The organism is Xanthomonas arboricola pv. populi, assembly GCF_002939945.1.
GTDB classification, from domain to species: Bacteria; Pseudomonadota; Gammaproteobacteria; order Xanthomonadales; family Xanthomonadaceae; genus Xanthomonas; species Xanthomonas arboricola_A.
This window is the reverse complement of sequence record NZ_MDEB01000001.1, coordinates 226195-680067: the sequence shown is the minus strand read 5'-3', so window position 1 is coordinate 680067 and position 453873 is coordinate 226195. Positions and strand designations below refer to the sequence as shown.

At 65.5% G+C, this 453873-nt stretch carries 416 protein-coding genes, 2 tRNA genes, 3 other RNA genes, 7 pseudogenes and 1 riboswitch (2 of these 429 cut by a window edge); of the genes and pseudogenes, 225 read left to right on the top strand and 203 right to left on the bottom strand.

The window, feature by feature from the left end; all coding sequences use genetic code 11:
* The 3 genes from XaplCFBP3123_RS03210 to XaplCFBP3123_RS03200 all read right to left on the bottom strand — a co-directional run.
* Positions 1-263 carry the beginning of a (2Fe-2S)-binding protein gene (locus XaplCFBP3123_RS03210; protein ID WP_104532762.1) on the bottom strand. The gene continues 313 nt to the left of window position 1, outside the view, so the window shows 263 of its 576 coding nt (coding positions 1-263); the start codon lies at positions 261-263; the stop codon falls past the left edge of the window.
* 276 nt (positions 264-539) lie between these two features.
* Positions 540-965, bottom strand: coding sequence for a type II toxin-antitoxin system death-on-curing family toxin (locus XaplCFBP3123_RS03205; RefSeq protein WP_104533262.1), 426 nt, complete (start codon positions 963-965; stop codon positions 540-542).
* An 8-nt stretch (positions 966-973) separates the two neighbouring features.
* Complete coding sequence (locus tag XaplCFBP3123_RS03200; protein WP_104532761.1) at positions 974-1195, bottom strand: AbrB/MazE/SpoVT family DNA-binding domain-containing protein; 222 nt, start codon at positions 1193-1195, stop codon at positions 974-976.
* A 161-nt stretch (positions 1196-1356) separates the two neighbouring features.
* Here XaplCFBP3123_RS03200 and lexA point away from each other — a divergent pair, with 161 nt between their 5' ends.
* The 10 genes from lexA (at position 1357) to XaplCFBP3123_RS03150 (ending at position 16245) form a co-directional block, all read left to right on the top strand.
* Positions 1357-1962 (top strand): transcriptional repressor LexA, encoded by a 606-nt coding sequence (lexA, locus tag XaplCFBP3123_RS03195; RefSeq protein ID WP_104532760.1) that lies wholly within the window; start codon positions 1357-1359, stop codon positions 1960-1962.
* A 1-nt stretch (position 1963) separates the two neighbouring features.
* Positions 1964-2617 carry a translesion DNA synthesis-associated protein ImuA gene (gene imuA, locus XaplCFBP3123_RS03190; protein ID WP_172453062.1) on the top strand — a complete coding sequence of 218 codons (654 nt, stop codon included), beginning with the start codon at positions 1964-1966 and terminating at the stop codon, positions 2615-2617.
* A gap of 9 nt (positions 2618-2626) precedes the next feature.
* Positions 2627-4045, top strand: coding sequence for a Y-family DNA polymerase (locus tag XaplCFBP3123_RS03185; RefSeq protein WP_104532759.1), 1419 nt, complete (start codon positions 2627-2629; stop codon positions 4043-4045).
* 154 nt (positions 4046-4199) lie between these two features.
* On the top strand, positions 4200-7451 hold the full coding sequence (locus XaplCFBP3123_RS03180) for an error-prone DNA polymerase (protein ID WP_172453061.1): 3252 nt from the start codon (positions 4200-4202) through the stop codon (positions 7449-7451).
* A 329-nt stretch (positions 7452-7780) separates the two neighbouring features.
* On the top strand, positions 7781-8599 hold the full coding sequence (locus XaplCFBP3123_RS03175; RefSeq protein WP_104532758.1) for an HDOD domain-containing protein: 819 nt from the start codon (positions 7781-7783) through the stop codon (positions 8597-8599).
* 220 nt (positions 8600-8819) lie between these two features.
* On the top strand, positions 8820-10790 hold the full coding sequence (locus XaplCFBP3123_RS03170) for an OPT family oligopeptide transporter (protein WP_104532757.1): 1971 nt from the start codon (positions 8820-8822) through the stop codon (positions 10788-10790).
* A 521-nt stretch (positions 10791-11311) separates the two neighbouring features.
* Positions 11312-12157, top strand: coding sequence for a transporter (locus tag XaplCFBP3123_RS03165; RefSeq protein WP_104533259.1), 846 nt, complete (start codon positions 11312-11314; stop codon positions 12155-12157).
* 363 nt (positions 12158-12520) lie between these two features.
* Positions 12521-14656: an alpha/beta hydrolase family protein gene (locus tag XaplCFBP3123_RS03160; RefSeq protein ID WP_104532756.1), complete on the top strand. Its 2136-nt coding sequence runs from the start codon at positions 12521-12523 to the stop codon at positions 14654-14656.
* 262 nt (positions 14657-14918) lie between these two features.
* Entirely contained in the window at positions 14919-15389 is a 471-nt protein-coding gene (locus tag XaplCFBP3123_RS03155; RefSeq protein ID WP_104532755.1) for a hypothetical protein, read from the top strand.
* A 130-nt stretch (positions 15390-15519) separates the two neighbouring features.
* Positions 15520-16245 (top strand): AraC family transcriptional regulator, encoded by a 726-nt coding sequence (locus XaplCFBP3123_RS03150; protein WP_104532754.1) that lies wholly within the window; start codon positions 15520-15522, stop codon positions 16243-16245.
* A 614-nt stretch (positions 16246-16859) separates the two neighbouring features.
* Here the strand turns inward: XaplCFBP3123_RS03150 and XaplCFBP3123_RS03140 are convergent.
* The 4 genes from XaplCFBP3123_RS03140 to gcvP all read right to left on the bottom strand — a co-directional run bounded on the left by XaplCFBP3123_RS03140 (position 16860) and on the right by gcvP (position 24811).
* Positions 16860-18968 carry a catalase gene (locus XaplCFBP3123_RS03140; protein WP_104532752.1) on the bottom strand — a complete coding sequence of 703 codons (2109 nt, stop codon included), beginning with the start codon at positions 18966-18968 and terminating at the stop codon, positions 16860-16862.
* 207 nt (positions 18969-19175) lie between these two features.
* Positions 19176-20030: an aldo/keto reductase gene (locus XaplCFBP3123_RS03135; protein ID WP_104532751.1), complete on the bottom strand. Its 855-nt coding sequence runs from the start codon at positions 20028-20030 to the stop codon at positions 19176-19178.
* 22 nt (positions 20031-20052) lie between these two features.
* Positions 20053-21696, bottom strand: a complete 1644-nt coding sequence (locus XaplCFBP3123_RS03130) for a carboxylesterase/lipase family protein (RefSeq protein ID WP_104532750.1) — start codon at positions 21694-21696, stop codon at positions 20053-20055.
* A gap of 241 nt (positions 21697-21937) precedes the next feature.
* Positions 21938-24811, bottom strand: a complete 2874-nt coding sequence (gene gcvP / locus XaplCFBP3123_RS03125) for an aminomethyl-transferring glycine dehydrogenase (protein WP_172453060.1) — start codon at positions 24809-24811, stop codon at positions 21938-21940.
* Between the two features lie 89 nt (positions 24812-24900).
* Positions 24901-25015, bottom strand: a riboswitch (glycine riboswitch).
* 258 nt (positions 25016-25273) lie between these two features.
* Between gcvP and XaplCFBP3123_RS03120 the strand changes: the two genes are divergently transcribed.
* Complete coding sequence (locus tag XaplCFBP3123_RS03120) at positions 25274-26527, top strand: multidrug effflux MFS transporter (protein WP_104532749.1); 1254 nt, start codon at positions 25274-25276, stop codon at positions 26525-26527.
* A 16-nt stretch (positions 26528-26543) separates the two neighbouring features.
* Positions 26544-26945: a hypothetical protein gene (locus XaplCFBP3123_RS03115; protein WP_104532748.1), complete on the top strand. Its 402-nt coding sequence runs from the start codon at positions 26544-26546 to the stop codon at positions 26943-26945.
* A 187-nt stretch (positions 26946-27132) separates the two neighbouring features.
* On the opposite strand, the gene XaplCFBP3123_RS03110 is transcribed toward XaplCFBP3123_RS03115, so the two are convergent.
* From XaplCFBP3123_RS03110 to XaplCFBP3123_RS03085, 5 genes are all read right to left on the bottom strand, one after another.
* Complete coding sequence (locus tag XaplCFBP3123_RS03110; RefSeq protein WP_104532747.1) at positions 27133-29034, bottom strand: XVIPCD domain-containing protein; 1902 nt, start codon at positions 29032-29034, stop codon at positions 27133-27135.
* Between the two features lie 123 nt (positions 29035-29157).
* Positions 29158-31176, bottom strand: a complete 2019-nt coding sequence (locus XaplCFBP3123_RS03105) for a M2 family metallopeptidase (RefSeq protein WP_104532746.1) — start codon at positions 31174-31176, stop codon at positions 29158-29160.
* Positions 31177-31721: 545 nt separating this feature from the next.
* Entirely contained in the window at positions 31722-33377 is a 1656-nt protein-coding gene (locus tag XaplCFBP3123_RS03095) for a phosphoethanolamine transferase (RefSeq protein ID WP_104532745.1), read from the bottom strand.
* Positions 33374-34138: a phosphatase PAP2 family protein gene (locus tag XaplCFBP3123_RS03090; RefSeq protein ID WP_104532744.1), complete on the bottom strand. Its 765-nt coding sequence runs from the start codon at positions 34136-34138 to the stop codon at positions 33374-33376. Before XaplCFBP3123_RS03090 ends, XaplCFBP3123_RS03095 begins: the two co-directional genes overlap by 4 nt.
* 100 nt (positions 34139-34238) lie before the next feature.
* Positions 34239-35966, bottom strand: a complete 1728-nt coding sequence (locus XaplCFBP3123_RS03085; RefSeq protein ID WP_104532743.1) for an ArnT family glycosyltransferase — start codon at positions 35964-35966, stop codon at positions 34239-34241.
* Positions 35967-36102: 136 nt separating this feature from the next.
* Between XaplCFBP3123_RS03085 and XaplCFBP3123_RS03080 the strand changes: the two genes are divergently transcribed.
* On the top strand, positions 36103-36819 hold the full coding sequence (locus XaplCFBP3123_RS03080) for a response regulator transcription factor (protein WP_104532742.1): 717 nt from the start codon (positions 36103-36105) through the stop codon (positions 36817-36819).
* Positions 36812-38107 (top strand): sensor histidine kinase, encoded by a 1296-nt coding sequence (locus XaplCFBP3123_RS03075; RefSeq protein ID WP_104532741.1) that lies wholly within the window; start codon positions 36812-36814, stop codon positions 38105-38107. The genes XaplCFBP3123_RS03080 and XaplCFBP3123_RS03075 overlap by 8 nt, the downstream gene beginning before the upstream one ends.
* Before the next feature lie 205 nt (positions 38108-38312).
* On the opposite strand, the gene XaplCFBP3123_RS03070 is transcribed toward XaplCFBP3123_RS03075, so the two are convergent.
* The 5 genes from XaplCFBP3123_RS03070 to XaplCFBP3123_RS03050 all read right to left on the bottom strand — a co-directional run bounded on the left by XaplCFBP3123_RS03070 (position 38313) and on the right by XaplCFBP3123_RS03050 (position 41322).
* Positions 38313-38804: a hypothetical protein gene (locus tag XaplCFBP3123_RS03070; RefSeq protein ID WP_104532740.1), complete on the bottom strand. Its 492-nt coding sequence runs from the start codon at positions 38802-38804 to the stop codon at positions 38313-38315.
* 69 nt (positions 38805-38873) lie between these two features.
* Positions 38874-39131 (bottom strand): cell division topological specificity factor MinE, encoded by a 258-nt coding sequence (gene minE, locus XaplCFBP3123_RS03065; protein ID WP_005994583.1) that lies wholly within the window; start codon positions 39129-39131, stop codon positions 38874-38876.
* 2 nt (positions 39132-39133) lie between these two features.
* Complete coding sequence (minD, locus tag XaplCFBP3123_RS03060; protein ID WP_104532739.1) at positions 39134-39943, bottom strand: septum site-determining protein MinD; 810 nt, start codon at positions 39941-39943, stop codon at positions 39134-39136.
* Positions 39944-39978: 35 nt separating this feature from the next.
* Positions 39979-40719, bottom strand: a complete 741-nt coding sequence (minC, locus tag XaplCFBP3123_RS03055) for a septum site-determining protein MinC (RefSeq protein ID WP_104532738.1) — start codon at positions 40717-40719, stop codon at positions 39979-39981.
* Positions 40720-40722: 3 nt separating this feature from the next.
* Entirely contained in the window at positions 40723-41322 is a 600-nt protein-coding gene (locus XaplCFBP3123_RS03050) for a GNAT family N-acetyltransferase (RefSeq protein WP_104532737.1), read from the bottom strand.
* A 233-nt stretch (positions 41323-41555) separates the two neighbouring features.
* On the opposite strand from XaplCFBP3123_RS03050, the gene XaplCFBP3123_RS03045 reads away from it, so the two are divergent.
* The 5 genes from XaplCFBP3123_RS03045 (at position 41556) to XaplCFBP3123_RS03025 (ending at position 46095) form a co-directional block, all read left to right on the top strand.
* Positions 41556-42755, top strand: coding sequence for a sensor histidine kinase (locus tag XaplCFBP3123_RS03045; protein WP_104532736.1), 1200 nt, complete (start codon positions 41556-41558; stop codon positions 42753-42755).
* Positions 42752-43393: a response regulator gene (locus tag XaplCFBP3123_RS03040; protein WP_005990002.1), complete on the top strand. Its 642-nt coding sequence runs from the start codon at positions 42752-42754 to the stop codon at positions 43391-43393. The genes XaplCFBP3123_RS03045 and XaplCFBP3123_RS03040 overlap by 4 nt, the downstream gene beginning before the upstream one ends.
* A gap of 373 nt (positions 43394-43766) precedes the next feature.
* Positions 43767-44951 carry an SRPBCC family protein gene (locus XaplCFBP3123_RS03035; protein WP_104532735.1) on the top strand — a complete coding sequence of 395 codons (1185 nt, stop codon included), beginning with the start codon at positions 43767-43769 and terminating at the stop codon, positions 44949-44951.
* 95 nt (positions 44952-45046) lie between these two features.
* Positions 45047-45418, top strand: coding sequence for a DUF423 domain-containing protein (locus tag XaplCFBP3123_RS03030; RefSeq protein ID WP_104532734.1), 372 nt, complete (start codon positions 45047-45049; stop codon positions 45416-45418).
* Between the two features lie 2 nt (positions 45419-45420).
* Positions 45421-46095, top strand: a complete 675-nt coding sequence (locus tag XaplCFBP3123_RS03025) for a DNA-3-methyladenine glycosylase family protein (RefSeq protein ID WP_104532733.1) — start codon at positions 45421-45423, stop codon at positions 46093-46095.
* Positions 46096-46129: 34 nt separating this feature from the next.
* Here XaplCFBP3123_RS03025 and XaplCFBP3123_RS03020 read toward each other — a convergent pair whose 3' ends face one another.
* The 6 genes from XaplCFBP3123_RS03020 to XaplCFBP3123_RS02995 are packed head-to-tail and all read right to left on the bottom strand — an operon-like array spanning position 46130 to position 49074.
* The gene (locus XaplCFBP3123_RS03020; RefSeq protein WP_104532732.1) at positions 46130-46927 is read right to left on the bottom strand and encodes a M15 family metallopeptidase; all 798 of its coding nucleotides are present in this window, start codon (positions 46925-46927) and stop codon (positions 46130-46132) included.
* Positions 46928-46942: 15 nt separating this feature from the next.
* Positions 46943-47548 (bottom strand): PH domain-containing protein, encoded by a 606-nt coding sequence (locus XaplCFBP3123_RS03015; RefSeq protein ID WP_104532731.1) that lies wholly within the window; start codon positions 47546-47548, stop codon positions 46943-46945.
* A 1-nt stretch (position 47549) separates the two neighbouring features.
* Positions 47550-47738: a hypothetical protein gene (locus XaplCFBP3123_RS03010; protein ID WP_104532730.1), complete on the bottom strand. Its 189-nt coding sequence runs from the start codon at positions 47736-47738 to the stop codon at positions 47550-47552.
* Complete coding sequence (locus tag XaplCFBP3123_RS03005) at positions 47735-47914, bottom strand: Arc family DNA binding domain-containing protein (RefSeq protein ID WP_104532729.1); 180 nt, start codon at positions 47912-47914, stop codon at positions 47735-47737. Before XaplCFBP3123_RS03005 ends, XaplCFBP3123_RS03010 begins: the two co-directional genes overlap by 4 nt.
* Positions 47911-48195 carry a hypothetical protein gene (locus XaplCFBP3123_RS03000; protein WP_104532728.1) on the bottom strand — a complete coding sequence of 95 codons (285 nt, stop codon included), beginning with the start codon at positions 48193-48195 and terminating at the stop codon, positions 47911-47913. The genes XaplCFBP3123_RS03005 and XaplCFBP3123_RS03000 overlap by 4 nt, the downstream gene beginning before the upstream one ends.
* Positions 48196-48204: 9 nt before the next feature.
* Positions 48205-49074, bottom strand: a complete 870-nt coding sequence (locus XaplCFBP3123_RS02995) for an SPFH domain-containing protein (RefSeq protein WP_104532727.1) — start codon at positions 49072-49074, stop codon at positions 48205-48207.
* 127 nt (positions 49075-49201) lie between these two features.
* Here XaplCFBP3123_RS02995 and purT point away from each other — a divergent pair, with 127 nt between their 5' ends.
* Positions 49202-50404, top strand: a complete 1203-nt coding sequence (purT, locus tag XaplCFBP3123_RS02990) for a formate-dependent phosphoribosylglycinamide formyltransferase (protein ID WP_104532726.1) — start codon at positions 49202-49204, stop codon at positions 50402-50404.
* A gap of 105 nt (positions 50405-50509) precedes the next feature.
* On the opposite strand, the gene XaplCFBP3123_RS02985 is transcribed toward purT, so the two are convergent.
* A complete protein-coding gene (locus XaplCFBP3123_RS02985) occupies positions 50510-51739 on the bottom strand; it encodes an endonuclease/exonuclease/phosphatase family protein (RefSeq protein WP_253254120.1) in 1230 nt (409 codons plus the stop codon).
* Between the two features lie 52 nt (positions 51740-51791).
* On the bottom strand, positions 51792-52706 hold the full coding sequence (locus tag XaplCFBP3123_RS02980) for an arginyltransferase (RefSeq protein ID WP_104532724.1): 915 nt from the start codon (positions 52704-52706) through the stop codon (positions 51792-51794).
* Between the two features lie 40 nt (positions 52707-52746).
* On the opposite strand from XaplCFBP3123_RS02980, the gene XaplCFBP3123_RS02975 reads away from it, so the two are divergent.
* A complete protein-coding gene (locus XaplCFBP3123_RS02975) occupies positions 52747-53343 on the top strand; it encodes an EF-hand domain-containing protein (protein WP_104533257.1) in 597 nt (198 codons plus the stop codon).
* A gap of 193 nt (positions 53344-53536) precedes the next feature.
* Here the strand turns inward: XaplCFBP3123_RS02975 and XaplCFBP3123_RS02970 are convergent, their stop codons facing one another.
* The 4 genes from XaplCFBP3123_RS02970 to XaplCFBP3123_RS02955 form a co-directional block, all read right to left on the bottom strand.
* Complete coding sequence (locus XaplCFBP3123_RS02970; protein WP_104532723.1) at positions 53537-54730, bottom strand: RNA polymerase sigma factor; 1194 nt, start codon at positions 54728-54730, stop codon at positions 53537-53539.
* A gap of 121 nt (positions 54731-54851) precedes the next feature.
* Complete coding sequence (locus tag XaplCFBP3123_RS02965) at positions 54852-55364, bottom strand: pathogenicity-like protein (RefSeq protein WP_104532722.1); 513 nt, start codon at positions 55362-55364, stop codon at positions 54852-54854.
* A 148-nt stretch (positions 55365-55512) separates the two neighbouring features.
* Entirely contained in the window at positions 55513-56427 is a 915-nt protein-coding gene (tesB, locus tag XaplCFBP3123_RS02960; protein WP_104532721.1) for an acyl-CoA thioesterase II, read from the bottom strand.
* A 70-nt stretch (positions 56428-56497) separates the two neighbouring features.
* On the bottom strand, positions 56498-57268 hold the full coding sequence (locus XaplCFBP3123_RS02955; RefSeq protein ID WP_104532720.1) for an enoyl-CoA hydratase/isomerase family protein: 771 nt from the start codon (positions 57266-57268) through the stop codon (positions 56498-56500).
* A gap of 65 nt (positions 57269-57333) precedes the next feature.
* On the opposite strand from XaplCFBP3123_RS02955, the gene XaplCFBP3123_RS02950 reads away from it, so the two are divergent.
* Positions 57334-57762 (top strand): copper chaperone PCu(A)C, encoded by a 429-nt coding sequence (locus tag XaplCFBP3123_RS02950; protein WP_104533256.1) that lies wholly within the window; start codon positions 57334-57336, stop codon positions 57760-57762.
* A 264-nt stretch (positions 57763-58026) separates the two neighbouring features.
* On the opposite strand, the gene XaplCFBP3123_RS02945 is transcribed toward XaplCFBP3123_RS02950, so the two are convergent.
* Together XaplCFBP3123_RS02945 and uvrA are read right to left on the bottom strand one after the other, a co-directional pair.
* Positions 58027-58434: an acyl-CoA thioesterase gene (locus tag XaplCFBP3123_RS02945; RefSeq protein WP_104532719.1), complete on the bottom strand. Its 408-nt coding sequence runs from the start codon at positions 58432-58434 to the stop codon at positions 58027-58029.
* Positions 58431-61400 (bottom strand): excinuclease ABC subunit UvrA, encoded by a 2970-nt coding sequence (uvrA, locus tag XaplCFBP3123_RS02940; protein ID WP_104532718.1) that lies wholly within the window; start codon positions 61398-61400, stop codon positions 58431-58433. Before uvrA ends, XaplCFBP3123_RS02945 begins: the two co-directional genes overlap by 4 nt.
* Before the next feature lie 291 nt (positions 61401-61691).
* On the opposite strand from uvrA, the gene rplU reads away from it, so the two are divergent.
* The 3 genes from rplU to obgE all read left to right on the top strand — a co-directional run bounded on the left by rplU (position 61692) and on the right by obgE (position 63571).
* Positions 61692-62012, top strand: coding sequence for a 50S ribosomal protein L21 (gene rplU / locus XaplCFBP3123_RS02935; RefSeq protein WP_016901712.1), 321 nt, complete (start codon positions 61692-61694; stop codon positions 62010-62012).
* 12 nt (positions 62013-62024) lie between these two features.
* The gene (gene rpmA / locus XaplCFBP3123_RS02930) at positions 62025-62285 is read left to right on the top strand and encodes a 50S ribosomal protein L27 (RefSeq protein WP_002807880.1); all 261 of its coding nucleotides are present in this window, start codon (positions 62025-62027) and stop codon (positions 62283-62285) included.
* Positions 62286-62521: 236 nt separating this feature from the next.
* On the top strand, positions 62522-63571 hold the full coding sequence (gene obgE / locus XaplCFBP3123_RS02925) for a GTPase ObgE (RefSeq protein WP_104532717.1): 1050 nt from the start codon (positions 62522-62524) through the stop codon (positions 63569-63571).
* Between the two features lie 91 nt (positions 63572-63662).
* Here obgE and rpsT read toward each other — a convergent pair whose 3' ends face one another.
* The gene (rpsT, locus tag XaplCFBP3123_RS02920; protein WP_002807888.1) at positions 63663-63932 is read right to left on the bottom strand and encodes a 30S ribosomal protein S20; all 270 of its coding nucleotides are present in this window, start codon (positions 63930-63932) and stop codon (positions 63663-63665) included.
* Positions 63933-64048: 116 nt separating this feature from the next.
* Here rpsT and murJ point away from each other — a divergent pair, with 116 nt between their 5' ends.
* From murJ to XaplCFBP3123_RS02855, 13 genes are all read left to right on the top strand, one after another.
* The gene (gene murJ / locus XaplCFBP3123_RS02915) at positions 64049-65641 is read left to right on the top strand and encodes a murein biosynthesis integral membrane protein MurJ (protein WP_104533255.1); all 1593 of its coding nucleotides are present in this window, start codon (positions 64049-64051) and stop codon (positions 65639-65641) included.
* Between the two features lie 219 nt (positions 65642-65860).
* Positions 65861-66949 carry a bifunctional riboflavin kinase/FAD synthetase gene (locus XaplCFBP3123_RS02910; RefSeq protein ID WP_104532716.1) on the top strand — a complete coding sequence of 363 codons (1089 nt, stop codon included), beginning with the start codon at positions 65861-65863 and terminating at the stop codon, positions 66947-66949.
* Between the two features lie 6 nt (positions 66950-66955).
* Positions 66956-69787, top strand: a complete 2832-nt coding sequence (gene ileS / locus XaplCFBP3123_RS02905; RefSeq protein ID WP_104532715.1) for an isoleucine--tRNA ligase — start codon at positions 66956-66958, stop codon at positions 69785-69787.
* Positions 69788-70103: 316 nt separating this feature from the next.
* Positions 70104-70616, top strand: coding sequence for a signal peptidase II (lspA, locus tag XaplCFBP3123_RS02900; RefSeq protein WP_104532714.1), 513 nt, complete (start codon positions 70104-70106; stop codon positions 70614-70616).
* Between the two features lie 77 nt (positions 70617-70693).
* Positions 70694-71644: a 4-hydroxy-3-methylbut-2-enyl diphosphate reductase gene (gene ispH / locus XaplCFBP3123_RS02895; protein WP_104532713.1), complete on the top strand. Its 951-nt coding sequence runs from the start codon at positions 70694-70696 to the stop codon at positions 71642-71644.
* Positions 71645-71811: 167 nt separating this feature from the next.
* Positions 71812-71887 (top strand) — tRNA-Thr (locus tag XaplCFBP3123_RS02890).
* 361 nt (positions 71888-72248) lie between these two features.
* Positions 72249-73184 carry a ubiquinol oxidase subunit II gene (cyoA, locus tag XaplCFBP3123_RS02885; protein ID WP_104532712.1) on the top strand — a complete coding sequence of 312 codons (936 nt, stop codon included), beginning with the start codon at positions 72249-72251 and terminating at the stop codon, positions 73182-73184.
* Positions 73184-75184, top strand: a complete 2001-nt coding sequence (gene cyoB, locus XaplCFBP3123_RS02880; protein ID WP_104532711.1) for a cytochrome o ubiquinol oxidase subunit I — start codon at positions 73184-73186, stop codon at positions 75182-75184. The genes cyoA and cyoB overlap by 1 nt, the downstream gene beginning before the upstream one ends.
* Complete coding sequence (gene cyoC / locus XaplCFBP3123_RS02875) at positions 75181-75810, top strand: cytochrome o ubiquinol oxidase subunit III (RefSeq protein WP_172453059.1); 630 nt, start codon at positions 75181-75183, stop codon at positions 75808-75810. Before cyoB ends, cyoC begins: the two co-directional genes overlap by 4 nt.
* Positions 75810-76145, top strand: coding sequence for a cytochrome o ubiquinol oxidase subunit IV (gene cyoD, locus XaplCFBP3123_RS02870; protein WP_006450195.1), 336 nt, complete (start codon positions 75810-75812; stop codon positions 76143-76145). Before cyoC ends, cyoD begins: the two co-directional genes overlap by 1 nt.
* 167 nt (positions 76146-76312) lie before the next feature.
* Positions 76313-78193 (top strand): M61 family metallopeptidase, encoded by a 1881-nt coding sequence (locus tag XaplCFBP3123_RS02865; RefSeq protein WP_172453058.1) that lies wholly within the window; start codon positions 76313-76315, stop codon positions 78191-78193.
* A 347-nt stretch (positions 78194-78540) separates the two neighbouring features.
* Positions 78541-79932, top strand: coding sequence for a DNA repair protein RadA (gene radA, locus XaplCFBP3123_RS02860; protein WP_104532710.1), 1392 nt, complete (start codon positions 78541-78543; stop codon positions 79930-79932).
* 308 nt (positions 79933-80240) lie between these two features.
* The gene (locus XaplCFBP3123_RS02855) at positions 80241-80627 is read left to right on the top strand and encodes a DUF805 domain-containing protein (protein WP_104532709.1); all 387 of its coding nucleotides are present in this window, start codon (positions 80241-80243) and stop codon (positions 80625-80627) included.
* A 418-nt stretch (positions 80628-81045) separates the two neighbouring features.
* Here XaplCFBP3123_RS02855 and XaplCFBP3123_RS02850 read toward each other — a convergent pair whose 3' ends face one another.
* Complete coding sequence (locus tag XaplCFBP3123_RS02850; protein WP_026064103.1) at positions 81046-81825, bottom strand: winged helix-turn-helix domain-containing protein; 780 nt, start codon at positions 81823-81825, stop codon at positions 81046-81048.
* 914 nt (positions 81826-82739) lie between these two features.
* Here XaplCFBP3123_RS02850 and XaplCFBP3123_RS02845 point away from each other — a divergent pair.
* The 3 genes from XaplCFBP3123_RS02845 to XaplCFBP3123_RS02835 all read left to right on the top strand — a co-directional run bounded on the left by XaplCFBP3123_RS02845 (position 82740) and on the right by XaplCFBP3123_RS02835 (position 88533).
* A complete protein-coding gene (locus XaplCFBP3123_RS02845) occupies positions 82740-84095 on the top strand; it encodes a helix-turn-helix transcriptional regulator (protein ID WP_016901519.1) in 1356 nt (451 codons plus the stop codon).
* 220 nt (positions 84096-84315) lie between these two features.
* Entirely contained in the window at positions 84316-86184 is a 1869-nt protein-coding gene (locus tag XaplCFBP3123_RS02840) for an ATP-binding protein (protein WP_172453057.1), read from the top strand.
* Positions 86185-86208: 24 nt separating this feature from the next.
* Positions 86209-88533, top strand: coding sequence for a hypothetical protein (locus XaplCFBP3123_RS02835; RefSeq protein WP_104532708.1), 2325 nt, complete (start codon positions 86209-86211; stop codon positions 88531-88533).
* 872 nt (positions 88534-89405) lie between these two features.
* Here the strand turns inward: XaplCFBP3123_RS02835 and XaplCFBP3123_RS02820 are convergent.
* Positions 89406-90506, bottom strand: coding sequence for an NADH:flavin oxidoreductase/NADH oxidase (locus XaplCFBP3123_RS02820; RefSeq protein ID WP_104532707.1), 1101 nt, complete (start codon positions 90504-90506; stop codon positions 89406-89408).
* A gap of 535 nt (positions 90507-91041) precedes the next feature.
* Between XaplCFBP3123_RS02820 and XaplCFBP3123_RS02815 the strand changes: the two genes are divergently transcribed.
* Genes XaplCFBP3123_RS02815 through XaplCFBP3123_RS02790 form a run of 6 tightly spaced genes read left to right on the top strand, consistent with a single transcriptional unit; the run spans position 91042 to position 96461 of the window.
* Positions 91042-91884, top strand: a complete 843-nt coding sequence (locus XaplCFBP3123_RS02815) for an STAS domain-containing protein (RefSeq protein ID WP_104532706.1) — start codon at positions 91042-91044, stop codon at positions 91882-91884.
* Position 91885: 1 nt separating this feature from the next.
* Complete coding sequence (locus XaplCFBP3123_RS02810; RefSeq protein ID WP_104532705.1) at positions 91886-92248, top strand: STAS domain-containing protein; 363 nt, start codon at positions 91886-91888, stop codon at positions 92246-92248.
* Entirely contained in the window at positions 92245-92640 is a 396-nt protein-coding gene (locus XaplCFBP3123_RS02805; protein WP_016901512.1) for an ATP-binding protein, read from the top strand. Before XaplCFBP3123_RS02810 ends, XaplCFBP3123_RS02805 begins: the two co-directional genes overlap by 4 nt.
* Positions 92631-93641, top strand: a complete 1011-nt coding sequence (locus tag XaplCFBP3123_RS02800) for an ATP-binding protein (RefSeq protein ID WP_102596417.1) — start codon at positions 92631-92633, stop codon at positions 93639-93641. The genes XaplCFBP3123_RS02805 and XaplCFBP3123_RS02800 overlap by 10 nt, the downstream gene beginning before the upstream one ends.
* Complete coding sequence (locus XaplCFBP3123_RS02795; RefSeq protein WP_104532704.1) at positions 93638-94513, top strand: sensor histidine kinase; 876 nt, start codon at positions 93638-93640, stop codon at positions 94511-94513. The genes XaplCFBP3123_RS02800 and XaplCFBP3123_RS02795 overlap by 4 nt, the downstream gene beginning before the upstream one ends.
* The gene (locus XaplCFBP3123_RS02790) at positions 94503-96461 is read left to right on the top strand and encodes a response regulator (protein ID WP_172453056.1); all 1959 of its coding nucleotides are present in this window, start codon (positions 94503-94505) and stop codon (positions 96459-96461) included. Before XaplCFBP3123_RS02795 ends, XaplCFBP3123_RS02790 begins: the two co-directional genes overlap by 11 nt.
* Before the next feature lie 22 nt (positions 96462-96483).
* Here XaplCFBP3123_RS02790 and XaplCFBP3123_RS02785 read toward each other — a convergent pair whose 3' ends face one another.
* On the bottom strand, positions 96484-96672 hold the full coding sequence (locus XaplCFBP3123_RS02785) for a hypothetical protein (RefSeq protein WP_104532702.1): 189 nt from the start codon (positions 96670-96672) through the stop codon (positions 96484-96486).
* Positions 96673-96697: 25 nt separating this feature from the next.
* A non-coding RNA gene (locus tag XaplCFBP3123_RS02780) (sX9 sRNA) lies at positions 96698-96773 on the bottom strand.
* A 106-nt stretch (positions 96774-96879) separates the two neighbouring features.
* On the opposite strand from XaplCFBP3123_RS02780, the gene XaplCFBP3123_RS02775 reads away from it, so the two are divergent.
* Positions 96880-99249 (top strand): TonB-dependent receptor, encoded by a 2370-nt coding sequence (locus XaplCFBP3123_RS02775; RefSeq protein ID WP_104532701.1) that lies wholly within the window; start codon positions 96880-96882, stop codon positions 99247-99249.
* A 235-nt stretch (positions 99250-99484) separates the two neighbouring features.
* Here the strand turns inward: XaplCFBP3123_RS02775 and trxC are convergent, their stop codons facing one another.
* The 6 genes and pseudogenes from trxC to XaplCFBP3123_RS02745 all read right to left on the bottom strand — a co-directional run bounded on the left by trxC (position 99485) and on the right by XaplCFBP3123_RS02745 (position 106072).
* The gene (gene trxC, locus XaplCFBP3123_RS02770; protein WP_104532700.1) at positions 99485-99931 is read right to left on the bottom strand and encodes a thioredoxin TrxC; all 447 of its coding nucleotides are present in this window, start codon (positions 99929-99931) and stop codon (positions 99485-99487) included.
* Between the two features lie 177 nt (positions 99932-100108).
* A pseudogene (locus XaplCFBP3123_RS02765) lies at positions 100109-100332 on the bottom strand (DUF1428 domain-containing protein); the annotation flags it as partial.
* Between the two features lie 40 nt (positions 100333-100372).
* Entirely contained in the window at positions 100373-101503 is a 1131-nt protein-coding gene (locus XaplCFBP3123_RS02760; RefSeq protein WP_104532699.1) for a hybrid sensor histidine kinase/response regulator, read from the bottom strand.
* On the bottom strand, positions 101500-102078 hold the full coding sequence (locus XaplCFBP3123_RS02755; protein WP_429001613.1) for a chemotaxis protein CheB: 579 nt from the start codon (positions 102076-102078) through the stop codon (positions 101500-101502). The genes XaplCFBP3123_RS02760 and XaplCFBP3123_RS02755 overlap by 4 nt, the downstream gene beginning before the upstream one ends.
* A gap of 5 nt (positions 102079-102083) precedes the next feature.
* Positions 102084-102935: a CheR family methyltransferase gene (locus XaplCFBP3123_RS02750; protein ID WP_172453055.1), complete on the bottom strand. Its 852-nt coding sequence runs from the start codon at positions 102933-102935 to the stop codon at positions 102084-102086.
* Entirely contained in the window at positions 102908-106072 is a 3165-nt protein-coding gene (locus tag XaplCFBP3123_RS02745; RefSeq protein ID WP_104532697.1) for a response regulator, read from the bottom strand. Before XaplCFBP3123_RS02745 ends, XaplCFBP3123_RS02750 begins: the two co-directional genes overlap by 28 nt.
* A gap of 156 nt (positions 106073-106228) precedes the next feature.
* Between XaplCFBP3123_RS02745 and XaplCFBP3123_RS02740 the strand changes: the two genes are divergently transcribed.
* Positions 106229-107392, top strand: coding sequence for a PAS domain-containing sensor histidine kinase (locus tag XaplCFBP3123_RS02740; RefSeq protein ID WP_104532696.1), 1164 nt, complete (start codon positions 106229-106231; stop codon positions 107390-107392).
* Positions 107385-107753 carry a response regulator gene (locus XaplCFBP3123_RS02735; RefSeq protein ID WP_104532695.1) on the top strand — a complete coding sequence of 123 codons (369 nt, stop codon included), beginning with the start codon at positions 107385-107387 and terminating at the stop codon, positions 107751-107753. Before XaplCFBP3123_RS02740 ends, XaplCFBP3123_RS02735 begins: the two co-directional genes overlap by 8 nt.
* 82 nt (positions 107754-107835) lie before the next feature.
* Here XaplCFBP3123_RS02735 and XaplCFBP3123_RS02730 read toward each other — a convergent pair whose 3' ends face one another.
* From XaplCFBP3123_RS02730 to XaplCFBP3123_RS02720, 3 genes are all read right to left on the bottom strand, one after another.
* On the bottom strand, positions 107836-109185 hold the full coding sequence (locus tag XaplCFBP3123_RS02730; protein ID WP_104532694.1) for a glycoside hydrolase family 16 protein: 1350 nt from the start codon (positions 109183-109185) through the stop codon (positions 107836-107838).
* A 67-nt stretch (positions 109186-109252) separates the two neighbouring features.
* Complete coding sequence (locus tag XaplCFBP3123_RS02725; protein WP_146091262.1) at positions 109253-109585, bottom strand: hypothetical protein; 333 nt, start codon at positions 109583-109585, stop codon at positions 109253-109255.
* A 17-nt stretch (positions 109586-109602) separates the two neighbouring features.
* Positions 109603-109878, bottom strand: a complete 276-nt coding sequence (locus XaplCFBP3123_RS02720) for a DUF2798 domain-containing protein (RefSeq protein ID WP_104532692.1) — start codon at positions 109876-109878, stop codon at positions 109603-109605.
* Positions 109879-110013: 135 nt separating this feature from the next.
* On the opposite strand from XaplCFBP3123_RS02720, the gene XaplCFBP3123_RS02715 reads away from it, so the two are divergent.
* Both XaplCFBP3123_RS02715 and XaplCFBP3123_RS02710 read left to right on the top strand, forming a co-directional pair.
* Complete coding sequence (locus tag XaplCFBP3123_RS02715) at positions 110014-111012, top strand: LysR family transcriptional regulator (RefSeq protein ID WP_104532691.1); 999 nt, start codon at positions 110014-110016, stop codon at positions 111010-111012.
* A gap of 207 nt (positions 111013-111219) precedes the next feature.
* Positions 111220-112269 carry an aldose epimerase family protein gene (locus tag XaplCFBP3123_RS02710; protein ID WP_104532690.1) on the top strand — a complete coding sequence of 350 codons (1050 nt, stop codon included), beginning with the start codon at positions 111220-111222 and terminating at the stop codon, positions 112267-112269.
* Positions 112270-112321: 52 nt separating this feature from the next.
* Here the strand turns inward: XaplCFBP3123_RS02710 and XaplCFBP3123_RS02705 are convergent, their stop codons facing one another.
* Positions 112322-113113 carry a cytochrome C assembly family protein gene (locus tag XaplCFBP3123_RS02705; RefSeq protein ID WP_104532689.1) on the bottom strand — a complete coding sequence of 264 codons (792 nt, stop codon included), beginning with the start codon at positions 113111-113113 and terminating at the stop codon, positions 112322-112324.
* Between the two features lie 326 nt (positions 113114-113439).
* Between XaplCFBP3123_RS02705 and ffh the strand changes: the two genes are divergently transcribed.
* The 8 genes from ffh (at position 113440) to rplS (ending at position 120131) form a co-directional block, all read left to right on the top strand.
* Positions 113440-114816: a signal recognition particle protein gene (gene ffh, locus XaplCFBP3123_RS02700; RefSeq protein ID WP_064632203.1), complete on the top strand. Its 1377-nt coding sequence runs from the start codon at positions 113440-113442 to the stop codon at positions 114814-114816.
* A 313-nt stretch (positions 114817-115129) separates the two neighbouring features.
* Positions 115130-115945 carry a DUF2314 domain-containing protein gene (locus XaplCFBP3123_RS02695; protein ID WP_253254119.1) on the top strand — a complete coding sequence of 272 codons (816 nt, stop codon included), beginning with the start codon at positions 115130-115132 and terminating at the stop codon, positions 115943-115945.
* A gap of 100 nt (positions 115946-116045) precedes the next feature.
* A complete protein-coding gene (locus XaplCFBP3123_RS02690) occupies positions 116046-117044 on the top strand; it encodes an NAD(P)H-dependent flavin oxidoreductase (RefSeq protein WP_253254118.1) in 999 nt (332 codons plus the stop codon).
* Positions 117035-117832, top strand: a complete 798-nt coding sequence (locus XaplCFBP3123_RS02685) for an aminotransferase class IV family protein (RefSeq protein WP_104532686.1) — start codon at positions 117035-117037, stop codon at positions 117830-117832. Before XaplCFBP3123_RS02690 ends, XaplCFBP3123_RS02685 begins: the two co-directional genes overlap by 10 nt.
* Before the next feature lie 98 nt (positions 117833-117930).
* The gene (gene rpsP / locus XaplCFBP3123_RS02680; RefSeq protein ID WP_011036396.1) at positions 117931-118191 is read left to right on the top strand and encodes a 30S ribosomal protein S16; all 261 of its coding nucleotides are present in this window, start codon (positions 117931-117933) and stop codon (positions 118189-118191) included.
* A gap of 43 nt (positions 118192-118234) precedes the next feature.
* On the top strand, positions 118235-118747 hold the full coding sequence (gene rimM, locus XaplCFBP3123_RS02675; protein WP_104532685.1) for a ribosome maturation factor RimM: 513 nt from the start codon (positions 118235-118237) through the stop codon (positions 118745-118747).
* Between the two features lie 72 nt (positions 118748-118819).
* The gene (gene trmD / locus XaplCFBP3123_RS02670; RefSeq protein WP_104532684.1) at positions 118820-119578 is read left to right on the top strand and encodes a tRNA (guanosine(37)-N1)-methyltransferase TrmD; all 759 of its coding nucleotides are present in this window, start codon (positions 118820-118822) and stop codon (positions 119576-119578) included.
* Positions 119579-119723: 145 nt separating this feature from the next.
* Entirely contained in the window at positions 119724-120131 is a 408-nt protein-coding gene (gene rplS, locus XaplCFBP3123_RS02665) for a 50S ribosomal protein L19 (RefSeq protein ID WP_005989873.1), read from the top strand.
* 330 nt (positions 120132-120461) lie between these two features.
* On the opposite strand, the gene XaplCFBP3123_RS02660 is transcribed toward rplS, so the two are convergent.
* On the bottom strand, positions 120462-121946 hold the full coding sequence (locus XaplCFBP3123_RS02660) for an MATE family efflux transporter (protein ID WP_104532683.1): 1485 nt from the start codon (positions 121944-121946) through the stop codon (positions 120462-120464).
* A 287-nt stretch (positions 121947-122233) separates the two neighbouring features.
* Here XaplCFBP3123_RS02660 and XaplCFBP3123_RS02655 point away from each other — a divergent pair, with 287 nt between their 5' ends.
* Positions 122234-122641 carry an RNA-binding S4 domain-containing protein gene (locus tag XaplCFBP3123_RS02655; protein WP_104533249.1) on the top strand — a complete coding sequence of 136 codons (408 nt, stop codon included), beginning with the start codon at positions 122234-122236 and terminating at the stop codon, positions 122639-122641.
* A gap of 380 nt (positions 122642-123021) precedes the next feature.
* Here XaplCFBP3123_RS02655 and katG read toward each other — a convergent pair whose 3' ends face one another.
* The 3 genes from katG to mutS form a co-directional block, all read right to left on the bottom strand.
* Positions 123022-125268, bottom strand: a complete 2247-nt coding sequence (gene katG / locus XaplCFBP3123_RS02650; RefSeq protein WP_104532682.1) for a catalase/peroxidase HPI — start codon at positions 125266-125268, stop codon at positions 123022-123024.
* Between the two features lie 359 nt (positions 125269-125627).
* Positions 125628-126242 (bottom strand): DUF937 domain-containing protein, encoded by a 615-nt coding sequence (locus tag XaplCFBP3123_RS02645; protein WP_104532681.1) that lies wholly within the window; start codon positions 126240-126242, stop codon positions 125628-125630.
* 226 nt (positions 126243-126468) lie between these two features.
* Positions 126469-129024 (bottom strand): DNA mismatch repair protein MutS, encoded by a 2556-nt coding sequence (gene mutS / locus XaplCFBP3123_RS02640; protein WP_429001605.1) that lies wholly within the window; start codon positions 129022-129024, stop codon positions 126469-126471.
* Between the two features lie 566 nt (positions 129025-129590).
* Here mutS and XaplCFBP3123_RS02635 point away from each other — a divergent pair.
* Positions 129591-130031: pseudogene (locus XaplCFBP3123_RS02635) on the top strand (IS5 family transposase); the annotation flags it as partial.
* A gap of 339 nt (positions 130032-130370) precedes the next feature.
* Here the strand turns inward: XaplCFBP3123_RS02635 and XaplCFBP3123_RS21155 are convergent.
* The 6 genes from XaplCFBP3123_RS21155 to XaplCFBP3123_RS02605 form a co-directional block, all read right to left on the bottom strand.
* Positions 130371-130955 (bottom strand): hypothetical protein, encoded by a 585-nt coding sequence (locus XaplCFBP3123_RS21155; RefSeq protein ID WP_146091261.1) that lies wholly within the window; start codon positions 130953-130955, stop codon positions 130371-130373.
* Between the two features lie 324 nt (positions 130956-131279).
* A complete protein-coding gene (locus XaplCFBP3123_RS21625; RefSeq protein WP_253254117.1) occupies positions 131280-132302 on the bottom strand; it encodes a hypothetical protein in 1023 nt (340 codons plus the stop codon).
* 1281 nt (positions 132303-133583) lie between these two features.
* Positions 133584-136151: a beta-galactosidase GalA gene (galA, locus tag XaplCFBP3123_RS02620; RefSeq protein WP_104532678.1), complete on the bottom strand. Its 2568-nt coding sequence runs from the start codon at positions 136149-136151 to the stop codon at positions 133584-133586.
* Positions 136148-137347 carry a glycoside hydrolase family 53 protein gene (locus XaplCFBP3123_RS02615; protein ID WP_104532677.1) on the bottom strand — a complete coding sequence of 400 codons (1200 nt, stop codon included), beginning with the start codon at positions 137345-137347 and terminating at the stop codon, positions 136148-136150. Before XaplCFBP3123_RS02615 ends, galA begins: the two co-directional genes overlap by 4 nt.
* A 161-nt stretch (positions 137348-137508) precedes the next feature.
* Complete coding sequence (locus XaplCFBP3123_RS02610) at positions 137509-140193, bottom strand: TonB-dependent receptor (protein ID WP_104532676.1); 2685 nt, start codon at positions 140191-140193, stop codon at positions 137509-137511.
* 354 nt (positions 140194-140547) lie between these two features.
* Positions 140548-141933 (bottom strand): short-chain fatty acyl-CoA regulator family protein, encoded by a 1386-nt coding sequence (locus XaplCFBP3123_RS02605; protein ID WP_104532675.1) that lies wholly within the window; start codon positions 141931-141933, stop codon positions 140548-140550.
* A 123-nt stretch (positions 141934-142056) separates the two neighbouring features.
* On the opposite strand from XaplCFBP3123_RS02605, the gene XaplCFBP3123_RS02600 reads away from it, so the two are divergent.
* The 8 genes and pseudogenes from XaplCFBP3123_RS02600 to XaplCFBP3123_RS21875 form a co-directional block, all read left to right on the top strand.
* On the top strand, positions 142057-143562 hold the full coding sequence (locus tag XaplCFBP3123_RS02600; RefSeq protein WP_104532674.1) for a CoA-acylating methylmalonate-semialdehyde dehydrogenase: 1506 nt from the start codon (positions 142057-142059) through the stop codon (positions 143560-143562).
* A gap of 10 nt (positions 143563-143572) precedes the next feature.
* Positions 143573-144754, top strand: coding sequence for an acyl-CoA dehydrogenase family protein (locus XaplCFBP3123_RS02595; RefSeq protein WP_104532673.1), 1182 nt, complete (start codon positions 143573-143575; stop codon positions 144752-144754).
* Positions 144751-145548 (top strand): enoyl-CoA hydratase, encoded by a 798-nt coding sequence (locus XaplCFBP3123_RS02590; RefSeq protein ID WP_104532672.1) that lies wholly within the window; start codon positions 144751-144753, stop codon positions 145546-145548. The genes XaplCFBP3123_RS02595 and XaplCFBP3123_RS02590 overlap by 4 nt, the downstream gene beginning before the upstream one ends.
* Positions 145533-146720 (top strand): enoyl-CoA hydratase/isomerase family protein, encoded by a 1188-nt coding sequence (locus XaplCFBP3123_RS02585; protein WP_429001604.1) that lies wholly within the window; start codon positions 145533-145535, stop codon positions 146718-146720. Before XaplCFBP3123_RS02590 ends, XaplCFBP3123_RS02585 begins: the two co-directional genes overlap by 16 nt.
* A 43-nt stretch (positions 146721-146763) precedes the next feature.
* Positions 146764-146898, top strand: a complete 135-nt coding sequence (locus XaplCFBP3123_RS21810; protein WP_301182383.1) for a hypothetical protein — start codon at positions 146764-146766, stop codon at positions 146896-146898.
* Entirely contained in the window at positions 146880-147782 is a 903-nt protein-coding gene (mmsB, locus tag XaplCFBP3123_RS02580; RefSeq protein WP_172453108.1) for a 3-hydroxyisobutyrate dehydrogenase, read from the top strand. Before XaplCFBP3123_RS21810 ends, mmsB begins: the two co-directional genes overlap by 19 nt.
* Before the next feature lie 845 nt (positions 147783-148627).
* On the top strand, positions 148628-149593 hold the full coding sequence (locus tag XaplCFBP3123_RS02570) for a cation diffusion facilitator family transporter (RefSeq protein WP_104532670.1): 966 nt from the start codon (positions 148628-148630) through the stop codon (positions 149591-149593).
* Between the two features lie 105 nt (positions 149594-149698).
* Positions 149699-150070 (top strand): annotated as a pseudogene (locus tag XaplCFBP3123_RS21875) (aspartyl/asparaginyl beta-hydroxylase domain-containing protein); the annotation flags it as partial.
* Here XaplCFBP3123_RS21875 and XaplCFBP3123_RS02560 read toward each other — a convergent pair.
* Entirely contained in the window at positions 150054-151550 is a 1497-nt protein-coding gene (locus XaplCFBP3123_RS02560) for a sulfotransferase (RefSeq protein WP_429001612.1), read from the bottom strand. The pseudogene XaplCFBP3123_RS21875 and the gene XaplCFBP3123_RS02560 sit on opposite strands and share 17 nt — an antisense overlap.
* Positions 151551-151717: 167 nt before the next feature.
* Between XaplCFBP3123_RS02560 and XaplCFBP3123_RS02555 the strand changes: the two genes are divergently transcribed.
* The 3 genes from XaplCFBP3123_RS02555 to XaplCFBP3123_RS02545 all read left to right on the top strand — a co-directional run bounded on the left by XaplCFBP3123_RS02555 (position 151718) and on the right by XaplCFBP3123_RS02545 (position 157035).
* Positions 151718-152176, top strand: a complete 459-nt coding sequence (locus XaplCFBP3123_RS02555) for a hypothetical protein (protein WP_104532669.1) — start codon at positions 151718-151720, stop codon at positions 152174-152176.
* A 40-nt stretch (positions 152177-152216) separates the two neighbouring features.
* On the top strand, positions 152217-153800 hold the full coding sequence (locus XaplCFBP3123_RS02550; RefSeq protein ID WP_104532668.1) for a tetratricopeptide repeat-containing sulfotransferase family protein: 1584 nt from the start codon (positions 152217-152219) through the stop codon (positions 153798-153800).
* A gap of 382 nt (positions 153801-154182) precedes the next feature.
* Entirely contained in the window at positions 154183-157035 is a 2853-nt protein-coding gene (locus XaplCFBP3123_RS02545) for a TonB-dependent receptor (RefSeq protein WP_104532667.1), read from the top strand.
* 170 nt (positions 157036-157205) lie between these two features.
* Here XaplCFBP3123_RS02545 and XaplCFBP3123_RS02540 read toward each other — a convergent pair whose 3' ends face one another.
* Positions 157206-159287, bottom strand: a complete 2082-nt coding sequence (locus XaplCFBP3123_RS02540) for a 3-hydroxyacyl-CoA dehydrogenase NAD-binding domain-containing protein (RefSeq protein ID WP_104532666.1) — start codon at positions 159285-159287, stop codon at positions 157206-157208.
* Positions 159288-159522: 235 nt separating this feature from the next.
* Here XaplCFBP3123_RS02540 and rpoE point away from each other — a divergent pair, with 235 nt between their 5' ends.
* The 9 genes from rpoE to recO all read left to right on the top strand — a co-directional run bounded on the left by rpoE (position 159523) and on the right by recO (position 168556).
* A complete protein-coding gene (gene rpoE, locus XaplCFBP3123_RS02535; RefSeq protein WP_016903799.1) occupies positions 159523-160143 on the top strand; it encodes an RNA polymerase sigma factor RpoE in 621 nt (206 codons plus the stop codon).
* On the top strand, positions 160140-161036 hold the full coding sequence (locus tag XaplCFBP3123_RS02530; RefSeq protein WP_104532665.1) for a sigma-E factor negative regulatory protein: 897 nt from the start codon (positions 160140-160142) through the stop codon (positions 161034-161036). Before rpoE ends, XaplCFBP3123_RS02530 begins: the two co-directional genes overlap by 4 nt.
* A 109-nt stretch (positions 161037-161145) precedes the next feature.
* Positions 161146-162726, top strand: coding sequence for a DegQ family serine endoprotease (locus tag XaplCFBP3123_RS02525; protein ID WP_104532664.1), 1581 nt, complete (start codon positions 161146-161148; stop codon positions 162724-162726).
* 188 nt (positions 162727-162914) lie between these two features.
* Complete coding sequence (gene lepA / locus XaplCFBP3123_RS02520; RefSeq protein ID WP_172453107.1) at positions 162915-164705, top strand: translation elongation factor 4; 1791 nt, start codon at positions 162915-162917, stop codon at positions 164703-164705.
* A 104-nt stretch (positions 164706-164809) separates the two neighbouring features.
* Entirely contained in the window at positions 164810-165610 is an 801-nt protein-coding gene (gene lepB / locus XaplCFBP3123_RS02515; protein ID WP_104532662.1) for a signal peptidase I, read from the top strand.
* 28 nt (positions 165611-165638) lie between these two features.
* Entirely contained in the window at positions 165639-166016 is a 378-nt protein-coding gene (locus XaplCFBP3123_RS02510) for a DUF4845 domain-containing protein (RefSeq protein WP_039511481.1), read from the top strand.
* Positions 166006-166686 (top strand): ribonuclease III, encoded by a 681-nt coding sequence (gene rnc / locus XaplCFBP3123_RS02505; protein ID WP_104533245.1) that lies wholly within the window; start codon positions 166006-166008, stop codon positions 166684-166686. The genes XaplCFBP3123_RS02510 and rnc overlap by 11 nt, the downstream gene beginning before the upstream one ends.
* Positions 166683-167582 carry a GTPase Era gene (gene era, locus XaplCFBP3123_RS02500; RefSeq protein ID WP_104532661.1) on the top strand — a complete coding sequence of 300 codons (900 nt, stop codon included), beginning with the start codon at positions 166683-166685 and terminating at the stop codon, positions 167580-167582. The genes rnc and era overlap by 4 nt, the downstream gene beginning before the upstream one ends.
* Positions 167583-167833: 251 nt before the next feature.
* Positions 167834-168556 carry a DNA repair protein RecO gene (gene recO / locus XaplCFBP3123_RS02495; protein WP_104532660.1) on the top strand — a complete coding sequence of 241 codons (723 nt, stop codon included), beginning with the start codon at positions 167834-167836 and terminating at the stop codon, positions 168554-168556.
* Positions 168557-168707: 151 nt separating this feature from the next.
* On the opposite strand, the gene XaplCFBP3123_RS02490 is transcribed toward recO, so the two are convergent.
* Positions 168708-169430, bottom strand: coding sequence for a response regulator (locus XaplCFBP3123_RS02490; RefSeq protein ID WP_104532659.1), 723 nt, complete (start codon positions 169428-169430; stop codon positions 168708-168710).
* Between the two features lie 157 nt (positions 169431-169587).
* On the opposite strand from XaplCFBP3123_RS02490, the gene rlmD reads away from it, so the two are divergent.
* The 10 genes and pseudogenes from rlmD to XaplCFBP3123_RS02440 all read left to right on the top strand — a co-directional run bounded on the left by rlmD (position 169588) and on the right by XaplCFBP3123_RS02440 (position 179152).
* Entirely contained in the window at positions 169588-170922 is a 1335-nt protein-coding gene (gene rlmD / locus XaplCFBP3123_RS02485; protein ID WP_104532658.1) for a 23S rRNA (uracil(1939)-C(5))-methyltransferase RlmD, read from the top strand.
* Between the two features lie 87 nt (positions 170923-171009).
* Positions 171010-171507, top strand: coding sequence for a CYTH domain-containing protein (locus XaplCFBP3123_RS02480; RefSeq protein WP_104532657.1), 498 nt, complete (start codon positions 171010-171012; stop codon positions 171505-171507).
* A gap of 149 nt (positions 171508-171656) precedes the next feature.
* A complete protein-coding gene (locus XaplCFBP3123_RS02475) occupies positions 171657-172340 on the top strand; it encodes a DsbA family oxidoreductase (protein ID WP_104532656.1) in 684 nt (227 codons plus the stop codon).
* A gap of 39 nt (positions 172341-172379) precedes the next feature.
* The gene (locus XaplCFBP3123_RS02470) at positions 172380-173390 is read left to right on the top strand and encodes an NAD(P)/FAD-dependent oxidoreductase (protein ID WP_104532655.1); all 1011 of its coding nucleotides are present in this window, start codon (positions 172380-172382) and stop codon (positions 173388-173390) included.
* Between the two features lie 4 nt (positions 173391-173394).
* Positions 173395-174960: pseudogene (locus XaplCFBP3123_RS02465) on the top strand (cryptochrome/photolyase family protein).
* Positions 174961-175100: 140 nt separating this feature from the next.
* Entirely contained in the window at positions 175101-176105 is a 1005-nt protein-coding gene (gene nagZ / locus XaplCFBP3123_RS02460) for a beta-N-acetylhexosaminidase (protein WP_016903732.1), read from the top strand.
* Positions 176105-176659 carry a hypoxanthine-guanine phosphoribosyltransferase gene (locus tag XaplCFBP3123_RS02455; RefSeq protein ID WP_016903731.1) on the top strand — a complete coding sequence of 185 codons (555 nt, stop codon included), beginning with the start codon at positions 176105-176107 and terminating at the stop codon, positions 176657-176659. The genes nagZ and XaplCFBP3123_RS02455 overlap by 1 nt, the downstream gene beginning before the upstream one ends.
* A gap of 85 nt (positions 176660-176744) precedes the next feature.
* Positions 176745-177497 (top strand): S-methyl-5'-thioinosine phosphorylase, encoded by a 753-nt coding sequence (locus tag XaplCFBP3123_RS02450; RefSeq protein ID WP_104532654.1) that lies wholly within the window; start codon positions 176745-176747, stop codon positions 177495-177497.
* Positions 177498-177584: 87 nt separating this feature from the next.
* On the top strand, positions 177585-177791 hold the full coding sequence (gene cspE, locus XaplCFBP3123_RS02445; protein ID WP_003488188.1) for a transcription antiterminator/RNA stability regulator CspE: 207 nt from the start codon (positions 177585-177587) through the stop codon (positions 177789-177791).
* Positions 177792-177886: 95 nt separating this feature from the next.
* Entirely contained in the window at positions 177887-179152 is a 1266-nt protein-coding gene (locus XaplCFBP3123_RS02440) for an FAD-dependent oxidoreductase (protein ID WP_104532653.1), read from the top strand.
* 32 nt (positions 179153-179184) lie between these two features.
* Here the strand turns inward: XaplCFBP3123_RS02440 and pdeM are convergent, their stop codons facing one another.
* The 11 genes from pdeM to XaplCFBP3123_RS02385 form a co-directional block, all read right to left on the bottom strand.
* A complete protein-coding gene (pdeM, locus tag XaplCFBP3123_RS02435) occupies positions 179185-179829 on the bottom strand; it encodes a ligase-associated DNA damage response endonuclease PdeM (RefSeq protein ID WP_104532652.1) in 645 nt (214 codons plus the stop codon).
* Positions 179819-182311 carry a ligase-associated DNA damage response DEXH box helicase gene (locus tag XaplCFBP3123_RS02430; protein WP_104532651.1) on the bottom strand — a complete coding sequence of 831 codons (2493 nt, stop codon included), beginning with the start codon at positions 182309-182311 and terminating at the stop codon, positions 179819-179821. Before XaplCFBP3123_RS02430 ends, pdeM begins: the two co-directional genes overlap by 11 nt.
* Positions 182308-183912: an ATP-dependent DNA ligase gene (locus tag XaplCFBP3123_RS02425; RefSeq protein ID WP_104532650.1), complete on the bottom strand. Its 1605-nt coding sequence runs from the start codon at positions 183910-183912 to the stop codon at positions 182308-182310. The genes XaplCFBP3123_RS02430 and XaplCFBP3123_RS02425 overlap by 4 nt, the downstream gene beginning before the upstream one ends.
* Complete coding sequence (locus XaplCFBP3123_RS02420) at positions 183909-184142, bottom strand: hypothetical protein (protein WP_104532649.1); 234 nt, start codon at positions 184140-184142, stop codon at positions 183909-183911. Before XaplCFBP3123_RS02420 ends, XaplCFBP3123_RS02425 begins: the two co-directional genes overlap by 4 nt.
* Positions 184139-185149, bottom strand: coding sequence for a ligase-associated DNA damage response exonuclease (locus XaplCFBP3123_RS02415; protein WP_104532648.1), 1011 nt, complete (start codon positions 185147-185149; stop codon positions 184139-184141). The genes XaplCFBP3123_RS02420 and XaplCFBP3123_RS02415 overlap by 4 nt, the downstream gene beginning before the upstream one ends.
* Before the next feature lie 329 nt (positions 185150-185478).
* Positions 185479-185844 (bottom strand): hypothetical protein, encoded by a 366-nt coding sequence (locus XaplCFBP3123_RS02410; protein ID WP_102596395.1) that lies wholly within the window; start codon positions 185842-185844, stop codon positions 185479-185481.
* Positions 185841-186398 carry a bactofilin family protein gene (locus tag XaplCFBP3123_RS02405; protein ID WP_104532647.1) on the bottom strand — a complete coding sequence of 186 codons (558 nt, stop codon included), beginning with the start codon at positions 186396-186398 and terminating at the stop codon, positions 185841-185843. The genes XaplCFBP3123_RS02410 and XaplCFBP3123_RS02405 overlap by 4 nt, the downstream gene beginning before the upstream one ends.
* Positions 186399-186494: 96 nt before the next feature.
* On the bottom strand, positions 186495-188204 hold the full coding sequence (locus tag XaplCFBP3123_RS02400) for a diguanylate cyclase (RefSeq protein ID WP_104532646.1): 1710 nt from the start codon (positions 188202-188204) through the stop codon (positions 186495-186497).
* Positions 188205-188326: 122 nt separating this feature from the next.
* Positions 188327-188653, bottom strand: coding sequence for a hypothetical protein (locus tag XaplCFBP3123_RS02395; protein ID WP_016904095.1), 327 nt, complete (start codon positions 188651-188653; stop codon positions 188327-188329).
* A 238-nt stretch (positions 188654-188891) separates the two neighbouring features.
* On the bottom strand, positions 188892-189233 hold the full coding sequence (locus tag XaplCFBP3123_RS02390) for a hypothetical protein (protein WP_102596392.1): 342 nt from the start codon (positions 189231-189233) through the stop codon (positions 188892-188894).
* A gap of 122 nt (positions 189234-189355) precedes the next feature.
* Positions 189356-190531: a thiolase family protein gene (locus XaplCFBP3123_RS02385; protein WP_104532645.1), complete on the bottom strand. Its 1176-nt coding sequence runs from the start codon at positions 190529-190531 to the stop codon at positions 189356-189358.
* A 185-nt stretch (positions 190532-190716) separates the two neighbouring features.
* Here XaplCFBP3123_RS02385 and XaplCFBP3123_RS02380 point away from each other — a divergent pair, with 185 nt between their 5' ends.
* On the top strand, positions 190717-193569 hold the full coding sequence (locus tag XaplCFBP3123_RS02380; RefSeq protein ID WP_104532644.1) for an autotransporter serine protease: 2853 nt from the start codon (positions 190717-190719) through the stop codon (positions 193567-193569).
* 76 nt (positions 193570-193645) lie between these two features.
* Here the strand turns inward: XaplCFBP3123_RS02380 and XaplCFBP3123_RS02375 are convergent, their stop codons facing one another.
* Together XaplCFBP3123_RS02375 and XaplCFBP3123_RS02370 are read right to left on the bottom strand one after the other, a co-directional pair.
* Entirely contained in the window at positions 193646-194746 is a 1101-nt protein-coding gene (locus tag XaplCFBP3123_RS02375) for a Glu/Leu/Phe/Val dehydrogenase dimerization domain-containing protein (RefSeq protein WP_104532643.1), read from the bottom strand.
* Positions 194747-195048: 302 nt separating this feature from the next.
* Positions 195049-195576, bottom strand: coding sequence for a YgjP-like metallopeptidase domain-containing protein (locus XaplCFBP3123_RS02370; protein ID WP_104533244.1), 528 nt, complete (start codon positions 195574-195576; stop codon positions 195049-195051).
* A gap of 175 nt (positions 195577-195751) precedes the next feature.
* Between XaplCFBP3123_RS02370 and XaplCFBP3123_RS02365 the strand changes: the two genes are divergently transcribed.
* Positions 195752-195925 (top strand): DUF1328 domain-containing protein, encoded by a 174-nt coding sequence (locus XaplCFBP3123_RS02365; RefSeq protein WP_003489471.1) that lies wholly within the window; start codon positions 195752-195754, stop codon positions 195923-195925.
* 176 nt (positions 195926-196101) lie between these two features.
* Here the strand turns inward: XaplCFBP3123_RS02365 and XaplCFBP3123_RS02360 are convergent, their stop codons facing one another.
* The gene (locus XaplCFBP3123_RS02360) at positions 196102-196356 is read right to left on the bottom strand and encodes a DUF2789 domain-containing protein (protein WP_104532642.1); all 255 of its coding nucleotides are present in this window, start codon (positions 196354-196356) and stop codon (positions 196102-196104) included.
* Between the two features lie 131 nt (positions 196357-196487).
* Here XaplCFBP3123_RS02360 and XaplCFBP3123_RS02355 point away from each other — a divergent pair, with 131 nt between their 5' ends.
* Complete coding sequence (locus XaplCFBP3123_RS02355) at positions 196488-196754, top strand: DksA/TraR family C4-type zinc finger protein (protein ID WP_104532641.1); 267 nt, start codon at positions 196488-196490, stop codon at positions 196752-196754.
* A gap of 163 nt (positions 196755-196917) precedes the next feature.
* On the opposite strand, the gene XaplCFBP3123_RS02350 is transcribed toward XaplCFBP3123_RS02355, so the two are convergent.
* From XaplCFBP3123_RS02350 to XaplCFBP3123_RS02330, 5 genes are all read right to left on the bottom strand, one after another.
* Positions 196918-197511 carry a mechanosensitive ion channel family protein gene (locus XaplCFBP3123_RS02350; protein WP_104533243.1) on the bottom strand — a complete coding sequence of 198 codons (594 nt, stop codon included), beginning with the start codon at positions 197509-197511 and terminating at the stop codon, positions 196918-196920.
* A 320-nt stretch (positions 197512-197831) separates the two neighbouring features.
* Positions 197832-198017, bottom strand: a complete 186-nt coding sequence (locus XaplCFBP3123_RS02345; protein ID WP_010366034.1) for a hypothetical protein — start codon at positions 198015-198017, stop codon at positions 197832-197834.
* 189 nt (positions 198018-198206) lie between these two features.
* The gene (locus XaplCFBP3123_RS02340) at positions 198207-199583 is read right to left on the bottom strand and encodes an Hsp70 family protein (protein WP_104532640.1); all 1377 of its coding nucleotides are present in this window, start codon (positions 199581-199583) and stop codon (positions 198207-198209) included.
* A gap of 122 nt (positions 199584-199705) precedes the next feature.
* Positions 199706-200179, bottom strand: a complete 474-nt coding sequence (locus tag XaplCFBP3123_RS02335; RefSeq protein WP_104532639.1) for an FKBP-type peptidyl-prolyl cis-trans isomerase — start codon at positions 200177-200179, stop codon at positions 199706-199708.
* A 285-nt stretch (positions 200180-200464) separates the two neighbouring features.
* Positions 200465-201517, bottom strand: a complete 1053-nt coding sequence (locus XaplCFBP3123_RS02330) for a cation diffusion facilitator family transporter (protein ID WP_104532638.1) — start codon at positions 201515-201517, stop codon at positions 200465-200467.
* A gap of 97 nt (positions 201518-201614) precedes the next feature.
* Here XaplCFBP3123_RS02330 and XaplCFBP3123_RS02325 point away from each other — a divergent pair, with 97 nt between their 5' ends.
* Positions 201615-201950: a zinc ribbon domain-containing protein YjdM gene (locus XaplCFBP3123_RS02325; RefSeq protein WP_104532637.1), complete on the top strand. Its 336-nt coding sequence runs from the start codon at positions 201615-201617 to the stop codon at positions 201948-201950.
* 191 nt (positions 201951-202141) lie between these two features.
* Here XaplCFBP3123_RS02325 and XaplCFBP3123_RS02320 read toward each other — a convergent pair whose 3' ends face one another.
* Together XaplCFBP3123_RS02320 and XaplCFBP3123_RS02315 are read right to left on the bottom strand one after the other, a co-directional pair.
* Positions 202142-203197: a L,D-transpeptidase gene (locus XaplCFBP3123_RS02320; protein WP_104532636.1), complete on the bottom strand. Its 1056-nt coding sequence runs from the start codon at positions 203195-203197 to the stop codon at positions 202142-202144.
* A gap of 368 nt (positions 203198-203565) precedes the next feature.
* Positions 203566-204660, bottom strand: a complete 1095-nt coding sequence (locus tag XaplCFBP3123_RS02315) for an alkene reductase (RefSeq protein ID WP_104532635.1) — start codon at positions 204658-204660, stop codon at positions 203566-203568.
* Positions 204661-204907: 247 nt separating this feature from the next.
* Between XaplCFBP3123_RS02315 and XaplCFBP3123_RS02310 the strand changes: the two genes are divergently transcribed.
* The 7 genes from XaplCFBP3123_RS02310 (at position 204908) to XaplCFBP3123_RS02280 (ending at position 210243) form a co-directional block, all read left to right on the top strand.
* Positions 204908-206116, top strand: a complete 1209-nt coding sequence (locus tag XaplCFBP3123_RS02310) for an MFS transporter (protein WP_104532634.1) — start codon at positions 204908-204910, stop codon at positions 206114-206116.
* Positions 206117-206202: 86 nt separating this feature from the next.
* Entirely contained in the window at positions 206203-206379 is a 177-nt protein-coding gene (locus XaplCFBP3123_RS02305; protein WP_104532633.1) for a hypothetical protein, read from the top strand.
* Between the two features lie 219 nt (positions 206380-206598).
* Positions 206599-207054: a PA2169 family four-helix-bundle protein gene (locus XaplCFBP3123_RS02300; protein ID WP_016903501.1), complete on the top strand. Its 456-nt coding sequence runs from the start codon at positions 206599-206601 to the stop codon at positions 207052-207054.
* 254 nt (positions 207055-207308) lie between these two features.
* On the top strand, positions 207309-207911 hold the full coding sequence (thpR, locus tag XaplCFBP3123_RS02295) for an RNA 2',3'-cyclic phosphodiesterase (protein ID WP_104532632.1): 603 nt from the start codon (positions 207309-207311) through the stop codon (positions 207909-207911).
* Between the two features lie 35 nt (positions 207912-207946).
* Entirely contained in the window at positions 207947-208555 is a 609-nt protein-coding gene (locus tag XaplCFBP3123_RS02290; RefSeq protein WP_104532631.1) for an HD domain-containing protein, read from the top strand.
* A gap of 62 nt (positions 208556-208617) precedes the next feature.
* Complete coding sequence (locus XaplCFBP3123_RS02285) at positions 208618-208800, top strand: oxidoreductase-like domain-containing protein (RefSeq protein ID WP_104532630.1); 183 nt, start codon at positions 208618-208620, stop codon at positions 208798-208800.
* 69 nt (positions 208801-208869) lie between these two features.
* The gene (locus tag XaplCFBP3123_RS02280) at positions 208870-210243 is read left to right on the top strand and encodes a virulence factor (protein WP_104532629.1); all 1374 of its coding nucleotides are present in this window, start codon (positions 208870-208872) and stop codon (positions 210241-210243) included.
* 256 nt (positions 210244-210499) lie between these two features.
* Here XaplCFBP3123_RS02280 and mprF read toward each other — a convergent pair whose 3' ends face one another.
* On the bottom strand, positions 210500-213064 hold the full coding sequence (gene mprF / locus XaplCFBP3123_RS02275) for a bifunctional lysylphosphatidylglycerol flippase/synthetase MprF (RefSeq protein WP_104532628.1): 2565 nt from the start codon (positions 213062-213064) through the stop codon (positions 210500-210502).
* A gap of 261 nt (positions 213065-213325) precedes the next feature.
* Between mprF and XaplCFBP3123_RS02270 the strand changes: the two genes are divergently transcribed.
* Both XaplCFBP3123_RS02270 and XaplCFBP3123_RS02265 read left to right on the top strand, forming a co-directional pair.
* Positions 213326-214033 (top strand): DUF998 domain-containing protein, encoded by a 708-nt coding sequence (locus XaplCFBP3123_RS02270; RefSeq protein ID WP_104532627.1) that lies wholly within the window; start codon positions 213326-213328, stop codon positions 214031-214033.
* Positions 214034-214043: 10 nt separating this feature from the next.
* Entirely contained in the window at positions 214044-214391 is a 348-nt protein-coding gene (locus XaplCFBP3123_RS02265) for a RidA family protein (protein WP_104532626.1), read from the top strand.
* Between the two features lie 239 nt (positions 214392-214630).
* Here the strand turns inward: XaplCFBP3123_RS02265 and XaplCFBP3123_RS02260 are convergent, their stop codons facing one another.
* The 16 genes from XaplCFBP3123_RS02260 to gloA2 form a co-directional block, all read right to left on the bottom strand.
* Positions 214631-215701 (bottom strand): SAM-dependent methyltransferase, encoded by a 1071-nt coding sequence (locus XaplCFBP3123_RS02260; protein WP_104532625.1) that lies wholly within the window; start codon positions 215699-215701, stop codon positions 214631-214633.
* Between the two features lie 17 nt (positions 215702-215718).
* Positions 215719-216501, bottom strand: a complete 783-nt coding sequence (locus tag XaplCFBP3123_RS02255) for a DUF1295 domain-containing protein (RefSeq protein ID WP_104532624.1) — start codon at positions 216499-216501, stop codon at positions 215719-215721.
* Positions 216498-217043, bottom strand: coding sequence for a DUF2878 domain-containing protein (locus XaplCFBP3123_RS02250; RefSeq protein WP_104532623.1), 546 nt, complete (start codon positions 217041-217043; stop codon positions 216498-216500). Before XaplCFBP3123_RS02250 ends, XaplCFBP3123_RS02255 begins: the two co-directional genes overlap by 4 nt.
* Positions 217040-218335: an SAM-dependent methyltransferase gene (locus XaplCFBP3123_RS02245; protein WP_104532622.1), complete on the bottom strand. Its 1296-nt coding sequence runs from the start codon at positions 218333-218335 to the stop codon at positions 217040-217042. Before XaplCFBP3123_RS02245 ends, XaplCFBP3123_RS02250 begins: the two co-directional genes overlap by 4 nt.
* On the bottom strand, positions 218332-219243 hold the full coding sequence (locus XaplCFBP3123_RS02240; protein ID WP_172453054.1) for a DUF1365 domain-containing protein: 912 nt from the start codon (positions 219241-219243) through the stop codon (positions 218332-218334). The genes XaplCFBP3123_RS02245 and XaplCFBP3123_RS02240 overlap by 4 nt, the downstream gene beginning before the upstream one ends.
* Positions 219243-220493, bottom strand: a complete 1251-nt coding sequence (locus XaplCFBP3123_RS02235) for an NAD(P)/FAD-dependent oxidoreductase (protein ID WP_104532620.1) — start codon at positions 220491-220493, stop codon at positions 219243-219245. The genes XaplCFBP3123_RS02240 and XaplCFBP3123_RS02235 overlap by 1 nt, the downstream gene beginning before the upstream one ends.
* Positions 220490-221488, bottom strand: a complete 999-nt coding sequence (locus XaplCFBP3123_RS02230; protein ID WP_104532619.1) for an acyl-CoA desaturase — start codon at positions 221486-221488, stop codon at positions 220490-220492. The genes XaplCFBP3123_RS02235 and XaplCFBP3123_RS02230 overlap by 4 nt, the downstream gene beginning before the upstream one ends.
* 226 nt (positions 221489-221714) lie before the next feature.
* The gene (locus XaplCFBP3123_RS02225) at positions 221715-222554 is read right to left on the bottom strand and encodes an anti-sigma factor (RefSeq protein ID WP_172453053.1); all 840 of its coding nucleotides are present in this window, start codon (positions 222552-222554) and stop codon (positions 221715-221717) included.
* The gene (locus XaplCFBP3123_RS02220) at positions 222551-223114 is read right to left on the bottom strand and encodes a sigma-70 family RNA polymerase sigma factor (protein WP_104532617.1); all 564 of its coding nucleotides are present in this window, start codon (positions 223112-223114) and stop codon (positions 222551-222553) included. The genes XaplCFBP3123_RS02225 and XaplCFBP3123_RS02220 overlap by 4 nt, the downstream gene beginning before the upstream one ends.
* A gap of 58 nt (positions 223115-223172) precedes the next feature.
* Positions 223173-223541 carry a DUF4345 family protein gene (locus XaplCFBP3123_RS02215; protein ID WP_024940530.1) on the bottom strand — a complete coding sequence of 123 codons (369 nt, stop codon included), beginning with the start codon at positions 223539-223541 and terminating at the stop codon, positions 223173-223175.
* Between the two features lie 85 nt (positions 223542-223626).
* Positions 223627-224415: a hypothetical protein gene (locus tag XaplCFBP3123_RS02210; RefSeq protein ID WP_104532616.1), complete on the bottom strand. Its 789-nt coding sequence runs from the start codon at positions 224413-224415 to the stop codon at positions 223627-223629.
* Between the two features lie 382 nt (positions 224416-224797).
* On the bottom strand, positions 224798-225229 hold the full coding sequence (gene rnfB / locus XaplCFBP3123_RS02205) for an Rnf electron transport complex subunit RnfB (RefSeq protein ID WP_104532615.1): 432 nt from the start codon (positions 225227-225229) through the stop codon (positions 224798-224800).
* A 1-nt stretch (position 225230) separates the two neighbouring features.
* Positions 225231-225821 carry an HAD family hydrolase gene (locus XaplCFBP3123_RS02200; protein ID WP_104532614.1) on the bottom strand — a complete coding sequence of 197 codons (591 nt, stop codon included), beginning with the start codon at positions 225819-225821 and terminating at the stop codon, positions 225231-225233.
* A gap of 323 nt (positions 225822-226144) precedes the next feature.
* A complete protein-coding gene (metG, locus tag XaplCFBP3123_RS02195) occupies positions 226145-228229 on the bottom strand; it encodes a methionine--tRNA ligase (protein WP_104532613.1) in 2085 nt (694 codons plus the stop codon).
* 287 nt (positions 228230-228516) lie between these two features.
* Positions 228517-228966, bottom strand: a complete 450-nt coding sequence (locus tag XaplCFBP3123_RS02190; RefSeq protein WP_104532612.1) for a DUF2147 domain-containing protein — start codon at positions 228964-228966, stop codon at positions 228517-228519.
* 248 nt (positions 228967-229214) lie between these two features.
* The gene (gloA2, locus tag XaplCFBP3123_RS02185; protein ID WP_104532611.1) at positions 229215-229604 is read right to left on the bottom strand and encodes an SMU1112c/YaeR family gloxylase I-like metalloprotein; all 390 of its coding nucleotides are present in this window, start codon (positions 229602-229604) and stop codon (positions 229215-229217) included.
* Between the two features lie 308 nt (positions 229605-229912).
* Here gloA2 and mmuP point away from each other — a divergent pair, with 308 nt between their 5' ends.
* On the top strand, positions 229913-231310 hold the full coding sequence (gene mmuP / locus XaplCFBP3123_RS02180; protein WP_104532610.1) for an S-methylmethionine permease: 1398 nt from the start codon (positions 229913-229915) through the stop codon (positions 231308-231310).
* Positions 231307-232269 carry a homocysteine S-methyltransferase gene (gene mmuM, locus XaplCFBP3123_RS02175; RefSeq protein WP_104532609.1) on the top strand — a complete coding sequence of 321 codons (963 nt, stop codon included), beginning with the start codon at positions 231307-231309 and terminating at the stop codon, positions 232267-232269. The genes mmuP and mmuM overlap by 4 nt, the downstream gene beginning before the upstream one ends.
* 6 nt (positions 232270-232275) lie before the next feature.
* Here mmuM and XaplCFBP3123_RS02170 read toward each other — a convergent pair whose 3' ends face one another.
* Positions 232276-234219, bottom strand: coding sequence for a DUF885 domain-containing protein (locus tag XaplCFBP3123_RS02170; RefSeq protein WP_104532608.1), 1944 nt, complete (start codon positions 234217-234219; stop codon positions 232276-232278).
* A gap of 190 nt (positions 234220-234409) precedes the next feature.
* Here XaplCFBP3123_RS02170 and XaplCFBP3123_RS02165 point away from each other — a divergent pair, with 190 nt between their 5' ends.
* Positions 234410-235243 carry an AraC family transcriptional regulator gene (locus XaplCFBP3123_RS02165; RefSeq protein WP_172453052.1) on the top strand — a complete coding sequence of 278 codons (834 nt, stop codon included), beginning with the start codon at positions 234410-234412 and terminating at the stop codon, positions 235241-235243.
* Here the strand turns inward: XaplCFBP3123_RS02165 and XaplCFBP3123_RS02160 are convergent.
* The 3 genes from XaplCFBP3123_RS02160 to XaplCFBP3123_RS02150 all read right to left on the bottom strand — a co-directional run bounded on the left by XaplCFBP3123_RS02160 (position 235207) and on the right by XaplCFBP3123_RS02150 (position 237480).
* Positions 235207-235809, bottom strand: coding sequence for a LysE family translocator (locus XaplCFBP3123_RS02160; RefSeq protein WP_172453051.1), 603 nt, complete (start codon positions 235807-235809; stop codon positions 235207-235209). The genes XaplCFBP3123_RS02165 and XaplCFBP3123_RS02160 overlap by 37 nt on opposite strands.
* A 215-nt stretch (positions 235810-236024) precedes the next feature.
* The gene (locus tag XaplCFBP3123_RS02155) at positions 236025-236801 is read right to left on the bottom strand and encodes a queuosine precursor transporter (RefSeq protein WP_104532605.1); all 777 of its coding nucleotides are present in this window, start codon (positions 236799-236801) and stop codon (positions 236025-236027) included.
* A 4-nt stretch (positions 236802-236805) separates the two neighbouring features.
* The gene (locus tag XaplCFBP3123_RS02150; protein WP_104532604.1) at positions 236806-237480 is read right to left on the bottom strand and encodes a DUF502 domain-containing protein; all 675 of its coding nucleotides are present in this window, start codon (positions 237478-237480) and stop codon (positions 236806-236808) included.
* A gap of 155 nt (positions 237481-237635) precedes the next feature.
* On the opposite strand from XaplCFBP3123_RS02150, the gene XaplCFBP3123_RS02145 reads away from it, so the two are divergent.
* The gene (locus XaplCFBP3123_RS02145; protein WP_104532603.1) at positions 237636-238994 is read left to right on the top strand and encodes a hypothetical protein; all 1359 of its coding nucleotides are present in this window, start codon (positions 237636-237638) and stop codon (positions 238992-238994) included.
* A 129-nt stretch (positions 238995-239123) separates the two neighbouring features.
* Here XaplCFBP3123_RS02145 and XaplCFBP3123_RS02140 read toward each other — a convergent pair whose 3' ends face one another.
* Positions 239124-240686, bottom strand: a complete 1563-nt coding sequence (locus XaplCFBP3123_RS02140) for an alginate export family protein (RefSeq protein ID WP_104532602.1) — start codon at positions 240684-240686, stop codon at positions 239124-239126.
* A 282-nt stretch (positions 240687-240968) separates the two neighbouring features.
* Here XaplCFBP3123_RS02140 and XaplCFBP3123_RS02135 point away from each other — a divergent pair.
* Positions 240969-241836 (top strand): annotated as a pseudogene (locus tag XaplCFBP3123_RS02135) (sensor domain-containing protein).
* Positions 241837-242299: 463 nt separating this feature from the next.
* Here XaplCFBP3123_RS02135 and XaplCFBP3123_RS02130 read toward each other — a convergent pair.
* Both XaplCFBP3123_RS02130 and XaplCFBP3123_RS02125 read right to left on the bottom strand, forming a co-directional pair.
* Complete coding sequence (locus XaplCFBP3123_RS02130) at positions 242300-243607, bottom strand: polyhydroxyalkanoate depolymerase (RefSeq protein WP_172453050.1); 1308 nt, start codon at positions 243605-243607, stop codon at positions 242300-242302.
* 437 nt (positions 243608-244044) lie between these two features.
* Positions 244045-244647, bottom strand: a complete 603-nt coding sequence (locus XaplCFBP3123_RS02125; protein ID WP_172453049.1) for a class I SAM-dependent methyltransferase — start codon at positions 244645-244647, stop codon at positions 244045-244047.
* A 74-nt stretch (positions 244648-244721) separates the two neighbouring features.
* Here XaplCFBP3123_RS02125 and XaplCFBP3123_RS02120 point away from each other — a divergent pair, with 74 nt between their 5' ends.
* A complete protein-coding gene (locus tag XaplCFBP3123_RS02120) occupies positions 244722-245168 on the top strand; it encodes a CopD family protein (RefSeq protein WP_104532599.1) in 447 nt (148 codons plus the stop codon).
* Positions 245169-245428: 260 nt separating this feature from the next.
* Here the strand turns inward: XaplCFBP3123_RS02120 and XaplCFBP3123_RS02115 are convergent.
* From XaplCFBP3123_RS02115 to XaplCFBP3123_RS02000, 24 genes and pseudogenes are all read right to left on the bottom strand, one after another.
* A pseudogene (locus XaplCFBP3123_RS02115) lies at positions 245429-245827 on the bottom strand (tetratricopeptide repeat protein); the annotation flags it as partial.
* Positions 245828-245912: 85 nt separating this feature from the next.
* Positions 245913-246872 carry an acetyl-CoA carboxylase carboxyltransferase subunit alpha gene (locus XaplCFBP3123_RS02110; protein WP_016902405.1) on the bottom strand — a complete coding sequence of 320 codons (960 nt, stop codon included), beginning with the start codon at positions 246870-246872 and terminating at the stop codon, positions 245913-245915.
* A gap of 156 nt (positions 246873-247028) precedes the next feature.
* Positions 247029-250622: a DNA polymerase III subunit alpha gene (dnaE, locus tag XaplCFBP3123_RS02105; protein WP_104532598.1), complete on the bottom strand. Its 3594-nt coding sequence runs from the start codon at positions 250620-250622 to the stop codon at positions 247029-247031.
* A 280-nt stretch (positions 250623-250902) separates the two neighbouring features.
* Positions 250903-251628 carry a ribonuclease HII gene (locus XaplCFBP3123_RS02100; protein WP_104532597.1) on the bottom strand — a complete coding sequence of 242 codons (726 nt, stop codon included), beginning with the start codon at positions 251626-251628 and terminating at the stop codon, positions 250903-250905.
* On the bottom strand, positions 251625-252944 hold the full coding sequence (lpxB, locus tag XaplCFBP3123_RS02095) for a lipid-A-disaccharide synthase (RefSeq protein WP_253254114.1): 1320 nt from the start codon (positions 252942-252944) through the stop codon (positions 251625-251627). The genes XaplCFBP3123_RS02100 and lpxB overlap by 4 nt, the downstream gene beginning before the upstream one ends.
* Entirely contained in the window at positions 252941-253732 is a 792-nt protein-coding gene (lpxA, locus tag XaplCFBP3123_RS02090; protein ID WP_104532596.1) for an acyl-ACP--UDP-N-acetylglucosamine O-acyltransferase, read from the bottom strand. The genes lpxB and lpxA overlap by 4 nt, the downstream gene beginning before the upstream one ends.
* A gap of 23 nt (positions 253733-253755) precedes the next feature.
* Positions 253756-254217: a 3-hydroxyacyl-ACP dehydratase FabZ gene (gene fabZ / locus XaplCFBP3123_RS02085; protein WP_104532595.1), complete on the bottom strand. Its 462-nt coding sequence runs from the start codon at positions 254215-254217 to the stop codon at positions 253756-253758.
* On the bottom strand, positions 254214-255227 hold the full coding sequence (lpxD, locus tag XaplCFBP3123_RS02080; protein ID WP_104532594.1) for a UDP-3-O-(3-hydroxymyristoyl)glucosamine N-acyltransferase: 1014 nt from the start codon (positions 255225-255227) through the stop codon (positions 254214-254216). The genes fabZ and lpxD overlap by 4 nt, the downstream gene beginning before the upstream one ends.
* 394 nt (positions 255228-255621) lie before the next feature.
* On the bottom strand, positions 255622-258027 hold the full coding sequence (bamA, locus tag XaplCFBP3123_RS02075) for an outer membrane protein assembly factor BamA (RefSeq protein ID WP_172453048.1): 2406 nt from the start codon (positions 258025-258027) through the stop codon (positions 255622-255624).
* 83 nt (positions 258028-258110) lie between these two features.
* On the bottom strand, positions 258111-259457 hold the full coding sequence (gene rseP, locus XaplCFBP3123_RS02070; RefSeq protein ID WP_104532592.1) for an RIP metalloprotease RseP: 1347 nt from the start codon (positions 259455-259457) through the stop codon (positions 258111-258113).
* A 26-nt stretch (positions 259458-259483) separates the two neighbouring features.
* A complete protein-coding gene (locus XaplCFBP3123_RS02065; RefSeq protein WP_104532591.1) occupies positions 259484-260674 on the bottom strand; it encodes a 1-deoxy-D-xylulose-5-phosphate reductoisomerase in 1191 nt (396 codons plus the stop codon).
* 2 nt (positions 260675-260676) lie between these two features.
* Positions 260677-261504, bottom strand: coding sequence for a phosphatidate cytidylyltransferase (locus XaplCFBP3123_RS02060; protein ID WP_104532590.1), 828 nt, complete (start codon positions 261502-261504; stop codon positions 260677-260679).
* Positions 261501-262262: a polyprenyl diphosphate synthase gene (gene uppS, locus XaplCFBP3123_RS02055; RefSeq protein ID WP_172453047.1), complete on the bottom strand. Its 762-nt coding sequence runs from the start codon at positions 262260-262262 to the stop codon at positions 261501-261503. The genes XaplCFBP3123_RS02060 and uppS overlap by 4 nt, the downstream gene beginning before the upstream one ends.
* 17 nt (positions 262263-262279) lie before the next feature.
* Positions 262280-262837, bottom strand: a complete 558-nt coding sequence (gene frr, locus XaplCFBP3123_RS02050) for a ribosome recycling factor (RefSeq protein WP_104532588.1) — start codon at positions 262835-262837, stop codon at positions 262280-262282.
* A gap of 197 nt (positions 262838-263034) precedes the next feature.
* Positions 263035-263757 carry a UMP kinase gene (gene pyrH / locus XaplCFBP3123_RS02045; RefSeq protein WP_039520304.1) on the bottom strand — a complete coding sequence of 241 codons (723 nt, stop codon included), beginning with the start codon at positions 263755-263757 and terminating at the stop codon, positions 263035-263037.
* 106 nt (positions 263758-263863) lie between these two features.
* Positions 263864-265387: a sensor domain-containing diguanylate cyclase gene (locus XaplCFBP3123_RS02040; RefSeq protein ID WP_104532587.1), complete on the bottom strand. Its 1524-nt coding sequence runs from the start codon at positions 265385-265387 to the stop codon at positions 263864-263866.
* Between the two features lie 280 nt (positions 265388-265667).
* On the bottom strand, positions 265668-266546 hold the full coding sequence (gene tsf, locus XaplCFBP3123_RS02035; protein WP_104532586.1) for a translation elongation factor Ts: 879 nt from the start codon (positions 266544-266546) through the stop codon (positions 265668-265670).
* Positions 266547-266715: 169 nt separating this feature from the next.
* Positions 266716-267537 carry a 30S ribosomal protein S2 gene (rpsB, locus tag XaplCFBP3123_RS02030; protein WP_026064294.1) on the bottom strand — a complete coding sequence of 274 codons (822 nt, stop codon included), beginning with the start codon at positions 267535-267537 and terminating at the stop codon, positions 266716-266718.
* Between the two features lie 399 nt (positions 267538-267936).
* The gene (locus XaplCFBP3123_RS02025) at positions 267937-268644 is read right to left on the bottom strand and encodes a fimbrial biogenesis chaperone (RefSeq protein ID WP_104532585.1); all 708 of its coding nucleotides are present in this window, start codon (positions 268642-268644) and stop codon (positions 267937-267939) included.
* Between the two features lie 2 nt (positions 268645-268646).
* Positions 268647-268979 (bottom strand): hypothetical protein, encoded by a 333-nt coding sequence (locus XaplCFBP3123_RS02020; RefSeq protein ID WP_104532584.1) that lies wholly within the window; start codon positions 268977-268979, stop codon positions 268647-268649.
* Positions 268980-269027: 48 nt separating this feature from the next.
* Positions 269028-270062 (bottom strand): Csu type fimbrial protein, encoded by a 1035-nt coding sequence (locus tag XaplCFBP3123_RS02015; RefSeq protein ID WP_104532583.1) that lies wholly within the window; start codon positions 270060-270062, stop codon positions 269028-269030.
* Positions 270059-272410: a fimbria/pilus outer membrane usher protein gene (locus XaplCFBP3123_RS02010; RefSeq protein WP_104532582.1), complete on the bottom strand. Its 2352-nt coding sequence runs from the start codon at positions 272408-272410 to the stop codon at positions 270059-270061. The genes XaplCFBP3123_RS02015 and XaplCFBP3123_RS02010 overlap by 4 nt, the downstream gene beginning before the upstream one ends.
* A 16-nt stretch (positions 272411-272426) precedes the next feature.
* Entirely contained in the window at positions 272427-273197 is a 771-nt protein-coding gene (locus XaplCFBP3123_RS02005; protein WP_104532581.1) for a fimbrial biogenesis chaperone, read from the bottom strand.
* Positions 273198-273205: 8 nt separating this feature from the next.
* Positions 273206-273730, bottom strand: a complete 525-nt coding sequence (locus XaplCFBP3123_RS02000) for a Csu type fimbrial protein (RefSeq protein WP_429001603.1) — start codon at positions 273728-273730, stop codon at positions 273206-273208.
* A gap of 319 nt (positions 273731-274049) precedes the next feature.
* Between XaplCFBP3123_RS02000 and map the strand changes: the two genes are divergently transcribed.
* From map to asnB (XaplCFBP3123_RS01965), 7 genes are all read left to right on the top strand, one after another.
* Entirely contained in the window at positions 274050-274826 is a 777-nt protein-coding gene (gene map, locus XaplCFBP3123_RS01995) for a type I methionyl aminopeptidase (protein ID WP_104532579.1), read from the top strand.
* Positions 274823-277435 carry a [protein-PII] uridylyltransferase gene (locus XaplCFBP3123_RS01990; RefSeq protein WP_104532578.1) on the top strand — a complete coding sequence of 871 codons (2613 nt, stop codon included), beginning with the start codon at positions 274823-274825 and terminating at the stop codon, positions 277433-277435. Before map ends, XaplCFBP3123_RS01990 begins: the two co-directional genes overlap by 4 nt.
* Before the next feature lie 17 nt (positions 277436-277452).
* Positions 277453-278619, top strand: a complete 1167-nt coding sequence (gene dapD / locus XaplCFBP3123_RS01985) for a 2,3,4,5-tetrahydropyridine-2,6-dicarboxylate N-succinyltransferase (protein ID WP_104532577.1) — start codon at positions 277453-277455, stop codon at positions 278617-278619.
* Positions 278616-279089: a hypothetical protein gene (locus XaplCFBP3123_RS01980; RefSeq protein ID WP_104532576.1), complete on the top strand. Its 474-nt coding sequence runs from the start codon at positions 278616-278618 to the stop codon at positions 279087-279089. Before dapD ends, XaplCFBP3123_RS01980 begins: the two co-directional genes overlap by 4 nt.
* Entirely contained in the window at positions 279086-279442 is a 357-nt protein-coding gene (locus XaplCFBP3123_RS01975; RefSeq protein ID WP_104532575.1) for an arsenate reductase, read from the top strand. Before XaplCFBP3123_RS01980 ends, XaplCFBP3123_RS01975 begins: the two co-directional genes overlap by 4 nt.
* A gap of 112 nt (positions 279443-279554) precedes the next feature.
* Positions 279555-280688 carry a succinyl-diaminopimelate desuccinylase gene (dapE, locus tag XaplCFBP3123_RS01970; RefSeq protein ID WP_104532574.1) on the top strand — a complete coding sequence of 378 codons (1134 nt, stop codon included), beginning with the start codon at positions 279555-279557 and terminating at the stop codon, positions 280686-280688.
* 295 nt (positions 280689-280983) lie between these two features.
* Positions 280984-282678, top strand: a complete 1695-nt coding sequence (gene asnB, locus XaplCFBP3123_RS01965) for an asparagine synthase B (protein WP_104532573.1) — start codon at positions 280984-280986, stop codon at positions 282676-282678.
* 69 nt (positions 282679-282747) lie between these two features.
* On the opposite strand, the gene hpaM is transcribed toward asnB (XaplCFBP3123_RS01965), so the two are convergent.
* From hpaM to XaplCFBP3123_RS01950, 3 genes are all read right to left on the bottom strand, one after another.
* Positions 282748-283797, bottom strand: a complete 1050-nt coding sequence (gene hpaM / locus XaplCFBP3123_RS01960; protein ID WP_104532572.1) for a type III secretion-associated outer membrane-bound protein HpaM — start codon at positions 283795-283797, stop codon at positions 282748-282750.
* A gap of 241 nt (positions 283798-284038) precedes the next feature.
* The gene (locus XaplCFBP3123_RS01955) at positions 284039-286183 is read right to left on the bottom strand and encodes a TonB-dependent siderophore receptor (protein ID WP_104532571.1); all 2145 of its coding nucleotides are present in this window, start codon (positions 286181-286183) and stop codon (positions 284039-284041) included.
* 563 nt (positions 286184-286746) lie between these two features.
* Positions 286747-289158: a penicillin acylase family protein gene (locus XaplCFBP3123_RS01950; protein WP_172453106.1), complete on the bottom strand. Its 2412-nt coding sequence runs from the start codon at positions 289156-289158 to the stop codon at positions 286747-286749.
* Between the two features lie 149 nt (positions 289159-289307).
* Here XaplCFBP3123_RS01950 and bfr point away from each other — a divergent pair, with 149 nt between their 5' ends.
* Positions 289308-289793: a bacterioferritin gene (bfr, locus tag XaplCFBP3123_RS01945; protein ID WP_146091258.1), complete on the top strand. Its 486-nt coding sequence runs from the start codon at positions 289308-289310 to the stop codon at positions 289791-289793.
* Positions 289794-290052: 259 nt separating this feature from the next.
* Here the strand turns inward: bfr and XaplCFBP3123_RS01940 are convergent, their stop codons facing one another.
* The 3 genes from XaplCFBP3123_RS01940 to XaplCFBP3123_RS01925 form a co-directional block, all read right to left on the bottom strand.
* On the bottom strand, positions 290053-290709 hold the full coding sequence (locus XaplCFBP3123_RS01940) for a thiopurine S-methyltransferase (RefSeq protein ID WP_104532568.1): 657 nt from the start codon (positions 290707-290709) through the stop codon (positions 290053-290055).
* 327 nt (positions 290710-291036) lie between these two features.
* Positions 291037-293280 carry a DNA topoisomerase IV subunit A gene (gene parC, locus XaplCFBP3123_RS01930; protein ID WP_104532567.1) on the bottom strand — a complete coding sequence of 748 codons (2244 nt, stop codon included), beginning with the start codon at positions 293278-293280 and terminating at the stop codon, positions 291037-291039.
* A gap of 61 nt (positions 293281-293341) precedes the next feature.
* Complete coding sequence (locus XaplCFBP3123_RS01925; RefSeq protein WP_104532566.1) at positions 293342-294193, bottom strand: AraC family transcriptional regulator; 852 nt, start codon at positions 294191-294193, stop codon at positions 293342-293344.
* 123 nt (positions 294194-294316) lie between these two features.
* On the opposite strand from XaplCFBP3123_RS01925, the gene XaplCFBP3123_RS01920 reads away from it, so the two are divergent.
* The 5 genes from XaplCFBP3123_RS01920 (at position 294317) to XaplCFBP3123_RS01900 (ending at position 299693) form a co-directional block, all read left to right on the top strand.
* Positions 294317-294757, top strand: a complete 441-nt coding sequence (locus XaplCFBP3123_RS01920) for a MarR family winged helix-turn-helix transcriptional regulator (RefSeq protein WP_104532565.1) — start codon at positions 294317-294319, stop codon at positions 294755-294757.
* Between the two features lie 23 nt (positions 294758-294780).
* On the top strand, positions 294781-296268 hold the full coding sequence (locus XaplCFBP3123_RS01915; RefSeq protein ID WP_172453105.1) for an AdeC/AdeK/OprM family multidrug efflux complex outer membrane factor: 1488 nt from the start codon (positions 294781-294783) through the stop codon (positions 296266-296268).
* Positions 296269-296278: 10 nt separating this feature from the next.
* The gene (locus XaplCFBP3123_RS01910) at positions 296279-297472 is read left to right on the top strand and encodes an efflux RND transporter periplasmic adaptor subunit (RefSeq protein ID WP_104532563.1); all 1194 of its coding nucleotides are present in this window, start codon (positions 296279-296281) and stop codon (positions 297470-297472) included.
* Positions 297473-297478: 6 nt separating this feature from the next.
* Positions 297479-299059, top strand: a complete 1581-nt coding sequence (locus XaplCFBP3123_RS01905; protein WP_104532562.1) for a DHA2 family efflux MFS transporter permease subunit — start codon at positions 297479-297481, stop codon at positions 299057-299059.
* Between the two features lie 316 nt (positions 299060-299375).
* Positions 299376-299693, top strand: a complete 318-nt coding sequence (locus XaplCFBP3123_RS01900; protein ID WP_104532561.1) for a hypothetical protein — start codon at positions 299376-299378, stop codon at positions 299691-299693.
* Positions 299694-299697: 4 nt separating this feature from the next.
* Here XaplCFBP3123_RS01900 and XaplCFBP3123_RS01895 read toward each other — a convergent pair.
* The 3 genes from XaplCFBP3123_RS01895 to XaplCFBP3123_RS01885 form a co-directional block, all read right to left on the bottom strand.
* Positions 299698-299784, bottom strand: a tRNA-Leu gene (locus tag XaplCFBP3123_RS01895).
* 142 nt (positions 299785-299926) lie between these two features.
* Positions 299927-302164 (bottom strand): beta-glucosidase family protein, encoded by a 2238-nt coding sequence (locus XaplCFBP3123_RS01890; protein WP_104533241.1) that lies wholly within the window; start codon positions 302162-302164, stop codon positions 299927-299929.
* 124 nt (positions 302165-302288) lie between these two features.
* Complete coding sequence (locus XaplCFBP3123_RS01885) at positions 302289-304058, bottom strand: M14 family metallopeptidase (RefSeq protein ID WP_104532560.1); 1770 nt, start codon at positions 304056-304058, stop codon at positions 302289-302291.
* 291 nt (positions 304059-304349) lie between these two features.
* Here XaplCFBP3123_RS01885 and XaplCFBP3123_RS01880 point away from each other — a divergent pair, with 291 nt between their 5' ends.
* Both XaplCFBP3123_RS01880 and XaplCFBP3123_RS01875 read left to right on the top strand, forming a co-directional pair.
* On the top strand, positions 304350-305915 hold the full coding sequence (locus XaplCFBP3123_RS01880; protein WP_104532559.1) for an oligopeptide:H+ symporter: 1566 nt from the start codon (positions 304350-304352) through the stop codon (positions 305913-305915).
* Positions 305916-305922: 7 nt separating this feature from the next.
* Positions 305923-306531 carry a rhomboid family intramembrane serine protease gene (locus XaplCFBP3123_RS01875; RefSeq protein ID WP_104532558.1) on the top strand — a complete coding sequence of 203 codons (609 nt, stop codon included), beginning with the start codon at positions 305923-305925 and terminating at the stop codon, positions 306529-306531.
* A 141-nt stretch (positions 306532-306672) separates the two neighbouring features.
* Here XaplCFBP3123_RS01875 and XaplCFBP3123_RS01870 read toward each other — a convergent pair whose 3' ends face one another.
* The gene (locus tag XaplCFBP3123_RS01870; RefSeq protein ID WP_104532557.1) at positions 306673-306873 is read right to left on the bottom strand and encodes a hypothetical protein; all 201 of its coding nucleotides are present in this window, start codon (positions 306871-306873) and stop codon (positions 306673-306675) included.
* Between the two features lie 205 nt (positions 306874-307078).
* Between XaplCFBP3123_RS01870 and XaplCFBP3123_RS01865 the strand changes: the two genes are divergently transcribed.
* The 3 genes from XaplCFBP3123_RS01865 to XaplCFBP3123_RS01855 all read left to right on the top strand — a co-directional run bounded on the left by XaplCFBP3123_RS01865 (position 307079) and on the right by XaplCFBP3123_RS01855 (position 308836).
* The gene (locus XaplCFBP3123_RS01865; protein ID WP_104532556.1) at positions 307079-307375 is read left to right on the top strand and encodes a GNAT family N-acetyltransferase; all 297 of its coding nucleotides are present in this window, start codon (positions 307079-307081) and stop codon (positions 307373-307375) included.
* A 48-nt stretch (positions 307376-307423) separates the two neighbouring features.
* On the top strand, positions 307424-308269 hold the full coding sequence (locus XaplCFBP3123_RS01860) for a DUF3298 and DUF4163 domain-containing protein (protein ID WP_104532555.1): 846 nt from the start codon (positions 307424-307426) through the stop codon (positions 308267-308269).
* Between the two features lie 66 nt (positions 308270-308335).
* A complete protein-coding gene (locus XaplCFBP3123_RS01855) occupies positions 308336-308836 on the top strand; it encodes a MarR family winged helix-turn-helix transcriptional regulator (RefSeq protein ID WP_104532554.1) in 501 nt (166 codons plus the stop codon).
* A 97-nt stretch (positions 308837-308933) separates the two neighbouring features.
* Here the strand turns inward: XaplCFBP3123_RS01855 and XaplCFBP3123_RS01850 are convergent, their stop codons facing one another.
* Positions 308934-311132 carry a M3 family metallopeptidase gene (locus XaplCFBP3123_RS01850; protein ID WP_172453045.1) on the bottom strand — a complete coding sequence of 733 codons (2199 nt, stop codon included), beginning with the start codon at positions 311130-311132 and terminating at the stop codon, positions 308934-308936.
* Between the two features lie 440 nt (positions 311133-311572).
* Between XaplCFBP3123_RS01850 and XaplCFBP3123_RS01845 the strand changes: the two genes are divergently transcribed.
* Complete coding sequence (locus XaplCFBP3123_RS01845) at positions 311573-312058, top strand: glutathione peroxidase (RefSeq protein WP_104533240.1); 486 nt, start codon at positions 311573-311575, stop codon at positions 312056-312058.
* 159 nt (positions 312059-312217) lie between these two features.
* Here XaplCFBP3123_RS01845 and XaplCFBP3123_RS01840 read toward each other — a convergent pair whose 3' ends face one another.
* Together XaplCFBP3123_RS01840 and XaplCFBP3123_RS01835 are read right to left on the bottom strand one after the other, a co-directional pair.
* Positions 312218-312997 carry a ferredoxin--NADP reductase gene (locus XaplCFBP3123_RS01840; RefSeq protein WP_104532552.1) on the bottom strand — a complete coding sequence of 260 codons (780 nt, stop codon included), beginning with the start codon at positions 312995-312997 and terminating at the stop codon, positions 312218-312220.
* Between the two features lie 266 nt (positions 312998-313263).
* Positions 313264-315144 carry an ABC transporter ATP-binding protein gene (locus XaplCFBP3123_RS01835; RefSeq protein ID WP_104533239.1) on the bottom strand — a complete coding sequence of 627 codons (1881 nt, stop codon included), beginning with the start codon at positions 315142-315144 and terminating at the stop codon, positions 313264-313266.
* Between the two features lie 264 nt (positions 315145-315408).
* On the opposite strand from XaplCFBP3123_RS01835, the gene XaplCFBP3123_RS01830 reads away from it, so the two are divergent.
* The 4 genes from XaplCFBP3123_RS01830 (at position 315409) to XaplCFBP3123_RS01815 (ending at position 319022) form a co-directional block, all read left to right on the top strand.
* Positions 315409-316926 (top strand): fumarate hydratase, encoded by a 1518-nt coding sequence (locus tag XaplCFBP3123_RS01830; RefSeq protein ID WP_172453044.1) that lies wholly within the window; start codon positions 315409-315411, stop codon positions 316924-316926.
* Positions 316927-317122: 196 nt separating this feature from the next.
* On the top strand, positions 317123-317548 hold the full coding sequence (locus XaplCFBP3123_RS01825; RefSeq protein WP_172453043.1) for a hypothetical protein: 426 nt from the start codon (positions 317123-317125) through the stop codon (positions 317546-317548).
* Positions 317549-317561: 13 nt separating this feature from the next.
* On the top strand, positions 317562-318197 hold the full coding sequence (locus XaplCFBP3123_RS01820) for a glutathione S-transferase family protein (protein ID WP_104532550.1): 636 nt from the start codon (positions 317562-317564) through the stop codon (positions 318195-318197).
* 186 nt (positions 318198-318383) lie between these two features.
* The gene (locus XaplCFBP3123_RS01815) at positions 318384-319022 is read left to right on the top strand and encodes a carbonic anhydrase (RefSeq protein ID WP_172453104.1); all 639 of its coding nucleotides are present in this window, start codon (positions 318384-318386) and stop codon (positions 319020-319022) included.
* Between the two features lie 318 nt (positions 319023-319340).
* On the opposite strand, the gene XaplCFBP3123_RS01810 is transcribed toward XaplCFBP3123_RS01815, so the two are convergent.
* Together XaplCFBP3123_RS01810 and XaplCFBP3123_RS01805 are read right to left on the bottom strand one after the other, a co-directional pair.
* Positions 319341-320474 carry a phospholipase A gene (locus XaplCFBP3123_RS01810; RefSeq protein WP_104532549.1) on the bottom strand — a complete coding sequence of 378 codons (1134 nt, stop codon included), beginning with the start codon at positions 320472-320474 and terminating at the stop codon, positions 319341-319343.
* 205 nt (positions 320475-320679) lie between these two features.
* Positions 320680-321165, bottom strand: coding sequence for a DUF456 domain-containing protein (locus tag XaplCFBP3123_RS01805; protein ID WP_104532548.1), 486 nt, complete (start codon positions 321163-321165; stop codon positions 320680-320682).
* A gap of 227 nt (positions 321166-321392) precedes the next feature.
* Between XaplCFBP3123_RS01805 and XaplCFBP3123_RS01795 the strand changes: the two genes are divergently transcribed.
* Positions 321393-321608, top strand: a complete 216-nt coding sequence (locus XaplCFBP3123_RS01795; protein ID WP_003483561.1) for a cold-shock protein — start codon at positions 321393-321395, stop codon at positions 321606-321608.
* Positions 321609-321831: 223 nt separating this feature from the next.
* Here the strand turns inward: XaplCFBP3123_RS01795 and XaplCFBP3123_RS01790 are convergent, their stop codons facing one another.
* Both XaplCFBP3123_RS01790 and XaplCFBP3123_RS01785 read right to left on the bottom strand, forming a co-directional pair.
* A complete protein-coding gene (locus XaplCFBP3123_RS01790; RefSeq protein ID WP_104532546.1) occupies positions 321832-322314 on the bottom strand; it encodes a glycine zipper 2TM domain-containing protein in 483 nt (160 codons plus the stop codon).
* A 167-nt stretch (positions 322315-322481) separates the two neighbouring features.
* Positions 322482-322910 carry a cytochrome c gene (locus XaplCFBP3123_RS01785; protein ID WP_104532545.1) on the bottom strand — a complete coding sequence of 143 codons (429 nt, stop codon included), beginning with the start codon at positions 322908-322910 and terminating at the stop codon, positions 322482-322484.
* 73 nt (positions 322911-322983) lie between these two features.
* Here XaplCFBP3123_RS01785 and XaplCFBP3123_RS01780 point away from each other — a divergent pair, with 73 nt between their 5' ends.
* Positions 322984-323823 (top strand): tRNA threonylcarbamoyladenosine dehydratase, encoded by an 840-nt coding sequence (locus tag XaplCFBP3123_RS01780; RefSeq protein ID WP_104532544.1) that lies wholly within the window; start codon positions 322984-322986, stop codon positions 323821-323823.
* 43 nt (positions 323824-323866) lie between these two features.
* Here XaplCFBP3123_RS01780 and XaplCFBP3123_RS01775 read toward each other — a convergent pair whose 3' ends face one another.
* Together XaplCFBP3123_RS01775 and XaplCFBP3123_RS01770 are read right to left on the bottom strand one after the other, a co-directional pair.
* Complete coding sequence (locus XaplCFBP3123_RS01775) at positions 323867-324634, bottom strand: TatD family hydrolase (RefSeq protein ID WP_104532543.1); 768 nt, start codon at positions 324632-324634, stop codon at positions 323867-323869.
* The gene (locus XaplCFBP3123_RS01770; RefSeq protein WP_104532542.1) at positions 324634-324849 is read right to left on the bottom strand and encodes a DUF6116 family protein; all 216 of its coding nucleotides are present in this window, start codon (positions 324847-324849) and stop codon (positions 324634-324636) included. The genes XaplCFBP3123_RS01775 and XaplCFBP3123_RS01770 overlap by 1 nt, the downstream gene beginning before the upstream one ends.
* 145 nt (positions 324850-324994) lie before the next feature.
* Between XaplCFBP3123_RS01770 and XaplCFBP3123_RS01765 the strand changes: the two genes are divergently transcribed.
* The 9 genes from XaplCFBP3123_RS01765 (at position 324995) to XaplCFBP3123_RS01725 (ending at position 337305) form a co-directional block, all read left to right on the top strand.
* Positions 324995-325786, top strand: a complete 792-nt coding sequence (locus XaplCFBP3123_RS01765; protein WP_104533236.1) for a glycine zipper 2TM domain-containing protein — start codon at positions 324995-324997, stop codon at positions 325784-325786.
* Between the two features lie 160 nt (positions 325787-325946).
* Positions 325947-327122: an acyl-CoA dehydrogenase family protein gene (locus XaplCFBP3123_RS01760; RefSeq protein ID WP_172453103.1), complete on the top strand. Its 1176-nt coding sequence runs from the start codon at positions 325947-325949 to the stop codon at positions 327120-327122.
* Positions 327123-327180: 58 nt separating this feature from the next.
* Entirely contained in the window at positions 327181-329751 is a 2571-nt protein-coding gene (locus tag XaplCFBP3123_RS01755; protein WP_104532541.1) for a DUF3857 domain-containing protein, read from the top strand.
* A gap of 123 nt (positions 329752-329874) precedes the next feature.
* Positions 329875-330519, top strand: coding sequence for a glutathione S-transferase family protein (locus XaplCFBP3123_RS01750; protein WP_172453042.1), 645 nt, complete (start codon positions 329875-329877; stop codon positions 330517-330519).
* 31 nt (positions 330520-330550) lie between these two features.
* A complete protein-coding gene (gene asnB, locus XaplCFBP3123_RS01745; RefSeq protein WP_104532540.1) occupies positions 330551-332491 on the top strand; it encodes an asparagine synthase (glutamine-hydrolyzing) in 1941 nt (646 codons plus the stop codon).
* Positions 332492-332565: 74 nt separating this feature from the next.
* A complete protein-coding gene (locus XaplCFBP3123_RS01740) occupies positions 332566-333120 on the top strand; it encodes an NADPH-dependent FMN reductase (RefSeq protein ID WP_104532539.1) in 555 nt (184 codons plus the stop codon).
* Positions 333121-333342: 222 nt separating this feature from the next.
* Positions 333343-334770 carry a replicative DNA helicase gene (locus tag XaplCFBP3123_RS01735; RefSeq protein ID WP_104532538.1) on the top strand — a complete coding sequence of 476 codons (1428 nt, stop codon included), beginning with the start codon at positions 333343-333345 and terminating at the stop codon, positions 334768-334770.
* Positions 334771-334872: 102 nt separating this feature from the next.
* The gene (locus tag XaplCFBP3123_RS01730) at positions 334873-336291 is read left to right on the top strand and encodes a cryptochrome/photolyase family protein (protein WP_104532537.1); all 1419 of its coding nucleotides are present in this window, start codon (positions 334873-334875) and stop codon (positions 336289-336291) included.
* Positions 336292-336579: 288 nt separating this feature from the next.
* Positions 336580-337305, top strand: coding sequence for an OmpA family protein (locus tag XaplCFBP3123_RS01725; RefSeq protein WP_016902719.1), 726 nt, complete (start codon positions 336580-336582; stop codon positions 337303-337305).
* Between the two features lie 616 nt (positions 337306-337921).
* Here the strand turns inward: XaplCFBP3123_RS01725 and XaplCFBP3123_RS01715 are convergent.
* Entirely contained in the window at positions 337922-338956 is a 1035-nt protein-coding gene (locus XaplCFBP3123_RS01715) for a LysR family transcriptional regulator (protein WP_104532536.1), read from the bottom strand.
* A 128-nt stretch (positions 338957-339084) separates the two neighbouring features.
* Between XaplCFBP3123_RS01715 and XaplCFBP3123_RS01710 the strand changes: the two genes are divergently transcribed.
* The 7 genes from XaplCFBP3123_RS01710 (at position 339085) to XaplCFBP3123_RS01680 (ending at position 346924) form a co-directional block, all read left to right on the top strand.
* Complete coding sequence (locus XaplCFBP3123_RS01710; protein WP_104532535.1) at positions 339085-339312, top strand: hypothetical protein; 228 nt, start codon at positions 339085-339087, stop codon at positions 339310-339312.
* Positions 339309-340082: an SDR family oxidoreductase gene (locus tag XaplCFBP3123_RS01705; RefSeq protein ID WP_104532534.1), complete on the top strand. Its 774-nt coding sequence runs from the start codon at positions 339309-339311 to the stop codon at positions 340080-340082. Before XaplCFBP3123_RS01710 ends, XaplCFBP3123_RS01705 begins: the two co-directional genes overlap by 4 nt.
* A complete protein-coding gene (locus XaplCFBP3123_RS01700) occupies positions 340079-341269 on the top strand; it encodes an efflux RND transporter periplasmic adaptor subunit (protein WP_104532533.1) in 1191 nt (396 codons plus the stop codon). The genes XaplCFBP3123_RS01705 and XaplCFBP3123_RS01700 overlap by 4 nt, the downstream gene beginning before the upstream one ends.
* 105 nt (positions 341270-341374) lie before the next feature.
* Positions 341375-344545, top strand: a complete 3171-nt coding sequence (locus XaplCFBP3123_RS01695; RefSeq protein ID WP_104532532.1) for an efflux RND transporter permease subunit — start codon at positions 341375-341377, stop codon at positions 344543-344545.
* Positions 344546-344588: 43 nt separating this feature from the next.
* Positions 344589-345320 (top strand): SDR family oxidoreductase, encoded by a 732-nt coding sequence (locus tag XaplCFBP3123_RS01690; protein WP_104532531.1) that lies wholly within the window; start codon positions 344589-344591, stop codon positions 345318-345320.
* The gene (locus XaplCFBP3123_RS01685; RefSeq protein WP_104532530.1) at positions 345314-346738 is read left to right on the top strand and encodes an efflux transporter outer membrane subunit; all 1425 of its coding nucleotides are present in this window, start codon (positions 345314-345316) and stop codon (positions 346736-346738) included. The genes XaplCFBP3123_RS01690 and XaplCFBP3123_RS01685 overlap by 7 nt, the downstream gene beginning before the upstream one ends.
* 122 nt (positions 346739-346860) lie before the next feature.
* A non-coding RNA gene (locus XaplCFBP3123_RS01680) (sX9 sRNA) lies at positions 346861-346924 on the top strand.
* A 101-nt stretch (positions 346925-347025) separates the two neighbouring features.
* Here the strand turns inward: XaplCFBP3123_RS01680 and XaplCFBP3123_RS01675 are convergent.
* The gene (locus tag XaplCFBP3123_RS01675; RefSeq protein WP_104532529.1) at positions 347026-348000 is read right to left on the bottom strand and encodes a GGDEF domain-containing protein; all 975 of its coding nucleotides are present in this window, start codon (positions 347998-348000) and stop codon (positions 347026-347028) included.
* A 166-nt stretch (positions 348001-348166) separates the two neighbouring features.
* Between XaplCFBP3123_RS01675 and XaplCFBP3123_RS01670 the strand changes: the two genes are divergently transcribed.
* Positions 348167-348400, top strand: a complete 234-nt coding sequence (locus XaplCFBP3123_RS01670; protein WP_253254113.1) for a hypothetical protein — start codon at positions 348167-348169, stop codon at positions 348398-348400.
* Positions 348401-348500: 100 nt separating this feature from the next.
* On the opposite strand, the gene XaplCFBP3123_RS01665 is transcribed toward XaplCFBP3123_RS01670, so the two are convergent.
* Positions 348501-350198: a sensor domain-containing diguanylate cyclase gene (locus XaplCFBP3123_RS01665; protein ID WP_104533233.1), complete on the bottom strand. Its 1698-nt coding sequence runs from the start codon at positions 350196-350198 to the stop codon at positions 348501-348503.
* Positions 350199-350350: 152 nt separating this feature from the next.
* Between XaplCFBP3123_RS01665 and XaplCFBP3123_RS01660 the strand changes: the two genes are divergently transcribed.
* Together XaplCFBP3123_RS01660 and XaplCFBP3123_RS21415 are read left to right on the top strand one after the other, a co-directional pair.
* Positions 350351-350599: a hypothetical protein gene (locus tag XaplCFBP3123_RS01660; protein ID WP_104532527.1), complete on the top strand. Its 249-nt coding sequence runs from the start codon at positions 350351-350353 to the stop codon at positions 350597-350599.
* A 121-nt stretch (positions 350600-350720) separates the two neighbouring features.
* Entirely contained in the window at positions 350721-350891 is a 171-nt protein-coding gene (locus tag XaplCFBP3123_RS21415) for a hypothetical protein (RefSeq protein ID WP_172453041.1), read from the top strand.
* A gap of 440 nt (positions 350892-351331) precedes the next feature.
* On the opposite strand, the gene XaplCFBP3123_RS01655 is transcribed toward XaplCFBP3123_RS21415, so the two are convergent.
* The 21 genes from XaplCFBP3123_RS01655 to XaplCFBP3123_RS01565 all read right to left on the bottom strand — a co-directional run bounded on the left by XaplCFBP3123_RS01655 (position 351332) and on the right by XaplCFBP3123_RS01565 (position 365244).
* Positions 351332-351541 (bottom strand): helix-turn-helix transcriptional regulator, encoded by a 210-nt coding sequence (locus XaplCFBP3123_RS01655; RefSeq protein ID WP_104532526.1) that lies wholly within the window; start codon positions 351539-351541, stop codon positions 351332-351334.
* Between the two features lie 472 nt (positions 351542-352013).
* Complete coding sequence (locus tag XaplCFBP3123_RS01645; RefSeq protein WP_253254112.1) at positions 352014-354290, bottom strand: DNA methyltransferase; 2277 nt, start codon at positions 354288-354290, stop codon at positions 352014-352016.
* Positions 354291-354526: 236 nt separating this feature from the next.
* Positions 354527-356332 carry a DNA cytosine methyltransferase gene (locus XaplCFBP3123_RS01640; RefSeq protein ID WP_104532523.1) on the bottom strand — a complete coding sequence of 602 codons (1806 nt, stop codon included), beginning with the start codon at positions 356330-356332 and terminating at the stop codon, positions 354527-354529.
* On the bottom strand, positions 356325-356480 hold the full coding sequence (locus XaplCFBP3123_RS21410) for a hypothetical protein (RefSeq protein ID WP_172453040.1): 156 nt from the start codon (positions 356478-356480) through the stop codon (positions 356325-356327). The genes XaplCFBP3123_RS01640 and XaplCFBP3123_RS21410 overlap by 8 nt, the downstream gene beginning before the upstream one ends.
* Positions 356477-356740: a hypothetical protein gene (locus XaplCFBP3123_RS01635; protein WP_104532522.1), complete on the bottom strand. Its 264-nt coding sequence runs from the start codon at positions 356738-356740 to the stop codon at positions 356477-356479. The genes XaplCFBP3123_RS21410 and XaplCFBP3123_RS01635 overlap by 4 nt, the downstream gene beginning before the upstream one ends.
* Positions 356740-356997, bottom strand: a complete 258-nt coding sequence (locus XaplCFBP3123_RS01630; protein ID WP_104533232.1) for a hypothetical protein — start codon at positions 356995-356997, stop codon at positions 356740-356742. The genes XaplCFBP3123_RS01635 and XaplCFBP3123_RS01630 overlap by 1 nt, the downstream gene beginning before the upstream one ends.
* Positions 356994-357935: a hypothetical protein gene (locus tag XaplCFBP3123_RS01625; RefSeq protein ID WP_104532521.1), complete on the bottom strand. Its 942-nt coding sequence runs from the start codon at positions 357933-357935 to the stop codon at positions 356994-356996. Before XaplCFBP3123_RS01625 ends, XaplCFBP3123_RS01630 begins: the two co-directional genes overlap by 4 nt.
* Positions 357932-358159, bottom strand: coding sequence for a hypothetical protein (locus tag XaplCFBP3123_RS21405; RefSeq protein ID WP_216361725.1), 228 nt, complete (start codon positions 358157-358159; stop codon positions 357932-357934). The genes XaplCFBP3123_RS01625 and XaplCFBP3123_RS21405 overlap by 4 nt, the downstream gene beginning before the upstream one ends.
* A complete protein-coding gene (locus XaplCFBP3123_RS01615) occupies positions 358159-359916 on the bottom strand; it encodes a hypothetical protein (protein WP_104532519.1) in 1758 nt (585 codons plus the stop codon). Before XaplCFBP3123_RS01615 ends, XaplCFBP3123_RS21405 begins: the two co-directional genes overlap by 1 nt.
* Complete coding sequence (locus XaplCFBP3123_RS01610; RefSeq protein WP_104532518.1) at positions 359913-360875, bottom strand: hypothetical protein; 963 nt, start codon at positions 360873-360875, stop codon at positions 359913-359915. Before XaplCFBP3123_RS01610 ends, XaplCFBP3123_RS01615 begins: the two co-directional genes overlap by 4 nt.
* A gap of 563 nt (positions 360876-361438) precedes the next feature.
* Positions 361439-361717 carry a KTSC domain-containing protein gene (locus tag XaplCFBP3123_RS01605; RefSeq protein WP_047130259.1) on the bottom strand — a complete coding sequence of 93 codons (279 nt, stop codon included), beginning with the start codon at positions 361715-361717 and terminating at the stop codon, positions 361439-361441.
* Positions 361714-362322: a hypothetical protein gene (locus XaplCFBP3123_RS01600; protein ID WP_047124364.1), complete on the bottom strand. Its 609-nt coding sequence runs from the start codon at positions 362320-362322 to the stop codon at positions 361714-361716. The genes XaplCFBP3123_RS01605 and XaplCFBP3123_RS01600 overlap by 4 nt, the downstream gene beginning before the upstream one ends.
* Before the next feature lie 38 nt (positions 362323-362360).
* On the bottom strand, positions 362361-362615 hold the full coding sequence (locus XaplCFBP3123_RS01595; protein WP_104532517.1) for a hypothetical protein: 255 nt from the start codon (positions 362613-362615) through the stop codon (positions 362361-362363).
* Complete coding sequence (locus XaplCFBP3123_RS21805; RefSeq protein WP_268989578.1) at positions 362612-362734, bottom strand: hypothetical protein; 123 nt, start codon at positions 362732-362734, stop codon at positions 362612-362614. The genes XaplCFBP3123_RS01595 and XaplCFBP3123_RS21805 overlap by 4 nt, the downstream gene beginning before the upstream one ends.
* Positions 362734-362949 carry a hypothetical protein gene (locus tag XaplCFBP3123_RS01590; RefSeq protein ID WP_104532516.1) on the bottom strand — a complete coding sequence of 72 codons (216 nt, stop codon included), beginning with the start codon at positions 362947-362949 and terminating at the stop codon, positions 362734-362736. The genes XaplCFBP3123_RS21805 and XaplCFBP3123_RS01590 overlap by 1 nt, the downstream gene beginning before the upstream one ends.
* Complete coding sequence (locus tag XaplCFBP3123_RS01585) at positions 362946-363188, bottom strand: hypothetical protein (protein ID WP_104532515.1); 243 nt, start codon at positions 363186-363188, stop codon at positions 362946-362948. Before XaplCFBP3123_RS01585 ends, XaplCFBP3123_RS01590 begins: the two co-directional genes overlap by 4 nt.
* Positions 363185-363406 (bottom strand): hypothetical protein, encoded by a 222-nt coding sequence (locus tag XaplCFBP3123_RS01580; RefSeq protein WP_029828539.1) that lies wholly within the window; start codon positions 363404-363406, stop codon positions 363185-363187. Before XaplCFBP3123_RS01580 ends, XaplCFBP3123_RS01585 begins: the two co-directional genes overlap by 4 nt.
* Positions 363403-363774, bottom strand: a complete 372-nt coding sequence (locus tag XaplCFBP3123_RS01575; RefSeq protein WP_104532514.1) for a hypothetical protein — start codon at positions 363772-363774, stop codon at positions 363403-363405. The genes XaplCFBP3123_RS01580 and XaplCFBP3123_RS01575 overlap by 4 nt, the downstream gene beginning before the upstream one ends.
* A gap of 148 nt (positions 363775-363922) precedes the next feature.
* A complete protein-coding gene (locus tag XaplCFBP3123_RS21150; RefSeq protein ID WP_146091256.1) occupies positions 363923-364279 on the bottom strand; it encodes a hypothetical protein in 357 nt (118 codons plus the stop codon).
* Positions 364280-364326: 47 nt separating this feature from the next.
* The gene (locus XaplCFBP3123_RS01570; RefSeq protein WP_146091255.1) at positions 364327-364677 is read right to left on the bottom strand and encodes a hypothetical protein; all 351 of its coding nucleotides are present in this window, start codon (positions 364675-364677) and stop codon (positions 364327-364329) included.
* A gap of 30 nt (positions 364678-364707) precedes the next feature.
* A complete protein-coding gene (locus XaplCFBP3123_RS01565) occupies positions 364708-365244 on the bottom strand; it encodes a helix-turn-helix domain-containing protein (protein ID WP_104532512.1) in 537 nt (178 codons plus the stop codon).
* Between XaplCFBP3123_RS01565 and XaplCFBP3123_RS01560 the strand changes: the two genes are divergently transcribed.
* Complete coding sequence (locus XaplCFBP3123_RS01560) at positions 365243-365497, top strand: YdaS family helix-turn-helix protein (RefSeq protein ID WP_104532511.1); 255 nt, start codon at positions 365243-365245, stop codon at positions 365495-365497. The genes XaplCFBP3123_RS01565 and XaplCFBP3123_RS01560 overlap by 2 nt on opposite strands.
* 113 nt (positions 365498-365610) lie before the next feature.
* On the opposite strand, the gene XaplCFBP3123_RS01555 is transcribed toward XaplCFBP3123_RS01560, so the two are convergent.
* Positions 365611-365841, bottom strand: coding sequence for a hypothetical protein (locus XaplCFBP3123_RS01555; protein ID WP_104532510.1), 231 nt, complete (start codon positions 365839-365841; stop codon positions 365611-365613).
* Positions 365842-366112: 271 nt separating this feature from the next.
* On the opposite strand from XaplCFBP3123_RS01555, the gene XaplCFBP3123_RS01550 reads away from it, so the two are divergent.
* From XaplCFBP3123_RS01550 to XaplCFBP3123_RS01530, 5 genes and pseudogenes are all read left to right on the top strand, one after another.
* The gene (locus XaplCFBP3123_RS01550) at positions 366113-366592 is read left to right on the top strand and encodes a phage regulatory CII family protein (protein WP_047130269.1); all 480 of its coding nucleotides are present in this window, start codon (positions 366113-366115) and stop codon (positions 366590-366592) included.
* Positions 366589-366780, top strand: a complete 192-nt coding sequence (locus XaplCFBP3123_RS01545) for a hypothetical protein (RefSeq protein ID WP_104532509.1) — start codon at positions 366589-366591, stop codon at positions 366778-366780. The genes XaplCFBP3123_RS01550 and XaplCFBP3123_RS01545 overlap by 4 nt, the downstream gene beginning before the upstream one ends.
* Positions 366780-367652 (top strand): hypothetical protein, encoded by an 873-nt coding sequence (locus XaplCFBP3123_RS21145; protein WP_104537267.1) that lies wholly within the window; start codon positions 366780-366782, stop codon positions 367650-367652. Before XaplCFBP3123_RS01545 ends, XaplCFBP3123_RS21145 begins: the two co-directional genes overlap by 1 nt.
* Positions 367649-369064, top strand: a pseudogene (gene dnaB / locus XaplCFBP3123_RS01535) (replicative DNA helicase); the annotation flags it as partial. The gene XaplCFBP3123_RS21145 and the pseudogene dnaB, both read left to right, overlap by 4 nt.
* A 110-nt stretch (positions 369065-369174) precedes the next feature.
* A complete protein-coding gene (locus XaplCFBP3123_RS01530) occupies positions 369175-369807 on the top strand; it encodes a hypothetical protein (RefSeq protein WP_104532507.1) in 633 nt (210 codons plus the stop codon).
* A gap of 5 nt (positions 369808-369812) precedes the next feature.
* Here XaplCFBP3123_RS01530 and XaplCFBP3123_RS01525 read toward each other — a convergent pair whose 3' ends face one another.
* On the bottom strand, positions 369813-370505 hold the full coding sequence (locus XaplCFBP3123_RS01525) for a hypothetical protein (RefSeq protein WP_104532506.1): 693 nt from the start codon (positions 370503-370505) through the stop codon (positions 369813-369815).
* A gap of 65 nt (positions 370506-370570) precedes the next feature.
* Between XaplCFBP3123_RS01525 and XaplCFBP3123_RS01520 the strand changes: the two genes are divergently transcribed.
* Genes XaplCFBP3123_RS01520 through XaplCFBP3123_RS01495 form a run of 7 tightly spaced genes read left to right on the top strand, consistent with a single transcriptional unit; the run spans position 370571 to position 372888 of the window.
* Positions 370571-370966 (top strand): hypothetical protein, encoded by a 396-nt coding sequence (locus XaplCFBP3123_RS01520; RefSeq protein ID WP_104532505.1) that lies wholly within the window; start codon positions 370571-370573, stop codon positions 370964-370966.
* On the top strand, positions 370963-371136 hold the full coding sequence (locus XaplCFBP3123_RS21400) for a hypothetical protein (RefSeq protein ID WP_172453038.1): 174 nt from the start codon (positions 370963-370965) through the stop codon (positions 371134-371136). The genes XaplCFBP3123_RS01520 and XaplCFBP3123_RS21400 overlap by 4 nt, the downstream gene beginning before the upstream one ends.
* Entirely contained in the window at positions 371133-371378 is a 246-nt protein-coding gene (locus tag XaplCFBP3123_RS01515; protein WP_104532504.1) for a hypothetical protein, read from the top strand. The genes XaplCFBP3123_RS21400 and XaplCFBP3123_RS01515 overlap by 4 nt, the downstream gene beginning before the upstream one ends.
* On the top strand, positions 371375-371596 hold the full coding sequence (locus XaplCFBP3123_RS01510; RefSeq protein WP_104532503.1) for a hypothetical protein: 222 nt from the start codon (positions 371375-371377) through the stop codon (positions 371594-371596). Before XaplCFBP3123_RS01515 ends, XaplCFBP3123_RS01510 begins: the two co-directional genes overlap by 4 nt.
* Positions 371593-372114: a crossover junction endodeoxyribonuclease gene (locus tag XaplCFBP3123_RS01505; RefSeq protein WP_104532502.1), complete on the top strand. Its 522-nt coding sequence runs from the start codon at positions 371593-371595 to the stop codon at positions 372112-372114. Before XaplCFBP3123_RS01510 ends, XaplCFBP3123_RS01505 begins: the two co-directional genes overlap by 4 nt.
* Positions 372111-372359 (top strand): hypothetical protein, encoded by a 249-nt coding sequence (locus XaplCFBP3123_RS01500; RefSeq protein WP_046735406.1) that lies wholly within the window; start codon positions 372111-372113, stop codon positions 372357-372359. Before XaplCFBP3123_RS01505 ends, XaplCFBP3123_RS01500 begins: the two co-directional genes overlap by 4 nt.
* Positions 372349-372888, top strand: a complete 540-nt coding sequence (locus XaplCFBP3123_RS01495) for a hypothetical protein (RefSeq protein WP_104532501.1) — start codon at positions 372349-372351, stop codon at positions 372886-372888. The genes XaplCFBP3123_RS01500 and XaplCFBP3123_RS01495 overlap by 11 nt, the downstream gene beginning before the upstream one ends.
* On the opposite strand, the gene XaplCFBP3123_RS01490 is transcribed toward XaplCFBP3123_RS01495, so the two are convergent.
* Complete coding sequence (locus XaplCFBP3123_RS01490) at positions 372885-373103, bottom strand: hypothetical protein (RefSeq protein WP_146091254.1); 219 nt, start codon at positions 373101-373103, stop codon at positions 372885-372887. The two genes, XaplCFBP3123_RS01495 and XaplCFBP3123_RS01490, sit on opposite strands and share 4 nt — an antisense overlap.
* A 592-nt stretch (positions 373104-373695) precedes the next feature.
* Between XaplCFBP3123_RS01490 and XaplCFBP3123_RS01485 the strand changes: the two genes are divergently transcribed.
* The 32 genes from XaplCFBP3123_RS01485 (at position 373696) to XaplCFBP3123_RS01340 (ending at position 398228) form a co-directional block, all read left to right on the top strand.
* The gene (locus tag XaplCFBP3123_RS01485) at positions 373696-374211 is read left to right on the top strand and encodes a glycoside hydrolase family 24 protein (RefSeq protein ID WP_104532499.1); all 516 of its coding nucleotides are present in this window, start codon (positions 373696-373698) and stop codon (positions 374209-374211) included.
* Positions 374208-374711 carry a hypothetical protein gene (locus XaplCFBP3123_RS01480; protein ID WP_127159223.1) on the top strand — a complete coding sequence of 168 codons (504 nt, stop codon included), beginning with the start codon at positions 374208-374210 and terminating at the stop codon, positions 374709-374711. Before XaplCFBP3123_RS01485 ends, XaplCFBP3123_RS01480 begins: the two co-directional genes overlap by 4 nt.
* Entirely contained in the window at positions 374708-374920 is a 213-nt protein-coding gene (locus tag XaplCFBP3123_RS01475; RefSeq protein WP_047130278.1) for a hypothetical protein, read from the top strand. The genes XaplCFBP3123_RS01480 and XaplCFBP3123_RS01475 overlap by 4 nt, the downstream gene beginning before the upstream one ends.
* A 1-nt stretch (position 374921) precedes the next feature.
* The gene (locus XaplCFBP3123_RS21800) at positions 374922-375053 is read left to right on the top strand and encodes a hypothetical protein (RefSeq protein WP_301182378.1); all 132 of its coding nucleotides are present in this window, start codon (positions 374922-374924) and stop codon (positions 375051-375053) included.
* A 2-nt stretch (positions 375054-375055) separates the two neighbouring features.
* A complete protein-coding gene (locus tag XaplCFBP3123_RS01470; protein WP_104532498.1) occupies positions 375056-375256 on the top strand; it encodes a hypothetical protein in 201 nt (66 codons plus the stop codon).
* A complete protein-coding gene (locus XaplCFBP3123_RS01465) occupies positions 375253-375747 on the top strand; it encodes a hypothetical protein (protein WP_104532497.1) in 495 nt (164 codons plus the stop codon). The genes XaplCFBP3123_RS01470 and XaplCFBP3123_RS01465 overlap by 4 nt, the downstream gene beginning before the upstream one ends.
* Complete coding sequence (locus tag XaplCFBP3123_RS21395; protein WP_172453037.1) at positions 375744-375914, top strand: hypothetical protein; 171 nt, start codon at positions 375744-375746, stop codon at positions 375912-375914. The genes XaplCFBP3123_RS01465 and XaplCFBP3123_RS21395 overlap by 4 nt, the downstream gene beginning before the upstream one ends.
* A 30-nt stretch (positions 375915-375944) precedes the next feature.
* Positions 375945-376472: a DNA packaging protein gene (locus XaplCFBP3123_RS01460; RefSeq protein WP_104532496.1), complete on the top strand. Its 528-nt coding sequence runs from the start codon at positions 375945-375947 to the stop codon at positions 376470-376472.
* A complete protein-coding gene (locus tag XaplCFBP3123_RS01455) occupies positions 376450-377679 on the top strand; it encodes a PBSX family phage terminase large subunit (protein ID WP_104532495.1) in 1230 nt (409 codons plus the stop codon). The genes XaplCFBP3123_RS01460 and XaplCFBP3123_RS01455 overlap by 23 nt, the downstream gene beginning before the upstream one ends.
* On the top strand, positions 377679-379490 hold the full coding sequence (locus XaplCFBP3123_RS01450; RefSeq protein WP_104532494.1) for an anti-CBASS protein Acb1 family protein: 1812 nt from the start codon (positions 377679-377681) through the stop codon (positions 379488-379490). Before XaplCFBP3123_RS01455 ends, XaplCFBP3123_RS01450 begins: the two co-directional genes overlap by 1 nt.
* Positions 379491-379493: 3 nt before the next feature.
* Positions 379494-380588 (top strand): DUF2213 domain-containing protein, encoded by a 1095-nt coding sequence (locus tag XaplCFBP3123_RS01445; protein WP_104532493.1) that lies wholly within the window; start codon positions 379494-379496, stop codon positions 380586-380588.
* A gap of 3 nt (positions 380589-380591) precedes the next feature.
* Positions 380592-381032 (top strand): structural cement protein Gp24, encoded by a 441-nt coding sequence (locus XaplCFBP3123_RS01440; RefSeq protein WP_104532492.1) that lies wholly within the window; start codon positions 380592-380594, stop codon positions 381030-381032.
* 13 nt (positions 381033-381045) lie between these two features.
* Positions 381046-381993: a DUF2184 domain-containing protein gene (locus tag XaplCFBP3123_RS01435; protein ID WP_253254110.1), complete on the top strand. Its 948-nt coding sequence runs from the start codon at positions 381046-381048 to the stop codon at positions 381991-381993.
* A gap of 48 nt (positions 381994-382041) precedes the next feature.
* The gene (locus XaplCFBP3123_RS01430) at positions 382042-382572 is read left to right on the top strand and encodes a hypothetical protein (RefSeq protein WP_104532490.1); all 531 of its coding nucleotides are present in this window, start codon (positions 382042-382044) and stop codon (positions 382570-382572) included.
* A 2-nt stretch (positions 382573-382574) separates the two neighbouring features.
* Entirely contained in the window at positions 382575-383087 is a 513-nt protein-coding gene (locus tag XaplCFBP3123_RS01425; RefSeq protein WP_104532489.1) for a DnaT-like ssDNA-binding protein, read from the top strand.
* On the top strand, positions 383087-383446 hold the full coding sequence (locus XaplCFBP3123_RS01420) for a hypothetical protein (RefSeq protein WP_104532488.1): 360 nt from the start codon (positions 383087-383089) through the stop codon (positions 383444-383446). Before XaplCFBP3123_RS01425 ends, XaplCFBP3123_RS01420 begins: the two co-directional genes overlap by 1 nt.
* Positions 383446-384543, top strand: coding sequence for a phage minor head protein (locus XaplCFBP3123_RS01415; RefSeq protein WP_104532487.1), 1098 nt, complete (start codon positions 383446-383448; stop codon positions 384541-384543). The genes XaplCFBP3123_RS01420 and XaplCFBP3123_RS01415 overlap by 1 nt, the downstream gene beginning before the upstream one ends.
* Complete coding sequence (locus XaplCFBP3123_RS01410; RefSeq protein WP_253254109.1) at positions 384524-384949, top strand: hypothetical protein; 426 nt, start codon at positions 384524-384526, stop codon at positions 384947-384949. Before XaplCFBP3123_RS01415 ends, XaplCFBP3123_RS01410 begins: the two co-directional genes overlap by 20 nt.
* Positions 384946-385347, top strand: a complete 402-nt coding sequence (locus XaplCFBP3123_RS01405; protein ID WP_104532486.1) for a phage tail terminator-like protein — start codon at positions 384946-384948, stop codon at positions 385345-385347. Before XaplCFBP3123_RS01410 ends, XaplCFBP3123_RS01405 begins: the two co-directional genes overlap by 4 nt.
* A 29-nt stretch (positions 385348-385376) precedes the next feature.
* Positions 385377-385631, top strand: coding sequence for a hypothetical protein (locus XaplCFBP3123_RS01400; RefSeq protein WP_146091253.1), 255 nt, complete (start codon positions 385377-385379; stop codon positions 385629-385631).
* A 105-nt stretch (positions 385632-385736) separates the two neighbouring features.
* The gene (locus tag XaplCFBP3123_RS01395; RefSeq protein ID WP_065031482.1) at positions 385737-386204 is read left to right on the top strand and encodes a hypothetical protein; all 468 of its coding nucleotides are present in this window, start codon (positions 385737-385739) and stop codon (positions 386202-386204) included.
* Positions 386205-386300: 96 nt separating this feature from the next.
* Positions 386301-386693 carry a hypothetical protein gene (locus XaplCFBP3123_RS01390; protein ID WP_104532484.1) on the top strand — a complete coding sequence of 131 codons (393 nt, stop codon included), beginning with the start codon at positions 386301-386303 and terminating at the stop codon, positions 386691-386693.
* A gap of 28 nt (positions 386694-386721) precedes the next feature.
* Complete coding sequence (locus XaplCFBP3123_RS01385) at positions 386722-387036, top strand: phage tail assembly chaperone (RefSeq protein ID WP_104532483.1); 315 nt, start codon at positions 386722-386724, stop codon at positions 387034-387036.
* Positions 387037-387039: 3 nt separating this feature from the next.
* The gene (locus tag XaplCFBP3123_RS01380) at positions 387040-390399 is read left to right on the top strand and encodes a phage tail tape measure protein (protein ID WP_104532482.1); all 3360 of its coding nucleotides are present in this window, start codon (positions 387040-387042) and stop codon (positions 390397-390399) included.
* Positions 390399-390731, top strand: a complete 333-nt coding sequence (locus XaplCFBP3123_RS01375; protein WP_104532481.1) for a phage tail protein — start codon at positions 390399-390401, stop codon at positions 390729-390731. The genes XaplCFBP3123_RS01380 and XaplCFBP3123_RS01375 overlap by 1 nt, the downstream gene beginning before the upstream one ends.
* A gap of 9 nt (positions 390732-390740) precedes the next feature.
* Complete coding sequence (locus XaplCFBP3123_RS01370) at positions 390741-391514, top strand: tail fiber domain-containing protein (RefSeq protein WP_104532480.1); 774 nt, start codon at positions 390741-390743, stop codon at positions 391512-391514.
* A complete protein-coding gene (locus XaplCFBP3123_RS01365; RefSeq protein WP_104532479.1) occupies positions 391511-392209 on the top strand; it encodes a phage minor tail protein L in 699 nt (232 codons plus the stop codon). The genes XaplCFBP3123_RS01370 and XaplCFBP3123_RS01365 overlap by 4 nt, the downstream gene beginning before the upstream one ends.
* A gap of 63 nt (positions 392210-392272) precedes the next feature.
* On the top strand, positions 392273-393034 hold the full coding sequence (locus XaplCFBP3123_RS01360) for a C40 family peptidase (protein ID WP_104532478.1): 762 nt from the start codon (positions 392273-392275) through the stop codon (positions 393032-393034).
* The gene (locus XaplCFBP3123_RS01355; protein ID WP_104532477.1) at positions 393031-393639 is read left to right on the top strand and encodes a tail assembly protein; all 609 of its coding nucleotides are present in this window, start codon (positions 393031-393033) and stop codon (positions 393637-393639) included. Before XaplCFBP3123_RS01360 ends, XaplCFBP3123_RS01355 begins: the two co-directional genes overlap by 4 nt.
* On the top strand, positions 393636-397181 hold the full coding sequence (locus XaplCFBP3123_RS01350; RefSeq protein ID WP_104532476.1) for a phage tail protein: 3546 nt from the start codon (positions 393636-393638) through the stop codon (positions 397179-397181). The genes XaplCFBP3123_RS01355 and XaplCFBP3123_RS01350 overlap by 4 nt, the downstream gene beginning before the upstream one ends.
* 1 nt (position 397182) lies before the next feature.
* Entirely contained in the window at positions 397183-397482 is a 300-nt protein-coding gene (locus XaplCFBP3123_RS21140) for a hypothetical protein (protein ID WP_146091252.1), read from the top strand.
* Positions 397482-398228: a hypothetical protein gene (locus tag XaplCFBP3123_RS01340; RefSeq protein ID WP_104532474.1), complete on the top strand. Its 747-nt coding sequence runs from the start codon at positions 397482-397484 to the stop codon at positions 398226-398228. The genes XaplCFBP3123_RS21140 and XaplCFBP3123_RS01340 overlap by 1 nt, the downstream gene beginning before the upstream one ends.
* Here the strand turns inward: XaplCFBP3123_RS01340 and XaplCFBP3123_RS01335 are convergent.
* Positions 398222-398665: a hypothetical protein gene (locus XaplCFBP3123_RS01335; protein WP_104532473.1), complete on the bottom strand. Its 444-nt coding sequence runs from the start codon at positions 398663-398665 to the stop codon at positions 398222-398224. The genes XaplCFBP3123_RS01340 and XaplCFBP3123_RS01335 overlap by 7 nt on opposite strands.
* Positions 398666-398930: 265 nt before the next feature.
* A complete protein-coding gene (locus tag XaplCFBP3123_RS01330; RefSeq protein ID WP_104533229.1) occupies positions 398931-399134 on the bottom strand; it encodes a hypothetical protein in 204 nt (67 codons plus the stop codon).
* A 61-nt stretch (positions 399135-399195) separates the two neighbouring features.
* Here XaplCFBP3123_RS01330 and XaplCFBP3123_RS01325 point away from each other — a divergent pair, with 61 nt between their 5' ends.
* The 5 genes from XaplCFBP3123_RS01325 to darG all read left to right on the top strand — a co-directional run bounded on the left by XaplCFBP3123_RS01325 (position 399196) and on the right by darG (position 402621).
* Positions 399196-399420 (top strand): hypothetical protein, encoded by a 225-nt coding sequence (locus tag XaplCFBP3123_RS01325; protein ID WP_104532472.1) that lies wholly within the window; start codon positions 399196-399198, stop codon positions 399418-399420.
* A 9-nt stretch (positions 399421-399429) separates the two neighbouring features.
* Entirely contained in the window at positions 399430-400356 is a 927-nt protein-coding gene (locus tag XaplCFBP3123_RS01320; protein ID WP_104532471.1) for an SOS response-associated peptidase family protein, read from the top strand.
* A 130-nt stretch (positions 400357-400486) separates the two neighbouring features.
* Complete coding sequence (locus XaplCFBP3123_RS01315) at positions 400487-400720, top strand: hypothetical protein (protein ID WP_104533228.1); 234 nt, start codon at positions 400487-400489, stop codon at positions 400718-400720.
* 186 nt (positions 400721-400906) lie between these two features.
* Positions 400907-401551 carry a type II toxin-antitoxin system toxin DNA ADP-ribosyl transferase DarT gene (darT, locus tag XaplCFBP3123_RS01310; protein WP_104532470.1) on the top strand — a complete coding sequence of 215 codons (645 nt, stop codon included), beginning with the start codon at positions 400907-400909 and terminating at the stop codon, positions 401549-401551.
* Positions 401551-402621, top strand: coding sequence for a type II toxin-antitoxin system antitoxin DNA ADP-ribosyl glycohydrolase DarG (gene darG, locus XaplCFBP3123_RS01305; protein ID WP_104532469.1), 1071 nt, complete (start codon positions 401551-401553; stop codon positions 402619-402621). The genes darT and darG overlap by 1 nt, the downstream gene beginning before the upstream one ends.
* A gap of 66 nt (positions 402622-402687) precedes the next feature.
* Here darG and XaplCFBP3123_RS01300 read toward each other — a convergent pair whose 3' ends face one another.
* Both XaplCFBP3123_RS01300 and ssrA read right to left on the bottom strand, forming a co-directional pair.
* Positions 402688-403917 carry a tyrosine-type recombinase/integrase gene (locus XaplCFBP3123_RS01300; protein WP_104533227.1) on the bottom strand — a complete coding sequence of 410 codons (1230 nt, stop codon included), beginning with the start codon at positions 403915-403917 and terminating at the stop codon, positions 402688-402690.
* A gap of 155 nt (positions 403918-404072) precedes the next feature.
* Positions 404073-404469: a transfer-messenger RNA gene (ssrA, locus tag XaplCFBP3123_RS01295) on the bottom strand.
* 278 nt (positions 404470-404747) lie between these two features.
* On the opposite strand from ssrA, the gene XaplCFBP3123_RS01290 reads away from it, so the two are divergent.
* Positions 404748-407066 carry a S8 family peptidase gene (locus tag XaplCFBP3123_RS01290; protein WP_104532468.1) on the top strand — a complete coding sequence of 773 codons (2319 nt, stop codon included), beginning with the start codon at positions 404748-404750 and terminating at the stop codon, positions 407064-407066.
* 145 nt (positions 407067-407211) lie between these two features.
* Here XaplCFBP3123_RS01290 and smpB read toward each other — a convergent pair whose 3' ends face one another.
* The gene (smpB, locus tag XaplCFBP3123_RS01285) at positions 407212-407715 is read right to left on the bottom strand and encodes an SsrA-binding protein SmpB (RefSeq protein ID WP_039520446.1); all 504 of its coding nucleotides are present in this window, start codon (positions 407713-407715) and stop codon (positions 407212-407214) included.
* Positions 407716-407775: 60 nt separating this feature from the next.
* Between smpB and XaplCFBP3123_RS01280 the strand changes: the two genes are divergently transcribed.
* Positions 407776-408207, top strand: a complete 432-nt coding sequence (locus XaplCFBP3123_RS01280; protein WP_104532467.1) for a type II toxin-antitoxin system RatA family toxin — start codon at positions 407776-407778, stop codon at positions 408205-408207.
* Positions 408208-408209: 2 nt separating this feature from the next.
* Positions 408210-408485, top strand: coding sequence for an RnfH family protein (locus tag XaplCFBP3123_RS01275; RefSeq protein ID WP_104532466.1), 276 nt, complete (start codon positions 408210-408212; stop codon positions 408483-408485).
* 269 nt (positions 408486-408754) lie between these two features.
* Here XaplCFBP3123_RS01275 and XaplCFBP3123_RS01270 read toward each other — a convergent pair whose 3' ends face one another.
* The gene (locus tag XaplCFBP3123_RS01270) at positions 408755-409150 is read right to left on the bottom strand and encodes an outer membrane protein assembly factor BamE (protein ID WP_016901565.1); all 396 of its coding nucleotides are present in this window, start codon (positions 409148-409150) and stop codon (positions 408755-408757) included.
* A gap of 105 nt (positions 409151-409255) precedes the next feature.
* On the opposite strand from XaplCFBP3123_RS01270, the gene fur reads away from it, so the two are divergent.
* Positions 409256-409666, top strand: coding sequence for a ferric iron uptake transcriptional regulator (fur, locus tag XaplCFBP3123_RS01265; RefSeq protein WP_016901564.1), 411 nt, complete (start codon positions 409256-409258; stop codon positions 409664-409666).
* A gap of 112 nt (positions 409667-409778) precedes the next feature.
* Here fur and recN read toward each other — a convergent pair whose 3' ends face one another.
* Positions 409779-411443 (bottom strand): DNA repair protein RecN, encoded by a 1665-nt coding sequence (gene recN / locus XaplCFBP3123_RS01260; RefSeq protein WP_104532465.1) that lies wholly within the window; start codon positions 411441-411443, stop codon positions 409779-409781.
* A 116-nt stretch (positions 411444-411559) separates the two neighbouring features.
* Here recN and hrcA point away from each other — a divergent pair, with 116 nt between their 5' ends.
* From hrcA to XaplCFBP3123_RS01225, 6 genes are all read left to right on the top strand, one after another.
* Positions 411560-412612, top strand: a complete 1053-nt coding sequence (gene hrcA, locus XaplCFBP3123_RS01255; RefSeq protein WP_104532464.1) for a heat-inducible transcriptional repressor HrcA — start codon at positions 411560-411562, stop codon at positions 412610-412612.
* Between the two features lie 99 nt (positions 412613-412711).
* On the top strand, positions 412712-413230 hold the full coding sequence (grpE, locus tag XaplCFBP3123_RS01250; protein WP_010366360.1) for a nucleotide exchange factor GrpE: 519 nt from the start codon (positions 412712-412714) through the stop codon (positions 413228-413230).
* Between the two features lie 142 nt (positions 413231-413372).
* Positions 413373-415301: a molecular chaperone DnaK gene (gene dnaK, locus XaplCFBP3123_RS01245; RefSeq protein WP_104532462.1), complete on the top strand. Its 1929-nt coding sequence runs from the start codon at positions 413373-413375 to the stop codon at positions 415299-415301.
* A gap of 143 nt (positions 415302-415444) precedes the next feature.
* Positions 415445-416575, top strand: a complete 1131-nt coding sequence (gene dnaJ, locus XaplCFBP3123_RS01240; protein WP_039511676.1) for a molecular chaperone DnaJ — start codon at positions 415445-415447, stop codon at positions 416573-416575.
* Between the two features lie 339 nt (positions 416576-416914).
* The gene (gene pdxY, locus XaplCFBP3123_RS01230; RefSeq protein WP_104532460.1) at positions 416915-417823 is read left to right on the top strand and encodes a pyridoxal kinase; all 909 of its coding nucleotides are present in this window, start codon (positions 416915-416917) and stop codon (positions 417821-417823) included.
* A complete protein-coding gene (locus XaplCFBP3123_RS01225) occupies positions 417820-418947 on the top strand; it encodes a prephenate dehydrogenase (protein WP_104532459.1) in 1128 nt (375 codons plus the stop codon). The genes pdxY and XaplCFBP3123_RS01225 overlap by 4 nt, the downstream gene beginning before the upstream one ends.
* Positions 418948-419213: 266 nt before the next feature.
* Here XaplCFBP3123_RS01225 and XaplCFBP3123_RS01220 read toward each other — a convergent pair whose 3' ends face one another.
* The 15 genes from XaplCFBP3123_RS01220 to XaplCFBP3123_RS01150 form a co-directional block, all read right to left on the bottom strand.
* Positions 419214-419426 (bottom strand): hypothetical protein, encoded by a 213-nt coding sequence (locus XaplCFBP3123_RS01220; protein ID WP_104532458.1) that lies wholly within the window; start codon positions 419424-419426, stop codon positions 419214-419216.
* 151 nt (positions 419427-419577) lie between these two features.
* Entirely contained in the window at positions 419578-420981 is a 1404-nt protein-coding gene (locus XaplCFBP3123_RS01215) for a TolC family protein (protein WP_104532457.1), read from the bottom strand.
* On the bottom strand, positions 420978-422066 hold the full coding sequence (locus XaplCFBP3123_RS01210; RefSeq protein ID WP_104532456.1) for an efflux RND transporter periplasmic adaptor subunit: 1089 nt from the start codon (positions 422064-422066) through the stop codon (positions 420978-420980). Before XaplCFBP3123_RS01210 ends, XaplCFBP3123_RS01215 begins: the two co-directional genes overlap by 4 nt.
* Entirely contained in the window at positions 422050-423738 is a 1689-nt protein-coding gene (locus XaplCFBP3123_RS01205) for an ABC transporter ATP-binding protein (RefSeq protein ID WP_104532455.1), read from the bottom strand. Before XaplCFBP3123_RS01205 ends, XaplCFBP3123_RS01210 begins: the two co-directional genes overlap by 17 nt.
* Positions 423739-423826: 88 nt before the next feature.
* Positions 423827-424726, bottom strand: coding sequence for a hydrogen peroxide-inducible genes activator (locus tag XaplCFBP3123_RS01200; RefSeq protein WP_104532454.1), 900 nt, complete (start codon positions 424724-424726; stop codon positions 423827-423829).
* A gap of 101 nt (positions 424727-424827) precedes the next feature.
* Complete coding sequence (locus tag XaplCFBP3123_RS01195) at positions 424828-426597, bottom strand: ABC transporter transmembrane domain-containing protein (RefSeq protein WP_104532453.1); 1770 nt, start codon at positions 426595-426597, stop codon at positions 424828-424830.
* Entirely contained in the window at positions 426594-427196 is a 603-nt protein-coding gene (locus tag XaplCFBP3123_RS01190; RefSeq protein ID WP_172453102.1) for an IMPACT family protein, read from the bottom strand. The genes XaplCFBP3123_RS01195 and XaplCFBP3123_RS01190 overlap by 4 nt, the downstream gene beginning before the upstream one ends.
* 153 nt (positions 427197-427349) lie before the next feature.
* Positions 427350-427943 (bottom strand): TIGR00730 family Rossman fold protein, encoded by a 594-nt coding sequence (locus tag XaplCFBP3123_RS01185; RefSeq protein WP_104532452.1) that lies wholly within the window; start codon positions 427941-427943, stop codon positions 427350-427352.
* A gap of 153 nt (positions 427944-428096) precedes the next feature.
* The gene (gene lpdA / locus XaplCFBP3123_RS01180; protein ID WP_104532451.1) at positions 428097-429533 is read right to left on the bottom strand and encodes a dihydrolipoyl dehydrogenase; all 1437 of its coding nucleotides are present in this window, start codon (positions 429531-429533) and stop codon (positions 428097-428099) included.
* Between the two features lie 146 nt (positions 429534-429679).
* Complete coding sequence (gene sucB, locus XaplCFBP3123_RS01175) at positions 429680-430894, bottom strand: dihydrolipoyllysine-residue succinyltransferase (protein WP_104532450.1); 1215 nt, start codon at positions 430892-430894, stop codon at positions 429680-429682.
* Between the two features lie 41 nt (positions 430895-430935).
* On the bottom strand, positions 430936-433764 hold the full coding sequence (locus XaplCFBP3123_RS01170; protein WP_104532449.1) for a 2-oxoglutarate dehydrogenase E1 component: 2829 nt from the start codon (positions 433762-433764) through the stop codon (positions 430936-430938).
* A 180-nt stretch (positions 433765-433944) separates the two neighbouring features.
* Positions 433945-434877: a GNAT family N-acetyltransferase gene (locus XaplCFBP3123_RS01165; protein ID WP_104532448.1), complete on the bottom strand. Its 933-nt coding sequence runs from the start codon at positions 434875-434877 to the stop codon at positions 433945-433947.
* The gene (locus XaplCFBP3123_RS01160; RefSeq protein WP_172453101.1) at positions 434874-436352 is read right to left on the bottom strand and encodes a cupin domain-containing protein; all 1479 of its coding nucleotides are present in this window, start codon (positions 436350-436352) and stop codon (positions 434874-434876) included. The genes XaplCFBP3123_RS01165 and XaplCFBP3123_RS01160 overlap by 4 nt, the downstream gene beginning before the upstream one ends.
* Before the next feature lie 187 nt (positions 436353-436539).
* A complete protein-coding gene (gene purB, locus XaplCFBP3123_RS01155) occupies positions 436540-437907 on the bottom strand; it encodes an adenylosuccinate lyase (RefSeq protein ID WP_104532446.1) in 1368 nt (455 codons plus the stop codon).
* A 36-nt stretch (positions 437908-437943) separates the two neighbouring features.
* Positions 437944-439266: a hemolysin family protein gene (locus XaplCFBP3123_RS01150; protein ID WP_104533225.1), complete on the bottom strand. Its 1323-nt coding sequence runs from the start codon at positions 439264-439266 to the stop codon at positions 437944-437946.
* A gap of 289 nt (positions 439267-439555) precedes the next feature.
* Between XaplCFBP3123_RS01150 and XaplCFBP3123_RS01145 the strand changes: the two genes are divergently transcribed.
* Positions 439556-440959: a class II fumarate hydratase gene (locus XaplCFBP3123_RS01145; protein WP_104532445.1), complete on the top strand. Its 1404-nt coding sequence runs from the start codon at positions 439556-439558 to the stop codon at positions 440957-440959.
* Between the two features lie 120 nt (positions 440960-441079).
* On the opposite strand, the gene XaplCFBP3123_RS01140 is transcribed toward XaplCFBP3123_RS01145, so the two are convergent.
* The 7 genes from XaplCFBP3123_RS01140 to XaplCFBP3123_RS01110 all read right to left on the bottom strand — a co-directional run bounded on the left by XaplCFBP3123_RS01140 (position 441080) and on the right by XaplCFBP3123_RS01110 (position 445575).
* Positions 441080-441502 (bottom strand): hypothetical protein, encoded by a 423-nt coding sequence (locus tag XaplCFBP3123_RS01140; RefSeq protein ID WP_172453035.1) that lies wholly within the window; start codon positions 441500-441502, stop codon positions 441080-441082.
* Positions 441503-441706: 204 nt separating this feature from the next.
* Positions 441707-442237 (bottom strand): DUF2884 family protein, encoded by a 531-nt coding sequence (locus tag XaplCFBP3123_RS01135; protein WP_104532444.1) that lies wholly within the window; start codon positions 442235-442237, stop codon positions 441707-441709.
* A gap of 34 nt (positions 442238-442271) precedes the next feature.
* Positions 442272-443096, bottom strand: coding sequence for a GIN domain-containing protein (locus XaplCFBP3123_RS01130; RefSeq protein ID WP_104532443.1), 825 nt, complete (start codon positions 443094-443096; stop codon positions 442272-442274).
* Positions 443097-443106: 10 nt separating this feature from the next.
* The gene (locus tag XaplCFBP3123_RS01125) at positions 443107-444093 is read right to left on the bottom strand and encodes an ABC transporter permease (RefSeq protein WP_104532442.1); all 987 of its coding nucleotides are present in this window, start codon (positions 444091-444093) and stop codon (positions 443107-443109) included.
* Entirely contained in the window at positions 444090-444965 is an 876-nt protein-coding gene (locus tag XaplCFBP3123_RS01120) for an ABC transporter ATP-binding protein (protein WP_104532441.1), read from the bottom strand. Before XaplCFBP3123_RS01120 ends, XaplCFBP3123_RS01125 begins: the two co-directional genes overlap by 4 nt.
* Positions 444962-445324, bottom strand: coding sequence for a GntR family transcriptional regulator (locus XaplCFBP3123_RS01115; protein WP_003483692.1), 363 nt, complete (start codon positions 445322-445324; stop codon positions 444962-444964). The genes XaplCFBP3123_RS01120 and XaplCFBP3123_RS01115 overlap by 4 nt, the downstream gene beginning before the upstream one ends.
* A 2-nt stretch (positions 445325-445326) precedes the next feature.
* A complete protein-coding gene (locus XaplCFBP3123_RS01110) occupies positions 445327-445575 on the bottom strand; it encodes a hypothetical protein (RefSeq protein ID WP_024939341.1) in 249 nt (82 codons plus the stop codon).
* A 135-nt stretch (positions 445576-445710) separates the two neighbouring features.
* On the opposite strand from XaplCFBP3123_RS01110, the gene XaplCFBP3123_RS01105 reads away from it, so the two are divergent.
* From XaplCFBP3123_RS01105 to XaplCFBP3123_RS01065, 9 genes are all read left to right on the top strand, one after another.
* The gene (locus XaplCFBP3123_RS01105; RefSeq protein WP_104532440.1) at positions 445711-446268 is read left to right on the top strand and encodes a glutathione peroxidase; all 558 of its coding nucleotides are present in this window, start codon (positions 445711-445713) and stop codon (positions 446266-446268) included.
* 90 nt (positions 446269-446358) lie between these two features.
* On the top strand, positions 446359-447330 hold the full coding sequence (locus XaplCFBP3123_RS01100) for an FKBP-type peptidyl-prolyl cis-trans isomerase (protein WP_172453034.1): 972 nt from the start codon (positions 446359-446361) through the stop codon (positions 447328-447330).
* 24 nt (positions 447331-447354) lie between these two features.
* Positions 447355-448704, top strand: coding sequence for a UDP-glucose dehydrogenase family protein (locus XaplCFBP3123_RS01095; RefSeq protein WP_104532439.1), 1350 nt, complete (start codon positions 447355-447357; stop codon positions 448702-448704).
* Entirely contained in the window at positions 448697-448933 is a 237-nt protein-coding gene (locus XaplCFBP3123_RS01090; RefSeq protein ID WP_104532438.1) for a SlyX family protein, read from the top strand. The genes XaplCFBP3123_RS01095 and XaplCFBP3123_RS01090 overlap by 8 nt, the downstream gene beginning before the upstream one ends.
* A gap of 18 nt (positions 448934-448951) precedes the next feature.
* The gene (locus XaplCFBP3123_RS01085) at positions 448952-449689 is read left to right on the top strand and encodes a DUF2058 domain-containing protein (protein WP_343125481.1); all 738 of its coding nucleotides are present in this window, start codon (positions 448952-448954) and stop codon (positions 449687-449689) included.
* A 237-nt stretch (positions 449690-449926) separates the two neighbouring features.
* On the top strand, positions 449927-450772 hold the full coding sequence (locus XaplCFBP3123_RS01080; RefSeq protein WP_104532436.1) for a transporter: 846 nt from the start codon (positions 449927-449929) through the stop codon (positions 450770-450772).
* Positions 450773-450877: 105 nt separating this feature from the next.
* The gene (locus XaplCFBP3123_RS01075) at positions 450878-452047 is read left to right on the top strand and encodes a LacI family DNA-binding transcriptional regulator (protein ID WP_104532435.1); all 1170 of its coding nucleotides are present in this window, start codon (positions 450878-450880) and stop codon (positions 452045-452047) included.
* A 13-nt stretch (positions 452048-452060) separates the two neighbouring features.
* Positions 452061-453371 (top strand): L-fucose:H+ symporter permease, encoded by a 1311-nt coding sequence (gene fucP, locus XaplCFBP3123_RS01070; RefSeq protein WP_104532434.1) that lies wholly within the window; start codon positions 452061-452063, stop codon positions 453369-453371.
* Positions 453368-453873: the 5' portion of a carbohydrate kinase family protein gene (locus XaplCFBP3123_RS01065; RefSeq protein WP_172453033.1), read on the top strand. The gene runs 481 nt beyond the window's last position; 506 of the gene's 987 nt are visible here — the first part of the coding sequence; the start codon lies at positions 453368-453370; the stop codon falls past the right edge of the window. The genes fucP and XaplCFBP3123_RS01065 overlap by 4 nt, the downstream gene beginning before the upstream one ends.

Genomic DNA, 453873 nt, shown 5'->3' with positions numbered 1-453873 from the left:
TCCTGCATGACGGCAAGCGTCAGGCAGCTGTTGATACGACGTCCATCGACCAGCACCGTGCAGGCGCCGCACTGGCCGTGGTCGCAGCCTTTCTTGGTACCGGTGAGATCGAGCCGGTCGCGCAATAGATCGAGCAGACTGACCCAGGCCTCGAGCTGCAAGTGATAAGGCTGACCATTGATGCGCAGGTTGACCGGGTAGGTGGGCGCAGCAGTAACGGTGGCCGGCGCCAGATGAGTGGCAGTGGCGGGTGTGGCATTCATGCGAACCCCGTGGCGATGGCTGAGAGGAGGACGCTCACCTTGATACCTGCGTGGTCAAGGTGCGGTGTAGGTGAGTGATGCCTCTTTCACGCGTGGTGAGGCGTGAGCGTGGCCGGGCGCAACGCGCGGTGGCGCTGCTGCGCAAGCCACGCAGCATCGAATCTGGCGGTGTGTTGAAAAGATCCGTGCAGCCGCACCGTTGCGCGGACAAAAACGGAGACATCCTGCGCAATTGCGGACGCACCACGACCCGCCGCCAGCGGGGCGACTGATGCATTAACCGTAATGCCCCCGCGGCTCATGCACATGCGTGTCCGCACGCAAGCGCACACGTGGACGCAGCCAGTGGGCAAACTCGGCCTCGCTCCATGCGCCATCGGCCAATCCCATCATGGCGACGTACTTCTCTTCCTGTGAGGCAATGAGCTCGGCGCCATTGAGCACCAGAAAGACGCGATAGCAGACATGGGCCGTGCGCTTGTTGCCATCCACGAACGGGTGGTTGCGCGCTAGCCCGTACGCCAGGCTCGCGGTCAACTCCACCAGATCCGGTGGAGGGTTGCCGTAAGCGAACAGCTGTTGCGGACGTGCCAGTGCCGACTCCAACAGTATTTCATCGCGCACGCCGCCTGCGCCGCCGTGTTCGCTCAACTGACGCTCATGGATGGACAAGGCAAGCGCGCGCGTGATCCACACGAGCATGCGCGTATTCATTTGGCCAGCTTGTTCAGCACCTGACGGTCCTCGCGCATCACCTGCTCGGCCACCTCCATCTGTGCGGCCAGGGTCGGGTCGAACGCGGTCAGCTTGATGCCGTCGGGGGTTTCCAGCGCATAGAGTTCGTCGCCCTTGCCCAGGCGCAGGCGGGCGAGCAGTTCCTTGGGCAGGATGACGCCAGCGGAATTGCCGATGGAGGTGATCTTGAGCTTCATGGCCGACGCCTTTGTTATTACGTAAGTTATAACTTCGTATCCGGCCGACTACAAGCCGGTCCTGGCTGAAGCGGCTCAGCAACCTGCATGGACCAATCTCGCCTGCTGCGACCGAGAGGTGTACAAATGTACACCCTGTCCCCGCCGGCCGTTGCACTCCCATGGAACCTCTCTCTCCCAGACGTCAGGCCGTGCTGGCTTTCCTGCAGGAGCAAGCCCACGCAGGGGTGTCGCCCAGCCTGGCCGAGATTGCGCAGGCGTTCGGGTTCGCCTCGCGCACTGCCGCGCAGAAGCACGTGCAGGCGCTGGCCGAGGCCGGGTTGATCGAGCTGCTGCCCAATCAGAAGCGTGGCATCCGCATGCCGGGCGGGGCCGCGCGCGACGCGTTGCTGGCCTTGCCGGTGCTGGGGCGGGTCGCGGCCGGTGTGCCGATCGGGGCGGATATCGGGCTGGACCGGCAGCTGTGGCTGGACCGCACGCTGTTCTCGTTGCGCCCGGACTATCTGCTGCAGGTGCAAGGCGATTCGATGATCGACGACGGCATTCTGGACGGCGATCTGGTCGGCGTGCATCGCAGCAGCGATGCGCGCGATGGGCAGATCGTGGTGGCGCGGGTGGACGGCGAGATCACCATCAAGCGACTGGAGCGCGGCGCCGCGCACATCCGCCTGCTGCCGCGCAATCGCGCGCATGCGCCGATCGTGGTGGCGGCCGATGCCGACTTCGCGATCGAAGGGCTGTACTGCGGTCTGATCCGGCAGGGTTGAGATGAGCCAGGAGCCCGCGCGTATCAGGCAGGACGGCAACGCGGCAGTCGTACTGCCGCTGGACGCCCTGCTGGCCGCACGCACGGTGTGGCGCGCCGGTCATGGCACCGCCATCGCCCATGGCGGCGAATCCACCGGGCATGCGGCACTGGATGCGCTGCTGCCCGATGGCGGCTGGCCGCGGCGGGCACTGACCGAGTTGCTGTTGCCCGCGCACGGCGTGGGTGAGATCGCATTGCTGTTGCCCACGCTGGCGCGCATGACCGGCACCAGCAGCCGGGTGGTGCTGGTGGCGCCGCCGTTCGTTCCCTACGCGCCGGCCTGGCAGGCGGGCGGGGTGGTGCTGGAACATCTGGAAGTGGTGCAGGCCGAGCCGCGCGATGCCTTGTGGGCGTTCGAACAATGCCTGCGCAGCGGCGCCTGCGCGGCGGTATTGGGCTGGCCGCAGACCGGCGATGCGCGCGCATTGCGGCGGCTGCAAGTCGCCGCCGACAGCGGCAACTGCTGCGCGTTCGCATTGCGCGATCGCAAGCATGCGGTCAATGCATCGCCGGCTGCGTTACGCCTGGAATTTTTGCCGGAGCGCGATGCCTGGCAGGTGCGCAAATGCCGCGGCGGGCAGGTCCCATCGCAGCCGTTGCGGCTGGCGCATTGAGGCGCGCGCATGTTGTGGGCCTGCATCTTGCTGCCGCAGCTGGCGCTGGACGCCGTCCTTCGGCGTCTGGAAGAGCCGGACGCACCGCTGGTGCTGGTGGAAGGGCCGGCGCAGTTGCGCAGCCTGCATTCGGTCAATGCAGCGGCGTCCGCCGCCGGTCTGAAAGCCGGCATGCGGCTGTCGGCGGCGCATGCACTGATGGCCGACGTGCGCACCATCGACTACGAGGCGCAGGCCGAGGCGCGCACGCAGCGGTTTCTTGCGGCATGGGCGTACCGGCACAGTTCGCTGGTGAGCCAGCAATGGTCGCGCGCCATCGTGCTGGAGGCCGGCGCCAGTTTTCGATTGTTCGGTCCGTGGCCGCGTTTCGAGCGTCGCCTGCGCGATGAACTGCAGGCCTTGGGCTTCCAGCACCGGCTCGCACTGGCACCGACGCCGCGCGCCGCGCGCGTGCTGGCCGGTTTGCGCGACGGCATGGTGGTGACGCAGTTGCCCGCCTTGCACACCACGCTGGACCAGGTGCCGGTACGCCGCGCCGCGTTGCCGGGCGATGCCGGCGAGCGCCTGCAGCACATGGGCGTGCGCACGCTGGCGGCGGTGCGCGCGTTGCCGCGCGATGGGCTGCGCCGGCGGTTCGGTGCGGGCCTGCTCGAGCATCTGGACCGCCTCTACGGCCAGGTCGACGACCCCCTGGAGTGTTACGCGCCACCGGACCACTTCGATCAGCGTGTGGAGCTCGGCTACGAGGTGGAAATGCATCCGGCGCTGCTGTTCCCGCTGCGGCGCCTGATCGGCGATCTGTGCACCTACCTGTCCATCCGCGACGGCGGCGTGCAACGGTTCCTGCTGCGGCTGGAACACGAAGAAGGCGCCACCGATGTCGAGATCGGCCTGCTGACCCCGGAACGTACCCCGACACTGCTGTTCGAGCTTGCGCGCAACCGGCTGGAGCGGGTGGAGATCCCGCGGCCTGTGGTGGCGATGCGCCTGCTGGCGCGGCAGCTGCCGCCGTTCGTGCCGGCCATGCGCGATCTGTTCGATCAACGTGCGCAGCAATCGGTGGAGTGGCCGCAGCTGCGCGAGCGCCTGCGTGCGCGGCTCGGCGATGAGGCGGTGTATCGCGTACTGCCGGCTGACGACCCGCGCCCGGAACGCGCCTGGCGGCGCGCCATTGGCGATGCGGTGCGCGAAACCGACGCGCCGCCGCGTCCGCCACGCCCGACCTGGCTGTTGCCGCAACCGGTGCCCCTGCACGAGACGCAGCTGCGCATCGTCTCCGGCCCGGAGCGGCTGGAAAGCGGCTGGTGGGACGACGACGAGGCACGCCGCGATTACTACGTGGTGGAAACCGCACGCGGACGGCAGGCCTGGGTGTTTGCCGCGGCAGGCCGTGTCGATGGCTGGATGCTGCACGGGTGGTTTGCATGATCGGTCGCATGCCTTTGCGGCATCGGAGCATGGCCTGCCGGGCCGGTCATCGCAGCGGTGCCGCATGCCCCCGATGCCACGCAGCGAAGAAGCGACTGCAACGCGTCGATCTGCAGCGCAGATGTGGTGGCAACGCGATGTTGACGGTGCGCGCATGAGTTGGGATGACGCTGTCGACGGCGTGGACCGCGATACGCCCGGTGGGCGCATGCCGCGCGCCTGGACGGTCGCCGCGCGGTTGCGCGCGGCAAACGACGACATCGCCCATGCCATGGTTGCCGATGGGCTGCCTGCCTATGCCGAGCTGCACTGTCTGTCGGACTTCTCGTTCCTGCGCGGCGCCTCCAGTGCCGAACAATTGTTCATGCGCGCGCAACACTGCGGCTACAGCGCCCTGGCGATCACCGACGAGTGCTCGCTGGCCGGCATCGTGCGTGGCCTGGAAGCGGCGCGCGCCACCGGCGTGCGCCTGATCGTCGGCAGCGAATTCACCCTGGTCGATGGCACCCGCTTCGTGCTGCTGGTGGAAAACGCGCACGGCTATCCGCAGTTGTGCGCGCTGATCACCACCGCGCGGCGTGCGGCAAGCAAGGGCGCGTATCGTCTGGGGCGTGCCGAGGTGGAGGCGCAGTTTCGCGCTGTGGAGCCCGGCGTGTTCGCAGTGTGGTTGCCCGGTGCGCAGCCGCAGGCCGAGCAGGGCGCCTGGTTGCAACAGGTCTTCGGCGAGCGTGCATTTCTGGCGGTGGAACTGCATCGCGAGCAGGACGATGCGGCGCGGTTGCTTGCCCTGCAGCTGCTTGCGCAGCAACTGGGCATGACCGCGCTGGCCAGCGGCGATGTGCATATGGCGCAGCGGCGCGAGCGCATCGTGCAGGACACCCTGACCGCCATCCGCCACAGCTTGCCGTTGGCCGAGTGCGGCGCGCACCTGTTCCGCAACGGCGAGCGCCATCTGCGTACGCGGCGTGCCTTGGGCAATATCTACCCGGATGCGCTGTTGCAGGCCGCCGTGGACCTGGCGCAGCGCTGCAGCTTCGATATGTCCAGGCTTGAATACACCTATCCGCGCGAACTGGTGCCGGAAGGGCATACGCCGGCGAGTTATCTGCGACAGCTCACTGAAGAAGGGATGCGTGAGCGATGGCCGAATGGAACGCCGGCAAAGGTACGCGCCGACATCGAGAAGGAACTGGCGCTGATCGCGCATAAGAACTACGAGGCCTTCTTTCTCACCGTGCAGGACGTGGTGCGGTTCGCAAAGTCGAAGGAAATTCTCTGCCAGGGCCGTGGCTCATCGGCCAATTCGGCGGTGTGTTATGCACTGGGCATCACCGCGGTCAACCCGGATGAAACGCGTCTGTTGATGGCGCGCTTCCTGTCCGAACAACGCGACGAGCCACCGGACATCGACGTCGATTTCGAACACGAACGCCGCGAGGAGGTACTGCAGTACGTCTACAGCAAGTACGGCCGCGAACGCGCGGCATTGGCGGCGACGGTGATCTGTTACCGCGGAAAGAGCGCCGTGCGCGATGTGGCCAAGGCGTTCGGCCTGCCGCCGGACCAGATTGCGTTGCTGGCCAATTGCTACGGCTGGGGCAATGGCGAAACGCCGATGGAACAGCGCATCGAAGAGGCCGGGTTCGATCTGGCCAACCCGCTGATCGACAAGATTCTTGCGGTGACCGAACAACTGCGCGATCACCCGCGCCACCTGTCGCAGCATGTCGGCGGTTTCGTGATCTCCGACGCACCCTTGTCGCTGCTGGTGCCGGTGGAAAACGCGGCCATGGCCGATCGCACCATCATCCAGTGGGACAAGGACGATCTGGAAACGATGAAGCTGCTCAAGGTCGATTGCCTGGCGCTGGGCATGCTGACCTGCATCCGCAAGACGCTGGAGCTGGTGCGCGACCACCGCGGGCGCGATTACAGCATCGCCACGCTGCCGGGCGAGGATGTGCATACCTACAAGATGATCCAGCGCGCCGATACCGTGGGCGTATTCCAGATCGAATCGCGCGCGCAGATGGCGATGTTGCCGCGGCTCAAGCCTGCGGTGTTCTACGACCTGGTGATCGAAGTGGCGATCGTGCGCCCGGGCCCGATCCAGGGCGATATGGTGCATCCGTATCTGCGCCGGCGGCAGGGGCGCGAGGCCGTGAACTATCCCTCGCCGGAGGTGGAGGACATCCTCAAGCCGACGCTCGGTGTGCCGCTGTTCCAGGAACAGGTGATGGAGCTGCTGATGCACGCCGCCGAGTACACCGAGAGCGAAGCGGACAATCTGCGCCGCTCGATGGCCGCCTGGCGGCGCGGCGGCGACATGGAGCAGCACCGCGCGCGGGTGCGCGAGCGCATGCAGGGCAAAGGCTACGCCTCCACCTTCATCGACCAGATCTTCGAACAGATCAAGGGCTTCGGCTCCTACGGCTTCCCGCAGAGCCATGCCGCCTCGTTCGCCAAGCTCGTCTACGCCAGCTGCTGGCTCAAGCGCCACGAGCCGGCGGCCTTCGCCTGCGGGCTGCTCAATGCGCAGCCGATGGGCTTCTACTCGGCCAGCCAGATCGTGCAGGACGCACGCCGCGGCAGTCCCGAGCGCGCGCGCGTGGAGGTGTTGCCGGTGGATGTGCTGCACAGCGTCTGGGACAACACGCTGGTCGGTGGCCGGCCGTGGCGCAGCGACGAAGACCCCGGCGAACAACCGGCGATCCGGCTGGGCATGCGCCAGGTCGCCGGGTTATCGGAAGTGGTGGCCAATCGCATTGCCGCCGCACGCGCGCAGCGGGCCTTCGCCGATATCGGCGATCTGTGCCTGCGCGCCGCACTTGACGAAAAGGCGCGCCTGGCATTGGCCGAAGCCGGCGCCTTGCAGGGCATGGTGGGCAACCGCAACGCCGCGCGCTGGGCGATGGCCGGCGTGGAAGCGCGTCGGCCGCTGCTGCCGGGCAGCCCGCAGGAACGTGAGGTGGAGTTTGCAGCGCCGCGCGCAGGCGAGGAGATCCTGGCCGACTATCGCTCGGTCGGCCTGAGTCTGCGCCAGCATCCGATGGCATTGCTGCGCCCGCAGATGCGGCAGCGGCGTATCCTCGGCCTGCGCGAATTGCAGGGCCGCCGTCATGGTAGCGGCGTGCATGTCGCCGGCCTGGTCACCCAGCGTCAGCGCCCGGCCACCGCCAAGGGCACCATCTTCGTCACCCTGGAAGACGAACACGGCATGATCAACGTCATCGTCTGGTCGCACCTGGCGCTGCGCCGCCGCCGCGCACTGCTGGAAGCGCGCCTGCTGGCCGTACGCGGTCGCTGGGAGCGCGTGGACGGCGTGGAGCATCTCATCGCCGGCGATCTGCACGACCTCAGCGACCTGCTCGGCGACATGCAGCTGCCCTCGCGCGATTTTCATTGAATCAGTGCGGGACGCGCGCCTGCTGCGGCACGCCGACACGCATGCCCACGCCACGGACTGGTGTGAGCCTTTCTGCTTGTGTTCCGGCCCGCTGCCGATTAGGCCACGGGGATCCGATGTCGATGCCCGTGGACTGCAATCGTGTCGCCACGTCTCGAGCATCGCGATCGAGCCCGGTGCAGGAGCATCGGCACGCCACGTGGCACAGATCGACGCGAAAGCCCGGGTGAATAGGCGCCGTGACGGGTCATCGTCATCCAACCGGTCCTGTGCTACACCATGCAGGCCGGCGCGGCCGCGCTGGCTTACCTTTCACGCACGAGGCGATCATGAAGTTGGAGGCGCTGTTCGACCAGTTGCACACCTTGCCCACCGTGCCCGAGGTGGTGCAGGACCTGATTGCCCGGTTCGACGATCCGGCAACCAATATCGATGTACTGGCGCACACCATCGAGCGCGATCCGGTGATCGCCGCCAAGGTGCTGCGGCTTGCGAATTCGGCGCGCTTCCGCGGGCTGCGCGACTCCACCAGCGTGGAAGACGCGGCCATGCGGCTGGGCTTCAACACGCTGCGCACCCTGGTGCTGGCCTCGGCGATGACCGGTGCGTTCCGCGCCGGCCCCGGCTTCGATCTGAAGGCGTTCTGGCGGCACAGTTTCGAGGTGGCCGGCATCTGCCGCGTGCTGGCGCGCCAGCACGGCCTGGATCCGGAAACCGCATTTACCTGCGGCATGATGCACAACATCGGCGAACTGCTGATCCAGTCCGGTGCGCCGGACTATGCCAGCCGCATCAATCACGACACCTCATCGGCCGGCCATGCCGCCGAAGAAACCCTGCAGTTGGGCTTCGGCTATCCGGAAGTCGGCGCCGAGCTGGTGCGTCGCTGGCAGCTGCCGGTGGTGATCCAGGAAGCGATCGCCTATCAGGTCCGCCCGGCCGCTGCGCCGGAAGGTGCGCGGATGCCGCTGCTGGTCGCCCAGGCGGTGCAGGTGTCCGACGCGCTGCGTGCACATGGTGGCGCCACACCGGCGGCGTTGGACGCTGTGCGCGGTCCGTTGATGGACACGGTGGATCTGGAGACCTTGTTTGCCGCACTGCCGGACGTGATCGAGGCCGACCGCGCGTTTGCCGAACTGCTGCATTGACCGAACAGCCGCGCCGACGCCGCCAGCGTCGGCGCAGCCGCTGACAAACCGTCATCATGCAGGCGCTGGCACACGCTGGCGTACACCTGTCGTCCTCGTCGACACATCCCCAGGCATTCCAGCCGCCACAGCAGGCACACTGTCACGCCGCGGCGCAGCTGGACGGAAACCCGCACAGGCGCTAGCGTTGTCCGGATTTTTTGCCACAGGGGAACTACCCATGAGCCATGACGCGCAGCCGCGCCAGCTCACCTTCCGCGCCGTCGTGCTGGCCATCGTGCTGGCGGTGGTGCTTTCGGCCGCCAATGCCTATCTGGGCCTGTTTGCCGGCCTGACCATCGCCACCGCCATTCCGGCCGCGGTCGTCTCGATGGGCGTGCTGCGCCTGCTCGGCGGCGGCACCATTCTGGAAAACAACATCGTCCAGACCGGTGCCTCGGCGGGTTCGTCGATCGCGGCCGGGGTGATCTTCACCATCCCCGCGCTGGTGATCATGGGCTACTGGCCGGACTTCAAGTACTGGTGGGTGCTCGGTATCGCCGGCATGGGCGGATTGCTCGGGGTGCTGTTCTCGGTGCCATTGCGGCGCTCGATGATCGTCGAAGATCCGCTGCCATTCCCCGAAGGCAAGGCCGCAGCCGAGGTGCTCAAGGCTGGCGAGAATCCCGGCCCCGGCCTGAAGATCCTGGCGATGTCCGGTGCGATCGGCGCGCTGGTCAAGCTGGCCGCGGCCAGCGGCCTGCGGGTGATCCCGGATACCTGGGCGCAGGCCACGTATCTGGGCAGCAGCCGCCTGGTCGGCTATCTGGGCACCAACCTGTCGCCGGCGCTGCTCGGCGTGGGCTACATCGTCGGCCTGAATGTCGGCATCGTGGTGCTGTCCGGTTCGATCCTGTCCTGGCACCTCGCCATTCCGCTGTACCAGCAGTTCTTCATGGGCAGCGACCCGGCATTGGCGCAGAGCCTGGTCGGTGCGCCGGCGGCCGATGCGGCGTTCGGGATCTGGGGCGCGAAGATCCGTTACCTCGGTGTCGGCGCGATGCTGATCGGCGGTGTGTGGACGCTGTTCTCGCTGCGCAAGTCGCTGTTGTCCGGCGTCAAGAGCGGCTTTGCCGCTGCGCGCAAGAGCGGTGGCGGCGTGGTCGCCGAGACCGAACGCGACCTGCCGATGAAGTGGATGCTGGTGGCGCTGGTGCTGTGCACCTTGCCGCTGCTGGGCCTGTATCAGGCGATCGTGCAGCAGTGGCACGTGTCGATCCCGATGACCATCATCATGATCGTGGCCGGCTTCCTGTTCGTGTCGGTGTCCGGCTATCTGGCCGGCTTGATCGGTTCGTCCAACAACCCGGTCTCGGGTATCACCATCTCCACCATCCTGTTCGCCTCGGCGGTGCTGGTGCTGCTGCTGGGCAAGGATGGTCTGGTGCCGGTCGGCATCGGCGCTGCGCCCTTGGGCGCGGTGGCGGCGATCATGATCGGCGCGGTGGTGTGCTGCGCGGCAGCGGTGGGCGGCGACAACCTGCAGGATCTCAAGGCCGGCTACCTGGTCGGCGCCACGCCGTGGAAGCAACAGCTGATGCTGGGCATCGGCGCGTTTTCCTGCGCGCTGATCATGGCGCCGGTGCTGAACCTGCTCGCGCAGGCCTACGGCATCGGCCCGGCCACGCCGCAGCATCCCAACTCGCTCGCTGCGCCGCAGGCCACGCTGATGGCCTCGGTCGCCAAGGGCCTGTTCGGCGGGCAGCTGCCGTGGTCGATGATCGCCATCGGCGCCGGCGTGGGCGCGGCGATCATCGCGCTGGACGAATGGCTGAAGAAGACCGGCAAGCGCTTCCGCGTGCCGGTGCTGGCGGCGGCGATCGGTATCTATCTGCCGCTGGAGCTGATGGTGCCGATCTTCATCGGCGGCCTGATCGCGCACCTGGTGGAGCGCTTCCACAAGATCCGCGCCGACGACGAAGACGGCCGCGACCGCGTGCATCGCCCGGGCGTGCTGTTCGCCGCCGGCCTGATCACCGGCGAGGCGTTGATGGGGATCGCCATCGCGGTGCCGATCGTGCTGTCCAGCCGCGCCGATGTGCTGGCATTGCCGGCCAGCCTGCAGCTCAACCAATGGTTCGGCCTGGCAATCCTCGCCCTGGTCGGCTGGCTGCTGTACCGCGTCGGCAAGCGCGGCGAACAGACCGCCTGAGGGTGACGCTTCAATAAGGCATGCGCCTGCGCGCTGCCTCTCGACGGACACGCATCGCTGGATGCGTGTCCGTTTTTCGTTGGGGCGCTGCGACCGGAGTGCCGCTGCGCTGGTTGCATCGCCTTTGCGCCGGCTTTACGCCCTGCACAGACCGTGTGCATAGCGACTTTATGCCGCTGCTCCGTATCGTGCCGTCTCCCGCACCGATGGGTGCACCACGGCGACCGCATGCCTCGATCGATCCCGATGACGCGCCACGACGCACGTTCTCGCACTGCATAGCCCCAGCAACGACGCGTCTGAAAAAGTGACCCGCATCACGCTGTGCAACATTCACACGCTGTTGAGGTCGCTTTTGTCACCGGCGGCGTCTTCGGATCTGCCGACGCCTATAAGATCGATTGGCAACACGCCGCCTGTCAGGCGGCCAATGCAGTCGTTCTACATCCACGCGCATTCCCCCTCCCCAACGCTGACCGTTCACGCGACCTGTCCAGCGTCTTGCCATGGAAACCAACGCAATGCTGACTGCTATCTCCGAGCTCTCTCCCCGCGCACAACGCGTCCCCTTGTTGAGCATCGCCCTGGCCGGTGTGCTGTGCAGCCTCGCGCTGCAGGCACAGGCACAAGATGCCACCGAAGCGGTGCTGTGTACCGATCGCCCGACCAAGGCCAATTCCACCTGTACCGTGCCAACCGGCGCCTGGCAGCTGGAAACCGACATCGGCAGCTACACTCGCGACAGCCAGCCCGCCACCCGCGTCGAGACCTCGTATTTCACCAACCCCACGCTCAAGTACGGCGTCAGCGACCGCATCGATCTGCAGCTCAACTGGGCGCCGCAGCTGCAGGTCAAGACCACCGACCGCGCCACCGGAGCGCGCAGCAGCCTGAGCGGCGGCGGCGATATCTTCCTGCGCATGAAGGCGCGTTTCTACGAAAGCGATACCGCCAGCGTGGCGTTGCTGCCGTTCGTCAAGGCACCGACCGCGCGCACCGGCCTGGGCAACGACGAGTGGGAAGGCGGCGTCGCCTTGCCGATCAATTTTGTGCTGCCCAACAGTTTCTCGCTGACCTTCGGGCCGGAGGTGGATTGGTTGGCCGACAGCGACGGCAGCGGCAACCATGTCGCCATCGTCAACGCGATCAACCTGGCGCGTCCGCTCACCTCAAAGCTGTCGATGGCGGTGGAAGTGTGGTCTTCGATCAACCGCGACCCGGCGCAGACCATCGAGCAGTATTCGGCCGACATCGCCGCTGCATATCAGCTCAATCCGCTGCTGCAGCTGGATGTGGGCGCCAACTTCGGCCTCAACGACCGTACGCCTGACGCGCAGGTGTATGTGGGAATGTCGCACCGCTTCTGAGTGATCGCAGCGGGTCTGGCACTGCGGGATAGGCTGCCTTACCAGCAGCGGTGCGGCAGGACGTGGCGTGGTGCCGGTTGACCGGCCCCACGCCAGCTGCGAGCTGCATGCGCGGTGCGATTGACGAGCAAGCGCATGCTCCGCTGCGTGGTTGCAACGCGCGCCCTGGCCGATGGCCTGCCGAGGTGGCCGCAAGATTCGCGTCAATGCTGCACCGCCCACTGCGCACGCATCGCCAGCTGCGCATTTTTCCAGCGTCCCCGGCATGCACACGCGCCCACCAAGGCAGACCCATCCGCACGCCTTTGCGCGCTTGCCACGGCAACGCCTACCATCGACGTTTTGCCGTTGCGGGAACCCTCGATGAAGCTTCGTTACGCCGTGCTGCCCCTGTGTCTGTTGACCGCCTTGCCAAGTCTTGCCGCCGCGCGCGGATTCGATGTGCGCGACATGGTGGCGCTGGACCGGGTGTCCTCCCCCACACTCAGCCCCGACGGCAGCGTGCTGGTGTTCGCCAAGCGGCAGGCCAAGAGCAGCAACGGCAAGCCGGCCACCGGCCTGTGGATGCGCAACCTGCGTACCCGCGATGCAGCGCCGCCCAGGCGGCTGACCCCGGAAGGCTGGAACGTCAACAGCCCGGCGCTGTCGCCGGACGGCAAGACCGTGTACTTCCTCAGCAGTAAATCCGGTACGCAGCAGCTGTACGCGCAGCCGCTGGCCGGCGGCACGCCGCAGCAGTTGACCGCGTTTGCGGTGGATGTGGACAGCTACAAGCTCTCGCCCGATGGCAAGCGCATCGCCTTCAGTGCCGGCGTGTTCCAGGACTGCGGCTCGGACCTGGGCTGCACCAAGAGCAGGCTCGCCAGCGTCAAGAATGCCAAGGCCAGCGGCGTGGTCTACGACCAGTTGTTCGTGCGGCATTGGGATACCTGGAACGACGGCCGCCGCAACACGCTGTTCGTTGCAGAGCTGCCTGGCGCCGGTGCCAAGGCCGTGATCGGTGCCTCGGCGATCAGCGCCACGCTGGCCGGCGATGCACCGTCCAAGCCGTTCGGCGGCAACGACGATTACGCCTGGTCGCCCGACGGCGGCAGTGTGGTTGCCAGCGTGCGCGTGCCGCAGCCGCACGGACCCGAGGCCGGCAGGAAGGCAACCTCCGGCGCCAAGCCCACCGGCAACGACGAGCCGTGGCAGACCAACTTCGACCTCTACCGCCTGGATGCGGCCGGCAAGGCCGCGCCGGTCAATCTGACCGCGGCCAACCCGGCCTGGGATGCCGGCCCGGTGTTCAGCAGCGACGGCAGGACGCTGTACTACCGCGCGATGAAGCGCCCCGGTTTCGAAGCCGACCGCTTCGGCCTGATGGCGATGGAGCTGGCCAGCGGCAAGACCCGCGAGATTGCGCCCAAGTGGGACCGCTCGGCCGGCGAGATCGTCTTGAGCGCCGATGGCGCCAGCCTCTACACCAGCGCCGACGACCTCGGCGAGCATCCGTTGTTCAAGATCGACATCGCCAGCGGCGAGGCGACCAGGCTGGTGGGCGAGGGCAGCGTGCATGCGCCGACCCTGGCCGGCAACACGCTGGCGTTTACCCGCAACTCGCTCAAGAGCGGCGACCAGGTATTTGTCAGCGATGTGCAGGGCCAGGGCCTGCGTGCGATCACCCAGAGCGCCGGCGAGCTGCTGCCGGATGTGCAGTTCGGCGACTACGAGCAGTTCCAGTTCAAGGGCTGGAACAACGACACCGTGCACGGCTACGTGGTCAAGCCGTACAACTACCAGCAAGGCAAGACCTACCCGGTGGCATTCCTGATCCACGGCGGGCCGCAGGGCAGCTTCGGCAACGGCTGGAGCAACCGCTGGAATCCGCAGACTTACGCCGGCCAGGGCTACGCGGTGGTGATGATCGACTTCCACGGTTCCACCGGCTACGGCCAGGAATTCACCGATGCGATCAGCCAGCATTGGGGCGACCGCCCGCTGGAAGATCTGCAGAAGGGCTGGACCGCGGCGCAGAAGCAGTACGGCTTCCTCAACGGCGACAAAGCCTGCGCGCTGGGCGCCAGCTACGGCGGCTACATGGTCTATTGGATGGCGGGGACGTGGCTTGACAAAGATGGGAACCACCCCTGGAAGTGCCTGGTCGACCACGACGGCGTGTTCGACAACCGCACCATGGGCTACGCCACCGAGGAACTGTGGTTCAGCGAGTGGGAAAACGGCGGCACGCCGTGGCAGAACCCGGCCGGTTACGAGAAGTTCAACCCGGTGCTGCACGTGGACAAGTGGAAGGTGCCGATGCTGGTCATCCACGGCCAGCAGGATTTCCGCATCCCGGTCGAGCAGGGCCTTGCCGCGTTCACCGCGCTGCAGCGCAAGGGCATCGACTCCAAGTTCCTGTACTTTCCGGACGAGAACCACTGGGTACTCAAGCCGGACAACAGCGTGCTGTGGCACGACACCGTCAACAGCTGGCTGAAGCAGCATATCGGCCAGTGAGGGTTGCGATCGGCACGTCGCCTGGGCGGCGTGCCGACTGGTGGGCTGATGCAGCGTTGCGGCTCAGCCTTCGATGCATGTCGCACCGGTCGGTGGCGCCCTCCAACAGATGAGTCCGCTTGTGGCAGGACGAGGTGGCCTGGATCACTGCATCTGGCTGAATGTCAGCATGAGGCAGCAGTGCCGCAGCGCACGCAAGCCATGTCAAAATAGCGATTCTTTAACTTCCTCAGTTCCCTGCCAGGATCGCAAGGACCGTTGCATGCGCACCTTGTTCCGCCCCTCATTGTGGGCGCTCGCCCTCGTCTGTAGTCCTGCCCTGAATGCCGCATCGCGGCCCACGGCCGTGCCTGCGCGCGCGCCCGTGTCTGCGATTGCCGCCGTCGGCACCGACTCGGTGGCCAGCGATCCAAGTGTGCCGCTGCCGGCCACGCTGAAGTCCGGCATGGGTTACCGCGCGTTCGCGCAGGCGGTGATGGAGCAGGGCTGGCAGCCAGTGGATCCGCTCGCCGCCGACAGCTGCATGGCCGCCGGCGATTGCGCCATCGCGTTCATCGCGCCCGGCGGCAGTGCGCGCCTGCAGGTGCAGGTCGGCTCGCAGTCCGGTGCGGCAGTGGTCAGTGGCTGGCGCGCGCAGCAGGTGCCGTTGGATCGCATCGGCAACCCCACTGCAGCGGCGGTGGACAGCAAGGCTGGGCCGGCCGCCTCCAACGTGGTCGACAACCCGCGCTGAGGGCGGTGCGCCGGCGTCTGACGCGCGCGGCGTATCATGGCGCTGCATGCGTTGCGGCCTGCATCGGCGGGCGTATCACAGCCAGCTGCGTCTTTCCCGATCCCGAGTCCAGTCCTGCATGACCTCCTGCATGAAGAGCATCGATCCTGCCGATCTGGAAGCGCTGTTCGACGCCGTGCCGGACGTGCTGTTCTTCGTCAAGGATCGCGAGGGCCGCTATACCCACGTCAACCAGACCATGCTGCGGCGCCTGGGCCTGAAATCGCGCAAGGACCTGATCGGCAAGCGCGTTGCCGAGGTCTACCCGAGCGGTTTGGGCGCCAACTACGCCAATCAGGACGAGCAGGTGCTGGCCGGGGAAGTGATCGACAACCTGCTGGAACTGCATCTGTTCGCCAATCGCGAACCGGGCTGGTGCCTGACCTGCAAACGTCCGCTGCTGGTCGACGGCAAGGTGCAGGGCATCATCGGTATCTCGCGCGATCTGGGGCCGCAGGACGGGCACGAATCGCAGTACGAAAAACTGCGGCTTGCGCTGGCGTACCTCAACACCAACTACGCGCAGAACGTGCGCATGCAGGCACTGGTGGAGATCACCGGGTTTTCGATGTCCAAGCTGCAGCGCTCGTTCCGCAAGGTGTTCCAACTCACCCCGCAACAGGTGCTGGCCAAGCTACGCCTGCAGATGGCGATGCACCTGCTGCACGGAAACAAGAGCCTGACCGAAATCGGGCATGCCTGCGGCTTCAGCGATCAAAGCGCCTTTGCGCGGCAATTCAAGCTGGCGGTGGGCATGACGCCACGCGAGTACCGCGCGCTGGCGAACGCTGCGCAGTTTCCTGCCGAACCGGCCTAGTGCATCCGACAAGACGACTGCTCAGTTACTGAGTTGGTCGAGCATGGCTCCTCTGTAATGCTTGCGGGGAACTGCGTGAATCCTTCCAGGTTCCGGGTTGCAGTCTCGTCTGGTAAATGCAGTCAAAAGCCTGGTTCGTCGAGTGTGCGGTGCCCTCACCACTTGCGGGACACGCCGCAACCGGCGAGGACACCGCACCAGTCAGTCAGTCGGCTGCTTTATTGAACGCGCTTCGCTCAGCTTGCAGCCGCAGACGAGACATTTCCAGGTTGCGTGTCGAAAGCCTGCCTGTTGCTCGGCTTGCGCGGGGAACTGATCGGACGCGACGTGATTCGAACAGTGCAAGCCATACCCTGCTTGTAACTGCGCACACCGACCATCCCGACGGGTCCTTGCCCGCCCACCGTCGCGGGGCCTTACGCGGCAGGATGCCGCGTAAGAGCTTACATGGACGTACTTGTAGCGTGTCCCGCGATGGTGGGCGGGCAGGGGCCTTGCAGCCAAATCGCAACCGACCGCTCTACTGCCGACCTAGCCGCGCGCAGAAACGTCTTGGGCGCGAAACGACGTAGGAGTCGCTCGCGCCCAAGGCGGCGTCGGTTAGATCAACGCGGTTACGCCAGCATGCGCACCTTGGGTTCGCGTGCCCACTGGCGGGTCTTGGCGGCAGTGATTAATGCCTTGGTATCTGCCGCGGCGATCACGCCCGCGTCCTTGCCGACATTGCCGGCCTTCAGCAGCAGCTGCGCGCCGTCGTCGAAGGCGATCGCCTTCAGATGCGCCCAGGCGTTGCTGACGAAATCCAGCGCTGCCGATTCGCGTGTCAGCGCCTTGGCAGCTTCCGACGACAACACTACCGCCACCGCATCGAATACCACCGAGGGCGTGCCGGCCAATTGACCGTCGGCAGCGAGTTGCTTGCCATCGCTGAGCTTGGCGCCGCCCAGTTTCGGCGCAACGATCTTGACCGTGGCACCGGCGGCTTCGGCGGCCTTGCGCACGGCCTTGATCGTCTCTGCATCGGAGCCATCGTGAATCAGGATGCCGACCGTGCGGCCCTGCAAGGTGTCCTTCATCTTGCCGATCAGCTGCAAGGCCGGCGACAGCGGCATGTCGGTCGGTGCGACCGCAGCCGGTGGTGCCGGCGGCAACGCGGTCATGCCCATGCCATCGGCCACACGCTGCGCCAGCGTCGGGTCGATGTGACGCAGGTGGCCGACGATGGCTTCGCGCACGTGCGCGGTCTCCACCTTGGACAACTCGAACACCAGGGCTGATGCCATATGCGCCTGTTCCGGTGCGGTCTGGCTGCGGAAGAACATGCGTGCCTGGCTGTAGTGATCGGCAAAACTTTCTGCGCGCACACGGCCCTTGGCACCGTCTTCGGCCGGTGTTGCATGGCTGGGGAATCCACGCAGCGCCTCACGCGGCGCATCGGCCTGCAACGAGCTGGGCTCGTACGCGACGCGGCCCTTGGGCACGCCCATCTGCATATGGCCGTCGCGCTGGTTGTTGGCGAACGGGCACTTGGGCGCATTGACCGGGATCTGATGGAAGTTCGGCCCACCCAGACGGCTCAGCTGCGTATCCAGATACGAGAACAGGCGGCCCTGCAGCAGCGGATCGTTGCTGAAGTCGATACCCGGCACGATGTTGGCCGGGCAATACGCCACCTGCTCGGTCTCTGCGAAGAAGTTGTCCGGCCAGCGGTCCAGCACCATGCGGCCGACGATCTGCAGCGGCACCAGTTCTTCAGGAATGACCTTGGTCGAATCCAGGTGATCGAACGGGAATGCATCGGCCTGCGCCTCGGTGAACAGCTGCACGCCCAGCTCCCACTCCGGGAAATCGCCGCTCTGGATCGATTCGAACAGATCGCGACGATGGAAGTCCTGGTCGGCGCCGGCGATCTTCACTGCCTCGTCCCAGATGGTGGACTGCAGGCCGAGCTTGGGGCGCCAATGGAACTTGACGAAGGTGCTGTCGCCATTTTCATTGAGGAAACGGAAGCTGTGGATGCCGAAGCCTTCGATCATGCGCAGCGAGCGCGGAATCGTGCGGTCGCTCATCGCCCACATGATCATGTGCATCGATTCGGGGCTCAGCGAGATGAAATCCCAGAAGGTGTCGTGCGCACTGGCGGCCTGCGGAAACCCGCGGTCCGGCTCCATCTTCACCGCGTGGATCAGATCGGGAAACTTCATCGCATCCTGGATGAAGAACACCGGGATGTTGTTGCCCACCAGATCCCAGTTGCCTTCCTTGGTGTAGAACTTCACCGCAAATCCGCGCACGTCGCGCGGCGTGTCCACCGAGCCGGCGCCCCCGGCAACCGTCGAAAAACGCGTGAACAACGGGGTCTTTTCGCCGACTTCGGTAAAGATCTTGGCAGTGGTGTACTGGCTCAACGACGTGGTCAGCTCGAAATAGCCATGCGCCGCGCTACCGCGCGCATGCACGATGCGCTCTGGGATGCGCTCGTGATCGAAGTGGGTGATCTTCTCGCGCAGGATGAAGTCTTCCAGCAAGGTCGGCCCGCGCGGCGTGGCGCGCAGCGAATTCTGGTTGTCGCCGACCGGAATGCCCTGATTGGTGGTCAGCGGCGGATGCGTGCCGCCGGCCTTCTGATGCAATTCGTCGCCCGTGCCGCGCAACGTTTCGGGAGTTGCGCTGGCAGCAGCGGTGGACGGAAGTTGCGCGGGTTTGCTGGGGGACTTGGGCATGGGATTCCACTCTGGCGGGCTTGAAATGCTGGCTTATCCGCTGAGCGTGGAAGCGGCGCTGTTAAGTGCACGTGTCCGCATGCGAACGAATACTCACATGCAGACAAAAGCCCGCGCGGGATCGCGGCTGCCCGATGCGTCTGTCACACAATGCGCCGTCACAAGGGCCTGCAATCACATGCAGCGAGCGCGACCGTTGCAAGCCGACTACAGCAGATCCAGCGGCTGCTTGCGTGTGGGTGGCGGAAACGCACGGTCCAGTTCGGCAAGGTCCTGCGCGTCCAGTTGCAGCGTGCACGCCGCTGCGTTCGCGCGCACATGTGCAGGCGTCCCCGATTCGGGAATGGCGATGACCTGGCCGCTGCGGATCGCCCATGCCAGCGCCACGGCGGTTGCGGCCACGCCGCGTCGCTCGCCGATCGCCTGCAGCATCGGGTGATCCAGCAGTGCGCGGCTGCCCAATGGCGAATATGCCATCACCGTCACCTGGTGCTGTGCACACCACGGCAGCAGATCGAACTCGATGCCACGGCTACCGGCGTGATACAGCACCTGATTGACCAGGCAGTGTTGCCCACCCTCGATGCGCCATAGGTCCTGCAGATCGTCGACATCGAAGTTCGACACGCCCCAGTCGCGGATCTTGCCGGCATCGCGCAAGGCCTCGAAGGCGTCGACCACTTCGCGCAGATCGCTGCCGCCGCGCCAGTGCAACAGATACAGATCCAGTGTGCGCACGCCGAGCCGCTGCAGGCTGGCCTCGCAGGCACGCGCGATGCCGCGCGCGCTGGCATTGCTCGGCAGGACCTTCGACACCAGATAAGGCCGCTGCACGCTATCCAAGGCCTGGCCGATCAGTTGCTCGGACCGGCCATTGCCATACATCTCTGCGGTGTCGATCAAGCGCATGCCCAATTGCTGGCCTGTCTGCAGCGCATCGATTTCCTGCTGCGGCGCGTGTCGGCCCTGGCCCAGATTCCATGAGCCGAGCCCGAGTGCCGGCACGCTGCGCCGGTTGCGCAGGCGCACCGTGGGGCAGGGGGATGAGGTAGGGACGGACATGGGTGGCTCCTGGATGATGTGCTCAATGCGAGGGCGGCTGTGCCGGCGTTGCTGCCGCGTGCGTCCGCGTTAGCGTTGCCTGTACATCCCAGAACGCGCAGCGATGCCGTTGCGCGAAGTCGGGCGTTGCGCCGATCCTGCCGGGCGCCAGCGTCAACGGAGCGTCGCCATCGAAGCGCGGCCACTGCGGACGGCCAGCCCCATTCGGATCGCCGGTGCGCGCGAATGCGCCCCAGTAATCCTGCAGCGTATCGGCCAAGACCTGCTGCGCCGGACTGAACGCCGGCTCGCCACTGAGCACCCACGGGCGCTGAAACAGGTACACCAGTTCGGACGCGTGATACGCGCCCAACGGATGCGAGAATGGCAGGCGCCACAGGCCGTATGGCGCCTGCGGGTCGTCGAATTCGTACGCATACACCGGCGCGCGGGTGCGCAATGCCTGGGCCAGCCGACGCGTCGGGCAGGCGAATCCGCCATCGGTGACGATGTCGGCGAATGCATCCCAGCGCGATTGCGCGGCAACGTCCGCGTAGCGCGCCATGATCGCTGTGGGATCGGCATGCATGCGTTGAAGGCGCGCCTCATAGCCGCTGCGCAGGTTGAGCTTGCCGATGTAGGACAGCAACTGCGCAAACAGCCGCCCCTCGTTGCGGTTGGTGCCGATCAGCACCGGCAGCTGCGCATGTTGCAGGTTGGCGATCGCCTCGGCGGGCGGCAACGGCAAGACCTCACCGCCAGACATCGGTGCCCACGCATCGCTGCCGGTCAGGCCACGTCGCTGGGATTTCGCATCGGCCACGGTGTCGGCAGGCAGCGCGCGCAGGCACGCGGCAACATCGCTTGCACGCTCGCAGCCAAGCGTCTGCGCCATGCGCGCACCGCCGCGCTCGGCCTCGGCGCGCGGCAGGCTGGAATCGCTGGCCAGGCAACTGCCGCTCTGCAGGATTGCGCGTTGGAACAGACCGGCCGCGCCCGGTGAGGCGAGTTGATAGCAGATGCTCCAGGCACCGGCCGATTCGCCGAACATGGTGACGTTGTGCGCATCGCCACCGAAGGCGGCGATATTGCGCCTGACCCAGCGCAACGCAGCCTGTTGATCGAGCAATGCGTATGCGCCTTCGCCTTCGCCACGCAGCGCCGGATGCGCGAAGAAACCGAACACCCCCAGCCGATAGTTGGGCGCCACCACGATGACGTCCTGCCGCGCCGCCAAGGCACTCAGGTCGTAATCGACATTGCTGCCGAGCTCCAGCGCGCCGCCGTAGATCCACACCATCACCGCGCGCGGATGCGCCGGCGCAGGGCCGGGCGGCGCATAGATGTTCAGCGTGAGGCAATCCTCCGATATCTGCTTCTGCCCGAAGCGATAACGCGGCAGGCACGCCGGCCCGGCCTGCGTGGCATCGCGGACCCCCTTCCAGGCTGGCGCAGCCTGCGGCGCGCGAAAGCGCAACGCGCCCACCGGCGGCGCGGCGAACGGCACGCCCAGGAACACCCGCCCCTGCGCGCTGGCGACACCGCGGACTGCACCGGCATCGGTCTGCACCACCTCGGCCTGCGCATCGGCCGCATGCACCAGTGCCGGCACCTCGCCGGGGCGGCGGGGCGCGCAAGCGGTCAGTGCAAGGCCTGCAAGCAGCAGGCAGGCCAGGTTGCGCCTCAATGAAGCTCTGTCGCGCTTGATCACGGTCTGTTGTGTCCTCTCTCAGACGCACATCATCGCGAGTTCACGTGTAGGGAAGGAAAACGCGCATGCGCACCGACCATTCCGACAGGTCCTTGCCTGCTCACCGTCGCGGAACCTTCTGCGGCATGCATGCCGCAGAGCGCCTAAAACGAAACACCCAGCCCGGGATTACCTGGGCTGGGTGTCGATGCCACACGTCAACGCGAAAGGGCAGCGTTTACGCCTCCACGTCGTCCCTGTACGCGTCCACCGGGATGCAGGCGCACATCACGTTCTTGTCGCCGTAGACGTTGTCCACGCGCGCCACCGGCGGCCAATACTTCTGCTGCTTGAGGCTGGGCAGCGGGAAGGCGGCCAGTTCGCGCGGGTAGGCGTGGGTCCACTCGCTGGCCGACACCTGGGTGGCGGTATGCGGGGCGTGCTTGAGCGGGTTGTCGTCGCGGTCCAGGCGGCCGTCTTCGATGGCGCGGATCTCTTCGCGGATCTGGATCATCGCGTCGATGAAGCGGTCCAGTTCGTGCTGCGATTCGCTTTCGGTCGGTTCCACCATCAAGGTGCCGGCGACCGGGAAGCTCAACGTCGGTGCGTGGAAGCCGAAGTCGATCAGACGCTTGGCGATGTCTTCGGCGCCGATGCCGCTGGTCTTTTCCAGCGGGCGGATGTCGAGGATGCACTCGTGCGCCACCAGGCCATTACGGCCGGTGTACAGCGTCTTGTAGTGCGGCGCCAGGCGCTTGGCGATGTAGTTGGCGTTGAGCAGGGCCACCTGGGTCGCCTTGCGCAGACCGCCGCTGCCCATCATGGTCACGTACATCCAGCTGATCGGCAGGATCGAGGCCGAGCCGTAGCTGGCCGCGCTGACCATGCCGACGTCGCCTTCGCCGCCCAGCGTGCGCGGTAAAAACGGCGCCAGGTGCGACTTCACCGCGCATGGGCCCACACCCGGGCCGCCGCCGCCATGCGGAATGCAGAAGGTCTTGTGCAGGTTCAGATGCGACACGTCCGAGCCCCACTTGCCGGGCTTGGCCACGCCGACCAGGGCATTCATGTTGGCACCGTCGGTATAGACCTGGCCGCCATGCGCATGCACCGCTTCGCAGATCGCCACCACGTCCTCTTCAAACACACCGTGGGTGGACGGGTAGGTGATCATCAACGCGGCCAGGCGCCCGGAGTACTTCTCTGCCTTGGCGCGGATGTCGTCGACATCGACATTGCCGTTGGCATCGCACTTGGTCACGACGACCGTCATGCCGCACATCTGCGCCGAGGCCGGGTTGGTGCCGTGCGCGGATTCGGGAATCAGGCAGATGTCGCGATGCGCTTCCCCGCGTGCGCGGTGATAGGCGCGGATCGCCAGCAGGCCGGCGTATTCGCCCTGCGCGCCGGAATTGGGCTGCAGGCTGACCGCGTCGTAGCCGGTGCATTCGACCAGCATCGCTTCCAGCTCGTCGATCAGCTGCGCGTAGCCGGCCGACTGCTCGGCCGGCGCCAGCGGATGGATCGCGCCGAACTCGGGCCAGGTCACCGGGATCATTTCGGCGGTGGCGTTGAGCTTCATGGTGCAGCTGCCCAGCGGGATCATGGTGCGATCCATCGCCAGATCCTTGTCGGCCAGCGAGCGCATGTAGCGCAGCAGTTCATGCTCGCTGTGGTGGGTGTTGAATACCGGGTGGGTCAGGAACGCGCTGTTGCGCAGCAGGCCCTGCGGCAATGCGTCGGCGGTGACGGCATCGAGTGCGTCCACATCTGCCTGCGCGCCGAACAACCCGGCCAGTGCGACCACGTCGGCGCGCGTGCTGGTTTCATCCAGGCTGATGCCGACCGCTTCGCTGTCGATCGCGCGCAGGTTGATGCCGGCCGCACGGGCCTTGGCGTGGATGGCGTCGGCATCGATCGCCTTGACGTGCAGGGTGTCGAAGAAATGCTCGCCCACGGTGACGCCTGCGCTGCGCAGTGCGGCGGCCAGGATCGCAGCAAGACGATGCGTACGCCGTGCGATGCGGGTCAGTCCCTCGGGGCCGTGGTAGACCGCGTACATCGAGGCCATCACCGCCAGCAGCACCTGCGCGGTGCAGATGTTGGAAGTGGCCTTCTCGCGGCGGATGTGTTGTTCGCGCGTCTGCAAGGTGAGGCGATACGCCGGGTTGCCGGCGGCATCGATCGACACGCCGATCAACCGGCCCGGCATCGAGCGCTTGTAGGCATCGCGGCAGGCCATGAAGGCCGCATGCGGACCACCGAAGCCGAACGGCACGCCAAAGCGTTGCGAATTGCCGACCACGATATCCGCGCCCCATTCGCCGGGCGCGGCGATCAGGGCCAGTGCTAGCAGGTCGGTGGCCACCGCGACCAGGCCGCCTTGTGCGTGCACCGCATCGGCCAACGCGGCGTGATCGCCGATGTGTCCGAAGCTGTCCGGGTACTGCAGCAGCACGCCGAAGCACTCGGCCTGCAGCGCTTCTTCCGGCGTGCCGACGCGCAGCACGATGCCCAACGGCTCGGCGCGGGTGCGCAGCAGTTCCAGCGTCTGCGGATGCACCGCGTCGTGCACGAAGAAGGTCTCCGACTTCGACTTGGCCGAGCGCTTGGCCAGCGTCATCGCTTCGGCCGCGGCGGTGGCTTCGTCCAGCAGCGAGGCGTTGGCGATCTGCATGCCGGTGAGATCGGCGCATAGGGTCTGGAAGTTGATCAGCGCCTCCATGCGGCCCTGCGAAATCTCGGCCTGGTAGGGCGTGTAGGCGGTGTACCAGGCCGGGTTTTCCAGGATGTTGCGCAGGATCACCTTCGGCGTATGGGTGCCGTAATAGCCCTGGCCGATAAAGCTGCGCTGCACCTGGTTCTTGCTGGCGATGGCGCGGATCTTGGCCAGCGCCTCTTCTTCGGTGACCGCCTCGGGCAGCGCCAGCGCCGCTGGCGACTTGATGTTGCCGGGCACGATCGCATCGGTCATCGCATCCAGCGAGGCGTGGCCGACCACCTCCAGCATCTGTGCGATTTCCGCATCGTTCGGGCCGATGTGGCGTTCGACGAACGCGCTGTGATGTTCGAGGTCGCGCAAGGAAGACGTGGTCTGGGACATGGCGGGCATCCGGGGCAGGGGGCAGACGAATGGTCGACAGCCACCCGGCCGGAGTGACGCGCAGAGCGCATCACCTCCTGTCGCAGCGACAGTCTTCCTCGCGCCCCTCTGTCCTTTTGCCTGAGAGTTTAAGAACGCGGCGTGGCGCTGGGCCTGCCTGCGTTCCGTGCCCCTTCGGCGCCGGCATCGGCCGGTCTCTCCAGAGTTGTACTGCGGATGGTATCGGGCCTGAGCGATTACGGGCTGTTGCGCCTTCGGCAGCGGCAGTGCCGCTTCTCCCATCGTGTTGCCGGCCGATTATAGCCTGCGTGGGCACCTGCCGGAGCGGTGGCAGGCAGGCCCATGCACTCGGATTTGCTTAACCTTGCAACGGCGAGCGCCTATCATCGACGCCCTTGTGCTCATCCCGACGCTGCCCCCCAGGCCAGCGTCGGCGTGCGTCCCCCGATGCACCACGTTTCGGACTCCTGCATGACCCCCACCACGCCTTCCACCCGGCGCATGGCGCTGCTGCTCGCCGGGTTGGCGATGTTTGGCCCGTTTTCCATCGACACCATCTTCCCGGCGTTCTCGCGGCTCAGCCGCAGCCTGGCGGTGGACGAAGTGGCGATCCAGCAGACCATCAGCGTCTACCTGCTCGCCTACGGGCTGATGAGCATCGCGCACGGCCCGCTGTCCGATGCCTGGGGACGCAAGCGGGTGATCCTGGGCGGGCTGGTGCTGTTCATCGCCGGCTCGGTGGGCTGCGCGCTGTCGCAGGATCTGCCCACGTTGCTGGCGTTCCGCGCGTTGCAGGGGCTGTCGGCCGGTGTCGGCATGATCGTCGGGCGGGCGGTGATCCGCGACCTGTTCCACGGTGCGGATGCGCAACGGCTGATGAGTCAGGTGTCGATGATCTTCGGCATTGCGCCGGCGATCGCGCCGATCATCGGCGGCTGGATCCTGCTCAGCGGCGCGGGCTGGCCGCTGATCTTCTGGTTTCTGGTGGCGTTCGGGCTGGTGTTGCTGATCGCGACGATGACCTGGCTGCCGGAGACCCATCCGCCGGAGGCGCGCACGCCACTGCAGCTGCGCCGCCTCATGCACGACTACGTGCGGATCGGCTTCAACCCGCGTTTCCAGCGGCTGGCCGCGGCCGGCGCATTCAACTTTGCCGGCATTTTTTTGTATATCGCCTCGGCGCCGGTGTTGATCATGCGCCACCTGCACATGGGCGAGGGCGACTTCGCCTGGTTGTTCATCCCCACCATCGGCGGCATGACGCTTGGCTCGTTCCTGTCCGGACACATGGCCGGCAGCATGGACCCGGTGCGGCAGATCCGTATCGGCTTCATCTGCTGCGGCGTGGCGGCGCTGGCCAATCTTGGCTACACCCTGTCGGTGGCGCAGATCAGCCTGCCGTGGGCGGTGCTGCCGATCTTCCTGGCCGGCGTGGGCATGGCCTTGATCTTTCCGATCCTGGCGCTGGCGGTGCTGGACATGTACCCGCATCAGCGCGGCCTTGCCTCCTCGCTGCAGGCCTTCACCCAGCTGATGACCAATACGCTGGTGGCCGGGGTGTTGTCGCCGCTGCTGAGTGAACACCCGCGTCATCTGGCGATCGGCATGACCGGTTTTTTCCTGCTGGGCTGGCTATTCTGGCGCTGGGAGCGCCGCAGCGGCCGCCGTCTGCGCCGCCGCCAGGCCGAAGAGGCATTGCCTCTGGAGCCGGCCGACCACCTCTGACCTCACAGGAGCCTGCATGTCCACCGATTCCAAGCTGCGCCGCGACGCCCGCAAGCGCGCCGCCGAGCGCCAGCGCAACCAGGCCGCCGCCAACCCCGCGCCGGTTTCGCCGATCGAACCGCATGCCGAATTGCGCGACCAGCAACGCACGCTACTGGCCGGCATCGTCCGCCGCGATGGCGAATGGGTGCTGGGCATGGATGGCCGCATCGCCGGCGAAAGCACCAGCGCCGCTCAGGTGCTGGCCCTGATCATGCGCGCGGCCGAGCTGCACGAACGCCAGGGCACGCCGGTACGGCTGACCTATTCGGACGCGCTCAAGGACGCGGCGCATGCCGAGGCGGCCGCCGACGGCCTGGAGTTCGAGCAATTCAAGATCAAGTTGAGCGAGCGGATCCAGGGCGCCAAGCTCAACTGAACCTGGTTGCCCCGGATGTGCCATAGCCGGCTTGCGTTTGCTGATCATCTCGGCAGCAAACACGCATCACCGGTTTGAAACGTGCCGGCGGTGGCTCCTGCCCGATCGATGCGCCGACGCAGTGACTGGCAGCGCTTGATCGGGAACCCTCGACCCGGGCAATCAGCTCACCGGCCGGCGCCTTGCCTTAGCGCGTCGGCGCCTGTCGCTGCGATTCCTGTTGCGAGGCCTGCTCCTGCGCAGCCGCACCAAGGCCCGGTTCGGCCTTCAGCATGTGCAGACGCTGCTGGCTGCTTTCCACGGGCATCTGCAGCGCGGCCTGGACATCGAAGCTTCCGCGAAGATGCGTCGGCGAATCGAGCGCTCCCTGAACCACGAAGGCCTGGGCCGGGTCTCGCCCCAGCACCACATGGTCCACGCGCTGCAGCCCGTGCTCGCACGCGGCCAACATCGATCCCATGATCAGGCGCTCGCTATAGGTGTCGGGGGTGCGGCCGCGCGAGGCGTCCAGCTGTTCCACTGCTGCGGTGCATTGCTGCAGCAGGGCATGTTGGGGATGCGCCGGATCGCGTGGGTCGAGAGAGGCGGCTGCCGCAGCCGTCTGGCGCGGCAGAACTTCGGCGTCGATGCGCTGCAACTGGCCGTCGTAGTGTCCGTCGGCGCTGTCGGCGATGCGCTGCAGCAATTCGGTGAACATATTAGGCGATCCGCCGTCGCGGGCCATCTCGATCGCGAATTGCTCGGGTGACTGCTGCGGACTGTTGCGGTCGCCGACCAGCGATGTCAGCGAGTTGCCGCCAGCCTTGGAGGTTTCGGTGTGGGTGGTGGTCTGAGCCTGCCGCAACATCGCCTGCATCTGCACCTCGCTGAACGCAAGGGTGGTCTTCTGCCCTGGTTCGATCGTGCTTGTGCCCGCCCTATCGTCGCTCAGCACGCTGTTGAGATTCCGCGCCATCGCCCGTTGACCGCTGGCCTTCCCGTAGGTGCCATCGATCTCGAAGCGGTAGCTGCGTTCCTGCACGCGTTCGATCTCGTTGCCGTCGTACTGGCGCACGATCGTCAGCGGCACGTTGCCGCCGTATTGCAGCTGTTGCACCACCGTGTAGCCGTCCTGGCCCGGGGTGCTGATGCGCACGTGGCTGCCTTCGTTGCGCCTGCCGCCGATATCGGCTTCGAGCAGGACCAAATCCAGCTGCACACGCTGCTGCGAGCTGAAATTGATCCGCTCCAGCGTCTGTATCCCATCGACGCCGGGCACGCCCGGCGCAATCTTGCCCTCGCGCACGAAGTCGCCCATGGCGGCGCGCGCACGCGGATCGGCGAGGTCGAACTGCGCGCTCTCCACACGCGAATGGCCCAGTGAGTCGGCGACTCCGAGCAGCGCCTGTGCCGATCCCACCTTGAAGCCAACCGCGTTCACTGCCTCAATGGCTGCATTGGGCCCGGTCACCACACGCACGTGGCGCTCGTCCACGCGTTCGATCAGGTAACTGCGGCCGCTGGCTTCGGTGATCTCGCTCTGCGTGGTGAGGTGTTGCACACTCGCCGAGGCGTCGCGCTGGGTGTAGGTCTGCGCGTCCATCACTGCGCGCGCGCCGATCGGCAGGCTTTCCGGCTGCAGCGGATTGACGCGGGTGGCAGCCTCTGCAGGCTGGTCGACGCCGGGCAGCGTCAGTGAATAGCGCATGCGCTGCCCGGCACTGACGCTGGCTTCGATGTCCAGCTTGCTGTTGCCGAGCCTGGTCTGCAGGCTTTGCTGCTGGCCGGTGCGCGCGTCGGCCTCCAGGTTGAAAGTGGTGGTCTTTGCGTTGGAGTCGCTGAGCTCGCCCAGGGCTAGCGAGCTGCTGGTGCGCAGGCTGTTCTCGCCCAACGACTGCGTTTTACTGCCGTTGCTCTGCTCGCTGGTCTGCGAATACTTGACCGACTGCTCTGCCGGGGTGGCCGCGACCGTGCCGCCACCCAGTTTCACCGCGTATTCGCTGTTGGGGCTGCTATAGGTCGGGTTGAACGCGCGATCGTTGGCGTCGTCGATAAACTGCTTGTTGCGGTCCACGTCACGCGGGTCCGGGCCGGTGGAGGCGTTGTTCATTGGATGCGTCCTGCATGCTGCGGGCGCCCAGTATATCGCCAGCGTTTTGTGCGGTTATCAGCGCGATGTTATGCAGCGGCCACAAGGTGACGGCCGTCGCATGCGGCAGCGAAAAGCGGCGCGTCAGTGCATCGCGGCAGGCGCAGGCGGGTTGCTGGCGGCAGCGGGGGGGCTCGCCTGCCAGCCGCATAATTTCCCCTGGTTCTGCTGCTTCAACCACTCGTTCATCGGTGCGAAATATTCCAGCATCGGGCCGGCATCCAGGCGCTCGTTGCCGGTGAGTTCCTTCAGCGTGGTCTGCCAGGGTTGGCTGGAACCACGTTGCAGCATCGACCAGAACTTCTGCCCGGCGTCCTTGTTGCCATAGAAACTGCACTCGTACAACGGGCCTTGATGGCCGGCGGCTTCGCACAGGCCCTTGTAGAACTGGAACTGCAGGATGTGCGCCAGAAAATAGCGCGTGTACGGGGTATTGCCCGGCACGTGGTACTTGGCGCCGGCATCGAAGAAATCTTCGCCGCGCGCGGTCACCGGCGCTACGCCCTGGTATTTGGCTTTGAGCTCCCACCAGGCCTGGTTGTAATGCTCGGGAGGAATCGAGCCATCAAACACACCCCAACGCCAGCGGTCGATCATCAAGCCGAACGGCAGAAAGGCGATCTTGCTCAGCGCCATGCGCATCTGCGAATTGATCAGCGCCTCGCGACTGGTTTGCTGTTCGCCGACCATACCGATCGACTGCAGATACTTGGGCGTCATCGCCAGCACGATGGTGTCGCCGATCGCTTCGTGGAAGCCATCGTTGGCGCCGTTCTGGAACAGCGGCGGCAGCGGGTTGTAGGCCAGGTCGTAATAGAGGTGGCCGAGCTCGTGGTAGATGGTGGTGAAATCCTCTTCGGTCGGCTTGATGCACATCTTGGTACGCACGTCCGCGCCGATGTTCTGGTTCGCTTCGCCGCCCATGTTCATGTCCCATGCGCTGGCATGGCAGACCACGTCGCGGTCCAGCGGTTTGATGAACTGCGAACGCTGCCAATAGGTGTCGGGAAGCTTGGGCATGCCGAGCGAGGTGTAGAAATCCTGCGCACGTTCGGTCATCTGTTTTGCGGTGCGCAGTTGCGCCTCGCGCTCGGCCTGGAAGCGTGCGCCGCTGCCGCCTTCGGTGCCAGTGTTGCGTGCCAGCACCGCACTCAGGTTGCCCTGGTACTGTTTTTCCAGCGCAGCGGTGATGTCCAGATCGCCGGCACCCGGGTACGGCTGCAGCAGGTCCCACAGATTGCTCCAGTCCTGCTGCCACATATTGCCCATCAGATGCGCGGGCAACATGCCGCCGGCGAGCTCGCCCTTGTCCTTGCCGTACTGCGTATCGAGCTTGCCGCGCGCATAGCACTGCAGTTGTGCGTACAGCGGCTTGACCTGTTCCCAGAGACGGTCGGTTTCGCTGGTCAGTTGCGCTGGTGGCATGTCGTAACCGCTGCGCCACAGCACGCCGACATCGGCAAAGCCCAGTCCGCGTGCGCCCTCGTTGGCGAGCTCGACAAACCGCTGGTAGTCCTTGCGCATCGGTATGGCGGTGCCATGCCAGCCCTGCCAGGCATCGAGTTGCTCGGTGTAATCGCGGCTGCTGGCCAGCACTTGTTCCAGCTCGCCGAGCTGGCGGCAGCGGCGTTGCTCGCCATCGCCCACGCAATAACTGCCCGCGCCGTAGTCGCCCTCCATCTTGGCGGCGATCCGGGTGAGCTCTGCCAGCTTGGCCGGGTCGCGTGGCGCAGGCAGGGCGCTCATCAGTTTCAGCAGTTGCAATGCACGCGCGCTGTCGGCCGACATCGGGGTGCCTGCGTACTGCTTGGATTGCGCGATCCAGCGGTCCAGTTGCGCCAGCGAGCGCTCGTTGGCTTTGGCGGCCAGCAGCTGCGAGTCGCCGTTGATGTAGGTCGAAGACACCCACTGCGCGGCGGTGAGTTCCGGGTACGCGGCCTTGTACTCGGCGCTGATGCGTGCGACGAACTGGTCGGCGCTTTCCTGCGGCGCGGTTTTGGCCGCAGCGGGCCTGGCGGGTGCCGCCGTATCCCGACGGCAGGCCGACAACGACAGCGTGCCGGCGGCCACGGCCAGTGCCAGCCACAACAAACGAGGATTCACGGGTGGTCCTTGCGGTGAAGTCCGACGCAGGCTAGAACGCAGCGCGGTCCACCGCAAGCACTGTCACTGCGCACGCGACGCGGACGTCTGTAGGTGCATATCTGCTGATCAGGGTAGGCGAAGGTCCCGCGACGATGGGTGGGCAAGGACCCGTCGAGATGGTCGGTGTGCATGGTTTTCAACAAAGTAACCAGCACACTGTCTGGTGCGGTGAGGGCGCCGCGCCCTCGGGCTGCGGGTTTGCTGCAGGGCCCCTGCCTGCCCACCGTCGCGGGACACGCTGCAAGTACGTCCCTGTAAGCTCTTACGCGGCATCCATGCCGCGTAAGGTCCCGCGACGGTGAGCGGGCAAGGACCTTTCGAATTGGTCGGTGTGCATGGAAGAGCAGTGCTGGATGCACCTCGTTCGATCATGAAGCATCGGCTCCACGCCTGATGCACACAGCACGACAGACAGCTTTTCCAAGGAGCGCCGACCAACTGTCTGGTGCGGTGAGGGCGCCGCGCCTCCGATAAACCATGCTTTAAAAAAAATCCAGTCGCATTTATCCCGTGCATTGCGCAAACAGATCGCGCTCGCGTGCATAGGCGCTGGTCTTGACCTGCATCAGCCCGAGCACCGACGGGAACAGCGCGTCCTGATCGGTGTACTGGCCGGCACGGTGGCGCAGGCAGGTTTCGTCCAGGCCGCGGTCGCGTGCGAATTCCGGCGAGAACCACATCACCATCGGCACGTGGGTCTGCTCCTTGGGTGCGATTGCGTACGGAACGCCATGCAGGTAGAGGCCTTTTTCGCCCAGCGATTCTCCGTGATCGGAGACATAGATCATCGCGGTGTCGTAGTCCTGCAGGCCACGCAGTGTGTGGATGGCCTGGTTGAGGAAGTGATCGGTATAGCTAATGGAATTGTCGTAGGCGTTGACGATGTCCTGGCGGCTGCAACTGCCCAGGTCGGCGGTCTTGCACACCGGCTTGAAACGCTCGAACCGTGCCGGGTAGCGCTCGAAATAACTCGGCCCGTGGCTGCCGAGTTGATGCAGCACCACCACGCGATCGCCAGGCTTTGCGCGCACTTGCGCAGCCAGGTCGCTCAGCAGGATCTCGTCCATGCAACGGCCATCGGCGCACAGCCCTGGCGTGGTGGCATCGTCCAGCTTCTGGATGTCCAGGCCATCGCACACGCCCTTGCAGCCGGATTGGTTGTCGCGCCACAGCGTGGAAATGCCGGCGTGTTCGAGCACATGCAGCAACGACTGGTGGCCGCGGATCGTGTCCTCGTTGTAATCGCGGCGGCCGAACGGCGAGAACATGCACGGCACCGAGGCCTCGGTGCTGGTGCCGCACGAATGCATGTCGGGGAAATTGATCACCCCTGCCTGCGCCAGCTCGGGCGTGGTCTGGCGCGCATAGCCGTTGAGGCCCCAGTTCTGCGCACGTGCGGTTTCGCCCAGCACCACCAGCAGCAGGCGCGGACGGCTACCCGGTGCACGTGGTGTGGCCATGGCATCGTGTTCGACCGGTTGCTTGGGCGCATGCTTGATCGGCGAATCGGATGTGAGGTTCTGCCGCAGCGCCACGATGTAATTGATCGGCGTGGCCAGGTAACGCACCTCGCGGTGATTGCGCATCAACGCCGAGACGTCCTGCGACGACAGCATCGCGCCGGCCGCGCCAACCACTGCCACCACCAGCAAGAAGCCGGCGCGGATTGCCAGTGATCTGCCGATGCTGCGTGCGTGCAGGCGCGTGCGCCACAACAGCGTGGCCGGAATCAGGAAGCAGCACAGCAGCGGCAGGATCAAGCCGGGCGTGAGCAACTCGCGCGATTCCTTGTGGTCGGTATGCAGTACGTTGCGCAGCATGTCTGCATCCAGGTAGACGTTGTAGCTGTCCATGTAGTGCGCAGCCAGCGCGGTGGTGAACAGCAGCAGCGTCAACAGCGGCTTGGCGTTCCAGCGCCACACCAGCAGCCCCAGCAATAACGCATGCACGGCCACCAGCAATGCCATCAACGAGACGGCAAACCCGACACTGCCCGGATGCGTGGCCATGGCCGTGTGCCAGAACAGCTGATTGCACACCAGTGCGAAGAACAGACTCGACAACATCACCAAGGTCTCGGTCGAGACCGTCGGTCGCGTCGTCCAGCTCAGTGCGCGCACGCGCTTGAGCCCACGCGATTGCGGTAGATAGGTACTCATGCTGCATCCCCCGATTGCAACACCACATCATTGGCGCGATGCGGTCGAGCCAGCATCACCCAGTACAGTGCAAGTGCAGTTCCCCAACACACCGCCAGCGACCACAGGTCGTGCGACAGGAAATGCGCGCCGCGTAGTTGCTGCGCAATCCCGAACAACAACCCCGCCGCGATGCCCATCCACAATGCAGGCATACGCCACGCAGGACGCAGTGCCAGCGCACAGAAATACAGCGCCACCCACGCATAACCGGCGCTGGCGTGGCCTGCAGGAAAACAACCGGACGCGGCAATGCCGTGGCGCGATTCGAACAGCCCGATCATCTGCTGGGTGCCGCCGTAACGGCTCAGATCCCACGGGCAATCCATCGCCGTCCACGACTTGAACAAGGACACCAGCGAGGTCGACAGCGAGATCGATGCAGCCAGATACGTCAGCGGCCAGCGCAGCACACGCAGGCGTGGCCGGCACCAGGCAACCAGCGCCAGCACCAGCACGCTGACAGCGCCAGCGGTGCTCAACCATTTGCCGACGCGGTGAATCACGCCGCTGGTGAACCAGTGGTCCTTGAGTAGCCAGTGCCCACCCTCCAGCCGATACAGTGCATCGGCAATCCACTGGTCGCCGCCAGCGCCCATCAACAACGCGCTGACCACCAGCACACCGGCCAGCGGCAGCCACAGATGCCGAACCAGAAAGCGGGTTTGCGCAACGCTGGCTGTGCGCGGCAGGGCAGGTGCGTATACGGGAAGCGTGGTCATCGAAGCATCGGCCTGCGGTCTATGCCCGTCATCTTCGAAAGCGGCATGTCGGAAAGCGGTCGGACCGGAGTTGCGCGGCCGTTAACGCAATATCCGGTGTTCAGTCTGTCTCGCCGTCGCCAGGGTCGGTGTCGGAGGCAGTTGTAACGCAGCCGGCATGCCATGCCGTGCCCGGCAGCAACTGCCATTGATTGCGGTTGGACTCGCCAATATCGATCCGTTGCGCCCGATCGATGCACGCCGGTACCGCCTGCTTGAGGACAAACAGCCAACGACGCTCAGGTGCTTGTGCAAGCCACGGGCCTGCCTGGGCCCATTGCTGCTGCCAACTCGCCTTGAAGCCGAAGTCGGTGACCGGCCGATCCGCCTGCAGCATGTTCTGCTCGCGCCAGGCCAGCATGCCGAGTTCGGCCTCCGGGCCGATGCGCTGTCCCACGCGCTGCATCAAACCTGCGGCAGAGCTGTAAGGATCCAGTGCCGGCATCAAGCCCAGGCCGTAAACGCTCCACAGCGCCGCGGTCATCACCACCACCGCGGTGCCGGTGCGCTTGCCACGCGACCATGCAATTGCCGCCAGGCCGACCACAGCCAGGCCGATCAACCAGACACCCACCGACCGCAGCGAGGCCAACTCCATTCCGCGCTGCAAGGCGGTGTTTTCCGCCCAGTGCAGATGCAGTGCGATCCCGCTGCCCAATGCAAGAGCGGCCAGCGCAAGCAGCAGCAGGTAGCCGGTGAGCAGCGCGCGGACGCCACGCTTGCGCAGCAGCCCGGCCAGCAGCGGTGCGGCGGCGATGCACAGGGCCGGCAGCATCGGAAAGATGTAGACCTCGCGCTTACCCGGGCTGGCGCTGAAGAACACCAGCACCAGCAGGCTCCAGGCAAGCAGCAACAGATAGCGCGGGTCGCCGCGCCGCAGCCGTCGCCACCACGCCGGCAGCAACCATGGCAACAACAGGCAGCCCGGCAACCACAGCGTGGCGATTACCTGCAGGTAGTACCAGGCCGGTTTGACGTGATGCCAGGCGTGCGCATAACGGGTACCGGTCTGCTTGAACAACAACTCGTGCGCGTACGCGTGCAGCGCCGGGTCGTTGCTCTGCCACAACGCGATGCCCAGCGGGCCAAGCCATACCGCAGTGCCGGCCAGAAACGCCGGCAGCACCAGCAACCAGCTGCGCCTGGCCTGTGCGCGTGCCGGCAGCACGCTCCAGCGCCTGCGCGGCAGCGCCATCCACGGCAGCAACAGCAGCAATGGCAGAAAGCCCACGCCCTTGGTCACCGTGCCTACGCCGGCGGCGAACACCCCCAGCGTCCATGCGCGCCAGTCCGGCCCGCGTAGCAGATGCCGCAGCATCCCCCACAACGACAGCGTGGTCAGCGCCACCAGCACCATGTCGATCTGCGCACGCTTGGCCATCAGGCCGAACTGCAGCACCGCAAACAACCCCAGCACCGCATGGCGCGCCACGCGTCGGTTCCATAACCGCCGCGCGATATCCCAGGTCAGCCACAACGTGGCGAGCGCAGCCAGCAGCGAAGGCAGCAGGAACGCGACCGGCCAATGCGGCACCAGCTCGTAGCTGGCTGCCTGCAACCACATGAACACCGGCGGCTTCTCGGCATACAGGTCGCGGCCGCGATGCGGCAGCAGCCACTGGCCGGTCTCGACCATGCTGCGTGCGGCCAGCACAAAGCGCGGCTCGTCGGGCGGATTGGGCTGACGCAGGCCCAGGCCGGCCAGCAGGCTGACGACGATCAGCACCACGGCGGCAAGCAGCGCACGCTGGCGGGAAGTGGCGGCGGAGATGGCAGGCGGCACGCGCACGCCCCGATCGGTGGGGCGCCACACTATCCGGCAAGCAGGTCGGAATTTTGTCGGAACCCTCCAGAGCGGCTGTGTTCGGCCAGGCTCGGTTAGGATGCGCACATCGTCCCTGCCGGGCCGCCCTGGAAACGCGCTCATGCGGCTGCTGGTCATCGAAGACAACCGCAACATGGTTGCCAACCTGTTCGACTATTTCGAAGCGCGCGGCCACACCCTTGACGCAGCGCCCGATGGCATCACCGGCCTGCATCTGGCCACCACCCAGCAGTACGACGTGCTGGTGCTGGATTGGATGATGCCGCGCATGGACGGACCGGACGTACTGCGCCGCCTGCGCGAGCAGCACCAGTCCGAGCTGCCGGTGATCATGCTCACCGCCCGCGACGAGTTACCCGACAAGATCGCCGGCTTCCGTGCTGGTGCCGACGACTATCTGACCAAGCCGTTCGCGCTCCCGGAACTGGAAGTCCGCATTGAGGCCCTGCTTGCGCGTGCGCATGGGCGTCGACGCGGCAAGGTGCTGCAGGTGGCCGATCTGCGTCTGGACCTGTCCACGCTGGAAGCCACCCGCGCCGGCCAGGTGCTGCATCTGTATCCGGCCTGCCGCAAGTTGCTGGAAGTGCTGATGCAGGCCAGCCCCGCCGCCGTCACCCGCCAGCGGCTGGAGCAATCGCTGTGGGGCGACGATCCGCCCGACGGCGACATGCTGCGCTCGCATATCTACGAGTTGCGTCGCAGCGTGGATGGTCCGTTCGCGCAGAAACTGATCCACACCCTGCCGCGGCTGGGCTATCGCCTGGCGCCGCTGGAAGGCGCCGGCGATCTGGCCGCGGGCGAGTGCAGCGATGGTTAGGCAGCGCCCGTTGGGCCGCCGCGTACTGGTGTGGTTGTTCGGTTACACGCTGCTGATGGTGCTGGCGGTGTTCGGCACCGCGCAGTATCTGCACGAGCGCGCAGAACACGGCGTATGGCGCTCGTTGTTGAATTCGGAACTGGACAGCATCCTGGATCGCAGTGCGCAGAATCCGGATTACCGCTGGCAGGACTCGGACACCTTGCGGCTGTATCGCGTCGATGGCAGCGCTGCAGTGCCGCCGGTCCTGCGCAGGCTGCATCCCGGTCTGCACGACGCGCTGGAGATCGCCGGCCGCCAGAGTGCGGTGATGGTGCGCGACACGCCGCACGCCGGGCGCCTGGCGCTGGTGCTGGATATCACCGATTTCGAAGCGCTGGAGCAGTTCATCACCCGCTGGATGCTGGCCGCAGGCGTCGCGCTGATCGGCATCACCTTGCTGATGGGGACTTATGCGATGGCGCGGATGGTGCGCCCGCTGGTGGAGCTGGCGCGCGATATCGGCGCGCTGCGTCCGGAGCGGCGAGCACAACGCATCGCCGTGGGCCCGCAGGGCAGCGCTGAGCTGTACGTGATTGCCGACGCGCTCAACGACTATCTCGATCGCAACGGCCAGTTCGTCGAACGCGAACGCGCCTTTATCGACAGTGCCAGCCACGAGTTGCGTACCCCGCTGGCGGTGATCGGCAACGCCGTCGAACTGGCGCTGGAACAACCGGGCACACCGCCGGCGGTGCGTCATCAGCTGGAACGCATCGCGCAGACCAGCGCCGCGGTGGAGCAGTTGATCACCTTGTTGCTGGTGCTGGCCAAGGACCCAGGCCGGCTGACGCGTAGCAGCGATACGCTGCGTCTGGATCAGTTGCTGCCGGAGATCGTCGCCGATCACGCGCACCTGCTCGCCGACAAGGATCTGCAGGTGCTCACCGACCCGCTTCCGCCGTGCAGCCTCACCGCACCGGTGGCGATCGTGCAGACCGCCATCGGCAATCTGCTGCGCAACGCGATCGAGAACAGCGACCGCGGCATCATCCGCGTCTCGCTCAGCGCCCCCGGTGTGGTGCGCATCGCCGACCCGGGCCACGGCATGACGCCGGAGGAAATCAGCGCGATCTATGCGCGCCTGGCGCGCGGCAACGCACGCCAGGGCAACGGCATCGGGCTGGAACTGATCGGACGGCTCTGCGAGCATCTGGGCTGGTATCTGAACCTGGATTCCAATGCCGGGCAGGGCACGGTGGCGACGCTGGATCTGTCCGGGGCCATGGCCGCCGCAGCGCAGGGATGACGGCGCAATCGCCAATGCGGTTAGGTCGCCCTCGGTCGCGCACGCGTCGCTTGTGCGGCATCCGCCAGGCTGCGGTTCCAGCGGTGGTATCTGCCAGCGCCGACGACTGCTTGCTGCGGTGTCTCAGCAACCGTGCTGAGTGGACACGTTGATTCGTGTGCAGAGCCGCGGCTAGCGCAACGTCCCTCGACCACCTCGCCGGCACTCAGGCCGGTAACAAGCCGCGCGCGCTCAACCAGGTGCGCGCGTTTTCTGCGTCCTGCTCGAACCAGGCGCGCGTGGATCCCAGCCGGTAGGTGTAGCCCCAGGTATCCATGTCGACCATCAGGCGCGCGCTGCCCACGCCGGGCAATTGCTCGGCCAGCAGGATCTGCAGATAACAGGTGGCGTCTTCTTCATCTACCGAGTCGGTGGCGTCGGTATGCACGGCCGCGCGTTTGTCGGCCGGCAGGACGATCAGATGCCCGGCCTCGTGCAGCAGCGAATGCACCGGCGTGTCGTCGCGCACATAGACATCGCAGCCGATGATGCCGGCCTCCGGTTCGCCCCAGAAACTGCCGGGGATCGGCGCGCCGCCCTCCACGCGATGCAGGCGCAGACCATAGCGGGCGAGCAGGGCGGCGGGTGCGTCCAGGCCGATATCGCCCACGCACAACACGTTGGCTGGCTCGGAACTGGGGGAAGAATCGATTGTCACACGCAATGGCTCGCGGTCGGTTCGGGCTGTCAAGGCGGCACCGTGGGAGCACGGTGCCGCAGGGGTCGCCTACTTGTCGCCGTCTTCCGGCAAGGCGACCGAAATATCGAGCACGTCATGCTCGCCATCCTTGACCAGATCAACCCGCACCGCATCGGCGTCGATGTTGACGTACTTCTTGATCACTTCCAGCAATTCGCGCTGCAGCAGCGGCAGGTAATCCGGCCCGCCGCGGTGGTTGCGCTCCTGCGCAATGATGATCTGCAGGCGGTTCTTGGCCGTCTCGGCGGTGTTCTTCTTGCTCTTGAGAAAATCGAGCAGGCCCATGCTTACCCTCCGAACAGCTTGCTGAAGAAGCCTTTCTTCTCCACGGATATGAACCGCATCGGGCGCTCTTCGCCCATGATGCGCGCGACCGCGTCGTCGTAGGCCTGGCCGGCCGGGGACTCGGCATCCAGGATCACCGGCTCGCCCTTGTTGGAGGCGTTGAGCACATCGCCGGATTCGGGAATCACGCCGATGGCCTTCAGCCCCAGCACTTCTTCCACGTCGGTGATGCTGAGCATCTCGCCGCCTTCCACGCGGCCCGGGCTGTAGCGGGTCAGCAGCAGGAAGGCCGGCACGGTCTGGCCGTCCTCGGCCTTGCGGGTCTTGGAATCGAGCAGGCCGATGATGCGGTCCGAGTCGCGTACCGACGAGACTTCCGGATTGACCACCACCACCGCGCGGTCGGCGAAATACATCGCCAGGAACGCGCCTTTTTCGATGCCGGCCGGCGAATCGCAGACGATGTACTCGAAGCCGTCGGCGGCCAGGTCCTTGAGCACCTTCTCCACGCCTTCCTGGGTCAGCGCGTCCTTGTCGCGGGTCTGCGAGGCAGCCAGCACGTACAGGTTGTCGAAGCGCTTGTCCTTGATCAGCGACTGCTTGAGCGTGGCTTCGCCATGCACGACATTGACGAAGTCGTACACCACGCGCCGCTCGCAGCCCATGATCAGGTCCAGGTTGCGCAGACCGACGTCGAAGTCGATGACGGCGACCTTCTTGCCGCGCCGTGCCAAACCGCAGGCAAGGCTCGCGCTGGTGGTGGTCTTGCCAACGCCGCCCTTGCCGGAGGTGACTACGATGATTTCAGCCAAAGGATTTCTCCGAATATTTCTGTGGTTGGGCTGCGTCAGTCCAGCGCAGCGATCTTGATCTGATCCTGCTCCAGCCAGACCTGGACGGCCTTGCCACGCAGGTCCATGGGAACATCGTCCAGCACCTTGTAGTGGCCAGCGATGGCAACCAGTTCGGCGTGGAAGTCGCGGCAGAAGATGCGCGCGTCAGGGTTGCCCTGGGCGCCGGCCAACGCGCGGCCACGCAGGGTACCGTAGATATGGATGCTGCCGTCGGCGATGACCTCCGCTCCGGCACCGACCGTACTGAGGACAGTCAGGTCGCAGTTCTCCGCATACAGCTGCTGGCCCGAGCGCACCGCGTTGCGTTGCATGCGTCCAGGCGCCGGCCGCGCGGCCGGCGCTGCGGGTTCGGCACGCGGCGGAGGCGGCGGAGGCGGGCTCACCGCGGTCGGCTCGTATTGCGCCCGGAACTTGGCCAGCAGCGGCACGCCGAGCTGCTGCGAGAGCAGGTCGATCTCGCTGGTGCCGTAGGCCAGTGCCACCGGCAATACGCCGGCATCGCGCAGACCATCCAGCAGCGCCTTGGCCGTGTCCAGGTCCGGCACCTGCGACAGCCCGCCGAAATCCAGGATCACCGCCGCGCGTCCGAACAACTTCGGCGCGCGAGTCACGCGCTCGCGCATCTCGCGCACCAGGCGCGGCACGTCCAGCGAGCGCACGCGCAGATTGGCGATGCCTACCTGGCCGATCTTCAGTTCGCCGGCCTGTTCAAAATCCACATTCACGCTCGCCACGTCTCAGCTCCCCGTCGACGGATTGTCGGTGGCGGCGGCATGACGCGGCCGGCCGACCCACGGCAGGTGGTCGGGCAACTTGCCGCCATAGGTCTCCTTGACCCACGGATAGCTGCACATGTCTTTCATCAGCATGCTGGCGCGCACCTCGACATCGGCCATGGTGTTCTGGCCGACCTCGCGGAAGCCGAAGCTGCCATGGAACAGCAACGCCGCATCGGCGCCATGGTCCAGGAACACCTCGCAGGCCAGTTGCGGGTAGCGCAACTCGGTGTAGCTCTGCACATCGGCATAGAACGCACGCCCGACGCCACCGCCACGACGACGGCTGGCGACCACGATGCGGTCGATGTAGAAGAATTCCGGGTGACGGTCCCGGAACCACGCAAAATTGCTGCTGTCATGCGCACTGCCGCTGCCGAACCCGACCAGGAACCCGGCCAGGTTGCCGTCGCGCTCGGCGACGCGGAAATATTCGGCCTGCTCGTAGAAACGTTGCAGCTTGGTTGAATCCAGCGGCAGGATTGCCAGTCCGGCATTGTTGTTCAGGGCCAGGACGGAATCGAGCTCGTGCTCGCGCACGTCGCGGATAACGATCGACATTGGGACTCCGTGGGGTAACGCTCTCGACCCGAAATCGGATCTGTGTCGGATTATTGCATGCGTGGCCTGAAGCGGCGACCCGCCGTGTGCTGCTGCCGGGCGTGCGTACGGAAGAGCCGGTCGCGGCATGCCGACGCCGGGAGGTCTTGCTGCCAAGGCCGGCCCGCCATGCCACGCACATGCATGACTTCCGGCAAGAGGGCAGCCGCCCAGGTAACGCCTAAGATGCCTGCATGTTGGGATACCTCAGCCATACCCGCGTCCTGCGCTTCGCCGGCCTGTTCACCTGGGCGATGATCGCCATGCCGTTGGTGTACACCTACTGGCCGGCCGCCGAAGAGGGCGACCACCGCAGCGTGGCCGAAGGCCTGCTGATGTCGGCGTTCTTCGTCGGCTTCGGCGCAAGCTACTTCTGGCTGACCCGCGGCCTGAACAGCGGCGGCCACGCGCATTGGTACGACCGGCTGATCCTGCTGCTGCTGACCGTCTTCGCGCTGGCGGTCAGCTATCTGAGCGGGACCGGGCTGGGCAGCATCCTGATGATGGTGGCGGCCGGGGTGATCCCCTGGCTGCTGCCGCTGCGCATCGGCGTGGCCTGGCTGGTGCTCAGCCAGCTGGCGGTGCTGCCGGTGTTCTATTACCTGCGCCCGGACTTCACCTTGTTTGCCGCGTTGATGCAGTCGTTGTTGTACGGCGGCTTTTCGATGTTCATCTTCGTGACCAGCCTGGTCGCGCGCCAGCAGACCGATGCCCGCGAAGAACAGCGCCGTCTCAATGCCGAACTGCGTGCCACCCGCGCGCTGCTGGCCGAAAGCGCCCGCGTCAACGAGCGCACCCGCATCTCGCGCGAACTGCACGACCTGCTCGGCCACCACCTCACCGCGCTGAGCCTGAACCTGGAAGTGGCCGGCCACATCACCGACGGCCAGGCCCAGGAGCACGTGCGCCAGGCGCATACGCTGGCCAAGCTGCTGCTCACCGACGTGCGCGAAGCGGTCAGCCACCTGCGTGACAGCGGCGCCATCGACCTGGAAGCGGCCCTGCGCCCGCTGGTGACCCAGGTGCCGTCGCTGGACATCCATCTGGACATCGCCCAGCCGCTGACCCTGGACGATCCCGAGCGCGCCCACGTGCTGCTGCGCTGTACCCAGGAAATCATCACCAATGCGGTGCGCCACGCCGGCGCGCGCAACCTGTGGATCCAGGTGCGGCGCGATGCCGACAGCGTGTTGATCGACGCGCGCGACGACGGCCATGGTGCCGAGACGGTGGCGCCCGGTAACGGGCTGCGCGGCATGCGCGAGCGACTGAACCAGTATGGTGGCCAGCTCGAGATTCAAACCCGGCGGGGTGACGGCTTCGGCCTGCGCATCTCCGTCCCAGGCGCGCCGGCACTGATGCCTGCGGCCGTGACTCAAGGAGTGTTCCGATGATCCGTGTGTGCCTGGTCGACGACCAAACCCTGGTACGCCAGGGCATCCGCTCGCTGCTGGCGCTGGACAACGGCATCGAGGTGGTGGCCGAGGCCTCGGACGGCAAGCAGGCGGTCGAGCAGATCCCGCAGATCCAGCCCGACGTGGTGCTGATGGACATGCGCATGCCGGTGATGTCCGGCCTGGAAGCGCTGCAGATGCTCTCGCGCAACGGCACGCTGCCGCCGACCATCATCCTGACCACCTTCGACGACGACCAGCTGGTGCTGGCCGGACTCAAGGCCGGCGCCAAGGGCTACCTGCTCAAGGACGTGTCGCTGGAACAACTGGTCGGCGCGATCCGCACCGTGGCCGATGGCGGCTCGCTGGTGCAGCCGGCGGTGACCCAGCGCCTGCTGTCGGGCCTGGAGCACATGCGCAACGAGTTCGTCAGCCTGGACCGGCCCGACCCGCTGACCGACCGTGAGACCGAAATCCTGCGGCTGATGGCCAGCGGCTTTTCCAACAAGGAGATCGCCAACTCGCTGGGCGTGGCCGAGGGCACCATCAAGAATCACGTCTCCAACATCCTGTCCAAGCTCGGCGTGCGCGACCGTACCCGCGCGGTGCTGAAGGCCTTCGAGCTGCAATTGGTCTGATCGGCAGTGCAGGTGGCGCAGCTTCCGGCGTGCGGCGGCGTGTGCGCTACGCCGCGTGTACATCAGGGGCGGGCAGCGATGTGGTCTGGTCGTTTCCGACGGGATCGAGCGTGCTGCCGGAGGCCGAAAACCGCGCCGACAGCCATCGCATCACACACAGGCATCGCGCGATGTGCATGATAGCTGCGCGCAATCTGTCCAAACCCTTGTGCAGGTTGGGATTGCGCAGGCATGGACTGCGCGGTTGCGCGGTGGATGACACCGCAAGACCGCGCTACCCGTCGCACAACTGAACATCTTTCTCGAAGCCTGCTAGGATGGCGGCTTCGCTTCACTCAACCCGGCCGTGGGATCGGCCCCGGAGACCTCCTGAATGACCCGTATTATCGAGTTCCTGATCGCCTTGGGGATCGTGGCTGGCTTGTTTGTCGTGGTGGGCTTGGTGTTGCCCTCGGAGCGGCAGATGTCCGAGAGTGTTGAGACCAACCGCAGGATGACGATCGTTTACGACACCGTGAACAGCTTCCGTCGTTTCAAGGATTGGAACCCGCTTGTGCTGCGTGACCCGAAGATCCAGCTGAAGCTGGCCGGCCCGGAAGAGGGCAAGGGTGCACGCGTCGAATACAGCTCCACCGAAGGCTATATCGGCGACGGCAGCTGGGAGATCACCAACAGCGTCAAGAACGAGCGTGTTGAGATTTCGATCGACGATCCCACCAAGGGCTACGACAAAGTCACCAACTTCACCCTTGCGCCGACTGGCAAGAACAACAAGAACGTCAAGATCACCCAGGACTACAGCGTCAAGTACGGCTGGAACCTGTTCGGTCGTTATGCCGGCCTGTATGTCAGCCGCCACGTGGGCGACGACCTGAAGCTGGGTCTGTCGCGTCTGGCGACCGCGCTGGCCACCGTGCCGAATTTCGACTACCGCGCCCAGCTCGACGGCAAGCCGGTATTGAGCGATCTCAAGCTCGTCGATGTGCCGGCCGAGGACCTGTTGGTCGTCACCGCGGGCAACATCGATCGTGACAACGAGACGATCAAGAAGTCGATCAAGGACAACCAGGAGTGGATCAAGCGCGTGATGGACGCCAACGGCCTCGAGGCTGTCGGTCCGGTCCGCATCGTGACCACCGACTTCGCTACCGACAAGTACGCGTTCGACGTGGTGCAGCCGGTCCGCAAGCGTGCCGGTGGCGCGCCGAAGGCCGACCCCAAGGCCGACACCGCCAAGGCTGATGCCAAGAAGAAGGATGACGCCGCGGCTGCCGCACCTGTGGATGCAACTCCGGTTGCTGCTGCGGGCGAGGAGTTGAAAGTCAACATCCCGTCGGACGCACCGGTCAAGTACGAGCGCACCAAGGCACACCGTTCCGCCTTTGCGACCTACGCAGGCCACATGGCCGGCCTGGACGCAGTGCGTAGCTCCCTGCGTGCCTGGGCTGCCACCAACGGCAACGACGTGACCGAGCGTCCGTACGAGTCGTGGAAGGGCGGCGTGGACAAGTCGTTTACGCAGGACGGTAGCTACGACGTCTACTGGGCCATCAAGTAATCGTCTCACCACGATGATCTGATCCAGACCAAAACGCGCCGCAGTCCTGCGGCGCGTTTTTTTTTGCGCCACGGCGCTGCAACGGAACCGCCCTCATGTCCCTGCTCGAACGTCGCAAGAAACATCCTTCGCTGCTGGCGTTTTGCGGCGCCTTGCTGGCCGCCATCGCGGTGGGCCTGTCGGCCTATGCCTCGCACGGGGTGGCCGACGCGCTGGTGCACTCGCGGCTGCAACTGGCAGCGTTGTATGCCTTCGGCCATGGCGCCGTGCTGACGGTACTCGGCGCAACCGAAACGCGCGTGCTTGGTAGGAGCGGTCTGTATCTGCTGTTGCTCGGCACGCTGCTGTTTGCCGGCAGCCTGGTCGGCGGCGCGCTACTGCACTGGCCCACCAGCCTGGCACCGGTCGGCGGGGTCAGCCTGATGCTGGGCTGGGTGGTGCTGGCGATCGGCGCGTTGAGGCGCTGAGCGTGCCGCACCATGCCCGCGGATTCGATGTGGAGGCCGCATTCGCGCACCTGTCCCGGCGCGATCGCGCGCTGGGTGCATGGATGAAGCGCATCGGCCCGATCGCCGCGCAGCCGGGTTGGCACAAGCCGTTCGATCCGGTGGATGCGTTGGCGCGCGCGATCCTGTTCCAGCAACTCAGCGGCAAGGCCGCATCCACGATCGTGGCGCGGGTGGAGGCGGCGATCGGATCGAGCCGGTTGCATGCCGATACCCTTGCACGTGTGGACGATGCCGCACTGCGCGCCTGCGGTGTGTCCGGCAACAAGGCGCTGGCACTGCGCGATCTGGCGCAGCGCGAACAGGCAGGAGAGATTCCTTCGCTGCGCAGATTGGCCTTCATGCCCGACGACGCCATTGTCCAGGCGCTGGTGCCGGTACGCGGCATCGGCCGCTGGACGGTGGAGATGATGCTGATGTTCCGGCTCGGCCGCCCGGACCTGCTGCCCATAGACGACCTGGGTGTACGCAAGGGCGCGCAACGCGTGGACAAGCACGAACAGATGCCCACCCCCCAGGCATTGGCCGAGCGCGGCGAACGCTGGGGCCCGTACCGCACCTACGCCGCGTTCTACCTGTGGAAGATCGCCGACTTCAGCGTAGCCACCAAGGTGCCGACTCCGCGTTCGCAGGAGTGATCACGCACGGACCTGCGCGCCACCGCCGCACGCGTCAGCCTGCATGCCAGCGCCAATGCCATGGCTCGTAGACGATGCCGTGTGGGTTGTTGCGTGGGTAGCTCAGACGATAGCCAAAACGCGGTGCGTGGCTGCTCAGCCAGGCAAACGCAGCGGTGGCCTCAAACGATTCTTCTGCCGGCGGTTCGCCCGGGGTGCTGATATCCAGTGCGTCGCCACTGTGGTGCTCGCTGAAACCGGGGGCGGCGTTGACTGCCAGGATCTGTCCAAGTGTGCACCCACGCGCGAACTTGCGTTCGAAGATGCCCAGTTGGTAATCGTGGCTGCGGTAGCCGGAGATGGCATCCAGCGCGATGTCCGCGTGCAATGCTGCGGCGCGCATGAAGCACCACGCACGCGCGGCGCCTGCGCTGAGCCATAGCGGCCGAGCGAAGCGATCGTGCCCGGCAAATTGCAAGGTGGCCGGCTCGGCGATCAGCTGCAGGCTGGTTCGTTGCACATAGTCGTCTGCGTCCAGCCCGAGGTGGTTCAAGCGGCGCTGCAAGCCGTCGATGGCCAGCGTTGCGCCCTGTGCCTGTTGTGCGCGCGCAACGGTGGCTTGCAGCCGGTCCAGCGCTTCGTCCAGGCCAGGCTCGCGTGCCAGCCGCGGTATCAGCGGCATGATGCCCTGCGGCAGTTGCGCGGCCAGATACCGCCCGTCGCGTTTGCGCCGCAGCAGCCAATCGGCCCGCGCCAGGACGCGGGCGTCGGCATTGCTGCGCGCGCGCAGCAGGTTTGCCGGCCACAGTTCGATGGCAGTGGTGTTGAGCAGCAGGGTCTGGGGCGGGCGCATCGCAACAGGGTAGGGCTAAGCGTGGCGTACGGCCAGCTGGCGCAAATCCTCGAGCAACTGGTGTGGCTGATCAAGACTGAGGACCACCAGGCCGTTGTCGCGCAACGGCAGAATCAGCACACGCCTGGACTGGGTCAGCAGATAAAAGCCTCTGGCTGCGGATTTGCTGCGGTAATGCCCTGATTTGAATCCCGGATAACCAAAGCCGAGCAACTGCAGGCCCGGTTTGAAGGCGGTGTGTTCGGTCAGGTCGACAATGCGTGTGCTGTCCAGGCGGAGTGCGCGTAGTGGCACACGCTTGGTAAAGAAGGTCGAGCGGACGATCAGGCGGTCATCGTCCAGCTGGACGCTGCGTCGCGAGTGCGCAACGGTACACGCCACTGCCACTGTCAGCAGGATACCCAGATGCACCATCAGCGTCCCGGGACCGTCATGACTGCTTGCATGCGCGGTGGCGATGAGGCCGGCAGCGATCGACAGCGGTAGCCACAGCCAGACTGCCAGGCCCCAGCGCGTCGCCGGAGCCGCGGCGTAGTCGCGTCGGCGCGGCTGCGGGTGTTGCCCGGTGCGCGCTTTGGGCGCTGTGGCACTGCTTTGGGGTGGGCCGGATCGCTTCGCCATCTCAGAGCTTCTTCTTCAATGCCAGCGACACCAGCAACGCCGTGCCCGGTGCCCGGTGCCTGGTGAGCTTTGTCAGTTCCCCACTCGAGCGACGCCGAGCGATCGATGCGCCCCAGCTGTCATCACACCTGATGTCGCCGACGAGTGCGTGTGTCAGCGCGAGGAGCGATGAATCCATATGCCTGCTCATGTTGGCGGTTCCTTGGCATCGCGCGGCTTTTGCAGGCGCCCGGCCTTGCGCAGCGCATCGCGTAGCAGGTATTCGATCTGTGCGTTGAGGCTGCGCAGTTCGTCGTCGGCCCAGCGCTGCGCGGCGGCCAGCACGTCGGCGTTGATACGCAGCGGATAGGCTTTCTTCTCGCTCACTTGCGCTCCTGGCGGCCGCTGTGGCGGCGCAGGTGCATCACCATCGAGACGATCACTACATTCACGCCGACGAGCATGCCGATCACCACCGTGTAGATGCCGGCGCGGTTGTCGCCGGCCCAGTACAGGCAGGCAGCGCCGATCAGGATGACCAGGCTGATCAAGGCCCAGCGCAGCCCCAGGCCCCGCGCGCGGTCGTCGTCGTCCGCACCGATGGAGGCGGCGATCGCCAACGCAGGCAAGCCGGAAAGCGCGACGACCAACGGCACCATGACATTCATTGCATCACCTCAATACAGCGAGCCGGCGTTGACCACCGGTTGGGTCCCGCGATCAGAGCACAACACGGTGAGCAGGTTGCTGACCATGTGCGCCTTGCGCTCTTCGTCCAGCTGCACCACGCCGTTTTTCTGCAGTTCGGACAAGGCCATTTCGACCATGCCCACCGCACCGGCGACGATGCGCGTGCGTGCGGCGATCACCGCATTGGCCTGCTGACGCTGCAGCATGGCCTGGGCGATTTCCGGCGCGTAGGCGAGGTGGCTGATGCGCGCCTCGATCACGTCCACGCCGGCCTGGGTCAGGCGTTCGTCCAGGTGGCGCTTGAGCTGTTCGCTGATTTCGGCCGGATGGCTGCGCAGCGAGATCTGATCGTCTTCGTGCTGGTCGTACGGGTAGCTGGTTGCCATCGCGCGTAGCGCCGCTTCGGACTGGATATGCACGAAGCTTTCGTAATCGTCGACGTTATAGACCGCCGCGGAGGCGTCCAGTACCTGCCACACGATCACCGCGGCGATCTCGATCGGGCTGCCGTCCAGTTCGTTGACCTTGAGCCGGCCGCTTTCGAAGTTGCGTACGCGCTGGCTGACCCGGCGCTTGGCGTTGAAGGGGCTGTTCCAGCGCAAGCCCGGGTCCTTGACCGTGCCGACGTACTTGCCGAACAGGCTCAACACCGCTGCCTGGTTCGGCTCCAGCGTGTACAGGCCGGCCAGCATGAAGATGCCCGCCGCCACCACCACCAACACAGTCAGGAGCCCACTTGGAGTCGCGCCGCTGGTAGCCATTGTCGTGAGAATGAACCAGGCAGCGCCCGCGAACCCCGCGCCGGCGGCGAGGACGACGGGGATGCCCGGCAGTGAGCTGATCGGCTTCTCTTTCATGAGGGTGGTGTCCTTGGGAAGTTTTAAAAAGATATCAAAGTGATATCAGTCGACGCAAGGGCTACGTCCGGCGGTCGCGGTGACGGCCCGTTAGAATGGCGTCCCCCCTCCGATCTGGACCGCGTTCATGACTATTCTCGGCACGCCGTTGTCGCCTTCCGCCACCCGCGTGTTGTTGCTGGGCTCGGGCGAGCTGGGCAAGGAAGTGGCGATCGAATTGCAGCGCTTCGGGGTGGAAGTGATCGCCGCCGATCGCTACGCCAACGCGCCGGCGATGCAAGTCGCGCACCGGTCGCACGTGCTGGACATGCTCGATCCGCAGGCGCTGCGCGCGCTGATCGCCGAGGAGCGGCCACAGTTGATCGTGCCGGAGATCGAGGCGATCCATACCGAAACGCTGGTCGCGCTGGAGTGCGACCAGGGCCAGCGGGTCATCCCGACCGCGCGCGCCGCACGGCTGACCATGGACCGCGAAGGCATCCGTCGCCTGGCAGCAGAAACGCTGGGCCTGCCGACCTCGCCGTATCGCTTCGTCGACACGGCAGCCGAGTATCGCGAGGCGATCGCCGCGGTCGGCCTGCCGTGCGTGGTCAAGCCGGTGATGTCGTCCTCGGGCAAGGGCCAGAGCACCTTGCGCAGCGAAGCGGACATCGATGCGGCCTGGGAATACGCGCAGACCGGCGGCCGCGCCGGTGCCGGTCGCTGCATCGTCGAGGGCTTCATCGACTTCGATTACGAGATCACCCTGTTGACCGTGCGGCATGCCGGCGGCACGTCGTTCTGCGACCCGATCGGGCATTGGCAGAAAGACGGCGACTACCGCGAGAGCTGGCAGCCGCAGCCGATGTCAGCGGCAGCCTTGCGGCGCTCGCAGCAGATCGCGCAGGCCATCACCGACGACCTGGGCGGTCTGGGCCTGTTCGGCGTGGAATTGTTCGTCAAGGGCGACGAGGTCTGGTTCAGCGAAGTCTCACCGCGCCCGCACGACACCGGCCTGGTCACGCTGGTCTCGCAGGACCTGAGCGAATTCGCCCTGCACGCGCGCGCGATTCTCGGCCTGCCGGTCGGTGCGGAGAACGGGGGCGTGATCCGTCAGAGCGGCCCATCGGCCTCGTGCGCGCTGCTGGCGCATGGTCACGGCGTACCGGTCTTCGACAATGTCGCGCAGGCCTTGCGCGACCCGGACACCGCGTTGCGTCTGTTCGGCAAACCGCGCGTGGACGGTCACCGCCGCGTCGGCGTCACGCTGGCGCGCGCGGGCAGCATCGACACCGCGCGCGAGAAGGCGCGTGTCGCCGCCGAGACCTTGCAGATCCAACTGGACGCCTGAGTGTCGTGATCGTCATGGCGCGATTGCGGCGACCAGCTGCAATCGCGCCACGCACAACTGAAACCTGCGATTCGAATCCCCCAATCCCGAATCCCGGCTCCCGAATCACCGCTCCCCAGCCACATCCACCCACACCGCATGATGATCGCTGCCGTCGGCGATCGCCGCTTCCGGCATGGTGCTGGCGGGCCAGAAGATGCCGCTGCCGATCAAGCTGAACTGGCGCGAAGGCAGCACGTAGTCCAGCCGCATCGTGCCCGCCTGCGGCCCGAAGTCGCCGGTGACCTGGTGCGCATCGCCCTTGTGCGCAATGCCTTGCGCGGCGTACTCGGCGGTTTTTTCCGGGCCGCCGGCACTGTGCGGCGCGGGGTACTGCAGCACACGCGGGTGCGCGATCAACGCGCGGATCGCATCGTGCCGGCCGGCGCCATCGACCGGGTCGTTATTGAGGTCGCCGAGAATGACGAAGCGCGCATCGGCGGGCAGCCCGCCGCAGCGGCCCTGGTCGTCGCACAGCCAGCCGGCGTCCTTGGGGTTGTCCAGGTACTCGCGCCATAGCCGCAGTTCGTCATGGTTGCGTGCGACGTTGCGCTTCTCGGCGCCATCGAACACCGGCGGGGTGGGGTGCGACACCAAGGCGTGCACCACACCGAGCGGCGTGCGCACCGGCACGTCCCAATGCGATTTGGATGACAGCCGCAGCTGCGCCCAGATCGCGTCGCGATAGAACGATTGCTTGCTGGACGGGTCGGTCGGGCGCAGCGCGCCCGGCAGCGCGCTCCATTTCAATAACTGGAAACTGCGCACCGCCTGCGCATCGATCGGGTAGCGCGACAGCACCAGCATGCCGTACTGGCCGGGGTGCAATCCGTAGCCCCAGGCATCGTTGCCGCGGGTGCGGCCATCGCGACCGATGCTGCCATTGTTGTCCAGGTCCAGGCCGCTCGGCACGCCGGTATTGACCGGGGCCAGATAGCGATACGGATAGCGCAGCGCTTCGCCGCCGCCCGGCTGGGCGACCTGCAGATAGCGCTGCTGGAACAGATCGGCGGCGCGGTGCTCGGTTTCGAAATCGAACTCGTTGAGCAGCACCAGATCCGGGCGTACCCGCTGCAGCACCGCGGCGATCTTGCGCGCATGCGCGCTGTTGCCTTGCAGTTCGCGCACCAGGCCGCCGGCCTGATCCGAATACAGCGAGGTGTTGTAGGTCGCGATGCGTAGCTGGGCCGGCGCGGGCGTGGCAGTTGCCTTGGAGCTCGTCTCCGGGGAGGTCGCGTGCTGTGCGCAAGCGGCGCAGAGCGCGGTCAGCGCAAGCAGTAAAAAGGGTCTGATCATCGCCACATTCTCGCATGTGCAAGGCGACAGGCCGATGTCGTCCTGGCGTGGTTCAACGTTCCGGGGCGGGGGCAGGAAGCCCGCGCCATTGGCTGCCGTCGTAGGCCTCCAGCGCGCTGAAGCGGCGCTTGTAGTTCATCTTGGCATGGCCGTCGATCCAGTAGCCCAGATACACATGCGCGCGGCGCTCGCGCTGTGCCCACTGGATCTGCTGCAGGATCGCAAACGTGCCCAGACTGCGCACAGTGGCATCCGCTGCGTAGAACGTATAGACCGCCGACAACGCATGCTCGGTGACATCGGTGACCGCAACGGCGAGCAGTCGCCCCGGTGCGTGCGCCACCGCCGGTTCGCGGATTTCCAGAAAGCGTCCATGCGACCAACCGCCGATCAGGAACTGGTCGAATTCGGTAGCGCCATGTTCGTCCATGCCGCCGCCGGGATGGCGGTGTTTGAGGTACTGCCGATACAACGCGAGTTGTTCGTCGGTACGTTCGGCGGCGACCACGCGCACCACCAGGTCCTGGTTGCGCGCCAGGCAACGGCGCTGGCTGCGATCGGGGCGGAACGCGTCCACTGCGATACGCACCGGCACGCAGGCGCGGCAACGTTCGCAATGCGGCCGGTAGACCAGATCGCCGGAGCGACGGAATCCCCATTCCAATGCCTGCGGATAGACCGCGCCCAGGCGCGGATCGTGCGGATCCAGCACCAGGTCGCGCGCGCGGCGGTCGGACCAGTAGCCACAGGCATGCTCGCCGGTCTGGAACAGGCGCAGATCGTCATGGGTGTCGGCGTGGATGGCCATGGCGTCAGGATAGCGCCTGCGCGTCGCAACAGCGGCGACTGTCCGCCGGATGAATACGCCCGGTTGGCACGTCAACGCATGCGCCGATGGCTCGTTGATGTGGGTGTTGGTGGCAGCGCACGGTGGATCCGGATGCGCCACCCACGCGATGCGGCCCATGCAGGTGCCGCGTGTGGTTCCCACATTCCAGGAGTTTCTCATGACGTCTCGCAAACCGTTTCTCGCACTGGCCGTGCTGGCTGCCCTGTCCACCGGCGCGGTGTTCGCCGCCCCGCCTGCCGCCGGCGATGCGCCGCGTCCCGGCAAGCTCGACAAGAACGGCGATGGTGTGATCGATCGCAGCGAAGCCGCTGCCGACCCGGAGCTGGCCGCACAGTTCGACACGCTGGACACCAACAAGGACGGCAAGCTGTCGCGCGATGAGCGTCCGCATCGTCGCGGCCCGGAGCGTAGTGGACGCGGCGAATGGCTGAGCAAGTTCGATACCAACAAGGACGGCCGCATCAGCCGCGAAGAAGCCAAGGCCGACCCCAAGTTCGCTGCGCGTTTCGATGAGATGGACGTCAACAAGGACGGCTTTGTCGATCGCGCCGACCGTGAACTGCGTATGCAGCAGCATCGCGATGCATGGTTTGCCAAGGCCGATACCGACAAGGACGGCAAGCTGAGCAAGGCCGAGTTCGATGCCGCATCCAAGCAGCGTGGCGAGCATGGCCCGCGTGCTCCGGGTGAGGATGGCGATCACGGCGATCACGGCAAGCCCCCGATGCCTCCCAAGCCCGTTGCTGGCAACTGAGTTCATCCAGTCGCTAGAACATTGCCCGGTCGCCGTGCTGCGAACGGAGCAGTAGCCGCATCAGCTGCAACATGTACACAGCAACACGCAACAAGGCGCCGATCGACCGACGGCCTCCTGCGCAAGCAGGGGGCCGTTTTTGTTGACTGGAATGTTCGCACTTGGTGCGTGTGGCGGTGACGTCACGCCGGGATCAGAGCATCCCCAGCTTCATGGAGTGCTGCACGACGGGCAGCATGACTGCCGCCGTGGTTACCAGTGCCGCGCCCGGGCTGAACATGCAGCGATACAGCAGCGGTGCCTGCGTGGCGCCGCGTCGTTGCGCATCGCGTTCCAGCATGGGGCGCATGACGCGGGGCAGCACCCGGATGGATTGATAGTTGAGCACCGCCATGCCTGCGCAGAGCATCAGCAGCGACGCCCAGGCGCCCGCATCCAGACGTTTCAACAGCAGCGTGCTGCCCACCACCAACACCGACGTCAGCGTGGTGATGTGCATGAAACGACGAATCGCGGCTGCCTCGGCGGCGGTCTGCGCAAAGCGCAGCAGATACCAGCACGACCAGTACGTGCTGACTCCGGCAACCAGCACGGCGCCAGCGGCGAACAGCGTCGGCATGCCGAGCCAGAGGCTTAGCGCACCGGCGGCGCCGCCCCCGCCCAGTGCCGAGCCGGTCGGCCCGCTGACGCCTAATTTGCCCGCGCCACCCATGCCTGTCAGCACAATGGCCGCGCTCGCCGTCCCAGGCGCGGCCAGCAGGGTCGCCGAGGTCACCGCAGTGGCAAAGGCCACACCGGGCGCGCTGCCACGGGCGAACTCGCCGAACCGGCGCAGCAGCTCGCCGCGTACCCTGGCACGTGCCCGCGACAGGCGCTTGCGCACGGCCGCGTCGCTGAGGCCGAGCAGCGAAGCGACTTGCTGCGAACTCTGGCCTTCGCGATAAAACAGCAACAGCGTCTCGCGGCTTTCTTCGGGTAATGCAGAAATGATGTCGAGCGCGGCGATCTCTTCTTCCACCTGCAGCAGTTGATCGGCGGGTGAGGGGGCCGGGTCGGCCGCCATCGCGATGGCGAGGTCCGCCGCTTCGCCGCTGAGCGCGCGATGCCGGTTGGCGCGCAGCCAGTCGCGCGCCAGGTTGCGGGTGATCTGCCGCAGCCATGGCAGGAAGCTGGCCGGTTGGCTGAGTTGTGCCAGCCGCTGCCAGGCGCGCAGGAAGGCTTCCTGGGCGATGTCTTCGCTGGCGGCGATATCGCGGGTGATCGCCAGCGCGATGGCGGTCACCGTGTTCTGGCAGGCGCGCACGATGCGGCCGTACGCCTGCTGGCAGCCGGCGGCAGCGACCGGCAATTCGCGTTGCAACATCAGATCCAGCGTGTCGGGATGCATCGGCGCAATCCATGTCCTGGTTCCAGCATGACGCATGCGAGCGCCGGATGTGACCGGAGTGATGGTGGTGGCGCGCCTACCGCACCGTCTGGTGGCCGCGGTGCACTCTGGCCGGCCGCGCTCAGCGCGCCGGCTGGATCCGTACGCGCACTTCTTCGTCCTCTGCGGCTGGCGGTGCCGTGGTGGTGGCAGGCGCCTGCTGCGCTGCCGGCGGTGCCACGGGGCTGACCGCATCGGGGGCATTGCGATGGCGCAGCACCACGAACATGGCGACCGCGCCGATCACCAGCAGCAGTACCAGCCGGATGCGCCAGGCCCAGCTGCGCGCGCTGGTACTCGAGCCGTTTTCGCCGTCGCGGAAGGTGTACTCCACATTCGGCAGGTCGCGGCGGGTGGTGTCGAGCAGGCGCGCGTCGCGCAGCAGATCGCGTGCGCGCGGCTGGTCGTCGGCGTGCACGATCCATACCGTGGGGTAGGCCTGGGCGTTGCCCTGCTCGAGATAGCTGAACTGGCCGCTGCGCTTGCTCTCGTAGGAGCGGCCGTTGCTCATGCGCACGTCGATACCGGCGTTGCGCAGGAGATCGGCCACGCCTTCGGCGGTTTCGATACGTTGGCTGCTGAAGATCTTGCGCATGCTTAAGGGGTGCCGGCGATTGCCGAACAAGGCGCATGGCGAAGGCGCGTGTCCGAGCTGAAGAAGAGGAAAGGCAAGGGCGTCGATCCATGCCGCAAGGTGGAAGCGGCAACCGGCATGCCGGTACACGGCCAACGCAGTGGAGACATCAACATGGCGCGTCGTTCGCCGGCACCGCGATCGCGCTGCCGTCGGGCACCACGCGGATCAGGCCTTCCTGGGTGGTGCTGGCGACCAGCACGCCATCGCGGGTGAAGAACTGCCCGCGCGCCAGGCCGCGCGACCCTTGTGCGGTGGGGCTGTCGAGCGAGTACAGCAGCCAGTCGTCGGTGCGGAACGGACGGTGGAACCACAGCGCATGATCGAGCGAGGCCATCTGCACGTTGGGCGTGTAATAGCTGATGCCGTGCGGAAACGTGGAGGTGCCCAGCAGCTGGAAATCCGAGGCATACGCCAGCAGGGCCTGGTGCAGGCCGACCTCGTCGCCGACCGGGTCGCTCAGGCGCAGCCACATCTGCTGGAACGGCGGGCGCTTGGGCGGCTTGAGTTCGTCGCGCGGGAAGACATGGCGAAACTCGAACGGGCCGCCACGCGACAGCCAGCGCTGCACCTTGGCAGGCAGTTTCTCCAGCACCTCCGCGGCCAATGGCGGCGTGGGCTCGATGTCTTCGGGCGGCGGCACCACCGGCATCACCGACTGATGCTCGGCGCCGTCCTCGCGTTGCTGGAACGAGGCCGCGCAGAAAAAGATCACCTTGCCGTGCTGGATCGCGGTGACCCGGCGCACCGAAAAACTGCCGCCATCGCGGGTGCGGTCGACGTCGTAGACGATCGGGTGGTCGATGTTGCCGGCGCGCAGAAAATAGGCATGCAGGGAGTGCGCCTGGCGGCCGTTGTCCACGGTGGCCTGCGCGGCCGCCAGCGCCTGGCCCAGCACCTGCCCGCCGAACACGTACTTGGTGCCGATATCGCGGCTCTGGCCGCGAAACAGGTTGTCTTCCAGGCGCTCCAGCGACAGCAGGCTGATCAGTTCGGAGACGACGGGTTCGGCAGTGGCGGACAAGGGGCTGGCCTGGGCGTGCGACGGACCGCGATTATAGCGGGCCGCCCGTGCGCGCCGTGCCGGAGTGGCTTCAGGCCTTCTGCAACCGTGCGACCAGGCCGTGCAGGGCGGCCTGCGCATCCGCTGCGTACCAACCATCGATGAAGCGCTCCAGCTGGATCAGCTCCGGCGCCAGCGCCGCGCGCAGATCGGCGCGCGCAATCGCGCGCGTGGTCAGCATCGGCTGGCGCGGCAGCTGCTGCAGCTCCTGCAGCCAGGCCACCGCGCGGGCGGTGACCAGGTCGCCGTCGACCAGTTCGTCGACCAGGCCGACCGTGACCGCCTGTTCGGCAGGCAGCAACTGGCCGGAGATCAGCAGGCGCTCGGCGCGGTGCGCACCGACCACGCGGCGCAACAGGCGCTGGATGCCTTCCGGCGCGGCCAGGCCCACCTGCACCTCGTTCAAGCCGATCGCATAGGGCTTGGCGGTATCGGCGCTGCGCGCCATCACCCGGTAATCGCAGCACAGTGCCAGCACGCAGCCGCCGGCCGGCGCATGCCCGCCGATGGCCGCCACCACCGGCACGCGGCTGTTGGCCAGCGCCTGCGCGGCCTCAAAGAACGCCGTCCAGCTGGCCAGCAACGCAGCGCGGTCGGTGCCGTGCGAGAGCAGGTGCGGCACGTCCATGCCACCGGAAAAGATCCGCTCGCTGCCCGACAGCACGATGCCATCGGTCTCCTCGCCGGCCTGCTGCACCGCAATGCTCAACGCCTGGCACAACGCGCTGTCCAGCGCATTGACCGGCGGACGCGCCAGACGGATTTCGCGAAGACGGCCATGGTCTAAGATCTGGATGCTCATTCGGGGCTCCTGGAGGTTGGGTCATGATAGACGGCAGTCGAAGCAGGCGGCGCATGCAGGGATGCGTGCTGCTGGGTGCGTTGGTGATGCTGGCAAGTGCGGGCGCCGGCGCGCAGTGCCTGCCTGAATTCAAGGATGGCTGGATCCGCATTCCGCCGCCCGGCGGCATGGGCATGGCTGCGGGATTCGGGCAGTTCCACAACGGCTGTGCGCAGCCGTTGAAGGTCACCGCGGCCAAGAGCAGTGCGTTTGCCGATGTGTCCATCCACGAGACCACGCAGACCAACGGTGTCAGTCGCATGCGCGCGGTGCCGGAACTGGCGTTGCCGGCCGGCAAGTCGGTGCCGCTTGCGCCGGGCGGCCTGCATCTGATGCTGATGGAAGCGCGCGCCCCGCTGCAGGAAGGCGCGCAGGTGCCGGTGACCTTTACCTTGCAGGATGGACGCGAGATCAAGACCACACTGCAGGCGCGCAAGCGCGCGCCGGGGTCGTAAACGCGCGCAGTGCGCGGCTGCGTCGGGGCTGCAGCCTGCAGGCTGCGATTGTTCCAAGCCCACTGCGCGATGCCGCCGATCAGGCGCAGCGCGTGGCGTGCAGGCAGGCTGTTACTTCAGTGTCGCGGTCCGGTCACGGTCACGAAGCCTGTCGGCGGCATTGCGCACTGGCACGACAGGGTCACGGCAAACAGAAACGGCGGCTCCCCGGGGGAGCCGCCGTCGCTATCCGGCGCTGGAGATCCAGCGCGCAACTGACAAATCTCAGCTGCTGGCGGCGCGTACCGCGTCCGGCAGCGACGCGCTCTTGCCGGTCTGCGTATCGATCCACACCACCACCACGTTGCCATCCGAATACAGCACCCCCCCGTCCTTCTGGTCGAGGATGCGATGACCGATGGTGATGCTGCTGCTGCCCAGGCGCTCGACGAACAGTTCCACCAGGATGTCGTTCGGCCACACCAGTGGGCGCTTGTAGTTGACGTTGGTGGCCGCGACCACCGGCGCGATGCGGTCGGTCATCGCCACGCCTTCAACGCCCAGCATCCAGCGCACGCGCGCTTCTTCCAGATACGAAATGTACTTGGCGTTGTTGACATGGCCCATGCTGTCCATGTCGCGCCAACGCACGCTGATCGGGATGCGTGCCAACACCTTGTGCTCTTCGCTCATCTGCTTGCCTTCTTCTTAGCGGTTTTCTTGGGGGCGGACTTGGCGACTTTCGCCACCTTCTCCGGTTTGACCTTGCGTGGCGGGCGCGCATCGGGCTTGTTGGCCATTGCCGCCGGCCGGGTCTCGCGCGCCTTCACCGACGGCAGCATCTTGGCCAGGAACTGCCCGGTGTAGGACGCCTTGTGCGCAGCCACATCTTCCGGCGTGCCGGAGACCAGGATGCTGCCGCCACGATGGCCGCCTTCCGGGCCCAGATCCACGATCCAGTCGGCGGTCTTGATCACGTCCAGATTGTGTTCGATCACCACTACCGTGTTGCCCTCGTCGCGCAGCTTGTGCAGCACGCCGAGCAGCGCCTCGATGTCGTGGAAGTGCAGGCCGGTGGTCGGCTCGTCGAGGATGTACAGGGTGCGTCCGGTATCGCGACGCGACAGTTCCTTGGACAGCTTGACGCGCTGCGCCTCACCGCCGGACAGCGTGGTCGCGCTCTGGCCCAGCTTGATGTAGCTCAGGCCGACATCCACCAGCGTTTCCAGCTTGCGCGCGATCGACGGCACCGGCTCGAACAGCCGCAGCGCATCTTCCACAGTCATCTGCAGCACGTCGCTGATGTTGAAGCCCTTGTAGCGGATCTCCAGCGTCTCGCGGTTGTAGCGCTTGCCGTGGCAGACATCGCAGGGCACATAGACGTCGGGCAGGAAGTGCATCTCCACCTTGATCAGACCATCGCCCTGGCAGGCTTCGCAGCGGCCGCCGCGCACGTTGAAGCTGAAACGTCCCGGCGAATAACCGCGCGCACGCGCTTCCGGCACCTGCGCGAACAACTCGCGCAACGGCGTGAACATGCCGGTGTAGGTAGCCGGATTGGAGCGCGGGGTGCGCCCGATCGGCGACTGGTCGATATCCACGACCTTGTCGAACAGATCGAGGTTCTCGACCTCGCGATGCGCGGCCACCGGATGCGAGGCGCCGTTGATCTCGTTGGCGGCCAGCGTAAACAAGGTGTCGTTAATCAATGTCGACTTGCCCGAGCCGGACACGCCGGTGATGCAGGTCAGCAGGCCGGCCGGAATGTCCAGATCGACATTCTTCAGGTTGTTGCCGGTCGCCCCGCGCAGATGCAGCATCATCTTCGGGTTGGGCTTGTGGCGCTGCTTGGGAATCTCGATGCGGCGCTTGCCGGACAGGTACTGGCCGGTCAGCGAGCCGGGCGCATCCAGGATGTCCTGCAACGTGCCCTGCGCGCAGATTTCGCCACCGTGCACGCCAGCGCCGGGGCCGATATCCAGCACGTAATCGGCCAGGCGGATCGCGTCCTCGTCATGCTCGACGACGATGACGGTATTGCCCAGATCGCGCAGCCGCGTCAGCGTGCCGAGCAGGCGTTCGTTGTCGCGCTGGTGCAGGCCGATCGACGGCTCGTCCAGCACGTACATCACCCCGACCAGGCCGGCGCCGATCTGGCTGGCCAGACGAATGCGCTGCGCCTCGCCGCCGGACAAGGTGTCGGCCTTGCGTTCCAGGGTCAGGTAATCCAGACCCACGTCGACCAAAAAGCCCAGCCGCTCGCCGATCTCCTTGACGATCTTGCTGGCGATCTCGCCACGCCAACCCGGCAGCGACAAGCCGCGGAAAAAGCTCAGCGCCTCGTTGACCGGCAGCACCACCAGTTCGGGCAGCGGGCGGTCGGCGACGAACACGTTGCGCGCAGCACGATTCAGGCGCGTGCCGTTGCAGGCCGGGCAGGGCTGCTGGCTGACGTACTTGGTCAGCTCCTCGCGCACGGCCGGCGATTCGGTTTCGCGGTAACGGCGTTCCAGGTTCGGCAGGATGCCTTCGAAACGGTGCTTGCGCGTGGTGCGCCCGCCCGCATCGGTGAAGTAGGTGAAGCTGATCACCTCATCGCCGCTGCCGAACAGCACCGCCTGGCGCACCTTGGCCGGCAATGAATTCCACACCGCATCCACGTCGAACTTGTAGTGCTTGGCCAGCGAGGCGATCAGCTGGAAATAATAGGCGTTGCGCCGATCCCAGCCGCGCACCGCGCCGGCCGACAGCGACAGCTCCGGATGCACCACGACGCGATCCGGGTCGAAGAACTCGGCCACGCCCAGGCCATCGCAGCTCGGGCAGGCGCCCACCGGTGCGTTGAACGAAAACAGCCGCGGTTCCAGCTCCGGCAGCGAGTAATCGCAGACCGGGCAGCTGTACTTGGACGAGAACAGGTGCGGCGCGGCTGCCGGGTCGTCCAGCGACTGCACCGCGACCATGCCTTCGCCGAGCTTGAGCGCAGTCTCGAAACTTTCCGCCAGGCGTTGCTTGATGTCTTCGCGCGGACGGAAGCGGTCGATCACCGCCTCGATGGTGTGCTTCTGGCGCAGCGCCAATGGCGGTACCGCGTCGATCTCGTACAGCTCGCCATCCACGCGCACGCGCACGAAGCCCTGCGCGCGCAGTTGCTCGAACACCTGCGCATGCTCGCCCTTGCGCTCGCGGATCACCGGCGCCAGCAGCATGTAACGCTGCTCCTGATCCTGCGTGAGCATGTGGTCGACCATCTGGCTGACGGTCTGCGCCTCCAGCGGGAACCCATGATCGGGGCAGCGCGGCTGACCGACGCGCGCATACAGCAGGCGCAGGTAGTCGTAGATCTCGGTGATCGTGCCGACCGTGGAGCGCGGGTTGTGCGAGGTCGATTTCTGTTCGATCGAAATCGCCGGGGACAGACCTTCGATGTGGTCCAGGTCCGGCTTTTCCATCACGCTGAGGAACTGGCGCGCATACGCCGACAGCGACTCGACGTAGCGGCGCTGGCCTTCTGCATAGATGGTGTCGAACGCCAACGACGACTTGCCCGAACCGGACAGGCCGGTGATCACGATCAGTTTGTCGCGAGGCAGGTCGAGGTCGATGTTCTTGAGGTTGTGCGTCCGCGCGCCGCGGATGCGGATGAAATCCATCGCCATGGGGGATCCGATGTCGGGCCGGCGAACCGGCAGTGGTGCGAGCGTACTCAGCAGGAATGAGTGGCAGTCGATCAGCCTACCCGCCGACCTAGGTGAGGGCAATTGCCCCAAATGCCAGTCTGACCGGGCGCCTGTGGCGGCCGGATGATGCGTTGCACGGGTGGGTCGGGCGGGGCCGCGCTCCGGCGACCGCCAGGTTGACCCCAAGCCCCGTCAGCCCGTACAATCCCGCTCCTGTCTGCCCTAGGGCACGTCAGTGCGACCATAATAACTACAGAGGAAAACCTGGTCATGTACGCAGTTCTGGTAACCGGCGGTAAGCAATACCGCGTCGCGCAGGGCGAAACGCTCCGCGTGGAAAAGCTCGAAGTCGAAGCCGGCAACGAGATCAAGTTCGACACCGTCCTGATGTTGGGCGATAGCGATGGCATCAAGCTGGGCGATGCGCTGAAGGGCGCCTCGGTCACCGCCAAGGTTGTGGCCCATGGCCGCGCCGACAAGGTGCGCATCATCAAGTTCCGTCGCCGCAAGCACCACATGAAGCGTCAGGGACACCGTCAGTACTACACCGAAATCGAGATCACCGGCATTGCCGGTGGCGATAAGAAGTAAGGAGAACCAGTCATGGCACATAAAAAAGGCGTAGGTTCCTCGCGCAACGGTCGCGATTCCAACCCGAAGTACCTGGGTGTGAAGATCTTCGGTGGCCAGGCCATCGATGCCGGCAACATCATCGTGCGTCAGCGCGGCACCCAGTTCCATCCGGGCGCCGGCGTCGGCCTCGGCCGTGACCACACCCTGTTCGCCCTGGTGAACGGCAAGGTGGAGTTCTCGGTCAAGGGTGCGAAGAAGCGTCGTACCGTCAGCGTGGTTGCCGAGGCGTAATCGCCCGCTCCATTCAGGCCAGTCCGTCAGGCATCCATGCCCGGCGGACGAGACGGAAAGCCCCGCTTTTGCGGGGTTTTTCGTTTGACGGCTGGGAATCGGGAATCGGAAAAGCCGGCTCCTGGTTTCTTCTCGCTCTTTGCTGTCGTGCTGGTGAGTGCGCTCGCTGGCAGGAGTCAGGCCGCTTTCTTTGGCCGCTTCCCTATTCCCCATTCCCCATTCCCGGTTGTAAGCCCATGAAGTTAGTCGACGAAGCAGAAATCCTGGTCAGTGCCGGCAATGGCGGCAATGGCTGTGTCGGCTTTCGCCGTGAGAAGTTCATCCCGCTCGGTGGGCCCGATGGCGGCGACGGCGGTAACGGGGGCAGCGTGTGGATCGTGTCCGACGAGAACGTCAATACGCTGGTCGACTTCCGGCATGAGCGCACCTTCAAGGCGCAGCGCGGCGAGAACGGCATGGGGCGCCAAGCCTACGGCAAGGGCGGCGAAGACCGCATCATCGTGGTGCCGGTCGGCACCGTGGTGATGAACGTGCAGACCGACGAAATCATCGGCGACCTGACCCAGCATGGCGATCGCCTGCTGGTGGCCAAGGGCGGCAAGGGCGGCCTGGGCAACATGCATTTCAAGAGCTCGGTCAACCGTGCGCCGCGCCAGTCCACCACCGGTGAAGAGGGCGAGGAGCGGTTGCTCAAGCTGGAGCTGAAGCTGCTGGCCGACGTCGGCCTGCTGGGCTTTCCCAACGCGGGCAAGAGCACCCTGATCCGCGCGGTGTCCTCGGCAACGCCGAAGGTGGCCGATTACCCGTTCACCACCCTGTATCCGAATCTGGGCGTAGTCAGTGTCGAGGCGTATCGCAGCTTCGTCATCGCCGACGTGCCGGGCCTGATCGAAGGTGCGGCCGACGGTGCCGGATTGGGCACGCAGTTCCTGCGCCATCTGCAGCGCACCCGTCTGCTGCTGCATCTGGTGGATATTTCGCCAATGGATGGTGGTGTTGAGGCGTCGCCGGTGGATCAGGTGCGCACCATCGAGCGTGAGCTGGAACGTCACGATCCCGAATTGCTGAAGAAGCCGCGCTGGCTGGTGCTCAACAAGGCCGACCTGATGTTCGAGGACGAGGCGCGCGCTGCGGCCGAGACGATCGTGGCCGAACTTGGCTGGACCGCGCCGTGGTATCTGGTCTCGGCGCTGGGCCGCGATGGCACCTTCCCGATCATGAAGGACGTCATGGCGTTCTTCGATCGTCAGCGCGAGGACGAGCTCGAGGCGCGCAATGCCGGCTGAGCGCATGCGCAGGCGCACAAAAAACCCGGCCAAGGCCGGGTTTTTCTATGCCACCGCAAGCCAGGCCTGCGGTGATGCCGACACGGCTCGCTTACGCGGCCTTGATGGCCTTGATGCGAGCGGTCAGACGGCTCTTGTGACGCGCAGCCTTGTTCTTGTGAATCAGGCCACGGGCGCTGAAACGGTCGAGAATGGGCTGAGCGACGGCGAAAGCAGCTTCGGCGCCTGCAGCATCGTTGGCGTCAAGGGCCTTGATCACCTTCTTGACGGCGGTGCGCAGCATCGAACGCTGGCCCGTGTTGCGCTCATTGCGCACGACGGTCTGCTTGGCGCGCTTCTTGGCGGACTTGATATTGGCCACGGTGGTGGGTTCCTGAAAAATCGGTGTAGTGGAAAAAGCAAGCGGGAAAGTATGATGGGCTTAGTTATGTACGTCAAGTCAGTTGTCAAGAGGGAGTCTGCGTGAGCAAGCCGGGCATGTTGAGAGGCCTGCTCTCATTCAGCAGTATGACCATGGTGTCGCGGGTGCTGGGCCTGATCCGCGACCAGGCGATCTCCACCACCTTTGGCGCCAATGCGGTGACCGACGCCTTCTGGGTGGCATTCCGGATTCCCAATTTTCTGCGTCGCCTGTTCGCCGAGGGCTCGTTCGCCACCGCGTTCGTGCCGGTGTTCACCGAAGTCAAGGAAACCCGCCCGCATGCGGACCTGCGTGAGCTGATGTCGCGGGTGTCCGGCACGCTGGGTGGCATGTTGCTTGTGATCACCGCGCTGGGGCTGATCTTCACCCCGCAGCTGGCGTCGGTGTTTTCCGATGGCGCGGCCACCGACCCGGACAAGTACGGCCTGCTGGTGGATCTGCTGCGGCTGACGTTTCCGTTTTTGCTGTTCGTGTCGTTGACCGCGCTGGCGGGTGGGGCGCTCAACAGCTTCCAGCGGTTTGCGATTCCGGCACTGACGCCGGTGATCCTCAACCTGTGCATGATCGCCGGCGCCCTGTGGCTGGCGCCGCGGCTGGAGGTGCCGATCCTGGCGCTGGGCTGGGCGGTGCTAGTGGCCGGTGCGCTGCAGTTGCTGTTTCAGCTGCCGGCCTTGAGGGGCATCGATCTGCTGACGCTGCCGCGCTGGGGCTGGACGCATCCGGACGTGCGCAAGGTGCTGACCTTGATGATTCCGACCCTGTTCGGTTCGTCGATTGCGCAGATTAACCTGATGCTGGACACGGTGATCGCCGCGCTGCTGGCCGATGGCTCGCAGTCGTGGCTGTCGCTGGCCGACCGTTTTCTGGAGCTGCCGCTGGGCGTGTTCGGGGTGGCGCTGGGCACGGTGATCCTGCCGGCGCTGGCGCGCCATCACGTCAAGACCGACCGCAGCGCGTTTTCCGGCGCGCTGGACTGGGGGTTCCGCACCACGCTGCTGATCGCGATGCCGGCGATGCTCGGCCTGTTGCTGCTGGCCGAACCGCTGGTGGCGACCTTGTTCCAGTACCGCCAGTTCACTGCCTTCGACACGCGGATGACCGCGATGTCGGTCTACGGCCTGAGCTTCGGCCTGCCGGCGTACGCCATGCTGAAGGTGTTGTTGCCGGCCTTCTACGCCCGCCAGGACACCCGTACCCCGGTGCGTGCCGGCGTGGCGGCGTTGATCGCCAACATGGTGTTCAACTTCGCGTTGCTGGCGGTGGTCTACCAGATCATGGTGCCGCCTGAGCTCAAGGTGCAGGGCGTGATGCAGGCGCTGGGCAAGCAGCCTGGTCTGCATCTGGCGCTGGGCATTGCCAGCGCGCTGTCGAGTTACCTCAACCTGGGCTTGCTGTGGTACTGGCTGGGCAAGTCCGGCGTGTACCAGCGCCGGCCGGGTTGGGCTGGCTACACGCTGCGCCTGCTGCTGGCATGCGCGGCGATGGTGGCGGTGCTGTTGGGCCTGCTGTGGTGGCTGCCATCGTTCACCGTGATGGACAAGTGGGATCGCATCGGCTGGCTGGCGGTGCTGGTCGGCAGCGGCGGGGCGACCTACCTGGCGGCGCAAGTGGCGCTGGGATTGCGGCCGCGGCATCTGCGCGAGGGTTAGTCGTCCGCCGAGCTGGCCGAGCGGGTGCAGAGCCATCCGTCATGCACGTGTGCGGGGCCAATCCCGGGCCGGGAAGGCGCGCAATCGTCTGCCCGCTTCCGGGACGCGGCGGCGCAGGCCCGGGGGCCGCACCCATGCGGATTGACAGGCACGGCTATACTTGCGGGTTATGCATCAACGAGGGTCGGCCGGCAGGCCGGCATCTGTTTGGATCGAGGAATGAGCAGGCTGTTTAGAGACGTCGAGGGCGGGACGCTGTTCCCGCACGGAAGCGTGGTCTGCATCGGCGCCTTCGATGGCCTGCACCTGGGGCATCGGGCATTGGTGCAGCACGCGGTCGAGCGCGCGCGCGCGCTGGGCGTGCCGGCGGTGGCGGTGAGCTTCGAGCCGCTGCCGCGCGAGTTTTTCGCCCCGGCCGCGCCGCCGCCGCGGCTGACCCTGGCCCGCGCCAAGATCGAAGGGCTGCACGGCTTCGGTGCCGACAGCGTGGGCATGATCCGTTTCGACGGTCGCCTGTCGGCGATGAGCGCCGAGGACTTCGTACGGCTGGCGCTGGTCGGCCGGCTATGCGCCAAAGAGGTCTGGATCGGCCCGGAGTTCCGTTTCGGCCATCGGCGTGGCGGCGATATCGGTCTGCTGCGCACGCTCGGTGCGCACTACGGCTTTGCAGCGGGCGAAATCGCGCCGGTGCATCTGCACGGCGAGCGCATCTCGGCCACGCGCATTCGCGAGCTGCTGGGCGCGGGCGAGTTCGCGCACGCCGGGCAATTGCTTGGCCGTCCGTATGCCATTGGCGGGCGAGTGGTGCGCGGCAAGCAGCTCGGCCGTACGCTGGGCTACCCGACCGCCAATCTGCGGTTTCCGCGCACGCCGGCCCTGTCGGGCATTTACGCGACATGGGTGCATGGTGTGGCCGGGCGGCCGTGGCCGTCCGTTTCGAGCTTTGGCACGCGGCCGACGGTGGCCGGCGTGGAGCCGCTGCTGGAAGCGCATCTGTTCGATTTCCAGGGCGATCTGTATGGCCGCCACATTGCCGTCGAATTCGTCGCCAAGCTGCGCGACGAAGAGAAGTTCGATGGCCTGGACACGCTGACGGTGCAGATGCACCGCGATGCCGAGCAGGCGCGTGCGGCGTTGGACAGGCGCGCAATTTCTGCAACACATGCGAGCTCCTCGCAACAGCCCACCTATGATGCGAGTCCCTCGCAACAGCACGCATATCCATGTGCGGACGATGGACATGCCAGTTCCTCGCAAACGTCTGCACACGTCAGTGCAGACACTTCAGACAACGCAGCGCAACGGTAGAGACCTGTGACCCAAGACTACAAAGCCACTCTCCATCTGCCCGCGACGGAATTCCCGATGCGCGGCGACCTGCCCAAGCGCGAGCCGGCGATGCTGGACCGCTGGGAACGCGAGGGGCTGTACGCGCAACTGCGCGCCAATGCGGCCGGGCGCCCGCTGTTCGTGCTGCACGACGGCCCGCCGTATGCCAACGGCCAGATCCATCTGGGCCACGCGGTCAACAAGATCCTCAAGGACATCATCGTCAAGTCGAAGTACCTGGCTGGCTTCGATGCGCCCTACATCCCGGGCTGGGATTGCCACGGCCTGCCGATCGAGATCGCGATCGAGAAAAAGTACGGCAAGGTCGGCGTAAAGCTGGACGCGGCGCAGTTCCGCCAGAAGTGCCGTGAATACGCCACCGAGCAGATCGACCTGCAGCGGCGCGATTTCAAGCGCCTGGGCGTGATCGGCGATTGGGACAACCCGTACAAGACACTGGATTTCCGCTTCGAAGCCAACGAGATCCGCGCGCTGGCCAAGGTAGTCGACAACGGCCATCTGACCCGTGGCGTCAAGCCGGTGCATTGGTGCTTCGATTGCGGCTCGGCGCTGGCCGAGGCCGAGATCGAATACGCCGACAAGGTGTCGCCGACGGTGGATATCGCCTATCCGGCGCGCGATCCGGCGGCTGTCGCTGCCGCATTCGGCGCGGGCCTGCCGGCGGGCGTGGGCGTGGCGGTGCCGATCTGGACCACCACACCGTGGACGCTGCCGGCGTCGCTGGCGGTGAGCCTGGGCGCGGAACTGGACTACGTGCTGGTCGAAGGCCCGGCCGATCGCGGCCAGCCGCGCTGGCTGGTGATCGCCGAAGCCCTTGCCGGCAAGGCGCTGGCGCGCTATGGCGTGGACACGGTGGTGGTGCACGGGCATGCCAAGGGTGCGGCGCTGGAACAGATGCTGCTGAACCACCCGTTCTATGCCGAGCGCGAGATCCCGCTGCTGCTGGGCGACCATGTGTCGGCCGAGGACGGTACAGGCGCGGTGCACACCGCACCGGGTCATGGCCAGGAGGACTACCAGGTCTCCAAGCAATACGGTCTGCTCGAGCGTTACGGCGCTGCGCAGATCAACCCGGTGGACGGGCGTGGCGTGTACCTGCCGTCGACGCCGCCGCTGGGCGAGACCGTGCTGGCCGGGCTGCACATCTGGAAGGCCAACGACATCATCATCGAGGCGCTGCGCGATACCGGCGTGTTGCTGGCGGCCAGCAAGATGGAGCACAGCTATCCGCATTGCTGGCGGCACAAGACGCCGATCGCGTTCCGCGCCACGCCGCAGTGGTTCATCTCGATGGAGCAGGCCAACCTGCGCGCCGATGCGCTCAAGGCCATCGAAAACGTGCACTGGTATCCGTCCTGGGGCCAGGCGCGTATCGCCGGCATGGTCGACGGACGTCCGGACTGGACCATCTCGCGCCAGCGCACCTGGGGCGTGCCGATCGCCTTGTTCGTGCATCGCGAAACCGGCGAGCCGCATCCGCGCAGCACCGAATTGCTGCGCCAGGTCGCCGACCGGGTGGAGCTGGGCGGGGTGGACGTGTGGTACACGCTGGATGCGGCCGAATTGCTGGGCGATGAGGCCGCCGATTACGACAAGATCACCGACATCCTGGATGTGTGGTTCGACTCCGGCGTGACCCATGAAGCGGTGCTGGTGGACCGCGGCCTGCCCAAGCCGGCCGACCTGTACCTGGAAGGCTCCGACCAGCATCGTGGCTGGTTCCAGTCCTCGCTGCTGACCGGCGTGGCGATGGACAAGGCGGCGCCGTACAAGCAGTGCCTCACCCACGGCTTCACCGTGGACGAGCACGGCCGCAAGATGTCCAAGTCGCTGGGCAACGGCATCGAGCCGCAGGACATCATGAAGACCCTGGGCGCGGACATCCTGCGCCTGTGGATCGCATCGGCCGATTACAGCAACGAGATGTCGCTGTCGCAGGAGATCCTCAAGCGCAACGCCGATGCGTATCGCCGCCTGCGCAATACCGCGCGCTTTCTGCTCGGCAATCTGCATGGCTTCGATCCGCTGCAGCATCTGGTGGCGCTGGACGACATGGTGCTGCTGGACCGCTGGATCGTGCATCGCGCGCACGAGCTGCAGGAAAGGATCGTCGCCGCGTATGCGCGCTACGACTTCGCCGAGATCGTGCAGGCGCTGCTGAATTTCTGCAGCGTGGATCTGGGCTCGCTGTATCTGGACGTGACCAAGGACCGCCTGTACACGATGGCCGAGGATGCACGCAGTCGCCGGTCGGCGCAAAGCGCGATGTATCACGTGGCCGAGGCGTTCGTGCGCTGGATCGCGCCGGTGCTGAGCTTCACCGCCGAAGAGCTGTGGGGCTATCTGCCGGGCAAGCACACCGACAACGTGCTGTTCGCCACCTGGTACGACGGCCTGGCGCCGTTGCCGGCCGATGCCGCACTGAGCAGTGCCGATGTCGACAACCTGCTGGCCTTGCGCGAGCAGGTGGCCAAGGTGCTGGAGCCGATGCGTGCCAACGGGGCGATCGGCGCGGCGCTGGAAGCGGAGATCACCGTGGCTGCCGATGCGCAGACCGCCGCGCGTTGGCAGCCGCTGGCCGAGGAGCTGCGTTTCCTGTTCATCAGTGGCGATGTCACCGTCACTGCGGCCAGTACCGACGACATCTTCGTCAGCGCGCAGCCGACCAGCAAGGCCAAGTGCGTGCGCTGCTGGCACCACCAGGCCAGCGTGGGCAGCGATCCGCGTCACCCGGAACTGTGCAGCCGCTGCGTCAGCAATATCGAAGGTCCCGGCGAGGATCGTCGCTGGTTCTGATGGACTTGCACGATGCGCGTGGCGGGCCGATCCTGCCACGCGTGATCGAGACCCCATACGGGCTGGCGCGCGTCTCTGCCGCGACATCATCCGCAGGCGCTGGTGCCGGATGGTGATTGCCGCGGCGCCGCACGCACCCGCTTGCTGAAGCATGGCGCATGCGGCAAAGCGGGGCGGGAGACTGGCTGCGGCCATCCCATCCTTGCCTGTCTGTCATCCAGCTTTCGTCAGCTTCATCTGCCACCGCCCTCGCTTATCGCCATCCAGGCATCTTCTCCGGCGTCGGAGAAGTCACCACCAACTGCGACCTTCCGACATGAGTCAACGCCCCAAACCCTCCGCCCTGATCTGGTTGCTGCTGTCGGCACTCGTGGTCGGGCTGGACCAGTGGAGCAAGGCCTGGGTGCTGTCCAGCCTGCCCGAATACACCCCGGTGCCGGTAATCGACGGCTTCTGGAACTGGTATCGCACCTACAACACCGGAGCGGCCTTCAGCTTCCTGAGCGATGCCGGTGGCTGGCAGCTGTGGTTCTTCACCGCGCTGGCGGTGGGCATCAGCGGGCTGCTGGCGTTCTGGCTGTCGCGCACTGCGCGCAGCACATGGCGCAGCGCGCTGCCGTACGCGCTGGTGATCGGCGGGGCGATCGGTAACGTGATCGACCGCCTGATGCACGGCCACGTGGTCGATTTCATCCAGTGGTACATCGGCAGCCACACCTGGCCTGCGTTCAACATCGCCGACTCGGCGATCGTGGGCGGCGCCATCGGGATCGCGGTATTCGGTCTGTTCGACACGTCCGGCAAGCGGGAGTCGGGGATCCGGAAGTAGGAATCGACGCTGAAGTCGCGGTGCACCGGCGCCGCCCGGTCCCATCCTCCATTCCCCATTCCCGTAGAATGCCCGCAATGGATGTCCTGCTCGCCAATCCCCGTGGTTTCTGTGCCGGTGTCGACCGTGCGATCGAGATCGTCAAGCGTGCGATCGAAACGCTGGGCGCGCCGATCTATGTGCGCCATGAAGTGGTGCACAACCGTTTCGTGGTCGACGATCTCAAGCAGCGCGGCGCGGTCTTCGTCGAAGAGCTGGACGAGGTGCCCGACAACGCCACGGTGATCTTCAGCGCACACGGCGTCTCGCAGGCGGTGCGGCAGGAGGCCGAGCGCCGCGGACTCAAGGTATTCGACGCGACCTGTCCGCTGGTGACCAAGGTGCATTTCGAAGTGGCGCGGCATTGCCGGGCGGGCCGCGACGTGGTGCTGATCGGCCACGCGGGGCATCCGGAAGTGGAAGGCACGATGGGGCAGTGGAGCCGCGAGCGCGGCCCGGGCACGATCTATCTGGTCGAGGACATCGAGCAGGTCGCCACGTTGCAGATCCGCCAGCCGGAGAATCTTGCCTACACCACCCAGACCACGCTGTCGGTGGACGACACCATGGGCATCATCGAGGCCCTGCGTGCGCGCTACCCGGCGATGCAGGGGCCACGCCACGACGACATCTGCTACGCCACCCAGAACCGCCAGGACGCGGTGCGCGATCTTGCGCGCCAGTGCGATCTGGTGCTGGTGGTCGGTTCGCCCAACAGCTCCAATTCCAATCGCCTCAGCGAGCTGGCCCGGCGCGACGGGGTGGAGTCCTACCTGATCGACAACGCCAGCGAGATCGACCCGGCCTGGATCGTCGGCAAGCAGCACATCGGCCTGACCGCCGGCGCCTCCGCACCGCAGGTGCTGGTCGATGGCGTACTGGCGCGGTTGCGCGAGCTGGGCGCCAACAGTGTGTCCGAGCTGGAAGGCGAGCCGGAATCGATGGTGTTCGCGCTGCCCAAGGAATTACGGTTGCGCCTGGTCAGCTGAAAGCGGGTGCTGCGGGCTGAGTGAGTCAGCGTCGCGTCTGGGCGTTTCGCAGTTGCAGGTTGACCGCCATTCGCCGACCGCACCGCAAGACCCGAGGCCGGAATGCCCGCTCCGTCGCTTAGTGGCGATTGACCGGGTACCGGCTCCGCTCCTACAATTGGCGGCTCGCCGGAATAGCTCAGTTGGTAGAGCGGCGCATTCGTAATGCGTAGGTCGTAGGTTCGATTCCTATTTCCGGCACCATCGCTTCAACACTGGGTCGACCATTGGTCGGCCCAGCTGCGTTTGGGGCCGATGCGCGCACCACTCGGGGGGCAGGCGCGACCATATGCGCCGCACATCACGCACAGCGCAACCGATGGTCACAGCCGCATCTTTTCCGCCCTGCGCAGCACTGCGACAACATGTCGCACAGTTTTGCGCGCATTAATTGCGACAGATCATTGCCGATGGGTTTCGTGCAGGTGCAGCAAAGTCTAAAATCGGGGAGCTACCTCGTGTCTTCGGTCTGCGTGGCCGCCTTCCTTCAGGAAGCGCGCCATCAGGACGAGTCCACATGAATACGACGAACGAGGCTGGCGTTCCTTCGCACTTGGATCGACCGATGATTCCGTTGAAACATCTCGGGCGTGTACTTCGTCCAGGCCTGATGCTGCCGTTCCTGCTGTTGGCAGGCTGCAACTCGGCCATCCTCAATCCGAAAGGCCAGATCGGCCACGACGAGAAGCAGCTGCTGATCACCTCGGTCGTGCTGATGCTGATCGTGGTCATCCCGGTGATCGTGATGACGATTGCGTTCGCGTGGAAATATCGCGCGTCCAACACGAAGGCGCGCTACGAGCCGGACTGGTCGCATTCCACCGCCATCGAGGTGGTGGTGTGGTCGATCCCGTGCGTGATCATCCTGGTGCTGGCGGTGCTGACCTGGCGCTCCTCGCACGCGCTGGACCCGTACCGGCCGCTGGATTCGGACGTCAAGCCGATCACCATCGAAGCGGTGTCGCTGGACTGGAAGTGGATGTTCATCTATCCGGATCAGAACATCGCCACGGTCAACGAGATCGCCTTCCCGGTGCATACGCCGCTGAACTTCAAGATCACCTCCGACACGGTGATGAATTCGTTCTTCATCCCGCACCTGGGCACGATGATCTACGCGATGGCCGGCATGGAAACCAAGCTGCATCTGGTGGCCAACGAACCGGGCGAATACTTCGGCCTGTCGACCAACTACAGCGGTCACGGTTTCTCGAAGATGAGCTTCAAGGCGCACGCGACCGACCAGGCCGGCTTCGATGCGTGGGTGGCCAAGGTCAAGGCATCGCCGACCGCGTTGAATGCCGCCGAGTACCAGGTGCTGGCCGCCAATCGCAACGACAAGGAACAGTATCCGGTCACCTATTACTCGTCGGTGCAGGACGGCATGTTCCGCTCGCTCGTCGACAAATACATGAATGGTCCGGGCCATAACAAAGGCCATGGCGACCATCAGGCAGCGGCTGCAGAGCCGGTTGCCATGTGCACTTCTGGAGACAAGTGATGCTAGGCAAACTTACGATCGAGGCGGTTCCGTACCACGAGCCGATCATCATGGTCGCACTCGGCGGTGCCGGCCTGCTCGGCCTGCTCATCGCGGGCGCCATCACCAAGTACAAGCTGTGGGGCTACCTGTGGAACGAGTGGTTCACCTCGGTGGATCACAAGCGCATCGGTGTGATGTACATCATCGTGGCGCTGGTCATGTTGCTGCGCGGCTTCGCCGATGCGGCGATGATGCGCACCCAGCAGGCGATGGTGGGCAATGGCGGCGAAGGTGTGTTTCCGCCGCATCACTACGACCAGATCTTCACCGCGCACGGCGTGATCATGATCTTCTTCATGGCCATGCCGTTCATGACCGGCCTGTTGAATCTGATCGTGCCGCTGCAGATCGGCGCACGCGACGTGGCGTTCCCGTTCCTGAACTCGCTGAGCTTCTGGCTGTTCGTGGCCGGTGCGGCGCTGATCAACATCTCCCTGGGTGTCGGTGAATTCGCGCAGACCGGCTGGCTGGCCTATCCGCCGTTGTCGGGGCTGGAATACAGTCCGGGGGTCGGCGTCGACTACTACATCTGGGCGTTGCAGGTCTCAGGCCTGGGCACGTTGCTGACCGGCATCAACTTCTTCGTGACGATCATGCGGATGCGCGCGCCGGGCATGACCCTGATGCGCATGCCGATCTTCACCTGGACCGCGCTGATCACCAACATCCTGATCATCGCCGCATTCCCGGTCCTGACCGTGGCCCTGGCGCTGCTCGGTGCCGACCGTTATCTGGGCACGCACTTCTTCACCAATGACGGTGGCGGCAACGCCATGATGTACGTCAACCTGATCTGGATCTGGGGTCACCCGGAAGTCTATATCCTGATCCTGCCGGCGTTCGGCATCTTTTCCGAGTTGATTGCCACCTATAGCCGCAAGCGGTTGTTCGGCTACACCTCGATGGTCTACGCCACCTCCTGCATCGGCGTGCTGTCGTTCGTGGTGTGGCTGCACCACTTCTTCACCATGGGCTCGGGTGCCAACGTCAATGCCTTCTTCGGCATCACGACGATGATCATCTCGATCCCGACCGGCGTGAAGATCTTCAACTGGCTGTTCACCATGTTCCGCGGTCGTGTGCACATGACCGCGCCGGTGCTGTGGACGATCGGCTTCATCATCACCTTCACCATCGGCGGCATGACCGGCGTGATGCTGGCGATTCCGGCCGTGGACTTCGTGCTCCACAACAGCCTGTTCCTGATCGCGCACTTCCATAACGTGATCATCGGCGGCGTGGTGTTCGGTTACCTGGCCGGCCTGACCTACTGGTTCCCGAAGGCGTTCGGCTTCAAGCTCAACGAGAAGATCGGCAAGGCCTCGTTCTGGTGCTGGATCATCGGCTTCTTCGTGGCCTTCATGCCGCTGTACGTGCTCGGCTTCATGGGCATGACCCGTCGCATGAACACCTACAATCACCCCGAGTGGGCGCCGTGGCTGTATGTCGCTGCGGTGGGTGCTGCGATCATCGGCCTGGGTATCTTCCTGAACCTGGTGCAGATTGGCTACAGCGTGTGGAAGCGCAAGGAGCACATGGATTACACGGGCGATCCGTGGGATGGCCGTACGCTGGAGTGGGCCACCTCCTCGCCGCCGCCGTTCTATAACTTCGCCGTGCTGCCGCACATCGACGACCGCGATCAGTTCTGGGCCGACAAGCAGAACGGCAAGGGCTGGGTGCGTCCGTCCAAGTACGAGGCGATCCACATGCCGCGCAACACCGGCGCGGGCGTGTATATCGGTGCCTTCAGCGTGCTGATGGGCTTCGGTCTGATCTGGCACATCTGGTGGCTGGCCATCATCGGCCTGGTCGGCATGATCGGCAGCTTCATTGCGCGCACCTTCGATGACGACATCGATTACTGGGTGCCGGCCGACGAAGTGGAGCGCATCGAAAACGCGCGCTTTGCCCTGCTCGAACAGCAACATGCGGCGCAGGCCGCGAAGGTGGTATGACCATGTCTTCCTCGACCGCGCTTGACCACGCCGCCCACGCGGGCGGCCACGACGACCACGAACATCACGACGCCGGTGGCAACACCGTCTTCGGGTTCTGGGTCTACCTGATGAGCGACTGCCTGCTGTTCGCCGGTCTGTTCGCCACCTATGCGGTGCTTTCGGGCGCCACGGTGGACGGACCGACCGCCAAGGAGCTGTTCGACCTGAAGTTCGTGCTGGTGGAAACCTTCCTGCTGTTGTTCAGCAGCCTCAGCTTCGGCGTTGCGATGATCTCCGCGCACAAGCGCAGCATGACCGGGCTGTACGCCTGGTTGGGCGTCACCGCACTGCTGGGTATCGGCTTTCTGTGCATGGAAGTCTGGGAGTTCAACCACCTGATCCACGAAGGGGCGGGCCCGGGGCGCAGCGCGTTCCTGTCGGCCTTCTTCACCCTGGTGGGCACGCACGGTCTGCACGTGGCCTCCGGCCTGTTGTGGATGGCAGTGCTGGTGATCCAGATCTCCAAGAACGGCCTGACCCCGCGCAACAGCACGCGTCTGGCCTGCCTGAGCCTGTTCTGGCATTTCCTGGACATCATCTGGATCGGTGTGTTCACCGTCGTCTACCTGCTGGGAGCGCTGTAATGGCCAATCACCACGCGCATGAAACCGCTGCCGACGCACATGCCGGCGGCCTGAAGTCCTACTTGATCGGCTTTGTCATGGCCGTGATCCTCACCGTCATCCCGTTTGCGATGGTGATGAGCGGGGCGTTCTCCAAGGGCGTCACCGTCATCGTGATCTCGCTGATGGCCGCGGTGCAGATGCTGGTGCACATGGTGTACTTCCTGCACATGGACCGCTCGCCCGAGCAGCGTTCCAACGTGCAGGTGGGCCTGTTCTCGCTGCTGATCATCGGCATCGTGATCGTCGGTTCGCTGTGGGTGCTGCACAACATGAACGTCAACATGATGCATTGAGACGGCGCAATGCCGGATCCATGCTTGCTGGATGAAAAAGCCGCCGGGTCACTGGCGGCTTTTTTTGTGTGTGAATCGGTGCGCAGCATGACCTATGGCATACGGGGAAGCGTGGGCAGGCGCTTAGCATCGTGGGCTTGCCTGTTTCAGGTCCCTGCGGAGTTGCGATGAAGATCCCCACCTTATTGTCCGTGTCGTTGCTGGCGGCACTGTCGTTGCCTGCGGCCGCACAAACCGCCGCGCCGCAAGACGTGCCGTTCGACGGCACCTTGAAGATCGACGTCGATGCCACCGATCTGGCCCACCGCATCTTCAAGGTCAAAACCACGATGCCGGCACGGTCGGGCCCGATGACGCTGCTGTATCCGCAGTGGATTCCCGGCAATCACTCGCCGACCGGGCCGATCGACAAGCTCGCCGGTCTGGTGATCAAGGTCGATGGCAAGGTGGTGCCGTGGAAGCGCGACCAGCTCGATGTGTACGCCTTCACCGTGGACGTGCCGCAGGGCGCCACCGAGCTGGTGGCCGAGTTCAAGTTCCTGTCGCCGCAGGCCCCCAACCAGGGCCGGGTGATGATGACCCCGGAGATGCTCAACCTGCAGTGGAACACCACGGCGCTGTATCCGGCCGGCGTCTTCGCACGCAACATCAAGGCCCAGGCCAGCGTCACCTTGCCAGCCGGCTGGAGCTATGCCACGGCACTGGAAACCGACCGCCGCGTCGGCGACACCGTGACCTTCAAGCCGATCGATTTCGACGACCTGGTCGACTCGCCGATGTTCGCCGGCAAGTACTACAAGCGCGTGGAGCTGAGCGCCGGCAAGCAGCCGGTCTACCTCAACGTATTCGCCGACGAAGCCAAGTCGCTGGACGCCAAGCCCGAGCAGATCAAGGCGCACGCGTCGCTGGTGCAGCAGATGGACAAGCTCTACGGTGCGCGGCATTTCGACCATTACGAGTTCCTGCTGGCGCTGACCAAGAAGTTGGGCGGCATCGGCCTGGAGCACCATCGCTCCAGCGAAAACAGCGGCGTGCCGACCTACTTCACCGAGTGGGACAAGAGCTGGACCGGGCGCGACCTGCTCGCGCATGAGTTCAACCATTCCTGGAACGGCAAGTACCGCCGTGGCGCCGACCTGGCTACGCCCAATTTCAACGTGCCGATGGGCGACAGCCTGCTGTGGCTGTACGAAGGGCAGACCCAGTTCTGGGGCGAAGTGATGGCTGCGCGTTCGGGCCTGTGGACGCAGGAACAGGCGCGCGAGATGCTGGCCGGCGTGGCGGCGAACTACGAGCGTGGTCGCCCCGGTATGGCATGGCGCACCGTGCAGGACACCACCAACGACCCGACCATGTCGATGCGCCGGCCCAAGGCCTACCGTAACTATCAAATGGCCGAAGACTATTACTCCGGCGGCCAGATGATGTGGCTGGAAGTGGACAGCAAGCTGCGCGCGCTGACCAACAACAAGCGCTCCATCGACGACTTCGGCAAGGCCTTCTTCGGCATGAAGAACGGCGATTGGGACGTCAATCCGTACACCTTCGACGACATCGTCGCCACGCTCAATGGCGTGGCCGCCTACGACTGGGCGAGCCTGTTGCGCAGCCGCATGGACGGGCATGGTTCCTTGAACGGTGGTATCGAGGCCAACGGCTGGAAGCTGGTCTACAACGAGGAGCCGAATCTGGCCACCAAGGCCGAAGAGAGCGACGACAAGGACGCCAGCCTGACCTATTCGCTTGGCGTGTCCCTGAAAGCGTCTGGCGATATCAGCGATGTGCTGTGGGACGGCCCGGCCTTCAATGCCGGCCTGATCGCCGGCAACACCATCGTGGCGGTCAACGGCCGCGCCTTCAGCAGTGAGGTGATCAAGGATGCGATCAAGGCGGCCAAGGGCACCGCTGCGCCGATCGAACTGCTGGTCAAGCGCCTGGACCGCTACGACACCGTGCGCATCGATTACCACGGTGGCCTGCTGTATCCGCATCTGGAGCGTATCCCCGGCAAGCCGGATCGCCTGAGCGAGTTGTACAAGCCGCGCTGAACGGCGGTCACCCGCTCGGAGCCGTTCGAGCGGGCAGTGGCAAAACCTGGCGCTGCATGACCGGTTGCGATCGTGCGGCTCCAGACGCTGGTTTTTCGTCGGTACCAAGGCCAGTGCCGGCCGATCGAGAGACATCACGCCAGCCGACTAGTCCGCGTCATCGACGCGCCCAGGTGAAAACGCAGCCGCAGGAATGGGTGCTTGCATTCCTTGCTGCGGCGGCGTCAGCTGGACGATTCCCGATTCCCGATTCCCGATTCCCGATTCCCGATTCCCGAGCCAGCGTCGCGCATCCTGAGACCAACGCCGACTATCCTGTCGCTCCAGAAGCGATGGGTTAACTGACGATGGCGAAGGCGAAAACGGCCTATGTCTGCGGCGAGTGCGGCGCCGAGTACAACAAGTGGCAAGGGCAATGCACCGAGTGCGGGGTGTGGAACACGCTCAGCGAGATCGTGCTCGAAAGCGCCACGCCCGGCGGCAAGGCCTCGCCTGCGGCATCGCGGCGTAGCGGCTGGGCCGGCAAGGCCGAGGCGCCCAAGATCACCGCACTCAAGGACGTGCAGCAATCCGAGCAGGCGCGCGTGTCCACCGGTATCGGCGAGTTCGATCGGGTGCTGGGCGGCGGTCTGGTCGAGGGCGCGGTGGTGTTGATCGGTGGCGATCCGGGCATCGGCAAGTCGACGCTGTTGCTGCAGGCGCTGGCGAGCATGGCCAGTACGCTGCCGGTGCTGTACGTCACCGGTGAGGAATCGCTGGCGCAGGTGGCCGGGCGCGCGGTGCGGCTGGATCTGCCGTTGGAAGGCTTGAACGCGCTGGCCGAAACCGGCATCGAAAACATCCTGCAGCATGCCAGCGTGGCGCGCCCGAAGCTGATCGTTGCCGACTCGGTACAGACGCTGTGGACCGAGTCGTTGACTGCAGCGCCGGGCTCGGTCAGCCAGGTGCGCGAAAGCGCGGCGCGGCTTGTGCGCTATGCCAAGGAGACCGGTACCGCGGTGTTCCTGGTCGGCCATGTGACCAAGGAAGGCGGCATCGCCGGCCCGCGCGTGCTGGAGCATATGGTCGATGCGGTGCTGTACTTCGAAGGCGAAAGCGGTAGCCGGTTTCGCCTGTTGCGCGCGTTCAAGAACCGCTTCGGCGCGGTCAACGAGCTGGGCGTATTCGCGATGGGCGAGAAAGGCCTCAAGGAAGTCTCCAATCCGTCGGCGATCTTCCTGTCCGGCGGCAGCACACAGCAGCCGGGCAGTTGCGTGATGGTCACCCGCGAAGGCACCCGGCCGCTGATGGTGGAGGTGCAGGCGCTGGTGGATGCCTCGCCGCTGTCCAACCCGCGGCGCGTGGCGGTGGGTCTGGAGCAGAACCGGCTGGCGATGCTGCTGGCGGTGCTGCATCGCCACGGCGGCATCGTGGTGGGCGATCAGGACGTATTCGTCAATGTGGTTGGCGGCATCCGCGTGCAGGAAACCGCCGCCGATCTGCCGGTGCTGCTGGCAGTGCTGTCCTCGCTGCGTGACCGGCCCCTGTCCGAGAAGACCATTGCCTTTGGCGAAGTGGGGCTGTCCGGCGAGATCCGGCCGGTACCCAACGGCGAAGATCGTCTGAAAGAGGCCGCCACCCATGGTTTCAAACGCGCGATCGTGCCCAAGGCCAACGCGCCCAAGATCGCCAGCATCAAGGGCATGGAGATCGTCGCGGTTGAGCGGCTGAGCCAGGCGCTGGAAGCGGCGGCCGAGTGATGCCCGGCCGAGTGATGCCGGCGCGGTATGGAAGCGACTGTCTGCACAGGGCATCGCTCTGCACGCGGTGAGTGGATCGCGCATCTGCGCAGGACGGCACGCAGCGCGCTGCCGCAATTGCATCAGCGAGGTTGTCGGGTTGGCTGCCGCCAGCTCCGGCGACCGTCCGTCTGCCAGCGGGTCGCGATATGCCGCTAGCCGGTAAGAAACCGTTTTCATCAGGGGGCGGCTATGGCAACATGCGCGGCCCGTTGCGCTGTGCACCGGATCACAGGCAGCGCTCACTGCGCGTCACCAGGAGAAACACGATGGAATGGATGTTGTTGCCACTCAAGCGCTACGCCGACTTCAATGGCCGCTCGCGGCGCAGGGAATATTGGATGTTCATGCTGCTGCAGGCGATCGTCCTGCTGGTATTGGGCAGTCTTTTCGGTATCGCCGTTGCACTGATGGGCGGCGAGAACGGTCCTGGTGCACTGGCGTGGCTGGTCGTTGCCGTCATGGTGATCGTTGTGCTGGCACTGATTGTGCCGAGCATTGCGGTGACCGTGCGTCGTTTGCATGACCAGGGCAAGTCCGGCTGGTTCTATCTGATCAGCCTGGTGCCTTACGTCGGCGGGTTCATCGTGCTGGTCTTCATGTGCCTGGAAGGCACGCCCGGCCCGAACGAGTATGGCGAGAATCCCAAGCAGTAACCGGGTGCAAGGCCTGATCGAACAATGGCGCGGGGGAATCCTCCGCGCCATCGTCGTTTCTGGAGAGAGCCGGCCGGCGGAGGCTGTCACCAGCACGCGCGTGGACAAGTGCGGCATTCAGCTCGATTGGGCCATTTTTGATCGCCCGCAAGGGCTTACACGTCTCGCCAAGGCGTAGCAAGCAGTCGACCGGCAATACGCCAAGGGTCTGTTCGTGTTTTCAATACATTCTTGAATTGTTTAGCGGATACGTTTTTCCACTCGGCGTGGGATCTGGCGAACGCCTCTTCCAATTAATGCCTGACCAGATCAACGCATGGCGGCGGACGACTCACTGCAACGCACGGTCCGATAGCAGGCGCGCAAGCGCGGGTCGACGCCGATCGCTGCGCTGCCGCTTTTGCAGCGCTCACATCGGTCAACAGGCCGCAGCATGATGGGCGGTGCTGGGGCTGATGGCCTTGCCGGGCGCATCCTTGTCAGGCGTGGCAAGTTCCAGCTTGTAACCATGCGAATACACGGTTCTGATGCGCACCATGCCGCTGTGATTGCACAGCTGCAGCTTCTTGCGCAGCTTGTAGATGTGCTGCTCCATCGTGCGATCGGTGAACTCGGTGTGGCTACCCCAGACCGCCTTGGCCAACTGGCAGCGGCGGAAACACACGCCGGGGCTGGAAAACAGCAGCCAGGCGATCGAGAACTCGCGTGCGGTCAGCACGATCGGCTTGCCGTGCAGATACACGGTATTTTCGTCGCGAATCAATTGGTATGGACCAACACTCAGCTGCTGGCTCTCTGAGCACGCCTCGGCCACCGGCGAAAGCGCCAATGCCGCACGCACATGCAGTTCGTGGGAATTGAACGGCAGGGCGAGTACATCGTGTGCGCCGGCGCGGTACCAGGCCAGAATGTCGTGGGCACAGTTGAAACGCCCCAGCACGATCAGCGGTGTGGGATGTCCACTGTGGCAGCGTTGCCAGGCCAGCAGCGAGCTGTCGTCCGACGCGACGCAGGTCGCGTCGAAGACCAACAGCTCGCAAGGGGAATGCCGCAGCGAGCGCAGAAGTTCGAGTTCGTCGGAAAACACCGCAAAACTCGGGGCGAGCGGTGCGAGGCTCGCCTTGACCTGCGATGCCAGACGCGCGTCCTGCGTCAACAGGAAAGCCGATCCTTGCTTGCTGTGAAGGCTGCGGTGCATCAGCCGGCCTTCCCATGTCTGCACACGTACCAGTCGTACGTCGGATGCCTGTTGCGGACAGCAGGCGCCAATACAAAACCCGCATGTATAGATAAGTGCATCGCCATCGCCTTTGGCTGCCAGGGAATCCGACCTGAGGTCGGACGAATGGTATGTACCATTGCGGAGGCAGAAAGTTTCACTGCTGCGTACTTTTCTTCGGCTTTGGGTTGGCCGGCTTTAACGTGCGCTCATTTAAGCGCAATGCAGCTCTTACATCTAGGGTATGCGTGGCGGGGTAACTAACAAAATTCCGACATCGAACAATGCGCCGGAAGGTCGATCCGGTAAGACGACAGCTGCGATCGTCTAGTCCATTAAATGGCGTGTCCAGGTCTATACCACGGTATTGCGATTTGCTCGCGTTTGAAGCGCGCATGGAATATCGGGGCAATCCGTCGATGTAATGGAACGCGGTAGCTGTCGTTTTGAAGTGCATCTTTCATTGACTGAAATACCGTGCACGTAGCATTGGCACGTCATGCCAGGACAATGGTTAAGCCGCGCAGAGTCCGGGCGTTCGAGTGGGCTCCACGATTCCGCTTTGGGCTGCCGTCTTGTCTTCAGTACGGCTTCGCATGGCGTGCAATGTCTCGTGCACGCCACCGCCGGTGGTATGCAAAAAGTGCCCTTTATCTGCACCCCGAGTAACTGGCTTGCCGGACCACAGAGTGAGGATTTTTGATTTTCTTAGTGCCTTCGAGTGAGAAATTCCATTGGATCCGCTGCATACAATCGGTTGCGCCAGCCAGACCGGCGCATTGTTGTTTTTGCTCATCCCCCCTATGAGAGAGCCAGGCATGATCCTTCCAACCTACTTCGCGGCGATCTCTGCGTTGTCGTACGCAGACCGTCTTCCTACCTATACAAGCAGGATGCTGGTTGGTGCCTGGCCGCAAGGTCTGCAACATCTTCAACAACGCCGCGACGGCCAGGCCGCCGCGGATGGCGCCGACGATGAAGTCAGCCTGCTCGGCGCCAGCGGCGATGCATTGTTGATCCTCGAGTATCAGGAGGAGGCCGAAGATGCCTATCGCCACGCCTTGAAGGCAATGCGAGGGCATCAGCGCCAACTGCGGCTACTGTCTTGCCGCAATACCGCCTGGTTGATGCTGAGCCAGCGCCGCCTGAGTGCTGCATTGAACTGCTTCGCACAGCTGGCGATGGACCGCGAGACGCCGGCCTGCCTGTGCGGGGAGAGCCTGCTGGGCAAGGCGATGACCCACTTCCATCTGGGCCAGAGCACGCTGGCGCTGCAGACGTTGGAGCGGGCCAACGAAGTGCTGGCGGAACTGGACGGCGGCGCAACCGAGTGGTTGCGCATCGCCAACGCGCTGCGCCTGGACATGATTGCGCAGTTGCGCATCCGTCGCGCCGACCGGATGAGCGACCACGTGTTCTGGCAAGCCACGCTGCGACAGGAGGATGCGGCCCACGCGTTCGAGCCCAACGAGTTGCGCGCCTGCATCGCCGATCTGGCCGAGAGCATGCCGGTGCTCGCACAACGCATGCGCCACGTGCGTAATCTGCTGCGCATTGCCGGTGGCGACACCTTCGGTTTCGATGCGCAGATCGATGCGCTGCCGGCCGCCGCCACCGGTTGCCCGCCATGCGCCCGGCAGGATGCGCAGGTGGAGCTGGCGCTTGCCGCATTGGCGGTGGGACGCGCCGATCTGGCAGAGCGCGCCCTGGCCGGTGCCGGCCGGCACCACGCGCCGCGCTGGAATCTGGAGTTCGAGTATTGCCAGGCCAAGATCAGCCAGGCGCTGGGCAAGACCGAGCAGGCGCTGTTGCTGTACAACCGGTATGCGTTGGGCGCGGTGCAGTGCCTGCGCAGCGAGGTGCAGGCGCCGCGGCTGTTGGAAAGCGGCACGCCGGCACATGTCAGCGACGACATCTCCGCGCGGCTGCCGGCCAAGTACCGACGCGCCTACGCCTACATGATCACCAATGCGCACCGCTCGGATCTGTCGATCAACGAGGTGGCCGCGCAGATCGGCGTGACCGGGCGCGCCTTGCAGCAGGCGTTCAAGTCCGCCACCGGGCTGTCGCCGACCCAGGTGCTGCGTCGTTACCGGATGCAGAGCATTCGCGACGAACTGCTGGCCGAAGGCGGCTGCGGCAGCGTGCTGCAGGCGGCGAGCCGCTGGGGCGTTGGCAGCCGCTCGGCCCTGGCCAAGGGCTATCGGCAGCATTTCAATGAGGCACCGATGGAAACCTTGCAGCGGTAAGCCGTTGCGCGCCACGGCCGTGCGTCGACGCAGGCCGTGGCGCGTCGTTTCCCAAGGGTGCGCTGCAGTGGCGACGGAACCCCAGCCACGCGCTGGAAGCAGCCATAGTGTGACGCGCGTGCGTGTGGCGTGGCTTGCGGCTATCCTGTATGGCTCGCACTGCCACCCAGGACGGCGCGTCCGAGGATGGGCGTGGCGGCCAAGGAAACGACGAACGATCATGCAAGATCACATCTCCGAGGCGACGGACGCCTCCCAGATCCGCCGCGCAGGCGTCGATCTCAACGGACTGATGTCCGTCCTCAGCAAGCATCTGTATTCCACGCCGGTGGTCGCGCTGCGCGAGCTGGTGCAGAACGCGCACGACTCGATCCTGCGTCGCCGTCTGGAACAACCCGGCTGGCAAGGCGAATCGCGCATCGAAGTGCATGCCGATGCTGCCCAGGGCATCGTGCGCATCATCGATACCGGCGCCGGGCTGACCCAGCAGGAAATTCACGACTATCTGGCCACGGTCGGCGTGGGGTATACGCGTGGCTTGCGTCAGGGAGGGCATGAGGACAGCGGCCTGATCGGCATGTTCGGGCTGGGCTTTCTGTCGGCCTTCGTGCTGGCGCGCCGCGTCACCGTGCGCACCACCTCCTACCAGAGCCCGACGCTGGGGCATTGCTATATCTCCAGCAATGCCGAGCAATACACCGTGAGTCCGATCCCGGCGCGTGCGCAGGTCGGAACGGAAGTGGTGCTGGAACTGCACGAGGACTATCTGTCGTTGGCCCAGGAAGCACGGTTGCGCGAGATCCTGTCGCGCTATTGCGCGCTGTTGCGCGAGCCGATCTGGATCGGCACCGATACCCAGGCGATCAATCCCGAGCCGCCGCCGTGGCGCATGCACGATGCGGTGCCGTTGCATCCGGTACAGGCCTGGCGGCGTCAACGCGAGTTTGCCGCGCGTTTCGAGCGCAACTTCGAACCCTTGTGCTGCATGCCGGTGCGTGCGGAGGAGGGCAGCGATGCGGTCGGCCTGCTGTGGGTACAGGACGGGGCCACCTACGGCACCAGCGACAACCGCAATCTGTCGGTGTTCCTGCGCGGCATGCTGCTGGACGACAACGCGCGCGAACTGCTGCCGCCGTGGGCGGGCTTTATCGGTGGCGTGATCGAATCCAATCGCTTGACGCCCACTGCCAGCCGCGAGGATCTGCAGCGCGATGCCACCTATACGGCCGTGCAGCACGCGCTGTCCGAAGCGCTGGTGCAGGGCCTGGCCGATGTGGCGCGTCAGCAGCCGGAAGCCTGGCGGCGCATCCTGCTGCGGCACAACGAGGCATTGCTGGGCGCGGCGCTGTGCGACGAGCGCTTGTTCGAGTTGTTGATGGAACACGTGCGGGTGCCGACCTCGCAGGGCGATCTGCCGGCGCAGCAGTTGCCGGCGCGTGGCGCGGTGCATGTGATCCTGGACAGCGACAGCGGCTTCGAAGAAATGCTGTTCCGCGCGATGGGCGTGCCTGTGGCCTACGGAAACCGCTACGCGGTGGTGCCGTTCTTGCGCCGCTGGGCGCAGGCCAAGGGCGTGCGCCTGGTCGAGCTGGGCACCGAGCAGGGCAACCGGCAGTTGTTCCAGCTGGATACGCTGCCGGCCGACGAACTGGCCTGGCTGGAACAGCATCTGGGCGATGGCGAAGCGCTGGTGCCGGCGCGCTTTAGCCCCGAGGCATTGCCGTTGGTGGTGGTGCCCGACCGCGAGGCCGAATTGAAACGCCGCCTGGAGCAGGACGAGAACGACAAACGCGTGTCCACCGCTGCGTTGCGGCTGGCCCGGCAGTTCACTGCGGGGATCGAAGCGCGGCAGACCCAGCGGCTGTATCTGAATCTCGACAACCCGGCGTTGCAGGCGCTGCTGGCGGCGCAGCGCGCCGGCAATCCGCAGGCGGCGGTGGCAGCGCGGCTGCTGCGCTCACTGAAGGTGATCGTGTCGGCGCAGGGGCGCACCCAGCCGCAGCCCGGTGCCAACGCATCGGGCGGATCGGATTTGAACCGGGCCTTCGGCGATCTTGCCGAGGCCGTGACCCAATTGCTGGCGCGCTGAGCGCCGCATCGAAGGAGCAACACGATGGAAATCTGGAACTGGGTAGAGAAGCTGCAGGACGATCTGGGCGAGGCCGGGCAGCCGCAGAATGCGCAGCTACTGACGCGCCTGACCGACCATATTTGCGACCTGCAGATCGAACGCGCCGAAGCGCTGTTGCCCGAGGCGCGTGCGCTGGGCAAGACGCTGGCCAATCCGTGGCTGGAGGTGTTCGTCGGACATTGGGAAATGCGCAACCGGGTCGGCAATCTGTGCGAGGGCGAGCGTGCGCTGAGCGATGCGGTGACGCTCTTCGAACGCGCGCATCGCGCCGATGCGGTGGAGTGCCCGCAGTCGGTGTGCGTGACCCAGGATCTGGCCGCGTGCTATGCCAATATCGATGGTCCGGGCTGGGTGGAAGAGCGGATCGAGGTGTGCGAGGAAACGCTGGGCCGCATCGATCCGAGCTGGTCGTGCTACCAGTGCCTGAGCTGCGAAAAAGCCGATGCCTTGCTCGACGATGGACGCGGCGAGGCGGCACTGAGTTATCTGGAAGCGCAGTCGCAGACCATTCTTGCGCATGGCGGACAGATCTACGACGGCGTGCCGGACATGCGCATCTCGATCCTGCTTTCGCTCGGGCGCGCGGAAGAGGCGCTGGCGCTGATCGAGCAGCGCGAGCGCGAAGCCGCGCGCGAAGGGGCGGAGTGGGCCAACTGCAGTCAGCCGCGGCGCTTGCAGAAAGCCCGTGCATTGGCAATGTTGAATCGCGACGACGAAGCGCTGGAGGCCTTTCTGCCGTGGCGCGAGGTCGCGCCGCGCTACCGCCTGCACTGGTTGCGTGCGGTGGTGGTGCTGGTATCGCACCAGCCCGAGCGCAATACCTGGGATCTGGGCGGCCGCCTGCAGGTGATGCTGGATCATTACGCGCAGGTCGGGGCGCATCGCATCCTGATCGACGCGGCAGAGATGGCGATCGAGCTGGCGTTGCAGCGTGGCGCGGTGTGGACTGCGCGCCGGCACCTGGCGCTTGCGCGTGCGCATGTGCCCAAATTGCGCCAGGACCGTGGCGCCACCCAACTGCTGGACGGCCTGGCTGCGCGCATCGAGACCGCACCGGCGGGCGAGCCGGCGCCGGTGCCGGCCGCGCAGTTGCTGGAATGGCTGGATGCGCAGGCCGAAGACGTGGCGCGTAACCCCGAGCGCGAGGCGCAGTGGTTGCTGCAGGCAGTGGCCGAGCTTCCCGACGATGCCGAGTTGGTGGATACCACGGCGTCGGCATTGAGTGCGTGTGCGGCCGACGATGAGGCGATCGCGCTGCTGTGGGCATTCGTGCAGCGGCATGCCGATCGCGAAACCAGCCCGACCTTCCGGCTGATGAACCTGCTGCTGGGCCGTGGCGATGAGGCCGGCCTGCGTCGGCTGGCGCAGCTGTATCGTCCGCTGGTGCCGGTGGCGGCGCTGTGGTGCGAGGCGCAGCTGGCCCAGCGACTGGCCGATTGGCCGGCGCTGGAACAGGCCTGCACCGCGTTGCTGGCACTATCGCCCGGCTCGCATGGCGCGCGCGGGTTGCTGGGGCGCATGTATCTCAACACCGGCCGTTTTGCCGAAGCCGCCGATGTGTATCGACAGCTGACCGAGTTGATGGAAGAACCGCGCTCTGCGCATTGGGATCACATGACCGCGGCCAGCGCGGCGCAGCAGTGGGACGCGGTGCGCGCCTCGGCGCAGGCGCTCGGCATGGAGCTGAGCAGCACCGGTGGCGTGGTCGAAGAAACCTGGGGTTGGGTGATCGTGCGTTGCGTGGATGACGGCGAAGTAGCCGAGTACTACGCGCGGCGCACCGGCCCGGTCACCGCGCGTATCGTCGAAAATGCACCGGCGCATCGGCGCCAGCATGTCGCCGACTGGGTGGTGTTCGATGCGGAATTGCTGTATCCGCCGCCGGACGACGAAGCCGAGCGCGAGCGCTTCGTGCCGACCTATGCGCAGGTGCATATGCTGGAGGCGGGCGGTTACGGCAGCAGCTGGCTGGTGGATGGCGTGCATCCCGGCGAGCAGGCGATCGAGGCCCTGCGGCAGGACATCGAAGCGCGTGGCTGGAAGCTGTGGCTGCACAGCCGCGACGATTATCGCGTGGTCGATCCGGAACACGCGGACGCATTCGACCCGGAAGACGCGAGCACAGGTCTGCCGGGCGTGCTGTTCACCGTGGCGCTGCCGGAAGCGGCGCCGCCGCTGGAACTGCATCGCGTCCTGCTGGCCACCACCGCGCAGTGGGCGCACCCGATGTGCTGGCTGCGCCTGGCCGAGGCCTGCGATCAGGACCCGCGCCCGCATCTGGATGCGGTGGAGCGTTACGGGCTGTAGGGCGGCGATCAAGCTCGTCGCGCATTAGCTGCTGACGCGGCCGCCGCCGGGATTGGGCATTCGGGATTGGCATGCGTGGTTGCGTGCCAACTGCTGGTATGTCGTCAGGAATGGTGACGTTCTGAAGGATGTGCAGCTCAGCGGGCGCTCGGTATTTCTTTCCGCAACCGACAATAACTGGTGGTGCTTGCGCGCGTACCGGCGTGGGACCTTGAGCGGCATGGATGCCGCGCCAGAGCCTACAGGGACGTACTTGCGGCGTGTCCCACGCTGGTACGCGTGCAAGCGCCCTCGGCAGACCGAAACATTCGCGTAGAACCGGTAAATGTCGTTCGCAAGATTGATCGGTGCGCGGAGTTGGTCGGCGGCGCGGCGCCGCATCCAGTGTCGGGACACGCCGTGAATCCATCCTTGGAGGCTCGGTGGCGACATCCATGCCGCCACACGGTCCCGCCCCCGGACGCGGCACCACGCTCCCAAGATCGCTATCGCTGATCCGCAAGCAATACTTCAAGCACGTGTTGATGCCTGCGGACTTCGTGGCCGATGTAATCAGTAAGCCATCCATCTGCTGTCACGTCGCCAGGAATGGACGCTCGGAAGAACGTGCAGCTCATCTGGCTGTTCGCATTTCTTTCAGCAACCGACAACAACCGCTGGTGCAAGCGCCCGCAGCAGACCGAAGCGTTCGCATGGAACCGGCGGAGGCCTTGCACAAGATTGCCCGGTCTGCGGCGCTGGTCGGCAGCGCAGCGCCGCATCCGGTGTCGGGACACGCCGGGAATCCATCCCTGGAGACTCGCTGGAGGCGCCCGCAGCAGACCTAAGCATTCGCATGTACCGCAATCTCGCAGTCCATCGCATCTGTCCGATCAGCCGCGCTTGCCGTAACGCTCCAGCCAGTGCGCGTACGAGGGCGGCAGCACCCACGACGGGCGTTCTTCGTCCAGCGCCAACGCGGCGTGATACGGCCAATGCGGGTTGGCCAGATGCGCGCGGCCGACCATCACCAGCTCCATCTGTCCGGCGCCGACGACGCGGTCGGCTTCCAGCGGATCGTCGATGTTCCAGGACGAGGCAACCGGCAGCTGCGCCTCGCGGCTGACGCGTTCGGAGTAAGGCGCCAGCAAGGCAGGCGCCCACGGAATCTGCGCGGTCGGGGTGCTGAAGCCGATGCTCACGTTGAGCAGATCCAGGCCGCTTTGCCTGAAGTTGCGCGTCAGTGCGATGGCTTCCTGCAAGGTCTGTTCGTCGCGGCCGTCGAATTCGATCACGCCGAAGCGCGCGGTGAGCGGCAGGTGTTCCGGCCAGACCGCACGCACGGCTTGCAGCGTTTCCAGCAGGAACCGCGCGCGGTTTTCGGCGGTGCCGCCGTAGTGATCCTGGCGATGATTGGCGTGTACCGAGAAGAAGCTCTGCGCCAGATAGCCATGCGCAAAATGCAGCTCCAGCCACTGGAAGCCGGCATCGCGCGCGCGCTGCGCGGCGGCGACAAAATCGCCGCGCACGCGGTCGATGTCGTCCTGCGTCATCTCACGCGGCACTTTGGGCAGGCCACCGCCGAAGGCGATCGCCGAGGGCGAGATGGTGTCCCAGCCACGCGGGTCGCCGTCGGCGATGTGGTCGTCGCCTTCCCACGGCAGGTTGGCACTGGCCTTGCGCCCGGCGTGGCCGATCTGGATCCCCGGCACGGCGCCGGCAGCGCTGATCGATGCCGCGATGCGCGCCAGTCCCTCGGCCTGGGCGTCGTTCCACAGGCCCAGGCAACCGGCGGTGATGCGTCCTTCCGGCGAGACGCCGGTGGCTTCGACGATCACCAGGCCCGCACCGCCGCGCGCCATGCTGGCGTAATGCACCTGATGCCATGCGTTGCTGAGGCCGTCGACGGCGGTGTACTGGCACATGGGAGGAATCGCGATGCGGTTGCGCAGCGTGACGTCCTTGAGTTGATAAGGAGAGAACAGCGATGACATGGAGGGCAACCACCTGAGAAAAAGCAGGGTGCGATCAGACCATGCCCGGCCGCCGTGCAGACACCCTGTCGATGGCACAGCGCGTTGCATGCGGTGCCGGTTGTGGGCAAGCGCCTGCGATACGCCGATCGCGTCCGCTGACATGGGATGCGGCCGCGATCGGTTCGGGGCGGCTTGAGGAATGGGTCTGCCCGCAGAGCCGGCACCACCGTTGCGCAGCGATCCGTGGCCGGGCCGGGCCGCGGCAGTCGCCAAGCGGTTGCCGTCGCGGCCGCAATTGTCGCGCCCGATGGCAGGGGAACAGGCCGGCAGTCATCGCATCTTTCCAGGCGTGGTCGCGCTCACGTTCACCGTGTGCGCCGCAATGTCAAACTCCGTCAGGACTGTCCTCTGACCGCTACAGGTTCGTCGCTGGTTGCCGAAACTGAATTGCTTTACTCTGCAGCGCTTCGGCGTGGGGGGCGCCGCGCCAGTCAGGGGGCGCAACCGTCCCGCATGCCCAGCCTTCTCTCTTCTACTCTCGGCGGGTGATCTCATGATGGCATTGCAGCAGCGCTCGATCGATGCGATTCGTGGCCAGGAAACTGCGTTGTTGGCCGCATGGCTGGGCTCCAGCCTGGGCAGCGATGGACGTATTTCCCGGCAGGACGTCGAAACCCAGAGCGCGGACTTTTTGCATCTGCTGGTCGCCTCCCTGAAGGATGGCGGCAGCAGCCTGGACAGCGCCGACTGGAGCGAGGTGCGTCGCTTCCTGGAAAATCTGTCGCGCGACCGCGCCACCCGTGGCTTCGATTCGCAGGAAACCGCCAACTTCATCTTCTCGCTCAAGCGGGTGCTGTTTGCGCTGGTGCAGCGCGAGTATGCCGATACGCCGGAGGATCTGGGCCAGCAGCTGTGGGCGCTGTCCGAGCTGCTGGACCGTCTGGGCCTGTACACCGTCAAGGCGTTCCAGAAAACCCGCGAAGACATCATCGTGCGCCAGCAGGAAGAAATGCTGGAGCTGTCCACCCCGGTGGTCAAACTGTGGGACGGCGTGCTGGCACTGCCGATGATCGGCACGCTGGATTCGCAGCGCACCCAGGTGGTGATGGAGTCGCTGCTGCAGCGCATCGTCGATACCGGCTCGGAAATCGCCATCATCGACATCACCGGCGTGCCTACCGTGGACACGCTGGTGGCGCAGCACCTGCTCAAGACCGTCACTGCGATCCGCCTGATGGGCGCCGATGCCATCATCAGCGGCGTGCGCCCGCAGATCGCGCAGACCATCGTGCACCTGGGGCTGGACCTGCAGGGCATCGTCACCAAGGCCAACCTGTCCGACGCGCTGGCGCTGGCGCTCAAGCGCATCGGCGTGACCGTCAGCAAGGCGGGCTGACATGGAGCGCATCCCGATCCTGCGGATGGGCGAGCTGCTGCTGGTCACCATCCAGGTGGACATGCACGACCAATTGGCGATGACGCTGCAGGAAGACCTGTCGGAAAAGATCAGCGCCACCTCCGCGCGCGGCGTGCTGATCGACATTTCCGCACTGGACATCGTCGACTCCTTCATCGGCCGCATGATCAGCACCATCTCCGGGCTGGCGGCGATCATGGATGCCAGGACCGTGGTGGTGGGCATGCAGCCGGCCGTGGCGATCACGCTGGTCGAGCTGGGCCTGACCCTGCCGTCGGTACGCACCGCGCTCAATGTCGAACGCGGCATGCGCCTGTTGCAGCAACCCGATCGCGCTTCATGACCACCGGTTCGCAACCGGTGCGTACCGAACAGGATGTGGTGCTGGCCCGGCAGACGGTACGCAAGCTGGTGGTGCAGTGCGGCCTGCGTCTGGTCGACCAGACCAAGCTGGTCACCGCCGCCAGCGAACTGGCGCGCAACACCGTGATCTATGGCGGTGGCGGCGACATGGATTGGGCCTTGGTGGAAAGCGGCATCCGCAAGGGTGTGCAGCTGACCTTCCGCGACGAAGGCCCCGGCATTCCCGACCTGGACCTGGCGCTCACTGATGGCTGGACCTCCGGCAGCGGGCTGGGACTGGGCCTGTCCGGCAGCCGGCGGCTGGTGGATGATTTCGTCCTGGATACCGCAGCCGGCAAGGGCACGCGCATCACCATCACCAAATGGAAGTGACGCTCGCCGGCGATGTCACGCGCGCGTTTCGTGTCGACGAAACCAGCCAGGTTGGGCAGGCACGTCGCGAAGCGGCGGCGCTGGCACAGACGCTGGGTTTCGACGAGGCCGCCTGCGGCCGCGTGGCGCTGGTGGCCACCGAGCTTGCCACCAATATGGTCAAGCATGGACGTGGCGGCTGGCTGCAGTTGTCCACGGTGGTCACACGTCAGGGCATGGGCGTGGAGATCTGCGCCATCGACGGCGGCCCCGGGTTCGCACTCGTGGACGGCCTGCGCGATGGCTATTCCACCGCCGGGACGCCGGGCACCGGGCTGGGCGCGATCAAGCGCCAGGCGCAGGTGCTGGACGCGTATTCCGATGCCAAGGGCGCGGTCGTGATGGCACGGCTGTTCGTGCAGCAACGCGCCGAGCTGGACGTGCCGTACGGCGCCATCCGTCTGCCGCTGCACAACGAAACGGTATGCGGCGATGCCTGGCATCTGGCGATTGGCGAGCAGCGGGCGACCGTCACCGTGATCGATGGCCTGGGCCACGGTCCAGGCGCTGCCGATGCTGCCGACGCCGGGATGCGCGCTGCAACCACGGCCAGCGGCGAGCCCGGCGAGCGCATCGCGCAGCTGCATGCCGGCATGTCCGGTACCCGCGGCGGCGCGGCGGCGGTGACGCAATTCGACAGCAGTACCGGCCGGGTGCGCTTTGCCGGTGTGGGCAATATCGTCGCGTCGCTGTGCGATGGCGACGGCGTGCGTGGCATGCCGTCGCATCCGGGCATCGTCGGGGTGCAGTTTCGCAAGGCGCAGCCGTTCGATTTTCCGGACGCCGCCGGCAAACTGCTCATCATGCACAGCGATGGCCTGCAGTCACGCTGGAACCTGCGCGATCACCCGGGTCTGCTATCGCGCCATCCGCGTCTGATTGCGGCGGTGCTGTTGCGCGATTACACGCGAGGCCGCGACGATTGCGGCGTGTTTGTCATGCGGCTGGGAGGCCTGCAATGAATGCTTCCGGTGCGGCATCGCCGATCGATCCGCTGGCCGAACTCGACGCGCTGCGGCAGCAGAACCAGGCCCTGCGCGAAGAGTTGGAAGAGACCAACCAGGGCGTGTTGGCGCTGTATGCCGAGCTCGATCAGCAGGCCGAGCAGCTGCGCGACGTGTCCGAGCTCAAGAGCCGCTTCCTGTCGTACATGAGCCACGAGTTCCGCACCCCGCTCAGCTCGATCCTGAGCATTACGCGGCTGCTGGAAGACGGCATGGACGGGCCGCTGACTGCCGAACAGTCCAAACAGGTACGCTTTGTCAGCGCCTCGGCGCGCGAGCTCACCGAGATGGTCGACGACCTGCTGGATCTGGCCAAGATCGAAGCCGGGCGCATCACCATCTCGCCGGGCTGGTTCGATTTGATGGACCTGTTTGCGGCCTTGCGCGGCATGTTCCGCCCGCTCACCGATGCCGGCAGCACCACCTTGATCTTCGAAGATCCGCCGGTACTGCCGATGCTCTACACCGACGACAAGAAGCTGGCGCAGATCCTGCGCAACTTCATCTCCAACGCGCTCAAGTTCACCCCGCAAGGCCATGTGCGCGTGTTCGCGCAGCTGGAAGGCGAGACCCATGTGCGCTTCGGCGTGCAGGACACCGGTATCGGCATTCCGGCCGAGCTTCACGACGCCTTGTTCGAAGATTTTGTACAGGTGGATTCGCCGTTGCAGAAGCGCCTGACCGGCACCGGTCTGGGGCTGTCGATCTGCAAGCGCTTCGCCGAGTTGCTGGGCGGCAGGGTGGGGATCAACAGCGTGGTCGGGCAGGGCTCTGAATTTTTCGTGGTGCTGCCGATCACGCTGGCACCGGAGGATGCACTTGGGCAGTAAGCCGCACATTCTGGTCGTCGACGACAACGCGGTGACGCGTTATTCGGTGCGGCGCGTGCTCGAACATCATCAGTTCGTGGTCGACGAAGCCGGCACCGGCACCGACGGCCTGGCCAGACTGGCCGAGCAGGCGTTCGCTGCGGTGGTGCTGGACGTCAATCTGCCGGACATGAGCGGCTTCGACATCGTGCGCACGCTACGCGCCGAGCCGCGCACCGCGTTGCTGCCGGTGGTGCACGTGTCGGCGGCATCGATCGCCACCGGCGACATGATCACCGGCCTGGAAGCCGGTGCCGATGCCTACCTGATTCACCCGGTCGACCCCAGCGTGCTGGTCGCCACGTTGCGTACCCTGCTGCGCGCGCGCCAGGCCGAGGACGCCTTGCGCATCAGCGAGGCCCGCTTCCGCGAGATCTTCGAGCACATCAGCGCACCGATTGCGGTGGTCGATGCCGGGCTGCACGCGCATGAAGCCAATGCGGCGTTCCAGCGCCTGGTCGGCACCGCCACGCCAGGCGAGGCGCTTGCCGTGCCCGGCGTGGACCAGGCCGCCACCGTGCACGCGCTGACCGACGCGCTGGCGCAGCGCGAGCGCTGGAGCGGTGCCTTGTCGATCCTGCGCGAGGGCAAGGTGTGCGAAACCGAATGGCGCGTGTCGCCGTACCGCGAACCGGATCTGGGCCTGCTGCTGGTCGAGGATGTCACCGAACAGCGCCTGCGCGAGCGCGAGCAGCGCCAGGAACTGGATACCGCCACCACCGAGCTGGCCCACCAGATCGCCGAGCGCCAGCGCACCGAGATCCAGTTGCTGCAGGCACAGAAGATGGAAGCGCTGGGCAAGCTCACCGGCGGCATCGCGCACGACTTCAACAATCTGCTGACCAGCATCATTTCCGGCCTGGACATGATCCAGCTGGCGGTCGAGTCCAATCGCATCGAGCGTGTGCCGCGGCTGGCCGAGATCGCCACTGGCTCGGCGCATCGCGCCGCCGCGCTGACCCAGCGCATGCTCGCCTTCGCGCGCAAGCAATCGCTGGATGCGCAGGCCTTCGACATCAACGCACGCGTGCGCTCGCTGGAGGACATGCTGCACCGCTCGATCGGCGAGAACATCGTGCTGGAACTGGACCTGGCGGACACGCCGCTGGTGGCGGTGGCCGATGCCAACCAGCTCGAAAACGTAGTGCTCAATCTGGTGATCAATGCGCGCGACGCGTTGAAGGGCAGGGGCACCATCCGCATCCAGAGCGCGGCCTACACCGCGCAGGGCGATCCGGAACTGGACGATGGCGAGTACGTGGCGGTGAACGTGATCGACAACGGCAGCGGCATCGAGCCGGCCATCCTCAACCAGGTCTTCGAACCGTTCTTCACCACCAAGCCGATCGGCGAGGGCACCGGCCTGGGCTTGTCGATGACCTATGGCTTTGCGCGCCAGTCCGGCGGTACCGCACGCATCACCAGCACCGTGGGGCGCGGCACCACGGTGGCCTTGCTGCTGCCGCGCGGGCTCACCGCCAGCGCAGTGCCGCCGACACCGGCACCGAGTTCGCCACGCGCACGCAGCGAGCGCATCTTGCTGGTGGACGACACCGATGTGGTGCGCATGATGGTGAGCGAGGTGCTCAGCGATGCCGGCTACCAGGTGGTCGAAGCCGAAGATGCCAACGGCGCACTGGATCAGTTGCGTGCGGGCGTGGAGATCGATCTGGTGGTGTCCGACGTTGGCCTGCCCGGCATGAACGGGCGCGACATGGCCGATGTGGCGCGCGCGCTGCGCCCCGGCTTGCCGATCCTGTTCATCACCGGCTACGCCGAAAACGCCGCCACCCGGCAGGAATTCCTGGACGACGGCATGGCGCTGCTGCCCAAGCCTTTCAGCCTCAACGATCTGCTCAACATGGTCGGGCAGATGCTCGATAGCAGCGTGCTGGCCGCCCGCGCCTGACGCGGTGTTTGCGCGCGAAGGGTCAGCTGTCGATGCCGGCCTGTCGCGCGACGACGACGACGATGGCGTGGCGACGACTGATGCGTTGAACGCGCCACAGCGAATGTGGCTGCGCGGCGGCGGCCATGTGCGCGTCGGCACGCTTGCCATAGAGCTGCAACATTGCTGACATATCGTGCGCGCGGTGCCACCCTGCGTCCTCGGCCGGCATGCCCGATGCCGACGGACGTCGGAGGGGCCAGCAAAACGTAGCGAGCGGTTGTCAGGTGGGCGCGGGCGATGGGGAGGAGCCGGCGTGTACGAGCGCTACATGCCGATTCCTGGCACCGGCCGCGCGTGCCTGATCGCCGCAGTCATGTTGATCGCCGCTCTTAACCCCGTGTCATCCCTCGCGTCACTTACCCAAGGATCATCTCGCATGTCGTTGTACTCGTCTGTCTCCGCGTCCCTGACGTCCGCCGCTACGCACGCACCCGCACGTCGTTGCGCCGCCTTGCAGCGCACGCCGCTGGCACGTGCCTGCGGCGGCCTGTTGCTCGCCTCGCTGGCCGCCGCAGCCTCTGCGCAGCAGGCGCAGACGCGCCAGGGCGAGGGCAGCCCGACCGCCCTGGATACGGTCACCGTCACTGCCGAGCACCGCGAACAGAACCTGCAGGAAGTGCCGGTGTCGGTGGGCGTGGTGCAGGGCGCGGCGATGCGCGAGTTCACTGCCGGTGGCGACGACACGCTGCTGGCGCTGTCCGGCCGCGTGCCGGGCTTCTATGCCGAGACCACCACCGGGCGCATCTTCCCGCGCTTCTATATCCGTGGCCTGGGCAATATCGACTTCTATCTCGGCGCTTCGCAGCCGGTGTCCATCATCCAGGACGACGTGGTACTGGAACACGTGGTGCTCAAGTCCAACCCGGTCTACGACGTGGACCAGATCGAAGTGCTGCGCGGCCCGCAGGGCACCTTGTTCGGCCGCAACACCACCGCCGGCATCGTCAAGTTCGACACGATCAAGCCCAGCGATACCTATACCGGCCGCGTCGATGCCAGCTATGGCAGCTACAACACGGTGTCGCTGGACGGCGGCTTCGGCGGCCCGATCAACGAGGTGCTGTCGTTCCGCGTGTCGGCGTTGTATCAGCACCGCGACGACTGGGTGGACAACACCTTTGCCGGCAGCAGCGCCGACGGGACGCGCACGCCGCGCAAGGATGCGATGGGCGGCTACAACGACCGCAATGCGCGCCTGCAGGTGCTGCTCAAGCCCAACGATGCGTTCTCGCTGCTGGGTTCGGTGCATACGCGCGACTACGACGGCACCTCCACATTGTTCCTGCGCAATGCGGTCACGCGCGGCAGCGACAAGGTCGACGTGCCGCGCGATCGCGTGGCCTATGACGAGGCACACGACAACCCGCAGGCGTATCAGACCGACGGTGGCTCGATCAAGGCGATCTACGATTTCGGCGGCGTGTCGCTGACCTCCATCACCGCCTACGAAACCACCTCCGGCTATAGCCGTGGCGACACCGATGGCGGCGCGGCGGCGAACTACCCGGTCAACGGCGTGCCGAACGGCTTCGGCCAGTCGATGGGGCAGATCCGCGACCTGGATCAGTACACCCAGGAACTGCGCCTGGCCAGCGAAGGCGATGACGCATTGCAGTGGCAGGTCGGTGCGTTCTACTTCGACGGGCGCGATACCACCGATTTCTATCAGCGTGCCTATTTCCTGCAAACCGCCGCGCGCAACCCCAACAACTGGGTGCGCCTGCGCAACACCAATACCTCCTGGGCCGGGTTCGGGCAGCTCAGCTACAAGGCCACCGACGCACTCACCTTGACCGCCGGTCTACGCCAGACCAAGGACAGCAAGGAAACCCGCCTGCTCAAGACCGCCGATACCGCCACTGGTGCGGTGACCTATCGCGGTCGTCGCGACGTGCGCATGTCCGACACCCAGCCCAGCTGGGATCTCAGCGCGATGTATGAAATCAATCCCGAGCTGAGCGTCTACGCGCGCGTGGCACGCGGCTTCCGCGGTCCGACCATCCAGGGCCGCAGCGCGGTGTTCAATTCGGATTTCACCACCGCCGATTCGGAAACCATCCTGTCGTGGGAAGCCGGCATCAAGAGCAGCCTGTTCGACAATCGCCTGCGTCTGAATGTCAGCGGCTTCACCTACACCGTCAACGACATCCAGCTCAACGGCAACGATTCGGACGGCAACGGCGTGCTGTTCAATGCCGACAAGGCCAAGGCCTACGGTCTGGAAGCGGATCTGGACTGGCGCCCGGTCTCCAACCTGTCGCTGACCGCTGGCCTGAGCCTGCTGCATAGCGAAATCCAGGACGATCGCGTCTACGCGCAGGCCTGCGCGCTCAACGGCGTGGTGGTGTGCACGGTCAACGACCCGACCATCCGCGTCGGTGCCAACACCTTTGCGCAGATCGACGGCAACCCGCTGCCCAACGCGCCCAAGTACAACCTCAACCTGGCGGCGCGCTACGATATTCCGGTGGGCAACGATGGGGCGTTCTTCGTCTCCACCGACTGGAACAAGCAGGGCCAGACCAGCTTCGTGCTGTACGACTCCACCGAGTTCCGCGCCAACGGCAATGTCGAGGGCGGGCTCAAGCTCGGCTACACCGGCGACTATGGTGCGTGGGAAGTGGCGGCATTCGCGCGCAACATCACCAACGAAAAGAACGTCAAGGGCGTGATCGAAAACTACATGGCCGCGGTGTACAACGAGCCGCGTGTCGTGGGTGTGTCGGTCAACGTCAACTGGCAGTAAGCGACTGAGCAAACTGTTGCGCGGCCGTCAGGTGGGCGGTCGGTGCCCGGAACCGGCATGTAGCATGTGTACGTTCGGTTCCCTGCGCGCCGTACGCATCCACCTGACGAGCGCTGGTGACGTTGTCAGCCGCTCTCTGTCGCTGATCGATTGACTGCATCGCTGCGCAGGTGTCGCAGCGATGTCGATCGTCAAACCAGGCCCGCTGCGTGCATCACGCAGCGGTTTTTTTGTATCAACGGCCGCGCAATACCGACTGCACCCAGCTGACGATCTGCGTGCTGCTCACCGCGCCCGAATGACGGCCCAGTTCACTGCCGCCGCGGATGACCAGCAAGGTCGGGATGCTGCGGATGCCAAAGCGCGTGCCCAGCGCCGGATGCAGATCGGTATCGACCTTCGCCAGCCGGACCTGCGGTTCGAGCATGGCCGCGGCCGCGACGAATTGCGGCGCCATGCTCAGGCATGGCCCGCACCACGGCGCCCAGAAATCCACCACCAACGGCAGCGCGCTGCGCACTGCATGCTTGTCGAAATCGGCCACCGACAGCGCCACCGGCGTGCCCAGGAACAAGGGCTTGTGGCAACTGCCGCAGTTGGGCGCATCGCGCAGACGCGCGCGCGCGACACGATTCATCGCAGCGCAGCTCGGGCAGGCGATCAGGAGCGGTGCGTCGGTCACGTGGTGGTCTCCGGTGGCAGGCAATGCAGTCGCTGCGCCTGCACACCATTGGCGGCGAACGCGGCTGCATGCTGCCAGTGTAACGGCCACCGCCTAAGACCCGGTGCCGTCGGTCACTGCCGCAACACCGGGTGTGCGGCGGTCACGCGAACGCGCGCGCTGCAGTGCTAAGCCCGGTTGCCCCAGGGGCAGGATCGGAACGAAGCCGCCGTAGATCGGGCGCTTGCCATCGAACGGTATCGGGTTGACCGTCGGTTCCATTCCCGGGTCGCCTTGTCCGGCGATTGGATCCACGAAAACACCACGGTTTCGTCCTCGCTGGCATCGACCGCGCGATGGAAGTCGGTCAGCTGTCCCTGCTGGACGTCATCGCCCCAGCACTCCACCACGCGCGGCGCGCCGGACGCCCGGCGTGCTGCCCGGCGGCCTCATTGGCCGCGATTACGCGGCCAGGTTGTGCCGCCGCAGCACGGCGTCGAACACCACATCGCCGTTTTCGTTGCGTGCCTGCAGCGTGCCGCCGTGCGCCTTGACGAATTGGTCGGCAATGAACAGCCCAAGCCCCAGGCCCTGGCTGGCATGGAAGCTGGCCTTGAACGGCTCGAACAGGCGCGGCATCAGGCTGTCCGGAATGTGCCCGACGTTACGCACCGACAGCCGCAGCGTGTCGCGTTCGCGTCCGTCCAGGTGCACCCGCACCGGCTGGTTGCCGCCGTGCAGCACCGCATTGCCGACCAGATTGGACACGACCTGGGCCAGGCGATCGCCGTCGCCGTCGCCGTCCAGATCGCCTTCGGTCTGCAGGTCGATCGGCGTGTGCGGATTGGCCTGCGCCACTTCGCCGACCACGCTATGGGTCACTTCGCCCAGATTGCAGGGGCCGAACCGCATCGACAGCCCGTCGCTGCGCAGGCGCGAGAAATCCAGCAACTGCTCGACCATCCGCGCCATCCGTCGCGCGCTGTTTTCCAGGTGATCGAGCGTGCGCGCGGCCGAGCCCTCGGCATCCACATCCAGGCTGAGCTTGTCGGCGCACAGCAGAATCACCGACAGCGGCGTGCGCAGGTCGTGGGTGAGCACGGCCATCATGGTTTCGTTGAGGGTGAGCGCGCGTTCCAGCGACGCGTTGCGCGCCTTGAGCAGGCGCCGCTGCTGGTACAACTCGATGAACACATTGACCTTGCTCAGGATCACGTGCGGCTCGATCGGCTTGTGCAGGAAATCCACCGCGCCGGTTTCGTAGCCCTGGAAGGCACGCATCGGATCGTTCGGCGATGCGGTCAGGAAAATGATCGGTACATGCCGGCTGCGCTGCGAGCCGCGCATCAGTTCTGCCAGCGAAAAGCCGTCCATTTCCGGCATGTGCACATCCAGCAGCGCCAGCGCCACATCGTGTTCGAGCAGCAGTTCCAGCGCCTGCGCGCCGGATGCGGCGCACAGCACCTGGAGGCCTTCGCGCTGCAGTAACGCTTCCATCGCCACCAGGTTCTGCGGCACGTCGTCGACGATCAGCAGCTTGGCGGGTTCGTCGCCGTTGCTGTGCGCAGCCAGGCCGGTCGCGGTGAGGTTCATGGGTGAAAGGCTTCCAGTCGGCTGCAGATCGCCTGCAGGGTGAGCACCGCATCGGCGCCAGCATAGGCGAGAGCGGAGGCGGGCATCAGCGGTGAGGCGGCATCGTCGGGGCGCTGGATCCAGGCGGTGCCACCGACCGCGCGGACTGCCGCCACACCGGCGCTGCCGTCGCTGCTGGCGCCGGTGAGCAGGATCGCCAGCAGGCGCTGCCCGAATACGTCAGCCGCCGATTCGAACAAGGGGTCGATCGCCGGGCGCGAGAACAGCACCGGTGCATCCATCGATAACGCCAGGCTGTCGCGCGTTTCCACCAGCAGATGGTAGTCGGGCGGGGCGATGGTCACGCTGCCGGCACGCAGCGGCTGCTTGTCTTCGGCCTCGCGCACCGGCAAGGAGCAGCGTGCATCCATCAGCTCGGCAAGATGGCTGGTGCGGTCGCGCGGCAGGTGCAACACCGCCAGCACCGGCATCGGCAGATCCGCAGGCAGGCTGGACAACAGCGCCTGCAAGGCCATGACGCCGCCGGCCGAGGCACCGATCACCATCGCGTCGAACCGCGCTGCCGCCGCATGCATGACGTTCATGCCGCCGCCTTGCGGAACAGGCGCTGCTCGCGTGCCACGGTTTCGAACGCCTGCGCATGCGCGCCGAACTGCAGCGATTCCTTGCTGCCCAGGCCCAGAAACCCCCGATGCACCAGCGCATCGTAAAACAGGCCCACTGCGCGGTCCTGCAGGCTGCGGTTGAAATAGATCAGCACGTTGCGGCACGACACCAGATGCACTTCGGAGAACACCGTATCGGTGGCCAGGCTGTGATCGGCGAAGACGATATTGCGCTTCAGACGGCGGTCGAACACCGCGCCATCGTAAGCGGTGGTGTAGTAGTCCGAGAGCGAGCCGCCGCCGCCGGCATCCAGATAATTGCGGCTGAACTGCGCGATGCGGTCGATGCCGAAGGCGCCGGCTTCGGCCATGCCCAGCGCTTCGGGGTTGATGTCGGTGGCATAGATCACCGCTTTTTCCAGCAGGCCTTCTTCGTGCAACAGGATCGCCAGCGACCAGACTTCCTCGCCTGTGCTGCAGCCTGCCACCCACAGCTTGATCGACGGATAGGTCCGCAAGACCGGCACCGCATGCTCGCGCAGGACGCGAAAGTAGGCCGGGTCGCGGAACATCTCCGACACCTGCACGGTGAAGAACTGCATCGCCTGCGCGAACGTGTCCGGTTCGTGCAGCAGACGGTGCTGCAGGTCGGCCACGCGCGTGCACTCCATACGCGCCATCGCGTGGCGCATGCGTCGGCGCAGCGACGACACCGCGTAATCGCGGAAGTCGTAGTGATAGCGCTGGTAGACCGCTTCCAGCAGCACCCGCAGCTCCAGATCGAACAGCTCCACCGCGTTCATTGCCGCGAGCACCACACCCGGCACAGCGACACCAGCTTGTCCACGTCGATGGGCTTGGCGATGTAATCGTTGGCGCCGGCCTCGAGACAGCGTTCGCGATCGTCGGCCATGGCCTTGGCGGTCAGCGCGATGATCGGCAGATCCTGCCACTGCCGATTGGCTCGGATCTGGCGCATCGCGGTCAGTCCATCCATCTCCGGCATCATGATGTCCATCAACACCAGGTCCACCTCGTGCTTGGCCAGATGTTCCAGCGCCTCGCGGCCGTTGCGGGCGATCTGCAGCGTCACGCCCAGCGGTTCGAGCACGCTGGAGAGCGCAAAGATGTTGCGCACATCGTCTTCTGCCAGCAGCACGGTGGCACCGTCCAGTACCGCGTCGCGGCGGCGTGCTTCCCGTAGCAGGCGTTGCTGGTCGCTGGGCAGCGAGGCTTCCACGCTGTGCAGGAACAGCGTGACCTCATCAAGCAGGCGCTCGGGCGAACGCACGCCCTTGATGATGATGCTCTTGGAATAACGGCGCAGGCGTTGTTCCTCGTCGCGGGTGAGCGCGCGCCCGGTGTAGACAATGACCGGTGGAAAGGCGACTGCGTCGTTGCCGGCCATGCGCTCTAGCAGGTCGTAGCCGCTGCCGTCGGGCAGCGCCAGATCGGTGACCATGCAATCGAAGGTCGAGCCGGCCAGCTGCTGCATCGCGTCGGCAATGCTGCCCACCGCGATGATGTCGAGTTGATCGCGCGCCAGCAGCAATTCCAGATTCGCACGCAGCGCGCTGTCGTCTTCGACGATCAACAAGCGGCGCACCGCGCGTGCGTTGGTGTCTTCCAGTTGACGGATCGCGCCCGCCAGCAGCTCGCGCGTGGCCGGCTTGATCAGGTAACCCACCGCGCCCAGTTCCAGGGCAATCTGGCTGCGCTCCAGCGCGGAGACCACATGCACCGGAATATGGCGCGTGGCCGGGTCGCGCTTGAGGCGTTCGAGCACGCTCAGGCCGGACGCATCCGGCAGGCCGATGTCGAGCAGGATGCCGCTGGGACGCAGTTCGGCCGCCAGACGCAGCGCTTCTCCGGCGCTGGGCGCCACCACGCAGTCGAAATCCAGCTCGTGCGCCAGGTCGACCAGCGCCTGTGCAAAGCGTGCTTCGTCTTCCACCGCCAGGATCAGCCGGCCGGGGCGGGTGCGTTGGTCGCGATCGTCGTCGGCACGCTGCAGCGGCGGGGGCGCGGCTGCCGGAATCGGCAGCGTCATCCCCGCGGACGTAGCCGTTGCGCGCCCATCAAGGCGCGAGGCCATGGCCGTGCCGCCGGCGGACTGCGACAACGGCGTGGCGCCGATCGCCACCGCGCTCGCGTTGGCCTGCGCTGCCGTGACCAGCTCGGCCGGCGCGCCGTCGATCGGCAATTCCAGCGTAAAACAACTGCCGCGCCCCGGCTGGCTGTCCACGCGGATGCTGCCTCCCATGCGCTGGGCCAGGTCGCGCGAGATCGACAGCCCCAGGCCGGTGCCGCCATAGCGACGGCGCGTGCTGCCATCGGCCTGACGGAACGCTTCGAAGATGATCTCGGTCTGTTCGTGCGCGATGCCGATGCCGGTGTCGTTGACCTTGAACAGCACCCGGCCCGGCGTGTGCGCCTGGATCGACAGACTGACGCTGCCGTGCTCGGTGAACTTGATCGCGTTGGCCAGCAGGTTCTTGAGGATCTGCTGCAGGCGTTGGCTATCGACGACCAGTTGCGTCGGTGCGTCTGATTCGGCAGCCAGCTGCAACGCCAGGCCTTTCTGGCGCGCCAGCGGCTCGAAGGTTTCGCGCAGGCGCTGCAGCACCGAGCTGGTGGCGACGGTTTCGTCGGCCAGTTCCACATGCCCGGCTTCGATCTTGGACAAGTCGAGGATGTCGTTGATCAACGCCAGCAGATCGTTGTTGGACGACAGGATCGCCTGTGCATATTTCACCTGCTCGGGGCCGAGCGTGCCGTCCTTGTTGTCCGCCAGCAGCTTGGCCAGGATCAACGCGCTGTTGAGCGGCGTGCGCAACTCGTGCGACATGTTGGCCAGAAACTCGGACTTGTAGCGCGAGGCGGTGGACAGCTCGTTGCTGTTGCGCACCAGCTGATTCTGCGCAACCAGCAAGGCCTGCTTCTGCGCCTCCAGCGCCTGGGTGCGTTCTTCCAGCTGCACGTTGGTCTGTTCCAGTTCGGCTTGCTGCATCTCCAGATCGCTTTGCGACTGCTGCAGGCTGCGGCTTTGTTCCTCCAACTCCTCGTTGGCCACGCGCAGTTCTTCCTGCTGGGTCTGCAGTTCTTCGCTTTGACGCTGGGTTTCTTCCAGTAAGGCCACCAGCTGCGCGCGCAGCAATGCCGTGCGCAAGGCCAGGCCGATGTTTTCGCCGCAGCGTGCGAGCAGCTGTTCTTCGCGCGTGCGGGCAGTCCCCGGCGCAGCGGCGCGGCCCAGTTCGAGAATGCCGATCACCCGCCCATCGGCAATGACCGGCGCCAGCAGCAGCTCCTGGCAAGCGCTCCGGCCCAGGCCCGAGGCGATTTGCAGATGTCCGGCTTCCACGCCGCGCACCCGGCGCACCGTACCGCTACGCAAGGCCTCGCCGAGTTGGCCGGCATCGGTCGGCAGCGTCTTGGATGCATCGGCCGGTAGCGCAGCGCCGCCGGTCAGACGCAGGCGGTCGCCTTCGATGCGATACAACGCGCCGACCTGCGCATCCAGCGTGTCGCACAGCGCCCGCACGGCGGCATTGGCCAGATCGTCAGGGCTGTGATCGCCACGCAAACTGCCTTCGACCGTGTTTTCGGCCTGCTGCAGCCACAGCGCCAGTTCGGCCTGACGGCGCGCGCGGATGGCCTGCATCACCACCAGCGCCATCGCCAGGAACGATACCCCGCCGATGCTGCGGTTGATCGAGGAAAAACTCGAACTGGTACTGGCCGGCGCCAGCTGAAAGCCGATTGCCAGCAGCACGCACGACAGCGCGGCGACCACCAGTGGCGCCTGCACGCGATTCTGGAAGACCGTCACGCCTACCGCGACGAAGTAGGTCAGCCACACCGCATAGCCGAGCGGCGTGATCAACTCCACGCCGAGCGTTCCCGCCATCAGGGCCCCCGCGATCACCCACACCCAGCGGTCGCGTGTGGTCGAGATGTTCTGCATAAAGGCACGGACCGGACTGGGAGGGCGGCCATGTTAGCCGATAAGTTTCACGCGCAAATCGCCGGTATTTTGACGCCTTGCAGCCGGGTCGGCTTGCACGCGGCCTTCACGCACTCGTCACTATGGTCGCGCGCTTTCCCGGGGGAAAGTCGCGCGATGGATGCGAAAACGGCCGTCGACAGTGCGGGGCCGCTTTCTCACAACAGCCGGCAATGCCAGCTGTTGGTGCAGAGCGTGTCCGATTATGCGATCTACATGCTCGACACGGGCGGCCATGTGTGCACCTGGAATCCCGGTGGCGAGCGCATCAAGGGTTACACCGCCGCCGAGATCATCGGCTCGCATTTTTCGCGCTTTTATCTCCCAGAGGATGCGCATTGCGGCGAACCTGCCCGCAATCTGGACACCGCCAGACGCGAGGGGCGCTTTTCCACCGAAGGCTGGCGGGTGCGCAAGGACGGCAGCCGCTTCTGGGCGAGCGTGGCGATCGAGCCGGTGCTGGAATTCGGCGTATTGGTCGGTTTTGCCAAGGTTACCTGCGACATCGACCAGCAACACCAGGCGCAGCAGCTGTTGCAGCAGGCGCAGCACGCCCTGCTGCAGTCGCAGAAAGTGGATGCGCTGGGTCGCCTGACGCTCGGCATGGCGCACGATTTCAATAATCTGCTGACTGTGATGGTGACCAGCCTGGATTTGATCGCACTGCGTGCCGGCGACGACGCGCGCACGCGCATGCTGGTGGAAGCAGCGCAGACGGCAGTCGATCGTGGCACCTTGCTGACGCGCCAGCTGCTCGCCTTCGCGCGCGGGCAGCGATTGATTCCCGAGCGCCATGGCGCCAACGCGGTGTTGACGCGTTCGCTGGAGCTGCTGCGGCGTGCCTGCCCGGCCGGTCTTGCGTTGTCGCTCAAGTTTGCCGAGCAATTGCCCGATATCCGCGTGGACCCCGGCCAACTGGAAGCGGCCTTGCTCAATCTCGTGTTCAACAGCTGCGATGCCATGCCCGGCGGCGGCAACATCGTGCTGGAAACGGCTCTACAGCAGCGTGTTGCGCCGTCCGATCCGCATGGCCGGCAGCGCAGTTACGTGAGCATTGCCGTGCGCGATGACGGCCCCGGCATGTCTGCGCACGTGGCGCAATGCGCCAGTGAGCCATTTTTCACCACCAAGGACGTGGGCAAGGGCTCGGGCCTGGGATTGAGCCAGGTGTATGGCTTTGCGTCCCAATCCGGTGGCTTCGTCGAGCTGGATACCGCTCCCGCCCGCGGCACCACCGTTACCCTGTTTCTCCCGGCCATCGAGGAGGCTGAGCATGACTGAACCCCTGCGTCTGTTGATGGTGGAAGATCAACAGGAATTGCGCGAACTGATCGGCGAGGCGCTGCGCGATGCAGGCATCACCGTGGAAACCGCCGACGACGGCCATAGCGCCTTGCGCATGCTGCGCGAGAACGGCCCCTATGATGTGGTATTCAGCGATATCCGCATGCCCAATGGTATGTCGGGCATCGAACTGAGCGAACACGTGGCGCAACTGCTGCCGCAGGCGCGGATGATCCTGGCTTCGGGGTTTGCAAAGGCGCAGTTGCCGCCGCTGCCGGCGCAGGTGGATTTCCTGCCCAAGCCGTATCGCCTGCGTCAGCTGATCGATGTGTTGAAAGGTGTGGCAACCAACGCCTGAGCGTTGGCTGCGTGCTCCGTGCGCTGCAGAAACCACTGCATGCATTCGCGGGCCTTGACCGAGAGACCTGCACTTACGCCGCTCAACGGCTCTGGTAATACACCTTGTCGATGGCGATCTCCACCGGCGCGGCCGGCGGATCGCCCACCAGCATGAACATCTGTTTGACCGCCTGCAGATCCAGGTCGTAGAACGCACTGAAGGGAATGCTCACCTCGTGCCAGGCGCCGTCGCGCACCAGGCCGTACTGATTGCCGCCAGCGGCAAAATCCACCCAGCTGTCGCCAAAGCTGGTGTTGATGCCGATCTTGAACGTCGACGGTGTGGTGGTTTTCAGGTGCAGTTTCAGCGCGCCGCCGGCGTAGGCGGCCATGTTGCGATAGTCGGTCTGGATACCCAGGCCATACCAGGCACCGGCGTTGGCGCGGTAGGCCATCACGTTGCCGCCTTCGAACGGCGCCTGCGCAATCGGGGTGAGGTTGTTCCACAGATACAGCTCGGCATCCTGGCCGAAGTTCAGCCGTCCGCTGGTATCGGCCTGCTCGGTGAACACACCAAAGCGCCCTGCAGGGGCAGCGTGTTGCGCGCCCACGTACAGCTCCGAACCTGGGTTCTGATACAGGCGGATATAGTCGATCTCCATCCTGCCCGGCAGCGGCGCGGTCACCGCCGCAGGCGAGGTGATACCGGTATAGGTGCCGCCTACGGCGAGATTGAGCAGCAAATACTGCTGCTGATGGAATTCGTGCAGCGATGCGGCTTCGATATTGGAGATCGCAAACTCGAAGTATTGCCGGCCGTCGATCGACACGCGGATGAACTGCGGGTCCCAGGTCATGCGGTACACATGGAAGTCGGCATGCAGGTCCACCGGGCTGGTGTAGCTGGTGTCGTAGTCGGCCTGTTGGCCGTTGTAGTCCCAGTGCACCGCGGCGCCGATACGGCGATTGGCGGTGCCATTGGCGATCGCTGCGGCCATGCCGGCTTCCATCAGATCGATCTCGCCGCGACCTGGCCACACGCCGATGGTGCCCAGCATCCAGTACGCCGGCCACAGCCCGTTGCCCACCACCGGCGTCTTGATGCGCGCTTCCAGCGCGCCGTATTTGAAATGCATGCGGCCTTCGGTCTTGAGACGCGCCGAGGTGAACGGCATGCCCTGAAACGCTTCGCGCCGCGCTTCGATCACCAGCCGGCCATTCTCGATGCGCGCGTTTTCGGCGCGGCTGGTGTAGTACTGCATCTCGCCATTGCCCCAACCGCACAAGCCGATCTGGCAGCCATTGCCGACGTCGTAGGTCCACTTATTGCCGTCGATGCCGGGGCCGTTGAAGTTGTCTTCCCACACCAGGGTTTGCGCATGCGCGCCTGGTGTCATCGCCACTGCCCACAGCAGGGCGAACTGCACAGCGGCACTGCGTCGCATGTTCATGCGTGCTTCTCCAGAAAGTGGACCGATGTCCATGGAGACGTGACGCTGCGCAGCGGCTACTTCAGTGTCAAAGCAATTGTGTGGCGCGTTTCAGTTCCGTGGAGTTCATTCCGGAATAATCCATCATTGGCATGACGGCGGTCGCAGACTGTATGCGCCGGATGTTGCGTGGCAGCAGCTGGCTGCGGATGTTCGCTGCCGGCGCGATGGCATCTGCGGTGTCCGGGTCGATGCATTCAAGCTGGGAAATGGTCCGATCGTCAACGCATGCGAGCGTTGGCAGGATCTGGATGGGCTGCCGCGCAGGGAATGCCACCGTTGCAGGCCGGCCGCGTGCTGCTGCACATCGATGCGCTTGCGGACGCACCAGCACGATTGCCTGCGACAGCGTTTCGAGCACGCTCGCGCACGCCTGACTCAATGCCCCGCGTGCACCGTCCACGCCACCAGCCGTATCACCAACGGTCGCACCACCAGCACGCAGCAGAACGCGGTGGGCATCGCAATGCGGTAGGCGTCCAGCACGCGCCACAGGTAGCCGGGGGCAAGGCCGGTATTGGCGCCCGTGATCACCAGGCACATCAGCAAGGCCATGATCGCGGCCATATAGAGCGCGAAGACGAACGGGGTGGTGCGCACGCCGAGTTTCCGGCGCGGACGCAGCAATGGAGAGGAGGGGGGAGATGACGACATGCAATGGCCTCGGTTGCCGCGAATCGGCGCGATGGGCAGCACTGTAGAGACGTCACCGCGGGCGGGGTAGATCGCGTAGCCTTGCGGCTTACGTAAGAAAAACTTACGAATCGTTTGGTAATACTTGCCTAGTCAATGAACATTCTTCAGTCCATCCGTAGCTTTGTCAGCACCGTCGATGCCGGCAGCATTGCCGGAGGCGCCAAGTTGCTGGGGATCAGTGCCGCCGCGGTCAGCCAGAACATCGCACGTCTGGAACAGCACCTGGGCGTGCGTCTGCTGCACCGGACCACGCGCAGTCTGGCGCTGACCGAGCGCGGCACGCTGTACTTCGAACAGGTGCGGCAACTGGAGCGCGACCTGGAGCGCGCGCGGCAATCGGTGGCCGGGCCGCAGCAGGCTCCGGCGGGGCGATTGCGGGTGGCCAGCACCGCGGCCTTTGCGCGGCACGTGCTCGCCCCGATGCTGCCGGCCCTGCGTCGGCAGTACCCGCAGCTGGAGATCGAGCTGCTGTCTACCGACCGGGCCGTGCAGCACGCACAGGAAAACGTGGATGTCAGCCTGCGTATCGAGGCGCAGCTCGAAGATGGCCTGGTGGCGCGCTGCATCGCCCAGGTGCCGCTGGTGGTCTGCGCAGCGCCCGATTATCTGGCGCGCTGCGGGACGCCGCAGAGCGCGGACGAGTTGAAGTATCACGATTGCCTGCTGCTGCGTTACCCGGTCGACGGGCGCTGTCTGCCGTGGAGTTTCGTGCGCAACGGCGTGCGCTTCCAGCCGGAGCTGGGCAAGGCGATGGTCAGCGACGATATCGATGCGCTCGCCACCATGGCCGCTGCCGGTGGCGGCATCGCGCGCCTGGCCGCCTATGTCGTGCAGCCTTATCTGCAGCGCGGCGAGCTGCAGCCGCTGTTTGTTTCCGATTCCGGCAGCACCGCCCAGGCATTACCGGAGCCGCTGCGGATCTACCTCTGCGTCGCCGACCGCCGCGACTTCACCCCGAAGGTGCGCGCCTTCATGGAGCACGTGCTCGAACGTCTGCCGGTGCAATGGCGCACTGCCGAGCCCGCGCTGACGCCGGCTCAAGCGGCAGCCGAGGGGATCTGTCCATCCCTGGCCTCGACCGCCGAGCCGTAAACTACAGGCACCTGTACGTCGCCATGGCGGTAATTGGGTGTCTGCAGGTGCAACGTGTCTTGCTGCATCGCGATCAATCAGCCAGAGGCTGGCGCATGTGTCGCCGACATCGCCATCGCGTCGCACGCCACGATGTGCGCCGGGGCATGGTCGGCGACCGCGCTGCCCCGCTATGCTCGCCGGCTTCCAGTATCGGCGGGACGATCCATGCAGCGAGTGTTCGGGCAGTTGTCAGACGGTGTCGAAGTCCACGCGCTCACGCTGCGCAGCGATGCCGGGCTGGAGGCGGAAGTGCTCACCTACGGCGGCATCCTGCATGCGCTGCGGTTGACCACCGAGCGCGGGGTGGTGCCGCTGCTGCTGGCATTGCCGGATCTGTCTGCGTACGCCGCCGATGGCGACAGCCTCAACATCCTGGTCGGCCGCTTCGGCAACCGCATCGCCGGGGCGCGTTATACATTGGATGGCGTCACCCACACGCTGGCGGCCAATGAAGGGCGCAATCAATTGCACGGCGGCGTGCGCGGCTTCGGGCGGCGTGTGTGGAGCGTGCTGGAGCAGTCGCCGGATCATGTGCTGCTCGGTTACGACTCGCCCGATGGCGAAGAAGGCTATCCCGGTAATCTGCAGGTACGCGCGCGGCTGCAGCTGCGAGGTCGCAGCCTGCAGCTGGACTTCGAGGCGCAATGCGATGCCGCCACCGCGTTGAACCTGACTCATCACCCGTACTTCAATCTGTCCGGCGAGCCGCATCGGCGCGCCGCGCTGCAGGTGCTGCGGGTGCCGGCCGATCGCTATCTGCCGGTGGATGCCGAATCGATCCCGACCGGCAAGATCGCTTCCGTCGCCGGCACGCCGTTCGATTTCCGCCATGCGGCGGCGTTGGCCGATACGATCGATCCGTCGCATCCGCAGGTGATGCTCGGCAAGGGCTACGACCAATGCCTGGTGCTGGCCGCCGGGGCCGATTGCGTTGCCGAGCTGTACTCGCCGCACAGCGGCGTGGCGCTGCGCATCACCAGCGACGCGCCGGCGGTGCAACTCTACGAAGGCCAGCATCTTGACCACCACCATCCCGGACTCGGACGCGGCGTCTGCCTGGAGCCGCAGGACTACCCGGATGCGCCCAATCATCCCAACTTCCCGTCGACGATCCTGCGGCCCGGGCAGGTCTATCGCCGCCGCATCGCCTATCACTTCGCCAGCCCGGGGCCGGATCAGGCGTGGGCGGCGGTGAGCGCTGCGCTGGACGCCTGAGAGCGGGTGTCGCTACGACGGTGGGGCCACGACGCGCCTGAAGCCAACACGATCAGCGCGGCCCCAGCACCAGTTCGATCACGAACTTGCTGCCGAAGAACGACAACACCAGCAGCGCCATCGCGGTCAGCGTCCAGTGCACCGCCTTGGTGCCGCGCCAGCCGTTGCGCCAGCGGCCGATCAGCAGCGCACCGAACACGATCCACGACAGGATGCTAAGCACGGTCTTGTGCAGCAGCCGCTGCGCCAGGAAGTCCTGCACGAACAGCAGGCCGGTCAGCAGGGTCAGGCTCAACAACACGAAGCCCACGGTGATCGTGCGGAACAGCAGCGTCTCCAGCTCGGTCAACGGCGGCAGCGCGCGCAGCCAGGTGTGGAAGTCGCGCCGGCGCAGGGCCCGCTCCTGCAGCCACAGCATGATCGCCAGCAACGCGGCGATGCCCAGCGTGGCGTAGGCCAGCAGCGCCATCCACGCGTGCAGCTCCAGCCGCCAGCCCAGGTCCGAACTCGGTTCGTGACCATAGGCGTGATAGCAGGCCAGCAAGATCGCCGCCAGCGGGAACACCACCACGCCCACCGCCGCCATGCGCCCGCGCGCGCCGAACACGGCCGTCAGCGCGGCCATGCCCAGGCCGCACAGCGATAGCGCCGCGAAGAAATGCATGTCCGGCCCGCCGGCGGTGCGCAGCGCCACCAGCACGTGATACCCGGCGTGCAGCGCCACGGCCGCCAGCGCCGGGATCAGCCAGCGTGCCGGCGCCCGGTTGCCATCGCGCAGCACCGACCGGATGAGCAGCGCTGCGGCCAGCAGATACAAGGCGAACGCGATGAGAACGATTGTCATCGTGGAAGTTTCGCATATTGAGGGGCCGGGAATCGGGAATCGGGAATCGGGAAAAGCAGGTTGCGAGCTGCGGGGCTGGAGCTGGGCCGGCGTGCGGGGCAGGCCGCGAGCGGGTAGGGGGTTGGGATGGGGGGGTAGCCGCTGCTCCTGCGGCTGCTGTTTCTGTCCATTGCGGCGCTGTCGCTGGTTGGCCGTGCGCATTGCCGCGCGTGGACGCGGCTGCATCCCGGGCTGGCTTCGCCGGTGGGCGGCGGGGCGGCCGGGGCGGCGCATTGGCCGGTGCCGCTATAATCGACGCCCGTTTCCCCTCACGCGGTCCCTTGCGCATGTTCGAGTCCCTTACCCAACGTCTCTCCGGCACCATGGAGCGCCTGCGCGGCCGCGGCCGCCTGACCGAGGAGAACATCCGTGAAGCCACCCGTGAAGTGCGCATCGCCTTGCTCGAAGCCGACGTGGCGCTGCCGGTCGTACAGGCGCTGATCGAACGCATCAAGGTGCGCGCGGTCGGTCAGGAGGTACTCAAGTCGCTGACCCCGGGCCAGGCGCTGATCAAGATCGTCCGCGACGAACTGACCGCGGTGATGGGCGCGGCCGCCACCGACCTCAACCTCAACGTGCCGGCGCCGGCGATCATCCTGATGGCCGGCCTGCAGGGTGCGGGCAAGACCACCACGGTCGGAAAGCTCGCCAAGCACCTGAAGGAAAAGCGCAAGAAAAAGGTCATGGTGGTCTCGGCCGACGTCTATCGCCCGGCCGCGATCGAGCAGCTCAAGACCCTGGCCGAGCAGGTCGGCGTGCTGTTCTTCCCGTCCGACGCCTCGCAGAAGCCGGTCGACATCGTGCGCGCCGCCATCAGCGACGCGCGCAAGTCGTTCGCCGACGTGCTGCTGGTCGATACCGCCGGCCGTCTGGCGATCGATGCGGCGATGATGGACGAGATCAAGGCGCTGCACGCCGCGGTCAACCCGACCGAAACCCTGTTCGTGGTCGATGCGATGACCGGCCAGGACGCGGCCAACACCGCCAAGGCCTTCGGCGAGGCGCTACCGCTGACCGGCGTGGTGCTGACCAAGACCGACGGCGACGCCCGTGGCGGTGCCGCACTGAGCGTGCGCTACATCACTGGCAAGCCGATCAAGTTCGTCGGTACCGGCGAAAAGACCGACGGCCTGGACGTGTTCCATCCCGACCGCGTCGCCAGCCGCATCCTGGACATGGGCGACGTGCTGTCGCTGGTGGAGCAGGTCGAGCACAGCGTCGACCAGGAAAAGGCCGCCAAGCTCGCCGCCAAGGTCGCCAAGGGCAAGAAGTTCGACCTCAACGACATGAAGGAACAGCTCGAGCAGATGCAGAACATGGGCGGCATCCATGGGCTGATGGACAAGCTGCCGGGCATGGGCCAGATCCCGGACAACGTCAAGCAGCAGGTCACCGGCAAGGAAGTGCCGCGCATGATCGCGATCATCAATTCGATGACCAAGAAGGAGCGCCGCAATCCGGCCCTGCTCAACGGCTCGCGCCGCGCCCGCATCGCCCGCGGCTCCGGCATGTTGCCGGCCGACGTCAACAAGCTGATGAAGCAGTATCAGCAGATGGAAAAGATGATGGGCAAGCTGGCCGGCGGCGGCATGAAGGGCCTGATGCGCAACATGAAGGGCATGATGGGCGCCATGGGCGGCCGCGGCGGCATGCCGTTCCGCTGAGTGCAGTAATGCGCTGACGCGGCCTGCGCGCCGCCGCACTGGCCCTGCGCTGGCAATGCAGGGCATCGCTCCGCAGCAGAAGCAGGTGCGATTGCATCGCGTCTGCGTCGTGTCGTTTTCCCCAGGCCCGGCGTTGCCGTCGTCATGCGCCGACGTAGCGCGAGCGGTTGTCGAAGTCACCGGGTCATCGGGCACGCGCGGCACCTGAAAGTTGATCGCTGCGGTTCTGGGGGCTCCCTCGGGATTCGCTGATACCTGCGGGCGGCGTCATTGCTAGCCGCTCTTAGTCGAGGTAACCATGACCGAAAACCGCATGCATTTCGCAAACGATGAAGACGTTGCACTGCAGGCCGCCTATGCCTCAGCGCGCGACACCTTCAGGTTCTTCTGGCGCGAACTGTCCTGGGAATATCGCCGCATCGTGCCTGGCCTGGAAATGGCGGCAGTGAAACTGCCTTTTCCCACCGATGCTTCTGCGATTGATGCGCCTTCGCACGAGCATATGTGGATCTCCGATGTGCAGTTCGATGGCGAGCAGGTCTCCGGCAGCCTGCTCAACGATCCGAAGTGGATCGCAGGGCTCACTGCCGGCGACGCCGTGTCTGTACCGATCACCGACCTGGAAGACTGGATGTACGTGGCCGATGGCCAGGTCTACGGCGGCCATACCATCGATGCGATGCGTCGCACCATGTCGCGCGCCGAACGCGCCGAGCACGACGCTGCGTGGGGTCTGGACTTCGGCGAACCGGGTGCGGTGCGCCTGGTGCCGGCGCCCGTGCAGGAACGCAAAGGCGGCCTGTTCGGCAAGATGTTCGGGAGCAAGCCGGCCCAGGTTGCCGTAGCGGAGCTGGATCCGTCCGAGCGCGAGCATCCGATGAGCGAGAACATGGGCCCCAAGTTCGACGAGGGTCTGCGCGATCAGCCGGACATGGTGCATTTCCGCGACGACGCAGGTTGGACGCTGCTGCAGCGCGATGCATTGGCGGGCAATTATCAGCCGGTGTCATTGTTGCTGAAGCACGGCGCGGATGCGTCGCTGCGCACGCCATCGGGCAAGACGGCGCTGGATCTGGCGCGGCAGATGCAGTGGTCCAGAATCGTGCAGCTTCTCGAAGGCGATCGCTGAGGTGTCCGCGACACCGTCGCTTGCGTCAGATGGCCCGCACGCAAACGTCGCGCGTTTTTGCCAACGTTTCGACCTGCGCGTTCCCATTCTGCTCAGCCCCATGGCCGGTGCCTGCCCGGTGCCGTTGTCGGCGGCGGTTGCCGCGGCCGGCGGCATGGGCGCGATGGGCGCGGTGTTGTCGCAGCCGCAGGAGATCGTGGCGTGGATGACGGCGTTTCGTGACGCAAGCAGCGGGCCTGCACAGATCAATCTATGGATTCCCGATCCCGCACCGGTACGCAACGCAGATGCGGAAGCGCGTTTGCGGGAATTTCTATCGCAGTGGGGGGCGCCGGTTCCCGAGGAGGCGGGCGATGCAACGCCCGCCGACTTCGATGCCCAGTTCGAAGCCTTGCTCGCCGCGCGGCCCGCCGTCGCCTCGTCGATCATGGGCGTGTTTCGACCCGATCAGGTTGCGCGCCTGAAGCGCGCCGGCATCGCCTGGTTCGCCTGCGCCACCACGCTGGACGAAGCGCGTGCGGCCCAGGCGGCCGGTGCCGATGCGGTGGTTGCGCAGGGTGCCGAGGCCGGTGGGCATCGCGGTGCGTTCGACGCCGGTCGGGCCGAGTGGCAGATGACCGGGCTGTTCGCCTTGTTGCCGCGACTGGTCGACCACCTCGGTCTCCCGGTGATCGCCGCAGGCGGCATCGCCGACGCACGCGGCATTGCCGCGGCGCTGACGCTGGGCGCAAGCGCCGTGCAGATCGGTACCGGCCTGCTACGCACACCCGAGGCCGCGCTACCGAGCGCCTGGGCCGACGCCCTGGCCCAGGCCGAACCGGAGCAGACCCAGCCGACCCGCGCATTTTCCGGCCGTCTGGGGCGTGCGCTCGCCACGCCGTATGTGCGTGCTGCCACCGTCGCAGAGGCACCGGTGCCAGCACCGTATCCGGTGCAGCGCGCGCTGACCGCACCGATGCGTCAGGCCGCCGCGCGCGACAACCGCCTGGACGCCATGCAGGCCTGGGCCGGGCAATCGGCCTGGATGGCACCGGCCCAGCCAGCCGCGCAATTGGTGACCCAGTGGTGGGCCGAAGCACAGGCGCTGTTGTGCCGCTGATCTTCTGCAATGGCGCAGTGGCGACAGCGCAGCAATTGGGCGCTGCCGCATTGATCAACTACGGCCACTTCACCACGCTGCAGGTGCGCGCCGGTGCGGTGCGCGGGCTGGACCTGCATCTGCAACGACTGCAACACGACGGCGCTGCCTTGTTCGGTGCATCGATCGATGAGGCATCCCTGCGCGCCCAGTTGCGTGCTGCGTTGTCGGCTGCGAACTGCGAAGACGCCAGCGTGCGCATCACCGTGTTTGCGCAGGATTTCGACCTGCGCGATCCATCGCGCGAGCTTGTACCCGATGTATTGATTTCCATCGCGCCTGCAGCCCGGATGCCAGCCGCCGCACTGCGCGTGCGGCCGGTGCGTCATGTGCGCGAGCAACCGCACCACAAGCATGTCGGCACCTTCGCGCTGCTGCATCTGCGTCGCCAGGCCCTGGCGGCCGGCGACGACGATGCCTTGCTGGTCGACGCCCAGGATTGCCTGTTGGAAGGCGCGTTCTGGAATCTGGGCCTGTGGCAGCAGGGCAAGGTGGTGTGGCCGCAAGGGCCGGCGCTGCGCGGCACCCAGCAGCGTCTGCTGCAGGCAGGCCTGCGAACGCTCGGTATCCAGCAGGAGTTTCGCCCGGTCATGCTCAGCGAGCTGGACAGCTTCGATGGGGCCTTCAGCTGCAACGCGCGTGGTCAGCAAGCGATCGTGCAGGCCGGCGTGGCGTCGTGGTCGGCGCAGGCCGCGCAGCTGCCATTGCTGGAGCAGGCCCTGCAAACCCAGGCCTGGCAAGGAATCTGAGTCAATCCGGGGTGGCTTGGCTTCGCCGCCGGAGCCCGCTATAATCGCCGGCTTACCGCGCCACTCTGGCGACTGGGCAACTTTAGGAAAACGACACCATGGTCAAGATTCGACTGACCCGCGGCGGCGCCAAGAAGCGTCCGTTCTACCACATCATCGTGACCGACGTGCGCAGCGCGCGCGATGGCCGCAACATTGAGCGTCTGGGTTACTACAACCCGGTTGCGCAGGGCGCAGAACCGCGCGTCGTGCTGGACGTCGCACGCGTCGACCATTGGGTCGGCCAGGGCGCACAGCTGACCGACAAGGTGCGTAACCTGTATCGCGAAGCCTCCAAGTCCCAGGCCGCTGCGGCCTGATCTTGAGGGCCGGGCGTCACCGCCTGGCCCGGAGTCGACGCAGATGAAGCCGACCGAGCGCCGCATCCTGTTAGGCAGGATTGTCGGCGCTTTTGGTGTCAAGGGCGAGCTCAAGCTCGAATCCTGGACCGAGCCGCGCAGTGCGATCTTCCGGTACCAGCCGTGGATCGTGCGGACGCCCTTGGGGCAGGAATCGGTCGTGAGCGGCGTGCGTGGACGCGATCAGGGCAAGAATCTGATCGCGGTGTTCCCCGACGTCAGTGACCGCGACACCGTCGAAGCCATGCACGGGACCGAGATCTATGTCTCGCGCAGCGTGCTGCCGCCGCCCAAGCCCGATGAATACTATTGGGTGGATCTGGAAGAGCTACACGTGGAAACCGTCGAGGGCGTCAAGCTCGGCACGGTGTCGCACCTGTTCTCCACCGGCTCCAACGACGTGATGGTGGTGCGTGGCGATCGCGAGCGGCTGGTGCCGTTCGTGCTGCCGGATTTCGTCAAGTCGGTCGACTTCGAAGCCAACCTGATCGTGGTGGACTGGGATCCGGATTTCTGATCAAGGCGGTGCCCCGGCTCCGCCCTTGCTCTACCCATTCCCCAATCCCGATTCCCGATTCCCGATTCTCCAGTGCGCATCGACGTCATCAGCCTGTTCCCCGAGTTCATTGCGCAATGCGCGGCGTTCGGCGTGGTCGGGCGGGCGCAGGAGCGTGGCTTGCTGGAATTGCAGGGCTGGAATCCGCGCGAGCATGCGCAGGGTAATTACCGCCGGGTGGACGATCGTCCGTTCGGTGGCGGTCCCGGCATGGTGATGTTGATCGAGCCGTTGCGGGCCTGTCTGGACGCGGTGCAAGCGGCAGACCCGCGTCCGGCACCGGTGATCTATCTCAGCCCGCAGGGGCGGCCGCTGACCCAGCCGCTCGCCCGCGAGCTGGCGCAGTTGCCACGCATGGTGTTGTTGTGCGGGCGCTACGAAGGCGTGGATGAGCGTTTTCTGGCGCAGGCGGTGGACATGGAAATCTCCATCGGCGACTACGTGTTGTCCGGTGGCGAGCTTGGCGCGGCGGTGCTGGTGGATGTGGTGACGCGGTTGCAGGAGGGGGTGTTGAACGACGCCGAATCCGCAGCGCAGGATAGTTTCGAAGGCCCGCAAGGGCTGCTCGACTGCCCGCACTACAGCCATCCATCGACCCATGACTGGGGCGATGTGCCGGATGTGTTGCGCTCGGGCAACCATGCTGCAATCGTGCGCTGGCGTCGGCAGCAGTCGCTGGGCCGAACCTGGTTGCGCCGCCCGGACCTGCTCGATGAGGCCGGGTTGGACAAGAATGATCGCCGTCTGCTGGACGAGTTCCGCCGCGAACTCGCCGCGGGCGACAAGAAATAAGGGCTCCACCCCTAGCTCTTGCAACATTGGTTGGGGTACAATATGCGGCTTGCTGGCCAGCCTTGCGTCTGGCCCTCCTACGAACCTCGAGCAATCGCCGTGCGGCGACTGCCGGTCCAATATCACCAGACACGCGGTGCCCATCATGAGCAAACTCAACAAGACCATCCTGGCTGACTTCGAAGCCGCCCAGATTCAGCGCAAGCTTCCCGAGTTCAACCAGGGCGACACCGTCGTGGTGAACGTCAAGGTGAAGGAAGGCAACCGCGAGCGCGTGCAGGCCTATGAGGGCGTCGTGATCGGTACCAAGAACGCCGGCCTGAACTCCGCGTTCACCGTGCGCAAGATCTCGCACGGCTTCGGCGTCGAGCGCGTGTTCCAGACCCACAGTGCCATCATCGACTCGGTCGAAGTGAAGCGTCGCGGCAAGGTGCGCGCCGGCAAGCTGTACTACCTGCGTGGTCTGGAAGGCAAGGCTGCGCGCATCAAGGAAGATCTGGCCGCCGCTGCACAGGCCAAGGCCGCTCGCCAGGCTGCTGCCAAGGCTGAGTAAGTCGCCAGCAGGCTTGTTGTCCTGCTGATGCCAGACGGCCGCCTTCGGGCGGCCGTTTGCGTTGTGGGAATCGGGATTAGGGAATCGGGATTCGCCGGTCATGCGTACGCGATGCTCATACGGTTTACACGTGGGCGCGCGGTTGCTGCGCAGTGGGGGCGGGATGTCTTTTCGTAGCGACTCGGCGAGCGGTGGCGTCGGTCGGCTGGGTCGATCACTCAAGAAATCCGTGCGCGCTGTATCGATCATTTCAATACAGCGTCCGGCTCCTGCTTTCGCGCGTAATGTCGGCCGGTGTGGCAGCGCGCTAGCCGGATGGGTCAGCGGACGTCAGTGCCGGCGGGGCTGCGGCACGTCTGCGACCGGCGCGGTATCGGCGACCGGCGAGGCCGGATGCGCCGGTATTTCGGCAGCGGCGGCCAGCTCCGCAGGATTCGCAGGATGCGCCGGCGTGGTCAGCATCCGCGCCTTGCGCCAGCCGCCCCAGCGGTAATACGCCAGCGACAGCAGCATCGAACATGCCGAGCTGATCGGAAGGCTCCACCAGATGCCATCGGCTCCCAGATGCGGAATCAAGGCCTTCGCCAACGGCACGCGCACGCCCCACAGACCGAACGCCAGGATCAGCAGCGGCGGGATCACCGCACCGGTGGCCCGCACCACGCCGGAAATCACAAAGCTCACGCCGAACAGCAGGAACGACCAGATGCCGATGTGGTTGAGATGCCGCGCGACCTCCAGCGTCGGGCTGTCGGTCGGCAGGAACAGCGCCAGCGTCCAGCGATCGAACACGATCAGCAGCCCGATCAGCACGCCGGTCAGCAGGAAGTTGGCGACGATGCCGGTGCGTGCGGTGGCATCCACGCGCGTCCACAATCCCGCGCCCACGTTCTGCGCGGCCATCGTCGAACAGGCCGCGCCCAGCGCCATCGCCGGCATCTGCACATACGTCCATAGCTGCAGCGCCGCGCCGTAGGCGGCTGCGGTGTCGGTACCGAAGCCGTTGACCAGCGTCATCATCGCGATCATGGCCAGCGAAATCAGCACCATCTGCAGGCCCATCGGCACGCCTTTGACGATGAGTGCGCGCAGGATCGTCGGCGCGATGCGGAACAGGTGCAGATCGCCACGGCCCAGCCACAGCACATGGCGTTTGCTGCGCAGATACAGCAGCAAACCGCCCAGTGCCACCGCCTGTGCCAGCAACGTGGCCCAGGCCGCGCCGGCGATGCCCAGCGCCGGGAACGGACCCAGGCCGAAGATCAGCAGCGGGTTGAACACGATGTCCAGCGCCACCGATACCAGCAAGAAGCGGAACGGCGTGCGGGCATCGCCGGTACCGCGCAGCGCCGCCGACAGGAACGCAAACACATAGATCAGCGGCATCGCCAGGAAAATCACCCGCAGGTACTCCTCGGCCAATGTCTGCGATGCCGGTGGCGTGCCCATCGCGGTCAACAGATGCGGCGCCAGAAACCAGCCCAGCACCGCGATCAGTGCCGACAGCCCGCCGAAGAAACTGGCGCTGGTGCCCATGACCCTGCGCGCCTGCGCGATGTCGCGCGCGCCCATTGCCTGGCCGATCAGGATGGTCGAGGCCATGCCGATGCCGAACACCGAGCCGATCAGGAAGAACATGATGCTGTTGGCATTGGCCGCCGCAGTCAGCGCCTCCTCGCCGAGGTAGCGACCTACCCAGATCGCGTTGATCGAGCCATTGAGCGATTGCGCGATATTCCCCGCAAGAATCGGCATCGCGAACAGCAGCAGATTCTTGCCGATCGGGCCTTCGGTCAGGACAGCGGATTTGGGCATTGCAGACGTGCCGTGGTACGGAAGCTGCGAACACTAGCATTGGCTTGTGTGAGGCGTGCGGCGCCCGACGTTTCGATGACACCAGGCACGGCACCCGCCGTGCAGATCTGCCTGTACCGCTCAGCCAGGACGCGGTCGGCGGTCCAGGTCCGGTCGGCAGCGACGCTTGAGTTCCGGCGAGGTTGCCCAAATGTTTTTCGCTCAACGCAGCCCGTTGCGACGCGCCGCTGCGGCGCGATCACGGCAGCGGCCCGCAGCCCATTGGAACCGACGGCAAGCACAACGCGATGACTCAACTGGTGGAACATGCGACGACGGTCAGGCTGGATGTCTGGTTGTGGGCGGCGCGTTTTTTCAAGACGCGCAGCCTGGCCAAGACGGCGGTCGACAACGGCAAGGTGGATGTCGCCGGCCAGCGGCCCAAGCCCTCGCGCACGCTGCGTAGCGGCGAACAACTGCGCATCGACCGTGGCGGCGAGATCTTCGAAGTCACCGTTGCCGCGCTGAGCGATGTGCGCGGCCCGGCACCGGTCGCACAGACGCTGTACGTGGAAAGCGATGCCTCACGCCAGGCGCGTGCGCAATGGCGGCTGCAGCGCGCCGCCGAACGTACCGGCTATCGCGCACCCGAGGGCAAGCCGGACAAGCGCGCACGCCGGCTGATCAACGCGCTGGGCGATATCGACGCGTTGTAGCACTGCGCGGGCTGTCCGCTGCGAATCGGCTGACGGAAACAAAAAACGCCTGGGCATCCGTCATGTTGTTCAATCAATAAAAACGGCGCTTCTCCATCGCGGGGGAAGCGCCGTTCGTGATGCTCTGCTCTTAACCATGCACACCGACCATCTCGACGGGTCCTTGTCCGCTCGCCGTCGCGGGACCTTACGCGGCATGGATGCCGCGTAAGAGCTTACAGGGACGTACTTGCGGCGTGTCCCGCGAGGGTGGGCGGGCAAGGGCCTTGCAGCCAAACCGGAGACCCGCCGCTCCACTGACGTCTCCAGTGCCGAGTCAATCTTGCGTGTAGTTCAACAGAGAGTTTAAGGCGCACGCACGAGGGCGTGCGCCTTGCCACTCACGCCAGATCGAAACGATCCAGCTGCATCACCTTGGTCCAGGCGGCGACGAAGTCCTGGACGAACTTCTCCTGTGCTTCGGCGCTGGCATAGACCTCGGCCACCGCACGCAGGATCGAGTTGGAACCGAACACCAGATCCACGCGCGTGCCGGTCCACTTGGTTTCGCCGGTGCTGCGGTCGCGGCCTTCGTAGACCTCCTTCGCTTCGGAGGTGGCTTTCCACTCGGTGCGCATGTCGAGCAGGTTGGCGAAGAAGTCGTTGCTCAGCACGCCGGGGCGGGTGGTGAACACGCCGTGCCTGGAGTCGCCGACATTGGCGCCGAGCACGCGCAGGCCGCCAACCAGCACGGTCAACTCGGGCGCGGTCAGCGTCAGCAGCTGTGCCTTGTCGATCAGCAGTGCCTCTGCCGGCACTGCGTAGCGCTGCTTGGCGTAGTTGCGGAAGCCATCGGCCACCGGCTCCAGCACTGCGAAGGACTCGACATCGGTCTGCGCCTGCGAGGCATCGGTGCGGCCGGGTGCGAACGGCACGGTGACGCTGTGGCCTGCGGCCTGTGCGGCGCGTTCGACCGCGGCGTTACCGGCCAGCACGATCAGGTCGGCGAGCGAGATCTGCTTGCCGCCCGAGTGCGCGCCGTTGAAGTCGGCCCGGATGCGCTCCAACGTACCCAGCACCTGCGCAAGCTGCTCGGGTTGGTTGGCCTGCCAATCCTTCTGCGGTGCCAGGCGGATGCGTGCGCCATTGGCGCCGCCACGCTTGTCCGAGCCGCGGAAGGTCGACGCCGACGCCCACGCGGTGGACACCAGCTGCGCCACGCTCAGGCCGGAGTCGAGGATGGCCTGCTTGAGGGCGGCGGCGTCCTGCGCATCGACCAGCGGATGGTCGACCGCCGGCACCGGGTCCTGCCACAGCAGTTCTTCGCTCGGCACCTCCGCCCCCAGGTAACGCGAACGCGGACCCATGTCGCGGTGGGTGAGCTTGAACCAGGCGCGGGCGAAGGCATCGGCGAACTGGTCCGGGTGTTCGTGGAAGCGACGCGAGATGGCCTCGTAAGCGGGGTCGAAACGCAGCGCCAGATCGGTGGTCAGCATGGTCGGGCGATGCTTCTTCGACGCATCGTGCGCATCCGGGATGATGGCGTCGGCATTCTTGGCCACCCACTGGTGCGCACCGGCCGGGCTCTTGCTCAGCTCCCACTCGAACGTGAACAGATGGTCGAAGAAATCGTTGCTCCACTGCGCCGGTGTGGTGGTCCAGGTGACTTCCAGGCCGCTGGTGATGGTGTCGGCGCCCTTGCCGCTGCCGTAGCGGTTGTGCCAGCCCAGGCCCTGGCTTTCCAGCTCGCCGGCTTCCGGCTCGGCACCGACGTTGTCGGCCGGGCCGGCACCGTGGGTCTTGCCGAAGGTGTGGCCGCCGGCGATCAGCGCCACGGTCTCTTCGTCGTTCATCGCCATGCGCGCGAAGGTGTCGCGGATGTCGCGCGCGGCGGCGACCGGGTCGGGCTTGCCGTCCGGGCCTTCCGGATTGACGTAGATCAGGCCCATCTGCACGGCGGCGAGCGGGTTTTCCAGATCGCGGGTATGCGGCACTTCGCTGTCGTCGTCCTTCACCAGCACGCCGTGCGCTTCGTCCACGCCCGGCGAACCACGCGAGTAGCGCTCGTCGCCACCCAGCCACTTGGTTTCCCGGCCCCAGTACAGGTCCTGATCCGGTTCCCAGGTGTCTTCGCGGCCACCGGCAAAGCCGAAGGTCGTAAAGCCCATGCTTTCCAGCGCGACGTTGCCGGTGAGGATCATCAGGTCGGCCCAGGAGATCGCCTGGCCGTACTTCTGCTTGATCGGCCACAGCAGGCGGCGCGCCTTGTCCAGGCTGACGTTGTCCGGCCAGCTGTTGAGCGGTGCGAAGCGCTGCTGGCCGCGACCGCCACCGCCACGCCCGTCGCCGATGCGATAGGTACCGGCGCTATGCCAGGCCATGCGCACGAACAGCGGGCCGTAATGGCCGAAGTCGGCCGGCCACCAGTCCTGCGAGTCGGTCATCAGCGCACGCAGTTCCTGCTTGAGCGCGGCCAGATCGATGCGCTTGAACGCTTCGGCATAGTTGAAGGTCTGGCCCAGCGGGTTGGACTTGCTCGAATGCTGGCTGAGCAGGTCCACGCGCAACTGCTTGGGCCACCAATCGCGGTTGGTGGTTCCGGTACCGACGACGGCGTGGTTGAAGGGGCACTTGGCTTCGGTTGTCATGGCAATACCTGTGTGCGTGAGCACTTGGGGAGCTGTGTGCCGAGACTGCGGACACGTGCTGGTGGAATTGGAGGGGCGAGCTATGCAGCGGTGGTCATCCATCGACGGCGCACATGCAGCCGTGGGGTCATCGAGAAGCGTCGCCGCGTGTGGCGATGCTAGCGCCTGCCTGCAGGGGCCGGTATAGGTCGGTATCCGGAATGTGACTGGCAGACGTGCGCATCAGGCGGACTCATCGTGGCGGCGTGCGCACACGATAAGCACTATCGATCGATTTTAGAATTCGAATTATTCAAACATATCGATAGCGAGGCGCTATGGATGGCACGCCGGTGCCGAACCGACGTGCGCTCGCGATGTCAGCGCTTGCCGAACAGGCTGCCGCCGAGCTTCATGACATCGCCCAGCCCAAGCTTTCCGTCGCCGTCCTGGTCCAGTACGTTGCCCAGCAAGCCGTTGACCGCGGTGTTGCTGCTGACCTGCTGGTGTTCCTGCGCCAGGGCAGGACCGAGCTGGCTGCTGGCAGCGGCATTGCCGCCGAGGAAGCGCTTGGCCAGATACGCCATCACGATGGGTGCCAGCAATTGCAGCAGTTGATTGGCCTTGCCGGTCTCCAGCCCGGCAGCCTGGCCCAGGCCTGCGGCAGCCTGCGGTGCCTTGTCGCCGAACAGATGCCCCACGATGCCGGCGCCATTGCCTTGCGCACCGCTGGCCGAGCCGCCCAGCAACGCACCGAGCAGGCTGCCGATATCCGTGCTGCCGGCATGATCGCGCTGCAAGGCACCCAGCAACGCGTCGGTGCCACCGGCCTGCTGGCTGTTACGGCCCAGGGCACCCATCAACAGCGGCAGCGCGGTCTGCACCGCCGATTGCGCCTGCTCGGGCGCGATGCCGAGCCGGCTGGCGAGTTGCTGCAACTGCGGGCCTTGCAACTGCGCGGCAAGTTGATCGGTCAACGAGGTGGATGTGGTCATCGGTGTCTCCGGTTGGACAAAACGTTGCGGCAGCGTGCGCCCGTCGCGCCATCAGAGCAACACGGCACGTGCCGCGATGCAGGGCGAGGGCAGCGATACCACACAGTGGCAGTCAAGCCGCTTCATCCGACAACAACACGGCAACGGGTTGACCAACCCCGCAAAGCGTAGAGCCAGGCAACTACGCTCTTACGATTCCCGATTCCCGATTCCCGATTCCCCGCACTCAAAGCAGCGCCTTCAACCGATACAGGGCCTCCAGCGCCTGCCTGGGCGAGAGCTCGTCCGGGTCCAGCGCCTGCAGCGCTTCCTGCGCGGCCGAAGAGGGCGTAGTGAACAAACCGAACTGTTGCGGGGCGTCCAATGCGGCCGGCGCCATCTGCGCGACATGGCTTTCGCCGCCGCGTTGTTCCAGTTCGGCCAGGCGATGACGCGCCTGCGTCACGGCAGCTTTGGGCAAGCCGGCAAGCGCGGCCACCTGCAGGCCGAAGCTGCGATTGGCCGGGCCATCCTTGACCGCATGCATGAACACCAGACGCTCGCCGTGTTCGACCGCATCCAGATGCACGTTGGCGATGCCGCTGGCACCACCGGCATGCGACTCGTCGGCCAGCGCGGTGAGCTCGAAGTAATGCGTGGCGAACAGCGTGTAGCAGCGATTGGTATGCGCCAGATGGCGTGCGACGGCATCGGCCAGCGCCAGGCCGTCGTAGGTGGAGGTACCGCGGCCGATCTCGTCCATCAGCACCAGCGATTGCGGCGTGGCGTGGTGCAGGATGTAGCTGGTTTCGGCCATTTCCACCATGAAGGTGGATTGCCCGCGCGCCAGGTCATCGCCGGCGCCGATGCGGGTGAGGATGCGGTCGATCGGCCCGATCACCGCGCGGCTGGCCGGCACATAGCTGCCGATGTGCGCCAGCAGCACGATCAGGGCGTTCTGGCGCATGTAGGTCGATTTACCGCCCATGTTCGGGCCGGTGATGACCAGCATGCGGCGGTCGGCGTGCAACTCCAGATCGTTGGGTTCAAACGGCTGGTCGCGTACCGCTTCCACCACCGGGTGGCGGCCGCGTTCGATGCGCAGGCACGGTGCGCTGTCCAGTTCCGGCTGCGACCAATCCAGTGCCTGCGCGCGTTCGGCGAAGCCGGCCAGCACGTCGAGTTCGCTCAATGCGCTCGCGCAGCGCTTGAGGCCTTCCAGCTCGCCGCCGAGTGCATCGAGCAGGCCTTCGTACAGCAGCTTTTCGCGCGACAACGAGCGCTCGCGCGCCGACAGCACCTTGTCCTCGAAGCTCTTGAGTTCTTCGGTGATGTAGCGCTCGGCATTGGTCAGCGTCTGCCGGCGGCTGTAGTGCAGCGGGGCTTTCTCGGACTGGCCCTTGCTGATCTCGATGTAGTAGCCGTGCACGCGGTTGTAGCCGACCTTGAGCGTGGCGATGCCGCTGCTGGCGCGTTCGCGCTGTTCCAGGTCGATCAGGAATTGATCGGCATTGGTGGACAGGCGGCGCAACTCATCCAGATCGGCGTCGTACCCGGTGGCGATCACGCCACCGTCGCTGAGCTTGAGCGGCGGTTGTTCGGCCACCGCGCTGAGCAGCAGATGCGCGGTGGCATCGTGTTCGCCGAGTTCGGCATGCAGCGTTTGCAGGCGCGGCGAATCCAGCGGCGCGAGGATCGCGCGCACGGTCGGCAGCAGCGCCAGGCCATCGCGCAAGGTGGAAAAATCGCGCGGGCGCGCCGAGCGCAGCGCCACCCGGGTGAGAATGCGTTCCAGATCGCCAAGCGCGCGGAAGGCCTCGCGCACGTCGGCGTCGGCGCCGCTGTCGATCAGGGTGCCGACTGCGTGGTGGCGCTGCACCAGGACCTCGCGCAGGCGCAGCGGGCGGTGCAGCCAGCGCCGCAGCAGGCGTCCGCCCATCGGCGTGACCGTGCTGTCCAGCACCCCGAGCAAGGTGTTGCGGGTGTCGCCATCGATGCGCGTGTCCAGTTCCAGATGCCGGCGCGTGGCCGCGTTCATCGAGATTGCCTCGCTGGCCACTTCCATCGCGACGGAGGTCAGGTGCGGCAAGCGCTGTTTCTGGGTTTCCTCGACATAGCCCAGCAGCGCGCCGGCGGCCGCGGTGGCACAGGGCTTGTCGTCGATGCCGAAGCCGGACAGGTCGTGCAACTTGAAGAACGCCAGCAGCTGGCGCCGGCCGCTGTCGGCGTCGAACAACCACGGTGGCCGCCGCCGCACGCCCACGCGGCCACGCAGGAATTCCGGCCAGTTGTCCTCGTCGGGCACCAACAGCTCGGCCGGTTCCAGGCGCGCGATTTCCGCTTCCAGCGCGTCCACGCTGTCCACTTCATTGACCAGAAAACGCCCACCGGCCAGATCGGCCCAGGCCAGGCCGTAGCCCTGCTTGCTGCGCGCGATCGCCATCAGCAAGGTGTCGCGGCGCTCGTCCAGCAGCGCCTCGTCGGTGACCGTCCCCGGGGTGACGATGCGCACCACCTTGCGCTCGACCAGGCCCTTGGCCAGCGCCGGGTCGCCGATCTGCTCGCAGATCGCCACCGACTCGCCCAACGCCACCAGCCGCGCCAGGTAGCCCTCGTAGGCATGCACCGGCACGCCCGCCATCGGGATGGGCGCACCGCCGGAACTGCCGCGCTGGGTCAGGGTGATGTCGAGCAGCCGCGCAGCCTTGCGCGCATCGTCGTAAAACAGCTCGTAGAAATCGCCCATGCGGAAGAACAGCAGCAGGTCGGGGTAGTCCGACTTGGCGGCGAAGAATTGCTTCATGAGGGGGGTGTGCTCTACAGCCCCGCTGGCGCTCTTGATTTTTTCTTTTGTGTCAGTGCTTTGCAAGAAATGTTCTTCCGGGATGGGGCGGTCAATCAGGGTCGCTGGCGGCAAGTAACGGTGATTTTTGTTGCGACGCTGCTGCGACGACCCTCTAAACGGGATCAAATCGATGTTGCGACGAAATGGACGAGGAGCCGTGCTGGCATTGGATGTTGCGACGGAACCAGGGGCCGCCTCAAGTCGGCCCGGGCTCAAGTTTAAGCGCACCCACCGACAAATCCTTGAGCTGTCGGCCGCGAGGGCGCCGGCCATGGGTCCAAGCGGGCGATTGACCATCGGGCCGAGGCCTTCGTCGGACGAAGAGCGACAGCCCTGCCGCATCCTGGATGGCAATCAGGAGGCCCCCAACGGGGTTTGGCTTCTACGTAGGAAAGCGGGCCACGACCTATGAAGTGGTCCGGCGTGGTCTGCAAGGCGTGCGTCATTTCTCGCTGGCTAAGGAACCTCTGAACAAAGCAGCCTGATCTGCCACAATCGACCGACGAAGCGAGTGGACAATTTCGATGCAATTGAGCTTCGGCGACGCGGAATACAACAGCAAGCGCAAGCCGACGCGGCGCGAGGTGTTCTTGGCCGAGATGGATCCGGTGGTGTCGTGGGAGGACCTGCTGGCGCTGCTCGCGCCGCACTATCCGAAGTCCGGGCAGCCGGGGCGACAGCCGTATCCGCTGGAGACGATGCTGCGCATCCATTTTTTGCAGCAGTGGTATGCATTGAGCGATCCGTCGGCGGAAGAAGCCCTGTACGACACGGTGTCGATGCGCCGTGCCGCCAAGATCGGCGGCGTGGATAAGGTGCCGGACGAGACCACGATTCTCAACTTCCGCCACTTGCTGAAGCAGCACGATTTGGCGCGCAAGCTGTTCAACCGGGTCAACGCGCACCTGTCGCGCAAGGGGCAGAGCCTGCGAAGCGGGACGATCGTGGACGCCACGATCATTGCGCGCTATCGCGGCCTGGCAAAGAACACCGCGCAGGGGGTGACGCTGTTTGCGCAGTCGAACCTGTGGCTGAAGCGAAAGCAGTTGATGCCTGTCGCGGGGAGGTGTGCCTGTAACCCGGACAAATACCCCGGAAACGCACCGGAAACGGAAAAAAACCGAGGATCTGAGCGCCGTCAGCTTGGCCGATGTGGCCTGCCTCATCCTTCGACTGCGTTGATCAGGTCATTCTGAGTGGGGCGAGTCACGCGGATCCTACGACATTCGTGCCTGCTCATAGAGCAGGCACGAATGCGGCCGTGACTTCGTGTTAGTGGCCTGATCGTTGCCTAGTATGACCCCTTAGACAGGGTCATACTCGCAACCTACGTATCGAAATTCAGGGAGGTAGCCGGTCTTGTCGTAGGAGCCGCCTACGTAGTCGCACCGCCAGTTGGAGCCGCCTCGATACGTCTTTTTCCAGCCAGCTTCGCAGCTGCCATTCTGGAACCATCCGGAATTGGAACCGGTGACATGACTAAGGCCCCAACGTTCGCCCACCAGGACCGCAGGGCTGTACTTCGAGTGCGCTTTCGGAGGGCAGGAGTTCTCTTCGGCCCGTTCATTGCATTCTGTCCAGCTACGATTGTAGTTCCCCGAAAGGGAAAGTCCCGGAATCCTGACCGGCAAATCCCAGCTTGCCCCGATGTCAAAGCCTTGGTCGCGGCATGAGCCGCGCGTTGTGGAGCGGGTGGAGGTTGGACAATGTGCTTCGTCCCCATAACATACCGCTGGGGTTCCGGCATCTTCATAGAAAGACTTTTGATTCTTTCCTATCCATCCCCCGAATGTGGTGTGCAAATGCGGATTCTGTGCTGCCTGTGCGGTTCCTACAATAGTCAACGCCAGGATGAGGGAATAGAGATGCTTCTTTAGCTTGCTAGTCACGATTATCTCCGTGTGGTGGTTGAATGTTTTGAATGATCTTGGTAGCTGATATAGCTGGTGCCCAACGCGGGTTAAATGTTGCAAGGTATCGACAACTGCAGGTGCGCGACCAGTAGTGGGGGATTTTTATTATTCGTGAATGCGAACTTCTTTTTTTTAATGCTGCGCGTGTCTCTGCGCTATTAGTCGACCAGAGCGGTCCGGATCGATGTGATCTTAAAAATCACTGGGCGATAATTTTTAATTGAATGTGTTGATTGATTGGTTGCAGTACGTCTAGATAGGCAATGCGGGCGTGCGCTGGCGGGAGCTGGACGAGTGCTCTCAGCTATGCTCCTGCATCAAAGATTTCAGAATTTCCCGTTCTTGAGGTGACGCGGAGGGGCGTGCTACTGCGGTCAGCAGGGTCGACCTTAGCGGGGGAGTGAGTTCAACATCGCCGCTTGCGATCGAATTGAGCGTCTGTCTCACAAGCGGTTCGGTTGCACCACCTCTCAGGTAATTGACCGCCGCATCTGCTGCGGCATCTGGGGAGGAGAGTCGGTACACCTTCTGTGCAGCCAGTGCTTTCACCATTTCGTCGCCGTTGCCGGTTGCAACCGAATTCATCTGTGAAATCGCATTGCTTCTGAGGTTTCTTGCGTCCTTTGAGGTGTCTTCTTCGATCGTGCCGACAAAGTTCAAAGCAGCGACCGAGGTCGGCACGTCGCTCGCGCGGCTATTGAGAGTCGACATCGCCTGCGACAGTGCCTCTCTGGGCGCTGTGCCAGGAAAGTTTGCATACGTTTTGTACATTGCAGTGTAGAGGCTGGCGTCCTTGCTAGCCCAAATGCGATTCGCCTCGTCCACCATCATTTGTCTGCCCGATGCGCTGCGAACGATCATGTTCTGAATGATTTCCCGATTGGCGGCGTCTTTTGCGGGTATTCTCGAATAATAATCAGCCACTGCCTTTCGTGCCTCTGGGCTGGAATCGATCGTACTGAGTAAGCGGGACATGAAGATGTCTCGTTGTGCTCGGGACATGGGGCGGCCTGAATCCCATCGATCAAAAAAATCTTGTAAGCGTTGTTGAACCTCGCCCGCGGCGAAGGGCTTGTCACTTTCAGCATCTGTGGAATCGTTGAAGTCAATCCCGCTCGTCTGCGCATGCTCCTGGTGCGCTGCATGGCCAGCTCCAGCGGGGTGGAGAGTCTGGGTCATTGGGCTTGCGTCAACAGTCTTATGATTGCCGGATTGAACTGCAAGATAAGTCAATGAGTATATTCCAGTGATCGCCGCGAGTCCTCCAATGATCAATTTCGTGGCGGGCTTTCTGGGTTGGATCAATTTAATATTGTCAGCCATTGATTTTCCTGGGCAGATGGTTTGCTGAATAATTAAATTTCATTGAAAATTACAATGTAGAACATTTGCATGTGCGTTAATCTGAAGCGCGCCGGTCGAGCGGGGTGCATCTTTCGATCTGGGTGTGCCTGATGCAGTTCCGGTTATCTTTGTAAGACATCAATAAAATATTAAGATTTAGATATTTCGTGAAATTCGGATTACGCTGAGAATGCCTTCTCCACGTCAGGCTGGGTTTATTGTTGCCGTGGAGGAACGTACATGTTCAATTAACGTTGTCGATGTCAGTTGTTGCCACAAATTGCGATGCAATGCGATAAAGCCGGTTACTATCTTTGCGTAATTTATTGTGTGCCGATAATGGGTTTTTCATGCGATTAAATGACGTTCTTTGGTCTCAAAAGATAACTGGATATTTGCTTGGAAAAGCGGCGTCGAATTGTGAAGGTGGTTTGATTTTGGCAATGCATTTTTCTATATCTGATATTGTTTTTGTGGTGCCTATGGCCAATCTGGCTAGGTCTTATATGGCCGTGGAATAGCGGCGGCTCATGCGGCGTTACCAGGGCCGCGCGTCAAGCGAGCTGCGGCATTCAAGAAAATAAGTTCGACTCGTCTCTCTCTCGGTCGCGCTAGATCGCCTGCTGCACGGAATTTTGCGCCGCTGAGTCCCACCGCCAGCGTGGGCCGGGACACACGCACGCGGCGACGATCGCGTCGTCCCCGCCCTCGGAATCGCCCGGTGAGTTGGTTTGTCTGGCGGCGATACGCGTCGGACTCGGACAACGTCATGTGCGCTGACATCCATGCCGGGAATGTGACCTTGCGATGAAATCGACGCGGGATGTTAAACAGGCATCTGCTGGTTTGATTGTCGGAGCGAACGGAGGCGCAAGCACGGCCTAATATGGCTTTGCCACCGAGGCCATCCATCGCCAAGCACGTCCGGAGGCGCTCTTGCTTCCGATTTGTCGTCGGACACGAATTGCTGCCTGCATCGGGCGACGATCGGTGGTGTCCGCGGAGAAGATCGCAGGCGACTCAAGCCGCCAAAATTCACGCGGCGTCGTCAGGCGCGGTTTCTGGGATGTCGGTCCGGATGCACCACCGTGCGACCCCACTCTGTCGGAAGTCCATTCGGTTTGCAGCAACGTCATGGACAAACCTTCCAACGTCCCGTACTGCCGTGCCTTGTCGTGTCCGTGGCGACCGAGGTCTCCACTGCCCGCGCCGATCAGAAGCGCGGGTCTTTGCGTGGGCGAACTGCAACTGGTGGGCGGTTCAGCCCACCGACGGCCGCAAGGCCGACCTGGCCGCCTGCAGGCGCAGCGTAGCCGGGCTCAGTCCAGGCGCGATGGCCTGCAGCACGATGTCGCCGCTGTTGCGCGTGGTCTGCAGCAACGCCATACATAAGCCATTGAACGCTTTGCGCTGCGATGCCTTGTCGTCCTCGTGGCTGCTGGGGTCGCCATTGCCGACGCCGATCAGTTTGCCTGCGCCGCGCACGGCGAACTGCACTTGTGTATCGGCTATGGGAACGACGCGGCCCTGCGCGTCGACGATCTCCACCTTGACCACCGCCACGTCTTCGGCATCGGCGCGCAGTGCATTGCGATCGCAGCTCAGGCGGATCGCTGCCGGCGTGCCGGCCGTCTCGCGGCGTTCGCTGCGCACCAGTTTGCCGCCGCGATAACCCCGGGCCTCGATCACACCCGGTGCGTAGACCACGCGCCATTCGACATGGCCGTAGGCCGGTACCTGCTGCAGGCCCTGGCTGACGCCGTTGACCAGCAGTTCCACCGCCTCGAGATTGCTGTGGCACCAGACTGCGACGCGGCCCTTGTCGTCGGGCTGCAGCAGGCCGCCCCAGTTCCAGTGCGGGAACAGATGCAGCACCGGTTCGCTGGTCCATTGCGCGCGGTAGTACCAGTAGTTGTCCTTGGGAAAACCGCAGCTGTCGAGCACGCCGAACTGCGAGGCGACATTCGGCCAGCGGTTATAGGGTGTGGGTTCGCCGCGGTAGTCGAAGCCGGTCCAGATGAAGCCGCCTGCGATATACGGGCGCTGGGCGACATAGCTCCACCAGGCTTCGGCGGTGCTGGCCCACCACGGGTGGTCGGTGTCGTAGGCGCGGGTGTAGCCGCGGGTGTCGTCGCGCTGGTAGTTGCCGCGCACCGACACGGTGCTGCCGGTTTCGCTGCCATAGATCGGAATGTGGGGGTACTGCGCGTGGAAGCCGTCCATCTGGCTGGTGCGGTAGTTGAAACCGACCACATCGACGACCTGGCCGACGCCATCGCCAAAGCCCTTGTCCATGGCGAAGGTGGTGGGACGGGTGGGATCGAGCTGACGCACGCGTTGCTGCATGCGGCTGACGATGCGCGCGCCGCGCTCGGTGACCTGCTGCGGCTCTTCGTTGCCGAGCGACCACAGGATCACGCTGGGATGATTGCGCCCGCGCCGCACCATCGTCTCCAGTTCGCCCATGGCTTCCGGGTCGGTGGACATGCGGCGGGTTTCCTCGATCACCAACATGCCGAGCCGATCGCACAGCGCGAGCAGTGCGGGCGTGGCCGGATTGTGCGAGCTGCGGTAGGCGTTGCAGCCCATCGACTTGAGCTGGCGCAGGCGCCATTCGTGCAGGCTGTCCGGGATGGCGGTGCCGACGCCGGCGTGGTCCTGGTGATTGTTGGTGCCGTGCAGCTTGAGCGGCGTGCCGTTCAACAGGAAGCCGCGCTGCGCATCGAAGACGGCCGTGCGCACGCCGAACGGGGTGACCACCGCATCGACCGCCTTGCCGTCGCTGTGCACGCTGGTGGTCAGGCGGTAGAGCTGCGGGGTGTCGATCGACCACAACGCGGCCTGGCCGAGCGGCAGGGTCTGTTCGACGCGCTGTACCTGGCCAGGTGCAACCGTGACTGTGGCGCTGGCTGCCTGTGCGACGACGCGTCCATCCGGCGCGGTCACGTGCGCCTGCACCGTGCATTGGCGCGGGGCGGTGCCATCGTTGCGCACTTCGGTGGACAGCTGCGCGGTGGCGCTTGTGCCTTGCAGCGTGCTGCGCACGAACACGCCGTCCTGCGGCAGATGCAGCGAGTCGGTCTTGTGCAGCCACAGATGGCGGTAGATGCCGGCGCCTTCGTAGAACCAGCCTTCGCCCAGCGTGGCATCCACGCGTACGGCGATGAGGTTGGGCTTGCCGTAGTCGAGCACGTCGCTGAGGTCGACTTCGAACCCGCAATAGCCGCTGGCATTGCGCCCGACGATGTGGCCGTTGCAGAACACGATGCAGTCGCGGAACACGCCGTCGAACACCAGACTGATGCGCTTGCCCAGATCGCCTGCGGGAATCTGCAGCGTGCGCCGATACCAGCCCACGCTGGTTTCCGGAAAGCTCGTGCCCAGCGGCTTGTAGCCGTGCGCGGCGGCCGGATCTTCCTCGGTGATGGTGGCCGAGATCGGTTCCTGCCGGAAGGGCAGGGTCACGGCCCAATCGTGCGGCAGATCCAGCAGTTCCCAGCCACTGTCGTCGAAGGCGAGTTGCGCGGCGGTGGCGGTGTCCTTGCCGGCCTTGGCGAAGCTGCGCTGGAAGCTGCCGAACTCGAAGTCGCGCGATGGGTCGCTGGCGTGACCAAGATGGAAGCGCCAACCGAAGTCGAACAGCAGCCGTTCGCGCGGTGCCAGGGCTGCATCGCCGAGTGCGGCAAGCGGCGTGGCGTTGTCGGTTGCAGCTGGTGCTGCAGCGGCGATGGCGGGCAGCAGCGCACCGGCCGTACCGACCGGGAGTGCGGCGCTCACGCCACTGGCGAGCATGCCGCGCAGCAGTTCGCGGCGATTGATGCCGGTCATGGCTGGGCCCTCTTGCCGGTATCGGCCGCGTTGCCTTGCCTACCCGCAGCGGGTTTGCTTGTTGTTGCAGGCACGCCGGTATACGGGTGACGCATGAAGTCGATCGCCGGCAGCACGTCATTGGCGTGCTTGAAGTCGAAGAAGCTGGCGTTTTCCCATGATGAGCCGGTGCCCCAGCGCGTCTTGCAGCTGCTGCTGGTCCACGCCGGTTCCCAGTACACGACGCCGGCGCCGCCGGTGTCGATCACCAGCTGGGTGAGGTCGACCATGTAGCGGAACTGGCCCTGCGGCGTGGCCGGGTAGCCGGCAATCAGCGAATCCTCGCCGAGCAGATTGTGCGAGGTGTCGCCGGAGTCCAGCGTCCATGGATAGGCTGTTTCCACCACCACCACATCGGCATCGTAGCGGCCGCGCAGGCGGCTGATGGTCTTGCCCAGCTGGGCCATCGATTGTGTCGACCATTTGCGGTAGTAGCTGATGCCGATCAGATCGTAGTCGGTGACGCCGGCCTTGGTCGCAGCGGCAAACCACGGTTCCACATTTTCCGGCTGGGCGATATGCAGCATCACCCGCGGCTTGATCGTGGAGCGTGCGCCGATGTCGCGCACTGCCTTGATGCCGGCGTTGAACAGCTTGGCATTGCGCTGCCAGTCGATGGGGCGCTTTTTGTCCCACGGCTTGCTGTCCATCAGATCGGAATTGCTTTCGTTGCCCACCTGCACCAGCTCCGGCATCAGGCCGGCACGGTCGAGCGCGCTGAGCGTGTCATAGGTGAAACCGTACAACGTGCGCGCCAGTTCATCGGTCTCGGTGATGCTGGCCCAGGCCTTGGGAATCAGCTGTTTTTCGCCATCGGCCCAGTCGTCGGAATAGTGCAGGTCCAGCAGCACCTGCATACCCTGCGCGCGTGCACGCGCGATGGTCTTTTTGACGTCGGACAGGTCGCTGTAGCGGGTCCAGCGGGCATCGTTCCACAACCGCACGCGCACCAGATTGGCACCGTGCGCATGGAAGAGCTCGAACGGGTCCTTGATCACGCCGTTCTCGCGGTATTGCACGCCGCATTCCTCCATCTCGTTGACGTAGGACAGGTCCGCGCCCAGATACAGCGTGGCAGGGGACGGGGCGGCGTGTGCGACGGTGGAGATGGCCAGCGCGAGCAGCGCGGGCGTCCAGAGAGGGCGTGTGGAGCGCATGCAATTCCTCGACAGATGAAACGCGGAGCGGGTGAGAGCCTGTCGCACGCGGCGGTGCCGTCGTACGGGCGGTGCGCGCAATCTCAACGTCAGTGACGGAGGCGATTGCGCACACCGCGCGCAGTGGTGGACCAGGCGTGCAACAGCGGTGTCAGCGGCGCCTAGAACTTGTAGGTCGCTTCCAGCGAGTAGCGACGGCCGAACACCTGGTAGCCGCCGTCGTCCTGGTTGGCCAGACGGTTGGGCTTGTTGTCGGTATAGGCGCGCAGCGGTTCGTTGGTGAGGTTGCCGGCCTGGAAGCGGAAACCGAGCTGCTTGCTGTACTGCCAGTTCAAGCTCAGATCCACCGTGCCTTCGCTCTGCAGCCGTGCCAGACGCGCCGCGTTCCAGCCGTACACCACGGTGTAGGGGCTGTGATACTTGTAACCCACGCGCGCTTCGAAGGTGCCGTTGCTGTACCACAGGTCGAAGGTGCCGGTCTTGCGTGCCAGCCCGCTCAACGGCAGCGGGTTGTCTTCCGGCGAGAACTCCTTGAGGTTGGAATCGACCAGCGAGAAGTTGGAGTAGACGCCGAAGTTTTCCATGTGCGGGATGAAATAGAACGGGGTCTGGAAGGTGAGTTCCACACCGTTGATATGCCCGCCGCCGCCATTGAACGGCGCGCTGACCAGGTAATCCAGGCCGTTGATCACTTCACGGTCGGTGCGGTAGCCGATGCTGGAATCCACTTCCTTGCGGTACACGGCCAGTGCGGCGAGGGCTTCCTTGTGGAAGTACCACTCGTAGGACAGGTCGACCTGGGTGGCCTTGAACGGATCCAGCTGCGGGTTGCCGCCGCTGCCGGTGAGCTGGCCGATGGTGACGTTGGGGTCGTCCAGGCGCCGGCCGGTGCGCAACTCGTCCAGCGGCGGACGCGCGATGACCTTGGCCACCGCAAAGCGCAGGATGCGTTGATCGTCGATCAGGAAGTTGACGGTGGCACTGGGCAGCACGTCTGTGTATTCCTTGCGGTCGCTGCTTGCCTGCACGGTGGTGCCGACCGAATCGAAGCCGTCGCTGGTGGTCTTGGTGTTGACCAGGCGCACGCCGATGTTGCCGGTGACATCGGTGCCAAACAGCTGCGAGCTGAATACCGCCTTGGCGAAGGCTTCGCGCACGTCTTCCTTGACGTTCCAGTGGTCCAGCAATTGCTCGTTGAGCGTGGCCGGGTCGAAACCGCCGAAGCCGATCTCGGCGATGGCATCCATGTTGCCGCCGGTCAGCGTGGGCACGTTCAAGTCCGGCATGGTGACCGGGTAGATCAGGCCCTGATAGGCCGAGATCGGCTGGTCATAGCCGGACTGGTTGCTGATGAAGCGGCGGTTCTGCTTCTCGCGGCGCGCGGCACGTGCGCCGAACTCCAGCGAGGTGAACGCAGCGGCATCGACCGAACGGCTGGCGTTGAGCGCCAGCGCGGCGATCCTGTCGCGCAGCCCCTGCGGCTCGGTCTGGCCGGCGATGCCCCACTCGGGCGCATCCGAGCTGGTGCGGATGGTGGGGGTGACGCTGCGGCGGAAATCGAACGAGACGGTGTCCGGGTTGCTGCCGAAGCGCACCGCCTGCCAGGTGTTGTCGCGCTTGGCCTGCGAGAACGACAGGTCGCTGCCCAGCGTCCACACATCGCCGCTCCACTTGGCGTTCAGGCCGCCGGCGGTGAGCGTCTTGACCTCGTTGTAGTGGCTGACCACATGGTCGACCTGCAGGTTCGAGTTGGCCAGCGTGCCGGCCACCACATCGCCATCGACGATGGTGTAAGACGAGCCCGGCGTGGTGTACGGATTGGCGCCGGTCGAGAAGGTGCTGTAGGCCAGGCCGTTGAACCAGTTCTGCAGCTGGTCTTCGTCGATCTCGATGCGCGAGTACAGGCCGTCGAACTTCAACTCGAAGTTGCCCGAGCGCCATTGCACCGTGCCCATCGCACCGGTGCGGGTCTGGTCGGTCAGCTTGAGCTGGTCGGCCGCGCCGAACGGAGTCGGGTCTACGGTGCCGTCGCCATCCACGTCGCGCGAGGTAGTGGCATCGGTATAGCCCCAGCTGCCGATCGAGGAGTTGGAATTCTTCTGCTTCTGGTAGGTGGCGCCCAGCGCAACCGCCAGGTTGTCGTTGATCTGGTGTACCCAGCTGGCGCCGAAGCGGCTGCCCCACGGGGTGTAGCCGTCCACGTCCTTGGCGTGGTCGTAGAACACCGGGCCGGCGGTGCCGACAAAGCCCGGGCCGGTGTAGTCCAGCGGGCTGATGGTGGAGATGTCCACCGTCGCGGCAAGGCCGCCGGCGACCAGGTCCGCCGACTGGGTCTTGTAGACCTTGACGGTGGAGACGATCTCGGTGGGAAACACTTCCCAGCGCACCGCGCGATTGGGCTCGGAGGAGGCGATTTCGCGCCCGTTGACGGTACCCATGGTCATGCGCGGGCCAAGGCCGCGCACGGTGGCCAGGCTCTCGTTGCCGCGGTCGCGGGTGCCGTTGACGCCGGGCAGGCGCACCAACGCTTCGGCCACGGTGACGTTGGGCATCTGCCCCATGTTGTCTGCGGAGATCACTTCCATGACGTGATCGGACATCTGCTTGGCCTGCACCGCCTGGTTCAGGCTGGCGCGCTGGCCGATCACGGTGATGTTGTCGAGCGTGACCGGCGGCGCAGCCGCGGTGCTGGCATCGGTGGCCGGCGCTGCGGCAGGCGCGCTGTCCTGTGCGTGCGCACCGAACGCGGTGGCCAGCACGCAGGCGATGGTGGTGGTGAGGACGTCGCGCACGGGCGTGCGGCGCAGGCGCCGGCTGGCCGGGTGGCCGGTGTGGTGAACGGGCATCGTTTGATCCCTCCCAGGACAAAGTTACCGAATGGAGTAGTGGCCGCTGGTGCGGCGCTCTGGCGCCTCCGACGCGGGCATGGGGATTGCTGCGGTACTGCGGTGTGGAGCCGACTGGTCGTTTGCGTGACGCTGCGACGATCTTCTATCGCCTTGGCGCCCCCCTGTCTTGCATGTGTCCACTCCAGGGTAGAAGCGCAAGCCATTCCATTCCAATGAAGCATTTTGCGGGAGCTATCTCGGGTTGGAATGCTGCACTGCAGCGGTAGCGTCTGCCTGGTCACAGTTGCGGCGTGAGTCGTGTGCGTTGGGAAACAAGGTTGCCTGGTCGACGCTGCGGACCCTGGTCTCGGCCTAGCGCGTGTTGACAGACAACCGGGGCAACGCCGGAAATGCGCGCTGCACGCAGTCGTTGCGTTCGCAGGTCAGGCAGCCGGGGCCGATCGGTACCGCATCGTCCACCGCATCCAGGTCCCAGCCGCGCGCATACACCAGCTGATCGGCATGGCGCAGGTCGCACCCCATCGCCAAGGCGAAGGTCTTGCGCGGGCGACCGTAGCCCGGCGCGCCGCTGCTGACCTGGCGTGCCAGCCAGAAATAGCGCCGGCCATCGGGCATGCGCGCGATCTGGGTGAGGATGCGGTCGGGCTGGTTGAAGGCTTCGTAGACGATCCACAACGGACAGGCGCCACCGACATGCGAGAAATGGAAGTCGGTGGCCGAATGCCGCTTGGACACGTTGCCGGCACGATCGACCCGCATGAAGAAGATCGGCAGCCCGGCCGCGCCGCGCCGCTGCAAGGTGCTGAGCCGGTGGCAGACCGCCTCGAAGCCGACGCCGAAGCGATCGGCCAGCCACTCGATGTCGTAGTGCGAACGCTGGGCGCTGCGCAGAAATTCACCGTACGGCATCACCAGGGCGCCGGCGAAGTAATTCGACAAACCAATGCGCGAGAGCGCAATGCGTTCGGCATCTTCGAAGCCGGCATCGGCGATGCGTGCGTCGAGCAACGGCGCACATTCCAGCAACGCCAGTTGCGCGGCCATCTGGAAGGCCTGCTGGCCGGGGCGCAGATGCGCGGGCAGCCACAGCACGCGCGCCTGCGCATCCACGCGGCGTTTGTCGCTGTGCAGTTCGGGCGCATCCTGCACCAGCAGGCCGTGACGATCGGCCAGGCGTTGGCGCAGCCGCAGCGGCAGGTTGTCCGAGGTCAGGCCGAGTTCGGCATACAGCACCTCGGCGCGCTCATCCAGTTCCGGCAGATAGTTGTGCGCGCGGTTGAAGTAATCGCGCACCTGCTCGCCCGGCGACAGCGAGGGCAGTACGGCGTGATCGGCGCCGATCTGTATTTCCAGCGCGGCGGTGCGCTCGAGCAGGTGCTGGTGAGCGCGGTGCAGGTCCAGCAGGGCCTGGGCCACCTGCGGCAGATTGCCGGTGAGCACACGCAGCTCGGCGGCAGACAGGCTGTGCCCCAGGCTGCGCAGCGATTCGTCCAGCGGCTCGACCAGCGCGGCCGGATCGTCCAGGTCGAGCAGGCCGTCGAGATCGCCCAGGGTGGCCTTGAGCCGTTGCTGGATCGCCAGTGTCAAGGGGCGCTGGTTGCGCTCGATCTGGTTGAGGTAGCTCGGCGACAGGCCGAGCCGGCGCGCCAGCTCGGCCTGGGTCAGGCCGTGGCGCTGGCGCAGCCGTTGCAGGCGCAGGCCGAGCTGGTGGCGGAGCGGGAGCTGCGACTGGGGCATTCGCAAGATTCGCAAAAGAGTGGCGGCAGCTTAGCGCGATTAAGCAATATCTGGCTGGGAAAGCCAGGTCGCGGTGCGAACAATGCGAAGCATCCGTACCGGCCTTCTGCGAGCGAACCTGCAATGCCTGATTCCGTCCCGCGCGTGTCCCTGTTGATCGACGGCCAGTTCGTCACCTCCGTCAGCACCCAGTGGCGGGAGGTGATCAATCCGGCCGATCAATCCGTGCTGGCGCGGGTGCCGTTCGCCACCATCGGCGAAGTGGACGCGGCGGTGGCGGCGGCCAGCCAGGCCTTCGTGAGCTGGCGCAAGACCCCGATCGGCACGCGTGCGCGCATCTTCCTCAAGTACCAGCAGCTGATCCGCGAGCACCTGCCCGAACTGGCCGCGCTGCTCAGCGCCGAACAGGGCAAGACCCTGGCCGATGCCGAGGGCGATGTGTTCCGTGGGCTGGAAGTGGTCGAACACGCCGCGGCCATCGGCAACCTGCAGCTGGGCGAGCTGGCCAACAACGTCGCCAACGGCGTGGACACCTATAGCCTGCTGCAGCCGCTGGGCGTGTGCGCGGGCATCACCCCGTTCAACTTCCCGGCCATGATTCCGTTGTGGATGTTTCCGATGGCCATTGCGACCGGCAACACCTTCGTGCTCAAGCCGTCCGAGCAGGACCCGATGGTGACCATGCGGCTGGTGGAACTCGCGCTGGAGGCGGGCATTCCCAAGGGCGTGCTCAATGTCGTGCACGGCGGCGAAGCAGTGGTCAACGCGTTGTGCGACCACCCGGACATCAAGGCGCTGTCGTTCGTGGGCTCGACCAGGGTCGGCACGCACGTCTATCGGCGCGCCGCGCTGGCAGGCAAGCGCGTGCAATGCATGATGGGCGCCAAGAATCATGCCGTGGTGCTGCCGGACGCCAATCAGGAACAGACGCTCAACGCGATGGTCGGCGCCGCCTTCGGTGCGGCCGGCCAGCGCTGCATGGCGGCGTCCACGCTGGTGCTGGTGGGCGAGGCGCGGCAGTGGATTCCGGCGCTGGTGAGCAAGGCCAAGGCTCTGAAGCTGGGCGCGGGCAGTGCGCCGGGCACCGAGGTCGGGCCGTTGATCTCCTGCGCGGCGCGCGCGCGCGTGGAAGGCCTGATCGCCTCCGGCGTGGAGCAAGGCGCCACGCTGGAACTGGATGGTCGCGCGCCCAGCGTGCCGGGGTTCGAACACGGCAACTTCGTCGGCCCGACGATCTTTTCCGGGGTCAAACCCGGCATGCGCATCTACGATGAGGAAATCTTCGGCCCGGTGCTGGTGATCCTGGAGGCAGCCACGCTGGATGCGGCCATCGCCCTGGTCAATGCCAATCCCAACGGCAACGGCACCGCGTTGTTCACCCAGTCCGGCGCGGCGGCGCGGCGTTTTCAGGAAGACATCGATGTGGGTCAGGTCGGTATCAACGTACCGATCCCGGTGCCGGTGCCGCTGTTCTCGTTCACCGGCTCGCGTGCCTCCAAGCTCGGCGACCTGGGCCCGTACGGCAAGCAGGTGGTGATGTTCTACACCCAGACCAAGACCGTGACCGCGCGCTGGTTCGACGACGAAACGCTGGGCCACGGCGTCAACACCACCATCTCCCTCAAGTGACCTGATCGCCATGAATGCAGCCATCCAGCTACACGCCAACACGGCCGATTTGAATGACGAGCAGGAAGCGTTCCGCGCTGCCGCGCGCGACTTCGCCGACAAGGAACTCGCCCCGCATGCCGCGCGCTGGGATGCGGAAAGCCACTTCCCGCGCGAGGCGATCGCCAAGGCGGCCGAGCTGGGCTTTTGCGGGCTGTATACCGATGAAGGCGTGGGCGGCCTGGGCATGCGCCGTCTCGATGCCGCGGTGGTGTTCGAGGAACTGGCCACGGTCGATCCATCCACCTCGGCGTTCATCAGCATCCACAACATGGCCACCTGGTTGATCGCCAGTTACGGCAGTGACGCGGTGCGCGCGCAGTGGGGCGAGGCGATGACCAGCGGCGTCAAGCTGGGTTCGTACTGCCTCACCGAGCCGGGTGCCGGCTCGGACGCGGCCTCGCTCAAGACCCGCGCACAGCGCGATGGCGACAGTTACCTGCTCAACGGCAGCAAGGCCTTCATTTCCGGCGCGGGCGCCACCGATGTGCTGGTGGTGATGGCCCGCACCGGCGACGACGGCGCCCGTGGCATCAGCGCCTTTGTGGTGCCCGCCGATGCGCCCGGCATCAGCTACGGCCGCAAGGAAGAGAAGATGGGCTGGAACAGCCAGCCCACGCGCGGTGTGAGCTTCGAGAACGTACGCATTCCGGCAGTCAATCTGCTGGGCAGGGAAGGCGAGGGCTTCAAGATGGCGATGAAGGCGCTCGATGGCGGCCGCATTAATATCGCCGCCTGCTCGTTGGGAGCGGCGCAGGGCGCGCTGGACGCTGCCCGTCGCTACATGGGCGAGCGCCGTCAGTTCGGCAAGAAACTGGCCGATTTCCAGGCCCTGCAGTTCAAGCTGGCCGACATGGCCACGCAACTGGTGGCCGCCCGGCAGATGGTGCACACCGCTGCGCGCAAGCTCGATGCCGGCAGCCACGATGCCACCGTGTGGTGCGCGATGGCCAAGCGCTTCGCCACCGATGCCGGTTTTGCGATCTGCGACGACGCACTGCAGATCCACGGCGGCTACGGCTATATCCGCGAATATCCGATCGAGCGCCTGCTGCGCGACAGCCGCGTGCATCGCATACTTGAGGGCACCAACGAAGTGATGCGCATGATCATTGCGCGTCACCTGCTCAACGGCGAGGAGGAACTGCGATGAGCGACTGGGAAACACGTGCGCATACCGGCTTGCAGGTCGAACGCGATGGCCATGTCGCCATCGTTACCCTGCACAATCCGCCGGCCAACACCTGGACCGTGCACAGCCTTGCAGCCCTGCGCGATCTGGTGCACGCGCTGGATGCGGACCGCAGCATCTACGCGCTGGTGATCACCGGCGACGGCGAGAAGTTCTTCAGCGCCGGCGCCGATCTCAAGCAGTTTGCCGATGGCGACAAGGCTGCTGCACGGGAGGCCGCGCGTCGCTTCGGCGAAGCCTTCGAGGCCTTGAGCGCCTTCCGCGGCGTGTCGATCGCGGCCATCAACGGCTATGCGATGGGCGGCGGCCTGGAGTGCGCGCTGGCCTGCGATCTGCGTATTGCCGAGCAACACGCGCAACTGGCCTTGCCGGAAGCCAGCGTCGGGTTGCTGCCGTGCGCCGGCGGTACCCAGAACCTGCCGCGCCTGGTTGGCGAGGGCTGGGCCAAGCGCATGATCCTGCTGGGCGAGCGTCTGGATGCCGCCACTGCGCACCGCATTGGCCTGGTGGAAGAGGTGGTCGGCACGGGCGAGTCGCGTGCGCAGGCCATCGCCTGGGCACAGCGCGCCGGCAAGCAGAGCCCGGCCAGTGTTGCGGCGTGCAAGCGCCTGGTGCAGTCCACCCGCCACGGCACGCATGCCGCCGCACTGGTGGCAGAGCGCGAAGCCTTCGTCGACCTGTTCGAGCAGCCCGATCAGGCCGAGGGAGTGGCAGCCTTTCTGGAGAAGCGCGCGCCGCAGTGGAGCAATGGCTGATGCTGGATGTGCGCCCAACCGAAGAAGCGCCGGTGCTGTTCGAACAACGCGATTGCGCCGACGGGCACCGCATCGGTATCGCCACCTTGAATTCGCCCAGAACGCTCAACGGCTTGTCGTTGCAGATGACGCGCTTGCTGGATGCGCAGCTGCGCGTCTGGGCCCATGATCCTCAGATTGCCTGCGTGGTGTTGCGTGGCGCAGGCGAGAAAGCGTTCTGCGCGGGCGGCGACCTGCATGGTCTGTACCAGAGCATGCGTGCGCATCGCGAGGCGGTGCCGGATGCGCAGGAGCGTCGCGCGCAACCGCAAGGCAATGCGCATGCCGCTGCGTTCTTCGAAGAGGAGTATCGGCTCGACCATCGCATCCACACCTATCCCAAACCGTTGCTGTGCTGGGGCCACGGCATCGTGATGGGCGGCGGCATCGGCTTGATGTCCGGCGCCAGCCATCGCGTTGTCACCGAGCGCTCGCGGCTTGCGATGCCGGAGATCAGTGTCGGCCTGTTTCCCGATGTCGGCGGCAGCTGGCTGCTGCGCCGGGTACCGCAGGCTGCCGGGTTGTTTCTGGCACTGACCGGCGCGCCGCTGGACGCCAGCGATGCCATCTATGCCGGGCTTGCGGACGTCCGCCTGGAACATGCGCAATACGCGCCAGTGCTGGAAGCCTTGAGCGCGCATGCCTGGACAGGCATTGCGCAGGAAGATCGCACCCAGCTCGGCGCGTTCCTGCACGGGATTGCGCAACCGCTGGAGCCGGGCCCGCTGCAGGTGCATGCGGCGCTGATCGCGCAATTGGTGGCAGGCCAGACGCTGCAGGAGGTGGTCGCCGCAATCCTGGCACTGCAAAGCGAAGATGCCTGGCTGCAGGCCGCGCGTGCCACGCTGGCAGCCGGCGCCCCCGGCTCGGCGCGCCTGGCCTGGGAGCTGCACCATCATCCGGAAACCAGCACGTTGGCGGACACCTTTCGCACCGAATACGTGGTGGCGCTGCATGTGGCCGCACATGGCGACTTTGCCGAAGGCATTCGCGCGCTGTTGATCGACAAGGACCGCACGCCGCAGTGGCAGCCTGCCGCGCTGGAACGGGCCGATGCGCAATGGGCGGCTGCATTCCTGCAATCGCCCTGGCCGCGTGCACGGCATCCGCTTGCCGATCTTGGTGCACGGTGAGTCGCTGAGCGCTAATGCGAACGGTCCGCAGGAGATGCGGACGATGAGCAGCATTCGCAATGCAGAGCTGATAGATGCCATTCCGCCTGTTTGCCGCGTGCGCGCTGCGGCCGGGCAGACCATTCAACGGCCGCGCCCTTGGGTGATGGCCTTTCAAACCTGGAAAATCACACCATGAGCAAGATCGCGTTTATCGGCCTGGGCAATATGGGCGGGCCAATGGCCGCCAACCTGAGCAAGGCCGGGCACCAGCTGCGGGTGTTCGATCTGGTGCCCGCCGCACTGGACGCGGCAGTCGCTGCTGGCGCGCATGCCGCCAGCTCCGCGCACGACACCCTGGCCGACGCCGAGATCGTGATCTCGATGCTACCGGCCAGCCGCCATGTCGAAGCGCTGTACCTGGGCGAAGCCGGCATCCTGGCGCAGATTCCCGCCGGTGCCCTGGTGATCGAGTGCAGCACCATCGCACCGGCCAGCGCACGCAAGCTGGCCGCCGAGGCGCAGGCGCGCGGCCTGGCGATGCTGGATGCGCCGGTCTCCGGCGGTACCGCTGGCGCGGCGGCCGGCAGTCTGACCTTTATCGTCGGTGGCGCCGCGCAGGCATTGGAGCGTGCGCGGCCGGTACTGCAGGCGATGGGCAAGAACATCTTCCACGTCGGCGACAATGGCGCGGGCCAGGTCGCCAAGCTGTGCAACAACATGGCGCTGGGCGTGATCATGGCCGCCACCGGCGAGGCGCTGGCGCTCGGCGTTGCGCAGGGCCTGGACCCGGCGGTGCTGTCGCAGATGATGGCGGTCAGTACCGGTCGCAGCTGGGCCACCGAGGTCTGCAACCCGTGGCCGGGCGTGCTGCCCAATGCGCCGGCATCGCGCGGTTACAGCGGCGGCTTCGGCAACGATCTGATGCTCAAGGATCTGGGGTTGGTCGCCGAATCCGCAGTGCAGGCGGGGGTGTCGATTCCGCTCGGCGAGCTGGCGCGCAATCTGTATGCGATGAACAGCCAGGCCGGCAACGGTGCGCTGGATTTTTCCAGCGTGATCAAGCTGGTGGCCAAGGTGTGAGAGCGGTCGTCAAGGCGTCTACGCCTGCCGTCGAACAGGCGTGGCCAGAGTGGTGCTTTGCATCCGTCTGGAGAGTTGATAGAACGGGGCGGCGTCTGATCTGCGGCTTTGCTGCAGGGTCCTTGCCCGCCCACCATCGCGGGACACGCCGTGAATCCGTCCATGGAGGCTCTTACGCGGCATCCGTGCCGCGTAAGGTCCCGCGACGGCGGGCGGGCAAGGACCCGTCGAGATGGTCGGTGTGCATGTAAAAGCCGTCCGGATGCGCCTCGTCCGATCACGAAGCATCGGCTCCACGTCTGATGCACACCTGACTACAGACCGCTTTTCAAATGAGCGCCGACCAACTGTCTGGTGCGGTGAGGGCGCCGCGCCCTCGACGCTGCAAGTTTGCTGCAGGGCCCTTGCCCGCCCACCATCGCGGGACACGCTGCAAGTACGTCCTGGTAAGCTCTTACGCGGCATCCATGCCGCGTAAGGTCCCGCGACGGCGGGCGGGCAAGGACCTGTCACGATGTTCGGTACGCATGGTTGCAAGCGGTGCATGCAGTGCTTGCAGCGCGGCCGTCCGATGAGGTGCGGTCTGGTCGGCTTCTTTCAATCCGAGCAATGTCACTGCCAATACGACATCACTCCACCCGCCAACGAGGGCGAGTGTTGCCGATACATTGCCGCCATCGCTGCAGCGTTCGAGGGGCTTCGTGAGTCACTCCAGGTGGCTACCTGGCCTGAGCAATAACGTGCAGTGCCACTTCCGCGTGATGTGATGTCATAACGTCCGGGTGTAATAGTCTCCGCCCTCGCGTGCGCCTAAGGTGCGCGCATCGCACGAGGCTACCGCATCCATGGGACACGACCACAACCACGCACCCAGCGAAATCCGCCACGAGACACCGCTGTGGTGGGCGCTGGGGCTCACCGCCACGTTCCTGTTGGCGGAAGTCATCGGTGCGTTCATCACCAACAGCCTGGCGCTGTTGTCCGACGCCGCGCATATGGCCACCGACACCGTGGGCCTGATGATCGCCCTGCTTGCCGTGCGCCTGAGCCGTCGTCCTGCCGATGCGCGCCGCACCTATGGCTATGTGCGGCTGGAAGCGCTCGGCGCGCTGGCCAACGGCGCGCTGTTGTTCGCAGTCGGCGCCTACATCCTGTGGGAGGCCGCGCAGCGCTTTCGCGCACCGCAGGATATTTCCTCCAGCGGCATGCTGCTGATCGCCGGCTTCGGCCTGGTGATCAATCTGATCGCCATGAAGCTGCTGCACGCCGGCAGCGGCGAGAGCCTCAACGTCAAGGGCGCCTATCTGGAAGTCTGGAGCGACATGCTCGGCTCGGTGGCGGTGATCATCGGCGCGCTGCTGATCCGCTGGACCGGCTGGCAGTGGATCGACCCGGTGCTGGCCGTGCTGATCGGCCTGTGGGTGTTGCCGCGCACCTGGGTGCTGCTGCGCGAGGCGATCAACGTGCTGCTGGAAGGTGTTCCCAAAGGCATCGATCTGCCGCAGGTGCAGCAGGCGCTGGCCAGCCACCCCGGCGTCGAGGACGTGCACGACCTGCACGTCTGGGCACTGGCCTCCAGCACGCCCGCGCTCACCGCACACGTGGTGGTCGGCGAAACCACCGACCGCGACCGCCTGCGCGACGCCCTCGCCGAGCTGCTGCACGCGCGTTTCGAGATCGCCCACGTCACCCTGCAGGTGGAGAGTGGCGACTGCGGTACCGGGCCGTGTGGCGCGGCTCCGGCAGCGCAAGGCTCCGCGCATGACGATCATCGTGGTCACACGCATTCGCACGGCGGCCACTCGCACTGACGCGGACCGCGCCGCCAGTGGGCTTTTTGCCTGATTGGCGGTGGCATGGTGTTGCCTGGAGCAGGACGCAGCCAGGCCATCCTGTCCGATTGAGGGGAGAGTCATGATGCGGCGCAGATCGTTGGCGTGTGTCCGAACGCGATGTTTTCGGTGCTGGCGCCGCAGACGGTCATTCCGCCGCATCATGGCGAGACCAACGCACATCTGGTGGCGCATCTTCCGTTGATCGTGCCCGATGGCTGCAGCTTCCGGGTCGGTTACGACTGGCGGCAATGGGAGGTCGGCGCGGGGCTGATGTTCGACGACTCGATCGAACATGAGGCGCTCAACGCGAGTGCGTAGCTGCGTGCGGTGCTGATCTTCGATATCTGGAACCCGCTGCTGAGCCAGGATGAGCAATGCCATGGACGGCGATCGCGCGCCACCGTGAGCGATGAGGTGTTGCCGGTAGTCGGCTGGTTTAGTCCGCAGGCGTGATGCCGAACCGGGCAAGCGTGGCGCGTAGGGGAGCGAGCTGAGCGGCGTAGGGCTTCCAGCGTCCGGATGCATCGCCATGCAGGGGCTGGCGGACCTGCCAGTAGCTGGCTGTCTTGACGGCTCCAGGCGCCTTGTGGAAATCCAGGCAGTCCGGTTCCCAGGGCAACTGCAGGAAGTCCAGCAATGCGCGCAAGGTGGGCTCCGGCGCGGCGACGAAGGCGTCATAGTCGAAGGTGTGGATGCTGTCCGGATACAGCGACAGCCAATGCTCCATCAGGCGCTGGTAGGCCGCATGGAAATGCCCGATGTCCTCCAGCCGGCCCGCGTAGCCAAACTGTTGCGGATTGAGCTGCTGCATGAAGATCGACAGCCCGTTGTCCAGCGGGTGACGACGTGTGTGCACGATTCTGGCTGCCGGAAACAGCCGTTTGATCAGCCCGATCAGTTGAAAGTTGTCCGGGCGCTTGTCGGTGATGTAGCGCAGTTGCGCATGCTGGGGAACGACTGCGGCCACACGTTGACGATATGCCGCGGCCAGCTGCGCCAGCGTATGCGGGGACAGCTGCTGCGCGGCCTGCGGAAACGGCGACAGCGACTGTGCAACCAGTCGCGGCAGCGCATCCAGTTCACCGCCGGCGGCAATGCACGGGTGGCGCGACAAGGCCTGTTCGAGCAAGGTGGAGCCGGAGCGGAACATGCCGCAGATAAACAGGGCCGGCACCGCGTTTTTTCCAGCAGCCATGGGGGGTGGCTGTTGCGCGTCCTTTACGTTGGCAAATACCGCAGTGATGCTGTTGAAATGCTGGTGCGTCCGCATCGGATCGTAGCGCCTTGCATGTGCATGGCCATGCCCGTTGGCGGCACTGGCCGCATCGAATGCCTGGCTGTGCAGGCCGAGGCGGTCGTAGGCATGGGCCAACGCATGCAGCAGCGTGGCCGCCAGCGCAGCATCCTGCCCCGCGACCGAGCTGGCCTGCTCGAGTTCGAGCAGGCGTGGGTCCTGTGCCTGCGTCGGAGGATCCAGATGCAGCAGACGTGCGGTGGCTTGCAGCTGCAGCGCCCGTGTCCGGGCGTCGCTAGGAGGACTGGCGAGCAGGTGGCGATAGGCGGCGATCGCCTGGTCGCGTGTGCCCAGCTCTTCGTGCAGGTTGCCCAGATTGAGCAAGGCCGGGGCGTAGTCCGGCCGACACTGCAGTGCCAGGTCGAGCTCCTTCAACGCGGCCGCATACTGGTGGAGATGGTCGCTCAACAGCGCGGCGCGATTGAGATGGATCTGTTCCGGCAGTGCAGCGCCGTACTGCAGTGCCTGCGCATACGCATCCAGCGCAGCGGATGCTTCGCCGGTCCGGCGCAGCAGATATCCCAGGTTGTACCAGGCATCGGCGCAGCCGGGCTGCGCCTGCAGGATGGCTTGATAGGCGGCGATCGCCTGCGGCAGATGACCTTGTTGCAGTAAGCGTGCGGCGTGCTGCAAGGACAGGTCCAAGGCGTTTTCCAGGCAGTCTTGCAGCGGGTCGGGAACCTGCAGCTTAGGCGGCGCCGGCGGTGCGTTCAATCCGCCCGGTGGCGAGACGACGATGGTCGGGCTTTCCTGTGCTCGCCGGTTGGCTTGTATGCTCTGCTGCAGTCGAGCAGTGAGATGCGCACATGCACAAGCCAGTGGTGGTGGGTCTGACAGTCCTGAGCTGCGCATGGGCGGCATCGGCGCAGGACGTGCCGACGCATCGCTGTGCCGCCATCATCGATCCATTGCCGCGGTTGGCTTGTTATGACGCCAGTTTTCCGCCAACGCAAGCCGTACGGGCGGCTGAGGTGGACAGGGGAGTGAGAGCATTCGGCCGCAGCACCCAACAGGTCTCGGCAGCGACAGGTGCGCAGCAGTCAGCGCCTGCGCAACTCACCGCGAAGGTGCTTGCGGTGACGTATCAGCCAGACGGTACGCGCATCGTGTCGCTGGACAGTCATCAGCGCTGGGCGCTGACAGAAGCGACCAGTCGCGGTCCGCTGGCCGAGGGCGAGGTCGTGGTGATCCGTAAGGCTGCAATGGGAAGTTACATGCTGGTGACCGCTGCCGGTGTGGCGCTACGCGCCCGCCGCATCGACTAGCCAGGCCACCGACGGCATCGCAACAAACAGAAGAGAACGAATGACGGAGAGACAACTACGCGCACTGTTGCACAACGGGTATCAACTGCTGCGTCAGGGACGTTATGCCGAGGCAGCTGTGTTCGCCGAGCGCGCCTGCGCAGAGCAGCCTGGCAATGCGCATCTGCTGGAGCTTGCTAGTGAAGCCTGGCTGGCCAACGGCGATCCGCAGGCCGCAGCCGACCGCATCGCACAGGCAGTCGCGGTTGCAACGTCACCGCTCCCGCTATTAATCAAATATGGCAGCTTGCTGCTGCAGCTGCGTCGCCGCCGCGAGGCCAGGCTCGTCGCCGGTCAGGCGCAGGCGCTGGCCGGCGACGACGGTGCTGCATGGTGGCGCATCGGCGCGCTGTACAGCGGCTGCCACGAGGTGGTGGCGGCCCGTGATGCGTACCGGCATGCGATGACATTGCTGGGAGAACAGCCCGGCTTGCTGTACGACCTCGCCACCATGCAGTTCTTTGGAGGTGAATTCGATGCGGCTGAGCTCACCCTGGAGCGGCTATTGCAACTGGCACCCGGCACGGGCGATGCCTTGTACCTGCGCGCCACGCTCCGGCGTCAGACCGGGCAGCACAACCATCTGGACGATCTGCGTCACCGGTTGACCACGCTGTCGGAACCATCCGCCCGAGCGGCCGGCCTGTACGCCTTGAGCAAGGAGCTGGAGGACCTGGGCCAGCATGCGGAGTCGTTCGAGACATTGACCGCCGCAGCGGCCTGCAAGCGCAAGACTTTGCAATACGACGTTGCTGCCGAGTGTACGCATATCGCCCAGGTGCGCGAGGCGTACGACCCGGCTGCCTTGCGCGCACTGCAGCCCGGTCATGCGGGCGAGGGGGCAATCTTCATCGTCGGTTTGCCACGCTCCGGCACCACCTTGCTGGAGCGCCTGCTGATCCAGCGCGGCGGTGCACGCTCGGCTGGGGAGCTGATGGATTTCGGTGCGTTGCTCGGCAGTGCGACCTCCGGCGTACTGTCGACCAATCCCGAACTGACCGCCGCCCAGGCATCGCTGCAGATCGATTTCGCGGCGCTTGGGCAGGAGTATTTGCGCGGCGCCCGTGAGCTGGTGCACGACCATCCGGTGTTCATCGACAAGATGCCGGTCAATTACCTGTATTGCGGCATGATTGCCGCAGCGCTGCCACGCGCACGCATCATCCATCTGGTGCGCGATCCGCTGGACACCTGTTATGCGATGTACAAGACCTTGTTCTACAACGCCTATCCGTTCTCGTATGCGCTCGAGGAGCTCGCGGATTATTACCTGGCCTATCAGCAGACCATGCGGCACTGGCATGCGGTGCTGCCCGGCAGCATTCTCGACGTGCACTACGAAGAGTTGGTGCGCGACACCGACCAACAGATCACGCGGGTGCTGAGCTGGTGCGGGCTGGCGAGCAGTGACACCATCACCGAACTGGAGCATGTGCCGTTCGTGACCGCGAGCGCAGCGCAGGTGCGCGGCGATGTCCACCAACGCTCGGTGCATAGCTCTCGGCGGCATCTGGGCGGACTCACGCCCTTGTTGACGCGACTTCAGGCAGCTGGCGTGATCGTGCCCGGCGTCGAAGCGGCGTAAGAATTTCCCGCTGGCCGACCAATAGTTCTTGCAACTGAGCGAGCGGCTGGCTCGCGACCAGCGAACGAACGAACGAACAAGGCGAAATCGGGCTCCACGAGAGAAAAGAGCGCCCTAGAGCCGCTTTTTCCGTGACATCCGCACTCTTTTGGGGATTCGCCGCACCGATTCGGAGCATTTCTGAATGGCGCTTTAATTCTCTTCAACGTGGTCTTAACATCGGGTTGGCAACGTTTTTTCGGGCGCTCTTTCGTCCGGCCGTTAGCCAGTGTGGAAGCGCAGTTTGATGCGCTTGCCAACGACGTCGCAGCACGTGCCGGCATTGCCTCAGATGCCGATGCAGTGCGTTGCGCTTACCTGTTCGAACTTCTCGGAGAGAGAGATGAGATTGAAGACCACCAAGCTGCGCGACGCCATCCGGGTATCGCTCACGGTTGGCGCTGCGGCGTTGGCCCTGTCGGGAACCGTGATCGCGCAGGAGCAGCCCTCGACGGAACTCAAGAGCCTGGACGCGATCAGTGTTACCGGTACGCGCATCAAGAGCCAGACGATGACTGCCTCCAGTCCGGTGGCAGAAATCAACAAGGAAGAATTCCAGTACACCGGCTCGACCAAGGTCGAAGATCTGATCAATCAGTACCCGCAGCTTTCGGCGAGCTTCGACAACTTCGCCAACAATGGCTCGCAGGGCTATGCGACCGTCGATCTGCGTGGATTGGGCGCTCAGCGCACCTTGACCTTGGTCAACGGCAGGCGCATTCCCAAGGGCATCGGCGAGAGTCCGGATATCAGCATCATTCCGGCAGCGCTGGTGCGCCGCGTGGACATCCTGACCGGCGGCGCCTCGGCGGTGTACGGCTCGGATGCCGTCGCCGGCGTGGTCAATTTCGTGCTCGACGACGAGTTTGAAGGGGTCAGTGTCGACATGGGCTACAACGCCTACCAGCACGACAACGGCAACACGTTGATGCGCGGTCTGATGGACGATGCCGGTTACGATTATCCGACTGGAAACTCCGGTTTCGACGGCATCTCCCGCAATGTGGACCTGGCCATCGGCGGCAGCTTCGGCGAAGCGGGGCATTCCACCGCATGGGCCACCTGGCGCGAGAACGATCCACTGCTGCAGGGCCAGCGCGATTACTCCGCATGCGCATTGAGCAACCGCGGCACCGCGTGCGGCGGCTCTGCCACCGCAGATCCGGCCAACTTCTATGTCGTCGCTCCGTCGGCTGGCGCGTTCTACGTGCAGCCTTCAGCCGGAGGCACCTGGTCGCAGGTCGCATCCCCGAATCTCTACAACTTCGCGCCGTTGAATTACTACCAGCGTCCGGATACGCGCTACACGGCCGGCACCAATATCAAGTACGAGGTCAACGAGCACTTCAAGCCCTATCTCGAAACCCTGTTCGTCAACCGCAAGAGTTCGACCCAGATCGCGCCGTCGGGCGCGTTTTTCACCGACCTCAACGTCAACTGCGCCACCTCGGTGATCGGTAGCCTGTGCAACGATGTGGGCATCACCGACGATGAGTTCACCGTCTACGTGGCCAAGCGCAACGTCGAAGGCGGCCCGCGCATCACCGACTCGGATACCAACAGTTTCAGCATCACCACCGGCGCCCAGGGCGACATCAACGACAACTGGTCGTACGACGCGTCGTTCACCTATAACCGCAGCACGACCAAGTCGGAAAACAGAAACGACTTCGTGACCACGCGTGTCCGCGATGCACTGCTGGGCTGCCAGCCTGGTTCGTTCGATGGCTGCGTGCCTTACAGCGTGTGGACCGACAGTGTCACCGCAGCAGAGGCAGAAGCGTTGCAAGGCGTGGGTATCGTCAACTACGAAACTTCCATGCGCGTGTTCAACGCCTATGTGACCGGCAATTTCGGCTATAGCCTGCCGTGGGCCGGCGATAACCCGATCAGTCTGGTCGGCGGTGTCGAGACCCGCACCGAAACCTTCAAGCGGGTGGCCGACAGCAACATGCAGACCGGTAACTTCACCGGCCTGGGTGGCCCGACCTCCAATGTGTCCGGCGACATCGGCGTCAAGGAACTGTTCCTCGAAGGCGCGGTGCCGCTGGTGGCGCAAGCCGGTAGCCTGGATCACCTCGATATGCAGCTTGGCTATCGCTACTCGGACTACGACACCTCCGGTGGCGTGAGTACCTATAAAGCCGGTCTGGGGGCAACATTCGTCGATGGCAAGTACCACCTGCGCGCGGGCTGGAACCGTGCGATCCGCGCTCCGAACGTGACCGAGCTGTATAACGAAAATACGATCGGACTGTGGAGCGGTAGCGATCCGTGCGCCGGTGCCAATCCGGTCTTCACCCAGGCCCAGTGCGCCAACACCGGTGTGACGGCGGCGCAATACGGCCGCGTTGCAGCCAACCCGGCCGGCCAGTACAACGAAATCGGCGGCGGTAATACAGCTCTGAGGCCGGAAACGGCCAACACCTGGACCGTCGGTTTTGCCGCCAGCCCGATCAAGGGGCTCGATCTGAGCGTGGATTACTACGACATCAAGATCGACGATGCGATCCGCAGCATCGGCTCGTCCAACATCCTCACCGCATGCGGTGTGACCGGTAATGCGGACATCTGCAGCCGCGTGCGCCGCAATGCCACGACGGGCGATCTGTTCCGTGGTAGCGACCCCGACGTCTCCGGTCTGATCCTCAATTCTCAGGATAATTTTGGTTCGTTGCATTTCCAGGGCGTGGATCTGACCGCATCGTATGCCTGGAGCGTCGGTCCCGGGCGCCTGACCGCCTCGATGATGGGCAGCTACGCCATCAAGCAGGAGTACGAGCCGGTTCCGGGTGTGCAGGAAGTGACATACGACTGCGCGGGTGTGGTCAACGTGGCCTGCAACAGTGCCGAATGGCGGCATGTGCTGAGCACGCGCTACAGCTTCGATCGCTACACCGTCAGTCTGCGCTGGCGCTATATCGGTGAGCTGGATTACCAGGACACCGACGGCACCCGTGGCACAACCGACGTACGCCTGGTGAACCAGGACAACAAGGTGTCGGCGTACAACTACTTCGACCTGTCCGGTTCGATGCAGTTGGGCGATTACGTCACCTGGACCTTGGGCATCAACAACATCGCCGACAAGGAGCCGCCGCTGGTGGGCGGCAGCCTGACCTTCAATGGCAACTCGCTCGCCGGTTACGACCAGGCCGGCCGTTACTTCTTCACCAGTGTGGGTCTGCGTTTCTGAGGCACGTTGCAAGCTGGTAAAAACAACGGCGAGCCTTGGCTCGCCGTTGTTCTTTGTGGCCTGCGAAAGCTTTTGTCGATGGCTCGCCGCGCTGCAACCTGCAGATCATCTCAGTCGCCGATCGCCCCTCGCTTGCGTGTCTGATCGACGTCGACGACGGTGTCAACGGCTCACACCACCGGCTCACGCAACAACGGCGACTCCCAGCCCGGGCGCGGCGCGAAACGCTCGCCATGGCGCGCCTGCAGTGCCTGCAGACGTGCCAGCAATGCGTCGGCGCCGATACTGCGGATGTGCTGGATCGGGCCGCCGCGGAACGGGGCAAAGCCGGTGCCGAAGATCACGCCGGCGTCGAGCAGGTCCGCGTCGGCCACCACGCCGTCGTGCAGGCAGGCGACGGCTTCGTTGAGCAGCGGCAGGATCAGGCGATCTTCCAGGTCTGCCGGCGCCTCGTAGCCGCTGGCGACCTCGGGCTTGACCGCGCGCCCCTTCTCCCACTTGTACAGGCCCTGGCCGTCCTTTTTGCCGCGCTTGCCCGGCTCCACAGTGGCCAGCGCCGCAGGGATCGGCAGGTGCAGGAACGGGGCGAGCTCCGCCCCCACGCCGGCGGCAACGTCCAGCCCCACCGTGTCGATCAGTTCGATCGGCCCCATCGGCATACCGAACGTCACTGCGGTCTTGTCCAGTACCGGGCCCGGTACGCCTTCGGCATAGGCGGTGGCCGCTTCGAGCAGGTACGGGAACAGCACGCGATTGACCAGGAAGCCCGGCGTGCCGGCCACCGGTACCGGGAACTTGTCCAGCGCCTTGCAGAACGCAGCCAGGCGCGCGACGTTGGCCGGGTCCAGCCCGTCGTGCTGCACGATTTCCACCAGCGGCATCATCGATACCGGATTGAAGTAGTGCAGGCCGGCAAACTGCGCCGGGCGCTGGAGATGCCCGCTTAGCTCGGTCAACGGAATCGACGAGGTGTTGGTGGTCAGCAACGCATCGGGCTTGAGCTGCGGCTCGATGGACTGATACAGCTCGCGCTTGGCCTGCGGGTTCTCGATGATCGCTTCGATCACCAGATCCGCCTGCGCCACGCCCGCGCCGGCCAGGTCGCCGCGCAGGCGCGCCGCCACCGCCGGCCGCTTGGCCTCGTCCTTGACGCGTTTGGCGAACAACTCGCCGCCGCGGCCCAGCGCCGTATCGATGAAGCGCTGCTCGCGATCCTGCAGCGTCACCTCCAAGCCCTTGTAGGCCGCCCAGGCCGCGATATCGCCGCCCATCACGCCGGCACCGACCACATGCACATAGCGAATCGGTGCCAAGGCTGCAGCGCCGGCGTCCTTGCCGCCCAGCGCTTTCAAACGCTCGGTCAGAAAGAAGATGCGGATCAGGTTACGTGCGGTCGGCGTGCTGGCCAGCTTGACCACCGCCTTGCGCTCGGCCGCCAGGCGCGCCTGGATGCCACTGCCGCCGGCACGTTCCCACACGTTGATCAAAGCGTAGGGCGCCGGGTAATGCTCCTTGCGCGCCTTGCGTGCGACCTGCTTGCGCATCTGTGGGGCCAGCAGCTTGCGCGCGAGCAAGGTATTGGTGGCCCAGGCGGTGACGCGCTGCTTGAACGGACGTTTGCTGCCGGTGAGCGTTAGCGCGGCGGCGACATCGACCAGCACCGCGGGCGCGGCGACCTTGTCGACCAGGCCCATCGCGCGTGCGGCCTTGGATGATACGGTGCGACCGGTCAGCATCAGATCCATCGCCGCCGGCGCACCGATCAGGCGCGGCAAACGCGCGCTGCCCCCCCAGCCGGGAAAGATGCCGAGCTTGGTTTCCGGCAGGCCGATGCGCGTGCTGCCGTCGTCGGAGGCCACGCGATACCGGCACGCCAGCGCGATCTCGGTGCCGCCGCCCATGCAGAAGCCGTGGATCGCCGCGACCGTGGGGCAGGGCAGTTCGGCCAGCTTCTGAAAGACGCTCTGGCCACGATGGATCGCGTCGTTGACCGTGCCCTTGCGGTCGAATTCCTGGAATTCCTTGAGGTCGGCGCCGGCGATGAAGCCGTTGGGCTTGCCCGAGCGCAGCACCACGCCCTTTGGCGGGTCCAGCGCCAGGCGCTCGACCAGCGCGCCCAGTTCGAGCAGCACCTGCTGCGAAAATGCGTTGACCGGTGCGCCCTGGCGATCAAGGCTGAGCACGACCACGCCGTCCTCGCGCAGATCGGCCTGCCAATGGCTGAATCGGAGCCCGTCGAAACCTGGAAGCATGCGTCTGGCCGTCCGGAGATATAAGGAAAGGTCGTTATCATCCAGAGGTTGTTTCCTTCACGTCAAATACCCATACCTGTCGGCAAGGCGGCGCGTGCCTGGTGCGAGGCGTCGCCAGTGGCGCATCGGTGCAGCTAGTCTGATGCGTGACGATCGTACGGATCGGTATGAACTTTTCCCTTCAATGGTTGTCTCATTGCCCGACTTCGGTGGGCTGACAGGAGTGCGGCCCGACATGGCCGAAGTCGATACACCTCAGGAGCTGGACCTGGAACTGGTCCGGCGTGTGCAGCGCGGCGAGAGCGCAGCGTTCGATGTGCTGGTACGCAAATACCAGCACCGCATCGTTGCGTTGATCGGGCGCTACATCGCTGACTGGAGCGAGTGTCAGGACGTGGCTCAGGATACGTTTGTGCGCGCCTACCGCGCGATCAACAGTTTCCGCGGCGACTCGCAGTTCTATACATGGTTACACCGCATTGCCGTCAACACTGCCAAGAACCATCTGGTTGCGCACAACCGCCGTCCGCCCACCGACGATATCGAGATCAGCGATGCCGAACAGTTCGATGGTGCCACCCGCCTGCGCGATACCGACACCCCGGAGCGCGAATTGATGCGACAGGAGCTGGAACAAACGGTGATGCGTGCGGTCCAAGCCCTGCCGGAAGAACTTCGGTCAGCCATCACCCTGCGCGAGGTGGAGGGGCTGAGCTACGACGAAATCGCGCGAAAGATGGATTGCCCGATCGGAACGGTGCGCTCGCGCATCTTCCGGGCGCGCGAGGCCATCGACATCGAGCTGCGGCCTCTATTGGAGACCGAAAGCGCTACCCGTGAGCGACACCGTGTATGAGCCATAACCCTGCCATGTCCACCACCGACAAGTTCGAGCTTCACTACCGCCAGCAGCTGTCTGCGCTGGTGGATGGCGAATTGAGCGCCGACGAGTCGCGCTTCCTGCTGCGCCGTCTGGCCCACGACGAGGAACTGGCCGGCTGCCACGAACGTTGGCAGCTGTGCGGCGATGTGCTGCGCGGTGCAGCGAGCGCGCCGGCACCGCTGGAATTTGCCGCGCGCGTGCGCAGCGCCATCGCCGATGAGCCGGTGCCGCAGGCGCAGCCGGCCACGCGTGCGGCGGCGCGCTGGCGCTGGGGTGGTGGCGCGGCGATTGCGGCATCTGTGGCGGCGATCGCCTTGTTCATGGCGCGCGAGCGCCTGCCGGAGACCGCACCGCCTGCCGCGCAGGTCCCGGTGTTCGCCACTGCGGCGCAGCTGCCCGCTACCGCGCAGGCCCCCATGACGCCCGCGGCGCCGAAGGGTCCGGCCAAACCCGGCCCGGCCGATCCCGATGAGGTTGTCGCGCTGGCCGCAGCGGTGCCGGCTGCTGCGCTGGCATCCACTCGCCGGGGCGCGGCCACACGCAACCAGCAGGTCGCCCGCAGCGTCGCCTCGCGTCCGCAGCAGGCGCCGACCCGCGTGCTGGCGTCCGCTGCTCCCGCTGCGACGACGGCCACGGCCGGTGCCGGTGCTGTGTCGCCATCGAATCCGTTCACGCATCCGGATACCACCTTGCAGGCGCGCCCGTGGCCGCGTGCGGCGCTGTCCGGTGCTGGCGACAGTCCGCTCAATGCCAGCTTCCGCCAAGGCGGCCAAGGCACCGCGTTCTATCCGTTCGAGCCTGCGCCGCAGGGTGTTGCCAGCCCTGCGCCGAACCGGCCGCTGCCGGTGCAGCCGCCGCAGGATTGATGCCGCCGCCGATCTTCATCCGTTCGGCGCCCTCCCTCCCGTTATCGTGCCGGACCCCTGCATTGGCAGGGGCTTTGGCCCCTGTCGCCCTGCCATCGGAGGCAACCTGATGAACCACCGCATTCGCACCCAGATGTTCGGCCTGATCGCCATGACCCTGCCGCTGGCCGCCTGCGCGCAGCAGTCCGCGCCCGCTGCCAAGGATGTTGCCCCGATTGCCGCCAACCGCAGCGCCACCCCGGCGCCGCAGCTGGTGGCCGGCTTGCCGGACTTCACCAATCTCGTCGAGCAGGTCGGCCCGGGTGTGGTCAATATCGAAACCACCATCACCCGCAAGGACGCCATGGCGCGCCAGCGGCGCAGTGGTCCGGGTGGGCAGGACGGCGGCGCGATGCCCGGCGACGAGCAGATGCCGGAATTCTTCCGCCGCTTCTTCGGGCCGGATTTCCAGATGCCGGGCGGGCCGCGCCAGGGGCCGGGCCAGGGCGGCGATGACGATGGTGGCATCGCTGGCAAGTCGATGGGTTCGGGCTTCATCATTTCGGCCGACGGCTATGTGCTGACCAACCACCATGTGGTCGATGGCGCCAGCGAGGTCACCGTCAAGTTGACCGACCGCCGCGAGTTCAAGGCCAAGGTGGTCGGCAGCGACGAGCAGTTCGACGTGGCGCTGCTCAAGATCGAGGCCAAGCGCCTGCCGACGGTGCGCCTGGGCGATTCCAACACGCTCAAGCCGGGCCAGTGGGTGGTGGCGATCGGCTCGCCGTTCGGGCTGGATCACTCGGTCACCGCCGGCATCGTCAGCGCCACCGGGCGCAGCAATCCTTACGCGGACCAGCGCTACGTGCCCTTCATCCAGACCGACGTGGCGATCAACCAGGGCAACTCCGGCGGCCCGTTGCTCAACACCCGCGGTGAAGTGGTCGGCATCAATTCGCAGATCTTCTCCGCCTCCGGCGGCTACATGGGGATCAGTTTTGCGATTCCGATTGATCTGGCCTTCAGCGCCGCCGAGCAGATCAAGGCCACCGGCCACGTGAGTCGCGGCATGCTGGGCGTGCAGGTGGGCGCGATCGACTCGCTCAAGGCGCAGGGCCTGGGCCTGCCGGATACGCGTGGCGCACTGGTCAACGACATCCCGCCGGGAAGCCCGGCGGCCAAGGCCGGGATCGAGGTGGGCGATGTGATCCGCGCGGTCAACGGCAAGCCGATCGATGTCGCCAGCGACCTGCCGCCGATGATCGGGCTGATGGCGCCGGGTACCAAGGTCAACCTGGACGTGCTACGCGATGGCAAGCCGCGCAAGGTGGCGGTCACCCTGACGACGCTGGACAACCCGGCCGGCAACGCCGCACCGCGTACCGCTGCCGACGACGCCAAGCCCGGCGCCCCGGCCAGCGTGGAGCTGCTCGGCCTGCAGGTGGCCGATCTGACCGCCACCGAGCGCAGCCGCCTGGGCCTGGAAGCCGGCGAGGGCGTGCGCATCGCCTCGGTCACCGGCGCGGCAGCACGCAGCACCCAGCCGCCGTTGTCGCCGGGTCTGGTCATCGCCCGCGTCGGCCGCACCAAGGTCGGCAGCGTCGCCGACCTCAACCGCGCCCTGTCCAGCTACAAGAAAGGCGACGTGGTCATGCTGCTGGTCACCGATGGCAAGGCGACCAGTTATGTGGCCTTGAAGGCCGGCGGCTAACGAAGGGAGTCGGGAATCGGGAATCGGGAATGGCAAGAGCGGCTCCGCGAGGCGATAGCTCGCCTGGCTTTTGCGATTCCCGAATCCCGATTCCCCAATCCCCGGCCCCAAAGGGGCCGGCCGTGCGATAATGTTGCGTTACCCTGACGACGGCACCGCCGGCGCCCACCTCAATGTCCTCTGATTCAATGCGGAATATCCGCAACTTCTCCATCATCGCCCACGTCGACCACGGTAAATCCACCCTGGCCGACCGGATCATCCAGCTGTGCGGCGGCCTGCAGGCGCGCGAGATGGAGGCCCAGGTGCTCGACTCCAACCCGATCGAGCGCGAACGCGGCATCACCATCAAGGCGCAGTCGGTGTCCTTGCCGTATACGGCCAAGGACGGGCAGGTCTACCACCTGAACTTCATCGACACCCCCGGGCATGTGGACTTTTCCTACGAAGTCAGCCGCTCGCTGGCCGCGTGCGAAGGCGCGCTGCTGGTGGTGGATGCGGCCCAGGGCGTGGAAGCGCAGTCGGTCGCCAACTGCTACACCGCGGTGGAGCAGGGCCTGGAAGTGGTGCCGGTGCTCAACAAGATCGACCTGCCCACCGCCGATATCGAGCGTGCCAAGGCCGAGATCGAAGCGGTGATCGGCATCGATGCCGAGGACGCGGTGGCGGTCAGCGCCAAGACCGGTCTGAACATCGATCTGGTGCTGGAAGCGATCGTGCAACGGATTCCGCCGCCCACCCCCCGCGACACCGACAAGCTGCAGGCGCTGATCATCGACTCGTGGTTCGACAACTACCTGGGCGTGGTCTCGCTGGTGCGCGTGATGCAGGGCGAGATCAAGCCGGGCAGCAAGATCCTGGTGATGTCCACCGGCCGCACCCATCTGGTCGACAAGGTCGGCGTGTTCACGCCCAAGCGCAAGGAGCTTGCCGCGCTGGGCGCGGGCGAAGTGGGCTGGATCAACGCCTCGATCAAGGACGTGCACGGCGCGCCGGTCGGCGACACCCTGACCCTGGCGGCCGACCCGGCGCCGCACGCATTGCCCGGTTTCCAGGAAATGCAGCCGCGCGTGTTCGCCGGCCTGTTTCCGGTCGATGCCGAGGATTACCCGGATCTGCGCGAGGCGCTGGACAAGCTGCGCCTGAACGATGCGGCGCTGCGCTTCGAGCCGGAAAGCTCCGAAGCGATGGGCTTCGGCTTCCGTTGCGGCTTCCTCGGCATGCTGCATATGGAGATCGTGCAGGAGCGGCTGGAGCGCGAGTACAACCTCAACCTGATCTCGACCGCGCCGACCGTGGTCTACGAGGTGCTCAAGACCGACGGCAGCATCATCCCGATGGACAATCCATCCAAGCTGCCACCGCTGAACAACGTCGAAGAGATCCGCGAGCCGATCATCCGCGCCAACATCCTCACCCCGCCCGATTACGTCGGCAACATCATCACCTTGTGCGAAGAAAAGCGCGGCACCCAGATCGGCATCAACTACCTGGGCAGCCAGGTGCAGATCAGCTACGAGTTGCCGATGGCCGAGGTGGTGCTGGATTTCTTCGACAAGCTCAAGTCGGTCTCGCGCGGCTACGCCTCGCTGGATTACCACTTCCTGCGTTTCGATGCCGGCCCGTTCGTGCGCGTGGATACGCTGATCAATGGCGACAAGGTCGATGCGCTGTCGATCATCGTGCACCGCAGCTACGCCGACCGGCGCGGCCGCGAACTGTGCGAAAAGATGAAGGACCTGATCCCGCGGCAGATGTTCGACGTGGCGATCCAGGCCGCCGTGGGCTCGCAAATCATCTCGCGTTCCACCGTCAAGGCGATGCGCAAGAACGTGTTGGCCAAGTGCTATGGTGGCGACGTTTCGCGCAAGAAGAAGCTGCTCGAAAAGCAGAAAGAAGGCAAGAAGCGCATGAAGCAGGTCGGCCGCGTGGAGATTCCGCAGGAAGCCTTCCTGGCTGTCTTGCAGATGGATAAGTAGCTGGGAATGGTAAATCGGGAATTGGGAATCGTAAGGGCGCAAGTGCTCCTGCTGTTCCGATTCCCCATTCTCGATTCTCGATTCCCTTTCCGAAAGGAACATCAATGAAATGGTTTGAAATCGCCCTGGTTGTATTGACGCTGGGCACCGGCTTCATCTGGCTGCTGGACAAGCTGTTCCTGGCCAAGCGCCGCGCTGCACGTGCCGGTCTGCTGGACAGCGAGCCAGCGATCATCGATTACTCGCGGGCCTTCTTTCCGGTGCTGGCGGTGGTGTTGATACTGCGCAGTTTCGTTGCCGAGCCGTACAAGATTCCGTCCAGTTCGATGATGCCCAATCTGCTGATCGGCGACTTCATCCTGGTCAACAAATTCGCCTACGGCTTCCGTCTGCCGATCACCAATACCAAGTTCATCCCGACCGGCGAGCCCAAGCGCGGCGACGTGGTGGTGTTCAAGCCGCCGCATGCGCCGGACCAGAACTGGATCAAGCGCGTGGTGGGCCTGCCGGGCGACAAGATCGGTTTCCACGGCGATACGCTGTACATCAACGACAAGCCGATGCGTTACACGGTCAAGGGCGAGTACATCGGTAAGGGCAAGGGCGCCGAGATGACCGGCACCACCTTGCTGGTCGAGGACTTGCCGGGCCGCACCCACACCGTGCTGGAGTGGGTCGACCGCAACATGCCGGCCGGGCAGGGCGAGTGGACCGTGCCGGCGGACAGCTATTTCGTGATGGGGGATAATCGCGACAACAGCGAAGACAGCCGGTTCTGGACCCAGACGCACTTCTTGCCGGAGGCCAACCTGCGCGGCAAGGCGTTCCTGATCTGGCTCAATTGCGAAGGATGGTTCTGCAAGGGGAGTTTCGATCCGTCGCGGATCGGGACCGGAATCCAGTAATGCACGCACGGCGTGCCGGGGAAGCACAATGAAGCGCAAGCAAAGCGGTATGACGTTGACGTCGTTCGTGGTGGTGCTGGCGGTGGTCGGGTTCGCGCTCTATATCGGGATGAAGCTGTTTCCGATGTACCAGGAATACTATTCGGTGCGCACCGCCATGAAGGGCTTGGCCAAGGAGCCCGATAGCGCCAACATGGATCCGTCCAAGTTGCAGGATCTGTTCTTTCGTCGGCTGTACATCAACTACTCGGAAAACGTCAAAAAAGAAGACGTCAAGTTCGAGCGCGTCGACGGTGGCTGGCGCATGAAGGTCAACTATGAAGTCCGCCGCGAATTGATCGGTAATCTGGATGTCGTCGGTAAATTCGAGACGTCCCAGGACATGACGGGACGTGGTGGCGAATAGGACTTTCCAGCGCGGCGATCCGATCGGGCATGCGTTCGCCGATCCGGGTCTGCTCGCCCAGGCGCTGCGGCATCGCAGCGCCGGTACTCCGCATAACGAACGACTGGAATTCCTTGGCGACGGCATCGTCAATCTGCTGATCGCCGAGGCGCTGTATCAGCGCTGGCCCAAGGCCGACGAAGGCGCATTGACCCGCGCGCGCGCCGAACTCGTACGCGAAGGGGCGCTGGCGGTGATCGGCCGCACCCTCAACCTGGGCGAGCGGCTGACGCTGGGCCCGGGCGAGCTGAAATCCGGCGGCCATCGCCGCGATTCGATTCTGGCCGATGCGGTCGAGGCGATCGTGGCGGCGATCTATCTGGACTGCGGCTTCGAACGCTGCCGTGCGGTGGTGCTGCCATGGTTCGAGCCCTCGCTGGCGGCGCTGCCGGTGGGCAAGGCGGAAAAAGACCCCAAGACCCGGCTGCAGGAATGGCTGCAGGCGCGACAGCTGCCGCTGCCTAATTACGCGCTGATCAGCGAAAGCGGCGACGAACATGCCAAGCAGTTCCATGTCGCCTGCATCCTGGAGCAGCCCGTGGCCCGCGCCGAAGGCCAGGGCACCTCGCGTCGCCTTGCCGAGCAACAGGCGGCCACCCTTGTCATCGCACAACTGGATTCGAACACGTGAGCGAAACCTCTTCTCCCCACCGTAGCGGCAGCGTTGCGGTGATCGGCCGGCCCAACGTCGGCAAGTCCACCCTGACCAATGCCCTGGTCGGCGCCAAGGTCAGCATCGTGTCCAACCGGCCGCAGACCACGCGCCACCGGTTGCTGGGCATTGCCACTTTCCCCGAGGGGCAGCTGGTGCTGGTCGACACCCCCGGACTGCATCGCGAGCAGAAGCGCGCCATGAACCGGGTGATGAACCGCGCCGCGCGCGGCTCGCTGGAAGGCGTGGACGCGGCAGTGCTGGTGATCGAAGCCGGCCGTTGGGACGACGAAGACACGCTGGCCTTCAAGGTCCTGAGCGACGCCGAGGTGCCGGTGGTGCTGGTGGTCAACAAGGTCGACCGGCTCAAGGACAAGACGGCGCTGTTTCCGTTCCTGGCCCAGATCAGCGAGGGGCGCACGTTCGCTGCGGTGCATCCGGTGTCCGCGCTCAAGCGCAAGGGCCTGGAGGCGCTGGTCGGCGACCTGCTCAAGCTGGTGCCGGAGGCCGAAGCGATGTTCGGCGAGGACGAGATCACCGACCGCAGTCAGCGCTTCCTTGCCGGGGAACTGGTGCGTGAGCAGTTGATGCGGCAGCTCGGCGAAGAGCTGCCGTATGCCACCACGGTGGAGATCGAACGCTTTGCCGAAGATGGCGCGCTGCTGCGTATCGGCGCGGTGATCTGGGTCGAGCGAGAAGGCCAGAAGGCGATCGTGATCGGCAAGGGCGGTACCCGTCTGAAGGACATCGGCGGCAAGGCGCGTCTGCAGATGGAGCGCCTGTTCGGCGCCAAGGTATTCCTGGAGACCTGGGTGCGCGTACGCGAAGGCTGGTCGGACGACGAAGCCGCATTGAAGGCCTTCGGGTACGAGTGAGGCCCTGGCCGATGCTGAGGCCGGCCCAGCGCTGACGACGTGCTGAGAGCCTGTCGATGCGATCGCTTAAACCGGCAATAGCGTGGAGCTGCGATGCAAGCGATGTCTCGATGGACCGGATCGCGCCTGCTCATCGCAGCCGATGTCGTTAACGGCTGTGATTATGTGCGCTGCCGACAGCGACTCACAGCAATCGTTGTCGGCAGCGGGTCTTCTGTCCTGCAATCGCGCCCCCTGCCGCACAACAGATCATGCTGATCGAACACGAACGTGGCTTCGTCCTGCATGTGCGACCATGGCGCGAGACCAGCCTGCTGGTGGAAGTGCTGACCGAGCAGCATGGTCGGGTCGGGCTGTTGGCGCGCGGGGTGCACGGGCCACGCAAGCAAGCCTTGCGGGCCGCGCTGCAGCCACTGCAGTTGATCCAGTTCACGGCGGTGCAACGCGGCGAACTGGCCCAGTTGCGTCAGGCCGAGGCGCTGGATACCGCCCCCCGGCTGACGGGCGAATCCATGCTGGCCGGTTTCTACATCAGCGAATTGCTGCTGCGCCTGGCGCCGCGTAACGACCCGGTGCCCGAATTGTTCGATTGCTACGCACAGGCGCGTGCGCATCTGGCATCCGAGCTGCCACTGGCCTGGGGGCTGCGCCAGTTCGAGCGCGATGTGCTCGATGGCCTGGGCTTTGCCTTCGATCTGCAGCATGATCGCGACGGCCAACCGATCGACCCGGCGGCGCGCTACCGGCTGGATCCGCAGGAAGGCGCGCTACGCGTGCTGAGCGAGGCGATGGCGCAGGATCGGCGCGACACCGTGACCGGCGCGGCGCTGCTGGCGTTGGGCCAGGACGTCATGCCCGCGGCCGACGACATGCCGGGCCTGCGTCGCAGCATGCGTGGCGTGCTGCTGCATCATCTGAGTGGACGCGGGCTGAAATCCTGGGAAATGCTCGAGGATCTGGCGCGACGGCGTTGATGGGCGCAAGGCGGCGCAACCACACCTGGCGAGCAGTGGCCGGATGCGCGTCGGGGGCCATGCGCACCGGTCGTGCACGCGTGATCCTCGATGTCGCGCGTCCCGATCGCCGACGCTGCGCCGCGTCCAGAGAGATCGGCGCCGTCGTCCTTCAGTGCAGCAGCGCAGCCACCGCCGCATGGAACTGCGTCTGTGCCGTGCTGGAATGCGGGTCGCCGCGCAGCAGGCGCACTGCACCGGCAAGCCGCGCCGCGCCGACAAAACCGCAACTGGCCTGCAACCGATGCAGATGGCCGCGCAGCGCCTGATCGTCGCTGACCTGCAAGGCCGAATCCACCGCGTCGCGGGTGCCCGGCAATTCGGCCAGGAACAATTCGCGCAGCGCGTTGAGATGGTGTTGCTGGCCATTGAGCGCGCTGAGCGCGGCCGCTTCGTCCCAATCGGTGGCGGCGATGTCGACCACGCCTACCGGCGCCACGCTGTATCGGCCGCGCGCCAGTCCACGGCGGACCGCCTGCAGCAGGCGCTCGGAGGTCAGCGGCTTGACCAGCATTTCCAGAAAGCCATCGGACTGCAGGCTGCGTTGCATCGCCATAGTGGTGTCCGCGGTATGAGCCAGTGCAGGTACGTCCGGGTGCAGCAGGCGCAGCGCGCGTAGCAGGCCGCTGCCGTTGCCATCGGGAAGATTGACGTCGATCAGCCACAGGTCGTGGCGACGTTCGCGCGCGCGGTCCAGTGCCGAAGACAACGAGTCTGCGCAATCCACATGGGCGGGAAGACCTTCCAGCACCGCCTGCAGAAAGCCACGGCTGATCGGGTCGTCCTCTACCAGCAAGAGTCGTGGTTGGGGTTGCTGGCGTGTCGCCATGTTCATGCTGCCTCCTTGTCAGCGATGCCGCGTCCTAGTAGCCGCGTGCAGCGGAAGTGTGCCTGTGTTTGCGCGGCGCGACAATTGTTCTACGACGCGAAGCGGCCGCGATCGATCGCATCTGCGACAATACGCACCCTTTTTGCCCGCAGCTCGTCGCCACGTGGCCAGAACCCGAAACCGCTTCGACCGTACGCCGTTCCAGACCGCGATCACCGACCTCAGCCACGATGGGCGCGGTGTGGCCCGCCGCGACGGCGAGGGCGGCAAAGTCACCTTCATCAGTGGCGCCTTGCCCGGTGAGCTGGTGCGTGCCGAACCCACCGCGCGCAGCCGGCATTTCGACGAGGCCAGGACGGTGGAGGTGCTGGAGGCATCGCCGCAGCGGGTGACCCCGCGCTGCCCGCATTTCGGCGTCTGCGCCGGCTGCGTGTTGCAGCATCTGGAAGAGTCGCAGCAGATCGTGGCCAAGCAGCGCGTGTTGATGGACAACCTCGAGCGCATCGGCCACGTCACGCCGCAGGCGGTGTTGCCGGCGCTGGTCGGCGATAACTGGGGCTATCGGCGAAAGGGCCGCTTTTCGGTCCGTCGCGTGGAAAAGAAGGACAAGACCCTGGTGGGGTTTCGCGAGCTGGATCCGCGCTTCGTGGCCGATCTGTCGGTCTGCTACACGGTGATCCCGCAGATCGGCGAGAAGATTCCGCAGCTGGCGGCGCTGGTCGAAGGCCTGGACGGCAAGCGCGATATCCCGCAGATCGAATTCATTGCCGGCGACGATGCGGTGGTATTGACCATCCGCCATCTGCAGCCGCTCAGCGAACGCGATCTGCAGGCGCTGACCGCTTTCGCGCAGGCGCAGGGCTTTGCGATCTTCCTGCAGCCGGGCGGCGTGGAAAGCGTGCATCCGCTATGGCCGCAGGATGTGCCGCTGTCGTTCCGCTTGCCGCAGTGGGATGTGGAGCTGGCGTTCCGGCCGCTGGATTTCATCCAGGTCAACGCCTCGCTCAACCAGAAGATGATCGCGCATGCGCTGGCACTGCTCGACGCCGGCCCGGACGACCGCGTGCTGGATCTGTTCTGCGGGCTAGGCAATTTCACCCTGCCGCTGGCGCGCGGTGTGCGCGAAGTGGTCGGCGTGGAGGGCGATGCCGGGCTGGTGGCGCGCGCCAGGGACAACGCGCAGCGCAACGGTCTGGCCAATGCGCAGTTCCATGCGGCCGACCTGACCCAGGACCAGCGCAATGCTGCATGGATGCGACAGGGCTTCGACAAGCTGCTGCTGGACCCGCCGCGTTCGGGCGCCCTGGAAGTGCTGCAGCAGTTGCCGCTGAAACAGTTCGAGCGCATCGTCTATGTGAGTTGCCACCCCGGCTCGCTGGCGCGCGACGCCGGCTACCTGGTCAACGAGCAGGGCTTCACGCTCAAGGCCGCCGGCGCGATGGACATGTTTCCGCATACCGCGCATGTGGAGAGCATTGCGGTGTTTGAACGGCGGTGAATCGGGAAGAGTGAATCGTGAATCGTAGAGGCGGTTCGCCGTATGCTGTTGCGATTCCCGATTCCCGATTCCCGATTCCCAAATCCCATGCCCATCGAAATCGAACGCAAATTCCTGGTGACCGGCGATGGCTGGCGCAGTGCCGCGCATGCGGTGATCCCGATGGCGCAGGGCTATATCAACGATCAGGCGTCATTGCGCAGCGGTGCGCAGAATGCGTCGGTGCGGGTGCGCATCCAGGGTGAGCACGCGTTTCTCAATCTGAAATCGCGTGAGGTGGGGCATACCCGGCAGGAGTTCGAGTATCCGATTCCGGTAGTCGAGGCGCGTGCGCTGCTGGCGCTGTGTGTCGGCGGTCTGATCGACAAGCGCCGGCATCTGGTCCAGCACCAGGGGCATGTGTGGGAAGTGGATGAATTTCTCGGCGACAACGCCGGGCTGGTGGTGGCCGAGATCGAACTCGGCGATGCCGACGAGGCCTTCGCCAAGCCCGGGTGGATCGGCGCGGAAGTCACCGACGACGTGCGCTATTACAACCTGGCGTTGGCCTCGCATCCGTTCAAGAACTGGAGCGGGGATTTGTGATTCGGGATTCGGGATTGGGCATTCGGGATTCGTAAAAGCTAAAGTGATGCGTCGGACTTGGTCTGATTGCGTTGCGACTCCCCAATCCCTGCCTTGGTATTGGGTTTATGCTTTGCGAATCCCCAATGACGAATCTCCAATCCCCGCCCATGCGCATCGATATCTGGTCTGACGTGGTCTGTCCCTGGTGCTGGATCGGCAAGCGCCGTTTCGAGCAGGCGGTGGCAGCGCTCGGTGCGCAGGCACCGGCGCTGGACATCCATTACCACGCGTTTCAGCTGGACCCTGACGCCGGCCTGGAGCCGACGCCGTTGCGTGATGCGCTGGCGCAAAAGTTCGGCGGCGCTGTGCGGGTGGAGCAGATGCTGGCGCAGACCCAGGCCACTGCGCGTGCCGAAGGCCTGCCGTTCGATTTCGGGCGTGGGCAGGTGCAGGTCAGCACCCTGCGCGCGCATCGGCTGATCTGGCTGGCCAGCCGCGAGGGCGATGTCCAAGCCGTGATCGAAGCGCTGTTCCATGCGCATTTTGCCGAAGGCCAAAACGTCGGCGCGACCGAAACGCTGGTGGCTGCCGGAGCCGCTGGCGGTCTGGACGAGGCACGCGTGCGCGCCCTGCTGGACTCCGATGAGGGCGTCGTTGCCGTGGAAGCGCAACTGGCGCAAGCCGCTGCGCTGGGAATCCGTGCGGTGCCCAGTTTCGTCATCGATGGACGCAGCCTGATCCAGGGCGCGCAGCCGCCGGAGAGCTTTGCGCAGGCACTGTTGCAGCTGGCGGCCGAATCGGCGCCGATCGGTGGCCCCGATGCCTGTGGGCCGGACGGCTGCGCGGTGTGAACGGCCGGCGGCGTGTTGCGACCGCCTGCAGCTGACGAGATGACGCGGCCCACCCGATCGAAGACGGTTGCGGTGATCGGCGCCGGGTTGGCCGGGCTTGCCTGCGCGCAACGGTTGCAGGCGTCAGGATTGACCGTGACGCTGTTCGAGCAGGGCGATAGGCCCGGCGGGCGCATGCGCAGCTGTAGCGGCGATGGTTGGCAGTGCGATCACGGCGCGCAGTATTTCACCGCACGCGACCCGGCGTTTGCCGCGGTGGTGGATGCATGGATCGCGCGCGGCATTGCGGCAGTCTGGCCTGCGCGCGTCGCCAGTTGGGATGGCTCCGGCATGCGTTCTTCGCAGGGCGGGCTGACGCGCTTTGTCGGGGTGCCGGACATGGCCGCACCGGCGCGTGCGCTTGCGGCGGAACTTGATGTTCGGTTGTGCACGTGCGTGCAGTCGCTGCAGCGCAATGGCGCCACCTGGCAGCTGCAGGTGGCGGAAGACGCGACGACACACGCTTTCGACACCGTGTTGCTGGCGGTACCAGCGCCGCTTGCAGCTGCATGGCTGGCGGACATCGTGCCCACGTTGGCGACGATTGCCGCCAACGCACGGATGCAGCCGGCCTGGGCGGTGGTGCTGCGTTTCGACGTGCCGGTCGATCCCGGCTATGACGCCCTGTTCGTCAACGCCGGCCCAGTGCGCTGGGTGGCACGCAACTCCAGCAAGCCGGGGAGGGAGGGCTTGGAAACCTGGTTGCTGCATGCCACTGCCGATTGGAGTCAGGGGCATCTCGACGCGACGCCTGAAACAGTGATTGTCAGCGTGTTGTCCGCGTTGGCCGCGTTTGGTCTGCCAGCGCCGCAGTCCTGCGATGCCTATCGCTGGACGGTTGCCAGCACTGATCCTGCCTTGCAGATCGGCTGTGCCTGGAATGCGCCGCTGAGCATCGGCATCTGCGGCGACTGGTTGGCCGGCGGCAAGGTCGAAGGGGCCTGGCAAAGCGGTGTGGCCTTGGCAGCGCGTGTATGCGCCGGCGATACCGCGGGCAGCGGTCAGGAGTGATGCCGTGGCAGACGCAGCCGACCGCAACCCGCAGGCAGCCGCGCACACGTTGCGCCTGATTCTGGGCGATCAACTCAATCCGTAACACAGCTGGTTCGATGCGATCGATGCGGGCGTGGTCTATGTGCTGATGGAAGTGCGCGAGGAGACCGACTACGTGCTGCACCACGCGCAGAAGATCCTGGCGATCTTCGCGGCGATGCGCGCGTTCGCGACACGCTTGCGCAAGGCCGGTCATCGGGTGCGTTACGTGGCCATCGACAACCCCAGCAATCGGCAATCGATTCCCGCCAATCTGGACGCGCTGATGGCGCATTACCGCGCTAGCCGGCTGGAGTATCAGGCGCCGGACGAATGGCGGCTGGACGAAGCATTGCAGCACTGGTGCGCACGCCAGCCGTTCGCCACGCGCATGGTCGATAGCGAGCATTTCCTGACCGAACGCGATGAGGTGGCCGGGTGTTTTCGCGCCGGCGGCCAGTGGCGCATGGAAGTGTTCTATCGAAAGATGCGCCGTCGCCACCGGATCCTGCTCGATGCCGCGGGCGAGCCGGCAGGCGGGCGCTGGAATTTCGATCACGACAACCGCGCGCCGTGGCCGGGCGATCCGCCCGCGCCGCAGGAGTGGCGCATCGCGCACGACCATCGCGCGCTGTGGACCAGTATCGAAGCGGCCGGCGTACGCAGCTTCGGCGCGCCGAGCGCCGACGCGCTGCCATGGCCGCTGGACCGCGACCAAGCGCTGCAGCACCTGGATGCCTTCATCACGCAAGCGTTGCCGCACTTCGGCCGCTACGAGGATGCGATGAGCACACGCAGCCCACGTCTGTTCCATTCGCTGCTGTCGTTCGCGCTCAACGTCAAGCTGCTGCATCCGCGCGAGGTGATCGCGCGCGCGGAGGCGGCTTTGCACGACGGGCACGCGTCGCTGGCATCGGTGGAAGGCTTCATCCGCCAGATCCTGGGCTGGCGCGAATACGTACGCGGCGTGTACTGGTCGCAGATGCCCGCCTATGCGCAGTCCAACCAGCTCGACCAGCATGCACCGCTACCGCACTGGTTCTGGGACGGGCAGATCGGCATGCGCTGCCTGGCCGATGCGATCGGCAATTCGCTGGCCAACGCGCACGCGCACCATATCCAGCGGCTGATGGTGATCGGCAATTTCGCGCTGCTGGCGGGGCTGGAGCCGCAGGCGCTGCATCGCTGGTACCTGGGGGTCTATATCGATGCGTTCGAATGGGTGGAACTGCCCAATACGGTCGGCATGAGCCAGTTCGCCGATGGCGGCCTGCTCGGCAGCAAGCCGTACATCAGCGGCGCGGCCTATATCGACCGCATGAGCGATTACTGCGGTGGCTGCCACTACCAGCGCAAGGTGCGGGTGGGCCCGCAGGCCTGCCCGTACAACGCGTTGTACTGGGATTTCCTGGCGCGGCAGCGCACGCTGCTGGGCGCCAACGAGCGCCTGGCGTTGCCGTACCGACAGCTCGACGACATGGCACCGGAGGCGCTGGGGCAGGTGCAGGCGCAGGCCGCGCATTGGCGGGCGAATCTGGAGCGGCTCTGAGGGGCAGCCGGAAGGCAGCGGCCGGGCCGAGACGGCCGGAAACACGGACTTGCCTGAATGCGCGATCTGACGCTGCAACGCGCATCTGCGACAATGCCGCGCTGCGCCAACGTGGCGCCTGGCCCGGGAGTCCCCCCAATATGCTTCTGATCGGCGTCGCCGGTACCGAACTCAGCGCACAGGAGCGCGACTGGCTGCAGCACGACGCGGTCGCCGGCGTGGTGCTGTTCACGCGCAACTTCGCCTCGCGCACGCAGGTGGCCGCGCTGTCTGCGTCCATCCGCGCGGCCGCACCGCGCCCGGTGCTGATCTGCGTGGACCAGGAAGGCGGGCGCGTACAGCGGTTCCGCGACGGTTACAGCGCCCTGGCGCCGCTGCAGAGCTTCGGCGCGCAGTATGCGCAGGACCCCGAGGCCGCGCTCTCCGCGGCGCGCGCGCATGCGCAGCTGATGGCCAGCGAAGTGCGTGCCAGCGGTGTGGACCTGAGCTTCGCGCCGGTGGTGGATCTGGGCCGTGGCAACCGCGCCATCGGCGATCGTGCCTTCAGCGACGATCCGCAGATCGTGGCCAGCTTCACCCGCGCCTATGTGCAGGCGCTGCACGGCGCTGGCATGGCCGCCACGCTCAAGCATTTCCCCGGCCACGGCACCGTGCTGGAAGATACCCACGTCGACCATGCCAGCGACCCGCGGCCGCTGGACGTCCTGCTGGCCGAAGATCTGCTGCCGTTCGTGGCCGGTATCGCAGCCGGTGCCGACGCGGTGATGATGGCGCACGTGGTCTACCCGCAGGTCGCCCCGGAACCGGCCGGCTATTCGCAGCGCTGGATCGAGCAGATCCTGCGCGGGCAACTGGGCTTTCGCGGCGTGGTGTTCTCCGACGACATCGGCATGGCCGCCTCGTTCAGCGCTGGCGGCGTGGCGGGCCGGGTGCATGCGCATCTGGACGCCGGCTGCGACGTGGTACTGGTCTGCCACCCGGAGCTGGTCGATGAATCCCTGCAGGCCGTACAAGGCCGCAGCCTCAATACCGCAGCATTGATCGGCCTGATCGGCCGCGGCGCGCTGGGCTGGGATGGCCTGCTCGCCGGCTCCGACGCCGCATTCACCACTCCCCTTTCCGCCTCTTTCGGAACAACTGCCTGATGTCCACGCTCACCATTTCCCAGGCCCTGGCCCAAGCCGACCTGCTGGTCGACCGCCCCGCCATCGATGCGGCCGTTGCCAGCATCGCCGACGCGATCGCGCGCGACTATGCCGGCGAAGTGCCGGTGTATCTCACCATCATGCACGGCGCGCTGCCGTTCTCCGGCCAGCTGGCGCTGGAGCTGGGTGCACGCGGCCAGGACCTGCAGTTCGATTACCTGCACGCCACCCGGTATCGCGGCGAAACCACCGGCGGCGAGCTGGTGTGGAAGCACCGTCCGGCCACTGCGCTGTTCGGCCGCCGGGTGATCCTGGTCGACGACATCCTCGACGAGGGCTACACGCTGCAGGGCGTGCGCCAGTGGTGCCTGGAGCAGGGCGCCACCGACGTGCGCGTGGCGGTGCTGACCGTCAAGCGTCACGACCGTTGCGTGCCCGGCGTTGCCGCCGATTATGTCGGCGTGGAAGTGGCCGACCGTTACGTGTTCGGTTTCGGCATGGACGTCAACGAGCAGCTGCGCGGCATTCCCGCCATCTACGCGATGAAGCAGTAACTGCCGCAGTTTGCCCGCGTTGCTGCGGGCAGCCCGGCGCGCAGGCCTGCGCGCACCGTCATGTCTTTTGTAGCAGAGGTTGCTTGTGTCCCCCACTTCCATCGCATTGGCCGTCATCGGCGGCACTGGCGTCTACAAGCTCGCCCAGCTGGACGAGGTGCAGACGTACGCTATCGAAACGCCGTATGGCGCGCCTTCCGGCCCGATCCGCGTGGGCATGTTGCTGGGCCACCGCGTGGCATTCCTGGCGCGCCATGGCGAAGGCCATTCGCTGCCGCCGCACAAGGTGAATTACCGTGCAAACATCGCTGCGCTGCAGCAAATCGGTGCCTCGCGCGTGCTGGCGCTCAACACCGTCGGCGGCATCACCGAGCAGTTCGGTCCGCGTGTGCTGGCGTGCCCGGATCAGCTGATCGACTACACCTGGGGCCGCGTGTCCACCTTCTGCGAAGAGCCGGGCAGCGAGGTGCAGCACGTGGATTTCGGCCATCCGTATTCGCCGATGTTTCGCAGCAAGGTCATCGCCGCCGCCAAGGTGACCGGCGTCACGATGGTTGCCGGCGGATGCTACGGCGCCACCCAGGGACCGCGGCTGGAAACGATTGCAGAGATCGCCCGCATGCGTCGCGACGGCTGCGATCTGGTCGGCATGACCGGCATGCCCGAAGCCGGTCTTGCACGCGAAAAAGGCCTGGAATACGCGTGTTTGGCGATCGTGGCCAACTGGGCGGCCGGTTGCGGCGACGCGCAGGAAATCACCATGGCGGAGGTGTTGGCCAACGTGGATGCCGCCTCGTCCGGATTGCCGGAGCTGATCGGCGAACTTGCACGCGGGTGATTGTCATCGGGGCATAAGCTTTGCATACTCGGCGCGTACGCATCGCCGTACACCACCCATTAATTATTGCAAAGGTCTCGCATCACCATGCCGAACGGTACCGTCAAGTGGTTCAACGACGCCAAGGGATTTGGCTTCATCTCACCGGAGGACGGCAGCGCCGATGTCTTCGCGCACTTCTCCGCGATCAACTCCAAGGGCTTCCGCAGCCTGCAGGAAGGCCAGCGCGTCAGTTATGACGTGACCCAGGGCCCAAAGGGTGCCCAGGCTTCGAACATCACGCCGGTCGAGTGATGTGACTCGATTGTGCGGTTGAAGAACCCCGCCACGGCGGGGTTTTTTTTGCATCGGTCCATGCGGGGTCGGTGCCGTCCTAAAGAGCGAAGGACATGCAGCGAGCATTGCGCATTGCGGTAGTGGGCTATGGCACGGCGGGGCAGGCACTGGCCGTGCTGCTGGGCGCCGACGGGCATCGACTGGACGTGTTCGAACGCGCTGCCGCGCCCGGGCCAGTGGGCGCAGGGTTCCTGCTGCAGCCCAGCGGCTTGCAGGTGCTGTGGAAGATGGGCCTGCTGCCGCAGGCGCTCGCGCATGGCGCGCCGGTACGACGGCTGTATGGCGAAACACCGTGCGGACGCGCGGTGATGGACATGCAGTATCGCGACCTGGATGCGCGGCTGATGGGCCTGGGGATGCAGCGCGGCGCCTTGTTCACGCTGTTGCGCGAGGCCTGGCCGGAGCACGCGCAACTGCATGTGGATACCCAGATCACCGCCATCGATCACGACGGCGTGCGCGTGCAGGACCAACGCGGGCAATGGCATGGCCGCTACGATCTGATCATCGCCGCCGATGGTTCCGCATCGACCTTGCGCGCGCAGGCCCAGGGCACGCGGCTGGATCGGGTGTATCCGTGGGGGGCATTGTGGTGTCTGCTGCCGCGCGAGGACTGGCCGTTTGTCGACGAGTTGCGCCAGCGCTACATCGGCGCGCGCAAGATGATCGGCCTGCTGCCGGTGGGCACGCGCCCGGGCGACGACACTCCGCGGCTGAGTTTTTTCTGGAGCCTGCCGTGCAGCGATTTTTCCGCGTGGGAACAGCGCGGCATTGCCGCATGGCGCGAGGAGATCGCGCAGATGTGGCCGCAGGCGCATGCGCGTCTGGACAGCGTGCAAGTGCAGGGCGCACTGGCGCGTGCCAGTTATCGCGACGCAGTGGTCACGCGCTGGCATCGCGGCCGTTTCGTGCTGGCCGGCGATGCTGCGCATGCGATGAGTCCGCAGCTGGGGCAGGGCGTCAACATGGCGCTGCTGGACGCGTTGGCGCTGCGCGATGCCTTGCGGGCCGGTGCCGATCTGGATGCGGCCTTGCAGCGCTACCAGCGCGAGCGCCAGGCGCATGTGGCGATCTACCACCGCTGGAGCCGTTGGCTGACGCCGTTGTTCCAGTCCGAACGCGATCTGTGGGCGCACGGGCGCGACCTGCTGCTGCACCCGATGGGGCGCGTGCCCGGCGGGCGCGGACACATGTTGCGCGTGCTCAGCGGCACCCAGCACGGCTGGTTCGGCAAACTGGCATTGGCGCCGGAGTTCGTGGAGGCCTTGTCGCAACCGGTGCCGCGTGTGGCCGTCGACAAGGCCGAAGCAGCCGCATAGAGGCCGTCGCGGCCCACGCACGGCCGCGCCCGCTAACGCCCCGGTAATGCCAGCGCATCGCCTTCCACGCAGGCGACCAGGCGTTCGCCTTCGACCAGCGTTGGCACGACGCCCGCGGTGAAATGCGAGAACGCCGGCAGGATGGTGACGCGCTCGCGCAACCAGAACGCCGGCCAGCGACGCGACATGCCCGGTAGCGCGGCCAGCGGATGCAGATGCCCGCACAGCACGTGCCCGGTCGGATGCGGCAGCGGATCGTGGCGCAGCACGAAGGGGCCATCTTCCACCTGTTCGCCGGCCGGCTCGATATGCAGATCGGCGCCCGCCAAGGCGCGGTCGTGATTGCCGCGGATGGCGATCACGCGCAACGCGCAATGGCGCTCGCGCCATGCGCTCCAGCGGCGATGCCAGGCCGCGCGCGGTGCCGGTCCGTGCAGCAGGTCGCCGAGTATCCACAACGCGTCCACCTCGTGCTGTTCCAGCAGCGCATCCAACCGCTCCAGATCGTGCGCGGTGCCGCCGGCCGGCATCCCGATGCCGGCGCGACGGAACACATCGGCCTTGCCCAGATGCAGGTCGGCGATCAACAAGGCGCGCTGTGCCGGCCGATACAGTGCGCGTTCGCCGAGCAGTTCCACCGTTTCGCCGGCCAGCTGCAGCTGCACGCTATCGCCCATGTTTACGCTCCAGTTGTTCGGCAGCGCGCAACACGCGGGCCTTCCAGTCTTCGGTACTCAGCTGGCCGCGCACGCGTTCGGCCCATAACGGAAACGACAACGGGGTGAGGCTGCGCGGTTTGCACAGGCGTAGTTCTCGCCGCGCGCAATCTTCCAGTGCGTGCGCAAGCCGCGCCAGTTCGAGCTGGCCTTCGAACACTTCGCGCTCGGCCTGGGCAAGCAGCAGATGATCGGGATCGAAACGCTGCAACACGTCGTACAGCAATCCGCTGGAGGCCTGCAGCTGGCGCAGGCTGCGGGGTGTACGGCCGGGCAGCGATGGCGACAGCAGCCCGGCAACGCGCGCGATCTCGCGGAACTGGCGGCGCGCCAGCTCGCCCAGGTTGAGGCTGTCGCGCAGATCGGCGAACAAGCCCTCCGGCGACAGCAGCGCCTGCAGGACGCCCGCGTCGAGTTCCACGTCCTGCGCCGGCGACAGCACAAAGCCGTAATCGTTGGCGGCAAAACTGAAGGTATTGCGCTGACGCCGGCCCCAGCGCGCAGCCAGCAACGCGGCCAGCCCTTCGTTGACCTGGCGGCCGGCGAACGGATACACGAACACGTGCCGGCCATCGCGCGCCTTGATGCTTTCCACCACTAAATGGTCAGGGCCGGGCAACGCGGACAGGGACGATTGCAGGCGCAGCAATGGTGCCAGCGCCTGCATTTCCGGTGCATCGCCGGGATCGGCAAACACCGCTTCGACCTCACGCCCCAGGGCCGACGACAACGGCATTCGCCCGCCCATCCACTTGGGCACCACGCCGCTACCGCCCTTGGCCACGCGCACATAGGCGGTCATGTCTTCCAGCCGCACCAGCTCCAGCAAACGGCCGGCAAATTGAAACCGATCGCCACGGCGCAAACGGCCGACGAACTGTTCTTCCACCGCGCCCAGACGCCCGCCGCGCAGGAACTGCACGCGCACGCTGCCGTCGCTGGTGATCGTGCCGATGGACAGGCGATGCCGCAGCGCGACGCGCCGATCGACGACGCGATACACGCCCTCTTCGTCGCGCACGACCTTATGGAAATCGGGGTAATGCGCCAGCGCGCTGCCGCCTTGCACGATGAAGTCCAGCACCGCCTGCCAGGTGGCGTGATCCAGCGCCGCAAACGCATCGGTACCGCGCACCTGCTCGAACAACGCATCGGCCTGAAAGCCGCCACCCAATGCCAGGGTGACGCAGTGTTGCGCCAACACATCCAGCGACAAGCGCGGCGGTGGTCGCGCCTCGATCTGACCATGCACGATGGCGCGCCGCGCCGCGGCGTATTCCACCAGTTCCAGCGCATGCGAGGGGACGCACACCACATGTCCGGACTCGCCCGGACGGTGGCGCGCGCGGCCGGCACGTTGCAGCAGGCGCGCAATGCCCTTGGGGCTGCCGACCTGCAGCACCTGATCGACGGCGGGGAAATCCACGCCCAGGTCCAGGCTGGAGGTGGCGACCACGCAACGCAGGCTGCCGTCGCGCAAGCCGTGTTCGGCCGCCGCACGCAAGGACGGGTCCAGCGAGCCGTGATGCAACGCGAGCGTGGCCAGATCGTCCGGCCACACCGCACTCAAGGCCTGGTGCCATAACTCGGCCTGTGCGCGCGTATTGGTGAACACCAGGCTGGTGCGCTGCTGCATGATCTTCTGCAGTACGCGCGCCAGCTGCGCCAGACCCAGATGCCCGGCCCACGGAAAGCGCTCGCCGCTGTCGGGCAGCAACGTCTCCAGGGTCATCGCGCGGGGTTTGACGCCCGACACCAGCGCTGCATCCGGGCGATGCGGCAACAGCACGTCGCGCGCCTGGGCCAGATTGCCCAGCGTTGCCGACAGGCCCCAGATGCGCAGTTCCGGCGCCCAACCGCGCAGGCGCGCCAGGCACAGCTGTAGCAGCACGCCGCGCTTGTTGCCGAGCAGCTCATGCCATTCGTCGACGATCACGCAGCGCAGCGCCGACAACTGCGGCGCGGTGTCGGGGTAGGACAACAGCAAGGCCAGCGATTCGGGCGTGGTGACCAGCACATCGAGTTTGCCGCTGCGCGCCAGCCGTTTGTCGCGCGCGCTGGCGTCGCCGGTACGCAGGCCCACCTGCCAATCCAGCCCCAAGGCCTCCACCGGCTCGCGCAGCGCGCGTGCGGTATCGGCGGCGAGCGCGCGCAGCGGCGTGATCCACAGCACCTGCAGCGTGCGTTGCTGTTGGCGCCGTGCGGCCGTGGCGGGCTTGATCGCCGGCTTGCGTCCACGGGTGGACAAGGCCTCCAGCAGCGGCCCACCGAAGGCCGCCAGCGTCTTGCCGCTGCCGGTGGGCGTGTGCAGCAAGCCGGATTCGCCAGCGAGATAGCGCTTCCACACATCGCGTTGAAACGGCAACGGCGCCCAGCCGCGCTGCGCGAACCAGGCACGCCATTGTTGCAAGGGCGTGCCGCGTGTCTGCGCCGCAGCGCTCACCGTGCCAGCGCCTGCAGGCTGCTCAGGTGATCGGCCTCGCTCATCGGCTTGTCCTGCCGCCAGCGCAGGATGCGCGGGAAACGCACCGCAATGCCGGACTTGTGCCGCGCGCTGCGGTTGACCGCTTCGAACCCCAGCTCGAAGACATGATGCGCGGTGACTGCACGCACCGGGCCGAAGCGCTCGGTGGTGTTGGCGCGGATCCAGCGATCCAGCTGCAGGATCTCCTTGTCGTCCAGCCCCGAGTAGGCCTTGGCGATCGGCACCAGCTGACCCTCGTGCCATAGCCCGAAGGTGTAGTCGGTATACAGCGTGCTGCGGCGGCCGTGGCCGGCTTGCGCGTACAGCAGCACCGCATCGATGGTGAGCGGGTCGATCTTCCATTTCCACCAGTCGCCGCGTCGGCGGCCGGACTGGTAGATCGAGCTGGCGCGCTTGAGCATCAGCCCTTCCACACCGCGCTCGCGGGCATCCAGGCGCACCTGCGCGGCCGCCTGCCAGTCGCCGACCTGCACCAGCGGCGAGGCGATGATACGCGGGTCGGCGAGCGTGCCCAGCACCCCTTCCAGCAACGCGCGGCGCTCCTGCAAGGGGCGCTCGCGTAAGTCTTCGCCATCCAGCTCGAGCAGATCGTAGGCGACTACCCGCGCCGGCGCCGCTGCCAATGTCTTTGGCCCGGGCTTGAGCCGCTGGATGCGCGTCTGCAGGGCAGTGAACGGCATCGGCAAGGGCTGTTCCGGTTGCCAGGCCAACAGCTCACCGTCGATGACGGTGCCATCGGGCAACTGCAGCGCGGCCTGTTCGATTTCCGGGAAGCGGCCATCCAGGCGTTCTTCGCCACGCGACCACAGCGCCGCTTCGCCAGCGCGTCGGATCAGCTGCAGACGAATGCCGTCCCACTTCCATTCCAGCAACCAGTCATCGACCGCGCCCAGCGTTTCGACCTCGGATTCGAGTGGCGATGCGAGAAAGAACGGGTAGGGCTGTTGACGATCGCCGGGCAGTTCTTCGGCAGTCAGCAGGTTGGCCAGGTAGGTCGGATGTGGCCGCCAGCTGCCGAGCATGCGCTGTGCGATGCGTGCAATCTCGATCCCGGACATCTCCGCCAGCGCCTGCTGCACCAGGCGCTGCGACACGCCCACGCGCAAGGCGCCGGTCAGCAGCTTGTTGAACACCAGGCGCTCGTCGAAGGCCAGGCTGCGCCACGCCTGCACGATGCAGGCCTTGCGCACCTCGATGTCCTGGTTGGCGATCGGCAGCAACCGTTGTTCGATCCAGTCGGCCAACGGCAGATCGGCTGCGTCGGTGATCGGGTCGTCCAGCAACAAGGCCAAGGTCTCGGCCAGATCGCCGACATGGTCGTAACTGTCGGCCACCAGCCAGTCGGCGATCCCGGCGGTGTCGGTGATCCATTCGCGCAATTCGCCGCTGCTGGCGATGCGCATGCGCGTGCCGGCCACCTTGCCACCGGCCAGCAGATACAGCGCCCACGCCGCATCCAGCGGCGGCGCACTGCTGAAATAAGCGACCAAGGCCGCACGCTTGTCGAGCGTGCCGGTGCTGCGATCCAGGGTGCGGTACAACGCGGCAAATCGCTTCACGCCTGGCCCTGCAGCTTGGTGCGGTTGTCGGCAGCACGCAGCTCCAGCGCGCGCCGCGTAAATGCGCCCAGGCAGCGCTCACGCCGGTAGGGCCGTGGCGGCCCGATCACTGCCGCCGGCAGTGCGCGATGCACGCGAAATGCCAATGCGTGGCGGCCGAACGCGAGCGCGCCGGTCAAACGGATCCGTGGGCGGGCGCGCGCATAACGATGTGCAGGCAAGGGGTTCATTCCTCGGCTCCGAAATCGGTACGGAAGGCTTCGGCAGCGATGCCACGTTCCAGCAGATGCTGGATCAAGGCATCGGTGTTGCCGTGGGTGGCGATCACCCGCCGTGCGCCGGTGTCTTCGATGGTGCGCAGCAGGTCCGGCCAATCGGCATGATCGGAGACCACAAAACCGCGGTCGTAATTGCGCCGACGGCGGTTGCCGCGAATGCGCATCCAGCCCGATGCGAAGCCCTGCTGCGCATGCCGGAAGCGACGGATCCAGGCACTGCCGGCCGCCGATGGCGGCGCCAACACCAATTGCCCGGCATAGTCGGCGCCACGCGCATGTTCGCTGACTGGCTGGGTGTCCAGCATCGGGATGCCGGCCTGGCGATATACCTCCACGCCCACCGCGATCGCACCATGCAGCAACGCCGGTTGCGTGTCCCAGGCGCACAATTCGGCCAGCACGCGTTGCGCCTTGCCCAAGGCATAGCAATACAGAATGGCCGCCTCGCCACGCTCGGCGCATTCGTGGCGCCAGGCGACGATGTCGGCCGCGACATCGGAGGTGTCCGGCCAGCGATACACCGGCAGCCCGAAGGTCGCTTCGGTGATGAAGGTGTCGCAGGGCACCACTTCGAATGGCTTGCAGGTGGGATCGTGCTGGCGTTTGTAGTCGCCGGAGGCGACCCAGACTTCGCCATCCACTTCGATGCGCACCTGCGCCGAGCCGAGCACGTGCCCGGCCGGGTGCAACGACACCCGCGCACGTCCCAGCTCGAACGCTTCACCGTCGGCGTGCGTGTGATAGACCTGCTCGCCGAGGCGCCACTGCAGGATCGGCAAACTCTCGTGCGTGCAGTGGTATTCGCCCATGCCGCTGCGTGCGTGGTCGCCATGCCCATGGGTGATCACCGCACGCGGCACCGGCCGCCAGGGATCGATATGGAAGTCGCCCTGCGGGCAATACAGGCCTTCGGGCCCAAGCACCACCAGGTCGCCAGATTGTTCGTTGCCGTTGCGCATGCGGCAACTCTGGCCAAGCCGGTGTGCAGATCCTGAGAATGGGAATGGCACGCATCGGTGCTGTGGTGCGGCAAGCGCTTGCAGACGCCGGTTGCTCATTGCGTGAGTGCGTCATCAAGGCAAATTGAGCGAATCGATCAAACGCCTGGCGCGGTGCGAGCTGCGCCTTGAATGCAACGGGCACCTCAACGCCTCGCCCGGTTCCTTATCGGAGCAGTCAATTGAGACCAGGAAAATAAGACGCGCAAAAGCGAACACCCACGCACGCGCTAGCCGGCATCATCCGCGCCGATTCCCAATTCCCAATTCCCTATTCCCCGCCCCAACCACTAATGCCGCGACCGCCGTCCAGGCGAACGCACGGCAGTCGCCTCCACCGCCAGCGTAAAGCCGCGCTCTTCGCCGCCCTGCATCGCGCCGACGTCCACGACCTGGCGCCGAATCTCCTCGCCCTTGCCGTTACGCACCACCACCACCACGGTGTATTCCCATGGATCGCCATCGGCAGGATGGCGAATGGTGCCGTCGACCTTGAGCGGCACGATCGGTGCCGGCTGTGCGTGCTGCACCGCCGCCGAGTCGAAGCGCAGGTGATGCTTGCACGCAGGGCAGACGCTTGCGCTTTCCAGGATCGTCGCCTTGCAGTGCGGGCAGCTGCGCGTGGCACCGGGCGTGCCCGGGCGGGGCGCACTCATGTGGCGTCGCTGTCTCCGCTGACGACCGGCTTTGCCGCACCGACCGGTTTGCCGGTGTCCTCGCCCCAGCCGAAATCGGCCTGGCCGCGCATGCGTGCACCCGATGCCACGGTCAGGCTGCCGGCCTTGACGTCGCCGACCAGCACGCCGGAGGTCTGCAGCTCCACCTGCGCGGCCGATTCGATATTGCCCTCCAGCTCTCCGGCGATGATCACCTTGTTGGCGCGTACGCCGCCATTGAGCTTGGCGCCGCGCTCGATGGTGAGATCGCCCTTGACGTTGACATCGCCCTTGAAGCGACCGGCCAGGCGCACGTGACCGGCGCCCTCGATCTTGCCTTCGATGCTGATGTCGGCAGCGATCAGCGATTCCTTGGCCTCGCTGTGGCGCTGCGGTGTGGCTGCGGCGGGCGTGGCGCTCGGTGGCGCGGCGGCAGGGACCGGCGGTGCCGGGCTAGCCTCGGCAGTGAACAGCCGCCCATCGGCAGCGGGAACCTCAGGTGCTGCGGGAACGCCATCTTTCTTGTTGGGACCTTGATCGCGCCACATCGACATCGGACTGCCTCGCTAGGGGATCAAAACCGACTATCGCCGCGTGGACCGATCTTTTGTGTGACGGATTGCGCAAACCAACACCGATGGCGCGCTGGCTCAGTCCAACGCGTGCGTGGCGGCGCCATGCCGCTCGACCCGGTTACGGCCGCCGTGCTTGGCGACATACAAGGCCGCATCGGCCTTCTGGATCAGGCTCGCTCCCAGCTCGCCATCGACCGGGAAGCTGGCCACGCCGATCGAGGCCGTCACCCGCGGCAGCGAGCGCGGGCCGTCGCTGACTGCCAGGGCCGCGATATGGCCGCGAATGTCCTCGGCCACACGCAGTGCCTCGCTACCGTCAGCCTCGGGAAGAATGACCGTGAACTCTTCGCCGCCGTAGCGGCAGGCCACGTCTTCGGCACGCAGACGGGTCAGCAGCAACTCGCCCAGCGCCGCCAGCAGCAGATCGCCGCCGGCGTGGCCCTGGCTGTCGTTGAATTGCTTGAAGTGGTCCACGTCCAGCATCAGCACCGACAACGGCAGGCCGCGGCGTGCGCAGCGCGCCAGTTCGTGGCTGAGCGATTCCTCCAGATAGCGGCGGTTGTACAGGCCGGTCAGCGCGTCGCGAATGGACTGCCGGCGCAGCGATTCGCGCAGGCGCAGATTGCTCAGCGCCAAGGACAACTGTTCGGCGGCTGCCTCGGCGATCTCCAGACGTGGCATCGGCCCCGGACCCGGCGAAGACAGGAACAGGAATCCGAGCTGGGTGCCCTGCGCGGACATCGGCAGGCATGCGGTGGTGACGGAGGTGTCGCGCGCGGGCGCACCGATGTGCGCACACAGCGCGTCCCGGCCCAGGTCTTCGATGATGTGCGGTTGCCCACGGCGCAGCGCCCAGCACCCTTCAGGCGACAGATGCGGCGCACTGTGCACCAGCGGCTCGCCCCAATGGCTGATCGCCTCGGCGCGATCTTGCGAGGCACGCAGCAGATACACGCTTCCGGCAACGCCCGGCAGCAGGCTGGCCAGGGTGCGGCTGGTCACCACCAGCGCCTCTTCTGCGCTGATGCAGCTTTGCAGCAGGCCGGTGTAGCGGCTGAGCAGATTGAGATCGGCGGTACTGCGTTGCAGCGCCACGACGCTGTCGCCCAACTCGCGATTGGCCTGTGCCGCCAACTGTTCGGCCTGCGAGCGGTGACGCAATTCGCGCATCAGCAAGGCATAGACGGTGCCCACCACGGCCAGCCCGAACGGGATGCCGGCCAGTGCCAGCGCCAGCAACAAGGCCGCACTCTGCCGGCTGCTTTCGGCGCGTTGCGCCAGCAGTTCCTGCTCGCGTTGCACCATGGTCAGCGACTGCTCGCCGATCGCACTGGTGGTGCGGAAAGCGGTCTGGCGGATGCCGGCACGCGCCGGCTCCAGGCCGTCCTGCGCGTACACGTCGAGTATGTGCTGGATCTGCCGCAGTCGCGTTTCCACCAATCGCCGCAAGGTGTCCAGGTGCTGTACCTGGGCGGGGTTGTCGGCGATCAGGCGGCGCAGGTTGCCGAGCAGGATCGGCAGGCGCTCGACGCTGGTCTGATAGTCGAGCAGATAGGCATCGTTGCCGGTCAGCAGAAAGCCGCGCTGCGCCGATTCGGCGTCCAGCACGCGCGCCTGGATCTCATCGATCCGGCCGATCACTTCATGCGTATGTGACACCCAGGCAGCATCTGCCAGCGAGCGACGTGCACCGACGAAGATGCCGACGCCGATGGCTACGAAGACCAGCGCGGAAAAAAAAAGCGCCAGCTGGCTGCGGCGGCGCGCAGTAAAAGAGTAGGGCATGGACGGATGCTAGCCCTAGCCTGCCAGACTCGACAACACGAGGCTGCCGTTGGCAGGACGCAGACGCGCCGGTGCAATCTCGCCGGCGCATCTGCAAACTGCTGATACGGTCACACGGTCGATCAGTGCTGCGGATGTTCGGCGTCGTGCTTGTCGGCATTTTGCTCGGCCTTGTTTGCCATCTCGCGCGTCTTGTCGGCGGTGGCGTCTGCGGCATTGGCGGTCGCGCGGCTCGCATCGGCGGCCAGTTCGCGTGCTGCCACGCGTGCATCGGCCGTGGCGGCCTTGGCCTGCACGGCGGCGCGATCGGCAGCTTGTTCGGTCGCAGCCGCCGCGTGCTTGGCAGCGGAAGCTGCGTCGCGTTGCGCCTGCTCAGCGTCAGGGCCTTGGCAAGCGGCGAGAGTGAGAGCGGCGATGGCGCTCAACGACAGCATACGGATCGTTTTCATGGGTGGTCCTGTTCCTGTTCCGGTGTTGGAAGGCGGAGCTTAGGCACGGACCGATGCAGCCGGCGTCAATGCGGTTCTGGCCATTCAGCCAGTAGGCGGCATGCGCCGTACACGCCGGGACATGGCGCGGGTTCGACGGTCTGGCAGCGACGCAGTCCGGTCACTGTCAATCGCAGCCAAAGAAAAAGCCGCTGGAAACCAGCGGCTTTCTCCGAACTCGCTTGGAGCTAAGAAGTGATTACTTCTTGGCTTCTTCGGCGGTGTCCTTAGCAGCTTCGGCGGTGTTTTCAGCCGTCTTGGCAGCGTCGGCAGCCTGGTCAGCAGCAGCGTCGGTGGCGGCGCCGGAAGCAGCCTGGGCAGCGTCAGCAGCGGTGTCAGCCGAAGCGGCGGCGGTGTTGGCAGCAGCCTGAGCGGCGTCAGCCGACTGCGAGCCCGAAGCAGAAGCCTGGTCAGCAGCGGTCTGAGCGTCGGCAGCGGCTTCGTTGGCCGAAGCAGCAGCGTCCTGAGCCTGTTCCGGCTTCGAGCAAGCGGTCAGGGCCAGGCCCAGAGCCATTGCGATCAGCAGCTTGTTAATGGTCATTGTTTCAATCCTCGTCGTTAGATTAGGCAACGCGCTATTGCGCGCCCCCGACATGATGACGGTCCAAAGACCAGTGTCAAGCGTGCGCGCATTCAGTTTTGCAAAATCGCCGTTAAAAACAATTAAATCAATTCGATAGCGATGGCAGTCGCTTCGCCGCCGCCGATGCACAGCGTCGCGATTCCGCGCTTGCCACCGCGCGTGCGCAACGCATTCACCAATGTCACCACCAGGCGGGCGCCGGATGCGCCGATCGGATGCCCCAGTGCGCAGGCACCGCCGTTGACGTTGACCTTGTTGTGCGAAATGCCCAGCTCGGCGATCGGCGTCATCGCCACCACCGCGAATGCTTCGTTGATTTCGAACAGATCCACTTCGTCCAATTGCCAGCCGATCTTGCCGATCAAGGTCTGGATCGCAGCGACCGGCGCGGTGGTGAACCACTCAGGTTCCTGTGAGTGGGTGACATGCCCCACGATGCGCGCCAACGGTGCGATGCCACGACGTTGCGCCTCGTCTGCGCGCATCAGCACGGTGATCGCCGCGCCATCGGAGATGCTCGACGAACTGGCGGCGGTGACGCTGCCGTCCTTCTTGAAGGCCGGCTTCAGGGTCGGGATCTTGGCGATGTCGGATTTGCCGGGCTGCTCGTCGCTGTCGACGACCACCTCGCCCTTGCGCGTGGCCACCGTGACCGGAACGATTTCATCGGCGAATGCGCCGCTGCGCTGGGCAGCTTGCGCGCGTTCGACCGAGGCGATCGCAAACGCATCCTGATCGGCGCGGCTGAAACCGAACTTCCCGGCGGTGGCCTCGCCGAACACGCCCATCGCCTGGCCGTCGTAAGGGTTGGTCAGGCCATCCCAGGCCATGTGGTCGACCGCCTGGAAGTTGCCGTAGCGGTTGCCGGTGCGCGAATTGGGCAGCAGATGCGGCGCATTGCTCATCGACTCCATGCCCCCGGCGACCACGATGCTGGCCGAACCGGCCTTGATCAGATCGTGTCCGAACATGATCGCCTTCATGCCCGAGCCGCACACCTTGTTGATGGTAGTGGCGCCGGTCGAGGTGGGGATGCCTGCGGCAATCGCCGCCTGACGTGCGGGCGCCTGGCCCAGGTTGGCGGGCAACACGCAGCCAACGATGACTTCTGAAATGTCGGCCGGCGCGACGCCGGACTGCGCCAGCGCGCCTTCGATCGCAGCAGCGGCGAGCGTCGGCGCCGGCACACCGTTGAATTGACCAAGGAACGAGCCGATGGCAGTGCGTTTGGCAGCAACGATGACGATGTCGGACATAAAGAAGATACCGTTTAAAGTGAAACGATTATCTGCCTCATGGTCGGTTCGCGCCAGCACGCGCCGGTGCTGCGATATCCGCTACGCAATCAAATGCGACAGTTGTGTGAGGATGCAGTATAAAGACCGCGTTCGGGCCCGGGATTGGGCCCTATCCATGGAATGGGTTCGGGGAGAACATCCAAATGAAGAAGACAGACGTCGCCAGGACTGTCCTGGCCTCGGCGTTGGCCGTGGCATTGACCGCGTGTGGCGGCGGTGGTGGGGGCGGTGGCATCCGTCCTAGCACGCCGACTGCACCGCCACCGACGTCGCCGCCACCGCCGCCGCCCACTTCACCGCCGCCGCCTCCGCCGCCGCCGGTGGTCGCACCGCCGACGACGCCGGAACCTGCATTCGACGCGCATTTGACGCTGACCAACGCACGCGCTGCGCAGGCATTGGGGTTCACCGGTGCGGGGTATCGCATCGGCGTGATCGATACCGGCATCAATACCAATCATCCGGCCTTGCAGGGACGGGTCAGCAACAGCTTCATCTATGTGGATCCGCGCACGAACAATGTCGCCGCGGGCGATGTGGTGGGCCACGGCACGGTGGTCGCGCAGCTGGCAGCCGGGCGTGCAGTGGGCCAGTGGCCGGGCGGCATCGCCAGCGGCGCCGGCCTGGTGTCGGCACGCATCATCAGCGACGAAGCGCCGGACGACGATGGCAGCGGCGAAGGCAACGAGGTCGACGGCCCGCTTGGACTGGGTCCGGTGCATGCCGATCTGATCAGCGCAGGCGTGCGCATCATGAATAATTCCTGGGGCGGGCTGTATTGGAACGACCCGGCGGTCACCAATCAGGTCGCGCAGGAATACCGGCCGTTCGTCATCGGCAACGATGGGCTGGTGGTGTTCGCTTCGGGTAACGAATCCAGATCGCAACCGTCCGATACCGCCGCGCTGCCCAGCCAGGTGGGCCCGAATGGAACGCTGCCGGCAGCCGATCTGGAGCGCGGCTGGTTGGTCGTCGCTGCGCTGGATACCGCCAATCCGACGCAGCTGGCGTCGTACTCCAATGCCTGTGGCGTGGCCATGCGCTACTGCCTGGTGGCGCCGGGCACCTCGATGTTCCTCGATCCCGATGCGACCGCCAGCAATATCCGCTACTTCTACGGCAGCGGCACCTCGTTTGCGGCGCCGCTGGTCTCCGGTGCGGCTGCGCTGGTGTGGCAGGCGTTTCCGTACTTCAGCAACGATCTGGTACGGCAGACGCTATTGGGAACGGCCACTGATCTGGGCGCGGCCGGCGTCGACCCGACCTTCGGCTACGGCCTGCTCGATGTCGGCAAGGCGGTGCTGGGGCCGGCGCGTTTTGACTGGGGCACGGTGAATGTCACCGTCGATGAGTTGCGTTCGACATGGGCAAACGACATCAGCGGTAGTGGCGGTTTGAGCAAGAGCGGTTCCGGTACGCTGATACTGAGCAGCACCAACAACACATTCACCGGCGATACCCAGGTGCTGGACGGCACCTTGCAGACGGCCAGCCTGCAGAGTGCGCGCGTCGACATCTTCAATGGTGCGACGTTGATCGGAGCAGGCAGAATTGCCGGCACGGTTTCCAATAGAGCGAGCACGCTGCAGGTCGGCGGCGCGGCTCTCACAATCGGCGGTAACTATACCCAGGGCGAAGACGGGCGCCTGGCGTTGAATGTCGGCGACCGCTTGAACGTGACAGGAACCGCGAGTATCGCTGGCGACCTGCAGGTACTCGGCCGCCGCGATTACGTCGTCAACAACACGACCTACACTTTGCTGCAAGCAAACGGAGGGCTACAGGGGACATTCGGTTCGCTCACTAACGGGCCTGCAGTCACGTTCCTCGACGCCACATTGAGCTATGACAGCAACAACGCTTACATTTCGCTGCAGCGCATGGATGTAACCGCGGTCGCCGCGTCTCTTGGCGCGATCGGCACTGCATCAATGGATTCGGCAATCCGCGTCGAGCAAGCGTTCCAGCAGGTGGATGCGCAGCAACTGCAAGGCACTGGCGGCATCAGCAGCGGGTTTATCCGCGCCGCGGCGGCGTTGCAGCAGTCGCCGGATGCCAAGGCTGCCGCCGATTCGCTGCGGAGTCTGTCCGGCCGTGCGCATGCCGAGTCGGCAGCGATGACCTTCGACACCATCGATCTGGGCAGGCGTGCGTTGGCGGCGCATTTCGATGGGGTGTCGCAGCAGCCGCGCATGCTGGGCGTGTGGCAGCGTGCGCTGGGCGGGCCGGGCGAGGGTGGGGCGACCACCGCAGGATTCGCTACCTCCGGCTGGATGATGGGCAACGACCTGCGCCTGGCGTCCGGCGCAGTCACTGGTTTCGCCTTCGGCGAAACGCGCTCCAGCAGCCTGGGCGATCTGGACGGTGCACGTGGGCGCGATCGGCAGGTGCAGGGGCAGCTGTACTGGGGTACCACGCTGGGCTCGGCGTATACCTTGAGCCAGTTGGGTTTCGGCAACGTCAACCGGCAGATCGAGCGCAGCCTGCAGCTGGGCGAAGAGCGCAGCAATGCCTTCAGCGACTACAGCGGCAGTTACCTCAGCGGCAACCTGGAAACCGGGTATCGCCTGGGTGGCGCGCACGCCAGCCTGACACCCTACATGGGCCTGGATTACGTGCGTCTGCGCAGCGAAGGATTCCGCGAGAGCGGTGGCGATGGCTTCGGCTTGCGTGCCGATGCCAGCACGTCCTCGCGCACCCAGGCGCTGGCCGGCGTGCGTTCGGCCTATCGCTGGCGCGGCGTGCAGCTCGGCGGTTATGCCGAATGGCAGCAGGCGTTGAGCAGCGAAGGCTTGATGCTCGACGCCAGTTTCATCGGCGTGGACGCATGGGCGCCATTGCGCGGCATGCAGCCGGCGCGCTCAGGTGGCCTGTTCGGCATCACCGCGGCCGCGCCGTTGGGGCAGCAGAGCCAGTTGCGCTTCGGCTACGATCAGCGGGTGGGCGAGCGCGGTGACGATCGCGCGCTGAGCCTGCGCTACAGCGCCGATTTCTGATCGGCGCGTTGCACGGACAAGCGGTCGTGCTTGATCGATACCTCACCTGTCCAGGCAACGTGCCTGGACAGGTGGATCACTCGCCGCGCAGCTTGTGCAGAAAGCGCGGTGCGGTGCGGCCCAGCGGCAGTTTGAGCTTGCTGATGGCCTCGATACGCGCCTCGGCAATCTGGTCGGCGGCCTGCTGCGGCGCGACGCCCAACCGGGTGGACAGGTCGAACACCTTTTCCAGGTTGTGATAGATGCTGCGGATCAGGCGCATCGCACGTTCGCGGTTGTAGCCGTCGATCTCCAGCGACACATTCATCACGCCGCCGGCATTGACCACGTAATCGGGCGCATACAGGATGCCGCGTTTGTGCAGCTCTTCGCCGATGGCGGCGCTGGCGAGCTGGTTGTTGGCGGTGCCGCAAATGATCTTGGCCTTCAGCCGCGGCAGCGTGTCTTCGTCGATCGCGCCTTCCAGCGCGCAGGGGGCGAACACATCGGCCGGCACCTGATAGATCTCCTCGGTGCTGACCGCTTCGGCGCCGTATTCGGCCACCGCGCGGTCCACCAGCGCCGGGTTCAGATCGGCCACATAGAGTTTGGCGCCGCGTTCCTTTAGCAGTTTCACCAGCTCCATGCCGATATGGCCCAGGCCCTGGATCGCGATGCTCGCCTTGCCGACTTCCTCGTGGCCGAGCCTGCGATTGAGCGAGGCCATCAACGCCTGCAACGCACCGTAGGCGGTGAACGGGGCCGGGTCGCCGGAGCCGCGATGCACCTGGTGGACGCCGGTGACGTACTCGCTCTCCAGATAGATCTGTTCCATGTCGTTGACGTCTGTGCCAACGTCCTCGGAGGTGATGTAGCGCCCGCCCAGGGTGTCGACAAAACGACCGAATGCGCGAAACAACGCTTCGCTCTTGTCGCTCTTGGGGTCGCCGAGGATCACCGCCTTGCCGCCGCCGACATTCAATCCCGCCAGCGCGTTCTTGTAGGTCATGGTGCGGCTGAGCCGCAGTGCATCGTTGAGCGCCGCCTCGCTATTGGGGTAGGGGCGCATGCGCACGCCACCCAACGCGGGCCCGAGACGGGTGCTGTGCAGCGCGATGATCGCCTTCAGGCCGGCGTCGCGGTTGTGACAGAAAATCACCTGCTCGTGGCCGGTGGTGTCGAGGGTTTCGAAAAGCATCGAAGGCTCCGCGGGGCTGCGTGATGTGCCTTCCCTGAGGCCGGGCCGGAACCCGTGCAATGGGAAACAAAAAACGCGACGTCTGCAGACCCTGTCCGATCACGTCGCGCTGCAACATTTTAAACCACGTCGGCGGGGGCTGGTGTATGAATCTGTTCACCAATGCCGATAGCGGCGCTGCCGAAACCACAAGATCCCCAGCCATTGACTCCCTGCGCTGACACGCAGGCCGCTGGATGTGCAATCTAGTTATGCTTGAAAAAGCTGCGACGCCGGCCCTGCCTTCCCTCGCCAGTGCGCGATCAAGCGTCCGTGGACAGCGCCAGATTGGTCAGATACAGACGCAGGTCGAACTCCAGTTGGTGGTAGTCCGGGCTCATGTGGTTGCACAGCTGGTAGAAAGCCTTGTTGTGATCGGCCTCTTTCAGATGCGCCAGCTCGTGGGCGACGATCATTTGCAGGAACGGTTCGGGCGCATCGCGGAAGATCGAGGCGATGCGGATCTCGCGGCTGGCTTTGAGCCGGCTGCCGTGGACGCGCGAAATCGCCGTATGCGTGCCCAGCGCATGCTTCACCACCTGCAAATGGTTGTCGTAGAGCGCCTTGTGCAGGGTGGGCGAGGAGCGCATGTAGCGCTCCTTCATGGCCTTGACGTAGTCGTACAGCTGCCGGTCGCTGCGGATGCTGTGGCGATCCGGATAGCGGCGTGCCAGCACCAGTGCGAGTTTGTCCTGCGCGATCAGCTCGCGCACCTGGTCCAGGACGGCGGGCGGGTAACCGGCGAGATAGCGAAGAGTGTCCATGCCAATCGATTGCTGCGAGGTGCGCATGATCGCCGATGCCAGCGCTGCTGGCGACTCCGTACGTGCCAATGTGGCGTCGTGTGTCAGGCGTATTCACGAATGCGGCACATCCGGATGCGTAGCGTGCAGCGCATGTCTTGCGGCACGACCGCGCAAGCACACGACTGAACACGGCACCGTGCCGGATGAGGAGACAACAAACATGATCAAGTGGGCCATTATTTTCGCCATCATCGGACTGATTGCCGGTGCGCTCGGGTTCGGCGGCATGGCGGGCGCTGCGATGGGGATCGCCAAGTTCCTGTTCTGGGCCGGCATCATCATCGCGATCGTGCTGTTCGTACTCGGCATGACGATCGCCAAAAAGGTGACCTGACCCCGGAAAGCGCGACTGCGGCGTGCGATTCGCATGCCAGCCGCATTCACCCGGAAAGCAGAAGGAGCGGCCACTGGCCGCTCCTTTTTTGCTTATGCAATTTGCTGACTCGACGAAACCACAAACAGACCGGGAGCGAGATCCAGCGCAGGGTGATCGCTGCGTTCTTGCGCAGGTCAGACGCCGGTGTTTTCGGCAGTGGTGTGCAGGGCAATATTGAGTTGATCGATGGTCACGATCCAGTCGGCATCGTCGAGGCGCTCTTCACGCAGCAACTGCGCCTGCCCCGGCGTCCAGAATGGCGCCTCCTCCAGGCGCATATCGCCCGGCAGCGGAGCGTGTTCATCAATGAACTTGCGAATGCTGACTTCATCCGATGGCAGGCCCAACTGGGCGAATAATTCGGAGAACGGGTGGACGGGTTGTTCCATTGCGACTTCCTCGAAGAGTGCGAATGAGCGGATGCTAAAGCACCTGATTTGAGCGCGCTGTGCACGTCCGGCTTGGATTTGCCCGCGCGCATGCCCATATTCCAGTTCTGAGCAGACAGGCCGAGGCGAGCATGGCGATCGGATGGGCAGGTGATGGGGCGGTGCAGGACCAGATCGATGCAACCGTCGAAGATGCGATCAAGCGCGCGCGGAGCCAGCTGCATCAGGGCCCGAGCCTGACTCACTGCGAGGAGTGCGATGCACGCATTCCCGAGGCGCGCCGCAAGGCAGTGCCGGGCGTGCACCTGTGCGTGAACTGTCAGCAAGCGCACGACCTTGAGCAGGCGGCGCAAGGCGGCTACAACCGCCGTGGCAGCAAGGACAGCCAGCTGCGTTGACTGCCGTGAAGGCATCTTTAGCGCAATCGGCAAAAGCGACTGCGCTTGCCGCCAGGCGGGCGCGGCCATTGCTCGGCCCTACATGCGCCACTCGCACGCCGGGTCTGCTGGATGCGTCGATCGTACGACCTGACACCTGCTCGCGACGCCTTGTCTGTCCCTCTCAGTTGGCGTTGAAGTGGCTGGTTTCGCGCCAGCGCCGCGTGGTGCGCTGGAAGAACAGGCTGTTGGGAACCTGCAGCACGCTACCGGCGTGATCGCCGGTTTCTTCGAGGGTCGTGTAAATCACATTGATGTCGATCACACGGCCCTTCAGGCCCGGCTTGTCGCCGCCTTCCAGCAGCTCGATGTGGTCGTGCAGGCGGAACGGGCGCGTGGTGATGATCAGGAAGGTGCAGAAGATATTGGACAGCACGCTCCATGCCGCGAAGAACGCCACTGCACCGACCGCCGCGAATCCGGTGAACGCGGTCCACAAGGTGCCGCTGGAGACGCCCAGCGCGTTCAGTACCGTCAGCACCGCAGTGACAGAAATGACGAAGCTGCCCACGCGACGGATGCCGATCATCATTTCCGCCGGCAGGCTGTAGCGCGTACACAGGCGTCGCAGCACCTGCCGCAGCAGCAACCGAACCAGTGCGGCAACGGTGAGGATCAACACGATCTGGACCGTCAGCACTGCAACGGTCAGCCACTGCGGATTCCAGTGCGGCAGCAGGCTACGGATCATGGTGGGCAAAGCGTCGGACGCGGACATCACATCGTGCAGGTTCACTGAGAACGCCCATTGTAGCGGGGTCGTCATTGCGCAGCCGGTGCGCGGGGTGAATGCTCGCTCTGCCTGCGGCGACAGCGGGATTTACTCGAAACGGCTGCGATGGCTTGCGGCATCGCAGGCGCGTGTGGTCCAAGGCGCTCGCCGCTTTTCGATGCGCATCGATGGAGGCCAACACGGCGATGCAGCAGCGACCGAAATCCCGATTACAGCAACTGATCGCCTGTAACAACCGAGGCCGGAAACGAACGCGCCACCTTGCGGTGGCACGTCGATACAACGCTTCGGCTTGCGGGTAACGCTTAGGCGATCTTGTCGCCGTCGTTACGCGCGGGGCCGAAGTTGGTGGTGAGCACTTCGATCCGGCCGCCGGTCTTGCGGAACGCGGCGATGTCGGCAGCGATGCGCTCACGACTGAGCGGCTGCGACTTGCCTTCGCTGCGAGCGATGCTGGGCTGGGATTTCTGCTTGGTCGCGGGACGTGCCATGTGGCCTCCTGTAGCGGGGAAGTGCGGTGACACCGCGTGCGGCTAGGGTGGTGCGCGCGGACGCGGTGTCGAGAGGTGCGGTCGCGTTCGGTGCGCAATCGCGGTGGCACGGCAAGCGTGCCTTGCTGACAAGACGGCTAAGCGCCACGCAGCAACCGTGCATTATAAGGGATGCTGACGCGGCTTGCGTTAACCGCCCGACGAACGGGCTCCGGCTGCCGCCGCCCAGGCCAGGCCCTGCACCACGCCGAAGGACGGATCGCCCTGCACCAGGCGCGATTCGGGAAACGCGGCTGCCACCGTGTCGCGGATATAGCCGGCACGCGACATGCCGCCGGTCAGAAACAACGTCGCAGGCGGCGCATCCAGGTCGGTACGGACCTGCGCAAGCAAGCCTTCCAGTTCGCCCAGATAGCTGGAAGCGGACGCAACCAGCGTGCTGGACTGCACCTCCACCTCTAGCCCGCGTTCGATGAAGTCCAGCGCGGCCTGGTGCCGGTCGCGCTCGCTGAGCGCGATCTTGCAGGCTTCCACGCCGCGATACAGGCGCGCGGTGTTGCCGGTGTCCTGCAGCGCTTGCAGGCGCTTGTCGAACGGGGCGGGGACGTCCTGGTACTTGTGCAGGCGGAATTCGCGCTGGCGGGTCATGTCCTGCACCATCGCCGCTTCCACGTAATGATGGGTAGGCACGCGGGTGATGCCGCGGCCGAACAGCGGCATGTAGGCGGCCAGACTCAGCGCCAGATCGATGTCGGTACCGCCACGCGCGATGCCCCAGGCACGGTGGACCTGCGGCGCGGCGCTGCCGCCGACGCTGGCATGGGCGATGTCGGTGGTGCCGCCGCCGATGTCCACCACCACGGTGTCGTGGCGGCTGTCGTGACTGACGTGGTAATGCATCGCGGCCGCCGCCGGTTCTTCGAGGAAATCCACCTGGTCGAAGCCGGCAGCGATCGCGGCGGTCTGCAGAATCTCCAGCGCCTGCGCGTTGCCGGCCTCGCCGATGGAACTGCGGAACTGCACCGGGCGGCCCAGCGTGGCGCTGCGGATATTGACGTCGAACTGGCGCGAGGCGGTGAGCCGGATGTGTTCCAGCACGTGCGTGGCGATGCCGGTGATGGTCTGGCGCGCGCGCGGATGCAGGTTATAGCCCAGCATCGATTTGGGGCTCTGCACCAGGCTGCCTTCGCCTTCCAGGAAATACGCATCCAGCGCTTCGTCGCCATAGACCGCGTTCTGCAGCAGGGCGGCGGAGCTGCGCGGTTCGCGCACCTGTTCTTCCATCCATTGGCGGCGCACGATGCGGATCGCGTCGCGGCGCAGGCTGTCGGTGCTGGACGTGCGGCCGGCCGCGGCGGCGTCGCGACGGGCGGAGTCGATCAGCCGTTCGACCTCGTATTCCAGCGCCGGGGTCAGGCTGAAATCGTCCGGGTCGCGCATGGTCTCGGGGAAATACACCGTGGTGCGGAACTGCAAGGCCTCGCCGAAGCGCACCGGCACCACCTGGCCATCGACGATCGCCGCAGCGGCGGAGTTGCTGGTACCGAAGTCGATGCCGAGTTTCATGCGGACGGGCCTGTAAGCGGGCCGCGCACTTTACTACTTCTGCCGCCGGCCACGCCCGTCACCCCCTGTTCGGACGTCGCAGCAGCCGAACTGCCGCATGCCGCAGGCACGCGACACACCAGTCAGGCCGCGACGCTGGCGACCTGACCTTCGTTCAGTTCTTCGGTGGTGGCTTCGCGCACCTCGATGACTTCGACCGCAAAGTGCAGGGTCTGCCCGGCCAATGGATGGTTGCCGTCGACGGTGACCTGCTCCGTGCCGACCTCGGTGACGGTGACCAGGACCGGGCCCTGCTGCGTGCGCGCCTCGAACTGCACACCCGGCACGACCTCGATATCGGTCGGAAATGCCTCGCGCGGCACCTGCTGGATCAATTGATCATGGCGCGGGCCATAGCCTTGTTCGGGTACGACATCGGCAGTGAGCGTTTCGCCGACGCGTTTGCCGTCCAGTGCCTGTTCCAGGCCGGGCACGATGTTGCCGGCGCCATGCAGATAGCTCAGTGGCGTATCCGGCGTCGAACGATCCAGGACCTGGCCGCTGTCGTCGGAAAGAGTGTAATGAATGGTCGCAACGCGACCCTGGCTGATTTCCATTGGAAACCTCCATGACGGTGATCGAGTGGGATGCGTCGGCTGACTCACGACGCCAAGAGTTGGTGCCCGCATACCGTAGGCAATCGACCCGGATGATGCAACCGCAGCCGGGGCTGCGGTTATGGCGAGGATCAGTTTGGTGGTGACGATGTCACCTCTGCCATGCAACCGATTCCTGCGTGCTGCGTCGGTGCTCGACCGTGAGCGGGTCGATGCGCGTCACGTTGCAGCGTTTGGCCGCATTGCACCGCAGCCCGATGCACGCATTCCATCGCCTGCAGTGCGCTAATCCTTCTCGGCCCCACGTTCGATCTGGGTGCGGCGCGCGTGCCAGGTTTCCGGCGTCTGCGGCTTGACGAACAGCGCGGTGAGCTCGGGGTGCTGGCGCTTGGCGGCCGCTTCGATGCGCCCCACGCAGGCCTCGATCTGGGGCGTGGTGCGGCTGTCCTCGAACTCGGCGCTCAGTGCGGCGACCACCTGGTTCGGGCCCATCTGCATGGTCAACACGCCGTTGGCGGCACGTACGTCCGGATCGCTGGCGGCAATGCGCAGCAGCGATTCGGTGACGTGCGCATGCGCGGGTTCGCCGATCAGCAGGCCCTTGGTTTCGCGCGCCAACAAAAATGCGGTGAAGGCCAGCACGCAGGCAATGCCGATCGAGGCGATGCCATCCAGCTCGGGCATGTCCAGCAACTGCGCGCCGGCCAGGCCCAGCACCGCCATGAACAAGCCGATCAAGGCGGCGCTGTCTTCCAGCAGCACGGTGAACGTGCTGGGGTCCTTGCTTTGCCGAAATGCCTGGAAATACCCCATGCGGCCCTTCTTGGCGCGGAACTCGCGCAATGCCACCACCCAGGAAACGCCTTCGAACACGATCGACACGCCGAGCACGATGTAGGCGATCAGATGGCTCTTGGCCGGCTCGGGATTGCGCAGATGCACGATGCCCTCGTACAGCGACACGCCTGCGCCCATCGCGAACACCAGTAGCGCAACGATGAAACTCCAGAAGTACAGCTCGCGTCCGTAACCGAACGGATGCGTCGGCGTCGGTGCCTGCGCTGCGCGGCGCAGGCCGTACAGCAGCAGCACTTCGTTGACGGTGTCCACCAGCGAATGCACGCCTTCGCTGAGCATCGCCGAGCTGCCCGAAATCCCTGCGGCGATGAATTTCGCGACCGCGATGGCAAGGTTGCCGGCCAGCGCGACATAGACGACCAGATGCGAGCCGGTTTTCTTTGCCGCGCCCGGTTCGCCAGCCGCAGGCTCGGTGGATCCTGGCGTAGCGCCGGGGGCTTGGGGAACCGATGGGTTAGGCACGTGCGACCTGCAGGACATTCGACAAGCGCCGCACTATCGCGCTGGCGCCGTGCCGGAGACGTGATCGCGTTGCCGGGAGGCTACAATCCATGCCCGTTTTGAAACTAGGAATCGCATGTCTTCCGTTCCCGCCTGCCCGCAATGTGGCCTGGACAATACCTATGCCGATGGCGCGTTGTGGATTTGCGCAGACTGCGGCTTCGAATGGAGCGCAGGCGAATCCGCCGCGACTGCGGTGGTGGTGCGTGACAGCAACGGCAACCTGCTGCAGGCCGGCGACACGGTGACCGTGATCAAGGACCTGAAGGTCAAGGGCTCGTCGATTCCGCTCAAGCAGGGCACGCTGATCCGCAACATCCGCCTGGTCGAAGACGATGCCGAACACATCGAAGGCAATTCGGAAAAGATCAAGGGCCTGGTTTTGAAGACCTGTTTTCTTCGCAAGGCGTAAGGTGATTGCGGCTTCAGTCACATGTTATCCAGCGTCTGTAGGAGCGCGCTTGCGCGCGATGAAACGTTATCCATACCTCTTCATCGCGCGCAGGAGCGCTCCTGCGCTGCGGCAAGATCAATCGCGCGGATATCCCGCCGCCACGGTGCAACTCTGGCGCATCCGCACGGCCGGGCCGCCGCGCGTGGTGCTCAGGGCGCCTCGGGCGGATCCGAATCCAGCACCTGCAGCTTGCCGCCGGTGGTTTCGGGAAGGATGCGTTGGTCGGTGGCCACCAACACCACACCAGGCGTCAGCAGCGGCAGCAGGCCGGCCAGGAATGCCGGCGGCACCTGCAGCCGGGCGATGGTGTCGGCATCCAGCGGCTGTCCTGCCGCGACGCTGCTGCCGGGGATGCCGATGCGCATCCAGTTGGGCATGCGTTGACCGGGCAAGCCAGGCACCTCGCCAGGCAGGAAGCCCTGGCCGACGATGAACGCCTGCGTGCCCAGCGGCGCGGCACCGGCCTGCGCGCGCAATGCCACTTGCGCGCGTCCGATTTCCACGCCGTTGCGATACACCACCAGTTGCTGATCGCGACTGCTGACCAGCATCGAGATCGGGCCCGTGGGCGCCAGCTCCGGTTGCCACGCAAAGCTCTGGCCGTTGGGCAGCGGCAGCAACGCACGCTGCGCGCCGGTGGTCGGGTCGATCGGGCTGAGCGCGCGGGGATGCACCACCGCGTCCGCATCCACGCCGGCCTGCGCGACCACCACCACCATCCCCATGTTGGAATTGTCGAACAGCAGCCGCGCGAATTCCGACGGCAGATGCACGCAGCCATGCGATTCCGGATAGCCGGGCAGGCCGCCTGCATGCAGGGCCACGCCGTCCCAGGTCAGGCGTTGCTGATACGGCATGGGCGCGGCGTTGTAGAGGTTGGAGCGGTGGTCCTTGTCCTTCTGCAGGATGGTGAACACACCGGTCGGTGTCTCATGCCCGGGCTTGCCGGAGCTGATGGTGGAAACGCCGATCAGGATGCCGTTGCGATACGCATACGCGCGTTGCTCGGTGAGGCTGACGATCACCGCCATCGGCCCCCAGCCCTTGCTGACGCCGCCCCAGACCCATTCGCCCGGCTTGAGGTCGGCCGGTGCTGTTTCGGCAGGGCTGGATTGGCGCGCGCCCCAGAACGGCACGGCAAGCGCTGGCCCACAGATCAGCAGCGTGCAGAAAACAACAGCAGTGAGCAGGGGCCGCATCGGCATTCCAGAAAGCAGTGTCGGCACGATCCTAGCGGGGCAGGGTGCGCGCGTCATGTGGTTGCTGCCGATATCGCGACGATGCGAAGGCACCGGCATTGCGAGGGGCGGTTGGGTGCGCGTTTGCGTATTCGCTGGGCCCGTGGCGCAGCACACGCACAAGTGCCTGGTCTTGCGCGTTGATTCGACGATCGATTGGGCAGCTGTGCGATGGCCGCCGCATCGCGATGCAGTCGGGCAAGGGATGCGTATCGCGCTTACACGAAACACCGGGCCGGCGACGTGCTCAGACCCGACGTGCGCGCATGGACGGGCCGATCCGGCGCGTCGGCTGCGCTCGCTTGATCCGAGCGCAGCCGGTGTGTCGGCGAAAGTTAGTTCGGCAGGGCGGGGTAGTCGGTATAGCCCTTGGCACCACCGCCATACAGGGTGGCCTGGTCGAGGTCGGCCAGCGGGGCGTTCTCGCGCAGGCGGCGCACCAGATCCGGGTTGGCGATGAAGGGCCGGCCGAAGGCGATCGCATCGGCGTAACCGCTGTTGATGGCGTGGTCGGACAGCGCCTGGTCGTAGCTGTTGTTGGCGATCCAGGCGCCGTCGAACTTTGCGCGCAACGCGGCATAGTCGAAGGCGACGTTGTCGCGCGCACCGCCGGTTGCCCCTTCGATCACGTGCACGAAGGCCAGCCCGCCGATCAGGTTGAGACGCTCCACCGCACGTTCGAACAAGGGCTGCGGATCGGAGTCGTGCATGCCGTACACCGGCGTGACCGGCGACAGCCGCACGCCGGTACGCTCGGCACCGATCTCGTCGGCGATCGCCTGCACCACTTCGGTCAGCAGGCGGGTCCGGTTTTCGATGTCGCCGCCGTATGCGTCGGTGCGCTGGTTGGAGCCGTCACGCAGGAATTGGTCGAGCAGGTAGCCGTTGGCCGCATGCACTTCCACGCCGTCGAAGCCGGCATCGATGGCATTGCGCGCGGCGATGCGGTAGTCCTCGATCAATGCGGGGATTTCGTCCAGCGCCAGCGCGCGCGGCTCGGAGACATCCTGGAAGCCGTCCTTGGTGTAGGTCTTGCCCTCGGCGCGGATGGCGCTGGGCGCCACCGGCGATTCGCCAGGCGGCAGCACGCTGGTGTGCGAGACGCGGCCCACATGCCATAGCTGCAGCACGATCTTGCCGCCACGGCGATGCACCTCATCGGTGACCGCACGCCAGCCCTGGACCTGCTCGGCGGTGTGGATGCCGGGGGTATCCAGATAGCCCTGACCCAGCGGACTGATCTGCGTGCCTTCGGCCACGATCAATCCGGCACTGGCGCGTTGGCCGTAGTACTCGGCGGCGAGCGGCGAGGGCGCCTGCCCGGCGGCGGCGCGATTGCGCGTCAGCGGCGCCATGATCACGCGGTTGGCAAGATCCAGCGCGCCCAGGCGCACGGGGGAGAACAACGGGGATTCAGTGGATTTGGACATCAGCAACCAATTGGGTGTGGATCACGCGCCAGGCGCGACACCGCGCCGATCGCGAGTGCCCCCTAGCGATGGTGGCGGCCCGAAGCGGATTCGAGCGGTAGCGATAGGACACAGCGTCTCCTGTCGCGTCAAAAGCAGTCAAACTGTGATGTGCCGGGGGCCTGGCGCTGAATCGCAACAGGCGTCGCGCTTTCTTCGATTGCTGCGTTGCACAATAATAAGCCGCCCCGTCATCCTGGAGTCGGGCATGTCCGATACCGATCTTTCGACGCCGCGCGTGTCCCGGCGCGATTACGTACTGATCCTGTTTGCGTTGGCGATGGGCGGCTTTGCGATCGGCATCAGCGAATTCTCCACCATGGGCCTGATGACCCAGATCGCGCAGGGCCTGCAGATCAGCGAGCCGCAGGTCGGCCACGTGATCAGCGCCTATGCGCTGGGTGTGGTGGTCGGTGCGCCACTGCTGGCGATTGTTGGCGCGCGCTGGCCGCGGCGTACCTTGTTGCTGCTGTTGATGGTGTTCTACGCGCTGGGCAATCTCGCCAGTGCGTTGGCGCCGAGCTATCACACGATGTTGCTGTGCCGCTTCATCGCCGGCTTGCCGCATGGTGCGTACTTCGGCGTTGCTTCATTGGTGGCCGCATCGATCAGCCCGCCCAACCAACGCGCCACTGCGGTGGGCCGGGTGTTGCTGGGCCTGAGCATCGCCTTGCTGGTGGGCAATCCATTGGCGACCTGGCTGGGCCAGATCGTAAGCTGGCGGTGGGCGTACGCGGCGGTGTCGGTGCTTGCGCTGTGCACGGTGGCCGCGGTGGCGGCGCGCTTGCCGCCGGCGCCGGACGAGCCGCGTCAACAGCCGCTACGTGAGCTGCGCGCGTTCAATCAGCCGCAGGTGTGGCTGGCCCTGGCGATCGGCGCGGTGGGTTTTTCGGGCATGTTCTGCGTCTTCAGTTATCTGGCGCCCACCCTGACCGCGGTGACCGGCGTGGAGCCGGCGCGGATCCCGCTGGCGATGGTGGCGTTCGGTGTCGGCGGCGTGCTCGGCAGCCTGCTGGGCGGCTGGCTGTTCGACCGCATGCAGTTCCGCGCGGTGCCGGTGCTGCTGGTGTGGTCGGTGGTGGTGATGCTGACCTTTCCGTTGGCCGCGCAGTCGAGCCTGTGGGTGTTCGTGTCCATCGTGGCGGTCGGCACCATGGGCGCATTGGCGCCTGCACTGCAGACGCGTCTGATGGATGTGGCCGCAGAGGCGCAGACCCTGGCAGCCGCGTCCAATCACGCCGCGTTCAATACCGCCAATGCGCTCGGCCCGTGGCTGGGCGGCATGGCGATCTCGGCCGGGTGGGGCTGGACCTCGACCGGCTACGTGGGTGCGGCCACCGCGCTGGGCGGCTTGCTGGTGTACGCGCTGGCGGTCTGGCAGGAGCGCCGCCAGCGTGCGTCGTTGGCGAGCTGCTGAGGCACTGCCGGGCCTCAACATCCACGTCCAACTCACGACCACGCATCGAGACTGCCTGCGTCACTGCAAGCGGACCGTACCGCGCCATGACCGACTTCTCACCACCGCCGTGGAAGCGCCCGAAACCCGAGGGTAAATCCGCATCCACGCCGCTGACCGCAAGCCAGAAAGCCGCTGCCAAGCAGCGCGCCGAGGAGGCCGGTCGGCCGTATCCCAACCTGGTCGACACGATGTGGGCGAGCCGGCAGCCGAAGTCGGTTTGACCTGATCTTGGCATCGATGAATCGCCATTCATTGCCTGCATGATCGCGTGAGGACGATCACCACATCACTCACATGTCGGTTATGGGTGTCACGCCAAGCTACGGCCGTACACAACGCCAAGGCATGCAATCAACTCATCGATTGCCACATCCACGAAGGCCAGCGCAAACGCATCTGCAACCTGCGCAGCGCTGGTCCATCGCAACCAGGAGCGACACATGAGCATTCAGAGCAAGACCGAGCATAGCCTCAACGACCTCATCGCCATTTCCCGTGACGGCAAGGACTTCTACGAAGAAGCGGCCGCCAAGGTGGGTGATGCGGAACTTGCAACGCTGTTCCGCCGCATTGCCGGCGTGAAGTCCGACATCGTCAGCAATCTGAGCAGTGTGGTTGCGTCGGTCGGCGGCAAGCCGGAAACCAGCGGCACCATGGTCGGCAGCATGCAGCAGTTCTACGGCAAGGTCCGCGCAACGCTGGGCGATACAAAGTACGGCTACGTTGCCGAGCTGGAAGAGTCCGAAGATCGCCTGCTGAAGGCATTCGACGAAACCATCGCCGACCAGGATACGCCGGCTGCCGCACGCGATGCCGCATTGCGCCTGCTGCCGGAAGTGCGCGCATGTCATGACGTGATGCGTAACCGCAAGCATGCGATGAAGAGCGCCGCGTAAGCTGCGTGCGTGACCCAAGTGCATCCAGGTGATGCAGCTTGCGGAGTAAAACCGATAAAGGCGGAAACGGGTAGCGCAAGCTGCCCGTTTCTTTGTGTGTCGCATGTGGTCAATGGCGCGCGATTTTTGTTCCACGCACCGCCCGTTCCACGTTGTCGCGTCGATGTTGAATGCGTGTCACGCACGCGCCCGGTCTGCTAGTATCCGCCGCCCTTCTTCCGGCAGGTCCGCGTGCGCGGTCGTGGAATCAGCCCATGCAACAGCAGTTCCTGTACCTGTCCTCGGCCGAGGCGCAGTTGTCGCTTGGCCTCGGTGAGGAGAAGACCACCGAGCGCCTGTTCTTTGCGGTCATGGCCGATGCGTCGACCGCCCAACGCGCCGCAGCGATCGCCGATGGGCTGTTGCATGATGGTCAGGTCGATGGCAAGCCGCTGGCGCGCGAACGCTTGCATGTGACCCTGCATCATCTGGGCGATTACGCGGGCGGTTTGCCGCCTTCGCTGGTGAGCCGCGCCAGTCAGGCGGCCGAGCGCGTGGTACTGGATACGTTCGAGGTGGAGTTCGATCGGGTCGGCACCTTCGGTGGACGGCGCTCGCAGCTGCCATGCGTGTTGCGTGGCGAAGACAAGGTGCGCGGGCTGTACGAATTACAGGGCGCGCTGGGCCGGCAGCTGGCGCATGCGGGCATCGCTGGCGATGCGCAGTACACGCCGCATATGACGCTGCTGTATTGCAATCAGTCGTTGCCGCAACGGCGCTGCGATGCGCTTGCCTGGACGGTGCGCGAGTTCGCGCTGGTGCGCAGCTTCCTGGGTCAGTCGCGTTACCAGATCGAAGGGCGGTGGTCGCTGCGCTGATGTGCAGGCAGATGCGTACGCGGTAGCCTGCGTGCATGGATGCCACCACCACACCACTGCCATTGCAGCCAGAGCACCTGGTCGCGCTCGAACAGGCCTATGCCACGCCGCCGCGCGCCTATCACCACTTCGGCCATGTGCGTGCGCTGCTGCAGCACTACGCCGAGGTCGCCGCCGGGCCGGGTTGGCAGCAGCCGGCCGAGGTCTGGCTGGCGGTGCTGTTTCACGATGCGGTGTATCAGCCCGGGCGCAGCGACAACGAGGCGGAATCGGCCAAGTGGGCGGCGGCCTGCATCCCACGCTGGTGGCCGCAGGCGTCGGTGGATCTGCAGCGCGTGCAGCGCCTGATTCTGCTGACCGCACGCCACGGACAACTGCAGCCACCGGACGTGGATGCCGACGCTGCGTTGTTCCTGGATTGCGACATGGCGATCCTGGCCGCACCGGCAGCGGTGTTCGATGCCTATGACGAGGGCATCGCCGCCGAATACCGTGGGCATGTCCCCAGCCTGGTGTTCCGGCTCAACCGCAGGCGGTTTCTGGCCGGCTTGCTCGAGCGCCCACGCATCTTTCTGAGCGACTACTTCCATGCGCGCTGCGACGCTGCGGCGCGGGCCAATCTGCGGCGGCGGCTGGGGCGCTGATCCGGCACGCTGCGCGATGCGGTTCATCCAGGCGCAGTCATGGCGCACGCTACAATGCGCGCATGCACGACCGCGCAGCTTCCGATCACGATCCGCGCCCGCAGCCGCCCGAGCCGCCTGCGCCCAACGAGTGCTGCGAAAGCGGTTGCCCGTTGTGTGTGCATGATCTGTACGCGGAGGACCTGACGCGCTACCGGCAGGCCTTGGCCGCCTGGGACGCGCGTCAGCGAGCACATGCGCGATAAGCGAAGCGCTGCGCTTCGCGTGGTCGCCTGGAACGATTATCTTTGAACCACTTTTCCCGATGGTGCGACATGCGACGACTTGAGATCTGGAGCGCGCTCTGCGGCGCGGCGGTGTTGACGCTATCGGGCATGGCGGCTGCGCAGACCACGCAGCCAGTGAGCCACGGCCGCTTCGAGCAGGTGCCGGTGCTGATGCCCAAGGGCGAGCCGCAGCGCGTGGTGATCTGGCTGACCGGCACCGGCAACAACGTCAAGCGCCAGACCCAAGCGGAAAGCCTGCGTGCCGATGGCGCGATGGTAGCGATGGTGGATACCGCGCATCTTTATGCGGTGCTGCGCAAGGCCGGAGGTACCTGCACGTTTTCAGTCGGCGATGTGGAGAATTTCTCGCGCTATGTGCAGGCCTTCTACCACATCCCCACTTATCGCCTGCCGCTGCTGGTCGGCGACGGCGAGGGGGCTGCGCTGGCCTATGCGATCGGGGCGCAAGCCAAGCCGCATGTGCTGGCCGGCGTGCTGACCGATGGGCTGTGTCCGGCGACGGTGTCCGACCAGGCGATCTGCCAGCCGGGTGTGCGCCCGGGCAGCAACACGCTGCTGCCGGTGCCGTTGCAGATTCCCTGGGTGCTTGCCGGCAGCCAGGACAAGCGTTGCCAGGCCGCGGCCGAAGACGGCTTCCTCAAGCAGGTGCCGCAGGCGCGCACGTTCATGCGTTCGGCGCAGGGCGACATCCTGCCGGGCCTGCGCGCCGCGGCACGCTCGCTGGGCGAGCAGAAGGGCGTGGCCTTGCCGCCACCGCCGGGAGGGCTGGAAGATCTGCCGGTGGTGGAAGTGCCGGCCAAGCCGGACGGCGACAGCGACGACGACACCTTCGTGATCTTCGTCTCCGGCGATGGCGGCTGGGCGGGTCTGGACGAAGAGGTGGCCGATGCATTGGCCGCGCAAGGCATCCCGGTAGTCGGCCTGGATTCGCTGCGTTATTTCTGGACCGAGCGCACACCGCAGGGTTTCGCCACCGATCTGGATCGCATCGCGCGTTTCTATGCGCAGCGCTGGCAACGTCAGCGGGTCGTGCTGATCGGCTTCTCGCAGGGCGCGGACGTGTTGCCGGCCGCGATCAACAAACTGCCGGCGCAGACCAAGCAGAACCTGCGCATGACCGCGCTATTGTCGGTGGGCAAGCTGGCCGATTACGAATTTCACGTCAGCAACTGGCTGGGCTCGGATGACGAGGGCCTGCCGATCGCACCGGAAGTACAGCGATTGCCCGCCGGCACCACCGTGTGCATCTACGGCCAGGACGACCAGGACGCGCTCTGCCCGAGCCTGCCGGCGCAGGCCGCCAAGCGGGTCGCGCTGCCGGGCGATCACCACTTCAAGGGCGATTACGCGACCCTGGCCAAGGTGATCATGGAGCAGCTGCACGCGCTGTCGAAGCCGTAAGCGAGCCGGCATGTTTGACCATGCGTCAGCCGACTCCCGGTCGACGCATGGTCAGCAACCCAGTCGTCGTTTTCTTGGTTCGGCCGCCGAATGCAACCGGTGGTGCTTGCGCGCGTGCCGGCGTGGGACCTTGAGCGGCATGGATGCCGCGCCAGAGCTTACATGGACGTACTTGCGGCGTGTCCCACGCCGGTACGCGTGCAAGCGCCCGCAGCAGACCGAAGCACTCGTAGAAAACCGCAGGCCCGCGTTAGTTTTACTCCTGCCGGCCCGGATCCACCGAGATCAATCGGGTGACATCCAGCAACGCCGCCGGCAGATGCATGCCGCCGGGCGCGACCAGATAGCGCGGGCGCCAGGTCGGGGCGAACTTCGACTTGAAGCGGCGCAGGCCGCTGAAGCCATAGAAGCGCTCGCCGTGACGTGCGACCAGGCTGGCGAAGCGATTCCAGCGGCCGGCCAGGCGATGCTCGGCCAGGCCCGACAGCGGCGCCATGCCCAGCGAGAAGCGCGTGTAGCCGTTGGCTTGCCCCCACAGGAACAGCTCGATGAACAGGAAATCCATCGTGCCCTTGGGGGCCTGCGCGCTGTGCCGCATCAGGTCCACCGACAGCTCGCCGCCGGCCGGCGCCCACCACACATTGGCGAAGGCCACGATCTGGCCTTCCGCCTCGGCCACCGCCACCGGGAAGCGGCGCAGATAGTCCGCATCGAAGCTGCCCAGCGAGAAGCCTTTTTCTTCGCCGGACTTTTCTTCCAGCCATTGCTCGGACACCTCGGACAGACGCGGCAATACCGCATCCACCTGTTCGGGCTGCAGCATGCGGAAGGTCAGGCCGCCGCGCTTGCCGCGGTTCCAGGCCTGGCGCAGATCGGCGCGGTCGCGGCCTTCCAGGGTGAAGCCTTCCAGCGGCACGATCGCCTCTTCGCCCAGCTTGACCAGGGTCAGGCCCATGTCGAGGTAGGTCTGCCAGTATTTTTCGCCGACCTGGTAGAACACCGGACGCAGGCCCATATGGTCGGCCTCTTCGCGGAAGCGCCAGATCAGTGCACGTGCGACCTCGGACGGACCGACCGGGTCGCCCATCGAGATCAGCGAGCCGCCGTAACGCTGCATCATCACAAACCCACGGCCCTGCTCATCGAGCAGGAAGGCCTTGTCGCCGGTCAGGGCGAGGCAGGCCTGGGTGTCGGTACTGCTGGCCAGGATCGGCGCCAGCGTCTGCAGGGTCTGCGCATCGGCCGCCTGCATCGGGCGGCGGCCACCACGGAGCAGGCGTGCCATGCCGAACACGATCACGCCCACGCACAGGATCAGCGCCGCGCGCAGCGCACGCGGCGCGTTGGCCGAGGTGGCGAATTCCCACCACAGGTCATTGCTGTATTCGACATGGCTGTAGACGAAGAACAGCAGCCAGAACGTGGCCACCAGCACCAGGCCGAGGTTGCTCAGCCAGCGCCACGACCAGGCTTCGTCCAGCAGCGCGCCCTGGCGGTAGAACTCGCGGCGTGCCGCCCACAGCGCCACCGCAGCCAGCGCCGCCGACAACGACACCGAGATATGGCTGCCGCGCAACAGCGACAGCGGCGGCAGCAGGATGCACACGCCCAGCGCCAGCACCCAGGCCGCATGGCTGCGGCGTTGCAGGCCCTGGCCGATCAGCAGCAGCAGCATTCCGCCCAGGCTGACCAGCAGATGCGAGGTCTCGATCAGCGGCAGCGGCGCCACTTCCTGGCGCGCGCGGGGCGTGGGCAAGGTGCCGTCGATGACCAGTGCCGCACCCACCGCAAACACCGCCAACGCCAGGATCTGCGGCAACCACGGGCGCAAGGCCTTCCACACCGTACGTGCGGTGCTGGCGCTGGCACGCACCGGTGCGCCCATGCTGGAGGCCGCCGCCATCGCCACCGAGATCAGCAGCGGCACGATGTAGTAGGTGACCCGGTAGGCCAGCGCGGCGGCCAGTACCGCGGCGGGGGTGACATGCGGCAGCAGCTTCAGCAGGCTCCACTCGAACACGCCCAGCCCGGCCGGCACCGTGGAGATCAGCCCGGCCACGACCGCCACCAGCCAGATCCCGATGAAACCGAAGTAGCCGGTGCCCGGGTCCGGCGGCAGCAGCACGTAGAACGCGGCGGCGGCCAGGCCCAGCTCGACCACGCTCAGCGCGGTCACGCCCAGCACCGTGGTGCGGTCGGGCAGCCAGAAGCGATGACTCTGGATCCCGAATTCGCGGCCCTGTCTGCCAACCAGCACCAGCATCGCAACGTAGCCGACCAGCAAGGCGATGCCGGCGATGCGGATGCCTTGCGCGGTGATCGGCAATGCACGCGCAGCCGCCTCCGGTTCCAGCATCAGCGCCAGGCCAAGCAACACCCAGGCGCCGAAGATGAAGCCCAGCGTGCTCATCAGCACCACCTGGCCGATCTCGGCCAGGGTCAGCCCGACGCTGCCATAGCCGCGCAGGCGGACCGCGCCGCCGGTGAGTGCGGCAAAGCCCAGCGTCTGCCCCACCGCATGCGCCATGAAGGCGGTGATGCCCACGCGCGCCGGATGCAGCCGCTTGCCGGTGCGCTTGAGCCCGACCCAGTCAAAGCCCACCAGGCAGGCGTAGCTGCTCAAGCCCAGCAACAGGGTGAGCGCGATCTGGCCGGCACCCAGGGCACGGAAGGCCTGGCGGATCTGCCGATAGCCATGGTCGGTGAATTGCCCCGACAGCGCGTGCAGCGCCATTGCCAGGATTGCCAGGCTGATGATCACCGGCAAGGCGCGGCGCCACCCGCTGGCCGGCGCTTGGGAAGACACGGAGGTATCCGTCATGAGGGAAACGGGATCTGCTGGAGGGGAAGAAGGGCACATGCACGGTGTGTGCCGCGCGGGCGGTTGGTCTGCATGGGCCGGTCGGTGTCAAGGTACATGCAGGGTGATCGCGTGGATGCCGAATGAGGTGAACGCAGGGTTCGGTCGCGCCGACAGGTGTCGGCTCAGGACGGCCGCGCGCATCATAGGGCATCGCCGCGCCCACGTGCCGCAGGCGACCGACGTGGACACGATGACCGTTGCACCACAGACAGGCAATTGATGGACGATCGACACCACAACGGCACCGTGATGCCACCCGGCCAGTCATGCCCGCCACGCTGGGCCGGGCAGGTCGGCGCGGCCGCCGCCTGCATGGGCCTGGCCTTCATCGCCTTGATCCTGCTGCTGCAATGGCTGCGCGGCGATCTGGACTGGATCGACGCACAATTGAGCGCGTATCTGCACGGCGCCTACGGCCTGCTGCTGCGCACGGCCTATTGCGTTCTGGCTGCCGCGATGGCGTGGATGGCGCTGGGCCTGCATGCGGCACTTGCACCGGCCGCGCGCAGCCGCACGGTGGTGGCGCTGTTCTGGGCGGCGGCGATGGGCCTGAGCATGGTGTCGATCGGCGATAGCTGGATGCCGGAGCTGGCGCCCGACGCGGCCATGCTGGTGCATCTGCTATCGGCCGACATGACCTTTCTGTGCGTGATCGCGGCGGTATTGCTGCAGTCCTGGTACTTCCGCCGCGATCGGCTGTGGCGAGGCTACTTCACCACCGCGTTCGGCCTGGGGCTGGGCGCATTTGCGGTGTTGCTGTTCCACGTCACGGTCACCAGCGCGCCGCTGGGCATCAGCCAGAAGAGCGCCATCGTGTTGATCGTGGCCTGGATGGTGCGGGTGGGGACGTGGTTGGCGCAGCACGTGCGCGCCGGGGCTGCACGTTTGCCGCATTCGCGGGACAATGCCCGGGTCAATCAACCGTAGGAAGTCTGAAATGCTGCAGCGATTCGATGCGGGTCCGCGGATGTCGGAAATGACCGTCCATGGCGGCGTGTGCTACCTGGCCGGCCAGGTTGCCGAAGACACCAGCGAAGACATCACCGGGCAGACCCGTCAGGTGCTGGGCGAAATCGACAAGCTGCTCGCGCAGGCGGCCAGCGACAAGACCAAGATCCTGCGTGCGGAAATCTTCCTGGCCGACATCGCCGATTTCGACGGCATGAACAAGGCCTGGGACGAATGGGTGCCGCATGGCTTCACCCCCGCGCGCGCCACGGTCGAAGCCAGACTGGCGCGGCCGGAATGGAAGGTGGAAATCGTGATCACCGCTGCGGCGAGCTGATCGCAGGGCGGCGCGCGGGTCGCGGGTCGATCGCGCGCCCCGGAGCGGTGTCATCTGCGCGCATGCGCTCCGAGGTGCATCGCGGCGTTGTCGGAAGACAGTGGCGAAGAACTGATCGCACGTTGGCTGGGCAGGATTGCCAACGCGTTGGTCGACGCGCCCGCACGCGTGGAACGCCGACATGTCGCGCTCCACGCGTGCTGTTCGCATCGTCGTTTCGACGCGCGCACGTGCCGCGATCAGCGTTTGACGAAGCGGTAATGCGCCACGCCCCATTCGCGGCCCTGGTCGTAACCGAACAGCTCCGCGCAGGCCAGCCAGAACATCCGCCAGCGCTGCCACCAGCGCTGCGCATCGTCGCCATAGGTCTGTTTCAGTAGCGGCATGATCTGCTCGCGGTGGCGGTCCTGGTTTTCCAGCCAGGCGTTGGCAGTTTTTTCGTAATGCTCGCCCGACAGCACCCAGCGCTGTTCGATGACCACGTCCTGCTGAAAATGCAGCAAGGTATCGGCCGCCGGCATCAGCCCGCCGGTGAAGAAATGCCGTCCCATCCAGTTGTCTTCGCCGGCCACTTCGAACGGATAGGCCAGATCGCGGTGACAGAAGATGTGCACGAACAGCTTGCCGCCCGGCGCCAGCCAGCTGCCGACGCGCGCCAGCAGTTCGCGGTAATTGCGCATGTGCTCGAACATCTCCACCGACACCACGCGGTCGAAATTGCCCGGCGGCAGCGCCAGCGCGTTGACGTCGGCGGTGATGACCTGCACGTTGCCCAAGCCACGCACGCGGCATTGCTCCATGATGTGCGCGCGCTGCGGCCGCGAGTTGGACACCGCGGTGATGGTGGCGCCGGGATAGCGCTCGGCCATCCACAAGGTCAGCGAGCCCCAACCGCAGCCCAGCTCCAGGATGCGTTGGCCGTCGGCCAGTTCGGCGCGCTCACCGTACAGCGCCAGCATGCGTTCTTCGGCCGCATCCAGATCCGGCGTGGTGGCGTCCCAGTAACAGCTGCTGTACTTGAGCCGGCGGCCCAGGCACAGGGTGAAGAATTGCGGCGGCAATTCGTAGTGCTGGCGATTGGCGGCATCGGTTTCGATGGCAATGGCGCTGGCACGCAGGCTGTCGATGAAGGCGCGTTGGCGTTCGCCGCTGGCATCGGCACCGCCGGTGCGCTCATCGCGCAGGCGCTGTGCGCACAGCCGGCGGATGCCGTGACGCAATGCGGCGTCGGGTAGCACGCCGGATTCGGCCAGCCGGGTGACCAAGGATTCTTGGGGCAGCGAGGAGGGCGGAACGGTGACGGTGGACATACGACTCTCCAGGCGACTCAGGACGAAGGGGGAAGCGGAAAAAACGCGCTGGTGCTGCGCTGGTACTGCGCGTAATCCTCACCACGCGAGCGCAGCGCCTGCTGCTCGGTGTAGGGAATGCCGGTGAAGCGATACAGGAACACGAACATCACCACCGGCCCCAGCGCAGCCAGGGCAAGCGGCCACGGCCCGGCACCGACGGCCAGCGCCAGATAGGCGAACCAGTGCACGAACTCGAAGAAGTAATTGGGATGGCGCGAATACCGCCACAACCCGCTGCGACAGGTGATGCCGCGATTGGCCGGGTTGGCCTTGTGCGCAGACAGTTGCCGGTCGGCCAGGGCTTCGCCACCGACCGCGATCAACCACACCGCGATCGCCAGCATGCTCCACACGCTCCAGGCCGGATTCGGGTTGCTGGCAGCAGCCAGAAACGGCACACAAAACAGCACCACGACCACCGCCTGCGCCAGGAAAAAGCCCAGGAATTTGCGTTGGTCGCCCTTCCAGTGCTCGCGCAAGGCGCGATAACGGCCATCTTCGTGCGGGTCGCCAAACACACGCACGCCCAGATGCAACGCCAGGCGCGCACCCCACACGCCACCGAGCGCGGCGACCAGCACGCGCGGCAGCAGCGCGCCGTCGGACATCCACGCGCAATACGGCGCAGCGATGGCCAGACACGCAGCCCACAGCACATCGACCGGGCCGGCATTGCCGCTGCGGCGTTGCCACAGCCAGCCGATCGCCATCACCACGCTCGCGAACACGCCCACATGCAGCAGCGGCCAGGCATTCATTGCAGCTCTCCCCTCAGGTATTCAGGCGATGGTCGCGCCAGGCGGCGTGCATACAGCGACAACACGCCGCAGGCCAGGCCCCAACCAAGGCCGACCGCGACCACCGCATGCAGCTGTGGCGGCTGGAATTCCACCGCCTGCCAGCTGCGTTGCGCCAACCAGTACGAAAACGGTCCGAAGATCGCGCCGAGCAGCGCCGCCAGCCACGGCCGCCGCATCACCGAAGCCAGCGAATGGTTGAGCGTGAGCGCAAAGCCCAGCCACAACGCCAGGATCCAGGCCGGCGCCAGCAACGTGCCCGGCCACGGCGCGGCGTAACGCACCCAACCGCCCGCGGCCAGCGTGGTGTCCAGCAGCAAGCCCAGTGACAGCGCGGCGACCAGCAACTGCAGATCGCCCGGCGCACGCCGCGACGGCCATAGCTGATACAGCGCGAACAACCCCAGCACCAGCAGGGTCGGCCAGATGCGCGCCTGCGCGGCCGCGCTGACTGCCACCAGCCACAGCACCTGCAGGCCCAGATAGTTGCCGAGCTGCTTCATGCGTCAACGGAAAGGCCGGGCACGAACTGCGGCGGACGTGCGCCCGGCTTGCTCAGCCACAGATGCACATCGCCGATCGATCGCTCCAGGAAACCGGCTTCGCAATAGGCCAGATAGAACTCCCACATGCGGATGAAGCGCTCGTCATAGCCGAGCGCGCGCACCTGCGGCAGCTGCGCCATGAAGCGCTGCCGCCAGGCGCGCAGCGTCAACGCATAGCTCGGCCCGATGTCTTCCAGGTTGAACAGGCGCAGGTCGCTGGCGCGCGCGATCGCGCCGGTCATCGCCGCCACCGACGGAATGAAGCTGCCGGGGAAGATGTGCCGCTTGATGAAGTCCACCGAGCGCAAGGCCTGCGCGTAGCGATGGTCTTCGATGGTGATGGCCTGGATCAGCGCCTCGCCATCGTCGGCCAGCAGGCTGCCGACCTTGGCGAAATAGGTGTCCAGATACTGATGGCCGATCGCCTCGATCATCTCGATCGACACCACCCGATCGTAGCGGCCGTCCAGATCGCGATAGTCGCGCAACAACACGGTGACCCGGTCGCTGAGGCCGGCCGCGGCGATGCGTTGGGTCGCCAGTTCGAACTGCTCGCGCGAGATGGTGGTGGTGGTGACGCGACAGCCGTGCGCGCGTGCGGCGTGCAGCGCGAAGCCGCCCCAGCCGGTGCCGATTTCCACCACATGGTGCTGCGGGCCGAGCCGCAGTTTCTGGCAGATGCGTTCGAGCTTGCGCGTGGCTGCGCGCTCCAGTGCCGCTTCGGCCTGGGCTTCTTCGCCGTCGACGAAGATCGCCGAGGAGTACATCAGGTTCTCGTCGAGAAACAGGCGGAACAACGGGTTGCCCAGATCGTAGTGCGCGGCGATGTTGCGCCGGCTGCCGCTGCGGGTATTGCGCGCGAATGCATGCAGGCTGCGCATCGCCCAGCCGCCCAGGCGCGCGGTGCCGGTCTCCATCGCATCCAGGCGGTCGCGATTGCGCAGCAGCAGGCGCATCAACGCGACCAGATCGTCGCATTGCCACTGCCCATCCATGTACGACTCGCCGGCACCGACGCTGCCGTTGAGCGCGGCCTGGCGATAGAACCCGGGGTCGATGACGCGCAACTGCATCTGCAGCGCATCCGCGCCACTGGCGTTGCCGAGGGTGGTGACGCCATCGGCTTCGTGCAGCTGCAATTGTCCATCGCGCAGCTCGCCGAGCGTGGCCAGCAGGCGCTTGCGCAACAGGCGGTCCGTCCAGGAAGCCGCGCGCGGCGCAGCGGTGTCAGGCAGGGACGTGGCGTTCATCGGGGTTCTCGCACAGGCGGATGAGGGTGATCGTGGACCGGGTTGCCGCGCAGCCACAGGCGCAGGGCCTGCCAGTGGATGGCCAGCACCACCTGCACGGTCATCAAGGGATAGGCCAGCAGCGTGCGCGCCAGGGTGTGCGCGTTGAGCGGCCGGCGCTGCAGGACCAGGGTGGCATCGAAGCGGCGTGCGCCGCGGTCGCTGCCTGCGCCATCAGCGTCAGCCTCAGGGCTGCCGTCCGGCGTGTCGTCGCCGAACGCATCCAGCACCTCCATGTGCACGCGCAACTGGGCATCCGGCACGCTGAAACGCCAGTCGTATTGGTGCTGCATGCCCATGAAGGGCGAAACATGGAAGCGCTTGTCGAAGCGCCACGCATGCACATGGCGATGCGTGCGCGCCTGCGCGACCGGCAGCACGTAGGTGTGGCGCTGCTGCCAGGGGGTATTGGTGATTTCCGCAACGATCCAGCGCAGGCCACCGTGGCGATCGAAGCAGTAGTAGAAGCTGACCGGATTGAAGACGTGGCCGAAGTAACGCAAATGCGTGAGCAGGCGGATCGCGCCATCGGGGCGTTCGCCGGTATGGGTCTGCACGCAATCGCGCACGGCCTGGTCCAGCGGAATATCCGGGTCGCCGAGATAATCGCTGCGCCGGAACTGCGCCAGATTGGCGCGCCCCACCGACCACAGCCAGCGTTGCGCGAAGACCCGATCCAGCTCGGACAGATCCAGATACATCAGGAACAGCCGGTAGCGAAATTCCAGCGCTCCGGGCGCAAACCGACGGTGGCGCACCCAGCCGGTGTAGATCGCGCTGCGCACCGTGCCGGCCACGCTGCCGGCGCCGCTGCCCTCGCCGGGAGGCAGCGCTACCGCATCGGGGCCGGCTCCGCGCAGCAGCCGCATCACCATTCGACTCCCAGGCCGTTGGCCACATCCACGCCGCTGCGCAGGCCGTCTTCGTGGAAGCCGAAGCCCCATGCCGCACCGGCAAACCAGGTGTGCTGCACGCCCTGGATCTCGGCCTTGCGCGTCTGCGCCGCGAGGGCAGCGGCGTTCTGCACCGGGTGGCGGTAGCGCATGCGCCGCAGCACCTTGTCCGGGGTGATGTCGTGGTCGCGATTGAGGCTGACGATGAACGGCTGCGGCGCATCGATCGACTGCAGGGCGTTCATCCAGTAGCTCACCGTGCAGGGCGCCTGCGGGTCGGCCGGTACATGCGCATTCCACGCCGCCCAGGCGCGGCGGTCGCGCGGCAGCACGCTGGCGTCGGTGTGCAGGACGGTATCGTTGTCCTGGTAGGCGATGCCGCCCAGGATCTGCTGCTCGGCCGCTGTGGCGTCGCTGAGCAAGGCCAGCGCATCGTCGGCATGGCAGGCCAGCACCACGTCGTCGAAGTGCTCCTCGCCACGCAGGGAACTGAGCACCACGCCGTTGGGCGAGCGCCGGATCGCATGCACCGGGGTGGACAGGCGTTCGAGCACCTGCCAGCGCCGACGCAGCGCGTGCACGTAGCTGCTGGATCCGCCACGCACCACCTGCCACTGCGGGCGCCCGCTGAGTTGCAGCATGTGGTGATTGGCCATGAAGCCGATCAGCTGGCCCATCGGGAATTCGAGGATGCGCTGCGAGGGCGATGACCACAACGCCGAGGCCATCGGCACCAGATGCTGGTCGCGAAACGCGGCCGAATACCCATGCCGCTGCAGATACGCGCCCAGGGTACTGAAGCGTTCCTGGTTGTGCAGCACCGCCGGTGCCTGGCGATAGAAGCGGCGCAGGTCGGCCAGCATGCCCCAGAAGCGCGGGCTGAGCAGATTGCTGCGCTGGCAGAACAACCCGCCCAGGCTGCCGGCGTTGTATTCGAGCCCGCTGCGCGCATCGTGCACCGAGAAGCTCATCGTGGTCGGCTGCGCGGCCACGTCCAGCTCGGCGAACATGCGCGTGAGCAGCGGATAGTGCTGCGGGTTGAACACGATGAAACCGCTGTCCACCGCATAGCGTTGGCCATCCAGCTGGATGTCGTGCGTATGCGTGTGTCCGCCCAGATAATCGGCGGCCTCGAACAAGGTGACCTCGTAGCGGCGCGACAACAGCCACGCTGCGCCCAGGCCGGCGATCCCGCTACCGACCACGGCAATCCTGCCCTCGGTCATCGGGTCACCCGCTCGCCACGTTGCGTGAGCGATTTCGGCATCGGCTTGAGGTCCCACACCAGCCCCACCCACGACATCGCGGTGAGCCCGTACCAGGTGACGTCGTACTCCCACCAGCGCAGGCCCTGGCGCGCGGAGCCGGGAAAGAAGTGATGGTTGTTGTGCCAGCCTTCGCCGAAGGTGAGCAGCGCCAGCAGCCAGTTGTTGCGGCTGTCGTCGCGCGTCTCGAAGCGCCGGCTGCCGAAGCGGTGTGCCAGCGAATTGATGGTGAAGGTGGCATGGAACAACGCCACGGTGGAGACCACAAAGCCCCACACCAGCAGCTGCGCACCGTTGGTCTTCAACGCGGGCGCGGCAACCGCCAGCCACTCGCCGAGCAGGTACAGCCCCGTTGCCAGCAGCACCGGCATCACGATGTCGAAGCGATCCAGAAAGCGCAGCTCGGCGAAGCGACGCAGGTCCGGGATGACCTCCCAGTCGGTGCGGAAGTTGCGCGGGGTCAGGAACCAGCCGGTGTGGCTCCACCAGAAGCCGTGCTGCGCCGGCGAATGCGGATCGCGGCCGGTGTCGGTGTGGCGATGATGGTTGCGATGATGCGCGGCCCACCACAGCGGCCCGCGTTGCACGCAGGTGGCGCCGATGGCCGCGAACACGAACTGCAGCACGCGCGAGGTCTTGAAGGCGCGGTGCGAGAAATAGCGGTGATAGAACCCGGTCAGCGCGAACATGCGCAGCGCGTACAGGGCCACCGCCATGCCGACTGCGAACCAGGAGGCACCGAGCCACAGCACCGCCAGGCAGGCCAGGTGCAGTGCGATGAAGGGCAGGGCACGCAGCCAGTCGATGCGGTCTGCGCGTGCTTCGTCCAGCGGCTCGTCGGTTTGCGAATCCACCCAACGGCGCAGGCTGCCGGTGCGCGCTGCGAGCCAGCCACACCGGCGGCTGTCGGCAGGCTGCGGCGGCGCGGCATGTGGGTCAAAGCCAGTACTCGGCACGCGTGGTTCTCCGTGTGTAGTCGTGACCCTTTACGGACGCAGCCGGCAAACAGATGCACCAGCGCGTTCGATCGTCGCATGCGTGCGCGCGCTTGGCGCGCCGGTGCGAACGAATCGCGCAATTGCGCACACATTGAACCGCGCCAGCCAGGGGTGACGCAGATGAGGCTGTTGCGCGCCTGACGCCGCCTGCGACGTGGTCGCAGGCGGCGTCAGGCGCGCCGGATCAGGGCGCCATTGCCAGTGTGCTGATACCGCCCTTGGCCACCACGGTACCGGTGGCAACGCCGCCCGGTGCGCCGCCCGGCTGCTCCAGCGTGACTGCCAGAATGGCCTCGTTGCTGAGCATGGGCATCAGCTGATCGGGAATCTGCGCGCGGCGTGCACGCTGGTCGTCGAAGGTACCCATCGAATGCGCCTTGCCGTCCGGCGTGATCAACCACAGTTCGGGCACCTTGTCGGCGGTCGCAGTGCGGTCCAGCGGCGTCACCGTGATGGTGTGCTTGTCGGCATCCATCAATGCGACATAGCCGGGGCGGCCGTCTTCGGTCGCCAGCGTGGAGGTCATCGCAATGCCGGTCGCCGGTGCGGTGGTGGCCGCAGGCGGCGTGACCGGTGTCTGTACCACCGGGCCGGCGCCCGGCGGTTGCACCGGTGCCGGTGGCGTGCGCAGGTTCAGCAACGCCAGCACGCACACGGCCGCAGTGGCCAGGCCGCCGGCGCTTGCCCAGCGCCAGAACCGTACGCTGTTCCACACCGCTGGCTTTGGCGTGCCTGACGGTGGCATTGCCGACGGGGCGGAGGTCACCGCGTGCAACGGCGTATCGAAGCCCAGCGTGTGGCGGATGCGTGCCCAGACCTGGCCGGGCGGCGTGACTGCGGCGATCTCTTCCAGCAACGGCGCCAGATGCTCCTGCCACTGCGTCACCGCCTGGGCGAACTGGCCGTCGGTGGCGACGCGTTGTTCGGCAGCCAGGCGCTCGTCGGCACTCAGCAGGCCCAGCACGTATTCGCCGGCAAGCACGTCGCGCGGCGGTTCCTGGTCGATGGGAAAGGGCGTGCTCATCGTTCCAGACATGCCTTGAGTTTGGCCAGGCCGCGGCGGATCCAACTCTTGACCGTGCCGATCGGTGTGTCGGTGCGCGCGGCGAGTTCTTCGTAGGTGATGCCGTCGAAGAACGCGGTGCGGATCAATTCGCTGCGCGGCGGCTCCAGCTCGGCCAGGCAATGGTCGATGCGTCGGCGCGTGCTGGCACGCTCGGTGCGCTCCAGCGGCGAGGCATCGCTGGCGCGCAATTCGCCGGCATCGTCCAGCGCCACGTTGCGGCGTTGCGGTGCATTGGCGCGCAGATGATCAATGGCCTTGTTGCGCGCGATCATCGCCAGCCAGGTGAGCCCGCGTGCACGGGTGGGATCGAACTGCCCGGCCTTGTGCCAGATCAGCGTGAACACGTCCTGCAGCACCTCTTCGGCTTCGGCGCGTTGCGGGATCATGCGCAGGCAGACGCCGAACAGTTTGGGCGAGGTCTGCCGGTACAGCGCTTCGAAGGCATGCCGGTCCCCGCCCGCGGTTGCGGTCAGCAGTCGTCCGGTTTCATCGTCGTCGTGGCCAGGGATGGCACTCATGCGGTCGGGCGTTTTTTGAGGTGGGGGCGATGCTACCGGACTGGGTGGACGCTGTCCTTCACTTGCGCTGAAACCACAGCAGCACTGCAGCGAGCAGCAGCAGGATCTCGACGCCTGCCAATGCCACCGTTGGCGCGGAGACCGGCCACAGGCGCGCCAGGGAGACGCTGCGGAACAGCACGATGGGCACGTAGAACGCGAGTGCGACCAGCAGACCGGTGCGCGGTTGATCGATCCATGCGAAGTAGCCGAACAGGAACGCCATGCCCAGCTGCAGGCCGCCATAGATGACCAGGTATTCCGATTGCCCGGCCGGCGAGAGCTGGGTGTAACCCACGGCGTTGGCGGTCTTGGCCGGCGAGAGCGTGCACCAGATCGCCAGGACGACGTAGAGCACTGCGTTGATCCAGAGGTAGGCCTTGGCCATGGCGATGGTCCTGTATGGTGAAGGGATGACCGCGCCGTTGTACGCAACCGCGTGTCGTCGAACGTGAAGATGGCAGGTGTCTGGTTCACGGGGCGCTGCAGCTCTTGGCCAGCGGCTGCTCGCGCGCCTGGCGCAGCTCATCGGCGCCGACGGCACGCGCAGCGGTGTCCGGGAACACGATGCGCACATGCGGATAGCGGCCGCGGTCGTCGCGCAGATTGCCCACGCCACGGAATTGCAGCAGACGCTTGTCGGCGATGGAATACCGCACTTCGAGCGAGGGCACTGCCGCGCCGTACCAGGCATCCAGACTCAGGCGGAAACGGCGCTCGCTGCCGGTATCGCCAATGCGCTCGACACGGAACGCCAGCTGGCGTTGCAGGCTTGGCAGCACGAAGTCCACGCGTTGCGGCGTACTGGCGAGCGCTTCCCAGTGGCTGCGCAGGTACGCATCGAAGCCGGCATCGATCACGCGCGGGACATCGTCGGCCGGCAGTGGCGTGCGCTGCTCGGCCTTGCCGGGTTCCTGCTGGAACATCTCGCGCACGCCGTCGCGTTGACGCACGCCCTGGCGATAGCCGTCGCGTCCGTCGGTCAGGCTGAAGTCGGGCGAGCTGCTGCCGCCATCGACCTGCTTGCGCGCAAACGGGCGCCCGTCCGGGCAGCGATACAGCACGACGCGCCCGCCATCGTCGAGCAGCCAGTGCGACTCGCGATAGCGCAGCGCGCCGCTGTCGCCGTCGAAGGCATCGCCATCCACACGGGTGACTGCCGCCGCACTCAGCGGCAAGCCACCCAGCACCAGCAGCAACAATGGCGGAACCGGCCGGCAGACGGTGGTGAGCGCGGCAAGGGCGGCGGCGAGTGGGCGCATCGGCGGATTCCTCGATGGGAGTGCCTACCAATACGAGCGCATCCGCAGCACGGATGCGCCGGACGCGTCAGGACGTTCCTGACCGGATGTAGGACGTGGAGGCCAGCGCCACTGATTTTGGGGAGCTGGGCGCTGCCGCGGCCCAGAACGCGGGTGCGTGCATGGGATTGCCGATGACACACGGGGCGCGAGCAGTCAGTGCGAGGGCGCAGCCGCGTGCGGAAGCCGAAGCGTGTACACGAGACCCGCCGGCTCAGGGGGCCGGCCGCGAGCACGCAAGCGTCGTGAGAGCACGGTTGGCGTGCAGACATCGTGGTGCGTGTGGCACTGCCGATTCCGGGCGTGGTGCGCCTGGCACTTGCGTCATCGTCCGGCCAGCGGTCTAGCCGCTCGCGCGCAGCGCGATGCAATCCACCGGGCAGGCCGGCAGGCACAGCTCGCAGCCGGTGCACAGCGCGGCGATCACCGTATGCATGTGCTTGGCGCCGCCGACGATGGCGTCCACCGGGCAGGCCTGGATGCACTTGGTGCAGCCGATGCAGTCGGCTTCCACGATCCAGGCCACCTGCGGCGGCGTGTGGGTGCCACGGGTGCGGTCGTATGGGCGGGCAGGACGCTGCAGAACGTGCGCCAACGCGCGGGCCCCGGCGTCGCCACCGGGCGGGCAATGATCGACATCGGCCTGGCCGTTCGCCATCGCTTGCGCATAGGGGCGACAGCCGTCGTAACCGCACTGGCCGCACTGGGTCTGCGGCAGCAGGCGGTCGAGGCGTTCGACCAGATCGGGCGCTGAGGCGGGCGTTGCGATGTGCATGTCAGTGCAGCAGGGTGCCGCGATACCAACGCTGCTGCGCCAGCGCCAGCATCGGCTTGTCCTCGCGGCTGTCGCCGTAGGCATGCACGCGCTCGTATTGCGACAGGTCGTAGCGCAGGCGGATCTGCGCGGCCTTGTGCGGACCGCAATCGCTGTCTGCATAGCGCCCGCTCAGCACGCCGGCGTGGTGTTCCAGCCGATTGCAGATCAACGACAGGTCATGCTGCGCGCACCACGGCTGCAGATACAGGTCCAGCGATGCCGACACCAGCACCACTTCATGCCCCTGCGCCTGGTGCCAGTCGATGCGCTGCATCACCTCGGCACGCAGCATACCCGGCAATGCGGTGCGTGCGAAATCGGCGCCGTGCGCGGCCACCTCGTCCAGCAAGCGATCACTGAACACGATGCGGGTGACCCGCGCGCGCAGCGCGGCAGCCGACACCAAGCCCAACCGATACCCCAGTCCCCACGGGCCGACCTGCCACTTCGCCGCCGCCAGCTGCGCAGGCGTCGCGACCTTGCGCAGGAAGCGCGCATAGCTATCGCAGGTGGTGATGGTGTGGTCGAAGTCGAACAGGGCCAGATGCATGGGGCGGGGATTGGGGAGTGGGGATTCGTTAACGGCGCGGCATCTGCATTTCCCTTCTCCCGCCGGGAGAAGGTGCCCCGCAGGGGCGGATGAGTGCACGGGCGAAGCCACATACAGTCGGAACGGTACCAGGGCTTCGCACCGTACCCGCACGCCAACCCCTCTCCCGGCGGGAAAGAGGCTCTGAAACCTTCCCTTCTCCCTTCGGGAGAAGGTGCCCCGCAGGGGCGGATGAGGGTACGGGCCAGGCACGCGTGTCAGGTCTCCCTCAACAATCAGCTTTGGCTTTTACGATTCCCGATTCCCGATTCCCCAATCCCGCTTCACCGAACAGGCATCCCCGGCTGCGCACCCGCATCGGCATCCAGCAGCGCCAGCGCGCCGCCGTCGAAGCCGGCCGACAGGATCATGCCTTCGCTGATGCCGAAACGCATCTTGCGTGGGGCCAGGTTGGCGATGAACACCACACTGCGGCCGACCAGCATTTCCGGCTCGCCGTAGCTGGCACGGATGCCCGAGAAGATCTGGCGCTTGCCCAGCTCGCCGGCATCCAGTTCGAAGCGCAGCAGCTTGTCCGAGCCTTCCACGAATTCGCACACCAGCACCTTGCCGATGCGCAGGTCGAGCTTGGCGAAATCGTCGATGCCGATGAGGCTGGGAGTGGCGGTTGGGGATTGGGGAGTCGCAACGGCCGCCGGCTTGGTCTCGGCCTTGGTCGGTGCGGGCTTGGTGGTCGCAGCGGGTGCCGCAGGTGCGGCCATGGTGTCTTTTGAAGCGTCGGTCATGGCGTCGATCAGTTTGGGGTCGATACGGGTGAACAGGGCGGTGTAGGGCTGGATCACGTGCGCAGTCAGCGGGCGCGCGACGTCGTCCCAGCTGGTCATCGGTGCCGACAGGAAGGCTTCGGCCTCGGCACAGGTGCGCGGCAGGATCGGCTTGAGTGCGGCAACCAGGATCCGGAACAGGTTCAGGCCCTGCGTGCACACCGATTGCAGTTGCGCATCGGCGCCGTCCTGTTTGGCGATCACCCACGGCTTGGTGTCGTCGATGTACTTGTTGGCCTCGTCGGCCAGCGCCATGGTCTGGCGGATCGCGCTGGCCGCATCGTTGCGCTCGTAGGCTTCGCGGATCGGCGCCAGTGCGGCGACGAAGCGGTCGTATTGCGCCGGGTCGGGCAGGGTGTCGGCCAGCGTGCCGTCGAAGCGCTTGCCGATGAAGCCGGCGCAGCGGCTGGCCAGGTTGACGAACTTGCCGACCAGATCCGCATTCACCCGCGCGATGAAATCACCCAGGTTGAGGTCCAGATCGTCCACGCCGCCGGAGGACTTGGCCGCAAAGTAGTAGCGCAGCGCCTCCGGTTCCAGGCCCACGTCCAGGAAGGTCCGCGCCATCACGAAGGTGCCGCGCGACTTGGACATCTTGGCGCCGTCCACCGTGAGGTAGCCGTTGACGTGCAGCCGGGTCGGCGCGCGATGGCCGGTGCCGTGCAGCACCGCCGGCCAGAACAGGCCGTGGAAATTGACGATGTCCTTGCCGATGAAGTGATGCAGCTCGGTCTGCGTGCCGGCGACCAGATGCGCCTCGAAATCTTCGCCCATCTGCGCGCACAGGGTCTTGAAGCTGCACAGGTAGCCGATCGGCGCGTCCAGCCACACGTAGAAATACTTGCCCGGCTGGCCGGGAATCTGGAAGCCGAAATACGGCGCATCGCGCGAGATGTCCCAGGCGCGCAGGCCGCCTTCGGTGTCCAGCCATTCCTTGAGCTTGGCCTTGACGCCGGGCAGCACCACATCGCCGGCCAGCCACTCGCGCAAAAAGCCGTCGAAATGGCCCACTTCGAAGAAAAAATGCTCCGAATCGCGCAGTTCCGGCGTGGCGCCGGAGATCACCGACTTGGGTTCTTTCAGCTCGGTCGGCGCGTAGGTGGCGCCGCAGACCTCGCAGTTGTCGCCGTACTGGTCGGCGCTGCCGCAGTTGGGGCAGATGCCCTTGATGTAGCGATCCGGCAGGAACATGCCCTTGGCCGGGTCGTAGAACTGCGCCACCGAGCGACGGCTGATGTGACCGGCGGCCTCGAGCCTGGTGTAGAAGGCCTCGGTGAGTTCGCGATTGACCGGCGAATTGGTCGAATCGTAATGATCGAAGGTCACCCCGAACGCGGCGAAATCGCGCTCATGGCTGGCCTGGATGTTGGCGATGAAGGCTTCCGGAGTGACCCCGGCCTTTTCGGCGGCAAGCATGATCGGCGTGCCATGGGTGTCGTCGGCGCAGACGAACCAGGTCTTGTCGCCGCGCAGCCGGCGCGCGCGCACCCAGATGTCGGCCTGGATATAGCCGACCAGATGGCCAAGATGCAGCGGCCCGTTGGCGTAGGGCAGGGCGGTGGTGACGAGTGCGGTGCGGGTCATGGCAGGCGTAATGCGGGGGACAGCCGATTATCGCATTAGTCGGGAATGGTGGCGGGAATCGGGAATCGGGAATCGGTCAAAGCATGGCCAGCTTGCCATGTTGCAGGTTGCGCTGGCGCGCGGCGAGTTGCATGCGTTGCAGTTGCGTTTCGCCGTCAATGCAACGCCATGGACTGTCGATGGTCGCCTGCCAGGACTCGCTGCACAGCTACGCGCAGATGGACACGCACAAAAAAGGCGCCCTCGCGGGCGCCTGCTTTTACGATTCCCGATTCCCGATTCGCGATTTACTCGCGAATCCAGGTCTGGGTGCGGCCCAGCGCTTCGATGCCGACATAGCCGCGCATCTGCAGTTTCTTGCCGCCGTCGGTCAGGGTGACCTTGGCCTTGTAGGTCTTGCCCTTGGCCGGGTCGAGCACCGAGCCGCCGCTCCACACCGCGGTGCCGTCGGGCTTGAGGCCCCACAGGATGGTCATGCCCTTGATCGGCTTGCCCTTGAGCGCGCCATCGCATTTGTCGCAGGTCGGGTTGGGCCCATGGTTGGATTGCAGGATGTCGACCACCTTGCCGCTCAGTGTGCCATTGCCGAGCTGTTCGATCTGCACCACCGACTTGGGCTTGCCGGTTTCGTCGTCGATGGTCTTCCAGCGGCCCACCGGCGAATCGGCGGCCTGGGCCAGCAGCGACGCGGCGGCCAGCGGCAGGGCCAGCATCACGGTCTTGAAGGTCTTGCGCATATGTCCCCTCCCAGGGATTGCTGTGGCCGCCGTCGGCGACCTGATCGGAATGTATACCGTGGAGTATGGTGGCGGAAAGCCACCGCGTTCAGTTTGAAGGAGGGTAATGGGATGCTGCTGCCGCCTGCTCGTTCGTGAAGCACGTCTGCCTCGCCGGGTGACGAAGCGAGAAACTGCCACTTCGCATCGGAGTTGCTCCTCGCAGGGTTCTTTCGTCGTACGGGCAGCCACTGCCAGGCAGTCTTCGCCTAGCCGGCCTCGTACAGCTCCAGCGGCAAGTCATCCGGGTCGGCGAAGAAGGTGAAGCGGCGGCCGGTGTACTCGTCGATGCGGATGTCTTCGGTGTCCACGCCGTGCGCAGTGAGATGCGCCACGGCCGCGTCCAGATCCTCGACGCGAAAGGCGAGATGGCGCAGGCCGCGTGCTTCGGGGCGGCTGGGGCGCAGCGGTGCGTCGGGAAACGAAAACAGTTCGATCTGCCCGCCATCGGGCAGTGCCAGGTCCAGCTTCCAGGAATCGCGCGCCTGCCGGTAATGCTCATCGAGCACCCGCAGGCCCAGGATGTCGCAGTAGAACCGTTTGGAGGCCGCGTAGTCGCCGGCGATGATCGCGACGTGGTGGATACCGGCGAGCTTCATGCGGCGCCTCGCAAACGCTGCGACATCGGCTGCGACGCGCAGAGGCTGTCAGCGGGCGCGGATGCGTCGCGCGCGGCGGCAGCGATGTTGCGTGGTGCGCGTGCAGGCAACACCGAATTGGCCGAACGAGACGTCTTCGCATGCGTGGGTGGTTGCAGGACGTGCGGCATGGCGACCTTCCGGGTGAGCAGTACGCAAGCATACCCGCGGGACGTTGCGCGCCAGTGCAACGTCACAGCTTGCCATCGCATGGCTGTGCTCGTCCGGCTGCGCATGGCAGGATGCGCTGCCACCGATCAGACACGCCGATGCCCGAGCCGTCGTCCACCGCCGCACCGCAGTTCCAGCGCAGCATGCAGGTGCGCCATCTGGTGATGTTGTCGCTGGGTGGCGTGATCGGCACCGGTCTGTTCTTCAACACCGGTTACATCATCGCCAGCACCGGCGCGCTCGGCACGGTGATCGCGTATCTGATCGGCGCGCTGGTGGTGTATCTGGTGATGCAGTGCCTGGGCGAGCTGGCGGTGGCGATGCCGCAGACCGGCGCCTTCCATGTGTATGCCGCGCGTTATCTCGGCCCGGCCACCGGGTATGTGGTGGCGTGGCTGTACTGGCTGACCTGGACGGTGGCGCTGGGATCGAGCCTGACCGCTGCGGCGTTCTGCATGCAGTACTGGTTCCCGCACACACCGGTATGGCCGTGGTGTCTGTTGTTCTGCGCGCTGATCTTCGGCTTGAACACGGTATCGGCGCGCTGGTTTGCCGAAGGCGAATTCTGGTTCTCGCTGATCAAGGTGATCACGATTCTGTTGTTCATCGTGCTCGGTGGCGCGGCGGTGATCGGCGTGCTGCCGTTGGCCGATGGGTCGCCGGCACCCGGATTGCGTCACCTGCGCGCCGACGGCTGGTTTGCGCAAGGCACGCTGCCGATCCTGATGACGATGGTGGCGGTGAACTTCGCCTTTTCCGGCACTGAGTTGATCGGCGTGGCCGCTGGCGAAACCGCGCGGCCGGCGCGTGCGATTCCGCTGGCGATCCGCACCACGCTGGTGCGGCTGGTGGTGCTGTTCGTCGGCACCGTGCTGGTGCTTGCCGCGTTGTTACCCGCCGAGCAGGCAGCGGTGGACACCAGCCCATTCGTGCGCGCGTTCGAGTTGCTGGGCATCCCGTATGCGGCCGATGTGCTGAATGCGGTGATCCTGACCGCGATCCTGTCGGCGGCCAATTCCGGCCTGTATGCGGCCGCGCGGATGCTGTGGTCGCTGGCCAACGAGGGCACGCTGCCGGCGCGGCTCGCACGCCTGACCCGTCGCGGCATCCCGTTGCCGGCCTTGCTATTGAGCATGTTGGGCGGCCTGTTGGCGCTGCTCACCGGCGTGTACGCGCCCGATACCGTGTTCGTGGCGATTTCGGCGGTGTCCGGCTTTGCGGTGGTGGTGGTGTGGTTGAGTATCTGCGCCTCGCACTACTTTTTTCGGCGCCAGTTGCTGCGCGACGGCATCGCGCCGGAGAGCCTGGCCTATCGTGCGCCGTGGTATCCGTTGACGCCGATGCTGGGCTTTGCGCTCTGTCTGCTGGCCTGTATCGGCTTGGCATTCGATCCGCAGCAGCGCATTGCGCTGTGGTGCGGCATCCCGTTTGTGGCGCTGTGCTATGGCGCCTATGCACTCACCCAATGGTTTGCGAGCAGGAGGCAACACGCATGACGATTCTTCCCCGCCAGCCGCGCGCCGGTGCGCCCTTTGGCCAGGCGCTGCAGCACGATGGCTACGTGCTGCTCGATGGCGCACTCGCCACCGAACTGGAGCAGCGCGGCTGCGATCTCAACGATGCGCTGTGGTCGGCGCGCGTGCTGATGGAGCGGCCGGAGCTGATCTATCAGGTGCATCGCGATTACTTCGCTGCCGGCGCGCAGTGCGCCATCACCGCCAGCTACCAGGCCACGCCGTTGGGCTTTGCCGCGCGTGGGCTGGATCTGGCGCAGTCGCAGGCACTGATCGCGCGCAGCGTGGCATTGGCCGCGCAGGCGCGCACCGATCATCTGCGTGCCCATCCGCAGGACGCGCCGTTATGGGTGGCCGGGTCGGTCGGGCCGTATGGCGCGTACCTGGCCGATGGCTCTGAATATCGCGGCGACTACGCTCTGCCGCTTGCGCAACTGATGGACTTCCATCGCCCGCGCATCGCCGCGTTGGCCCAGGCCGGTGTGGATGTCCTGGCCTGCGAAACGCTGCCGTCGGCCAACGAGATCGTCGCGCTGCGCCTGCTGCTGGAGGAATTCCCGCAGCTGCATGCGTGGTTCTCTTTCACCTTGCGTGATGCGGCGCATTTGAGCGATGGCACCCCGCTGACGCAGGTGGTGCCCGCGCTGGATGCCTGCGCGCAAGTGATCGCGGTGGGTATCAACTGCATCGCGCTGGACCAGGTCACCACCGCATTGCAGACGCTGTCCGCGCTGACGACACTGCCGCTGGTGGTGTACCCCAATTCTGGCGAGCACTACGATGCCGGCGCAAAGCAGTGGCACGCCGGCAGCGCGACCGCATGCACCCTGCCCGACCAGCATACGCAGTGGCTGGCGGCCGGTGCGCGGCTGATCGGCGGTTGCTGCCGCACCACACCGCACGATATCGCCGCGCTGGCGCGTGCGCGGGTGGCGGGCTGAGCTGACTCAGCCTTTCTGCGTGGCGATCCAGCGCTGGATCTTCTCCTGCAGGATATCCAGCGGCACCGAGCCATCCTTGAGCACTTCGGTGTGGAAGGCGCGCACATCGAAGCGCGGGCCCAGTTCGCGTTGCGCCTGCTCGCGCAACCGCGCGATCTTCATCTCGCCGACCTTGTACGACAGCGCCTGGCCGGGGATGGCCATGTAGCGGTCCACCTCGGCCTCGGCATCGGTCCGGGTCATGGCCGAATTGTTGAGCATGTAGTCGATCGCCTGCGTGCGGGTCCAGCCCTTGCTGTGCAGGCCGGTGTCGGTGACCAGGCGAATCGAGCGCCATAACGCATTCTGCAGATAGCCGTAGTAGTTGTACGGGTCCTGATACAGGCCCAGTTCGCGGCCCAGCGATTCGGCGTACAGCCCCCAGCCCTCGATATAGGCGGTCTCGCCGCCCAGGCGGCGGAACTTGGGCAGGTCGGTCAGCTGCTGCTGCAGCCCGAGCTGGAAATGGTGGCCGGGGATGGCCTCGTGCAGATACAGGCTCTCGGTTTCCCAGGTCCTGCGCGTGTCCAGGTCGGAGGTGTTGACGTAGAACACGCCCGGTGTGCTGCCGTCGCCGCTGGGGCGCATGTACGAGCCGCTGGCGGCCGACTGCGCACGCTGCGGTTCGACCGCGCGCACTTCCAGGGCGGGCATGCCCTGGACATTGAACAGGCGCGGCACCGCAGCTTGCACGCGTCCCTGCAGGCCGCGGTAATAGCCCAGCAATTCGGTCTCGCTGCGGAACGCGAAGCGCTTGTCGGTCTGCATGAACTTGTAGAACTTGGGCAGGTTGCCGCGGAACCTGACCTGCTTGGCCAGCGCGGCGATCTCTGCCTGCAGGCGCGCGACTTCGTCCAGCCCGATCTGATGGATTTGCTCCGGGGTCAGGTCGGAGGTGGTGCTCTGGCGCACGTCGTAGGCGTACCAGGCCGCGCCATTGGGCAGCGCGGTCAGGCCGTCGGTGTCACGGCAGGCCGGCAGGTACTCGGTGGCGATGAAGCCGCGCAGTGCCCGGTACGCCGGCATGATCCGCACTTCGATCAGCCGCTTGTACTCGGCGGTGATGCGCTGCTTGTCGGCCTCGGGCATGTCTGCCGGCAGGTTGCGCACCGGGCCCCAGAACAGGCTGTCTTCGGCATTGCGCGCGATGATCGCGTCCAGCTGCGGCAGCACCTTCTGCATCAGCACCTTCGGCTGCACCACGCCGGCCTGCATGCCGGCCCGCATGTTGGTGATGGCCTGGTCGAACAGGTCCGGGATGCCCACCGCGCGCCGCGACCAGTCGTCGTAGTCCTTGACCGTCTTGAACGGCTGCGCGCCGGTGCCCGAGCCCAGCACCACCGCGATGCTGGCGATGTTGTAGAACTGGTTGATCGGCAGCATCCAGCTGGGGAACTGCTCGGCCGCCAGTGCGCTGCGCGCATCGCGGACGAAGATCTGATAGCTCAGCAGGTCCTGCCCGCTCAGGCCGTCCGGCCCCAGCGCCTCGGCCTTGCCCAGCCACAGCACGGTGAAGTCGTGCGACTGCTGCCGGAACGCCGGCGACAGGAAGTTGGGCAACTGGTCGTTGTAGCGGGTCTCGCCCTGGAAGGTGGCCTGCAGCGGGTTGAGCTTGAGCGAGGCATCCCAGTACTGGTCGTAGAGCAGGTTGAGCTGCTGCGCCTTGGTCAGTACCACCGGGGCGGCCACTGCGCGCGGCCTGGGCTTGGCGGCTTTGCCACCCTTGGTGGCGGCCCGGGTGGTCTTGGCCGCCGGCTTGGCGGTCTTCTTGCCTTTGCTCGCCTTCGCGCGGGTTTGCGTGGTCTGCGCCTTGCCGGTTTTCTTCTTGGCCGCATCGGCGGGCGCTGCCACTGACAGGCTCAGCACGGCGGCCAGGGCCAGGGACAGCAGGCGGGAAAAGCTGAGGGGCATTACCGGCTCCGGGAACAAGCGAGCGGGGAGCTTGCCCGATCCGCACCGTTCCGGCCACCCATCCGGCAGACGGGGCGCGCCTGGAATTCATGAAGCCCGTTCCGCACGCCTGCGGCACGCAGGCGTGTTGCAGTGCGATAGGCTTGCGCATATGCCAAGGGATGAATCGACATGCGGGACGCAGCTGCCCGTGCAGGGTGGGCAGGGCTTCTGGCGCGATCCGGCGTTGCCTTTCGTCGAACTGCGCCAGGTGATCAACAGCCGCAGCCTGTGTTATGCCGCGCATACGCACGAGCAATGGTCGGTGGGCGCGGTCGATCGCGGGCTTGCGCGCTATCGCAATGGACGCATGAAGGCGCAGGTGGGCGCGCGCTCGCTGACCCTGATCAACCCTGGCGATGTGCATGCCTGCAATCCGGATCAGCAGCAGGACTGGTCGTTCCGCATGTTGTATCTGGACGTGGCGTGGCTGCGCGAACAACAACGCGCACTCGGCCTGGCCGCCAATGCGGATGTGCACCTGCTGGCAGCGCCGTTGTGCCAGACCCCGGCTGCCTATGTCGCCTTCGACCGCATGCATGCCGTGTTGACCGATGGCAATGCCGACGCGCTTGCACGCGAGAGTGCGTTGATCGCGTTCGTGGCGCGGTTGCATCTGCATATGGAGCCGATGTGTCGTGCGCTTGCGGCCGATACCGGGCCGATGCAACGGGTGGCCGAGTATCTGCAGACCCATCATGCGCGTGCGGTATCGCTGCGCGAGTTATGCGCGCTGGCCGGAATGCCGGCGCCGCGACTGATCCGCGGCTTCCGGCAGGCGCACGGACTGACCCCGCATGCGTATCTGCTGGATTGCCGTTTCCAGCGTGCACGCGAGGCCTTGCGGCGCGGCGGTGACATTGCCGATGTCGCCTATGCGCATGGCTACGCCGACCAGGCGCATCTGCAGCGCAGCTTCAAACGTGCCTGGGCGGTGACGCCAGGGTGTTATCGCAATGCCGTGCCCCATTCGGTCAGCAGATAGATCGCGCTCAGCACCAGCAGCGCGGCCAGCACCCGGTTCAACCGCCGCAGCTGCCTCGGCACCTGCACGTGCCGCCGCAGCACGACGCCGGCCAGCAACCAGCACGCCAGCGAGGGATAGCAGATCAGTGCATACAACGCCGCAAAGCCTGCCAGTTGCGTGGTGCCTGCCGTCGCATACAGGGCAACGCCGGAGGTCGCCGCCAACCAGGCCTTGGGGTTGAGCCATTGCATCGCCGCACCGGTCCAGAACGAGGCGGCCGGGCGCGGCCTGGTAGTCTCGATGACGCCATCGTCGCGCAGCAGGCGCCAGGCCATGTAGAGCAGAAACGCCACCCCTGCCAGATGTAGTGCACGGCCGAGCAGCGGCCAGCGCAGCAACACCTGCTGCAGCCCCATGCCCACCAACAACAGCAGCGCGACGAAGCCGACGGTGGCGCCGATCACGTGGCCGTGCCCGGCACGCGCGCCAGCGCTGGCACCGGTGCTCAGCGCGACCAGGTTGACCGGTCCGGGCGAAATCGAGCACACCAGCGCGAAGCTGGCCATTGCGACAAGATGGTCCATGGCGCGGAATCCGTAGCGGGGCGCGACAGCATGGCCAGCGACCGCAGCGACGGATTGAACAAAATTTCGATGGGCGGTCGTTGCAGCCGTCGCGGGATCTGCAGACGCAGCGAGCAATCGTCGGACAGGCGACGCGCAAGACCAATGGGGCCGAGTGGAAGACACCGTCCCGGGCGCCACCTTGCAGCGATGCGGCCGGCAGGTTTAGGTGGTTTTCAGCCGGAGGCGGCTTCTTCGCGCAGTTGCTCGGCGCGCTCGGCGCCCAGATAGGCGCCGATGGCGCGGCGCGCCAGATACAGCAGCGGGATCAGTGCGATCGCAAAGCCCATCTTGTAGACGTAGTTGAGCGTGCTCACCGCCAGAAACTGGTCGGTGGACCAATGCTGCGGGCCGAGCACGAAGGCGATGTAGATCACCACGAAGCTGTCCACCAGTTGCGACACCGCCGTGGAGCCGGTGGCACGCAGCCACACGTGCCTTTCGCCGGTGGCGCGGCGGATGCGATGGAACACCGCCACATCGATCAACTGACCGAACAGGAAGGCCACCAGTGAGCCGCCGATCGTCCACAGCCCCTGTCCGAACACCGCTGCAAAGGCGGCCTGGTAGTCCGGCACGCCCTGGCTCTGCGCCGCCGTGACCCACCAACCCGCCGGCGCCAATGCGATGGCGGCGAACGCGAACACGAAGCCGTAGCCGATCAGTGCCACTGCCACCCACGAGATGAAACGCACTCCGCGGCTGCCGAAGAACTCGTTGATGGTGTCGGTCATGATGAATACCACCGGCCACAACAAGGTGCCGGCGGTGAAGCTGAGCGAGCCGGTCTGGCCGAACAGGTTCAAGTTCAACGGCGCGATGCCGAGGGTGTCTTCCAGCGCGAAGATCTTGACGCCGATGAACTCGGCCAGCGCCGCGTTGACGCAAAAGAACGCGGATAGCGCAATGAACAGGCGGATCGCCCGATCGTCGAGGGTACTCACCTGTGTCATGGGCTCAGCGATCCGCGGTACGGGTAAAGGGAACCGATTCGGGCGCCACTGCGCCGCCGGAGATGATGAAACTCATGGCCTGATCCACGCTCCAGTCGGTGGGCGTGAGCATCTCCACCGGTACGATCTCCAGATAGCCGGAGGTCGGGTTGGGCGTGGTCGGCACGTATACCGCCGCCAGCTCGCGGCCGGTGCCCTGTTCCTTGATCACCCGCGTGACCAAGCCGACCGACTTCATGTCGCGATGGGGGAAGTCGATCAGCACCACGCGCTGGGTGCTGCCGGGCTGGGTCTGCAGGATGTCGAGCAATTTGCGCGCGCTGTCGTACACCACGCTGGCCAGCGGGATGCGCCGCATGATCGCCTCGAACCAGCGCAGCAGGCGCTGGCCGATCACCCGCCGGCTCAGGATGCCGACGAACAGGATCGCGCCCACGGTGGCGATCAGGGCGATGGTGTTCTGCACCCACAGCGCCTTGATCCAGCCCAGATAGTCGGGAAACGAGGCGGCGATGCGTTCGGACAACGGCACCACCCACGGGCTGCTGATGCCCGACAACAGCGAGAACACGAACTTCACCACCACCCAGGTCAACCAGACCGGCAGCAGGGTGAGCAAACCGGTCAGAAAGACGCGTTGCAGGGAAGGTCGGGTAGGCGGAGTGGGGGATTCGGACATGCGCGCATTGTAGGCATTCGGCCGCGTCCGGTGCAGGCGCGTGGCGTGCCTTGTTCGCTGGGGAGACGGCAAGTGCGCATTGGCGTCATACCACTCGCGGGTCTGTCTGGGCCGCTCTAAGATGGCGTAGCTTATCCACGGACGGTTGCCCCCGCATGCTCGCCAAATTCCTCAAGTCGGCCCTGCTGGGGCTATGCATCCTGATCGCCCTGCTGGTGGCCCTGTACGCGATCTCCGCGCGCTGGCCGATTCCTGAAGCGCAGCGCCAGGCATTGGCGCAGATCGATCAACCACCAGCCGCACCGCCGGCAGGCTCGAATCTATTTGCTGCCCTCTGGTTGCTGCCGTATGCCGTGCCGGCCACCGAACAGGCGGCAGTGCTGGCACGCGATCTGCAGCGGTTTGCGAATGCCGGGATTGCGGCCGGTTTCGTCAGCGACGCAGCGCGCTATCCGCGCACGCTGCCGTGGCCGGCCGCCGCACCGCCTAAGTGCAACTGGTCCACCCCAGACTGCCTGGACAAGGTGCGCGCTCAGCCGCAAGCCTATGCCGATGCGCTGATCTCACAGGCACCGCTGCTGCAGCGCGCCGCCACGCTGTCATCGCATGCTTACTACCGCAATCTGTTCCCGACCCGTGCCGACACACCGCTGCCCGAGTTGCAGGGGCTGAGTGTGCCGATGACCCGGCACGCGCTGGACTTCGTCCAGGGCCGCCAGGAGGCTGCGCTGTCCGGCGTGTGTGCGGATGCGCAGGTGGCGCGCGTGCTGCTGCGCGGTCACGACACGCTGATGGCCACGATGATCGGCGCAGCCATGTTGCGCGGCAACGCCGAGCTGTTCACCGGCATGCTGAGCGAGTTGCCGTCCACCCAGCCGTTACCTGCGCATTGCCAAGCGGCATTTGCGCCGTTGACGATGGATGAGACCAGCCTGTGTGGGGGGCTACGCGGCGAAGCACGCCTGGTCAGCGCCAATTACCGCGCGGTCGTCGGAGCCGGCGGTGAGCAGCAGCGCTGGTACGACAGGTTGGTAGCGCCGCTGCTGGAGGTCGAACGTACCCGTGCACTGACCGCGCCTTACTACACCTGGGCCTGCCATACCGACGTTCGCACGCAGCTGGAACAGGACCGCAAGGTGCCGACCAGTGCCGTTCCTGCCGCGCCAGCAGTGACCTTCGCCTGTGTCGCCAACGCAATCGGCTGCGTGTTCGCCGATGTGGAGCACATGGATAGCGTGCAGTATCAATGGCAACTGCAGGATCTGGCCGCGACAACGCGACTGACCTCGGCAGTGCTGTGGTTACGTGCGCATCCCGCAGAGCAACAGACGCTGGCGCAGCGCCTGGATCACCTGCCCGCCACGCTGGTCCGACCGGGACGCGACATCACCGCGGGCAAAGATGGAAAGACACTGCAACTGCCGCGTTACGCGCGCAGCGATCACGCCAACCTGCAGATGCCATTGGCGGCAAGCAAGTTGGCGCAGACAGCAGCGATGCAAGGCACACCGTGATACTTGCGGCTGCAGAAGCGGACACCAGGGCAGATAGGCACGTGTCGACGATTCCATAACGAACAACGCCACCCAGGAACGGATCCAGGACGGCGTCGTCGGTCACCAGCTCAGCGTGACGCCACCGGCTTAAAACCGGAAATTCAACCAGCCCATCACGAAGGTCGAATCGCCGTAACCTGCCTTTTCGAGCGCAGGACCTGCCATCAGGTGTTCGGCGCGGAAGGTCACCGACCAGTTGGGGTCGATGTTCCAGGTGGCGTTGATGCGCGGCATGGTGCCGATGCGGCGCTCGCCGGTGCTCTGCGTGCGTGCGTAGGCGCGTGCCTGGTTGTTGTAGATCGCATCGCTGGTGGTCTGCCGCCACAGGGTTTCCCATTCCAGATTCACGGTGATCTTGGACGTGGGCGAGAAGGTGAACGTGGGCGCGGCCGTGACCAGGTTGACCGGGCCGAAGAACGTCGCCCAGCTGAAGTAGATCGTATTGCCGTAGAGGAAATTGTTGTTGCGCAGCGTGCCGGTGCCGGAGGTGCCACCGCCGCCGGAAGCGATTTCGCTATGGAAGCCCAGGCGCGGTTTCCAGCCCGATTCGCTCAGCGACCAGGCGTTGGAGGTGCTGGCCATGTAGGCGCGCAGATCGCGCCCGCCGTAGCTGCCGCGCTGCACGGTCACGAACGAGTCGGTGCGCAGCTTGCCCACATTGCCCCACAGGCGCAAACCGTAATAGTTGCGGTTTTCTTCGGCGGTCTGCCGGCCCCAGACCTGATTGTCGTTGCGGAACTGGTAGAAGAACGGCTCCAGATACATCGGCTTGGCGGTCGGCATGCGATAGCCGCCGACCACGCCGCGGAAGTGCCGCGAGCGGTCGATGCGATCGTCACCCAGGCCTTCGGTGCCATCCAGATTGAAGTTGAAATCGAACAGGTCCACACGCGTCTTTTCGCCGATCGCCCAGGCGCGCACACCGTTGAAGGTCACGAAGATGTCGGTATTGTCGCGCAATGCCATCAGCGTGACGGGGCCATCGACAAACACCTGACGACCGACACGCAGGCCGAGGTCGGCATCTTTGATGCGTCCTTTCACATCGAAGAACACCTGCTGCAGGATCGCGTTGTTTTCCTGCGTGCCGGTCTTGGCGCCTTCGTTGCGTCCATCCAGGCTGCCGTGCGCCAGTTCCGTATACAGACGGAAGTGCTCGCCGACATGGAAGTCGGCGCCGAAGAACGCGCGCAGCAGATACTGCTGCTGCGAATGGCTGCCGGGAATCAGACCGGGATTGGTGATGGTGTTGCTGCGCACGCGCAGTTCGTTGCTGAGCGAGACGTACACATCGCCGGACTCATTGAACGGAATGTACTTGAGCGGATCGAACGGACTCTTGCGCTTGGACGGGTCTTTCAGATACGACCAGTCCTCGGCCCAACGCACCTGCCACATGTTGCCGCCCTGCTTGGCTCCCCAGCCCTGCGCTTCCAGCGGATAACCCTTGGCGGCAGCGGGCGCTGCAGGAGCGGCAGGCGCTGACGCCTTCACCGGTTCCGGCTGGGTTTGCTCGGCATTGACCGGCGCGGTCTGTGCCTGTGCAAGCCCCAGTCCCGGTAGTGACAATCCGATCGCCAGGCACAGGCGCCGGGTGGCGCCAAAGGAAGTTTCAGCCATGGTCGGCTGTGCCAAGCGTGCTAGTCGCATCGTGTCGCCCTATCGAAAAAGTGAGTCGTCTGAGCGAGTGGTATCGGCTCAGTGGGCAATGACTGTAGTGGAGCGCCGCCGCAAAGGGAGTAACCCAATGGTTCTAAGCACATGAGCGCGTTGATGAAGCCGGGAATGGGAAATCGAGATTCGGGAATAGGTAGAGCACGCTTCATAGGCACCGCACGACTATCAAAAAATATGATTTCGACACGCAGGCAGTAGCGCAACTGGAGCTCACATAAGCGCTCGGGCGCTGGGAAGTGCTGTTCCGATTCCCCAATCCCGATTCCCAATTCCCATGACTACCGGCACATTCACTATACCCCCGGCACCGACCCGGCGATGATCCAGGGCGCGCTCTACGACGCCGAAGAGCATCTGCGCGCCGAGCTGGCCGAACTGGCTGGCAATAGTGGGCGGCAAGAGCGAAGCGGAGGTGATCGCCGGCGTGGCAGGCAGCTCTGGCGCGCGGGATGAAGTGGCCGAGATCTATCGAGAAACCGAAGTGACGGTGACACGTGCACTGCCCGCCGCTGCCGCGCAGACGCAGCACCTGGTTCGGCAGGTTCGTCGGCGTGGCTGCCGATCCACGCACCGACGGCGCGCTGTTCTACATGCTGCTGTCGCTGGTGACCGGCGTGTTCTATTTCACCTGGGTGATCACCGGTGCGAGCCTATCGGCCGGGTTGATGATCCTGATCATCGGCGTGCCGTTGCTGGTGGTGTTCTTCGGATCGGTGCGCGTGCTGTCGCTGGTGGAAGGCCGCGCGGTGGAGACGCTGCTGGGCGTACGCATGCCGCGTCGTCCTGCCCATCCCGGGCCGCAAGCTAGCTGGCTGCAACGCATCGGCGCGATGTTCACCGATGCGCGCGCCTGGAGCACGATGCCGTATTCCTGCTGATGCTGCCGCTGGGCATCCTCTACTTCAGCGTGTTCATCACCTTGTTGTCGTTGTCGCTGGGCTCGGCCGCTTCACCGCTGGCGCTGCTGTTCGACGACATGGCGGTGCTGACCTGGGATGGAGTGGATGTCCCCAGACCCTGGCTGACGCTGCCGTTGTTCGCCACGCTGCACCTGGCACGCGCCTTCGGCAAGCTGCACGGCATGTTCGCCAAGCACTTGCTGGTCAAGAGCGGCGAAGGCTGAGTGCACCGTGTGGTTGCGGATGTATGGCACTCGGCTGCGATCGTCTTAATGCCGCATGGTCTGCAGTGCAGGCCCTGACAGACGCAAATACGTGAAGTCCCGTTGTCGTGGACGTGATGGGATAAGGCCGATGGAGCAGTTGCAGAGCGACTGATCTGTGGCTTGGCTGCAGGGTCCTTGCCCGCCCACCATCGCAGGGCACGCCGCAAGTACGTCCCTGTAGCTACAAGGCGATCGCTTAGATCCAGGCTCTCACGGTGGCCCACGCCGGCTCTCGACACCTAAACTGCCAGATTCCGAACAGATAAGCTCTTGCGCGGCATCCATGCCGCGTAATGTCCCGCGAGCGGCGAGGGCACCGCGCGCTCGACCAAGTGCTGCCCCGTCTTCGCTTGAACCAACAATCTGCCCATAAAAAACGCCCCGTGATCCAAAGAGATCAAGGGGCGTTCTTGTCAGCCGATCAGGCGCGCTTGCCGCGCTTGCGGATCGGAGTGACGGTGGCCGGATCGCGGCTGCCCACCGGGTCGGCATCGTAGCGAGCGATGAATTCGCGCACCTGCGGGTACACCACTTCGCGCCAGCGACGGCCGCTGAAGATGCCGTAGTGGCCGGCACCTTCCACCACCAGATGACGACGATGCGCCGCGTCGATCCCGGTGCATAGATCATGCACTGCTTCGGTCTGGCCAAGGCCGGCGATATCGTCCAGCTCGCCTTCGATACTGAGCAGCGCAGTGTTGCGGATCGCCGACGGCATGACCAGCTGTCCGTCCACTTTCCACTTGCCCTGCGGCAGCAGGAAGTCCTGGAACACCACGCGAATGGTATCCAGGTAATACTCTGCCGGCATGTCGAGCACGGCGTTGTATTCGTCATAGAACTGCCGGTGCGCCTGCGCGTCCTGCAGGTCGCCCTTGACCAGATCGGTGTAGAAATCCCAGTGCGACATCACGTGCCGATTAGGATTCATCGACAGGAAGCCGGCATGCTGCAGGAAGCCCGGATACACCTGCCGGCCATGGCCCGGATACGGGAACGGCACGGTGTGGATCAGGTTGTTCTGGAACCACTCGATGCCGTTCTCGGTGGCCAGGTTGTTGACCTGGGTCGGGCTGCGGCGGGCGTCGATCGGCCCGCCCATCATCACCAGCGAGCGCGGCGTGGGCTCATCGTTGGTGGCCATCAACGACACTGCCGCAAGCACCGGCACGGTTGGCTGACACACGCTCACCACATGCAGGCGTTCGGCGCCGATGTGACGGATGAACTCCTGGATGTAGCTGATGTAGTCCTCGAGCCGGAAGGCACCGGCTTCCAGAGGCACCATGCGCGCGTCGACCCAGTCGGTGACATAGACCTTGTGGTTGCGCAGCAGGGTGCGCACGGTGTCGCGTAGCAGGGTGGCATGGTGGCCGGACAACGGCGCCACCACCAGCACGGCCGGCTGCTGCTTCATCGTGCCGATCAGCTCGACATGGTCGCTGAAACGCTTGAAGCGCAGCAGACGGCAGAATGGCTTGCTCAGCACCTCGCGTTCGATGATCGGCAGCGAATGACCGTCGACCTCGACATCGTCGAGCGCCCAGGCCGGCTTTTCGTATTCCTTGCCCAGGCGATGGAACAGCTCGTTGCTGGCCGCCATGCGTTCGGCGCCCGGGAGCGAGGCCCACAGACTGTCGGGGTCGGAAAACATCTTGGCGTTCGCCTGGGCCTGGTGCACCCAAGGCGCTAGCAGATTGCGGGTCAGCTCGTGCAGTTGATAAAGCATTCCACCCATCCGTGCGGCTCTTTGCTGCCGCGCAGCATACCCCCTTTGGCGCATTTGCACCTTAATGGGGCTGCGGACGGTAGAGGCTGTCATCCAAGCTGTGGCAGGCGCGAGCGCCCTGATTTGCCGCGATTTTGCGTTGCCGCCATCGGAGATCCTTCGGACGACGGCGTCGGGCTGGAAGTGTGCGTTCTCGCAGAGCCGTGCGCATCGCTTGGCAGGCTCCTCGGCCTGCAGGGGATGGGCGAGGAAGGCAACGGGCGTGGCCCACGCACGCAACTTCCACCAGGTTTCGTGCGTACCCTCATCCGCCCCTGTGGGGCACCTTCTCCCGGCGGGAGAAGGGAATGAAGCCCCTCTCCTGCGGGAGAGGGGTTGGGGTGAGGGTACGCGGCGAAGCCACTGGCCATGCGTGCCTCAACCAGCCAACGTCCTGCTCAGCCGCGCTCCAGCGCAGACGCCTCATCGGCCAACTGCGGCGACAACCAGCAGTGCGAACCGAGCGCAGAAAACCCAACGCTGGCGAAGCGGCGCCGATACCAGCGCGCCGGCCGCGCCTGAAAACCATCGTGGTCGCCCTCGAAGGCGTCTTCCTCGGCAAACGTCTCCAGAAACGCCACGCCTGCGCACATCTCGGCCAACCCAGGCAGGCCCTGGTTGAATTCCCGCGTAGGCACGTAATGCAGCACGTCCGAGCAGATCAGCAGGTCCACCGGCGCGCATGGGCGCAGCCAGGCGAAATCGCCGAAGCGGGCAGGGTGGATCTGCCGGCTGCGTCCGTAACGCTGCACCGCATAGGCGCTGCTGTCGAAGCCCAGATAGCTGAGCCTGGGGCGTAGCGCCAACAATGGCGCGCGCCAGGCCGCCTCGCCGCAACCGACATCCAGCACGCTGCGGATCGGGCGCTCCAGGTAGTACTCGGCCTGGCTCACCGCCAGTGCGACCTTGCGTCGCAGGCGCGCGGGGTCGGCCAGCCCGGCATCCCTGTACCAGCGGCGAAAATAGTGGGCGTCGTACTGTTTGTTGTCGGGTTCGGACATGGACGTCATGTACTTTCGCGTGAGCGGATAGGTGAAAATGCGGGCCATCCTACGCCAGCCAGCGAAGCCAGCACATGACCCTGTATCTGTGGATCAAGACCTTCCATCTGTTGTTCGTCATTGCCTGGATGGCGGCGGTGTTCTACCTGCCACGCATCCTGGTCAACATCGCCGAAGCCGGCGCCGAGCCTGCGGTACGCACGCGCCTGGTGCTGATGGGGCGCCGCCTTTACATATTCGGCCACAGCATGCTGGGGCTGGCGCTGCTGCTGGGCGCGGTGCTGTGGCAGGGCTATCGGGTGATTCCGGATTTCCCGACGATGGTGGCCGGTGGCTGGCTGCACGCAAAACTGTTTGCGGTGGCCTTGATCCTGGCGCATTACATCGTGGCCGGGCGCTGGTTGAAGGGCGTGGATCAGGGCCGCAGCGTGCCCAGCGGCCGCGCATTGCGGCTGTTCAATGAAGTGCCGGTGGTGTTGCTGGTCGGGGTGATCTGGCTGGTGCTGGCCAAGCCGTTCTGAGGCAACGCCTGGGGGGCATGCGCTCGCCGGAGCCATCTGTCGTCGCTGTCGTGTTCGCGTGCAGCTGCAGTGATATGAGCGGATGTCGAGGGATTCCGCCAAAGCGTCACTGCGGAACTGCTACGCCGACAACTCCGGCAGGTGATCGATCCGGGCCTTCAGGCTTGCCTCCATCTCAGACTTTCTGGGCATGGCGGTGCCTTCGGTTGCGTCCGCGGTCTTCTCGACACACGGTGCGCGCACCATCCGTGGTTTGCCGCTTGGGCCTTGGCCAGGCCCAGCATCAGGTCCGGATCGTCCTGGTAGATGCCGCGCAGCGCGCCTTGATACACCTGGGCGGCACGCGCGGAGCGACCCTGTTCCAGCAGCGTCTGCGCGAGGCGGCGGCGATTTTTCGGGGTGTCGGCCACCTCCAGCTGGCGCGATGCGTCGCGTTGTTCGCGTTGCGGATCGATGCGCTGACGCACCTTGCGCAGTCCACGGCGTGCCGTCGGGTCGTTGCGCAGGTCCGGGATCACCGCCACGTACACGTAAGATCAGGATCGCCAGCACCGAAAACGCCAGCAGGATGAAGATCCAGTCAGCGGGCGGCCGCTGCGCACCACGTGCACGCAGCAGGCGGCCTGCAACACCAGCGACAGGAGAAGTAGCGGGCTCATATCCGGACAGGTCCTTCCATGAAGGCCAATCGTCTTGTTGGCTGGCGATGGTGCGCGCAGCACCATCGCCTCGGCATACCGCCGATCAGTTGCCTTCGTAGGCGCCGTAGCTGCGCAGGCGCTCGTAACGACGCTGCAGCAGGCCCTCGACCGGCAGCTTTTCCAGCGCTTCCAGCTCGTTGAGCAGCACCGCCTTGAGGCGCTTGCCCATCTGCTCGGGATTGCGATGCGCGCCGCCGGTGGGTTCGCGGATCACCTTGTCGACCAGGCCCAGGCCTTTCAGGCGCTTGGCGGTCAAGCCGAGCTGCTCGGCCGCGTCCTTGGCCTTGGCCGCGTCCTTCCACAGGATCGAGGCGCAGCCTTCGGGCGAAATCACCGAGTAGGTGCCGTATTCCAGCATCAAGGTGCGGTCGCCCACGCCGATCGCCAGTGCGCCGCCGGAGCCGCCTTCGCCGATCACGGTGCAGATCACCGGGATCTTCAGTTCGGCCATCTCCAGCAGGTTGCGCGCGATCGCTTCGGACTGGCCGCGTTCTTCGGCGCCGATGCCCGGATAAGCGCCCGGGGTGTCGATAAAGGTCAGCAGCGGCAGCCGGAAACGCTCGGCCAGCTTCATCAGCCGCAGCGCTTTGCGGTAGCCCTCCGGACGCGGCATGCCGAAATTGCGGGCGACCTTGCTCTTGGTGTCGCGGCCCTTCTGGTGGCCGATGATCACCACAGCGCGGCCATCGATGCGGCCCAGGCCGCCGACAATCGCCTTGTCGTCGGCATAGGCCCGGTCGCCGGCCAGCTCCTGGAATTCGTCGCAGATGGTGTTGATGTAGTCCAGCGTGTACGGGCGCTGCGGATGGCGCGCCAGCTGCGAGACCTGCCAGGCCGACAGGTCGCGGAAGATCTGCGCGGTACGCACGCGCAGCTTGTCGCGCAGCGCGCGCACCTCGGTGTCCACGTTGACTGCAGGACCGGTGCTGGCCTTGCGCAGTTCCTGGATCTTTGCTTCCAGATCGGCGATGGGTTGCTCGAAGTCGAGGTAGTTAGGATTCATGCAGTGGTGTCGTCAACGTAAGGCGGGGAGTGTAGCCGAATGCGTCCGATGAACCCGTACGGTGGGGTTGGGAGAATCGGGAATCGGGAATGGGGAATCAAAGCAGGGCGGATGGCGGCCCCGCTTTTGCGATTCCCGATTCCCGACTCTCCATTCTCAAGCCCACGGAGGGCTGTACTTGATCTTCAAGGTCCGTACCGCGGGGTCGGCGCGCAGGCTGTCCATCAACTGCTGGTCGATACGCACCGAATGGCTGCCGTTGAGGTCGAGCATGCCGGCCACGCCACCGGTCGGGGCGCGCAGCAGCAGGTCCAGGCGCAGGGGAGTCTTGCCGGGGCGGTGCTTGGCCAGCAGGGCGTCGATGCGCTTCCAGGCCTGCTTTTCGCGCAGGTCCAGGCGCAGCGACAGGCGTTGCGCGTGGTCGGCGCAGATCTGCTCGTAGTCCCAGCATTGGCGGATGCGCAGGCTGTAGCCGCCATTGAATTCGTCCTCGCGCAGGCCGCCCTTGACGATCAGGATGCGGTCGCGGGTGAGCAGATGCCCGAACTCGGCCATCGCATCGGAGAACGCGCTGCATTCGACCCGGCCACGGCCGTCTTCGAGCTGCACGAACACCTGGCTGTCGCCCTTGCGCCGCACGCCGATCACCTGGCCGGCCAGGATCGCGCTGACTTCCGGGCGCCAGGCGCGTTTTTCGCCATCGCCGCCACCGCCACCGCCACCGCCGCGTTGTTGCGAGGCGAGGATCTTCTCCAGCGAGCTCAGGTCGCAGCCGACCAGCTCGCGCACCTCGTCGCGGTGCGGGTCGAACGGATGGCCGCTGAGATAGAAGCCCAGCGTTTCGCGCTCGCCGGTGAGCAACTGGCCCAGCGGCCATTCCTTGCTTTCGGGCAGGTCCAGACGCAACGCCGGCGCGCTCGGGTCCGGCCCGCCGAACAGCGAGTTCTGGCCGGAGGCACGCTCGCGCGCCAGCTGTTCGGTGGCCTTGACCACTTCCGGCAGTTGCAGCATCAGCGAGGCGCGGTTCTTGCCCAGCCCGTCCATCGCGCCGGCATTGATCATCGCTTCCAGCGTACGGCGGTTGAGCTTGGCGGTGCCCACACGCGTGCAGAAATCCAGCAACGTGGTGTAGGGGCCGCCGCGCTGGCGTTCCTCGACGATCGCCTCGCAGGCGCCCTGGCCGACGCCCTTGATGGCGCCCAGGCCGTACTGAATCGTGTCCGGGCTGGCGGCGGCGAACATGTAGGCCGACTCGTTGACGCGCGGCGGCTTGACGGTCAGGCCGAGATTGCGCACCTCGTCGAGAAAGCCGACCACCTTGTCGGTGTTATCCATGTCCGAGGACAGCGTCGCGGCCATGAATTCGGCCGGGTAATGCCGTTTCAGCCACGCGGTCTGGTAGCTGACCAGCGCGTAGGCGGCGGCGTGCGACTTGTTGAAGCCGTAGCCGGCGAACTTCTCCATCAGGTCGAAGATTTCGTCGGCCTTGGCCGCGCTCACCCCGCCCTTGGCCGCGCCCTCGCGGAAGATCTCGCGGTGCTTGGCCATTTCGGCCGGCACCTTCTTGCCCATCGCGCGGCGCAGCAGGTCGGCGCCGCCCAGCGAGTAATCGCCGACGATCTGCGCCATCTGCATCACCTGCTCCTGGTACACCATGATGCCGTAGGTGTCCTTGAGGATGACTTCGGTACGCGGATCCGGGTAGATGATCTCCTGCTGGCCGTGCTTACGCGCGTTGAAGTCCGGGATCAGGTCCATCGGGCCGGGGCGGTACAGCGACACCAGGGCGATCAGGTCTTCGAAACGGTCCGGGCGTGCGTCCTTGAGCAGGCGGCGCATGCCCGAGGATTCGAACTGGAACACCGCGCCGGTATTGCCCGAGGCGAACACGCCCTTGTAGGTGGGCACGTCGTCGAGCGGAATGGTGGTGATGTCGACCGGGTCGATGCCGGCGCGCGCATGGCGCACGTTGATCGCCTTGACCGCCCAGTCGATGATGGTCAGCGTGCGCAGGCCGAGGAAGTCGAATTTCACCAGGCCGACCGCTTCGACGTCGTCCTTGTCGAACTGGGTGACCGGATTCTTGCCGCGCCCGTCCTCGTCGTGTTCGGCGAACAGCGGGCAGAACTCGGAGAGCGGCTCGGGCGCGATCACCACGCCGCCGGCGTGCTTGCCGGCGTTGCGGGTGAGGTCTTCGAGCTGACGGGCCAGATCCATCAGGTCGCGCACGTCGTCTTCGACCTGGTAGCGCTGGATCAGGTCCGGCGAGGCCATCTCCGAGTCCTTGCCTTCGCCCATCGCATCCTTGAGCGTGATGCCCAGGATGTTGGGGATCAGCTTGGCCACGCTGTCGACCAGACCGTAGGTGAAGCCGAGCACGCGCCCGGCGTCGCGCACCACCGCCTTGGCCGCCATGGTGCCGTAGGTGATGATCTGGCTGACCCGTTCGCGCCCGTACTTGCGCGCCACGTAGTCGATCACCTCGTCGCGGCGGTCCATGCAGAAGTCGATGTCGAAGTCGGGCATCGACACGCGTTCGGGGTTGAGGAAGCGCTCGAACAGCAGGTTGTACGGCAGCGGGTCCAGGTCGGTGATCTGCAGCGCCCAGGCCACCAGCGAACCGGCACCGGAACCGCGGCCCGGACCGATCGGAATGCCCTGGTTCTTGCCCCACTGGATGAAGTCGGCCACGATCAGGAAGTAACCGGGGAAGCCCATCTTGATGATGGTGTCCAGCTCGAATTCCAGCCGGTCGACATAGTCCTGGCGGGTCTTGCCGGGCGCGATCGGGCTCTTTTCCAGGCGTGCGGCCAGACCATCGCGCGACTGGCTGCGGATCCAGCTGTCCAGCGTCTCGTCTTCGGGCACCGGGTAGGCGGGCAGGAAGTAGGTGCCCAGGCGCATCTCGATGTTGCAGCGCTGCGCCAGCGCCAGCGTGTTGTCGATCGCATCGGGCACGTCGGCGAACAGCGCGGCCATTTCTTCGCCGGACTTCAGGTACTGCTGGTCGCTGTACTCGCGCGGGCGCTTGGGATCGTCGAGCACGCGGCCCGAGGAAATGCACACGCGCGCCTCGTGCGCATTGAAGTCGCTGGCGTACAGGAAGCGCACATCGTTGCTGGCCACCACCGGCAGGCCGCGCACGCCGGCCGCATGCAGCGCGAACTGGTTGAAGCGTTCTTCGCCCTCGCGCCCGGTGCGGGTCAGTTCCAGGTGCAGGCCATCGCCGAACACGCGCTGCCAGTCGGCCAGCTGCTGCTCGGCCAGGTCGGTGCGGCCCTCGCCGAACAGGCGCCCGGCCAGGCTGTCGCGCCCGGCCAGGGCGAACAGGTTGGCATGGCCGCTCTGCAGCCATTCGGGGTGGATCGCCACGCTGCCTTCGGGGCGGTGGCCTTCCATCCAGGCGCGGGTCAGCAGGCGCGACAGGCTCAGGTAGCCTTCGCGGTCGCGGCACAGCAGGGTCATGCGCCAGGGCGTCATGTCCGGGGTGGCGATCATCACGTCGGCGCCGGCGATCGGCTTGATGCCCACGCCTTCGGCGGCCTTGTAGAACTTGACCAGCGCGAACAGGTTGTTGAGGTCGGTGACTGCCAGGGCGGGCATGTCGAGTTCGACCGCGCGGCTGAGCAGGTTGGCCTGCTTGGCCTTTTTCGGGTCAGCCTGATCCGGTTTCTCGGGCACACGGATGGTGGAATCCGCCAGCGAGAACTCGGTGTGGACGTGCAGATGGACGAAGCGGGAAGTGGACATGCGAGACCGGAATAATGCGTGGTCAGGGTAGCGAGCGTGGTCGGGTCGAACAAGGCTTGACAGCACCGGCGCAGGGCTGCAGCCAGCTGCCACGGGGGCTGGACGGTGCGGCCGATTCAGGCTTTGGCTAGCTGCGTGCAGCGCGGCGGTGGCGATTGCGCGGATCGGCAGGCGTGCGGGGCTGTGCGTGCGGGACGCGATGCTCCAAGCCATGGCCGTACCGGCCACATCCGCGCGACTGGAGGGGGGGCCGGGCCAGGTCCGCCTGCAGGGGGGGCGGTCAGTCGGCCAGCAGCAGGTCATCGGCCGGGGCCGCGCAGGGCACGTCCCACGGCGACTGCGTCGCCTCGATTCCCAACGCACGCCGCACCGGTGCGAAGCTGCGACGGTGCTGCGGGCACGGTCCGTGGCTGCGCAGCGCAGCCAGATGCACCGGCGTGGCATAGCCCTTGTGCTGGTCGAAGCGGTACTCGGGGTGCTGGGCGTGCAGCTCGTGCATCAGGCGGTCGCGGGTGACCTTGGCCACGATCGAGGCGGCCATGATGGCGCGATCCAACGCATCGCCGCCGATCAAGGCCTCGGCCGGGCAGGGCAGGCCCTTGGGCACCCGGTTGCCGTCGATGCGTGCAAACCCGGCCACATGCGCCACCCCCTCCACCGCACGCCGCATGCCCAGCATGGTCGCCTGGTAGATGTTGATGCGGTCGATCTCCTCGCTGTCGATCAGCACCACCGACCACGCCAGCGCCCGGTCGACGATGCGCGCGTACAACTGCTCGCGCCGCTGCGCGGTCAGCTGCTTGGAATCGTCCAGCCCGTTGATGCGCGGCTTGCCGGGATCGAACACCACCGCCGCCACCGCCACCGGCCCGGCCAGCGGGCCACGCCCGGCTTCGTCGACTCCGGCGATCAGGCGGGAATCGGGAATCGGGATTGGGGAATCGTGAAAAAGCGCGTCCTGCGCCGTCGGAACGAGAACGGCACCGTGGGAAGTTAAGCGCTTCACGACCCGGCTCCTGCCGATTCCCGATTCCCGATTCCCGATTCCGGCTGCATCAGCAGCCCAGCCACCGCATCGGCCGCACGTGCCGATGCGTCGCGGCGCAGCTGCGCGTGCAGTGCGAGATAGCGCGGTTGCAGGGCGGCGACTTTTTCCGGGTGCTTGAACCAGTCCAGCAGGGCCACGCACAGGCGTTCCGGGGTGCAGTCGTCCTGCATCAGCTCGGGGGCGAGGTCGTCGTTGGCAAGGATATTGGGCAGTGCGTAGCGGTTGACCTTGAGCAGGCCCAGCGTCTTGACGATGCGGTAGGTGAGCGGGGCGACCTTGTAGCCGACCACCATCGGGCGCTTGACCAGCATCGCCTCCAGCGTGGCGGTGCCCGACGCCAGCAGCACCACGTCGGCGGCCAGCATCGCGGTACGCGCCTGGCCATCGAGCAGGTGCGAACGCAGCACCGGCAGCGACGACCGCGACAACTGCTCGGCCAGCAGCTGCTTGCAACCAGGATTGGCCGCCGGAACCAGCACGTGCAGGTTGGGCAACTGCTCGGACACCAGCCAGGCGGCCTGGAAAAACGTATCGCCAAGCTTGCTGATTTCGCCATGCCGGCTGCCGGGCAACACCGCCAGCACGGTGCTGGACGCGGACAGGCCCAGCTTGGCGCGCGCAGCGGCGCGATCGGCCTGGTAGGCGATGTCGTCGGCCATCGGGTGGCCGACAAAGCGTGCATCGATGCCGTGCCTGGCGTAGATCGGCGGCTCCATCGGAAACAGGCACAGCACCAGGTCGGCGCTGGCGCCGATCTTTTCCGCACGCTTCTCGCGCCATGCCCAGACCGACGGGCTGACGTAATGCACGGTGCGTACGCCACGCTGCTTGAGCCAGCGCTCGACCGGAAGATTGAAATCGGGCGCGTCGATGCCGATGAACACGTCCGGTTTCCATGCCAGCACACGCTCACGAAACGCGCGGCGCAGCTTCAACAGCCGCGGCAGATGCTGCAGCACTTCGGTCAGCCCCATCACCGCCAGCTCGCTGGCATCGAACCAGGTCTGGCAGCCCGCTCCGCGCATCGCATCGCCACCGATGCCGACAAATTCGGCAGCCGGATAGCGGCGACGCAGCTGCTCGATCAAGCCGGCACCCAGGATGTCGCCGGAGGCTTCGCCGGCGATCAGCGCGATGCGTGGGGCGCGCGTTTGCGCGCCGGGAATCGGGAGTGGGGAATGGGGAATCGGAAGGGCCGGCGACGGGCCGGCGGCAGGCGTGTCAGCGTGCGCGCCTGCAGCGATTCCCGATTCCCGACTCCCGATTCCCGTCATCGCAACAACGGCCTTTCTGCCGCCTCGATGAAGTCGAGCAACCCGCGTACGTCCTGGCTGCTCTTGGCCTGTTCGGCCAGCTGCAGTTTGGCCTCGGCCAGCGGCAGGCCGGCGACGTACAGCGTGCGGTAGGCGCGCTTGATCGCGGTGATGCGCTCGGCATCGAAGCCGCGACGCTTGAGCCCTTCGCTGTTGATGCCGCGCGGGCGGCCCAGCGATTCGCTGCCGACCATGGTGAATGGCGGGACGTCGCCATTGGTCAGCGCGCCCATGCCCAGGAAGGCGTGCGCGCCGATCCGGCAGAACTGATGCGCGCCGGCAAAGCCGCTGATGATCACGTAGTCGCCCACGGTCACATGGCCGGCCAGCGTGGTGTTGTTGGAGAACACGCAGTGGTTGCCGATATGGCAGTCGTGCGCCACATGGGTGTAGGCCAGCATCCAGTTGTCGTTGCCGATCACGGTGATGCCGCCACCGCCGCCGGTGCCACGATTGATTGTGACGAATTCACGGATCACATTGCCGTCGCCGATCACCAGTTCGGTGCGCTCGCCGGCGTATTTCTTGTCCTGCGGTTCGCCGCCGATCGCGGCGTGGCCAATGAAACGGTTGTTGCGGCCGATCCGGGTGGGGCCGTGGATCGAGCAATGCGGCCCCACCTCGGTGCCCGCATCGATCTGCACGTCGGCGCCGATCAACGAAAACGCGCCCACGCGCACATCGCTGGCCAGCTGCGCCGACGGATCGATGACGGCGGTGGGATGAATCAAGGGTGCTTGATCACGCATCGTGTCTCACCTCCAAAAACGGGTTATTCCTTGGCGCCGGCGCACATGACCTCGGCGCTGGCCACGACTTCGCCGTTGACCTTGGCCTCGCCGTAATAGCATCCCATGTTGCGGATCAGACGCTTCATCTGCACTTCCAGCATCAGCACGTCGCCCGGCACCACCTGCCTGTTGAAGCGCGCGTTGTCGACCTTGACCATGTAGAACAGCTTGGACAGCGCGTCGCGTCCCAGGCCGAGCTGGGTCATCACGCCACCGGCCTGCGCCAATGCCTCGATGATCAGCACGCCGGGCATCACCGGGCGGGTGGGAAAATGGCCCTGAAAAAATGGCTCGTTGATGCTGACATTCTTCTGCCCGACGATGCGCCTGGCGTCCAGGTCGAGCTCGACAACCCGGTCGATCAGCAGGAACGGATAGCGGTGCGGGATCAGCGTCTGGATCTGATTGACGTCGATCGGCAGCTCGTAAGTGGGGTGACTCATTCTTTCTCCTTGCCCACAGCCAGGATGCGCCTTGCCAGCGCATCGAGTTGTTTGAAGCGCGCGGCATTCTTGCGCCACGTGCGATTGTCGGTGAGAGGGGTGCCGGACGAATACTCGCCCGGCTCATGGATGGAGTTGCGCACCACCGACTTGCCAGTGATCACGACCTTGTCGCAGATCTCCAGATGCCCGACCACGCCGACATGTCCGCCGAGCAGGCAGTAACGGCCGATCTTGGCGCTGCCGGCGATCCCGGTGCAGCCGGCGATGGCGCTATGTGCGCCGATGTGGCAGTTGTGCGCGATCTGCACCAGGTTGTCCACGCGCACGTCTTCGTCCAACACGGTGTCTTCCAGTGCGCCGCGGTCGATGCAGGTGTTGGCGCCAATCTCGCAATCGTCGCCGATCACCACACCGCCCAGCTGCGGGACCTTGATCCAGTGGCCGGCATCCATCGCCAGGCCGAAGCCGTCGGCGCCGATCACCGCACCGGGATGGATGCGCACGCGCTTGCCCAGGCGCACGCGGGTGACCAGGGTGACGCGGGCGAGCAGTTCGCTGCCGTCGTCGACCACGCAGTCTTCGCCGATGATGCTGCCGGTGCCGATCACGCAGCCATCGCCGATGCGGCTGCGCGCACCGATACTGACGAACGGACCGACGTGCGCGCTCGGCGAGACCTGTGCACTGGGATCGATCACCGCGGAAGGGTGAATGCCCGGTTCGCGCACCGGCGCCACATCGAACAAGGCAGCGATCTTGGCAAACGCGGTGTAGGGATCCTTGGCGACCAACGCGGTGCCGCGTGCGTCCTGCGCATCGTCGGCGCGCAGGACCACCACGGCCGCCTGGCTCTGGCCCAGCTGCGGCCGGTAGCGCGGATTGGACAGAAAGCTCAGTTGCCCCGCGCCGGCATGCGCCAGGGTGGCGACGCCACTGACTTCGACGGCGCCATCGCCGACGACGGTCAGACCAAATTGTTCGGCAATCGCACTGGCGGTCAAGCGCATCAGGGTGAACCTCTTGTAAATATGGGAGCGCCGCTTTAACGGGGGAAAAACACCATTAAACAGTTCCCAACAACGCCTGCGTATCTAGGGTCCTGTCGCAATCAAGCGGCGAATCCAGGAGCAAGCATATGAAAACCGTTCGTTCCATCCTTGGTGGTCTGGTCATGCTGGGCGCGGTCGCGAGTGCATCGGCCCAATCCTTCGATATCGAGCAGGGCAAAGCCGCCGGTGAGCAGCAGCTGTAGTGTCTCAGCCTGCCTGCCGGCGACATCGCCAGCTGCCTATCCAACGCCGTTTCCACCTGGTTCGACGGCTGGTTCTGACCGGCCGACATCCCACCGGCGATACACGGGCGGCCTGCGCACGCGGGCCGCCTTCTTGTTGCCGTTGGCTGTTAGAACTGGCCGCCGAAGGTGAACTGCAGACGTTCGATCTCGTCGTTGTCTTCCTTCTTCAGCGGGAACGCATAGCTGATCGAGATGGGGCCGACCGGTGCGCGCCACAACAACGCCACGCCGGTGGACGCACGCAGCTCGTTGGCCTTGAAATTGTCCACGCCGTCGTAGACGTTACCGAAGTCGAAGAACGCCGATACGCGTGCCGACGGGCTGTCGAACAGCTTCGGGAAGTACATTTCCACCGAACCGACGGTCTTGAACGACCCGCCCAGCGGCTGGCCGCGCGTGTAATTGAAGGTCTGTTCCGAACGCGGACCCAGCGTGTTGTCTTCGAAGCCGCGCACCGAGTTGGTACCGCCAGCGTAGAAGTTCTCGTAGAACGGCAGGCCGGTGGCCGTCACGGATCGGAGCAGGTTGCTGCCATTGCAGGCTTGTTCCGTATACGTCGTACTGCTTTCTACTCCGCAAATCTGACGTGAGCTGTCTTTGCCATAGCTGTCGCCATAGCCCAGCTCGAAACGGGTATTCAACACGATCGCCGGGATGATCGGCCAATAGTTGGAGATCTGGTAGTTGAACTTGTAGTACTCGACCGTGGAGCCCGGCAGGGTGGTCTCCAGGCCGACGCGCTGGTACATGCCGCGGGTGGGCATGAAGAAGTCGTTGCGGGTGTCGCGTGCCCAGCCCAGCTCGGTGCGCCAGGCATGGAAGGTGCTTGTGCCGATCGCATCGATATAATTGATGATGGCTTGCGGGGTCTGGCCCTGGAACGTATTGATCTGGTTGCTGTCGACGCCGACCATCGCCGAGATGGTGTCGTTCTCGGTGATCGGCACGCCGAACACCACCTGCGCCGAACCATTTTTGCTGTTGTACTGCGCGGTGTTGAAGTCCGAGTAGTCCAGCGAGCGCCAGGACAGGTTGTAGCCCAGCGACACGCCGTCGTCGGTAAAGAACGGGTTGGTGTAGGAGAACGCGTAGCGCTGCTGATAGCTGCTGCGCGAGGCCTCCACCGCCACCCGGTTACCGCCGCCCAGGAAGTTGTTCTGCGACAACTGCACCGAGGTGGTCACACCGAAGCTCTGCGAATAACCCAGGCCGAACACGAAGCTGCCGGAGGTGGTTTCCTTGACGTTGTAGACCACGTCGACCTGGTCGTTGCTGCCCGGCACGGCCGGCGTTTCCACGTCCACGCTCTCGAAGTAGCCCAGGCGCTGCAGACGGATCTTGGACCGGTCGATCGCTGCCTGCGAGTACCAGGTGTTTTCGAACTGGCGCATTTCGCGGCGCAGCACTTCGTCCGAGGTGCGGCTGTTGCCCTTGTACAGGATGCGGCGCACGGTCACGCGCGGGCCCGGCACCACCTGCAGGTTCACCGCGACGGTGCGGTCCTCGCGGTTCGGGGTCGGCAGCGGGTTGACCTTGGCGAAGGCGTAGCCGACGTTGCTCAGCGTATTGGTGATCGCATCGGAGGTGTACTCCAGCAGCGCACGCGAGAAGATGTCGCCGGCCTTGGGGATGACCAGGCGCTCGATGTCGGCCTGCGGCAGCACGGTGTCGCCGGTGACCTTGATCTCGGAAATCTTGTATTGCTCGCCTTCGGTGACGCCGGCGCTGACGAACATGTCGCGCTTGTCGGGGCTGATCGACACCTGGGTGGAGTCGATGCTGAAGTCCACGTAGCCGCGGTCCAGGTACCAGGAGTTGAGCTTCTCCAGGTCGCCGGACATCTTTTCCTTGGAGTACTGGTCGTCGCGGCGGTACCACGAGGCCCAGTTGTGCTCCTTGGATTCCCAGTTCTCCAGGATGTCCTCGTTGGCGAACTTCTCGGTGCCGATCAGGTTGACGTGGCGGATCTTGGCCGCCTTGCCTTCCTTGATCGCAATCGCCACGTCCACGCGGTTACGGTCCAGCGGGCTGACCGTCGGGGTGATCTCGACGTTGTACTTGCCGCGGTTGTTGTACTGGCGGGTCAGCTCCTGGGTCACGCGGTCCAGGCTCAGGCGGTCGAAGGTGCCGCCTTCGGTCAGGCCGATGTCGCCCAGGCCCTTGAGCAGCTCCTCGGACTTGATGTCCTTGTTGCCGGTCACGGTGAGCTTGTTGATCGCCGGGCGTTCCTTCACGGTGATCACCAGGATGTTGCCCTGGCGATCCAGCTGTACGTCCTCGAAGAAGCCGGTGCGGTACAGCGCGCGGATCGAGTCGGCGACCTTGCCATCGTCCACGGTGTCGCCGCGGTTCACCGGCAGATAGGTGAACACGGTGCCGGAGGCGATGCGCTGCAGGCCGTCGACGCGGATGTCGCTGGCAACGAACGGCTCTGCGGCCAGGGCAACGACTGGCAGGCTGAGGCCGGCGGCAAGAGCGAGGGCAAGCAGGCGGCGAGTGGGAAGACGCGTCATGTCACATCCGGTTGGAGTCGATTTCGGGTATTGCTGGATGCCGACGTATGACGACGACAACAGGCGGAAAGAGTGGGGCAGCTTCATCGTGGAACCAGGCCGAGGATGTCGTTGTAGAACGCCAGTCCCATCAGCCCGGCCAGGACCGCCAGGCCGACATATTGCCCGGCAATCATGGCCCGTTCGCTGATCGGGCTGCCCTTGACCAACTCGATAAGGTAATACAGCAGATGCCCACCGTCCAAGATCGGGATCGGCATCAGGTTGATGATCGCCAGGCTGAGCGACAGCAATCCCAGGAAATACAGGAACCAGTCGAGCCCGCGTTCGGCCGAGGCGTTGGCCGCGCGCGCAATGGTGACCGGCCCGGAGATGTTCTTGACCGATGCCTGGCCGGTCAGCATGCGCTTCATCATGCCCAGCGAATCGGCGGTCATCTTGCCGGTCTCACGGATCGCGGCCGGCACCGCGGCGAACACGCCGAACTGCTGGCGGCTGTCGTAGGCCGGCGCCTGCGCCGCCGCAAACCCCACGCCCAGCAGCCACTGCCCCTGCGGCGATCGGCGCGGGGCGATTTCCAGCGCCAGCCGGTCCTCGCCGCGCGCGACCTCAATCATGCCGGTCCCGCCCTGCGCACCCAGTGCCTGCAGCTGGGGGGGAATCTCGTCGGCCGAACGGATCGGCTGGCCGTCGATGGCCACGATGCGGTCGCCGGGCTGGAGCAGCCCCTGCGCCGCGGAGCCGGCGAGCACCTGTCCCACCACCGGCGGCTGCAGCATGAACTGCCAGCCGATGCCGGCCAGCGACGCCACGCGGCGCTCGTCAAAGCCGGCCGGCAGCTGCGACAGGCGCAGGGTGTGCTCGCGGTTGCCGGCACCCTCGGCGGCGGTCAGCACGCGGATATCGCGCGTGTCCATCGCCGCCATGGTGAGCTGCATGCTGGCATCGCTCCAGCTGCTGACGTTGCGCCCGTCGATGCGTACGATGCGCTCGCCCGGGGTCAGGCCGGCTTCGGCGGCCAGGCCATCGGCGCGGCCGACGGTGGCCGAATAATCCTGTTTGCCGACCACGAACATCGCCCACAGCATGGCCATGCACAGCAGCAGGTTGGCGATCGGGCCGGCGGCCACGATGGCGATGCGCTGCCACACCGTCTTGCGGTTGAAGGCCTGATCCTGCTCGGCCGGATGGACATCGCCTTCGCGCTCGTCGAGCATCCTGACGTAGCCGCCCAGCGGAATGGCCGCCACCACGAACTCGGTGCCGTGACGGTCGCGACGCATCCACAACGGTTTGCCGAAGCCCACCGAAAAGCGCAGCACCTTGACGCCGCAGCGGCGCGCGACCCAGAAGTGCCCGAATTCGTGGAAGGTCACCAGCACGCCCAGGCTGACGATCATCCACCAGACCGAACCGATGAAATCACCCATGGATGCAACTCGTCTGCGTAAATCGATCAGGCATGAAGGCTGTGATGGGCGAGGGCGCGTTCGGTGATCTGCCGCGCTTGCGCATCGGCAGAAAGCAGGGTGTCGAGGGAGTCGGCATTGTGCCGTGGGAGCGTTGTCAGTGTGTGTTCGACCAACGCGGGAATCGCTAGGAAACCCACCCGGCCCTGAAGAAACGCTGAAACAGCCACTTCGTTGGCCGCGTTCAGGATCGCAGGCGCGGTCCCACCGGCCTCCAGCGCCTCCCAGGCCAGGCGCAGGCACGGGAAGGCAGCCGTGTCCGGCGCCTCGAAATCCAGTCGCCCCTGGGTCAGCAGGTCCAACCCGGCGACTCCGGACTCGACCCGCTCCGGCCACGCAAGGCCGACCGCCAGCGTGGTGCGCATGTCCGGCAGGCCAAGCTGGGCCAGGGTGGAGCCATCGACGAATTCGACCAGCGAGTGCACCAGGCTCTGCGGATGCACCAGCACATCGATCCGGGCGCCGGGCAGGCCGAACAGGTGATGCGCTTCGATCACCTCCAGGCCCTTGTTCATCAGCGTCGCCGAATCCACCGAGATCTTCGGGCCCATCGACCATTTGGGATGGGCGATGGCCTGCGCGGGCGTGACTGCGCCGAGCGCGGCACGGTCCCAGCCCCGGAACGGCCCGCCGGACGCGGTCAGGATGACCCGGCGCACACCGCGACTGGCGTCGCAGGAGCGCAGGCACTGAAAGATGGCGCTGTGCTCGCTGTCGATCGGGATGATCTCGGCGCCGGCCGCCGCCGCAGCGCGGGTCAGTAACTCGCCGGCCAGCACAAGGGATTCCTTGTTGGCCAGCAACAGGCGCTTGCCGGCACAGGCCGCAGCCAGCGTGGACGGCAGCCCGGCCGCTCCCACGATCGCCGCGACCACGGTGTCGCAGGCATCGCTGGCGGCCAGCGCGTCCAGGGCGTCGGAACCGGCGTGGGCCTGGGTGGTCAATCCGGCCGTGCGCAAACCGTCGCGCAGCGCCGGGTACAGGGAGTGGTCGGCGATCACCGCATGCGCAGGGCGATGGCTGACGCACAGCGCCAGCAGGTCGTCGACCTTGCTGCCGGCCGACAGCACGCTGGCGCGCAGCCGCTGCGGATGACGGGCGATCACATCCAGTGCCGATGCACCGATCGAGCCGGTGGCGCCGAACACGGCGACCTGACGGAGAGGGGAGCCAGCCATGCCTAGAATCCGAGAATTTCCTTGCCGAGTGCGAACACCGGCAGGGCGGCGAGCACGCCGTCGATACGATCCAGCACGCCGCCGTGGCCCGGAATCACCGTGCCGGAGTCCTTGGCGCCGGCGTGGCGCTTGAGCAGGCTCTCGAACAGATCGCCCAGCACCGAGGCCAGCACCGCCACTGCCGCCACCAGGATCAGCTGCGGCACATGCGCCAGGGTCAGCCCGGCCAGCCAGCCGAACGCGCAGGCGACCACGATGCCGGCGAACATGCCGCCGAGCAGGCCTTCGATGGTCTTGTTGGGGCTGACCCGCGGCGCCAGCTTGTGCTTGCCGAACGCGCGGCCGGCAAAGTACGCGCCCGAGTCGGCCGCCCATACCATGGTCAGCGCGGTCAGCAGCCACAGGTTGCCCTTGTCAGGGTTGGCATGCAGCAGCACCAGCGCGGCCCAGGCCGGCAACACCGCCAGCGTGCCGGCGGCGAGCTTGAGCGCGCGCGCCTGGCCGTTGCCGTGATCGGCGCCGAAGGTGAAAAAGCGCAGCCACAGCAGCGCCAGCAGCCACCAGACCACACCCACCAAGGCGGCGATCTGGAACAGCACCATGGAGCCGGCCGAGGCCCACACCATCAGCACCATCAGCAGCAGATTGAGCATCAGCAGCACGGTGCGCGGCAGACTGTCGTCGATGCCGGAGAGCTTGAGCCACTCCCACAGGCCGGTCAGGAACAGGATCGCCGCCAGCGCCGCCAGCCATTGCGTGGGCAGCAGCACGATCGCGCAGATGGCGAGCGGCGCCATGATCAGCGCGGCAATCACGCGGGTCTTAGTCATGCGGACGAGCTCTCCGTCGCCTTGTCGGCGATCTGGGCGCTGGTCAGGCCGAAGCGACGTTCGCGCCCGGCATAGTCATCCAGTGCCTGCTGCAGCACGCCGGCATCGAACTCCGGCCACAGGGTTTCGGTGAACCACAGTTCGGTGTAAGCCAGCTGCCACAGCAGGAAATTGCTGATGCGGGTGTCGCCACCGGTGCGGATGAACAGGTCCGGCGCCGGCAGATCGGCCAGCGCGACACGGCTGGCCAGCCGCGCTTCGTCGATCTGCTGCGGTTGCAGGCGGCCGGCGGCCACTTCTTCGGCCAATGCCCGCGCGGCCAGCGCAATGTCCTGGCGGCCGCCATAGCTGGCGGCGATGCTCAGCACCAGGCGCGAATTGGCGGCGGTGATGCGTTCGGCACCGGCCATGCGCTCGCGCAGCGGCGCCGCGAACCGGCCGCGATCGCCGATGAAGCGCACCTGCACGCCACGCCGCTGCAGTTCGTCGACCTCGCGATCGAGCGCATGCAGGAACAGCTTCATCAGCGCGTCGACTTCTTCCTGCGGGCGGCCCCAGTTCTCACTGGAGAACGCGAACAGGGTGAGCGCCGAGACGCCTTTTTCCAGGCAGAAATCGATGGTGCGATTGACCGCACGCGCGCCTGCGCGATGGCCGATCATGCGCGGACGCCGCCGACGCTGCGCCCAACGCCCATTGCCATCCATGATGATGGCGATGTGGCGCGGCACGTCGGCAGCGGAAGGTACTGGATGCATGGCAGGCGAGGCCACGATCAGACCGTCATCAGTTCCTGTTCCTTGGCCTTGACGACCTCATCCACATCCTTGATGGCCTTGTCGGTGAGCTTCTGGATGTCGTCTTCGGCGCTGCGCGCTTCGTCTTCGGTGACCGCCTTGTCCTTGAGCAGATCCTTGACCTGCTGGTTGGCATCGCGCCGGATGTTGCGGATGGCCACCTTGCTGTCCTCACCCTCGCCATGCACGGACTTGCTGAGCTCCTTGCGGCGCTCCTCGGTCAGCGGCGGCAGGTTCAGACGGATCACGGTGCCGACCACGGTCGGGGTCAGGCCCAGATCCGAGGCGTAGATCGCTTTCTCGACGTCCTTGATCATGCCCTTGTCGAACAGGCTGATGACCAGCGAGCGGCCTTCTGAGACGCTGATGCTGGCGACCTGGTTGAGGGGGGTGTCGGTGCCGTAGGCCTTGACCTTGATGCCGTCCAGCAGCGCCGGAGAGGCGCGGCCGGTGCGCACCGTGGTCAGGGAATGGCGCAGAGCATCGATGCTCTTGGTCATGCGCGTCTGCGCGTCTTGTTTGATCTGGTTGAGCATCGCCGGAATCCGTGTGGAGCTGAATCCGGAGATTATAGCCGGGACTGCGTTTTGAGACTTGCCGGCCGGCAGAGTCCTGCGCAGCCGGTTCACCTGGGGTGCCACTCCACGCCCGGCATCGCCATCGGTCAGGCGTCAGCGAAGTCTCCGGGACCGCGCCTTTGCGATTCCCGAATCCCGATTCCCCACTCCCGGCCTCAACTCCGACCCTGCACCAGCGTGCCGATCTGCTCGCCATGCAGGATGCGCAGCAGCACGCCGGGCTCGCTCATGCCGAAGATGCGCAGCGGCAGGTCGCTGTCGCGCGCTAGGGCGAAGGCGGCGGTGTCCATCACTTCCAGACCCTGCAGGATGACCTGGTCGTAGGTCAGGCTGTCGTAACGCACCGCATCGGGGTGCTTCTTCGGGTCCTTGTCGTACACGCCGTCGACCTTGGTTGCCTTGAGCAGCAGGTCGGCACCGATCTCGATCGCGCGCAACGCCGCGCCCGAGTCGGTGGTGAAGAACGGATTGCCGGTGCCGGCGGCGAAGATCGCGATACGGCCCTTTTCCAGGTGGCGGATCGCGCGGCGGCGGATGAAGTCTTCGCAGACATCGTTGATCTTGATCGCGCTCATCACACGCACCTTGGCGCCGAGCTTCTCCAGCGCGTCCTGCATCGCCAGCGCGTTGATTACGGTGGCCAGCATGCCCATGTGGTCGCCGGTGACGCGGTCCATGCCGCTGGCGGCCAGGCCGGCGCCGCGGAAGATGTTGCCGCCGCCGATCACCAGCGCGACCTGCGCGCCGGCCTGCTGGGCTTCGATCACTTCATGGGCGAGGCGATTGATGACCTTGGGATCGATGCCGTAATCCCCGTCTCCCATCAGCGCCTCCCCGGAAAGTTTGAGAAGAATGCGGCGATAGGGAAGTTCGGACATGGGGGAAACCTCGGTGTGGGGGATCGGCAAACGCCGGCAAGTCTAGCGGAAGCCTGTCACCGGGCGTGGTAAAAATTCGGTAGTTGGCGATGACGTGACGCGTTGCTCAGTGCGCGCGCGTAGGCTGCGGCGTCGGCACGTCGGTCGCATCGTAGGCGGTGACGCGGTTGCGGCCGCGATGTTTGGAGCGATACAGCGTGCTGTCGGCGGCCTGCAGCAGATGCTCAATGCTCTCGAACTGCCGGTCGCCACCGCCGTGGGTGGCCAGTCCCGCCGAGAAGGTGATGTGCAACGGGCCGTCCTGCAGTTGTGCCATCGGGGTGCGTGCGGTTTCGGCCAGGATGCGCTCGACCACCATCAACGCCGCTTCGGCCGCGGTATTGGGCAGGATCACCAGGAATTCCTCGCCGCCATAGCGGGCGACCAGGTCGCTGGTGCGCACCATGCGTTGCAGCGTCTGCGCGAAGTTGCGCAGCACCTCGTCGCCGACCAGGTGGCCATGCGCATCGTTGACGCCCTTGAAGTCGTCCAGGTCGATGAAGGCGATCGACAGCGGCCAGTTCTGACGCGATGCCAGCTCGAACTCTTGCGCGAGCGCAGTGCCGAGCTGGTGGCGATTGAATACACCGGTCAATGCATCGCGGCTGGCCTGTTCGGCTAGATGGCGCATGCGGTTTTCCGATTCGTCGGCATGCCGGCGCGCTTCGGCGACCTCCTGCAATTCGCGCAGGCTGCGCAGCATCGCCAGTTCGCGCGCCTGTTCGAAGATCATCTGGATGTGCTCGGGTTGCGGCACGCGGATGTCGAACAGGGCTTCCAGTTCGGGCAGCGATTCGGCGATGCGTTCGATCACCTTTTCGAAGCGTTCGGCATCCAGTTCCAGTACGTCCTGCGCCTGTCGCTGCGCGTGTTCGGTGGCCGCCACGGCGCTGGCCGACAGCCAGATGTCTGCCAGGCGTCCGGACAGCGCGACACAGGCCATGAACGGCTCCATTCTGGCGGGCTCTTCCTCGCTTTGCGCGATGGCGTTCTGCAGGTACGGCGGCAACTGCCATTGATGCGCAAGCCAGGCGCCGACTTCGGCATGGGTGGCGCCCAGATGCTCGCGTTCGGCGTCGAGCAGCGCGGCGTTGTCGGGCGCCTGCTCCAGCAGCGGCGCATACAGCTCGGGCGCGCCCTGCAGCAGGGCGAGCTTGCCGATGTCCTGCAACAGGCCGGCCAGCATGAGTTCCTCGGGTTTGCGGATGCCGTAGGCCTGCCCGAGGATGCGACTGGCCAGCGCGCACAGACCGGCGCGGCGCCAGATGCGCTCATGCAGCGGATGCGCGGTGAAGGTGCTGCGCACGCCGTGCACCATCGAAAACCCCAGCGCCAGACTCAGGGTCGCGTTGAGGCCGAGCATGGTCAGCGCCTGGCCGAGGTTGTCGATGCGGCGACGGCTGGCGTAAAGCGGCGAATTGGCAACGCGCAGCATGCGCGAACTCAAGGCCATGTCCATGCCGATGACGTTGGCCGCGGCAGTCATATCCACATCGGGGTCCTGCGCCAGCTCGATGACGCGCAGCGCGATGCCTGGAGGCGACGGCAGGTTGCGGCAGTAGTGCAGGGCGGCCTGTAGATCTGGTTGCATGGGTCATCGCCGACGGTGAGCGCAAGCATACCGCTGCGCTCGTTAATGGGGCACGCCATGCTCCGCCGTCGCCGCGCTGCAGCGCGTGCGCGATGGACGCGGAAAGCCTGGTCGGCATCCAGGATTAGCGGCAACGGCAACGACATCTGTAGAGTTGAGGCCGGTTGTGGGCCCGGCAGATGCGTTCGCTTCAGCTTGGCGCGTCGACGTATTCGCGCGACGGCCGCGGGCCAAAAAAAAAGCCGCGGCAGGCCGCGGCTCTTCGACACAGTGGCGAGGATCAGGCCAGGCCGGCCTGCTTCATCACTTCGGCGGCGTAGTCTTCCACCACCTTCTCGATGCCTTCGCCAACGGCCAGACGCTGGAAGCCGACCACGTCGGCACCGGCAGCCTTGACCGCCTGCTCGACGGTCTGGTCGGTGTTCAGCACGTACGGCTGGCCGTACAGCGTCACTTCGTTGACGATCTTGCTGATCTTGCCGCTGATGATCTTTTCCAGGATCTCGGCCGGCTTGGCCTTGTCCTTCTCGGACATCTTGGCCAGTTCGATTTCCTTTTCCTTGGCGACGAACTCGGCCGGAACATCGGAGGCCTTGACGTGCGGCGGGTTCATCGCGGCGATGTGCATGGCGATGCCGCGTGCCAGCTCGATGTCGCCGCCCTTCAGCTCGACCAGCACGCCGATGCGGCCGCCGTGCACGTAGGCCGCGACGTTGTTGGCGCTGTCGATGCGGGCCAGGCGACGCACCTGCAGGTTCTCGCCGACCTTGGCGATGACCGCGGCACGACGCTCTTCGATGGTCTCGCCGCTGTCGAGCTTGACGCTCTTGAGCGCTTCGGCATCGGCTGCGTCCGAGTTCAGCGCAGCGGTGGCTACGGTCTCGGTGAAGGCCAGGAAGTTCTCGTCCTTGGCGACGAAATCGGTCTCGGAGTTGACTTCGACCAGCACGGCCTTGCCGCCGGCCTGTGCGGTGGCGATGCGGCCTTCGGCGGCAACGCGGTCAGCCTTCTTGTCGGCCTTGGCCAGGCCCGACTTGCGCAGCCATTCGGCAGCGGCGTCGATGTCGCCTGCGTTTTCGACGAGTGCCTTCTTGCACTCCATCATGCCGGCGCCGGTGCGCTCGCGCAGTTCCTTGACCAGGGAAGCAGTGATTTCCATGGAATTACCTCATATGGACGAATGCGTGCGGCGGAGTGTTCCGCCAGTAGGAGACGGCGCAGCCATGCCGGCCGCCCCCGTAGAGATGTTCAGTGGCCTCGGCGACGGGCCGCGGTGGACCCGTCGGGGCTGCGGCCGCACAGCATGGTGCGGCCGCATTGCAGGCCGATTACTCGGCAGCCGGAGCGGCGGCGTCGGCCGGCGCGTCAGCCTTCTTGTCGCCCTTCTTGGCCGGAGCGCGACGGCCCTTGCCTTCGTCGGCGGACTCGGCCGAGAACTCTTCTTCGCGAACCGACGCGGAGTTCGGCGCAGCGGCCTTGCCTTCCAGCACGGCGTCGGCAGCGGCGCGTGCATACAGCTGCACGGCACGGATGGCGTCGTCGTTACCCGGGATGGCGTAGTCGACCAAGGCCGGATCGTAGTTGGTGTCGACCACCGCGATCACCGGAATGCCGAGCTTCTTGGCTTCCTTGATGGCGATGTCTTCATGGCCGATGTCGATCACGAAGATCGCGTCGGGCAGGCGGTTCATTTCCTTGATGCCGCCCAGCGAGGCGTCCAGCTTCTCGCGCTCGCGGCGCAGGCCCAGCACTTCGTGCTTGACCAGCTTGTCGAAGGTGCCGTCGGTCTCGGCCGACTCCAGTTCCTTCAGACGTGCAACCGACTGCTTGACGGTACGGAAGTTGGTCAGCGTGCCGCCCAGCCAGCGCTGGGTCATGAACGGCATGCCGCAACGCTCGGCTTCTTCCTTGATGGACTCGCGCGCGCTGCGCTTGGTGCCCAGGAACAGCACGGTGCCGCGCTTCTGCGCGATCGAGGAAAGGAAGTTCATCGCGTCGTTGAAGAGCGGGACGGTCTTCTCGAGGTTGATGATGTGGATCTTGCCGCGCGCGCCGAAGATGTACGGCGCCATCTTGGGGTTCCAATAGCGGGTCTGGTGACCGAAATGGACGCCGGCTTCCAGCATCTGACGCATGGTGACTTGGGGCATTGAAAAAACTCCTGATAGCGGAATTGCCGTGCGCGGCTTGTTTTTGAAAAGTCCGCACATGGATGTGCGGGTTCTTGCGAGGGACTCGCAGTCAAGCGCACGTAATTCCGGGGTTGGGCTTCCCTGTCGCCTCCGTGACGAACCCCTTGTGGGGGCACCCCGGCACGGATGGCGGCGGCAGGTGTGAATTCGTCGATGACGTCCGACGTGAACGACGCAATGCGCGAGACGCAAAACAGCCGGCGGAGTATAGCCGCCGGGGCGGGGGCATGCAATCGGGAATCGGGAATCGGGAATCGGGAATCGGGAATCGGCAGAGCCTAGCTGCTTGAGCATCCGCAAGCGAAACGATCAACTACGGCGATGCGCCGTACCGATTCCCCACTCCCGACTCCCGATTCACGGCTCCAGTGCCAGCGTAGTCTCGCTGTCGCTGTTGACGCGCGCCACGAAGCGGCCATTGCCTGCGGGCAGGTTGGCGGGCAGCGGCCATTGACGGGTCTGGCCGGGCAGCACGTAACCGGCCAGGTCGTCGCGGATGCTGCGGCGGGTCCCGCCGGCATCGATATAGGCCAGGTCGGCCAGCCTGGCATGGCTCGGCCCGGCGTTGTGGACCTGCAGTACGCGGTCGCTGCCGCGGCCGGACACGCTGACCTGCAGCACCGGGTGCTGTGCGCCGGGCTGGCTCGGCATGGCGAAGACCGGCGTGGAATACTGCAGCAGCTCGGTGTCGCTGCCGGCGGCATATTGGGTCACCACCAACCGGTAGCTGTCTTCAGTCTGCGCTGGGCTGGGGCCCAGGCGGATCACCCGCAGCAGCTGCCGGCCCTGCGGAGGAATTTCGAAACGCGCCGGGCTGACGGTGGCCGCGGTGGCCGGTTCGAGCAGCTCGCGGTCGCCGTCCTGGCGCCAGCGGTAGAGTTTGGCTTCGGCGCGCCACGGCTGCGCAGCCTGGTTGTAGAGCCAGACGGTGGCCTGGTCGCTGTCGGCGGGAATGCGTGCGGTGGTCGGGGCGATGGCGATCTCGGCGCCAACTGCGCTGCCGGCGATGGCCAGGCCGGCCAGCGCCAGCGCCAGCAGGTAGCAACAGGGGCGAGACGCGGCCACGGTCAGAACGCGATCGTCGTCATGCGCGCGCTGCCGGCAGGCGCTGGCCCGGCGAGTGCGCTGGCATCCTGCCCGGTGCTGGTGACGGCCGGGGCTTCGGTGGTGTTGGCTGGCGGGGCGATCGCCATCGGCGTGCCTCTGGAGCAGCTGGCGTGCGTCGGTGCAGTGCGCAGCTCGCAGCCGCTGAGCAGGCGCAGGCCGATATGCAGGGTGAAGTTTTCCGGGCCGAGAGCGTTGGCCGCGTTGGCCGCGGTAGAGGTCGCGGTGCAGACGAGGGCGACCAGCGTCAGGCGCTTGAGTAAGGTGACCAGCGTCATGAAAGCAATCGTTTGCATTGGAGGTGTAACAGATAGCGACGCCCCCTACACGAACTTTATTAACTGTCAGTAAGTGATGGAGACGGTCACCGTGTCGTTGTAGGTGCCCGCAATGGGCTGCTGCGGTGCCGGCGCGCGACCATAGACGGTCACCGTCTGGGCGACTCCGTTGCCGGTGCCGCTGAGCGTATCGATGCCGATGCTGGTGCCCCAGCGGTTGCTGCGGCCGGCGTCCCGATACAGCTCGTAGACGATGTAGTTGGCACTGCTGGCATGGCGCATGCGCCGCATGCTGCCGGCGGCATTGATGCCCTCGCCCAGCCCGATATTCCAGGCGGTGCGGTTGGTGCACGACAGGCTGATGGTGGAGGTGCGGTCGATGGCCGTATCGATGGTGCCGGCGATGCTGCCGAAATCCAGGTCGGTGGTGACGTAGGTATTGCAGCGGGCCGGCACGTTGGCCGAGGCGGTGAAGGGGAAGGCATTGCTGGCGGTCTTGGCGCCGCTGCCGCCGGCCGTGCAACTGCTGGGCAGCGGCGGGACACCGATGACGCTCTCGTTGTAGGAGTAGCGCAGCACGGTGTCGGCACCACCGAAGCTGCTGGTGTGGTTGCCGACCGACAGGATCTGGTTGGCCGGAATGCGCCCATAGACAGTGATGGTGGCCGTCTGCGAGCCGCCGGTGAGCACCGGAACGCCGTAGGACAGCGTCAGCACGCGCGGCGAGGGCGTCGTCGACCCGGTGGCGCCCCAGATCTGGGTGCGTGTGGCCTCGCTGTAGATCTGGAAGTCCAGGCCGTCGCCGGTGGGGTTGAGCATGCGGCGCGGCGCGTACAGCCCGTTGCTGGCGCTGCCCGGCCCGAGGTCCAGGCACAGACTCACCTGGGCATAGCCCAGCACGCTGAGCGCGGCGGTCGCGCAGGTGACGTTGAGCGTCGCCACCGCATCGGTGGTGCCGTTGGCCGCCACATTGCCGAACGCCAGCGGGGTGCCGAGAGTGACGCTGCAGGTCGTGTCCGCGCGCGCATTCTGGTTGGGTGCAAGCCACAACGTGGCGATCGCCAGCGCGAGCGTCAGGCGCCAGAGTACGGGCAGGCTCATGGGGTGTTCTGCTCGAGGACGCAGGGCAGCGGGCCGACCCGCGGAATGCCGCCGGGGTTGGCCGGGTAGGTGAACCGCGCGCTGCAGCGGCCAGTGGGTAGCTCGACCATGATGCGGTTGTCGATCTGCAGGTTGTCCAGATAGGTCTCGCCGTCATAGCCGACCACCACGCGTTCGGCATCGCCTTCGCGCTGCACCACGCTGCCGACCGGCAATGGCGCGCCCTGGGCGTCGTGCAGCACGATCATGGCCGCGCGTACCCGGGTGATGCCGAAGCGCACCGCCACCCCGGACTGCTGGCGCGGCGTTACCGCGGTGTCGACGCGGTCCACGCGCAGGTCCGCCGGCAGGTCCAGGGTATCGATGGACAGCTGGTTGCGCTGCCACGACTGCAGCGGGGTGACCAGCAGCATCCCGCGCGCGTCGGTGACGCCGATCAGGCGATTCTCCAGCCGCACCGGAATGCCGGGCTGGCCGTCCGTGGACACCACCGCAAAGGCATCCTGGATGTCGCGTGCGGCAAAGCCGCGGCCGTTCATCCACACCAGGCTGCCGCTGGCGCTGGCGTAGCCGAAATTGTCGCCATCCTGGTTGGCGACGCCGAGGTTGTAGCGGCCGATGCGGTTCAACCATCCCAGTTCGGCCAGGCTCCCGCTGGCATCGTCGCCGGCACGCCCCTGCAGCCGCCAACCGATCCCGTCCCGATCGCCGTCGCCGGGCAGCGGCTGGCTGAGGTCGGCCACAAACCCGGTCCGGTCGCCGTTGCGCTGCATCGATGCGCTGGCCTGGCGCAACTCGCCGAACGTGGTCGACAGCGACAGGTACAGGCTGCGGTCGCTGCGCACATCCAGATTCTGGTTGCCGGACAGATTTGCCGCCCAGTTGCGCCCGAAACTGCGCGACCAGAACAGGCTCGCGTAGCGCGAGGTGTCGCCTTGCGGGTAGCTCAGCCGCACATAGCTGGTGCCCAGAGAGCCGATCGGATTGACGTTGATGCCGAACACCGCGCGGTCGCTGATGCGCGCCGGCAATGCACCCTGCAGCGCGCCCAGGTCGCGGTAGTCGCCGTGGGTGCGCTGGGTGCCGACAGTGAAGTTGAAGCGACGGTTGTTCCAGGCATACCCCAGCACGTACTGGCCGCCGCGCAGCGCATCCATCCCGCTATACGCGTAGGCCGCGTTGACCACGCCACCCACGCCAAGCAGCCACACGCCGCCGGCACCGGCATTGACCACGCCGCCGCCGGCTTCGGCATGCGCCTCGATGGTGAAATCGTCGCGCAATCCCTTGCGCAGGGTAGCGCTGGCGACCGTACGCGCATCGTAGGAAAACGAGCGCACCCCATAGTCCTGGCGCAGATGGCCGATGCCGACCGACCACTCGGAAATGCCACGGGCCAACAGCTGCGGCGTGCCATAGAACGCGAAGTCCAGCCGGCGCACCTGGCCGAACGCATCGGTCACCACGATCTGCGCCTGTCCGGTACCGCTGATGCCTGGTTGCGCGGCCAGCTGGAACGGGCCGGCCGGCACCTGTCCGCTGTACTGGCGCAGGCCATCGACGTAGAGCTCCACGGTCGACGGCACCACCGCCTCGCCCAGAAAGCTTGGTGTGGGGGTGAGCACGCGGTACGGCTGCAACGCGTAATTGCGGCCGATCTGCACCCCGCCCAGGCGGATCGAGCGGCTCCAGTCGACAAAGCCGCTGTAGAAATCGCCGACCGTCAGGCTGGTGGCGCTGTCGGGGAAATCCATTTGCCAGGCGCTGTCCAGGCGCACCGCTTCGCTGCGCCAGCGCTGATCCTGCGGGCGGTCGTAGGCGAGGAACACCGCGGTGGTGTCGACCATGCCGCGGCCGATGCCGAACCCGCGCAACTCGGTCGCCAGCGACACGCTGCTGGCCCCGGCGTTGCGCGTGGCATAGAAATCGTAGTTCAGCAGCATGCCTGGTGAGGCGGTGGCGCTGGCCGGTGCGACCTGTTCGGCCTTGAGCACCGTGGTGGAGAGCGACAGCTGCGCCAGCGGCACCTGCAGCGCCAGTCGCTGCAGTGCGGCGTCGTAGCGCACTTCCACGTCGGGCAGGCCATCCAGGTCGACCAGCTCGCTGGCGGCGCGGTCGGCCAGGATGAAGCCCAGCTTGCGCAGCGTGTCGACCGAACCGCGCAGGTGGCCGTCCACCAGTTCGAACGGAGCCAGGCCACGGTCGGCTTGATTGAGGGTGACGTCCAGATACAACGTCTGCTGCAGGTCGGCCACGCTTTGCGGCGCCTGATCGGGCAGTGGCGCCATATCGGCCAGATCGCCGGAGGCGGCATGTGCCAGGCAGGTGACGGTTGCAAGCAGCGTCATCGCCAGCCGGCCCGCATCACGGCGCTGCTGGCGCGGCCAACAAGGTGCGTTCGTCCGCCTCACCATTGATCCTTGCGATGATGGTGCCGCGGCCGAACTGGGCCAGGGGCGCGCCCAGCGACCAGCGCATGGTCTGGCCGGGCAGGACATAGCCCACCAGCCCGTTCAATGCGGTCTTGGTCGCGCCATCGATCCGATGCTGCAGATCGGCGACCTGGGCGTGCCCATTGCCGGTGTTGCTGATCTGGATCTGCGCATTGCCATCGCTGCCGGCAATCACCTGTGTGCTCAAGATTGGCGTGGATTCGGTCTTGCCCGGCGGCAGCAGGAAGATCGGCACCGAGTAGCGCAATACGAACTGCATGCCCTTGAGATCCGCATCGGAGCTGGGCAATTCGTCGACGATGATGCGGTAGCAGGCTTCCTCGCTGGCCGGTGCGGGCCCGGCGCGAATCACGCGAATCAATTGACGCTCGCCGGCGGCCAGCGTGCGCATCGGTGGGCTGACCAGCAGTTCCTGGGTCGGGTCGAGCTGATCCTTGCCGTCCCGCTGGGTCCAGCGATAGGCGCGGGTCTGCACCTGCACCGGCGCGCTGCCGTTGTTGCTCAGCCAGAGCCCATGGGCGGACTGCTGTGCGCTCAGCGTCAGCGAGGTCGGTGCCAGCTGCAGGCTGGCCGCATGGGCCGGCGGCAGCGGCAAGCCGCTGCCAAGCGCCAGCGTCAGGCTCAATCCGGTCGTGACCAGCCAGGCCGGCATCCGGTACGACAGGCGGTGGTGCAATGGCATGCGCGCGCTCAGTAGACGATCGTGGCGGTGATGGTGTCTTGGTAGGTACCGGTCGCGGGATTGTTGGCGGACGGGTTGGTCACGCGGCCGTAGACCGGATAGACCTGGTTGATGCCGGTGGCGGTGCGGCTCAGCGTATTGGTGCCGGTCGTGCTGCCCCACACCGTGCTGCGGCCCAGATCCTGGTACAGCTGGTAGGCGATGAAGTTGTTGGCGGTGATCAGCGCATCGGTGTTCTTCATGCGGCGGGTGGTGACGTCGTTGGCGGTGCCGGCATTGCTGCCCGCGCTCAACGCGATGTTGTACGGGGTCAGCGCGGTGCAATGGGCGGTCACGCTGCCGTTGGCGTCGGCATTGGTGGTCGAGGTGGACAACACCGAGCCGAAGTCGACGTCCGTCGCGGAGGCGGCGGTGATGGTGCAGGCCTTGGTGACGGCGATCTTGACATTGAATGTGGTGGTGTCTGCTGCAGTGGCAACGCCAATGGTCGAGAGCAGGCCGAGGGACAGCAGGACAGGGCGGACAATACGCATGGACATTTCCTTGACCGGTCTGGTCATTGGTGACGCGACGACTCGTCGCGCTTCCTCCAATGCACCAGTTGTGCCAAAGATTACCCTGAATGATTTGGCTATCTCACTGTTTAAACTAAGAGTTTTTCGCGAAAGTGGGATGTCTTTCGGATGACTCCGCTGACGCATTTTTTGACGTGCGCGGTAGTGCGTCACAGATGAATACGCGGTGCCGCCGGTTTCCTGCTGCCGCGTCCGTTTCGCAGGTTCATCCTCCGCAGCGCAAAAAACGCCTGCGCAGGCCGTTCAGATTCAGCTCGAATCGGCGATAATTGCGGTCATGAGCGTCAATCTGAAAACCAAAGAAGAAATCGAACTGATGCGCGTCGCCGGCCGTCTGGCCGCCGAGGTGCTCGATGTCGTGGGTCCCTACGTGCAAGCGGGCGTGACCACGGCCGAGCTGGACCGCATCTGCCACGACCACATCGTCAACGTGCAGGGAACCATACCTGCCAACGTCGGCTATCGCGGCTTTCCCAAGAGCGTGTGCACCTCGGTCAACAACGTGATCTGTCACGGCATCCCGAGCGCGGCCAAGGTCCTGAAGGACGGTGACATCGTCAATATCGACGTCACTGTCATCAAGGACGGCTGGCATGGCGACACCAGCCGCATGTATTACGTCGGCACGCCGTCGGTGATGGCCAGACGCCTGGTCGATACCACCTACGAGGCGATGTGGCGGGGCATCCGCGCGGTCAAGCCGGGCGCAACGCTGGGCGATGTCGGTCACGCGATCCAGAAATTTGCCGAAGCCGAGCGCTTCAGCGTGGTGCGCGACTACTGCGGCCACGGCATCGGCAAGGTCTACCACGACGAACCGCAGGTGATGCATTACGGCCGTCCCGGCGAAGGCCTGGTGCTCAAGCCCGGCATGACCTTCACCATCGAACCGATGATCAACGAAGGCACCTATCACCATAAGACCCTGCCGGACGGCTGGACCGTGGTGACCAAGGACCGCAAGTTGTCCGCCCAGTGGGAACACATGGTCGCGGTGACCGAAGACGGCGTGGACGTGCTGACGCTGTCGCCGAACGCTCCCGCTCCGGTATGACGGCCACGCCGGCGGACCGACCCGACCCGGGTGTCGCCGGCGATGCCGAGTGGGCCGCGCAAGCGCGCCCGCTGCTGGTGCATGCCGACATGCGCCTGTGCAAGCGCTTCGATCAGGGTGAGCCGATCGAGCGCCTGGTGGCCCTGCGCGCGCGCGCGGTCGATCAATTGATGCGCAATGCGTGGACGCGCTGCATCCCGGCCGATGCCGGGCTGTCGTTGCATGCCGTGGGTGGCTATGGGCGCGGCGAACTGTTCCCGCGCTCGGATGTGGATGTGCTGGTGCTGGGCGAGACCGGCGTGCAGCAACAGCACGAGCAGGCCCTGGCGCGGTTGTTCGCCTTGCTGTGGGATGTAGGCCTGCCGATCAGCCACGCGGTGCGCTCGCCGGCGCAGTGCACCGCAGCGGCCGCCGACCAGACGGTGCTGACCGCCTTGATCGAATCGCGCCCGCTGGTGGCCGGCAGCCAGGCGCGTGCCGCCCTGGTGGCCGCGATTTCGCCGCAACAGGTGTGGCCGGCGCGCGAGTTCTTCCAGGCCAAGCGCGAAGAGCTGCTGGCGCGGCATCAACGCTTCGGCGATACCGCCGACAATCTCGAACCGGATATCAAGGACGGCCCCGGCGGTCTGCGCGATCTGCAGACGTTGGGCTGGATGGCGCTGCGCGCGTTCGGGGTCAAGGATCTGGAGGCGCTGGTCGGACTCGGCCATGTCGGTTTCGACGAGGCCGCAGCGTTGCGGCGCGAACGCGAGGAGCTGGCGCGGTTGCGGTTCGGCTTGCACCTGGTCGCCAAACGGCCGGAAGAGCGGCTGGGGTTCGATTACCAGAAGACGCTTGCCCAGCGGCTGGGCTTTGCCGACGACCCGGAAAGCCTGGGCGTGGAAAAGATGATGCAGCGCTTCTACCGCAGCGCGGCGTTGATCCGCCGCATCAGCGACCGCTTGCTGCAGCGCTTCGAAGAACAATTCGATGGCGAAGCGGTGCCGGAGCCGCTCGGCGAGGGCTTCAGCCTGCGCCGCGGTTATCTGGCTGCGGATGCAGAGGACTGGCCGGCCGGCGATGTGCTGCAGGTCTTTGCGCTGTTCGCGCAGTGGGCGGCGCATCGCGAGGTACGCGGGCTGCATTCGCTGACCGCGCGCGCGCTGGCCGAGGTGCTGCGCGAGTTGCCGGCCTACGACGTGGCCGATGCGACCGCGCGCGACCGCTTCATGGCGTTGCTGCGCGGCCCGCGGGCGGTGGAGTCGCTCAACCGCATGGCGCGCCTGGGCGTGCTGGGCCAGTGGATTCCGGCATTCGCCAGCGTGTCCGGGCGCATGCAGTTCGACCTGTTCCATGTCTACACGGTGGACCAGCACACCTTGATGGTGCTGCGGAACATCTCGCTGTTTGCCGCCGGTCGCGCCGACGAGCGTTTTTCGATCACCCACGAAGTCTGGCCGCGCCTGCGCAAGCCGGAATTGCTGCTGCTGGCCGGCCTGTTTCACGACATCGCCAAGGGCCGCGGCGGCGATCATTCCGAGCTGGGCGCGGTGGATGCGCGCATGTTCTGCCAGGCGCATCGGCTCAGCGAAGGCGATACCGCGCTGGTGGCCTGGTTGGTGGAACAGCATCTGCGCATGTCGGTGACCGCGCAGAAGCAGGACATCTCCGACCCGGAGGTGATCCATCGTTTCGCCACCTTGGTCGGCACGCGCGAGCGTCTGGACCATCTGTATCTGCTGACCTGCGCCGATATCGCCGGCACCAGTCCCAAGCTGTGGAACGCGTGGAAGGACCGGCTGCTGGCCGACCTGTACTTCGCCGCGCGGCGCGCACTGCGCGAGGGCCTGGAACATCCGCCGCCGCGCGAAGAGCGCCTGCGCGAAGCGCGCGAATCGGCACGCGCGCTGATGCAGGCGCAAGGCCACGACGATGCCACCATCGACCGCCAGTTCGCCGGGATGCCGGACGAGAATTTTTTGCGATTCCGTCCCGAGCAACTGGCCTGGCAGGCGGTCTCGCTGATCGAAGTGCAGATCGGCCAGACCACGGTCAAGGCGCGCCGCGCGGTGCCGGACAACGACGCGCTGGAAGTCTTCGTGTACTCGCGCGACCGCGATGGCCTGTTCTCCGCGATCGTCGCCACGCTGGATCGCAAGGGCTACGGCATCCACCGCGCACGCGTGCTGGATGCACCCAACGATGCCATCTTCGACGTGTTCGAAGTGCTGCCGCAGGACAGCTCCGCCGATGGCGACCCGCAGCGTCTGGCCGCGGCCTTGCGCCAGGTGCTGGCCGGCGATCTGCACAAGGTGCGGCCCTCGCGGCGTGCGGTGCCGCGTCAGTTGCGCCACTTCCGGTTTGCGCCGCGCGTGGAATTCAGCGAAAGCGCCGGCGGCCGCCGCACCCGTATCAGTCTGGTGGCACCCGACCGCCCTGGCTTGCTGGCCGATGTGGCCAACGTGCTGCGCCTGCAACATCTGCGCGTGCACGATGCGCGCATCGCCACGTTTGGCGAGCGTGCCGAAGACCAGTTCCAGATCACCGACGAGCACGACCGCCCGTTGTCCGAATCCGCCCGGCAGGCGCTGCGCGATGCGCTGTGCGCCTGCCTCGATCCCACCCAGTAGTCCGTTCGGAGACCCCCATGGCCACCAGCAAGAAGATCGCGCGCAAGCAGGGCGCGACCACCACCAGCGCAGCGCCCGAGCGCGCGACAAGCAAAAGCGGCAAGGCGCGTCAGGCACCGGCCGTCGACAAGCGCAAGACCACGGCGGCGGCTGGCAAGCCTGTTGCCGCCAGCAAAAGCGTCGCCAAGAACGTGACCAAGAAAAGCGCGACCAGGCCGGCGGCCAGTGCAACCCCGCGCGAGGCCAAGCAGCCGACCAGCGTGGTGTCCGCACCGGCTGCCAAGAAGGCTGCAGCTGCGAAGAAACTGCCGATCGCCGAAAAGGCCGTGCGCAGCGCTGCAACGCCGGTGGGCAATGACGAACTCAAGTTCGGTATCGAAAGCGCGTTCGAGCGCCGCGCCAGCTTGACCGTCGACGAGATCGACGGCTCCACCCGCGCCATCGTCACCCGCGTCATCGACGGCCTGGAGAGCGGCGAGTTCCGCGTCGCCGAGCCGGACGGGCAGGGCGGCTGGACCGTCAACGCGTGGCTGAAGAAGGCCGTGCTGCTGTATTTCCGCGTTAACGAGATGGCGGTCATCGACGCGCAGCCGGCACCGTTCTGGGACAAGGTGGAGTCGCGTTTTGCCGGCTTCGGCGAGGCCGAGTTCCGCAAGGCCGGCGTGCGCGTGGTGCCGGGTGCGGTCGCGCGTCGCGGCAGCTATTTCGGCAAGGACGTGGTGCTGATGCCGAGCTTCACCAATATCGGCGCCTATGTGGGCGAAGGCACCATGGTCGATACCTGGGCCACGGTAGGGTCCTGCGCGCAGATCGGCGCGCATTGCCATCTGTCCGGTGGCGCCGGCATCGGCGGCGTGCTCGAACCGCTGCAGGCCAGCCCGACCATCATCGAGGATCATTGCTTCATCGGTGCGCGTTCGGAAGTGGTCGAAGGCGTGGTGATCGGTCACCACAGCGTGATCGGCATGGGCGTGTTCATCAGCCAGAGCACGCGCATCTACAACCGCGCCACCGGCGAGATTTCCTACGGCTACGTGCCGCCTTACAGTGTGGTGGTGTCCGGCCAGCTGCCGTCCAAAGATGGCTCGCATTCGCTGTATTGCGCGGTGATCGTCAAGCAGGTGGATGCCAAGACGCGCAGCAAGACCAGCGTCAACGAATTGCTGCGCGGCCTGGCCGATTGAGTACCGCGCAGCCTGCGCGCGGCACCATGCTGTCGCGGCCGCTCAGTGGCTGGGTCCGTTGGGGCATCCCGGCCCTGTGGTTGGGATGGGTGGCGCTCTACGTGGCCGGCTCGCTGGCGCGCGATGGCGTGCCGCAGCAGCTGGAGGTCCTGCGTTGGCTGGCGCCTGCACTGGTGGTGCTGATGACCCTGCGTCTGGCATGGGCATCCAGCCGCTGGGCGCAGGTCCGCGATGCGGGCGATGCACTGGAGATCGTGCAGCAAGGACGGTCGCAGCGCGTGGACCTGGCCGAGTTGCGCTCGGTCGATGCGGCATGGCTGATTCCGCCACGGCGGATGGCGCTGAAATTCCACGGCACACGCGCCGATGTGGTGTTCCTGCCCGCACGCGGGCAGGAACGCGATCAATTGGCAAGCACCCTGTTGGCGCGTGCAAGCGCGCGCCGCGGAGTCGAAAAGGGGATGAGATGACCACGCTCTACGGATTGAAGAACTGCGACACCTGCAAGAAGGCGACCAAGTGGCTGGACCGCTTCGGCGTGGCCTACACCTTCGTCGATTACCGCGAGCACACACCCGCACCGGAGACGCTGGTGGACTGGGCCGGCAAGGCCGGCGGATTCGAGGCCCTGATCAACAAGTCCTCGACCACCTGGCGCCAGCTGCCCGACAACAAGAAGACGCCCGGTTCGGACGCCGAATGGAAGCTGCTGCTGCGCGAATACCCGCAATTGATCCGCCGCCCGGTGGTGGTGAACGACGATGGCGCGCTCAGTCAGGGCTTCTCCGACAACGGGTTCAAGGCACGGTTCGACATCGCCTGATGGCGCCACCGCGTCATCGGTTCGCACAGACCTGTGCGGGACGGGCGCTTGGAAGGCAGACTGCCTGCTGATGCCCGCGGCCCAGGTGCATCTTTTTATCGGAAGAACGAACATGACCAGCGACGTACTGCAATTGGCCTGCGAGCTGATCGCACGCGCTTCGGTGACACCGGACGATGCCGGCTGTCAGGCTGTGATTGCCCAGCGCCTGGAGGCTGCCGGATTCGCCTGCGAGCACCTGCGCCTGGGCGAGGTCGACAACCTGTGGGCCACGCATGGCAGCGGTGCGCCGGTGCTGGTGCTGCTCGGGCACACCGATGTGGTGCCGCCGGGCCCGCGCGAGGCGTGGACCAGCGATCCGTTCGATCCGCAGATCCGCGATGGTGTGCTGTACGGGCGCGGCACGGCCGATATGAAGGGAAGCGTGGCCGCCTTCGCGATCGCTGCCGAACAGTTCGTCGCTGCCCATCCGCAGCATGCCGGCACGCTGGCGGTGTTGCTGACCTCCGATGAAGAAGGCGATGCCATCGACGGCGTGCGGCGCGTGGCCGAGCTGTTCCGCGGGCGCGGGCAGGCGATCGACTGGTGCATCACCGGCGAGCCCTCGTCCACCGAACGGCTGGGCGACCTGTTGCGCGTTGGTCGCCGCGGCAGTCTGTCCGGCACGCTGGTCGTCAAGGGCGTGCAGGGGCACGTGGCGTATCCGCACAAGGCGCGCAATCCGATCCATCTGGCCGCGCCGGCATTGGCCGAGCTGGTGGCGCGGCAGTGGGACCAGGGCTTCGAGAGTTTTCCGCCGACCAGCCTGCAGGTGTCGAACATCCATGCCGGCACCGGCGCCAACAACGTGATTCCGGGCGAGCTGCAGGTGGCCTTCAATCTGCGCTACACCCCGCTGTGGGATGCGCCGCGGCTGGAAGCGGAAATCACCGCATTGCTGGATCGCCACGGGCTGGACTATGCGCTGCGCTGGCATCGCAGCGGCGAGCCGTTCTACACCCCGGAAGGCCGCCTGCGCAGCGTCGCGCGTGAGGTATTGGGGCAGTTTGCCGGCGCACCGCCGGAGGAAAGCACCGGCGGCGGTACTTCGGATGCGCGCTTCATCGCGCCGCTGGGTGCGCAATGCATCGAGGTCGGCCCGGTCAACGCCAGCATCCACCAGGTCGACGAGCATGTGCGCGTGGCCGATCTGCAAGCCTTGCCGGCGTTGTATCGCCGCCTGATCGAGCGGCTGTTGGTCGATTGACGGAGCAGTTGCCGCCGTCGTTGCCGCTGAAACAGTTGCGCGATCGAAAACGAACGGTTAGCGTCGGTCACATGGTCGTCCAGCTCGCCAACCTCAATAACGCCAACCGCAACACTCTGCGCGCGAACAATCGTGCGCGGCCGATGCGGATCTGCGACTAGGCGAAGTAAAACCAAACGCCCAGGAATCAGAGAACCCGCATCGGCCGATGCGGGTTTTTTTATGGGTGTCATTCTCGTGCAGCACGCTCTTCCACCGGCCGCCAACCCCCGCAGTTTCATCCAGGAGTGTTTCCATGTGTTCCATCTTCGGTATTTTCGGCCTGCAACCCGGTGACGATCTGCAGGCATTGCGCCGGCAGGCGCTGGAATGTTCGCAGCGGCAGCGTCACCGTGGCCCGGACTGGAGCGGCGTGTATGTCGACGCCGGTGCGATCCTGGTGCACGAGCGGCTGGCCATCGTCGACCCGGCCGGCGGCTCGCAGCCCTTGTTGTCAGAAGATGGCGAGCTTGCGCTCGCGGTGAATGGGGAGATCTACAACCATCGCGAGCTCAAACAGGAACTGGTGCAGCCGTACGCCTTCCAGACCGGCTCCGATTGCGAGGTGATTAACGCGCTGTATCGCGAGGATGCGCCGGCCTCCTACCTCAACCGTCTCAACGGCATCTTCGCATTCGCGCTATGGGACAAAGCCTCCGGGCGGGTGATCATTGCGCGCGATCCGATCGGCGTGGTGCCGCTGTACTGGGGCCACGATCGCGAAGGCCGGCTGCGAGTGGCCTCGGAACTGAAGTCGCTCGTGGACGACTGCGCCGATGCGGCGCAGTTCCCGCCCGGCCATTGGTACGACAGCGCCACCGGCGCACTGAGTCGCTACTACGAGCGCTCCTGGCGCGAATACGCCGAGGTGGAAGGCGTGCAGGTGCAACTGCAGGAATTGCGCGAGGCCTTCGAGCGCGCGGTGCATCGTCAGTTGATGACCGATGTGCCGTATGGCGTGCTGCTGTCCGGCGGGCTGGATTCGTCGCTGGTCGCTGCAGTCGCCGCACGCTACGCACGCCATCGCATCGAAGAGAACGACACCACCGAAGCCTGGTGGCCGCGCCTGCATTCGTTCGCGATTGGTTTGAAAGGCTCGCCGGACCTGGCCGCGGCCGAAGTCGCCGCCGCCGCGCTGGGTACCGTGCATCACGGCTTCGAGTACAGCTTCGACGAGGGCCTGGATGCGCTGCCCGAGGTGATCCGCCATATCGAGACCTACGACGTCACCACCATTCGCGCCTCCACGCCGATGTTCCTGCTGGCACGACGCATCAAGGCGATGGGCGTGAAGATGGTGCTGTCGGGCGAAGGCAGCGACGAAATCTTCGGTGGCTATCTGTACTTCCACAAGGCACCCAACGCACGCGAATTCCACGAGGAACTGGTACGCAAGCTGGATGCGCTCAACAACTACGACTGCCTGCGCGCCAACAAGTCGATGATGGCCTGGGGCGTGGAGCCGCGCGTGCCGTTCCTGGATCGCGAGTTCCTGGACGTGGCCATGCGCATGGACGCCAGCTTCAAGATGATCGACAACACCAGCAGCGGCGCCACGCGGATGGAAAAGGGCGTGTTGCGCGAAGCGTTTGCCGGCTATCTGCCCGAATCGATCCTGTGGCGGCAGAAGGAGCAGTTCAGCGATGGCGTGGGCTATGGCTGGATCGATGGACTCAAGGCGCATGCTGCTGCGCATGTGAGCGACCGCGAGCTGGCTGCCGCTTCCAGGCGTTTTCCGGTCAATCCGCCGCAGACCAAGGAAGCGTATTTCTATCGCACGCTGTTCGAGCAGTTCTTCCCCAGCCAGGCGGCTGCCGAGACGGTGCCGGGTGGCAAGTCGATCGCCTGTTCGTCACCGACCGCGATCGCCTGGGATGCCAGTTTCGCCGCGATGGCCGACCCGTCCGGCCGTGCGATTGCCGGCGTGCACGAACAGGCGTTGGCGTCGTAACGCTGCTGCATGCGGAGTTGAAACTCCAGCGGCCGGCATGCGCTCACGCGCTGCCGGCCGCTGCTGCGATCACTCGTGGCGCACGCAATAACCGTAGCGCTGCGGCTCGATATCCACGCCGGCTACATCGGCCTGGTTGTTGCGCCACAGGTTCGGCTTGAAGTCGGCCGCGGTGCAGTTGGCTGCGCGGTCCACACCGATGGTGTAGGTGAACGGCGTACTGGAGAAGCGGTTGTTCTCGAACACGTTGTCCTGGCTCATGCTGTTGTCCCAGCACAGGATTTCCGGCGTGCGATAACGGATGGCACAGGCCAGGAAGACGCCGGCGACCTTGTTGCCGTCGAACTGATTGTTGCTGAAGCGATTGCGGCGCGCGTCGGACAGATAAATGCCCTGGCTGCCGTTACGCTCGAAGCGGTTGTTGCGGATCTCGCTGTCTTCCAGATGTTCGGTGGTCAGGCCTGCGGCCACGTTGTCGTGGATGTAGTTGTTGACCATCGTGACCTTGGCGGTGCGGTTGAACGATACGCCGTCCCAGATCGCGCCGGAGACATCGTTGTTTTCGATGGTGATCTCGCGGGTGTCGTACTCGCTCAGCAGGCAGGCGCTGCGGCACTTGTTGACCTGCAGGCCGGCGAGCCGGATGCCCTGACCGGAACGCACGACCACCGCGCTATTGCTCAGGTACGGACGCTCGGGCATGAATTCCTTGTCGCCGGTGCTGGCGACGATCTGCATGTCTTCGATGCTGACATTGCGGATCACGCCGGTCGGCTGCTGGTTTTCGTAGTCGCCGACCACCAGCGCCGGTTGCTGCACGCCATCGGCCATGCGCACTACGGTGGTCGGGCCCTTGCCGCGCAGGGTGAGGTTGCCGCGGTGGATCGAGACCAGTCCGTTGAGCGGAAATTCGCCTTTTTCCAGGCACAACACCGCAGGCGTATCGCTTTGCGGGAGCTTGTCGATGGCTTTCTGCAGATCCTGCCCTGGGCGCACTTTGGCGGTGCAGGCGGCGACCGGCGCGTCCGGTGGGCCGGACTTGGCGGGCGGCGCTGCCGAGCAGGCAGTGGCAACGAGCAGGGGCAACAGGGCGGAAACGGAGCGGGCAAGCTGAGGCATGCGGATTCCGGTCAGTGGGGGGAGGAGGGCGATCGTGTGAAAACACATTCCATATCGCGACGGCCTCTAGTGTGTCCTACCGGACGTTAAAGTCTGGCTGATTCCGGCCTGCCTGATTCGGCGCAGGTTCATTGCACTGCCGTGGTCGAGGTCGCAACTGCACGTGCGGCGCGCCGCGATGGCCGACGAACGTCACAGTTGTCGCAGTGATAAGACCTGGGCAGGCGCCCGTCTGCCATGCTTAAAAACTGTAAGCCAGCTGCGCGTAGATGCGGCGCGGTTCGCCAGGAAAGTGACCGGTGCGTTCGGTGAATCCGCTGACGGCATAGACCTTGTCGAACAGGTTCTTGACGTTGACCTGCAGTTTCCAGGCATCCCACTGCGTCTGCCAGCTGATGTCGAAGATGGCGTACGGCTTGACGCGCTGACCTTCCAGGCTGACCCGCTCGCCCACGTAGTCGGCGCCGAAGGCAATCGCCGAGTTCCAGGCCGGCAGGTCGTAACGCGTCCACAGACCGAAGGTGTTGCGCGGTGCATTGGCGAAGCGGTCGCCGGACGCATTGGTGATGCCGTTGGTGCCCGCATCGAGCACGCGTGCATCGTTGTAGGCGTAGGTCAGGTTGAGCACCCAGCGTTCGGTGAGGTCGGCCAGCAGATCCACTTCCAGGCCTTCGCTGCGCACCAGGCCGAGCGCGGAGAGCTGATTGACGCCATCGACGATACTGCCGTTGGCCTGCACGATGTTGCTGCGTTCGATGCGGTACAGCGCGGTGTTGAGCGTCAGCCCGCCATCGTTGAGCGCGGTCTTCAGGCCCACTTCCCACTGCGTGCTGCGCTCGGGATCGAACGGCCCGCCGACGCTGCTGTCCTGATTGGCCGCATCCTGCGGCAGGAAGCCGCTGGCATAACTTGCGTACGCGTTGATGCCATCGCGCAGCACGAATGTGCTGCCCACACGCCAGCTGAGATCGTTGCCGGTGACGCGCGAGCCGTCCAGCAAGTTGTCGTCCTTGAAGCCATCCCAACGCAGTCCGGCCATCGCAAACCAGCGCGGCGTCAGCGTGAGTTCGTCCTGCAGATACGCGCCGTAGCGCTGACTGCGCGTGCTGGTGGCGCGCGAGGGCAGGCTGTCCAGACCGTAGTCGTAAAAGCCGCTGCGGCCATACGCCGGGTTGAACAGATCGATGCCCGGCACGGGCCCGCGCACGCGGCCGGTGTCGGCGGTGTTGGCGGTCTGCGCGCGGAAATCCGCATCCAGCCGATAGTAGTCCGCACCCATCAGCAGCTTGTGCTCGATCGCGCCGATGCGGGTGCGGAACACGGCGTTGACGTTGCTGGAGATCGCATCGTTGTCGCGGAACTGATTGCGCAACTGCCGCGTCATCCATTCGGCGGAGCCGTCGCCATCGCGGTCGATCAGGCCCATCGGCTCGTGATAGATCTGATGCTCGTCGTTCTTGAACCAGCGCAGCGCCATGTCCACGTCCCACGCATCGGACGGTGCGAAGCGATACTGCGCGAACGCCACCTTGGCGCGCATGTCCAGGAAATCGGTGGGTTCGTTGTGATTCCAGCGACGGTCGGTGAGGAAGTTGCCGTCGTCGTCCACCGGCACGCCGCGCAGGCGATTGCCGCCCAGGTTCTGGGTGATGTCGGTGTACTGCAAGGTGAGCTCGCCGGTCTGACCGATATCGAGCGCCACCGATGCATCGCCGATCTGGCTCTGGCTATCGGTGTTGCGGCGAAAACCGTCCTCGCCATCGGCATACGCGCCGATGCGGTAGCGAATGCGTCCGTCTTCGCGTGCCGGGCCGGTGGCTTCGAACGAGGCCGCACCGAAGGATTGATTGCCCACCTGCAGCTCTACCCGGCGCGCGGCCTGATGGCCGGGTTTGCGGGTGACGTAATTGATGACGCCACCGGGTTCGCCGCCGCCGTACAACGCACCGGCCGGACCCTTGAGCACTTCCACGCGTTCGATATTGAACAGCTGCGGCACCGAGAAGCCGGCATACGGATCGCCGCGCAATCCGTCGTACAGCACGTTTTCCTGGCGGAATCCGCGCAGGGTGACGCCGGCATAGCTGAAGAAGCTGATGCCGCTGATGCTGCGATACAGATCGGTGATCTGGCGTGCGGCCTGGTCGTCGATCAGTTCGCGCGGCAGTACCTGGACCGACTGCGGAACCAGCGCCAACGGCGTGTCGGTGCGGGTGGCCACTGCGGCGTCGTCGGATTTGTACAGCGTCTGCGCACGGCCGACGACCTCGACGCCATCCAGGTCGGTGACGGTTGCCGAGGTGTTGGCGTGTTGTTGGGCGAAGGCGCGCGGCGAGGGGAAAGCGAAGGCGGCGGCGAGCGCGGTGACAAGGAGCGTGGGGCGCATTGGTCACTAATGGGAATGGTTATCAAATGCATCTTAGCATGTTGTGCTCGCTTGATTGCGCAGGTCGGTGGGCGGGCGTTGCTGCGGGTACCTGGGCGTGCGGATGTGCTGGGTGCGCGGTGCGATCTGCGGAACGCAGACACAGATAACGAAGAGACTCAGAAGTGCAGAAGTGCAGAAGTGCGGAGCATCCCTTCTCCCACGGGGAGAAGGTGCCCGAAGGGCGGATGAGGGTACGAGCGAAGCCTCGTGCCGTCTGTCATGCAGGAAGCCATTCTGCGATGCAGAAATCCGCTTGAAGCCAGCGCAGGACGAGCCTCATCGCATGCCTGCGGTCGCATGACGTGCGCCCGTACCCTCACCCCAACCCCTCTCCCGGCGGGAGAGGGGCTTGCTCAAGAGCGCTGCCCTTTTCCCACCGGAGAGGGGCTTGCTCAGGTATCTGGCACTCGCTGTTGTCGGCGGAGGCGTGACTAGTACGGCTCAACTACGTTTTTTGCGTTCGTCCAGACCCGTATCGACTGTCGAAACCCGTGTCGACAGACGAGACAACACGACCACGCCTATTCCGGCTGCAATTGCAGCGTATAGCGGGTAGCGGTCGGCAGAAACGGGGTCGGCCGGCCATGCACCCAATCATCGTGCCCTGCGCCCCAGAACGGCGACAAGGGGTGTCCGCTCTGGCCGCCCGGCATGTGCACGATGCCGTCCTGCTCGTGGCCGGGCGACACCACCATGCGCTCTGAGGCACCGAAGGCCGGGCCTTGCACGCGCGGCATGTCGCGATCGCCTGGCAGTTGATCGGGCGGCATGCACAGCCAGCGCTTGGCGAGCGCAGGCAATGCCCGCGCAATCGGGTGACAGATGGCGGCGGTATTGCGTTTGCCCCAGGTGCGTTCACTCAAGGGGCTATCCTGCAAGGCGCCGTCCTGCGCAGCGAGATCCGTCCGCGCATTGCGTGCAGCCTCGGCAAGCAGCTGATCCCAGTTCGCATAGGTGGGCGGCAGCAGATGCGCCGGGCGCTGCTGCAGCAACGGCCAGACGATGCCTTCCAGTTGCGCGCGACGCGGCGGCAGGAAGTCCTTGCCAAGCGCGGCTTTTGCCGGCGCCAGCAGGCCGGCTTCCACTGCGTCGATGGTCATGCCGCGAAAGCCGCGCACGATGCGATAGCTGGCCGAATTGGTGGATGCGTGCCCGTCCCACTGCCGTGTGGCGGCTTCGATCTGCTGCAAGGCCGGGTCCTTGCTGTGGTCGACCACGCCGCGCAACAACTGCCACCACCGCGTGAGCAGCACGGCGCGATCGTCGAGCTGGATGGCGAGCAGATCCAGCTCGTTGAAGCGCTGCCTGGCGAACAGGTCGTCGCGGATCTGCTGCGCACGCGCGCCCAGGTCGTAGCCGGCATTGCCGAGCGTGGCCAACTGCTGCGCATCGACGACGCGGCTGTTGGCGGTCCAGAGCCGGTGCGAAGGAGGATCGATCAGGGCGGGGGCAGCGTCGCTGCGCACCGGCCAGGGCAGGCAGCCGGTCGGCGCTGGCGCCGATGCTGCCGTTATCTCAGCCGAAGGCGCGGTCTGCGCCGAGCGCGCCAGTTCGGCGATGCCGCTCGGGTTGCATCCGGCATTGCGTACCGGGCGCGCGCCGATCAACCGCCAGGCGATGCGCCCGCTGCGATCGGCCAGCAACAGATTCTGCGCCGGAATGCCCGAACGATCCGCTACGGCAAAGGCGGCCTGCAGATCAGCCGCCGTGCTCATCTGCGCAAAGTCCAGGCGGATCGCGCCGGGTAGCTGCGCGGCCCAGCGCAGTGCCAGCAGGCTGCCATCGGGGTTGTCGTGCAGGATCGGTCCCCAGGCGCTCTCGCGCACCGCAAAACGCACCGGCGCGGCGCCGGCCACGCGAATCGTTTCGACATGGGTGGTGAGCACTTGCGGATGGCCAGGCGTGGCCGGCGGGATCCGCGCGAAGTCGGCGGTGTCGATATAGCTGTTGGTAAAGGCCCAGGCCACATGCCCATTGCTGCCGACCACCACCGCCGGCAAACCGGGCAGGGTGAAGCCGGTGACATCCACCTTGCCGTCGGGCGCGCCGGTGTCCGGGTAACGCAGGCGTGCGCGGAACCAGATGTTGGGCGCGCGCAGGCCCAGGTGCATGTCGTCGGCGACGATGGCGCGGCCGTCGCTGGTGAGGCTGCCGTCCACGGCGAAGTTGTTGCTGCCCGGCGTCGGCTGCTCGGCGCCTGCGGCGGCAGCTGGGTGCGGCAGGCGGCGCAGATCCAGTGCGGCGGCGTCGGGCAGCACGGCGTCGCCTTGCGCGGCGCCGAGCAGCGGTGCATCCCAGCTGGAGCCCTGATGGTCGAGCAATGCCGCCAGCGCCGCTGGCACCACTGCGCGGATGCGTGCGGCTGCCAGTTCGGTCTGGTTGTCGTTGTCCTGCAGGTCGGCGTACATCGCCATGCCGGTCAGGATGGAGTCGTCCAGCGTCCACGCGCGCGGTGCCTGCCGCAGCAACAGGTACGGCCACGGGCGCACGCGCAGCGCGGCCAGCCCGGCATTGACGCCCTCGGTATAGGCCTGCAGCGCCGCACGCTGGCTACCGGCGGCGACATCCAGGCTGGCATGCACGCGGGCGCGCAGCCGGTGCACGCGATTGCGTCTGTCCAGGTCCAGCGCCGCGGCGCCGAACAGCTCGGACAACTCGCCAGCCGGTGCGCGGCGCATCAGGTCCATCTCGAAGTAGCGCTCCTGCGCATGCACGTAACCGAGTGCGCGCATGGCATCGACCTGGCTGGCCGCATCGATGGTGACCACACCACGCCGGTCGCGTTGCACGCTGACCGGTGCCGCCAGGCCAGTCAGTGCGCTGTTGCCGTCCAGCTGCGGCAGGCTGCCACGCATCAGCAGATATACGCCCAACAGGGCCGCCACGACCAACACCACGATTGCCAGCAGCAGCCGGCCCAGCCATTTGCGCATTGTTGTCGGGTCCTTGAGTTCGGTCACAGTGTGGCGGCCGGTCATGACCGTGGCGGGTCTGGCCGCAAGCGCAACTGAAAGTGATTCCGATTAGATCATTGCTCCGCGGCTTAGGGCACCATGCGCGCATTGCGTCGCTGGAGCACATCATGAAAGGCCATCCCGAAGTCGTCGACTACCTCAAACAGCTGCTGCGCGGCGAACTGGCGGCACGCGACCAGTATTTCCTGCACTCGCGCCGTTACGAGGATCAGGGCCTGATGGCGCTGTACGAGCGCATCAATCACGAAATGGAAGAGGAGACCGAGCACGCCGACGCGTTGCTGCGGCGCATCCTGTTCCTGGAAGGCGACCCGGACATGCGGCCGGCCGAGTTTGATCCAGGCAAGACCGTGGTGGAGATGCTCGAGCGCGATCTGGTCGTGGAATACGAAGTACGCGCCAATCTCGCCGCCGGCATGAAGCTGTGCGAAGAGCACGGCGATTACGTCAGCCGCGACATCCTGCTCAAGCAGCTGCAGGACACCGAGGAAGATCACGCCTGGTGGCTGGAGCAGCAGCTCGGCCTGATCAAGCGGATCGGCCTTGAGCTGTATCAGACCTCGAAGATCGACAAGGGGCATGTCGCCGGCTGAGCCCGGGTGACTGGGCGCTGCGCAGCCGCTGAGCGGGCGCAGCGCAGGTTGCAATCGGCAGGTACCGTGCTATGCATCGCGATTGCTGCGTGGACTGCGTCAGCTGCCGGCGGTTTGCTGCAGCTTGCCGCTTGGCGCATCACGCCGTTCTGCAGCACGGTTCTCGATCGGCTCGCGACGCGCTGATCATGCGATGGATGGAGCGGCCGACTGATGCGAATGCAGTATTCGGCCGCGACAGAGCGTTCGCCTGCGACAGTCAGTTGCGTTGCAGGCGATAGACGCCGGTCGACAGCGCAGTGACGCCACCGGCACGAAAGCGCGGCTCCTGATCGAGGATGTCGCGGTGTTCCAGTTGCTGCACCTGCCATTGCATGTCGAACAGCGTGTGCACCTCGGCAGCGTCCACCGAAAACGGCGGGCCGGCCTTTTCGGCCTGCGGATAGTCCAGGGTGATCAACAGTCCGCGGCATCCCGCAGGCAGGCGCGCGTACGTGCTGTGCAGATAGCGTTGGCGCAAGCCGGCAGGCAGGGCGATCAGGGCGGCGCGGTCGTAGACGGCGCTGCACTCGGCCAGCACGCTTGGCTCCAGTGCAAATGCGTCGCCGCAGATGATTTCGAGCGGGCCGGCGATGAAGTGCTCGCCCGCGCGGCTGGTGTGTCGCTGCGGTTGCAGGCCGGCATCAGCGAAGAATTGCGTCACCGCCAGCGGCGATATCTCCACACCGAGCACGCGATGACCTTGTGCGGCCAACCAGTGCAGGTCCAGCGTCTTGCCGCACAACGGCACCAGCACCCGGGCAGCCTTCGGCAACTGCAACGCCGGCCAGTGCTTTTGCAGCAACGGCATCACCTGGTCCTGATGGAAGCCGGTCTGACCGTTCTGCCAACGTTGCAGCCAGAAATCTGTGTCCATGATGTTGTCTTGTCGGTTTGCGTTGACGAGTGCCGTGATGCAGCCAATGGCACTCACACTGCAGATCGAAAGAAAGCGCTCAGACCACACCGCACCGCCGCGCGACATGCACTGCGCACACCCCCGCGCACCGACCATCTCGACCGGTCCTTGTCCGCCCACCGTCGCGGGACCTTACGCGGCATGGATGCCGCGTAAGAGCCTACAGGGACGTACTTGCGGCGTGTCCTGCGATGGTGGGTGGGCAAGGACCCTGCAGCAAATCCGCAGAATCGAGGCAGCGGCAGCTTCGAACGCGCCGCTGCGCGCCACGTCGGTGAATAGCCGTTACTGCACTTCCAGCCCGTCCACCTTCTGCCACCCTCGCGGCAACAACGCCCCGCGACTCGCACGCGCGCCCACATAGGTATCCAGGTCCTTGAACGACAGGCTCATGGTGCGTGCGCCGCTGCGCACCAGCAGCGTGTTGCCCGGTGCCACCGCCACCACCGCGACCACGCGCTCGGTACCGAGCTTGGCCTTGGGGATGTCGATGATCTTGTTGCCTTTGCCCTTGTCCAGCTCGGGCACATCGCTGGCGGTCACCGCCAGCAGATTGCCGGCGCTGGTGACGGCCACGATGCGGTCGCTCTGCGGATTGGTCACCTGCGCAGGCGTCAGCACATGCGCGCCGGTGGTCAGGTTGAGCATCGCCTTGCCGGCCTTGTTGCGACCGGTGAGGTTTTCGAAGCGGGTGACGAAGCCGTAGCCATGCGAGGACGCCAGCACGAAGCGGGTGGCGTTATCGGCACTGGCCATGACCTGGAACGCCGCGCCCGAGGCCGGCGAGAAACGTCCGGTCAACGGTTCGCCGTTGCCGCGTGCCGAGGGCAGGGTGTGCACCGCGGTCGAATAGGCACGGCCTTCCGAATCCAGGAACGCCACCTGATGCGTGCTGCGGCTGCGCACCGCCGCCAGCAGGCTGTCGCCTTCGCGATACGACATGCCGGCCGGATCGACCTCGTGGCCCTTGGCCGCGCGTACCCAGCCCTTTTCCGACAGCACCACGGTCATCGGTTCGCTGGCGACCATCTCGGTCTCGTCAATTGCTTGCGCAGCGCCACGCTGCACCAGCGGCGAACGACGTGCGTCGCCGAACTTCTTGGCGTCGGCGGTCAGTTCGTCCTTGATCAGCTTCTTCAGCTTGGTCTTGCTTTCCAGGATCGCCATCAACTGCGCGCGTTCCTTGGCCAGTGCTTCCTGCTCGCCGCGGATCTTCATTTCTTCCAGGCGCGCCAGCTGGCGCAGCTTGGTTTCCAGGATGTATTCGGCCTGCTCCTCGCTGAGCGCGAAGCGGGCGATCAGCACCGGCTTGGGTTCGTCCTCGCTGCGGACGATGCGGATCACTTCGTCCAGGTTGAGGAAGGCGATCAACAAGCCTTCCAACAGGTGCAGGCGGCGCTCGACCTTCTGCAGGCGATGGTTGAGGCGGCGGGTGACGGTGTCGCTGCGGAAGGTCAGCCACTCGCTCAGCAGTTGGCGCAGGTTCTTCACCTGCGGGCGACCATCCAGGCCGATCACGTTGAGATTGACGCGGTAGCTGCGCTCGAGATCGGTGGTGACGAACAGGTGGCCCATCAACTGCTCGGCGTCGACACGGTTGGAGCGCGGCACCAGCACCACGCGCACCGGGCTGGTGTGGTCGGACTCGTCGCGGATGTCTTCCAGCCACGGCAGCTTCTTGGCGCGCATCTGCTGGGCGATCTGCTCGATCACCTTGGACGGCGAGACCTGGTACGGCAGCGCGTCGATGACGATGTTGGCGTGTTCTTTCTTGTAGGTGGCACGTGCGCGCACGCTGCCGTGGCCGGTCTCGTAGATTGCGCGCAGGTCGGCCACCGGGGTGATGATTTCGGCGGTGGTCGGGTAGTCCGGGCCGAGCACGTGTTCGCACAGTTCGGCAACCGTGGCATCGGGATTGTCGAGCAGGCGCAGCAGCGCGCTGACGATCTCGTTGAGGTTGTGCGGCGGCACGTCGGTGGCCATGCCGACGGCAATACCGGTGGTGCCGTTGAGCAACAGGTGCGGCAGGCGTGCCGGCAGCCAGGTCGGCTCCTCCAGCGTGCCGTCGAAGTTGGGCGCCCAATCGGTGGTGCCCTGGCTGATCTCGCCCAGCAGCACCTCGGCGATCGGGGTCAGCTTGGATTCGGTGTAGCGCATTGCCGCGAACGACTTGGGGTCGTCGGTGGAGCCGAAGTTGCCCTGGCCCTCGATCAGCGGGTAACGGTACGAAAACGGCTGCGCCATCAGCACCAGCGCTTCGTAGCAGGCGCTGTCGCCGTGCGGGTGGTACTTACCGATCACATCGCCCACGGTGCGCGCGGATTTCTTCGGCTTGGCAGCGGCATTCAGGCCCAGCTCGCTCATCGCGAAGATGATGCGCCGCTGCACCGGCTTCAGGCCGTCACCCAGGAACGGCAGGGCGCGGTCGAGCACCACGTACATCGAATAGTCGAGATAGGCGCGTTCGGCGTACTCGCGCAGCGGCAGCTGCTCGAAGCCATGGAAGGTGGGGCGGGTCAGATCGGTCATGTAAAGCCAGGTCCTACGTAAAGAGGAGCCCGCGCCGTGGCACGAGCTCGAAGAGCGCCGATTATCCGGATGCGGCGGGGGATGCCAAGCCGCGCGCATTCGTGCCGGCCAGATAACGCGTGGGTGGGGCGCCGAAATGGCGGTGAAACACACTGACGAAGGCGCTGGGGCTGCTGTATCCGAGCTGGTCGGCGACCTGGGCGACCGGTCTGCCCTGGCTGAGCCGCCGCAGCGCCTCCGCCAGCCGGGCCTGCTGCCGCCATTGCGCGAAACTCAGCCCGGTCTCGCTGCGGAAATGCCGGCTCAGGCTGCGCGCCGACAGGCCGCCCCAGTCGGCCCAGGCGTCCAGCGGGCGCGGGTCGGCCGGGGTATCGAGCAACTGCCGGGCGATGCGCAGCAGCCGCCGGTCGGCCGGCATAGGCAGGTGCAGGTGGTCGATCTGCACCTGGCGCAGCTCGTCCAGCAGCACCGCGGCCAGGCGTTGCCGCGCGGGGTCCAATGGCTGACCCAGCGGCCAGTCGGCTGCGCGCATGATCACCTCGCGGGCGAGTCCGGTCAGGCGGATCACCCCGCCTTGCGCGGGCAACGCAGCGCAGGCGTCCGGCCGGACCACCACCCCCCAACCGCGCAGCGGCCCGGCCAGCTCCACGGTGTGCTGCTGGCCAGGCGGCATCCAGCCAGCGCAGCCCGGCGGTAGCGACAGGGTTCCCTGTTCGGTGTGCACCGTCAGTACGCCGTGTTCCACATACATCAGCTGCCCGCGGACATGCGCATGCCGAACGGTCTCCGGCGCCCACACCGCGCGCAGATCGGCCAGGAATGCGATCACTTCCGGTCCATCGGCCCATTCGAAGCTGTGCCGTACGCCGGGTGGCAACGCATCGATCGTGGTTGGCGGGTTTTCGATAGTCATTGGCGCAATTGTATTACCAGGCCATGGATGCGGGCGCGTAAGGTGGCGATCCTTGCTGGCGGTTTAATCCCGTTTGAGATATTTGCGTTGACAAATATATTTTTCAGAAGAAAATAGCCGGCCATGAATGACCTCTCCACCGCCTCGCCGTCGCTTGGCCTGCTGTTGCGCCAGGTGCGCGACGCGCTGATGCGTCAGCTCGATGCCGAAATGAAGGGCGAGTTGCCGGACTTCGGCTTCAGCCACTACGTCGGTCTGAAGATTCTGGCGGTGCGCTCGCCCTGCACGGCCAACGAACTGGCGCTGGCGCTGGACCAGACCCCGAGCGCGGTCACCCGCCTGCTCGACAAGCTCGAAGCGCTCGGTGCGGTGCGACGCGAACCGCATGCGCAGGACCGGCGCGCGCTGCAGATCGTCATGACCGAACAGGGCGTGGCGCTGTGGGAGCGCCTGAAGCTGCGCGGCGAACGCGTCATCGAGCATGGCCTGCGCGATCTGGCCCCGCCCGAGCGCGAGCAACTCACCTCTCTTCTCATCCGTGTCCGCGATGCACTGAACTCATGAACGCTGCTAGTTCCCCGATCCAGATGCTGCGCCTGCGCTCCACGCAGCTTGCGCGGCCGCTCGTCCTCACTGCGCTGACGCTGGCGCTGGCCGCCTGCGCCAGTAGCCGCGGGCTTGCCCCGCAGGGCACCGTGCTGGAGCCGGGCGCGCTGCATGCCGAGCGCACCCTTGCGCAGGCCAACCTGAGCCCGGCCGCCTGGCCGACCAGCGATTGGTGGCGCGCCCTGGGCGATGCGCAATTGAACACGCTGATTGCCGAAGGCCTGCAGCACAGCCCCAGCCTGGCCGCGGCCGATGCGCGCCTGCGTCAGGCGCAGGCACGCATCGGTAGCGCGCAGGCCGATCGTGGCCCCAGCCTGTCGGTGTCCGGCGGCTATGCGGGCGTGCAGTTGCCCGAATCGATGGTGGGCGAGGAACGCGGCGGCAAGTTCGGCGGCAACGGCCAACTGGCGCTGGATTTCCGCTATGGCGTGGACCTGTGGGGCGGCAAGCGCGCCGCCTGGGAAGCGGCGGTGGACCAGGCGCATGCGGCCGACGTGGACGCACAGGCGGCACGCCTGAACCTGTCGGCGGCGATTGCCGAAGCCTATGCGCAGCTCGACTACGCATGGCGCCTGCACGACGTGGCCAACGACGAGTTGACCCGCGTGCAGAAGACCCTGGAGCTCACCCGGCAACGTCGCGGCGCCGGCATCGACAGCGATCTGCAGGTGCGCCAGGTGCAGGCCCGCGTGCCGTCGGCGCAGCAGCAGCTGCAGTCCGCGCAGCAGCAGATCGACGAGGCGCGCAACGCGCTGGCCGCGCTGGCCGGGCAGGGCCCGGATCGCGGGCTGGAGATCGCACGCCCCACGCTGGGTGCGGCAAGCGCCACGCAGTTGCCGAGCAACCTGCCGGCCGACCTGCTGGGCCGCCGTCCCGACGTGGTCGCCGCGCGCTGGCGCGTGGAGGCCGCCAATCAGGACATCGCCGCCGCCAAGACCCGTTTCTATCCCAGCTTCAACATCACTGCGCTGGGCGGGGTGGTGAATCGCGATGTCGGCCAGTTGCTGGAAAGCGCCTCGGTATTCGGCGTGGTTGCGCCGGCCTTGAGCCTACCGATCTTCGATGGCGGCAAGCTGCGCGCCAATCTGGCCGGCAGCGATGCGCAGTACGACCTGGCGGTGGCCGATTACAACCAGAAGGTGATCGACGCCCTGCGCGAGGTGGCCGACCAGGTCAATGCCGTGCGTTCGCTGGAGCAGCGCGCACGTGCGCAGGACGACGCCGTGCAGACCGTGACCGCCGCCTTCGCGCTTGCGCAACAGCGCTACCGCGCCGGTATCGGCAGCTATCTGGAAGTGCTCAGCGTGCAGGAGCAATTGCTCACCGCACGCCAGCGCATGGCCAGCCTGCAATCGCAACAACTGTTGGCCTCGGTGAGGTTGCAGCGTGCCCTGGGCGGCGGATTCACGCCGGAACCTGCGCGCGACACCGCACACGCCGCGACCACTTCCGCACAACCGAATTCCTGAGACAGCGACGATGAGCCAGACGACTCCAACTTCCTCCCAAGCTGCGCCCGCCGCACCCAGCAAGCGCCGTGCGGCGCTGCGCATCGTGGCCATCGTGGTGATCCTGGCGATTATCGCTCTTGTGGTGTGGTACTTCCTGGTCGGCCGCTGGCACGAGGACACCGACGACGCGTACGTGCAGGGCAACCAGGTGCAGATCACTCCGATGGTCGGCGGCACCGTGGTCAGCATCGGCGCCGAAGACGGCATGCGCGTGGAGCGCGGCCAGTTGCTGGTGCAGCTGGACCCGGCCGACACCGCGGTCGCGTTGCAGCAGGCCGAGGCCAATCTGGCCAAGACCGTGCGCCAGGTGCGTGGTCTGTACCGCAGCGTGGAAGGCGCGCAGGCCGAACTGTCCTCGCGCGAGGTGAGCTTGCGCAGCGCACGTGCCGACTTCGCACGCCGCAAGGATCTGGCCACCAGCGGCGCGATCTCCAACGAAGAACTGGCGCATGCCCGCGAGGAGCTGGCCGCTGCCGAAGCGGCGGTGAGCGGTTCGCGCGAGAGCTTCGAACGCAACCGCGCGCTGGTGGACGACAGTGCGGTGGCCAACCAGCCGGACGTGCAGACCGCCGCCGCGCAGCTGCGTCAGGCCTATCTCAACCATGCGCGCACCGGTGTCATTGCGCCGGTGTCCGGGTACGTGGCGCGTCGTTCGGCGCAGCTCGGCCAGCGTGTGCAACCCGGTAGCGTGCTGATGGCGGTGGTGCCGCTGGAGCAGGTGTGGGTGGAAGCCAACTTCAAGGAAACCCAGCTCAAGCACATGCGTCTGGGCCAGGAAGTGGAACTGCATTCGGATCTGTACGGCGGCGGCGTCAACTACACCGGCCGCATCGAAAGCCTGGGCCTGGGCACCGGCAGCGCGTTCTCGCTGTTGCCGGCGCAAAACGCCAGCGGCAACTGGATCAAGATCGTGCAGCGCGTGCCGGTACGCATTGCGGTCGATGCCAGGCAACTGGCCGGCAATCCGCTGCGCATCGGTTTGTCGATGAAGGTCGACGTCAACCTGCACGACCAGCAGGGCAGCGTGTTGCCGACCAAGTTCGCCAATGGCGCGGTGTTCTCCACCGACGTCTATGCGCAGCAGTTGCAGGCCGCCGACGCGGACATCCAACGCATCATCCAGGACAACCTGCCTGCGCAGGCTGCGTCCAAGGCGGGCTGAGCCAGCATGTCTTCGCAAGCTCCCACCGCGCCAGGCGGTCCCTCGGCACCTGCGCCCGCCGCCGGCTTTCGCCCGGCGAGCGTGGCGCTGTGCACCGTGGGCCTGGCGATGGCCTCGTTCATGCAGGTGCTGGACACCACCATCGCCAACGTCTCGTTGCCGACCATCGCCGGCAATCTCGGCGCCAGCTCGCAGCAGGCCACCTGGGTCATCACCTCGTTCGCGGTCAGCACCGCGATCGCCTTGCCGCTGACCGGCTGGCTGAGCCGCCGCTTCGGCGAGACCAAGTTGTTCGTGTGGTCGACGCTGGCCTTCACCGTGGCCTCGTTGCTGTGCGGCCTGGCCCAGAGCATGGGCATGCTGGTGGTGTCGCGTGCGCTGCAGGGATTTGTTGCCGGGCCGATGTACCCGATCACCCAGAGCCTGCTGGTATCGATCTACCCACGCGAAAAACGCGGGCAGGCGCTCGCCCTGCTGGCGATGATCACCGTGGTGGCACCGATCGCCGGGCCGATCCTGGGCGGCTGGATCACCGACAACTACAGCTGGGAATGGATCTTCCTGATCAACGTGCCGCTGGGCATCATCGCCAGCAGTATCGTCGGCTCGCAGCTGCGGCATCGCCCCGAGCAGCTGGAAAAGCCGCGCATGGACTACATCGGCCTGATCCTGCTGGTGGTCGGCGTCGGTGCGCTGCAGCTGGTGCTGGACCTGGGCAACGACGAGGACTGGTTCTCTTCCGACAAGATCGTGGTGCTGGCCTGCGTCGCTGCGGTGGCGCTGGTGGTGTTCGTGATCTGGGAGCTCACCGACAAGGACCCCATCGTCGATCTCAAGCTGTTCCGGCATCGTAACTTCCGCGCCGGCACGCTGGCGATGGTGGTGGCCTATGCGGCATTTTTCAGCGTCAGTCTGCTGATTCCGCAATGGCTGCAGCGCGACATGGGCTACACCGCGATCTGGGCCGGCCTTGCCACCGCGCCGATCGGCATCCTGCCGGTGCTGATGACGCCGTTCGTGGGCAAGTACGCGCTGCGTTTCGACCTGCGCATGCTCGCCACCGTCGCCTTCATCTTCCTGTCGTTCACCAGCTTCCTGCGCTCCAACTTCAACCTGCAGGTGGACTTCGGCCATGTGGCCACCGTGCAGCTGGTGATGGGCGTGGGCGTGGCCCTGTTCTTCATGCCGGTGCTGCAGATCCTGCTTTCCGACCTGGACGGTCGCGAGATCGCGGCAGGCTCGGGCCTGGCCACCTTCCTGCGTACCCTGGGCGGCAGTTTCGCCGCATCGTTGACCACCTATCTGTGGGCACGCCGCACCCAGGTGCACCATGCGCACATCACCGAACACATCTCGGTGTATACGCCGGGCATGCAGGAGCAGGTCACCGCCATGGGGCAGGGCGACCTGCAACGCGGCGCGGCCTCGCTGAACAACATGATCAATCACCAGGCCTCGCAGATGGGCTTCAACGACATCTTCTACGTGCTCGGCTGGACGTTCCTGGCGATCATCTTCTTCCTGTGGCTGGCCAAGCCGCCGTTCGGGGCAGGTGCGGGCGGCGCAGCGGCGGCTGGCGGGCATTGAGCGCGGGTGACAAGGCGCTTGGCCGCTCTGAAGTCGGCTAAGACAACGACTTCATTCCGGTCTAGTGCAGAGCGGGTGATCTGCGACTTGGCTGCAGGGCCCTTGCCCGCCCACCATCGCAGGACACGCCGCAAGTACATCCATGTAAGCTCTTATGCGGCATCCATGCCGCATAAGGTCCCGCGACGGTGGGCGGGCAAGGACCAATCAAAATGGTCGGTGTGCGTAGCGCTTCTCAAAGCAATCAGCAAAAGCCGTGTCGGAGAAACTCATCGCCTTCGCGCTGTAGTCGTCTGTCGATCACGACACGCAGCCGTTGACCGATGCACTGCGTGCCGACAAGAGCATCCCCCTCGATCAACTCGAGGCTGTGGTCAATACGACGGGCTACACAGTTCTGTCCGATCTCGGCGCAGGTGCGGCGATTCGCGTGTTCGCACTCAATGTGCTGCTGTTTCCGGCGTCCGGCAATGCGCTTGACAGTCTTGCCGAGGCATATAAGGCAAACGGAGATCTCGCCCGTTCGAGCGCCATCAGGCAGCGCATCAAGGACATGCCGACAGCCCATCGTCCCATCGCATGGCCCGAACGCAAAAAACCCCGCCTGAGCGGGGTTTTTTACAATCTACTGTGAGTCGTGGTGCCCAGGAGAGGACTCGAACCTCCACGAAGTTGCCCCCGCTAGCACCTGAAGCTAGTGCGTCTACCAATTCCGCCACCTGGGCGACTCAGGGGGCGAATTGTGCAAGGTGCGCGCGACGCTGTCAACGTATCCGGCACAAATTTTTCGTGGTGGCGGGTGCCTGCCGGCGACGGGAGAAGACGGCGTGGCGGACATGCGCACTGCATGCCCGCCACGACACCGGATTACGGCAGCTGCGCGGCCTGCAAGTTGACCTCCGCACTCTGTACCGGTTCGCTCGCCGAACGCGCCAGCTGCACGCGATAGGTGCCGGCGGCAATCGTCCAGTGGCGTGCCTTGGCATCGAAGTCGGCCAGCGTCTTGGGTTCGGCGATCACCTGCACGTTGCGCTTTTCGCCCGGCTTGAGCGTGAGCTTCTGCCAGCCGATCAGGCGCAGCGGGGTGGCGTGGCCGTCGGGCAGGGTGAGGTAGAGCTGCGGCACGGCGGCGCCTTCGCGCGGGCCGATGTTTTCCACCTCGAAGTTCGCCGTGAGCTGGCTGCCGTTGGCGTCCACACGCAGCCCGCCCATGCGGAACTGGGTGTACGACAGGCCATGGCCAAACGGGTAGCGCGGGGTCAGCTTGCGCGCGGCGAACCATTTGTAGCCGACGTTGGCGCCTTCGATGGCGTAGTCGATCGTGTCTTCGCCCGGCTTGGCCGGCTTGAAGCCCAGGCCCGGAATCGACGGGCGTGGCAGCTGCGATTCGTCCACCGGCCAGGTCACCGGCAGATGGCCGGAGGGATTGACCTTGCCGGTCAGCAGGTTGGCGATGGCTTCGCCGCCGCCGATGCCCGGATACCACGCCTGCAGCACCGCCGGCACGCGCTCGGCCCAGGGCATGCGCACCGGGCCGTTGGTTTCCAGCACCACGGTGGTCTTGGGGTTGGCCCTGGCCACCGCCTCGATCAAGGCATCTTGGTTGTCGGGCAATTGCATGTCCGGCAGGTCCACCGATTCGGCCGACCATTGGGTGGCGAACACGATCGCCACATCGGCGGCCTTGGCCGCGCGTGCCGCGGCAGCGCGGTCCTTGCCGTCGACATAATCGATCTGCACGTCCGGCAACGCGGCGCGCAGTGCCTGCAGCGGCGAGGACGCATGGATGATCACCGGGCCGGGCCAGGTGGTCGGGGTGATGCCGGGCACGGCGTTGCCGCCGTTGATGGTGTAGTCCACCCGCGAGGAACCGCCGCCGGACATCACGCCCTTGTCGGCATACCCACCGATCACCGCGATACGGCGCACATCCGTGGACAGTGGCAAGGTGGCCTGCTCGTTACGCAGCAGCACGCTGCCTTCTTCGGCAACATGCTGCGCGGACAGCAGCCCGGCCTTGCCGTCGATCGGCTGGCGCTGGGTGGGATGATCGAACGCGCCATGCGCGAACAGGCTGCGCAGCACGCGCTTGACCATGTCGTCGAAGCGCGCGCGCGGCACCACGCCGGCCGACACCGCCATGCGCAACGGCGCGTCGAAGAACACCGCCGCATCGAACACTTCGCCGGCCGATTGCTGATCCAGTCCGGCCAGTGCCGCCTTGGAGCCGCTGTGCACGCCGCCCCAGTCGGACATCACGTAGCCGGGGTATTTCCATTCCTGCTTGAGCACCTGGTTGAGCAGGTAATCGTGCTCGCAGCCGTAGACGCCGTTGATCTTGTTGTAGGAGCACATCACCGAGGCGGGGTCGCCGATCTTCAACGCGATTTCGAACGCCAGCAGATCCGATTCGTGCATGGCCTGCTCGCCGATCTCGGCGCTATGGAAATTGCGCCGGGTTTCCATATCGTTGAGCGCGTAGTGCTTCATCGTCGACAGCACATGCTCGCTCTGCACGCCGCGGATCGACTCCCCGACCATGGTGCCAGCCAGCAGCGGGTCTTCGCCGGCGTATTCGAAATTGCGCCCGTTGCGCGGATCGCGCTGCAGGTTGACGCTGCCGGCCAGCAGCACGTTGAAGCCCTGCTGCCAGGATTCGCGGCCCATGGTCTTGCCGCCGGCATAGGCCAACTGCGGATTCCAGCTCGACGCGGCCGACGGGCCGGACGGCATCGCGGTGGCGAAGTCGCCCTTGCGGATGCCGCCGGGATTGGTCACGCCCACGCCGGCATCGGCCAGTTGCTGCGCCGGGATGCCCAGCCGTGGGACGCCGGGGACATAGCCGGCCGAGCCCAAGGCGCCTTCGGGCTTGGGAATCTTGTCGGTGCCCAGGCCGAAGTAGCTGCGCAGCATCTGGAATTTTTCATCCTCGCTCATCTGCGCGAGCAGACGGTCGGCGCGCTGGTCCGCGGTCAGCGCGGTGTCCATCCACGGCTGCGCTGCAGCGGCGGTCTGTGCGCCGAGCGGGGCGGCAAACGCGGTGCTGACGCCAAGGGCGATGGCCAGCGCGAGACGGCGTGGCATGGAGTGTGTAAACGTTTTCATATCGAGGTGCGGCACGGGTGGTCCTTGTGGTGCGGTTGCAATTAGGAAGAGGGCACCGCAGTGCCCAGGTTCGAAGGGCGCGCGTGCGCGCCGAATCAGGTGCTTGCCGGGAGCGGGCGCCGCCTCAGAATTGCGTCTGTGCCGTGCGTAGCACCGGATACAGGCGGTAGCGCTCGTCCCAGGAGGCATGCAGGCGAGCGAAGAATTCCAGGCGTGCCTTCGGGTCGGCCGCGAAGGCCGCATCGTTGGCCAGGCGCTGTTCGAATTGCGCCTTCACTGCCGGATCGCGCTCGAGCATGTCGCGCGCGACCTCTTCGGCGACGTAGTCCTCCATGTATTCCTTGCGCTCGAATGCGGTGTTGAACAGGCCCCATTGCAGCAGCGAATCGGGCGCCTGCGGTTCCAGCATCGCCATCACCAGTCGCGACCTGGGCTGGGCGATCGGCACGAACAACGAACCGGCCGGCACCGTGCGGGTGTCATCGCGCCACTGCCCGGTGATCTCCAGGTTCTGATGGCCTTCGTTGGCGCGCGCGGCAAACGTCGCGGTGTCGGCACGGAAGCTCTGCACCGGATGGGTGCCGGCCGTGGCAAGAGTGTCGAAGGCGATGCCGTGCAGGCGCAATTTCTCCGCCACCAGGGCGGCCTGCGCGGCAGGCACCAGATAGCCGCCGCGTGGCGCATCGACCACCACGTCGGGCGTGATCTGATCGCGTAACGGTACCTTCCAGATCTGCGGCCTGGTCTCGTCGTAGCGCGTCATCAACGCGCCGGAAATCGGCGAGGGCGTGCGGGTGTAGGCGTAGCCACGGAAGGCAACGGTGCGTGCGGCCGGGCCGGCAGCGAAGCTCAACGGCTCCATCTCGCCCGCCAGCCTGGTGGCGCGCTGATCGGCGCCCAGCGCATCGGCGCGCCATCTGGCGCCGTTGCGCGCGGCTTGCTGCAGCACCGACACGATCGCGTTGCGGGTGACGCGCACACGTACCGGGTAGGTCTTCCACGAATGCGTTTCCACCAGCATGCCGAAGCGGTTGCGCAGCAGGAAATAGCCGTGCGAAAAACGCGGCGGCGACACGTCGTCGGCAAAGCCCGAAGTCGGGTCGTCCTCGTGCACGAACGAGGGGTAATACGGCAGCGGTAGCGAGCCCTGTCGGGCCAGGTCGGCAATCACCGCACCGCGCCAGCGCGTGCCGTCGCGTTGCAGCGTGGCATCGCCGGCGTGCACGGGCTCCACCTGCACCGACACGTCGTGTTCGAACTTGGCGCCATCGGTGACGTGCAGGTCCACGACCATCAGCGGATCCCACTGCTGTACCAGCCGCAGCATCGCCTGCATTTCCGGCGCGTCGGCCTTGAGATAGTCGCGATTGAGATTGAGGTTCTGCGCGGTGGTGCGCCAGCCCATCTGTTCGGGGCCGCGCTGATTGGGTCGGTTCCAGGCGCCGAAGCGCTCGTGGCCGTCGACGTTGAACACCGGCACGAACACCCAGACCAGTTTGTCGAGTACGCCTTTGCCTGCTTTGCCGTCCAGCAATTCGCGCAGGACCAGGAAGCCCGCGTCCTTGCCGTCGATCTCGCCGGCGTGGATGCCGCCTTGCACCAGCACCACCGGCAACGTGCGTTGCGCAGCGCTGCCGGCATCCAGTGCGCCACTGGTGGAGACGATCAGCGCCTTCATCGGCCGGCCTTCCGGGGTGGTACCGAACTCGATGCAGCGCACCGCCTGCGGGTAGCGCTGCGCAAAGGCATCGCAGAGCGCGATGACTTCATCGTAGCGTCCGGTTTGCGCAAACCCGCTGCGCTCGGCCTGGGTGGTCAGCGGTTCGGCGGCCAGTGCGGCGGGGGCGGTGGTCAGCAGCAACAGGCTCAGGGCCAGGCGGGTGAAGCGGGGCATCCAGCGGTCCAGTGTTCCAGGAAAACGTTTGCAATGTAGCCGAGCCGGCGCAGCAGGCCAATCTGCACTGCGTCATGACGTGCGCGTGATCGGCGTGGTTGCGGTGTATCGACAGCGTTTTTCGGCACGCCTTGGCCGGACGACGTTTCGGGTGCACCGCAACGGCGGCACAAGCGCAGCGACGTCGATGCATGCCGCGGTGCATCTTGGGCCTTATCCCATGGTCGCGATGGCGGCCAACCAGCGGCCGCCGGTACGATAGCGCGTGTTTTCTGCTCGACCGGACCGTCCTTGACCACTTCCATCTTGCCGGGCCCCACTGCCGGTGCGCGGCTGCCGCGCCAGATTCCTTTCATCATCGGCAACGAAGCCTGCGAGCGTTTCAGCTTCTACGGGATGCGCAACATCCTGGTGCAGTTCCTGATCACCTCGCTGTTGTTGCAGGAAGTCAGCGGGCCCGGCCGCGAGGCCGAGGCCAAGCACATCCTGCACAGTTTCATGATCGGGGTGTTTTTCTTCCCGCTGCTCGGCGGTTGGCTGGCCGATCGCTTCTTCGGCAAATACAACACCATTGTGTGGTTCAGCCTGGTGTACTGCGCCGGCCATGCGTGCCTGGCGCTGTTCGAAGGCAGCCGCAACGGATTTTTCGTCGGGCTGGGCTTGATCGCGTTGGGCGCGGGCGGCATCAAGCCGCTGGTGGCATCGTTCATGGGCGACCAGTTCGACCAGTCCAACAAGCACCGGGCCAAGGTGGTCTTCGATGCCTTCTACTGGATCATCAACTTCGGCTCGTTGTTCGCTTCGTTGTTGATTCCGCTGGCGCTGAAGCATCTCGGCCCGGCCTGGGCGTTCGGCATTCCCGGCATCCTGATGTTCGTGGCCACGCTGGTGTTCTGGCTGGGCCGCAGGCGCTATGTGCGGGTGCCGTTGCCGCCGAAGGACCCGCACGGCTTCGGTACGGTGGTGCGCACTGCATTGCTGACACATTCGCCGGGGCAAGGCCGTCCGGGCCTGATGCTGGCAGTGGTCGCGGTGCTGCTGGCGCTGGCCTGCGTCGCGCTGGTCGAACAGCTCGGCATCGTCATCTGCCTGTGCATGGCGCTGGTGCTGTTACTGGCCGGCATCGGCGGCGGCACCTGGTGGCAGCTGGAGCGTGCGCGCGGCATCCATCCCGATACCGCGGTCGAAGGCGTGCGCGCGCTGCTGCGGGTGCTGGTGATCTTCGCGCTGGTGACGCCGTTCTTCTCTCTATTCGATCAGAAGGCCTCGACCTGGGTCCTGCAGGGGCGCGAGATGACGATGCCGGCCTGGTTCACCGCCTCGCAGATGCAGGCGCTCAATCCGCTGCTGGTGATGCTGCTGATCCCGTTCAACAATCTGCTGCTGTATCCGCTGCTGCGGCGTGGCGGTTGGGAGCCGACAGCGCTGCGCCGCATGACCTGCGGCATCGCCTTCGGCGGCCTGGCCTGGATCGCGGTCGGTGCCATCCAGATCAGCATGGACGGCGGCGAACCGATGCATATCGCCTGGCAGATCCTGCCCTATGCGCTGCTGACCTTCGGCGAGGTGCTGGTGTCGGCTACCGGGATCGAGTTCGCCTACAGCCAGGCGCCGCCGTCGATGAAGGGTGTGGTGATGAGCTTCTGGTATCTGACCACCACGGTGGGCAATCTATGGGTGCTGCTGTCGAACGTGGCGGTGCGCAACGCCACGGTGACCTCCCACATCGCCGATACTGGGCTCAGTGAAGCGGCATTTTTGATGTTCTTCTTCGCGGCCTTCGCGTTCCTGGCGGCACTGGCCTTCGGCCTGTACGCGCGCAGGTATCGCATGGTCGACAATTACCGTTCTGCCTGAGGTCTGCATGATTACCCTGATCCTGATCGCCATCACCGGCATCGTCTCGTGGATGGCGTTCAACAACCGCAAGCTGGCCGACCGCCTGGTCCTGTGGCCGCCGGCGCTGGACAAGCACAAGCAGTACGACCGCCTGGTCACCTACGGCTTCATCCATGCCGACCTGGGCCATCTGGTCTTCAACATGATCACGCTGTTCTTCTTCGGCCGGGTGATCGAAAACGTGATGACCCAGCTGACCGGCAGCGTGCTGACCTATCCGTTGTTCTATCTGGCGGCGCTGGTGGTCTCGATCCTGCCCAGCTATCTGAAGAACCAGAACAACCCGAACTATCTCAGCCTGGGCGCCTCCGGCGCGGTGTCGGCGGTGTTGTTCGCCTTCATCCTGCTGCAGCCGTGGACGATCATCCTGGTGCTGTTCATCCCGGCGCCGGCGATCATCTATGCGGTGTTCTATGTCGGCTACAGCCTGTGGATGGACCGCCGCGGCGGCGATCGCATCAACCACAGCGCGCATCTGGCCGGTGCTGCGTTCGGCGTGATGTTCATGCTGATCATGGAGCCGCGCGTGCTGCAGGTGTTCCTGGAACAGCTGTCCAATCCGCGCTTCGGCTGATCCCGGTTGGCAGATCGACCGCTGGCCGCCAGGTGGGCACGCGGTGTGTGGAAAGGTTCTAGAGGAGCGGGTCGTCCTTGGCGACCGGACCAGGGACCATCTCGGGTGTGCGAGCGTCCTGGCGAGTGACGCGACGCCGGCTCAGGCCGCGTCGCGTTTCTGGTCGTCACCGACGCTGCTTGTGGACACCGAACCGTAGGCCTGCTGCAGGCGCTGGTACACCGTGTCGTTGAGCTGCGCGAAGTCGGGGTTGTGGGTGTCGCCCTTGATGGCGAACTGGAACAAGCCTTCCAGCAGCGAGCTATCGCTGTCTGTGCTGTGTGCTGCCGAATCGTTGTTCATGCGGTGATTCCTCGTAGGTAAGGCGAAGGCGTCGGCGGGTCGCACAGGCCCGAGTTGCAACGCGCGCCTTCGGCTGAGCTATCGGCGCGGCGCGAGCGAACTTAAGTGCCTGGTCGGCAAGCTGCGCGGCCGGTCATCGCATCGATTCATTTTCACGCAGGCGCGGCGCCGCGCTGGTCACACTGATCGCCATCATCACTGCCTCGTGCAGACCACCACGGAGGCAGCGACAGTGCAGGCAGACCACGATTCCACGCAGCAGCACTTCAGCGTAGACACCGATGGACAACGCGCCGAACTGGCATACCTTCTGGAAGGTGAGCGCATGACCATCACCCACACGCAGGTGCCTGACGCGATCGCTGGACGCGGCATTGCCGCAATGCTGGTCGAGGCTGCGTTGGCCTATGCACGCCAGCAAGGCTACAAGGTCGTGCCCGCCTGCAGTTACGCGCAGGCGTATATCCGGCGGCACCAACAGTTTCAGGATCTGCTGGCCTGATCGCCGGCAGCGTGCATTTGCAGATGTATCGATGGGGAGCAGGTGGGAATGGGGCGGTTGTCAGGAGTGAACGCGGTCCAGGGCTTGCTGATGCTGGCCGTGCTGGCAGGGTGTACGCAGCGCGAGCCGACAACGGCCGAATCGGCAGAGCCCGCAGCGGAGGCGACCGCTGCAGCGGTACCGCCAGCTGCGCCTGTGCTTGTGCAAAGCGGCCCGCTGGAAGATGTGATCGAGCATGCGCCCACCTATATGGTGGGTATCAGCTATCCGCACGGGCTGGACGCGTTTCCCGAACTGAGCGCGCTGATCCGCAGCTACGCGCAGGCAGCACGTGCCGAACTCATGGAGGCGGTGTCCGGGCTGGGCAACGACAAACCGGCTGCGCCCTACGAGTTGTCGCTGGCATTCGAGACCGTGTTGCAGACCCCGGACCTGATCGTCGTGTCCGCTGACGGCAGCCGCTATACCGGTGGTGCGCACGGCGAGCCGTTAGTGGCGCGCTTGGTCTGGTTGGTCAAGGAGCGCAAGCAATTGACCGCGCAGGCCTTGATTCCGGACCCGGCAGGCTGGGAAAAGATCGGGCGCGAGGTAGCCGTGCAATTGCACAACGCCGCCACCCAGCGTGTGGAAGCAGATCGTGTGCCAATCCAAGAGCAGGCCGAGCACGTGGCCTCGGCCGATCGCATGATTGCCGAAGGCACGGCCGCGCAGGTCGACAACTTTGCCCAGTTCGTGCCGGTGCTCAATCCGGCCGGACAGATCACGGCAGTTCGCTTCGTGTTTCCGCCGTATCAGGTGGGGCCGTATTCGGATGGCACGCAAACGGCGGAGGTCGCTGCCTCGACATTGTTGGCGTGGGTCGCGCCTGAATATGTACATCTCTTCGCACGCTGAGGTGTCACCAAGCAGATGATGTGATTGAATGGCTTGGCCATTCAGTAATGTAATCAAACGGGTGATATGAGTAGTTTCGATCCGACCGCAAGTCGCCTGGACCACACCTGTGTGCGCTATCCGGCGTTTCCGCGGGAAGCGGCCGTTCTGGTGAGGCTAATCAAGCATCTCTACAAGCGACTGCATACGCAAGGGTGTGTGCGGTTGAAACCATACGGCATCAGCCCGCCGGAGTACGAGATTCTGATGATGCTCTACGGCACCTCGGAGCAGGCGATCACGCCTACCCAGGTGGCCGAGGCCGCTAGCGAGAAGCCGGCCAACATTACCCGGCTTACCGATCAATTGTGCGAGAAGGGGTTGATCGCGCGTGGCAGCAGCCCGGACGATCGGCGCAAGATCATGCTGACGTTGCAGCCGGCAGGTCTGGCATTGATCGACAGCCTGCTTCCCGATGCCTGCACGCTGCTCAATGCAGAGACTTCCAGCATCAGCGATGCCGAGCAGGTGCGGCTGGAAAAGTTGTTGCGGAAATTGCTCGACGGCGTGGATTCGGTCGAGCTCTGAGCGCGGCGCTTGCGCGGAGGGCAGCCGGTCTGATCGCGACCAGCAAAAACGCCGCCCGGATCGCTCCGGGCGGCGTCCTTCTTTCATCGCGTTGCGATTACGGCTTGGACTGCGGAGCTTCCGGGGTGGCGCCATCGCCCCCTTGCGCACTCAGGCCGCGCTTCTCGAGCAGCGGCTCGATCTGCGGCGCATGGCCGGCAAAGTTCTGGAACAGCTCCATCGCATCGACGCTGCCACCGCGCGAGAGCAGGGTCTGACGGAAACGGTCGCCGTTGGCGCGACTCAACCCGCCGTGCTGCTTGAACCACTGCTGGGTGTTGGCGTCGAGCACCTCCGACCAGATGTAGGCGTAATAGCCGGCCGCGTAACCGCCCATGATGTGGCTGAAATACGGGGTCTTGTAGCGCGGCGGCACCGGCGCGTAGGCGATGCCGTCCTGCTGCAGGGCCTTGGCTTCGAACGCCATCACGCCGGCGGCGTCCGGCACCTGGCTGGCGCTGATCTGGTGCCAGTTCTGATCGAGCATGGCCGCACCCAGATACTCGGTGGTGGCAAAGCCCTGGTTGAACTTGGACGCGGCAATCACCTTGTCCAGCAGCGCCTGCGGCATCGGCGTGCCGTTCTGGTAATGCTTGGCGTAGTTCTTCAGGATCGACGGCTCGTCGGCCCACATCTCGTTGACCTGCGAGGGAAACTCGACGAAGTCGCGCGGCACGCTGGTACCGGAGAAATACGGGTATTTGACGTCCGAGAACATGCCGTGCAGCGCATGGCCGAACTCATGGAACATGGTGGTCACTTCATCCCAGGTCAGCAGCGTCGGCTGGCCGGCCGGCGGCTTGGGGATGTTGAGGTGATTGGCGACCACCGGCTTGAAACCGGTCAGCGCCGACTGCGACACGTAGGAGTTCATCCAGGCGCCGCCGCGCTTGGATTCGCGCGCGTACATGTCGGCGATGAAGATCGCCAGCTGCTTGCCGTCGGCGTCGAACACGTCATAGACGGTGATGTCGTCGCGGTAGGTCGGCAGGTCGGTGCGCTGCTTGAAGGTCAGGCCGTATTCCTGGTTGGCCGCGTAGAACACGCCGTTTTCCAGCACGTTCTTCAGCTCGAAATACGGCTTGAGCTGGGACTCGTCGAAGTTGTACTTGGCCTGGCGCACCTTCTCGCTGTAGTAGGCCCAGTCCCAGGCCTCGAGCTTGAAGCTCGGCTTGCGTGCGGCCTTCTGTTCCTTGTCGATCATCGCCTGCAGATCGTCCGCCTCGCGCTTGGCATTGGCCACCGCGGCCGGCGCCAGTTTGCCCAGCATCGCGTTGACCGCTTCGGGCGTCTTGGCGGTCTGGTTTTCCAGCGAATAGGCCGCGTAGGTCGGGAAGCCGAGCAGCTTGGCCTTGTCGGCGCGCAGCTTCATGATGCGCGCCACCAGTGCGGTGTTGTCGTACTGGCCGCCGCGGCTGCCACGCGAGACCGAAGCGTCGTAGATCCTCTTGCGCAGTTCGCGGTTCTTCAACTGTGTCAGCGGCGGCTGGCCGGTGGTGTTGAGCAGCGCGATCACGTACTTGCCGTCGAGCTTGCGCGCCTTGGCGGCTTCGGCGGCAGCGGCGATCTGTTCCTCGGACAGGCCATCGAGCTGCTTGACGTCCTCGACGACGACGGCGGCGGCATTGACTTCGGCCAGCACGTTCTGGCTGAAGGTAGTGCCCAGGTTGGCCAGCTCGGCATTCATCGCCTTGAGCGTGGTCTTGTCGGCATCGGAGAGCTTGGCGCCGTCGCGCACGAAATCGCTGTAGTACTTCTCGACCAGGCGCACGCCTTGCGCGTCCAGGCCCAGTTTGCTGCGTTGGTCGTAGAGAGTCTGGAGACGCGCGAACAGCTTGCCATTGAGCGAGATCGCATCGCGGTGCGCGGCGAACTTCGCCGAATAGTCGGCCTGCAGTTTCTTGCGCGCGTCGTTGGTGTCGGCACCGACCAGGTTGAAGAACACCGTGGTGGCGCGATCCAGCGTGGCGCCGCTTTTTTCCAGCGCGATGAGGGTGTTGTCGAAGCTCGGCTTGGCCTTCTGGTTGGCGATCTTGTCCACTTCCTTCAACTGCTCGGTCATGCCGGCATCGAAGGCGGGTGCAAAATCGCTGTCGGTGATCTTGTCGAACTGCGGGTAGTGCAGCGGCAGCGTGCTGTCGGCAAAGAAGGGATTGGCTTGGGTGGCGGCCTGCGTGGTGGCGGGTGCGGCGATGCTGTAGGACGGCATGGCAAGTCCCAGGGAAGCGGCCAGGGCAAAGGCGAGACGGGTGGTCAAGAGGATTGCTCCAAAGTGCGAACCGCCGAGGCTACCCCAGCCGGGCCAGACAGGCGTGTGACAAAAGGCATGGCTGCACGGTCGTCGCATTGCCATCAGGCGGGCGCGAGCGGTGCTGGTCTTGTGGGCACATGACCGATGACACCATGAGCGCACAGCCGCCGGACCGGCGCTGCCGGTATGCGGTGCGGCGTGTTCCACTCGGCTGCATTCCAAATGCTCGGCGGGCAGCGAGGTCTCGATCAATCCGCCTGACGGGTGCTGGCCGGTAGCGCGTCGTGTCAGCGGCCGGCAACGGTCGGGACCAGCGGGAAGGGCCAGATGGCTGCGGCCACGCATCCGTTGAAAACCGCCTCTCCCGGCTGACGCGCTCTGCGATCGCAATGCCGCAATGCGCGCTGCTGCGTTACGCTGCCGTCCTTGCATACATCAGAGCTGCCATGACCGACATCTCCACGTTCGAATTCACCGACCTGGAAGGGCGTCCCCGGTCGATGCGCGATTTCGCCGGCAAGGTGGTGCTGGTGGTCAATGTCGCTTCCAAATGCGGCTTTACGCCGCAATACGCAGGCCTGCAGGCGCTGTGGCAGCGCTATCGCGAGCGTGGTCTGGTGGTGATCGGGTTTCCCTGCGATCAGTTCGGTCATCAGGAGCCGGGCGATGCTGCGCAGATCCGCCAGTTCTGCTCGCTCGATTATGCGGTGGATTTTCCGCTGGCCGAGAAGGTCGAGGTCAACGGCAGCGGCGCGCATCCGCTGTGGCAATGGCTCAAGCACGAACAGCGCGGCGTATTGGGATCGGAAGCGATCAAGTGGAACTTCACCAAGTTCCTGATCGGCCGCGATGGCACGGTGCTGGAACGTTACGCCCCGACCACCAAGCCGGAAGCCCTGGCCGCGGATATCGAACGCGCGCTGGGCGCGTAATCCCGCAGGGCATGGCGCTCAAGCCGTAGGAGCGCACCCGGGCGCGACGAAGCCTTCCCGGTAACGCCTCATCGCGCCCGGGTGCGCTCCTACGACGGCGGATTGCGGCGACGCGTCATGTTCAACGCCGCACCGCACTGGCGTTTCACGCGCCTCGCATCACTTCTCGACGAAGGCGCGCTCGAACACGTAATGCCCCGGCGTGCCGATGCGTGGCGAGGTCTGGAAGCCACGCGCATCCAGCAGGGTGCGCAGGTCGGCCAGCATCTGCGGGCTGCCGCAGATCATGAAGCGGTCGCTGGCCGGATCCAGCGGCGGCAAACCGAGCGTCTGCTGCATGCGGCCATCGGCCATCAGCTCGGTCAGGCGGCCCTGATTGGCGAACGCCTCACGCGTCACCGCCGGGTAGTACAGCAACTTCTCGCGCAGCAGGTCGCCGAGGAATTCGTGCTGCGGCAGCTCGCGCTCGAAGTAGTCGCGATAGGCCAGATCCTGCACGAAGCGCACGCCCTGGGTCAGGATCACCTTGTCGAAACGCTCGTAGGTTTCGGGGTCCTTGATCACCGACAACCACGGTGCCAGACCGGTACCGGTGCCCAGCAGGTACAGATTGCGGCCCGGGTGCAGGTCGCTGATCAGCAGCGTGCCGGTGGGCTTCTTGCCGACCAGCACCTTGTCGCCCGGCTGGATGTGTTGCAGCCGCGAGGTCAGCGGACCGTCCGGCACCTTGATGCTGAAGAACTCCAGATGTTCTTCCCAATTGGCGCTGGCGATCGAGTACGCACGCAGCAGCGGGCGCGTCTCGGTCTCCAGACCGATCATCACGAACTGCCCGTTCTCGAAGCGGAAACCGGCATCGCGGGTGGTGGTGAAGCTGAAGTAGGCATCGGTCCAGTGACGGACCTCAAGCACCGTTTCGGCGCCGAAAGCGGAAGACATACCGGTAAGTGTCGTGGGAAGAGTACCGGCCAATTCTACCTCAAGCCGGCCAAATGAGATGAACTCTCATTTGGCCGGGAATGGGGAATGGGGAATGGGGAATGGGGAATGGGGAATGGGGAATCGGGAATCGGGAATCGGGAATCGGTGCAGCGGCTGAAGAATCCCGGATGCTTCCCGATCAGGGCGCTCAGTATCTGTCAGCCGCCGGGAAGCCGCTTCTAACGATTCCCGATTCCCGAATCCCGATTCCCGATTCCCAGACCTCACCGATACCCCGCCGCCTGCAACTCGAACAGTTCCGCATAGCGCCCGCCCTGTGCCATCAGTTCGGCATGCGTGCCATTGGCCTCGATGCGCCCTGCGGCCAGCACCAGGATGCGATCGGCCATGCGCACGCTGGAAAAACGGTGCGAGATCAGCACCGCGGTGCGGTTGTCCGACAGCTCCTTGAAGCGCTGGAACACCTCGAACTCGCTGCGCGCATCCAGTGCGGCGGTGGGTTCGTCCAGGATCATCAGCTGCGCATCGCGCATGTAGGCGCGGGCGATGGCGATCTTCTGCCATTGCCCGCCGGACAGGTCCACGCTGTTCTTGAAGCGGCGCCCGACCAGCTGGTCGTAACTATCGGGCAGGCTGTCGATCAGCTCGCCGGCCATCGCACGCTGCGCAGCGGCGCGGATGCGCGGCGCATCGTCCATCGCATCGACCTGGCCGACGCCGATGTTCTCGCCCACGCTCAGGTGGTAGCGCACGAAGTCCTGAAAGATCACGCCCAGGTTGGCGCGCACATCGTCCAGGTCGTAGTCGCGCAGGTCGTGGCCATCGAGCAGGATGCGGCCTTCGTCCGGGTCGTACAGCCGCGCCAGCAGCTTGACCAGGGTGGTCTTGCCGGCGCCGTTTTCGCCGACCAGCGCCAGCACTTCGCCGGCACGCAGTTCGAAATCCAGATGCCGCACCGTCCACTGCTCGGCATCCGGATAGCGGAAGCCCACGTCCTCGAACACGAAGCCCTGGCGGATCGGTCGCGGCACCGGCAGCGCATTCGGGCGCGAGCGGATCTCCGGCACGATGTTGAAGAACGAATACAGATCGTCCAGGTACAAGGCTTGGCCGGCGACCTGCGAAAACCCGATCAACAGGCCTTCCAGCAACTGGCGCAGGCGCAGGAAACTGCCGGCCAGGAAGGTCAGATCACCGATGCTGAAATCGCCGCGCACGGTGCGCCAGGCGATATAGCCATAGGCCATGTAGTAGCCCAAGGTGCCCAGCGCAGCCAGCAACGCGCCCCACAACGCACGCTTGCGCGCCAGTGCCCGATTGGCCTGGAAGAACTTGTCGGCCAGCCGGCGATAGCGCGCGATCAGGAAGCGGTGCAGGTTGAGGATCTTGACTTCCTTTGCGGTCTCGACGCTCGCGCCGACCTGGCGCAGGTAGTCGAGCTGGCGCCGCTCCGGCGTCCACTGGAAGTTGAGCGAATAGCCCAGCGCATTGAAATGCGCCTCGCCGATGAAGGCCGGGATCAGGGCGATCGCCAGCAGCAGGATCAACCACGGCGCATACACCACCAGGCCCACCGCCAGACTGACCACGGTGATGGCGTCCTGCACCTGGCCGAATAGCTGGCTCATCAGGTTCATGCGGTTCATGGTCTGGCGCCGCGCGCGATCCAGCTTGTCCTGCCGGTCGGGGTCTTCGAAATCCTCCAGATCCAGCTGCGCGGCGTGCTCCATCAGGCGCACGCTGGCGGCGTTGTTGAACAGCTCCGACAACAACGCATCGGCGTAGCCGACCAGCCGGCCGAGCAGGTCCGAACCGATCGCCAGTGTCAGTTCCAGTGCCAGCAATTCCAGCAGCCGGTTCAGGCGCCCGCTGCCCAGCGCCTGCGCCAGCGAGTCGAAGGCCGGCGGTTGACCGACCAGATGGATCGCCTCGTCGATGATCAGTTTGCCGATATACAAGGAGGCCACCGGCATCAGCGCGCGCAGCACGCGCAGGCCGATGCTGCTGGCGCTCAGCCAGCGGCTGGTCTGCCAGATCTGGCGCAGGAAAGGCGGCAGGTTGCGCAACGCATCCAGGCGCTCGCGCAGGGTGGGGCCGGGACGGGGAGCGGCAGGCGCAGGGGCGCCGGAACGGGAGGCTGACATCGGCTTAGTGTGCAGCGCCTTGCGTGGGCGCGGGGTGTTGGAGGTGCACCGCGCCCACGGCGGCATTGGCGCGGTCGCTGTGGCGCTGTTGACTGCACGCTTGCAAGGCAACGCGGTGGATGTCGTGCGGCGCGCCCATACCGCAGGCCAGCCCCGCGCGCGATCGGTTGGCCCGATCAATCACGTCGATAGACGCAACGCCCGGACACGCCGGAAGTTTCGACTAAAATGGCCGGATTGCCCCCGCCAGCCTTAGAGCCAGCCGTGACCTCGATCAAGCAGGAAGACCTCATCCAGTCCGTCGCCGACGCGCTGCAGTACATCAGCTACTACCACCCGGTCGACTACATCAGGAATCTGTCCGCTGCCTACGAGCGCGAAGAGTCGCCGGCGGCCAAGGACGCCATCGCGCAGATCCTGATCAACTCGCGCATGTGCGCCGAAGGCCATCGCCCGATCTGCCAGGACACCGGCATCGTCACCGTGTTCCTGGAGATCGGCATGCAGGTGCGCTGGGACGACGCCACCATGGGGGTGGAAGACATGGTCAACGAAGGCGTGCGCCGCGCCTACAACCACCCCGACAACAAGCTGCGCGCCAGCGTGCTGGCCGACCCGGCCGGCAAGCGCGCCAACACCCGCGACAACACCCCGGCGGTGGTCAACACCAAGATCGTGCCCGGCCACCATGTCGAAGTGATCGTCGCGGCCAAGGGCGGCGGCTCGGAGGCCAAGAGCAAGTTCGCCATGCTCAACCCGTCCGACTCCATCGTCGACTGGGTGCTCAAGACCGTGCCGACCATGGGCGCCGGCTGGTGCCCGCCGGGCATGCTCGGCATCGGCATCGGCGGCACTGCCGAAAAGGCCATGCTGCTGGCCAAGGAAGCGTTGATGGAGCCGATCGACATCGTCGAGCTGCAGGCGCGCGGCGCGTCCAATCGCGCCGAGGAACTGCGGCTTGAACTCTACGAAAAGGTCAACGCGCTCGGCATCGGCGCGCAAGGCCTGGGCGGCCTGACCACGGTGCTGGACATCAAGGTCAAGGATTACCCGACTCACGCCGCCAACCTGCCGGTGGCGTTGATCCCCAACTGCGCGGCGACCCGCCATGCGCACTTCACCCTGGACGGCAGCGGCCCGGTGATGCTGGACCCGCCGTCGCTGGAAGACTGGCCCAAGCTCACCTACAACCCGACCAACGCGCGCCGGGTCAACCTGGACACCATCACCCGCGAGGAAGTCGCCAGCCTCAAGCCGGGCGAGGTGGTGCTGCTCAACGGCAGGCTGCTGACCGGCCGCGACGCCGCGCACAAGCGCATGATCGACATGCTCAACAAGGGCGAAACCTTGCCGGTCGACTTCACCAACCGCTTCATCTACTACGTCGGCCCGGTCGATCCGGTGCGCGATGAAGTGGTCGGCCCGGCCGGCCCGACCACCGCCACGCGCATGGACAAATTCACCCGCCAGATGCTGGAGCAAACCGGCCTGCTGGGCATGGTCGGCAAGTCCGAGCGCGGCGATGCGGCGATCGAGGCGATCCGCGACAACAAGGCCGTGTATCTGATGGCGGTCGGCGGTTCGGCCTATCTGGTCTCCAAGGCGATCAAGGCCGCACGCGTGCTGGCATTCGAAGACTTAGGGATGGAGGCGATCTACGAGTTCGAGGTCAAGGACATGCCGGTCACCGTGGCGGTGGATTCCACCGGCGAATCGGTGCACAAGACCGGCCCGCGCCAATGGCAATCGCGTATCGGCAAGATTCCGGTGGTGGTGGAATAAGTAAACCTGGAACGGCGACGCACGTACACTGCGTCGCCGTTTTCAGTTTGGGCGCTGCGCGTGCCTGCTGTTCGTACGCGGTGCCTATGTACTGGAAAAAACGCCGCGTGCGTGTTCTCACGTGGGGTGGCGGGACGGCCCGACCGGAACGGGCTATGCTCGGTGCATACATGCAGGCACCCTCAGGAGAACAGGAATGCTCCGTCTCATCTGCCTCGCCGTCCTGGTGTGCGCCAGCCTGCCGCTGGCAGCGCAACAAAAGACCCAGCCCTCCGTGCTGTTTCCGTCCGGCAACTATGCGCCGCAACCCACCGCGCCAGTACCGTTTGCCGAGAAAAAGCCGCTCAAGCCCAGCGACACCGCAACGCGCTTCGACGGCCCCTCGGCGATGGAGCGCTGCATCGCGCAGTGCAACCGCCACGCAGCGCAGTGCACGGCCGACCGGCCCAGCGAAAGCAGCTGCCGCATGGCGGTGGCACCACGCGGAAAGAGCTGTGACGCCACCCGGAATCCGGCGCAGCGGGCCAATTGCATGGCCCAGGTGTTCGATTGCACCCAGCAGAGCGATGTCAATCGCTGTGAACCCCACAAGCTCGCCTGCTTGCGTTCCTGTACCAACTAACGAAGGAGTTTGCATGACCACGACGCTGTACCACACCCCCAGCACCGCCGCGTTCGTCGTGCATTGGCTGCTGATCGAACTGGAGGTGCCGCACGCACTGCATTCGCTCGATTTCGAGCGCGCCGAGCAGAAATCGCCGCAGTATCTGGCGCTCAATCCGGCCGGCGTGGTACCGGCGCTGGTGCTCGATGGACACGTGCTCACCGAAGCCGCAGCAATCGCGCTGCACCTGGCCGACCTGCATCCACAGGCCGGGCTGGCACCACCGCTTGGCACGCCCGAGCGCGCGGCCTACTACAAGTGGATGTTCTTCTGCGCCAACACCTTGCAGCCGGCGTATCGCGCCTGGTTCTACCCAAGCGAGCCGGCGGGCGCCGAACACAGCGATGCGGCGCAGGCGCAGGCACGACAAAAACTCGAAGCGGCCTGGACCCAGGTGGATGCGCATCTGCAGGCCAATGGTCCGTATCTGCTGGGCCAGACGTTGTCGGCGGCCGATTTCATGCTGACCATGATGATGCGTTGGTCGCGCAACATGCCCCGGCCCAGCGATACCTGGCCGGCCTTGCAGGCACATGCGCAGCGAATGAAAGCGCGGCCGGCATTTCAGGAAACCTATCGCCGCGAGGGCCTGACGGACTGGACCTGAACCCAGGGGCGCGGGTTGCGAAATCGTGTCGATATGAGCGCGCGCCGTAGCATGGTGCCGCGCCTGCCTCGGTGTACGATCGCCAGACAACCAGAGAGCAGGGGCTCGTCCATGTCGCATTCCGCATCCCGTCGAAAACTGCTGCAATGCGCCTGTTGTGCGCCCATCGCTGCCGCCGCCGCGTCACTGCCGTTCGCCGCGGGTGCGGCGCCGTCGAAGAAGACCGATCTCAATGCCGAGCAGGCATTGCAGACACTGCGTGACGGCAATGCCGCGTTCGTGGAAAACCGTCCCAAGAAAGTCATTTCCGACAGCAAGCGCCGTCTGGAACTGGCGCTGGGGCAGACCCCGTTCGTGATCCTGGTGTCGTGCTCGGATTCGCGGGTGCCGCCGGAGTTGCTGTTCGGGCGTGGCCTGGGCGAAATGTTCATCGTCCGCAATGCCGGCAATACCGTCGACACCACCGCATTGGGATCGATCGAATACGCGGTCAGCCAGCTCGGCGTGCCGCTGGTGGTGGTGATGGGCCACGAAAGCTGTGGCGCGGTCGCTGCGGCGGTGTCGGTGGTGGAGAAGAACGCATTCTTCCCCGGCGCGATCGGCGCGATGATCGAGCCCATCGTCCCGGCCGTGCTGACCGCCAAGAGCAAGGGCGGGGACGACCTGCTGGCGGCCTCGGTCAAGGCCAACGTCAAGCGCACCGTGGACCGCCTGCGTGGCGCATCCGAACCGGCGCTGCTCGAACCGCTGCGCGCAGGCGATGTCCGCGTGGTCGGTGCGTACTACACCTTGAAAGATGGCAAGGTCGATTTCTTCGACGTCTGATCGCTGGTGAAGCCGCTTCATGAAGACAGCGCAGGATGATCTCCTGCGCTGTTTTTTTATATGTGCGCAGCAGCGTGATCGTCAGCGCTGTGGAACTTGAAGCGGCTACCAAACTGCTGCGCTCATCGCCAGGCGGCGTGATCCGTGTTCGGAATCGGCATGTCCCACCCATGCACTGCGATTTCTGCGACCACATGAAGATTGCTTGCTACGTTTTGCCGCTCCAAGCCTGCAATCCCATAAGTCGAAAAGCCGGCATGCGCGCATGCCGGCTTTTCAATGTCTTGCGACGTTGCTCAACGCGTCGGCGCGATGTGCCTAGAACCATTCCAGCAACGACACGCCCAGGCCGATGTAGGTGGCCTTGTGGTTGTAGTCGATCAGGCTTTCGCCATAGCCGTCGAACACCTGCACGTGGCCGCGCAGCAGGTTGGTGATCGGGAAGCCGTAATCCAGTTGCACCGAGCCGTGCGAGCGGTCGCCGCCGCGCAGCGAATGCCGCGCGATCAGCGCCACTTCGTGCCCGTCCTTGTTGTAGACCAGGGTGGCATCGCCACGGCCCATGTAATCCTCGATGTCGGGATTATTGTCGTCGGCGCGGTCTTCCTTGATGCGGAACCACGGGCGCAGCGTCAGTGCCCAGTTCTCGCGATCCAGCCCGATGTTGAGGATCACCCGGTTCCAGGAGCGCGACAGCGGATCTTCGCGGCCGTTGGACATGTGGTTGACGCTGATGCCGCTCATGCGGCCCTTCCAGCCGAACAGGCTGTAGTTGTTGCGGAACACCAGCATCGCTTCCGGCTCGTAATTGGTTTCGCGGAACGGGCGCGAGGCATCGGTGTTGTAGGCCTGCCAGCGCGAACTCTGGGTGTAGCCCATCCAGATGTCGCCGTTGTCGCCGAACAGATCCTCGACCACCTTGGTCTTGAAGCTGAGCTGGAACTTCAGCTCGGTGCTGTCCAGTTGCTGCGGGGTGGACACCGAGTTGGCCGGATTCGGCGACTGCGGGGTGCGGTTGGAGTCGCTGGTCCAGAACGCCGGCAACAGATAGACCGGCTTGTAACCGCGCAGCTGGAAGGTGCCCAGCTTGGAATCCTTGGCCAGCTCCCAGCGGCGGTCCAGCAACGAGCCGCGGCCTGCGTTGGCGACCGCCTCGGCCTTGGGCTGGTCCTGGCCATCGGCACGGAAGAAATCGCCGGCGCGGCTGAGGGCACGCTCGCCCTGCGGCTTGGATTCCTTCTGCTTGGCGATCTGCGCGGCGGCGTCGGCCTCGGCGGTCAATTGCGGCGTATAACCCAGCGCCTGGTCGTAACAGGCCAGCCGCGCCGCATCCGAGGTGACGGAGGTGCAGGCCTGCGGCGAAGCGGGGGTGGGGGCGATTTCCTGTGCGTACGCCAGCGGCGCAGCTGCCAGGGCAATCAGCATCAAGGGACGGGTGCGGTGCTTGGACATGGGCAGTCTGGCCGAGTGAAGGCGCCGGGCAGGCGCGTCAGCTGCGAAGCTTAACGGTCGCGCCTGCATACGCGGCGTGTACACGGTGGCATAACATCCGGGCGGCACCCGCAATCGACAGTCTTCTGCAACTGAATAGGTATCTGCGCTGTCGTCGTCCGGGCGACCATCCCACCCAATCAGCATCGGTGATGGCTGGAATCCGCTAGAAGAACCAGGCGATGGCGAACACGCCCAGCATGCATAGGCCCAGTGCCAGCTTGGTCGCGGTGCCGAACACGATGCCGAGCCAGGTGCCGAAGCCGACCTTGGTCGCCTGATCGGACTTGCGGGTCTGCCAGTATTCGCCGATCCATGCGCCGGCGAACGGGCCGACGAACAAGCCGATCGGCATGAAGAAGATGCCGACCACCGATCCGATCACCGAGCCCCACAGTGCCGCCTTGCTGGCACCGACCCGCTGGGCGCCATACACCGTGGCGAGGAAGTCGATCGCAAACGACAACGCCGTCATCAGGCCCAGGATCACCAGCGCCACCCAGCCGACGTGGCCAAAGCCATCGGCCCAGGCGGCCACCAGCAACCCCGCGAACACCAGCGGCAGGCCCGGCAGCGCCGGCAGGACGACTCCGGCCAGGCCGATCAGTACCAGCACGCCAGCCAGGATGTAATAGACGACGGTGATATCCATGATGGTTAAAAATGTCCTGTTTCAGGCTTGACAAGATCGCGCAAGGGCTGCTTGAAAATTGGTTTGGTGCGGGTTAAGTTGCCAGCGCTGCTGTTTGCAACGGTCACCGTGAATCGTGGCCTGATGCGGCAGATCGTTCGATCCGCTACATCCTTGTACCTCGCTTCCTCCTTGCAATCACAGCCACCACCGTCAGTCCATCACAGTGTCGTAGGGAGTCAGTCGAGATGTCCAATATCGAACGCGAGAATGGTGTCGTGAAGTGGTTCAACGATGCCAAGGGCTTTGGCTTCATCAGTCGCGAAAACGGCGAGGACGTCTTCGTCCATTTCCGTGCGATCCAGATCCAGGGCTTCAAAAGCCTCAAGGAAGGCCAGAAGGTCAGCTTCACCGTCGTGCAAGGGCAGAAAGGCCTGCAGGCCGACGCGGTGCAGGTGGTCTGAGCACGGCGCAACACGGCGGGCCATCGTGCAGACAGCAGAAAGGCCCGTCGCCGGGCCTTTCTGTCGTCTCGCCAACCTTGGCGAATCGAACGTAGCCAGTAGTCGTCGGGCTGGCACGGAGGAATCGCAATGCACGCGAGGTACATGAAGATTCCTGGCACCGACCGCGCCGGCCTGACGGTGAGCGCAGTGTTTTACCGGTCGCTCTTGGTGCGTGCCGCGATCAGCGCAGCACGACCTTGCCGTTGACCACACGTACGTAGGCGTTTTCGCGCACGCCCGCCAGATCGCGCTGGTTCACCACAATGACGCGACCGTCGTCCATGCGCACCTGCACATCGAAGCTGTCGCTGGTGACGTTGTTCTGGATCGCATTGCCCGCCAGCGCGCCGGCGGCGGCACCGGCCACGGCCGAGACGTTCTTGTTGCCCTTGCTGCCACCGGTCTCCTTGGAAATCTGGCGCCCGGCCACCGCGCCGACGATGCCGCCGAGCACTGCACCGGTGCCGGTGGGAGCGCTGCGGGTCGGGCCGACTTCATCGACGCGGGTGACGATGCCGCAATCCACGCAGCGTGCCTGCTGCTGCGAATAGCCCTGGTCGTAGCCGCGGTCACCGCGATAGCTGCCGTACTGGGGCTGGGAGGTGGCGCAGCCAACCAGCGTTGCGGTTGCAGCCAGGCCAATGACGAGCAGTCGGGTCTTCATGAGGTCTCTCCGGGGTGGTTCGAAAAAGCGGTCAGGGCCGCGGCGACGTCATCCTGTGTTGGTCAGGGTGAACGGTCCGCCAACTGGATCACTCCAGGCTTAACGAAACCCGAGCGTCCTGTTCACCGTCGCTGCGGTGCGCGTCGACCGAGCCGCGCGATGACGGGTCAGCGGAAGTCGCGATGACAGGCCTCGCAGGTGTCGGTGACCTGTGTCCTGACGGCGGCAATCGCGGCGCAATCGGCCGGCGGCGCACGCCGTACCTGGTCCAGTACGGTGCGCAAGGCGGTGGCATGCTCGCCGAAGCGGCGGTCTTCGCCGATGTCCGGGAAGGCCGGTTCCAGTTCGTCGGCAAGCAGGCGCAACGATTGCAGTCGCGCTCGCTGGCGTGCGGGGTCGCAGCTGGCATCGGGGTCGGGTTGCAAGGCGCGCAGTTGGTAAGCCATCACCTGCATCAGGCTGTCCGGCACCGGGTTGCGTGTGGCCTGCAGCACGCGCGCCACCATCACCGTGCACACCAGCCCGATCAGGATGCCCAGCACCAACAGGAAGGCATAGCGGGACGCGCGCGATTGTTCGGTGGACGGGGCGGGCATGGAAGGACTCCGGTGGACGCGGACATCAGTACGTTGATGGGCGCGCGCGCAGCGGCGCGCGTAAAATAGGCCGATGAAAGCACAATGGCGTGAACGCTTTGCCGGTATCGACCGGCTGTACGGAGTCGGCACGGTGGAGCGGCTGGCCATCTGCCGCGTGGCGGTGGTCGGGATGGGCGGCGTGGGCTCGTGGGTGGTCGAGGCGCTGGCGCGCACCGGCGTCGGGCATATCCGCCTGATCGATGCCGACGACCTGTGCGTGTCCAACACCAACCGGCAACTGCCGGCGCTGGCCGGGCAGTATGGACGCAACAAGGCGCGCGCGATGGCCGAGCGCTGCGTGGCGATCAACCCGGAGATCGCTGCCGATGCGGTGGAGTCGTTTCTCACCGCCGGCAATATCGAACAGCTGCTCGGCGATGCGTTCGATCTGGTGATCGATGCCTGCGACAGTTTCCGGGTGAAGGTGGAAACCATCGCCTGGTGCCGCCGACGCAAGCTGCCGCTGCTCACCGTAGGCGCCGCTGGCGGGCGCACCGATCCCACCCTGGTGCGCGTGCGCGATGTCTCGCGCACCGAACACGATGCGATGCTGGCGCTGATCCGCAAGAAGTTGCGCAGCGAGTTCAATTTTCCCAAGAATCCGCAGCGCTATTTCGGCGTGCCGGCGGTGTACTCGCTGGAAAACGTCAAGTATCCGCAGGCCGATGGCAGCGTCTGCGGCATCCGCCCGCAGCTGGATGCCGACGCCACGCTCAAGCTGGATTGCGGCGCCGGGCTGGGCGCAGCCACGCATATCACCGGCGCCTTTGCGTTTGTCGCGGTGGGCAAGGCCCTGGAGATGTTGCTCAAGCCGAAGGTGGCTGTGGCGGCAACCGCGTCGCCCGCCGCCGAGCTCGCTGCAAGCCCATGACGTCGCGCGCGCTGCGGAACGTCGCCTGCAGCGCGCACCGTTATCAGCCTGGCAACCCGAACAACCGCCGCGCGTTGGCGGTGGTCTGCGCGGCGATGCGCTCTTCCGCCTCGCCGCGCAGCTGTGCGATGCAGTCCAGCACCGTGCGCAGGTGGGCCGGCTCGTTGCGTTGGCCGCGGATGCTGGCGTCGGGCTGATCCGGCGCATCGGTTTCCAGCAGCAGATAGTCCAGCGGCATCGTTGCAGCCAGGCCGCGCAGGCGGTTGGCGCGCGGGTAGGTCACCGGGCCGCCCAGGCCGATCATGAAGTCCAGCTTCCACAATTGCTGCGCCTGTTCGGGGCTGCCGGCGAAGCTGTGCACCACACCGCGCAGGCCGCCCACGGCCTTGATGCGGGCGATGACCTCTTCGGTGGCGCGCCGCGCATGCACGATCAGCGGCAGGTCGAAGCGCCTGGCCAGCTGCAGTTGCCCGTCGAAATACTCGCGCTGCATCTGCGCGTCCAGCCCGTCCAGATAGAAATCCAGCCCGCACTCGCCGATGGCGCAGGGACGCTCGCGCTCGATCCAGTCGGCCAGCAGCTCCAGATGTTCGGGGCAGTGCTGATCGAGAAAGATCGGGTGCAGCCCATAAGCGGGGTGCAGCCCGGGTGCCTGGGTGCAGACGGTGCGCAGATCCGACCAGCTGGCGGCAGTGACCGCCGGGATCACCTGCTGCACGACACCGGCCGCCTGCGCGCGCGCGATCACGCCAGCGCGGTCGTGGTCGAACGCGTCGGCATCCAGATGGCAGTGGCTGTCGACCAGCTGCATCAATCGCGGCGCACCGGTGCAGGCAGCGGCGCCTTGCGCGTCTTCCAGTTGGCGAGCAGCAGCGTGCTCAGGCCGAACAGCAGCTCGTCGAGGAACGGGATCGGGTCGGGGATTACCAGGTCGACCAGAAACAGCGCGGCCGCCAGCTTGAACAAGGTGGGGTAGCGCAGCTTGCTGGCCCACTCCAGGGCGCGCGAGGTGACGGGATTGCGCATGCGAATGCTCCGGCTGTTAGAAGTGCATGAAATAACCGCTAGCTGAACTTAACTGCGGCGTTCATGAGCGAGGGCGTTTTCGTTCAGGGTTCGCGTGCTGGAATCACGCCGTCAACAACGCGGCGTGTCCGCACGGAGCTGGATCATGAAGAGCAATACGACAACTATACTGGTCGCTGCTGGTGCGTTGCTGGTCGGAGGCGTGGCCACAGCCGCCTTCATGAACAATCGCCCGTCGTCCGGCGATTTCGTCGCCAACGGCGAGCCGGCACCGCGTGGTCTGGAATACGCCGACGTGGTCAAGGTCGCACCGATCACTGAGCGCGAGCCGCAGTACGCACAGGTCGTCAACAGCGCGGCCATCCGCGAAACCACCACCAGCTCCTCGCCGCGCGAAGTCTGCCGCGACGTGGTGGTACAGGAGCGTCTGCCCGAACGCGATGGCAATGTCGGTGGCACCGTCGCCGGTGCGGTGATCGGCGGTCTGCTCGGCAACCAGGTCGGCGGCGGCAACGGCCGCAAGCTGGCCACGGTGGCCGGTGCGGTCGGTGGCGGCATGGTCGGTAACCGTGTGGACCGCAACCATGTCGGCGGCCGCGTGGTGGATCGTACCGAGCGCCAGTGCCATACCGAAAATGCCAATTCGCAGTCCTCGCGTGTGGTCGGCTACGACGTGACCTACCGCAATGTCGACGGCACCACCGGCACCATGCGCATGGACAACAAGCCGGGCGAGCGCATCTCGCTGGGCGATGCGGACAATGTGGTGGCCTACGACGTGACCTACCGCTACGACGGTTTCGAGAAGACCGTGCGCATGAACGACAAGCCGGCCAGCGATCGCCTGCCGGTGGTCGACGGTCAGCTGGTGACCCAGACCGCTTCGACTGCCGGGGACCGGGGCGTCCGCGTGGATGCGGGCAGCACGCGCCAGTAAAAAATCGCTGGCAGCCATCCCCCGGATCGCTGCGTCAGCAAGAAAGGAGCCGGCATTGCCGGCTCTTCTCGTTTCAGGCGTCAGTGGTGAATCCCGTGCGCCGACCACGTCGTCGCCATGTTCGGCCGGCAACTGGCTGATAATCGCCGCTTCTCCTGGAGTGGAAGCCGACATGCCGGTGCGCCCCGATGATCTGTTCGATGTACGCGCGCTGCTGACCGACGAAGAACGGGCAGTGCAGGATGCGGTGGCGCGCTTCACCGATACGCGGGTGCTGCCGGCGATCGGCGATGCCTTCGACGCAGGGCGCTTCCCGCGCGAGTGGGTGCCGGAACTGGCAGAGCTCGGCCTGCTGGGCGCAAGCCTGCCGGTACGCGATGGCGGCGCGGGCCTGGGCGCGGTGGCGTACGGATTGATCTGCCAGGAACTGGAGCGCGGCGACAGCGGCCTGCGCAGTTTCGTCAGCGTGCAGTCCTCGCTGTGCATGTACCCGATCCATGCCTACGGCAGCGACGAACAGCGCCAGCGCTGGTTACCGGAGATGGCAGCGGGGCGTCTGATCGGCTGTTTCGGGTTGAGCGAAGCCCAGGGTGGCTCGGACCCGGCCGCGATGACCACGCGCGCGGTACGGCAGGGCGATGGCTGGCGCTTGAACGGATCCAAGATGTGGATCACCAACGGCAGCATTGCCGGCATTGCGATCATCTGGGCGCATACCGACGACGGCGTGTGCGGCTTTCTGGTGGAGACCGGCAGCGCCGGCTTCAGTGCGCAGGACATCGCGCACAAGATGAGCCTGCGCGCGTCGGTGACCTCGGGTTTGTTCCTGGACGACGTCTACGTGCCGGAGCAGATGCGGTTGCCGAACGCGGCCGGTCTGAAGGCACCGCTGGGTTGCCTCAATCAGGCGCGCTACGGCATCGCCTGGGGCGCGATCGGTGCGGCGGTGGCCTGTCTGCGCGAGGCGCTGGCCTACAGCGGGCAGCGCATCCTGTTCGGCCGGCCGCTGGCGGCCACGCAGAGCGCGCAGATCAAGCTGGCCGACATGGCGCGGCGGATTTCCACCGCGCAGCTGCTGGCGCTGCAGCTCGGGCGCCTGAAGCAGGCCGGCCAGCTGCGGCCGGAACAGATCTCGCTGGCAAAATGGAATAATTGCCGCATGGCCCTGGACGTGGCGCGCGAGTGCCGGGATCTGCTTGGCGCGGCCGGCATCACCACCGAGCATGTGGCGATCCGGCATGCGCTGAACCTGGAATCGGTGATCACCTACGAGGGCACCGAGACCGTGCATCAGTTGGTGGTCGGGCGTGCGCTGACGGGACTCAATGCGTTTTGACGAGGAGTGGGTGTTGATCGACAGGGATGGGAGGCGACGCCTGCGTGGCGCGTTCTGGATGCTCTGTGTGCTGGCTGTGGTGGCGAGCGTGCTCGCACCGGCGCAGGCCAGCGAGGCGCCGCGCATGGCGCCGCCACCGGCCTGGGTCATTGCCGATGCGGTGCCGGATAAGGTGCCGGGCGCCAGCGGGCTGCGCTATGAGCTGGTGTCCGATCAGGTCGATCTGACCGGCGCGGCGCCGCAGGCCTATCGCCGCCTCAGTTACACCGTGCAGCGTGCGAAAAGTCTGGACGAAGCCGGGCAGATCTCCATCGATTACCAGCCGCAGTACCAGCAGCTTGAGCTCAACAGCCTGGAGGTCTGGCGCGACGGCAAGCGCATCGACATGCGCAAACAGGCGCACTACGCCAGATTGCGCCGCGAAAGCGGACTGGAAGACGGTTTGATCGATGGCGCGCTGACGCTGTCGATCACCTTGCCGGACCTGCGCGTGGGCGACCGGGTCGATTACGGCGTGACCATCATCGGCAGCAATCCGGTGTTCGGCAAGGGTTATTACGACGTGTTCGATGCGCGCTACGGCGTACCGCTGGGCGAGCGCCGGGTGCGCGTGCGACATCCGGCCGGCATGGGATTGCAGTGGCGGGTGAGCGCGCCAGGCTTCAGCCGCAACGTCAGCCGCGCCGGCGACGTGGCGACGCTGGACATTGCGGCGCGCGACATTGCCCCGGTGCAGGAAGAAAAGAATGCCCCGGAGGATGTCGATCCGTATGGCTTGATCGAAGTCTCCACTGCCGGCAACTGGGCGGCGGTGGCGGCATGGGCAGCGCAGCTGTATCCGCGCGCGTTCAAGGATGCGCGCATCGCCGACGGCATGGTGCAGAGCCTGCAGCTGCGCAGCGACGACCCGCAGGGCGCACTGCTGCGTGCAGTGGCCTTCGTGCAGGGCGAGATCCGTTACGTCGGCCTGGACATGGGCGAGAACTCGCACGCGCCGCATGCGCCGGAGGTGACGCTGCGTAACCGCTATGGCGACTGCAAGGACAAGGCGACGCTGTTGATCGCGTTGCTGCAGCTGGCCGGCATCCGCGCCGAGCCGGTACTGGTCAACAGCGACAAGGGCCATGGATTGGATCTGCGCTTGCCCAGTCCCTATGCGTTCGACCATGTGGTGGTGCGCGCGCATCTGCCGCAGGGCGATGTATGGGTGGATGCCACGCGCGATCGCGAAGAGGGCCCGCTTGCGCAACGTCTGCCGTTGCCGTTCGTGCGTGGTCTGCCGGTCGTGGCCGGGCAGCGCGATCTGGTGGCGGTGCCATCGCCGATGCCGACGCTGCCGCAGATCGAGGTGGACGAGGAGATCGTGATCTCGCTGCGCAAACCGCAGCGTGTGGCGACCTTCAGCGTGGACACGAAGTATCGCCAGGGGCGCGGCGAGCGCGTGGCGCCCAGCTTCGAGGACAACGGTGCGCAGGCGGTCGGCGAGCACTATCTGGAATTCATGCAGCAGTACTACACCGCGCTGACGCAGGTCGGCGTGCCAACCATCGACGCGACCGATGTGTTGAAGGTGCGCACGCACGAGGCCTACCGCCTGGAGTGGCCGACCGCCGAGGGCGACGAGCTTGGCTTTCCGCTGTTCCAGCTCGGCGAATGGATGGACGCCTTGCCCACCGCGGCGCGCAAGAGCCCGCTGGCACTGGACGGCCCGCGGCTGGCGCGGCAGACCGTGCGGGTGCGGGTCGATCCGGCGGTGCAGGTGGAAGCCGATACGCAGGTGGTCGCCAACCCGTGGTTCCGCTTCTCGCGCACGGTCTCCACGCACGACGGACGCATGGTCATCGTCGGCGAGTGGCAGCGCCTGTCCGACCGCATCCCCGCTAACGGCGTGACGCGTGCAGCCGCCGACATGGAGCGTGCCCGCGACCTGCTGTACTTCAATCACGACCTCAAGCCGCACCCGCGCAGACAGCCGCTGGACGTCCATGTGTTCGTCTATCCGCTGGCCGCGCTGCTGGCGCTGATCGTGTTGGTGCTGGCATGCCTGGCCTGGTGGCGCGGTGGTGGCCTGGGCGGGATGCTGTTCGATCCGCACACCGTTGCGCAGCGCTTGCACACGCGGGCCGGCGCGCGCTGGAGCGCGTGGTGCGTGTTCGGCCTGATCCTCGTGCTCTCTAGCTGGATGTGGCTGTCTGCGCAGCCGCTGTGGGTGCACGCCATCGCCATGGTGATCATGCTGGCCATCGCGCTGGTGGGCTGCGTGCTGCTGCAGCGGATGCTGCGCTGGATGGGCGGCGCTGCGCAGGTCGGTGCGTTGCTGCCGGCGCTGTTGGGTAGTGCCTTGCCGTGGCTGGTCTGCCTGCTGGCGGCGTTGGCCGCGCTCGGTGGCGATAGCGTCCTGTTCGGGACCGGTGTGCATGATCCAGCCGGGCTGGCGCAGCTGGCCATGGCGGTGCTGCTGATGCTGCTGGGCGGGCTGTGGTGGTCGATCGCGGCGGTCCAGGCGGTCGCCGGAGCGACCGGCTGCGCGCGCGCGCGTGCCTTCGGCGCGCTGGCATTGACGGTGTCGGTGCTGGGCATGTTGGTCGCCGTGCTGGGTGTGCCGGTGGCGCTGGTGGTGATGCGCTGAGCCGCGCTGCCCGCAGCGCACGCAACCGCGGCCATGCCTTGCAGCAAATCGTTGCAGGGCTTTGCAAAGACCCCCGGGGCTGTGACACTGCCAGCCCCTCGTTGCTGCCGCGGAGCCAGCCTGATGTCGACCGTGCGTCCCCCGTTGACCGTCCATGGCATGTCCAGTTCCGGGAACTGCTACAAGGTGCGCCTGCTGCTGGAGCAATTGGGCAGCCGCTATCACTGGGTCGAGGTCGACAGCGCCGCGGGCCAAACCCGCACGCCCGCGTATCTGGCCATCAATCCCAACGGCAAGGTGCCGATGGTGGAGCGCGACGACGGCCGCGTGCTGACCGAATCCAACGCGATCCTGTTCTGGCTGGCCGAAGGCACCCCGTATCTGCCCACCGACGCGTGGCAACGCGCGCAGGCCTTGAGCTGGATGTTCTTCGAGCAATACAGCCATGAGCCGCCTATCGCGTTGGCGCGTTTCATCAGCCTGTGGACGCCGCGCGATGCCGCGCGCCGCGCCGAACTGCCGCAGCTGCGCGCCCGCGGCGAGCAGGCGCTGGCAGTGATGGAGCAGTATCTGCAGCAGCACAGCTGGTTTACCGGCAGCGCCTACGGCATCGCCGATATCGCGCTGTTTGCCTACACCCATTGCGCCGAGGACGGCGGCTTCGATCTGGAGCGCTGGCCGGCGATCGGCGCCTGGCTGCAGCGCGTGCAGGCGGTACCCGGTTTTATCGCGATGCCGGCACCTGCCCCCAGCGCGGTGACGGCATGAGCGGCATGCGTCGCGCGCGGGAGCACTGACGATGTGCGGATTGGCTGGACTGCTGCTGGCCTCGCCACGCATGCATGGCGAACAACTCGATGCGCTGGTGCGGCCGATGGGCGCCGCCTTGCGTCATCGCGGCCCCGACGATGCCGGCACCTGGTGCGATGCACAGGCCGGCGTGGCGCTGGCGCATCAACGCTTGAGCATCCTGGATCTGTCGCCGCTGGGCCATCAGCCGATGCGCTCGGCCGATGGCCGTTATGTGCTGGCCTACAACGGCGAGATCTACAACTTCGCGCAGCTGCGCGCGGCGCTGTCCGCACTCGGGCACCGCTTCCGTGGTCATTCCGATACCGAAGTGCTGCTGGCGGCGGTGGTGGAGTGGGGGCTGGACGACACCCTGACCCGCTGCAACGGCATGTTCGCGCTGGCGTTGTGGGACGAACGCGACAACTGCCTGTCTCTGGCCCGCGACCGCGTCGGCAAGAAGCCGCTGTACTACGGCTGGGCCGGCGACACCCTGGTGTTCGGTTCCGAACTCAAGGCGCTGTGGCAGCATCCGGAGTTCGATAACGGCGTCGATCGCAATGCGCTGACCTTGCTGCTGCGGCTGGGCTACATCCCGGCGCCGGCCTGCATCCACGAGCGCACCTTCAAGTTGATGCCGGGGCGGGTACTGCGGCTGGATGCGCAGATGGTGGCGGCCGGCGCGGCGGCGCATCGGCCGGACCAGGCGCAGCAGCCGTTCTGGAACGCGCGCGAGGCGATGCAGCGCGCGCTGGCGGCGCCGTTCACCGGCAGCGATGCACAGGCCGAGGAACAGCTCGATGCGGTGCTGCGCGATGCGGTGGCGCTGCGCATGGTGGCCGACGTGCCGGTGGGCGTGTTCCTGTCCGGCGGCACCGATTCGTCGATCGTCACCGCGATGATGCAGGCGCAGAGCGCCCAGCCGGTGCATACCTTCAGCATCGGCTTCGAAGGTTCGCATCACGACGAAGCGCCGCTGGCGCGCGAAGTGGCCACGCACCTGCACACCGATCACACCGAGCTATATGTCAGCGGCGCCGACGCCCTGGCGGTGGTGCCGACCCTGCCGGACATGTTCGACGAGCCCTTCGCCGATGCCTCGCAGGTGCCGACCGCGCTGGTCGCACGGCTGGCGCGTGGCGGGGTGACGGTGGCGCTGTCCGGCGACGGTGGCGACGAGTTGTTCTTCGGCTACGGCCGTTACCAGCGTGCGCTGCGCAACTGGCGCATGCATGGGCTGGTGCCGGGGCCGCTGCGGCGGCTGATGGCGCTGGCGGCACGCCGCAACGGCGAGTCCTCGCGCACCGGCGGCCTGGCCGCGCTGGTGGCCGAGGCCGGCGCACGCGGCATCGGCGACATCTACCGCAACCGCATTTCGCGCTGGCGCGACCCGGCCGCGGTGGTGCTGGGCGCGACCGAGCCCGACAGTTTCTACAGCCTGGCCGACCCGCTGCACGGCTCGGGCACGCCGGCCGACGCGATGATGTTGGCCGACTTTGCCGCCTATCTGCCCGACGATCTGTTGTGCAAGGTGGACCGCACCACCATGGCGGTGGGGCTGGAAGCGCGCGCGCCGTTGCTGGACTGGCGGGTGGCCGAGTTCGCCTGGTCGCTGCCGCTGTCGCTGAAGTACCGCGACGGGGTCAGCAAGTATCTGCTCAAGCGCGTGCTGTGCCGCTATCTGCCCGACCCGATGGTCTACCGCGGCAAGCGCGGCTTCGGCGCGCCGGTCAGCGCCTGGCTGCGCGGCGACCTGCACGGCTGGGCCGACGATCTGCTGGCGCATGCCGCGCTGGAGCGCGACGGCGTGTTCGCCGCCGACACCGTGGCCGGGCTGTGGCGCGACTTCAACGGCGGCGAGCGCAAATGGCATACGCACCTGTGGACGGTGCTGATGTTCCAGGCCTGGCAGGCGCATTGGCGCGCGCAACGCGCCGCGATCGGCCGCTGAGGCAGCCGCGCTTCACCGGGCATGAGCGCCAGGCTGACTAGAGTAGGGCGCTGATTCCCCAACGGAGCGTTCCCATGAGCAAGATCACTATCGCCGTACTGGTCGGCAGCCTGCGTGCAGCGTCCTACAACCGCCAACTGGCGCACGCGCTGGAGCATCTGGCCGGCGACAAGGCCGTGTTCGAGTATCTGGAGATCGGCGACATCCCGCTGTACAACCAGGACCGCGACGGCGATTTTCCTGCTGAAGGCACGCGTCTGAAGCAGCAAATCCGGGCGGCGGACGCGGTGCTGTTCGTGACTCCCGAATACAACCGCTCGATCCCCGGCGTGCTCAAGAACGCGCTCGATACCGGCTCGCGTCCCTACGGCGACAGCGCATTTGCGGGCAAGCCGGCCGCCGTGGTCGGCATCTCGGTCGGGGCGATCGGCACCGCCACCGCGCAGCAGCATCTGCGCAATGTGCTGTCGTATCTGGACATGCAGGTGCTCGGCCAGCCGGAGGTCTTCCTGCAGTACAAGGACGGCCTGTTCGATGCCGACGATCAGGTCGCCAACGCCGGCAGTCGCAAGTTCCTGCAGGGGTTTGTCGACGCCTTCCTGGGCCTGATCGAACAGCGCAAGCGCTGAGTTGATCACAGCGGCGGTGGGCCCGTAGGCAGCCGCCGACGGCTGCCGGTGGTGCGGTGGAAGCCCTGGCGCGGCAAGCGTCTCGGCGGTTGCGACAGCCGGCGCGTAGAACGTTGATGCACCGGCTGTCCACCAGTTATCCACAGAGTTGTGCATGGTCGTCGGCGCCGCCGATGACTATGCTTCCTGCCCTCGTCTCCCTCGTGTCAGGTCTGTTTGTCCATGTCCGCTCGTCCTGGTTTCCGTTCCAAGCGCAATCGCGATCGCGACGACGATTACGATCGTCCCGAGCCGCGGCTTGACCAGTTGCGGGTGCCGCCGCATTCGGTCGAGGCCGAGCAGGCCGTGCTCGGTGGATTGATGTTGGCGCCGGATGCGTTCGATCGGGTCAACGACCAGCTCACCGACAACGACTTCTACCGCCGCGATCACCGGCTGATCTACCGCGCGATTCGCGAACTGAACGAGAAGGACCGCCCCTTCGATGCGGTGACCCTGGGCGAGTGGTTCGAGTCGCAGGGCAAGCTGGAACAGGTGGGCGATGGCGCGTACCTGATCGAACTGGCCAGCACCACGCCCTCGGCAGCCAATATCGCAGCGTACGCGGAGATCGTGCGCGACAAGGCGGTGTTGCGGCAGCTGATCGAAGTGGGCACCACCATCGTCAACGACGGCTTCCAGCCCGAGGGCCGCGAAAGCGTGGAGTTGCTGTCGTCGGCGGAAAAGGCGGTGTTCAAGATCGCCGAGGCCGGCGCGCGCGGGCGCACCGACTTCGTGGCGATGCCGGGCGCGTTGAAGGACGCCTTCGAGGAATTGCGCAGCCGTTTCGAAAACGGCGGCAACATCACCGGCCTGCCGACCGGCTACAACGATTTCGACGCGATGACCTCCGGTCTGCAGCCGACCGACCTGATCATCCTGGCCGCGCGTCCGGCGATGGGCAAGACCACCTTTGCGCTGAATATCGCCGAATACGCCGCGATCAAATCCAAGAAGGGCGTGGCGGTGTTCTCGATGGAAATGTCGGCATCGCAGCTGGCGATGCGCCTGATCTCGTCCAACGGCCGCATCAACGCGCAACGGTTGCGCACCGGCGCGCTGGAAGACGAGGACTGGGCGCGTGTGACCGGCGCGATCAAGATGCTGAAGGAAACCAAGATCTTCATCGACGACACGCCGGGCGTGTCGCCGGAAGTGCTGCGTTCCAAGTGCCGCCGACTCAAGCGCGAGCACGACCTGGGCCTGATCGTCATCGACTACCTGCAGCTGATGTCGGTGCCGGGCAACAGCGAAAACCGTGCGACCGAAATTTCGGAGATCTCGCGTTCGCTCAAGGGCCTGGCCAAGGAGCTCAACGTGCCGGTGATCGCGTTGTCGCAGCTCAACCGCTCGCTGGAAACCCGTACCGACAAGCGTCCGGTGATGGCCGACTTGCGTGAATCCGGCGCGATCGAGCAGGACGCGGACATGATCGTGTTCATCTACCGCGACGACTATTACAACAAGGAAAATTCGCCGGACAAGGGCCTGGCCGAGATCATCATCGGCAAGCACCGCGGTGGGCCGACCGGTTCGTGCAAGCTCAAATTCTTCGGCGAATACACCCGTTTCGACAATCTGGCCCACGATTCGGTGGGGAGTTTCGAGTAAGCCTGATGCGCGCTGCCGGGCGGCAATGCGTCGCTGCGGCATCGCGCCATCGTTGCAGTTGCTGGCTTATCCTGCGCGCCTCATCGTCGCTGCCGAGCTTGTATGTCCTACGCCATCGTCTGGTTCCGTCGCGATCTGCGCCTGGAAGACAACCCGGCCTTGCAGGCTGCGCTGGATGCGGGACATCACCCGGTTCCGCTGTATATCGATGCGCCGCACGAAGAAGGCGAGTGGACACCCGGCGCCGCCTCGCGGAGCTGGCGGCATCGCTCGCTCGCGGCGCTGGATGCGGCCTTGCGCGCGCTGGGCAGCGGCCTGGTGGTTCGTGCCGGTGACAGCGTGCAGGTACTGGATGAGGTGATCGCGCAGACCAGGGCGGTGGCGGTGTACTGGAACCGCAAATACGAGCCGGCCACGCAGCCGCGTGATGCGCAGATCAAGCGTACCTTGCGCGAGCGCGGGATCGAGGTACACAGCTGCAACTCCGCACTGATGTTCGAACCGTGGCAGTTGACGACGCAGCAGGGCGGTCCATACAAGGTGTTTACCCCGTTCTGGCGCAATGCGCTCACGCAGCTGCAGTTGCCGGCTGCCGCGCCGGCACCGCGCAGCCTGCCGCCGTTGCCTGCGCACTTGAAGACCGTTGCGCTGGACACGCTCGGGTTGCTGCCGGCGCTGGACTGGGATAAAGGTTTCTGGGAGCACTGGCAGCCCGGCGAGGCCGGCGCGCACGAGATGCTGGAGATCTTCATCGATGGCGCGCTGTCCGGTTATCGCGAAAACCGCGACCGGCCCGACCGGGTTGGCACCTCGCAGCTGTCGCCGCATCTGCACTTCGGCGAGATCGCGCCATGGCGGATCGCCAGCATGCTGGAAGCCAACCGCAACGCACGCAACGCTGCGGAAATCGACGGCTATATCCGGCAATTGGGTTGGCGCGACTTTGCGTATCACCTGCTGCACCATTTTCCCGACACCACCAACCAGAATCTCAACCCGCGCTTTGAAGGCTTCGACTGGGCCAAGCTGGACCCGGTCGCATTGCAGGCCTGGCAGCGTGGCCGCACCGGCATTCCGATCGTCGATGCCGGCATGCGCCAGCTCTGGCACACCGGCTGGATGCACAACCGCGTGCGCATGATCGTGGCGAGCCTGTTGTGCAAGCATCTGCGCGTGCACTGGATCGAAGGCGCGCGCTGGTTCTGGGACACCTTGGTGGATGCGGACCTGGCCAACAACACATTGGGTTGGCAATGGGTGGCCGGTACCGGCGCCGATGCAGCGCCGTACTTCCGCGTGTTCAACCCGGTCACCCAGGCGGAGAAGTTCGATCCGCAGGCAAGCTACATCACCCGTTGGATACCGGAACTCGGCAAGCTTGCGGTGAAGGAGCGCTTCGCGCCGTGGCTGCATCCGTTGTCGTTGGCGCGTCTGGCACCGGAATATCCGCGCACGCCGATCATCGGCTTGGCCGAAGGCCGCGATGCGGCATTGGCGGCGTATGCGAAAACGCGCGGATAAGCGCGCGCCAGCGCGAGCGACAGCTGGACTGCGTGGTCCCCGATGCGCGCGTTCTGCGCTTTTGTTTTGCAAGGCTGAGGCATTGCATGCGCGCGCTGCGACGCTTGTGTCGTACGCCAGCGAGTGCGTTACGCGTGTGCATGTCGCTATCCAGCAGAAAACGTTTTCCTGAATGCAGCACTAGCCGCGTGCGATCGAGGGCCGGTTTCATCATGCGCCAGTCGCGTTGGCCTGTTTATCCTCGCCGACACGATTGAGTGCCGGATGGTCCGGCCATAGGAGAACCCCATGTCCCCAGCAGCCACCAAGAGCCTTGCCGTTGCCCTGGCCAGCGCCATCGCGTTGTCCGCCTGCGCCACCGGCGGCTCGTATGTGCAGCGCGACCAGTACGGCGAGCAGACCCAACAGCAGAACCGCACCGGCCGCAACGCGCTGATCGGCACCGCGATCGGTGTGGCCGCTGGTCTGCTGACCGGCGACAGCGCCACCGAGCGGCGTCAGCATGCGATGGTCGGTGCCGGCATCGGCGCGCTCAGCGGCGCGGCGGTTGGCCAGTACCAGGATCGCCAGGAGCGCGCACTGCGTGAGCGCACCGCCAACACCGGTATCGAAGTGCAGCGCCAGGGCGACAACATCACCCTGAACCTGCCCGACGGCATCACCTTCGACTTCGGCAAGTCTGCATTGAAGCCGCAGTTCTACAGCGCGCTCAATGGCGTGGCGTCCACACTGCGCGAGTACAACCAGACCATGGTGGAAGTGGTCGGTCATACCGACAGCGTCGGCAGCGACGCGGTCAACCAGCGCCTGTCCGAAGAACGCGCCGGTGCGGTCGCGCAGTATCTGACCGCACAAGGCGTGCAGCGCGAGCGCATGGAAACCATGGGCGCCGGCAAGCGTTACCCGATCGCCGACAACAGCACCGATGCCGGCCGCGCACAGAACCGCCGCGTCGAAATCCGCCTGATCCCGCTGCGCTCCGAGGGTGCCGGCAACAACACGGGCATGCGTTGAGTTTGCCGCACTGAATCGTGGCGAGTCGATTGAAGAGCCGCGATCAGTAACCAAGACGGGCCGCGAAAGCGGCCCGTTTTTTGCGCTGCAAATTTTGTTGATCAAGCGCGCGTCGAGTGCAAAGCTGCCGATCTGCGGGTTTTCAGCAGGGCCCTTGCCCGCCCACCATCGCAGGACACGCCGCAAGTACGTCCTTGTAGGCTCTTACGCGGCATCCATGCCGCTCAAGGTCCCGCGACGATGGGCGGACAAAGGCCGGTCGGGATGGTCGATGTGCATATTTGCAAGCAGAGCATGAGGTGCGTTGGGCGGATCACTGTGCGTTCGACCAGCGTCTCACCATTTCATATCGCCAGCCGAGCAGCAGACATGCTTTCAACATGCAACTTACAAACGTCTCATCTACTACCGCAAGCCGAGCAATAAGCTTTCAAAAGCCGCCGACCAACTTTCTGGTGCGGTGTCCTTGCCGGTTGCGGGACCGTGTGGCGGCATGGATGCCGCCACCGAGCCTCCAGGGACGGATTCACGGCGTGTCCCGCAAGCGGCAAGGGCAGCGCGCACTCGATCAACTAGGCTTTTGACTTACGCCTATGGGCGAATAACGGAGTGCGGACTATGCCGTGACGTTTTCCAGGATGCGCTTGCCTTCTGCACGCAATTTTACGTCTGCGCCGATTTCGATCTTCGCATCGTTGTCGGCCTTCTGTGCCGCCAGACGTGCAGGGCACTGCGCCATCATGTAGTCCGCATCGAAGTTCATCCGCGTCACCAGGAAGTCCACGAAGGCGCGCACTTTCGGCGAAACCAGACGGCCGCCGGCGAACACCGCGTTGAAGTCCACCTCCGGCCCGGTCCAACCCGCGAGCACCCGGCGGACCAGACCCGATTGCACGAATGGCTTGGCCATCACATCGCCGGTCAACAGCAAGCCTTCGCCGCATAACACCGCGCCATTGAGCGCAGCCGGATCGTTGGCCACCATCAACGGATTGACCGGGAAATCGCGCACATCGCTGCCGTCGCTGAGCGACCAGAAAAAGCGGTTGTTGTGCACGTTGCGGTTCTTGCGCAGCGCCAGCGTGCGATGGAACTGCAGCTCGTCCGGATGCAACGGCTCGCCATAGCGCTCGATGTAGGAAGGGCTGGCGAAGACCTGCGTGCGCAGGCTGCCGAGCTTGCGCGCGACCAGATTGGAATCGGGCAGGGCGCCGACGCGCAGTGCCAGATCGGCTTCACCACCGATCAGGTCCAGCTTCTCGTTGCCCAGATGCATGTCCAGCTGGATTTCCGGGTACTGCGCATGGAACTCGCCCAGCAACGGCGCGATCCAGGTGATGCCCAGTGAGTAGGGCACGGTGAAGCGCAGCCAGCCGCGTGGACCGGACTGCAGTTGCCCGACGGCGCTCTCGGCTTCTTCCAGTTCGCGTGCGATGCGCTGGCAATGTTCGTGATAGACCGAGCCGGCCTCGGTCAGGCCGATGCGGCGCGTGGTCCGGTGCAGCAGGCGGGCACCCAACCGGGTTTCCAGTTCCTGCACCTTGCGGCTGACGGTGGTCTTGGGCAGGCCGAGCGCGTTGGCGGCGGCGATGAAGCTGCCTTGTTCGACCACCTTGACGAAGATCAGGGTGTCGTTGAGATCGTGAGTCATGGGACTGCCTTCCAGAGGTCAGGAGGGATTAGACCGCTTACGGGACGATTATTCCCCTAAATCCGGACTAATCAAGTGCTGATTTGAGGCCTAGCTTATGCGGCATCTCCCCATGCAGGAGCACGGCCATGTGGTTGTGCAATGTTTTTGGCGTGTCGTCCACATCGCGTAGCGCCATCGAATGTGCCTTCGATCCAGTGGTTTCTACGGTGAGAAGCCCGCGTGCCAGCGTTTCGCGCGCATTTTCGGCATCGCCCAGGCGTCAGGCGGGCGGCGCGCCGGCGCAGCGGGCGGGACTGTCAGTGCGTCTGGCGCAACATGGAATTGTCCCGATGTCGGGAGTGAAAGTCCCATGACCGGGATGGTCCAATCCGAGACGGCCGTCATCGGCGGCGCGGGCAATGTCGGCGCCGGGATCGTCGCCGCCTTGCTCGATGCCGGGATGCCGGTGCTGGTGATTGGACGCGACGCCGCCAAGCTCGACGCGCTGCGCGCGCAGCATGGCAACACACCGCTGCTGGAGACCTTGCAGGGCTCGGTGGCCGATGACGCTTCGGCGCAGGCGCTGGCCGGCGAACTGGCCCAGCGCCCGCGTCCGCTGGCGGCGGTGATCGCCAGCCTGGGCAGCCCGCTCAAGGCCGGCCGCCTGCTCGATCGCCCGGTCGCCGCGCTGCGTCGCCGCCTGGAGCGCGACGTGCTGCCGCACCTGGCGGCCGCGCGGCATCTGTTGCCGCTGCTGGCCGAGGCCCATGGCGGCGGTCGCTACCTGTTGCTGGGCAGCCCCTGCGCGCTGCGTGCCTGGGCTGCGCACGGCGATACCTCGATTGCCGCCGCCGCCACCCGCATGCTCGCCCAGGTCCTGCACGAGGAAGCCAAGCCGTTCGGCGTCCGCGTGCATCTGCTGTCGGTCGAGCAGCCGGTGTGTACGCCGGGCCGTGCCAAGGACGCGTGTCCGGAATGGATCCGCGCCGTGGATGTCGGCCGCGCCGCAGTCTCGCTGATCGCCGGGCCTGGCCAGCCCGGGCAAGCCATCGTGACCGTCAGCCGTCGCCTGTACGCCGCTCCATCGGCCGACCGGCTGGCCGGTCTGCATTTTCCCATCCCCACCCGAGAGATTTCCCCATGACCCCGAACGCCCCCCCGTTCCGTTTTCCCTTGCGTACTGTATTGACGGGCGCCGTACTCGCGGTTGTGCTGGCCGGTTGCGGCAGCCAGGCTGCCGAGACCGGCGCACCGCCGCCGCCCAGCGTCAGCGTGGCCCCGGTGTTGCTGAAGGAGATCAGCCAGTGGGACGAATTCAGCGGCCGCATCGAGCCGGTGGAAAGCGTCGCGCTGCGCCCGCGCGTGTCCGGCTATATCGACAAGGTCAATTACGTCGAAGGCGCCGAAGTGAAGAAGGGCGATGTGCTCTTCAGCATCGACGACCGCAGCTACCGCGCCGAATTCGCGCGCGCCAACGCCGCGCTTGTGCGTGCACGCACGCAGTCCACGCTGGCCCGCAGCGAGGCGGCACGCGCACGCAAACTGTCCGACCAGCAGGCCATTTCGACCGAGACCTGGGAGCAGCGTCGCGCTGCCGCCGACCAGGCCGACGCCGATCTGCTGGCCGCGCAGGCCGCGCTGGATACCGCCAAGCTCAACTTGGACTGGACCCGCGTGCGTGCGCCGATCGATGGCCGTGCCGGGCGTGCCATGGTCACCGCCGGCAACCTGGTCACCGCCAGCGACAGCGCCAGCGTACTGACCACGCTGGTGTCGCTGGACAAGGTGTTCGTGTACTTCGATGCCGACGAAGGCACCTTCCTGCGTTACGCGCAGATGGCGCGCAACGGCGAGCGTCCGGATGCGCGCGGTGGCGAGTTGCCGGTGCGCATCGGCCTGGTCGGCGAGCAGGGCTTCCCGCACGCCGGGCGCGTGGATTTCCTGGATAACCAGGTGACCCGCAGCACCGGCACCATCCGCGTGCGCGCGGTGCTGGACAACGCGCAGCGCCAGTTCACGCCGGGCCTGTATGCACACGTGCAGTTGCTGGGCAGCGGCCAGTTCAAGGCCATGCTGGTCGACGAAAAGGCCGTGCTGACCGATCAGGACCGCAAGTACGTGTACGTGGTCGACAAGGACGGCAAGGCGCAACGGCGCGATATCGAGCTCGGCCGCAATGCCGACGGCCTGCGCATCGTGCGCAAGGGACTGGCTGCCGGCGACCGCGTGGTGGTCGATGGCGTGCAGAAGATCTTCATGCCCGGCATGCCGGTCGATGCTAAGCCCGTTGCCATGGCCACGGCGCCGGACAAGCGCACCGCGTCGAACTGATTCATCGCTGCATCGCGGCCATGACCACCGGCCTTGAGACAAGGCCGGTTCGGTGCCGCGGTGCCGCGCCGCCACCCGGCGGCAACCTCTTTCAGGACCACCCCCATGGACTTTTCCCGTTTTTTCATCGACCGGCCGATCTTTGCCGCGGTGCTGTCGATCATCATCTTCGCTGCCGGCCTGATCGCCATGCCGCTGCTGCCCATCAGCGAGTACCCGGAAGTGGTGCCGCCGAGCGTGCAGGTGCGTGCGGTGTATCCGGGCGCCAATCCCAAGGTCATCGCCGAGACCGTCGCCACGCCGCTTGAGGAAGCCATCAACGGCGTGGAAGACATGATGTACATGAAGTCGGTCGCCGGCTCCGATGGCGTGCTGGTGGTGACCGTGACCTTCAAGCCGGGCACCGATCCGGACCAGGCGCAGGTGCAGGTGCAAAACCGTGTCAGCCAGGCGCAGGCGCGTCTGCCCGAGGACGTGCGGCGCCAGGGCGTGACCACGCAGAAGCAGTCGCCGACGCTGACCATGGTGGTGCATCTGACCTCGCCCAAGGGCAAGTACGACTCGCTGTACCTGAGCAACTACGCCACCTTGAAGGTCAAGGACGAGCTGTCGCGCCTGCCGGGCGTGGGCCAGATCCAGATCTTCGGTGCCGGCGATTACGCCATGCGCATCTGGCTGGATCCCGACAAGGTCGCCGCGCGCGGGCTGACCGCCAGCGATGTGGTCGCGGCCATTCGCGAGCAGAACGTGCAGGTGTCCGCCGGCCAGCTCGGTGCCGAGCCGATGCCCAACAAGAGCGATTTTCTGCTCTCGATCAATGCTCAGGGCCGCCTGACCACCGAAGAAGAGTTCGGCAACATCGTGATCCGCAGCGGCGATAGCGGCGAGATCGTGCGCCTGTCGGATGTGGCGCGTCTTGAGCTGGGCGCCGGCAACTACACCCTGCGCTCGCAGCTTGACAACAAGAACGCGGTCGGCATGGGCGTGTTCCAGTCGCCCGGTGCCAACGCGATCGAATTGTCCGATGCGGTGCGCGCCAAGATGGCCGAGCTGGAAAAGCAGTTCCCGCAGGATATGGCGTGGTCGGCTGCGTACGACCCGACCGTGTTCGTGCGCGACTCGATCAGCGCGGTGGTGCATACGCTGCTGGAAGCGGTGCTGCTGGTGGTGCTGGTGGTGATCCTGTTCCTGCAGACCTGGCGTGCCTCGATCATTCCGTTGCTGGCGGTGCCGGTGTCGGTGGTCGGTACGTTCGCCGCGCTGTACCTGCTGGGTTTTTCGATCAACACGCTGAGCCTGTTCGGCCTGGTGCTGGCGATCGGCATCGTGGTCGACGATGCGATCGTGGTGGTGGAAAACGTCGAGCGCAACATCGAAGAAGGTCTGGCTCCGTTGGCTGCGGCGCATCAGGCGATGCGCGAAGTGTCCGGGCCGATCATCGCCATCGCGCTGGTGCTGTGCGCGGTGTTCGTGCCGATGGCGTTCCTGTCGGGCGTGACGGGCCAGTTCTACAAGCAGTTCGCGGTGACCATCGCCATTTCCACGGTGATCTCGGCGATCAATTCGCTGACCTTGTCGCCGGCACTGGCGGCCATGCTGCTCAGGCCGCATGACGCACCGAAGGATGGCCCGTCGCGGTTGATCGATCGCTTGTTCGGCTGGTTGTTCCGTCCGTTCAACCGCTTCTTCAACAGCAGTTCGCACAAGTACCAGGGCGCGGTCTCGCGGACCCTGGGCAAGCGTGGCGCGGTGTTCGTGGTGTATGTGCTGCTGCTGCTGGCCACCGGTTTCATGTTCAAGGTGGTGCCGGGTGGTTTCATTCCGACTCAAGACAAGCTGTATCTGATTGCCGGTACCAAACTGCCGGAAGGCGCCTCGCTGGAACGCACCAACGAAGTGATCCGTCAGATCACCCAGATCGCCTTGCAGACCGACGGCGTGGACCACGCGATTGCGTTCCCGGGTCTGAATCCGCTGCAGTTCACCAACACGCCCAATACCGGCACGGTGTTCCTGACGCTCAAGCCGTTCAGCCAGCGCAGCCGCACTGCGGCGCAGATCAACGCGGAGATCAACGCGCGCATCAGCCAGATCCAGCAGGGCTTTGCGTTTGCGTTCATGCCGCCGCCGATCCTGGGCCTGGGGCAGGGCTCGGGCTACTCGCTGTATATCCAGGACCGTGCCGGTCTGGGCTATGGCCAGTTGCAGAGTGCGGTCAATGCGATGTCCGGTGCGATCTCGCAAACGCCGGGCATGCAGTTCCCAATCGGCACGTATCAGGCCAATGTGCCGCAGCTCGATGCCAAGGTCGATCGCGACAAGGCCAAGGCGCAGGGCGTGCCGCTGACCAATCTGTTCGACACGCTGCAGACCTATCTGGGTTCGTCCTACATCAACGACTTCAATCGTTTCGGCCGCACCTATCAGGTGATTGCCCAGGCCGATGGACAGTTCCGCGACAGCGTCGAGGACATCGCCAACCTGCGTACCCGCAATGCCAACGGCGAGATGGTGCCGATCGGCAGCATGGTCACGCTGGGCCAGACCTACGGCCCGGATCCGGTGATCCGCTACAACGGCTACCCGGCCGCCGATCTGATCGGTGAGGCGGACCCGCGCGTGCTCTCTTCCACCCAGGCGATGCAGACGCTGGCCGGCATGGCGCCCGAGGTGTTGCCCAACGGCATGAACATCGAGTGGACCGATCTGAGCTATCAGCAATCCACCCAGGGCAACTCGGCGTTGATCGTGTTCCCGATGGCGGTGTTGCTGGCGTTCTTGGTGCTGGCCGCGCTGTACGAGAGCTGGACGCTGCCGCTGGCGGTGATCCTGATCGTGCCGATGACCTTGCTGTCTGCCTTGTTCGGCGTGTGGCTCACCGGCGGCGACAACAACGTGTTCGTGCAGGTGGGGTTGGTGGTGCTGATGGGTCTGGCGTGCAAGAACGCGATTCTGATCGTGGAGTTCGCCCGCGAACTCGAAATGCACGGCAAGGGCATCGTCGAGGCCGCGCTGGAAGCCTGCCGGCTGCGTCTGCGTCCGATCGTGATGACCTCCATCGCCTTCATCGCCGGCACCGTGCCGCTGGTGTTCGGGCATGGCGCCGGCGCCGAGGTGCGCTCGGTCACCGGGATCACCGTGTTCGCCGGCATGCTCGGTGTGACCTTGTTCGGCCTGTTCCTGACCCCGGTGTTCTACGTGGCCCTGCGCAAGTGGGTGACGCGTCGCGAACCCGACGCACCGGCCGCTGTTGCGCACGATCACGTCAAGGCGTGAGTGCGTCGTTCCCAACCCCCATTCGCAGTAGAAGGACATCAAAATGAGCAACCACAAGATCGCATTGGTCACCGGTGCCACCCGCGGCATCGGCCTGGAAACCGTCCGGCAACTGGCCCAGGCCGGCGTGCACACGCTGCTGGCCGGGCGCAAGCGCGACGATGCCGTCGCCGCCGCACTCAAGCTGCAGGCCGAGGGCCTGCCGGTGGAAGCCATCCAGCTCGACGTCAACGACGACATCAGCATCGCCGCCGCGGTCGGCACGGTGGAGCAGCGTCACGGCCACCTGGACATCCTGATCAACAACGCCGGCATCATGATCGAGGACATGCAGCGCACCCCGTCGCAGCAAAGCCTGGAGGTGTGGAAGCGGACCTTCGACACCAACCTGTTCGCGGTCGTCAGCGTCACCAAGGCGTTCCTGCCGCTGCTGCGTCGCTCGCTGGCCGGACGCATCGTCAATGTGTCCAGCATGCTCGGCTCGCTGACCCTGCATACCCAGCCCGGCTCGCCGATCTACGACGTCAAGATTCCCGCCTACGACGCCTCCAAGAGCGCGGTCAACAGCTGGACGGTGCATCTGGCCCATGAGTTGCGCGACACCGCCATCAAGGTCAACACCGTGCATCCGGGCTACGTCAAAACCGACATGAACGGTGGTGGTGGCGAGATCGAAGTAGAGCAGGGCGCGCACAGCAGCGTACAGATGGCACTGCTCGACGCGCACGGCGCCACCGGCAGCTTTACGCATTTGGGAGACGTGTTGCCATGGTAAGAAATTTTCTGAGCGTGGCACTGGCTGCGCTGGTGCTCAGCGGTTGCGCGGTGGGTCCGGATTACCGGCCCGACCCGCCTGCCGCGGTGACCTTGCAGAGCGCGCAGGATGCGGCCTTCAGCACCGAATCGCCGGTCGGCAACTGGTGGTCGCAGTTCGACGACCCGGTGCTGGAACAGTTGGTGCGCGATGCCTTGTTCGCCAACCACGATCTGCGCATCGCCGTGTCGCGCGTCAAGCAGGCGCGTGCGGTGTTCGTCGAGCGTCGTCTCGACCAGGCCCCGCACATCACCGCGCAGGGCAGCTTCGATCGGCGCGAACAGCAGCAGGTGGTCGCCGGCAACCAGCGTTTCCTTACCGAACAGACCACCCTGGGCCTGGATGCGGCCTGGGAGCTGGATCTGTTCGGCCGTCAGCGGCGCGCCTCGGAAGCGGCGCGTGCGGATCTGGAAGCCGAGCAGGCCGGCCTGCTCGACGTGCAGGTCACCGTCGCTGCCGAAGTGGCGCGCAACTACTTCGAGTTGCGCGGCACGCAGAAGCAGCTGGAGGTGTCCAAGCGCACGCTGACCAACCTGCACGACACCCAGCGGCTGACGCAGACGCGTTGGGAGCTGGGCGCCGGCAGCGAGCTGGATGTGCAGAGCAGCCTGGCGCGGTTGAAGGCGATCGAGGCGGACATTCCGTTGCTGGAAACCGCAGAGGCGCAGTACCGCCATCGCCTGGCCGTGTTGCTCGGCCAGGCGCCGGATGCGCTGGATGCCACCCTGGTGCCGCGCACCACGCCCGCGTTCGCCCGTGCGTTGCCGCTGGGCGATACCGTCGGATTGCTGCGTCAGCGCCCGGACGTGCGCAGCGCCGAACGTCGGCTGGCGGCGGCCACGGCACAGGTCGGCGTGGCCACCGCCGATCTGTTTCCGCGCATCAGCGTCAGCGGCTTTGTCGGCTTCCTGTCCGGCGATGCGGCCAGGTTGACCGAGGGCAGCGGCAAGGCCTGGTCGATCACCCCGTCGATCAGCTGGGCGGCATTCGACTTCGGCACCGTGCGTGCACGCCTGCGTGCCAGCAAGGCGCAGGCCGACGGTGCGTTGGCGCAATACCAGCAGACCGTGTTGCTGGCGCTGGAAGACACCGACAACGCCTTGATCGGCTACGGCCGCCAGCAGGCGCGCCTGGCGATCGTGGTGGAGCAGGCCAATGCAGCGCGGCGTGCCGAACAACTGGCGCAGATCCGCTACCGCGAGGGCTCGGAAGACTTCCTGACCCTGCTGGACGCACAACGCACCCAGCTGGCCGCCGACGATGCACTGGCGCAGGCCGAAGCAGCGGTCAATGTGGGCGTGGTCGGTGTGTACAAGGCGCTGGGCGGCTGGAAGCAGGGGGAAGCGCCTGCGGCACCGGTGGCAGCGCTGAATAGGTAAGGCACGTCTGCAGGGCGGCCGTCAGGTCGCTTTGCAGCTGCACTCGGATACGCCGCGTCTTGGGGCGGCTAACAAACTGATGGACAGCCGGCAGGCTGGCGCGGTCGGGGCTCGGAATCGGCAAGTACCACTCGCACACGCCGGTTCCTGCGCCACCTGACGACTGCTCGCTACGCCGTGTTAGCCATTCTTGGCTGCGCCGACCCGTCGTTGGCCAATACGGCGCCTGGATCTCAAGCACCCAGCCGGTGTGCCCGCTGACCGGGCGATCACTCGATGACCTGCGCTCAGTCGGCAACCCGCACACTGTCGCGGCCACCGTTCTTGGCCAGATACAGTGCGGCATCGGCACGCGAAAACCAGTCCTGCCAATGCGTTTCGCCATCGTGGCGCGCCGCCCCCAGCGACACCGTGATCCGTCCACCCGGGCCGCGCAGTCCATTGCTGATCACCTTGCGCAGGCGTTCGGTGGTCGCTTCCAGTTCCTGCAGGGAGCTGGCACGCATCAGCACCACGAATTCTTCGCCGCCGAAGCGGAACACCTGATGCGGCTCGCGCACTTCAAAGCGCAGGATGGTGGCCAGATCCGAGAGCGCGGCATCGCCTGCGGCATGCCCGTAGAGATCGTTGACTTCCTTGAAATGGTCCAGATCCAGAATGATCAGGCTGTTGAGCCGTTCATGCGGCTGGCGCCGATCGATCTGATGGGTGAGCGCGCGTTCGAGCATGCGCCGGTTGGGCAGGCCGGTCAGCGCATCCAGCGAGGCGAGCTCTTCCAGATGCACGCGGTCGTCCTGCATGCGCAGCGAAAACGCATAGCCCACCGCCAGCGTCACCAGCGTCACCACGATCGTCGACACGCCCTGACCGGGACTGACGATCAGCCCTGGCAACAGCAATAGCGCCGCCAGCAACGGCAGGCTCAGCAGCACGGCGCGTTGCGGGCCGCACAGGAAGTAATTGGTGGCCAGCACCGGAAACAACCAGGGCAGGGCGCCTTCGCCGCCGGTCCAGCAGGCGACGAGACAGCCGCCGACATTGGTGGAGGCCAGCCACACGCCGCCGGCGCCAGTGCGTTCGGCATCGCGCATCTTCCAGCCACGCCATATTGCAAGCACACCGAGCGGCGCGATGATCAGGCAGTCAAGCGCCTGGCCGGTGATGGCCAGATACACCGCATAGAGGCAAAGCAACAGCGCGGTGATCGGCCCCAGCATCTTGACGATGCCGAGGCGGAAATCCCGCTGCAGATGGAGGATCACAGGGAAGGTTCTATAGGAGTCGACCTCATTATCGGCGGAGCCTTGCGAAAGTTGAGCGTGCACGCCCCGCGGCAACGGCTAGGAAAATGAAGCGTTACCGGGCCGGGCTTCGCACATCCTTGACGGCCGTGCCGCAACCGTAGCGTCTTTGTCATCGGAGTTTGCAATGCCCACACGGGAAGAACTCGACACGCGCCTGGATGCGCTGCAGGACGAACTGCCGCAACTGTCCGCCGATGAAGACGCGGATTTCGACTATCTCGATTTCCAAGCGCGTGCCCAAGCCCTGCTGAGCAGTGCCGCGGCCGAGGACGCGGCCTATGTACGGACCCGCGTCGACGGCATGTTGGCTGGCGCTGGCCTGATTCCAACCGATGAGGATGGGCATAGCTGCACTTGAGTCCTGCTCGGCACAGCCGGCAGAACGCTTGCATGCAGTCGGTTTGGCGCGGCGCGAAGGCGTGGCCGCAGGCGCAGTCCAAACCTGGCAACGGCATGTCTTACCCTGCGGCTGGACTACCCGCACTCACTACCTGATTGCGTCCGGCCTGCTTGGCGCTGTACAGCGCCTCGTCCGCGCGCCGCAGCAGCTGCGCCATATTGCCTGCATGTTCGGGAAAGCTGGCCGCACCGAACGATGCGCTGACCTTCGGCAACGAGACGCCATCGGCCATCACCTGCAGGGCCTCGATGCCGGCACGCAGCTTCTCGGCCATCCTACAGGCGGTCGCCACGTCCACTTCCGGCAGGATGATCGTCAACTCTTCGCCGCCGTAGCGGCAGCAGATGTCTTCGCCGCGCGTCTGCGCCAGCAGGAATTCGCCGATCGCTGCCAGCACGCGATCGCCGCCACCATGACCGTGCAGATCGTTGAACTGCTTGAAGTGGTCCACGTCCAGCATCAGCACCGACAAGGGGAGTGCCCGCCGCGTGCAGCGTGCCAGTTCGTGATTGAGCGCTTCTTCGAGATAACGGCGGTTGTACAGACCGGTCAACGGATCGCGAATGGATTGCTGGCGCAGCGTCTCGCGCAGACGCAGGTTATGCAGCGCCAGCGACAGCTGCTCGGCCGCCGCCTCGGCCACGGTCAACGAGGCCAGGTCGCGCGGATCCTCGCTGCGCAGCGCCAGCATCCCCAACTGCGTGCCCTGAGCCGATAGCGGGATGCAGGCGGTGCTCGCATGCGCCGGAAGATTGGCGCCGACGTGTTGGCAGAGCATGCCTTGGCTGGTGTCTTCCACCACATGCGTGCGATCGCGGCGCAAGGCCCAGCACGTGTCCGGGGCGATGCTGGCGTTGTCGTCGTCGGCCATCGTGCCCCAGGCCACCACCTGTTCGGCACGATCGCGCGAGGCGCGCAGCAGATAGACCGCGCCGGCTGCGCCCGGGATCAGCGGAGCGATCGTGCGAGCGGTGATTTCCAGCGCTTCTTCGGCATTGCGGCAGTTCTGCAGCAGCCCCGAGTAACGCGCCAGCGCCTCCAGCCCTGCTGAGGTGCGTTCGAGCGTGGCGAACGATTCGATCAGGCGCTCGTTGGTCGTGCTGGCCGCGTCTTCGGCGAGCACGCGCCGTTCCAGTTCGCGCGACAGCAGTCGGTAGGCCAGCAGCATCACCAGCAAGCCGCTGAAAATCCCGACCACCGTAACCCACAACACCCACTGTGCGCTGCGCGTGTTGGTGTCGGTGCGCTTTACCAATAGGCGGCGCTCCAGTTCCGTCATGGTCTGCACTTGGCGGCGCAGCGAAGACGAGGTCTGGAACACGCCACGTGCGATCGAAGCACGCGCACCATCCAGGCCCTGCTTGCGATAGCTGTGCAACAGGTCGTTGATCTGCACCAGGCGCATGTCCACCAGGCGTCCAAGCGCCACGACGTTGCGTCGCTGCACCGGGTTGTCCTGTACCAAAGCATCCAGCCGCACGATGCGCTCGGGCAGTCGCCCGATCGCATCGGCATATACCCCGAGAAACGCTTCGTTGTCGGTCAAGACATAACCGCGCGCCGACGACTCCGCCGACAGCATCCCGGCCTGGATCTCATCGATGCTGGCGATCACTTCCTGCGTGTGCGTCACCCAGCCGGCGTCGGACAACGAACGCTGCGCCGTGAAATAACCGCCCACTCCGATCAGGACGAAGATCATCCCCCCTAGCAACAAGGCGCCGGCGGCGTGGCGTTTTGCTTTTTTGGTCAACACCTTGTTCCCCACACCGATTGTCTGGTGGAGTCCGATGCAAGCCGCGTGCCTATGCTCCACTGCGCCCCCACTCGGCTGAGGGATGGGGTTGAGGTCGCTCCGACGTCGGTACGGCGGTATCCTTCACGCTCGTTACAGAGCCGAGCAGCAGATTGGTCATTTTTCTAGGTAGCTATCGATTGACCTGTCGCGCTGGCCAGGGCGATGGCCCCAGCCGCAGCTGGGTTGCCGACTGGCAGATTGCCCAGATCGGTGCCGGAAGCGCCGGCGTGCTGGCAGGCAGTGCCCTCACTGCCACGTTTCCCGACCACGGCAGCGCCATGGCCGCCGCCCGCGTCGCCGGCATGGTGACGCTGGAAGCCATGCACGCCGAAGCGCAGCGGCAGTTCGAATCCGCCTGAGCGCAGGCGCAGGCGCGCCCGATTGCATCGACCAGACCAGCGCTCGCCAGCGCCAGACAAGTTGGCACACGGTTTGCTTCCATCGCTTGGAACGCTGGGGAGCGTCCTCGACGGAAGCGACATGCAAGAGCACAGCGAAAGTGCCCTGGTCATGCTGCAGCAGGAAGCCATCGAACTGCTCGCGCTGTTCGACCAACTACGTGGCGATGCGGCGTTGGCGCACGGTCAAGTCGACATCGTCGCGAGCGTACCTGCCGGGTGCACCGAACAGACCGCCCACGTCAGTAATTGACGCACCCTGTAAGCATGCGGTCGTGCGCGATGCACGAGTTGCCGATATATATGACGGACTGGCGAGTTTTCGGCAGGCCAGCGTTGTAGGGTGTTAGAGACCCGCACGCAGGGGGGCATACGCTACAGGGATTCGATGCGTGCGCCACCACCGACGCGATTTTCGGCCTGTCTTATGTCCCGTAATCTGGCAACAACTGGCGCAGCAGCCCATCAGCGCTGTCTGACCGCCGGTCGCGCGTTCTCCAGGGCAGGCGGTATCGGTATCGCCCATGAAAAAGGCCGGGAGCCCTCCGCATCGAGGAGTCCCGGCCTTAGTCGGTCGTCTTAGGACCGTTGTTTGGTGGAGGTGGGCTCTACCGCCGATTCGCCGTAAGGCATTGAAAGGAAAGGCGTTGGCCTATCCCATTGGGCCGAGATGCCCCCACAGATACCCCCAGCTCAAGCAGCCTTGTCTCGCTGGGCGATTTGCTGGTTGATCCAGTCGGTTACCTCGGACTCGACCCAGACCGAGGACGTGCCCAGGTGGAGGGGCTGCGGGAAGGTCTTCTCCCGGATGCGGCTGTAAAGAGTGGACTTCGACATGCCGACGCGCTCAAGCACGTCGCGCAGCCGGAGAAGCCGTTGAACAGTGATGGGGGTTTCGGTCATCGCGTGGTCTCCTGCGGTTGCGAGCGCCCGGCGCTATGCTGCGCGGGCCGAGAAGCTGAAAGGGGAAGGCGAGTATGCGAGTGCAATGGGGGTTGCTCTTCGTTGGGTTGTGGATGCTGTTTTGCTGGCTTTGCGCCGGGTTTTGGTTGTGGGTCATATGCAGCGCCCTGTACGACCAGAAGGGGCTGATCAGGGCCATCGGTGCCTATCTCTACCTCGGGGCGTGCTGGCCCTTCATGGGCCTGATCCCGGCCGGCCTGATTCGCGATGCGCTTCGAAAAGAGTCCGATGAGTGGGTGCCTCCACCATCTTTCCGACGTGGGGAGTAACCTCCGCCACCATGCCAGGCGCAGTAACCTATTCTCGGCGCGAAGTCGGATGACCTCCGCCGTCATAGTTTCTAAAGCCTGACGGAGCTGGTCCTTGCTCGGCTGTTTCATCCGGCGCGGCTCGCGCGGGAAGAGCTGGGGCTTCATGCGGCCCGGTCCTGCGGCTGCGGCTCCATGGTCGCGAACAGATCCGGCATCGCCATCTCGCGCTCGGCGGCCTGCAGGTACTTCACCCCGTCCATGAAATAAGCCGTGGACAGCTCGGCGGCGCGCCCCTGGCGGCCCAGCTTCAGTGCCCGATACGGCACGGTGAACAGGCCGCCGAACGGATCGAACACGAGCTCGCCGGCATTGCTGAAGCGCTGGATCAGCCGGTCGACGATGTCGAACTGCAGCGGGCAGATGTGGTTTTCCAGGCCGCGCCGGGTCTGCTCGCCGTTGAGCGTGAGCATGCGGTTGACGTCGTGCCACACGTCCGGGTCATGGCTACCAGGCGCCAGCGACATGAAGGTCGACGGCAGCGCGCCCCGCGCCTCCAGTTCCTCGCCGATGCGCACGTGGGTCTCGAAGTCGTAGACCTCGCGCAGCGAGTACTCGGTAAACAGCTTGGCTAGCTTGTCCGGGCCCAGCTGCACCAGCTCGTCGGCCGTCAGCTGCCTGCGGCCACTCGATCGCCAGAACGCATGCGCATCGACCTGCCAGCGCGCCCGCGTGTAATCGGCCTTCTGCTTGCGCACGGGTTCGTCGGCATAGCCGCGGCTTCGATCGGTCTGCGGCTTGTGCAGCAGCACGATGTATTCGGGCGACCCGACGCCCATCTTCGTGCCGTCCTTGCACTGTTCCGACCAGCCCAGGCGATAGGTTTGGTTGTTCTCGCGGACCACGTCGGTCACGACAGTGATCAGGCCCATGTAGTCGAAGCCGTGCGAGCGGTAGTGGAAGATCGCCTCGGCGTGGAACGGGCTGACGGTCGGCACGCCGGCGCCGGTCACCGCGCCGAACTGGATCCGGTCTTTCACGTGGATGGCGGCGATGCGGCCAGGCTTGAGGATCCGCAGCAGCTGCGTGCTGAGGTGATCCATCTGCGCCCAGAAGTGCGCGTTGTCGTCGGTGTGCCCGAAATCGTTGTAGCTCGGGCTGTATTCGTAGTGGTTGGCGAACGGGATCGAGGTCACGATCAGGTCGACGCTGTCGTCGGCCATGCCGCGCGTTTCCACCACGCAGTCGTTGTTCGCGACGGTCCAACCCGTACCGCTGGCCTCGATGCGCTCCACGCCGATCGAGCGCTGGAGTACTTGCGCCATTGCGGCCTTGCTCAAGCCGTATTCCCTGATGATCTCGCTCATTTTCTCTACCATTTCCTCGTGGCGTGTCCACTTCGCCTGCAGACTGGCCAGCACCTCGCGCTCGCTTTCGGCGTAGACGATCCACACCTCCACCGGGTGCGCCTGCTGGTACCGCTGGATGCGGTGAATGGACTGGATGAAGTCGTTGAACTTGAAGCCGATGCCGGCATAGACCGACAGGTGGCAATGCCGCTGGAAGTTGCAGCCGCTGCCGGCGATTACGGGCTTCGCCGAGAGGATCGGGATCAATCCTTCGCTGAAGTCGATGACCGCCTGTTCGCGCTCGTCGAGCTCCTGGTCGCCATAGATGCTGACCGCAGCGGGGATTGCCGCCTGCAGCGCATGCCGCTCCGCCTCGAGGTCATGCCAGATCAGCCAATGCTCATCCGGCCGTGCGGCGACGACTTGCTGTACGGCTGCCACGCGTGCGCCGAGCGTGTCTCGCTTCTCCTTCGCGGCGTTCTGCAAACCCATCGCGGCATCGCGGAACAACTTGCCTTGGCCATCGCGCTCGGCGCCAGCGGTGTTGTGGTCCACCGGCACCTCGACGTAGTGCACGGTCAGTTCCGGTAGGTCGTAACCTTCGTCGCTGTAGCCAAGGTCCGACGGCTTCTGTAGGAACAGCGCCCAGCTCGCGACCCATAGCCAAAACTCTTTTTCCTTGTGCGGGTACAGCGTCAGGTTGTTGGCCTGAGTGCTGTCGCGCTTGAACCAGCGGGTGAGGGCCTGGCCGGTGTCCATCACGCCCAGGAAGCCGGCGTAATGGATCAGCTCTTTGTACCGGTTCGGGCTGGGCGTAGCAGTCGCCACGAACCGGTACCGGACGTCATCGAACAGGGTCAGGAACTGCTGGTAGGTCTTCGATCCGAAGCTGCGCAGCACTGACGCTTCATCCAGGCTCGCGGCGCTGAAGAGGTTGGGATCGAGCTTGCCGTCTCGCACGCTCTCGTAATTCGTCAGGTGGATCCCGTCGAAGTCCGGATCCACCTCGGCGCTGGTGCGCACGAAGCGAGTCTCCAGGCCGAGTTTGACCGCGTCGCGGCGGAACTCCTGCCGCACGCCCAGCGGCACCACGATGCCGACCGCTCCACCGGCATGCGCGCGCGCCAATCGCATGATTTCCAGCTGCTGCATGCTCTTGCCGAGGCCAAACCGCTGGAATAGGGCGCGGCGCCCGCCGGAGCACGCCCATACCACGCTGTCGCGCTGGTGCGGCTTCAGCATCGGATGCACGTCGTCAGGGGAGATGTCGAATCCCAGCGACGGCGCGACACGCACCTTGCGCTCAAGGAAGTCGCGATACGGGTCAGTCATGCGGCCGCCTTCATCAGCTGCGGCTGCTTGTCGAGATTGACGCTGGCGAGGGCGAACAGCGGCGGCGGGCTGACGCTGTTGCCGACCATGCGTATCGCCTGAGTGCGCGTGATGCGGCGACCGTCGGCGGTGCGGTCGATGATGTAGCGGGACGGGAAGCCCTGCGCGTTGAACAGCTCACGCTCGAAGAGCATCCGGTAGAGGATGTCGATGCGATAGCCGATCACCACCGGCTCGCCCAGCGCCATATCACCGCCGCGCGCCGTCGTAATGGTTCGCAGCTGGTCTCCGCTGAGGCGCACGCCAGCGCTGCTGCTGTTGCAGGTGCTCACGACGACGGGCTCGACGAGCCCAAAGCGGGCCTTTGTGGTGACGGTCGGCAAAGGATGGCTGCTGGGCTTGCCGGTCAAGCCGCTGCCGCCGCCGTAGTACGGCGCGATGATGGGCTCGAACAGCTGCGGACGAGCGCAGCCTGGGCGGGCCTGGTTACCTGCTCCGCCAGTCGTGATCGTTGCCATGCAAGCGCTCACCGGCTTCGCCTTGGACGATCCCTGCGTCCCCATCAGCACCGGCTGCAGGGCCGGTTCGATCAGATTTCCCGCGCCACCGGTCAGGATGGTCGGCAGAGGCTCGTCGACCGGGCGAGCGCTACGGCCGCCCTCGCTGGCGTTGCGATGAAGGATCATCGGTCGGATGAAGTGCGGCGCCGCGCCGTTACCGCCCGTGGTGATCGTCGGAACCTGGGCAGATACGGGCCTGGCCGCACCGCCACTGCCGGTGGCCATCACCAGGCCAGCGGGGTGGCCCATGCGCTGGGCGATGTCCTCAGCTTCCTCAAGCGTGATGTCCAGGCGAGGCTCGCGGCCATCGCGCAACGCGCAGAGCGCGTCCAGATACGGCTGCGGCCAGTTCCCGCGCTTCGCCCCGTCCAGGAGCCGTCGGATGGTGTTGGGCCGCAACGGCCGGCGTCGGCTGAAGATGCTGGTTCCCAGGACGCTCCAATCGATGGCGTCCGCTGCTGCTTTTTTGGCAGCAGCCCCGCTTTTGCGGTGGCTCGGCACCGGCCACTGAAGTGGAAGGCCGTCGCGACGCCCAAGCAGAAAGAGCCGCTCACGATCAGTGCCGGCGCCGAAATCGCTGGCGTCTAACTTCCGCCAATCCACGACGTAGCCATGCCCACGCAGCGCGGCCACGAACTGACCCCACGTGCGGCCGGCGTGGCGCTTGTCCGGGATCAGCAGTTGCTGCTCAACTGGAACGCGCTCGCCCTTGGCTGCCACGGTGCCGTCCATCTTCAGCACTCGGCCAGTCAACTTGTCGCGCTTTGCGATCAAAGGTCCCCAAGTGAGGATCTGCCAGACGTTCTCCAGCGACAGAATGCGTGGCGCAGTATTCGTGCCGTTGCGCTCGTCGGCGCGGCGCAGCTGGCCGACCCACTTCAGCACCACCCACGAGAGCGCGCGGGTCTTGCGGCTGCGGGGTTGCCCGCCTTTGGCTTGGCTGAAGTGCGTGCAGTCTGGACTGGCATGGAACCAGCCGATAGGGCGGCCGGCAACATCACGGCGGGGATTGGCGTGCCAGATGTCTTCGCGGTGATGGATCGTGAGCGGGTGGTTGGCAGCGTGCATGCCGATGGCCCACTCGTCGTGGTTGTAGGCCAGTGCCGGATCCAGCCCGGTGGCTTGCTTCAGCGCCTCGCTGGCGCCACCGCCGCCGGCGAACAGGTCAACTACTATCTCACCAGGGCGCAGGCACGAGACCTGCGGAGCGGGGAAGTTGAAGGAGTGCGAGCCGTCAGCCACCGCGCGCCTCCCGTTGCGCTTCGTCGCGCAGTTCCTGCAGGGCCGGCACGTGCGTCAGCCGCACCAGCTCTTCGGTCTTGCCGGCGTCGCGTGCGCGGGCCAGTGCCCACTCCAGCGCGGCGAGGCGATCATTCGGATGCATGGTCATGGTGCCTTACTCATCAGTTCGCGGGCGATTAAAGCAGCGGTGGTGGCGTAGTCCTTCGGACTTTTGTCAGGGACGCCGCCGCTTTGCCAAGGGCCCTTCCCGCCGAGAAGTCCGGTGATGGCGGCGCATAGGAAGCGGTCGAATCGCGCCTGCTGATGCTTGGCTGATGCTTCCGAAGAGATCTCGCGTGCCCGCCTTTTCTTGCCGGCCGCATAACCCTTGGAATATCCCAGTTGCTCGGCCTTTTTGATTTCGTCCATTACGCGGCAACTCCCATAGCGGCCAGGTCGATCTCGTCCACGCGGTCACGCAGCTTCCGGCGCGCGTTGCGCAGGCGCTGCGCGATATAGGCGCGCGGTTCGGCGTAGGTGAATTGCAGCGAGGACATGTGCAGCGCGCCGCGGTGATCGCGGCGGAACAGCTGCCACGTCACGACGGTGCCGTTGTCGTTGGGCGTGCGGCCCCAGCACAGGCCGCGTTTGCGCTTCGGCGCGCGGCGGGCGAGGTGGCGGATCATGCGGCGTTCCTCGTGCAGTGGTTGCACTCGGCGACGGCACAATGTTGCTTGCCGCCGCACACCTTCGGGAAGTTGCACAGCACATGCGGCGGGCGCTCGGCCGCTGGCGTAGCCTGGAAGGCGGCCAGCTTCTTGGCGTATCGCTCCCGGGCCTGCATCCAGGCTTTCGGCTCGCCCCATTCGTCGAGATACGCTTCCAGTCGCTTGCCCCTACCCATGTCGACATGCGCCAGAAACATGTGAGGGGCGTAGGTGGCGAAGATCGGTAAGAACGTGGCTTCTGCGAGGAACAGGCCGCCGATGCCGCCGCGCATGTGCCACGGCCTACCGCGCCACCAGTTGCCTTCGCGCTGGTCAGAGGTATCTACGTAGCCAGCCTCGACAAAGCCAGGGGGGCACGGACCATGCCACGGGCCGCGCAGCGTCGCCTCACGGCCGTCGTCCAGCAGGATGTCGATGTGCGCGCCGGCGAAGCCGCGCTCTTGCCGTGTGGCTAATCGATCGACCTCGATCCACTCGCCGGGGGCAAATAGGTTTTCCCAGTCCTCGGGCGTGCGGATGATGTTCGAAGCACCAGGACGATTGGGCCGTGCCTGCCAGAGCCGGCCGTCCTCAGTCCGGAACCGGCGCAGCTTCTCCATCGTCAGCGCACCGCCCTGGTAGTAGACCTCGGCGCGGCCGTCCTCGCTCACCGCCATGTAACGGTCGCCTTCCTTCACGAAGGTTTTGTGCTCCCAGTCGCGCAGCGAGCGATCGCACTTCAGTTTGAAGTGGGGCGAGTTGCCGTACTGGAGCATGAGGTCTACGTGCAGGCCCTTTGCCCACGGCGGTAACTGCTGACGACCTTGCGGTAGTGCAACCGGAGTCCAGCTCGGCTGCGCATCCTTCGGGATCCCGAACAGGGCAACGCTCATCTGCTCATCGGATAGGTGGGTCATGCGACATACCTCAGTGGCTGAGCGCGCTGCACCGGGCCATGCCACAGCGCAGCGACGTTGTTGAGCCGGATCTGTTCGGGATCACGGCGGATCGGTGCGAGCCTGGTCTGCGCCCGCTTGATGTCGTTGCGGCAGAGCACACAGACGTTGAGCACGCGGCCGTTCTGCATCGGGAACTCGGCTTCATCCAGGCTGCGCGTGCAGCTCGTGCAGGTGCGCAACATCACGCGGCCTGCTGGTAGCTGGCCGTGGCCGCGCGGGCGAAGACCTGCTGCATGGCGGTGAACATGGCCGGCAGTTCCGCCGCGTCGTACAGCTTCGAGGCGCGCTCGATGGTCACCGGCAGGAAGCCCAGCTGTGCCAGGCCATCGGCGGTGATCGTCAGCGGTGCGATCTTCGCGTTGATGTCGCCGAGCTTGATGCGCACGGCGGGGGCCTTTGCCGATGCAGCCGACGCGCTCGCTACCGGTGCCGGCGCCGACACAACCGCCGGGGCGGGGGCGGCTGGCGCAGCAGTGACCGGGGCGGGCGCAGGCGCAGCGGCAGCACGACGTTGCAACTCGGCCAGTGCATCGGCGCGGCGCTGTGCTTCCTCGCGTTCCTGCTGTTCGTGCGCCAGCTTGTCCGCTTCTTCCTTGCGGATCTTCTCGCGCTGCGCTTCCAGGCGCTGCTCATCGACGCGCTGCTGTTCGGTGATGCGCGCGGTGATCAGGTTTCGCAGATCCTCCGGCGACTTCGTGGCGCACAACTGCACTCGGTCATGGAACAGGCCGGCGAAGGTGCCCATCTCCATTTCCAGCACGCGCACGTTGGCGCGCACACGCTCGGCCTGCTGGCTGGCGGCGATCTTGGCGTTTGCTGCAGCGGTACCGACGGCATCCTGCATGCTGCTGATCGACTTCTTGCCCTTGATCACCGCGCCGATGTCGGCCTGCAGCGAAGCCGGTACCGCCAGCGCATGCGCATCGAGTCCCGCATTGATGGACGCGTAGTGATCCCGCACTGACTGCACGCCGTTGGCGACGATCTGGGTGCGGCGATTGTCCTTCTCGACCTTGACCAGCTTGTCGAGCTCCAGGCGCACGCGGCGCGCTTCGGCCGCGACGTCATCCATCGTCCGGAACACCGCGTCGATGTCTGCGGTCTGGCCGAGGATCTGCTGCTTCGTCGCTTCCAGCCGCTCCTCCACGCCCTTGCACCACTTCACAGTCTGCTCGGCGTCGGCGAAGTCCTCATCCGTCTGCAGATCGCGGTTGATGCGCGAAAGCACAGACATCGCCGAGCCACGGAACTCGGCCAGATTGGACGCCGTCACCATGCCGGTGACCGCGATATGCAGGGCCGGAAGATGCTGCGGGGCACGGCCGACGACAGGCGCCGGCAGCGGCTTGTCCTCGTAGCCGCAGACATCCCGCTCGAATTGCTCCCAGCCAGCCACGATGCGCTCACGCAGTTCGAGGTTGGGCACGTACCAGCAGTGACGCTCTTCGATCAAGTTGCCATCGGCGTCCCATTCCGACGTCATGAAAAGTACCCGTTCGGCGCCGGATACCATCAGCTGCTGTTCCATCTGGATCTGGTGATAGATCGGTAGATCGGTGCCGGTGCAGCCGTCCGTCATGCACGCGCGCAGCGTGGCGTTCAACATCTTGTGCTCGAAAAGCACGTCGCCCAGCAGCGTGAGTCCGTCAAACGACGCGGATAGCTTTCCATCCACGCCGACGCACGGGTAAAGGTCTTCGCCCACAATCGCCTCTGCCAGCGGACGCGCAAGCGCCTCGAAGCGATGGCCGTCGTCGAAGATCTGCTGCAGGAACCAGCTGATCTCCGATTCAACGCCGGTAGCGCGGACCTTCAGCAATTCGCTGCGGGTGACGGAGGGAAACTCGCCCAGCATCACCGGCGCTTCGCTCGCGTTGAGGTGGTTGGCGCGGTGGGCATGCCATTCCGGCGTGCCCTGGATCAGGTTGACCATCTTCATGCTTGATCTCCGGTTGCTTCGGCGGTCTGGGTGCCGGCATCGGCCGGCTTCTCGCACGCGTGGATTGCTGCGCGTTGTTCCGCAGTCAAAGCGCCCTTGGTTTCGGCCATCGCAATAATTTCAGCAGCAGACTTCTTGCCAGCCTCAATCGCCGCGCTCCACGTCTTCATGGAAGCCGTAAACGCCTCTGGGGTGTAGCCGGCGGGCTTCTGCGAGGTCGCGGTCGCGGTGCCTGCGAAGGCATCCTCCGGAGTCGTGTCGCCTTCCTTGATCGCGGTCACGATGCCGCGCAGCAGAACCAGATGTTCCAGGCCGATATCCTCGATGCCTGGCACTTCCAGCTTGGCGCAGACCTGCTCGGCCGTGACCCCGAACCGCTGGAAGTGCGCCAGCGCATCGGCGCGGCGGTTCGCCAAGGTCTTGATGTCGCCCATGATCACCTTGCGGGCCTCGACGTACATGTCCTCCCAGAACGCTTTCGGCACACCCTTGAGCACCGCGTTGCGCAGCGCGATCGAACAGGCAGCGTTTGCCGTCACACCGATCATGTCGGCCTTGAAGCGGCGCCCCTGACGGTCCACGATCCGGCGCTGCACCTCGTAGGTGATCGCCACGTTGCGCTCCAGGTCATGGAACACGCCCTGCGCGGTGATGAACTCACCCTTGTCGTCGATGACGCGTGCGCCTGCACGGTTGTTGCCCCATGCAGAGGCGACGATCTCAGCAAAGCGTGCGGATGGACCCTCGATCGTCTTGCCGTCGCGGGGCAAGGCGTAGACGCACTGCTCGGCGATGCTCTGGCTCAGCGTGACCATCTGGATGGCCTCGTCGCGGAAGCGCTTGAGCGAGCGCGGGAATCGGCGTGCGGTGGAGATCTGCTGCTCGATCTCCGAGCGGCTGATCATGGCGGCCATGCCTTCCTCGGGGACGAGCTGGCCTTCTTGTACTTGTGCGTTCATTGCGTGATTGCTCCAGCCGGCGGTTCCGGCGAGGTGGGAATGAGGTGCCCCGTCAAGCCGGGGCCACGCTGGGCTCGCTCGCGCCCTACGCGTTGGGGTGTGGTGGAGGGGCCGGTGCTGATCTCCGGCATACGGGTTGGCACTCATCCCGTGCTTGCGCGGATTAGCCGAAGCGTTCCGCCAGTACGATCTACGGCAGCCGCGCACTTGTTCTGCGGCATTCCGTCCTGCTGCGCATCAGCCTGCGCATTCCCTCCATAGCGGAGCGGCCTGGTCTTCGATACGCAAGACATGGACGCTCGTTGATCGCAAGCCGCTCCGCTATGGATAGAGGCCGGTCTTTCCCGGCGGTCAGCGGCGTTGCATCCGCACCACTCGTTCACCCATGAGTTTTCGCTGGGGCCGGTCTTTCCCGGCTGCATAGGCTTGTGGCCTCCCGCTCCTTCTCGCGCACATATCGGCGGTGCGTGCGGTTCCCTTCCTGCCTTTAACGTCTGACCTTCGAGAGTCAATGCGCGGTGCGATCGCGTCCGTGGACACCTGCCACGGATCAGGGTTTGGGATCAGGCCGCGTCGGAAAGCGGGCGGTCTTCGACCTTGCGGTAGGGCCAGCGCACCGGGTCGGCCTTGATCACCTTGTTGAAGTGGCCGCCCTTCGACTCCGCTGCTTGCAGCGCGGCATAGTCCTCAGCGGTGACGTTGTCGTAGTGGTAGAGCGAGGTGATCTCGCCTTTCCAATTTTTGAAGCGCACGGCCAGTGTCTGGCTGGCGGCGTCGTGGCCGATCGCCGCGATCTGGCGGCTTTCCACGTCAATCAGCGGGATGCGGACGGGCGCGTTCATGCCGCCACCTTCTTGCCGGCGTCGATCAGGCTTGCGGCTTCGGCAGCAGCTGCCGCGGTGTCCTGCGCATCCAGGGTGTCGCCGCCTTCGGTCAGATCCTCGGCAGCCTGGCCGGCGCGCTTCGGCGCGATCAGCGACAACAGCACGTCTTCGCGGATCAGCGCCTCCGACAATTCGGCGAGTTCCTGCGGGTCTACCTCAGACGAGGCGGTGAATGACATCGCCAAGCTGCCGCCTTCCTTCGGCTCGATCACGAAGCGCTTGAGCTTCACGTCGACCAGGACGATGGGATCGCCGGCTTCCAGCAGGCCGGCCAGGTGCATCTCGTAGCCGGTGAACTCGTGGCTCAGCTTCAGCGGCTCCAGTGCCGGATGCTTTACTGCGGTCAGGCCATCGCCGCCAATCTGCGGCAGATCCTGCTGCTCGCCCTTCGCCGGCTTGCGGAACAGGTCGTGCCGCAGCGTGGAGTCGAACGAATCGAGCGCTTCGTTGCTGACGCTCAAGACGAACTTGATGTCGGCGGCCAGCTGGCGCTCTTCGCCGTGCCGCTGGATGCGTTGGTTGACGTTGGCGATGGACGCCTCGTGCCTTTCGAGCTGAAACATTGGATACCTCGTCGGTGGTGCCGGCGTACCGGCGGGGATCAGCGGATGCCGCGGCGCGGCGGTTCCGGAAAATCGGGCGTGCTACCGGTGGCCGGCTGCACCTGGTCGCGGTGCGCGCTCGCACGGGCGTTGAACCAGTTCTCGGGCAGATGCAGCGCCAGGAAAAACGCGATCGTGTGGAGCGCTTGGGCGATCAGAGCGGCGTTGCGGCTATAGGCAAGCCAGCCAAACGCCACCAGCACGACAACCAGCACGCACAGCCACACGAAGCTGGTGTAGCGGCGGCCGGTCACGAGAACACCGCCTGTGCCAGCAGCGTCAGCATGGCGCCCACAACCATGCAGCCGATCGCGAACGGAATGTCCTCGCGCAGCATGTGGCGCTGGAATTCCTTCTCATCCATCTCGTCCATCACGCAGCCTCCGGGCCGTCGAAGTAGGTGGTTGCTGACTCGTCCCGATCGCGCACGTGCTGCGATGCCTGCACGCGCAGAGGGCGCACGTTGTCGGGATTGAAGGTGCGCACCAGCTGCGCCACGGTGATCGCGCCGTAGCCACGATCAAGCGCGATGTCGCGCACCATGTCAGCGCCGCGCGCAGCGGTGGGGAAGGGGATGACGGCGCTCATGCGGCACCGCCGACGCGGGTAAGGGCTGCATCAAGTCGATGCAGGGTTCCGCCATTAGGCAAGCCCTTGCGATCTCCGACCTCGACGATCCATTCGCGCCCGTGCTTTGCAGCCTCGATCAGCTCGGCCACGGCGGCTCGGACATTCGTTAGTGCATTGGCGGCTTCGTGTGCGCCCCATTCGCGCTCACCAGCGATCACAGAATCCATCACCGCCAGCACATTGACAGGGGCCCTCATGCCTCTGCCTCCATCTCGAAGCCATGAGAAGCCAGCTCGGCTTTCCCAGCACGCAGCTCGCGCGCATAGCCGTCCTCGCGCTCATGTGCTCGCGTGATGGTGTCGACCACCGATCCGTCCGGGCGCGTGATGGTTCGGCCGCCACGCGCACACCGGTTGATCGAATAGCCGAGGTGATCCCAGATGCCGTTCGGGCCGCACTGCGGGATGGTCTTCATGCCGCCACCCGCCACGGCATCACTGCGACCGGCGCCGGCTTGGCTTCGTACACCGTCAGGTAGTGCTGCACCGCCTCGATGCGCGAGCAGTCCACGTCGTCCATGCGGCCGGTGATCAGCTGCGACAGATAGTCGGTGGATGCGGCGCGCAGGATCTCGGCAGCGCCCTCGTCGTTGCCTTGGGCCAGGTGGCAGGCGATCAGCGCCAGCTGCTCGGTCGTCAGCTCGCCCAGCGCCTCACTCAGAACGCCGCCATCGCGGTGCAGTGCGAGCGCCAGAACGTCGGCGCGCTCGTCGGACAGCTCATGCCGGCTGCAGGTCGCGCAGCCGCATTGCGGGTGGTACGGGTGGCAGCGGGTGCGGGACATCTACGTTCTCCGTCGCACGTCCCCGGCGGGATCCGGGTTGTTCGTTGCGATGGGGAGACGATACAACCAAAGTTGTACATTTGCAACAACTAAAGTTGTTAGTCAGGACAAATTTTTTGAGGGGGCCTGCCGAGCCCCCTCGTAAGCCTTACAGACAGCCCGATGTGAGGGCTCTAAAGCGCGGCAGATATCCTTTGACTGCAAATCCCGCGCGCAACGTCGTGCGCTCTTCGATGACGCTCCCGCCAGCTTTAGACGGCGTGATGTCCAAGATATAGGTCGGGTAATTCGTCAAAGCCGCCACCGTGTAACGCGGCCCATTGGCGTAGGCCTTGGCGCCATCGAATTGAATGGCCTCGAAGCCACGCGCGTTGTCGTTAAACGCTGCGACGACGCATTCGCTTAGTGCTGCTGGAGGCTTGGCGGACGTATAGGTTGCATCTGCCGGCGCTGCTCGCATGTCGTCAACAGAGGTTGTCGAACACGATGCAAATGCAGCTGCCAAGCAAAGAGTAACCAGTGGTTTCGGCAAGAATCTGAGCGGCGATCGGGTCACAGGAAGTCCTCTGTTGTATCTCTCACAAGGCCAGCTTCATCGAACGCTATTCCCTCGACACGGCACTCTCTGCCACGTTCCATTTTGGTCAATAGCTCGGTGAGCTCGTCATCTGAAAGGCATTCAATGATCCCATTCACATGGATCGTTTCTTGACGAATCAGCCACTTCAGCCAGTACATCGTGCCGAGATCGTTGATCCGGGTGTACAGGACATCCCGCTGCAAAGCGTTCATACCCTTGTAGGCGTTAGATCCCTCGCTACTGGCCACCGCTAAATGCCTGGGGCCGGTGAGCGTGCTTGTGATCCCCATGTTCGCTGCTACCTGCCTCGCCATGATTTCCAACTGCGCCCTGCTTATCGCCATCCATATACCTCACTTAATCGAACGAAGCTCGACGGCCACCTCAGTTGCTGCTTGGTCAAGCGCTGAGCCATTCATGATTTGCTCCACGCCATAACGTTGAACGGCAGCCCCGGCTTCGGTGAGGAGAGCGATATAGCGCTCCCCCTCGATGCGTTCGGTCGTCCGATCCTGGACCAAGCGGGCAATGGTGACCGCTGCGGCCATGATCTCTCGGATGGATCCCGCAGATTGAGACTCGGTCGCACGCAAGCCCTCGATGGACATGGGGCCTTCCTCTGTTGCAAGCCATTCCGGCCTGACGCCGCATGCAAGTGCAATCTCAGTCAGCTTTCGAGATGTCTTCGATGTGCCGGATAAAAGCTTCTGAATGGCCTGCTGACTTACGCCAACGCGCTTTGCCAGCGAGTCCTGGGTAAGGCCTGAGTGGCGCATGGCTTGGGCGAGGCGATCACGGATTTCCATTGGGGAAGCGTGACAACAGGCGTTGTAGCCGGCAAACAACATTGGTTGTTGACTAATACAACCAGGGTTGTATTCTGGGCGCATGGACACGACCCCCTTAGAGCGAGCAGTAGAAGCAGCCGGCGGACAAAGCGCCCTGGCCCGACTCCTTTCGACAGACTTGCGCGCCGTGAAACAGGGCCATGTCTGGGCTTGGATCAATCGAGGCCACGCGGTGCCTGCCGAGTTCGTGATGAAGATCGAAGCGGCCACCGGCGTCTCGCGCCACGACCTTCGCCCGGACGTCTTCGGCCCGCACCCGGCCAACCCCGCAGGGGAGGTGGCCGATGCTGCCTGACCGCTTCAATCCGCGAGTGCGGCTGCGCGACTGGCTGAATCGGCCGACTGCTGCCGAGAAAGCTGACGCCCAACTTCTGAGCGCCAGCTTGGCAGCAGGTATTGAGCAGCAGATCAGGGTTTCTGTAGCCAAGTGCTCAACGTCTTTGCCATCGCGCCTTGCGTCCCCTCCGTCACGGTCTCTAGGAGATCTGTGATGTCCGTGACTAGCTTTGCACCATCGATTCCTGGCTGCTCTGCGAGCGCCAGAATCACCGCATGCACAAGGGTCATGCTGCCCAGGCACACGTTTCCAATCTGGCCGCCTAAGCCGGTGGAAAGTGCCTCGATGTCTTCCTGCTTCATGTCGCCCTCCTTGCGGGCTGTTCGTGTGGAAACAGCAGCCTACCGCAAGGGGGGCGACGCCTTCCTTGGCCATGTCTCAGCCCTTCCGTAACAGCTTCACCAGCATGCGGCCGTCGACCCACCGCAGCCCAAACACGTTGCCTCCCACACGCACGATCGTCGTGACGTTTGGGGCCCTTCTTCTCGCTGATTTGATCCGTCGTTGCAGTGCGTCCATGGCGCAAAGCGTGGCGGATTGTCCCTTCACGATCCCCGTTCAGGTATCCCGCCAATGAACATCTCCGATGCAGCACACAAGACCGTCAAAGACTATCCCGGCGGCAGCCTTGCCCTGGCTACTCGTCTGATCTCGATCAACGACAAGGGCGAGGAGAAGCAGATGTCTGCGGCCGTCCTCCGCAGCAAGGTCAACCCGAACACGCGCACGCACCACCTGACCCTGGCCGAAGCCAGCGAGATCATGGGGCTAAGCGGCGACTTTCGGATCCTGCACGCGCTCGCCGCCGAGCACGACTTCATCGTCCAGCGCGCCGACGTGACGCTGGCCGGCGGCGTTGTCGAATCGCTGCTGGATGCCGGCGAGCTGAAGGGCAAGCTCTGCAAGCTCATCGCCGATTCGTACGCAGACCAGGTGCTCACGCTCAACGAGGCGAAGGCACTGGCAACGCTGTGCGGCCAGCTGCAGGCGATCTTCGGACAGATGGCGCAGGCCGCGTTCGCCGAGGCCAAGGTCACGAGGGCCGCAGCATGATCCTGCAGTTGCTCGAAGACTGGCGCCGGGAGCGCCGCATTCGCCGCTTGGCCGAGCTGCTGCGGCGTGCGCAGGGGGCCGGCAAGAAGGGCCTTGCACGCGCCTACTGGCTGGACCTCAAGCGCGAGTGCGAGGGCCGCAGCGACCGTCAGGTAAAGCGCTTGGAGCGGGCGGGCGGGATTGTCTGATGGCCAGAATCCGCACCATCAAGCCCGAATTCTGGAAGCACGAGGATCTGAGCGCACTGCCAGAGATCACACACATGCTTGCCGCCGCGTTGCTCAACCACGCGGATGACGAGGGCTACTTCAACGCCAACCCGGCACTGGTTAAAGCCGAGTGCTTACCGCTCCGTGAGTCCTCAGTGAGTACTCACGACAGCCTCCAATCGTTGGCAAAAGTCGGCTTCATCGAGCTCGGCGTCGGCGAAGACGGGAAGCGCTATGGCCGCGTCGTGAAATTCGATGAGCACCAGCGGGTCAACAGGCCAACACCCAGTAAAATCAAGGCGATGCAGGTTGTGTGGGAGTCCTCAGTTACGACTCACGCACAACTCAGTGAGTCCTCACCACCTGAAAGGAAAGGAACAGGGAAGGGAAAGGAACAGGGAAGGGAAGAGGAAACATCCTCGCTTCGCTCGGATTCGTCCGCGTCGTTGACGCTGACCCCGCCTGGTCCCCCACCTGCAGACCTGAGCAAACGCAAAGCCCAGCGGATCCAGCAGATCGCCGAGGAAGCACAGGCCGCCTACAACCGCCTGCTGGCCAAGCCCAACGGCGAACTGACCGCATGCACCGTGCTGAACAAGCCGCGGCTCAAGGCGGTCGAGAAGGCCCTGCCGACCGTCCGGGCCATCTGCCATCAGCTCTACGGCAACGAGCGCGTCACGGCCGAATTCTGGACGGCGCTGTTCGAGACCGCCGCTGACGACGAGTTCCATTCCGGCCGCAAGCCTGGCGGTGCCGGCCATGAAAACTGGAAGCCCGACTTCGAGTACCTGCTGCGCGAGAACGTCATCGCGAAGCTGTTCGATCGAGCAATGACGGAGAACGCCGCATGAGCACGATCTACGACTACGACCACCACGCCGACGAGTCGCAATTTCTCGACCAGCTGGACGCCGAGCGCGCCGAGAGCGCGTCTATGTGGCACGACCGGCCTTCGGAGGCACTGCGCATGCCGCCGCACAGCGTGGAAGCCGAGCAGGCTGTGCTCGGTGGTCTGATGCTGGTCAACCGCGCATGGGACGACATCGCCGACCTGGTGGAGGAGGGCGACTTCTACCGCCGCGACCATGTGCTGATCTTCCGCGCCATCCGCGAGATGGCGACAGCGAACCCGCGCCGGCCCTTCGACATGGTGACCATGGGCGACTGGTTCAAAGCGCAGGGGCTGCTGGAGCAGGTGGCCGATGGCGCCTACCTGATCGAGCTGGCCAGTACCACGCCGTCGGCGGCCAACATCCGCGCCTATGCGGAGATCGTGGCGGACAAGGCGCGGCTTCGCCGGCTGATCCAGGTCGGCACCGACATCGCCAACGCAGGCTACAACTCGGAGGGGCAGAGCAGCATCGAGCTGATCGGCGCCGCCCAGTCGCGCATCGGCTCGCTCATGGACAGCCAGCCGTGCGAGCTGGAAGCGGTCGCTCCAGTGATGGATCGCGTGTTCGAGCGCCTGGGCGAGCGCTCCCGCGACGGCGGCGGTATCCACGGCATCACCACCGGCATCGACGACCTGGATGACCTGCTGGGTGGCCTGAAGCCGGGCGGCCTGTACGTTCTGGCGGCGCGCCCGAAGATGGGCAAGACCACGCTGGCGCAGAACATCGCCGAGCACGTCGCGCTGCACCTGCGCAAAGCGGTCGCGGTCTTCAGCTTCGAGATGCAAGCCGAGGAGCTGGGCGACCGCATGCTGGCGTCGGTCGGCGGCATTGATGGCAACCGGATCCGCTCAGGCGACCTGGACGACGTGGACTGGACGAACGTCACCAGCGCGATGAGCAAGCTGCGCGCGGCGGACATCTTCGTCAGCCGGCCGCGCCGCGCTCGCGTCGAGCACGTCAGCTCACAGGCACGCCGGCAGCACGCCCGTAAGCCGCTGGGCCTGATCGTCATCGACTACCTGCAGCTGATGGAGATCCAGGGCGACAACCGCGCCAACGGGGTCGGCGATATCAGCCGCGGCCTGAAGCTGCTGGCCGGTGAGCTGGGCGTGCCGGTGCTGCTGCTCTCGCAGCTCAATCGCAAGCTGGAAGACCGCCCCGACAAACGCCCGCAGCCTGCGGATCTGCGTGACTCCGGATCGATCGAGCAGGACGCCGATGCGGTGATCTTCATCTACCGCGACGAGGTGTACCACCGCGACAGCCGCTGGAAGGGCACCGCCGAGCTGCTGGTTCCGCTGCAGCGCAGTGGCCCGCCTGGCGAGGTGCGCGTGCTCTACATGCCGGAGCGCTTCAAGTTCCAGAACCTGCCCGAGTACTGGGAGCCGGCGCCGATCGAAAGCGACGACCGCAAGCCCGCGCCGCGCCCGCGCGGCTTCCGCAATCTCACTCCGCGCGCGCCGCGGCAGGACGTCGACGCATGACCATGACTGCTGCAGCAAAGAAGATCCGCGCCAAGCGCGCATCACGTCCGATCTATGCGCTGATCGAGCGCGTGGTGGTGATGGACACCGGCGAGGAGCGGCTGGCCATGCTCGCCGAGCATCCAGTCGACCGCGAGCTGATGAAGCAGCGCGGCTACCGGCGCGGCCAAGAGGTGCGGCTGGAAATCAAGGCGCCGCGCGACGCCTGGCGCCACCGGTTGCTGCACAAGATCGGCCAGCTGATGGTCGAAAACGTCGAGGGCTGGGAGAACCTGGACAGCCACGAGGCGATCAAGCAGCTGCAGCGTGAGGCGAACGTCTGCTGCGAGCAGATCGACATGGACGCCACGCCGGTCGTAGCCGCGGTGCTGGCAGCGTCAGATGCGGCCTTCGGTCCTGGTGCCGCGAAGCTGCTGCGTGAAGTCCTGCCGAGGATCGAAACGATCCCCGTCACCGTCGCGCGGTCGCTGGCGTTCGATTCGATGGATGAGGACGAGTTCCGGCGGCTGTTCGAGGGCATTACTGGCCACATCGGCAGCGCCTACGCCCACGTGCTGATCGACGATGTGCTGGCCGAGTTCTGGATGATGGCGCAGGGGAAGTCCGTGCAGAGAGGCATCGCTGCATGAAGACCTCACTGTTTCGGGGGAGCGAGTGGACTGCTCGGGTGGCGGAACAGCGCCTCGATCTCGTTTTGGCTCCTAATAAGTCCCTTGAGTGCTTCGTCCATAAGGTCATAAAACGCCTTCTTCCCGAAAATCAAAGTCCTGTCGAACGGCTCGTCGCCGTAAAAGTTATCCGAATTGGGCACGACCGTTACTACGGTCAGGAGTTCTCGCGCTCTCTCGATGTTATAGAGGGCGTGCTGGAGGCCTTCGGCGGCGCTGCCGAGCTCGTGCAGTTGTCCGACCACGTCTGCAATGCCTTTGGGGACGGTGAGTGCCTGCTTCGTCCGCTCCCCCAGAAAACATTGGTCTGGTCCCGCGATTTCGACGTGGTGATCAGGGTGCTCATATGCCCAAATGTCTCCGTTCTTCTCTGCGAGAGACATCATGTGCGGGAGGAGCTGCAAGCCGAGGCTCCGCGCCCGGTCAGCAGCTTCCTGAGATCTCGCATTTGTCGCCAGCCTGTGCTGAGCCGCCGGTACGGCTACTGCGATGAGAATTGCTGCGATGCTGCCCACCGCCTGGACCCAGGCGGGCGCGTCCTTGCCGAAATGAATTTGGCCGATGAATCCAAGCACGCCGAATGCCGATGCGGCGCCCGCCGACATCCAACCAGAAACCACGAGTGCCCGCGCCCAGCTGATCTTTGGATTTGCGTCCATGCCTGTCTCCACGGTCTGAAGGCCGGGAGCATACGCAAGGTTGAGATGCGCAGGGAGTACTCCTGATGCGTCGTGCGATCAAGGCTGCTACCAAGCCTGAGCAGGCGTACCAGGACGCCGCGCGCGCACTTGGCTGCGTCGTGTGCCGCTGGCGCATCGCAGCCGGCCTGCAGCGCGCCATCCAGTGCGGCCACACGCAGATCCACCACCGCAACCTCGGCGACCTGCACGGCCAGAAGCAGATCGGCCAGCACGCGGTCGTCGCACTCGGCGCCTGGCACCACGACGGCGACCAGATGCCCGGCATGACCCGCGACCGCATGCGCGAGGTTTTCGGGCCCAGTTTCAAGCACCACGCCCGCGAGTTCCGCGTCTGGACGTTCGACGTCCTGGGCGGCCGCGGCACTGAAGCCTGGCAGACCTACCAGGACCACCTACTCAACATCCCGAGGGCAGCATGAACCAGCAGCAATACGAGAACGCCCGGCTCGCCGGCCACCGCGCGCGTCAGGCCAGTAAGAAGCGCGACGACTCACCGAAGTACGCCATGGGCGAAGAGGGCGCACTGCTCCGCGAGGCCTGGCGCGAGGGCTGGGACGAAGCCGATGTAGAGCGGAGGAAGGCGGCATGAGCATCCAGCAGTCAGCGAAGCTGATCTCGAACGGCGATCAGCGCGTGGAGAGTCTGACCAAGCGCGAAGAGTTCGCGAAGGCGGCGATGCAAGGGATCGTCGGCAGCATCCAGAGCGAGGACGGCTACAACCGTTTGGCGCGGCATGCGGCCGTGAACGACATGAAGGTCAGCCAGTGGATTGCGCACGACGCGGTGAAGCAGGCCGACGCGCTGCTGGCCGCACTGGAGAAGCGGCCATGACCGCCACCCCGATCCGATTTGAGGGCAAGGTGTTCGCGAGTGTGGCCGAGTTCTCGCGCACCTATCCGGCCTATGCGCGGTGCATCGACGCAATCCGCGACGGCGCCGACACGATTGCCGAGGTGGAGCGGCGCGTCGCCGTCGGCAAGCAGAAGGCGATCGCCAGCACACGCGAGCGGGCGCAGCAGACCTATGCGCTGAAGGCAGGTGCACGATGACGCTGCGCGTGGTGTTCGGAATTGACCCCGGCATGTCCGGCGCCGTGGCCGCACTGATCGACGGCGAGGCTGGCCCGATCCTGGACATGCCGACAATGACGGTGGGCAAGAAGCAGGAAGTCGATGCGCGTGCGATCGCGGTCTTCATCCGCGAGATCCGCAGCCAGCATCCGGGTGCGGTCTTCTCCGCCTGCGTGGAGCGCGTTCGCGCGATGCCGCCAAAGGGGGACCGGAAACCGGGCGCGCAGTCGTCGATGAACTTCGGCGAGAGCTACGCGAAGGCGAAGGCCGTGCTCGAGGTGATGGGCATCCCCTTCAGCCTGGCCGAGCCGCAGAGCTGGAAGCGCCATTTCGGGCTGATCGGTCGGGACAAGGACGCATCGCGGCAGCTGGCCATCCGGCGCTTCCCGTCCGCCGCGCCCCAGCTGCAGCGCAAGAAGGACGACGGCCGCGCCGAGGCGTTGCTGCTGGCTCTGTGGCACGAGCAGAAGAACCAGCCGGGAGCCCTGGCTGCATGACACTCAACCCGACGAACCTGAGCCGGCCCGAGGCCTACTACGAGAAGCTGCTCCGGAAACGGTACGCGGCGGCAGTGCGCAAGCGCGGGCTGTGCGCGTTCTGCAGCTGCCGCGATCGGACGCTGGGGATCGTGCACTGCCAGGGCAATGAGAGCAGGCAGATGGGGATGTGCCAGGACGACGGCAGGCTGCCGCAGTTCCGGCTGGATGATGAAACGTTGGAGGAATTTCGCCATGCGGCGTAATGAAGATCCGCTGCTCGCTGAGCTGCGCCGGTGGGGATACGCCCACGCAAACCGTTACACCCTGAGCCGCGCCGACCGCAGCCGGCACGTGCTGGAGAACGCCAAGGATTACGCGCCCAAGACGGTGGAGCAGGCCTTCTGCGAGCTGGTGGAGCGCGACGGTCGCCAGCGGCGGCGCTTCATGGCAGAGCGGGCTGGGCTGACAGCACTCGGCGAGATCCCGGCCTGGGCCGTAGATCCGGTGCGCGCGCGGAACGATGCCGACCGGCCGCATGACAATCCGGAGGTCGCCGTCGACATCGGCATCCCCGATGACCTGCGCTGGATCGACCGCGCCCTGGCGTCCATGTCCAGGCAATTCCCACTGCGCGTGCTGGTGGTGCGCACCGAGTTCACAGTCGCGGCGAGCCAGGCGGTAAAGGCCCGACTGGTCGTGGAGCAGTACGGCGGCACTATCTCGGTATGGCAGTACCGCCGCGAGTTGCAACGAGGGCTCGATTGGCTGGGTGGCGTAGCTGTCGCCGCTTAGAGGTAGTTGACGGAGTGGCCGACGCCAATTGCTTGGCAGACTTTTTCGTAATCTTGGGCGACAGCAGACTCGTCCCCGCTGACAACTACCTGCTGGGAGTTGCTGAGGTCTATTCGAAAACCCGAATTCGCTCCATTGCGGACGAGTGAAGTCACTAAGGCGATGTAGTCCGCATTGATCATGCGGCCGTCACTGAGCGTAATTCCGTTTGCCACGCTGTATCTCCTTGCAGCAGTAGAGGTGTTCCTGATTTTGCCGCTTGACAAGTTGCACACGCAAATGCCCTAATTCTGCAACTGTCAAAAGTTCCCCCTGAAACCCGGCCAAGCGCCGGGTTTTCGCGTTTCTGGGGCCCCAATACCGACCGCTGCCAGCGTGCCAGGTCCTCGTCGAGAAGCGAGGCGCTGCGCGCCGGGATCGCGCACGGGCCGGCGACATGACGCCGCCCACCAATCCGCCGGCGGCGGTCGGTACCTATCGGAGAGCACTGCCGCGATCTGCCCCAGCTGGACGGGACCAGCGCGGCGCAGCGGACCTGCTGAAGGGACAGGACCACCGCGGCGGTGCTCGCCGTTCTTCAATGCCCGCATCCCAGACCGGATCAAACCTCGTGCCTAGCCGGCAGCGGGGCGGGCACCTATCGCCGCTTGGACTGGGAGTACCTGGTCGCGGCACCTCCGGCTCGTCGAGAGACGCCCGGGAGACGGCTGCGCATGCAGCGCCGGAACCGTAACCGGCACCTATTTCCGCCGCCGACGCGCGGCTCCAGCCCTGCCAGCCGGCGGGGCTTTCTGTTTGGAGGCAGCAATGGCGGTCATCACGCCCGAACAAGCCGGTGGCCGCAACGTTGTGGCTTTCCTGGACATGCTGGCGCATTCCGAGGGCACGTCCACCAGCCCGGCTACGAAAAACGACGGGTATGACGTCATCGTCACCGGCGCCGATCGCAAGCCGGAGATCTTCACCGACTACAGCCGGCATCCGTTCGCCGGCGGCCGCAAGTCGAAGCCGATCAACTCGAAGGGGCTGACCAGCAACGCGTCTGGCCGCTACCAGTTCATGCTCAAGGATTACGCGCACTACCGCGACCTGCTGAAGTTGCCGGACTTCGGCCCGCTCTCGCAGGACCGCTGGGCGCTGCAGCTGATCAAGGAGCGGCGCGCGATCGCCGACATCCAGGCCGGTCGCTTCGTGGAAGCGGTGGCGAAGGTGCGCAACCTGTGGGCAAGCCTGCCGGGCGCCGGCTACGGCCAGCCCGAGCACGCCATCGAGAAGCTCATCGCCGCGTACAAGAAGGCCGGCGGCAAGGTTGGGAGCGCATGACGATGCCGGACCTGGACGACGAAGCCCTGCTGACCGCAGAGCGCGAATCGCTCAACGAGGCCGTGCTGCTGCTGCAGGAATGCTGGGGCCGGACAACCCGCCCACGTCGCGACAGCCGGCACGTCCTGCGTCTGGGCTACGGCCGTGCGATCGAAACCCGTGAGCAGAGTGAGCGCGCCGCCACCCTGGAGCTGACCGAGGACGTCATGGAAGCCCAGGAGACATTGCGCGGTCGATTCTTCGAGCTGCTGGCCGTGCACCCGGAAATGCGCGGCTCGCTGCCGTACATCATCGCCATCGCCGACATCATCGGCGCCACGGTGGTGCGTGACAGCGCCGACTTGTGGGCAGCGGCACGCAAGGGCGACTGGCTTGAGTTCGGCTCGGTGATCCAGGAGTTCCGCTGGGAGATGTTCAGCGATGCCACCGAGCGCGATAAGCGCGCAGTGTCGCGCCTGGTCATGCGCCTGGTCATGGGAGCATCGGCGGTCACGCCATGACCTTCATCACCCGAAACATGGGCACGGCTCGACTCGGCATCGCCTTGATCGTGTTCCTGCTCTACGGCTTGGCCATCGCGGTGCTCGTCAACTCCGAGATCCCGGCGGGCAACAAGGACGTGCTGATGCTGCTCCTGGGCAACCTGGGCCCGCTGATGGGTGCCATCGGCGGCTACTACTACCGGGCGCAGCGCGAGGCTGGCTCCTGACATGGCCGACAACTGGGACCGCGGCCTGCCGCCGCCACGCGATCCGCCCGGCTGGCTGGTTACCACCCTGTGCGGCCTGCTGCTGGCCGCGCTGGCCTGGATCTGGATCGCCTATACCAACGCAAGGATCTGACCATGCGCATCATCAAGCAGTGCCGTCACCCGTCGGTCGGGGACACGCACGAGAGCACCTGCCGCACCTGCGGCACTGTGTTCGAGTGGAACACCAACGAGGCCATTCGCCAGCCCGACCAGCGCGAGAGCGATTACTACAAGATCGCCTGCCCGCTGTGCGGTGCGACGGTGACCAAGGCGGTATCGGAGAAAGCGCCGTGAACCGCACGGCGATCGCCATCATCGCCGCGCTTGTGTGGTCGGGGGCCATGTTCGGTGCCGGCTGGGCCTGGCGCGGTGATCGTGCCGAGGGGGCCACCAGCAAGCAGGAGGCAGGGGCCGCCCTCGGCGCCCTGGCCGGGGAGCAGGCCGCCCGGACGACAGAACACCAGCAGGCCGGAGCCGCGCAGCAAGCCGGCGACAAGGCCACCACCCGAGAGGACAAGATCGATGCTGACTACGACGCGCGCATTGCGGCTGCTGTTGCTGGCCGTGACTCCGAGCTTGGCCGGGTTCGGCGGCTGTGGGCAGGTTGTGAAACCGACCGTCTGTCCGGTGGTGCCGCCGCTGCCGCAGAAGCTGCAGAACAAGACCGACTACGCGGGGCAAGTGCGGCGCGAGTTGTACGAGCCTGCGAGCTCGCCCAGTCCGAGCGCGACGAAGCCGTCGACCGATACCAAGCCCTCCGACAGCCAGCCGAGGTGACGCCATGAGTCTGGGAACACCTCAGTTGATCTATCTGGCGCTGGCCATGCTCGGCATTGGCCTGGAAATCGCCAGGCACGGCGAGCCCAAGACGGGGCACCACGACGCCGTGTCCAGCATCGTCGCCACCTTCCTGATAATTGCCCTGCTGTGGTGGGGCGGTTTCTTTCCCTGACCCATCGGCCCCACCCGGGGAGCCAAACCCATGCCCAAGAAGAAGACACCCAAGAAGGCGCCTGCCAAGCGGCCGGGCCGCCCGTCCAAGTACAGCCACGCCCTAATTGAGCGCATCGCATCCCGGCTGTCACAGGGGGAGCCACTTGCAGCGATATGTCGCGATAAGGGCATGCCGGCTTACCGGACGGTCAAAGACTGGATGGATGAAAAAGACGATCTAGGTGTTGCGACAGCAAGAGGCACCCGAGTATCCGCAGCCATCGCACGCGCACGCGAGGAAGGGTTCGACTCGCTTGCGGCGGAGTGCCTGCACATTGCCGATGACGGAAGCCGGGACTACACGTCCGACAAGGATGGCCGAGAGGTTCCGGATCACGACCACATCCAGCGCTCGAAGCTGCGGATAGAAACCCGCCTGAAGCTGCTGGCCAAGTGGGATCCGAAGCGGTACGGAGACAAGATCCAGCAGGAGGTCAGTGGCCCTGAGGGTGTGCCGCTTGCTGGGCCCACGATCATCACTCTGGTGGCTGGCAATGGCAGTAGAAGCACGGATTGAGCTGCCGCCGAAGCTGATCGATGTCTTCACCGGCGAGGCGCGCTACCGAGGCGCCCACGGGGGGCGAGGCTCGGCTAAGACCCGCACCTTCGCCTTGATGTCCGCTGTGCGCGGCTACGCGCTGGCTCAGTCTGGGAGGACCGGCGCCATCCTGTGCGGCCGCGAGTTCATGAATTCGCTGGAAGACTCCTCGATGGAGGAGGTCAAGCAGGCGATCCGCTCGGTGCCGTGGCTAGATCGGCATTACGACATCGGCGAGAAGTTCATCCGCACGCGCGACAAGCGCATTAGCTACCTATTCGCGGGCCTGCGCCACAATTTGGACAGCATCAAGTCCAAGGCGCGCGTGCATCTGGCCTGGATCGACGAGGCTGAGAACGTCAGCGCTGCGGCATGGCAGAAGCTGGTGCCCACTGTGCGCGAGCCGGGCTCCGAGATCTGGGTGACCTGGAACCCTGAGAAGGACGGTAGCCCTACAGACCAGCGGTTTCGGAAGAACACTCCGACGCGCTCGCGCATCGCGCAGGTGAACTACTCGGACAACCCATGGTTCCCGCCGGAATTGGAGGAAGAGCGTCAGAACGATCTGGTTCTGCTGGACGACGACACTTACCAGCACATCTGGGATGGCGCCTACCAAAAGCGCAGCAAGGCGCAGATCTTCGCCGACAAGTACCGCGTGGCCGAGTTTGAGCCGGGCAAAGATTGGCACGGCCCGTATCAGGGCATCGACTGGGGCTTCGCTTTGGACCCCACCACGGCGGTCCGTTGCTGGGTGCACGATCAGCGCCTGTATGTGGAGTACGACGCCGGCAAGGTGGGGCTGGAGTTGGACCACACGACGAAATTCATTGGCGACCGCATTGATGGCTTTGACAAGTTCGTCGCGAGGGCAGATAGCGCCCGCCCGGAGTCGATCAGCTACGTGAATCGCCATGGCATGCCCCGTGTGGCTGCCGCAGCCAAGGGCAAGGGGAGCGTTGAGGACGGCATTGCCCATATCCGGAGCTACAAAGAGGTTGTGATCCACCCGCGCTGCGCCGGCACGCTCAGCGAGTTCCGGCTTTACAGCTACAAGGTTGATCGCCTCTCGGGTGATGTGCTCCCGGACGTCGTTGACGCCCATAACCACTACATCGACGCCATCCGCTACTCGCTGGAGCCGGTGATGAAGAAGTCGCTCTACAACCTTGGAAACGCACTCTGATGGGCAAGCTCGCACAACTGAAAGACGGGCTGGTCAATCTCGTGGCCAACCTGGGCACCTGGCGCGACAAGGCGCTGCACAGCCACTACGCGCTCGCGCCGCTGAGCGACATTGATGCCAGCAACGCCTACCGCGGCACGTGGCTCGCTCGCAAGATCATCGACATTCCTGCGCTTGACGGCTGCCGCAACTGGCGGACGTGGAATGCCGATCAGACCCAGATCAGCGCCCTTGAGGCGGAGGAGAAGCGGCTGGGGCTGCAGGTGAAGCTGCTGGAGGCGCACACCAAGGCGCGGCTGTTCGGTGGCGCAGCGATCTACATCGCTACAGGCGACACAGACCCCAGTAGGCCGCTGGACCCGACGCGCGTAAGGAAGAAGGGCGTCAAGCACCTCAACGTGCTGACCAAGAGCGTGCTGACTGCAGGCGAGCAGGATCGCGATGCCGAGTCGCCCACCTACGGGCGGCCTGCGTTCTACACGCTCACCTCAGCCCGCGCCGGCCAGGTCGAGATTCATCCCTCGCGGCTGGTCATCCTGCACGGTGCCCACCGGCCGGATCCGGATATCGATCACGGTGACGGCTGGGGCGACTCGGTCCTGATGGCGACCAGCGACGCGGTGAAGCAGGCGGACAGCACGAGCGCCAACATCGCCAGCCTGGTATTCGAGGCGAAGGTCGATGTGCTGAACATCCCGAACCTCATGTCGCAGCTGGCAGATCCAGCGTATGAGGCGCAGCTGCTTCAGCGCCTGCAGCTCGCGGCGATGGCCAAGGGCATCAACGGCATGCTGGTGCTGGATGGGGAGGAGACCTACACGCAGAAGTCGGCGTCCTTCAGCGGATTGGTCGATGTGATGCTGGCCTTCCTGCAGCAGGTGTCGGGCGCGGCGGATATCCCGTTGACGCGTCTGCTGGGGCAGTCGCCCGGCGGTCTGAACAGCACCGGCGACAACGACATCCGGAACTACTACGACCGCATCAAGTCAGGCCAGGAGCTCATCTACACGCCGGCCATGTCGGTGCTGGATGAGTGCCTGATCTACTCGGCGCTCGGCAGCCGACCGAAGGACGTGTTCTACAGCTGGCGCAGCCTGTGGCAGACCAGCGACACCGAGCGCGCCACCAACGGCAAAACCACGGCCGACACGATCAAGACCCTCGCCGACACCAAGCTCATTCCCGACGAGGTGCTGGCCGAGGTGGCGGTGAACATGCTGACCGAGGCGGGCGTAGCGCCTGGCCTGGAATCGGCGATGGACGACTTCACCAGGGCGAATCCGGACTGGCAGGAGGATCAGGACGAGGAGGAGCGTGCAGCGGCCACGCTGGCTGCTACGCAGGGCAACCAGGGCAATCCGCTGACAGACGCCGAGCCTCGCTCGCTGTATGTGCGCCGGGACGTGCTCAACGCGGCGGAGATCGAAGCCTGGGCGCGGGAGCAGGGCATCACGGACATCGCCGACGACCTGCACGTGACGGTGGCTTATTCGCGCCAGCGCTTCGACTGGATCAAGGCGGGCAACGCGAGTGAGTGGAGCAGCGATAGCAGCGGTGAGCTGATCATTCCGCGCGGTGGGCCGCGTGCCATCGAGCCGTTAGGCGGTATGTCGGCGGTGATCCTGTTCGCGTCCACGCAGCTCGCTTGGCGCCATGAGGAGATCGTCCGGGCAGGCGCTTCGCACGACTTCCCGGACTACACGCCGCACATCAGCCTGACGAAGTCGCCCATCGACCTGTCGAAGGTTGAGCCGTACCGGGGCCGCATCGTGCTGGGCCCGGAAATCTTCGAAGAGCTCCGCGAGGACTGAACCATGTTTCTGAAAGATCGAGTCTCGGTGACGGCGCCACGCCGCACCGCGGACGGCTACCTCGTGGCCGATGCAAAGGTGGCGCGCACCGGCATCCAGCAATACCTGGGATCCGAGGTCGGCAAGCCGGAGATGCCCATCGTGCGGCTATACCGCCCGCCCGAAGAGGTCTTCTCCGACGCAACGCTGCGCAGCTTCGCGCACCGGCCCATGACCAACGACCACCCGCCGGTGATGGTCGACGCGAGCAACTGGAAGCAGTACGCCGTCGGTCAGACCGGCGACGAGGTGCGGCACGACGACAAGTTCGTGCGCGTGCCGCTGGTGCTCATGGACAAGGCGGCCATCGCCGACTGGGAGGCCGGCAAGGTCGAGCTGTCGCAGGGCTACACCGCGGAGATCGTCTTCGAGGATGGCGTGACGCCCGAAGGCGAGCCGTACGACGCCGTGCAACGAAACATCCGCAACAACCATCTCGCGCTAGTCGACCGGGCGCGCGGTGGTGAACACCTTCGTATCGGCGACGACAACCATCAGAGGAACACTTCAATGCCTGACATCAAGACCCGGACCGTCCTGGTCGATGGGCTGTCCGTCGAGACCACCGACGCCGGCGCCCAGGCCATCGACAAGCTGCTGCGCCAGCTCTCCGACTCCAACGCAGTTGCCGCGCGCCAGGCAACCGACCACACCGCAGCCCTCGCGCTGAAGGATGCCGAGATCGCCAAGCGCGACGCCTCCATCGACGACCTGAAGGGCAAGGTGCTGGATGCCGCTGCCCTGGATGCGCGCGTGCAGGCGCGTGGCGATCTTTTGGCCGCGGCCAAGGCAATCCACGACACCGACTACAGCGGCAAAAGCGATGCGGACGTTCGCAAGGCTGCTGTCATCGGCAATCTCGGCGACGCCGCCATCGCCGGCAAGGGCGACGCATACATCGAGGCGCGCTTCGACATTCTGGCCGATAGCTGTAAGCCCAAAGATCCCGTTGTGCAGGCGCTGAAGGACGGCGCCAAATTTCGCACCGTCGTGCAGGACAACGGCTACGCCGCGTCCGTCGCCGGCCTCGATTACCGCACCAAGAACCAGGGGGCCTAAGCCATGGCACTGCAAACCAACTATCCGGACATCCAGCCTGCAGCCACGCGCGGCATGCAGGCCACGATGATCCCGTCCACCATCATCTCTCGCACTGTCGAGGACGTCGCCGGCCTCGCGTTCGGCCTGGCCGTGGCACAGGGCGCGACGGACAAGGGCATCGTCACGTTCGGCGGCGCCAACCTGAAGTTCGTCGGCATCACGCTGCTGGATCGCTCGGCCACGGGCCTGGACCTGTTTCCGCAGCGTGCATCGGCGCGCGTCATCACCAAGGGCGACATCTGGGTGACCGCCTCGGTCGCTGTCGCCGCTGGCGATCCGGTGTACCTCACCGCAGCCGGCGCGTTCACCAACGTCGCCACCAACAACACCGCCATCAATGGCGCCCGCTGGGACACCAGCGCCACCGCGGCAGCCCAGCTGGCCGTTGTCCGTCTCGGCTAAGGAGCCTATCCGCATGCGTGCACATCCACTCTTCGACGCCCAGGTAGTCATGGGCTTCGTGGTCTCGCAGACCACCATCATCGAGCCCGGCGTCTACCGGACCGTCTACCCGGACATCCAGTACCGCGACCTGGTCCCGGTCGATACGTCCGGCAGCGAGTTCGCCACGTCGGTCACCTACTACTCGCAGGACCAGTACGGTAAGGCCGACTGGATCAACGGCAACGCCGACGATATCCCGAAGGCCGGCACCAACCGCTCGCAGTTCCAGACCGGCGTGCACACCGCTGGTATCGGCTACGGCTACGGCTGGGAAGAGGTCGGGCGCGCGCAGCTGCTCGGCATCAACCTGCCCAACGAGGACGCTGCCGTCGCGCGCCGGGCCTCGGAGGTGATGGTGGACCGCGTGGCGCTACAGGGCGACGCAAGCAAGGGTTTCACCGGCCTGTTCAACGCTGCCGGCGTAACGCCGGTTGCAGCGCCCACCGGCGCATGGGGCACCTTGCAGGCAGCCGGTACCGCCACGCCCGACCAGATCGTCGCCGACATGAACTCGGCAATCCTCAACGTGTTCAACGGCACCAACACCACCGCGATCGCCGATCGCCTGCTGCTGCCGTGGTCGAAGTTCATGCTCATCTCCACCAAGAAGATGAGCGACAACAGCGACATGACCATCCTGCAGTACTTCCTGGCCAACAACGTCTACACCGCTACCACCGGGCAACAGCTGACGGTGCGCGGTCTACGTGACCTGGACACGGCAGGTGCCGGCGGCGTCGCACGCATGATCGCGTACCGCTACGACGCCAATGTCCTGAAGCTGCACATGCCGATGCCGCACCGATTCTTGCCGGTGTACCAGAGCGGCCCGTTGCGCTGGGACATCCCGGGCGTGATGCGCCTGGGCGGCCTGGACGTGCGCCTCCCCAAGCAGGTCGTCTACGTCGACGGCATCTGATCCACAACGGCCCCGCGCGTCACCGGCGGGGCCACACCGGAGCATGCAATGAAGATCAGCAACAACCACAAGACGCCGCTGGCGTTGCCGGACGGCACCGAGATCATTCCCGGCTCGCCGGCCACCGTGCCGAACTGGACGGCCATCAAGAAGAACGCCGTCGTGCAGGCGTGGCTCGCCGCGAACATCCTCAGCGAGTCGGAGGACGACACCGCGCCGTTCCTGCTCGGCACGTTCAACCTGCCCGACAGCATCCTGCTCATCGAAGGCGGCGATAGCGTCACGCGCGACGATGTCGTGCAGCAAGCGTTCAAGGCCTCGGCGCTGTCGCTGGAGGACTGGAATTCGCTGGACGAAGTGGACCGCGAGGCACGTATCAGCGCATCGCTCGACGCGCTGAAGGCCGAAGCCGCTGCTGCCGCTCAGGCGGTGATCGACGCGAAGGCCGCCGACGACCAGAAGAAGGTCGATCTGATCGCCAAGCTGGAAGCCGGCGGCATCAAGCACGACAAGCGCTGGGGCTTGGAGAAGCTGCAGGCCGCGCTGGACGACGCCGAGAAGTCCAAGACCGGGAGCTGATCATGTACGGCACGCTGGAAGGAGCAGACGCGTATCACCTGGTCCGTGGCAACGCGGCATGGGCGGCAGGCAGTGAGGAGGCCCGCAGGTCGTCCCTGGTGCGCGGTACCGACTACATCGACGGCCGGTACCGGGTGCTGCTGTCTTCGGGACGGTGGCAGTCGATGTTCCCCGGCGTGCGTACTGACGGGCGGGGCCAGGCGAACGAATGGCCCCGCACAGGCGCAGTGGATTACGACGGCAACCCGATTGCCGCCGACGTGGTGCCGATCGAGGTTGAGCACGCGGCGTACGAAGCAGCGCTGCGCGAGCTGATCGAGCCCGGCAGCCTATCGCCGGACTACGTCGCGAGCGCGCAGGTCACGCGCGAGAAGGTCGGCCCGATCGAAGTCTCATACGGTGCCAGTACCGCTGCAGGCAGCACGCCGAACCGTCCAATCATTCCGGGCATCGACGAGATCCTGGCGCCGCTGTTGCGTCGTCCGGCGATGTTCCCAGCCGTGAGGGTGGTCTGATGGCCGCCGCGCTCTATGCACGACTGGAAGCGACCGCTCGCAGGCTGATCGGTGGCTACGGATACGCCACACAGCTGGAGCGCGACGGCGCCATCACCGGGCCGCCGCATAACCCGCAGCAGGGGCCACCGACCCGGCACGACTGCAAGGTGGTGGAAGTCGATTACAGCCTGACCAACCGCGATGCCACGCTGGTGCTGCAGGGGGACAAGCTGGGGCTGATCTCCACCGATGTCGCCATTGAGCCGACGAAGGACGACCGGATCCTGCTCGGCGGTGTGCTGTATCGATTCATTGACCTGCAGCCGCTGTCACCGGGTGGGCAGATTCTGATGTTTGAATTCCATGCGAGACGCTGATGGCCGCAACGACTTCCCGCCAACTCGAACAGCTGGCGGCGAAGCTGGAGCCGGCCATCGCGCGTGCCTTCCTCAAGGCGATATCCGAGGTCACAAATCAGGCAGGCGTGCAGCTCATCGCAGACCTGCTGCAGGCTGGGCGCATCGACGATGTGCTCACCGTCATGGGGCTGGACGAGCCGCGCTTTGCGGATCTGGGTGAAGCGCTGCGCAACGCCTACGCGGCAGGCGGGCAGCAGGGCGTGTCGGAGATGCCGAAGATGCGGCTTAGCCTGGATCCGATCATCACCGGCAACTACAAGCCACGGCAGGACGTGCGCTCGCCCGCGCTGCGCCCTACGTTCGACCTGCGCAATGCGACCGCCGAAGCATGGCTGCGCGACAAGTCCAGCAACCTCATCACCGGCATCGTCAACGACCAGCGCACGCTGATCCGCAACGTGTTGGAGAGCGGCATGGTCGCCGGCCGCAATCCTCGGCAGAGCGCGCTGGACATCGTGGGACGCGTCAGCGACACCGGCAGGCGCACCGGTGGCGTGCTGGGGCTGACATCGCAGCAGGGCCAGTTCGTGCAGAGCATGCGCGGCGAGCTGGCCAGCGGTGACCCAAGGGAAATGGCGAAGTACTTCGGTCGGAAGCGACGCGACAAGCGCCTGGACGGCATCGTCAAGCGCGCCATCGCCGCCGGCAAGCCGGTATCGCAGGCGGACATCGACAAGATCGCGGGTCGCTACTCCGACAGGCTGCTGCAGCTGCGTGGCGAGATGATCGCGCGCACCGAGTCGATTACCAGCATGAACGCCGGGCGAGAAGAGGCGTATCGGCAGCAGATCGCATCGGGAGCTCTGGCCCCGGAGAACGTAACCGGCACGTGGTCGGACACCGGTGATAGGCGAACCCGGCACACACACAAGGCCATGAACGGGCAGAAACGCGCATTCGGTGAGCCATTCCAGTCGCCCAGCGGCGCGCTGCTGAACCATCCGGGCGACACGAGCCTGGGCGCAGGCCCTGAGGAGATAGTCGGCTGCCGCTGCACGAAGCAGTACCGGATCGACATGACGGCGGAGGTGCTACGTGGCAAGCAAGTTCGGTGACCAAGTGCGGGCCTTCGCGGAGAAGGCGAAGCAGCGGCAGACGGCGATCTTCCGCGAGTCCGCGCAGGCGGTGATGGACCAGGCGAACACGCCGAAGGCCAAGGGCGGCAAGATGCCGGTCGATACAGGCACGCTGCTCAACTCCAGGGCGGCGTCGAAGGACGGCCCGGCGAGATCGGAGAGCGGCGACCCTGCGCTGATCTTTGCAGCCCTGCAGCTGGGCGAGGCCGTCTGGGCCGGCTGGACCGCCGCCTATGCGATGCGCATGGAGCATGGATTCAGCGGCAAGGACAGCCTGGGCCGGCAGTACGAACAGGCCGGCAATGGCTTCATGCGAGCCGCCGCGCAGAATTGGGACTTCATCGTCAACGAGGTCACCGCGAAGGTGAAGGCACGCATTCCATGAGCGACACCGCGATCTATGACGCCTTCGCCGGTCTGGTTGGCGCCTTCGCCGCGAGTATCGGCCTGCCGTGCTCCTATCCGGGCATTGGCTTCACCCCGCCGACCAGCGGATCCTGGCTCGAGCTGCAGTGGTTCCCCAACCAGACGCAGAATTACGGCATGGAGGACGACGGGCCGTCGCTGATGCAGGGCTTCGGCCAGCTGGCGGCATGCTATCGGCCAGGCGCCGGCATCATGGTCGGCACGCAGCTCACCGACCAGATCATCGCGGCATTCGGCAAGGGCACCACCTTCGCCGGCATGCGCGTGTACCGAAAGCCGTGGACCTCAACCATCATCCAAGACCCGGAGCGGCACATGCATCCGGTGACCATCATGTGGCGCGGCTTCGACAGCTAGGCCGCTCTGATCTGTGATAGAAACCCGTCATGAAGATCCGACCACATCGCGGCACCCTGGCAGATGCAATGGCCATGGCCGCCGACATAGAGCCAACGCGGGACGCTGTCGCGGATTTCCTGCAAAGGGAGGTCGACGGAGCGATCGACATCGCCGTCGACCTGATCAGCGTTGAGAGATACGGAACCACCGACGTCCGAACCGGGTGGGACACCCATGCAGTGATGCTGAAGGGAACAGGCATTCTTGCGTGGACAGACGGTCCGCTTCGCTACTCGGAGTAGTCAGGCACAACCCATATCGAGGCCCGCCATTGTGCGGGCCTTTTCGTTTCCCCAACCCCGCCCCGTGGCGGGTTTTTTTATGCCCAAAGCGAGGAGATATCAGCAATGGCTGAGGCACAAACCAACAGCGGTTCCAAGCTCTACATCTGCGCCACGCCGAAGAACGAGGATCTGACCCAGACCCAGTTCGCGGCGCTGACCTGGGTGCAGGTCAAGAAGGTCGGCAGCGTCGGCGAGCGCGGTCTGACCACCAACATCGTCACCTACGACACGTGGGACACCGCTGTCGCACTGAAGGGCAAGGGCATCTCGAATGCCGGCGACCCCGAGGTCGAGGTGGCGCGCGTGTTGGACGATCCGGGACAGGTCGCCATGCGTGCCGCCGGCTTGCCGTCGGTCACCGACGCCTACGCCTTTAAGGTCGAGCGCCCGTCCGGCGAAATCGAATACCTGCGCGGCCTGGTCACCGGCCCCCGCACGCCGGGCGGTCGCAACGAGGACTTCGTGCTGCACGTCTATTCGCTCGCCCTGAACCAGGTGCCGATCGAAGTGCCGACGCCCGTCACCCCGTAACCGAACAGCGGGGGATAGGGCGGCCGCCTGATAAGCCGGATCTGATCCAGCCGGCTTCCCTCGCTTCCTCTCCGGATCGATCGCAAAGGATCACCCATGACCGAATTGACCACCATCGTTGCCGCCGAGCGCGTCATCGATATCAAGCATCCCGCCACCGAGGCTCCTGTGGGCCTGCGCATCACGCTGCTGCCCGATACCCACCCGAATGTGCGCGCGGCCAGCCGCAAGGCGCTGAACGACCGCCTGATGGGCAAGGGGAAGATCACCGCCGAGAAGATGGAGCAAGGCCGCACCGACATGCTCGTTGCGTCTGTGGGCGGCTGGGAGTGGCAGGGCGACCTGACCTTCCACGGCAGCAAGCCCGCGCTGACCGACGAAGCCCTGCGCAAGGTGCTGAAGGAGCTGCCGTGGATCAGCGACCAGCTCGAGGTGGAGCTGGGGAACCGCGCGGAGTTTTTTCGCAGCCCTGAAGGCGAGGATCTCTGACGCCACGTATCTCACCGTCCGGTACGACATGCCGGACGCGAAGGGCGAGACGCGGCGGCAGCGCAATGCCCGCTTCGAAGAACCGGCGCCTGACGTGGACATGCCTGAAGAAGCGGCGCACGTGTGGGACTGGTTCTGGTTGATCTCTGGCCGGCGTAGATCCGGCCCTGAGGCGCTGTCCTACGCCGAACTCGATGCGTGGCAGCGACTGCTGCTGCGCGACGTGCTCCCCGAAGAGGTGGAGATGCTCATGGCGATGGACGACGCCTACCTGCGTGCCGTGCGCGAAGAACAAGCAGCGGCGCGCGAGCGGCCGCCGGAACCGAGCAACACCTGGAGCTGATTGATGGATATCGCCGAACTTGGCTATAAGGTCGATTCGAGTGGCCTGGTCGAAAGCACCAGGGCGCTGGACCAGAACGCCGCCGCAGCCGATAAGGCCAGTGGATCAGCAGATCGGCTGGAGCGTTACTTCCAGTCGATGTCCCGCTCGATCGACCGCTCAGCCGTTGCGCTCGGCGACCGTTTGGGCGGAGCGCTGGAGCGGATCGGCGTCGGTACCGGCACGGTAATCACCGAACTACAGGCGATGAACCGCGCGCAGGCGGAGATCGTCTCGGCGCTGGCGGCCATGGAAGGCCGTCTCACCGGTGCGGCGGCTGGACTGCAGGCCTACAGTGCGGCGGGCAAGAGTGCCGCTGCCGATGCGAGTGCGTCTGCCGCGGCGTCGGAGAAGCTGGAACGGCAGCTGGCAGAGCAGGAGGCGCGCTACCGCAGCGTCGCGCAGCAGGCGATGGCCTATGCCGAAGCAGGCCGCACGACGAACCTGTCGGATCGTGCCCTGGCTGAGGCTGCGCGCGATGCGGCAGCGGGCATCGACGTGCAGGCCGCTGCTATGTCGCGCGCCGGTACCGAGCAGGAACGCATGGTGGCGCGTGCGCGCGCGTTGCAGGAAGCCGAGGCACGCACCGCCAACCAGGCACGTGCAGCGGCGGAGGCGGCGCAGGCGCAGGAGATCAACCTGAAGCGCCTGCTCGCGCAGATCGATCCCACCGTTGCCGGTTTGAACCGGCTGGCCGAGATGGAGGAGCGGCTGGAGCGTGCCGGCGACCTGGGGCTGATCAAGCCGCAGGTGATGCAGCAATACCAAGCGCAGATCGAGGCGAGCCGGCAGGCGCTGCTGAAGTCCAAGAACACCACCGAGCAGTACGGCATGACTGCGCGCCAGACGGCCGCGGCGATGCGCATGATCCCGGCGCAGATGACGGACATCGTCACCAGCGTGGTCGCCGGACAGCCGATCTGGATGGTGGCGATTCAGCAGGGTGGACAGCTGAAGGACCAGCTCGGCGGCATCGGCCCTGCTGCGAAGGCCGTGTCCTCGTATGTGCTGGGCATGGTCAATCCGATGACCGTGTCGGCTGCCGCTGCGCTCGCGCTGGCGGTCGCGCTGAAGCAGAGCCAGGACGAGCTGTTCGAGTTCCAGAAGAATCTGATCCTCACCGGCCGCAATGCGGATATCAGCGGTGGCCAGTTCCGCGGCTTGGTGTCGGAGCTGGACAATCTGAAGGGCGTGACGCGAGGCGGGGCGCTTGATGCGCTGAATGCTGTCGCTGCTTCCGGCCAGTTCGCCGGCAAGCAGTTCACGATGGTGGCCGAGGCAGCGGCACGCATGGAGGCGTCCACCGGCCAGGCCACCAGCAAGACCGTCGAGGCGTTCCAGCGCATCGCACGTGATCCTGTCGATGCGCTTGTGGAACTCAACAAGCAGGAAGGCTTTCTCAACACCGCACAGCTGCAGCGGATCATCACCTTGCAGGAAGAGGGGCGGCAGCAGGAGGCCGTGGCCGAAGCACTGCAGCTGTACTACGAGCGATCGATCAACGTTGCGAACCAGACCGATGCCGTTATGCCGGGGATGGCGCAAGGGTGGCGCACCATCAAGGATGAGATCAGCGGTGCCTGGGGGGCACTGGTCAATTTCAGCGGCGCGCTTACCGATGTGGGCCGGAACAGCGGGCTGCAAGATTCCTGGATCGCGAAGCTGGCCAGCGCAGGTCCGCGTGCCGGCTTAGCCCTCTTGGCCGGCCTGAAGGATGAGATGGGCCGGCTGTCGGCTCAGGCGCGCAATCCATACGGACTGCCGGCGGCCGTCAACGAAGAGGCTCCCGACAACCGCAAGGCGGTCGAGGACTACAACAAGGTTTTGCACGACAGCCAAGCAGCTGAGAAGGCTGCGTCCGAAGCTCTGAACGCTCGAATGGCAGGCCTGGACCGGGCAAGCGCAAAGCAGGCCGCGCTCAACAAGATCATCGAGATCTACAACAAGCTGCCAGAGAGCGACGCACGCCACTTCGACGGATCGATGCAGCGGCTGATCGCGCAATCGAACGCGCAGGTGGACAAGCAGTTCAATCAGCGTGAGGGCATCGGCAAGGCGAACACGGACGACAACGCGGCGCAGAGCTTCATCGCCAGCGTGCAGCGGCAGATCACCGCCAACCAGCAGCTGGCGGATAGTGGCGACAAGGTGTCGGCCAGCGATCGGCTGGTGATCCAGGCGCGGCAGCTGCTGGCGGACAAGACCAACACTATGACGGCGGCGAGCAAGCAGCTGCTGCAGGCGATGATCCCGCAGCTACAGGCGAGTGATGCGCAGGCCGAGAAGGCGAAGCAGACACAGCGCGACCTGGTGGCGCAGGCGGCTTTGACCGAGCGGCTGGCGCAGCTGGAGAAGCAACGGCAGGAGCAGTCTGATGTCGATCTGATGGGCATCGGCCGTGGGGCAGACGCCACGCAGATGCTGCAGCGTCAGCTGGACATCCAACGCGAGTACCTGCGCGAGCGGGAAAAGCTGGAAAAGGAGCAGCGCGGCCAGAACCCGCTCAGCGACGGCGAGTACCAGAACGAAATCGCCCTGCTCGAGGCGAGCAAGCAGCGTTCGCTGGAGATCGAGCGGGACTACCAGCAGCAGCGGATGGCGATGCTGGGAAACTGGCGGACTGGCTTCACTCGCGTCTGGGAGGACTACGCGTTTTCCGCTGCGAACGCCTCGGATCTGGCGGGTTCCGCCCTGTCCAACGGCCTCAGCGCGGCGGAGGATGCATTCGTCCGCTTCGTGCAGACGGGCAAGCTGTCGTTCTCGGATCTAACCAAGTCGATCCTGGCGGATCTGGCGCGCATTGCCGAAAGGCAGGCGATCGTCGGGGCCATCGGCTCCATCGTCGGATCCTTCGCGGGTGCGGCGGCCGGTGGCGCATGGACTGGCACCAGCGCGGGCGCAGGCAGCAACCTCAACTTCGGCAATAACGTGGACAGCTTCACCGGCAGCAGCTGGGCGAGCTTCGGCGGTGGCCGTGCTGGCGGTGGCGACGTGTCCAATTCGTCGATGTACGAGGTGGGCGAATTCGACCGCCCGGAGATCTTCAACGATCGGCGCGGGCGCAGCTACCTGATCCCCGGCAACGACGGCACGGTGGTGCCGATGCATCAGCTGGCGTCCAGCAACGGTGGCGGCTCAGCCACTCCAACCGTAAACGTGAGCATAAACACCGTGGTCCAGAGTGATGGAAGTAGCACCACATCGGCCACCACCGGTGACGACAACGCGATGGGCCGCGCGCTCGCGAAGTTGATCGAGCCAGAGGTGAAGCGGGTGCTGGTGCAGCAGATGCGGCCGGGCGGCCTGCTGACGGGAGCACGCTGATGGCTGATGTCTTTCCATGGAAGCCCACATCGCAGAGCAGCGGCACCGCGACCGGTGTGGTCAAGCGCGCAGACTTCGGCGACAGCTACAGCCAGTCCTCTGCCGATGGCATCAACCCGATCAAGCGCTCTTACCAGGTGACCTTCACCGGTCCCGAGGCGCGTATGAAAGAAATTGCCGCGTTTCTCGACGCACACATCGGTCTCTCGTTCCTCTGGACGCCAAGGATCGGCAGCCAGGGGCACTACCAATGCGACGGATACAGCGACCGAGGCGAGGGCGGCCGGATGCTCTCCATCAGCGCCACCTTTGAACAAAAATTCCAGCCCTAGGAAATCAGCATGGCACGTCAAGTTATCGACACAACTACCAATAATGGGGATTATATTGGTGATCCAGCGCCAACAGCATTCGGAAAAGTAAATGCGAATTTTGTCGAGGTATACGCCTTGGCAAATGGCGCGATGCCGAAGACGGGCGGTACGATCACGGGGAATGTTGTAATTCAATCCCCAAACGGCGCGGGGCTGGATTTATTCTCAACCAGTACCAACGTCACACGCGTTGAGATCGCTAACGGCAGTGCTAGCGGACGCAGATATCAGCTGTACGCATCTGGATCATCGGGTCCAACAGTTGCGGGCAGCTTCGGCCTGTTGGATGTGAGCGAGGGTGCAATTGTTTTCAGTATCGACCCCGGTAGCCGCATATTTCGACAGAACGGCCCGATAAACGCCACGGCTTTTAATCCGACCTCGTCATTCGACGTGAAAGACAATGTCGAGGGTTATTCCGGCGCTCTAGAGGCTATCAGCAAGCTTTCCGTCGTCACGTATAACTACATCGAAAGCGTCGATGTCGAGATGCGTAAGCGTGTTGGTCTTCTTTCGGAAAATGTGGCAGACGCAGTGCCCACTGCATTCAATCCAGCGCCAGCCGAGAACGAATCGAGAGCTGATGATGACTCGGAACAGCCACCCACTGCCCCTCCTTTGGCATCAAGCATTGACATGATGCAACTGCTGGCAGTCGCCATTAGAGGTGTCCAGGAGCTAGCTCGCGAGAACAAAATGCTGTCCCAGCGACTGGCCGCGCTTGAGGCTTCGTCTGCATGAGCATCCTCGCCGACATCCAGACCCTGGAGCCAGGCGCGCGCGTGACACTGTTCGAGCTGGATGCAACGGCGTTGGGTGCGGATTCACTGCTGTTCCATCCGCACCTGCAATCCACGCCGATCGTCTGGCAGGAGAGGCTATACACACCCTGGCCAGTCGAAGCTTCCGGCTTCGAGGTGACAAGTGATCAGCAGCCGACGCCCAGGCTGCGCGTCGGCAACGTGAATGGAACGATCGCCGCCCTCTGCCTGCTTTTCGACGACCTTGTCGGTGCAATTGTCGTGCGCCGCCGGACGCTGACGAAATATCTGGATGCCGTGAACTTTCCGGGTGGCAACGCGACTGCCGATGCAAACGAGCACTTCAGAGACGACATCTATCAGATCGAGCGAAAGGTGTCTGAGGACAACGAGGTCGTGGAGTTCGAGCTGGTGTCCCCGGCGGATTTCGCTGGGGCCTACTTGCCGGGTCGTCAGATCCTCGCAGGCATGTGTGGGTGGCTTCTCCGAGGTGGCTACCGTGGACCGTATTGCGGATACAACGGTCCGGCTGTAGCGGACGCAAACGATCAACCTACAGACGATCCAGCGCGTGACGTCTGCGGTGGGAGGCTTGGCAGCTGCAAGCTGCGCTATGGCGCAAATAACCCGCTGCCCTATGGCGGCTTCCCGGCGGCCGGTCTCCTGCGTACCTGATCGCGCGCTTTCGAATCTAACTACTACTGGCCCGCCACGTGCGGGCTTTTTCATGGGCTAGACATGGAACAGACGACCTACCAAGCGGTCACCGCGCACGCTATTGCGGAGTTTCCGCGCGAAGCCTGTGGGCTTGTTGTGGCCACGGTCGAAGGCGAGCGTTACTTCCCTTGCCGCAACACTGCAGAAACCGCCAGCGAGCACTTCCGACTGCCGGGCGAGGATTACGCCGAGGCCGAGGATCAGGGCGAGATCCTGGCGCTGGTCCACAGCCATCCAAACGCACCGGCAACGCCCAGTGACGCCGACCGCGTCATGTGCGAACTGAGCGAGCTGACCTGGCACATCGTCAGCGTCGGGCAGATCGACGGCGTGCCGGAATGCGGTGACGTCCAGACGATTGTACCGAGCGGCTACACCGCGCCGCTGGTGGGGCGCCATTTTGCCCATGGCGTGTTGGACTGCTACACGCTGTTGCGCGACTTCTACGCGCGCCAGCTCGGAATCCACCTCGGCAACTACGACCGCGCCGACAAGTGGTGGGACAGCGGCGGCGACCTGTATCTGCAGAACTTCGCCAACGAGGGATTTGCCGAGATCACCGATGAGCCGCTCCCTGGCGACGTGTTCCTGATGCAGGTTCGCTCGCCGGTGATCAACCACGCCGGCATCTACCTCGGCGACGGCCAGATGCTGCACCACCTGCATGGCCGGCTGTCCGAGCGGGTGGTGTACGGCGGTTATTGGGCAGAGCGCACCGTCAAGGTGATCCGCCATCGCGACACGCAGGGGCGGCATCCTGCTGCACTGGAGAACATCACGTGAATCCCAAGATCCGCACCGTGCGGCTGTATGGCGTGCTCGGCGCGCGGTTCGGTCGCAGCTTCCAGCTGGCGGTCAGCAGCCCTGCCGAGGCAGTTCACGCGCTTTGCGTGCAGATCCCGGGGCTTGAACGCTTCCTCATGGAGTCGAAGGACCGTGGCATGGCTTTCGCTGTGTTCATCGGCCGCCGGAATCTGCGGGAGGATCAGCTGGATGATCCGCCGGGCAACGACGACATCCGCATCGCACCGATCCTCATCGGCTCCAAGAGCGGCGGCGTGTTCCAGGCCATTTTGGGCGTCGCCTTGATCGCGGTTGCTGCAATCGCTACAGGCGGCGTTGGCGCCGCCTTCGCGGCCTCCGGTGTGTGGGGAACCGCTGCAATGGTGGGCTTGTCGCTCGCCATCGGTGGCGTCGCGCAGATGCTGGCTCCCCAGGCCAAAGGGCTTGGGACAAGCGAGCGACCCGAAAACCAGCCCAGCTATAGCTTCAATGGCCCGGTGAACACGCAGGCGCAGGGCAATCCGGTGCCGGTGGCTTACGGCCTACGTGTGTGGGCTGGCGGAGCAATCATCAGCGCGGGTATTTACGCGGAGGATCAAGCATGAACGCAATGGTCGATATCCAGGGCGCGAAGAAGGGCGGCAGCGCCGCGCGCCAGCCCGTGGAATCTCCGGACAGCCTTCGGAGCATCGCTTACGCCAAAATCCTGCTCGCAGTGAGCGAAGGCGAAATCGGCGGGCCGGTGAACGGACTGCAGTCGATCTATCTTGACGGGACGCCGCTGCAGTCTCCGGACGGCAGTTTCAACTTCCAGAACGTGCGCGTGCAGATGCGTTCCGGTACCCAGGATCAGGAGAGCATCGCCGGCTTCCCTGACGTCGAGAACGAGATTGCCATCGGCGTAGAACTGACCAGCGACACGCCCGTGGTACGTACCGTGTCCGGCGCCGAGCTGTCGTCGGTCCGCATCCGCGTTGCAACTCCGACGCTGCAAAAAACCGATACGACCAATGCCGATATCACAGGCTATCGCATCACCTACGCGGTCGATATTGCAACTGATGGCGGTGCTTACTCCACAGTTCTGACTGACACTATCTCTGGCAAGACCACGTCGCTCTACGAGCGCAGCCGCACGCTTGATTTGCCCCCGGGTAGTCAGTGGCAGATCAGGATTCGCAGGCTTACACCGAATGCGAACAGCGGCACCGTTGGCGACGTGATGTATGCCCAGGCAATCACAGAGATCATCGACGCGAAGCTGCGCTATCCCAACACGGCGCTGCTGGCGATCGAGCTGGACGCAAGTCAGTTCCAGGCGATCCCGACGGTGGCCAGCTACAACGAAGGCCGCATCATCCAGGTGCCGAGCAACTACAACCCAGACACGCGCAGCTACAGCGGGATTTGGGATGGCACCTTCAAGTCGGCATTGAGTGACAACCCGGCGTGGGTGTTCTTCGACATCGTCACGCAGGACCGCTTCGGCATGGGCAACACCATCCCGATGGCCTGGGTCGATCGTTGGCGGCTTTATCAGATCGCGCAGTACTGCGATGAGCTGGTGAGTGATGGTTTTGGCGGCATGGAGCCGCGCTTCACGTGCAATGTCTATCTGCAGACGAAGGCAGATGCGTGGCGCGTCCTGCAGGATCTGGCGGCGGTGTTCCGTGGCATCACCTATTACGCGCAAGGACAGGTTCTTGCCTCGGCCGACATGCCGATGGACCCGGTGTACTCGTACACCAAGGGCAACGTGATCGACGGGAAGTTCACCTATTCGGGCTCCGCACGGAAGACGCGATATACGGTTGCGCTGGTGTCCTGGAACGACCCGGCCGATTTCGGCAAAGCGAAGGTCGAGCCGGTCCAGTACCTGCCGGGCATCGCGAAATACGGCGTCCAGGAAGTTGAGGTCACCGCGTTCGGATGCACCTCGAAAAGCCAAGCGCAGCGCGTCGGCAACCACATCCTGCTGTCGAACAACCTGGAGACCGAGACAGTCAGCTTCGGCGTGGGCCTGGAGGGCACGATTGCTCAGCCGGGCCAGATCATCGAAATAGCAAACCCGGATCGGGCTGGGCGTCGCAACGGCGGTCGTATTCGGTCGTCGACCGGCCAGTCGGTGGTCATCGATGCAGTACCGGCAGATCTCGCACTGGGTGATAGCTTGCGTGTCCTCAATCCCAGCGAAGGCCGCAGCGAATCGCGCACCATCACTGCGATTAATGGCACCACGATCACGGTCAGCGTGCCTTTCAGCGAACCTCCGCGCGCGCAGTCGGTTTGGCTTGTGGAGAACTCGGATCTGGCGCTTGAGACCTTCAAGGTACTTTCCGTTGCGGAAGGGGAGGGCATCACCTACCAGATCACCGCGCTGAAGCATGTACGTGGGAAGTTCGCCTTCATCGATAGCGGCACTAAGCTGGAGCTGCAGCCGGTGAGCATCATCCCGCCGAGCGTGCAGCCGCCGCCCACGAATGTGCGGCTGTCGTCGCACAGCTTCGTCGAGCAGGGCATCGCGCAGCACGTGCTCACGATCGCATGGGATCCGGCTGACAAGGCGATCGCATACGACGTCGAGTGGCGCCGGGATGACATGGATTGGGTCAAGGCGGGCCGCGCGACCACCGCTAACCTCGATGTGCGCGGCATCTACGCCGGGCAGTATCTGGCGCGCGTGCGTGCGGTCAATGCGCTCAACGCGGTATCGATGCCTGCTTTGTCCGGTCTGACTGCAATCACTGGCAAGACGACTCCGCCGCCCTCGTTGGCTAGCCTCACGGCCACCGGCATCATTTTCGGCATCAATCTCACGTGGTCTTTCCCGCAAGGTGCTGCAGACACGCAGCGCACGGAGATCTGGTACAGCACGGCCAACAACCTCTCAGGCGCCACCAAGCTCGGTGACTTCGCATATCCCCAAGCCAAGCACTCCATGCTCGGCCTCGCCGCCGGCACGCGCTTCTTCTTCTGGGGCCGCTTGGTTGATCGAAGCGGCAACACCGGCCCGTGGTACCCGACCACCAATGGTGTGCTGGGTGAGAGCAGCACTGATGCCACCGCCATCCTGAAGTACTTGGCTGGCAAGATCGGCGAGACCGAGCTGTCGCAGAATCTGCTCACGAAGATCCAGAGCGTGGACAGTTTGCAGCCGCTGCTGCCTCTGCTTTGGAATCAAGCGGCCAGCTACGGCAAGGGCCGGACCGTGGTCTACAACGGGCGCGTGTATGCATGGACACCCGACCAGGCTGGCAACGAAACGCCACCGGGGATCAAGTGGCAGGACGTAGGCGCGGCAACGGCGGGTTACGGCGCGTTGGTCACGCAAGTAGGGCAGAACACCCAGAACATCACCTTGGTCGACGGCCGAGTTACTGCACAGGGGACCAGGGTCGATGGCATCTTTGCTCAGTTGGATGTGAAGGGGGCTGGCGATACAGACTGGGGTGCCGGCGACACCAACGTGTTTGCGGGAACCGTCACGGTGCAAAGCGTTCTGGCCAACGCTGACTTGGCGCTGGCGCAGCGGATCGACACAACCCAGGCCACGCTGGCTGAGAACACCGCAGCAGTTCAGGTGGAAGCAACGGCACGAGCGACAGCGGACAGTGCCATTGCACAGCAAGTCACGACGGTTCAAACCACAGCGAACGGCGCGCAGTCCTCAGCTTCGCAGGCACTGAGCAGCACCGCGAGCATCAACGGGAAGCTAACCAGCTTCTACACGCTGCGCGCGCAGGTCACTGCTGACGGGAAGATCTATGCAGCGGGCATGGGTCTGGGTGTCGAGCAGCAGGCAGATGGTAGCTACCAGAGCCAGATCCTGCTGCAGGCCGACCGTGTGGCAGTCATCAACGTAGCCAACGGTTCGCTGACGTCGCCGTTTGTGATCCAGGGCGGCCAGACGTTCATCAACCAAGCACTGATCGGCAATGCCTGGATCACCAACGCAATGATCGGCGACACGATCCAGTCGACTGCTGTCGGTGCCAACGGAAGGCCGCGATGGAAGCTAGACAAAAACGGAACGTTGGAAATGAACGGAGCAAACAATGGCGGCTTTTTGACGCTCAACGAAAATGCACTTCGCGTCTGGAATGCTGCCGGGACAGTTGCACTGTTTGAAGCCGGGGAGCTGCTCTGAGATGGCCTTCGGAATTCGTCAACGCGACTTGGCGGGAACTCTTTTAGTAGACATCTCAACTCGTATGCCAAGCAAGTTTGGTGCTGTCGCCATTGCCGCAGGTTCAAGCGGCTCTGTGTCCGTGCCGACCTTGGGCACCAACGAGATCTACTACTGGTTTTCAGCCAGCAGCAGCGCCGACCTGGCTCAGTCGCCGCTTTTCACCGTCGACGAGCAGGCTGGCACGATCAGCTGGAGATACGGTGGCGGCAGCAACATGGGCACGCAGGTTGGTGGTTTGCTCACCTACGGGAGGTACTGATGGTGCTTGGTGTAAGAGCCCGGACCGAGACTGGGGGCATTATTCAAATTGACGAGCGCTACGAGAATCTAGCGCTCAAGCAGAAGGGCACTGTCACCACGGCGGGCCTCAATTCGGCCAACCCAAACAGCGGGATTGGCTTCGCCACGGTTACCGTAGGCGGCGGCAATACGCCGCTGATCGCGGTGACCTGCTCGTCTTTCGTTGGCCTGCGTCGTCGCGCGCAGAGTGGCAGCACCTTCACCTTCGACCTGGTTTGCGAATCTGCCAACGTCCCAATCGACTACTACGTGTTCGACACAACGGACGTGGCGCAGATGGCCTTCGTCATGAGCAAAGGCGTGCGCTTCCGCAACGCAGCAAATGGAAAGGTGGCGTTCGACAGCCGCTACAAGTACATGCGGGTGATCGGGCGGATGCGCACCACCGCCGGCACCAGTCAGGCCGACTTCCCGACGCAGGCCGACGGGGTCGCAATCGCACTTGGCCACACCGGTGCATCGTTCACGATCGTGAGCGGGATGATTGGTGGCGGTGGCGGTGGCGGCGGCCCTGGCGGTGGCTGGGTGATGGACAGGCTCGGTTACGTCGCGGGTGTCCGCTATCGGCCAGGGGTTGCCTCTGCTCTGGGCATCAACACCTTCTACGTGCACGAGCAGGGCACGGGAACACAACCGCCGGCGCCCTCAGGCACATACGGAACCATGCAGGTCGATTGCCTGCTGCTCAACGTCCGCAATTACTGAGCCGGCGCGCCGGCTACGCGCCGCACGCCGTTGCGGTCTTGCAACTTGATGCTCCAGGGGCTTATCAGGTAGCCGGGCCGGCGGTAATAGATGGCCGGAATGTGGTCCTCGCGCGCGTCCTTCGCGATGCCGTTGACCAGCACATAGGGCGCGGCGGTCTTCGGCACCTCGCACCACTCCTTTCGCCCGTCGGTTTTGAGCGCCAGGGTGTAGGGGCCGGCGCCCTGGATCTGGCCACACACGATGGTTTGGGAAGTCACCGATGCGGCGCGGGCGCGCGGCGCGATGCGGGAGACGAAGGAGTCCAGCGATTCGCCGGCGTTAGACGTTTCCTGGTACAGCTGGACGGTGCGGCCGAACTGACTTGATTCGCCGGCAGCGGCGGGGATGGCGACGCCAATAAGCGCCGCGGCGGCGGTGATCAGCAGTGCGTGCATTACGTTCTCCGAATGTGCTGCGCCGGTCAGCGCCGGCGGCGCGAGGTCATCTCGGCGCAAGGCCAAGATGCATGGCCCGCACATGCAAAAAAACGTTCATTTGAGCTATGCCTGCACGCGTCATCCGCTCGGAAAAATCCGACGCCATCGTGCGGAACTGGCCGATATGTGAAATCCCATATCGCTGCCAATCTACATCTGCCGGTCGCGGTGCCAAGATGGCCGCTCAACCCGCGAGGCGCCTGAGCAGCGCCAAGCCGGCCCCCTAGACGTAGCCCTGAAGGTCGTCGTGTGTGAGCACGCCCAGACGATGCCCCCAGGACGCGACCAGCTCGACAATCACCGTCGCCTCGGCAGGGAATGCATACAGCAGCTCTGCTTCGAACTGATTGAGCACTTCCAGTGGCTCTGGCGCGCACGCCAGCCGCTGCCGCAGTTGTTCGAATAGGCTGGGGGGCGGGGTGTCCATGTCGGCAGATTCTACGTCCCCCTGTCTCACACCCTGAGACGGCCGTGCAGATACTGCGGGCATGGACAGAGCCCAACTCCGAACCCATCTGGAAAATCTCGATGCCGCGGTGCCGGCGCTGTTGAAAAGCAGCCCCGACCGTTGCCACTTCTGGCAGGCCTTCGCCGGCATGGCGGACGTCATTGAGGACGGCGCCATCACGGGCGAGGATGCCCAATTCGTCTCCCGGCGGCTCGATGAGATCTTGGCTTGGTATGGCCTCCAAGATACCGACCGCGACTGTTGAGAGGCGGCCATGTGTTACTCCGCGCTGATCCGAGCCGAGTTCAAAGAGTTCCAGCGGGCGTTCGGCGCCGTGATGGACATCGACACCTATGTGAAAACCTTCTGGTGGGGCGAGGGTGCCCAGGCGCGACGGGTCAAGGCGCCACGCGCGATGGTACGCGAGCTGCTGGAGATTGGCCCGCCCGACCTGCAGGAGAACCTGCGCGCGGCGGACGCCGCCGAGGCTGACACGCTCACCCGTGAGATCTTCGACCAGAAGCGCCGTGTCGGCGATGCCGAGCGGGCACTGCAGGTCAGGGAAACGAAGAAGGCGCGCGAGGACGTGCGCATCGGCACGAACAAGATCCTGCAGGCGCAGCGGCGCCTCGACACGCTCAAGGGTACGCGCGGCCAGGACGACAGCCGGATATTCCCCGGCGTCTACTGCCCGGTGCTGGTCGTCGAGAACGGCCAGCGTGTCGTCAAGCCGATGCGCTACCAGTGCCGCCCGGCCGGCACGCCGGCAATGTACGACCGGAAATTTCCCGGTACCTACAACGCCCGTCGCGACAACCTGGAAGGGTTCTGGCGCCGACAGTTCGGCTACACCCACGGGCTGATGGTGGCCGACCGGTTCTACGAGAACGTCGAAGGCCCAGACGGGCAGAACCAGCGCATCGAGTTCGTGCCGCGCACCGGCGAGCCGATGCTGGTGGCGTGCCTTTGGTCGCACTGGCGCGATCTCGCAGGCGTCGAACCCGACCTGTTGTCGTTCGCCGCGATCACCGATGAGCCGGAGCCGGAGGTCGCCGCCGCTGGCCATGACCGGACGATCATCAACATCAAGCCCGAGCACGTCGACGCCTGGCTCAATCCGGATCCGAGCAACCTGGACGCGCTGTACGCCATCTTCGACGACAAGCGGCACCCGTTCTACGAGCATCGGCTGGCGGCTTGAGCCACAGCAGCCACAACCAGGATAGATAGCCATGCCATCCCGATCTGCGCACCGCGCCGCGCTTCAGCGATCTAAGGAGCCCAGCGTCATTGCTCCCGAAGGTGTGACGCTACCGGTTCTCCCTCGCGGTATGAACTGGAACAACCCTGTCATCGGCGAGAAATTCGAACGGGAAGAATGGCACGTGCTGCGTGTCGGTCCAGGGGACTCAGAAGTCCTGGCAAGGATTCGGCGCAATGGGGCGAGTGAGGCCGACGTGTCGCTGAAGGTCGCGGGAAGCCCGGTGATACCGCCGGCGGTAACGCTGCCGATCGCTCAGGCTTTCGAGGTTGCAGCTGAGTTTGCGTTCAGCTCGTCGGAGTAGCTCGCCCTCCCAGAGCGCCCAACAGGCAGCTGGCAGCCGTCACGATACGATCTAACCAACGTGCGGATGCTGACCTCTGTGAGTTTGGACCCCTTCCTTGGTCAAGTGACACGAGCGAGGGGCACAGGTCGAGCTTGCGTTGTCTGTGTAATCGACTATACATAGCAGACGGTCTCGAAGGTACTTATGGCAAACGACAGTCTCACCCCTGATGATCCGGCTGCTTATCACATTACGGATATCGAGAACCTGCCCGCCATCATTCAGACCGGCGCGCTGTACTCTGATGGATATCTGGCTCGCAATGGTCATGAGCCTACTGTGGTTGGATACTCGCACATCAAGCAACGGCGGCTTGAGGTATGTAGAGTGAGCTGTGCTCAAGGGCAGGCATTTGTAGGAGAGTTCGTGCCGTTCTACTACTGCCCGAGGTCAGTGATGCTGTACACCATAAACAAAGGAAACACAGGGCGTCCAGAGGGTTGTCAAGAGACTATTTTGCATCTCGCAACTAGAACTTCTGCTCTCATGAAGCTTGGACGGGAATGGGCTATTAGCGATGGGAATGCTTCAGCTGCTCATGCATTGTTTTACAATAGCAAAGCTGGCTTTAAGCAGCTAAATTGGGCGGCGATAAAGGCGACCTCCTGGAGTGGGCAGCAACACCAAAAGGCTGCTGAATTTTTAGTTAGAGATCTGGTGCCGTGGGAAGCGTTTGTAGGTATAGGTTGTCGAAGTAAATCGATAGCATCCAGAGTTAGAGAAATCATTGATGTTGGTCCGCATTCTCATCGGCCTGAAGTTAAAGTTATTCCGAGTTGGTATTACTAATGATTACAATCGCGACAGGCAACCTCCTAAAGGCAAACGTTGATGCGCTTGTCAACACCGTCAACACGGAAGGGGTGATGGGCAAGGGCATTGCTCTTCAATTCAAGCGCGCGTATCCAAAAATGTATGATCATTACAGGGCAGCTTGCGACCTGGGTCAAATGCAGCTCGGTAAAATGCAAGTTGTCGAACTTGGCCAGTTGGGCGGCGGGCCGCGATTTGTCATCAATTTCCCAACGAAAAAACACTGGAAATCGAAGAGCAAAATCGAGGATATCGAGGATGGCCTCGTAGATTTGGTGGACGTAATTAAGCGCTACGAGTTGAAGTCGATCGCCGTTCCCCCTCTTGGGTGTGGATACGGCGGACTGGCATGGAGCGATGTTCGTCCCTTGATAGAGCGCGCCCTGGGGCATCTTGAAAACGTTCGGGTTGAGCTCTTTTCTCCAGATGGGGCTCCCCCTGCAGAAGACATGCCGAACCGTACTATCAAGAAGCCGCTTACGCCGGGTGGTGCTGCGGTAGTAGCTCTTGTCGACAAATATAGATCAGCTTTGCTAGACCCGATGGTGCGTTTGTTAGAAGTGCATAAATTGATGTACTTTCTAGAGCAGGCTGGTGAGCCATTGAGACTTAAATATACAAAAGGAACGTACGGCCCTTATTCTAATAATCTACGCTTTGTCCTCAACAAGCTTGAGGGGCACTATCTTCAAGGATTTGGGGATGGCGACGAAACGCCGCTAAAGCAAATAGAATTGATTCCCGGTTCCGCGGAAGAAGCCTCCAGTTTTCTTGCTGGGAGGTTGGCTACCGAGGAAAGAATGGAAAGAGTGGCTGCATTGATAGAGGGCTATGAAGATCCTTTTGGTCTTGAGTTACTGGGCTCTGTGCATTGGGTCATGATGCAATCACCTCTTGCTGCTGAGTCGGTTGAGGTGGCTGTTAAAGAGGTTTGGTCTTGGAACACTAGAAAAGCTCGCCTCATGAAGACCGAGCATATTGAGCGTGCTTGGGAAAGGCTTAAAAATTTTAAATGGGATACAGAGGCTGCAAGCGTCGTTCATTGAAAGATGGGCGAGGGCAAGTGGTGCGTGAGGTGGCAGCGAAAGGCCACCAAAGATGCAATGCACGTTTCATCGGCTGAGATCCCGCCCCGCATGAAAACTGGCGCTACCGACGGGGTTCATGCGTAATTCGTCAAGGTAGTCGGCCCAGCGCTGCATCATGCGCACGCGCTCCGCGAGGTGTGTCGTGCGGTTGTAAGCTCGGCCGTTGGGATCCTTCACTGCATGCGCCAGCTGGTGCTCAATGATGTCCGGCCGGAAGCCAAGGATCTCGTCGAGGATCGTGCGGGCTGTGGCGCGGAAGCCGTGGCCGGTCACCGTGCCTACCTCGTAGCCCATGCGGCGCAGAGCTGCGTTCACCGCGTTGTCTGACATCGGCCTCAGCTTCGTCCTGGTGCTGGGGAAGAGGTAGCGGCCGGCGCCGGTGAGCCGCTGCAAGTCCGCCAGGACAGTCAGCGCCTGGCGCGAGAGCGGGACAACGTGCGGCTGGCGCATCTTCATCTTCTCGGCGGGGATGTTCCACCGAGCGGCCTCGATATCGAACTCCGACCACTCGGCCTGCCGTAGCTCGCCAGGACGTACGAAGAGGAGCGGCGCCAGCACGAGAGCGCAGCGCGTGACATGGCTGCCCTTGTAGCCGTCCATGGCGCGCAGGAGCGGCCCCAGCTCGTCCGGATCCGTCACTGCCGGCAGGTGGCGTTCGGGCGTTGGCTTCAGCGCGCCGCGCAGATCCGCCACTGGGTTGCGGCTGGCACGCCCGGTGGCGATGGCGTATCGCATGACCTGGCCGCAGTTCTGCATGATCCGATGCGCCGACTCGAAGGCGCCGCGCTTCTCGATGCGTCTGGCCACCGCCAGGAATTCAGGCGCTTCCAGTTCCGCTGCCGGCCGCGCGCCGATGTAGGGGAACACGTCGTTCGTGAACCACCCGACGACTTTCACGCGGTACCCATCCACCCAGTTGCGCTTCTCCAGCCACTCGTTGGCGATCACCTCGAAAGTGTTGGCGTCGAGGATTGCACGCGCAGCCGTTGCTGCTTTCCGGTGCTCGCCCGGATCGATACCCTGAGCCACCAACTGGCGTGCTTCGTCCCGCCGCTGCCTGGCCAGTGCCAGCGGCACTTCTGGGTAGACGCCGAGGGCCAGCCGCTTTTCCTTGCCGCCGAATCGATACTTCAGGCGAAACCAGCGCCCGCCCTTCGGCGACAGCTCCAGGTACAAGCCGTCGCTGTCATACAGGCGTTGGGTCTTCGCGGCAGGTTTGGCGCGTCGTATTGCGAGATCGGTCAGTGGGGGCATCTGGTCGGCAGTTGGGGGCAGGTGCCCCAAAATATGCCCCCAGAGTCTCCGATCCTGCGACGTTCACTTGCGCACCGCAGTGCACATAAAAAAGGCCGAGAACCCTTGATTTACGGGGGTTCCCGGCCTTCTTCGGATCTTCAAGATCCGCTCATTGGTGGAGGTGGGCGGAATCGAACCGCCGTCCGGAAGCACTCCATCCCCAGCACTACATGCTTAGCCCTCCGTTAGATCTCGTTTCCAGGCAGCACGGTTGGCAAAGCGCACCTGGAAACCAGCCTGCTTTATCTAACCGGTAGCTGACAGGCAGCCACTACCGATGGTTCCGTGATAATGACCCTACACCTACGAGCACGGGCACAAGTAGGTTCGGGGGTTCGCCTTAGGCGGCTGTAGAACTACAACTAAAGCCAATTAAGCGGCGATAGCGAAGTCCGAACCGTAGTTGTCATCGTTGGCAACTAAAAGTTTGCTGCTGGATTAACGAGGAAAGCTGCCCCCTCGGCATGCGCCAAGCGACTTCGCGACCCCCGTCGAAACCAGTGCACCCCCGGGGAAAGCATCAAAACGCTGACCTGATCAGTGTAGGGATCGGGGCGCCCTGTCACAAGTGGTGAGACGTGCAGCGCTTACAGTGGCTTCAGTCCTATCGGACGGAATAGTCTGGTAATCAAGGAGCGAAGCGATGGCGACAGGCAAGCCCCCTCGTTCGCGGCAGGCGCGCAGCGCGCAGCGCGCCTCGCAAGCGCGCACCCGGTGTCGACGCAGCCAAGCCTAGGCGCGCCGTCAGGGCCCCGCAGCAGCAGGCGCAGGACACCGCATTGACGCGCGTGCAGGGCAAGGCGCGTACCGTGATCTACATCCATGGCATCGGCAACAAGCCGCCGGCCGAGGTGTTGCGCTGTCAATGGGACAAGGCTTTGTTCGGGCGGCCGATGGGCGAGCGCACGCGCCTGGCGTATTGGGTGAATCGCGAGCGCTATCCGGTTGCCGAACCCGGCAACTGCGATGCGCGCGATGTCGGCCCGGCGCTCAATCAGAGCGTGCAACGCGCCTTGAGCACGCTTGGGTGGGTGCCCGGCGAGCAGGACTTGCACCTGCTCGCCGACGCCCTGGCGCAGAGCGAGCAGGAACGCAGCGATCTGCATCGATTGCTGGACGAGCTGGATGCCGCGCCCGCCATGCCGGCAGCCGGCGAGGTGCAGGCCAAAGGCCCTATCGATGCGATCAACCGGGTGCTGCTGCGGCTGATCTCCGCAGCGCTGCTGCAGGACGTGCACGATTTGTTCTTCGTGCCCGAGCGTGCAGCGTTGATGCGCGACAGCCTGGTGCAGCGCCTGCGCTCGGGGGGCGGGCCGTTTGTGGTGGTCGCGCACAGCCAGGGGTCGATGATCGCCTTCGACGTGCTGCGTCAGCTCCAGGCTGCCGAGTGCGAGGTCAGCCTGTTCCTGACCCTGGGCTCGCCACTGGGCCTGCCGCAGGTGCGCAGCATGTTCAAACGCTGGACCGGCACGCGCAAGCTGCCGTTTCCCGCGTGCGTGCGGCGCTGGATCAACGTGGCCGATACGCGCGACCCGATTGCGCTGGATCCGGATCTCGGCGACGACATCGCCAATGCCAAGGGACGCTTCGAAAACCTCGCGGGTGCGCGCTTGAACCCGGACTGGCAGCGCAACGCGCATTCGGGCTCGGGCTATCTGTCGATCCCGCAGGTACGCGCGGCGGTGCGCGAAGCGGTGGGTGTCGGCTTCGACCAACCGGTCTCCAACGCCGTGTTGATCAAGGATCTCAGCGAGCAACTGGAAGCGCATGGCGCCGAGTACCGGCACGAGGTGCTGATCGAGCTGGATCGGCGGGTGTCGGGCGACGATCCGGCCGGCACGCGTGCGCTGCTGCTGGCGCAACTGCGCCAGGCCGCTGCAGGCACCACCGGCTTGAGCGGCGAAGCGCTGGACGAGGCGATCGCGCTGGAAGATGGCTTGCAGCGGTTTGTGTCGGCACGGCTGACGCGGTTCGAGATCGAATCGCTGCAGGACCGCTACCGGGCCTTGGGATTCCGGCGCATGTGGCGCGATGCCGGCAAGCGCGCGTTGATCAACGTGTCCGGCAATGTCCTGCATGCCGATGCGGCGCGCACCGCGTATCGCGCACGCGGCCAGCAGATCGGCTGGGCAGTGCTGGACACCGGTATCGCGGCTAGTCATCCGCATTTCGTCGCAAAGGGCGAGCGCGACACGGTGGTGGCGCAATGGGATTGCACGCGTCGCGGCGCAGCCAAGCGACTGACACGCGCTGACGGCGATGCCTTCGCCCGGCTGGATCGGCACGGGCACGGCACGCATATCGCCGGGATCATCGCCGGCCAGAGCCGCGCGGTGATTGCCGACGCGCAGGGCAACCCGGGCAAGCCGCTGGAGTTCGCCGGCATGGCGCCGGATACCCAGCTCTACGGTTTCAAGGTACTGGACGATGCCGGCAACGGCCGCGATTCGTGGATGATCAAGGCGGTGCAGCAGGTGGCGGCAATCAACGAGCGCGCCGGCGAGCTGGTCATCCATGGCGTCAATCTGAGCCTTGGCGGTTACTTCGATCCGGAGAGCTATGGCTGCGGTTTTACGCCGCTGTGCAACGAGCTGCGGCGGCTATGGCGGCAAGGCGTGCTGGTGGTGGTGGCCGCCGGCAACGAGGGCCTGGCGTGGTTGATGGGCAACGACGGCGATGCGTATCCGGCCAACATGGATCTGTCGATCAGCGACCCGGGCAATCTGGAAGACGCCATCGTGGTCGGCTCGGTGCACAAGAGCAGCCCGCACAACTACGGCGTGTCGTATTTTTCCTCGCGCGGACCGACCGCCGATGGGCGCGGCAAGCCGGACGTCGTGGCGCCGGGCGAAAAGATCCTGTCGGCCTATTACGACTTCGACCTGAACGACCCGGCCAGCCTGATGGTGGAGATGAGCGGCACCAGCATGGCCGCACCGCACGTCTCCGGCGTGCTGGCCGGATTCCTCTCCGCACGCCGCGAGTTCATCGGCTTCCCGGACCGGGTCAAGCAACTGATGCTGGACACCTGCACCGACCTGCAGCGCGATCGCTATGTGCAGGGCAGGGGGGTGCCGAATTTGATGCGGATGCTTGGGGCGACGTGAGGAATCGGGAATCGGGAATCGGGAATCGTAAAAGCACGATGCTTCTCACGGATCCGGCAATACCCCGTCCTGAGCTAAGTTGAGGTCAACGCAGCGAGCCTGCCCAGCTCTTGCGATTCCCCATTCCCCATTCCCCATTCCCCATTCAAGCATCGCGGTTATGCCGCCGCATCACGCGCTGCTTGTCGCGCTGCCAGTCGCGGTCCTTGGCGGCGTCGCGCTTGTCGTGGTTCTGCTTGCCCTTGGCCAGTGCGATTTCCAGCTTGACCTTGTTGTTGCTCCAGTACAGCGCGGTGGGCACCAGGGTGTAGCCGTCGCGTTCGACGCTGCTCAACACCTTGTCGATTTCCCGGCGGTGCAGCAGCAGCTTGCGGTCGCGGCGTTCCACCGGCACGGTGTGGCTGGAGGCCTGGATCAGCGGGGTGATCTGCGCGCCGATCAGGAAGATCTCGCCGGAGCGCACATAGGCGTAGCCGTCGATGATGTTGGCGCGCCCGGCACGGATTGCCTTGACTTCCCAGCCCTGCAGCGCCAGGCCGGCTTCGTAGCGCTCTTCCAGGTGGTATTCGTAGCGCGCACGCTTGTTCAGCGCGATGGTTTTCGTGGCCGTCGCGCCGTTTGCTTTATCCTTGGCTGGTTTCTTGCTCATGCCGCTATTGTCGCCGATTCGGCGTCATCAAACGATCTTCTGTCTTTCACAAGTTAGCGAATGCCTACCATCCGTCGCAGCGCCCTGGTCGAACACAGCGCCACCCGCATGTTCGACCTGGTCAATGATGTTGCCGCCTATCCGCGCCGTTTCGGCTGGTGCGATGCTGCGCAGGTGCTTGAACAGAACCAGGCGCATATCGTGGCGCGGCTGGATCTTGGGCTGGGGTCGTTCCGCACCTGGTTCACCACCGAAAACATGCTCGAACGTCCGCAGCGCATCGTCATGCATCTGCGCGACGGGCCGTTCAAGCGGCTGGAAGGCCTGTGGGAATTTCAGTCGCTGGGCGAGAACGCCTGCAAGGTCAGCCTGACCCTGGAAGTGGAAACCAGCTCGCGGCTGTTGGGTCCGGCGCTGGCGCTGGGCTTTCAAGGCCTGGCCGATCGGATGGTCAACGATTTCGTGCGGGTCGCCGATCGCGGCGAGGTCTGAGCATGCGCGTCGACGTCGTGCTGGCCTGGCCGGACCGCTGCAGTTCGGTGTCGCTGGAGCTGGCCGAGGGCACCACCGTGGCCGAGGCGATTGCAGCGTCCGGTCTGGCACCGGATCGACCACCCGCGGCGCAGTCGATTCATGGGCTTGTCGCACGCGCGGATCAGGTGCTGCGCGACGGCGACCGGGTCGAATTGCTCAGGCCGCTGTTGCTGGATCCGAAGGAGGCGCGGCGTCGCCGTGCCGGACCAGGCAAAAAAACCGGCCCCAACGGATAGCTGCTTGTCTGAGCTGTGATGCGCACGCGGCATAGCGAACTCTTCCGGTGGCGATTCAACCGTGAATGCACCCGGCGGATTGGGCAAGCGCATGTCGACGCGAGACGCCTGACGACGACAAGCCCCAGCTATCGGTATCTAGGTCAGCGCTGCGGTCCCTGATCGAACACGTCTTTCCGAGCAGACAAATGAAAAACGCATCCGTTTAGACGGATGCGTTTTCTGGTCGACCAGCACTCAGGCGAGCGCAAGCTCGCCGAGCAACCGCATCAACGGCCGCGCTGCTTCTTCTTATCGCGGGCCAGATTGCGGCCAAACTGCTTGGGCGCCGACTTGGCCAGCTGCTCGTCCTGGGACGGGAAATAATCGCCTTCCCAGCGCACGACCTGCTCGTTCTCGAAGAACACGGTGAAGTTCTTGACCTCGGTGCGCGCCAGACGGTCCACGCGTTGGGTGGACGTGTAGTCCCAGCGCTGCGAATGGAACGGGTCGGGAATCGAGGGGGTTCCCAGCAACGCGCTGACCTGCTGCTTGCTCTGGCCTACCTGCAGTTGCTCCACGGCATTCTGTTTGATCAGATTGCCTTGGTAGATCGGCTGCTTGTAGATGATGCCGCAGCCAGCGGTGGAAAGAGCAACGGCGGCGACCAGCAGGAGATTACGCATCGGGTATTTAAGTGCTGAGGAAATCACGCCGATGATACACTCCCGCCGGTCGCCGCGACCCGTTTGAAGGCAGCTGGCGCTAAATCGCCAATGAACGGAGAACATATGGAAACCCACGACCTGCGCAAAGTCGGGCTCAAGGTGACCCATCCGCGGATGCGGATCCTGGAGTTGCTCGAGCAGAAGAGCAACCAGCACCACCTCAGCGCAGAAGACATCTATCGGCAGCTGCTCGACCATGGCGACGAAATCGGTCTGGCCACGGTGTATCGGGTGCTGACCCAGTTCGAGGCCGCCGGCCTGGTGCTGAAGCACAATTTCGAAGGCGGCCAGGCGGTCTATGAGCTGGACCGCGGCGGCCATCACGACCATATGGTGGACGTGGATACCGGCCACGTGATCGAGTTCGAAAGCGAAGAGATCGAGGCCTTGCAGCGGCAGATCGCCGCCCAGCATGGCTACGAGCTGGAAGAGCACTCGCTGGTGCTGTACGTGCGCAAGAAGCGTCCGCGCTGACGGCAAGCCAGTGGCACGGTGGTAGCGACAAGGCGGCTTCGGCCGCCTTGTGCGTTTGCCGCCATCGGCGGGCTGGGCAATCCCGATGGCGGCCGCCAATGCGCCTGGCGGCTCAGGCGCTCTGCAGCAGCTTGCGTGCCGCCGCGCGGGCTTCCTTGCTGACTTCCACCCCGCCCAGCATGCGTGCGAGTTCTTCCTGGCGGGCCTGCGGGCCGAGCAGTTCGACCGCGCTCTGGGTCATGCCGTCCACCGGCGCCTTGCTGACACGATAATGCGCATGGCCCTTGGCGGCCACCTGTGGCAAGTGGGTCACGCACAGCACCTGGCGCTCTTCGCCCAGGGCGCGCAGCTTCTGCCCGACGATGTCGGCCACCGCGCCGCCGATGCCGGAATCCACTTCGTCGAAGACCATGGTCGGCACGCTGTCCAGCCCGAGTGCGGCCACCTCGATCGCCAGCGAAATCCGCGACAGCTCGCCGCCGGAGGCGACCTTGCGCAATGCGCGTGGCGGCTGCCCGGCATTGGCGGCGACCAGGAATTCCACCCGCTCGGCGCCGTTGGGATCCGGGCGCAACGTATCCTGCGGCTGCAGCTGGATCTGGAATTGTCCGCCGCCCATGCCCAGCTCGCCGATCAGCGTGGTGGTGGCGGCCGACAAGGCCTCGGCAGCGGTAGTGCGGCTGGCGCTGAGGGTGCTGGCTGCACTGCGCCAGACGCCGATCGCCGCCTCGATATGCTTGTCCAGCTGCTGCAGGCGCTCGTCGGCGCCGCGCAGGCTGTCCACTTCCAGGCTCATGCGGTCGCGCTGGGCGGCCAGTTCGTCCGGGGCGACGCGGTGCTTGCGCGCCAGATCGTGCAGGCGGCCGAGCCGGCGCTCCATCGCCTCGAACTGGGCCGGGTCGGCCTCCAGGTCGTCGCGCACGCGGTCGAGCAGGGCCAGCGCCTCTTCGATCTGGATGACGGCGCTGTCCAGCAGCGCATCGACCTCGCCCAGGCGCGGCTCGTGCTCGGCCACGCGCGCCAGGTCGTGGCGGCTGTCCTGCAGCAGGCCCAGCGCCGAGGTGCCGTCGTCGCCATTGAGCTGCAGGGCCACGCTGTCGCAGGCGCCGATCAATGCGGTGGCATGCGCCTGACGGCGGTGATTGACGTCCAGCGCGGCGATCGCGGCCGGGTCCAGGTCTTCGCGTTCCAGTTCGCCGAGCTGGTGTTCCAGGAAACCGATGCGGTCGGAGACATCGCCTTGCGCGGACAGCGCATCGCGCTCGTCCAGCAAGGCCTGCCAGCGCTGGCTGGCCTGGCGCACCTGCTCGCGCTGCGCGCCGTTGCGGGCATAGGCGTCGAGCAGGGCGAGCTGGCTATGGCGGGCCATCAAGGCCTGGTGTTCGTGCTGGCCGTGGATCTCCACCAGTCGCGAGGCCAGTTCCGCCAGTTGCGAAGAGGTCACCGGGCGGCCGTTGATCCAGGCGCGCGAGCCGCCATCGGCACGGATGATCCGGCGCAGCTGGCATTGCGCATCGTCGTCGAGTTCGTTGTCCAACAGCCAGGTCAGGCCCGGGTGCTGGGCCGGCAGCTGGAATTCGGCCGACAGCTCGGCGCGGTCGGCACCATGGCGGACCACGCCGCTGTCGGCGCGCAGCCCGGACAGAAAGCCCAGCGCGTCCACCATCAGCGACTTGCCGGCGCCGGTTTCGCCGGAAACCACGGTCATGCCCGGCCCGAATTCCAGTTCGGTGGCACGGACGACGGCGAAATCCTTGATGGAGAGGTGTCTGAGCATGGGATCGAGTGTGAACGCTTTGGGGAAGCTTAGGGTGAGAGCGGCGGGCAGGGAATAAGACGCTTGCCAACCGCAGGGACAGACATTATCTATGCCCAGTCTCACCGGATGATCCCATGCGCGCGTCACAGTCCCCAACGCTCGACCCTCGCGCACGCCAACTGCTGCGGACGCTGATTGCCCGCTATATCCGCGACGGCGAGCCGGTGGGCTCCAAGACGCTGGCCCAGCATGCGGGGCTGGACGTCAGCCCGGCCACCATCCGCAATATCCTGGCCGATCTGGAGGATGTGGGGCTGCTCAGCTCTCCGCATACCTCGGCCGGGCGGGTGCCCACCGCGCACGGCTACCGGGTGTTCGTCGACAGCCTGGTGCAGATGCAGCCGCCCGGCGAGGAAGAGGTGCGGCGCCTGCGCGCCGAGCTGGCCAACGGCAACGGCACCCAGTCGCTGCTGGGCAGCGCCTCGCAGATGCTGTCGGCGATGAGCCATTTCGTCGGCGTGGTCAGCGCGCCGCGGCGCGAGCAGTTCGCGTTCCGGCATATCGATTTCGTAGCGCTGGACGCGCGGCGGGTGCTGGCGATCCTGGTGTTTGCCGACAACGAGGTGCAGAACCGGGTGATCGAGCCGCGCCGGGCCTACGAGCCGGCCGAGTTGGAGCGGGTGGCCAATTACCTCAATGCCCAGTTTGCCGGGCGCGCGCTGTCGGATATCCGCGCTTCGCTGCTGCGCGAGCTGCGCCTGGCCAAGAACGAGATGGAGCAGTTGCTGGCGCACAGCGTAGATCTGGCCAGCGAGGCGCTGGTACCGGCCGATGCCGACGACATGGTGATGGCCGGGCAGACCCGCCTGATGGGCGTGCAGGACCTGTCGGACCTGGACCGGCTGCGCGAGCTATTCGAGGCCTTCGCCAGCAAGCGCGAGATCCTGCAACTGCTCGAACGCACCATCCAGGCGCCGGGCGTGCGCATCTTCATCGGCGAGGAAACCGGCATGGTGTCGCTGGACGATGTCTCGCTGGTCACCGCGCCGTATGCCGCCAATGGCCAGGTGCTGGGCGTGCTGGGTGTGATCGGGCCCAAACGCATGGCCTACGACCGGGTGATTCCGCTGGTGCAGACCGCCGCCCAGGTGCTGGGCGCGGCCATGGAACCGCCCGGCACGCGATAAGCGGCAGCGATCGATACGATCGTTTTGCTTGAAACGCGCGCGCCCGCCCACATACGGGGTGACGTTGGGGCGGGCGTTCCGCTTGCCCGGGAACTGCACATGAACCAAGACCACCCCGAATTCGACTCCGAAGACCTGTCCCAGAACCCACCCGAGACCGATCCGCTCAAGGCCGAGATCGAGTCGCTGCGCAGCGAGATCGCGCTGGTCAAGGCCGATGCGCTGCGCGAGCGTGCCGATCTGGAAAACCAGCGCAAGCGCATCGCCCGCGATGTCGAGAACGCGCGCAAGTTCGCCAACGAGAAGCTGCTGGGCGAGCTGCTGCCGGTGTTCGACAGCCTGGACGCCGGCCTGACCGCGGCCGGTACCGAGCCCAGCCCGCTGCGCGATGGCCTGGACATGACCTACAAGCAGTTGCTCAAGGTCGCGGCCGACAACGGCCTGACCCTGCTCGATCCGGTCGGCCAGCCGTTCAATCCGGACCAGCACCAGGCGATCAGCCAGGGCGAGGCCGAGGGTATCGCCCCGGGGCACGTGGTGCAGGTGTTCCAGAAAGGCTATCTGCTCAACGAGCGTCTGCTGCGCCCGGCCCTGGTGGTCGTGGCCAAGCACGACTGATTGCCGGCGCCCGGCTGAACTGCCGGGCGCGCGGTTAGAACACAGATGCGCACAGATGGCTTGAACACCTGCGCGCCACCCCCACATCTCAGCCAGACCCGGCGTCGCCGGACACAGCTAAAGAATCATCAGGAGCGTATCCATGGGCAAGATCATTGGTATTGACCTCGGCACCACGAACTCGTGCGTGTCGATCATGGACGGCGGCAAGGCCCGCGTCATCGAAAATTCCGAGGGCGATCGCACCACGCCTTCGATCGTCGCCTACACCAAGGACGGCGAAGTCCTGGTCGGTGCCTCGGCCAAGCGCCAGGCAGTGACCAACCCGAAGAACACCTTCTACGCGGTGAAGCGCCTGATCGGCCGCAAGTTCACCGACGCCGAAGTGCAGAAGGACATCTCGCACGTGCCGTACGGCATCCTCGCCCACGACAACGGCGATGCCTGGGTGCAGACCAGCGATGCCAAGCGCATGGCGCCGCAGGAAATCTCCGCCCGCGTGCTGGAAAAGATGAAGAAGACCGCCGAGGACTTCCTGGGCGAGAAGGTCACCGAGGCCGTGATCACGGTGCCGGCCTACTTCAACGACAGCCAGCGTCAGGCCACCAAGGACGCCGGCCGCATCGCCGGTCTGGACGTCAAGCGCATCATCAACGAGCCGACCGCCGCAGCCCTTGCCTATGGCCTGGACAAGAACGGCGGCGACCGCAAGATTGCCGTGTACGATCTGGGCGGCGGCACCTTCGACGTGTCGATCATCGAAATCGCCGAAGTCGACGGCGAGAAGCAGTTCGAAGTGCTGGCCACCAATGGCGACACCTTCCTCGGCGGCGAAGACTTCGACAACCGCGTCATCGAATACCTGGTCGACGAATTCAACAAGGATCAGGGCATCGATCTGCGCAAGGATCCGTTGGCGCTGCAGCGCCTGAAGGACGCCGCAGAGCGCGCCAAGATCGAGCTGTCGACCAGCCAGCAGACCGAAGTGAACCTGCCGTACGTCACTGCCGATGCCTCGGGCCCGAAGCACCTCAACATCAAGTTGACCCGTGCCAAGCTCGAAGCGCTGGTGGAGGACCTGGTCAAGAAGTCGATCGACCCGTGCCGCACCGCATTGAACGATGCCGGCCTGCGCGCCAGCGACATCAACGAAGTGATCCTGGTCGGCGGTCAGACCCGCATGCCGAAGGTGCAGCAGGCGGTTGCCGATTTCTTCGGCAAGGAACCGCGCAAGGACGTCAACCCGGACGAAGCCGTGGCCGTGGGCGCTGCGATCCAGGGCGGCGTGCTGGCCGGCGACGTCAAGGACGTGCTGCTGCTGGACGTGACCCCGCTGTCGCTGGGTATCGAGACCATGGGCGGCGTGTTCACCAAGATCATCGAAAAGAACACCACCATCCCGACCAAGGCCTCGCAGACCTTCTCCACCGCCGAGGACAACCAGTCGGCCGTGACCGTGCACGTGTTGCAGGGTGAGCGCGAGCAGGCCCGCTTCAACAAGTCGCTGGCCAAGTTCGACCTGTCCGGCATCGAGCCTGCCCCGCGCGGCATGCCGCAGGTGGAAGTGTCCTTCGACATCGACGCCAACGGCATCCTGCACGTGTCGGCCAAGGACAAGAAGACCAACAAGGAGCAGAAGGTCGAGATCAAGGCCGGTTCGGGCCTGTCGGACGAAGAGATCCAGCGCATGGTCGCCGACGCGGAAGCCAACCGCGAGGAAGACAAGAAGTTCCAGGAACTGGTGCAGGCGCGTAACCAGGCCGATGGCCTGATTCACGCCACCCGCACCGCGATCACCGAGCATGGCAGCAAGGTCGGTGGCGATGTGATCGGCAAGGTGGAAGCGGCGCTGTCGGATCTGGAAACCGCCATGAAGAGCGACGACAAGGCGCAGATCGAGGCCCGCAGCAAGACCCTGGAAGAAGCCGGCCAGTCGCTGTACGCCGCCGCCGCCGCGGCAGAGCAGGGCGGCAACGCCGATGCGGCCAGCGGCAACGCGCAGGCCTCCAAGGCCGCCGACGACGTGGTGGACGCCGAGTTCACCGAGGTCAAGGACGACAAGAAGGCGTGAGTGGGGAATAGGGAATCGAGAATGGGAGGAGCGGTGCTGCGGCATCGCTCCTTCCCGTTGTCTGACCCTTCCACTTTCGATTGCGATTTACTGAGGATGTGCGCTTTGAACGATTCCCGTCTCCCGATTCCCGATTCCCTGTCATGAGCAAACGCGATTACTACGAAGTGCTGGGCGTTGCCCGTGGCGCCAGCGACGAGGAGCTGAAGAAGGCGTATCGGCGCTGTGCGATGAAGCACCACCCGGACCGCAATCCCGGCGACGCTGCTGCCGAGGCGATGTTCAAGGAGTGCAAGGAAGCCTATGAGGTGTTGTCGGACGGCAACAAGCGCCGCGCCTACGATGCGCATGGCCACGCTGCGTTCGAGCACGGCATGGGCGGTGGTGGCGGTGGGCCGGGTGGCCCGGACATGGGAGATATCTTTGGCGATATCTTCGGCAATATTTTCGGCGGTGGCGCCGCCGGTCCGCGCGCTGCGCGACGCGGCGCCGACGTCGGTTACGTGTTGGAACTGGATCTGGAAGAAGCCGTTGCCGGCATCGAGCGCCGCATCGAGATCCCGACCCTGATCGAGTGCGAGCCCTGCCACGGCAGCGGTTCGGAAGACGGCAAGGTGGAAGTGTGCGGGACCTGCCACGGACGCGGCCAGGTACGCATCCAGCGCGGCATCTTCGCCATGCAGCAGAGCTGCCCGCATTGCGACGGGCGCGGCACGCTGATCCAGAATCCATGCAAGACCTGCCACGGCGCCGGTCGCGTGGAGGAAGACAAGGTGCTGTCGATCAAGGTGCCTGCCGGGGTGGATACCGGCGACCGCATCCGTCTGGCCGGCGAGGGCGAAGCCGGCCCGGCCGGCACGCCGCCGGGCGATCTGTATGTGGAAGTGCGCGTGCGCGAGCATGCGATCTTCCAACGCGATGGCGACGACCTGCATTGCGAAGTGCCGATCCGTATTTCGCAGGCCGCGCTCGGCGATACCGTGCGTGTGGCGACCCTGGGCGGGGAGGCGGAGATCCGCATTCCGGCCGAAACCCAGACCGGCAAGCTGTTCCGGCTGCGCGGCAAGGGCGTGCGCTCGGTGCGCAGTCGCACCGAAGGCGATCTGTATTGCCGCGTGGTGGTCGAAACGCCGGTGAATCTGACCGCCGACCAGCGCGAGTTGCTGCAGCAGTTCGAAGCCACGTTCACCGGCGAGGATGCGCGCAAGCATTCGCCCAAGTCGGCCACCTTCATCGATGGCGTCAAGGGCTTCTGGGATCGGATGACGTCCTGAGGCCGGGAATCGGGAATCGGGAGTGGGGAATCGCAAGGGCGGCGTGGCCTAGTGGTGCGCCATTTTGGCGATTCGGGATTCGCGGGAGCGGACGCCCGCTCCCGAATGTCCGGAAAGTTGCACGATTGAGCGAGGTTCTCCAGACGAATGCCGGCCCCGGGGCCGGCATTTGCGTTCTTGCGGCAGGAGCCCGCGCAGATCGGAGGCGATATCGACTGCTGCCAGCGCACGGACCGGCCTGGCGAAGACTGGCTTGGCGGCGGTACGCGCAGCGGCGAGCGGACGACGGTCGCATCGATCGACGGTGGGCGCGCCGTGGCGCTGGCGTAAAATGCTGCGATGAACAATGCCCCCGACAGTCATCTGGTCCACGGCCGCCGCCAGCGTCCGGAGGGTCCTTCGCCGATCGATGTGATCTCGGTCCAGTCGCAACTGGTCTACGGCCATGCCGGCAACAGCGCTGCGATGCCGCCGTTGCGTGCGCTGGGCTTGCGGGTGGCGGAAGTGCCCACCACGCTGCTGAGCAATGCGCCGTTCTACGCCACCTTGCGCGGCCGCATCCTGCCGGCCGACTGGTTGGCCGACCTGCTGCTGGGGGCGACCGAGCGCGGCCTGCCGCAGCGTGCGCGCATGCTGGTTTCCGGCTACTTCGGCAGCCTGGCCAATGGCGAGGCATTCGCCGACTGGCTGGAGCAGACCCTGCCGCAGGCGCCGCAGCTGCGCTATTGCCTGGATCCGGTGATCGGCGACACGCACACCGGCCCGTATGTCGAACCCGGCCTGGAGCGCGTCTTCGCCGAGCGGCTGTTGCCGCATGCCTGGCTGGTGACGCCGAATGCGTTCGAGCTCGGGCGCCTGACCGGTTTGCCGAGTCTGCAGCAGGACGACGCCATCGTTGCCGCGCACGCATTGCTGGCGCGCGGTCCACACTGGGTGCTTGCGCACAGCGTGGCCGGTGCGGCGGGTGAGCTGGTGACCCTGGCGGTGAGCAACACGGCGGTGTATCGCTGGGCCACGCCGCATCTGCCGGTGGATGTGGCCGGCACCGGCGATGTGCTGATGGCATTGCTGATCGGTTTCCTGCTGCGCGAGGTGCCGTTCGAGCAGGCGGTGGGACATGCGCTCAGCGGCGTGCATAGCGCACTGGAAGCGACCCTGGCTGCAGGCTTCGAAGAGTTCGATGTGCTGGCCGCTGCGCCGGCCGCACTCGCTGCGGCGCCGCGCTTTGCGGTCGAGCGGTTGGCATGATGGCGCAGCCGGTGGTCGGCATCGTCGGCATCGCCGGCGCCTATGGACGCTGGCTGGCGCAGTTTCTGCGCACGCGCCTACGGCTGGAGGTAATCGGCTTCGATCCGGCCGGTGACGGCGACATGGACGAAGCCACCTTGGCGCAGCGTGCGGACGTGCTGATCTTTTCTGCGCCGATCCGCCACACCGCCGCATTGATCGAACGCTATGTGGACCTCGCCGGCCCGCGTGCGGCGTCGCAGTTGTGGATGGATATCACCTCGATCAAGCAGGCGCCGGTGGCCGCGATGCTGGCCTCGCCGGCCGAGGTCGTCGGCCTGCACCCGATGACTGCACCGCCCAAATCGCCGACCTTGAAAGGGCGGGTGATGGTGGTCTGCCAGGCGCGTCTGCAGCAGTGGTCCACGTGGGTACAGGCGCTGTGCACTGCGTTGCAGGCCGAGTGCGTGTACGCCACACCCGAGCACCACGACCGCGTGATGGCGCTGGTGCAGGCGATGGTGCACGCTACCCATCTGGCGCAGGCCGGCACCTTGCGCGATTACGCGCCCCTGCTCGGCGAACTGCGCGCGCTGATGCCATATCGTTCGGCCTCGTTCGAGCTGGATACCGCGGTGATCGCGCGCATCCTCTCGCTCAACCCCGCGATCTATGAAGACATCCAGTTCGGCAATCCCTATGTCGGCGAGATGCTCGATCGGCTGTTGCTGCAACTGCAGGAATTGCGCGCCCTGGTCGCGCAAGGCGACGATGCGGCGCGCGCGCAGTTTCGCGCCCGGTTTCTGGACGACAACGCGCAGGCGCTACGTGGCGAGTCGCTCGCTGCCGGCAATTACACCTACGAACGCGTGGGCTATCTGCTGGCAGACCTCACCGAGCCGCTGACCCTGAGCGTGTATCTGCCGGAAGACCAGCCCGGTTCGTTGCGTGCGCTGCTGCATGTGTTCGAGCAGCATGGGGTGAATCTGTCGTCGATCCACTCTTCGCGCACGCCGGTGGGCGAGCTGCATTTCCGCATCGGCTTCGAGCCGGTCAGCGATCGCGCGGCGCTGGCGCAGGCAGCCAGCGACATCGATCGCAGCGGCATCGGGCGGGTGCTGGAGCGTTTCGATCGCATCGGGTAGCGGCAATGCAGGGCAGCCGTGCGCCTGCGCGATGTCGATGTCGGCATCAGCGTAGCGTCCGGCAGCGATCATGTATTGGCTGACCGACACCGCATGCGATGAGCCGAGAGTGAAAGTGATTGTCGCTGGCGCAATGCCGAGCAATGCACACCGGTTTCATCCACACAGGATGTGGATGAAGCCGGCACAAGCATGTGGATAACTGCGCGCAGCCATTGCGCTGCAACGGTTGAGGCCTGGGTGATCAAAAAATGACCAGCGCCATCTCAGGGCGTCGACAGGCGCAGCTCGCCACCATCGGTGATGAAGCGCTGGCCTTGCCGTTGCAGGCGGCGGCCATCGGGAAGTTCGTAGCGTGGTCTAGCGGGCGCCTGCGTGTGGGCTTGCTGCCCGCCGCCGGATTCGAGCTCGTCGCGGAATTCGATGATGACGTAGGACTCGCCATCTGCACCGGTTGCGGGAAATTGCCGGAAAGACATACGCACCTCCGAAAGATTCCAGGGTCGCAGTGCGAGCCGCCGGGGACCGCACGCCCGGCGCTGACCGGTGCAGGCGAGCATGCGCAGGCAGGTGTTACCCAGGCGTCATTGCGCACTGCGGAAACGCTCGACGAGCCGGCCGGCAGCCTGCTCAACGAGCCAGCTGCAACGCATCCCGGTCGGCCGTTGCCGCTGCCAGTTCCGCACGCGCCGAGGCAATCCGCGCCTGTGCATCGATCAGGCGTACGCGCGCATCGTTGGCGGTCTCCTCGCGCTGATTGACCAGAAAGAAATCGCCCGATCCCAGTTCGAAGCGGCGGCGCTCGGCGGCTGCCAGACGGTCGGCCAGGCTGCGTTCTTCGTCGGCGATCCTGGCCAGCCGTTCGGCGGCGTTGAGCGAGATGACGATCGACTCGACCTCTACCGTGATCTGGTCGCGCAGGTAGCGGCTGCGCTGATCCAGCGCCTCGATCTCGGCGCGTGCTTCGGCGACCCGGCCCTTGGCGGCGCGGTTTTCCAGCGGCACGCTGAAGCGGAAGCCGATGATCGCATCGGTCGGGGAGCGGTTCGGGCCGCCGACACCTGGCGATCCCAGGTCCTTGCTGACCTCGAAACTCACATCCAGGCGCGGCTTGAGATCGTTCTGCGCCAGCATCAGCCGCGCGGTGGCCTGATCGATGCGGGTCAGCACCGCGCGGTAATCGGGGCGCTCGACCGGTGCGGTGATCCTGCTGGCGCCGGCCAGGCCTTCCAGCGCCGACGTATCGGCCGGCAGACGTTCGGTGGAGACGATCAACGGCATGCCGGCATCGTCGCGCAGGTACAGCGACAAGGCATTGGCAGCATTGGCGAAGTCCTGCTCCGAGCGCACCACCAACGCGCGTCGGCGGACCAGGTTCTGGTCGTTCTCGGTCAGCAAAATGGTCGGCCGCGCGCCCAGCGTCACCTGCCGGGAAATCGCATTGCGGCGCAGCTCGGCCAGCTGCAGCAGGTCGTTGTACGCGCGCAGTTTCAGGCCGGCCGCGACCCAGCCTTGGTACGCGTCCACCGCACGGCGTTGCACACCGATGGCGACCATTTGCGCTTCGTACTGCGCGACATCGATATCGGCACCGGCAACGCTGCGGCGGGTGCGGCGCTCGTCGACCACCCGGTCGCGCAGCAGCGCATACAGCGCGCCGACCTTCACTTCGCCGCCGCGGTCGGTGTAGGACTTGTCTTCGTAGACCGGGAAGGAACCCCGCGAGGAGCGGTAACCACCGTAGTAATAGCCGCCGTTGTCATCGAACGGGCGCTTGACGGTGCTTTCGATCGCGCTGCCGTCGTAGTAGCCGGCCTCGCGCGAGCGGCCGTCGAGATCGAACACGGTGTCGAACGCGCCATCGGCCGAGATGCCCTTGCCTTCGGCCTGTCGGACCTTGGCCAGCGACTCGACGATCTGCGGGGATGAACGGGCAGAGGAGCGCAGCACTTCATCCAGGGTCAGCGGAGTGGTCTGGGCGGCGACCAGGCCCGGTGCGAGCGCGATCAGCAAGGCGACAAGACGGCGGATCATTTCTTGCCGGTCTCGTCGTCTTCGGACTTGCCGGCCGACGCCGGCTTGGCCTTGCCCTCGTCCTGGGTCGTTGCCGACGGGCGGCGGCCGAACTCCAGCGGGAAGTTGTTGAGCTGGCGCCACAGTTCGTAGCCCACCTTCACCGTTTCACCCTGCACCCAGCCGCGCACCTTGCCGCCCTGACGGGCGAATTCCTGCGCCGGCCAGGCCGGCTTGCCCGGCTGCGGTTCGACCAGGATGCGGAACAAGCCATCGGGCGCGGCATTGGGGTCGATGGCGCGTACGCGACCATCGAACATGCCGTGCGCCACCGACGGCCAGCCGCTGAACTGGATCGCCGGCCAGCCCTCGAACTCCAGCCGCACCGGGCGACCGGGGCGGATCAGCGGCACGTCGCGGCCGTCGATATACAGCTCGACCGCACGCTCCACCCGCTCCGGCGCGATCACCGCCAGCACCGTGCCGGGCGAGACCATCGCACTGCCGCTGGCGGCGTTGAGCTGCTGCACGCGGCCATCGCGCGGTGCGCGCACCAGCTGCGCCGACTGACGGTTCAACTGAATGTCGATGCGGGTCAGCTTGGCGCGCGATTCGGCCAGCTTGGCATCGGCCTCGGCGACCTTGATCTGGGTCAGCTCGTAATCGCGGCGGCCGGCCAGCCCTTCGGCGAGCAATTGCCTGCTGCGCGCGACGTCGATGCTGGCGACCGCGCGCGATTGCTGGATCGCGGTGATTTCCGCCTGCATCTGGGCCCGCTCGCTGGCCAGGCGGGCAAGCAGATCCGGGTCCAGATCGCCGACACGCGCGATCGGATCGCCGCGCGAGACGTGCTGGCCGTCGTGCACATACCAGCGCTCGACCCGTCCGGGCACGAAGGCGGTGACCTGCTGCTGGCGGTCGCCCGGATCCAGCGCCACGACCTGGCCCTTGCCGCTGGCGGTCTGCACCCACGGCGCCAGCGCCAGGATCGCGCTGGCAATGACAATCCCGATCAGCAGCATCCAGGCCAGCGCCTTGGCGATGCTGGGCGGGCGCATCGCCGCCAGGGTGGGGAAGTGCGCGTTGCGATCAGAAGCGTGCTGCATCGTTTGCCTCCTGCGTGGAGGCGATCAGTTCGGCGCGGGTGGCAAAGCGTTGCTGTCGCTCGGGCTGCAGGTGGAACCAGCCATCCAGGCTGATGTCCTCCGGCCTGCCGGTGCACAGCAGCACCGTGGTGCCGGCCGCTTTCAGGCGTTGCAGCACCGCGGCCAGGCGATCGGCCGGAATCAGATCGTACAACTGCGACAGCATCAGCACACGCGGGCGCACCAGCAGCGCATTGGCCAGCTTCAGCGCCATCACTTCACCGATCCACAGCGGGTAGCCGGATGCGGCCAGCCGCGTGTCCAGGCCGTGCGGAAGCGCGGCGATGCGGGTGCGCAAGCCCACCGCATCGATCGCTTCCAGCATCGCTTCGGAGCTCACATCGGCCGACGCAAGTGCCAGATATTCGCGGATGGTGACTTCGACAATGGTGGGTCGGTCGAGCACCGTCACTTCCGAGCGCAGCAGATACATGTCGAAGGTGGCCATGTCCGCACCGCCCACCATCACCAGCCCGCGATCGGGTACCACATGACGCTTCAGGATCATCGCCAGCAGCCGCTCCGCGCCGCCATCGGCGATCGTCACCAGCTGCTCGCCGGCAGCCAGCGAAAAATCGAAACGCGCGCCGTCGATCACCACGCCATCCAGGCGCACCGCGCTGTTGCCGGGCGTCTTGCCGGGCGCCACGACCGCACGTTCCTGCGGGATGGCGAACAGCAGCGACAGTTCCTCGGAACTGGCCACCAGGTCGTAGAACGCGTCCAGGTAAGCACCGAGTTGCGAGATGCCGTAGAAGACCGCACTGAGGATCAGCTCTGCCGCCACCAGCTGGCCGATCGACAGCTCGCCACGCAGGATCAGGTTGCCGCCCAGCGCCAGCAGCGCCGCGCTGGCGATCGCGTAGACCAGCAGGAACGCGACCGTCTGGGTGAAGCTGTAACGGAAGTGGCGACGATGCCGGTCGACATAGGCGGCGGTCACGGACTCGGAGCGGTCCATCGCAAAGTTGAGGTGGCGGCTGGATTTATAGAATCCGTTGGAGCCGCCGACGCTTTCCAGCCAGCGCGCGGCCTCGTGCTTGGCATGGCTCAGATCGACCGCGGTGCGGATAGAACCGCGCGACCAGATCATCCAGATGCCGAAGATGACCAGCAGCAGCAAGGCGTTGAAGCCCAGAAAGAACGGGTGGTAGAAACTGGTGAGTATCAGCCCGACCGCCGATTGCAGCACGATGGTGAAGGCGCCGATGGCCAGGCTCGGTACCGCCTTCTGCACCACCACCAGATCGAAGTAGCGGTTGAACATGTCGCCGCGGTTCTGATCGGCGAAGAACGGATTCTGCGCATGCACCGCGCGCACGGTGATTTCCGACACCACGCGCGCGAACAGCCTGCGCTCGAACAGCGCCATGACCCACACCCGCATCGCGCTCAGGCCGGCCACCAGCAGCAACAGGCCCAGCAACAGGCTCGACAGGGTCCACAGCGGCGCCGGCAATGCGGTATTGGCCACGCTGTTGATCAGCAACTGCACCGAGATCGGCGTGGCCAGCGACAGCAGGCTGATCGCAACCCCGTACACCATGGCCAGGCGCACATAGGGCATGTCCGGCCCGACGATTTCCGCCAGCCAGGCTCCCGCTTCCCGCCATCCGATCTGCTTGCCCGCCATTCGATTTCCGTTGATGAGTTCAATGCAGCATTGACGAGTTGCAGCTGGCGAACAAGGCTACAGCGCTTATTCGACGCATAGGATTTTCCTATGCGGCTACCGCACGCAGAAGATCGGCGATCAGGCCGAAGGCCGGCGCGCGTCCTGCGCCCTGCCGCCACAACAGCCCGATCTCCCTGTAGTAGCGTCCGCCTTGGATCGGCCGGACGACGACATCGTCGCCCTCGCGGATTTCCTGGCGCACATACAGGTCTGGCAGCAGTGCAAGACCCATGCCCATCCCGGCCATCTGGCGGATCGCATCCAGGCTGGTGCCTTCGTAATCGCGCAGGACATTGGCGCCCACGTCCAAGGCGATCGCCGCAACCTGTTCGGCCAGGCGGTACTCGGGCATCAAGGTGAGCAGGTTGGCGCCGCGCAGATCGGCCGGTGTGATACAGGTCTTGGCACGCAAGGGGTGATCGGCGGCCATGGTCACGTGCAGCGGTTCGCGGAACAGCCGCTCGCTGTGCAGGCCGCGCCCGGCCACCGGCAATTGCGCCAGGATCACGTCGTGCACGCCGCTGGCCAGGCCGCTGGCGAGCACGGTCGGCAGGCCTTCGCGTACGTGCACGCGCAGTGCCGGGTGTTCGCGATGCAGGCGCGCGACCAGGCTCGGCATCAGGTAGGCGCCCAGCGTGGGCGACACGCCCAGCCGGATGGTGCCGATCAAGGTGTCGGCCGAGGTTGCGCGGACGTCTTCCAGATCGGTCACGTCCAGCAGGATACTGCGCGCGCGATCGAGCAGGTCGCGCCCCAACGGCGTCAGGATGGCCGGTACGCCACGCTCGAACAGCGCGGCGCCCACGATGGTTTCCAGCGCACGAATCTGCTGCGACAACGACGGTTGCGACACGCCCATCTGCTCGGCGGCGCGGGTGAAGCTGCCGGTGTCGGCGAGCGCGACGAAATAACTGAGTTGGCGAATGGTGGTTCTGGGGCGGGGCATGCGTGACTTCGTCAGGTGGGGGGCGCGTGGGTCGCAGGATCGGCCCGGGCCGCTGCCGCGGACACGCGTGCATGACAGCACACGTCGGTGTCACCCAGGCGTCACTGATCGATGAACTGCAGCCGCGCCAACTCCGCGTACAAGCCGCCTTCGGCGATCAATTGTGCATGCGTGCCCTGCGCGACGATGCGGCCGGCATCCATCACCACGATGCGGTCGGCCTTGAGCACGGTGGCCAGGCGATGGGCGATGACCAGCGTGGTGCGGCCTTCCATCAACCGGTCCAGCGCCTGCTGCACGGCCCGTTCGCTCTGCGCATCCAGCGCGCTGGTGGCCTCGTCCAGCAGCAGGATCGGCGCGTCCTTGAGCAAGGCGCGCGCGATTGCCATCCGTTGCTGCTGGCCGCCCGACAGGCGCGTGCCGCGTTCGCCCAGTTCGCTGGCGTAGCCCTGCGGCAGGGCGCGGATGAAACTGTCGGCCTCGGCGGCCTCGGCGGCGGCTTGCACCTGCGCATCGCTGGCGTCCAGACGCCCATAGCGGATGTTGTCGGCGGCGCTGGCAGCAAACAGCGTGGGTTGCTGCGGCACCAATGCAATACGTTCGCGCAGCAGCACCGGGTCGGTCTCGCGCAGGTCCACCTCGTCGATCCGCAGCTTGCCGCTGACCGGGTCGTGGAAGCGCAGCAACATCGCCAGCACCGTGCTCTTGCCAGCGCCGGATGGCCCGACCAGCGCCACGGTTTCGCCCGGATGGACGTGCAGATCGAAGCCATCCAGCGCCGGCGCATCGGGGCGCTGCGGGTAATGAAACACCACCCGATCGAAATGGATCGCGCCGCGCAGCGGCTGCGGCAAGGGCTGCGGCGAGGCCGGCGCCACGATCGCCGGCTGTTCGTCGAGCAACTCGCCGACCCGGCCCATGCCGCCGGCCGCGCGCTGCAACTCGTTCCAGACTTCGGCCAACGCACCAACCGATCCGCCGCCGATCAGCGCGTACAACACGAACTGTCCCAACGTGCCGGGGGTCATGCGTCCGGCGATCACATCGTGCGCGCCCAGCCACAGCACACCGACGATGGCGCCGAAGATCAGCATGATCGCCACCGCAGTCACGGTGGCCTGGGTGCGGATGCGCAGCCGTGCGGTATCGATCGCGGCCAACAGGGCCTGACTGAAACGCTGGCTCTCGTAGCGCTCGCGCGCATGCGCCTGCACGGTGCGCACCGCGCCCAGCGTTTCGGCCGCCAGCGTGTTGGCGTCGGCGACGCGGTCCTGGCTGGCGCGCGAGATTTTCTGCAGGCGACGTGCGCCCAGCACGATGGGCAGCACCGCCAGCGGAATGCCGATCAAGGTGAAGCCGGCCAGCCGCGGGCTGGTGACGAACAGCATCACCATGCTGCCGATCACCGTGACCGAGCTGCGCAACGCCACCGACATGGTGGTGCCGATCACCCCGCGCAGCAGCTCGCTGTCGGCCGACAGGCGCGACACCAGCTCGCCACTGCGGCTGCGATCATGAAAGCCGGCATCCAGCCCGATCAGATGCGCATACAGGCGACCGCGCAGATCGGCGACCACTTTTTCGCCCAGCAGCGCGACGAAATAAAAGCGCGCGGCCGTCGCCACCGCCAGCACCACCGCCACGGCGAACAACAGCGCGAAGGCGTGGTTGATCTGCGAGCCGCCTGAGAAACCATGGTCGATCATCTGCTTGACCGCCGCCGGCAAGCTCAATGTCGCGGCCGAGGAAATGGCCAGTGCGATCAGCCAGGCGGCGAACAGGCCACGCTGGCGCTGCACGAACGGCCACAGGGTGCGCAGGCTGCCAAGCTTCCGCAACGGGTTGGGCCTGGTGGCGGCGGGCTGGTTCATGCGGCTTCCGGTGATGAGAGATGGACACGGTTGCGAGTGGCGTCGCACAGGCGCGTTTTCAAGCCCGCCAGTTGATCGGCAGGCAGTTGCACGCGCAGTGCGGCGCCTTGCGCGTCGAAACGTTCGTCCAGCTTGTCGGCGTGGAAGGCGCTCAATGCAGCATGCACCAGGCCCAGGTCGTCGAACCGGCATTGCAGCTCGAGCAGCGACAACGCAATCAGTGGCTGTCGCGTTCCCAGTCGCAGGCATTCGGCCGCTGCGCCGCCGTAGGCACGCACCAGCCCACCGGCCCCGAGCTTGATGCCGCCATACCAGCGCGTGACCACCACGACCACGCGGTCGTAGCCTTGGCCATCGATGGCCGCGAGAATCGGCCGCCCGGCGGTGCCGCTGGGCTCGCCGTCGTCGCTGGAACGGTAGTCGTGTCCGAATCGATAGGCCCAGCAGTTGTGGGTGGCATCGGCAACGGACACGCGCTGCACGATCTCCAGCGCCTGCGCGGGAGAGTCCAGTGCCGCAGCGCTGGCCAGGAAGCGACTGTGCTTGATGTCCAGGCTGTGGTGCGCGTCAGCGGCGAGGGTATCGAGCATCGTCGCCATTCTATGCGAGCCGGTCGTGCCGGACGCTGCAGCCATCGTGACTGCCGTTGCAAGCTTGCAGGTCGGCAAGGGTATTCGATGGCGCGTTGCGACGGGCTGGGTGCGCGAGGGGCGCGCACAGGCCCTTTTGCGGTTAGCGCAGGCGCTGTCGTTTTACACCAGGGTGGAGCGGCGCTTCTCGTCGATCCACTTCGAGGCCTGCGCCGGCGTGTAGTGCCGCATCCACTCCAGCATCTGTTCGATATCGGCGCCGTACCACAGGTCGGTGCGCTGGTCCGGATGCAGGAAGCGCTCTTCCACCATGCGGTCGATCATGCCGATCAGCGGCGCGTAGAAGCCTTCGATATCCAGGAACGCACAGGGCTTGTTGCCGATGCCGAGCTGCCGCCAGGTCAGCATCTCGAAGATCTCTTCCATGGTGCCGAAGCCGCCGGGCAGGGCGACGAAAGCATCGGACAGCTCGAACATGCGCATCTTGCGCGCATGCATGGAGCCGACGATTTCCAGTGTGGTCAGCCCGCGATGCGCCACTTCCCAATCGGCCAGTTGCTGCGGAATCACCCCGGTCACCTCGCCACCGGCCGCCAGTACCGCATTGGCCACGGTGCCCATCAGGCCGACGTTGCCGCCGCCATAGACCAACCGCAGGCCCTGCTCGGCGATGCGCTGCCCCAGCGCGGTGGCACGCTCGGCGTAGGCGGGTTTGTTGCCGGCATTGGAACCGCAGTAGACGCAGATGCTTTTCATGGGAACGGGAATCGGGAGTTGGGAATAGGGAATAGGTCGAAGCAAAGCGGAAGCCAGAACGCATGACGCCGGACCTAAGTCCGGCGTCAGCATGAAGAGTGAGGTAATGGGAACGCTATTACGATTCCCAATTCCCCACTCCCGATTCCCGGCTTAATTAGCCTTATGAATCGCGCGCTTGCTCACCGCCATCGCGGCGTCGTGGATCGCTTCGGACAGCGTCGGGTGGGCGTGGCAGATGCGCGCCAGGTCATCGGCCGAGCCGTTGAACTCCATCGTCAGCACGCCTTCGTGCACCAGCTCGGACACGCCCACGCCCACCAGGTGCATGCCCAGCACGCGATCGGTTTCGGCATCGGCGATGACCTTGACGAAGCCGGCTGGCTCGCCCATGGCCACCGCACGGCCGATCGCCGCGAACGGGAAGCTGCCGGCCTTGTAGGCGACGCCTTCGGCCTTCAACTGCTGCTCGGTCTTGCCGACCCAGGCAATCTCCGGCTCGGTGTAGATGACCCACGGGATGGTGTCGAAGTTGACATGGCCGGGCAGGCCGGCGATCAGCTCGGCGACCGCGATGCCTTCCTCGAAGCCCTTGTGCGCCAGCATCGGGCCGCGCACGCAGTCGCCGACCGCCCACACGCCATCGACGCCGGTGTGGCAATGCCCGTCCACTTCGATCTGGCCACGCTCGTTGAGCCTGACGCCGGTGCCGTCGGCCAGCAGATTCTTGGTCGCGGCCTTGCGGCCCACGGCCACCAGCAACTTGTCCACGGTCAGGGTCTGCTCGCCGGCGGCGTCGGTGTAGCTGACCACCACCTGCTTGGCATCGCCGCTGCCGGTGATCTCGGTCTTGCTGACCTTGGCGCCGAGCTTGATGTCCAGGCCCTGCTTCTTGAATTCCTTCAGCGCGGTCTTGGCCACTTCGGCATCGGCCAGCGCCAGGAAATCCGGCAGCGCTTCGAGGATGGTGACCTCGGCGCCCAGGCGCTTCCACACGCTGCCCAGCTCCAGGCCGATCACGCCGGCGCCGATCACTGCCAGACGCTTGGGAACGGCGGTGAAATCCAGGCCGCCGACGTTGTCGACGATGGTGTCGCCTTCGAACTTGGCGAACGGCAGCTCGATCGACTCCGAGCCCGGCGCCAGGATCACGTTGGTGCCCTTGAGCTCGATCTCGCCGCCTTCGTGCTGGGCGACCTTGACGATGTTGCCCGGCAGCAGCTGGCCGAAGCCGTAGTACGGGGTGATCTTGTTCGCCTTGAACAGCATCGCGATGCCGCCGGTGAACTGCTTCACGATCTTGTCCTTGCGGCCGATCATGGTGGGCACGTCCATCTTGGCGTCGTTGAAGCTGATGCCGTGGTCGCCGAACAGGTGGCCCATGTTCCAGAACTGGCGCGAGGAATCCAGCAGCGCCTTGGACGGAATGCAGCCCACGCGCAGGCAGGTGCCGCCCAGCGCAGGCTTGCCGTCCTTGCCGATGGCCGCGTCGATGCAGGCGACCTTCATGCCCAGCTGGGCCGCGCGAATCGCAGCGTGATAACCGGCCGGACCGGCACCGATGACGACGACGTCGAATTGTTCGCTCATTTCATTTGCTCACGGGAATGGGGAATAGGGAATGGGGAATCGCAACAGCGCATGCGCCTGTCGCGGCCCATCCAGGTCCAGGCGGGAATGGAGCGGTCGATGGGTGCTTGTCCCATTCCCGAATCTCCATTCCCGATTCCCGGCTCTTACAGACCGAACAACATCCGGCCCGGGTTTTCCAGCTGATTCTTGATGTCGACCAGGAACTGCACCGAATCCTTGCCGTCGATGATGCGGTGGTCGTAGGACAGCGCCAGATACATCATCGGCGCAATCACGACCTGGCCGTTCTCGGCGATCGGACGTTCCTTGATCGCGTGCATGCCCAGGATGGCGCTCTGCGGCGGGTTGATGATCGGGGTGGACAGCAGCGAGCCGAAGGTGCCGCCGTTGGTGATGGTGAAGGTCCCGCCCTGCAGATCGTCCAGGCCCAGCTTGCCGGCGCGCGCCTTGGCGGCGTAATCGGCGATGCCCTGCTCGACGTCGGCGAACGACTGGCGCTCGACGTTACGCAGCACCGGCGTGACCAGGCCCTTCTCGGTCGACACCGCGATCGAAATGTCGCTGTAGCCGTGATAGATGATGTCGTCGCCATCGATCGAGGCGTTGACCAGCGGGAAGCGCTGCAGCGCGTTGGCGGCGGCCTTGACGAAGAAGCTCATGAAACCGAGCTTGATGCCGTGTGCCTTCTGGAACTCGTCCTGCAGCTCCTTGCGCGCGGCCGAGACCTTGGCGAGATTGACCTCGTTGAAGGTGGTCAGCATCGCGGTGGAGTTCTTGGACTCCATCAGGCGCTTGGCGATGGTCTTGCGCACGCGGGTCATCGGCACGCGCTCTTCCGGACGGGCGCCGGACGCCTTGCCTACGCCGCCGGCCTTGGCGAAGTTGACGATGTCTTCCTTGGTCACCGCGCCACGACGGCCGGTGCCCTCGACCTGCGCCGGATCCACGCCCTGGGTGATCGCGGAAAAACGCGCACCCGGGGGCAGGGCATCGGCAGCCGACTTGGACGCAGCGGCAGGCGCAGCGGCGGCAGCCGGGGCCGGCGCGGCGGCCGGGGCAGCAGCGGCAGGCGCCGGTGCATCGGCCTTCTTCTCGTCGGCCGGTGCGGCCGCAGCCACGGCGCCTTCTTCGATGATCGCCAGGATCTGGTTGCTGGTGACGGTGCTGCCGGCTTCGAACTTGATTTCCTTCAGCACGCCGTCGACCGGCGAAGGAACTTCCAACACGACCTTGTCGGTTTCCAGGTCAACCAGATTCTCGTCGCGCTTGACCGCTTCACCGGCCTTCTTGTGCCAGCTGGCGATGGTGGCGTCGGAAACGGATTCGGGCAGTACCGGAACTTTGACTTCGGTGGCCATTCGGGAGCGTCCTAGGGTTTTCGTTCTTTGGGGAAGAGGAGTTATTCAGCGACTTGGTCGTTGAACGGATTGAGGAGCGCATCGGCGACCAGCCTCTGCTGTTCGACGATGTGATCGGCCATATGGCCGGCGGCAGGCGAGGGCGAACGGGCACGGCCGGCATAATGCAGGCTCTGGCCGCTGGCCAGGCAGAAGTTCAGATGGTGGCGGATCTGGTACCACGCACCCTGGTTCTGCGGTTCTTCCTGGCACCACACCACATCGGTGGCGTTGGCATAGGCCTTGAGCTCGGCGGCCAGCTGCGCACGCGGGAACGGATACAGCTGCTCCACGCGCAGGATGGCGACGTCGTCCTGGCCACGCTTGGTCTGGTCCTCGAGCAGGTCGTAATAGACCTTGCCCGAGCACAGCACAACGCGCTTGACCTTGCCGGCATCGGCCTTGGCGTCGGGAATCAGATGCTGGAACTGCCCGTCGGCCAGTTCCTCCAGGCTCGACACCGCCAGCTTGTGGCGCAGCAGCGACTTGGGCGTCATCACCACCAGCGGCTTGCGGGTGGTCATGCGCATCTGCCGGCGGATCATGTGGAAGCACTGCGCCGGCGTGGTCGGCACGCAGACCAGCATGTTCTCCAGCGCGCACAGCTGCAGGAAGCGCTCCAGGCGCGCGGAGCTGTGTTCCGGACCCTGGCCTTCGTAGCCGTGCGGCAGGAACAGCGACAGGCCCGCGATGCGGCCCCACTTGGCTTCGCCGGCGGCGATGAACTGGTCGATCACCACCTGCGCACCATTGGCGAAGTCGCCGAACTGCGCTTCCCAGATGCACAACGCATTCGGGTCGGTGGTGGAGTAGCCGTATTCGAAGCCCATCACCGCTTCTTCGCTGAGCAGCGAGTCGATGATGGTGGCGTCTTCGGGGTTCTGCACCAGCTGGCGCAGCGGCAGGTGGTAGCTGTCGGTCTTCTGGTCGTGGAGGATCGCGTGACGGTGGAAGAACGTGCCGCGACCGGCGTCCTGGCCGACCAGGCGCAGCTTGTGGCCTTCGGCCAGCAAGGTGGCGTAGGCCAGGTTTTCGGCAAAGCCCCAGTCGCCGGCCTGCTCGCCGGCGGCCATCTTGACGCGGTCGTCGTAGATCTTGGCCACGCGCGCATGCAGCTCCACGCCGTCCGGAATCGTGGTGATCAGCTTGGCCAGCCGGTCCAGCTGCTCGCGCTTGACGCGGGTGTCGACCGGATCGGCAGCGGTGCCGACCAGATACCTGGACCAGTCGATGGCGAATTCGTCCGGCTTGCGTGTTGCCAGCTCGGTGGTGTATTCGCCCGAATCGAGCTTGTTGCGGTAGCCGTCGACCAGCGCCTTGGCCTCGTCGGCGCTCAGCACACCGTCGCTTTCCAGCTTGGCGGCGTACAGCTCGCGGGTGGTCTTGTGCTTGCGGATGGTCTGGTACATCACCGGCTGGGTCGCTGCCGGTTCGTCGGCCTCGTTATGGCCCCAGCGGCGGTAGCAGACCAGGTCGATGACCACGTCCTTCTTGAACTGCTGGCGGAACTCATAGGCCAGCTTGGACACGAACATCACCGCGTCCGGATCGTCGCCGTTCACGTGGAAGACCGGTGCGCCGATCATCTTGGCCACGTCGGTGCAGTACAGCGTGGAGCGGGCGTCGTCGCGGGCGCTGGTGGTGAAGCCGATCTGGTTGTTGATGACGATGTGCACGGTGCCGCCGACGGCGAAACCGCGCGCCTGCGACATCTGGAACAGTTCCATCACCACGCCCTGGCCGGCGAATGCGGCATCGCCGTGGATCAGGATCGGCAGCACGGTCTTGCGCTCGGCATCGCCGAAGCGTTCCTGACGCGAACGCACGCTGCCGACCACGACCGGGTCGACGATTTCCAGGTGCGAGGGGTTGAACGCCAGCGCCAGATGCACCTGCTTGTCGCCACCGACCGCGATGTCGGCCGAGAAGCCCATGTGGTACTTGACGTCGCCGGTGTGCGCGCGGTCGTCGTGGGCGTGCTCGAACTTGCCTTCGAACTCGTCGAACAGCTTGCGCGGGTTCTTGCCCAGCGTATTGACGAGCACGTTGAGGCGGCCACGGTGGGCCATGCCGATCACGATGTCCTTGACCTGATCGTTGCCGGACTGGCGAATGATCTCGTCCATCATCGGGATCAGCGCGTCGCCGCCTTCCAGCGAGAAGCGCTTCTGGCCGACGTACTTGGTGTGCAGGTAGCGCTCCAGGCCTTCGGCGGCGGTCAGCCGCTCCAGCGTGCGCTTGCGGTTGGCCGCGTCGCCGGCGATCTTGCCGCCGGCATCTTCCAGGCGCTTGTAGATCCACTGGCGCTGGTCGAATTCCTGGATGTGCATGAACTCTGCGCCGATGGTGCTGGCGTAGGTCGCCTTCAGGCGGGTCAACAGATCCTTCAGCTTCATGCGCGGCTGGCCGCCGACACCGCCGGTGCTGAATTCGCTGTCCAGGTCTGCCTGCGACAGGCTGTGGAACGGCAGGTCCAGATCGGGCGGGTTGACCGGCGGGGTCAGGCCGAGCGGATCGAGCTGCGCGCCGAGGTGACCACGCGCACGATAGGCCGTGATCAGGCGGCCGACGTTGCGCTCGCGCTCGTCACTGGCCGCTGCGCCGGTCCCGGCGTTGGCCGCCTGTTTGGAGGCGGCGAGGATATGCGCAATGGCCGCCGAGTGCGGCACATCACCGGCGTCGCGCCCCTTGAAGCCATCGAAATAGCTCTTCCACTTCGGGTCGACACTGTCCGGGGCGACGAGGTACTGCTCGTACAGATCCTCGATATAGGCGGCGTTGCCGCCGGCGAGCTGCGATGACTGTGCGAACTGCTTTAGGAGATTATCCACGATGGTAAGTCGGGTCTGCTGTGGGGATGATTATGCGGAAGCGGCAGGGCGAGATGCCCCATCGGTCGGTCTCAAATCTCGAAAAATTATACCCCCTTGCGCCAGTGAGGGGGCGTCTGCCAGCTGACCGGACGGGTAGGTGCGACCGCTTGGTGCCTACGTGCGAACGGCGCTGCGGTCTCAGATGCCGAGTGCGCGCGGTTCGTTCCAGAGCGCGCTGCGCTCCCATATCTGCGCGAATTCGCGCTCCAGCTGGCGGCTGCGCGCCGCGCCCGACAGCCAGGTTTCGCCATCGTCGAAGCGATGGCCTGTTGGACGAAAGTAGTAGGCGTCATCGCCCACCACATAGGCCGACGCATAGCTGGCATCGACCGGATCGCTGACCGCGCGGAAGCGGAACACGCTGGGCAGGCGCTGGGCCAGCCGCAGCAGCGCGCTGCTGTTGGCGCCCGCGATGGCGGTATCCTGCACCAGCACTTGCACGTGCTTGTCGTGGCGGGCGGTGGCGAAGCGGCGCAGTGCATCGAGCACGGCGGCGTTGTCGAACAGCGGCGGATCCAGTGCCCGCGTATAGATCAGCACCTGGCGGCGTGCGGCGCACAGCAGGCCGGTGGTGGCGGCCTGCGCCGCGCGCAGGTCGTCCACCGCCACCGGGCCGTCGAGACGGCGGTGCAGCGCCTTGTCAGGCCGATCGCCCACCGTTGCGGCGCGATCGGGGTGCATGTCGGAAGAAGTGTCCGGCAGGAAGCCCAGGCGTGCGAACACGGCCTCGGCGTCTGCGTTGACGCGGGTCCGTACGCCGGGCCAGCCACGCTGTTGCGCGGTGGCGACGGCGGCTGCGAGCAACTGGTCGGCCAGGCCGCGGCGGCGCCAGCCCGGCAGGACGCCGAGCCTGTCGATGCGCCGATCCGCAGTCAGCCGCACCGAGCCGATCAGCTGGCCGTCCTCGCCGCGCAGCGCCAGTTGCAGGCTGAGCGGGTCCAGTGCGTCCCATTCGGCAGCGCCGCTGTCGTCGGCGCCGCCGGTGCCGCAGGCCAGGCGCAGCGCACGCAGGGCCGCGGCGTCGGACGCCGGATCCAGCGAGACGATCTGCGGCCCGGCCTGGGGACTCATGCGCGTCTGTGGGACCCGTCGTCGCCAGCGTCCGAAGCCGGATCGTCGGCCAGCTCGCTGTCGTCGTCCTGGTCGGCGTCATCGCCTGGTTCGTCCTCATCAGCCTGGGCCGGGCCGTCGGCGGCGTCCGCGACCTGCTCGACGTCGGCCTCGGCGTCGATTTCATCGTCCGCGTCCGGCGTGTCGGCCTCGGCGTCGTCCTGGTCGCCTGACACGCTCAGGACATGAGCCTGGTCGTCGTCGATGTCCTCGATGGCGTCCTCCGCATCCTCGTGGGCGCGCTGGTAATGGCCCTGCGCCAGCAGCTCCAGCACCACCTCGCGGCCACGGTTGGACAGCTGCGCATACAGCGCGCCGTCGATCGCTTCGGCCGCTGCCAGGCGCGCGGCGTCCTTGGCCGACAGCGCGAATTCCAGGCCGCTGCAGAACAGGGTGGCGCCACGCCTGGCGCGCCGCCAGGCCAGCCGCGACCACGGGTGACGGTGCAGCAGCACGCCTTCTTCCAGGGCCTGCTCCACCGCCTCGCGCGGGATCGGTTCGGGCGCCGGCACCACGTCGCCGGAGGCGCGGTAGGTGGTCATGAAGCGGCCGAACCAGTCGCCCAGCCGATCCGGGTCGTTCATGCGCAGCGCGTTGAGCGCTTCGACCACGCGGTTCATCGCGGTGACGTCGATCTCGTACGGGTCGGCCGGCACCTTGAGGTCTTCGTCGTGATAGCGCACGGCCTCGTCGGCATCGGCGATCAGGGTATCCAGATAGTCGCCGATCAGCTCGGCCGACGACGGCGCGCGGGTGCCGACGGAGAAGGTCAGGCAGGCGTCTTCGGCCACGCCGTGGTGCGGCACCAGCGGCGGCAGGTACAGCATGTCGCCCGGGCCCAGCATCCAGTCGTGGGTGGGCTTGAACTCGCGCAGCAGCTTGAGCTCGACATCGTCGCGGAACGCCAGCGGCGCGGCCTTGCGGCCCTGTTGCGCGCGTGCGTCGATCTGCCAGCGGCGGTGGCCCTGGCCCTGCAGCAGGAACACGTCGTAATGGTCGACATGCGCGCCGACCGAACCGCCGGTGGCGGCGAAGCTGATCATGATGTCGTCGATGCGCCAGCGCGGCAGGAAGCGGAACTGCTCCAGCAATGCGCGCACGTCGGCGTCCCACTTGTCCACGTCCTGCACCAGCAGGGTCCAGTCATGGTCGGGCAGGTCGGGGAAGTCGGTTTCCTGGAACGGTCCGGTGCGCACGTTCCAGTCGTCGGTGGCGCGGTCGTGGCTGATCAGGCGTGCCAGCACGCCGTCTTCGCAGGCCAGGCCGGCCAGGTCTTCGGGCTGCAGCGGGGACTGGAAGTCCGCAAACGCGTTGCGGATCAGCAGCGGGTGCTTGTGCCAGTAATTGCGCAGGAAGCGCTCGACCGGCATGCCCAGCGGCTGGTCGCCGGTGGCGTGGATCTCGAAAGGCAGCGGCGCGGCTTTCCTGGCGGCGATCTTTTTTGCGGGGGTTTTTTTCATGCTGTCACGGGTCCGACTGGAGGGCCGGCGCTGTGCGGCCGGCGAAGTGGCTTATTGTCGCCCAGCCCGTCATGCGCTGCCTCGCATGCGGGTGTCGCGGTAAGGTTTCAGTGCACGTGCGGGCCACGATGGCCGGGTATGCACCTGGGTGTACCGGCGCGGGTCAGATCGCGCGCGCCAGCTGTTCGGCCAGACCGGTGTAGGCGCCCGGCGTCAGCGCCCGCAGGCGCTGCTTGTCCTGCTCCGGCAACTGCAGGCTCTCGACAAAGGCCTGCATGGACGCGGCGGTGATGCCCTGGCCGCGGGTCAGCGCCTTGAGCTGTTCGTACGGGCTGGGGAGGCCGTGGCGACGCATCACCGTCTGCACCGCTTCGGCCAGCACTTCCCAGGCCGCGCTCAGATCGGCATCCAGGCGCTCGGGATTGACGGTCAGCTTGCCCAGGCCCTTGGCCAGCGAATCCAGCGCGACCTGGGTGTGGCCGAACGCGGTGCCGAGCGCGCGCAGCACGGTGGAGTCGGTGAGGTCGCGCTGCCAGCGGCTGATCGGCAGCTTGGCGGAAAAATGCTCGAACAAGGCATTGGCGATGCCGAAATTGCCTTCGGCATTTTCGAAGTCGATCGGGTTGACCTTGTGCGGCATGGTCGAGGAGCCGACTTCGCCCTCCTTGAGCTTCTGCTTGAAGTAGCCCAGCGAGATGTAGCCCCAGATGTCGCGCGACAGGTCGATCAGGATGGTGTTGACGCGGCGGCTGGCGTCGCCGATTTCGGCCACGTTGTCATGCGGCTCGATCTGGGTGGTGTAGGGGTTGAACACCAGGCCCAGGCTTTCGACGAAGCGCTGCGCGAACGCGGCCCAGTCCAGCTCCGGGTACGACACCAGGTGCGCGTTGTAGTTGCCGACCGCGCCGTTGATCTTGCCGGTCAGCTCGACCGCGGCGATCTGCCTGCGCTGACGCTCCAGGCGCGCGACCACGTTGGCGATTTCCTTGCCCAGCGTGGTGGGCGAGGCGGTCTGGCCATGCGTGCGCGAGAGCATCGGCTGGCCGGCCTGGGCATGGGCGAGCGTGCGCAGGCTGGCGGCGATGCCGTCCAGCGTCGGCAGCAGCACCTCGCGGCGCGCCTGCTCCAGCATCAGGCCGTAGCTGAGGTTGTTGATGTCCTCGCTGGTGCAGGCGAAATGCACGAATTCCAGCGCCGGGCCCAGCTCGGCATCGTCCTTGAGCTGCTCCTTGATGAAGTACTCCACCGCCTTGACGTCGTGGTTGGTGGTGCGTTCGATCTGCTTGACGCGCGCGGCGTCGCTCACGCTGAAGTCGTCGGCCAGGCGGCGCAGGGTCTGGGCGGCGGCGGCCGAGAACGGCGCCAGCTCGGCGATGCCCGGCTCGGCGGCCAGTGCCAGCAGCCATTCGATCTCGACCTTGACCCGTGCCTTGATCAGGCCGTATTCGGAGAAGATCGGGCGCAGCGCATCCACTTTGGAAGCGTAGCGGCCGTCGAGCGGGGACAGGGCGAGCAGGGCGGAATCCGACATGGGCAGGGCACTGGGAGGCTGGCGGGGGTGCGTATTCTACGCCGCCCCGGCGCCGGCTTCGCCGATCGGCCGCACCGTGATCGCCTGGATCCGGTGCCCGGCCATGCGCCGCACCGTCAGTGCATGGCCGTCCAGCTCCAGGGTCTCGCCTTCTTCGGGCAGCCGCTGCAACCGGTGCACGATCAGCCCGCCGACCGAATTGACGTGGTCCGGCGCGCTCAGATCCCGGCCGAGCAGGCGCTCCAGGCGGAAGATCGAGGTGCTGCCGGCCACCAGCAGCGAGCCGTCCTGGCTGCGGATCGGGGCATCGCGCACCACGTGGCGGTGCTCGTCCTCGATCTCGCCGACCACCACTTCCAGCAGGTCTTCCAGGGTGAAGAAGCCCAGGATGCGGCCCTCGTCCTCCACGCACAGCGCCAGATGGGTGGTGCCGGTGCGGAACTGCTCCAGCGCGCTGGGGATCGGGGTTTCCAGGGTCAGCAGGGTGGGCGGGCGCAGCAGCGGGCGCAGATCGTCCAGATCCTGGCTGCGTGCCATCGCCACCAGCAGATCCTTGGTATGCAGGATGCCCAGCACCTGCTCGCCATCGGCGTCGAACCACGGGTAGCGGCTGTAGCGCGACTCGCTGAACTCGGCCAGCACCGATTCCAGCGTCATGCCTTCGCGCAGGCTGCGCATGTGCTCGCGCGGGCGCATCAGATCGCCGGCGACCAGGTCGGGCAATTCCAGGGCGTGGCTCATCAAGGCCAGCCCGTGATCGGGCATGGCCGCGTTCGGATCCTGGCGGCCGACGATCAGCATCAGTTCCTCGCGCGAATAGCGATGCGACTGATGTTCCACATCGCCCCAGCCGAGCACCCGCAGCAGGCGGTTGGCGCTGGTGTTGAGCACCCAGATCGCCGGATACATCAGCCAATAGAACACGTAGAGCGGGGCGGCGGTCCACAGCGACATCCGCTCCGGGCGGCGGATCGCCATGGTCTTGGGCGCCAGTTCGCCGAGCACGATGTGCAGGAACGAAATCAGGCTGAAGGCGATCGCCAGTGCGGTGAACTGCGCTGCTTCCGGCGACAGGCCGGCGCTGTCGAACAGCGGCTGCAGCAGATGCGCGAAGGCCGGCTCGCCGACCCAGCCCAGGCCGAGCGAGGCCAGCGTGATGCCGAGCTGGCACGCCGACAGGTAGGCATCCAGATGCGCATGTACCCCGAGCAACAACCGCCCACGCCAACCGTTGTTCTGCGCCAGGCCCACCGCCTGCGTATGCCGGAGCTTGACCAGCGCGAACTCGGCGGCAACGAAGAAGCCGTTCAACAGCACCAGCAGCAATGCGACGAACAACAGCAGCACATTACCCAACATGGCGTCCGCCTCCGTGCCGCGCAACAGCGGCAACGCTGGGTGTCAGCGGTTGCGCGTGAGGAGTGGGGCGGGGTGCGAGCAGGAAGGGCGCAAACGATGCGTTGCTACAGTCAGGGTCGTCGCCCATGGCGGCGTGGTACCTCGTATGGATCGATGGGCAGTCTAGCCCACGGCTTGCGACGACACGGTCGCAACGCCGCGAGCGAGTATCGTAGGCAGTCTCGCCAGCGTGGGTGCGCCCGCTGCCAGCCATCCATGACCACAAACCAACCATGTGCGGAGAGTGCAGATGAGCGAACGTTTCAGGACCGAACACGACAGCATGGGGCAATTGCAGGTCCCCGCCGATGCCTTGTGGGGCGCGCAGACCCAGCGTGCCGTGCAGAATTTTCCGGTCTCCGGCCAGCCGATGCCGCGCGGCTTCATCCGCGCGCTGGGCCTGATCAAGGCCGCCGCGGCCGGCGTCAATGCCGAGCTCGGGTTGCTGCCCAAGTCGATCGGCAAGGCCGTGCAGGACGCGGCGCTGCAGGTCGCCGACGGCACGTACGACGCGCAGTTCCCGATCGACGTCTATCAGACCGGCTCGGGCACCTCGTCCAACATGAATGCCAACGAGGTGATCGCCACGCTGGCCACGCGCTCCGGCAAGGACGCGGTGCATCCCAACGATCACGTCAATCTCGGGCAGAGTTCCAACGACGTGGTGCCCACCGCAATCCGGGTGTCCGCGCTGCTTGCGGTGCAGGAACACCTGCAGCCGGCGCTCAAGCATCTGCGCAAGACCATCGACAAGCGCGCCAAGGGGCTGGAGAAGGTCGTCAAGACCGGGCGCACGCATCTGATGGATGCGATGCCGCTGACCTTCGGCCAGGAATTCGGTGCATGGTCGGCGCAGCTGAGTTCGGCGCAGGAGCGCATCGACGATGCCCTCAAGCGCCTGCGGCGGCTGCCGCTGGGCGGCACCGCGATCGGCACCGGCATCAATGCCGACCCGCGTTTCGGCGGCAAGGTGGCCAAGGCCTTGTCGGGCTTGAGCAAATTCAAGTTCGAGAGTGCGGACAACAAGTTCGAAGGCCTGGCTGCGCAGGACGATGCGGTGGAGTTGTCCGGTCAGCTCAATGCGCTGGCGGTCGCACTGATCAAGATCGCCAACGACCTGCGCTGGATGAATGCCGGCCCCCTGGCCGGGCTGGGCGAGATCGAGTTGCCGGCGCTGCAGCCGGGCAGTTCGATCATGCCGGGCAAGGTCAACCCGGTGATTCCCGAAGCCACCGTAATGGCCTGCGCGCAGGTCATCGGCCACCACACCGCGATCACCGTGGCCGGGCAGACCGGCAACTTCCAGTTGAACGTGACGCTGCCGTTGATCGCCTACAACCTGCTGGATTCGATCAACTTGCTGGGCAATGTGGCGCGGCTGCTGGCCGATAGCGCGATTGCCGGGTTGAAGGTGCGTCAAGAGCGTGTGCGCGAGGCGCTGGACCGCAATCCGATCCTGGTCACCGCGCTCAACCCAATCATCGGCTACGAGAAGGCCGCGGCGATCGCCAAGCGTGCCTACAAGGAACAGCGCCCGGTGCTGGACGTGGCGCTGGAAGACAGCGGGCTCAGCGAAGCGGATCTGCGCCGTTTGCTGGATCCGGCCGCGCTGACGCGCGGTGGCATCCAGGCCGGCAGCAGCGGCGGCGGCTGATCACCGCAGCGTGCGCATGTAGGAGCGCACCTGGGCGCGATGGGGCTTTATCGACAACGCCCCGTCGCGCCCAGGTACGCTCCTACACGGCTTTGCGCGAATCCGCGGCTTTGCCAGGACTCAGTGCCGTTCGGCCTGCACGTTGCCGAAGCTCTCGCGATACGGCTGCAGCGACGGGATTTCATCGAGCAATTCGCCGCTGAGCTGCTGGATCTCCGGCGTGGCGGTCAGCTTGATCGACTTGTATTCCGGATCTGCGCCGGCGTCGTTGACGGCCTGCTGACGCAGCATCTGCAGATGCCCGAACAGCAGCTGCAACTTTGCGCGCGTCGGCGCCTTCTGCGGCAGCGCGATATCGTCGATCTTCAGCGTGCCGTCCGGGGTGATTTCCGCATTGGCGGCCGGTGGGCGGCGGATCATCACCGACTGGGTGGTGATGGCAACACGCGGCTTGCCGCGTTCGGCGCGCCGCGACGACTGGTCGCCACAGGCGGTCAGGGCGCATAGCAGGAGCGCCATGCAGAGCATCACGAACTTGTTCATCGGGTCGCTGGGGTCAGGGGAGCGCAGTAGTGTAATCCCGCTCCGGCCAGCCGACTGACGCCGGTGGCACATGGCGCGGCTGACAAAATGTCGCAGGCGGGGTTGGGTGCCTGGCGTGCGCGCAGGAATCGACACGATGCTCCATCCGGTTCCGGTCAGCCGCTACGTCCGGCGATGGGGGCGCAGCGGCGGTCGGGGTCGCGCTTACTTGCGGCAGTCGTCGACATCGTGCTGGGTGAGGGTCGAGTACGGCGCGAATGCCGGCACCAGTTGCGCGGCGGCGTCCTGCGCGTTGCGCAGCTTGGCCAGCTGGTCGCAGATCTGCATCGCTTCGTGTTTGAAGGTTTCCGCCTGCGCTTGGATCTTGCCGCCGATCTGGTCGGTATTGCCGCCGAGCACGCCCTTGAGCGCTTCGCCGGCGGCATGCGCACCGAAGGCCGCGCCCTGCGTGCCGATGTCGATGCCTTTCTCGGCGACGCCCTGAATCTGCACGTAGAAACTGCGCATCGCCTGCCGCTGCGCATCGCTCAAGCGCACCGGCGTGCCAGCGATGCTGAGCGCGCCATCCGCGCCGATGGTGGCCGCGGGCAGGCCGTCGCGGTGGAGCGTCAGGCTCTTGCCGTTGAAGCTCACCCCGCGCGCGTTGGCCTTGCCCGATACCACGACGGTGGGTTCGGACTTGCCGCAACCGACCAGCAGCGCACCCGCCAATACCGCACAAATCAACAGTTTCATCAGCGTTCCCCGTCTGGAATGGTCAATGCAGTGGTCAGTTGTCGGTAGGCACGCGAGTGGTGCCGGCAACATCGCTGACGTCGATATCGCCGCTGCCCTTGCGCGCGACGCTGACGTCGCCGCGCACCTTGTGCACGCTCAGGGCGCCGGAGTTGACCGCCTCCACGCCGACATCGCCCTGCACATCGTCGATATCGACATCGCCGGAGCCGACCGCGCCGAGCTTGACGTCGCCTGCAACGCCGCGCAGCTTGACGTCGCCGGAGCCGACCTTGCCGACCTCCGCCGTGCCCCGCACCCGCGCGGCCTTGAGGTCGCCCGAGCCGACCGCCAGGACGCGCAGCGACCCCGTCTCTTCCAGCTCGATATCGCCGGAACCGACCTTGGCGGTGACCCGGCCCTTGGTGCGGCGGATGGCCATGTCGCCGGAACCGACATCGGCACTCACTGCGGCAGCGCCGCTGATCTCGGCGTCGCCGGAGCCCACATCGAATTGCACCAGCAGCGTGTCCGGCACGCTGCCACGCAGGTCCAGGTACGAATAGCTGTCGCCGATGGAGGTGCGCAGCGGGCGGTCATCGGCCAGCGTCACCACCAGCTTGTCGCCGACGCGCTTCTGGGAGACGGTCAGGCCCCTGAGCAGATCGGCGCTTGCAGCGCAGGCGCGGCCGCTCAGGCGCCCGCCGTTGCCCGGCGTGGCGTCCAGACGCAGGTCGTTGGAGGCGACCTCGAACAGCACCGACTTCACTCCGCTCAGCTTCAACTCCAGGCTGCGCGGTTCGGAGAATGTGCATTGCTCCTCGGCAAACGCAGCGCCGGGCAATGCGCACAGGATGGCCAGACTCAGCAGACGACGCATGGTGTGTCCTTCAGGCTTCGGAGCGCCGACGGCGCAGGTAGATGGAGGCGGCGATCAGCACCACGCCGATGGCGGCGCCGATCCAGATGTCCGGATTGCCATAGACCAGTGCGCTGTCGGTGTGCTGCAGCGCCCACTGCACCAGATCGCTGGGGTTCTGCATCGCGCTGCTGTCGAGGTTGCCGCTGACCGCACGCGGCGACCAGGTGCCGGGTAGGGCGCTGAGCAGGCCACGGTAGCCGACGATGTACCAGATCCAGCCGATCGGCAGCGAGATACCCGGCATCGCCGAGAGGATGCTCAGCATCACGCAGGCCAGCAGCGGGAACAGCACCGCCCACAGGAACGGCTTGCTGGTGGCCCAGGCCGAGCAGAACATCAGCCAACCCACGGTCGGCAACGCCCACAGCAAGCTCATCGGCACGGTCTTCAGCAGCAGCCACAACAACGAGAAGGGGTGCGAATGGGTCGCCAGTGCCCAGGGGCTGGGGACGCCGGCGATCGAGGCGCCCACGATGGCGATCAGCCACAGTGCCAGGCCGACCAGCACGCCGATCACGATGGCGATCAGCGGCGCCAGCAACAACGCCCAGGCCGCCTTGGACAGCACCGTCTGCACATCGGACACCGGCAGCGACTTCCAGAACAGCACGCTGCGGTCGCGGCGGTCGTCGTACAGGCTGCCCAGCGAATAGAAGAACACCACGAACGCCAGAACCACCGAGGCGATCCCGATGCCGCCCAGCAGCAGGCCGTCGCCGACCTGGCCCAGCGTGCGCGTGTACTCGGCCAGATCGTCCATCGTGATGCTGTCGCCGATCATGTTGCGGCGCGCGCTGATCGCGCCGATCACCGCACCCAGCAGCGCGAAGAACACCGCGATGCCGCCGGTGATGATCTGCGCCCAGACGAAACCGCCGCGGTGTTCCCAGTACTCGCGCTTGAGCAGCCAGCCGAACGTGCGTGCGGGAGAAGCTTGGTGGGTGAGTGCATTCATGCGTAGGTCCCCTTCATGACCGCAACGAACAGGTCGGCAAGGCCGGGATTGCGGGTTTCGCCAAAACGGGCGAGCTGCGCTTTCGGCACGCCATCGAACAGCATCACGGTCTTGCCGAACGGCAGGCTGCGCTCGTCGATCGGCGTCAGGCCTCTGGCGGCGTCGAGATGCTCGGCATCCACCAGCACTTCGGTGTAACGCTCGGCCACGTTTTCCATGTCGGCGGTCAGCACGATGCGGCCGTCGCGGATGAACATCACATCGGTGAGGATGTGTTCGATCTCCTCGACCTGATGGGTGGTGACGATGATGGTCTTCTGCTCGTCGAAGTAATCCTCCAGCAGGCGCTGGTAGAACTGCTTGCGATACAGGATGTCCAGGCCCAGGGTCGGCTCGTCCAGCACCAGGATGCGCGCGTCGATGGCCATCACCAGCGCCAGATGCAGCTGCACGATCATGCCCTTGGACAGTTCGCGCACCCGCGATTTGCGGTTGAGCTGCGTATTGGCCAGGAAACGCTCGCACTTGGCGCGATCGAAGCGCGGATGCACGCCGGCGACGAAGTCGATCGCCTCGCCAACCCGCAGCCAGCGCGGCAGCACCGCCACGTCGGCGATGAAGCAGACCTGGTTCATCAGCGCGTTGCGCTGGCTGCGCGGATCCATGCCGAGCACGCTCAGCTCGCCGTCGAAATCGGTCAGCCCCAGCACCGCCTTGAGCGCGGTGGTCTTGCCGGCGCCATTGGGGCCGATCAGGCCGACGATGCGCCCGGCAGCGATGGTGAAGCTGGTGTTGTCCAGCGCGAGCCGATGCTTGTAGGCCTTGCGCAGGCCACGTGCGTCGACCACATGGTCGGAGGAGACGGCGGTCATGGTGTTTTTCCCTGTGGCAACAGATCGTCGATGGACAGTCCCAGGCGCTGGATGCGTTCCAGCACCGCGGGCCATTCTTCATTCAGGAAACGCTCGCGTTCGCTGCCGCGCAATTTCTGCGCGGCTTCCGGGGTCATGAACATGCCCAGGCCGCGGCGTTTCTCCACCAGGTTCTCGTCGGCCAGTTCCTGATAGGCACGCGAGACGGTGATGGGGTTGAGTTGGTAGTCGGCCGCCACCTGCCGTACCGAGGGCAGGGCGTCGCCAGGCTTGAGGATTCCATCGAGCATCATGGCAATCACCCGTTCCTTGAGTTGGCGGTAGATGGGAGCGCCGTCGCTCCATTGGATGTCGTTCATGGTCAGCTCCGTGGGCGCAGGACCTGCGCGAAGGAGAAATAGGGCATCGACAGCGAAGCGCGCAGATGCCGGCTGGGCCGGGTGCGTGCCTCGGGGGGAGTTGTCGCGTTTTCCGTAACCGCCTCCGACACGCCATAATCGGCGCCGGACTCCGTGACCTGACTGGAGGCGGCTCCCAGGCAACCAATGGCGAACAGGGCGCTGCCGAACAGCAGCAATGGAGCTGGTCGCGTGAAGCGTGTGCTGTTCATGCTTTCCCCCTGCGTTGGATGACTGGTGTTGTATTCAACTATAACACCGACACGCGGGCAGTCAACTGCCTGTCATACCCAACTGATGGCACCCCGCATCGGCGGGTGGCCCGAACCTATCGAAAGGGATCGCTCATGTTGCTCAAGCGTCTGCTGATGGTTGTATTCGCTGGCTTTTTCTCCGCCTCGGCGCTGGCCGCCGGCGCGCCGGTGCTGGATCTAGACTACCGGCCACTGGCCGGCAAGGCGCCGATCAACCTGAACCGTACCTACGGTGGCAAGGTTCTGATGGTGGTCAATACCGCCAGCAAGTGCGGCTACACGCCCCAGTACGAAGGGCTGGAGGCGCTGAACCAGCGTTTCGGCAGTCGCGGTTTTTCGGTGCTGGGTTTTCCGTCCAACGATTTTCAGGGGCAGGAACCCGGATCTGAGAAGCAGATCCAGGAATTCTGCACGCTGACCTATGGCGTCAAGTTCCCGATGTTTGAGAAGGTGCATGTGCTGGGTACGCAGGCCACGCCGCTGTACCAGCGTTTGACGCAGGCCACGGGCGTGGCGCCGGGCTGGAACTTCCACAAGTATCTGATTGGTCGCGATGGACGCGTGGTGGCACAGTTCCCCAGCAAGATCAAACCGGACGATCCGAGCGTGCTGGCGGCAATCGAACGCGCGCTCAACGCGCCGTCGCGCTGAGCGCGGCGCTCGCAAGGCCACGCGCACATGCGACAATGCGCATTCAGCGCCGGCGTCGGCGTGTCTTTTCACTTTCGGGAAGTGCATCGAATGAAGATGGGAAAGCGCGGCGCGGCGGCGTCGCTACTGATGGTGGCGCTGTCGGCATCGATGCCGGCCATGTCGCAGCAACCGGCCGCAGCGGCCACCAAGGAGAAGCCAGTTTTGAATGCATCGTCTGAGAAGAGCACGCGCGACAACGTCAGCTACGCCATCGGTATGGATGTGGCACGTTCGTTCGAGCCGATTGCCCAGGACATCGATGTGAGCGCACTGCAACGCGCCATCGAGAATGCATTCAAGGGCGGCAAGCCGCTGTTGTCCGACGAGCAGACCCAGGCCACCGACACCGCATTGCGCACGGCGCTGGCGGCGCGTAACGGTCAGCAGGTCCCGGGCATGGCGCCGGGTAGCGCGCCGGCCGCGCCGTCCAAGGAAAATGTCGGCCTGATGCTGGGCGATCGCGCGGTCGGTCCGTCGCTGGCAGGCATCAAGGACGAGATCGACCTGTCGATCCTGATGGAAGCGGTGCGGACCGTGTTCGCCAAGGGCACCACGCGTCTGACCCAGCAGGAAGCCACTGCCACCATGCAGGCGTTCGCTTCTGCCAAGCAGGGCGCTGCCGGTGCCAAGAACCGCGAGGAAGGCAATGCCTTCCTGGCCAAGAACAAGACCGAAAAGGGCGTGATCACCACCGCGTCGGGCCTGCAGTACATGGTGCTGCGCCAGGGCAGCGGCGAGCGTCCGATGCCCACCAACACGGTGCGCGTGAACTACGAAGGCAAGCTGCTCAACGGGCAGGTGTTCGACAGCTCCTACCAGCGCGGCCAGCCGGCCGAGTTCGGTCTGAATCAAGTCATTGCAGGTTGGACCGAGGGCGTCGCGTTGATGCCGGTCGGTTCGAAATACCGTTTCTGGATTCCATCCAACTTGGCCTATGGCCCGAACGGCACGCAGGGGGGGCCGATCGGACCAGACGCAACGTTGACGTTCGATGTCGAACTGATGGGTATCCTTCCCTGATCCCCCACAGGAGTACCCCCACCCATGCGAGTTGCGATCTTTGGTACCGGCTATGTTGGTCTTGTCACCGGTACCTGTCTGGCGGAAGTAGGTCATCACGTTATCTGCGTGGATATCGACCAGGCGAAAGTTGATGGTCTCAATCGTGGGGTGATTCCCATCTATGAACCCGGCCTGGAGCCGATGGTGAAAGCCAACCACGCCTCCGGCCGGTTGCGCTTCACCACCGATGCGGCCGAGGCGATTGCGCACGGCGAAATCACCTTCATCGCCGTGGGCACGCCGCCGGACGAGGATGGCAGTGCCGACCTGCAGTACGTGCTGGCGGTTGCGCGTACCGTCGGTCGCCATATCGATGGCCCGTCGGTGGTCGTCAACAAGTCCACCGTGCCGGTCGGCACCGCCGACAAGGTGCGCGCCGCGATCCAGGAAGAGCTGGACGCACGTGGCGTGGACCATGAGTTCGATGTGGTCTCCAACCCCGAGTTCCTCAAGGAAGGCGACGCCGTGGCCGACTGCATGCGTCCGGATCGCATCGTGATCGGCGCCAAGAAGCCGGCCGCCATCGCACGCATGCGTCGTCTGTATGCGCCGTTCAACCGCAACCGCGACCGCATCGTGGAGATGGACGTGCGTTCGGCCGAGCTGACCAAGTACGCGGCCAACGCGATGCTGGCGACCAAGATCAGTTTCATGAACGAGATCGCCAATATCGCCGAGCGTGTCGGTGCGGACGTCGAGCACGTGCGTAACGGGATCGGTTCGGATCCGCGCATCGGCTGGCACTTCATCTACCCCGGCGCCGGTTATGGCGGCTCGTGCTTCCCGAAGGATGTGCAGGCATTGGCCAAGACCGCCGAGCAGTACGGCATGGAGCCGACCCTGCTCAACGCGGTGGAAAGCGTCAACAATGCGCAGAAGGGGCACCTGTTCGAACTGGTGCAGCGCCATTACGGCGCCAAGGGCACCGGCAGCATTGCCGGCAAGACCTTCGCGGTGTGGGGCCTGGCGTTCAAGCCCAATACCGACGACATGCGTGCCGCGTCCAGCCGCCGTTTGATGGAGCAGTTGTGGGAAGCCGGTGCCACCGTGCGTGCCTACGACCCGGAAGCGACTCATGAAGCCAAGCGCATCTTCGGCGAGCGCGACGACCTGACCTTCTGCGACGAGGCATTTGCCGCACTGGAAGGCGCCGACGCCTTGGTCGTGGTCACCGAGTGGAAGCAGTTCCGCAGCCCGGATTTCGGCAAGATCAAGCAGGCCTTGAAGGACGACGTGGTGTTCGACGGCCGCAACCTTTACGACCCGCAGGAAATCGAAGCTGCAGGTCTGGCCTACTACGCCATCGGACGAGGCCGTTCGTTGCATGCATGAGCACCTCTCGCCGCGCGACCAGGAACTGGACGCGCGGTTGGTTGAACTGGAAACGCGCCTATCCTTTCAGGAGCAGGCGCTCAATGAACTGAGTGAAGCACTTGCGGACGCCCGTTTGACGGGCGCCCGCAATGCCGAACTGATCCGCCACCTGCTCGAGGATCTGGGCAAGGTGCGCTCCACGTTGTTTGCCGACGCTGCGGATGAACCGCCGCCTCCGCACTATTGATTGCAGATTGCCACCGCCATGAGCGATACCTTACGTGACCAGTTGCTTGGGTTGGGCTTCAAGTCCGCACCCAAGCCCGAACGCAAACCCGACGCACGGCCTGCCGCGCGTCAACATGGCAACGGTGGCAGGCCTGCGCCCGGCGGCAACAAGCCGGGCGGCCAGGGCAGGGGACCGCAGCGGCCGCATGCCGCTGCGGCGACCGACGGCAAGGGCGAGCGCAAAAACGACGGCCGGCCCGATCGTCGCAACGATGGCAAGCAGGCGGCATCGCCGCGTCCGCAGCAGTCCACTGCCGAGCGTCGCGGACCCAGGCCGGCACGCACACGCGAAGACATCGATCTGGCTAAGGCCTATGCGATCCGCGCGCAACGCGAGAAGGACGAGCGCATCGAAGCCGAGCGGCTGAAGCAGGAAGAAGCACGCCTGCGTCGCGAAGCCAAGGCCAAGCTCGAAGAGCTGCTCAAGGACAAGGGGTTGAATCATGCCGATGCGGATATCGCCCGGCATTTCCCGTATGGCGGCAAGATCAAGCGTATCTACGTGACTGCCGATCAGCTCAAGGCGCTCAATGCCGGTGAGCTGGGCGTGCTGCAGCTCAATGGCCGTTACCTGTTGGTCGCCGCCGAGGTACTGGCCGAGGCCGAAGCGGTGTTCGCGCCATCGGTGGCATTGAAGGTGGACCCGAATGCGCCGGCAGGCGAAGACCCGTATGCCGACCCCCAGTATCAGGTGCCCGACGACCTGGTCTGGTAACCCTGCATGAGCTAGGTTTTGTTGGTCATGGGCACCTGATGGGTGCCCATGTTGTTTGGTGCGCTGCCTTGCGTGGTGCGCACCTGGATCGTGACTTGCGCGCCTTCGGGCTGAGCTATGCAGCAAACGTACCGCCGGCGATACACGGGCCGGTCACGGCGTGCGCGGCACCATCGCCGCGCTACTGGTCGACGCATTCGGGCACGGTGTCCACTGCGTTGCCGCTCACTCCTGCCGATGGTGCCGCGTATGTCCATGTTGTCGAAAATGTTGAAGTCCTGCGTTGTTGCATCGCTTGTATCCACCGCGCGTGGCACTTCGGGTTTGCAGGCGACGCGCGCCCCGGTGACGGCCGCGGTCATGCTTGCGTTATGCGGGGTGAGTCAGCAGGCCGCTGCACAGACGGAGGATGCCCCCGCGTTCGACCGTCCCGGCATTCCGTTTGCGGCCGAAGTGCTGCAGCCCGGCGCGTTCGCCTGGGAGCAGGGCCTGCCGGATGCGAGCACCGATCGCAGCGACGGGCAGCGGATCACGCAGTACACCGCCGATACGGTGCTGCGCCTGGGCCTGTTCCAGAACGTAGAACTGCAGGTCGGCAGCGACAGCTACAACTGGCAACGCGGTGGCGGTGCGCATGTGCGTGGCGGAGGCGATAGCCATATCGGCCTGAAGGTGGCATTGCCGTCGCAGTCGGACAGCTTTCATTGGGCCGCGCTCGGCAGCTACAGCGTGCCGACCGGCAGCCCGGCCTTCAGCGACGGCTATGCGCGCGAACTCGGCGTGACCGCGTCCTGGGATCTGGCGCAGGAGCGCGCACTGGCGCTGTACGTGAACTACGCACGCGACAGCGACGGGCATACCTGGACCTTCTCGCCGAACTACACGTTCTTCTCCGGCGAGCATTTCAGCAGCTACGTAGAAGCGGGCTTCGACACCGGCAGCGAGCATTCTCGCGTTGCCGGCGCCGGTGGTGCCTGGCAGTTGCCGCACGCGATGCAACTGGATGTCTCGGTGCTGCGCGGGCTGACCTCGGAGAGCCCGGACTGGCAGGGCGGGATCGGCCTGTCGATCGCATTCCAGTAAGAAGGCGATTGCAGTAAGGATCGGCGCGGTTGCTGGCTATGTTGCACTGCCGCATGCATTGGGTGCGTGGAAAAGGCCTAATTGGATCGATCCAATCGACGCCAGATGCATGCGCACTTCTTCCATTGCAAGGTCGGCAGCGTGACGCGTGCCAAACCGACGCCCTCCGCTGCGGAGGACGGCGACGCGCGCCGCAGCGGACGCGGTGCGGTGACCTTGCGCGATATCGCCGGCGCCATCGGCGTGTCGCGCGCGACGGTGTCGTTGGTATTGCGCGGCAGCCCGCTGGTGCATGCCACCACGCGCGCGCGGGTGGAGGCCGAACTGGATCGTCAGCACTACGTCTACAACCGCGCCGCCGCCAACCTGCGCTGCCGCACCTCATCCAGCATCGCGCTGGTCATCAACGATCTGTCCAACCCGTTCTTTGCCGAATTCGCCGCAGGCGTGGACGAAGCGCTGGGCGCGGCGGGTTATGTGACCCTGCTCGGCAGTACCGGCGAATCGACGCAGCGGCAGCAGGCGGTGCTGACCTCGCTGATGGAGCACACCCCTGCCGGCATCATCCTGTCGCCGGCCGAGGGCAGCCAGGCACAGGCGCTGACCCAAGTGCTAGGGCGACAACACAACGTGGTGTTGTTCAATCGCGAAGTGGAGGGCGCCGGCTGGGATCTGCTGGCACTGGACAATGAGCAGGGCGCATTGCTTGCCTGCGCGCATCTGATCGCGCAAGGCCATCGGCGCATCGTGTTCTTCGGTGGCCATGCCGAATCCAGTTCCTGCCGGCAACGCCGCGCCGGTTACGCGCGCGCGATGGCCGATGCCGGTCTGGCCGCGCATTACGTCGAATCCGCACCGAACCGACAGGATGCGGCGCTGTGCGCCGGTCGCATGCTCGATCGCGCCGAACATGACGGCGCAACTGCGGCGGTCTGCTACAACGACAGCGTCGCGTTGGGCCTGATGGCGGCGCTGGCGATGCATGGCATCGTGCCGGGGCGCGACTTCGCGGTGACCGGTTTCGACGATATCGCCGAAGCCGCGCTGTTTACGCCCGCACTGACCACGCTGGCCGCCGATCCGCGCGCGCGCGGCCGCCAGGCGGCGCAATTGGTGTTGCAGCGTATCGGCAGTCCCACCCTTGCATCCCAGCGCCTGACCGCCGCAGTCGAATTGAAGATCCGCGCCAGCAGCGCCAGCGCGTCAGGTTCTGTTTCGCTTCACTCCCCCAGCGATTCCCCCGCCCATTCCCCCACCAAGGCCCCAGGCCGCTGACCAGGCAATTTCTATGGTTTCCCTTTCCACGCAATCCACAGTGCCAAGTGGCAACAAGGCGCCCGTCAACAACGGCGTCGCGTTGTCGGTCGTCACCACGATCTTTTTCATGTGGGGCTTTCTCACCTGCCTCAACGACATTCTGATTCCGCATCTGAAGGCGGTGTTCGAACTCAACTTCGCGCAGGCGATGCTGGTGCAGTTCACCTTCTTCGGCGCGTATTTCCTGATGTCGCTGCCGGCCGGTTGGCTGGTGGCCAAGCTTGGCTACAAGCAAGGCATCGTGGCCGGGCTGGCGGTTGCCGCGGTCGGTGCGCTGGGCTTCTGGCCTGCGGCGGAACTGCGCGTCTATGGCGCCTTTCTCGGCGCGCTGTTCGTGCTGGCGACCGGCATCACCATCCTGCAGGTGGCGGCCAACCCGTATGTCGCGTTGCTGGGTCCGGAGCGCAGTGCGTCCAGCCGCTTGACCCTGGCGCAGGCGCTCAATTCGCTGGGCACCGCGATCGCGCCGCTATTCGGTGGCTGGCTGATCCTGTCCAACACCGTGATGAGCGGCGACCAGCTCAAGCTGCTGCCCGAGACCGAGCAACTTGCCTATCGCGTGCAGGAAGCGCAGGCCGTGCAGGGGCCGTACATCGGTCTGGGCATCGTGCTGTTTCTGCTGGCGATCTTCGTGTTCCTGTTCCGTCTGCCGGCGCTGACCGATGCGGGCGCGCAGAAGGATGAAAGCAGGCATTCGCTGCTGGATGCCCTGGCGCATCCGCATGTGCGCTTCGGTGTGCTGGCGATCTTCTTCTATGTCGGCGCGGAAGTGGCGATCGGCAGCCTGATGGTCAACTATTTTTCGTTGCCGCAGATCGGCGGGTTCACCGAGCGTGAGGCGACCCACTACGTGTCGGCGTACTGGACGCTGGCAATGATCGGCCGCTTCATCGGTTCGGCCTTGCTGGCCAAGTTGTCGCCGCGCGTGCTGTTGTCGGTGTTCGCCGGGATCAACGCACTGCTGCTAGTGCTGACCATGGCCAGTGGCGGCATGCTGGCGGTGTATGCGCTGGTGGCGATCGGCCTGTTCAATTCGATCATGTTCCCGACCATCTTTACGCTGGGCATCGAACGCCTTGGTCCGCTGACCGGCCGCGCTTCGAGCCTGTTGATCATGGCCATTGTCGGCGGCGCCATCGTGCCGTATCTGCAAGGTCTGCTGGCCGACAGCATCGGCTTGCACGAGTCGTTCGTGCTGCCGCTGGTGTGCTACCTGTACATCGTGTTCTACGGCATCTGGGGCTCGCGTCTGCGCGGCGCACTGGCGGAGGGGCGCGCATGAGTGCTGCCAAGAACCGGGTGGTCTGTTTCGGCGAGGCCTTGATCGACATGCTGGCACTGCCGCAGGCCGGTCCTGACCAAGCACGTACGTTTGCGCAATACGCCGGCGGTGCGCCGGCCAATGTCGCGGTTGCGGTGGCGCGGCTGGGTGGCGCGGCGCATTTCGTCGGCATGCTGGGACGCGATATGTTCGGCGATTTTCTGCTGCAGAGTCTGCAGCAGGCCGGCGTCGCCACCGATGGCATCGTGCGCACCGATCAAGCCAAGACCGCGCTGGCCTTCGTGGCCCTGGATGAAGCCGGCGAGCGCAGTTTCAGTTTCTATCGTCCGCCTGCGGCGGATCTGTTGTTCCGACCCGAGCATTTCGCCGCGGACGCCTTTACGCAGGCCGCCGTGCTGCATGTGTGCTCCAACAGCATGACCGAACCTGCGATCGCGCAGTGCACGCTGGACGGCATGCGCCGCGCTCGCGCCGATGGCGCCATCGTCAGCCTGGATCTCAA

Excerpts from the sequence above, each read along its gene's own strand:
- XaplCFBP3123_RS01990 (WP_104532578.1), top strand. The coding sequence starts at position 274,823 with ATGACGGCCACGCCGGCGGACCGACCCGACCCGGGTGTCGCCGGCGAT.
- XaplCFBP3123_RS21145 (WP_104537267.1), top strand. The coding sequence starts at position 366,780 with ATGGCCAGAATCCGCACCATCAAGCCCGAATTCTGGAAGCACGAGGAT.
- XaplCFBP3123_RS21625 (WP_253254117.1), bottom strand. The coding sequence starts at position 132,302 with ATGGCTGACAATATTAAATTGATCCAACCCAGAAAGCCCGCCACGAAA.
- XaplCFBP3123_RS02340 (WP_104532640.1), bottom strand. The coding sequence starts at position 199,583 with ATGAAACTCGGCATCGACTTCGGTACCAGCAACTCCGCCGCTGCGGCG.
- XaplCFBP3123_RS01780 (WP_104532544.1), top strand. The coding sequence starts at position 322,984 with ATGAAAGCACAATGGCGTGAACGCTTTGCCGGTATCGACCGGCTGTAC.
- XaplCFBP3123_RS01335 (WP_104532473.1), bottom strand. The coding sequence starts at position 398,665 with ATGCACGCACTGCTGATCACCGCCGCCGCGGCGCTTATTGGCGTCGCC.
- cspE (WP_003488188.1), top strand. The coding sequence starts at position 177,585 with ATGCCGAACGGTACCGTCAAGTGGTTCAACGACGCCAAGGGATTTGGC.
- XaplCFBP3123_RS01940 (WP_104532568.1), bottom strand. The coding sequence starts at position 290,709 with ATGGACACAGATTTCTGGCTGCAACGTTGGCAGAACGGTCAGACCGGC.
- XaplCFBP3123_RS01500 (WP_046735406.1), top strand. The coding sequence starts at position 372,111 with ATGACACTCAACCCGACGAACCTGAGCCGGCCCGAGGCCTACTACGAG.
- XaplCFBP3123_RS01905 (WP_104532562.1), top strand. The coding sequence starts at position 297,479 with ATGTCTTCGCAAGCTCCCACCGCGCCAGGCGGTCCCTCGGCACCTGCG.
- XaplCFBP3123_RS01395 (WP_065031482.1), top strand. The coding sequence starts at position 385,737 with ATGGCTGAGGCACAAACCAACAGCGGTTCCAAGCTCTACATCTGCGCC.
- obgE (WP_104532717.1), top strand. The coding sequence starts at position 62,522 with ATGAAGTTAGTCGACGAAGCAGAAATCCTGGTCAGTGCCGGCAATGGC.
- XaplCFBP3123_RS02210 (WP_104532616.1), bottom strand. The coding sequence starts at position 224,415 with ATGCGCCCACTCGCCGCCGCCCTTGCCGCGCTCACCACCGTCTGCCGG.
- XaplCFBP3123_RS01655 (WP_104532526.1), bottom strand. The coding sequence starts at position 351,541 with ATGACCGAAACCCCCATCACTGTTCAACGGCTTCTCCGGCTGCGCGAC.
- XaplCFBP3123_RS02525 (WP_104532664.1), top strand. The coding sequence starts at position 161,146 with ATGAACCACCGCATTCGCACCCAGATGTTCGGCCTGATCGCCATGACC.
- XaplCFBP3123_RS01710 (WP_104532535.1), top strand. The coding sequence starts at position 339,085 with ATGTGGTTGTGCAATGTTTTTGGCGTGTCGTCCACATCGCGTAGCGCC.
- XaplCFBP3123_RS01765 (WP_104533236.1), top strand. The coding sequence starts at position 324,995 with ATGAAGAGCAATACGACAACTATACTGGTCGCTGCTGGTGCGTTGCTG.
- XaplCFBP3123_RS01420 (WP_104532488.1), top strand. The coding sequence starts at position 383,087 with ATGGCCGCCGCGCTCTATGCACGACTGGAAGCGACCGCTCGCAGGCTG.
- XaplCFBP3123_RS01360 (WP_104532478.1), top strand. The coding sequence starts at position 392,273 with ATGGAACAGACGACCTACCAAGCGGTCACCGCGCACGCTATTGCGGAG.
- XaplCFBP3123_RS02695 (WP_253254119.1), top strand. The coding sequence starts at position 115,130 with ATGCATTTCGCAAACGATGAAGACGTTGCACTGCAGGCCGCCTATGCC.
- XaplCFBP3123_RS02615 (WP_104532677.1), bottom strand. The coding sequence starts at position 137,347 with ATGCGCTCCACACGCCCTCTCTGGACGCCCGCGCTGCTCGCGCTGGCC.
- XaplCFBP3123_RS02455 (WP_016903731.1), top strand. The coding sequence starts at position 176,105 with ATGTCCACGCTCACCATTTCCCAGGCCCTGGCCCAAGCCGACCTGCTG.
- XaplCFBP3123_RS01785 (WP_104532545.1), bottom strand. The coding sequence starts at position 322,910 with ATGCCCGCCCCGTCCACCGAACAATCGCGCGCGTCCCGCTATGCCTTC.
- lpxD (WP_104532594.1), bottom strand. The coding sequence starts at position 255,227 with ATGCGCTTGACCGCCAGTGCGATTGCCGAACAATTTGGTCTGACCGTC.
- fucP (WP_104532434.1), top strand. The coding sequence starts at position 452,061 with ATGGTTTCCCTTTCCACGCAATCCACAGTGCCAAGTGGCAACAAGGCG.
- XaplCFBP3123_RS02690 (WP_253254118.1), top strand. The coding sequence starts at position 116,046 with ATGGCCGGTGCCTGCCCGGTGCCGTTGTCGGCGGCGGTTGCCGCGGCC.
- XaplCFBP3123_RS02005 (WP_104532581.1), bottom strand. The coding sequence starts at position 273,197 with ATGCCATTGCACCACCGCCTGTCGTACCGGATGCCGGCCTGGCTGGTC.
- asnB (WP_104532573.1), top strand. The coding sequence starts at position 280,984 with ATGTGTTCCATCTTCGGTATTTTCGGCCTGCAACCCGGTGACGATCTG.
- XaplCFBP3123_RS02125 (WP_172453049.1), bottom strand. The coding sequence starts at position 244,647 with ATGTCCGAACCCGACAACAAACAGTACGACGCCCACTATTTTCGCCGC.
- lpxB (WP_253254114.1), bottom strand. The coding sequence starts at position 252,944 with ATGACGGGAATCGGGAGTCGGGAATCGGGAATCGCTGCAGGCGCGCAC.
- bamA (WP_172453048.1), bottom strand. The coding sequence starts at position 258,027 with ATGACGCGTCTTCCCACTCGCCGCCTGCTTGCCCTCGCTCTTGCCGCC.
- XaplCFBP3123_RS02540 (WP_104532666.1), bottom strand. The coding sequence starts at position 159,287 with ATGCTTCCAGGTTTCGACGGGCTCCGATTCAGCCATTGGCAGGCCGAT.
- imuA (WP_172453062.1), top strand. The coding sequence starts at position 1,964 with ATGAGCCAGGAGCCCGCGCGTATCAGGCAGGACGGCAACGCGGCAGTC.
- XaplCFBP3123_RS02775 (WP_104532701.1), top strand. The coding sequence starts at position 96,880 with ATGTCGTTGTACTCGTCTGTCTCCGCGTCCCTGACGTCCGCCGCTACG.
- XaplCFBP3123_RS02010 (WP_104532582.1), bottom strand. The coding sequence starts at position 272,410 with ATGACGCTGCTTGCAACCGTCACCTGCCTGGCACATGCCGCCTCCGGC.
- mutS (WP_429001605.1), bottom strand. The coding sequence starts at position 129,024 with ATGAAGCAATTCTTCGCCGCCAAGTCGGACTACCCCGACCTGCTGCTG.
- XaplCFBP3123_RS02395 (WP_016904095.1), bottom strand. The coding sequence starts at position 188,653 with ATGAAAACGATCCGTATGCTGTCGTTGAGCGCCATCGCCGCTCTCACT.
- XaplCFBP3123_RS01670 (WP_253254113.1), top strand. The coding sequence starts at position 348,167 with ATGCCCACACGGGAAGAACTCGACACGCGCCTGGATGCGCTGCAGGAC.
- XaplCFBP3123_RS01225 (WP_104532459.1), top strand. The coding sequence starts at position 417,820 with ATGATGGCGCAGCCGGTGGTCGGCATCGTCGGCATCGCCGGCGCCTAT.
- XaplCFBP3123_RS01845 (WP_104533240.1), top strand. The coding sequence starts at position 311,573 with ATGACCGACATCTCCACGTTCGAATTCACCGACCTGGAAGGGCGTCCC.
- XaplCFBP3123_RS03140 (WP_104532752.1), bottom strand. The coding sequence starts at position 18,968 with ATGCCCAAGTCCCCCAGCAAACCCGCGCAACTTCCGTCCACCGCTGCT.
- XaplCFBP3123_RS02610 (WP_104532676.1), bottom strand. The coding sequence starts at position 140,193 with ATGCCCGTTCACCACACCGGCCACCCGGCCAGCCGGCGCCTGCGCCGC.
- XaplCFBP3123_RS02060 (WP_104532590.1), bottom strand. The coding sequence starts at position 261,504 with ATGACTAAGACCCGCGTGATTGCCGCGCTGATCATGGCGCCGCTCGCC.
- XaplCFBP3123_RS02140 (WP_104532602.1), bottom strand. The coding sequence starts at position 240,686 with ATGCGACTAGCACGCTTGGCACAGCCGACCATGGCTGAAACTTCCTTT.
- XaplCFBP3123_RS02170 (WP_104532608.1), bottom strand. The coding sequence starts at position 234,219 with ATGCCCCTCAGCTTTTCCCGCCTGCTGTCCCTGGCCCTGGCCGCCGTG.
- XaplCFBP3123_RS03040 (WP_005990002.1), top strand. The coding sequence starts at position 42,752 with ATGATCCGTGTGTGCCTGGTCGACGACCAAACCCTGGTACGCCAGGGC.
- XaplCFBP3123_RS01320 (WP_104532471.1), top strand. The coding sequence starts at position 399,430 with ATGTGTTACTCCGCGCTGATCCGAGCCGAGTTCAAAGAGTTCCAGCGG.
- XaplCFBP3123_RS02995 (WP_104532727.1), bottom strand. The coding sequence starts at position 49,074 with ATGAAAGAGAAGCCGATCAGCTCACTGCCGGGCATCCCCGTCGTCCTC.
- XaplCFBP3123_RS01165 (WP_104532448.1), bottom strand. The coding sequence starts at position 434,877 with ATGAGTCCCCAGGCCGGGCCGCAGATCGTCTCGCTGGATCCGGCGTCC.
- XaplCFBP3123_RS01080 (WP_104532436.1), top strand. The coding sequence starts at position 449,927 with ATGGTGCCGCGTATGTCCATGTTGTCGAAAATGTTGAAGTCCTGCGTT.
- XaplCFBP3123_RS01755 (WP_104532541.1), top strand. The coding sequence starts at position 327,181 with ATGCTCTGTGTGCTGGCTGTGGTGGCGAGCGTGCTCGCACCGGCGCAG.
- XaplCFBP3123_RS02335 (WP_104532639.1), bottom strand. The coding sequence starts at position 200,179 with ATGGAAATCAGCCAGGGTCGCGTTGCGACCATTCATTACACTCTTTCC.
- XaplCFBP3123_RS03090 (WP_104532744.1), bottom strand. The coding sequence starts at position 34,138 with ATGACCACGCTTCCCGTATACGCACCTGCCCTGCCGCGCACAGCCAGC.
- XaplCFBP3123_RS03015 (WP_104532731.1), bottom strand. The coding sequence starts at position 47,548 with ATGGCGAAGCGATCCGGCCCACCCCAAAGCAGTGCCACAGCGCCCAAA.
- XaplCFBP3123_RS02945 (WP_104532719.1), bottom strand. The coding sequence starts at position 58,434 with ATGAGCGAAGAGCACAAGGTGTTGGCACGCATCCCGATCAGCGTGCGT.
- XaplCFBP3123_RS01615 (WP_104532519.1), bottom strand. The coding sequence starts at position 359,916 with ATGAAGATGGTCAACCTGATCCAGGGCACGCCGGAATGGCATGCCCAC.
- XaplCFBP3123_RS03185 (WP_104532759.1), top strand. The coding sequence starts at position 2,627 with ATGTTGTGGGCCTGCATCTTGCTGCCGCAGCTGGCGCTGGACGCCGTC.
- mprF (WP_104532628.1), bottom strand. The coding sequence starts at position 213,064 with ATGACGGATACCTCCGTGTCTTCCCAAGCGCCGGCCAGCGGGTGGCGC.
- XaplCFBP3123_RS01910 (WP_104532563.1), top strand. The coding sequence starts at position 296,279 with ATGAGCCAGACGACTCCAACTTCCTCCCAAGCTGCGCCCGCCGCACCC.
- XaplCFBP3123_RS01145 (WP_104532445.1), top strand. The coding sequence starts at position 439,556 with ATGAGCGAACGTTTCAGGACCGAACACGACAGCATGGGGCAATTGCAG.
- pdxY (WP_104532460.1), top strand. The coding sequence starts at position 416,915 with ATGAACAATGCCCCCGACAGTCATCTGGTCCACGGCCGCCGCCAGCGT.
- XaplCFBP3123_RS03135 (WP_104532751.1), bottom strand. The coding sequence starts at position 20,030 with ATGTCCGTCCCTACCTCATCCCCCTGCCCCACGGTGCGCCTGCGCAAC.
- XaplCFBP3123_RS01330 (WP_104533229.1), bottom strand. The coding sequence starts at position 399,134 with ATGGACACCCCGCCCCCCAGCCTATTCGAACAACTGCGGCAGCGGCTG.
- XaplCFBP3123_RS03180 (WP_172453061.1), top strand. The coding sequence starts at position 4,200 with ATGAGTTGGGATGACGCTGTCGACGGCGTGGACCGCGATACGCCCGGT.
- XaplCFBP3123_RS03045 (WP_104532736.1), top strand. The coding sequence starts at position 41,556 with ATGTTGGGATACCTCAGCCATACCCGCGTCCTGCGCTTCGCCGGCCTG.
- lepB (WP_104532662.1), top strand. The coding sequence starts at position 164,810 with ATGAAATGGTTTGAAATCGCCCTGGTTGTATTGACGCTGGGCACCGGC.
- XaplCFBP3123_RS02120 (WP_104532599.1), top strand. The coding sequence starts at position 244,722 with ATGACCCTGTATCTGTGGATCAAGACCTTCCATCTGTTGTTCGTCATT.
- XaplCFBP3123_RS01470 (WP_104532498.1), top strand. The coding sequence starts at position 375,056 with ATGCGCATCATCAAGCAGTGCCGTCACCCGTCGGTCGGGGACACGCAC.
- XaplCFBP3123_RS01915 (WP_172453105.1), top strand. The coding sequence starts at position 294,781 with ATGCTGCGCCTGCGCTCCACGCAGCTTGCGCGGCCGCTCGTCCTCACT.
- XaplCFBP3123_RS02190 (WP_104532612.1), bottom strand. The coding sequence starts at position 228,966 with ATGCGCAAGACCTTCAAGACCGTGATGCTGGCCCTGCCGCTGGCCGCC.
- XaplCFBP3123_RS03170 (WP_104532757.1), top strand. The coding sequence starts at position 8,820 with ATGAGCCATGACGCGCAGCCGCGCCAGCTCACCTTCCGCGCCGTCGTG.
- XaplCFBP3123_RS01390 (WP_104532484.1), top strand. The coding sequence starts at position 386,301 with ATGACCGAATTGACCACCATCGTTGCCGCCGAGCGCGTCATCGATATC.
- dapD (WP_104532577.1), top strand. The coding sequence starts at position 277,453 with ATGGCCACCAGCAAGAAGATCGCGCGCAAGCAGGGCGCGACCACCACC.
- XaplCFBP3123_RS01125 (WP_104532442.1), bottom strand. The coding sequence starts at position 444,093 with ATGAATGCACTCACCCACCAAGCTTCTCCCGCACGCACGTTCGGCTGG.
- XaplCFBP3123_RS03010 (WP_104532730.1), bottom strand. The coding sequence starts at position 47,738 with ATGAGCAGGCATATGGATTCATCGCTCCTCGCGCTGACACACGCACTC.
- XaplCFBP3123_RS01415 (WP_104532487.1), top strand. The coding sequence starts at position 383,446 with ATGGCCGCAACGACTTCCCGCCAACTCGAACAGCTGGCGGCGAAGCTG.
- XaplCFBP3123_RS21800 (WP_301182378.1), top strand. The coding sequence starts at position 374,922 with ATGGCCGACAACTGGGACCGCGGCCTGCCGCCGCCACGCGATCCGCCC.
- XaplCFBP3123_RS01750 (WP_172453042.1), top strand. The coding sequence starts at position 329,875 with ATGTCGACCGTGCGTCCCCCGTTGACCGTCCATGGCATGTCCAGTTCC.
- nagZ (WP_016903732.1), top strand. The coding sequence starts at position 175,101 with ATGCTTCTGATCGGCGTCGCCGGTACCGAACTCAGCGCACAGGAGCGC.
- XaplCFBP3123_RS01525 (WP_104532506.1), bottom strand. The coding sequence starts at position 370,505 with ATGGACGCAAATCCAAAGATCAGCTGGGCGCGGGCACTCGTGGTTTCT.
- XaplCFBP3123_RS02785 (WP_104532702.1), bottom strand. The coding sequence starts at position 96,672 with ATGCCGGCCGAGGACGCAGGGTGGCACCGCGCGCACGATATGTCAGCA.
- XaplCFBP3123_RS01430 (WP_104532490.1), top strand. The coding sequence starts at position 382,042 with ATGAAGATCAGCAACAACCACAAGACGCCGCTGGCGTTGCCGGACGGC.
- mmuP (WP_104532610.1), top strand. The coding sequence starts at position 229,913 with ATGCCCGAGCCGTCGTCCACCGCCGCACCGCAGTTCCAGCGCAGCATG.
- dnaK (WP_104532462.1), top strand. The coding sequence starts at position 413,373 with ATGGGCAAGATCATTGGTATTGACCTCGGCACCACGAACTCGTGCGTG.
- grpE (WP_010366360.1), top strand. The coding sequence starts at position 412,712 with ATGAACCAAGACCACCCCGAATTCGACTCCGAAGACCTGTCCCAGAAC.
- XaplCFBP3123_RS01120 (WP_104532441.1), bottom strand. The coding sequence starts at position 444,965 with ATGACCGCCGTCTCCTCCGACCATGTGGTCGACGCACGTGGCCTGCGC.
- XaplCFBP3123_RS01135 (WP_104532444.1), bottom strand. The coding sequence starts at position 442,237 with ATGAAACTGTTGATTTGTGCGGTATTGGCGGGTGCGCTGCTGGTCGGT.
- XaplCFBP3123_RS03160 (WP_104532756.1), top strand. The coding sequence starts at position 12,521 with ATGAAGCTTCGTTACGCCGTGCTGCCCCTGTGTCTGTTGACCGCCTTG.
- XaplCFBP3123_RS02040 (WP_104532587.1), bottom strand. The coding sequence starts at position 265,387 with ATGCAACCAGATCTACAGGCCGCCCTGCACTACTGCCGCAACCTGCCG.
- XaplCFBP3123_RS02260 (WP_104532625.1), bottom strand. The coding sequence starts at position 215,701 with ATGTCCACCGTCACCGTTCCGCCCTCCTCGCTGCCCCAAGAATCCTTG.
- XaplCFBP3123_RS02480 (WP_104532657.1), top strand. The coding sequence starts at position 171,010 with ATGCCCATCGAAATCGAACGCAAATTCCTGGTGACCGGCGATGGCTGG.
- XaplCFBP3123_RS01870 (WP_104532557.1), bottom strand. The coding sequence starts at position 306,873 with ATGAACAACGATTCGGCAGCACACAGCACAGACAGCGATAGCTCGCTG.
- XaplCFBP3123_RS02660 (WP_104532683.1), bottom strand. The coding sequence starts at position 121,946 with ATGCCCAAATCCGCTGTCCTGACCGAAGGCCCGATCGGCAAGAATCTG.
- XaplCFBP3123_RS01560 (WP_104532511.1), top strand. The coding sequence starts at position 365,243 with ATGGACACGACCCCCTTAGAGCGAGCAGTAGAAGCAGCCGGCGGACAA.
- galA (WP_104532678.1), bottom strand. The coding sequence starts at position 136,151 with ATGACCGGCATCAATCGCCGCGAACTGCTGCGCGGCATGCTCGCCAGT.
- XaplCFBP3123_RS02360 (WP_104532642.1), bottom strand. The coding sequence starts at position 196,356 with ATGGAACAACCCGTCCACCCGTTCTCCGAATTATTCGCCCAGTTGGGC.
- XaplCFBP3123_RS02240 (WP_172453054.1), bottom strand. The coding sequence starts at position 219,243 with ATGCGGCTGCTGCGCGGAGCCGGCCCCGATGCGGTAGCGCTGCCTCCC.
- rseP (WP_104532592.1), bottom strand. The coding sequence starts at position 259,457 with ATGGGTGATTTCATCGGTTCGGTCTGGTGGATGATCGTCAGCCTGGGC.
- XaplCFBP3123_RS02400 (WP_104532646.1), bottom strand. The coding sequence starts at position 188,204 with ATGCCCTACTCTTTTACTGCGCGCCGCCGCAGCCAGCTGGCGCTTTTT.
- XaplCFBP3123_RS02225 (WP_172453053.1), bottom strand. The coding sequence starts at position 222,554 with ATGAGCACGCCCTTTCCCATCGACCAGGAACCGCCGCGCGACGTGCTT.
- ispH (WP_104532713.1), top strand. The coding sequence starts at position 70,694 with ATGGATGTCCTGCTCGCCAATCCCCGTGGTTTCTGTGCCGGTGTCGAC.
- cyoD (WP_006450195.1), top strand. The coding sequence starts at position 75,810 with ATGGCCAATCACCACGCGCATGAAACCGCTGCCGACGCACATGCCGGC.
- XaplCFBP3123_RS02740 (WP_104532696.1), top strand. The coding sequence starts at position 106,229 with ATGGATGCGAAAACGGCCGTCGACAGTGCGGGGCCGCTTTCTCACAAC.
- XaplCFBP3123_RS01600 (WP_047124364.1), bottom strand. The coding sequence starts at position 362,322 with ATGTTTCAGCTCGAAAGGCACGAGGCGTCCATCGCCAACGTCAACCAA.
- XaplCFBP3123_RS02730 (WP_104532694.1), bottom strand. The coding sequence starts at position 109,185 with ATGAACATGCGACGCAGTGCCGCTGTGCAGTTCGCCCTGCTGTGGGCA.
- XaplCFBP3123_RS01890 (WP_104533241.1), bottom strand. The coding sequence starts at position 302,164 with ATGAAAACGTTTACACACTCCATGCCACGCCGTCTCGCGCTGGCCATC.
- XaplCFBP3123_RS01625 (WP_104532521.1), bottom strand. The coding sequence starts at position 357,935 with ATGACCCACCTATCCGATGAGCAGATGAGCGTTGCCCTGTTCGGGATC.
- recO (WP_104532660.1), top strand. The coding sequence starts at position 167,834 with ATGCTGATCGAACACGAACGTGGCTTCGTCCTGCATGTGCGACCATGG.
- XaplCFBP3123_RS02440 (WP_104532653.1), top strand. The coding sequence starts at position 177,887 with ATGCAGCGAGCATTGCGCATTGCGGTAGTGGGCTATGGCACGGCGGGG.
- XaplCFBP3123_RS02795 (WP_104532704.1), top strand. The coding sequence starts at position 93,638 with ATGAATGCTTCCGGTGCGGCATCGCCGATCGATCCGCTGGCCGAACTC.
- XaplCFBP3123_RS03120 (WP_104532749.1), top strand. The coding sequence starts at position 25,274 with ATGACCCCCACCACGCCTTCCACCCGGCGCATGGCGCTGCTGCTCGCC.
- XaplCFBP3123_RS02810 (WP_104532705.1), top strand. The coding sequence starts at position 91,886 with ATGGAGCGCATCCCGATCCTGCGGATGGGCGAGCTGCTGCTGGTCACC.
- XaplCFBP3123_RS01455 (WP_104532495.1), top strand. The coding sequence starts at position 376,450 with ATGGCAGTAGAAGCACGGATTGAGCTGCCGCCGAAGCTGATCGATGTC.
- rpsB (WP_026064294.1), bottom strand. The coding sequence starts at position 267,537 with ATGCCCCAAGTCACCATGCGTCAGATGCTGGAAGCCGGCGTCCATTTC.
- XaplCFBP3123_RS01450 (WP_104532494.1), top strand. The coding sequence starts at position 377,679 with ATGGGCAAGCTCGCACAACTGAAAGACGGGCTGGTCAATCTCGTGGCC.
- XaplCFBP3123_RS03075 (WP_104532741.1), top strand. The coding sequence starts at position 36,812 with ATGGTTAGGCAGCGCCCGTTGGGCCGCCGCGTACTGGTGTGGTTGTTC.
- XaplCFBP3123_RS02645 (WP_104532681.1), bottom strand. The coding sequence starts at position 126,242 with ATGACCACATCCACCTCGTTGACCGATCAACTTGCCGCGCAGTTGCAA.
- ffh (WP_064632203.1), top strand. The coding sequence starts at position 113,440 with ATGTTCGAGTCCCTTACCCAACGTCTCTCCGGCACCATGGAGCGCCTG.
- XaplCFBP3123_RS02840 (WP_172453057.1), top strand. The coding sequence starts at position 84,316 with ATGCAAGATCACATCTCCGAGGCGACGGACGCCTCCCAGATCCGCCGC.
- XaplCFBP3123_RS02250 (WP_104532623.1), bottom strand. The coding sequence starts at position 217,043 with ATGAAGCAGCTCGGCAACTATCTGGGCCTGCAGGTGCTGTGGCTGGTG.
- XaplCFBP3123_RS01590 (WP_104532516.1), bottom strand. The coding sequence starts at position 362,949 with ATGAGCGCCGTCATCCCCTTCCCCACCGCTGCGCGCGGCGCTGACATG.
- uvrA (WP_104532718.1), bottom strand. The coding sequence starts at position 61,400 with ATGGCGATGGATTTCATCCGCATCCGCGGCGCGCGGACGCACAACCTC.
- XaplCFBP3123_RS21405 (WP_216361725.1), bottom strand. The coding sequence starts at position 358,159 with ATGTTGCGCACCTGCACGAGCTGCACGCGCAGCCTGGATGAAGCCGAG.
- cyoA (WP_104532712.1), top strand. The coding sequence starts at position 72,249 with ATGATTCCGTTGAAACATCTCGGGCGTGTACTTCGTCCAGGCCTGATG.
- XaplCFBP3123_RS02555 (WP_104532669.1), top strand. The coding sequence starts at position 151,718 with ATGCACAAGCCAGTGGTGGTGGGTCTGACAGTCCTGAGCTGCGCATGG.
- XaplCFBP3123_RS01925 (WP_104532566.1), bottom strand. The coding sequence starts at position 294,193 with ATGACTATCGAAAACCCGCCAACCACGATCGATGCGTTGCCACCCGGC.
- XaplCFBP3123_RS01130 (WP_104532443.1), bottom strand. The coding sequence starts at position 443,096 with ATGCGTCGTCTGCTGAGTCTGGCCATCCTGTGCGCATTGCCCGGCGCT.
- darG (WP_104532469.1), top strand. The coding sequence starts at position 401,551 with ATGATTACAATCGCGACAGGCAACCTCCTAAAGGCAAACGTTGATGCG.
- XaplCFBP3123_RS01085 (WP_343125481.1), top strand. The coding sequence starts at position 448,952 with ATGAGCGATACCTTACGTGACCAGTTGCTTGGGTTGGGCTTCAAGTCC.
- sucB (WP_104532450.1), bottom strand. The coding sequence starts at position 430,894 with ATGGCCACCGAAGTCAAAGTTCCGGTACTGCCCGAATCCGTTTCCGAC.
- XaplCFBP3123_RS01580 (WP_029828539.1), bottom strand. The coding sequence starts at position 363,406 with ATGAAGACCATCCCGCAGTGCGGCCCGAACGGCATCTGGGATCACCTC.
- XaplCFBP3123_RS01795 (WP_003483561.1), top strand. The coding sequence starts at position 321,393 with ATGTCCAATATCGAACGCGAGAATGGTGTCGTGAAGTGGTTCAACGAT.
- XaplCFBP3123_RS02000 (WP_429001603.1), bottom strand. The coding sequence starts at position 273,730 with ATGCGTATTGTCCGCCCTGTCCTGCTGTCCCTCGGCCTGCTCTCGACC.
- XaplCFBP3123_RS02545 (WP_104532667.1), top strand. The coding sequence starts at position 154,183 with ATGAGATTGAAGACCACCAAGCTGCGCGACGCCATCCGGGTATCGCTC.
- XaplCFBP3123_RS02220 (WP_104532617.1), bottom strand. The coding sequence starts at position 223,114 with ATGAGTGCCATCCCTGGCCACGACGACGATGAAACCGGACGACTGCTG.
- lpdA (WP_104532451.1), bottom strand. The coding sequence starts at position 429,533 with ATGAGCGAACAATTCGACGTCGTCGTCATCGGTGCCGGTCCGGCCGGT.
- XaplCFBP3123_RS01505 (WP_104532502.1), top strand. The coding sequence starts at position 371,593 with ATGACGCTGCGCGTGGTGTTCGGAATTGACCCCGGCATGTCCGGCGCC.
- frr (WP_104532588.1), bottom strand. The coding sequence starts at position 262,837 with ATGCTCAACCAGATCAAACAAGACGCGCAGACGCGCATGACCAAGAGC.
- hrcA (WP_104532464.1), top strand. The coding sequence starts at position 411,560 with ATGCGCGCGTCACAGTCCCCAACGCTCGACCCTCGCGCACGCCAACTG.
- fabZ (WP_104532595.1), bottom strand. The coding sequence starts at position 254,217 with ATGAGTCACCCCACTTACGAGCTGCCGATCGACGTCAATCAGATCCAG.
- bfr (WP_146091258.1), top strand. The coding sequence starts at position 289,308 with ATGAAAGGCCATCCCGAAGTCGTCGACTACCTCAAACAGCTGCTGCGC.
- XaplCFBP3123_RS01740 (WP_104532539.1), top strand. The coding sequence starts at position 332,566 with ATGAGCAAGATCACTATCGCCGTACTGGTCGGCAGCCTGCGTGCAGCG.
- rpmA (WP_002807880.1), top strand. The coding sequence starts at position 62,025 with ATGGCACATAAAAAAGGCGTAGGTTCCTCGCGCAACGGTCGCGATTCC.
- XaplCFBP3123_RS02345 (WP_010366034.1), bottom strand. The coding sequence starts at position 198,017 with ATGGCACGTCCCGCGACCAAGCAGAAATCCCAGCCCAGCATCGCTCGC.
- XaplCFBP3123_RS01805 (WP_104532548.1), bottom strand. The coding sequence starts at position 321,165 with ATGGATATCACCGTCGTCTATTACATCCTGGCTGGCGTGCTGGTACTG.
- XaplCFBP3123_RS03110 (WP_104532747.1), bottom strand. The coding sequence starts at position 29,034 with ATGAACAACGCCTCCACCGGCCCGGACCCGCGTGACGTGGACCGCAAC.
- XaplCFBP3123_RS02600 (WP_104532674.1), top strand. The coding sequence starts at position 142,057 with ATGCCTGATTCCGTCCCGCGCGTGTCCCTGTTGATCGACGGCCAGTTC.
- XaplCFBP3123_RS02820 (WP_104532707.1), bottom strand. The coding sequence starts at position 90,506 with ATGTCATCGCTGTTCTCTCCTTATCAACTCAAGGACGTCACGCTGCGC.
- XaplCFBP3123_RS02320 (WP_104532636.1), bottom strand. The coding sequence starts at position 203,197 with ATGCCGATGCGGCCCCTGCTCACTGCTGTTGTTTTCTGCACGCTGCTG.
- XaplCFBP3123_RS01435 (WP_253254110.1), top strand. The coding sequence starts at position 381,046 with ATGCGTGCACATCCACTCTTCGACGCCCAGGTAGTCATGGGCTTCGTG.
- XaplCFBP3123_RS01860 (WP_104532555.1), top strand. The coding sequence starts at position 307,424 with ATGGGGCGGTTGTCAGGAGTGAACGCGGTCCAGGGCTTGCTGATGCTG.
- dnaJ (WP_039511676.1), top strand. The coding sequence starts at position 415,445 with ATGAGCAAACGCGATTACTACGAAGTGCTGGGCGTTGCCCGTGGCGCC.
- XaplCFBP3123_RS01405 (WP_104532486.1), top strand. The coding sequence starts at position 384,946 with ATGAGCGACACCGCGATCTATGACGCCTTCGCCGGTCTGGTTGGCGCC.
- minE (WP_005994583.1), bottom strand. The coding sequence starts at position 39,131 with ATGGGCCTGCTCGATTTTCTCAAGAGCAAGAAGAACACCGCCGAGACG.
- XaplCFBP3123_RS02155 (WP_104532605.1), bottom strand. The coding sequence starts at position 236,801 with ATGACACAGGTGAGTACCCTCGACGATCGGGCGATCCGCCTGTTCATT.
- gcvP (WP_172453060.1), bottom strand. The coding sequence starts at position 24,811 with ATGCCCGCCATGTCCCAGACCACGTCTTCCTTGCGCGACCTCGAACAT.
- XaplCFBP3123_RS02330 (WP_104532638.1), bottom strand. The coding sequence starts at position 201,517 with ATGTCCTGCAGGTCGCACGTGCCTAACCCATCGGTTCCCCAAGCCCCC.
- XaplCFBP3123_RS02510 (WP_039511481.1), top strand. The coding sequence starts at position 165,639 with ATGAAGCGCAAGCAAAGCGGTATGACGTTGACGTCGTTCGTGGTGGTG.
- XaplCFBP3123_RS02985 (WP_253254120.1), bottom strand. The coding sequence starts at position 51,739 with ATGATCAGACCCTTTTTACTGCTTGCGCTGACCGCGCTCTGCGCCGCT.
- smpB (WP_039520446.1), bottom strand. The coding sequence starts at position 407,715 with ATGAGCAAGAAACCAGCCAAGGATAAAGCAAACGGCGCGACGGCCACG.
- XaplCFBP3123_RS21395 (WP_172453037.1), top strand. The coding sequence starts at position 375,744 with ATGAGTCTGGGAACACCTCAGTTGATCTATCTGGCGCTGGCCATGCTC.
- XaplCFBP3123_RS01950 (WP_172453106.1), bottom strand. The coding sequence starts at position 289,158 with ATGCGCAAATGGCTGGGCCGGCTGCTGCTGGCAATCGTGGTGTTGGTC.
- XaplCFBP3123_RS01100 (WP_172453034.1), top strand. The coding sequence starts at position 446,359 with ATGAAGATGGGAAAGCGCGGCGCGGCGGCGTCGCTACTGATGGTGGCG.
- XaplCFBP3123_RS02350 (WP_104533243.1), bottom strand. The coding sequence starts at position 197,511 with ATGTCCGCGTCCGACGCTTTGCCCACCATGATCCGTAGCCTGCTGCCG.
- purB (WP_104532446.1), bottom strand. The coding sequence starts at position 437,907 with ATGTCGGATTCCGCCCTGCTCGCCCTGTCCCCGCTCGACGGCCGCTAC.
- rplS (WP_005989873.1), top strand. The coding sequence starts at position 119,724 with ATGAGCAAACTCAACAAGACCATCCTGGCTGACTTCGAAGCCGCCCAG.
- XaplCFBP3123_RS01200 (WP_104532454.1), bottom strand. The coding sequence starts at position 424,726 with ATGCCCCGCCCCAGAACCACCATTCGCCAACTCAGTTATTTCGTCGCG.
- XaplCFBP3123_RS02150 (WP_104532604.1), bottom strand. The coding sequence starts at position 237,480 with ATGTCCGAATCCCCCACTCCGCCTACCCGACCTTCCCTGCAACGCGTC.
- XaplCFBP3123_RS02595 (WP_104532673.1), top strand. The coding sequence starts at position 143,573 with ATGAATGCAGCCATCCAGCTACACGCCAACACGGCCGATTTGAATGAC.
- XaplCFBP3123_RS01635 (WP_104532522.1), bottom strand. The coding sequence starts at position 356,740 with ATGGACGAAATCAAAAAGGCCGAGCAACTGGGATATTCCAAGGGTTAT.
- XaplCFBP3123_RS01275 (WP_104532466.1), top strand. The coding sequence starts at position 408,210 with ATGCGCGTCGACGTCGTGCTGGCCTGGCCGGACCGCTGCAGTTCGGTG.
- XaplCFBP3123_RS02490 (WP_104532659.1), bottom strand. The coding sequence starts at position 169,430 with ATGAACATGGCGACACGCCAGCAACCCCAACCACGACTCTTGCTGGTA.
- XaplCFBP3123_RS01195 (WP_104532453.1), bottom strand. The coding sequence starts at position 426,597 with ATGAACCAGCCCGCCGCCACCAGGCCCAACCCGTTGCGGAAGCTTGGC.
- hpaM (WP_104532572.1), bottom strand. The coding sequence starts at position 283,797 with ATGCCTCAGCTTGCCCGCTCCGTTTCCGCCCTGTTGCCCCTGCTCGTT.
- gloA2 (WP_104532611.1), bottom strand. The coding sequence starts at position 229,604 with ATGAAGCTCGCCGGTATCCACCACGTCGCGATCATCGCCGGCGACTAC.
- XaplCFBP3123_RS03050 (WP_104532737.1), bottom strand. The coding sequence starts at position 41,322 with ATGTCGATCGTTATCCGCGACGTGCGCGAGCACGAGCTCGATTCCGTC.
- XaplCFBP3123_RS01315 (WP_104533228.1), top strand. The coding sequence starts at position 400,487 with ATGAACTGGAACAACCCTGTCATCGGCGAGAAATTCGAACGGGAAGAA.
- XaplCFBP3123_RS01495 (WP_104532501.1), top strand. The coding sequence starts at position 372,349 with ATGCGGCGTAATGAAGATCCGCTGCTCGCTGAGCTGCGCCGGTGGGGA.
- XaplCFBP3123_RS02805 (WP_016901512.1), top strand. The coding sequence starts at position 92,245 with ATGACCACCGGTTCGCAACCGGTGCGTACCGAACAGGATGTGGTGCTG.
- XaplCFBP3123_RS01630 (WP_104533232.1), bottom strand. The coding sequence starts at position 356,997 with ATGATCCGCCACCTCGCCCGCCGCGCGCCGAAGCGCAAACGCGGCCTG.
- XaplCFBP3123_RS01515 (WP_104532504.1), top strand. The coding sequence starts at position 371,133 with ATGAGCATCCAGCAGTCAGCGAAGCTGATCTCGAACGGCGATCAGCGC.
- XaplCFBP3123_RS01920 (WP_104532565.1), top strand. The coding sequence starts at position 294,317 with ATGAATGACCTCTCCACCGCCTCGCCGTCGCTTGGCCTGCTGTTGCGC.
- XaplCFBP3123_RS01140 (WP_172453035.1), bottom strand. The coding sequence starts at position 441,502 with ATGAACAAGTTCGTGATGCTCTGCATGGCGCTCCTGCTATGCGCCCTG.
- XaplCFBP3123_RS01840 (WP_104532552.1), bottom strand. The coding sequence starts at position 312,997 with ATGTCTTCCGCTTTCGGCGCCGAAACGGTGCTTGAGGTCCGTCACTGG.
- XaplCFBP3123_RS01205 (WP_104532455.1), bottom strand. The coding sequence starts at position 423,738 with ATGGCGGGCAAGCAGATCGGATGGCGGGAAGCGGGAGCCTGGCTGGCG.
- XaplCFBP3123_RS02315 (WP_104532635.1), bottom strand. The coding sequence starts at position 204,660 with ATGTCCAAATCCACTGAATCCCCGTTGTTCTCCCCCGTGCGCCTGGGC.
- lspA (WP_104532714.1), top strand. The coding sequence starts at position 70,104 with ATGAGTCAACGCCCCAAACCCTCCGCCCTGATCTGGTTGCTGCTGTCG.
- XaplCFBP3123_RS01380 (WP_104532482.1), top strand. The coding sequence starts at position 387,040 with ATGGATATCGCCGAACTTGGCTATAAGGTCGATTCGAGTGGCCTGGTC.
- XaplCFBP3123_RS02235 (WP_104532620.1), bottom strand. The coding sequence starts at position 220,493 with ATGACCGAGGGCAGGATTGCCGTGGTCGGTAGCGGGATCGCCGGCCTG.
- XaplCFBP3123_RS02865 (WP_172453058.1), top strand. The coding sequence starts at position 76,313 with ATGAAGATCCCCACCTTATTGTCCGTGTCGTTGCTGGCGGCACTGTCG.
- XaplCFBP3123_RS01775 (WP_104532543.1), bottom strand. The coding sequence starts at position 324,634 with ATGCAGCTGGTCGACAGCCACTGCCATCTGGATGCCGACGCGTTCGAC.
- XaplCFBP3123_RS02975 (WP_104533257.1), top strand. The coding sequence starts at position 52,747 with ATGACGTCTCGCAAACCGTTTCTCGCACTGGCCGTGCTGGCTGCCCTG.
- XaplCFBP3123_RS02970 (WP_104532723.1), bottom strand. The coding sequence starts at position 54,730 with ATGCATCCCGACACGCTGGATCTGATGTTGCAACGCGAATTGCCGGTC.
- XaplCFBP3123_RS01365 (WP_104532479.1), top strand. The coding sequence starts at position 391,511 with ATGAGCATCCTCGCCGACATCCAGACCCTGGAGCCAGGCGCGCGCGTG.
- XaplCFBP3123_RS02390 (WP_102596392.1), bottom strand. The coding sequence starts at position 189,233 with ATGACCATTAACAAGCTGCTGATCGCAATGGCTCTGGGCCTGGCCCTG.
- XaplCFBP3123_RS03175 (WP_104532758.1), top strand. The coding sequence starts at position 7,781 with ATGAAGTTGGAGGCGCTGTTCGACCAGTTGCACACCTTGCCCACCGTG.
- XaplCFBP3123_RS01690 (WP_104532531.1), top strand. The coding sequence starts at position 344,589 with ATGAGCAACCACAAGATCGCATTGGTCACCGGTGCCACCCGCGGCATC.
- XaplCFBP3123_RS02710 (WP_104532690.1), top strand. The coding sequence starts at position 111,220 with ATGCAGCGAGTGTTCGGGCAGTTGTCAGACGGTGTCGAAGTCCACGCG.
- XaplCFBP3123_RS01585 (WP_104532515.1), bottom strand. The coding sequence starts at position 363,188 with ATGAGGGCCCCTGTCAATGTGCTGGCGGTGATGGATTCTGTGATCGCT.
- XaplCFBP3123_RS01825 (WP_172453043.1), top strand. The coding sequence starts at position 317,123 with ATGCTCCGTCTCATCTGCCTCGCCGTCCTGGTGTGCGCCAGCCTGCCG.
- XaplCFBP3123_RS02760 (WP_104532699.1), bottom strand. The coding sequence starts at position 101,503 with ATGAACCTCACCGCGACCGGCCTGGCTGCGCACAGCAACGGCGACGAA.
- XaplCFBP3123_RS02285 (WP_104532630.1), top strand. The coding sequence starts at position 208,618 with ATGCACGACCGCGCAGCTTCCGATCACGATCCGCGCCCGCAGCCGCCC.
- XaplCFBP3123_RS02570 (WP_104532670.1), top strand. The coding sequence starts at position 148,628 with ATGGGACACGACCACAACCACGCACCCAGCGAAATCCGCCACGAGACA.
- XaplCFBP3123_RS02845 (WP_016901519.1), top strand. The coding sequence starts at position 82,740 with ATGCTGGTTGGTGCCTGGCCGCAAGGTCTGCAACATCTTCAACAACGC.
- XaplCFBP3123_RS02215 (WP_024940530.1), bottom strand. The coding sequence starts at position 223,541 with ATGGCCAAGGCCTACCTCTGGATCAACGCAGTGCTCTACGTCGTCCTG.
- XaplCFBP3123_RS02015 (WP_104532583.1), bottom strand. The coding sequence starts at position 270,062 with ATGAGCCTGCCCGTACTCTGGCGCCTGACGCTCGCGCTGGCGATCGCC.
- murJ (WP_104533255.1), top strand. The coding sequence starts at position 64,049 with ATGTTGAGAGGCCTGCTCTCATTCAGCAGTATGACCATGGTGTCGCGG.
- XaplCFBP3123_RS01565 (WP_104532512.1), bottom strand. The coding sequence starts at position 365,244 with ATGCGCCCAGAATACAACCCTGGTTGTATTAGTCAACAACCAATGTTG.
- XaplCFBP3123_RS01770 (WP_104532542.1), bottom strand. The coding sequence starts at position 324,849 with ATGCGCAATCCCGTCACCTCGCGCGCCCTGGAGTGGGCCAGCAAGCTG.
- XaplCFBP3123_RS01090 (WP_104532438.1), top strand. The coding sequence starts at position 448,697 with ATGCATGAGCACCTCTCGCCGCGCGACCAGGAACTGGACGCGCGGTTG.
- XaplCFBP3123_RS01425 (WP_104532489.1), top strand. The coding sequence starts at position 382,575 with ATGTACGGCACGCTGGAAGGAGCAGACGCGTATCACCTGGTCCGTGGC.
- thpR (WP_104532632.1), top strand. The coding sequence starts at position 207,309 with ATGCAACAGCAGTTCCTGTACCTGTCCTCGGCCGAGGCGCAGTTGTCG.
- XaplCFBP3123_RS03020 (WP_104532732.1), bottom strand. The coding sequence starts at position 46,927 with ATGCGCCCGCCCCAGACCCTGCTGCTCAACACCACTGCCATCGAACTG.
- XaplCFBP3123_RS02470 (WP_104532655.1), top strand. The coding sequence starts at position 172,380 with ATGACGCGGCCCACCCGATCGAAGACGGTTGCGGTGATCGGCGCCGGG.
- XaplCFBP3123_RS02850 (WP_026064103.1), bottom strand. The coding sequence starts at position 81,825 with ATGCACCGCAGCCTTCACAGCAAGCAAGGATCGGCTTTCCTGTTGACG.
- XaplCFBP3123_RS01530 (WP_104532507.1), top strand. The coding sequence starts at position 369,175 with ATGACCATGACTGCTGCAGCAAAGAAGATCCGCGCCAAGCGCGCATCA.
- rimM (WP_104532685.1), top strand. The coding sequence starts at position 118,235 with ATGAAGCCGACCGAGCGCCGCATCCTGTTAGGCAGGATTGTCGGCGCT.
- XaplCFBP3123_RS01115 (WP_003483692.1), bottom strand. The coding sequence starts at position 445,324 with ATGAACGACATCCAATGGAGCGACGGCGCTCCCATCTACCGCCAACTC.
- XaplCFBP3123_RS02310 (WP_104532634.1), top strand. The coding sequence starts at position 204,908 with ATGTCCGATACCGATCTTTCGACGCCGCGCGTGTCCCGGCGCGATTAC.
- XaplCFBP3123_RS01475 (WP_047130278.1), top strand. The coding sequence starts at position 374,708 with ATGACCTTCATCACCCGAAACATGGGCACGGCTCGACTCGGCATCGCC.
- XaplCFBP3123_RS02245 (WP_104532622.1), bottom strand. The coding sequence starts at position 218,335 with ATGAACGCCACGTCCCTGCCTGACACCGCTGCGCCGCGCGCGGCTTCC.
- XaplCFBP3123_RS02655 (WP_104533249.1), top strand. The coding sequence starts at position 122,234 with ATGACTCAACTGGTGGAACATGCGACGACGGTCAGGCTGGATGTCTGG.
- XaplCFBP3123_RS02290 (WP_104532631.1), top strand. The coding sequence starts at position 207,947 with ATGGATGCCACCACCACACCACTGCCATTGCAGCCAGAGCACCTGGTC.
- XaplCFBP3123_RS03035 (WP_104532735.1), top strand. The coding sequence starts at position 43,767 with ATGACCCGTATTATCGAGTTCCTGATCGCCTTGGGGATCGTGGCTGGC.
- XaplCFBP3123_RS02720 (WP_104532692.1), bottom strand. The coding sequence starts at position 109,878 with ATGTCGTCATCTCCCCCCTCCTCTCCATTGCTGCGTCCGCGCCGGAAA.
- XaplCFBP3123_RS02380 (WP_104532644.1), top strand. The coding sequence starts at position 190,717 with ATGAAGAAGACAGACGTCGCCAGGACTGTCCTGGCCTCGGCGTTGGCC.
- darT (WP_104532470.1), top strand. The coding sequence starts at position 400,907 with ATGGCAAACGACAGTCTCACCCCTGATGATCCGGCTGCTTATCACATT.
- XaplCFBP3123_RS02370 (WP_104533244.1), bottom strand. The coding sequence starts at position 195,576 with ATGCGCACCTCGCAGCAATCGATTGGCATGGACACTCTTCGCTATCTC.
- XaplCFBP3123_RS02705 (WP_104532689.1), bottom strand. The coding sequence starts at position 113,113 with ATGACAATCGTTCTCATCGCGTTCGCCTTGTATCTGCTGGCCGCAGCG.
- dapE (WP_104532574.1), top strand. The coding sequence starts at position 279,555 with ATGACCAGCGACGTACTGCAATTGGCCTGCGAGCTGATCGCACGCGCT.
- XaplCFBP3123_RS01605 (WP_047130259.1), bottom strand. The coding sequence starts at position 361,717 with ATGAACGCGCCCGTCCGCATCCCGCTGATTGACGTGGAAAGCCGCCAG.
- XaplCFBP3123_RS01075 (WP_104532435.1), top strand. The coding sequence starts at position 450,878 with ATGCATGCGCACTTCTTCCATTGCAAGGTCGGCAGCGTGACGCGTGCC.
- XaplCFBP3123_RS02130 (WP_172453050.1), bottom strand. The coding sequence starts at position 243,607 with ATGCTTTATCAACTGCACGAGCTGACCCGCAATCTGCTAGCGCCTTGG.
- asnB (WP_104532540.1), top strand. The coding sequence starts at position 330,551 with ATGTGCGGATTGGCTGGACTGCTGCTGGCCTCGCCACGCATGCATGGC.
- XaplCFBP3123_RS01270 (WP_016901565.1), bottom strand. The coding sequence starts at position 409,150 with ATGCGTAATCTCCTGCTGGTCGCCGCCGTTGCTCTTTCCACCGCTGGC.
- XaplCFBP3123_RS01340 (WP_104532474.1), top strand. The coding sequence starts at position 397,482 with ATGGTGCTTGGTGTAAGAGCCCGGACCGAGACTGGGGGCATTATTCAA.
- XaplCFBP3123_RS02605 (WP_104532675.1), bottom strand. The coding sequence starts at position 141,933 with ATGCCCCAGTCGCAGCTCCCGCTCCGCCACCAGCTCGGCCTGCGCCTG.
- XaplCFBP3123_RS03000 (WP_104532728.1), bottom strand. The coding sequence starts at position 48,195 with ATGAATGTCATGGTGCCGTTGGTCGTCGCGCTTTCCGGCTTGCCTGCG.
- XaplCFBP3123_RS01325 (WP_104532472.1), top strand. The coding sequence starts at position 399,196 with ATGGACAGAGCCCAACTCCGAACCCATCTGGAAAATCTCGATGCCGCG.
- XaplCFBP3123_RS02305 (WP_104532633.1), top strand. The coding sequence starts at position 206,203 with ATGACCGACTTCTCACCACCGCCGTGGAAGCGCCCGAAACCCGAGGGT.
- XaplCFBP3123_RS01350 (WP_104532476.1), top strand. The coding sequence starts at position 393,636 with ATGAACGCAATGGTCGATATCCAGGGCGCGAAGAAGGGCGGCAGCGCC.
- XaplCFBP3123_RS03115 (WP_104532748.1), top strand. The coding sequence starts at position 26,544 with ATGTCCACCGATTCCAAGCTGCGCCGCGACGCCCGCAAGCGCGCCGCC.
- XaplCFBP3123_RS02065 (WP_104532591.1), bottom strand. The coding sequence starts at position 260,674 with ATGGCTGGCTCCCCTCTCCGTCAGGTCGCCGTGTTCGGCGCCACCGGC.
- uppS (WP_172453047.1), bottom strand. The coding sequence starts at position 262,262 with ATGCATCCAGTACCTTCCGCTGCCGACGTGCCGCGCCACATCGCCATC.
- rnfB (WP_104532615.1), bottom strand. The coding sequence starts at position 225,229 with ATGCACATCGCAACGCCCGCCTCAGCGCCCGATCTGGTCGAACGCCTC.
- XaplCFBP3123_RS01370 (WP_104532480.1), top strand. The coding sequence starts at position 390,741 with ATGGCACGTCAAGTTATCGACACAACTACCAATAATGGGGATTATATT.
- XaplCFBP3123_RS01835 (WP_104533239.1), bottom strand. The coding sequence starts at position 315,144 with ATGTCAGCCTCCCGTTCCGGCGCCCCTGCGCCTGCCGCTCCCCGTCCC.
- pyrH (WP_039520304.1), bottom strand. The coding sequence starts at position 263,757 with ATGTCCGAACTTCCCTATCGCCGCATTCTTCTCAAACTTTCCGGGGAG.
- XaplCFBP3123_RS01400 (WP_146091253.1), top strand. The coding sequence starts at position 385,377 with ATGAAGATCCGACCACATCGCGGCACCCTGGCAGATGCAATGGCCATG.
- XaplCFBP3123_RS21415 (WP_172453041.1), top strand. The coding sequence starts at position 350,721 with ATGCAAGAGCACAGCGAAAGTGCCCTGGTCATGCTGCAGCAGGAAGCC.
- XaplCFBP3123_RS02475 (WP_104532656.1), top strand. The coding sequence starts at position 171,657 with ATGCGCATCGATATCTGGTCTGACGTGGTCTGTCCCTGGTGCTGGATC.
- XaplCFBP3123_RS01385 (WP_104532483.1), top strand. The coding sequence starts at position 386,722 with ATGCCGGACGCGAAGGGCGAGACGCGGCGGCAGCGCAATGCCCGCTTC.
- XaplCFBP3123_RS02965 (WP_104532722.1), bottom strand. The coding sequence starts at position 55,364 with ATGCGCAAGATCTTCAGCAGCCAACGTATCGAAACCGCCGAAGGCGTG.
- XaplCFBP3123_RS02910 (WP_104532716.1), top strand. The coding sequence starts at position 65,861 with ATGAGCAGGCTGTTTAGAGACGTCGAGGGCGGGACGCTGTTCCCGCAC.
- pdeM (WP_104532652.1), bottom strand. The coding sequence starts at position 179,829 with ATGGGCGATAGCGTGCAGCTGCAGCTGGCCGGCGAAACGGTGGAACTG.
- XaplCFBP3123_RS01210 (WP_104532456.1), bottom strand. The coding sequence starts at position 422,066 with ATGCAGCACGCTTCTGATCGCAACGCGCACTTCCCCACCCTGGCGGCG.
- lexA (WP_104532760.1), top strand. The coding sequence starts at position 1,357 with ATGGAACCTCTCTCTCCCAGACGTCAGGCCGTGCTGGCTTTCCTGCAG.
- cyoB (WP_104532711.1), top strand. The coding sequence starts at position 73,184 with ATGCTAGGCAAACTTACGATCGAGGCGGTTCCGTACCACGAGCCGATC.
- rpsP (WP_011036396.1), top strand. The coding sequence starts at position 117,931 with ATGGTCAAGATTCGACTGACCCGCGGCGGCGCCAAGAAGCGTCCGTTC.
- XaplCFBP3123_RS01460 (WP_104532496.1), top strand. The coding sequence starts at position 375,945 with ATGCCCAAGAAGAAGACACCCAAGAAGGCGCCTGCCAAGCGGCCGGGC.
- XaplCFBP3123_RS03030 (WP_104532734.1), top strand. The coding sequence starts at position 45,047 with ATGTCCCTGCTCGAACGTCGCAAGAAACATCCTTCGCTGCTGGCGTTT.
- XaplCFBP3123_RS01685 (WP_104532530.1), top strand. The coding sequence starts at position 345,314 with ATGGTAAGAAATTTTCTGAGCGTGGCACTGGCTGCGCTGGTGCTCAGC.
- XaplCFBP3123_RS01550 (WP_047130269.1), top strand. The coding sequence starts at position 366,113 with ATGAACATCTCCGATGCAGCACACAAGACCGTCAAAGACTATCCCGGC.
- tsf (WP_104532586.1), bottom strand. The coding sequence starts at position 266,546 with ATGGAAATCACTGCTTCCCTGGTCAAGGAACTGCGCGAGCGCACCGGC.
- radA (WP_104532710.1), top strand. The coding sequence starts at position 78,541 with ATGGCGAAGGCGAAAACGGCCTATGTCTGCGGCGAGTGCGGCGCCGAG.
- XaplCFBP3123_RS01095 (WP_104532439.1), top strand. The coding sequence starts at position 447,355 with ATGCGAGTTGCGATCTTTGGTACCGGCTATGTTGGTCTTGTCACCGGT.
- XaplCFBP3123_RS01440 (WP_104532492.1), top strand. The coding sequence starts at position 380,592 with ATGGCACTGCAAACCAACTATCCGGACATCCAGCCTGCAGCCACGCGC.
- XaplCFBP3123_RS21410 (WP_172453040.1), bottom strand. The coding sequence starts at position 356,480 with ATGACCATGCATCCGAATGATCGCCTCGCCGCGCTGGAGTGGGCACTG.
- XaplCFBP3123_RS01555 (WP_104532510.1), bottom strand. The coding sequence starts at position 365,841 with ATGAAGCAGGAAGACATCGAGGCACTTTCCACCGGCTTAGGCGGCCAG.
- XaplCFBP3123_RS01480 (WP_127159223.1), top strand. The coding sequence starts at position 374,208 with ATGACGATGCCGGACCTGGACGACGAAGCCCTGCTGACCGCAGAGCGC.
- XaplCFBP3123_RS02300 (WP_016903501.1), top strand. The coding sequence starts at position 206,599 with ATGAGCATTCAGAGCAAGACCGAGCATAGCCTCAACGACCTCATCGCC.
- XaplCFBP3123_RS01510 (WP_104532503.1), top strand. The coding sequence starts at position 371,375 with ATGACCGCCACCCCGATCCGATTTGAGGGCAAGGTGTTCGCGAGTGTG.
- XaplCFBP3123_RS02980 (WP_104532724.1), bottom strand. The coding sequence starts at position 52,706 with ATGGGCCGCATCGCGTGGGTGGCGCATCCGGATCCACCGTGCGCTGCC.
- XaplCFBP3123_RS02280 (WP_104532629.1), top strand. The coding sequence starts at position 208,870 with ATGCGACGACTTGAGATCTGGAGCGCGCTCTGCGGCGCGGCGGTGTTG.
- XaplCFBP3123_RS01735 (WP_104532538.1), top strand. The coding sequence starts at position 333,343 with ATGTCCGCTCGTCCTGGTTTCCGTTCCAAGCGCAATCGCGATCGCGAC.
- XaplCFBP3123_RS01810 (WP_104532549.1), bottom strand. The coding sequence starts at position 320,474 with ATGTCCAAGCACCGCACCCGTCCCTTGATGCTGATTGCCCTGGCAGCT.
- XaplCFBP3123_RS02815 (WP_104532706.1), top strand. The coding sequence starts at position 91,042 with ATGATGGCATTGCAGCAGCGCTCGATCGATGCGATTCGTGGCCAGGAA.
- lpxA (WP_104532596.1), bottom strand. The coding sequence starts at position 253,732 with ATGCGTGATCAAGCACCCTTGATTCATCCCACCGCCGTCATCGATCCG.
- XaplCFBP3123_RS01375 (WP_104532481.1), top strand. The coding sequence starts at position 390,399 with ATGGCTGATGTCTTTCCATGGAAGCCCACATCGCAGAGCAGCGGCACC.
- XaplCFBP3123_RS02365 (WP_003489471.1), top strand. The coding sequence starts at position 195,752 with ATGATCAAGTGGGCCATTATTTTCGCCATCATCGGACTGATTGCCGGT.
- metG (WP_104532613.1), bottom strand. The coding sequence starts at position 228,229 with ATGACCCGCACCGCACTCGTCACCACCGCCCTGCCCTACGCCAACGGG.
- XaplCFBP3123_RS02160 (WP_172453051.1), bottom strand. The coding sequence starts at position 235,809 with ATGGACCATCTTGTCGCAATGGCCAGCTTCGCGCTGGTGTGCTCGATT.
- XaplCFBP3123_RS01820 (WP_104532550.1), top strand. The coding sequence starts at position 317,562 with ATGACCACGACGCTGTACCACACCCCCAGCACCGCCGCGTTCGTCGTG.
- XaplCFBP3123_RS02020 (WP_104532584.1), bottom strand. The coding sequence starts at position 268,979 with ATGCAAACGATTGCTTTCATGACGCTGGTCACCTTACTCAAGCGCCTG.
- XaplCFBP3123_RS02835 (WP_104532708.1), top strand. The coding sequence starts at position 86,209 with ATGGAAATCTGGAACTGGGTAGAGAAGCTGCAGGACGATCTGGGCGAG.
- XaplCFBP3123_RS03200 (WP_104532761.1), bottom strand. The coding sequence starts at position 1,195 with ATGAAGCTCAAGATCACCTCCATCGGCAATTCCGCTGGCGTCATCCTG.
- XaplCFBP3123_RS01105 (WP_104532440.1), top strand. The coding sequence starts at position 445,711 with ATGTTGCTCAAGCGTCTGCTGATGGTTGTATTCGCTGGCTTTTTCTCC.
- XaplCFBP3123_RS03155 (WP_104532755.1), top strand. The coding sequence starts at position 14,919 with ATGCGCACCTTGTTCCGCCCCTCATTGTGGGCGCTCGCCCTCGTCTGT.
- dnaE (WP_104532598.1), bottom strand. The coding sequence starts at position 250,622 with ATGTCCACTTCCCGCTTCGTCCATCTGCACGTCCACACCGAGTTCTCG.
- XaplCFBP3123_RS02530 (WP_104532665.1), top strand. The coding sequence starts at position 160,140 with ATGAGCCATAACCCTGCCATGTCCACCACCGACAAGTTCGAGCTTCAC.
- XaplCFBP3123_RS21400 (WP_172453038.1), top strand. The coding sequence starts at position 370,963 with ATGAACCAGCAGCAATACGAGAACGCCCGGCTCGCCGGCCACCGCGCG.
- XaplCFBP3123_RS02110 (WP_016902405.1), bottom strand. The coding sequence starts at position 246,872 with ATGAATCCTAACTACCTCGACTTCGAGCAACCCATCGCCGATCTGGAA.
- cyoC (WP_172453059.1), top strand. The coding sequence starts at position 75,181 with ATGACCATGTCTTCCTCGACCGCGCTTGACCACGCCGCCCACGCGGGC.
- XaplCFBP3123_RS02385 (WP_104532645.1), bottom strand. The coding sequence starts at position 190,531 with ATGTCCGACATCGTCATCGTTGCTGCCAAACGCACTGCCATCGGCTCG.
- XaplCFBP3123_RS03150 (WP_104532754.1), top strand. The coding sequence starts at position 15,520 with ATGAAGAGCATCGATCCTGCCGATCTGGAAGCGCTGTTCGACGCCGTG.
- XaplCFBP3123_RS03205 (WP_104533262.1), bottom strand. The coding sequence starts at position 965 with ATGCTCGTGTGGATCACGCGCGCGCTTGCCTTGTCCATCCATGAGCGT.
- XaplCFBP3123_RS02745 (WP_104532697.1), bottom strand. The coding sequence starts at position 106,072 with ATGCAGAACATCTCGACCACACGCGACCGCTGGGTGTGGGTGATCGCG.
- XaplCFBP3123_RS01715 (WP_104532536.1), bottom strand. The coding sequence starts at position 338,956 with ATGACTCACGATCTCAACGACACCCTGATCTTCGTCAAGGTGGTCGAA.
- XaplCFBP3123_RS01220 (WP_104532458.1), bottom strand. The coding sequence starts at position 419,426 with ATGTCTTTCCGGCAATTTCCCGCAACCGGTGCAGATGGCGAGTCCTAC.
- XaplCFBP3123_RS01955 (WP_104532571.1), bottom strand. The coding sequence starts at position 286,183 with ATGCGCCCCACGCTCCTTGTCACCGCGCTCGCCGCCGCCTTCGCTTTC.
- recN (WP_104532465.1), bottom strand. The coding sequence starts at position 411,443 with ATGCTCAGACACCTCTCCATCAAGGATTTCGCCGTCGTCCGTGCCACC.
- fur (WP_016901564.1), top strand. The coding sequence starts at position 409,256 with ATGGAAACCCACGACCTGCGCAAAGTCGGGCTCAAGGTGACCCATCCG.
- XaplCFBP3123_RS01150 (WP_104533225.1), bottom strand. The coding sequence starts at position 439,266 with ATGTTGGGTAATGTGCTGCTGTTGTTCGTCGCATTGCTGCTGGTGCTG.
- XaplCFBP3123_RS02265 (WP_104532626.1), top strand. The coding sequence starts at position 214,044 with ATGCTGCAGCGATTCGATGCGGGTCCGCGGATGTCGGAAATGACCGTC.
- XaplCFBP3123_RS01110 (WP_024939341.1), bottom strand. The coding sequence starts at position 445,575 with ATGAACAGCACACGCTTCACGCGACCAGCTCCATTGCTGCTGTTCGGC.
- XaplCFBP3123_RS03080 (WP_104532742.1), top strand. The coding sequence starts at position 36,103 with ATGCGGCTGCTGGTCATCGAAGACAACCGCAACATGGTTGCCAACCTG.
- mmuM (WP_104532609.1), top strand. The coding sequence starts at position 231,307 with ATGACGATTCTTCCCCGCCAGCCGCGCGCCGGTGCGCCCTTTGGCCAG.
- XaplCFBP3123_RS01575 (WP_104532514.1), bottom strand. The coding sequence starts at position 363,774 with ATGTCCCGCACCCGCTGCCACCCGTACCACCCGCAATGCGGCTGCGCG.
- XaplCFBP3123_RS01545 (WP_104532509.1), top strand. The coding sequence starts at position 366,589 with ATGATCCTGCAGTTGCTCGAAGACTGGCGCCGGGAGCGCCGCATTCGC.
- XaplCFBP3123_RS01700 (WP_104532533.1), top strand. The coding sequence starts at position 340,079 with ATGACCCCGAACGCCCCCCCGTTCCGTTTTCCCTTGCGTACTGTATTG.
- XaplCFBP3123_RS01875 (WP_104532558.1), top strand. The coding sequence starts at position 305,923 with ATGATTACCCTGATCCTGATCGCCATCACCGGCATCGTCTCGTGGATG.
- XaplCFBP3123_RS21810 (WP_301182383.1), top strand. The coding sequence starts at position 146,764 with ATGAGCAGCATTCGCAATGCAGAGCTGATAGATGCCATTCCGCCTGTT.
- XaplCFBP3123_RS01725 (WP_016902719.1), top strand. The coding sequence starts at position 336,580 with ATGTCCCCAGCAGCCACCAAGAGCCTTGCCGTTGCCCTGGCCAGCGCC.
- XaplCFBP3123_RS02755 (WP_429001613.1), bottom strand. The coding sequence starts at position 102,078 with ATGCATGCGGCGGCAGCGCGGTTCGACGCGATGGTGATCGGTGCCTCG.
- XaplCFBP3123_RS01445 (WP_104532493.1), top strand. The coding sequence starts at position 379,494 with ATGTTTCTGAAAGATCGAGTCTCGGTGACGGCGCCACGCCGCACCGCG.
- parC (WP_104532567.1), bottom strand. The coding sequence starts at position 293,280 with ATGACCGATCTGACCCGCCCCACCTTCCATGGCTTCGAGCAGCTGCCG.
- XaplCFBP3123_RS21805 (WP_268989578.1), bottom strand. The coding sequence starts at position 362,734 with ATGGACGAGATGGATGAGAAGGAATTCCAGCGCCACATGCTGCGCGAG.
- XaplCFBP3123_RS02800 (WP_102596417.1), top strand. The coding sequence starts at position 92,631 with ATGGAAGTGACGCTCGCCGGCGATGTCACGCGCGCGTTTCGTGTCGAC.
- XaplCFBP3123_RS02550 (WP_104532668.1), top strand. The coding sequence starts at position 152,217 with ATGACGGAGAGACAACTACGCGCACTGTTGCACAACGGGTATCAACTG.
- XaplCFBP3123_RS03165 (WP_104533259.1), top strand. The coding sequence starts at position 11,312 with ATGCTGACTGCTATCTCCGAGCTCTCTCCCCGCGCACAACGCGTCCCC.
- XaplCFBP3123_RS02325 (WP_104532637.1), top strand. The coding sequence starts at position 201,615 with ATGTCTTCCGTTCCCGCCTGCCCGCAATGTGGCCTGGACAATACCTAT.
- XaplCFBP3123_RS02715 (WP_104532691.1), top strand. The coding sequence starts at position 110,014 with ATGAACATTCTTCAGTCCATCCGTAGCTTTGTCAGCACCGTCGATGCC.
- XaplCFBP3123_RS01975 (WP_104532575.1), top strand. The coding sequence starts at position 279,086 with ATGACCACGCTCTACGGATTGAAGAACTGCGACACCTGCAAGAAGGCG.
- katG (WP_104532682.1), bottom strand. The coding sequence starts at position 125,268 with ATGACAACCGAAGCCAAGTGCCCCTTCAACCACGCCGTCGTCGGTACC.
- XaplCFBP3123_RS01705 (WP_104532534.1), top strand. The coding sequence starts at position 339,309 with ATGACCGGGATGGTCCAATCCGAGACGGCCGTCATCGGCGGCGCGGGC.
- XaplCFBP3123_RS02355 (WP_104532641.1), top strand. The coding sequence starts at position 196,488 with ATGGCGATCGGATGGGCAGGTGATGGGGCGGTGCAGGACCAGATCGAT.
- XaplCFBP3123_RS02420 (WP_104532649.1), bottom strand. The coding sequence starts at position 184,142 with ATGAACCCCTTGCCTGCACATCGTTATGCGCGCGCCCGCCCACGGATC.
- lepA (WP_172453107.1), top strand. The coding sequence starts at position 162,915 with ATGCGGAATATCCGCAACTTCTCCATCATCGCCCACGTCGACCACGGT.
- XaplCFBP3123_RS01610 (WP_104532518.1), bottom strand. The coding sequence starts at position 360,875 with ATGAACGCACAAGTACAAGAAGGCCAGCTCGTCCCCGAGGAAGGCATG.
- purT (WP_104532726.1), top strand. The coding sequence starts at position 49,202 with ATGACTATTCTCGGCACGCCGTTGTCGCCTTCCGCCACCCGCGTGTTG.
- XaplCFBP3123_RS02955 (WP_104532720.1), bottom strand. The coding sequence starts at position 57,268 with ATGAGCATCCAGATCTTAGACCATGGCCGTCTTCGCGAAATCCGTCTG.
- XaplCFBP3123_RS02415 (WP_104532648.1), bottom strand. The coding sequence starts at position 185,149 with ATGCGCAACGGCAACGAACAATCTGGCGACCTGGTGGTGCTTGGGCCC.
- XaplCFBP3123_RS01520 (WP_104532505.1), top strand. The coding sequence starts at position 370,571 with ATGCGTCGTGCGATCAAGGCTGCTACCAAGCCTGAGCAGGCGTACCAG.
- XaplCFBP3123_RS02735 (WP_104532695.1), top strand. The coding sequence starts at position 107,385 with ATGACTGAACCCCTGCGTCTGTTGATGGTGGAAGATCAACAGGAATTG.
- map (WP_104532579.1), top strand. The coding sequence starts at position 274,050 with ATGAGCGTCAATCTGAAAACCAAAGAAGAAATCGAACTGATGCGCGTC.
- XaplCFBP3123_RS01215 (WP_104532457.1), bottom strand. The coding sequence starts at position 420,981 with ATGATCCGCCGTCTTGTCGCCTTGCTGATCGCGCTCGCACCGGGCCTG.
- XaplCFBP3123_RS01790 (WP_104532546.1), bottom strand. The coding sequence starts at position 322,314 with ATGAAGACCCGACTGCTCGTCATTGGCCTGGCTGCAACCGCAACGCTG.
- XaplCFBP3123_RS01485 (WP_104532499.1), top strand. The coding sequence starts at position 373,696 with ATGGCGGTCATCACGCCCGAACAAGCCGGTGGCCGCAACGTTGTGGCT.
- XaplCFBP3123_RS01730 (WP_104532537.1), top strand. The coding sequence starts at position 334,873 with ATGTCCTACGCCATCGTCTGGTTCCGTCGCGATCTGCGCCTGGAAGAC.
- XaplCFBP3123_RS01695 (WP_104532532.1), top strand. The coding sequence starts at position 341,375 with ATGGACTTTTCCCGTTTTTTCATCGACCGGCCGATCTTTGCCGCGGTG.
- XaplCFBP3123_RS01190 (WP_172453102.1), bottom strand. The coding sequence starts at position 427,196 with ATGGCGACGATGCTCGATACCCTCGCCGCTGACGCGCACCACAGCCTG.
- XaplCFBP3123_RS01300 (WP_104533227.1), bottom strand. The coding sequence starts at position 403,917 with ATGCCCCCACTGACCGATCTCGCAATACGACGCGCCAAACCTGCCGCG.
- XaplCFBP3123_RS03095 (WP_104532745.1), bottom strand. The coding sequence starts at position 33,377 with ATGAGTACCTATCTACCGCAATCGCGTGGGCTCAAGCGCGTGCGCGCA.
- XaplCFBP3123_RS01185 (WP_104532452.1), bottom strand. The coding sequence starts at position 427,943 with ATGAAAAGCATCTGCGTCTACTGCGGTTCCAATGCCGGCAACAAACCC.
- rplU (WP_016901712.1), top strand. The coding sequence starts at position 61,692 with ATGTACGCAGTTCTGGTAACCGGCGGTAAGCAATACCGCGTCGCGCAG.
- XaplCFBP3123_RS21140 (WP_146091252.1), top strand. The coding sequence starts at position 397,183 with ATGGCCTTCGGAATTCGTCAACGCGACTTGGCGGGAACTCTTTTAGTA.
- XaplCFBP3123_RS02405 (WP_104532647.1), bottom strand. The coding sequence starts at position 186,398 with ATGTCGATGTGGCGCGATCAAGGTCCCAACAAGAAAGATGGCGTTCCC.
- XaplCFBP3123_RS02145 (WP_104532603.1), top strand. The coding sequence starts at position 237,636 with ATGCTCGCCAAATTCCTCAAGTCGGCCCTGCTGGGGCTATGCATCCTG.
- XaplCFBP3123_RS02375 (WP_104532643.1), bottom strand. The coding sequence starts at position 194,746 with ATGCTTTTCGAAACCCTCGACACCACCGGCCACGAGCAGGTGATTTTC.
- XaplCFBP3123_RS02255 (WP_104532624.1), bottom strand. The coding sequence starts at position 216,501 with ATGAATGCCTGGCCGCTGCTGCATGTGGGCGTGTTCGCGAGCGTGGTG.
- XaplCFBP3123_RS02200 (WP_104532614.1), bottom strand. The coding sequence starts at position 225,821 with ATGCATCTGGCCCTGTTCGACTTCGACCACACCATCACCACCTGCGAT.
- XaplCFBP3123_RS02590 (WP_104532672.1), top strand. The coding sequence starts at position 144,751 with ATGAGCGACTGGGAAACACGTGCGCATACCGGCTTGCAGGTCGAACGC.
- XaplCFBP3123_RS02410 (WP_102596395.1), bottom strand. The coding sequence starts at position 185,844 with ATGAGTGCGCCCCGCCCGGGCACGCCCGGTGCCACGCGCAGCTGCCCG.
- XaplCFBP3123_RS01280 (WP_104532467.1), top strand. The coding sequence starts at position 407,776 with ATGCCTACCATCCGTCGCAGCGCCCTGGTCGAACACAGCGCCACCCGC.
- XaplCFBP3123_RS01885 (WP_104532560.1), bottom strand. The coding sequence starts at position 304,058 with ATGCCCCGCTTCACCCGCCTGGCCCTGAGCCTGTTGCTGCTGACCACC.
- rpoE (WP_016903799.1), top strand. The coding sequence starts at position 159,523 with ATGGCCGAAGTCGATACACCTCAGGAGCTGGACCTGGAACTGGTCCGG.
- XaplCFBP3123_RS02270 (WP_104532627.1), top strand. The coding sequence starts at position 213,326 with ATGGACGATCGACACCACAACGGCACCGTGATGCCACCCGGCCAGTCA.
- XaplCFBP3123_RS02855 (WP_104532709.1), top strand. The coding sequence starts at position 80,241 with ATGGAATGGATGTTGTTGCCACTCAAGCGCTACGCCGACTTCAATGGC.
- XaplCFBP3123_RS01855 (WP_104532554.1), top strand. The coding sequence starts at position 308,336 with ATGAGTAGTTTCGATCCGACCGCAAGTCGCCTGGACCACACCTGTGTG.